445 protein-coding genes, 4 tRNA genes and 3 pseudogenes (1 of these 452 only partly in view) are annotated in these 447904 nt (G+C 65.8%); 175 read left to right on the plus strand and 277 right to left on the minus strand.

From position 1 onward, the window contains the following. Positions 1 to 64 precede the first annotated feature (64 nt). Genes lysS (B9A95_RS21210) through B9A95_RS21225 form a run of 4 tightly spaced genes read left to right on the plus strand, consistent with a single transcriptional unit; the run spans position 65 to position 3545 of the window. Complete coding sequence (gene lysS, locus B9A95_RS21210; RefSeq protein ID WP_084049092.1) at positions 65 to 1231, plus strand: homocitrate synthase; 1167 nt, start codon at positions 65 to 67, stop codon at positions 1229 to 1231. Between the two features lie 60 nt (positions 1232 to 1291). Further along, complete coding sequence (locus tag B9A95_RS21215; protein ID WP_084049093.1) at positions 1292 to 1738, plus strand: DUF1990 family protein; 447 nt, start codon at positions 1292 to 1294, stop codon at positions 1736 to 1738. Further along, positions 1735 to 2901 (plus strand): diaminopimelate decarboxylase, encoded by a 1167-nt coding sequence (gene lysA / locus B9A95_RS21220; protein WP_084049094.1) that lies wholly within the window; start codon positions 1735 to 1737, stop codon positions 2899 to 2901. The genes B9A95_RS21215 and lysA overlap by 4 nt, the downstream gene beginning before the upstream one ends. Positions 2902 to 2948: 47 nt before the next feature. Further along, entirely contained in the window at positions 2949 to 3545 is a 597-nt protein-coding gene (locus B9A95_RS21225) for a TetR/AcrR family transcriptional regulator (protein WP_084049095.1), read from the plus strand. Between the two features lie 552 nt (positions 3546 to 4097). On the opposite strand, the gene B9A95_RS21230 is transcribed toward B9A95_RS21225, so the two are convergent. Then, on the minus strand, positions 4098 to 4889 hold the full coding sequence (locus B9A95_RS21230; protein ID WP_245808420.1) for an endonuclease III domain-containing protein: 792 nt from the start codon (positions 4887 to 4889) through the stop codon (positions 4098 to 4100). 519 nt (positions 4890 to 5408) lie between these two features. Between B9A95_RS21230 and B9A95_RS21235 the strand changes: the two genes are divergently transcribed. Next, a complete protein-coding gene (locus tag B9A95_RS21235) occupies positions 5409 to 7769 on the plus strand; it encodes a carbohydrate-binding domain-containing protein (RefSeq protein WP_245808421.1) in 2361 nt (786 codons plus the stop codon). Between the two features lie 76 nt (positions 7770 to 7845). On the opposite strand, the gene B9A95_RS21240 is transcribed toward B9A95_RS21235, so the two are convergent. Then, positions 7846 to 8418: a hypothetical protein gene (locus B9A95_RS21240; protein ID WP_084049096.1), complete on the minus strand. Its 573-nt coding sequence runs from the start codon at positions 8416 to 8418 to the stop codon at positions 7846 to 7848. Between the two features lie 120 nt (positions 8419 to 8538). Between B9A95_RS21240 and B9A95_RS21245 the strand changes: the two genes are divergently transcribed. The 3 genes from B9A95_RS21245 to B9A95_RS21255 are packed head-to-tail and all read left to right on the plus strand — an operon-like array spanning position 8539 to position 10629. After that, positions 8539 to 9681 carry an ATP phosphoribosyltransferase regulatory subunit gene (locus tag B9A95_RS21245; protein WP_084049097.1) on the plus strand — a complete coding sequence of 381 codons (1143 nt, stop codon included), beginning with the start codon at positions 8539 to 8541 and terminating at the stop codon, positions 9679 to 9681. Beyond that, positions 9678 to 10346: an ATP phosphoribosyltransferase gene (gene hisG, locus B9A95_RS21250; protein ID WP_084049098.1), complete on the plus strand. Its 669-nt coding sequence runs from the start codon at positions 9678 to 9680 to the stop codon at positions 10344 to 10346. Before B9A95_RS21245 ends, hisG begins: the two co-directional genes overlap by 4 nt. A gap of 4 nt (positions 10347 to 10350) precedes the next feature. Continuing rightward, entirely contained in the window at positions 10351 to 10629 is a 279-nt protein-coding gene (locus B9A95_RS21255) for a hypothetical protein (RefSeq protein WP_084049099.1), read from the plus strand. Between the two features lie 136 nt (positions 10630 to 10765). Here the strand turns inward: B9A95_RS21255 and B9A95_RS21260 are convergent, their stop codons facing one another. From B9A95_RS21260 to B9A95_RS36605, 3 genes are all read right to left on the minus strand, one after another. Then, entirely contained in the window at positions 10766 to 11992 is a 1227-nt protein-coding gene (locus B9A95_RS21260; RefSeq protein WP_084050885.1) for a MalY/PatB family protein, read from the minus strand. A 165-nt stretch (positions 11993 to 12157) separates the two neighbouring features. Further along, positions 12158 to 12421, minus strand: coding sequence for a cyclic nucleotide-binding domain-containing protein (locus B9A95_RS21265; RefSeq protein WP_212648365.1), 264 nt, complete (start codon positions 12419 to 12421; stop codon positions 12158 to 12160). 179 nt (positions 12422 to 12600) lie between these two features. Continuing rightward, positions 12601 to 12750, minus strand: coding sequence for a hypothetical protein (locus tag B9A95_RS36605; RefSeq protein ID WP_342744628.1), 150 nt, complete (start codon positions 12748 to 12750; stop codon positions 12601 to 12603). A gap of 36 nt (positions 12751 to 12786) precedes the next feature. Here B9A95_RS36605 and B9A95_RS36610 point away from each other — a divergent pair, with 36 nt between their 5' ends. The 4 genes from B9A95_RS36610 to B9A95_RS21285 are packed head-to-tail and all read left to right on the plus strand — an operon-like array spanning position 12787 to position 14704. Further along, positions 12787 to 12960, plus strand: coding sequence for a hypothetical protein (locus tag B9A95_RS36610; RefSeq protein WP_342744629.1), 174 nt, complete (start codon positions 12787 to 12789; stop codon positions 12958 to 12960). A gap of 18 nt (positions 12961 to 12978) precedes the next feature. Next, positions 12979 to 13680: a 5'-methylthioadenosine/adenosylhomocysteine nucleosidase gene (locus tag B9A95_RS21275; RefSeq protein WP_084049101.1), complete on the plus strand. Its 702-nt coding sequence runs from the start codon at positions 12979 to 12981 to the stop codon at positions 13678 to 13680. Next, positions 13677 to 14051, plus strand: a complete 375-nt coding sequence (locus B9A95_RS21280; protein WP_084049102.1) for a CidA/LrgA family protein — start codon at positions 13677 to 13679, stop codon at positions 14049 to 14051. The genes B9A95_RS21275 and B9A95_RS21280 overlap by 4 nt, the downstream gene beginning before the upstream one ends. Next, positions 14048 to 14704 (plus strand): LrgB family protein, encoded by a 657-nt coding sequence (locus B9A95_RS21285; RefSeq protein ID WP_084049103.1) that lies wholly within the window; start codon positions 14048 to 14050, stop codon positions 14702 to 14704. The genes B9A95_RS21280 and B9A95_RS21285 overlap by 4 nt, the downstream gene beginning before the upstream one ends. A gap of 27 nt (positions 14705 to 14731) precedes the next feature. Here the strand turns inward: B9A95_RS21285 and B9A95_RS21290 are convergent, their stop codons facing one another. Genes B9A95_RS21290 through B9A95_RS21300 form a run of 3 tightly spaced genes read right to left on the minus strand, consistent with a single transcriptional unit; the run spans position 14732 to position 16634 of the window. Further along, on the minus strand, positions 14732 to 15403 hold the full coding sequence (locus B9A95_RS21290) for a phosphatidylserine decarboxylase (RefSeq protein WP_084049104.1): 672 nt from the start codon (positions 15401 to 15403) through the stop codon (positions 14732 to 14734). 21 nt (positions 15404 to 15424) lie between these two features. Next, positions 15425 to 16105, minus strand: a complete 681-nt coding sequence (locus tag B9A95_RS21295) for a peptidylprolyl isomerase (protein ID WP_084049105.1) — start codon at positions 16103 to 16105, stop codon at positions 15425 to 15427. A gap of 58 nt (positions 16106 to 16163) precedes the next feature. Further along, on the minus strand, positions 16164 to 16634 hold the full coding sequence (locus B9A95_RS21300) for an Lrp/AsnC family transcriptional regulator (RefSeq protein WP_084049106.1): 471 nt from the start codon (positions 16632 to 16634) through the stop codon (positions 16164 to 16166). Between the two features lie 160 nt (positions 16635 to 16794). Between B9A95_RS21300 and ald the strand changes: the two genes are divergently transcribed. Next, positions 16795 to 17901, plus strand: coding sequence for an alanine dehydrogenase (gene ald, locus B9A95_RS21305; protein WP_084049107.1), 1107 nt, complete (start codon positions 16795 to 16797; stop codon positions 17899 to 17901). 81 nt (positions 17902 to 17982) lie between these two features. Here the strand turns inward: ald and B9A95_RS21310 are convergent, their stop codons facing one another. Further along, a complete protein-coding gene (locus tag B9A95_RS21310; RefSeq protein ID WP_084049108.1) occupies positions 17983 to 18882 on the minus strand; it encodes an alpha/beta fold hydrolase in 900 nt (299 codons plus the stop codon). A 244-nt stretch (positions 18883 to 19126) separates the two neighbouring features. Here B9A95_RS21310 and B9A95_RS21315 point away from each other — a divergent pair, with 244 nt between their 5' ends. Further along, the gene (locus B9A95_RS21315) at positions 19127 to 20950 is read left to right on the plus strand and encodes an ABC transporter ATP-binding protein (RefSeq protein ID WP_084050886.1); all 1824 of its coding nucleotides are present in this window, start codon (positions 19127 to 19129) and stop codon (positions 20948 to 20950) included. A 63-nt stretch (positions 20951 to 21013) separates the two neighbouring features. On the opposite strand, the gene B9A95_RS21320 is transcribed toward B9A95_RS21315, so the two are convergent. The 30 genes from B9A95_RS21320 to B9A95_RS21465 form a co-directional block, all read right to left on the minus strand. Further along, the gene (locus B9A95_RS21320; protein ID WP_084049109.1) at positions 21014 to 21562 is read right to left on the minus strand and encodes a hypothetical protein; all 549 of its coding nucleotides are present in this window, start codon (positions 21560 to 21562) and stop codon (positions 21014 to 21016) included. A 93-nt stretch (positions 21563 to 21655) separates the two neighbouring features. Next, entirely contained in the window at positions 21656 to 22054 is a 399-nt protein-coding gene (locus B9A95_RS21325) for a hypothetical protein (RefSeq protein ID WP_084049110.1), read from the minus strand. A 53-nt stretch (positions 22055 to 22107) separates the two neighbouring features. Continuing rightward, positions 22108 to 22896 carry a hypothetical protein gene (locus B9A95_RS21330; protein ID WP_084049111.1) on the minus strand — a complete coding sequence of 263 codons (789 nt, stop codon included), beginning with the start codon at positions 22894 to 22896 and terminating at the stop codon, positions 22108 to 22110. 296 nt (positions 22897 to 23192) lie between these two features. Further along, positions 23193 to 25079 carry an ABC-F family ATP-binding cassette domain-containing protein gene (locus tag B9A95_RS21335; protein WP_084049112.1) on the minus strand — a complete coding sequence of 629 codons (1887 nt, stop codon included), beginning with the start codon at positions 25077 to 25079 and terminating at the stop codon, positions 23193 to 23195. Between the two features lie 485 nt (positions 25080 to 25564). After that, the gene (locus B9A95_RS21340) at positions 25565 to 27010 is read right to left on the minus strand and encodes an NADH-quinone oxidoreductase subunit N (protein ID WP_084049113.1); all 1446 of its coding nucleotides are present in this window, start codon (positions 27008 to 27010) and stop codon (positions 25565 to 25567) included. Next, entirely contained in the window at positions 27011 to 28435 is a 1425-nt protein-coding gene (locus tag B9A95_RS21345) for an NADH-quinone oxidoreductase subunit M (protein WP_084049114.1), read from the minus strand. Beyond that, positions 28432 to 30348 carry an NADH-quinone oxidoreductase subunit L gene (gene nuoL / locus B9A95_RS21350; protein WP_084050887.1) on the minus strand — a complete coding sequence of 639 codons (1917 nt, stop codon included), beginning with the start codon at positions 30346 to 30348 and terminating at the stop codon, positions 28432 to 28434. The genes B9A95_RS21345 and nuoL overlap by 4 nt, the downstream gene beginning before the upstream one ends. Before the next feature lie 9 nt (positions 30349 to 30357). Then, on the minus strand, positions 30358 to 30660 hold the full coding sequence (gene nuoK / locus B9A95_RS21355) for an NADH-quinone oxidoreductase subunit NuoK (protein ID WP_084049115.1): 303 nt from the start codon (positions 30658 to 30660) through the stop codon (positions 30358 to 30360). Further along, positions 30660 to 31298, minus strand: coding sequence for an NADH-quinone oxidoreductase subunit J family protein (locus B9A95_RS21360; RefSeq protein WP_084049116.1), 639 nt, complete (start codon positions 31296 to 31298; stop codon positions 30660 to 30662). The genes nuoK and B9A95_RS21360 overlap by 1 nt, the downstream gene beginning before the upstream one ends. Before the next feature lie 124 nt (positions 31299 to 31422). Beyond that, positions 31423 to 31962 carry an NADH-quinone oxidoreductase subunit NuoI gene (gene nuoI, locus B9A95_RS21365; RefSeq protein ID WP_084049117.1) on the minus strand — a complete coding sequence of 180 codons (540 nt, stop codon included), beginning with the start codon at positions 31960 to 31962 and terminating at the stop codon, positions 31423 to 31425. Positions 31963 to 32079: 117 nt separating this feature from the next. Continuing rightward, positions 32080 to 33249 carry an NADH-quinone oxidoreductase subunit NuoH gene (gene nuoH / locus B9A95_RS21370; RefSeq protein ID WP_084049118.1) on the minus strand — a complete coding sequence of 390 codons (1170 nt, stop codon included), beginning with the start codon at positions 33247 to 33249 and terminating at the stop codon, positions 32080 to 32082. Next, entirely contained in the window at positions 33249 to 35426 is a 2178-nt protein-coding gene (nuoG, locus tag B9A95_RS21375) for an NADH-quinone oxidoreductase subunit NuoG (protein ID WP_084049119.1), read from the minus strand. Before nuoG ends, nuoH begins: the two co-directional genes overlap by 1 nt. A 103-nt stretch (positions 35427 to 35529) precedes the next feature. Then, positions 35530 to 36870, minus strand: a complete 1341-nt coding sequence (nuoF, locus tag B9A95_RS21380) for an NADH-quinone oxidoreductase subunit NuoF (protein WP_084049120.1) — start codon at positions 36868 to 36870, stop codon at positions 35530 to 35532. Next, positions 36867 to 37508: an NADH-quinone oxidoreductase subunit NuoE gene (gene nuoE / locus B9A95_RS21385; protein ID WP_084049121.1), complete on the minus strand. Its 642-nt coding sequence runs from the start codon at positions 37506 to 37508 to the stop codon at positions 36867 to 36869. The genes nuoF and nuoE overlap by 4 nt, the downstream gene beginning before the upstream one ends. A 97-nt stretch (positions 37509 to 37605) precedes the next feature. After that, complete coding sequence (nuoD, locus tag B9A95_RS21390; RefSeq protein ID WP_084049122.1) at positions 37606 to 38814, minus strand: NADH dehydrogenase (quinone) subunit D; 1209 nt, start codon at positions 38812 to 38814, stop codon at positions 37606 to 37608. Further along, complete coding sequence (locus tag B9A95_RS21395; RefSeq protein WP_139807066.1) at positions 38811 to 39431, minus strand: NADH-quinone oxidoreductase subunit C; 621 nt, start codon at positions 39429 to 39431, stop codon at positions 38811 to 38813. Before B9A95_RS21395 ends, nuoD begins: the two co-directional genes overlap by 4 nt. Next, positions 39428 to 39964 (minus strand): NuoB/complex I 20 kDa subunit family protein, encoded by a 537-nt coding sequence (locus B9A95_RS21400; RefSeq protein ID WP_084049123.1) that lies wholly within the window; start codon positions 39962 to 39964, stop codon positions 39428 to 39430. The genes B9A95_RS21395 and B9A95_RS21400 overlap by 4 nt, the downstream gene beginning before the upstream one ends. Before the next feature lie 118 nt (positions 39965 to 40082). Further along, positions 40083 to 40418: an NADH-quinone oxidoreductase subunit A gene (locus tag B9A95_RS21405; protein ID WP_084049124.1), complete on the minus strand. Its 336-nt coding sequence runs from the start codon at positions 40416 to 40418 to the stop codon at positions 40083 to 40085. A 557-nt stretch (positions 40419 to 40975) separates the two neighbouring features. Then, the gene (locus B9A95_RS21410) at positions 40976 to 42127 is read right to left on the minus strand and encodes a sensor histidine kinase (RefSeq protein WP_084049125.1); all 1152 of its coding nucleotides are present in this window, start codon (positions 42125 to 42127) and stop codon (positions 40976 to 40978) included. 123 nt (positions 42128 to 42250) lie between these two features. Beyond that, complete coding sequence (locus B9A95_RS21415; RefSeq protein WP_084049126.1) at positions 42251 to 43117, minus strand: carbohydrate ABC transporter permease; 867 nt, start codon at positions 43115 to 43117, stop codon at positions 42251 to 42253. Beyond that, on the minus strand, positions 43114 to 44229 hold the full coding sequence (locus tag B9A95_RS21420; RefSeq protein ID WP_084049127.1) for a carbohydrate ABC transporter permease: 1116 nt from the start codon (positions 44227 to 44229) through the stop codon (positions 43114 to 43116). The genes B9A95_RS21415 and B9A95_RS21420 overlap by 4 nt, the downstream gene beginning before the upstream one ends. A gap of 91 nt (positions 44230 to 44320) precedes the next feature. Then, the gene (locus tag B9A95_RS21425) at positions 44321 to 45556 is read right to left on the minus strand and encodes an ABC transporter substrate-binding protein (protein WP_084049128.1); all 1236 of its coding nucleotides are present in this window, start codon (positions 45554 to 45556) and stop codon (positions 44321 to 44323) included. Then, positions 45553 to 46872 (minus strand): ROK family transcriptional regulator, encoded by a 1320-nt coding sequence (locus B9A95_RS21430; protein WP_084049129.1) that lies wholly within the window; start codon positions 46870 to 46872, stop codon positions 45553 to 45555. Before B9A95_RS21430 ends, B9A95_RS21425 begins: the two co-directional genes overlap by 4 nt. A gap of 346 nt (positions 46873 to 47218) precedes the next feature. Then, positions 47219 to 47626 carry a hypothetical protein gene (locus tag B9A95_RS21440; RefSeq protein ID WP_245808422.1) on the minus strand — a complete coding sequence of 136 codons (408 nt, stop codon included), beginning with the start codon at positions 47624 to 47626 and terminating at the stop codon, positions 47219 to 47221. A gap of 100 nt (positions 47627 to 47726) precedes the next feature. After that, entirely contained in the window at positions 47727 to 49277 is a 1551-nt protein-coding gene (gene lysS / locus B9A95_RS21445; RefSeq protein ID WP_084049131.1) for a lysine--tRNA ligase, read from the minus strand. Between the two features lie 82 nt (positions 49278 to 49359). Continuing rightward, positions 49360 to 49848 (minus strand): GreA/GreB family elongation factor, encoded by a 489-nt coding sequence (locus B9A95_RS21450; protein ID WP_084049132.1) that lies wholly within the window; start codon positions 49846 to 49848, stop codon positions 49360 to 49362. Positions 49849 to 50100: 252 nt separating this feature from the next. Further along, positions 50101 to 51222: an MFS transporter gene (locus B9A95_RS21455; RefSeq protein ID WP_084049133.1), complete on the minus strand. Its 1122-nt coding sequence runs from the start codon at positions 51220 to 51222 to the stop codon at positions 50101 to 50103. A gap of 95 nt (positions 51223 to 51317) precedes the next feature. Next, positions 51318 to 51653: a hypothetical protein gene (locus B9A95_RS21460; protein WP_084049134.1), complete on the minus strand. Its 336-nt coding sequence runs from the start codon at positions 51651 to 51653 to the stop codon at positions 51318 to 51320. Between the two features lie 276 nt (positions 51654 to 51929). Next, entirely contained in the window at positions 51930 to 52133 is a 204-nt protein-coding gene (locus B9A95_RS32575) for a hypothetical protein (protein WP_139806920.1), read from the minus strand. 15 nt (positions 52134 to 52148) lie between these two features. Next, positions 52149 to 54434, minus strand: coding sequence for an endonuclease MutS2 (locus tag B9A95_RS21465; RefSeq protein ID WP_170928737.1), 2286 nt, complete (start codon positions 54432 to 54434; stop codon positions 52149 to 52151). A gap of 148 nt (positions 54435 to 54582) precedes the next feature. On the opposite strand from B9A95_RS21465, the gene B9A95_RS21470 reads away from it, so the two are divergent. From B9A95_RS21470 to B9A95_RS21490, 5 genes are all read left to right on the plus strand, one after another. Continuing rightward, positions 54583 to 55161: an NADPH-dependent FMN reductase gene (locus B9A95_RS21470; RefSeq protein WP_245808423.1), complete on the plus strand. Its 579-nt coding sequence runs from the start codon at positions 54583 to 54585 to the stop codon at positions 55159 to 55161. Next, positions 55158 to 55904: an RluA family pseudouridine synthase gene (locus B9A95_RS21475; protein ID WP_084049136.1), complete on the plus strand. Its 747-nt coding sequence runs from the start codon at positions 55158 to 55160 to the stop codon at positions 55902 to 55904. The genes B9A95_RS21470 and B9A95_RS21475 overlap by 4 nt, the downstream gene beginning before the upstream one ends. A 79-nt stretch (positions 55905 to 55983) precedes the next feature. Beyond that, complete coding sequence (locus tag B9A95_RS21480) at positions 55984 to 56214, plus strand: FeoA family protein (RefSeq protein ID WP_084049137.1); 231 nt, start codon at positions 55984 to 55986, stop codon at positions 56212 to 56214. Further along, the gene (gene feoB / locus B9A95_RS21485; protein ID WP_084049138.1) at positions 56211 to 58451 is read left to right on the plus strand and encodes a ferrous iron transport protein B; all 2241 of its coding nucleotides are present in this window, start codon (positions 56211 to 56213) and stop codon (positions 58449 to 58451) included. The genes B9A95_RS21480 and feoB overlap by 4 nt, the downstream gene beginning before the upstream one ends. Then, positions 58448 to 58732, plus strand: coding sequence for a helix-turn-helix domain-containing protein (locus tag B9A95_RS21490; protein WP_084049139.1), 285 nt, complete (start codon positions 58448 to 58450; stop codon positions 58730 to 58732). The genes feoB and B9A95_RS21490 overlap by 4 nt, the downstream gene beginning before the upstream one ends. Before the next feature lie 84 nt (positions 58733 to 58816). Here the strand turns inward: B9A95_RS21490 and B9A95_RS21495 are convergent, their stop codons facing one another. Beyond that, complete coding sequence (locus tag B9A95_RS21495; RefSeq protein WP_084049140.1) at positions 58817 to 59119, minus strand: hypothetical protein; 303 nt, start codon at positions 59117 to 59119, stop codon at positions 58817 to 58819. A gap of 103 nt (positions 59120 to 59222) precedes the next feature. Here B9A95_RS21495 and B9A95_RS21500 point away from each other — a divergent pair, with 103 nt between their 5' ends. Both B9A95_RS21500 and B9A95_RS21505 read left to right on the plus strand, forming a co-directional pair. Beyond that, on the plus strand, positions 59223 to 60497 hold the full coding sequence (locus tag B9A95_RS21500; protein WP_084049141.1) for an MFS transporter: 1275 nt from the start codon (positions 59223 to 59225) through the stop codon (positions 60495 to 60497). 80 nt (positions 60498 to 60577) lie between these two features. Beyond that, positions 60578 to 61087 (plus strand): pyridoxamine 5'-phosphate oxidase family protein, encoded by a 510-nt coding sequence (locus B9A95_RS21505; RefSeq protein ID WP_084049142.1) that lies wholly within the window; start codon positions 60578 to 60580, stop codon positions 61085 to 61087. A 282-nt stretch (positions 61088 to 61369) separates the two neighbouring features. On the opposite strand, the gene B9A95_RS21510 is transcribed toward B9A95_RS21505, so the two are convergent. Together B9A95_RS21510 and B9A95_RS21515 are read right to left on the minus strand one after the other, a co-directional pair. Then, complete coding sequence (locus B9A95_RS21510; protein ID WP_084049143.1) at positions 61370 to 61816, minus strand: hypothetical protein; 447 nt, start codon at positions 61814 to 61816, stop codon at positions 61370 to 61372. Positions 61817 to 62388: 572 nt separating this feature from the next. Then, positions 62389 to 62781 carry a hypothetical protein gene (locus B9A95_RS21515; protein WP_084049144.1) on the minus strand — a complete coding sequence of 131 codons (393 nt, stop codon included), beginning with the start codon at positions 62779 to 62781 and terminating at the stop codon, positions 62389 to 62391. Between the two features lie 256 nt (positions 62782 to 63037). Between B9A95_RS21515 and sdhC the strand changes: the two genes are divergently transcribed. The 4 genes from sdhC to B9A95_RS21535 all read left to right on the plus strand — a co-directional run bounded on the left by sdhC (position 63038) and on the right by B9A95_RS21535 (position 66358). Beyond that, positions 63038 to 63397 carry a succinate dehydrogenase, cytochrome b556 subunit gene (gene sdhC, locus B9A95_RS21520; protein ID WP_084049145.1) on the plus strand — a complete coding sequence of 120 codons (360 nt, stop codon included), beginning with the start codon at positions 63038 to 63040 and terminating at the stop codon, positions 63395 to 63397. Further along, on the plus strand, positions 63394 to 63771 hold the full coding sequence (locus B9A95_RS21525; protein WP_084049146.1) for a succinate dehydrogenase hydrophobic membrane anchor subunit: 378 nt from the start codon (positions 63394 to 63396) through the stop codon (positions 63769 to 63771). The genes sdhC and B9A95_RS21525 overlap by 4 nt, the downstream gene beginning before the upstream one ends. Before the next feature lie 19 nt (positions 63772 to 63790). Further along, a complete protein-coding gene (sdhA, locus tag B9A95_RS21530) occupies positions 63791 to 65542 on the plus strand; it encodes a succinate dehydrogenase flavoprotein subunit (protein WP_084049147.1) in 1752 nt (583 codons plus the stop codon). 63 nt (positions 65543 to 65605) lie between these two features. Further along, complete coding sequence (locus B9A95_RS21535; protein WP_084049148.1) at positions 65606 to 66358, plus strand: succinate dehydrogenase iron-sulfur subunit; 753 nt, start codon at positions 65606 to 65608, stop codon at positions 66356 to 66358. A gap of 374 nt (positions 66359 to 66732) precedes the next feature. Here B9A95_RS21535 and B9A95_RS21540 read toward each other — a convergent pair whose 3' ends face one another. The 4 genes from B9A95_RS21540 to hemB form a co-directional block, all read right to left on the minus strand. After that, the gene (locus B9A95_RS21540) at positions 66733 to 67278 is read right to left on the minus strand and encodes a hypothetical protein (protein WP_245808424.1); all 546 of its coding nucleotides are present in this window, start codon (positions 67276 to 67278) and stop codon (positions 66733 to 66735) included. Between the two features lie 77 nt (positions 67279 to 67355). Further along, positions 67356 to 67694, minus strand: a complete 339-nt coding sequence (locus B9A95_RS21545; RefSeq protein ID WP_084049149.1) for an antibiotic biosynthesis monooxygenase family protein — start codon at positions 67692 to 67694, stop codon at positions 67356 to 67358. Between the two features lie 17 nt (positions 67695 to 67711). Next, positions 67712 to 68251 carry a cyclin-dependent kinase inhibitor 3 family protein gene (locus tag B9A95_RS21550; RefSeq protein WP_084049150.1) on the minus strand — a complete coding sequence of 180 codons (540 nt, stop codon included), beginning with the start codon at positions 68249 to 68251 and terminating at the stop codon, positions 67712 to 67714. A gap of 6 nt (positions 68252 to 68257) precedes the next feature. After that, a complete protein-coding gene (gene hemB / locus B9A95_RS21555) occupies positions 68258 to 69241 on the minus strand; it encodes a porphobilinogen synthase (RefSeq protein ID WP_084049151.1) in 984 nt (327 codons plus the stop codon). Between the two features lie 232 nt (positions 69242 to 69473). On the opposite strand from hemB, the gene B9A95_RS21560 reads away from it, so the two are divergent. Next, entirely contained in the window at positions 69474 to 70613 is a 1140-nt protein-coding gene (locus B9A95_RS21560; protein WP_170928738.1) for an alpha/beta fold hydrolase, read from the plus strand. Here the strand turns inward: B9A95_RS21560 and B9A95_RS21565 are convergent. Further along, positions 70598 to 72205, minus strand: a complete 1608-nt coding sequence (locus B9A95_RS21565) for a phospholipase D-like domain-containing protein (RefSeq protein ID WP_084049153.1) — start codon at positions 72203 to 72205, stop codon at positions 70598 to 70600. The genes B9A95_RS21560 and B9A95_RS21565 overlap by 16 nt on opposite strands. Positions 72206 to 72324: 119 nt before the next feature. Here B9A95_RS21565 and B9A95_RS21570 point away from each other — a divergent pair, with 119 nt between their 5' ends. Beyond that, a complete protein-coding gene (locus B9A95_RS21570) occupies positions 72325 to 72984 on the plus strand; it encodes an MOSC domain-containing protein (RefSeq protein WP_084049154.1) in 660 nt (219 codons plus the stop codon). 48 nt (positions 72985 to 73032) lie between these two features. On the opposite strand, the gene B9A95_RS21575 is transcribed toward B9A95_RS21570, so the two are convergent. The 4 genes from B9A95_RS21575 to B9A95_RS21590 all read right to left on the minus strand — a co-directional run bounded on the left by B9A95_RS21575 (position 73033) and on the right by B9A95_RS21590 (position 75379). Continuing rightward, a complete protein-coding gene (locus tag B9A95_RS21575; protein ID WP_084049155.1) occupies positions 73033 to 73227 on the minus strand; it encodes a hypothetical protein in 195 nt (64 codons plus the stop codon). Between the two features lie 52 nt (positions 73228 to 73279). Further along, entirely contained in the window at positions 73280 to 73936 is a 657-nt protein-coding gene (locus B9A95_RS21580) for a hypothetical protein (protein ID WP_245808425.1), read from the minus strand. Positions 73937 to 74014: 78 nt separating this feature from the next. Continuing rightward, positions 74015 to 74572, minus strand: coding sequence for a peptide-methionine (S)-S-oxide reductase MsrA (msrA, locus tag B9A95_RS21585; protein ID WP_084049157.1), 558 nt, complete (start codon positions 74570 to 74572; stop codon positions 74015 to 74017). Positions 74573 to 74629: 57 nt separating this feature from the next. Further along, positions 74630 to 75379 carry a TSUP family transporter gene (locus tag B9A95_RS21590; protein WP_084050892.1) on the minus strand — a complete coding sequence of 250 codons (750 nt, stop codon included), beginning with the start codon at positions 75377 to 75379 and terminating at the stop codon, positions 74630 to 74632. Between the two features lie 303 nt (positions 75380 to 75682). On the opposite strand from B9A95_RS21590, the gene B9A95_RS21595 reads away from it, so the two are divergent. Further along, entirely contained in the window at positions 75683 to 77326 is a 1644-nt protein-coding gene (locus B9A95_RS21595) for a beta-1,3-glucanase family protein (RefSeq protein ID WP_139806921.1), read from the plus strand. A 152-nt stretch (positions 77327 to 77478) separates the two neighbouring features. Here the strand turns inward: B9A95_RS21595 and proC are convergent, their stop codons facing one another. Further along, positions 77479 to 78270 carry a pyrroline-5-carboxylate reductase gene (gene proC / locus B9A95_RS21600; protein ID WP_084049159.1) on the minus strand — a complete coding sequence of 264 codons (792 nt, stop codon included), beginning with the start codon at positions 78268 to 78270 and terminating at the stop codon, positions 77479 to 77481. Positions 78271 to 78370: 100 nt separating this feature from the next. On the opposite strand from proC, the gene B9A95_RS21605 reads away from it, so the two are divergent. The 4 genes from B9A95_RS21605 to B9A95_RS21620 are packed head-to-tail and all read left to right on the plus strand — an operon-like array spanning position 78371 to position 80771. Beyond that, positions 78371 to 79210 carry a 50S ribosomal protein L11 methyltransferase gene (locus B9A95_RS21605; RefSeq protein WP_084049160.1) on the plus strand — a complete coding sequence of 280 codons (840 nt, stop codon included), beginning with the start codon at positions 78371 to 78373 and terminating at the stop codon, positions 79208 to 79210. Positions 79211 to 79215: 5 nt separating this feature from the next. Then, on the plus strand, positions 79216 to 79908 hold the full coding sequence (locus tag B9A95_RS21610) for a 16S rRNA (uracil(1498)-N(3))-methyltransferase (protein WP_084049161.1): 693 nt from the start codon (positions 79216 to 79218) through the stop codon (positions 79906 to 79908). Positions 79909 to 79953: 45 nt separating this feature from the next. Then, positions 79954 to 80343 carry a hypothetical protein gene (locus tag B9A95_RS21615; protein WP_084049162.1) on the plus strand — a complete coding sequence of 130 codons (390 nt, stop codon included), beginning with the start codon at positions 79954 to 79956 and terminating at the stop codon, positions 80341 to 80343. Continuing rightward, a complete protein-coding gene (locus B9A95_RS21620; RefSeq protein ID WP_245808426.1) occupies positions 80340 to 80771 on the plus strand; it encodes an inorganic pyrophosphatase in 432 nt (143 codons plus the stop codon). The genes B9A95_RS21615 and B9A95_RS21620 overlap by 4 nt, the downstream gene beginning before the upstream one ends. On the opposite strand, the gene B9A95_RS21625 is transcribed toward B9A95_RS21620, so the two are convergent. The 5 genes from B9A95_RS21625 to B9A95_RS21640 form a co-directional block, all read right to left on the minus strand. Further along, positions 80754 to 81677 carry a hypothetical protein gene (locus tag B9A95_RS21625; protein ID WP_084049163.1) on the minus strand — a complete coding sequence of 308 codons (924 nt, stop codon included), beginning with the start codon at positions 81675 to 81677 and terminating at the stop codon, positions 80754 to 80756. The genes B9A95_RS21620 and B9A95_RS21625 overlap by 18 nt on opposite strands. Positions 81678 to 81725: 48 nt before the next feature. Beyond that, positions 81726 to 82133 carry a hypothetical protein gene (locus tag B9A95_RS37260; RefSeq protein WP_425429977.1) on the minus strand — a complete coding sequence of 136 codons (408 nt, stop codon included), beginning with the start codon at positions 82131 to 82133 and terminating at the stop codon, positions 81726 to 81728. A gap of 59 nt (positions 82134 to 82192) precedes the next feature. Beyond that, positions 82193 to 82441: a cytochrome ubiquinol oxidase subunit I gene (locus B9A95_RS36380; protein WP_084049164.1), complete on the minus strand. Its 249-nt coding sequence runs from the start codon at positions 82439 to 82441 to the stop codon at positions 82193 to 82195. A 193-nt stretch (positions 82442 to 82634) separates the two neighbouring features. Next, positions 82635 to 83336 carry a response regulator gene (locus tag B9A95_RS21635; protein ID WP_084049165.1) on the minus strand — a complete coding sequence of 234 codons (702 nt, stop codon included), beginning with the start codon at positions 83334 to 83336 and terminating at the stop codon, positions 82635 to 82637. Beyond that, entirely contained in the window at positions 83333 to 84958 is a 1626-nt protein-coding gene (locus B9A95_RS21640; protein ID WP_084049166.1) for an ATP-binding protein, read from the minus strand. The genes B9A95_RS21635 and B9A95_RS21640 overlap by 4 nt, the downstream gene beginning before the upstream one ends. A gap of 200 nt (positions 84959 to 85158) precedes the next feature. Between B9A95_RS21640 and B9A95_RS21645 the strand changes: the two genes are divergently transcribed. From B9A95_RS21645 to B9A95_RS21655, 3 genes are all read left to right on the plus strand, one after another. Further along, positions 85159 to 86121: a Bug family tripartite tricarboxylate transporter substrate binding protein gene (locus B9A95_RS21645; RefSeq protein ID WP_084049167.1), complete on the plus strand. Its 963-nt coding sequence runs from the start codon at positions 85159 to 85161 to the stop codon at positions 86119 to 86121. A gap of 82 nt (positions 86122 to 86203) precedes the next feature. Continuing rightward, on the plus strand, positions 86204 to 86743 hold the full coding sequence (locus B9A95_RS21650) for a tripartite tricarboxylate transporter TctB family protein (protein ID WP_084049168.1): 540 nt from the start codon (positions 86204 to 86206) through the stop codon (positions 86741 to 86743). After that, positions 86744 to 88255 carry a tripartite tricarboxylate transporter permease gene (locus B9A95_RS21655; protein WP_084049169.1) on the plus strand — a complete coding sequence of 504 codons (1512 nt, stop codon included), beginning with the start codon at positions 86744 to 86746 and terminating at the stop codon, positions 88253 to 88255. A 62-nt stretch (positions 88256 to 88317) separates the two neighbouring features. Here the strand turns inward: B9A95_RS21655 and sodA are convergent, their stop codons facing one another. Both sodA and B9A95_RS21665 read right to left on the minus strand, forming a co-directional pair. Continuing rightward, on the minus strand, positions 88318 to 88941 hold the full coding sequence (gene sodA, locus B9A95_RS21660) for a superoxide dismutase [Mn] (RefSeq protein WP_084049170.1): 624 nt from the start codon (positions 88939 to 88941) through the stop codon (positions 88318 to 88320). Between the two features lie 180 nt (positions 88942 to 89121). After that, positions 89122 to 90327: a tetratricopeptide repeat protein gene (locus B9A95_RS21665; protein ID WP_084049171.1), complete on the minus strand. Its 1206-nt coding sequence runs from the start codon at positions 90325 to 90327 to the stop codon at positions 89122 to 89124. Between the two features lie 369 nt (positions 90328 to 90696). Here B9A95_RS21665 and coaE point away from each other — a divergent pair, with 369 nt between their 5' ends. Continuing rightward, a complete protein-coding gene (gene coaE / locus B9A95_RS21670) occupies positions 90697 to 91347 on the plus strand; it encodes a dephospho-CoA kinase (RefSeq protein ID WP_084049172.1) in 651 nt (216 codons plus the stop codon). A 23-nt stretch (positions 91348 to 91370) separates the two neighbouring features. On the opposite strand, the gene B9A95_RS21675 is transcribed toward coaE, so the two are convergent. Continuing rightward, positions 91371 to 93032, minus strand: a complete 1662-nt coding sequence (locus B9A95_RS21675) for a CTP synthase (RefSeq protein WP_084049173.1) — start codon at positions 93030 to 93032, stop codon at positions 91371 to 91373. A gap of 487 nt (positions 93033 to 93519) precedes the next feature. On the opposite strand from B9A95_RS21675, the gene B9A95_RS21680 reads away from it, so the two are divergent. The 3 genes from B9A95_RS21680 to ispH all read left to right on the plus strand — a co-directional run bounded on the left by B9A95_RS21680 (position 93520) and on the right by ispH (position 98061). Next, the gene (locus B9A95_RS21680) at positions 93520 to 95193 is read left to right on the plus strand and encodes a glycerol-3-phosphate acyltransferase (protein ID WP_084049174.1); all 1674 of its coding nucleotides are present in this window, start codon (positions 93520 to 93522) and stop codon (positions 95191 to 95193) included. Between the two features lie 366 nt (positions 95194 to 95559). After that, positions 95560 to 96999, plus strand: a complete 1440-nt coding sequence (locus B9A95_RS21685) for a phospholipase D-like domain-containing protein (RefSeq protein ID WP_245808427.1) — start codon at positions 95560 to 95562, stop codon at positions 96997 to 96999. A 48-nt stretch (positions 97000 to 97047) separates the two neighbouring features. After that, positions 97048 to 98061 (plus strand): 4-hydroxy-3-methylbut-2-enyl diphosphate reductase, encoded by a 1014-nt coding sequence (gene ispH / locus B9A95_RS21690; RefSeq protein WP_084049176.1) that lies wholly within the window; start codon positions 97048 to 97050, stop codon positions 98059 to 98061. Positions 98062 to 98128: 67 nt separating this feature from the next. On the opposite strand, the gene B9A95_RS21695 is transcribed toward ispH, so the two are convergent. The 3 genes from B9A95_RS21695 to B9A95_RS21705 all read right to left on the minus strand — a co-directional run bounded on the left by B9A95_RS21695 (position 98129) and on the right by B9A95_RS21705 (position 99833). Then, the gene (locus B9A95_RS21695) at positions 98129 to 98944 is read right to left on the minus strand and encodes a hypothetical protein (protein WP_084049177.1); all 816 of its coding nucleotides are present in this window, start codon (positions 98942 to 98944) and stop codon (positions 98129 to 98131) included. Further along, positions 98941 to 99465: a gamma carbonic anhydrase family protein gene (locus B9A95_RS21700; protein WP_084049178.1), complete on the minus strand. Its 525-nt coding sequence runs from the start codon at positions 99463 to 99465 to the stop codon at positions 98941 to 98943. Before B9A95_RS21700 ends, B9A95_RS21695 begins: the two co-directional genes overlap by 4 nt. A 77-nt stretch (positions 99466 to 99542) precedes the next feature. Further along, a complete protein-coding gene (locus B9A95_RS21705; protein ID WP_245808428.1) occupies positions 99543 to 99833 on the minus strand; it encodes an NUDIX domain-containing protein in 291 nt (96 codons plus the stop codon). 178 nt (positions 99834 to 100011) lie between these two features. Between B9A95_RS21705 and B9A95_RS21710 the strand changes: the two genes are divergently transcribed. Both B9A95_RS21710 and B9A95_RS21715 read left to right on the plus strand, forming a co-directional pair. Beyond that, a complete protein-coding gene (locus tag B9A95_RS21710; protein ID WP_084049179.1) occupies positions 100012 to 100272 on the plus strand; it encodes a cold-shock protein in 261 nt (86 codons plus the stop codon). Between the two features lie 245 nt (positions 100273 to 100517). Further along, positions 100518 to 100928 carry an NADH-quinone oxidoreductase subunit 15 gene (locus B9A95_RS21715; protein ID WP_084049180.1) on the plus strand — a complete coding sequence of 137 codons (411 nt, stop codon included), beginning with the start codon at positions 100518 to 100520 and terminating at the stop codon, positions 100926 to 100928. A gap of 144 nt (positions 100929 to 101072) precedes the next feature. On the opposite strand, the gene B9A95_RS21720 is transcribed toward B9A95_RS21715, so the two are convergent. The 5 genes from B9A95_RS21720 to ligA all read right to left on the minus strand — a co-directional run bounded on the left by B9A95_RS21720 (position 101073) and on the right by ligA (position 105406). Further along, positions 101073 to 101534 carry a divergent PAP2 family protein gene (locus B9A95_RS21720; RefSeq protein WP_084049181.1) on the minus strand — a complete coding sequence of 154 codons (462 nt, stop codon included), beginning with the start codon at positions 101532 to 101534 and terminating at the stop codon, positions 101073 to 101075. Positions 101535 to 101546: 12 nt separating this feature from the next. Continuing rightward, positions 101547 to 102422: a bifunctional 5,10-methylenetetrahydrofolate dehydrogenase/5,10-methenyltetrahydrofolate cyclohydrolase gene (locus B9A95_RS21725; RefSeq protein WP_084049182.1), complete on the minus strand. Its 876-nt coding sequence runs from the start codon at positions 102420 to 102422 to the stop codon at positions 101547 to 101549. Beyond that, the gene (gene nusB / locus B9A95_RS21730) at positions 102419 to 102922 is read right to left on the minus strand and encodes a transcription antitermination factor NusB (protein ID WP_084049183.1); all 504 of its coding nucleotides are present in this window, start codon (positions 102920 to 102922) and stop codon (positions 102419 to 102421) included. The genes B9A95_RS21725 and nusB overlap by 4 nt, the downstream gene beginning before the upstream one ends. After that, entirely contained in the window at positions 102919 to 103257 is a 339-nt protein-coding gene (locus tag B9A95_RS21735) for an Asp23/Gls24 family envelope stress response protein (protein WP_084049184.1), read from the minus strand. Before B9A95_RS21735 ends, nusB begins: the two co-directional genes overlap by 4 nt. 100 nt (positions 103258 to 103357) lie before the next feature. After that, positions 103358 to 105406, minus strand: a complete 2049-nt coding sequence (gene ligA, locus B9A95_RS21740; protein WP_084050894.1) for an NAD-dependent DNA ligase LigA — start codon at positions 105404 to 105406, stop codon at positions 103358 to 103360. 237 nt (positions 105407 to 105643) lie between these two features. On the opposite strand from ligA, the gene B9A95_RS21745 reads away from it, so the two are divergent. The 6 genes from B9A95_RS21745 (at position 105644) to B9A95_RS21770 (ending at position 112949) form a co-directional block, all read left to right on the plus strand. Then, positions 105644 to 106753: a BMP family lipoprotein gene (locus tag B9A95_RS21745; protein WP_084049185.1), complete on the plus strand. Its 1110-nt coding sequence runs from the start codon at positions 105644 to 105646 to the stop codon at positions 106751 to 106753. 143 nt (positions 106754 to 106896) lie between these two features. Further along, positions 106897 to 107679: an MIP/aquaporin family protein gene (locus B9A95_RS21750; RefSeq protein WP_084049186.1), complete on the plus strand. Its 783-nt coding sequence runs from the start codon at positions 106897 to 106899 to the stop codon at positions 107677 to 107679. A 173-nt stretch (positions 107680 to 107852) separates the two neighbouring features. Further along, a complete protein-coding gene (gene uvrA / locus B9A95_RS21755; RefSeq protein WP_084049187.1) occupies positions 107853 to 110879 on the plus strand; it encodes an excinuclease ABC subunit UvrA in 3027 nt (1008 codons plus the stop codon). A gap of 5 nt (positions 110880 to 110884) precedes the next feature. Then, positions 110885 to 111601, plus strand: a complete 717-nt coding sequence (locus B9A95_RS21760) for a hypothetical protein (protein ID WP_245808546.1) — start codon at positions 110885 to 110887, stop codon at positions 111599 to 111601. A 183-nt stretch (positions 111602 to 111784) separates the two neighbouring features. Beyond that, positions 111785 to 112495, plus strand: coding sequence for a DsbA family protein (locus B9A95_RS21765; protein ID WP_084049188.1), 711 nt, complete (start codon positions 111785 to 111787; stop codon positions 112493 to 112495). 10 nt (positions 112496 to 112505) lie between these two features. Beyond that, the gene (locus B9A95_RS21770; protein ID WP_084049189.1) at positions 112506 to 112949 is read left to right on the plus strand and encodes a disulfide bond formation protein B; all 444 of its coding nucleotides are present in this window, start codon (positions 112506 to 112508) and stop codon (positions 112947 to 112949) included. Between the two features lie 517 nt (positions 112950 to 113466). Here the strand turns inward: B9A95_RS21770 and B9A95_RS21775 are convergent. Continuing rightward, positions 113467 to 114225 (minus strand): SDR family NAD(P)-dependent oxidoreductase, encoded by a 759-nt coding sequence (locus tag B9A95_RS21775; RefSeq protein ID WP_084049190.1) that lies wholly within the window; start codon positions 114223 to 114225, stop codon positions 113467 to 113469. Positions 114226 to 114368: 143 nt separating this feature from the next. On the opposite strand from B9A95_RS21775, the gene B9A95_RS21780 reads away from it, so the two are divergent. After that, complete coding sequence (locus B9A95_RS21780) at positions 114369 to 115046, plus strand: HAD family hydrolase (RefSeq protein WP_084049191.1); 678 nt, start codon at positions 114369 to 114371, stop codon at positions 115044 to 115046. Between the two features lie 30 nt (positions 115047 to 115076). Here the strand turns inward: B9A95_RS21780 and B9A95_RS34040 are convergent, their stop codons facing one another. Together B9A95_RS34040 and B9A95_RS21785 are read right to left on the minus strand one after the other, a co-directional pair. Further along, positions 115077 to 115253: a hypothetical protein gene (locus B9A95_RS34040; RefSeq protein ID WP_170928740.1), complete on the minus strand. Its 177-nt coding sequence runs from the start codon at positions 115251 to 115253 to the stop codon at positions 115077 to 115079. Beyond that, positions 115250 to 116047, minus strand: a complete 798-nt coding sequence (locus B9A95_RS21785; protein ID WP_084049192.1) for an inositol monophosphatase family protein — start codon at positions 116045 to 116047, stop codon at positions 115250 to 115252. The genes B9A95_RS34040 and B9A95_RS21785 overlap by 4 nt, the downstream gene beginning before the upstream one ends. 38 nt (positions 116048 to 116085) lie before the next feature. Between B9A95_RS21785 and B9A95_RS21790 the strand changes: the two genes are divergently transcribed. Next, positions 116086 to 116736, plus strand: a complete 651-nt coding sequence (locus tag B9A95_RS21790) for a hypothetical protein (protein ID WP_084049193.1) — start codon at positions 116086 to 116088, stop codon at positions 116734 to 116736. Here B9A95_RS21790 and B9A95_RS21795 read toward each other — a convergent pair. From B9A95_RS21795 to B9A95_RS21805, 4 genes are all read right to left on the minus strand, one after another. Beyond that, positions 116733 to 117224: a hypothetical protein gene (locus B9A95_RS21795; RefSeq protein ID WP_084049194.1), complete on the minus strand. Its 492-nt coding sequence runs from the start codon at positions 117222 to 117224 to the stop codon at positions 116733 to 116735. The two genes, B9A95_RS21790 and B9A95_RS21795, sit on opposite strands and share 4 nt — an antisense overlap. Positions 117225 to 117452: 228 nt before the next feature. Beyond that, positions 117453 to 117833 (minus strand): hypothetical protein, encoded by a 381-nt coding sequence (locus tag B9A95_RS21800; RefSeq protein WP_084049195.1) that lies wholly within the window; start codon positions 117831 to 117833, stop codon positions 117453 to 117455. Positions 117834 to 117878: 45 nt separating this feature from the next. Continuing rightward, positions 117879 to 118133 (minus strand): hypothetical protein, encoded by a 255-nt coding sequence (locus tag B9A95_RS32585; protein WP_139806922.1) that lies wholly within the window; start codon positions 118131 to 118133, stop codon positions 117879 to 117881. A gap of 292 nt (positions 118134 to 118425) precedes the next feature. Then, positions 118426 to 119037, minus strand: coding sequence for a hypothetical protein (locus B9A95_RS21805; protein WP_084049196.1), 612 nt, complete (start codon positions 119035 to 119037; stop codon positions 118426 to 118428). A 155-nt stretch (positions 119038 to 119192) separates the two neighbouring features. On the opposite strand from B9A95_RS21805, the gene purB reads away from it, so the two are divergent. The 3 genes from purB to B9A95_RS21820 all read left to right on the plus strand — a co-directional run bounded on the left by purB (position 119193) and on the right by B9A95_RS21820 (position 124463). Beyond that, positions 119193 to 120500, plus strand: coding sequence for an adenylosuccinate lyase (purB, locus tag B9A95_RS21810; protein WP_084049197.1), 1308 nt, complete (start codon positions 119193 to 119195; stop codon positions 120498 to 120500). An 80-nt stretch (positions 120501 to 120580) separates the two neighbouring features. Next, positions 120581 to 121834: an ABC transporter substrate-binding protein gene (locus B9A95_RS21815; protein ID WP_245808431.1), complete on the plus strand. Its 1254-nt coding sequence runs from the start codon at positions 120581 to 120583 to the stop codon at positions 121832 to 121834. Between the two features lie 607 nt (positions 121835 to 122441). Then, on the plus strand, positions 122442 to 124463 hold the full coding sequence (locus B9A95_RS21820) for a beta-N-acetylhexosaminidase (RefSeq protein WP_084049198.1): 2022 nt from the start codon (positions 122442 to 122444) through the stop codon (positions 124461 to 124463). A 920-nt stretch (positions 124464 to 125383) separates the two neighbouring features. Here B9A95_RS21820 and B9A95_RS21825 read toward each other — a convergent pair. Genes B9A95_RS21825 through B9A95_RS21835 form a run of 3 tightly spaced genes read right to left on the minus strand, consistent with a single transcriptional unit; the run spans position 125384 to position 127811 of the window. After that, a complete protein-coding gene (locus tag B9A95_RS21825; protein ID WP_084049199.1) occupies positions 125384 to 126604 on the minus strand; it encodes a zinc-dependent alcohol dehydrogenase in 1221 nt (406 codons plus the stop codon). Then, entirely contained in the window at positions 126601 to 127374 is a 774-nt protein-coding gene (locus B9A95_RS21830) for an SRPBCC family protein (protein ID WP_084049200.1), read from the minus strand. The genes B9A95_RS21825 and B9A95_RS21830 overlap by 4 nt, the downstream gene beginning before the upstream one ends. Continuing rightward, positions 127371 to 127811 carry a hypothetical protein gene (locus tag B9A95_RS21835; protein ID WP_245808432.1) on the minus strand — a complete coding sequence of 147 codons (441 nt, stop codon included), beginning with the start codon at positions 127809 to 127811 and terminating at the stop codon, positions 127371 to 127373. The genes B9A95_RS21830 and B9A95_RS21835 overlap by 4 nt, the downstream gene beginning before the upstream one ends. Before the next feature lie 217 nt (positions 127812 to 128028). Between B9A95_RS21835 and argC the strand changes: the two genes are divergently transcribed. Next, positions 128029 to 129093, plus strand: coding sequence for an N-acetyl-gamma-glutamyl-phosphate reductase (argC, locus tag B9A95_RS21840; protein ID WP_139806923.1), 1065 nt, complete (start codon positions 128029 to 128031; stop codon positions 129091 to 129093). 96 nt (positions 129094 to 129189) lie between these two features. Here the strand turns inward: argC and B9A95_RS21845 are convergent, their stop codons facing one another. Continuing rightward, a complete protein-coding gene (locus B9A95_RS21845) occupies positions 129190 to 129636 on the minus strand; it encodes a response regulator (RefSeq protein ID WP_084049201.1) in 447 nt (148 codons plus the stop codon). A 148-nt stretch (positions 129637 to 129784) separates the two neighbouring features. On the opposite strand from B9A95_RS21845, the gene B9A95_RS21850 reads away from it, so the two are divergent. Genes B9A95_RS21850 through B9A95_RS21860 form a run of 3 tightly spaced genes read left to right on the plus strand, consistent with a single transcriptional unit; the run spans position 129785 to position 131084 of the window. Further along, positions 129785 to 130195 carry a damage-inducible protein DinB gene (locus tag B9A95_RS21850; protein WP_084050899.1) on the plus strand — a complete coding sequence of 137 codons (411 nt, stop codon included), beginning with the start codon at positions 129785 to 129787 and terminating at the stop codon, positions 130193 to 130195. After that, positions 130192 to 130764 carry an inosine/xanthosine triphosphatase gene (yjjX, locus tag B9A95_RS21855; protein WP_245808433.1) on the plus strand — a complete coding sequence of 191 codons (573 nt, stop codon included), beginning with the start codon at positions 130192 to 130194 and terminating at the stop codon, positions 130762 to 130764. Before B9A95_RS21850 ends, yjjX begins: the two co-directional genes overlap by 4 nt. After that, complete coding sequence (locus tag B9A95_RS21860; protein WP_084049202.1) at positions 130761 to 131084, plus strand: GNAT family N-acetyltransferase; 324 nt, start codon at positions 130761 to 130763, stop codon at positions 131082 to 131084. Before yjjX ends, B9A95_RS21860 begins: the two co-directional genes overlap by 4 nt. Before the next feature lie 9 nt (positions 131085 to 131093). Here the strand turns inward: B9A95_RS21860 and B9A95_RS21865 are convergent, their stop codons facing one another. The 3 genes from B9A95_RS21865 to B9A95_RS21875 form a co-directional block, all read right to left on the minus strand. Further along, positions 131094 to 132299, minus strand: a complete 1206-nt coding sequence (locus B9A95_RS21865) for an alanyl-tRNA editing protein (protein ID WP_084050901.1) — start codon at positions 132297 to 132299, stop codon at positions 131094 to 131096. Positions 132300 to 132347: 48 nt separating this feature from the next. Beyond that, entirely contained in the window at positions 132348 to 133154 is an 807-nt protein-coding gene (locus tag B9A95_RS21870) for an AAC(3) family N-acetyltransferase (RefSeq protein WP_084049203.1), read from the minus strand. Positions 133155 to 133250: 96 nt separating this feature from the next. Then, positions 133251 to 135404, minus strand: coding sequence for a glutamine synthetase III family protein (locus B9A95_RS21875; protein ID WP_084049204.1), 2154 nt, complete (start codon positions 135402 to 135404; stop codon positions 133251 to 133253). A gap of 279 nt (positions 135405 to 135683) precedes the next feature. Between B9A95_RS21875 and glnA the strand changes: the two genes are divergently transcribed. The 9 genes from glnA to clpB all read left to right on the plus strand — a co-directional run bounded on the left by glnA (position 135684) and on the right by clpB (position 146954). Then, positions 135684 to 137054, plus strand: a complete 1371-nt coding sequence (gene glnA, locus B9A95_RS21880; RefSeq protein WP_084049205.1) for a type I glutamate--ammonia ligase — start codon at positions 135684 to 135686, stop codon at positions 137052 to 137054. A 464-nt stretch (positions 137055 to 137518) separates the two neighbouring features. Continuing rightward, positions 137519 to 138667 carry a branched-chain amino acid ABC transporter substrate-binding protein gene (locus B9A95_RS21885; RefSeq protein WP_084049206.1) on the plus strand — a complete coding sequence of 383 codons (1149 nt, stop codon included), beginning with the start codon at positions 137519 to 137521 and terminating at the stop codon, positions 138665 to 138667. Positions 138668 to 138777: 110 nt separating this feature from the next. Beyond that, positions 138778 to 139767: a branched-chain amino acid ABC transporter permease gene (locus B9A95_RS21890; protein ID WP_084049207.1), complete on the plus strand. Its 990-nt coding sequence runs from the start codon at positions 138778 to 138780 to the stop codon at positions 139765 to 139767. Between the two features lies 1 nt (position 139768). Continuing rightward, positions 139769 to 141148, plus strand: coding sequence for an ABC transporter permease subunit (locus B9A95_RS21895; RefSeq protein WP_084049208.1), 1380 nt, complete (start codon positions 139769 to 139771; stop codon positions 141146 to 141148). After that, complete coding sequence (locus B9A95_RS21900) at positions 141145 to 141948, plus strand: ABC transporter ATP-binding protein (protein ID WP_084049209.1); 804 nt, start codon at positions 141145 to 141147, stop codon at positions 141946 to 141948. The genes B9A95_RS21895 and B9A95_RS21900 overlap by 4 nt, the downstream gene beginning before the upstream one ends. Next, the gene (locus B9A95_RS21905; RefSeq protein WP_139806924.1) at positions 141941 to 142663 is read left to right on the plus strand and encodes an ABC transporter ATP-binding protein; all 723 of its coding nucleotides are present in this window, start codon (positions 141941 to 141943) and stop codon (positions 142661 to 142663) included. Before B9A95_RS21900 ends, B9A95_RS21905 begins: the two co-directional genes overlap by 8 nt. A gap of 340 nt (positions 142664 to 143003) precedes the next feature. Continuing rightward, the gene (locus tag B9A95_RS21910; protein ID WP_139806925.1) at positions 143004 to 143213 is read left to right on the plus strand and encodes a hypothetical protein; all 210 of its coding nucleotides are present in this window, start codon (positions 143004 to 143006) and stop codon (positions 143211 to 143213) included. Between the two features lie 82 nt (positions 143214 to 143295). Continuing rightward, the gene (locus B9A95_RS21915; RefSeq protein WP_212648366.1) at positions 143296 to 144309 is read left to right on the plus strand and encodes a lipocalin family protein; all 1014 of its coding nucleotides are present in this window, start codon (positions 143296 to 143298) and stop codon (positions 144307 to 144309) included. Positions 144310 to 144395: 86 nt separating this feature from the next. Next, positions 144396 to 146954 (plus strand): ATP-dependent chaperone ClpB, encoded by a 2559-nt coding sequence (clpB, locus tag B9A95_RS21920; protein ID WP_084049211.1) that lies wholly within the window; start codon positions 144396 to 144398, stop codon positions 146952 to 146954. A 249-nt stretch (positions 146955 to 147203) separates the two neighbouring features. On the opposite strand, the gene B9A95_RS21925 is transcribed toward clpB, so the two are convergent. Beyond that, complete coding sequence (locus tag B9A95_RS21925) at positions 147204 to 147461, minus strand: WGxxGxxG family protein (RefSeq protein WP_084049212.1); 258 nt, start codon at positions 147459 to 147461, stop codon at positions 147204 to 147206. A gap of 142 nt (positions 147462 to 147603) precedes the next feature. Here B9A95_RS21925 and B9A95_RS21930 point away from each other — a divergent pair, with 142 nt between their 5' ends. From B9A95_RS21930 to B9A95_RS21940, 3 genes are all read left to right on the plus strand, one after another. After that, positions 147604 to 149052 (plus strand): alpha-amylase family glycosyl hydrolase, encoded by a 1449-nt coding sequence (locus B9A95_RS21930; protein ID WP_084049213.1) that lies wholly within the window; start codon positions 147604 to 147606, stop codon positions 149050 to 149052. A gap of 116 nt (positions 149053 to 149168) precedes the next feature. Next, the gene (locus B9A95_RS21935) at positions 149169 to 150797 is read left to right on the plus strand and encodes a chloride channel protein (RefSeq protein WP_084049214.1); all 1629 of its coding nucleotides are present in this window, start codon (positions 149169 to 149171) and stop codon (positions 150795 to 150797) included. A gap of 441 nt (positions 150798 to 151238) precedes the next feature. After that, entirely contained in the window at positions 151239 to 152480 is a 1242-nt protein-coding gene (locus B9A95_RS21940) for an MFS transporter (RefSeq protein ID WP_084049215.1), read from the plus strand. A 57-nt stretch (positions 152481 to 152537) separates the two neighbouring features. Here B9A95_RS21940 and B9A95_RS21945 read toward each other — a convergent pair whose 3' ends face one another. The 7 genes from B9A95_RS21945 to B9A95_RS21975 form a co-directional block, all read right to left on the minus strand. Beyond that, complete coding sequence (locus B9A95_RS21945; RefSeq protein ID WP_084049216.1) at positions 152538 to 153314, minus strand: amino acid ABC transporter ATP-binding protein; 777 nt, start codon at positions 153312 to 153314, stop codon at positions 152538 to 152540. Positions 153315 to 153497: 183 nt separating this feature from the next. Beyond that, positions 153498 to 154712 (minus strand): amino acid ABC transporter permease, encoded by a 1215-nt coding sequence (locus B9A95_RS34725; protein WP_212648367.1) that lies wholly within the window; start codon positions 154710 to 154712, stop codon positions 153498 to 153500. Continuing rightward, positions 154709 to 155560, minus strand: a complete 852-nt coding sequence (locus B9A95_RS21955; protein WP_084049217.1) for an amino acid ABC transporter permease — start codon at positions 155558 to 155560, stop codon at positions 154709 to 154711. Before B9A95_RS21955 ends, B9A95_RS34725 begins: the two co-directional genes overlap by 4 nt. A gap of 144 nt (positions 155561 to 155704) precedes the next feature. Next, positions 155705 to 156541, minus strand: a complete 837-nt coding sequence (locus B9A95_RS21960) for an ABC transporter substrate-binding protein (protein ID WP_084049218.1) — start codon at positions 156539 to 156541, stop codon at positions 155705 to 155707. Positions 156542 to 156707: 166 nt separating this feature from the next. Then, entirely contained in the window at positions 156708 to 157496 is a 789-nt protein-coding gene (locus tag B9A95_RS21965) for an amino acid ABC transporter permease (protein ID WP_084049219.1), read from the minus strand. A 151-nt stretch (positions 157497 to 157647) separates the two neighbouring features. Further along, on the minus strand, positions 157648 to 158403 hold the full coding sequence (locus B9A95_RS21970; RefSeq protein ID WP_084049220.1) for an ABC transporter substrate-binding protein: 756 nt from the start codon (positions 158401 to 158403) through the stop codon (positions 157648 to 157650). 165 nt (positions 158404 to 158568) lie between these two features. After that, entirely contained in the window at positions 158569 to 159774 is a 1206-nt protein-coding gene (locus B9A95_RS21975) for an ABC transporter ATP-binding protein (protein WP_084049221.1), read from the minus strand. A gap of 227 nt (positions 159775 to 160001) precedes the next feature. Between B9A95_RS21975 and B9A95_RS21980 the strand changes: the two genes are divergently transcribed. From B9A95_RS21980 to B9A95_RS21995, 4 genes are all read left to right on the plus strand, one after another. Beyond that, positions 160002 to 160292 (plus strand): hypothetical protein, encoded by a 291-nt coding sequence (locus B9A95_RS21980; RefSeq protein WP_084049222.1) that lies wholly within the window; start codon positions 160002 to 160004, stop codon positions 160290 to 160292. A gap of 253 nt (positions 160293 to 160545) precedes the next feature. Continuing rightward, positions 160546 to 162615, plus strand: coding sequence for a transglycosylase domain-containing protein (locus B9A95_RS21985; RefSeq protein WP_245808434.1), 2070 nt, complete (start codon positions 160546 to 160548; stop codon positions 162613 to 162615). 25 nt (positions 162616 to 162640) lie between these two features. Next, positions 162641 to 163336, plus strand: a complete 696-nt coding sequence (locus B9A95_RS21990; protein WP_084049224.1) for a VWA domain-containing protein — start codon at positions 162641 to 162643, stop codon at positions 163334 to 163336. Continuing rightward, positions 163333 to 164679 carry a hypothetical protein gene (locus tag B9A95_RS21995; protein ID WP_245808435.1) on the plus strand — a complete coding sequence of 449 codons (1347 nt, stop codon included), beginning with the start codon at positions 163333 to 163335 and terminating at the stop codon, positions 164677 to 164679. Before B9A95_RS21990 ends, B9A95_RS21995 begins: the two co-directional genes overlap by 4 nt. A gap of 101 nt (positions 164680 to 164780) precedes the next feature. Here B9A95_RS21995 and B9A95_RS22000 read toward each other — a convergent pair whose 3' ends face one another. Both B9A95_RS22000 and mnmA read right to left on the minus strand, forming a co-directional pair. Continuing rightward, positions 164781 to 165011, minus strand: a complete 231-nt coding sequence (locus B9A95_RS22000; protein ID WP_084049225.1) for a hypothetical protein — start codon at positions 165009 to 165011, stop codon at positions 164781 to 164783. A 278-nt stretch (positions 165012 to 165289) separates the two neighbouring features. Next, positions 165290 to 166402 carry a tRNA 2-thiouridine(34) synthase MnmA gene (gene mnmA, locus B9A95_RS22005; protein WP_084049226.1) on the minus strand — a complete coding sequence of 371 codons (1113 nt, stop codon included), beginning with the start codon at positions 166400 to 166402 and terminating at the stop codon, positions 165290 to 165292. Between the two features lie 103 nt (positions 166403 to 166505). Between mnmA and B9A95_RS22010 the strand changes: the two genes are divergently transcribed. The 3 genes from B9A95_RS22010 to B9A95_RS22020 all read left to right on the plus strand — a co-directional run bounded on the left by B9A95_RS22010 (position 166506) and on the right by B9A95_RS22020 (position 170747). Further along, entirely contained in the window at positions 166506 to 167327 is an 822-nt protein-coding gene (locus B9A95_RS22010; protein ID WP_084049227.1) for a PhzF family phenazine biosynthesis protein, read from the plus strand. 58 nt (positions 167328 to 167385) lie between these two features. Further along, positions 167386 to 168591 carry a cysteine desulfurase-like protein gene (locus B9A95_RS22015; RefSeq protein ID WP_084049228.1) on the plus strand — a complete coding sequence of 402 codons (1206 nt, stop codon included), beginning with the start codon at positions 167386 to 167388 and terminating at the stop codon, positions 168589 to 168591. A 122-nt stretch (positions 168592 to 168713) separates the two neighbouring features. Further along, complete coding sequence (locus tag B9A95_RS22020) at positions 168714 to 170747, plus strand: thioredoxin domain-containing protein (RefSeq protein WP_084049229.1); 2034 nt, start codon at positions 168714 to 168716, stop codon at positions 170745 to 170747. 61 nt (positions 170748 to 170808) lie between these two features. On the opposite strand, the gene B9A95_RS22025 is transcribed toward B9A95_RS22020, so the two are convergent. Both B9A95_RS22025 and B9A95_RS22030 read right to left on the minus strand, forming a co-directional pair. Continuing rightward, positions 170809 to 171468 (minus strand): outer membrane lipoprotein carrier protein LolA, encoded by a 660-nt coding sequence (locus B9A95_RS22025; RefSeq protein WP_084049230.1) that lies wholly within the window; start codon positions 171466 to 171468, stop codon positions 170809 to 170811. Between the two features lie 56 nt (positions 171469 to 171524). Beyond that, positions 171525 to 172526: a hypothetical protein gene (locus B9A95_RS22030; RefSeq protein WP_245808436.1), complete on the minus strand. Its 1002-nt coding sequence runs from the start codon at positions 172524 to 172526 to the stop codon at positions 171525 to 171527. A 24-nt stretch (positions 172527 to 172550) separates the two neighbouring features. On the opposite strand from B9A95_RS22030, the gene B9A95_RS22035 reads away from it, so the two are divergent. The 6 genes from B9A95_RS22035 (at position 172551) to B9A95_RS22060 (ending at position 178371) form a co-directional block, all read left to right on the plus strand. Continuing rightward, positions 172551 to 173057 carry an LEA/WHy family protein gene (locus tag B9A95_RS22035; RefSeq protein ID WP_084050907.1) on the plus strand — a complete coding sequence of 169 codons (507 nt, stop codon included), beginning with the start codon at positions 172551 to 172553 and terminating at the stop codon, positions 173055 to 173057. A gap of 39 nt (positions 173058 to 173096) precedes the next feature. Further along, complete coding sequence (locus B9A95_RS22040) at positions 173097 to 174269, plus strand: amidase (RefSeq protein WP_084049231.1); 1173 nt, start codon at positions 173097 to 173099, stop codon at positions 174267 to 174269. Beyond that, positions 174266 to 174706, plus strand: a complete 441-nt coding sequence (locus B9A95_RS22045) for a hypothetical protein (RefSeq protein WP_139806928.1) — start codon at positions 174266 to 174268, stop codon at positions 174704 to 174706. Before B9A95_RS22040 ends, B9A95_RS22045 begins: the two co-directional genes overlap by 4 nt. Positions 174707 to 174760: 54 nt before the next feature. After that, positions 174761 to 175234, plus strand: coding sequence for a hypothetical protein (locus B9A95_RS22050; protein WP_084049232.1), 474 nt, complete (start codon positions 174761 to 174763; stop codon positions 175232 to 175234). 634 nt (positions 175235 to 175868) lie between these two features. Continuing rightward, positions 175869 to 177248: a tRNA (N6-isopentenyl adenosine(37)-C2)-methylthiotransferase MiaB gene (gene miaB, locus B9A95_RS22055; RefSeq protein WP_084049233.1), complete on the plus strand. Its 1380-nt coding sequence runs from the start codon at positions 175869 to 175871 to the stop codon at positions 177246 to 177248. Positions 177249 to 177834: 586 nt separating this feature from the next. Then, a complete protein-coding gene (locus B9A95_RS22060) occupies positions 177835 to 178371 on the plus strand; it encodes a hypothetical protein (RefSeq protein WP_245808437.1) in 537 nt (178 codons plus the stop codon). 50 nt (positions 178372 to 178421) lie between these two features. Here B9A95_RS22060 and B9A95_RS22065 read toward each other — a convergent pair whose 3' ends face one another. After that, entirely contained in the window at positions 178422 to 180038 is a 1617-nt protein-coding gene (locus B9A95_RS22065) for an ABC transporter ATP-binding protein (protein ID WP_084049235.1), read from the minus strand. Positions 180039 to 180112: 74 nt separating this feature from the next. Between B9A95_RS22065 and B9A95_RS22070 the strand changes: the two genes are divergently transcribed. Further along, positions 180113 to 180901 (plus strand): phosphatase PAP2 family protein, encoded by a 789-nt coding sequence (locus B9A95_RS22070; protein ID WP_084049236.1) that lies wholly within the window; start codon positions 180113 to 180115, stop codon positions 180899 to 180901. 181 nt (positions 180902 to 181082) lie between these two features. Here the strand turns inward: B9A95_RS22070 and B9A95_RS22075 are convergent, their stop codons facing one another. The 3 genes from B9A95_RS22075 to B9A95_RS22085 form a co-directional block, all read right to left on the minus strand. Further along, on the minus strand, positions 181083 to 181748 hold the full coding sequence (locus B9A95_RS22075; protein WP_084049237.1) for a hypothetical protein: 666 nt from the start codon (positions 181746 to 181748) through the stop codon (positions 181083 to 181085). Positions 181749 to 181757: 9 nt separating this feature from the next. After that, positions 181758 to 183023: an RsmB/NOP family class I SAM-dependent RNA methyltransferase gene (locus B9A95_RS22080; RefSeq protein ID WP_084049238.1), complete on the minus strand. Its 1266-nt coding sequence runs from the start codon at positions 183021 to 183023 to the stop codon at positions 181758 to 181760. Positions 183024 to 183117: 94 nt separating this feature from the next. Beyond that, positions 183118 to 184362, minus strand: coding sequence for an MFS transporter (locus tag B9A95_RS22085; RefSeq protein ID WP_084049239.1), 1245 nt, complete (start codon positions 184360 to 184362; stop codon positions 183118 to 183120). Between the two features lie 468 nt (positions 184363 to 184830). On the opposite strand from B9A95_RS22085, the gene B9A95_RS22090 reads away from it, so the two are divergent. From B9A95_RS22090 to B9A95_RS22105, 4 genes are all read left to right on the plus strand, one after another. Beyond that, the gene (locus B9A95_RS22090) at positions 184831 to 186012 is read left to right on the plus strand and encodes a sugar ABC transporter substrate-binding protein (RefSeq protein WP_084049240.1); all 1182 of its coding nucleotides are present in this window, start codon (positions 184831 to 184833) and stop codon (positions 186010 to 186012) included. A gap of 404 nt (positions 186013 to 186416) precedes the next feature. Continuing rightward, positions 186417 to 187757, plus strand: coding sequence for an ABC transporter permease subunit (locus B9A95_RS22095; RefSeq protein WP_425429978.1), 1341 nt, complete (start codon positions 186417 to 186419; stop codon positions 187755 to 187757). Beyond that, positions 187754 to 189124, plus strand: a complete 1371-nt coding sequence (locus tag B9A95_RS22100) for a sugar ABC transporter permease (RefSeq protein WP_084049242.1) — start codon at positions 187754 to 187756, stop codon at positions 189122 to 189124. Before B9A95_RS22095 ends, B9A95_RS22100 begins: the two co-directional genes overlap by 4 nt. Before the next feature lie 149 nt (positions 189125 to 189273). Beyond that, a complete protein-coding gene (locus B9A95_RS22105; protein ID WP_084049243.1) occupies positions 189274 to 189843 on the plus strand; it encodes a DUF2231 domain-containing protein in 570 nt (189 codons plus the stop codon). A gap of 96 nt (positions 189844 to 189939) precedes the next feature. Here B9A95_RS22105 and B9A95_RS36385 read toward each other — a convergent pair whose 3' ends face one another. After that, positions 189940 to 190074, minus strand: a complete 135-nt coding sequence (locus tag B9A95_RS36385) for a hypothetical protein (protein ID WP_281255886.1) — start codon at positions 190072 to 190074, stop codon at positions 189940 to 189942. Positions 190075 to 190380: 306 nt separating this feature from the next. Beyond that, entirely contained in the window at positions 190381 to 190824 is a 444-nt protein-coding gene (locus B9A95_RS22110) for a hypothetical protein (protein ID WP_084049244.1), read from the minus strand. A gap of 603 nt (positions 190825 to 191427) precedes the next feature. Between B9A95_RS22110 and B9A95_RS22115 the strand changes: the two genes are divergently transcribed. Continuing rightward, entirely contained in the window at positions 191428 to 191862 is a 435-nt protein-coding gene (locus B9A95_RS22115; protein WP_084049245.1) for a stalk domain-containing protein, read from the plus strand. A gap of 871 nt (positions 191863 to 192733) precedes the next feature. After that, positions 192734 to 192952 (plus strand): hypothetical protein, encoded by a 219-nt coding sequence (locus B9A95_RS22120; protein WP_084049246.1) that lies wholly within the window; start codon positions 192734 to 192736, stop codon positions 192950 to 192952. A 147-nt stretch (positions 192953 to 193099) separates the two neighbouring features. Here B9A95_RS22120 and B9A95_RS36390 read toward each other — a convergent pair whose 3' ends face one another. Beyond that, positions 193100 to 193222, minus strand: coding sequence for a hypothetical protein (locus B9A95_RS36390; RefSeq protein WP_281255887.1), 123 nt, complete (start codon positions 193220 to 193222; stop codon positions 193100 to 193102). A 716-nt stretch (positions 193223 to 193938) separates the two neighbouring features. Further along, positions 193939 to 194196, minus strand: coding sequence for a hypothetical protein (locus B9A95_RS22125; RefSeq protein WP_084049247.1), 258 nt, complete (start codon positions 194194 to 194196; stop codon positions 193939 to 193941). Positions 194197 to 194356: 160 nt separating this feature from the next. Here B9A95_RS22125 and B9A95_RS22130 point away from each other — a divergent pair, with 160 nt between their 5' ends. From B9A95_RS22130 to B9A95_RS22140, 4 genes are all read left to right on the plus strand, one after another. Beyond that, positions 194357 to 194647, plus strand: a complete 291-nt coding sequence (locus B9A95_RS22130) for a hypothetical protein (RefSeq protein WP_084049248.1) — start codon at positions 194357 to 194359, stop codon at positions 194645 to 194647. 834 nt (positions 194648 to 195481) lie between these two features. Then, complete coding sequence (locus B9A95_RS22135; RefSeq protein ID WP_170928741.1) at positions 195482 to 195940, plus strand: helix-turn-helix domain-containing protein; 459 nt, start codon at positions 195482 to 195484, stop codon at positions 195938 to 195940. A gap of 999 nt (positions 195941 to 196939) precedes the next feature. Next, positions 196940 to 197098: a glycine zipper domain-containing protein gene (locus tag B9A95_RS34045; protein WP_170928742.1), complete on the plus strand. Its 159-nt coding sequence runs from the start codon at positions 196940 to 196942 to the stop codon at positions 197096 to 197098. A gap of 122 nt (positions 197099 to 197220) precedes the next feature. Continuing rightward, a complete protein-coding gene (locus B9A95_RS22140; RefSeq protein ID WP_084049250.1) occupies positions 197221 to 197457 on the plus strand; it encodes a hypothetical protein in 237 nt (78 codons plus the stop codon). A gap of 1005 nt (positions 197458 to 198462) precedes the next feature. On the opposite strand, the gene B9A95_RS22145 is transcribed toward B9A95_RS22140, so the two are convergent. From B9A95_RS22145 to B9A95_RS22150, 3 genes are read right to left on the minus strand one after another with little or no spacing between them, the layout of a single operon-like run. Continuing rightward, positions 198463 to 198672, minus strand: coding sequence for a hypothetical protein (locus B9A95_RS22145; RefSeq protein WP_084049251.1), 210 nt, complete (start codon positions 198670 to 198672; stop codon positions 198463 to 198465). Continuing rightward, the gene (locus B9A95_RS34730; protein ID WP_212648368.1) at positions 198669 to 198821 is read right to left on the minus strand and encodes a hypothetical protein; all 153 of its coding nucleotides are present in this window, start codon (positions 198819 to 198821) and stop codon (positions 198669 to 198671) included. The genes B9A95_RS22145 and B9A95_RS34730 overlap by 4 nt, the downstream gene beginning before the upstream one ends. A gap of 34 nt (positions 198822 to 198855) precedes the next feature. Further along, entirely contained in the window at positions 198856 to 199062 is a 207-nt protein-coding gene (locus B9A95_RS22150; protein WP_139806929.1) for a helix-turn-helix domain-containing protein, read from the minus strand. A 419-nt stretch (positions 199063 to 199481) separates the two neighbouring features. Between B9A95_RS22150 and B9A95_RS22155 the strand changes: the two genes are divergently transcribed. Both B9A95_RS22155 and B9A95_RS32590 read left to right on the plus strand, forming a co-directional pair. After that, positions 199482 to 199700 (plus strand): hypothetical protein, encoded by a 219-nt coding sequence (locus tag B9A95_RS22155; protein WP_084049253.1) that lies wholly within the window; start codon positions 199482 to 199484, stop codon positions 199698 to 199700. A gap of 641 nt (positions 199701 to 200341) precedes the next feature. After that, complete coding sequence (locus B9A95_RS32590; RefSeq protein WP_139806930.1) at positions 200342 to 201094, plus strand: hypothetical protein; 753 nt, start codon at positions 200342 to 200344, stop codon at positions 201092 to 201094. A 995-nt stretch (positions 201095 to 202089) separates the two neighbouring features. Here B9A95_RS32590 and B9A95_RS22165 read toward each other — a convergent pair. Then, complete coding sequence (locus B9A95_RS22165; protein WP_084049255.1) at positions 202090 to 202368, minus strand: hypothetical protein; 279 nt, start codon at positions 202366 to 202368, stop codon at positions 202090 to 202092. Positions 202369 to 202438: 70 nt separating this feature from the next. Here B9A95_RS22165 and B9A95_RS22170 point away from each other — a divergent pair, with 70 nt between their 5' ends. Beyond that, positions 202439 to 202822 carry a hypothetical protein gene (locus B9A95_RS22170; RefSeq protein ID WP_139806931.1) on the plus strand — a complete coding sequence of 128 codons (384 nt, stop codon included), beginning with the start codon at positions 202439 to 202441 and terminating at the stop codon, positions 202820 to 202822. A gap of 100 nt (positions 202823 to 202922) precedes the next feature. On the opposite strand, the gene B9A95_RS22175 is transcribed toward B9A95_RS22170, so the two are convergent. Then, a complete protein-coding gene (locus tag B9A95_RS22175) occupies positions 202923 to 203132 on the minus strand; it encodes a hypothetical protein (RefSeq protein WP_139806932.1) in 210 nt (69 codons plus the stop codon). 389 nt (positions 203133 to 203521) lie between these two features. Continuing rightward, complete coding sequence (locus B9A95_RS32595) at positions 203522 to 203707, minus strand: hypothetical protein (protein ID WP_139806933.1); 186 nt, start codon at positions 203705 to 203707, stop codon at positions 203522 to 203524. 229 nt (positions 203708 to 203936) lie between these two features. On the opposite strand from B9A95_RS32595, the pseudogene B9A95_RS34735 reads away from it, so the two are divergent. Then, positions 203937 to 204296: pseudogene (locus tag B9A95_RS34735) on the plus strand (winged helix-turn-helix domain-containing protein); the annotation flags it as partial. An 864-nt stretch (positions 204297 to 205160) separates the two neighbouring features. Here B9A95_RS34735 and B9A95_RS22185 read toward each other — a convergent pair. The 3 genes from B9A95_RS22185 to B9A95_RS22195 form a co-directional block, all read right to left on the minus strand. Further along, positions 205161 to 205394, minus strand: coding sequence for a hypothetical protein (locus B9A95_RS22185; protein ID WP_139806934.1), 234 nt, complete (start codon positions 205392 to 205394; stop codon positions 205161 to 205163). Between the two features lie 107 nt (positions 205395 to 205501). After that, positions 205502 to 205636 (minus strand): hypothetical protein, encoded by a 135-nt coding sequence (locus B9A95_RS36395; RefSeq protein ID WP_281255888.1) that lies wholly within the window; start codon positions 205634 to 205636, stop codon positions 205502 to 205504. A gap of 1638 nt (positions 205637 to 207274) precedes the next feature. Then, positions 207275 to 207514 (minus strand): helix-turn-helix domain-containing protein, encoded by a 240-nt coding sequence (locus tag B9A95_RS22195; protein ID WP_084049261.1) that lies wholly within the window; start codon positions 207512 to 207514, stop codon positions 207275 to 207277. A 147-nt stretch (positions 207515 to 207661) separates the two neighbouring features. Here B9A95_RS22195 and B9A95_RS22200 point away from each other — a divergent pair, with 147 nt between their 5' ends. Then, positions 207662 to 208093, plus strand: coding sequence for a hypothetical protein (locus B9A95_RS22200; RefSeq protein WP_084049262.1), 432 nt, complete (start codon positions 207662 to 207664; stop codon positions 208091 to 208093). Then, entirely contained in the window at positions 208090 to 208308 is a 219-nt protein-coding gene (locus B9A95_RS22205; protein ID WP_084049263.1) for a hypothetical protein, read from the plus strand. Before B9A95_RS22200 ends, B9A95_RS22205 begins: the two co-directional genes overlap by 4 nt. Positions 208309 to 208462: 154 nt before the next feature. Here B9A95_RS22205 and B9A95_RS22210 read toward each other — a convergent pair whose 3' ends face one another. Further along, on the minus strand, positions 208463 to 208675 hold the full coding sequence (locus tag B9A95_RS22210) for a hypothetical protein (protein WP_084049264.1): 213 nt from the start codon (positions 208673 to 208675) through the stop codon (positions 208463 to 208465). A 404-nt stretch (positions 208676 to 209079) separates the two neighbouring features. On the opposite strand from B9A95_RS22210, the gene B9A95_RS22215 reads away from it, so the two are divergent. Genes B9A95_RS22215 through B9A95_RS32600 form a run of 3 tightly spaced genes read left to right on the plus strand, consistent with a single transcriptional unit; the run spans position 209080 to position 211204 of the window. Further along, entirely contained in the window at positions 209080 to 209868 is a 789-nt protein-coding gene (locus B9A95_RS22215; protein WP_084049265.1) for a TIGR04255 family protein, read from the plus strand. Then, entirely contained in the window at positions 209865 to 210689 is an 825-nt protein-coding gene (locus B9A95_RS22220) for a HEAT repeat domain-containing protein (protein WP_084049266.1), read from the plus strand. The genes B9A95_RS22215 and B9A95_RS22220 overlap by 4 nt, the downstream gene beginning before the upstream one ends. Next, positions 210689 to 211204 carry a hypothetical protein gene (locus B9A95_RS32600; protein ID WP_139806935.1) on the plus strand — a complete coding sequence of 172 codons (516 nt, stop codon included), beginning with the start codon at positions 210689 to 210691 and terminating at the stop codon, positions 211202 to 211204. Before B9A95_RS22220 ends, B9A95_RS32600 begins: the two co-directional genes overlap by 1 nt. A 110-nt stretch (positions 211205 to 211314) precedes the next feature. On the opposite strand, the gene B9A95_RS35630 is transcribed toward B9A95_RS32600, so the two are convergent. The 17 genes from B9A95_RS35630 to B9A95_RS22305 all read right to left on the minus strand — a co-directional run bounded on the left by B9A95_RS35630 (position 211315) and on the right by B9A95_RS22305 (position 232421). Then, positions 211315 to 212151 carry a hypothetical protein gene (locus B9A95_RS35630; RefSeq protein ID WP_139806936.1) on the minus strand — a complete coding sequence of 279 codons (837 nt, stop codon included), beginning with the start codon at positions 212149 to 212151 and terminating at the stop codon, positions 211315 to 211317. Between the two features lie 312 nt (positions 212152 to 212463). Next, complete coding sequence (locus tag B9A95_RS22230; RefSeq protein ID WP_084049268.1) at positions 212464 to 212985, minus strand: hypothetical protein; 522 nt, start codon at positions 212983 to 212985, stop codon at positions 212464 to 212466. Positions 212986 to 212993: 8 nt separating this feature from the next. Next, positions 212994 to 213344 (minus strand): hypothetical protein, encoded by a 351-nt coding sequence (locus B9A95_RS22235; protein WP_084049269.1) that lies wholly within the window; start codon positions 213342 to 213344, stop codon positions 212994 to 212996. Next, positions 213325 to 214137 carry a glycoside hydrolase family 19 protein gene (locus tag B9A95_RS22240; RefSeq protein ID WP_084049270.1) on the minus strand — a complete coding sequence of 271 codons (813 nt, stop codon included), beginning with the start codon at positions 214135 to 214137 and terminating at the stop codon, positions 213325 to 213327. The genes B9A95_RS22235 and B9A95_RS22240 overlap by 20 nt, the downstream gene beginning before the upstream one ends. Beyond that, entirely contained in the window at positions 214134 to 214589 is a 456-nt protein-coding gene (locus B9A95_RS22245; RefSeq protein ID WP_084049271.1) for a hypothetical protein, read from the minus strand. The genes B9A95_RS22240 and B9A95_RS22245 overlap by 4 nt, the downstream gene beginning before the upstream one ends. Further along, a complete protein-coding gene (locus B9A95_RS22250) occupies positions 214579 to 215007 on the minus strand; it encodes a hypothetical protein (protein WP_084049272.1) in 429 nt (142 codons plus the stop codon). The genes B9A95_RS22245 and B9A95_RS22250 overlap by 11 nt, the downstream gene beginning before the upstream one ends. Before the next feature lie 820 nt (positions 215008 to 215827). Beyond that, entirely contained in the window at positions 215828 to 216112 is a 285-nt protein-coding gene (locus tag B9A95_RS22260) for a hypothetical protein (protein ID WP_084049273.1), read from the minus strand. Then, the gene (locus tag B9A95_RS22265) at positions 216109 to 217296 is read right to left on the minus strand and encodes a hypothetical protein (RefSeq protein WP_084049274.1); all 1188 of its coding nucleotides are present in this window, start codon (positions 217294 to 217296) and stop codon (positions 216109 to 216111) included. The genes B9A95_RS22260 and B9A95_RS22265 overlap by 4 nt, the downstream gene beginning before the upstream one ends. Then, positions 217296 to 217940 carry a hypothetical protein gene (locus B9A95_RS22270; protein WP_084049275.1) on the minus strand — a complete coding sequence of 215 codons (645 nt, stop codon included), beginning with the start codon at positions 217938 to 217940 and terminating at the stop codon, positions 217296 to 217298. Before B9A95_RS22270 ends, B9A95_RS22265 begins: the two co-directional genes overlap by 1 nt. Positions 217941 to 218003: 63 nt before the next feature. After that, positions 218004 to 219713 (minus strand): SGNH/GDSL hydrolase family protein, encoded by a 1710-nt coding sequence (locus B9A95_RS22275; protein ID WP_084049276.1) that lies wholly within the window; start codon positions 219711 to 219713, stop codon positions 218004 to 218006. Beyond that, positions 219710 to 220159 (minus strand): hypothetical protein, encoded by a 450-nt coding sequence (locus B9A95_RS22280; protein ID WP_084049277.1) that lies wholly within the window; start codon positions 220157 to 220159, stop codon positions 219710 to 219712. Before B9A95_RS22280 ends, B9A95_RS22275 begins: the two co-directional genes overlap by 4 nt. Further along, positions 220156 to 221685 (minus strand): hypothetical protein, encoded by a 1530-nt coding sequence (locus tag B9A95_RS22285; protein ID WP_139806937.1) that lies wholly within the window; start codon positions 221683 to 221685, stop codon positions 220156 to 220158. Before B9A95_RS22285 ends, B9A95_RS22280 begins: the two co-directional genes overlap by 4 nt. Before the next feature lie 67 nt (positions 221686 to 221752). Continuing rightward, positions 221753 to 221950, minus strand: coding sequence for a hypothetical protein (locus B9A95_RS32605; RefSeq protein ID WP_139806938.1), 198 nt, complete (start codon positions 221948 to 221950; stop codon positions 221753 to 221755). 1 nt (position 221951) lies between these two features. Continuing rightward, a complete protein-coding gene (locus B9A95_RS22290; protein WP_139806939.1) occupies positions 221952 to 224060 on the minus strand; it encodes a hypothetical protein in 2109 nt (702 codons plus the stop codon). An 80-nt stretch (positions 224061 to 224140) separates the two neighbouring features. Further along, complete coding sequence (locus B9A95_RS22295; RefSeq protein ID WP_084049280.1) at positions 224141 to 224542, minus strand: hypothetical protein; 402 nt, start codon at positions 224540 to 224542, stop codon at positions 224141 to 224143. 11 nt (positions 224543 to 224553) lie between these two features. After that, complete coding sequence (locus B9A95_RS22300; protein WP_084049281.1) at positions 224554 to 224982, minus strand: hypothetical protein; 429 nt, start codon at positions 224980 to 224982, stop codon at positions 224554 to 224556. After that, positions 224982 to 232421, minus strand: coding sequence for a phage tail tape measure protein (locus tag B9A95_RS22305; protein WP_212648370.1), 7440 nt, complete (start codon positions 232419 to 232421; stop codon positions 224982 to 224984). The genes B9A95_RS22300 and B9A95_RS22305 overlap by 1 nt, the downstream gene beginning before the upstream one ends. Positions 232422 to 232796: 375 nt before the next feature. Between B9A95_RS22305 and B9A95_RS22310 the strand changes: the two genes are divergently transcribed. Then, positions 232797 to 233135, plus strand: coding sequence for an SHOCT domain-containing protein (locus tag B9A95_RS22310; protein ID WP_084049283.1), 339 nt, complete (start codon positions 232797 to 232799; stop codon positions 233133 to 233135). Between the two features lie 28 nt (positions 233136 to 233163). Here the strand turns inward: B9A95_RS22310 and B9A95_RS37265 are convergent, their stop codons facing one another. The 5 genes from B9A95_RS37265 to B9A95_RS22335 form a co-directional block, all read right to left on the minus strand. Then, positions 233164 to 233628, minus strand: coding sequence for an HNH endonuclease (locus B9A95_RS37265; protein WP_084049284.1), 465 nt, complete (start codon positions 233626 to 233628; stop codon positions 233164 to 233166). Positions 233629 to 233869: 241 nt separating this feature from the next. After that, entirely contained in the window at positions 233870 to 234193 is a 324-nt protein-coding gene (locus B9A95_RS22320; RefSeq protein WP_084049285.1) for an HNH endonuclease, read from the minus strand. Beyond that, positions 234180 to 234884 (minus strand): BRO-N domain-containing protein, encoded by a 705-nt coding sequence (locus B9A95_RS22325; protein ID WP_170928745.1) that lies wholly within the window; start codon positions 234882 to 234884, stop codon positions 234180 to 234182. Before B9A95_RS22325 ends, B9A95_RS22320 begins: the two co-directional genes overlap by 14 nt. 128 nt (positions 234885 to 235012) lie before the next feature. Then, positions 235013 to 235342, minus strand: a complete 330-nt coding sequence (locus tag B9A95_RS22330; protein ID WP_084049287.1) for a hypothetical protein — start codon at positions 235340 to 235342, stop codon at positions 235013 to 235015. Then, the gene (locus B9A95_RS22335) at positions 235339 to 235557 is read right to left on the minus strand and encodes a hypothetical protein (protein ID WP_084049288.1); all 219 of its coding nucleotides are present in this window, start codon (positions 235555 to 235557) and stop codon (positions 235339 to 235341) included. The genes B9A95_RS22330 and B9A95_RS22335 overlap by 4 nt, the downstream gene beginning before the upstream one ends. Before the next feature lie 145 nt (positions 235558 to 235702). On the opposite strand from B9A95_RS22335, the gene B9A95_RS22340 reads away from it, so the two are divergent. Beyond that, a complete protein-coding gene (locus tag B9A95_RS22340; RefSeq protein ID WP_084049289.1) occupies positions 235703 to 235927 on the plus strand; it encodes a helix-turn-helix domain-containing protein in 225 nt (74 codons plus the stop codon). Then, positions 235924 to 236457, plus strand: coding sequence for a GIY-YIG nuclease family protein (locus tag B9A95_RS22345; RefSeq protein WP_084049290.1), 534 nt, complete (start codon positions 235924 to 235926; stop codon positions 236455 to 236457). The genes B9A95_RS22340 and B9A95_RS22345 overlap by 4 nt, the downstream gene beginning before the upstream one ends. Before the next feature lie 124 nt (positions 236458 to 236581). Here the strand turns inward: B9A95_RS22345 and B9A95_RS22350 are convergent, their stop codons facing one another. After that, positions 236582 to 239395, minus strand: coding sequence for a S8 family peptidase (locus B9A95_RS22350; protein WP_139806941.1), 2814 nt, complete (start codon positions 239393 to 239395; stop codon positions 236582 to 236584). A gap of 2 nt (positions 239396 to 239397) precedes the next feature. Beyond that, on the minus strand, positions 239398 to 240408 hold the full coding sequence (locus B9A95_RS22355; protein WP_212648371.1) for an AAA family ATPase: 1011 nt from the start codon (positions 240406 to 240408) through the stop codon (positions 239398 to 239400). 1116 nt (positions 240409 to 241524) lie between these two features. Here B9A95_RS22355 and B9A95_RS22365 point away from each other — a divergent pair. Both B9A95_RS22365 and B9A95_RS22370 read left to right on the plus strand, forming a co-directional pair. Continuing rightward, a complete protein-coding gene (locus B9A95_RS22365) occupies positions 241525 to 241890 on the plus strand; it encodes a DUF1304 domain-containing protein (RefSeq protein WP_245808438.1) in 366 nt (121 codons plus the stop codon). Between the two features lie 300 nt (positions 241891 to 242190). Then, the gene (locus B9A95_RS22370) at positions 242191 to 242577 is read left to right on the plus strand and encodes a VOC family protein (protein ID WP_084049293.1); all 387 of its coding nucleotides are present in this window, start codon (positions 242191 to 242193) and stop codon (positions 242575 to 242577) included. A 602-nt stretch (positions 242578 to 243179) separates the two neighbouring features. On the opposite strand, the gene B9A95_RS22380 is transcribed toward B9A95_RS22370, so the two are convergent. The 23 genes from B9A95_RS22380 to B9A95_RS22495 form a co-directional block, all read right to left on the minus strand. Continuing rightward, complete coding sequence (locus B9A95_RS22380; RefSeq protein ID WP_084049295.1) at positions 243180 to 243800, minus strand: RloB family protein; 621 nt, start codon at positions 243798 to 243800, stop codon at positions 243180 to 243182. Then, positions 243793 to 245091, minus strand: a complete 1299-nt coding sequence (locus B9A95_RS22385) for an AAA family ATPase (RefSeq protein ID WP_084049296.1) — start codon at positions 245089 to 245091, stop codon at positions 243793 to 243795. The genes B9A95_RS22380 and B9A95_RS22385 overlap by 8 nt, the downstream gene beginning before the upstream one ends. Before the next feature lie 125 nt (positions 245092 to 245216). Then, positions 245217 to 245339, minus strand: a complete 123-nt coding sequence (locus tag B9A95_RS36400) for a hypothetical protein (RefSeq protein WP_281255889.1) — start codon at positions 245337 to 245339, stop codon at positions 245217 to 245219. A gap of 94 nt (positions 245340 to 245433) precedes the next feature. Beyond that, entirely contained in the window at positions 245434 to 245913 is a 480-nt protein-coding gene (locus tag B9A95_RS22390; protein ID WP_084049297.1) for a hypothetical protein, read from the minus strand. Between the two features lie 8 nt (positions 245914 to 245921). Continuing rightward, a complete protein-coding gene (locus tag B9A95_RS22395; RefSeq protein ID WP_139806943.1) occupies positions 245922 to 246251 on the minus strand; it encodes a hypothetical protein in 330 nt (109 codons plus the stop codon). Positions 246252 to 246262: 11 nt separating this feature from the next. Then, positions 246263 to 246655, minus strand: coding sequence for a hypothetical protein (locus B9A95_RS22400; protein ID WP_084049299.1), 393 nt, complete (start codon positions 246653 to 246655; stop codon positions 246263 to 246265). 63 nt (positions 246656 to 246718) lie between these two features. Continuing rightward, positions 246719 to 247546, minus strand: coding sequence for a hypothetical protein (locus B9A95_RS22405; protein WP_084049300.1), 828 nt, complete (start codon positions 247544 to 247546; stop codon positions 246719 to 246721). Positions 247547 to 247550: 4 nt separating this feature from the next. Next, complete coding sequence (locus B9A95_RS22410; RefSeq protein WP_084049301.1) at positions 247551 to 247967, minus strand: hypothetical protein; 417 nt, start codon at positions 247965 to 247967, stop codon at positions 247551 to 247553. Beyond that, positions 247967 to 248317 carry a hypothetical protein gene (locus B9A95_RS22415; RefSeq protein WP_084049302.1) on the minus strand — a complete coding sequence of 117 codons (351 nt, stop codon included), beginning with the start codon at positions 248315 to 248317 and terminating at the stop codon, positions 247967 to 247969. The genes B9A95_RS22410 and B9A95_RS22415 overlap by 1 nt, the downstream gene beginning before the upstream one ends. Beyond that, the gene (locus B9A95_RS22420; RefSeq protein ID WP_084049303.1) at positions 248317 to 248691 is read right to left on the minus strand and encodes a hypothetical protein; all 375 of its coding nucleotides are present in this window, start codon (positions 248689 to 248691) and stop codon (positions 248317 to 248319) included. The genes B9A95_RS22415 and B9A95_RS22420 overlap by 1 nt, the downstream gene beginning before the upstream one ends. 2 nt (positions 248692 to 248693) lie before the next feature. Next, a complete protein-coding gene (locus tag B9A95_RS22425) occupies positions 248694 to 248996 on the minus strand; it encodes a hypothetical protein (RefSeq protein ID WP_084049304.1) in 303 nt (100 codons plus the stop codon). Beyond that, positions 248993 to 250159, minus strand: coding sequence for a hypothetical protein (locus B9A95_RS22430; protein WP_084049305.1), 1167 nt, complete (start codon positions 250157 to 250159; stop codon positions 248993 to 248995). The genes B9A95_RS22425 and B9A95_RS22430 overlap by 4 nt, the downstream gene beginning before the upstream one ends. After that, positions 250159 to 250560: a hypothetical protein gene (locus tag B9A95_RS22435; RefSeq protein WP_084049306.1), complete on the minus strand. Its 402-nt coding sequence runs from the start codon at positions 250558 to 250560 to the stop codon at positions 250159 to 250161. Before B9A95_RS22435 ends, B9A95_RS22430 begins: the two co-directional genes overlap by 1 nt. 16 nt (positions 250561 to 250576) lie before the next feature. Further along, positions 250577 to 251314: a hypothetical protein gene (locus tag B9A95_RS22440; protein WP_084049307.1), complete on the minus strand. Its 738-nt coding sequence runs from the start codon at positions 251312 to 251314 to the stop codon at positions 250577 to 250579. A 118-nt stretch (positions 251315 to 251432) separates the two neighbouring features. After that, complete coding sequence (locus B9A95_RS22445; RefSeq protein WP_084049308.1) at positions 251433 to 251933, minus strand: hypothetical protein; 501 nt, start codon at positions 251931 to 251933, stop codon at positions 251433 to 251435. Next, positions 251933 to 253498 carry a hypothetical protein gene (locus tag B9A95_RS22450; protein WP_084049309.1) on the minus strand — a complete coding sequence of 522 codons (1566 nt, stop codon included), beginning with the start codon at positions 253496 to 253498 and terminating at the stop codon, positions 251933 to 251935. The genes B9A95_RS22445 and B9A95_RS22450 overlap by 1 nt, the downstream gene beginning before the upstream one ends. Before the next feature lie 11 nt (positions 253499 to 253509). Next, positions 253510 to 254850: a phage terminase large subunit gene (locus B9A95_RS22455; protein ID WP_084049310.1), complete on the minus strand. Its 1341-nt coding sequence runs from the start codon at positions 254848 to 254850 to the stop codon at positions 253510 to 253512. Then, complete coding sequence (locus B9A95_RS22460) at positions 254847 to 255569, minus strand: terminase small subunit (RefSeq protein ID WP_084049311.1); 723 nt, start codon at positions 255567 to 255569, stop codon at positions 254847 to 254849. The genes B9A95_RS22455 and B9A95_RS22460 overlap by 4 nt, the downstream gene beginning before the upstream one ends. Positions 255570 to 256515: 946 nt before the next feature. Continuing rightward, complete coding sequence (locus B9A95_RS22475) at positions 256516 to 257154, minus strand: hypothetical protein (RefSeq protein WP_084049314.1); 639 nt, start codon at positions 257152 to 257154, stop codon at positions 256516 to 256518. Between the two features lie 32 nt (positions 257155 to 257186). Continuing rightward, positions 257187 to 257576 (minus strand): putative PDDEXK endonuclease, encoded by a 390-nt coding sequence (locus tag B9A95_RS22480; protein WP_245808439.1) that lies wholly within the window; start codon positions 257574 to 257576, stop codon positions 257187 to 257189. Between the two features lie 83 nt (positions 257577 to 257659). Further along, positions 257660 to 257923: a hypothetical protein gene (locus B9A95_RS22485; RefSeq protein ID WP_084049315.1), complete on the minus strand. Its 264-nt coding sequence runs from the start codon at positions 257921 to 257923 to the stop codon at positions 257660 to 257662. Next, complete coding sequence (locus B9A95_RS22490; protein ID WP_084049316.1) at positions 257920 to 258675, minus strand: hypothetical protein; 756 nt, start codon at positions 258673 to 258675, stop codon at positions 257920 to 257922. Before B9A95_RS22490 ends, B9A95_RS22485 begins: the two co-directional genes overlap by 4 nt. Further along, positions 258675 to 259001 carry a hypothetical protein gene (locus tag B9A95_RS22495; protein WP_139806944.1) on the minus strand — a complete coding sequence of 109 codons (327 nt, stop codon included), beginning with the start codon at positions 258999 to 259001 and terminating at the stop codon, positions 258675 to 258677. Before B9A95_RS22495 ends, B9A95_RS22490 begins: the two co-directional genes overlap by 1 nt. A gap of 299 nt (positions 259002 to 259300) precedes the next feature. Between B9A95_RS22495 and B9A95_RS34060 the strand changes: the two genes are divergently transcribed. The 3 genes from B9A95_RS34060 (at position 259301) to B9A95_RS34065 (ending at position 260099) form a co-directional block, all read left to right on the plus strand. Further along, positions 259301 to 259441 carry a hypothetical protein gene (locus B9A95_RS34060; protein ID WP_170928746.1) on the plus strand — a complete coding sequence of 47 codons (141 nt, stop codon included), beginning with the start codon at positions 259301 to 259303 and terminating at the stop codon, positions 259439 to 259441. A 187-nt stretch (positions 259442 to 259628) separates the two neighbouring features. After that, positions 259629 to 259823 (plus strand): hypothetical protein, encoded by a 195-nt coding sequence (locus tag B9A95_RS22500; protein ID WP_084049318.1) that lies wholly within the window; start codon positions 259629 to 259631, stop codon positions 259821 to 259823. A gap of 111 nt (positions 259824 to 259934) precedes the next feature. Then, a complete protein-coding gene (locus tag B9A95_RS34065; protein WP_170928747.1) occupies positions 259935 to 260099 on the plus strand; it encodes a hypothetical protein in 165 nt (54 codons plus the stop codon). A gap of 14 nt (positions 260100 to 260113) precedes the next feature. Here B9A95_RS34065 and B9A95_RS22505 read toward each other — a convergent pair whose 3' ends face one another. From B9A95_RS22505 to B9A95_RS22520, 4 genes are all read right to left on the minus strand, one after another. Next, positions 260114 to 260803, minus strand: coding sequence for a hypothetical protein (locus B9A95_RS22505; protein WP_139806945.1), 690 nt, complete (start codon positions 260801 to 260803; stop codon positions 260114 to 260116). Then, positions 260800 to 261051 (minus strand): hypothetical protein, encoded by a 252-nt coding sequence (locus tag B9A95_RS22510; protein ID WP_084049320.1) that lies wholly within the window; start codon positions 261049 to 261051, stop codon positions 260800 to 260802. The genes B9A95_RS22505 and B9A95_RS22510 overlap by 4 nt, the downstream gene beginning before the upstream one ends. 2 nt (positions 261052 to 261053) lie before the next feature. Further along, on the minus strand, positions 261054 to 261671 hold the full coding sequence (locus B9A95_RS22515) for a hypothetical protein (protein WP_084049321.1): 618 nt from the start codon (positions 261669 to 261671) through the stop codon (positions 261054 to 261056). Positions 261672 to 261942: 271 nt separating this feature from the next. Then, positions 261943 to 264255, minus strand: coding sequence for a phage/plasmid primase, P4 family (locus B9A95_RS22520; protein WP_084049322.1), 2313 nt, complete (start codon positions 264253 to 264255; stop codon positions 261943 to 261945). Positions 264256 to 264404: 149 nt separating this feature from the next. On the opposite strand from B9A95_RS22520, the gene B9A95_RS22525 reads away from it, so the two are divergent. Further along, positions 264405 to 264788 carry a hypothetical protein gene (locus B9A95_RS22525; RefSeq protein WP_139806946.1) on the plus strand — a complete coding sequence of 128 codons (384 nt, stop codon included), beginning with the start codon at positions 264405 to 264407 and terminating at the stop codon, positions 264786 to 264788. An 8-nt stretch (positions 264789 to 264796) separates the two neighbouring features. Here B9A95_RS22525 and B9A95_RS22530 read toward each other — a convergent pair whose 3' ends face one another. The 9 genes from B9A95_RS22530 to B9A95_RS32615 form a co-directional block, all read right to left on the minus strand. Beyond that, entirely contained in the window at positions 264797 to 265375 is a 579-nt protein-coding gene (locus tag B9A95_RS22530) for an ASCH domain-containing protein (protein ID WP_084049324.1), read from the minus strand. Beyond that, complete coding sequence (locus B9A95_RS22535) at positions 265372 to 267411, minus strand: AAA family ATPase (RefSeq protein ID WP_084049325.1); 2040 nt, start codon at positions 267409 to 267411, stop codon at positions 265372 to 265374. The genes B9A95_RS22530 and B9A95_RS22535 overlap by 4 nt, the downstream gene beginning before the upstream one ends. Before the next feature lie 90 nt (positions 267412 to 267501). Continuing rightward, positions 267502 to 268158, minus strand: coding sequence for a hypothetical protein (locus B9A95_RS22540; RefSeq protein WP_084049326.1), 657 nt, complete (start codon positions 268156 to 268158; stop codon positions 267502 to 267504). Between the two features lie 119 nt (positions 268159 to 268277). Then, positions 268278 to 268454 (minus strand): hypothetical protein, encoded by a 177-nt coding sequence (locus tag B9A95_RS34070; RefSeq protein WP_170928748.1) that lies wholly within the window; start codon positions 268452 to 268454, stop codon positions 268278 to 268280. Further along, positions 268451 to 268630 carry a hypothetical protein gene (locus B9A95_RS22545; RefSeq protein WP_084049327.1) on the minus strand — a complete coding sequence of 60 codons (180 nt, stop codon included), beginning with the start codon at positions 268628 to 268630 and terminating at the stop codon, positions 268451 to 268453. The genes B9A95_RS34070 and B9A95_RS22545 overlap by 4 nt, the downstream gene beginning before the upstream one ends. Further along, complete coding sequence (locus tag B9A95_RS34075; RefSeq protein WP_170928749.1) at positions 268627 to 268797, minus strand: hypothetical protein; 171 nt, start codon at positions 268795 to 268797, stop codon at positions 268627 to 268629. The genes B9A95_RS22545 and B9A95_RS34075 overlap by 4 nt, the downstream gene beginning before the upstream one ends. Then, positions 268794 to 269045, minus strand: a complete 252-nt coding sequence (locus B9A95_RS22550; protein WP_084049328.1) for a hypothetical protein — start codon at positions 269043 to 269045, stop codon at positions 268794 to 268796. Before B9A95_RS22550 ends, B9A95_RS34075 begins: the two co-directional genes overlap by 4 nt. A 62-nt stretch (positions 269046 to 269107) precedes the next feature. Next, positions 269108 to 269263: a hypothetical protein gene (locus tag B9A95_RS34080; protein ID WP_170928750.1), complete on the minus strand. Its 156-nt coding sequence runs from the start codon at positions 269261 to 269263 to the stop codon at positions 269108 to 269110. 310 nt (positions 269264 to 269573) lie between these two features. Next, entirely contained in the window at positions 269574 to 269786 is a 213-nt protein-coding gene (locus B9A95_RS32615; protein ID WP_139806947.1) for a helix-turn-helix domain-containing protein, read from the minus strand. A gap of 199 nt (positions 269787 to 269985) precedes the next feature. Here B9A95_RS32615 and B9A95_RS22555 point away from each other — a divergent pair, with 199 nt between their 5' ends. Genes B9A95_RS22555 through B9A95_RS22570 form a run of 4 tightly spaced genes read left to right on the plus strand, consistent with a single transcriptional unit; the run spans position 269986 to position 272951 of the window. Beyond that, positions 269986 to 270471, plus strand: a complete 486-nt coding sequence (locus B9A95_RS22555) for an XRE family transcriptional regulator (RefSeq protein ID WP_245808440.1) — start codon at positions 269986 to 269988, stop codon at positions 270469 to 270471. Further along, positions 270468 to 271124, plus strand: coding sequence for a hypothetical protein (locus B9A95_RS22560; protein WP_084049329.1), 657 nt, complete (start codon positions 270468 to 270470; stop codon positions 271122 to 271124). Before B9A95_RS22555 ends, B9A95_RS22560 begins: the two co-directional genes overlap by 4 nt. A gap of 3 nt (positions 271125 to 271127) precedes the next feature. Next, positions 271128 to 272342 (plus strand): tyrosine-type recombinase/integrase, encoded by a 1215-nt coding sequence (locus tag B9A95_RS22565; RefSeq protein ID WP_084049330.1) that lies wholly within the window; start codon positions 271128 to 271130, stop codon positions 272340 to 272342. Positions 272343 to 272357: 15 nt separating this feature from the next. Next, on the plus strand, positions 272358 to 272951 hold the full coding sequence (locus B9A95_RS22570) for a hypothetical protein (protein ID WP_084049331.1): 594 nt from the start codon (positions 272358 to 272360) through the stop codon (positions 272949 to 272951). 81 nt (positions 272952 to 273032) lie between these two features. Here the strand turns inward: B9A95_RS22570 and B9A95_RS22575 are convergent. Further along, positions 273033 to 273107: transfer RNA gene (locus B9A95_RS22575), tRNA-Val, on the minus strand. Between the two features lie 31 nt (positions 273108 to 273138). Continuing rightward, positions 273139 to 273212 (minus strand) — tRNA-Cys (locus B9A95_RS22580). Between the two features lie 189 nt (positions 273213 to 273401). On the opposite strand from B9A95_RS22580, the gene B9A95_RS22585 reads away from it, so the two are divergent. Next, the gene (locus tag B9A95_RS22585; RefSeq protein WP_084050913.1) at positions 273402 to 274505 is read left to right on the plus strand and encodes an acyltransferase; all 1104 of its coding nucleotides are present in this window, start codon (positions 273402 to 273404) and stop codon (positions 274503 to 274505) included. Between the two features lie 59 nt (positions 274506 to 274564). Continuing rightward, complete coding sequence (locus tag B9A95_RS22590) at positions 274565 to 275404, plus strand: alpha/beta hydrolase family protein (protein ID WP_084050914.1); 840 nt, start codon at positions 274565 to 274567, stop codon at positions 275402 to 275404. Positions 275405 to 275656: 252 nt separating this feature from the next. On the opposite strand, the gene B9A95_RS22595 is transcribed toward B9A95_RS22590, so the two are convergent. From B9A95_RS22595 to B9A95_RS22605, 3 genes are all read right to left on the minus strand, one after another. Continuing rightward, positions 275657 to 277486 carry an arginine--tRNA ligase gene (locus B9A95_RS22595; protein ID WP_084049332.1) on the minus strand — a complete coding sequence of 610 codons (1830 nt, stop codon included), beginning with the start codon at positions 277484 to 277486 and terminating at the stop codon, positions 275657 to 275659. A gap of 89 nt (positions 277487 to 277575) precedes the next feature. Further along, positions 277576 to 277863, minus strand: coding sequence for a DUF1905 domain-containing protein (locus B9A95_RS22600; protein WP_084049333.1), 288 nt, complete (start codon positions 277861 to 277863; stop codon positions 277576 to 277578). A gap of 52 nt (positions 277864 to 277915) precedes the next feature. Beyond that, on the minus strand, positions 277916 to 279745 hold the full coding sequence (locus tag B9A95_RS22605) for an N-acetylmuramoyl-L-alanine amidase (RefSeq protein ID WP_342744606.1): 1830 nt from the start codon (positions 279743 to 279745) through the stop codon (positions 277916 to 277918). Between the two features lie 63 nt (positions 279746 to 279808). Between B9A95_RS22605 and B9A95_RS34085 the strand changes: the two genes are divergently transcribed. Further along, a complete protein-coding gene (locus B9A95_RS34085; RefSeq protein ID WP_170928751.1) occupies positions 279809 to 279979 on the plus strand; it encodes a hypothetical protein in 171 nt (56 codons plus the stop codon). Positions 279980 to 280036: 57 nt separating this feature from the next. On the opposite strand, the gene leuB is transcribed toward B9A95_RS34085, so the two are convergent. From leuB to B9A95_RS22630, 6 genes are all read right to left on the minus strand, one after another. Continuing rightward, positions 280037 to 281095 (minus strand): 3-isopropylmalate dehydrogenase, encoded by a 1059-nt coding sequence (gene leuB / locus B9A95_RS22610; protein ID WP_084049335.1) that lies wholly within the window; start codon positions 281093 to 281095, stop codon positions 280037 to 280039. Next, positions 281088 to 281636: a 3-isopropylmalate dehydratase small subunit gene (locus B9A95_RS22615; protein ID WP_245808441.1), complete on the minus strand. Its 549-nt coding sequence runs from the start codon at positions 281634 to 281636 to the stop codon at positions 281088 to 281090. Before B9A95_RS22615 ends, leuB begins: the two co-directional genes overlap by 8 nt. A 39-nt stretch (positions 281637 to 281675) precedes the next feature. After that, positions 281676 to 282959 carry a hypothetical protein gene (locus B9A95_RS22620; RefSeq protein ID WP_084049336.1) on the minus strand — a complete coding sequence of 428 codons (1284 nt, stop codon included), beginning with the start codon at positions 282957 to 282959 and terminating at the stop codon, positions 281676 to 281678. A 34-nt stretch (positions 282960 to 282993) separates the two neighbouring features. Continuing rightward, complete coding sequence (locus tag B9A95_RS22625) at positions 282994 to 283608, minus strand: LysE family transporter (protein ID WP_084049337.1); 615 nt, start codon at positions 283606 to 283608, stop codon at positions 282994 to 282996. Positions 283609 to 283612: 4 nt separating this feature from the next. Then, positions 283613 to 283798 (minus strand): hypothetical protein, encoded by a 186-nt coding sequence (locus B9A95_RS32620; RefSeq protein ID WP_139806948.1) that lies wholly within the window; start codon positions 283796 to 283798, stop codon positions 283613 to 283615. Positions 283799 to 283902: 104 nt separating this feature from the next. Then, a complete protein-coding gene (locus B9A95_RS22630; RefSeq protein WP_084050915.1) occupies positions 283903 to 285189 on the minus strand; it encodes a 3-isopropylmalate dehydratase large subunit in 1287 nt (428 codons plus the stop codon). 288 nt (positions 285190 to 285477) lie between these two features. Between B9A95_RS22630 and B9A95_RS22635 the strand changes: the two genes are divergently transcribed. Continuing rightward, entirely contained in the window at positions 285478 to 288213 is a 2736-nt protein-coding gene (locus tag B9A95_RS22635; protein ID WP_139806949.1) for a Vgb family protein, read from the plus strand. Between the two features lie 65 nt (positions 288214 to 288278). Here the strand turns inward: B9A95_RS22635 and B9A95_RS22640 are convergent, their stop codons facing one another. The 6 genes from B9A95_RS22640 to B9A95_RS22665 all read right to left on the minus strand — a co-directional run bounded on the left by B9A95_RS22640 (position 288279) and on the right by B9A95_RS22665 (position 295534). Then, positions 288279 to 289121 carry an MBL fold metallo-hydrolase gene (locus tag B9A95_RS22640; RefSeq protein ID WP_084049339.1) on the minus strand — a complete coding sequence of 281 codons (843 nt, stop codon included), beginning with the start codon at positions 289119 to 289121 and terminating at the stop codon, positions 288279 to 288281. 44 nt (positions 289122 to 289165) lie between these two features. Continuing rightward, a complete protein-coding gene (radA, locus tag B9A95_RS22645; RefSeq protein ID WP_084049340.1) occupies positions 289166 to 290515 on the minus strand; it encodes a DNA repair protein RadA in 1350 nt (449 codons plus the stop codon). 5 nt (positions 290516 to 290520) lie between these two features. Next, on the minus strand, positions 290521 to 290796 hold the full coding sequence (locus tag B9A95_RS22650) for a DUF2087 domain-containing protein (RefSeq protein ID WP_084049341.1): 276 nt from the start codon (positions 290794 to 290796) through the stop codon (positions 290521 to 290523). A gap of 119 nt (positions 290797 to 290915) precedes the next feature. Next, complete coding sequence (locus tag B9A95_RS22655) at positions 290916 to 293156, minus strand: ATP-dependent Clp protease ATP-binding subunit (RefSeq protein WP_084049342.1); 2241 nt, start codon at positions 293154 to 293156, stop codon at positions 290916 to 290918. Positions 293157 to 293387: 231 nt separating this feature from the next. Further along, the gene (locus B9A95_RS22660; RefSeq protein ID WP_245808442.1) at positions 293388 to 294686 is read right to left on the minus strand and encodes a S41 family peptidase; all 1299 of its coding nucleotides are present in this window, start codon (positions 294684 to 294686) and stop codon (positions 293388 to 293390) included. Between the two features lie 92 nt (positions 294687 to 294778). Further along, positions 294779 to 295534 carry a fumarylacetoacetate hydrolase family protein gene (locus tag B9A95_RS22665; protein ID WP_084050917.1) on the minus strand — a complete coding sequence of 252 codons (756 nt, stop codon included), beginning with the start codon at positions 295532 to 295534 and terminating at the stop codon, positions 294779 to 294781. A gap of 535 nt (positions 295535 to 296069) precedes the next feature. On the opposite strand from B9A95_RS22665, the gene B9A95_RS22670 reads away from it, so the two are divergent. Next, the gene (locus B9A95_RS22670) at positions 296070 to 296693 is read left to right on the plus strand and encodes an NUDIX hydrolase (RefSeq protein WP_084049343.1); all 624 of its coding nucleotides are present in this window, start codon (positions 296070 to 296072) and stop codon (positions 296691 to 296693) included. Positions 296694 to 297280: 587 nt separating this feature from the next. Beyond that, the gene (locus tag B9A95_RS22675) at positions 297281 to 298765 is read left to right on the plus strand and encodes a class-III pyridoxal-phosphate-dependent aminotransferase (RefSeq protein ID WP_084049344.1); all 1485 of its coding nucleotides are present in this window, start codon (positions 297281 to 297283) and stop codon (positions 298763 to 298765) included. A 354-nt stretch (positions 298766 to 299119) separates the two neighbouring features. Here the strand turns inward: B9A95_RS22675 and B9A95_RS22680 are convergent, their stop codons facing one another. Next, positions 299120 to 299626: a hypothetical protein gene (locus B9A95_RS22680; protein ID WP_084049345.1), complete on the minus strand. Its 507-nt coding sequence runs from the start codon at positions 299624 to 299626 to the stop codon at positions 299120 to 299122. Positions 299627 to 299773: 147 nt separating this feature from the next. Between B9A95_RS22680 and B9A95_RS22685 the strand changes: the two genes are divergently transcribed. Beyond that, positions 299774 to 301159, plus strand: coding sequence for an MDR family MFS transporter (locus B9A95_RS22685; protein WP_084049346.1), 1386 nt, complete (start codon positions 299774 to 299776; stop codon positions 301157 to 301159). A 3-nt stretch (positions 301160 to 301162) separates the two neighbouring features. Here B9A95_RS22685 and recQ read toward each other — a convergent pair whose 3' ends face one another. The 5 genes from recQ to B9A95_RS22710 form a co-directional block, all read right to left on the minus strand. Then, positions 301163 to 303442, minus strand: coding sequence for a DNA helicase RecQ (gene recQ, locus B9A95_RS22690; protein ID WP_084049347.1), 2280 nt, complete (start codon positions 303440 to 303442; stop codon positions 301163 to 301165). 58 nt (positions 303443 to 303500) lie between these two features. Continuing rightward, entirely contained in the window at positions 303501 to 304208 is a 708-nt protein-coding gene (locus B9A95_RS22695) for a hypothetical protein (protein ID WP_084049348.1), read from the minus strand. A 76-nt stretch (positions 304209 to 304284) separates the two neighbouring features. Continuing rightward, entirely contained in the window at positions 304285 to 304968 is a 684-nt protein-coding gene (locus B9A95_RS22700; protein WP_084049349.1) for a hypothetical protein, read from the minus strand. A 25-nt stretch (positions 304969 to 304993) separates the two neighbouring features. Continuing rightward, positions 304994 to 306025 (minus strand): MDR family oxidoreductase, encoded by a 1032-nt coding sequence (locus tag B9A95_RS22705; RefSeq protein WP_084049350.1) that lies wholly within the window; start codon positions 306023 to 306025, stop codon positions 304994 to 304996. 62 nt (positions 306026 to 306087) lie between these two features. After that, positions 306088 to 306534 carry a hypothetical protein gene (locus B9A95_RS22710; protein WP_084049351.1) on the minus strand — a complete coding sequence of 149 codons (447 nt, stop codon included), beginning with the start codon at positions 306532 to 306534 and terminating at the stop codon, positions 306088 to 306090. A 56-nt stretch (positions 306535 to 306590) separates the two neighbouring features. Here B9A95_RS22710 and B9A95_RS22715 point away from each other — a divergent pair, with 56 nt between their 5' ends. The 10 genes from B9A95_RS22715 (at position 306591) to infB (ending at position 317925) form a co-directional block, all read left to right on the plus strand. Then, positions 306591 to 307514, plus strand: a complete 924-nt coding sequence (locus B9A95_RS22715) for a carbohydrate kinase family protein (protein WP_084049352.1) — start codon at positions 306591 to 306593, stop codon at positions 307512 to 307514. Positions 307515 to 307579: 65 nt separating this feature from the next. Beyond that, the gene (gene ada / locus B9A95_RS22720) at positions 307580 to 308635 is read left to right on the plus strand and encodes a bifunctional DNA-binding transcriptional regulator/O6-methylguanine-DNA methyltransferase Ada (protein WP_084049353.1); all 1056 of its coding nucleotides are present in this window, start codon (positions 307580 to 307582) and stop codon (positions 308633 to 308635) included. 81 nt (positions 308636 to 308716) lie between these two features. After that, positions 308717 to 309181, plus strand: a complete 465-nt coding sequence (locus B9A95_RS32625; protein ID WP_139806950.1) for a hypothetical protein — start codon at positions 308717 to 308719, stop codon at positions 309179 to 309181. A 56-nt stretch (positions 309182 to 309237) separates the two neighbouring features. Further along, positions 309238 to 310404, plus strand: coding sequence for an acyl-CoA dehydrogenase family protein (locus tag B9A95_RS22730; RefSeq protein WP_084049355.1), 1167 nt, complete (start codon positions 309238 to 309240; stop codon positions 310402 to 310404). 41 nt (positions 310405 to 310445) lie between these two features. Then, positions 310446 to 312680, plus strand: a complete 2235-nt coding sequence (locus B9A95_RS36405; RefSeq protein ID WP_084049356.1) for a phospholipase D-like domain-containing protein — start codon at positions 310446 to 310448, stop codon at positions 312678 to 312680. A 35-nt stretch (positions 312681 to 312715) separates the two neighbouring features. Then, complete coding sequence (locus B9A95_RS22740; RefSeq protein ID WP_084049357.1) at positions 312716 to 313849, plus strand: LCP family protein; 1134 nt, start codon at positions 312716 to 312718, stop codon at positions 313847 to 313849. A 180-nt stretch (positions 313850 to 314029) separates the two neighbouring features. Beyond that, positions 314030 to 314497 (plus strand): ribosome maturation factor RimP, encoded by a 468-nt coding sequence (gene rimP / locus B9A95_RS22745; protein ID WP_084050918.1) that lies wholly within the window; start codon positions 314030 to 314032, stop codon positions 314495 to 314497. A 52-nt stretch (positions 314498 to 314549) separates the two neighbouring features. Next, the gene (nusA, locus tag B9A95_RS22750; protein WP_084049358.1) at positions 314550 to 315737 is read left to right on the plus strand and encodes a transcription termination factor NusA; all 1188 of its coding nucleotides are present in this window, start codon (positions 314550 to 314552) and stop codon (positions 315735 to 315737) included. 6 nt (positions 315738 to 315743) lie between these two features. Further along, positions 315744 to 316055 carry a DUF448 domain-containing protein gene (locus B9A95_RS22755; RefSeq protein ID WP_245808443.1) on the plus strand — a complete coding sequence of 104 codons (312 nt, stop codon included), beginning with the start codon at positions 315744 to 315746 and terminating at the stop codon, positions 316053 to 316055. A 70-nt stretch (positions 316056 to 316125) separates the two neighbouring features. Beyond that, positions 316126 to 317925 carry a translation initiation factor IF-2 gene (infB, locus tag B9A95_RS22760; RefSeq protein ID WP_084049359.1) on the plus strand — a complete coding sequence of 600 codons (1800 nt, stop codon included), beginning with the start codon at positions 316126 to 316128 and terminating at the stop codon, positions 317923 to 317925. A gap of 203 nt (positions 317926 to 318128) precedes the next feature. Here the strand turns inward: infB and B9A95_RS22765 are convergent, their stop codons facing one another. Next, positions 318129 to 318611 carry a hypothetical protein gene (locus tag B9A95_RS22765; protein ID WP_084049360.1) on the minus strand — a complete coding sequence of 161 codons (483 nt, stop codon included), beginning with the start codon at positions 318609 to 318611 and terminating at the stop codon, positions 318129 to 318131. A gap of 355 nt (positions 318612 to 318966) precedes the next feature. Here B9A95_RS22765 and B9A95_RS22770 point away from each other — a divergent pair, with 355 nt between their 5' ends. Further along, positions 318967 to 322401 carry a hypothetical protein gene (locus B9A95_RS22770; RefSeq protein ID WP_084049361.1) on the plus strand — a complete coding sequence of 1145 codons (3435 nt, stop codon included), beginning with the start codon at positions 318967 to 318969 and terminating at the stop codon, positions 322399 to 322401. On the opposite strand, the gene B9A95_RS32630 is transcribed toward B9A95_RS22770, so the two are convergent. Further along, the gene (locus B9A95_RS32630; protein WP_139806951.1) at positions 322296 to 322799 is read right to left on the minus strand and encodes a hypothetical protein; all 504 of its coding nucleotides are present in this window, start codon (positions 322797 to 322799) and stop codon (positions 322296 to 322298) included. The genes B9A95_RS22770 and B9A95_RS32630 overlap by 106 nt on opposite strands. Continuing rightward, positions 322757 to 322942, minus strand: coding sequence for a hypothetical protein (locus B9A95_RS34090; RefSeq protein ID WP_170928752.1), 186 nt, complete (start codon positions 322940 to 322942; stop codon positions 322757 to 322759). The genes B9A95_RS32630 and B9A95_RS34090 overlap by 43 nt, the downstream gene beginning before the upstream one ends. A 557-nt stretch (positions 322943 to 323499) precedes the next feature. Between B9A95_RS34090 and B9A95_RS22780 the strand changes: the two genes are divergently transcribed. After that, positions 323500 to 323859: a hypothetical protein gene (locus B9A95_RS22780; RefSeq protein ID WP_170928753.1), complete on the plus strand. Its 360-nt coding sequence runs from the start codon at positions 323500 to 323502 to the stop codon at positions 323857 to 323859. Positions 323860 to 323913: 54 nt separating this feature from the next. Beyond that, complete coding sequence (gene secD / locus B9A95_RS22785) at positions 323914 to 326208, plus strand: protein translocase subunit SecD (protein WP_084049363.1); 2295 nt, start codon at positions 323914 to 323916, stop codon at positions 326206 to 326208. Positions 326209 to 326537: 329 nt separating this feature from the next. On the opposite strand, the gene B9A95_RS22790 is transcribed toward secD, so the two are convergent. Further along, the gene (locus B9A95_RS22790) at positions 326538 to 327110 is read right to left on the minus strand and encodes a DUF1572 family protein (protein WP_084050921.1); all 573 of its coding nucleotides are present in this window, start codon (positions 327108 to 327110) and stop codon (positions 326538 to 326540) included. A gap of 656 nt (positions 327111 to 327766) precedes the next feature. Continuing rightward, entirely contained in the window at positions 327767 to 328054 is a 288-nt protein-coding gene (locus B9A95_RS22795; RefSeq protein ID WP_084049364.1) for a hypothetical protein, read from the minus strand. 74 nt (positions 328055 to 328128) lie between these two features. On the opposite strand from B9A95_RS22795, the gene B9A95_RS22800 reads away from it, so the two are divergent. Continuing rightward, positions 328129 to 329346 (plus strand): saccharopine dehydrogenase family protein, encoded by a 1218-nt coding sequence (locus B9A95_RS22800; RefSeq protein WP_084049365.1) that lies wholly within the window; start codon positions 328129 to 328131, stop codon positions 329344 to 329346. 279 nt (positions 329347 to 329625) lie between these two features. Here B9A95_RS22800 and B9A95_RS22805 read toward each other — a convergent pair whose 3' ends face one another. Further along, positions 329626 to 330267 carry a hypothetical protein gene (locus B9A95_RS22805; RefSeq protein WP_139806952.1) on the minus strand — a complete coding sequence of 214 codons (642 nt, stop codon included), beginning with the start codon at positions 330265 to 330267 and terminating at the stop codon, positions 329626 to 329628. 160 nt (positions 330268 to 330427) lie between these two features. Further along, positions 330428 to 331456: a PIN/TRAM domain-containing protein gene (locus tag B9A95_RS22810; RefSeq protein ID WP_084050922.1), complete on the minus strand. Its 1029-nt coding sequence runs from the start codon at positions 331454 to 331456 to the stop codon at positions 330428 to 330430. Between the two features lie 145 nt (positions 331457 to 331601). Between B9A95_RS22810 and B9A95_RS22815 the strand changes: the two genes are divergently transcribed. The 4 genes from B9A95_RS22815 (at position 331602) to dxs (ending at position 336156) form a co-directional block, all read left to right on the plus strand. Beyond that, a complete protein-coding gene (locus B9A95_RS22815; protein ID WP_084049367.1) occupies positions 331602 to 332426 on the plus strand; it encodes a hypothetical protein in 825 nt (274 codons plus the stop codon). A 156-nt stretch (positions 332427 to 332582) separates the two neighbouring features. Further along, positions 332583 to 333257 carry a PspA/IM30 family protein gene (locus tag B9A95_RS22820; protein WP_084049368.1) on the plus strand — a complete coding sequence of 225 codons (675 nt, stop codon included), beginning with the start codon at positions 332583 to 332585 and terminating at the stop codon, positions 333255 to 333257. Positions 333258 to 333469: 212 nt separating this feature from the next. Then, the gene (locus B9A95_RS22825; protein WP_170928754.1) at positions 333470 to 334141 is read left to right on the plus strand and encodes a hypothetical protein; all 672 of its coding nucleotides are present in this window, start codon (positions 333470 to 333472) and stop codon (positions 334139 to 334141) included. Positions 334142 to 334227: 86 nt separating this feature from the next. Continuing rightward, positions 334228 to 336156, plus strand: coding sequence for a 1-deoxy-D-xylulose-5-phosphate synthase (gene dxs, locus B9A95_RS22830; protein WP_084049370.1), 1929 nt, complete (start codon positions 334228 to 334230; stop codon positions 336154 to 336156). A gap of 65 nt (positions 336157 to 336221) precedes the next feature. Here dxs and B9A95_RS22835 read toward each other — a convergent pair whose 3' ends face one another. Then, the gene (locus tag B9A95_RS22835; RefSeq protein ID WP_084049371.1) at positions 336222 to 337505 is read right to left on the minus strand and encodes a glutamate-5-semialdehyde dehydrogenase; all 1284 of its coding nucleotides are present in this window, start codon (positions 337503 to 337505) and stop codon (positions 336222 to 336224) included. A 371-nt stretch (positions 337506 to 337876) separates the two neighbouring features. Between B9A95_RS22835 and B9A95_RS22840 the strand changes: the two genes are divergently transcribed. After that, positions 337877 to 338227, plus strand: coding sequence for a hypothetical protein (locus B9A95_RS22840; RefSeq protein ID WP_084049372.1), 351 nt, complete (start codon positions 337877 to 337879; stop codon positions 338225 to 338227). Here the strand turns inward: B9A95_RS22840 and proB are convergent. Both proB and tilS read right to left on the minus strand, forming a co-directional pair. Continuing rightward, positions 338200 to 339291, minus strand: coding sequence for a glutamate 5-kinase (gene proB, locus B9A95_RS22845; protein ID WP_084049373.1), 1092 nt, complete (start codon positions 339289 to 339291; stop codon positions 338200 to 338202). The two genes, B9A95_RS22840 and proB, sit on opposite strands and share 28 nt — an antisense overlap. A 499-nt stretch (positions 339292 to 339790) precedes the next feature. Further along, entirely contained in the window at positions 339791 to 341404 is a 1614-nt protein-coding gene (tilS, locus tag B9A95_RS22850; RefSeq protein WP_084049374.1) for a tRNA lysidine(34) synthetase TilS, read from the minus strand. Between the two features lie 27 nt (positions 341405 to 341431). On the opposite strand from tilS, the gene B9A95_RS22855 reads away from it, so the two are divergent. Together B9A95_RS22855 and B9A95_RS22860 are read left to right on the plus strand one after the other, a co-directional pair. Next, the gene (locus B9A95_RS22855; RefSeq protein WP_084050923.1) at positions 341432 to 341890 is read left to right on the plus strand and encodes a peroxiredoxin; all 459 of its coding nucleotides are present in this window, start codon (positions 341432 to 341434) and stop codon (positions 341888 to 341890) included. Between the two features lie 123 nt (positions 341891 to 342013). Beyond that, complete coding sequence (locus tag B9A95_RS22860) at positions 342014 to 342451, plus strand: hypothetical protein (protein WP_139806953.1); 438 nt, start codon at positions 342014 to 342016, stop codon at positions 342449 to 342451. A 57-nt stretch (positions 342452 to 342508) separates the two neighbouring features. Here the strand turns inward: B9A95_RS22860 and B9A95_RS22865 are convergent, their stop codons facing one another. After that, positions 342509 to 343870, minus strand: coding sequence for an acetyl ornithine aminotransferase family protein (locus B9A95_RS22865; protein WP_084049376.1), 1362 nt, complete (start codon positions 343868 to 343870; stop codon positions 342509 to 342511). 195 nt (positions 343871 to 344065) lie between these two features. Beyond that, a complete protein-coding gene (gene kamA, locus B9A95_RS22870; RefSeq protein ID WP_084049377.1) occupies positions 344066 to 345502 on the minus strand; it encodes a lysine 2,3-aminomutase in 1437 nt (478 codons plus the stop codon). A 173-nt stretch (positions 345503 to 345675) separates the two neighbouring features. On the opposite strand from kamA, the gene B9A95_RS22875 reads away from it, so the two are divergent. Next, the gene (locus B9A95_RS22875; protein ID WP_084049378.1) at positions 345676 to 346137 is read left to right on the plus strand and encodes an Lrp/AsnC family transcriptional regulator; all 462 of its coding nucleotides are present in this window, start codon (positions 345676 to 345678) and stop codon (positions 346135 to 346137) included. A gap of 92 nt (positions 346138 to 346229) precedes the next feature. Here the strand turns inward: B9A95_RS22875 and trpD are convergent, their stop codons facing one another. The 4 genes from trpD to trpE are packed head-to-tail and all read right to left on the minus strand — an operon-like array spanning position 346230 to position 349718. Next, entirely contained in the window at positions 346230 to 347249 is a 1020-nt protein-coding gene (gene trpD, locus B9A95_RS22880; protein WP_170928810.1) for an anthranilate phosphoribosyltransferase, read from the minus strand. Between the two features lie 14 nt (positions 347250 to 347263). Beyond that, positions 347264 to 347881: an anthranilate synthase component II gene (locus B9A95_RS22885; protein ID WP_084049380.1), complete on the minus strand. Its 618-nt coding sequence runs from the start codon at positions 347879 to 347881 to the stop codon at positions 347264 to 347266. Beyond that, positions 347878 to 348267 carry a tautomerase family protein gene (locus B9A95_RS22890; protein WP_084049381.1) on the minus strand — a complete coding sequence of 130 codons (390 nt, stop codon included), beginning with the start codon at positions 348265 to 348267 and terminating at the stop codon, positions 347878 to 347880. Before B9A95_RS22890 ends, B9A95_RS22885 begins: the two co-directional genes overlap by 4 nt. Next, positions 348267 to 349718: an anthranilate synthase component I gene (trpE, locus tag B9A95_RS22895; RefSeq protein WP_084049382.1), complete on the minus strand. Its 1452-nt coding sequence runs from the start codon at positions 349716 to 349718 to the stop codon at positions 348267 to 348269. The genes B9A95_RS22890 and trpE overlap by 1 nt, the downstream gene beginning before the upstream one ends. A gap of 269 nt (positions 349719 to 349987) precedes the next feature. Between trpE and B9A95_RS22900 the strand changes: the two genes are divergently transcribed. After that, a complete protein-coding gene (locus B9A95_RS22900) occupies positions 349988 to 350629 on the plus strand; it encodes a class I SAM-dependent methyltransferase (RefSeq protein ID WP_084049383.1) in 642 nt (213 codons plus the stop codon). Positions 350630 to 350677: 48 nt separating this feature from the next. Here B9A95_RS22900 and B9A95_RS22905 read toward each other — a convergent pair whose 3' ends face one another. The 7 genes and pseudogenes from B9A95_RS22905 to hisB form a co-directional block, all read right to left on the minus strand. Next, a complete protein-coding gene (locus B9A95_RS22905; RefSeq protein ID WP_084049384.1) occupies positions 350678 to 350938 on the minus strand; it encodes a hypothetical protein in 261 nt (86 codons plus the stop codon). Further along, a complete protein-coding gene (locus B9A95_RS22910) occupies positions 350935 to 352854 on the minus strand; it encodes a 1,4-alpha-glucan branching enzyme (protein ID WP_084050924.1) in 1920 nt (639 codons plus the stop codon). Before B9A95_RS22910 ends, B9A95_RS22905 begins: the two co-directional genes overlap by 4 nt. Before the next feature lie 91 nt (positions 352855 to 352945). Next, the gene (locus tag B9A95_RS34740; RefSeq protein WP_245808445.1) at positions 352946 to 353497 is read right to left on the minus strand and encodes a sodium/calcium exchanger protein; all 552 of its coding nucleotides are present in this window, start codon (positions 353495 to 353497) and stop codon (positions 352946 to 352948) included. 106 nt (positions 353498 to 353603) lie between these two features. Further along, positions 353604 to 353939 (minus strand): annotated as a pseudogene (locus B9A95_RS37270) (hypothetical protein); the annotation flags it as partial. Positions 353940 to 354076: 137 nt separating this feature from the next. Then, entirely contained in the window at positions 354077 to 355117 is a 1041-nt protein-coding gene (locus tag B9A95_RS22920) for a branched-chain amino acid aminotransferase (RefSeq protein ID WP_084049385.1), read from the minus strand. Then, complete coding sequence (gene hisH / locus B9A95_RS22925; protein ID WP_084049386.1) at positions 355114 to 355764, minus strand: imidazole glycerol phosphate synthase subunit HisH; 651 nt, start codon at positions 355762 to 355764, stop codon at positions 355114 to 355116. The genes B9A95_RS22920 and hisH overlap by 4 nt, the downstream gene beginning before the upstream one ends. After that, on the minus strand, positions 355761 to 356363 hold the full coding sequence (gene hisB, locus B9A95_RS22930; RefSeq protein WP_084050925.1) for an imidazoleglycerol-phosphate dehydratase HisB: 603 nt from the start codon (positions 356361 to 356363) through the stop codon (positions 355761 to 355763). Before hisB ends, hisH begins: the two co-directional genes overlap by 4 nt. Positions 356364 to 356737: 374 nt before the next feature. Between hisB and B9A95_RS22935 the strand changes: the two genes are divergently transcribed. The 4 genes from B9A95_RS22935 to B9A95_RS34095 all read left to right on the plus strand — a co-directional run bounded on the left by B9A95_RS22935 (position 356738) and on the right by B9A95_RS34095 (position 360125). Further along, a complete protein-coding gene (locus B9A95_RS22935) occupies positions 356738 to 358294 on the plus strand; it encodes a S8 family peptidase (RefSeq protein ID WP_084049387.1) in 1557 nt (518 codons plus the stop codon). A gap of 88 nt (positions 358295 to 358382) precedes the next feature. Then, positions 358383 to 359225 (plus strand): serine protease, encoded by an 843-nt coding sequence (locus tag B9A95_RS22940; protein ID WP_084049388.1) that lies wholly within the window; start codon positions 358383 to 358385, stop codon positions 359223 to 359225. A 139-nt stretch (positions 359226 to 359364) separates the two neighbouring features. Next, positions 359365 to 359964, plus strand: coding sequence for a single-stranded DNA-binding protein DdrA (gene ddrA / locus B9A95_RS22945; RefSeq protein ID WP_084049389.1), 600 nt, complete (start codon positions 359365 to 359367; stop codon positions 359962 to 359964). Next, entirely contained in the window at positions 359961 to 360125 is a 165-nt protein-coding gene (locus B9A95_RS34095; RefSeq protein WP_170928755.1) for a hypothetical protein, read from the plus strand. The genes ddrA and B9A95_RS34095 overlap by 4 nt, the downstream gene beginning before the upstream one ends. A 100-nt stretch (positions 360126 to 360225) precedes the next feature. Here the strand turns inward: B9A95_RS34095 and B9A95_RS22950 are convergent, their stop codons facing one another. From B9A95_RS22950 to B9A95_RS22975, 6 genes are all read right to left on the minus strand, one after another. Further along, positions 360226 to 360606 carry a hypothetical protein gene (locus tag B9A95_RS22950; protein WP_084049390.1) on the minus strand — a complete coding sequence of 127 codons (381 nt, stop codon included), beginning with the start codon at positions 360604 to 360606 and terminating at the stop codon, positions 360226 to 360228. A gap of 1 nt (position 360607) precedes the next feature. Then, the gene (locus tag B9A95_RS22955) at positions 360608 to 361678 is read right to left on the minus strand and encodes a butyrate kinase (protein ID WP_084049391.1); all 1071 of its coding nucleotides are present in this window, start codon (positions 361676 to 361678) and stop codon (positions 360608 to 360610) included. 120 nt (positions 361679 to 361798) lie between these two features. Then, complete coding sequence (gene hpf, locus B9A95_RS22960; protein WP_084049392.1) at positions 361799 to 362362, minus strand: ribosome hibernation-promoting factor, HPF/YfiA family; 564 nt, start codon at positions 362360 to 362362, stop codon at positions 361799 to 361801. A gap of 306 nt (positions 362363 to 362668) precedes the next feature. Next, the gene (locus B9A95_RS22965) at positions 362669 to 363091 is read right to left on the minus strand and encodes a hypothetical protein (RefSeq protein ID WP_139806954.1); all 423 of its coding nucleotides are present in this window, start codon (positions 363089 to 363091) and stop codon (positions 362669 to 362671) included. 152 nt (positions 363092 to 363243) lie between these two features. Then, positions 363244 to 364449, minus strand: a complete 1206-nt coding sequence (locus B9A95_RS22970; RefSeq protein ID WP_084049394.1) for an acyl-CoA dehydrogenase family protein — start codon at positions 364447 to 364449, stop codon at positions 363244 to 363246. A gap of 94 nt (positions 364450 to 364543) precedes the next feature. Next, the gene (locus B9A95_RS22975) at positions 364544 to 366229 is read right to left on the minus strand and encodes an acyl-CoA carboxylase subunit beta (RefSeq protein ID WP_084049395.1); all 1686 of its coding nucleotides are present in this window, start codon (positions 366227 to 366229) and stop codon (positions 364544 to 364546) included. 518 nt (positions 366230 to 366747) lie between these two features. Between B9A95_RS22975 and B9A95_RS22980 the strand changes: the two genes are divergently transcribed. After that, the gene (locus B9A95_RS22980) at positions 366748 to 368106 is read left to right on the plus strand and encodes a cytochrome P450 (protein WP_084049396.1); all 1359 of its coding nucleotides are present in this window, start codon (positions 366748 to 366750) and stop codon (positions 368104 to 368106) included. A gap of 131 nt (positions 368107 to 368237) precedes the next feature. Then, positions 368238 to 368393, plus strand: coding sequence for an ATP-binding protein (locus B9A95_RS34100; protein WP_170928756.1), 156 nt, complete (start codon positions 368238 to 368240; stop codon positions 368391 to 368393). 460 nt (positions 368394 to 368853) lie between these two features. Here B9A95_RS34100 and B9A95_RS22985 read toward each other — a convergent pair whose 3' ends face one another. Beyond that, positions 368854 to 369483, minus strand: a complete 630-nt coding sequence (locus B9A95_RS22985; protein WP_084049397.1) for a CoA transferase subunit B — start codon at positions 369481 to 369483, stop codon at positions 368854 to 368856. A gap of 1 nt (position 369484) precedes the next feature. Then, positions 369485 to 370219, minus strand: a complete 735-nt coding sequence (locus B9A95_RS22990; RefSeq protein WP_084049398.1) for a CoA transferase subunit A — start codon at positions 370217 to 370219, stop codon at positions 369485 to 369487. A gap of 73 nt (positions 370220 to 370292) precedes the next feature. On the opposite strand from B9A95_RS22990, the gene B9A95_RS22995 reads away from it, so the two are divergent. Beyond that, positions 370293 to 371963: an AMP-binding protein gene (locus B9A95_RS22995; protein WP_084049399.1), complete on the plus strand. Its 1671-nt coding sequence runs from the start codon at positions 370293 to 370295 to the stop codon at positions 371961 to 371963. Between the two features lie 65 nt (positions 371964 to 372028). Here B9A95_RS22995 and B9A95_RS23000 read toward each other — a convergent pair whose 3' ends face one another. The 3 genes from B9A95_RS23000 to B9A95_RS23010 all read right to left on the minus strand — a co-directional run bounded on the left by B9A95_RS23000 (position 372029) and on the right by B9A95_RS23010 (position 374960). After that, complete coding sequence (locus tag B9A95_RS23000; RefSeq protein ID WP_084049400.1) at positions 372029 to 372769, minus strand: alpha/beta hydrolase family protein; 741 nt, start codon at positions 372767 to 372769, stop codon at positions 372029 to 372031. 89 nt (positions 372770 to 372858) lie between these two features. Then, positions 372859 to 374181, minus strand: coding sequence for an aspartate--tRNA(Asn) ligase (gene aspS / locus B9A95_RS23005; protein WP_084049401.1), 1323 nt, complete (start codon positions 374179 to 374181; stop codon positions 372859 to 372861). A gap of 296 nt (positions 374182 to 374477) precedes the next feature. Further along, positions 374478 to 374960, minus strand: a complete 483-nt coding sequence (locus B9A95_RS23010; RefSeq protein WP_084049402.1) for a GreA/GreB family elongation factor — start codon at positions 374958 to 374960, stop codon at positions 374478 to 374480. 202 nt (positions 374961 to 375162) lie between these two features. Between B9A95_RS23010 and B9A95_RS23015 the strand changes: the two genes are divergently transcribed. The 4 genes from B9A95_RS23015 to B9A95_RS23030 all read left to right on the plus strand — a co-directional run bounded on the left by B9A95_RS23015 (position 375163) and on the right by B9A95_RS23030 (position 378676). Continuing rightward, positions 375163 to 375666 carry a hypothetical protein gene (locus B9A95_RS23015; protein ID WP_084049403.1) on the plus strand — a complete coding sequence of 168 codons (504 nt, stop codon included), beginning with the start codon at positions 375163 to 375165 and terminating at the stop codon, positions 375664 to 375666. Between the two features lie 481 nt (positions 375667 to 376147). After that, on the plus strand, positions 376148 to 377221 hold the full coding sequence (locus tag B9A95_RS23020) for a 3'(2'),5'-bisphosphate nucleotidase CysQ (protein ID WP_084050926.1): 1074 nt from the start codon (positions 376148 to 376150) through the stop codon (positions 377219 to 377221). A 5-nt stretch (positions 377222 to 377226) separates the two neighbouring features. Next, positions 377227 to 377814 carry a GNAT family N-acetyltransferase gene (locus B9A95_RS23025; protein ID WP_084049404.1) on the plus strand — a complete coding sequence of 196 codons (588 nt, stop codon included), beginning with the start codon at positions 377227 to 377229 and terminating at the stop codon, positions 377812 to 377814. Then, positions 377786 to 378676, plus strand: a complete 891-nt coding sequence (locus B9A95_RS23030; RefSeq protein ID WP_084049405.1) for an NAD(P)-dependent oxidoreductase — start codon at positions 377786 to 377788, stop codon at positions 378674 to 378676. The genes B9A95_RS23025 and B9A95_RS23030 overlap by 29 nt, the downstream gene beginning before the upstream one ends. Positions 378677 to 378806: 130 nt before the next feature. Here B9A95_RS23030 and B9A95_RS23035 read toward each other — a convergent pair whose 3' ends face one another. From B9A95_RS23035 to typA, 3 genes are all read right to left on the minus strand, one after another. Continuing rightward, positions 378807 to 379454: a hypothetical protein gene (locus B9A95_RS23035; protein WP_084049406.1), complete on the minus strand. Its 648-nt coding sequence runs from the start codon at positions 379452 to 379454 to the stop codon at positions 378807 to 378809. Positions 379455 to 379857: 403 nt separating this feature from the next. Beyond that, positions 379858 to 380268, minus strand: a complete 411-nt coding sequence (locus B9A95_RS23040; protein WP_084049407.1) for a hypothetical protein — start codon at positions 380266 to 380268, stop codon at positions 379858 to 379860. A gap of 206 nt (positions 380269 to 380474) precedes the next feature. Continuing rightward, on the minus strand, positions 380475 to 382256 hold the full coding sequence (gene typA / locus B9A95_RS23045; RefSeq protein ID WP_084049408.1) for a translational GTPase TypA: 1782 nt from the start codon (positions 382254 to 382256) through the stop codon (positions 380475 to 380477). Positions 382257 to 382789: 533 nt separating this feature from the next. Between typA and B9A95_RS23050 the strand changes: the two genes are divergently transcribed. Next, positions 382790 to 384436 (plus strand): methylmalonyl-CoA mutase family protein, encoded by a 1647-nt coding sequence (locus B9A95_RS23050; RefSeq protein WP_084049409.1) that lies wholly within the window; start codon positions 382790 to 382792, stop codon positions 384434 to 384436. 208 nt (positions 384437 to 384644) lie between these two features. Here B9A95_RS23050 and glgC read toward each other — a convergent pair whose 3' ends face one another. Together glgC and miaA are read right to left on the minus strand one after the other, a co-directional pair. Continuing rightward, on the minus strand, positions 384645 to 385886 hold the full coding sequence (gene glgC / locus B9A95_RS23055) for a glucose-1-phosphate adenylyltransferase (protein ID WP_084049410.1): 1242 nt from the start codon (positions 385884 to 385886) through the stop codon (positions 384645 to 384647). 189 nt (positions 385887 to 386075) lie between these two features. Further along, a complete protein-coding gene (miaA, locus tag B9A95_RS23060) occupies positions 386076 to 387014 on the minus strand; it encodes a tRNA (adenosine(37)-N6)-dimethylallyltransferase MiaA (RefSeq protein ID WP_245808446.1) in 939 nt (312 codons plus the stop codon). Between the two features lie 48 nt (positions 387015 to 387062). Here miaA and B9A95_RS23065 point away from each other — a divergent pair, with 48 nt between their 5' ends. Beyond that, complete coding sequence (locus B9A95_RS23065; RefSeq protein WP_084049412.1) at positions 387063 to 387458, plus strand: Hsp20/alpha crystallin family protein; 396 nt, start codon at positions 387063 to 387065, stop codon at positions 387456 to 387458. A gap of 443 nt (positions 387459 to 387901) precedes the next feature. Here the strand turns inward: B9A95_RS23065 and B9A95_RS34105 are convergent, their stop codons facing one another. Continuing rightward, the gene (locus B9A95_RS34105; RefSeq protein WP_170928757.1) at positions 387902 to 388045 is read right to left on the minus strand and encodes a hypothetical protein; all 144 of its coding nucleotides are present in this window, start codon (positions 388043 to 388045) and stop codon (positions 387902 to 387904) included. An 870-nt stretch (positions 388046 to 388915) separates the two neighbouring features. Beyond that, positions 388916 to 390286 (minus strand): MFS transporter, encoded by a 1371-nt coding sequence (locus B9A95_RS23070; RefSeq protein ID WP_084049413.1) that lies wholly within the window; start codon positions 390284 to 390286, stop codon positions 388916 to 388918. Between the two features lie 312 nt (positions 390287 to 390598). Between B9A95_RS23070 and B9A95_RS23075 the strand changes: the two genes are divergently transcribed. The 3 genes from B9A95_RS23075 (at position 390599) to B9A95_RS23085 (ending at position 392166) form a co-directional block, all read left to right on the plus strand. Further along, on the plus strand, positions 390599 to 391015 hold the full coding sequence (locus B9A95_RS23075; protein WP_084049414.1) for a TetR/AcrR family transcriptional regulator: 417 nt from the start codon (positions 390599 to 390601) through the stop codon (positions 391013 to 391015). Beyond that, the gene (locus B9A95_RS37275; RefSeq protein ID WP_425429964.1) at positions 390909 to 391649 is read left to right on the plus strand and encodes a hypothetical protein; all 741 of its coding nucleotides are present in this window, start codon (positions 390909 to 390911) and stop codon (positions 391647 to 391649) included. The genes B9A95_RS23075 and B9A95_RS37275 overlap by 107 nt, the downstream gene beginning before the upstream one ends. A gap of 295 nt (positions 391650 to 391944) precedes the next feature. Next, complete coding sequence (locus tag B9A95_RS23085; protein WP_084049416.1) at positions 391945 to 392166, plus strand: hypothetical protein; 222 nt, start codon at positions 391945 to 391947, stop codon at positions 392164 to 392166. 12 nt (positions 392167 to 392178) lie between these two features. Here the strand turns inward: B9A95_RS23085 and B9A95_RS23090 are convergent, their stop codons facing one another. Together B9A95_RS23090 and B9A95_RS23095 are read right to left on the minus strand one after the other, a co-directional pair. Next, on the minus strand, positions 392179 to 394845 hold the full coding sequence (locus tag B9A95_RS23090; RefSeq protein ID WP_084049417.1) for a hypothetical protein: 2667 nt from the start codon (positions 394843 to 394845) through the stop codon (positions 392179 to 392181). An 80-nt stretch (positions 394846 to 394925) separates the two neighbouring features. Beyond that, a complete protein-coding gene (locus B9A95_RS23095; RefSeq protein ID WP_084049418.1) occupies positions 394926 to 396839 on the minus strand; it encodes a putative bifunctional diguanylate cyclase/phosphodiesterase in 1914 nt (637 codons plus the stop codon). Between the two features lie 429 nt (positions 396840 to 397268). Between B9A95_RS23095 and B9A95_RS23100 the strand changes: the two genes are divergently transcribed. After that, complete coding sequence (locus B9A95_RS23100; RefSeq protein ID WP_084049419.1) at positions 397269 to 397646, plus strand: RlpA-like double-psi beta-barrel domain-containing protein; 378 nt, start codon at positions 397269 to 397271, stop codon at positions 397644 to 397646. A gap of 997 nt (positions 397647 to 398643) precedes the next feature. Here the strand turns inward: B9A95_RS23100 and B9A95_RS23105 are convergent. The 3 genes from B9A95_RS23105 to B9A95_RS23115 all read right to left on the minus strand — a co-directional run bounded on the left by B9A95_RS23105 (position 398644) and on the right by B9A95_RS23115 (position 400861). Continuing rightward, positions 398644 to 398718 (minus strand) — tRNA-Val (locus tag B9A95_RS23105). Between the two features lie 55 nt (positions 398719 to 398773). Continuing rightward, positions 398774 to 400180 (minus strand): amidase family protein, encoded by a 1407-nt coding sequence (locus B9A95_RS23110; protein WP_084049420.1) that lies wholly within the window; start codon positions 400178 to 400180, stop codon positions 398774 to 398776. 9 nt (positions 400181 to 400189) lie between these two features. Continuing rightward, entirely contained in the window at positions 400190 to 400861 is a 672-nt protein-coding gene (locus B9A95_RS23115; RefSeq protein WP_084049421.1) for an ATP-grasp domain-containing protein, read from the minus strand. Positions 400862 to 401132: 271 nt separating this feature from the next. On the opposite strand from B9A95_RS23115, the gene B9A95_RS23120 reads away from it, so the two are divergent. The 5 genes and pseudogenes from B9A95_RS23120 to B9A95_RS35650 all read left to right on the plus strand — a co-directional run. Beyond that, on the plus strand, positions 401133 to 402032 hold the full coding sequence (locus B9A95_RS23120; RefSeq protein ID WP_084049422.1) for a prephenate dehydratase: 900 nt from the start codon (positions 401133 to 401135) through the stop codon (positions 402030 to 402032). Between the two features lie 74 nt (positions 402033 to 402106). Continuing rightward, on the plus strand, positions 402107 to 402367 hold the full coding sequence (locus tag B9A95_RS32640) for a hypothetical protein (RefSeq protein ID WP_139806956.1): 261 nt from the start codon (positions 402107 to 402109) through the stop codon (positions 402365 to 402367). A gap of 647 nt (positions 402368 to 403014) precedes the next feature. Continuing rightward, complete coding sequence (locus B9A95_RS35640) at positions 403015 to 403494, plus strand: helix-turn-helix domain-containing protein (protein WP_245808448.1); 480 nt, start codon at positions 403015 to 403017, stop codon at positions 403492 to 403494. Between the two features lie 81 nt (positions 403495 to 403575). Further along, the gene (locus tag B9A95_RS35645; protein ID WP_245808548.1) at positions 403576 to 403758 is read left to right on the plus strand and encodes a hypothetical protein; all 183 of its coding nucleotides are present in this window, start codon (positions 403576 to 403578) and stop codon (positions 403756 to 403758) included. A gap of 103 nt (positions 403759 to 403861) precedes the next feature. Beyond that, positions 403862 to 404032 (plus strand): annotated as a pseudogene (locus tag B9A95_RS35650) (zinc ribbon domain-containing protein); the annotation flags it as partial. A gap of 148 nt (positions 404033 to 404180) precedes the next feature. Here B9A95_RS35650 and B9A95_RS23140 read toward each other — a convergent pair. Continuing rightward, complete coding sequence (locus B9A95_RS23140) at positions 404181 to 404486, minus strand: hypothetical protein (RefSeq protein ID WP_084049425.1); 306 nt, start codon at positions 404484 to 404486, stop codon at positions 404181 to 404183. A gap of 303 nt (positions 404487 to 404789) precedes the next feature. Between B9A95_RS23140 and metH the strand changes: the two genes are divergently transcribed. Further along, a complete protein-coding gene (gene metH, locus B9A95_RS23145) occupies positions 404790 to 408575 on the plus strand; it encodes a methionine synthase (protein WP_084049426.1) in 3786 nt (1261 codons plus the stop codon). Then, positions 408572 to 409312 carry a methylenetetrahydrofolate reductase gene (locus B9A95_RS23150; protein ID WP_084049427.1) on the plus strand — a complete coding sequence of 247 codons (741 nt, stop codon included), beginning with the start codon at positions 408572 to 408574 and terminating at the stop codon, positions 409310 to 409312. Before metH ends, B9A95_RS23150 begins: the two co-directional genes overlap by 4 nt. Positions 409313 to 409555: 243 nt before the next feature. Here B9A95_RS23150 and B9A95_RS23155 read toward each other — a convergent pair whose 3' ends face one another. The 11 genes from B9A95_RS23155 to B9A95_RS34115 form a co-directional block, all read right to left on the minus strand. Then, positions 409556 to 410839 (minus strand): DUF4139 domain-containing protein, encoded by a 1284-nt coding sequence (locus B9A95_RS23155; RefSeq protein ID WP_084049428.1) that lies wholly within the window; start codon positions 410837 to 410839, stop codon positions 409556 to 409558. Positions 410840 to 410979: 140 nt separating this feature from the next. Then, positions 410980 to 412005: an ABC transporter ATP-binding protein gene (locus tag B9A95_RS23160; RefSeq protein ID WP_084049429.1), complete on the minus strand. Its 1026-nt coding sequence runs from the start codon at positions 412003 to 412005 to the stop codon at positions 410980 to 410982. Further along, on the minus strand, positions 412002 to 413048 hold the full coding sequence (locus B9A95_RS23165) for an ABC transporter ATP-binding protein (protein ID WP_084049430.1): 1047 nt from the start codon (positions 413046 to 413048) through the stop codon (positions 412002 to 412004). The genes B9A95_RS23160 and B9A95_RS23165 overlap by 4 nt, the downstream gene beginning before the upstream one ends. Before the next feature lie 141 nt (positions 413049 to 413189). Next, entirely contained in the window at positions 413190 to 414332 is a 1143-nt protein-coding gene (locus B9A95_RS23170) for an ABC transporter permease (protein ID WP_084049431.1), read from the minus strand. 37 nt (positions 414333 to 414369) lie between these two features. Continuing rightward, positions 414370 to 415353, minus strand: coding sequence for an ABC transporter permease (locus B9A95_RS23175; protein ID WP_139806957.1), 984 nt, complete (start codon positions 415351 to 415353; stop codon positions 414370 to 414372). Positions 415354 to 415439: 86 nt separating this feature from the next. Further along, positions 415440 to 417230, minus strand: coding sequence for an ABC transporter substrate-binding protein (locus B9A95_RS23180; RefSeq protein WP_084049433.1), 1791 nt, complete (start codon positions 417228 to 417230; stop codon positions 415440 to 415442). A 271-nt stretch (positions 417231 to 417501) separates the two neighbouring features. After that, positions 417502 to 417723, minus strand: coding sequence for a preprotein translocase subunit SecG (gene secG, locus B9A95_RS23185; RefSeq protein WP_084049434.1), 222 nt, complete (start codon positions 417721 to 417723; stop codon positions 417502 to 417504). Between the two features lie 291 nt (positions 417724 to 418014). Beyond that, a tRNA-Leu gene (locus B9A95_RS23190) sits at positions 418015 to 418097 on the minus strand. Between the two features lie 88 nt (positions 418098 to 418185). Further along, on the minus strand, positions 418186 to 419439 hold the full coding sequence (purD, locus tag B9A95_RS23195; protein WP_084049435.1) for a phosphoribosylamine--glycine ligase: 1254 nt from the start codon (positions 419437 to 419439) through the stop codon (positions 418186 to 418188). Then, a complete protein-coding gene (locus B9A95_RS23200; RefSeq protein WP_245808449.1) occupies positions 419439 to 420371 on the minus strand; it encodes an MBL fold metallo-hydrolase in 933 nt (310 codons plus the stop codon). Before B9A95_RS23200 ends, purD begins: the two co-directional genes overlap by 1 nt. Beyond that, positions 420368 to 420541: a hypothetical protein gene (locus B9A95_RS34115; RefSeq protein WP_170928758.1), complete on the minus strand. Its 174-nt coding sequence runs from the start codon at positions 420539 to 420541 to the stop codon at positions 420368 to 420370. The genes B9A95_RS23200 and B9A95_RS34115 overlap by 4 nt, the downstream gene beginning before the upstream one ends. A 205-nt stretch (positions 420542 to 420746) precedes the next feature. On the opposite strand from B9A95_RS34115, the gene B9A95_RS23205 reads away from it, so the two are divergent. Beyond that, positions 420747 to 421517, plus strand: a complete 771-nt coding sequence (locus tag B9A95_RS23205; RefSeq protein ID WP_084049436.1) for a substrate-binding periplasmic protein — start codon at positions 420747 to 420749, stop codon at positions 421515 to 421517. A 35-nt stretch (positions 421518 to 421552) separates the two neighbouring features. On the opposite strand, the gene B9A95_RS23210 is transcribed toward B9A95_RS23205, so the two are convergent. The 8 genes from B9A95_RS23210 to B9A95_RS23245 all read right to left on the minus strand — a co-directional run bounded on the left by B9A95_RS23210 (position 421553) and on the right by B9A95_RS23245 (position 428002). Then, positions 421553 to 421894 carry an RNHCP domain-containing protein gene (locus B9A95_RS23210; RefSeq protein WP_084049437.1) on the minus strand — a complete coding sequence of 114 codons (342 nt, stop codon included), beginning with the start codon at positions 421892 to 421894 and terminating at the stop codon, positions 421553 to 421555. Then, complete coding sequence (locus B9A95_RS23215) at positions 421891 to 422331, minus strand: hypothetical protein (RefSeq protein WP_084049438.1); 441 nt, start codon at positions 422329 to 422331, stop codon at positions 421891 to 421893. The genes B9A95_RS23210 and B9A95_RS23215 overlap by 4 nt, the downstream gene beginning before the upstream one ends. Before the next feature lie 51 nt (positions 422332 to 422382). Next, positions 422383 to 422637 (minus strand): hypothetical protein, encoded by a 255-nt coding sequence (locus tag B9A95_RS23220; protein WP_084049439.1) that lies wholly within the window; start codon positions 422635 to 422637, stop codon positions 422383 to 422385. Continuing rightward, positions 422637 to 422855: a hypothetical protein gene (locus B9A95_RS23225; RefSeq protein WP_084049440.1), complete on the minus strand. Its 219-nt coding sequence runs from the start codon at positions 422853 to 422855 to the stop codon at positions 422637 to 422639. Before B9A95_RS23225 ends, B9A95_RS23220 begins: the two co-directional genes overlap by 1 nt. Next, positions 422852 to 423229, minus strand: coding sequence for a DUF3208 domain-containing protein (locus B9A95_RS23230; RefSeq protein ID WP_084049441.1), 378 nt, complete (start codon positions 423227 to 423229; stop codon positions 422852 to 422854). Before B9A95_RS23230 ends, B9A95_RS23225 begins: the two co-directional genes overlap by 4 nt. A 194-nt stretch (positions 423230 to 423423) precedes the next feature. After that, positions 423424 to 424005 carry a protein-methionine-sulfoxide reductase heme-binding subunit MsrQ gene (locus B9A95_RS23235; RefSeq protein WP_139807074.1) on the minus strand — a complete coding sequence of 194 codons (582 nt, stop codon included), beginning with the start codon at positions 424003 to 424005 and terminating at the stop codon, positions 423424 to 423426. An 89-nt stretch (positions 424006 to 424094) separates the two neighbouring features. Beyond that, on the minus strand, positions 424095 to 425066 hold the full coding sequence (gene msrP / locus B9A95_RS23240; RefSeq protein WP_084049442.1) for a protein-methionine-sulfoxide reductase catalytic subunit MsrP: 972 nt from the start codon (positions 425064 to 425066) through the stop codon (positions 424095 to 424097). A 68-nt stretch (positions 425067 to 425134) separates the two neighbouring features. Beyond that, entirely contained in the window at positions 425135 to 428002 is a 2868-nt protein-coding gene (locus B9A95_RS23245; RefSeq protein ID WP_084049443.1) for a hypothetical protein, read from the minus strand. Between the two features lie 165 nt (positions 428003 to 428167). Here B9A95_RS23245 and B9A95_RS23250 point away from each other — a divergent pair, with 165 nt between their 5' ends. Continuing rightward, on the plus strand, positions 428168 to 428887 hold the full coding sequence (locus B9A95_RS23250) for a hypothetical protein (protein ID WP_084049444.1): 720 nt from the start codon (positions 428168 to 428170) through the stop codon (positions 428885 to 428887). Positions 428888 to 428950: 63 nt separating this feature from the next. On the opposite strand, the gene B9A95_RS23255 is transcribed toward B9A95_RS23250, so the two are convergent. The 6 genes from B9A95_RS23255 to B9A95_RS23280 all read right to left on the minus strand — a co-directional run bounded on the left by B9A95_RS23255 (position 428951) and on the right by B9A95_RS23280 (position 435228). Continuing rightward, on the minus strand, positions 428951 to 429868 hold the full coding sequence (locus tag B9A95_RS23255) for a diacylglycerol/lipid kinase family protein (protein WP_245808450.1): 918 nt from the start codon (positions 429866 to 429868) through the stop codon (positions 428951 to 428953). Between the two features lie 36 nt (positions 429869 to 429904). Continuing rightward, the gene (gene wecB, locus B9A95_RS23260) at positions 429905 to 431059 is read right to left on the minus strand and encodes a non-hydrolyzing UDP-N-acetylglucosamine 2-epimerase (RefSeq protein WP_084049445.1); all 1155 of its coding nucleotides are present in this window, start codon (positions 431057 to 431059) and stop codon (positions 429905 to 429907) included. A gap of 146 nt (positions 431060 to 431205) precedes the next feature. Then, positions 431206 to 432357, minus strand: coding sequence for an MraY family glycosyltransferase (locus B9A95_RS23265; protein WP_084049446.1), 1152 nt, complete (start codon positions 432355 to 432357; stop codon positions 431206 to 431208). Between the two features lie 63 nt (positions 432358 to 432420). Continuing rightward, positions 432421 to 433044 (minus strand): uracil phosphoribosyltransferase, encoded by a 624-nt coding sequence (gene upp, locus B9A95_RS23270; protein ID WP_084049447.1) that lies wholly within the window; start codon positions 433042 to 433044, stop codon positions 432421 to 432423. Positions 433045 to 433135: 91 nt separating this feature from the next. After that, positions 433136 to 433957 (minus strand): phosphotransferase, encoded by an 822-nt coding sequence (locus B9A95_RS23275; RefSeq protein ID WP_084049448.1) that lies wholly within the window; start codon positions 433955 to 433957, stop codon positions 433136 to 433138. A 239-nt stretch (positions 433958 to 434196) separates the two neighbouring features. Then, positions 434197 to 435228, minus strand: a complete 1032-nt coding sequence (locus B9A95_RS23280) for an HD domain-containing phosphohydrolase (RefSeq protein WP_245808451.1) — start codon at positions 435226 to 435228, stop codon at positions 434197 to 434199. Between the two features lie 73 nt (positions 435229 to 435301). On the opposite strand from B9A95_RS23280, the gene B9A95_RS23285 reads away from it, so the two are divergent. Continuing rightward, positions 435302 to 436069, plus strand: a complete 768-nt coding sequence (locus tag B9A95_RS23285; protein WP_084049450.1) for a YkgJ family cysteine cluster protein — start codon at positions 435302 to 435304, stop codon at positions 436067 to 436069. Between the two features lie 36 nt (positions 436070 to 436105). Here the strand turns inward: B9A95_RS23285 and B9A95_RS23290 are convergent, their stop codons facing one another. The 3 genes from B9A95_RS23290 to B9A95_RS23300 all read right to left on the minus strand — a co-directional run bounded on the left by B9A95_RS23290 (position 436106) and on the right by B9A95_RS23300 (position 438768). Beyond that, positions 436106 to 436750 (minus strand): phospholipase A2, encoded by a 645-nt coding sequence (locus tag B9A95_RS23290; protein WP_084049451.1) that lies wholly within the window; start codon positions 436748 to 436750, stop codon positions 436106 to 436108. Positions 436751 to 437059: 309 nt separating this feature from the next. Then, positions 437060 to 438010: an electron transfer flavoprotein subunit alpha/FixB family protein gene (locus B9A95_RS23295; RefSeq protein ID WP_084049452.1), complete on the minus strand. Its 951-nt coding sequence runs from the start codon at positions 438008 to 438010 to the stop codon at positions 437060 to 437062. Further along, positions 438007 to 438768 (minus strand): electron transfer flavoprotein subunit beta/FixA family protein, encoded by a 762-nt coding sequence (locus B9A95_RS23300; RefSeq protein WP_084049453.1) that lies wholly within the window; start codon positions 438766 to 438768, stop codon positions 438007 to 438009. Before B9A95_RS23300 ends, B9A95_RS23295 begins: the two co-directional genes overlap by 4 nt. 350 nt (positions 438769 to 439118) lie before the next feature. On the opposite strand from B9A95_RS23300, the gene B9A95_RS23305 reads away from it, so the two are divergent. Next, positions 439119 to 439826: a hypothetical protein gene (locus B9A95_RS23305; RefSeq protein ID WP_084049454.1), complete on the plus strand. Its 708-nt coding sequence runs from the start codon at positions 439119 to 439121 to the stop codon at positions 439824 to 439826. A 22-nt stretch (positions 439827 to 439848) separates the two neighbouring features. Here B9A95_RS23305 and B9A95_RS23310 read toward each other — a convergent pair whose 3' ends face one another. From B9A95_RS23310 to B9A95_RS23320, 3 genes are all read right to left on the minus strand, one after another. Next, positions 439849 to 440229, minus strand: a complete 381-nt coding sequence (locus B9A95_RS23310; protein WP_084050930.1) for a carboxymuconolactone decarboxylase family protein — start codon at positions 440227 to 440229, stop codon at positions 439849 to 439851. 64 nt (positions 440230 to 440293) lie between these two features. Then, a complete protein-coding gene (locus tag B9A95_RS23315) occupies positions 440294 to 440797 on the minus strand; it encodes an OmpH family outer membrane protein (protein ID WP_084049455.1) in 504 nt (167 codons plus the stop codon). 96 nt (positions 440798 to 440893) lie between these two features. Further along, positions 440894 to 441388, minus strand: coding sequence for an OmpH/Skp family outer membrane protein (locus B9A95_RS23320; protein WP_084049456.1), 495 nt, complete (start codon positions 441386 to 441388; stop codon positions 440894 to 440896). 119 nt (positions 441389 to 441507) lie between these two features. Here B9A95_RS23320 and B9A95_RS23325 point away from each other — a divergent pair, with 119 nt between their 5' ends. Further along, positions 441508 to 442143, plus strand: coding sequence for a CBS and ACT domain-containing protein (locus B9A95_RS23325; RefSeq protein ID WP_084049457.1), 636 nt, complete (start codon positions 441508 to 441510; stop codon positions 442141 to 442143). A gap of 95 nt (positions 442144 to 442238) precedes the next feature. On the opposite strand, the gene holA is transcribed toward B9A95_RS23325, so the two are convergent. From holA to B9A95_RS23340, 3 genes are all read right to left on the minus strand, one after another. Further along, complete coding sequence (gene holA / locus B9A95_RS23330; RefSeq protein ID WP_084049458.1) at positions 442239 to 443156, minus strand: DNA polymerase III subunit delta; 918 nt, start codon at positions 443154 to 443156, stop codon at positions 442239 to 442241. After that, on the minus strand, positions 443147 to 443977 hold the full coding sequence (locus B9A95_RS23335) for a serine/threonine-protein kinase (protein WP_245808452.1): 831 nt from the start codon (positions 443975 to 443977) through the stop codon (positions 443147 to 443149). The genes holA and B9A95_RS23335 overlap by 10 nt, the downstream gene beginning before the upstream one ends. A 107-nt stretch (positions 443978 to 444084) precedes the next feature. Beyond that, a complete protein-coding gene (locus B9A95_RS23340) occupies positions 444085 to 444603 on the minus strand; it encodes a hypothetical protein (protein WP_084049460.1) in 519 nt (172 codons plus the stop codon). A 222-nt stretch (positions 444604 to 444825) separates the two neighbouring features. On the opposite strand from B9A95_RS23340, the gene B9A95_RS23345 reads away from it, so the two are divergent. Together B9A95_RS23345 and argJ are read left to right on the plus strand one after the other, a co-directional pair. After that, a complete protein-coding gene (locus tag B9A95_RS23345) occupies positions 444826 to 445407 on the plus strand; it encodes a hypothetical protein (protein ID WP_084049461.1) in 582 nt (193 codons plus the stop codon). A gap of 328 nt (positions 445408 to 445735) precedes the next feature. Further along, the gene (gene argJ, locus B9A95_RS23350; protein ID WP_084049462.1) at positions 445736 to 446914 is read left to right on the plus strand and encodes a bifunctional glutamate N-acetyltransferase/amino-acid acetyltransferase ArgJ; all 1179 of its coding nucleotides are present in this window, start codon (positions 445736 to 445738) and stop codon (positions 446912 to 446914) included. 78 nt (positions 446915 to 446992) lie between these two features. Here argJ and B9A95_RS23355 read toward each other — a convergent pair whose 3' ends face one another. After that, a protein-coding gene (locus B9A95_RS23355) for a peptidylprolyl isomerase (RefSeq protein ID WP_084049463.1) crosses the window boundary here: on the minus strand, positions 446993 to 447904 show its 3' portion. The gene runs 90 nt beyond the window's last position; the window shows 912 of its 1002 coding nt (coding positions 91-1002); its start codon lies beyond the right edge, outside the window — the gene reads right to left on this strand; it ends in the stop codon at positions 446993 to 446995.

A 447904-nucleotide genomic window follows, 5' to 3' on the forward strand; every position in this document is an offset into this window, starting at 1 on the left:
CAATTACGACACTTTCCTTGACATTTACAAAGCCTACGGTCAGAATACGCCCACTGAGGCTGCCATGACCGATCAAGTTGCCCCCCTGATTCCTGCCCGTTCCTGGGCCATCATCGACTCCACTCTGCGGGAGGGCGAGCAGTTCGCACGCGGCAACTTCAAAACGGACGACAAGATCGAGATCGCGCGGGCGCTGGACGCCTTCGGAGCCGAATTCATCGAGGTCACCACGCCCATGGTGGGCGAGCAGACCCAGGCCGATATCCGCCGGCTGACCTCGTTGGGACTCAAGGCCCGCATCCTGACCCACGTGCGCTGCCACATGGACGACGTGCAGCGGGCGGTGGACCTCGGCGTGGACGGCCTGGACCTTTTGTTCGGCACGAGCTCCTTCCTGCGTGAATTTAGCCACGGCAAGAACATCGCCCAGATCATCGACACGGCGTCCGAGGTGATCGGCTGGATCAGGCACAACCGCCCGGACCTGGAAATCCGCTTCAGCGCGGAAGACACCTTCCGCTCGGAGGAAGCGGACCTGATGGCGGTGTACCGCGCGGTGTCGGACCTCGGCGTTCACCGCGTCGGGCTGGCGGATACAGTGGGCGTCGCCACGCCCCGGCAGGTTTACACGCTGGTCCGCGAGGTCCGCAAGGTGATTCACGCCGAGTGCGGCATCGAGTTTCACGGGCACAACGACACGGGGTGCGCGGTGTCCAACGCCTACGAGGCCATCGAGGCGGGGGCCACCCACATCGACACCACGATTCTCGGGATTGGCGAGCGTAACGGCATTACCCCCTTGGGCGGGTTTCTGGCCCGTATGTTCACCTTCGATCCGCAGGGACTCATCGACAAGTACAACCTGGACCTGCTGCCCGAACTCGACGGCATGATCGCGCGGATGGTGGGCCTGCCCGTGCCCTGGAACAACTACCTGACGGGCGAATTCGCCTACAACCACAAGGCGGGCATGCACCTCAAGGCCATCTACCTCAACCCCGGGGCCTACGAGGCCATTCCCCCCGGCGTGTTTGGCGTGGGCCGGCGTATCCAGGCGGTCAGCAAGGTGACCGGTAAGCACGCCATCGCCTACAAGGCGCGCGAACTGGGCCTGCACTACGGTGAGGACGCCCTGCGGCAGGTTACGGACCACATCAAGAACCTGGCCGAACAGGGCGAGCTGGACGACAGCCACCTGGAGCAGGTGCTGCGCGAGTGGGTGCGGGCGTAGGGGAAGCGTTCAGGGGTCGGCGATTGGCCGTCAGCAAATCCAGCCGCGTCAGCCCGGGGCATGCCCCTGTTTCCCGTGCGCCCCACTCCACAGGGTTTGGAAACCGTCGCGGCGCGTCGGGTCCTGGGCCACCGGGAGGCTTGTTTCGCCCGCGCCTGCGCTGCGCGTCTGGACGCACCCAGGCCCTGGTTGCGTCTCGACGCAGACGGGACAGGAGTGGGACAGACGGCGCTGCTGGACGCCCACCTCGGACCGCCGACCTGGACCTGGATGTTTGGCTGCCGCGCCGTCGACGTGACCGAGCGGCGCCTACGGCACCCTGCCCACCCTGAGTGCGGTGAGGAGCGCTTCCGGGTGGAGTTGCACGCGGACGGGCACGTCACCTTCAGTCTCCGGGCATACCCGCACCCGCGGATGGGCACCGTCCAGCCGCGCGCGACCCTCGCCCAGCGGACCGGGACGAATGGGTACCTCCAGAACATTCGCCGCTCTACACTTCTGGCGTGATCCTCTCGCGCACCCAGCTGCTAACCGCCGCCGAACGTTTCGGCACACCCCTGTACGTGTATCACGCCGCTGAGCTGGACGCCGCACTGGCCCGGGTACAGACGGCCTTTGGAGACGCGCGAATCTTCTACGCCATGAAGGCCAACCCCAACCTCACGTTGCTGGCCCGGATGCGGGCGGTGGGCGTGGGCTTCGAGTGCGTGAGCGCCGGAGAACTCGCGCGCGCCGAATACGTGGGCGCAGGCGGCGACGGGGTACTGGTGAATGGACCCGCCAAATCCCCAGAGGAATACGCGGCGGGGGCCCGGCTCGGCGCGACGTTCATCGTGGACCGGGCGGAGGAGGTAAGGCTGCTTCCCCCCGCCTCGCGGGCCCTGGTGCGGGTGAACCCTGCCCTGAACGTCAGCACCCACGATCACCTCGCCACCGGGGCGAAGAGCAGCAAGTTCGGAGTGACGCCGGAGCAGGCCCCAGCAGTGCTGGCCGCCCTGCGCGCCGCCGGACATGATGCGCGCGGGCTACACGTGCATATCGGCAGCGCCATTCGGGACGCCTCGGACTTCAGCGCGGCCTTTGCCCGGCTGGCAGACCTGCGCGTGGAAACGGGGAATTTGGAGGTGCTGGACGTGGGCGGAGGCTGGGGCATAGACGCCGATCTACCCGGTATTGCGCGGGAGGCGTGGGCAGCAGCGGGCGCATTCGGGGCGCGGCTTTGGGTGGAGCCGGGACGCTACCTGGTCGCACGGGCCGGCACACTACTGACGAAAGTCGTGGGAACCAAGCGTACGGGACGTTCCTTCCTGCTTACGGACGCAGGGATGACCGAACTGCTGCGGCCGATGCTGTACGGAGCCGAACATCCGGTGACTGCCCTCTGGGACGGCGAGCAGCAGGAGGCGTGGGACGTGGCTGGACCCGCCTGCGAGAGCGGGGACCTGCTGGCGCGGGACGTGACGCTGCCCGCTCCCGTTCCCGGCGCGCTTCTCGCCATCGGGGAGGCCGGGGCCTACGGAGCGAGCATGAGCAGCACGTACCTCACGCGTTCGCGTCCCGCAGAGGTGCTGTGGACGGGCACGGACTGGCAACTTATCCGCCGACGCGAGACGCCGGAAGAGGTCTGGGCGGCGGAGCTGAGCGTCTCAGAACCTGTCCTGGGCGCGTAGACGTCCCGCTGCCGGGACATTCTCCCTGCCCGAGTTATCATGCGCGCGTGACCGCCCCGCTCTCCACACCGCCCTCCCCCACCCCCGATCCCACCCGCGTCCGCATCCTGACCGAGGCGGCGCGGCTCTTCGTGGCGAGCGGCTACCACGGGGTGAGCATGCGCGAGGTGGCGGCGGCAGTGGGCGTGACCAAGCCCGCCCTGTACCACCATTACGCCGACAAGGAAGCGCTCTTTCTGGCGATGCTCGAGGGCACCCTCGCGGGCCTCGCGCGGCTGGTCGCACACGCGCAGACGCAGTCTGGGGTACGGGCGCAACTACAGACGCTGGTGGGCGATCTGTTGGCCAGTGCTCCCGAGCAGCGCGTGGGCCTGCAACTGGCTGGCGAACTCCGCCACGTCTCAGCGGTCCGCCGCGCCGCCTTCGAGAACGAGTACCGCCGCGTGTGGATGGGGGGCCTCACCCGACTGATCGAGCAGGCCTGCGCCCGGGGCGAGCTGCGCGCCGATCTGCCCCCTGCCCTGCTGACCCGCGCCCTGCTCGCACTGCTGTACCCGCTGGTCACGGGCGCGCCACCTGCCGATCCGCAGGGCACGGCCCGCGCACTGCTGAGCGTGTATCTGGACGGCGCGACGTCGGGGTAACGCCGGCGTCGCCCAAAGGAGAACCACACGTCAGGGCGCAAAGGGAAATTTCCGCGGGTACGGACCTAAGCCACTTCTGCCATTGGGCAGGCCGGGGTGCCTACCACCGGGGCAGAGGCCCGGTGGCGGTAGGCATGTTTTTTCTCCGCAGGAAGACGCTCTCAAGCGGGCCGCTTCTCCGGGTCACCCCTGGCCTACCCCGACGGGGCCTACGCCCTACTGGAGGCGGTCGCTCCCTGCGCGTGCGCCTCCGTTGCGCGGGAAGTCGGCTGAAGGATGACCCGCAGACGTCGCTCGCCTGCCGGAAGACCTTCTGATCCGCTTCGCCGCGTGCAGAAAAAGGCCTTCACTTCCATGTCGCGCCGGAAACCTCGCCTGCCGTGCGTGGAGCCTTCCCGGCGCGGTGGTGGTGCCCGCACCTTTCACGGGCGCCTCGCGGCGGAACACATGAAAGCCGACAGGCCTGGCGGAGGAAGGCCTCACCAGGATGGTGATGCAATGCGGCGGACGTGGCGTACAGCCCCGGACAGCACCCCTTTTTCCGTAGCGCGTTCAGCGCTTCCCCAGCCCCTGCTCGGCGCCATGCAGGAACACGCCCGCCGAAGGGCAGAGGTCTTGCAGCACGCACCGCTCGCACCGGGGCCGCCCCGTGCGGCACGTCTGGCGACCGTGCCGAATGGCCGAGACGTGGAAGGTGGAGCGCACGCCCCACTCGCGCGGCAGCACCTCGTCGAACCAGCGCTCCGCCTTCAGCACGTTCCAGCGCTCCGGAAAGAGCTCGAGCCGCCGGGCAACGCGGTGGATGTGGGTGTCAATGGGAATGGCCGGGCGCGCCAAATCAAACAGCAGCAGCAGCGACGCCGTTTTCATTCCCACGCCGGGGAGGGATTCGAGCAAGGCGCGAACTTCGGCGTCGTTCAGGCTGCGCAGATGATGAAGGCTGAGGCCAGCGTCTGGAGACGGCAACGCTTCTTCCAACCCGTTCAGCACGCCCCAGATGTACGCCGCCTTGATGCGGGCGAGGCCGCCGCCCGCTCCGCGCAGCACGGCTTCAATGCCGTCCGGGCCGTCCGCGAGCGCCGCTTCCCACACCGGGTAAGCTGACCGCAACGCCCCGAACTGCCGCCGCACCGCCTCCCCCGTGTTCTGCTGCGCGAGGATGATGCGGATCAGGTCATCAAGCGGCTCGGCGCTGACCCGGGGCGCGGGGGACGTGGGCAGGTACTCGGCGGCGAGGCGCTCCAGAATCTCGGGCAGGTGGGCGGGCGGCGGGGCTTCCTCCGCAGGGGTAGGGCGCGGCTTGCGTACGGGGAGAGGCACGGCGGGGAGGGAGACGTGCGGCACCGGAGCAGGTTAGCGGGGGCGGGAATAGAGGATTGTGCGGCCTTGCCGCCCTGGCCGTATGTGCCACGTCCAACGCAGCAAGGGTTCTGAAAACGCTTTCAGGTCCATCCTCCATCTCTCCCGCCTGGCAGAGCCTCCTTCCGGCACCTGGGTGACCTTCAGGCGTCAAGGAGCATGGTTCACTCCTCACGGCCCAACCTCCAAACGGTGCAAAAGGATGTTCAATCGAAAAATTCAGCGCACAGGAGCGTATGTGGTGGATTCTCCCAGCGTCCCGCAGGCGTTCTGTCCGGCTGCAGACCCTGTGGCCATCTCTTGACGACGCTTTCATAAAAGATCATAGTGACCAGCGTACGCCCAACAACAGATGGATGGACCACGTCCAGCCGAACCTCTTTGCTCAATGCAGGCAAGGACGTCTTTCTATTGTCTTTGCCTCTCGAAAGAGAGGGTTCCAGGACGTAGAAAAGGTCCGGAGCCTTGCAACCGCTTTCATCAAGCCCCTGAAGGAGAACTCGAATGCCCAGAAGCGTGACGAGCAGGACTTTGGCTTTTCCCCTGATGGCGGCCCTGACCGGCCTGCTGTCCGCCTGTAGCGCCCAGGGCCCGGGCACAGGTCCAGTGGGCTGCACGGCCCAGCCGGTTCCAGCCACGCCGCAGGCCCCGGCAGGCACCTACTCAGGGGAAACGTCAGAAAAGCTCTACGCAAACCTCCTGACGACTTCCGCGCGAAAGCCCTCCCAGGCAGGCGCCCTCAAAATCGTCAGCGTCGGCTGCATGAAGACGCTCGCCGATGCGAAGGGGACCCCCATTCAACTGCGCGGCATGAGTACCCACGGCCTGCAGTGGTTTCCCGAAATCGTCAACGACAATGCCTTCGCAGCCCTGTCCCGGGACTGGGGAGCCAACGCCGTGCGGCTCGCGATGTATGTCGGCGAGGGCGGGTACGCGACCAATCCCGAGGTCAAGCAAAAAGTCATTCAGGGCATCGATTACGCCATAGCCAACGACCTCTACGTGATTGTGGACTGGCACGTCCACTCTCCGGGCAGTCCCACTGCGGAGGTTTACCAGAAAGCCAATCCCACCGCCTTCTTTAAGGAGATCGCGCAGAAATACCCCAACGACAGGCACATCATCTATGAGCTGGCCAACGAACCCAATCCCGGCAACCCGCCCGGTGTACCCAACGATGCGTCCGGCTGGGCCTCGATCAAAGCCTACGCAGAACCGATCATCAAGATGCTGCGCGGCAGCGGCAACCAGAACATCGTCATCGTGGGGACCCCCAACTGGAGTCAGCGTGCGGATCTGGCGGCAGACAACCCCATCAGCGATCCGAACGTCATGTACACCACCCACTTCTACACCGGGACCCACCTGGCGTCGAACGACGTGACGGACCGGGGCAACGTGATGAGCAACGTGCGCTACGCCCTGCAAAAAGGGGTGCCGGTCTTTGTGACCGAGTGGGGCACGAGCGAGGCCAGCGGCAACAACGGTCCTTTCCTTCAGGAGGCGGACACCTGGCTGGATTTCCTGAACCGAAACAACATCAGCTGGATCAACTGGTCACTCACCAACAAGAACGAGACCTCGGCGGCGTTTACCGCCTATGAACTCGGCAGGAGTCAGGCGACGAGCCTCGATCCCGGAACAGATCAGGAGTGGGCACCGCAAGAACTTACCGTTTCCGGCGAATACGTCAGGGCCCGGATTCAGGGAAGCGCCTACCGGCCCTTTGACCGGACCGCCTTCCGGGAAACAGCCTGGAACTTCGACGATGGAACAACCCAGGGCTTCGTCGTCAACGGGGACAGCCCAGTCAAAACCGTGACGCTGAGCAACAGTGGTGGAGCCCTCAGAATCGGCGGTCTGGGCGGCAGCACCGACGTGTCGGCGGGCAATTACTGGGCCAACGTGCGCCTGTCCGCAGACGGCTCGTCCCAACATCCCAGCCTCGCCGGTGCCAAGGCGATGGGCCTGGATGTGCTTGTCCCTGCTCCCACCACGGTGTCCATCGCGGCCATTCCGCAAAGTGCGGCGCACGGCTGGGCCAATCCCAAAAACGCCGTCCAGCTGAAGCCAGACCAATTCGTCCGGCAGGCGGACGGAATGTACAAGGCGACGCTGACCCTCAGCACCGCCGACTCTCCCAACTTCGCGGACATCGCCGCCGATGCCGACGCAAAGGGCAGCACCCTCACCAACCTGATCCTCTTCGTCGGATCGCAAAATGGCGGCGACGTCCTGCTGGACAACATCACCTTTTCGGGCAACCGCACCACCACGGCTCCAACCGTCAACCATGACCCGCTGGGCACAGCCACGCTACCCTCGACCTTCGAGGACGGCACGCGGCAGGGCTGGAACTGGGACGCCACCTCGGGCGTAAAGGGTGCGCTGACCATCGCCAATGCCAACGGTTCCAAGGCCCTGTCCTGGGACGTGATGTATCCCGATGTCAAACCGGCGGACGCCTGGGCCTCCGCACCCCGTCTGGTGCTGGACATCCCCACCCAGACGCGCGGAACCAACAATTTCTTGCTGCTGGACCTCTACCTGAAGCCCGAAGCCGGACGCGCCACGCAGGGCAACCTCTCGGTTAACCTGGCGTTTGGCCCGCCGAGCCTGGGATACTGGGCCCAGGCGCAGCAGTCGGTCAACATCCCACTGGGCGACCTGTCCGGCATGACCAAGACTTCCGACGGCCTGTACCGCGTGCAGGCGAGCTTCGACCTAAACAAATTTGATAAGCCGCTGGCCGCAGACACGGCCCTGGGCAAGATCAACCTGATCGTGGCCGACGTCAACAGCAACTACGCCGGGAAAATGTACCTGGACAACGTCCGCCTGGCGTCCTCCACTTCGGGCAACTGACGCGGGCCGCGGCTCGACTGAAGCGGGGGGCAGGCTGGGCAAAGGGCGGGGAGAGCCGGAGGGAGCTCTCCCCGCCCTACTGGCTCGCCCGCAGCTTCGTCACGTTGCCTGCTCCGTCTTCCACCTGAATTTCGGCGTAAGTGCCTGTGGTTTCGGCGTAGAAGTCGGTGCGGGCACCGGGGGTAATGTTCAGCCGCTTGCCGTCCACAGTGATCTGGGCCACGCGGGTATTGTCGGTGGCGACGCCGGTGACGCGAATGACGCTCCGCTCGCGTTCGAAGCGGGTCACCTTGATGGCCGGCGGCACCGTGTCCACCGCGATGGGCAGCACCAGCGTGGCCGTGTTGCCCGCCGCGTCCCGTGCCCCGAAGGTCAGGTCCCGCCGCGCTCCCGTCAATTCCGTCTGAAACGAGAACTGGGCAATCTTGCGGCTGCCAGGCTGAATGGTGAGCGGCTTGCCGTCCACCGTCAGCGCGACCACCCCCTGGTCGTCGAGCGCGTAGCCCTTCACGGTGATGTTGCGCGCCCGACTGACGCCCCCGCCGTCAGGACTCGTGACCACGATCCGGGGCTTGAAGGTGTCGGCGGTGCGGGCGCAGCTCCCGAGGGCCGGGATAAGCAGGGCGAGGACAAGCACGGAGCGGCGCATGGAGGGAAGTATAAAGCGGTCGGCCCTCAGCGATCAGCGGTCTGCAAAAGCACAGACGCATAAGCATCTGGGGCTGCTCAAGGCTGAGGGCTGACCGCTGACGGCTTCCAGAATGCTTTAATGCCCCCCGTGAGCCTCTCCGCCCGCGTTCCCACCCACAGCCGCGCCGTTCCCGAGGGCACCCGAGACGTGCTGCCCCCCGAGTGGGCCTGGCGTGAACATCTGCGCGCGAGGCTGGCTGCCGAGTTCGCCGCCTGGGGCTACCGGGGAGTGGACGTTCCGGCGCTGGAATTCGCCTCGGAGGGACACCCGCAAAATGCGCGGGCCTTCAAACTTATCGACGCGGGCGGCGAGGTGCTGGCGCTGAGAAGCGAGTTCACCACGGCCATCGGCCGGCTGGTGCGGGTGCGCTTTCCGGCGGGGCCCTTTCCCCTGCGCCTGCAATACGGCGGGCGGCTGTGGCTGAGGATGCTGACGAGCGAGCTCGGAAGGCTGCGCGAGTTCGGCCAGGTGGGCGTGGAGCTGATCGGCGTGGCAACGCCCCAGGCCGACGCGGAACTGCTCGCGCTCGGAACGCGCGCCCTCGCGGCGGTGGGCGTGCAGGCGGTGATGGAGGTGGGCTACCCCGGCTTTGTCGACGCCGTGCTCGAGGACGCCGGCGTGCCGGAAGACGTGCGCGACGCTCTGCACAACGCGATTGACCGCAAGAGCGGAGCGGACGTGGACCTGCTGGCAATCGGGCACGGCCTGGGTCCCGAAGTGACGCGCACGCTGCACTTCCTGACTGATCTGTACGGCGGGCCCGAGGTGCTGGCCCAGGCCGCGGCCCTGGCGCAGGGTGAGCGGGCGCGGGCGGCGGTGGCGCACCTCGAGGCCGTGGCGGCCCTGTCCAGTGGGGAGCTGCTGTTCGATCTCGGGGCCACCCGGCGCTACGACTACTACACGGGCATCACCTTCCGCGCCTACGCCCAGGGGCTGAACCAGCCGGTGCTGGGTGGCGGGCGCTACCACCTGGGAGACCTGCCGGGCGCGGGCTTCGCCATCGGCCTGGAGCGGCTGACCGAGGTGGCGGCGCAGAACCTGCCCCAGGCGCCGGAGGTGGTGCTGGCCCTGGACCCGGCGGGGGCGGAGGCGGCCCGCGCGGCTGGACTCGTGGCGGAACTCGCCTGGACGGGAGACCGCTCGGAGTTGCTCGCCTACTGCCGCGATCGGGGGATCCGGCGCTGGGCCCAGGGCCAGACGCTCACGGAGGTGACGGCATGACGCCCGCTCCGAACCGCTCCCCGGACCACCTCACCCTCGCGCTGCCCAAGGGCCGGATCCTGGAGGAGGCCGTGGAGCTGCTCTCGCGCGCCGGGCTGCCCCTGACGCTGCCGGAAAAATCCCGGGCGCTTCGGCACGAGTTTCCGGGCGTCACGGTGCTGGAACTGCGCAACCAGGACGTGCCGGTGTACGTGGACCTGGGTGTGGCCGACGCGGGGATCGTCGGCAAGGACGTGCTGGTCGAGTCGGGCCGCACGGTGTACGAGCCGGTGGACCTGCATTTCGCCGCCTGCCGCCTCTCGCTGATCCGCGAGGTGGGAGCCACCTCCCCCATTGCCCGCGTCGCCACCAAGTACCCGCGCTCGGCCCGCGCGTACCTCTCGGCGCAGGGGATTCCCGCCGAGGTGGTCAAGCTCTCCGGCAACATCGAACTCGCCGCACTGACGGGACTGGCGGACGCAGTGGTGGACCTGGTGCAGACGGGAAGCACCCTCAAGGCCAACAACCTGGAGGAACTCGACGTGCTGTACCGCTCGTCGGCCCGTTTGGTAATCAACCGCGCGGCGCTGAAGCTGCGGCGGGATCGGCTGCGGCCCCTGATCACGCGGCTGCGGGAACTGGTGACGCCGGAGGGAGCAGAGGCGGGCGGCGCGGCGGTAAGGTAGGGGTGTGCCTGACCTGCCCCAACTCGCCGCGCGGCTGACGCTGCTCTCCCAGATGCTAACCCAGCGGCGCGCCGCCCTGGAAGCCATGAACGCCGCTGCCCGCGCCGGGGGCACGGACGCCGAACTGCACCACCTGATCACCGACGCGATGGCGGTGCGCGCCATGCTGACCACCATTAACGAGCAGGCCGAACTGCTCGAAGAAATGCTCACGGCAACGCTGCCCCTGCTGGAAGACAACACCGCCGCCCTGGAAGGGTGGGTGAAGGCGCGGGGGGGGTGAGGGGGTTCGGCCGCGCCCGCAGATGGGCATGGCCGTAGAGCCCTGTTGGGGGATGGGGGCCATATTCCCCGTCACCGTCATCGGAACCCGGTCACGCTTTTCCAAATCAGAGGCGGCTCTCTCGCCGCCTCTTCCATTACCTCTGCCCCATATCCTCTCCACCCAGCGCGTCTGCCATACGCTCCAGCGCCTCAATCAACAGCGGACGGCTGGTGGCGAAGTTCAGGCGGACAAAGCCCTGGTACTCGGGTTTGAGTTCCGCATGCGCGAAAACAGGGCCGTCATGGACGGCGATCCGGGCCTCTTCAAGCAGGAACTTCTGGATGTCTTCGGCGCGGGGATGGGCGCGCAGGTCGAGCCAGGCGAGGTAGGTGGCCTCAGGCGTGGTGAAGCGGACCCAGGGAAGGCGGGCCAGCAGGAAGGCCGCGAGCACGTCGCGGTTGCCGCGCAGGTACTTCAGCGTTCCCTCCAGCCAGGGGCCTCCGTCGCGCAGGGCAGCCTTCCACATCGTCACGCTGAGGGCCGAGGGGTGGCCCATCAGGCCGCCCGCCGCGCCCCTGACGCGCTTCACGAGGTCCGCATCATGTCCCACCATCGCGCCGATGCCCAGGCCCGCCGTGTTGTACGCCTTGCAGGGGCCGGTGAGGGTAACGGTGCGGTCCCGTACGCGTGGATCGGCAGCAAACGCCTCGAAGGGAGCATCGGTGAACCGCAGGTCCGCGTGCAATTCGTCCGACACCACGTACAGGTCGTGGGAGCGCGCGAAGTCGCGCAGGCGGCGGAGCTCCTCCGCGTCCCACACCCGCCCGGTGGGATTGTGCGGGTGACACAGCATCAGCAGGCGCGTTCCCTGAGCGGCAGCTTCGAGCCCCTCCCAGTCGATTTCCCACCGCGTTTCGCCTTCCAGCAGCGGGGCGGCGGCCACCCGGCGGCCCAGATCGGTGATCCCAAGGTGAAAGGGGTGGTAGATCGGCGTCATGGTGAGCACCGGCTCGCCCGGCTGCGTCAGGGCGTGGATGGCGGCGTACAGACCGGGCACCACACCGGGCAAAAAGACCATGCCGCCTTCCGGCACGTCGGTCAGGCCCTGGGTGGCGAGGTGTTGTCCCAACAGCTCGGTCAGCGCTGTGTCGCCCAGCAGTTGGTGGTACCCCAGGCCGCGCGTCAGCCGATCCTGAAGCGCCGTGAGGATGGGCGGAGCCACGGGATAATCCATGTCGGCCACCCACAGGGGGATGACGCCTTCGGGGTAGAGCGTCCACTTCAGGCTGTCGGCGTGCCGGAGTGCCGCCGGGTCGAGATGAGCGTGAGGATCGGCGACGCTGGCGTCGGGCATGAGTTCAGGCAGGGGCGCGTCGGTCATGGGGCGAGCATACGCCGGGGCAGACGGGAGTGTCGCGGTCTGCTCTATTTTCCCGACAACCGCGCGCCGCGCCAGACGAATCAGACCCAGACGGCAGAACCCACCCAGCTTGCGGCTGACGAGTTCGGGGACCGTGCCCAGCAGCGCGGTGGGGTTCGCTGTTGGTCAGAAGGGCGCGTGCGGCCCTGGGGCATCTTCCAGCAGGTAGGCCGCCAGCCCCTCGCCCCGTTCTCCGAAGACGAGCGATTCCATCCGGGTCAGCGACTCCACCTGCCGCCGGGCCAACGAGGCGATCACCGCCTGCGTCGGGGCCGAACTGCCGAAGACCCGCTCACGCACCCCCTCGGCGGGCAGGGCGAGCAGCTCGGTGGGCGTTTGCAGCGACACGGCGCTCGCCTGGGCCACGGCCTGACTCTGAACCCACGCCAAACAGGGGCCTGCCGCGCCGGAATGTGCGGAACGCCCCCCCGGCAGCCAGGGGGACAAGCTCGTGCGGGGGCACGTTCCGGAAGGTGGGCGAGAAACCCAGAAGCTGCTGCGCCCGCTCCGCCACAAGGTTTATGGTGGCGCGGAGAGTGGGAGGGAAGGCGCTCGGCCGCCTGTCCTCCTCAGAAACGTTCACCGGGCAGGGCTTCGCTCGTCGTCCGGTCCACCGGTGGCGCGCAGGGCAGGCGTGGGCCAGGCCACAGGCCGAAAAATACCGGGCTCTTGAGGCTAAACGCCGCCTGACCGGTGGGCACGTCCTTCTTGGCAAACATCGCGACCACCGGGCATGTGGCCACGCACGCGCCGCAGTGGACGCACTCATCCGGCTGAATCAGGGGCTGGTCTCCAGCACGGTGGATGCGGTCCACCGTGCAGACCTCGGCGCAGGCACGGTCCTTGGCGCGGATGCAGGGCTGGGTGATGACGTGGGCCAGGCCCGTATGGTGCGCGGAGGCGGGTCAGGCAGCCATGGCCTGGGTTAAGGCCGTAGACTGCGCTCCATGCTGGCGATCATGGGCGCGATGGACGAGGAAATCGAGTTGCTCCTGGCGGAGTTGCAGGAGCGTGAAACGCTGGAACGGCCCGGCGTCACCCTGTACCGGGGCGTGCTGGAGGGCGTGCCGGTGTTGCTCACCAAGGGCGGCATCGGTAAGGTCAATGCCGCGATGACGGCCACGCACCTGCTTCACGCGGGCGCGACGCGCGTGATCTTTACCGGTGTGGCGGGCGGCGTTCACCCGAATCTCAGGGTGGGCGACATCGTCGTGAGCACCGACCTCGTGCAGCACGACGTGGACGTGACGGCCCTGAATTACGCGCCCGGCACCATTCCGGGTGAGACGCCCTGCTGGGCGGCCGACGAGCACCTGCGCGCGGTGGCGCTGGAAGCGGCGCGCGAGGTGGAAGGCGTGCAGACCGTGGAAGGCCGGGTGGCGAGCGGAGACCAGTTCATTGCGTCGAGTGAGGGAGTGCAGCGGCTGTGGACCGAGTTCAGCGCGTCTTGCGCCGAGATGGAGGGCGCGGCGGTGGCCCAGGTCTGTGCCAAAGCGGGCGTGCCCTTCGTGGTGATCCGCTCGGTAAGCGACACGGCCGACCACAGCGCCAACGTGGACTACCGGACCTTTATGCCCCTGGTGGCGCGCCACGCCAAACAGGTGGTTCGCGGCATGTTGACCCGTCTGGGAGCCTCCGCAGGCGCGTGAGTACACCCGCCCCCCTCCCTTCTCCGGTGCGCCTCGCGCTGGGGCTGGGGGTGCTGACGGCTTTTGCGGCGTTGGGTACGGCGCTGGCCTCGGGCCTGCACCTGCCGCTGCCCGGTTCCGTGCTGGGCATGGTCTTGCTGTGGGCGGCCCTCTCGCTGCGCCTCGTGCGGCTGGAATGGGTGGAAGGCGCGGGGGACGGCCTGCTCGCCCTGCTGGGCCTGCTGTTCGTGCCCGCCACCGTCGGCGCCGTGGACTACCTCTCGGCGGGGGCCGCGTGGGGCCTGTGGCTGCTGGTGATGCTGTCCGGACTCCTGCTGGGCGCAGGGACGGCGGGCGGCATCGCGGCCCAGCTGGTGCGGGACCGGGCATGATCTGGCTGGCCCTCACGCTGCTCGCCTTCACGCTGGGCGTGGCGGCACAGTTGCGCCTCAGGCATCCGGCGGTCAATCCCACCCTGATCGCCACCGTGCTCGTCGCGGGCGCGTTGCTGCTTACCCGCACCCCGTACCTGCACTATGCGGCGCAGGTGCAGCCCCTGTCATTCCTGCTCGGTCCGGCGGTGGTGGCGCTGGCCGTGCCGCTGTACCGGTTGCGGTCCCTGCTGGCGCGGGAGTGGCGGGCGCTCGTGGTGGGCGGGGTGGTGGGCACTTTGGTAGGCGTAGGCGTCGATACCCTGCTGCCCCACCTGCTCGGATTGGACGTGGCTGCCCGGCGCTCCCTGATGACCGCATCCGCCACCAGCCCCGTCGCCCTGCAACTCGCCGGGGTCACGGGCGCACCCCCGGCGCTCGCCGCCACGCTCGCGGTGCTCTCGGGGCTCCTGGGGGCGCTGGTGCTGCCGCCCACGCTGACCCAGCTGGGCATCCGCCACCCACTGGCGCGCGGTACCGCCATGGGCAGTGTCGCCCACGGCATCGGTACCGCGCGCGCCCGGGAGGAAGGCGAGGCGACCGGGGCCGCCAGCAGCGTCGGCATGGGCCTGGCCGCGCTGGTGGTGACGGCGGTGGTGGCGCTGCTGAGGTAACGGAGCGGCCAGCGGGTTTCCGCGCGTTCAGACCTTCCTCGCCACCACCGTTCGCGCCCCCACCACGCGGTCCCCCACGCTGACTTGCGGCACGAGGACAGCCGACAGGGTCAGGAGCACCGCGCCTCCGCTGGCCTCCAGATAGGCGAGTTTCTGCCCGGCGTTCAGCGCGTCACCCTCGCCCGCATAGGTAATCGCGCCCAGCCCCTTGCCTCCGGCCAGCAGGGTCACGCCGACGTGGCCCTGCGCGGTGGTCAGCACGGTGGTGTGCCGCTCGTTGCCCTCCAGGTTCGGCTGGCCGAGGGGATCGGCGGGCAGGCCCCCGAGGAGGGCGACTTTCTGCAGCGGGTTCAGCAGCGGGCCGCCGCCCGGGCCACCCGTCAAACGCACGTCGCCCACAGTTCCCTCTGCGGGAGCATAGACATAACGGGCATCCAACGGGCCGAGGAGGATGCCCAGCAACCAACCGTCCTCCAGATCCTGTTCGGTGAAAGCGCGGAGGTCCAGCGGCGCGTCCCCCACCACCTTCCCTTCCTCGACGCGCCGGACGAACGCCACTACGCCGTCGGCCGGGCTCAGCACTTCACCCCAGCCGGGTTGGGTCAAGCGAACCGGATCACGGCCCCGCAGGGTCTGGCGCAGCAACCAGGCGGCGACTCCGAGGGCAGCGAGGGACAGAACGCGCCGAGAGGGGTGCATGGCCTGAGTGTAGGCGACGGCTCAGCGTCCGGATGAGACGAGAATCTGCACGCTCCGCAGCACATCCGCCTCAGCGTCCTTCACGGGAACTTCGCCGCCCGCTCCGCTCGTCGCCGTGCGCGTCAGCGTTGCCAGGATATCCTGCCCCTCCAGCACCTTGCCGAACGCCGTGTACTGCCCAGTCAGGAAGTCAGCGGGGGCCAGCGTGATGAAAAACTGGCTGCCCTGTGAGAAATAGCTCTGTGAGCGGGCCATCCCCAGCACGCCGGGCGTATTGAAAGTTAGATTTGGGTCCAGCTCCACGAAAAACTGGTATCCGGGCCCGCCCGTACCCCACTTCGTCTTCTGCTCCGCGTCGGCGCTGAGGGGATCGCCTCCCTGCGCCATGAAGCCCCCGATGACGCGGTGAAAGCGTGTGCCATCGTAAAAGTGGTTGAGCGCCAGAAATACGAAGCTGTTCACGGCCTTGGGGGCCTGCCGCGCGTTCAGTTCGACGGTCACATCGCCCTTGCTCGTGTGGAGTACAGCGCGGTAGCTGTGCGCTGGATTGACCACCCACTGCGGCTCGGTGAAGGTACGAACCGGCTTGTCGCTGAGGAAGGGCAATGGCACGAAGGCCGGGGCGGGCGTTGCGGCAGGCACCGCGCTCTGCGCCAGCGCGGCGGAAGCGAGCAGCAGGGCGGAAAGGGTCAGGAGGCGCATAGGCACAGGGTAGCGCGCTCACACCCCTGGCGCCTGGCGAAGGGAAACGGGCCGCCCCCTACTCCAGCGCCAGGCTCGTCGTGTACTTCTCCTGCTTCACCGCGATGGTGCTCGCGGTGTTGCGTACCCCAGGAATAGCGGCCAGCACGTCCACCAGAAAGCGCTGGTAGGCGTCGAGGTCCGCCACGCATACCTTGAGCTGGTAGTCGGTGTCGCCCAGACACAGGTAGCATTCGAGCACCTCGGGCCGTCCGCGCATCTGCTCGGCGAAGGTCTCGAAGCCCTGCTTGGTCTGCTTGTCCAGCGTCACCCGCACGAACACCATCAGGTCCCGCCCCACCTGCTTGGGGTCGAGCAGCGCGACGTACCGGCTGATGATCCCTTCCTCCTCCAGCCGCCGCACCCGCCGCAAGGTGGGCGCAGGCGTCAGGCCGATCTCGTCGGCAAGTTCAGTGTTGGGCATGCGGGCGTCGGTCTGCAGCACCCGCAGGATATGACGGTCCGTATCGTCGAGTTCCGGCTTTGACATGAACAGGAGGAGAATACCACCTTTTAAGCAATGGTGTTGCGCCGAGCAGTGTGTAAGCAGCGACTCTGGCAATCGCATTTGCCTGCAGTCCTGCTACTATTGCGCCACATCAACAACGTCTGGCTGGCGCAAGAGGCGCGCGGCGCAGCAGGAGTGTGACATGAACATTGGACTCCCGAAGGAAATCAAGGTCAAGGAAAACCGCGTGGCGTTGACGCCTGGGGGCGTGGCGACGCTGGTGCGGCGCGGACACACGGTGATGGTAGAACGCGGTGCGGGGGTAGGCAGCGGCATCCCGGACACCGAGTATGAGGCCGCCGGGGCGACGCTGGGCAGCGCCGCCGAGGCCTGGGCCGCCGAGATGGTGGTGAAGGTCAAGGAACCCATCGCGGCCGAATACGGCTACCTGCGTGACGATCTGCTCCTCTTTACCTACCTGCACCTCGCGGCGGACCGGCCCCTCACGGACGCGCTGCTGGCCGCGGGCACGACGGGCGTGGCCTACGAGACGGTGCAGCTCGAAGACGGCAGCTTGCCTCTGCTGACGCCCATGTCCGAGGTTGCCGGCCGCCTCAGCGTGCAGGCGGGCGCATACCATCTGCAAAAGCCGGTGGGCGGACGCGGCGTGCTGCTCGGCGGGGTACCTGGCGTGCAGGCGGGGCACGTGGTCATCATCGGTGGTGGCGTGGTAGGCACAAACGCGGCAAAGATGGCAATGGGCCTGGGGGCCAAGGTGACGGTACTCGACGTGTCACACCGCCGCCTGACCTACCTCGACGACGTGTTCTTCGGCAAACTCACCACCATGATGAGCAGCGAGGCCAACATCCGCGCCCTGCTGCCCGAGGCGGACCTGCTCGTCGGCGGCGTGCTGATTCCGGGCGCCAAAGCCCCGCACCTCGTCACGCGCGACATGCTGCCCCTGATGCAGGAGGGCAGCGTCATCGTGGACGTGGCCGTGGACCAGGGCGGCTGCGTGGAAACCATTCACGCCACCACCCACGACGATCCCACGTATGTGGTGGACGGCGTGGTCCACTACGGCGTGGCGAACATGCCCGGTGCAGTGCCCCGCACGAGCACCTTCGCACTCACCAACGCCACCTTCCCCTACGTGACGCTGCTCGCCGATGGGGGCCGAGCGGCCCTCAACCGCAACCGCGCCCTGATGCTGGGCCTGAACACCCACGCGGGCAAGCTGACCTACCGGGGCGTGGCCGAAGCGTTTGACCTGGAGCACACGGAAGCAGCTGGCGTGCTGGCGTAGGCGCAACAGGAGGAGAGCGGCGGATACCGTACAGATCTGCCGCTCTCCTTTTCGCTGGCGGCCAAGCGCGGACAGATCCCCTTAGCGGAGGTTATTCGCCCGCGCCCAGTTGAGAATCGCCTGGTTGGCGGCGGTGGCCTTTTCAAAGATCGCGGCGTGGGCTGCGCCGGGAATCAGGACCAGCTTGCTGCCGGCGATATTTTGCTGCATCTTCACGCTGAATTCCGGCGGGTACACCGTGTCTTCTCCACCCTCGAGGATCAGCGTGGGCACCGTGATCGTCTTGAGCGTCGGAATGGAATCGGGCCGCGTCGCCAGCACGTTCGCTCCCGCCACGTCCGCCGCCACCGAGGCCTGCTGGACGATTCCCGTCAGCATCTTTGCGTCCCCCGGACGGTTCATCCGCGTCGCGCCGGTCAGCATGTCCTTGAGCAGTTCGGGCGCGAGCGACTGCGGGCCGTAGGTGCTGGCCTTTTGCGCCATTCCCTTCCAGATGTGCTGCTCGACGATCCCCGCCGGATTGGCAATGGTGTCGATCAGGATCAGGCCCAGAAAGCGCTGGGGCGCCGTGCGGTACATCTCGAAGGCAATCGGTCCGCCCATGCTCATGCCGCCGATGATGGCCCTGGGCACGTTCAACTTATCCATCACGGCGAGGGCGTCACTGGCGTAGGTCTGCAGGCTGCCGGGATCGGCCGCCGGGGCGGTGCTCTGCCCGTAGCCCCGGTGGTCGATGGTGATGACGCGGTAACCGGCCGCGGCCAGGGCGTCGCGGTTGCGCGAAAACAACTCCCCACTCAGGGGATAGCCGTGCAGCAACAGCATGGGTGTGCCCTGACCGACGCTCACGTAGTGGATGCTCGCCCCATTGACGTCGAGGTTGCCTTCCTGACGCCCGGACATTCCCCCGGCGTGGGCCGTGCTGAGCAGCGTTGAGGAGAGGACGACGAGGAGAAGGGGCAGGCGGGGGATGACAGGCATAGGAGACCCTCTTTCTGAATCCGCTCACGAACGGGACGAAACTTCGGTGTGAACTGGTTTCTTTCGAAGTGTAGGCACAGGGGTGGGCCCCCAGATGGGGCCACCTTTGGCCCTCCGTTGCGGGGAAGGTGGGCCATTCTAAAAAATGCTGCAGAAGATACAGAAGGCTTCCTGCCCGGCGCTCCGCCCCCGGAAGCCGCCCTTTCCCGCGGTCTGGCGCCCGCCGCGAGCGTACGCTGGGGCCATGATGTCCCGCCCGTCCCGCTCCCTGCCGCTCACGCCGGATCCGGGCAGGCCGCGCCCGAAGCGCGATCCCCGGCAACTGCCCCGCCTGCTGGCCTTCGCGCGCCCCTACCGGCTGCTGTTCATCCTGGGCCTGTGCGCCACCCTGATCTCCAGCGGCCTGAACCTGATCTTTCCCCGGCTGTTCGGCCGCCTCATCGACGCCTCGTTTCTCAGGGTGGGCAGCACCGACACCGGCCCACTGGACCGGATTGTCCTGACGCTGCTGGGCATCTTCGCCCTGTCGTCCGTGTTCGGCGCGGCGCAGGCGTACCTGCTGGCGCGGGTGGGAGCCGGGGTGGTGGCAGACCTGCGGCGGGCGCTGTTCGGCCATCTGCTGACGCTCTCGCCGCGCTTTTTTGCCGATCACAAAACGGGGGATCTCACCAGCCGCCTGACTGCGGACGTGGGCACTGTGCAGGCGATCACAAGCACGGCGCTGGCGCAACTCGCCGCCCTGAGCGTCAACATCGTCGGATCCACGGCCCTGCTGGTGCTGACGAGCGCACGCCTGAGCCTGCTCACCCTGGCCGTGATTCCGCTGGTGATCGGCACCGCCGTGCTCATCGGCCGCCAGATTCGCCGGGTGAGCCGCGAGGTGCAAGACCGGGTGGCCGAAGCCAATGCCAGCGCCGAGGAGGCCATCAGCGGCGTGCGGGTGGTGCAGGGCTTTACCGCCGAGGGGGTAGAGCAGGTCCGCTACGGCCGCGGGGTGCAGGCGAGTTTTCTGGCAGCCCTGAAACGCGCCCGCCTCCAGGCCCTGATGAGCGGCACGATGGGATTCCTGACCTTCGGCTCGCTGGCGCTGGTGCTGTGGTCCGGCGGGCGACAGGTGATGTCCGGGCAACTCACGCCGGGCAACCTCGTCACGTTTCTGATCTACGCGCTGCAGGTAGGCGGGGCGGTGGCAGGGCTGACTGGCGTGTTCAGCCAGTTTCAGGAGGCGCTGGGCGCGTCAGGCCGCATTTTTGAACTGCTGGACGAGCGCAGTGATCTACCCGAACCCGCCTCGCCCCGGCCCCTCGCCCATGCCGAGGGCCGCGTCGCCTTCCGGCAGGTGGCCTTTGGGTACGGCGAGACGCCCACCCTGCAGGGCATGAGTTTCGATGTTCCTGCTGGGCAGATCGTCGCCCTTGTCGGCCCCAGCGGCGCGGGCAAGACCACCCTGGCCAACCTCATTCCCCGCTTCTGGGACGTGACGGGCGGCAGCGTACAGGTAGACGGCCACGACGTGCGCGGCTACGAGCTGAAGGACCTGCGCGCCCAGATCGGGCTGGTGCCGCAGGAGACACTGCTGTTTTCCGGCTCCATCGAGGAGAACATCCGCTATGGCCGCCCGGACGCAACAGCGGCGGAGGTGGAGGCGGCGGCACGGGCAGCCAACGCCGACAGCTTTATCCGCGCCTTTCCGGGAGGTTACGGTACCGTGGTGGGCGAACGGGGCGTGAAGCTGAGTGGCGGGCAGCGCCAGCGCATCGCCATTGCCCGGGCGCTGCTCAAAGACCCCCGCATCCTGATTCTGGACGAGGCGACGAGCGCGCTCGACAACGAATCCGAGGCGCTGGTCCAGGGCGCCCTGGAAACGCTGATGCAAGGGCGCACGACGTTCGTGATCGCCCACCGCTTATCGACCATCCGCAACGCCCACCGGATCCTGGTGATGAACGCCGGAGAAATTGTGGAAGACGGCCCGCACGAGGAGCTGATGACCCGGGGCGGTCTGTACCGGGACCTGTACGAACTCCAGTTCCGCCGGGAGCAGGAGGAGCGGGCCGAGCTGGTGTAGGGAGCGGCGCGGACACGCACCAAAAAAGCAGGCCCGCACGAATGCAAGCCTGCCCACAGAAGTTCAGAATTGTGGGGAAGGAGGCGCCTTCAGGCCACTGGGGGCGATATACAGCAGGGTGACGGCGGCCCAGGGGCCAAGGGGCGTCCCGGTAGGACGAACGTATACGCCCTTGACGCTCTGGCACAGCGCGGACGAAACGGAGAAAGGCGCGCGGTTCACTTCACTCAGGGCAGCTTCCCAGGTGCTGGTGTTGTAGTTCGTCAGCAGCGCCATCACCCCGCCTCCTGCCTGTAGGGCGGCGTCGGTGAGGGAATAGACGGCGCCGAACGAGACGTTTTGCCGCTCTCCAGTGGTGAGGTTGACTTTGATCAGGCCCGCATCGAACGACTTCACCCTGAGGCTGTTGCTGTCGGCCGCATCCACACCGATCACCTCTGTGGAATAGGCGTTGACCGCGCCGGACTCCAGGAGTACTCTCCTCGTTCCGTTCGGCGCAACCCGGCACAGCGTCTGGTCGTCCTTGCTGTAGACATTGCCAGCGCTATCCAATGTTTGCGGGTTGAAGGTCAGCTCGGGCACCGACGTAAGGGCGCCTGTGGCGGCGATCACGCGGTACGACGGGTTCGGAAGCGTTAAAGAACAGGGTCTGACCGTCTGGACTGGCGATCAGCTTACCGGAATTCATATAGGGCAAGCCCGCCTTCACCTCCGTGAGGGCGCCTGCCGCGCGAACACCTGCCCAGTCTGTGCGCCGTTCGCACGAATGTGGGTCATGGCGTAGGAGAAGGAGTAACTGAAGTCGGTGGAGCCTTCCACCTCGTAGAGGGCCGCCACCCCTCCGTCTGACAGCGCGTAGCTGCCAGGAGCCGAACCGTCCGCGAGCACCTCACGCTGCGCCTCCTGTCCCCCCTGCAGGCGGATCAGTGCCCAGGCGTTCGCGTCCGTTTTGCCCAGCACCCAGGTGCCCTGGGTGCTGTTCGTGACCTGCTGCGCCCGGGAGAGCTTGAGCGCCGTGCGTTCCGGCACCACGGTGAAGCACCAGCGGGACGCGCCGCCGATGCTGGGGCCGGTGAGCTGCGCCTCGTAGGTGCCCAGCGCCACCGCCGACGCGCTGAGCCGGATGTTCGCGGTGGCGATCGCCCCGGGCGTCAGCGTTACGGTTTCCGCCGGCCATCCGCCGCCGTCTCGCCCAGCAGCACTTCCGTGGAGAAGCCGACCTGCTCGTCACGTCCCCAGCGGGTCAGCAGGACCTTGCTGAATTTCCAGTCGGGCAGCTGACCCGACAACCGCCCCGCGTCCGCAGAGGTCCCGAGCGAGGAGGCGTTGCCGTCCACCCCGCCCATGAACACCAGGTTGAAGCTGTAGGGCTGCGGGCGCTTGTTCTGCGGGTCGATGCCGGGCAGATCCACGGCGAAGGTGACGTTCGTGCTCCCGCCCGGAGCCACCGTGGGCGCAACCGGCCAGCCTGAATGCAGCACGGTGGCGGTCAGGCCCGCAGGAGGCGTGACGCTCAGACGACTGGCATCGAGGTCCACCGAGAAGGGATCGGCGGCAGGGTCCACACAGACCTGCTGGGTGGCGCTGTCCAGGACCTTGCCCTGGCTCAGGACCAGCTTGCCTGCCTGAGCCGGGACGTCAGAGCCGCCGAAGTACTGCACGGCGCGGAAGGGGGTGCCGGCGGCCGTGGGGCCCTGCGCGTTGTTCTCCGCGTTGCCGTCGATATCGCTGGTCGTGACGGGCGCGAACACCAGGTTGTGCAGGGTCTGTCCGGAAGAGTTGGTGGCCTGGATGTGACGGGTGCTCACGCCGCCTTGCGTGGTCACGAAGGTGACCGTGGAGAGGGGCTGGGTATTCAGACCGAGGGCGGGAGCATTTTCCAGCGTCTGCACTCCCAGACCGCTGCCGAGACGCTGGGAGGTGACGCTGAGCTTGTCGCTGCTCACCCCCTGAAAACGCAGTTCATACAGGCTGGCGGCTGGAGGTGTTGGTCCTGCCGTGGGCGCGCCCTGCTGGCCACACGCTGCCAGAGGGCCAGAGTAAGGGGAAGGGCTGATTTCAAGAAGACTTCAAAGGGATGTGAAGGAGTTGCCCTTTGGGAAACAACACAGGGACGTCATTTTCCAATCTGGCGTTTAGGACGCCCTCCTCTCCCTGAAATGTTTGAGAAAGCAGGTCCTCGGGCCACCGTAAGGTGTCTTTCTGTAAAAGGGCCAGAGCGTGGCACGAGTTGGGGCACGCTCTACCCTCCCCGCGCCTCCACCTCGGCCTGCTTCTCACCCCAGGCGGTCATCTTCGCCTCCAGCTGCAATTCCAGGTCATGTACGGCCTGGCCCAGCCCCGCGAAGTCGGCGTCAGCCGGAGCGCTGCTCAGGGCGGCCTGAGCGTGCAGCAGTTCGTCTTCCAGCCGCGTGATCTCGGCCTCGATCGCTTCCACCTCGCGCTTGAGGTGCCACAGGCCCTTGCCCTTTGGCGCGGTGGGTCTCGCAGGTTCAGCGGGAGTGGGGGTTTCCTGAGCCTGAACTTCGGCCAGCGTGCGGTGCTTGGCCTTGTAGTCCGCCCAGCCGGGGTATTCGTAGAACCGCCCGTCCTCCAGCAGCCAGATGCGGTCTGCCAGTCCCTCGATAAAGGCGCGGTCGTGGCTCACCATGATCAGGGTGCCGGTATAGCCCGTCAACGCGTCTTCCAGCGCCTCCACCATCTCCATGTCCAGGTGGTTGGTCGGCTCGTCCATCACGAGGAGGTTGTGGTCCTCCTGCGCCAGCTTGAGGAGCGCCAGCCGTGCCCGCTCGCCGCCGGAGAGGATGCGCGCCTGCTTGTCGTGCTGATCGAAGGGGAACATGAAGGTGCCGAGCAGGTTGTGGGCCTCATGGTCCTTCTGCACGTACTCACGCGCCACGTCGTAGAGGGTCTGGGAGGGATCCACACCGCGCAGGGCCTGATCGTAGTAGCCAACGCTCACGCGGGCCCCAGTCAGCACCCGCGTTTTGGGGTCATCGCTCGGCAGCAGCCCCAGCAGGGCGCGCAGCAGGGTGGTCTTCCCCGCCCCGTTGCGCCCGATGATCGCCACCCGGTCACCCCGGCGCAACTGCACGTTGATGTCGCGGAAGAGGGTCCGCCCGCCCATTGCCTTGGTGACGTGGCGGGCGTCCAGCACCACGTCGCCGCTCTCCGGCGCGTGAAAGGTGATGCGGGTGGTGCGTTCCTCAGCGGGTGGGGCGGCGGTGGCGCGGGCCTGCATGCGGTCTACCCGGGCCTGCATCGCCTTGGCCCGCCGGGCGAGCTTGCTCATGCCCAACCCCCAGATCTTCATGCGGTCCGCGCTGGCCTGCAGGGTGGCGATCTGTTTGGCGTCCTGCGCGAATTGCGCGGCCTGGCGCTCCTGCTCGGCCTCCAGCGTCTCGCGGAAGGTGGTGTAGCTGCCCTTGTAGACCTGGAGGGTCCCGCCGCGCAGGTAGGCCGTCTCGTTCGTCACGGTGTCCAGAAAGGCCCGGTCGTGGCTGATCACCAGCACCGCGCCGGGGTAACGCGCCAGGAAGGTTTCCAGCCACTCCACCATTACGATATCGAGGTGGTTCGTCGGCTCGTCGAGGAGCAGCACGTCCGGGTTTTCCACCAGCAGGGCGGCCAGGCCCAGCCGGGTCCGCTCGCCGCCTGACAAGCCGGAGACGGGGTCCTGTTCGCGCCCCCGGAAGCCGAAAGCCAGCGTCACGGCCTCCTTGCGGCTGCGCCGCTCGAAGCCGCCGCGGCGGACGTAGTGCTCCAGCACTTCCTCGTGGTGCATCACGCTCTCGGGCGTGCCGCTGTTCATGGCCTCGGCGGCGGCGGCAAGTTCAGCCTCCAGGGCGTCGAGGTCATGGAAGGCCGCGTCGAGCACGCTGTCCACGGTTGCGCCCTCGGGGAAGGTGGGGTCCTGTTTCAGGGCGCGGGCGCGGACGCCGGGAGCGCGGCGCACCATGCCGCCGTCAGGAATGAGTTCGCCCGTCAGCAGTTTGAGCAGCGTGCTTTTGCCCGCGCCGTTGCGGCCCACAAGGCCCACGCGGTCGCCGGGTTGTACGGCGAAGGTGATCTCTGACAGGACGGTGAGGGGTCCGTACTCTTTGGTGGCGTCCTGAACGGCGACAAGCACGCCCCGCAGTATAGGGTTTGGATGCGGTGGAGCGGGAATAGGCGGAATGGTGTAGGAGTGGCAGGGGGACTTGCTCCGGTTTGCTCCACCCCCAGCTCCCTACCCGGCTGGGCAGGGGGAGCAGCGCTGCGCCAGGCAAGACCGTGGGGAGCGTAAATAGGCCCAGCTCCCCCGCTCATTTAAACGCTGGGCTGCCTGTCCCGCCGAGTTGGGAGAGGCCCGTGCGCTGCGCGCCCGACGGCCCACGGGGGCCGTCGGGCAGTGGCGGGGAAAGGCGTCTGGAGGAGGGGGCCCACCCCCCTCCCCCACAAGGAGGGAGGGAGGTGGGCCCTGGTTGTTGACCCTCTTCCCCCGTGGAACTCGCTGAGCTGCGCAGCAGGGAGGGGCCTGGCGAAGGCGGCCACCGAGCCACCCTGTCCCCTTCACACAAAAAAGCCGCCAGCACTCCGCCGACGGCTCAAAACTCAAAGCTGCTCGCCCCTCCCCTACCGCCCCGCCAGCCGCTCCCAGATCAGCGGATTCGCCACCCACCCGTACCACAGATTGGGCAGGATACCCAGCACGGTGACGCCGACCACACCGAGCGCCACGGTGAAGTTGGTGGGGCCGCGCTCGCCGTGGGCGTATTCGCGGGCGGGGGTGCGGTCCGGCATGAACATCAGCATGCCGGGGCGCAGGTAATACACCAGCGCCGCCACGCTGGCGAGGGCCGCCAGGACCGAGAGCCACACGTACCCGTTCTGAAAGGCCGCCTGAAACGCGAGGTACTTGCCGAAGAACCCCGCGAAGGGCGGCAGGCCGGCCAGCGAGGCCAGGCACACGGCGAGGGCCACCGCGTAGGCGGGGTGGCGGTAGTACAGGCCGCGCAGATCGCTGATCTCCATGCCTGCCTCGCTCCGCTGGAGGGCGGCAATAATGGCGAGGGCCGCCGCCGTCATCAGCGTATAGATCAGCAGGTAGTAGGCCAGTGCCGCGCCGCCCATCGCCTGGGTGCCCAGCAGCGTCATGGCGAGAAAGCCCGTGTGCGCCACCGCCGAGTAGGCCATCATCCGCTTGAAGTTGCGCTGGAAGAGGGCCGCCGCGTTGCCGATGATCAGGGTGGCGGCCGTCAGGACCTGAAGGGTAGAGGCCCAGCCGGGGGCACTATGAAGCGCGCCGCCGAACACGCGCAGCATTCCGGCGAAAGCGGCCACCTTCACCACGGTGCTCAGAAACAGGCTGACGCTGGTGGGCGCGCCGCTGTACACGTCCGGCGTCCACTGGTGGAAGGGCGCGAGCGCCACCTTGAACGCGAAGCCTGCGAGCAGCATCAATGCCCCCGCGACGAGAATGGCGACGTTGGTGGGCGTCAGGGCCGCCGCCTTGGCCGCGATGCCGAGGTAATTCAGGCTGCCCGTTGCGCCGTATACCAGCGCGATGCCGTAGATCAGGATGGCGCTGCCCGCCGCACCCAGCAGGAAGTACTTCAGGCCAGACTCTTCCGAGCGGCGCGAATCCTGCAGGGTGGCGAGGACGTAGCTGCTCAGGCTCATGATTTCCAAACCGATCAGCATGGTCATCAGGTCGCCGGAAAAGGCGATCAGCAGCGTGCCCGTCACCGCGTACATCAGCATGGCGTCAAACTCCGGGAAGCTGACGCGGGCGCGGTAGGCCGTGTCCAGGCTGACCAGTAGCGTCATGGCCGAGCCGACGAGGATCGTGATGCCCAGCAGGATGGCCGGGTTGTCGGCCTGAAGCGCCCCACCGAAGGCGGTGGCTCCCGTGTTCCAGAGGGCCATCATGGCAGCCCCACTGAGAACCAGGGTGACGAGGTTGATGACCGTGAGGGCGCGGCGGTGCAGGTAAAACCCCAGGACCGTGCTGGCGATCGCTCCGGTCAGCACCATCAGGATGGGCAGCATGGGGGCGAAGGGAACGTCGGGTAACTGCATTTACTGGCCCCCCAGGGTGGACAGGACGCTCCGCACGGCGGGCTGGATCAGCCGCAGCGCCGGGGAGGAATACACGCCGAAGAAGATGGCGACGGCCAGCGGCAGGCCCAGCACCAGCCACTCGGTGGAGCGCAGGTCTGCCACCCGCACCCCGCCGAAGGGACGGCCTTGCCAGAAGGTGGTCTGAAACCCGGTGAGGGCGTAGGCGGCGGCGGCAATGACGGAGAGGCCCGCCACAAAGGTCAGCCAGGGCTGCACCTGGTACGCGCCCAGCATGATGGAGAACTCCCCGATAAATCCGGCGAGGCCAGGCACCGCGATGGAGGCGAACCACAACGCCATCGTCATGCCGCCGAGCGCGCCTGCCTGGGTCATCACACCGCCAACGCGGGTGTCGAGGCTGCCGACGCGCTCCTGAAGCATCCCGACGGCCAGGAACAGCGCGCCCGTATACACGTTCTGAAACGCCAGCAGGTACATCGCCCCGATGGTGGCCGTCTCATTCAGAGAAAAGACGCCCAGCGCGACGAGGCCCATGTGCGAGAGGCCAGCGTAGGCGAGCAGCCGCTTCCAGTCGGTCTGACGAAAGGCAATCCAGGCGGCGTACAGCGCGGTAAAGGCGGCCAGACCCATCAGGATGGGGCGCAGTTCCTCCGAGGCGTTCGGGAACAGCGGCAGGCCGAACTGAAACAGCCCGTACCCGCCCACCTTATACAGCGTGCCCATCACGTCGGGCACCCCGCTCTCGTGGTTCTGCTCGTGGAAGTCGGGGAGCCACGCGTGCAGCGGCCACAAGGGCAGCTTGACGGCCATCGCGGCGAGGAAGCCGATGTAGAGCCAGGTCTGCGTGGAGCCAGTCACGAGGTGCTGGCGCAGGTCTGCAAGCGCGAAGGTGGGGCTGCCGCCGTAGTATTTCACCCCGATAATGGCGAGCAGCATCAAGAGGCTGCCAAACAACGTGTAAGCCGCAAACTGGGTCAGGGCGCGCATCCGGCTGGGGCGTCCGTAGATCGCCAGCATCAGCAGCGAGGGCAGCAGGGCGTCCTCGAAAAACACGTAGAACAGCACCAGGTCCTGCGCAGCGAAAATGCCCAGCAGGCCCGTTTCCATCGCCAGCACCAGCGAGAGCATGGTGCCGGGGTTCTCCACCCGCCGTGAGGCGTACAGCACGGCGACGAAGGACATAAAGGCGGTGATAAGCGCCAGCGTGAGGCTCACGCCGTTCAGCGCCACCGAATAGGTTACGCCCAGCGCGGGAATCCACGGCACCGAGAACAGATCCGCCCCGCCGCCCCTCCAGATCAGCAACCCCAGCCCCAGCGTGAGGGCCGCGAACAGCCCGGCCACCTCCTCACGCCACTTCCGGGGCACCGCCATCAGGATCAGAGATCCCAGCAGGGGGAGGAAAATCATCAGGTGAATCACGCGCCGCCTCCAATCGTCTTCAGCGCCCAGTAGCCCAGGATCAGGGCCGTGCCCAGCAGCATGGAGACTGCGTAGGCGCGCACAAAGCCGCTCTGCCAGCGGGTAAAGAGCCCGCCCGGCGCGGCGCTGTTGCGGGCGACGGCACCGAGACTGCCCTCTACGCTGCGGTCTACCATGTCCAGACCGTAAGAAATGCCCCGACTGGGCGCACTGAACAGGCCGTTATAGATGGTGTCGAGGTAGAGCGCCTGGGTGCTGAGCAGACCCAGAGGCCCATTCGCCAGCGAGCGGGCGCGGTGTTCGAGGAAGGCCCAGACCAATCCGCCAACGCCTGCGAGCACTGCAAATGCCGTCAGCAGCAGTTCGGTAGAGACGGCGATTTCATGACCGTGCAGCGGAATGGCCCGGCCCAAGTAGGTATCGAAGGCGTGGCCGCCACCAAGGAAGGCGGGGATATTCAGCAGACCGCCCAGCGTTGCCAGCGCAGCGAGGATGCCCAGCGGCACCTTCATGGTGGTGTCGGCGTCGTGCGGATGGTGGACATGGCCCCGGTACTCGCCCTGCCACACCAGGAAGTACCAGCGGCCCATGTAAAAGGCGGTCAGGAAAGCCACCCCCAAGCCAATCACGTACAGCGCGGGGTTGGACCCGAAGGCGGCGGCCAGAATGGCGTCTTTGGAGAAGAAACCACTCCAGATCGGAATCCCCGAAATGGCCAGCACGCCCATCAGCGAAACGATGTGGGTAAAGGGCATAAACTTCCGCATTCCGCCCATCGCCCGCACGTCCTGTTCCTCGTGGAGCGCGTGGATGACAGCTCCCGCCGCCAGGAACAGCAGCGCCTTGAAAAAGGCGTGCGTCAGCAGGTGGAACACGCCCGCCGAGTAGGCGTGCAGGCCCACCGCCATAAACATGTAGCCGAGCTGCGAGACCGTGGAGTACGCCAGAATTTTCTTGATGTCGTGCTGGTTGAGCGCCGACAGGGCACCGTACAGCGCCGTCAGGCCGCCCACCCACGCCACCCAAGTGGAGGCCCCGGGCGCGAGGTCATACAGGAAATGGCTGCGCGAGATCAGGTACACGCCCGCCGTGACCATCGTGGCGGCGTGGATCAGCGCCGAAACGGGCGTCGGACCGGCCATAGCGTCGGGCAGCCAGGTGGTCAGCGGCAGTTGACCGCTCTTGCCCACCGCGCCGACGAGCAGGAACAGGCACGTGAGTTCGATGGCCGCCTGCGCCACACGCACGCTTTCGGCCCGCTCCGCCAGCTCGGGAATTACCAAGGTCCCGTAGAGCTTGTAGATCAGGAACATCCCGAACATGAAGCCCAGGTCCCCGATGCGGTTCATGATGAACGCCTTGCGGGCGGCGTTGGAGTTCGCCACGCCCTCGCGGTCCGAGGCCTCCCGCAGTTCGCGGTCCGACGCTTCGGAGTTGCGTCCGCTAAACCAGAAGCCGATCAGGAGGTACGACGCCATGCCCACGCCTTCCCAGCCCACGAACATCAGCGGATAGGAATCGGCCAGCACGAGGATCAGCATCATGGCGACGAAGAAGTTCAGGAACGCGAAAAAACGCGTGAACTGCTTGTCGTGCCCCATGTACGAGAGCGAGTAGACGTGAATCAAAAAGCCAATGCCCGTGATGATCAGGGACATCAGGGCGCTGAGTTGATCGAGATAGAAGCCAACGGCGAGGTTCGCGTTCAGCGCCATGTTGGGCAACCAAGACCACAGGACCTCGTGGTCTGGGGCGTCCGTCTGCCCCAGGTAGCGCATCACGGCCACGACAAAGCTCGCCAGTACGGCGGCGCAGCCCAGCAGGCCGCCCGACTTGCCGGGAAAGAGGCGGGGCAGGCAGATCAGCAGCGCGAAGCCCAGCAGGGGAAACAGGGGAAGGAGGTACAGTGGCAAGCTTCCCACTCAGCCTTTCAGGACCGCGAGATCGTCCACATTGGTGGTCTCGCGCTTGCGGAAGATTGCTACGATGATGGCGAGGCCGATGGCGACTTCGGCGGCGGCGAGCGTCATCACGATAAACACGGCGGTCTGCGCGGTGAGGTCGCCCCACGCACGGGCAAAGGCCACCAGCGCGAGGTTCGCAGCATTGAGCATCAGCTCCACGCTGAGAAAGACCATGATCGCCGTGCGGCGTGTCAGCACCCCGATCATACCGATGGCGAACAGCAGGCCCGACAGGGCAACGTAGTAGGCGGTGGGCGCCATCAGGCGGGCCCCTTCTCGGTCAGGGCGGCTTCTGTACGGACCTGCGTCAGCGCGGGTGTCTCCTGTCGTTGGGGCAACGCGCGCCGGGTAGGACGGATCGGCAGCCCCTCCTCTTCCTCGGTGGGCACACCATCAGGCTGGGGCGTGGGCCGATTCACCAACGCGACGGCCCCCACGATGGCGACGAGGAGCAGGATGCTGACGGCCTCGAACGGCAGCAGGAACCGGGTGAGCAGCACCTCGCCCACAGGTCCGGCGCTGCCGCCCTGCAACTTCGCCGCATTCTGGGCGAGCGGCGCAGGGTCCCGGTAAGTCAGCGCCAGCACGGCAAAGGCCCCCGCCAGCAGCACCCCGCCGATGCCCGCCAGCTCCCGCACAAAGGGCACCGGGTCCCGGCCGGTCACGGGCGCATTGGCATTGAGCAGCATGATCACGAACAGAAACAGCACCATCACCGCGCCCGCGTACACGATTACCTGCGCCGCGGCGAGAAACGAAGCGTTCAGACTGGCAAACAGCCCCGCCACACTGAGCAGTGTTCCCACGAGGCCGAGCGCTGCATGAACGGCATTCTTGGCGGCCACCGTGACGACGGCACCGACGAGGGCCAGAGCGCCCAGGAGGATAAAGGCGATCATGGGCGCACCTGGGGTATGGAAAGTGAGACGTTTTTGCTCCCTCTCCACGTGTGGGAGAGGACCGGGGTGAGGGGGCGTGTGGCCACCACCTCTGCCCTATCAATGCCCTTTGCTCTGCGCATCTTCATCTCGGGTACTCCACCCCCTCCAGTTCCTTGCGCGGCCCACCCTGTACGCGGAAGCCCACGCGTACGGGCTGGCCCTTACGGATGGCCTCGCGGCGCTGCGGCACCGAGCCGTCTACGCCCACGAGCATGTCTTCCTTGCCGTACACGAGGTCCCGGTAGCGGTAGTCGGCCAGCTCAAACTCGTTGCCCAGGACCACCGCGCCCGTCGGGCAAGCTTCCTCGCACATGCCGCAAAAGATGCAGCGCAGCATGTTGATCTCGTAGACCTTCGCGTAGCGCTCGCCGGGGCTGGTGGGATGGGCGGGATCGTTTTCCGCCGCCTCCACGTAAATAGCGTAAGCGGGGCAGGCGGCGGCGCACAGCGAGCAGCCGATGCACTTTTCCAGGCCGGTGCCGGGATGGCGGGTCAGCACGTGCCGTCCCCGGAAACGGGGTTGCAGCGTGGCCCGCTGTTCGGGGTAGCTGACCGTCACGGGCTTCTGAAACAGCTTGCCCAGCGTGACGCCCATGCCCTTGGCGATTTCAAGAACGCCCATACATGCCTCCAGAGTTGCCGGTCGCCAGTTCCCCGTGGCCAGTGTTTTTGCTGGCCGCTGGTGGGTGACCGCTGGCGACGCCCTTCACCCATAAATTCCAGACCCGAACCACCTGCATCAGTCGCCCCCCACTGGCCGTGCGGGAGACGGCCGCTCGATGGGACGCTTTACGGAAGACGTGCTCCACAGCCCCCGCACCCGGTCCCCCAGCACCAGCAGCAGCACCAACCCGATCAGGCTCAGCACAGCCAGCGGCCACAGGCCCAGACTGCCCCGGAAGGCGAGGTAGGCGGCCGTCATCACTGTATTGATCAGTGCAGCGGGCAGCACCAGCTTCCAGCCGAAGCGCATGAGTTGGTCATAGCGCAACCGGGGCAGGGTGGCCCGCACCCAGATGAACAGGAACAGGAACAGCGCGATCTTGACCACCAGCCAGATGATCGGCCAGCCTGAGATGCCGGGAATAAAGCGGTCCAGAAACACCGGGCCCCGGTAGCCACCGAAAAACAGCGTGGACATGACGGCGGAGGCGGTGATCATGTTCACGTACTCGGCCATCTGGAAGAGTGCCCACTTGATCGCGGAATACTCGGTCAGGTAGCCCGCGACGAGCTCCTGCTCGGCTTCCGGCAAGTCAAAGGGTGTGCGGTTGGTTTCGGCGAAGGACGAGATCAGAAACAGCGCGAAGCCCAGCGACTGGAAGAGGATCATCCAGCCCGCGAGCGATTGCCACTCCACGATGACGCGGAAATTGGTGCTGCCTACCAGCATGAGGAGCCCCAGCAGGCTCAGGCCCATGCCCAGTTCGTAGGAGATCATCTGCGCGCTGGACCGCAGTCCGCCCAGAATCGGGTACTTGGACCCCGACGCCCAGCCGCCCAGAAAGATGCCGTACACGCCCATGGACGTGATCGCCAGCAGCGCCAGCACGCCCGCATCAAAGTTGTAGACCCAGGGGTCCGCCCCAAACAGACTTCCGGCGGGCCCGGCGGGAATACCTCCGAACGCCGAGAGCGCCATGCCGATGGCCACGATGGGCGCGAGCGTGTACACCAGCCTGTCCGCCAGCGTGACGTTGACGTCTTCCTTGAAGATGCTCTTGATTGCGTCGGCGAGGGGTTGCAGCAATCCCATCGGTCCAACGCGGTTCGGCCCCAGGCGAATCTGCATGCGGGCCAGCAACCGCCGCTCCACCAGCGTCATGTAGGCAAAGGTGGTCAGCAGCGCGAAAGCCACCAGCACGGCTTTCAGCAGGGTGATGAGGAGTTGGATCAGCCAGTCGGGCATCAATCATCCCCCCCGGGCTGCACCGTTCCGGGATGCATCGGCAACTCCCACATCCCGTTCCGCTCGGCGCGGCTGGGAACACCACTCCCCCGGCGCTCGGGGATGGGCTGCATCCTGGGTTTCCAGAGCTGGGGCACGTAGGGCGCGGTGACGGGCGCGGTGGCGGTGGGGCCGAGGGGCAGAATCTGGCCTTCCGGTGGCAACTGGCTCACGTCCACGTTCAGCCGCTGGCGCAACAGGGCCTGGGCCGACTTGAGGCCGCGAACAGACGCGCGCAGGCCCAGCGCTCCAGCCAGGGCGGTCAGGGTTTGAATCAGGTCCGTGCCCTCGCCCGCGCTGAGGGCGGCCTGCTGCAGGGGCAGGAGGCGGCCTTCGAGATTGACGGTGGTGCCGCGCTTCTCATAGTTCGTGACAGCGGGCAGCACCACGTCCGCCAGCTGCGCCGTTCTGGTCAGGTGCGTGTCGTGGACGATGGTAAAGCCGGGCGCGCGGATGCCAGGATCGAGGCGCGACAGCAACGCGGCCCGCGCCTGCCCCAGCCGCCCGTAGTCCAGCCCACCCGCGCGCGGCACCAGTTGCAGGTGCGCCAGGCCAGCGCTGTTGGGAGCGGCGGAGAGGGCCAGAACTTTGGCTCCCGTACGGGTCAGCAGCGTATTCAGGCGGTTGGTGAAGCTGCCGTCCGCGCTGCCCAGCACATCTGCACCGAGGATGAGCACTGGGCGCTCTGCCTTTTCCAGCAAGGCGAGGGCCGCCCGCAGCTCCTGGGTGTCGGGCTGCATCAACCGGGCAAGGGCGTTGTGGCCGTTCGACGCCGCCCGGATGCCGGCCTGCCCGGAGAGGCGCGATTCCCCACCGATGACGGCGAGGCGCTCGGGGCGACGGGTAGGCCGCTCCACGAGGCGCAGGTCCGCGATGGCCGTGCCGTGGTTGAACTCATTGGGGAGGACGCCTCCACGCAGCATTTCCAACACGCGCAGTTCGACGACCGGGGCTTCCTCGCCCAGGTCCGCGCCCAGCACCACCACCGCGTCGGCACTCGCCACGTCCGTCAGGGTGGCCGTAGAGGGCACGTTCACGCCGAAGCGCGGCCAGTGGTCCACCGATGCGGTGGCGATCTGAGACGCGAAAGCTTCGAGCGCCGCGCCTTCCTCCAGGGTGGAATCGGCGTTCAGGAACAAGGCCAGGTCGGCCCCATTCATGCCACTGAGGTTCGTGCGGATCGTGTCCAGCGCCTCGTCCCAGGTGGCGGGGCGCAGTTCGCCGTTCACGCGAATGTGGGGCGTGACGAGGCGGTCTTCGGAGGCAAACACGTGACCGAAGCGGCCTGCGTCGCACAGCCACATCTCGTTCACTTCGCGGTTCTCGCCCGCCACCACACGCTCCAGACGCCCGTTGCGCGCATCCACCACGATGGCGCAACCCACCGGGCACAGGGTGCAGGTGGTGGGGGTGTGGTCGTACTCCCAGTTGCGGCCCCGGAAGCGGGCCACGTTGTCAAGCAGCGCCCCCACTGGGCAGATATCGGCGATGTTGCCCTGGAAACCCACGGGCAGCCCACCCTCTTCCGTGTCGATAAAGGTGTGGCCACCGCGCTCGATAAAGTCCAGCACCTCCTGGCCCGGCACTTCCTCGAAGTAGCGCACGCAGCGCTTGCAATGGATGCACCGCTCCTGATCGAGAATGATGAAGTCCGAGAGCGGGTAGTGCTTGTCGGCGTGGCGGCGGTCAAAGCCGAAGCGGCTCGCGCCGTAGCCGTACTCGAAGGCGCGGTCCTGAAGCTCGCACGCGCCGCCCTTGTCGCAGGTGGGGCAGTCGAGGGGGTGATTGAGCAGCGTAAATTCCATCATGCCCGACTGCGCTTTTGCCACCACCTCGGACGTTTTGGCCGTCTTGATGTGCATGCCTTCGGTGGCCTGCATGGTGCAAGCGGCCATCGGCTTGGGAAACCAGAAGATTTTGGGCGTGGCGGCTTCGCCCTCGCCTTCCATCACGAAGGTGCCGTCGGGGTTCTTGCGGGGAGAGCCGGACTCTACCAGACACATCCGGCACGCCCCCACGGGCGACAGGTACGGGTGCGCGCAGAAGTACGGCACGTCGCGCCCGGCGTGGAATACGGCGTCTATCGCGCTCGTCCCCGCCGGGAGATCGAGTTCGGTACCGTCGACAACGACTTTCATGGTTGCTCCTTAAGGTGAGCGCCGAGGGCACAGCGCGAAGAGCACAGCGCGGTTGCCGCCCCTGCGTTTCTTGCCCCCTGCGTGCGCCCTGCTCTGTGCATCCTCATCCGTCCAACCACCTTCTGCGCGTCGGGTACATCGGCTGCCCCGTCCCCGCGAGCTGGTCATATTCCTCGCGGAAGAGCTTGATGGAACTGAGAACCGGACCCAGGCAGGCGTCGGCCAGCGCGCAGAAGCTGCGCCCGCCAATGTTGTCGGACATGTCGAGAATCAGTTGCACGTCGCCGGGCTGGCCGTGCCCACGCACCAGCTTCTCGTACATCCGGACCATCCAACCGCTGATGCCCTCACGGCAGGGGGTACATTTGCCGCAGGACTCGTGGGCATAGAAGCGGACGAGGTTCCAGGTGGTATTCACAATGCAGTCGGCTTTTGGAACCAGCGTTACGCCGCCCGTGCCCAGCATGGAGCCCGCCGCGCCCACGCTCTCATAGTCCATGGGGGTGTCGAGAATCTTGTCGGTCCAGGGCATCATCGGGCAGGAGGAGCCTCCGGGAATGATCGCCTTGATCTCCTCCAGTGGGCCACCTGCCCAATCGAAAACCAGTTCGCGGAAGGTGGTGCCCAGCGGCAACTCGTACACGCCGGGCCGGGCCACCGGGCCGCTGATCTGGAAGAGCTTCATGCCCTTGGACTTTTCGGTCCCCATACCCGCGTGCCAGTCCGCGCCGTATTTCAGGATCTGGGTGGCGGCGCAAAACGTCTCCACGTTGTTGATGGTGGTGGGCAGGCCGTATAGCCCGGCGGCGGCGGGAAAGGGCGGCTTCAGGCGTGGGTTGGCGCGCAGGCCCTCAAGCGAGTTCATCAGCGCGGTTTCCTCGCCGCAGATGTACGCTCCGGCGCCCCGGTGAACCTGGAGATCAAAGTCAAAGCCGCTGCCCAGAATATTCCTGCCCAGCAGGCCTGCCGTCCGCGCCTCTTGAATGGCCGCCCACATCCGCTCGGCAGCGTGGACATACTCGCCGCGAATGTAGATGTAGCCCAGCGAGGCGCGCATGGCGTACCCACCGATAAGCATGCCCTCAATGAGCTGATGCGGGTCCTCGGACAGCAGGTAACGGTCCTTGAAGCTGCCCGGCTCGGACTCGTCGGCGTTGCAGATAATGTAGTGCTGCTTGCCGTCCTTGAGGGGCATGAACGACCACTTGAGGCCCGTCGCGAAGCCTGCGCCGCCGCGTCCACGCAGGCCGCTCTTCTTCACCTCGTCGATCACGGGGTCGGGACCCATCGCAAAGGCGCGCTGCACACCCTGATAGCCGCCGTGCATCAGGTAATAGTTCAGCGTCCAGCTCTGGTCCTGCCCGACATGCGCGTACAGCGTGGGCGCGAAGCGGGCGTCCTTGCCGCTGGTGATGGGTTTGGGAGCGGGTTCGGCGACGGTCACGCTTCTCCTCCAGCTTTGGCCCCATTGGGGACGGGGCGGGCAAGAACGGTCAGCTCGGAGATGCTCGCGCCCACCCGCTCGCCGTTCGCCAGCATCTGCCGTCCGTCTTCACGCACTGTAACGGGCACAGGGTTATCCGGGGCGGGAGGCATATCCGAACGCAGCGCGGCGAGGAGGCGGTCACACTTACGGCGCGTCACGTGCTCGTAGTAGCCGTCGTCGTTGATCTGGACCACGGGCGCGGTGCCGCACGAGCCGAGACACTCCACCTTTTGCACGCTGAAGCGCCCGTCAGGACTGACTTCGCCTGGCTGCACGTCCAACTCCGAGACGAAGTGGTCCCACAGTTCGTCGCTGCCCGCCAGCGCACACATCAGCGTCGAGCAGACCTGAAGGTGATAGCGCCCTGTGGGCACCGTGTGGTAGGTGGAATAAAAGCTCATCACGCTGCGGACTTCGGTGGCCGTCGTGCCGCAAAGATGAGCGATCTCGGCCATCCGCGCCTCGGACACGAAGCCTTCGGCGTCCTGCACCTCGCGCAGCAGCGGCATCAGCGCCGAGCGGCGGCCCTGGGGGCTGTCCGGGTAGCGCGAAAAGATGTCCGCGACGAGGGGTTGTTTGTCTGCAAAGTAGGTCAAAGTGGCATTGCTCCTTGCACAGCAGAGTGGCCAGTGGCCAGTCGCCAGTCACCAGGAAAAGAAGTTGCTGGCGACTGGCGACTGGCCACTGGCTGCTTCATCGGTCCACGTCCCCCAGCACCGGGTCAATCGTCGCCAGGATCGTGATGAGGTCCGCGAACTGACCACCCACGCAGGCGTATTCCAGCGCCTGCAGGTTCACGAAGCTGGGGGCGCGAATCTTGACGCGGTAGGGCATGGAGCCGCCGTCGCTGACGATGTAGTAGCCCACCTCGCCGCGCGCCGACTCGGTGGGCACGTACACCTCGCCCATGGGGGGGTGAAAGCCTTCGGTCACGAGTTTGAAGTGGTGGATGACCGCTTCCATACTCGTTTCGAGTTCCTGACGGGGCGGCAACGAGATCTTGCGGTTGGGGTCCTTGACCGGGCCGGGCGCAAGGCGCTTGAGGGCCTGCCGCACGATCTTCGCGCTCTCGCGAAACTCCATCAGCCGCAGCTGAAAGCGGGCGAGGCAGTCGCCGTCCTGGCTGACGGGAACATTAAAGTCGTACTGTTCGTATCCGCAGTATGGATTGGCCTTGCGGTGATCGAGCGCCACGCCGGACGCACGCAAGTTCGGCCCAGTCAAACCCAGGTCAATCGCCACGTCTCTTGGGATAACGCCTACGCCCTTCGCCCGGTCCACAAAAATCGGGTTGGCTGCGAACAGCGTCTCGTACTCGTCCACGCCCTTCTCGAAGGCGTCGAGAAAGGCGGCCACCTGTTCGGCCCAGCCTTCGGGGATATCGCGCGACAGCCCACCCACCCGGAAGTAGCCCTGATTCATGCGGTAGCCGGTGGCCGCCTCGAACAGGTCCACAAGCGCTTCCTTCTCGCGGAAGGCGTAGAAAAAGGGCGTCAGCGCCCCGAGGTCCAGCAGGCCCGTGCCCACGAAGACGAGGTGCGAGTGGATCCGTCCGAGCTCGTGCAGAATCACACGGACCACATTCGCCCGCTCGGGCACCTCAGCCTGGAGAAGCTTTTCCACGCTCAGGACGTAGGCCAGTTCGTGTCCGAAGCAGTGCAGGTAGTCGGTACGCGGCGCGTAAGTCACGCCCTGCTGGTAGGTGCGGTGCTCGAACGTTTTCTCGAAGCCGGTGTGCAGGTAGCCCATGTGTGGCGTCACCCGCGTGACGTACTCGCCGTCCATGTCCACCACCAGCCGCAAGACGCCGTGCGTGGACGGGTGCTGCGGCCCCACGTTCAGGCTCATGATCTGCGTGTGGAGGAGTGCGCCCCCAGTCTGGGTGGTCGGTTCGGCGGTCATTTCGGTCCCCCTTCCGGCATCACGGGCGGCTCGCGGTCCCCGCCCTGCCCCCGGCGGAACTCGCCGCGCCAGCCGGTCAGCCCCCGACTCTGGCCGGTCAGCCCGGCGCGGAAGGTGGCGGGATCAATAAAGCGGCCCTCGCGGAACATGGTGGGCGTTTCGCCAAGGGGGAAATCCTTGCGGAGGGGATGGCCCTCGAGGTCTTCGGGCGTCAGCACCTTGCGGAGGTCCGGGTGCCCGAGGAACTCGACGCCAATCAGGTCATAGACCTCGCGCTCCAGGTAGTTCGCGGCCTTCCACACGGGAAAGAGGCTATCGAGCGGTTGGCCGTCGTCCAGCCACACCCGCAGGAACAGGCGGCGGTGGTCTTCCGGGTGGTAGACGTTGTGCAAGACAGCGAAGCGGGCAGGCTTGCGCTCGGGGTAAGCGAGGTAATCCACGCCCACCGAGTCCATCAGCATGAACCCGCGCGCTTTGAGGGACTGGGCCACGGTACGCAGCGCCTCGGCGGGCACAACCGCGGTGGATTCGGCGGCGTGGTCCGGGGTTAGGCCAAGTTCTGCCATCAGGGCCGAAGCGGCCGCCCAGAGCTGCGCGTCTCTGTGCTCGGCGGTCATCGGGTCCACGCCTCCACCATCGGGAGTTGGTGTCCCAACTCGTCGAACGCCTCGCCGCGCACCTTCTTCTGAAGCTGCATGACCGCGTAGATCAGCGCTTCGGGCCGGGGTGGGCAACCGGGCACGTAGATGTCCACGGGCACCACATGGTCCACGTTCTGCACGATGGCGTAGTTGTTGAACATGCCGCCCGACGAGGCGCAGGCCCCCATGGAGATCACCCACTTGGGGTCCGGCATCTGGTCGTAGACGCGGCGCATGACCGGAGCCATCTTCTTGGACAACCGCCCCGCCACGATCATCACGTCCGCCTGCCGGGGCGAGGCGCGAAACACCTCGGAGCCAAAGCGCGCGAGGTCGTTGCGCCCGTCCGTGCTGCTCATCATCTCGATGGCGCAGCACGCCAGGCCGAAGGTGGCGGGCCAAAGGCTGTTGCTGCGGCCCCACGCCACCAGCTTCTCGAGGCTGGAAAACAAGACGCCTTCAGACTCCAGCTCCTGCCAGTCGCGGTCGAAGAGTTCTTTCAGGGCCATGGGCGCACCTCCATTTCATGGCTTTGCAAGTCCGGGTACAGCAGGGAACAGAGGGCAAAGGCCAGAGGCCACGTGGGCCGCGCGCGCGCCGCTCTTTGCGCCCTGCGCCCCGCTTCTCTCAGTTCCACTCCAGCACCCCTTTTTTCAGGATGTAGAAGTAACCCACCAGCAGCAGCGCCACGAAGGTGATCGCCTCGAAAAAGGCGAAGGGGATCAGCTTCTGGTAGGCCACCGCAAGCGGGTAGAAAAAGGCCGTCTCGATGTCAAACACGATGAACAGCATGGCGACGAGGTAGAAGTGGACTGGAAAGCGCTGACCCGTCCCCACGCCGCCGCCTTCGGGATCGTTGCCGCTCTCGTAGGCCATGAGCTTGATACGCGTGGCTTTCTTCGGCCCCAGGATGGCGGAAACGACGACGGCCAGCACCCCGATCCCCAGGGCCACCAGCAGCATGATGACGAAATTCGCGTACTCGATGGGAGTCTCCCTTCTGCCCCACCACCCTTTTCCGCCTACTCGTGAAAAAACGCACGAGTAACTTGAAAAAAGAGAAGGGGCCTGACGAACTGCACCTGCATCCGACTTTTGATACGCCCAAGTTCTATCACGGAACCCTGCCTGGCACGAATGCAAACGTCACGCTGCGCAGCCGTGACGGGAGGTTTGCACGGCGCGGATTTCGCCGTGTCAACGGGCGAAGCAGCATATAGACAAGCCGAACCGAGGGCCTGGCGCCTCACTTCCGTAAGGTTTGGGGCAAATCGGGTCAGAAATGCTGTGCTGGAGCGGGCGTACTTGGCCCTTGCCACCCGTCTTTGGAGCTGGGAATAGAAGCCCAGAGGAGGGCGTCGCAAAGTCTCCGAGGCCACGCCCAACGCCAGCACCTCCCCGAGCATCAGCAGCAGTGCGCCCCCAGTGAGGCGGCACGTACTGGCTCCCGCCTCTCCGCGGGGCCCAGCAGGAGACGGAAGGCCACACCCTTGAGGGCGTCTGACGGCGCTCTTTTGTTCTCAGCTCAGCAGCTCGGCGAAATCATCCTCTTCGTTGTCGTGGGCCAGCGGGAGGGTGAAGGTGAAGGTGGCCCCGTGACCGCGCTCGGATTCCACTGAAATACGTCCACCGTGTTCTTCTACGGCCATCTTGCAAAAGGCCAGCCCCATGCCGGTGTCGAAACGGCCATGCAGGGTCAGGCGCGACTGCTCGAAGGCGGCGAACAGGTTGGGAATGTCCTCGGCGGGAATGCCCTCGCCGTCGTCCACCACCGTGGCGCGGGTCTCGTTCTCGGCCTGCCAGACCCTGACCTGGATGGTGCCGCCCACCACCGTGTGCTTCATGGCGTTGCTGATGAGGTTGGCAAAGACCCGGCGCAAAATCTCTGGGTCCGCCCGCGTGGGGCTGAGGTTGGGCGCCACCTGCACCCGCAGCATGCGGTCGCGCAGGCCGCTACCGATGTCACCGCATGCCTGGGTAATGATCTCTTCGAACATGGGGGTGAACACCAGTTCGGGCCGCAGGTTCATTTTGCCCGCCTGAATCTTTCGCACGTCCAGCATGTTTACGGTCAGGTGCAGCAGGTGCCCCGTCTCGTCGCGGGCCACCTTGACCAGGTCGCGCAGGTCCGGCAGCAGGCGCTCATCCTCCTCTACCACCTCCAGCAGGCCCATCACGGCGGCGATGGGGTTTTTCAGGTCGTGGACGAGCATATGCACAAGCTGGTCGCGCACCCGTTCCTCGTGCTCCCAGTCGTCCAGGCGGCGCTGGAGCTGAGAGACGCGGTGTTCGAGGTCATGGTGTTCCCCCGCCCGGCGCAGCAGCGCCCGCACCTGCAGCGCGAGGGCGTCCACGGGCGTGGTGTCGCCAATCAGGGCGTCGGCTCCGGCGGCCAGCAGCGCGCCCAGCCCCTTGCGGCCCACCGCCAGCCAGTGCGTCCCGGCCAGTTCGGCCCGCTGGCGGAGCAGGGGCAGCACCTCGGCCAGCGGAATCCCCGGCAGGTCTGTGTACAGCAGCGCAGCGGCGGGCGGATGCACGTGGGCTTCCCGCAGCAGCGTTTCGGCGTCGGCGATGGCGTAGACGTCGGCCTCGGGCAGGGCAGGCCGCAGGGCCTCGGCCCGCGCCCGGTCATGGGACACGACGAACACGACGGCAGCGTTGGCTCTGGACATGAGATTGTGCGGAGTCTACCGCGCCCGCAGTGAAACCGGAGGACAGGGCTCACGGCAAGGCGCAGGGCACGCTTCTTCCAAGTGGAAGAGGCGTGCCCTGCGCCTTGCCCGAAGTTTCTGTCTTCAGCCCTTGACGCTGCCCGCCAGCAGACCGCGCACAAAGTAGCGGCCCAGCAGGATGTACACCAGCAGGGTGGGCAGGGCGGCCAGAATTGCGCCCGCCATCGGCAGGTTCCAGCTCACCGCCTGACCACCCGCAAGTTGCGACAGGGCGTAGGTCACCGGCTGCGAAGAGGTGTTTGTCAGCGTGGCCGCGAACAGGAACTCGTTCCAGACCTGCGTGAACTCCCAGATAATTACCACCACGAAGGCGGGGATACTCAGGGGCAAGATCACCATGCGGTAGATGCTCCAGAAGCCCGCACCGTCGATGGTTGACGCCTCAATGAGGGCATCGGGCACCTCCGCGTAGTAGTTGCGGAAGATCAGCGTGGTGATGGGCAGGCCGTAGACCACGTGTGCCAGGATCAGACCCCAGATGCTGCCGTACAACCCCAGCGACTTGACGAACTGAAACAGCGGAATCAGGACCGCCTGGTACGGAATGAACATCCCGAACAGCATCAGCGCGAATAGGGTATTGGCCCCCCGGAACTTCCATTTGGCGAGGGCGTAGCCGTTCAGCGAACCCAGCAGCGCAGCCAGAATGGTGGCCGTGATCGCCAGAAACAGGCTGTTGCCAATGTTGCCGCCGATCTTGGCCCACGCGTCGGCGAAGCTCGCCCAGTTCAGCAGCTTGGGCCACTGCCAGGAGCTGGCGAGGTTGATCGCCTCGGGCGACTTGAGGGCCGTGACGACCAAGAGGTAGATGGGCAGCAGGAAAAACAGCGCGGCGACGATCAGCAGCAGGTACAGCCCGGCGCGGCTGAGGCTGGCTTTGCGGGAAGCGGCGGTTCGCGGCGCAGTGTGGGTAGGCAGGGTGGTGGTCATGCGTGGCCCTCCTCGGTGCGGAACGCGCTCACCAGATACGGCACAATCACGAACGCCACCAGAATCAGCAGGATGGTGCCGATGGCTGCGCCCAGCGCGAACTGGTTTTGCCGGAACGAGGTGAGGTACATGTTCAGCGCGGGCACGCTGGTGTAGCTGTTGTCGGGGCCTGTCATCGCGTATACCAAATCGAAGATCTTGAGGCTGATGTGCCCCAGGATGATCATGGCAGATAGGGTGATGGGCGCGAGCAGCGGGAACACCACGTAGCGGTACATACCGATCTCGTTCGCGCCGTCCACCCGGCCAGCCTCACGCAGCTCTTCAGGAATACCGCGCAGGCCGGCGAGGTAGAGCGCCATGGTGTAGCCGCTCATCTGCCACACCGCGGACAAGACGATGCCGATCAGGGCAAGGTTAAAGCCGTGCAGCTCGGGGGCAGGCAGCAGTTTGAGGTTTGGGCCGACGAAGAGGGCCCAGGCGAGCAGCAGCGCGGCGCAGGCAGCGGCCACGAGCGTGCGCGTGCGGTTGCCGCTGCGCGCGGCGCGGATGGCAATCACCGCGAGCACCAGCGCCACCACCGCGGCGGTCAGCAGGGGCAGCTTGTTCCAGTCGACCTTCCAGATGGAATTCGTGCTGCTCAACCACTCGAATCCACCATTATCTCGGCCGAACAGGCGGTTGATCCCCCCCTGCGGCTGCAACATCCAGCGCCAGATGGTGCCCGTCACGATGAAGCTCAGGCTCATGGGAAACAGGAAGATGGTGCGCCACAGGCCCTCACCCTTGGGGTTGCGGTCCAAAATCAGCGCGAGGCCCAACCCCAGGCCCAAGCAGCCCAGGATGAAGAATACAGTGAAAAAGATGGTGTTCACGAGTTCCTGCCGGAAACGGCCCTGCAGGAAGCCGGTAAACAGGTCGGCGTAATTGGCGAAACCCACCCAGCGGATGATGGGATGCTCAGCCAGGGCCTGCGCGGGATCATTGCCCCAGTCGGTCAGACTGACGTAGACGGTACGCCCGATAAAGCCGTAGATAAAGACGGCGAGGAGCAGGATGCTGGGCAGCAGGACGGTGATGGACCACAGGCGGTCACGGGAAAGGCCCTTCAAGTGGGGCACCTCCTTTCAGGAGTGTGGACCGTAGAACGTGGAGAAGGCCTCCACGGTCCACGATCCACGCACTACGGTCTGGGTTAAGGGTTTAGTTGCCGACGCCCGCGCGGTCCGCGAGTTGCTGGGCCGCCGCGGCGGCACCCTGGGCATTGCGGCTGGCGACAAATTGGTCAATCACTGCTCCGAAGGCGCTGGTGAAGCTCTCGGGAGCCACAGCGCCGTGAACCATGGAGCCCACGATCTTGTTGCTCTTCCAGTCGCGCGCGGCGCTTCTGGAGTAGGTGTTGTACTTGCTGAGGTCCGAGTCGGTGCGGGCGGCGATGGAGCCCTTGAGGGGGTTGAAGGCGTCCTGACCCTGCTTGCTGCCCAGCAGCTTGAGCCAGTTCAGCGCCTCGCCGCGGTCCTTGGCTCCCTTGGGCAGGCCGAAGGAGTCGGCGAGCATCACGAAGGTGCCCGTGGTACCGGGGGTGGCGGCCCAGCCGAAACCCGTGTTGGGAGCCAGCTTCTTGGTGGTGGTGAAGTATCCGGCGGCCCAGTCGCCCATGATGTTAAAGGCGCTGGTACCGTCCGCGATGCGGTCGGACGCCTGCTGCCAGCTCAGACCCGAAGCGTCCTTGTTGGCGCAGTCCATGACCTTGCCAAAGGTGGCGAAGCCGTTGACCACACGCGGGTCGGTGAACTTCATCTTGCCGGACCACAGGTTGTTCCAACCCTGCGCGCCCAGCGTGCCGATCATCACGTTTTCCCACAGGTGCTGCTGGGTCCAGTTCTCGCCCACGACGAGCGGGGCCTGCACACCCTTGGCCTTCAGCGCCGAGCAGGTGGTCAGGAACTGCGTCCAGTTCTTGGGCGCGGAGACGCCCCACTTCTTGAGCTGGGCGGGGTTGTACCACATCACGTTGGAGCGGTGGACGTTGACGGGCACGCTCCAGATGCCGCCCTTGCTGGAGATCAGCTCCACGACGTCCTTGGGGAACACCTTGGTCCAGCCCTCGGACTTGAACAGGGAGGAGAGGTCCTCCATGCGGTTGGCGACCACCCAGGTGCCGATCAGTTCCTGACCCGCGTGGGCCTGGAAGGAATCGGGGGGCGTGCCGCCGAGCATGCGGGTCTTGAGCACGGCCTTGGCGTTGGTGCCGGCGCCGCCCGAGACGGTGGCGTTGTCCACGGCCACGCTGGGGTACTTCTGCTTGTACAGCTTGACCAGGGCTTCGAGGGCGGGGCCTTCATCACCGGACCACCAGGAAAAGATCTCCAGCTTGCCGGCAGCAGCGGCGGTGGTGGTGATGGCGAGGGCGGCGGCGATCATCAGGGCTTTTTTCATGACATTCCTCCGAAGGAAAAGGGAAGGTGAGGGGCGGACTCGGACGGCCCAGCAGCGGGGGGAGTGGGGGGTGGAGCGCGAACCGAGGCGGCGACGCGGTAGAGGTGCCGCAGCCCGGCCGGTGTAAACAGGTGATCGAGCAGCATGGCCCCCGCGCCCAGCACGCTTGCGTCCGCGCCCAGTGTACTCAGATCGATGCGGGCCCGGTCCGCATTGATCCGCATGGTGCGGCTCAGGGCGGTGTCGCGGATGGCCTGCAAGAAGACCTCTCCCGCCTGCGAAAGCCGCCCACCGATAATGACGGCGCTGGGGTTGAAGAGGTTCAGTGCGGTGCTGATGGCCACCCCGACGTGGTGCCCAGCCTCAGCCCACAGGGTACGGGCAAGGGGGTCGGTCCCCGCCGCCGCGATCAGGTCCGCCAGGGTCAGGGGCTGGGGCAGCCGGGTAGGCGCGCCCGCCGCGCGCCGGGCCTCGGCACTGTCGAGCAAGACCTGGGCCGCCGCGTAGCTTTCCAGGCTGCCGGGGTTGCCGCTGCGGCCCACGGGGCCAGACTCATTGATGCTGATATGGCCGATCTCACCCGCACCCCCGCGCACACCCCGGTGTAGCCGGCCACCCAGCAGCACACCCGCTCCAATACCGTGGGCAGCCTTGACGTAGATCAGGTCCGGCACGCCCCGGTGGGCACCGAAGCGGGCCTCAGCCAGCGCACCCAGGTTGGCGTCGTTGTCCACGCGGGTGGGTAGGCCGAGCGCCGCTTCCAGCCCCGCCATAACGTTCTCGCCGTCCCAGCCGGGCATATTGGGCGGTTGCACAACCAGTCCGGTCGCGTAGTCCACAGGGCCAGGCACCCCGGCCCCCACCCCGGCCACCTGCTCCCGGGGCACGCCGGCCTCGGCGAGCACCTCCTGGGCCAGGCCGGTGAGGCGCGCGTAGGTGATGGCCGGCCCGCACAGAATGTCGTGCGGCGTCGTCCGACTGGCGATGGTCGTGCAGTGCAGGTCCAGCAGGTCCACACGCATGTGGCTGGCCCCCAGGTCCACAGCAAGCAGGTACACCGCCCGACCATTCAGGGCGAGTAAGGTGGCCCGGCGGCCGACCTGTCCCCCGCCCCGCTGCCCGACCTCCTGCACCAGCCGGGCGTCCATCAGTTCAGTCACGATGGAGCTGATCGCGCTGCGCGACAGGCCCAGTTCCCGCGCCAGGTCCACCCTTGCCCGGTTTCCCTGCCACAGCCGCGCCAGCAGCAACAGGGTGTGCCGCGCGCGAATGGCCGCAAGGTCCAGGGTATCGGGAAGGGTGGCAGAATAGGTCAAGAGAACTCCAAGGGGAAAGCAAAAACGGCGAGGGCGCCGCAGCAGCGCAGAACCGCAGACGGGTTGTTGATGCGTTCATCTTGCCTCAATCCAATTTTGTTTGTCAAATGAACAAATCAACTGGGTGAGAAAAGATCTCCTCGGTCTCTGGGGGAAAACCGCCTTGGGAGAGAAAGGGGCCCTTCGCGGAGACGGAAAAAACGGCTTCGTCTGGGATCTCTTCCCCGTTCCAACGCTCCCGTTCCAGGAGACCAGCCCGGAGCGTCCAATCGGCCTCTTTCCTCATTTTTCGCAAATTTAAGAGTCTGGCGCAAGGAAAGCGCCGGCAAAACGGGCCGCTCCCGTTTCAGTAGGCCAGACCACCCCGCTTGAACTGGAAGCCAGACTTGGTAAACACCACCATGACCGTGCGTCCCTCGGCCTTGAAGCTCAATTCGGAGTTCTGGTAGACGTTTGCGGTGCTGACGCAGGTGGCCTGCAGCTTGTACGACTTGCCCTTGGCAAAACGGGGCGTGGGAATGCCCTTCTGCCCCACCGGATTGACCTTGCCATCGGGCATCACCGCCACCTCGGCAAAGGGTTGACCCTCCTCAAACACCTGAACGCGAACGCTGATGCAGGGCGAGGCGGCGTCGTTGATGGCAAGCAGGCCGTCCATGCGGGGCACCTCCGCTCCCGCAACGCCACTTAAGGCGCTGAGGACCAGCGCGGTACAGAAGGTCGCCGCCCGTTGCGGCAGGAGCATGTGGGTCATTTGCCTCAGCGTAAGCGGACGGTCTGTACAGCTTCCTTACAACGCCGCGCCGGTCACTGAACAGAAGGGGAGGGGGGCAAATTGCCCCTTGCGCCCCCGGCTATTCCCCCGCTCCGGAGAGGTCTGCCTGCCCAGCGCCATCAGGGCGCAGCAGTGGAAACAGCAGCACGTCGCGGATGGAATCGCTGTCCGTAAGGAGCATGGCGAGGCGGTCCATGCCCATGCCCATCCCGGCGGCGGGCGGCATACCGTACTCCAGCGCGAGCAGGAAGTCCTCGTCCTGCTCGTGGGCCTCGTCGTCGCCCGCGTCGCGCCGCGCGGTCTGGGCCTCGAAGCGGGCGCGCTGGTCCAGGGCATCGTTGAGTTCGGAGTAGATGGGCGCGAGCTCAAAGCCCGCGACGTACAGGTCCGCGCGCTCGCTGAGCCCCTCGCGGCTGCGGTGGGCCTTGACCAGCGGGCTGATCGCCAGGGGGATGTCGGTGAGGAAGGTGGGGTTGACCAGCCCCGGCTCCACGTACTCGCCGCCCAGCTTGTCGAGCAGCTTGTAGTCAGGCACCTTGCGGAACTCGGGGTGCCGCTCATCGGCCCAGGCACGCAGCCTGGGCAGATCGGTGGGCTCGAAGTCGAGTCCCGCCGCCGCCTTCAGTGCCGCCACGAAGTCCACGCGGGCAAAGGGCAGCGAGAAGTCGATCTCGCGGCCACCGTAGGTCAGCTTCGGCTCGCCCTTGAGGGCCACGACGAGGCCGTGCAGCATCTCCTCGACCAGCCGCATCATGTCCCCGTAGTCTCCGTAGGCGAAATACGCCTCCAGCATGGTGAATTCAGGGTTGTGGGTGCGGTCGATGCCCTCGTTGCGGTAGTTGCGTCCGATCTCATACACCCGCTCGAAGCCGCCCACCAGGAGGCGCTTGAGGTAGAGCTCAAGGCTGATTCGCAAGCTGAACTCGTGCCCCAATGCGTTGTGGAAGGTCTTGAAGGGCTTGGCCTCCGTTCCGCCGGGCACCACCTGAAGCGTCGGCCCCTCCACCTCCATAAAGCCGCGCTCGTCCAGGTAGCGGCGGATGTACCCGATGGCGCGGGCGCGGGTGCGGAACGCCTCGCGGCGTTCGGGATTAATCATCAGGTCCAGGTAACGGCGGCGGGCGCGCAGTTCCTCGTCCTGCAGACCGTGGAATTTGCCGGGCAGGGGGTGCAGGCTCTTGACGAGGGGCTGCCAGGACCGAACGCGCAGCGTCAGTTGTCCCGTCTTGGTGACGAAGGGAAAGCCGGTCACGCCGATGATGTCGCCGAGGTCCAGCTTCTTTGTGGCACCGAAATTCTCGGTGTCCTGCTTGGAGAAGTGGAGCTGAATCCGCCCGTCCTCGTCACCCAGGTCCGCGAAGGCCGCCTTGCCCATGTGGCGCATCAGGGTGACGCGTCCGGCGAGGGTATAGGTCTCTTCCGGCCACTCCTGCCCGGGTTCCAGGCCTTCGGCGTGGGCGGCCAGGACGTCGCGCGCGTGGTGCGACTGAGGATAGCTGTACGGGTGGGCCTCGAACCCGGCCTCGCCCAGCGCCTGGAGGTTATTTAGGCGGCTGACGGTCTGCTCGTGCAGGCCCACACGCGCGGGCGGTGTCTGGCCGGATTCGGGGTTGAGGGCGTCGCTGGACATGGGGGGAAGTATAGGGGGGAGCCGAAGGCAGAGCGCAGGGGACCAAGGCCACTGTGGCCGCCCTGCGCCCTGCCCTCTTCCCCTAGAACTCCACGCCCTGCACCCGGTACTTCACCTGCCGCCCGTTGTCGAGCGTCACGGCAAAGGCTTCACCCGCCTTGCGGCCCATCAGTTCCTTGCCCACGGGGCTGTCCTCGCTGATGCGGGGGAGCGAGCCCCCCAGTACGGCCGCCTCGGGGGCGCTCACGACCTGCACGCGCATATCCTTGCCGGTGGTCTCGTTCGTCAGGGTCACGATGGCCCCCAGCTCCACCCGGCCGTCGTGCTCGTGTTCCTCAATCAGCACGGCGCGGGCGAGGGTGTCTTCGAGTTCCTCGATGCGGGCCTCAATGCCCTGCTTTTCGCGCTTGGCGTCTTCCAGGCCCGTGTCCTCGTTGTCGGCGCTGGTTTCCATCTGCTCGCGCAGGATGCGCGTGGCCTCCGCCAGGCGGGCCTGCTCGTGTTCCAGGGCGCGCTCCAGCCGGGCGTAGCCCTCGCGCGTGAGTTTGACCTGCCGGATCGCCTGTACCACTGCTGAACCTCCGTTGTGCGGAACGTGGGGGGAATGAGAGAAAGAGCAGCTTTTCTGAGAATCGGAGGCATTCTGCCACACCGGGGCCGGACGGGCAACGGATGTTGAGGCGCCTGGGTTCAGAGCGGCCCCTACGGCCTGCCATTTCACCGCTTACCGCAGCGAGATGGGCGAAGGGCCGCCCTGGGCCTGTGGCCACGCCTGGCAAACCGGCGCTCTCCCGCTGTGTTAACGAGATAGACGGAACCCCACTCAGGACGTGCGGCGCGTCAGGCGAGCGGTCAGCCCCACGAGCGTGGTCAGCGCCAGCCCCAGCGCTCCCAGCGCGAGGGGCACCGAGCCTGGCCCCACCCGCGCGTACAGCAGGCCCAGGCCAGCGGGAGCGAGGATGCCGCCCACCGAGCCCGTGACCAGCAACACCGGCACCAGCCGCGCCGAGAGGCTACCGCTCAGCCAGGTCAGCGTGGTGCCGAAGATGGGCCCAAGGCCCAAACCGGTCAGGATGTAGGCGGCCGGGGCCAGGGCCGGCAGGGTGGCCGCGAAGGCGCAGAGGGTGACGAGCGCGGCGGAAGCCAGCACCAGCCGGGGCGGCGAGACGCGTCCGCCCCACAGGCCAGTCAGTACCCGTCCCCCCGTCAGTCCCAGCCAGTAGCCGCTGAGAATCAGCGAGGGCGACGCGAAATGCAGGCTTTCCAGATGCCGCGCGAGCCACGCGCCGGATCCCACCTCCAGGCCGACATAGGAGGCGATGAGCAGGCCGAACAGCACGAGGATCCAGCCGGGACGCTCCGGCGCGGTGGTCTCCCCCGGTGGACGCAAGGCAGGTACCCCCCAGGCCCGGACCGCGAGGACCGTTCCCAGCCCCAACAGGGCCACCGTCAGAAACGGCCACGCCAGCGACTGCCGCCCGAGGGCCAGCACCAGCAGCGGTGACAGGATGCTGCCCACCCCGAACACCGCGTTCACCAGATTCACAGGGCGCGTGCCGATGCTGGCATAGGCGGCATTGAGGGCGGCGCTCACGCCGCCCACGCCCAGCCCGGCCAGCAGCGCGCAGGCCACCACCGCTGGCCAGACTGGGGCGAGGGCCACGCCCGTGACGCCCACCGCCAGCAGCAGGGTGCTGAACATCACCACCGCCGCCGTGGAGGTGCGGTGCAGGGCCAGGCCAGCCAGGGGCGGTGCGGACGCCGAGCCCAGGAAGTGCGCGCTCGCCACCCAGCCCACCTCGCCCGCGCCGACGCCGTAGCGCGCCTCGAACAGGGGAAACGCCGCACCGTACATCGCCTGCAAAACGCCCAGGGTGAAGAACGCCACCGCACCGGGGACGAGCAGGCGGGCCGTGAGGGGTGACGCGGAGGAAGGAGCGGTCATCGGGCGGGGAGCGTAGCATAGCGCCGCCCCCTCCCCTGCCCGGGTAGGCTGGACTGGCCGGTGGCGACGCCAACCCCGTCAGCGCGGCAGGGCGGTCAGGCTGAAGAGCCGTCGGCTGTCCTGGCCTCCGGAGGTCCATGGACAGCCGACCGAGGGACCCAGCAGCACCGGCAGACCCGCACCCGGAACAGCACATCGCCCAGCAGTGAGGTTCCGCCGCCCTGCCCGTTGCGGGCGACCCGTCCGCGCAACCCGCCTCTTCCCAGGGCGGCATCGGCGTTCGCAGCGCGGTAGGTCAGCGCCGCGCCCGACTCCTGCACGCGCCCCAGGCCCCGCCCCCGCACGGCCACTTTCCCAGCGACCAAACGCCCGAAGTGCGGGGCGTCCAGCGTGAGGTTTGGCGCGAGGGCCGTCCTGGCCCCCAGGACCACGCCGACGTTTCCCTGCGCCTGGCCCTGTCCGGAAAAGGTGTAGAGCCGCGCCGTACTGCCGACGCTCCCGTTGATCTTGCCGAGGGTCCGGCCAGCGCCCGCCGCCCACCCCGGTTCTGTGGGTAGGGGACCATCACCCCACCCTGGGCCGCCACACCCACGTTGTTCAGCACCCGCACGCAGTTCCCCGCCACCATCGGGGCGTACCCAGCACCCAGGCGGCCAGAGCGTTGTTCAATACATCCGCCGCGAGGGTGATACCGCTCAAGCGGGTGCTCAGGCCATATTGCCAGTGGTTCGGAGGCCGACCCAACCGGGCGGCAGGCGAACGTCGGAGCGCAACGGCAGCCGGAAGGCGCGCAGGCCGAAGTTGGCGGCCCGATCGAAGGCGGCGACCCACCTGGTGCTCCCCAGGCGGGAGATGTGGCCGGGCGGCAGGCCCCATGGGCCGGACGGGGCCTCCTGGACGGAAGCGGTCACGGCGAGGCCTGACCCTCAGGTCCTCACGTTCACGATGGTCACGCCATGGCCGCCCTGGTTGGCCTCGGCATCGTGGAAGGACTCGACGCGCTTGTCGGTCTTGAGGTAGTCGCGCAGCAACCGGCGCAGCACGCCCTGCCCCTTGCCGTGAACCACCCGCAGGGGCGTTTCCTTCAGGGCCTGGGCCTCGGTGATGGCCGAGCGCAACTCCTCCACCGCTTCCTCCACGCCGAGGCCGCGCAGTTGGAGTTCCTTGTCAAAACGGCTGGGCGCGGTACCGCCAAAGGTGCGCGGGGCTTTTTGCTTGGGCTCCTGCTGAAGGCGCACGTCGCGGCGTTTGACGCCCACCTTCATCACGCCGAGCTGCACCACGAGGTCGTCGCCGCGCAGCTCCAGCACCTGCCCCTTCGCGCCGTAGGCGGGCACGTCCACCGTGCTGCCCACCCGGATGGGATCGCCGCGTTCCTCGCGGGCGGGTGGTGGCGCGGGCCGGGCACGCTGGGCAGCCGTGCGCAACTCACGCAGTTCCTGCATCACGCGCGGACGGGCGCTGTCCTCCTGGGCGCGGGCGCGCAGGGTACGCACGCGCTCCACGGCGTCGGCGTACAGCGTCTCGGCCTTCTGGGCGGCTTCGGCGAGCATCTCGTTGCGCCGCAGGTCCAGCGTCTCGCGCTCCTGACGCACGCGGGCGAGTTCGCCCTCGGCCTCTCGCCGGGCGGCCGTGGCAGTCCCAATCTGCGTCGCGAGCTCGGCGCGTTCGCGTTCCAGGCCCTCCAACATCCGCTCCATCAGGCCTGCGTCGGGGCCCAGCAGCGTCTCGGCGCGGGTCAGGACGTCTCTGGGCAGTCCCATGCGCCGCGCGATGGCGAGCGCATACGAGCGCCCCGGCTGTCCCACCTGCAGGTGGTAGGTGGGCGCGAGCGTGCCGAGATCGAAGCCCATCGAGGCGTTCTTGAGGCCCGGCGTTTCCAGCGCGAACAGCTTGAGGGGCGAAAGGTGCGAGGTGATGATGCCCCGGGCGTCTTGCGTGAGCAGCGTCTCGATCAGCGACTGCGCGAGCGCCGCGCCCTCGTCGGGATCGGTGCCGGAGCCCAACTCGTCGATCAGGACCAGCGTGTCCGGCGAGGCGTGCCTCAGCACAAAGCGCAGGTGCTTGAGGTGCGAGGCGAAGGTGGACAGGCTGGCCTCGATGCTCTGCTCGTCGCCAATGTCCACCAGCACGTCGCGCACCACGGGCAGCCGCGCCGAGGCCGCGGACACGTACAGCCCGCACTGGTGCATGAGAACGGCGAGCCCAAGGGTCTTGAGGGTGGCCGTCTTCCCGCCCATGTTCGGGCCGGTAATGAGGAGGAGTTTGGTTTCACCTAGGGCAATGTCGTTGGGGACGGGGTTCTCGATCAGAGGGTGGCGCGCTTCCCTCAAGTCGTAGGTGTGGTCCTCAGCAGGCTCTGGCCTATTCAGCCGCCAGTCACGGGCGAGGCGGGCCTTGGCAGCGATGAGGTCCAGTTCACCGATGGTGGAGAGCGTCATGGGCACGGCGGCGTCCGAGGCGAGCAGGCCCGAGAGTTCGGTGAGGATGCGCCGCACCTCAGCTTCCTCGTCCAAAATCAGGCGCGTCAGCTCGTTGTTGAGCTGCGTCACGGCCGCCGGTTCCACAAAGTACGTCTGCCCGGTGGCCGAAGCGTCCACGATGATGCCCTGCACCTGCCCGACGCGGTTGGCGAGCACGGGCAACACGTAGCGGTCCCGGCGGATGGTGACGATGTGCTCCTGCAGCACCTCCGCCCACTTTTCCAGCGTGGCGGCCAGCCGCTCGCGGATGCGGCCCCTCAGCGGCTCGATGCGCTTGCGCAGGTCGCGCAGGCGGTGGGACGCCTCGTCGCGCACGCCGCCGTCACGGTCCAGCGAACCCAGCACCCGGCGCACGAGTTCGCTGTGGTCACCCAGGCCGAGGGCCACCTCTTTCAGTGGCCCCCGGGAATTGGCGTTGATGGCGCGGCGCACGGTCATCGCGCCGTCAAGGGAATACGCGGCGTTCAGGAGGTCCTGCCCGGACAGCACGCGGCCTTCCCCGGCCCGCGCGTGCAGGTCCCGGATGTCCTGGATGCCGCCGAGGGACAGCGAGACGCCGAAGAGGGCGTCTTCCACCTCGTCGAGTTCACGGGCGATGCGGTCCCCATCATCGGAAGGCATCAGCGCCTCGGCCCGCTCCACGCCTACCGACGTGGCGCTGCGCTGCGCGAGGGCGTCGCGGATGCGGGGAAAGTCGAGGGCAGTCAGGGCACGGGCATCGAACGGCATTTCGGGTATGAGGATAACAACGCTTCCCCGGGGTGAACGTGCGCCGGTTGGCTTAGAAAGTGTTGGCCCAGAAGGGATTGGCCGGGTGATGTCGATGAAGATGGGGGTGGGCTGTGGGAAGGGCGCTGCCCCTGCTACCCTGCCCGGCGTGAAGTTCACCGTCCTCTCTACGAGCCTCGATCCCGAAAGCCGCAGCCGCTGGATGGCGGGGCTGGCCACGTCGCAACTTCAGGCGGCGGGCCACACGGTCACGGCGCTCGATCTGCGCGACACGCTCCTGCCGCCCTTCGACAACGACACCTGCTACGCCCACCCCAACGCAGGGCTGTACCACCGCGCGGTCGCCGGGGCGGACGGCATTTTCCTGGCCGTACCCGTCTACAACTGGGGCATCGGGGCAGGCGCGAAGAATCTGGTAGAACTGACCGGCAGCACGGACCCCGAACGCGGCCTGCACGGCGCGTGGTTCGATCAGCCCGTCACCTTTCTGGTGTCAGGCGGGCTGAACCACGGCTACCTCAGCCACGGGGCCTTTGCCTTCGGGCTCATGGTGGATTTCCGCTGTGTGGTCAACCCGCACTTCGCGTATGCCACCTCCGCCGAGTGGACGGCGGACGGCGTGCCGGGCGAGTGGCTGGCCGAACGCCTGACGCGGACGGTCGACCGGGCTGTCGACCTGTCCCAGCGGCTCAAGGGCCGGCCCTACCGCTCGGTGTGGGAGGTATGAGCGCCCGAGCCCCCCTGCTCCCGCCCACCGAGAAGCCGCGCGTGCTGGTGGAACACCCCGACTTCTACGTCATCCACAAACCCGCCCTGTGGCTGACCCACCCCGTGCGGGCGCGGGTAGATGTACCCGACATCCTGACCTATATGCGCGCCGAGACGGGTGAACTGGACCTCGCGCCACCCCACCGCCTGGACCGCGAGACGAGCGGCACGCAGCTGCTGACGCGCGATTCTGACGCCGCCCGGCGCTTTTTTATCCTGTTCAAGGCGCACCTCGTGGGCAAGACGTACCTCGCCCTCGTCCACGGCGCTCCCAGGTGGGAGCGCCGAACCCTGGACGCGCCGCTGGGGGACCTGGGGCTGGGAGGAGCCAACAACGTCGTGATCCGGCAGGCCGTGGTTCCGGACGGCCGGCCGGCCGTTACCGACTTCCGGGTGGTGGAGCGGCGGGGCGGCTTCACGCTGCTGGAGGCGTATCCGCGCTCGGGACGGCTGCACCAGATTCGCGCACACCTGTCGCACCTCGGACTGCCCATGGTGGGCGACAAGATTTATGGCCGGGACCCGTCGGCGTTTCTGGATTTTATGGAAACGGGCCAGACGCCCCAACTCACCGCGCGGCTGCTGCTGCCCCGGCAGGCGCTGCACGCCGCCCGAATCGCCTTTCCCTGGGCGGGAGCGCAGTTTGCGGCGGAGGCTCCGCTCGCGGCGGATCTGAAAGGGTTCTGGAACAGCTTGACCTGAAGTCCGTCCTGAACTGGACAGTCGCCCCTTGCGCTTCCCCCTAACCCGACTAAACTCATCTGGTATCTGGGGGAGCGCGATGGACGAACGAACCATGAACGAACTGCAACCCGGCGAGGCCGCCCACGTGGTGATGCTCGACGCCCGTCATCCGCTGCGGCGGCGGCTGCTGGAACTGGGCTTCGTGCGAGGAGCGCGCGTGTCGGTGGTGCGCCGAGCGCCGATGGGGGACCCGGTGGAAGTGCGCGTGAATGGCACCGCCCTCGCCCTCCGCGCCGAGGACCTGCGCGGCATCCGGGTGCGGGCGTGACGACGTCACCGCCCGCACAACCTCGCCTTCCCGAGGTACACCATGTGCCTGACGAGGCGTCCTGCGCCGCCACCGTGGAAAAGCTGCGCGCCGCCCGCGAGCCGCGGGTGGTGGTGGTGGGCAACCCCAACGTGGGCAAGACCACGCTGATCAACGCCGTGGCGGGCACCCGCCTCAAGGTGGGCAACTGGTCCGGCGTGACGGTGGAAAAGCGCGAGGCGAGGCTCAGCCACGCGGGACGCCCGGTGTACCTGCTCGACCTCCCCGGCGCGTACTCGCTCAGCCCGCACACACCCGAGGAACTGATCACACGCACGGCCCTGCTGGACGAAGCCCCCGACGCCGTGATCAACGTGCTGGACGCGGGTAACCTGGAGCGCAACCTGTACCTCACGCTGCAGCTGCTGGACTTCCGGGTGCCGGTAGCGGTGGCGCTCAACCTCGTGGATGAGGCGCGCGATAAGGGGCTGACGGTGGACGCGGCGGCCCTGTCCCGCGCGCTTGGCGTGCCCGTGGTGGAAACGGTGGCGAGCCGGAGCCAGGGCACGGGCAAGCTGCTGGACGGCGCGCTCTCGCAGGCCACGCTGGGCATGGGTGTTCGCTACCCGCAGACCATTGAGGCGGCCGCGACGGACCTGACCGCACGCATGGCCGAGATGCCCACCCTGCCGCCCCACGCCCACCGTTACCTCGCGCTCGCGCTACTGGAGGGAGACCCCAGCGTGCGCGGACGGCTGGCGGCGACGGGACACGCGGCCCTGCTTGACGCCGCCGACGCGCACCTGCTGGCGCTGGAGGCCGAAGGGATAGACCCCCTGATCGAGATCGCCGAGGCGAGGTATGCCCGCGCCGGGGACCTCGCCCGGGTGGCCGTGCCGCAGGCGGAGGCGCGGAGAACCTTGAGCGAACGCCTGGACCGCCTCGCGCTGCATCCCCTGCTGGGCATTCCCCTCTTTCTGGGGCTGGTGCTGCTGGTGTTCCGGCTGACCTTCTCGGTGGCCTCGCCCTTCGTGGACCTGATCGGCGGGCCATTGCAGGACACGGTGCGCGGCTGGGCGGCAGCCGCCCTGACATGGTTTCCAGTGGGACGGGACCTGGTGGTGGGCGCAGTCATACCCGGCGTGGGCACGGTGCTGAGCTTCCTGCCCACCCTGCTCGTGCTGTACCTCGCCATGAGCTTTCTGGAAGACAGCGGTTACATGGCCCGCGCCGCCTTCTTGATGGACCGGGCCATGCGTTCCATCGGGCTGGACGGACGCGCCTTTATCCCGCTCATCCTGGGTTTCGGGTGCAATGTGCCCGCTGTGTACGCCACCCGCACCCTGGAGCGGCGCAGTGACCGCATCCTGGTGAGCGCCATCCTGCCTTTTATGAGTTGCTCAGCGCGTTTGCCGGTGTATGTGGTGTTCGCGGCGGCGCTGTTTCCACGCTACGGCAGCTGGCTGGTGTGGGCGCTGTACGTGCTGGGCATGGCGGTGGCCTTCGGCTTCGCGCTGCTTCTCAGGCGCACAGTGCTTCCGGCGGAGGAGGGCGGCGTGCTGCTGGAGCTGCCACCCTACCGTTTCCCTTCCGGCAAGGTGCTGTGGAAACACGCCTGGCGGCGCACAGCCAGCTTTGCCAGGCGGGCGCGGACCACCGTGCTGACCACCGTGGCCGGGGTGTGGCTGCTGCTCGCGCTGCCCGCCGTGGCGGGGGGCCACTTCGCCACCGTCGCGCCGCAGGACAGCATGTTCGGGCGGATCAGCCAGGCCGTGTCGCCCGTCTTCGCACCGCTGGGCTTCGGCAACTGGCAGGCGACGGGCGCGCTCGTGCCGGGCTTCGTCGCCAAGGAAGTCGTCGTGGGCACGCTGGGGCAAATCTACCTGGGCGAGCAGCAGGCCCCCCCTGCGCCCCTCGGGCTGCTGGAAGGGACCGGTCAGGCGCTGAGCGCGACGTGGAACGCCCTCAAGTCCAGCGTATCGGCCCTGCCCACCGTGCTGGCCCTCCCCCACCTGGGCACAGACACGCGCGCCGACACCAAGACGCCGCTCGCCGCTGCGCTGGCGCGGGCCTTTATGCCCGCCGGGGCGCTGGCCTACCTGGTGTTTGTGCTGCTCTATACGCCCTGCATCGCCACGGTGGGCGCACTTGCCCAGGAGCATGGACAGCGCTTCGCCTGGGGCACGGTGGCCTACCAGTTGCTCACCGCCTGGCTGGCCGCCTTCGTGGTCTACCAGCTCGCCACGAGGCTGCTATGACCGCACCGCTCGCGGCCATTCTCGGCGCCGTGGCCGGAGAGCCCCGCACCCCCACCGAACTCGCCCGCGCGCTGGGCAGCAGCGAGGCCGCGCTGACCGGAATGCTGCGGACCCTCCAGGCCGGAGGTTACGTGCAAGCCGCCCTGCCCCAGCAGGGCGGCTGCGCCTGCGGCCCCTGTTCGCTCAAAAGCATGTGCCGCAACGCGGGGAGCGGGGCCGCCCCACTCCACCTGCTGCGCCTGACACCGAGGGGCGAGGCGTACCTCAAACGCATGGGCTGAACCGGCCCAAGGAACAGGGGCAGACCCGCTCAAGGCGCTGCCCCTGTTCTTGCTGGCGGCTGGACACGCCTGGGTGACGGCGCGCTACACCACAATTCGCCGGTACGTCCCGTCCTCCCCCACGGCGGGAAGCTGCCCGTACATCAGCTCCTGCTCGACCACCCGCGCCACATCCTCACCGAGCTGCACGGCGTCGCGCTCCTCGGTCTCCAGAGGTTTGGCGACCACGTCAAAGCCGCGCAGGGCGTCCACGTCCTGATGACGCACCTCCACCCGCAGGGTGCCGCCGTCCACCTGCGGCGTAACGGTCAGGCCCTCGGGGTGTTCATACTTGAATGCGGCGCGAAAGGCGAGCAGGCTGTCGTCCAGGTTGAGGGGTGCCGTCATGCAGGTCAGCCTGCCACGGTCAGAAGGTGCCGAACTGCTGTCCGGACCACACCGGAGCAGGGTCTAAAAGGGGGGTAAAGGCCGCGGCCTATACTCACCCCACATGACCCTGCTTCCTCCCGGTGCCGCCGCTCCCGCCGCCCCTCCGGTCCCGAGCCCGTGGGTGCTGTCCGCCTTCTGGTTCGGCACCGCCTTTCACTGGCTGCTTCTGCTCACGATCCTCATGCCCGCCAACATCATTCATTTTGTGGGCGAGGAGCAAAAGGGGACCTTTCTGGGCGTCATGACGGCCCTCGGTGCGGTGATGGCCCTGGTCGTGCCGCCACTCGTGGGCGCGCACAGCGACCGCACAGGGCAGCGCCTGCCCTATTTGCGGCTGGGCGTGGGGGTCAACCTCGCTGGGCTGGTGGTGATGGGCGTGGCCGCCGCAGCCCTACCGGGCATGGCAGGCTTCTGGATCTACCTGCTGGGCTTCTTGCTCGTGCAGTTCGGCAACAATTACGCCACCGCACCCTACTCAGCGCTGATTCCGCAGCTCGTGCCGCCGGCGCGGCGCGGGCGTTACAGCGGCGTCATGGGGATGTTGCAGGCGGTGGCCCAGCTGCTGGGGGCCGTGACGGGCGTGGCGATTGGCCAGCTGCATCTCCCACAGGCCCTGGCCTTCGGGCTCATCGCCCTGGTGCTGCTGGTTCCCGCCCTCATCACCGTGCGCGGTGTGGCGGAGGCGCAGGGGGGCGCGCCCCGGGCGGAGGCACCCCACACCAGCTTACCCTGGACCTCGCTCTTTTCTCACGCGCCGTTTCTGTGGGTGTTTGTCACGCGGGTGCTGTTTGCGCTTGGGCAGTACAGCGTGCAGCCGTTTTTGCAGTACTACACCGGGGACGTGCTGGGCCAGCGCAACACGGTACTGAGCAGCTCTGTCATGCTGGCTTGCATCATCGTAGCGAGCATCGTCTCGGCCATCGCCGGTGGGCTGGTGAGCGACCGCGTGGGCCGCAAGCCCGTGATCTACGCGGCGGGGAGCACGATGGCCGTCATGGCGCTGCTGCTGCTCGCCGCTCCCTCGTATCCGGCCGCGCTCGCGCTTGCCGTGGGGTTCGGCCTGGGATACGGGGCGTTCACGTCGGTGGACTGGGCGCTGGGCAGCGACGCAATGCCCAGCGCAGGCAGCTACGCACGTGACATGGGCATCTGGCACGTCGCCTTTGTGGCACCGCAGTTTATCGGCGCACCGCAGGGCCAGTTGCTGGACTGGGGCAACCGGCAGGGCGAGAACTTCGGCTACACGCTGGTCTTCGGCATCGCGGCGCTGTTTTTCCTGGCGGGCGTGGTGCTCGTCCGCAAAGTGCCTGAGACGGCCCACAGCCGCGCTGCCTGACGCTCACGCGGCCTGAAGGGAACCTTGAGACGGTGCCCGGTCTGCCAGAGTGTGGCCCGCCTCACGTGCATCCTCGCCCCATGGACACCAACCACACCCCCATGAGCCGCGAGGAAACCCTCAAGACGATCACCACGCTGACCAAGGGCATCAAGTTCGCCATGCTGACGGTGGTGACCGACAGCGGCCACCTCAAGTCGCACCCCATGACCACGCAGGACAGCGAGTTCGACGGCGACGTGTGGTTCCTGGGCGGCAAGGACACCGAGCAGGTGCGGAACATGCAGGCGCGCCCTGAGGTCAACGTCAGTTACGCGGACCACGGCAAGCACAATTACATCAGCATTGCCGGAACCGCGCAGATGGTGGAAGACCCCGCCAAACTCGACGAGCTGTGGAGCGACGGCTACAAGGCCTACTTTCCCGGCGGCAAGGCAGACCCCAACATCCAGCTCATCAAGATCGAGGCGCACGGAGCCGAATACTGGGGCAGCGACGGCAAGCTCAAGAACCTGTTCAGCCAGGCCCGCGCGGCCGTGACGGGCAAGCCCGCCACAGACCTGGGCACCAACGAGACCGTGAAGCTCTGAAGTGAGCTGAACGCCTCCCCCATCGTTTACGAGGTGGTTCGCTCCAGGCACAGCTGCGCAGCAAAGCGGGCAGGAGGAAAACGGGCTCCGGGCGTGGCCGCACCGTGGGGTTCCGGTCTGTCAAGGAAGCAGACGGAACCCGTCTGGTTCGCCTCCTCCTTTGGCAACACCCGAGCATCGGTCAAAACGCCGACTTCTTTTTGACCGAGCAGAGCGGGCGCACTTGAATGCGCAGTGGAGAGGATGGAGCCGTGAGGAGCGCCCTTCCACTTGCGGGGCAATTCAGACAAGTGCTCCAGGCGGCACCAAGGCAAAGAAGGGCACCAATACCTCCGCCATCAGCCCCAGCGACTCGTCTTCCCTGCGCCCGGCTCTGGTGCCGCCCCAGGCTTCTCGTTCCCGCCGTGGAGCGCCCAGTCCCCGTGCTGCCCAGCAGGCGAACAGGAGCAGCGCCCGCTGCAGTCCGGCTACACGATGGTCCGGCCGTACACCCTTCGAACCCCGAAGCGCCGCCGCTCCCTTCCCGGCCCGCTCTGCAAATGCCCGCCCGACGGCTGGCAGCGCTGTCGCCGAGCCGGCCCACGGTGTCATACCCGCCACATTGGGCTTCCCGGCCCCGGTGGGAATGGGGGTGCGGCCGATGCGGTCCAAACAGGTGCGCTGGGCCCTGCGCCTGTCCCCAGGTTCCTGCACTTCAGGCAGGGAAGCGGTGAGCAAGCCGGCGGGCATTTCTGCAGAAGACTGTCGTGAGCGGCCCAGTCAGGCGGGTGTAGACGCTTCCCTGCCGCAGGCTCGCCGCTTCTTGCGCTTCCGCCGGACCCAGGTGCCCCTCGGCGTACGCGTTGGGACTGGGCGGCGCGTGCGGCTGTGGTCAGCGCCTGCGCCGCCCCACGGCCCGGGGCGCGGAACAAGGCCGCCGATCATCTTTCCCGCCACGTGCGGGTCAGGGGCCCAGTGGGGTGGCCTCCAGCGCCGCCCCGTCCTCGACCTGCGCGGTCCAGGCGTCTGTCAATCCACCCAGGAGTTCGGCTATACGCTCTGGCGATCAGCCGTTCTGTCTCCTCCTGCCCGCTTCGGTGATTCCACGCCCCTCCGTCACCGTTTTTCCTGTTTGCTCCGCTTGTGTTCACCCGTTGTGAAAGAACGGATGAACCCGAATCCTCATTCGGTCATCCTCGGCACAACCGTAGAGGCGGGCCAGGACAAACCCAGCCCTGGGGAGCGAAACAGCCGGGACGCGGGGGAACACGGAAAGAGGGTAGCCCACCCCCGCGGCGAGCCACCCCCTCCCGCTTCGCAGATCAGTCGAGCTGAATGTCGATCATGGGCGGCTTCCCCCCGCCGACCGCCTGCTCCTGCTGGTCCGGCTCCGGCTTCTGCTCCTGGACAGGCGCGCCGGGCGGTCGCTTGACGCTCCACTCGACGGCAGGCGCTGCCCCGGAGGGCTGGGCCGTGACCTGAAATTTGAGGGGCGGCCGGGCAGCGGGGGTGGGCTGGGCCGCAACAGGCGCAGCGGGCGGGGTGCCCCCCTGCTGCGCCGCGCGGCGGGCAGCGATAAGGATAGCGTCCACCTCGTCGGGCGTCAGCAGGCCCTTGTTCTGCAGGGTGCTCAGAATCGCCAGGGCGAGCTTGCGAACGTATTCGGCGTCGGTGGGAGGATGGATGGCGGGTGGAGGCCCGTCTGGCCGCGTCATGCCTGCCACCCTAGCGCGAAGTGAGGTGAAGCGCCACGGGGACTTTCGTCAGGAAGGCGTTGACGGCGGGGCAGGCCCGGCCCCCGGAGCGGGACAGCTGCCGGGGAAGAGAAGCGGCCCCGGGTGGTATCTTGTGGGCTGTCTGTTCAGGGGGCCTGCGGCCACACCCACACGGCGAAGCACACCGCCTCCCTCCCCCGCGAGAGGGGTGATATGGAGCGGCGCGAGGCACGAGTCACACGAGGAGGAAGAGGGAATGTACCGAGGAAGAGAAGGGCAGTGGGCCTTCTTGCTTCACCGTCTGTCGGGGCTGGCCATTCTGGCCTACCTGCTGATTCACGTTATCAGCATCAGCCTGTTCGTCTTTGGAGAGAAGGCCTATATGGCGGTTCACCGCACCTATGAGCTGCCGATTTTCAGCCTGGGCCTGATTGCCATCACGGCGGGAGTGGTGTACCACTCCTTCAACGGCCTGCGCATCATCATGATGGACTTTACCGGGCGTGGCGTGGCTTACCAGCGCCAGATGTGGTACGTCGTGATGGGCCTGACCGTGGCAGCCACGGCCGGCACCGCGTTCGTGGTCATTCGCCGCATGTTGGGAGGCGAGGGATGATCCGCGCCCGCACCCTCACGGATGCCCGGCAGCAGTCGCACTCCAACGCCGAGCTGAACTGGTGGATCTTCATGCGCGTCAGCGGGTTGATCCTGGTGTTCCTGATTCTGGGCCACATCTACATGACCTTCATTCAGGTCAGCGAGGCCGACGCCACCTACACGGCGGTCGTCAACAAGCTGCAAAACCCGGCCTGGAAGTTCTACGACTGGCTGATCCTGGGTCTGTCGCTGCTGCACGGCATGAACGGCGCGCGCTACTCCATCGAGGACTATGTGCGCTCGCGCCCCAACCGCGCCTGGGTCAAAGGCATCTTCTACACCGTCTGCGCCGTGATTTTTACGCTCGGCACCGTCGGGCTGTTTTCCATTTAAAAGGACGGGTCTAGCTCAAATGCACCATCGTTATGACGTACTGGTGGTCGGCGCGGGCGGCGCGGGCCTGATGGCCGCCCTGTACGCGGCCAAGGGCAACGTGTCTGTCGCCTGCATCTCCAAACTCTACCCCACCCGCTCGCACACGGGGGCCGCCCAGGGAGGCATCGGCGCGGCGCTCGGCAACGTCGCCGAGGACCACTGGGAATGGCATATGTTCGACACCATCAAGGGTGGCGATTACCTGACCGACCAGGACGCAGCGGAGATTTTCGCCAAGGACATCATCGAGGCCGTGTACGAGCTCGAGCACATGGGCCTCCCCTTCTCGCGCACGCCGGAAGGCAAGATCGCCCAGCGCAAGTTCGGCGGTCACACGCGCGAGTTCGGCAAGGCGGCCGTGGAGCGCAGCTGCTACGCGCAGGACCGCACCGGACACATGATTCTGCAAACGCTCTACCAGCAGAACGTGAAGGCCGGAACCACCTTCTACAACGAGTTTCACGTCACGGACCTGATCATCGAGAATGGGCGCTGCTGCGGCGTGGTGGCCTATCACCTGGCCTCGGGCGAGATCCACACCTTCCACGCCAAGGCCGTCATCCTGGCAGCAGGCGGGTACGGACGCATCTTCAAGATCACCTCGAACGCGCTGACGCTGACGGGCGACCTGATGAGCATCTACTACCGCAAGGGCCTGCCACTGGAGGACATGGAGTTTTACCAGTTCCACCCCACTGGCCTCGCCAAGCTGGGAATCCTGGTCACCGAAGGCATTCGGGGTGAGGGCGGCATCCTGCGCAACAACTCCGGGGAGCGCTTCATGGAGCGGTATGCGCCGACGATCAAGGACCTCGCGCCGCGCGATATCGTCTCGCGCTCCATCATCACCGAGATCCGCGAGGGCCGGGGTGTGGGCCGCGATGGGGACGCCGTACACATTGACCTCACGCACCTGCCGCGCGAAGTGATCGAGGTCAAACTGGCCGAGATCACGGACCTGGCCAGGACCTACCTGGGCCAGGACCCGGTGAAGGACCTCGTGGCGATTCAGCCCACGGCGCACTACGCCATGGGCGGGATTCCCACCGATATCAACGGCCTGTGCCTCGCCGACGGCGCGGGCACCAGCGTAGAAGGGCTCTACGCGGCGGGCGAGCAGGCGTGCGTGTCGCTGCACGGCGCCAACCGCCTGGGCACCAACTCGCTGGGCGATCTGGTGGTCTTCGGCCGCCGCGCCGGAATCGCCGCCGCTGCGTACGCCCGGCAGGTGGCGTATCCCGACATGCCCGCGCGCCCCGAGGCCGATTCGCTGGAGTTGTTCGCGAACCTGAAAGACGCCAGCGGCAAGGAAAACGCCGCCGTGATCCGTAAGGAGCTGCAGGAGTCGATGATGAACAACGTCGGCATCTTTCGCAACGGTCCGGACATGGAAAAACAGGTTGAGATCATCAAGGACCTCAAGGAACGCTACGCCAAGGTCGGCGTGTCTGACCCCAGCGTGCGCTACAACAGTGAGCTGATGGAGGCGATGGAACTCGGCTTTATGCTCGACTGTGCCGAGGCCATGACCGCCAGCGCCTTGAACCGCAAGGAGTCGCGCGGCGCGCACGACCGCGAGGACCACGCCGAGCGCGACGACGCGAACTGGCTCAAGCACACCATGGCCTACAAGAACCTGAACCGCCCCGGCGACGTGGTCATCGGCTACAAGGACGTGGTCCTCAAGGGCTACACCCACGCCTTCGAGCCCAAGCCGCGCGTGTACTGAGCGGAGCGTGAGGGAAAGGCGTTTCGCTCACGCCCCGCCTTCCCCCGCTCCAGAGGAAAAGACATGGCTGAACAGCACATCACCCAGAACCTGTCCACCGATCCGCCCATACGGGTCAACGTCAAGATCTTGCGCTTCAACCCCGAGCAGGACAAGAAGGCCCACTGGCAGACCTTCGCTCTGGACGCCCAGCCCTCAGACCGCGTGCTGGACGTGCTCAACCAGGTGAAATGGTACTTGGACCCCACGCTCACCTTCCGCCGTTCGTGCGGCCACGGCATCTGCGGCAGCGACGCCATGCTGATCGGCGGTCGCAATCGCCTGGCCTGCAAGACGTTGCTGCGCGACGTGGTGAAAAACGGCGGCACGCTGACGGTGGAACCCATTCGCGGCCTGAAGGTGGAAAAGGACCTGCTCGTCGACATGGAGCCCTTTTTCGACTCCTACAAGGCGATCATGCCCTACTTCATCAACGAGGACCCCGAGCCCGCGGGCGAGCGGCTCCAATCGCCTGAGCTGGCCGACCGCATGCAGCACTCCAGCAACTGCATCCTGTGCGCGTGCTGCACGACCTCCTGCCCGATCTTTTGGGTCAACGGCTCGTACCTGGGCCCGGCGGCCATCGTGCAGGCGCACCGCTTCATCTTCGACAGCCGCGACCAGGCCACCAACCAGCGCCTGAACATCATGAACCAGAACACCGGCGTGTGGCGCTGCCGCACCGCCTACAACTGTACGGAAGCCTGCCCGCGCGACATCCCGATTACCACGATTATCGAGGAAGTCAAGCGCGCGGTGCTGTACCAGCAGTCGTAGAGCGCAGCGAGCTTTCGGCAATGGGCCGTCAGGGGCGGAGGCGCCGCAACCTCCGCCCTGACTTTTATGTCGGGGGTTCCAGCCAGCGCACGGGCTTGCCCCGCCCCGGGCGTACTCGGTTGCAAAGCGAGTGGAGCCGCCCACGTTGATCGCGCGCACCGCGCCGGCCAAATCGGTCTTGCGGCGGCGTTCGGCGAGGCGGCCCGCTCGGCGCCGGGCAGGTGCGTCAGGACGTCCTCATCGCGCTGGCGGAGGCTGCCCACGCGCAGGACAATGCGTCCGGCGTTTTGCAGTGCAGCCCGCAGCGCCGAACGCCTCGAGAAAGCGTACCCCGCCGCACAGGCAGACGCTGGTGGGGCGTACCGGCTCCTGCCTCAGAACTGCATGACGTAGCGCGCGCCGTTGCTGCCCATACAGTCGCCGACGCCGTGTTCGGTGGGGTCCACCTGCAGCGTGCAGGTCAGCGTCGCCGGGTCATCCCCCTCGGTGCGGACGATCAGGTTGCCCGCCCGGGTGCGGGGGGAGGTGTCGCGCGGAGTACCGGCACGGGTTTCTAGTCCCAACGCAGGGCCGGTGGGCGCCCCGCTGGAAAACCCGATCCCCACGCTGAAGTTGAGCCGGGACGGGGCCGTCACCGCCGTGTCCACCAGGGCCGCGCGCCCCACATAACTGCGCCCACCTACCTGTACGGTCACGTTGTTCTTCCCCAGGGTATCGCCCGCACGGGCGCGGAGCGCTCCCGGTCCAAAAGTGACGCTGCCCTCCTCACCCGTGGAGGTGTTGACCACCCGGCCGACCGTGGAAGCGGTCAGGGTGGGCGCGCAGGAAGACAGCAGGGCCGCCACCCCCAGGGCGCAGCCGGCCACCCCACGTCCCAGGGGTTTGCTGTTCTGAACACGCTGCTCGGCACGTCTGCTCATGCCTGCAGTCTAGAGCGTGCGCTGATCGGCAGAGGACGACTCTGGATAACACCCCTTCACGCCGGACTCAGCGCCGATCAGTGGACGGGCGCGCTCGGCGTGACCGGCGTGCCGCTGCTCTGGACCACTTCGTGGACTTCCAAGACGTTGGGGCCGCTGAACGCCTCGCGGGGCAGCGCGCCACTGCGGGCGTGGCCCTGGCGAAAGGCGTCGGAAGAGGTCCACGCCCCGAACGCCTCGCGGCTTTCCCAGAAGGTCAGGACGACGAAGGGTGCGCCGGGCTCGGTGGGGCGCAGCACGTGGTTGGCAATAAAGCCCGGCATCCCGTCCACGAGCCGGGAGCGCTCACGAAAGCGGGCCTCGAACTGTTCAGCGTACTCGGGAGCAACGAAGATGCGGTTGGCGACGGTGATCATGTGGGGCCTCCTGGGCGTCAGCGGGCAGCGAAGTCGTGAACGAACTGCTCCTGGTCGGCGGTTTCGATGGCTCCGGGACGGGCGGTGCGTACCCGCTCCACGGCCTGTTCGGGGGGCATTCCGGCCTGGGTCAGCAGGCAGGCGGCGGTGAGCCCTGCGCGTCCGAGACCGCCCCGGCAATGCACCACCACGCCGCGTCCGTCGAGCAGGTGGTCCATCAACTCGTCTACGAAAGCCCCAAAGGCCGGGGCATTGGGCGGCACACCGCGGTCCGGGATGGGCAAGGGGACGGTGCTCAGTCCATGTTCCTCGGCCTGCGCGAGGTACTCGGGAATGCCCAGCAACTCGAACTCGTGGGCCTCGATCAGCGGCGCGAGGACCGTGACGCCCTCCCGCGCAAGGCGGTCGAGGTCTGCCGACAGGTCGCGGTCATGCACGACGCCGCACTGCAATACGCTTGGGCCCTTCTTGCCGGGCGCGAAGGTCAGGCCTAATCGGCCCGGCCACAGCGCTGTGTCCACCCAGTCCACACGGATGGGATGCGTTTCGCTCGTCACGGGCGATCATCCCTCCCGCAACCAGCGCGCGGCGTCGAGCGCGTGATACGTGATGATCGCGTCCGCCCCGGCCCGGCGCATCCCGGTCAGGGTTTCGAGCACGGTGCGGCGCTCGTCCATGTATCCGGCCTGGGCCGCGGCCTTCACGAGCGCGTACTCCCCGCTGACGTTGTACGCCACCAGGGGCAGGTCGAAATTCTCGCGCAGCAGGCGCACGACATCAAGGTACGCGAGCGCGGGCTTGACCATCAGGTAGTCGGCCCCCTGCTCTACGTCCAGCCGGGCCTCGCGCAGGGCCTCGCGCACCCCGCCCGCCGGGTCCATCTGGTATGAGGCACGGTTGCCCACGCTGGGCGTGCTGCCCGCCGCGTCGCGGAAGGGGCCGTAATAGGCGCTCGCGTATTTGACGGCGTAGCTCATCACGGGCACGTGGGAAAAGCCCGCCGCGTCCAGCGCCGCACGGATGGCCGCCACCTGCCCGTCCATCATGGCCGAGGGAGCCACAACGTCGGCCCCAGCGCGGGCCTGCGACACCGCCGTCCGGGCGAGCAGGTCGAGGCTGGCGTCGTTGTCCACCGTCCAGTCCCCGTCTGCCGTCTGGCACAGTGGGCCGCAGTGACCGTGATCGGTGTACTCACACAAGCAGGTATCGGCGATGACGGTCATCTCGGGAAGTGCCGCCTTGATCGCCGCCGCCGCGCGCTGAATCACGCCGTCCTCGGCATAGGCTCCGCTGCCCCCGGGGTCTTTCTCGTCCGGAATCCCGAAGAGGATCACGCTGACGATGCCGAGGCGCTCCGCAAGCCGGGCCTGCTCCACCGCACCGGCGACGGAGTGGCGGCTGACGCCCGGCATGGTGGCGATGGGCGCCTCCGCCGCCTGCTCGTGGACAAAGATGGGGTGGATGAAGTGCTGCGGGGCCAGCGTGACCTCGCGCGTGAGGGCGCGCAGGCCCGCGGTGCGGCGCAGGCGGCGGGGACGGTCGAGCATGGGCGCAGGCTAGCGCAGAGGGCCCTGGCGGAATGCGGGCCGACGGCTGCCCTGACCCGGGATGCGGGACCACGGCTGGGCTTCGCGCATGCGGGCTTCTCGGAAATCAAGCCTGAAGCTCTCACCAAGGTGCCGTGGGCGGGGCAGCCCCTACCATGACCGTTGATTCTCTGGCCCTTTCCCGGCGGTTCTCCGCCGTATCCCCACCGTCCCCATCCCCGGAGGTGCTCGCTTGTCCATTCCCCCCTTCCTGCTCCTGTTCTGGCTGACCGGCCTGCTGTCCCTCGCGCTGCTGGGCGCGGGCGGCTGGCTCATCTGGGAGTGGTACGACAACTGGGTGCGGGACCTGCCCGCCAATCCCCGCTTTCTGGTGGGGGGTCTGCTGCTGCTGGCCCTGACGCTGCTGGGGCGTCCCCTCCTGGCCCCCTGGCTGGGCCGCCCCCCCCAGGCAGGCGAGGAAGAGCCCGCACCGCTGACGGGCGGCACGGTTCACCGGTTGCCCCGGCCAGACGGAACGGAGCTGCACGTTGAGGAATACGGTCCAGCGGACGCGCCCGTCCTGGTGTTCACCCACGGCTGGGGCCTGAGCCACGACGAGTGGTTCTACGCCCAGCGGTACTTCGGAGACCGCTTCCGACTGCTGCTGTGGGATCTGCCGGGCCTGGGACAATCCCAGGCGGCCCGGCAGCACGATGATGACCTCGCCCATATGGCGCGCGACCTGGAAGCAGTGCTGTCCCTGGCGAAAGGTCATCCTGCACTCCTGTGCGGCCACAGCATCGGCGGCATGATCACCCTGACGTTTTGCCGCCTGTTTCCCGAACGCCTGGGAACGCAGGTGGTGGGCCTGGTCCTCACGCACACCACCTTCACCAATCCGGTGAACACCGCGTGGGGCGCGCGGCTGTTTCGTCCTCTGCAAAACCCGGTCCTGCGTCCGCTGTGTTTCCTCACCTCCGCGCTCTGGCCACTGGTGTGGGTCATGAACCGGCTGGGAGAGCTCAACGGCAGCGCCCACCTTCTCAACCACTTTCTGCAATTTGGCGGGCGGGAGACGCGCGGGCAGCTGAACTTTTTCACCTCGCTGGGCCAGCGTGCCCATCCGGCCGTCGTCGCGCGGGGCATGCTCGCGATGACGCGCTACGAGGCCGCCGGTGTCCTGCCCGCCCTGCCGGTGCCGGCGCTGGTGGTGGCCGCGAGCAGCGACAAGGCCACCTCGCCCGAGGCGTCGCGGTTCATGACCACCCACATTCCACACGCGCGGGAGGTCGTGCTCTCGCCCGCTGGCCACCTGGGGCTGATCGAGCAGCATCAGGCGTGGTGCCGGGCGGTGGACGACTTCGCCAAGGCGTGCTTTCAGCCAGGGGTCTGACTCCGGGGCAAGAGAAGTGCTGGGGGTGAGAAAAGGACGGACCGAACAGGCCGTTGGCGCGGCGCTTCCGCAGGCAGCCACCATGGGGCCTGAACGTCCTGCCCCCGCGCCCACGCGAAGGCGAACATCTGTGCAAACTCCTTCACTGCCCCCGCGTCGCTGGTGGCCAGGGAATACTCGGCCAAACCCAGCGGACCGAACGAGGAGTGGTGCAGGTTCTGGCTGCCCACCACCAGCATCTGCCCGTCCACCAGGGCGGCCTTGGTGTGGAGCCCGGCCTCGGTGCCGTACCAGCGGGCCTGCACGTGGCCGGCCAGGCCCAGCGGCGCGAGTTCGGCACGCAGGCCGCGCAGGAAGGCCAGCGTTTCCATCTGGAGGGTCGAGTCGTAGTCGAGCAGCAGGCGCAGGGTCACGCCACGCTCGCGGACCGCCTGCGCCGCCGCGCGCCACACCGGCAGCTGACGCTCGGGCGGGCAGCCGCGCGACGCCTCCACGTCGCCCAGGCAGCCCAGGGTGCCGCTGACCTGCGACTGCATCACATCGATGGAAGAAGACGCCGCGCCGAACAGGGCGGCCAGGGCGTCGTCGGCGTCCGTAAGGCCATTGCGGCGGTAGAGGGGATAGACGTCGGCCGTACCGGCGGGCAGCGTGGGCGAGGCCCAGCGCACGGACAGTCGGGGCGTGGGCTGCGTGAGCGAGCAGTCGCGCCGAACGTCCTGCGGCGTGGTGCCGGGCCGGCAGGTCAGCAGTTGGCTCAGGGCCCAGCCGTCGTGAAAGGCGGCGACGGCGTGGCGGGCAACGGGCCCCTCCACCCCCATCGCCAGGTCCGCAATGCCTTCACCGCGCCCACCCGGTGCCGCTTTCGGCAGATGGTGGAAGGTGATGTTGAAGCCTCCCGTCAGCACCCGCTCGCCGTCCTGCACCACGAGCTTGACGTGGCTGTGCGGAAAGGCATAGGCGTAGTTGGCGAGTTCGAGGTGCCAGCCCGGCACGGTGTCGCCCACCAGCGGCACCCCCGCGAGCAGCAGGTGCCGGGCCGCGCTGTAGATGTTGGCCGTGGGGTCCAGCAAGGCCCCGAAGCGGATGGAGTTGCCCAGCAGGAGACGGACAGTCAGCCCGTCCGGGTGCCGCTCGGGATGCTCGGCCACATCCCGGCGCAGGGTGGCGATGGCCTCCGCAATTCCAGCGCCCGGCGCGTTGAAGCCGTCGTCCCACAGCATGTTCTGGATGAGCAGTTCGCGCCGCGTGTTTAGCAGTCTTGCGCCAAGTGCATCGAAACCGCCGCGGGGGGTCCGGGGCTGCGCGCTGTAGGCCGGGTCTGCCTGTGGAAAGTGCAGCAGGCCTTCCACCCGGTTGCCGCAGCTCAAGTCCGCGCCCTCGCCCGTCAGGCGGTCATACAGCAGCCGGTCCAGAGGAGCGGCGGGAGGTGGGCAACGGTTCAGCCCTTCCCCATTCAGCGCCGCGAGGTCGGGTGGAAGCAGCTTGAGGCCGAGGGAAAAGCCCGCCGGAAACACGGCTCCGCTGCCCCTTCCGGTCAGGAGCAGCGCGAGCAGGGTCAGCCCGCAGGCGAGGGTACGGAAGGCGGCGGGCATCTCTGCGTAGGGTACGCTGCCCGCGGCCTCACCTCGGCAAGGGGAGGCACCGTCTGACGCGGCCTTAAGGTGCCGCCCCCCCCTCCTGACCCTTTCCGCGCGGCTGGTAGCCTGAGGGCATGAGGGTCATCAGCGTAAATATCGGCCAGCCCACGGCCATGCATGTCGGCAACCGCGTGGCCGTATCGGGCATTCGCAAGCACCCGGTGCCAGGCCGGGTGGGCGTGACGGCGGCCGGACTCGGTGGCGACCACGTGCATGACCGCAAGCACCACGGCGGGCCGGATCAGGCCGTGTACGTGTATACCCGCGAGGACTATGACCACTGGAACGAACTGCTGGGCCGCACGCTGGAACCGGGCACTTTCGGCGAGAACCTGCTCGTTAGCGGGCTGGAATCGGCAGGCGTCGGGATTGGCGAGCGCTTCCGAATTGGCAAGGTGCTGCTGGAGGCCACCGCCGCGCGCATTCCCTGCGGCACCCTGGGGGCGCGAATGGACGACGCCGGCTTTGTCAAACGCTTTGCCCGGGAGCGCCGCCCCGGCTTCTACGCGCGGGTGCTGGAACCGGGCGACGTGGGCCGGGGCGACGACGTGACCCGCGAAGCTGCGCCTGCCGGAGCGCCGACGGTGGTGGACACCTTCGACTTGTGGTTTTCGGAAAAGCCAGACCGCACGACGCTGGAGCGCTACCTGAACTATCCGCTGGCGGTGCGGCTGCGGGCCGCCACTGAGGAACTGCTGGCAAAGATGGACGGCGGCGCGGCGCGGTCAGGCTAAGCCTGAAGGGGAAAAAGGCCAGCTCCGGCCGTTCAATCCCCGGCCACGTCACTCCACGTCGGCGAGCGCCACCGTCACCAGAAACCGGCCGTGGGGCGTTCCCGCGGTGGAGGGGCTCAGGCGCTCGGTGTTCGGGACGCGTCCACCCGCTCCCAGGACCACCACGTCCTTGACGAGGTTTCCCAGCGCGAGTTCGGGCTTGGTCAGGCCGATTCCGGAACCGACCAAAGGAAAGGGAGCCACGGCGGCCTTCTGTCCACTGCCTCCTGGTTGCGGTGAAGACGCGCAAGGGCGTTCAGGCCGTCTCCACGCTCCACATCCGGGTGTGACCCGCCCTGTCCAGCCCGGCGAGGTATACGCCCACGGCCTCGTCACCCAGCAGCAGCCGGATCAGGCCCGCCAGGGCGTCGCGGTTTTCCTGGGCGGTGGCCGAGGCGTAGATCTGCTGGCGGTCCAGCCACATGTAGTCCGTCAGCATGCTGCGGCGCTCCTCGGGGGTGGCACGGCGGTAGTAGCCGAAGCCCTGCAGATACTTCTTGAAGCCCTCAAGGTACAGCTCGCGCGCCTGATCGCGGGGCAGGGCGTCCAGAGCAGCATTGACGTAGCGGATCAGCCACGAGATGCCGCTGGGGTCACCTTCCCGCGCCTCCCAGTGCATCGAGGCGGGCACGAGGTACGGCAGAATCTCGACGATCTCGTCCGCGTTCAGCTCGCTGAACCACTCGTAGCGCAGCGAGCGGTACGAGCAGTGCCGCAGCTGCAACTTGAGTTCCTCGGTGCGGCTGACGGCCGAGAGCCGGTACGCCACGGCCTCCTCGCGGTAGCGGTACGCCCGGTTCAGCAGGGCAGCGAACTGTTCTTCCGTGATGCCCGACTCCCGAAGCCCCTCCTCGAACTCCAGCCACAAGTCGTGCAACCGGTTCATCTCGGGACTTCCACCTGCTTTGGCCATATCGGGCAGTATAGGCCCGCTTCCCCCACCGTCACTGTGAAGCTGGCAGGGGAAGTGGGGGAAGTGGGCCTCTCCGAACTATGCCCGGAGCCGGTCTCCGTACTCCTTGCGCAACTTGCTGACCTTGGGCGCGATCACGGCCATGCAGTAGCCCTGGCGCGGATTGCGGGCGTAGTAGTCCTGGTGGTACGCCTCAGCGACGTAAAAGGAGCTGTTCGCCTCGATGGAGGTGACGATGGGCCGCCCGAACACGTCGCCCGCGGTGAGCTCAGCGATGACCTCACGCGTGATCTGCTCCTGCTCGGGCGACTGGGGAAACACCGCGCTGCGGTACTGGGTGCCCACGTCTGCACCCTGCCGGTTGAGGGTGGTGGGGTCATGGGTGGCGAAAAACAGCGTCAGCAGGTCGCGGAAAGACACCTGCGCCGGATCGAAGGTCACGCGCACGGCCTCGGCGTGTCCGGTGCGTCCGCCGCACACGCTCTCGTAATCCGGGTTGGAGGTCTGCCCGCCGATGTAGCCGCTTTCGACCCGCGCTACGCCGCGCACATCCTTCATTACGGCCTCGGTACACCAGAAGCATCCACCCGCGAGAATTGCCTGCTCAGTCTGTCCGTCTGGCTGGGGAGAAGTCATGCGCCGATTCTGCCTCGCGCAGGTGAGACGGAGGGGGCGATCAGGCACGGTCCGCCCTCACTTCAGCAGCAGCCGCGCGGCCACCAGCACCACGATTATCCCGTACATCACCTTTACGAAACCGCTGCCGCGCAGCATCGCCATTCGCGCGCCCAGCGTCGCCCCGGCAGCGTTCGCCAGCCCCATCGGCAGGCCGATCCACCACACCATCTGCCCACCCAGCAGGAAGAACAGGAAGGCGCCGAGGTTGGTGGCGAAGTTGATGGTGCGCGCGTTGCCGCTGGCCCGCACGAGGTTAAAGCCCACCAGCGTAAACAGGAACATCAGGAAAGTACCCGTGCCCGGCCCCAGAAAGCCGTCATACACGCCGATAATAAACGCGCCGGGCAGCGTGAGGGCCAGCGTGCGGGCGGTGAGGCCGGGATAGCGGTCCTCCAGGCCAAAGCGCTTGTTGGCAAGGACCAACGCCCCCACGCCAAGGATGACCACAGCCACCAGCGTGCGAAAAGCGTCCGGGTCCACGAAATGCACCAGGTACGCGCCCAGAGCGCTGCCGATCAAGGCCAGTGGAATCAGCCGCTGCACGAGGGAGCGCTCGACGTGCCCCTTGCGCCAGTACTGGAAGGTGGCGCTGCCCGAGCCGAAGATGGCGAGCAACTTGTTGGTGGCGACGGCGTGGGCAGGAGACAGACCCATGAAAAACAGCGCAGGCAGCGTGATGGTCCCCCCGCCTCCCGCCACCGCGTCGATAAACCCGGCGAGAAAGGCGAGCGGGAGGCCGTAAAGCAGGACTTCGGGACCGGGCACGTCCAGGACTGTACCAGCCCACACCGGATCCCGCAGGGCTGTTCCCCTCTGGCCGCCTCCCCTTCAGCCGTCCGTCCGATCCACGTTGTACAGGACCAAAAGGAAACGTTTTCATTAACTTTTGGCAAATGTTGCAAAAAAGCCGATTTCAACGCGGAAAAGATGGAGGAGTATCGAATTGACACGCCGAGCTGTTGTAAGCGTTTTCAGAAATTGGTATGGTCACTCCACTTCAAAAGACAGCCGGGAAGCAGGAGCGCAGCGGTGTGGGCGTGCCTTTTGCTGTCCCGCAAAGGGTGCCCCATGAAAATGTCCTGGCGTTTCGTCGTTCTCAGTGCACTTTCCCTCTCTCTGGCAGCCTGCGGGCAGGGAACGCCCCAGGTGGCTTCCGCTGGGCTTCACGCAGCGGCCACCGACTACACCAATGGCGTGGACGTTTCGGGCTCCACAGCGACGATTTGGTTCAAGTCGAACGTCAATACGACCTGGGTGGACATTCACTACACGGTCAACGCCGGCGCGCAGCAGAACGTCCGCATGACGTATAACAGCGCCACCGGCCGCTACGAGCAGAAGCAGACAGTCGGGACCGGGAACGTCATCAAGTACAGCTTCACCTACAACAACGGCACCGCCGCCTACGATTCGGTGGCGTATTCCTACACGGTGGGCAGCAGCAGTGGCCTGGCCTGCTTCTACACCGACGGCAATTACACGGGAACCTCGTTCTGCGCGAGCAGCGACAGCGGCTACGTGGGCGCGGATTACAACGACAAGATCAGCTCGCTGAAGGTCCAGAGCGGCTATCAGGTCGTGATGTACAACGACGTCAACTACGGCGGCACCTCCAAGACCTTCACGGGCGACGTGTCTTTCGTCGGCAGCGACTTCAACGACATCGCCTCGTCGTTCCGGATCGTCAAGACCAGCAGCACGGGCTCCATCGGCTCCATTGCGGCGTCCTCGGTTCCCGCGCCCACTGGCAGCGGCGTGATGTCCCTGAAGGTTATGAACGGCACGAACGGGGCCTACGCCGACTCGCAGATCTACTGGGGCGTGCTGGGCATCAATCCGGCCAACGGACGCTGGAGTTACCTGGACCGCGCGGGCAACCTGCAACCCGTCTCGACGGCCCTCAACGACGCCACCGGCCACCTGACCAAGAACGGCGTCAACTACGCCAACATCTACAACCGCATCAGCGACGCCGCCTGGGTCAGCATGCCGCGCATCACTTCGGGCCGTATGTTCCTGTGCGTGGGCACGCCCTGTTACATCAAGACCTTCGACACGGGCTTCGCGGGACCGGACGTCAACAATGCCACCGACCCCAACCGCGACATCTATTTCGACTTTGTGGAATTTACGGTAGACGCCACCGGGTACCACGGCAACACCACCCGCGTAGACGCCTTCGGCTTTCCCGTGCAGCACCGCCTGGTGAACAAGGCGGGGAACTACGACCGCACCGTGGGCGAACCGGAGAATGAGACCCGCGCCGGAATCTTCAGCGCCTTCAAGGTGGAGGTGCCCACCAACTTCGCGCACCTGGCCACCGTCCAGGCCCCCTACCGCATCGTGGCTCCCCTCTTCGGTGAATTCCGGGCAGGTGGCCCACAGGGCAACTACTTCGACAGCTACGTGAACGCGGTGTGGACGGGCGCGACCAAGCCCACCACCCAGAACGTGCTGCTGTGCAACGGCCCACTGGCCGAAACCTCGGGCGCGTGCGCGGGCCTCAACCGCCACGTCTATCAGAACACGGCCGCCTGGAACACGCCCTCGCAGTACTACCTGGCCGCGCCCGCGAATTACTACGCGCAGTTCTGGCACAAGCACGGCATCGGTGGCCTGGCCTACGGCTTTGCCTACGACGACTACAACCAGCAGGCCTCCTACCTGGAGGTGGGCGATCCCAAGGGCCTGATTGTCCGGGTCGGCTGGTAACCCCATTGGGCGGGCGGCTTTTCCCCACTTCTGGGGAAGGGCCGCCCCTTTTGCGGTTGGCAGGAACGGCCCCCAGGCCCAGGGACACGCCCGACTGCTCCAGATGGCCGCTGGGCCACCTCGCCGTGGTACGGGAACCCCGACCCTCTTTCCTACTCCTGATCCCGGCCCAGTTCCGTTCCGCGCTTGGTGGCCGCCACCACGGCCTTGATAAACGCGCCCCGCACGCCCGCCGTCTCCAGCACCTCCAACCCCGCGATGGTGGTGCCGCCAGGGCTGGCAACTTCGTCCTTGAGGAGTCCGGGGTGGGCACGCTGCTGAAGCAGTTCACCGCTGGCGACGAGCAGTTTGGCGGCCAGCTCGTGGGCCAGCGCGCGCGGCAGGCCCATACGGACGCCGCCGTCGGCCAGGGCCTCAGCCACCACGGCGGCGTAGGCGGGGCCCGAGGCACTCATGCCTGTAAAGGCGTTGAACAGGTGTTCGGACAGCTCGTAGACGTTCCCCACCGCACCAAACAGCTGCCGGGCAAAGTCGAGGTCCCCGGCCTCCACCGCCTCGCGCGGTCCGGTGATTGCCGTCTGGCTGTGGCCGATGGTGGCGGCGAGGTTGGGCATCACGCGCACCACGCGCTTGGTCCCGAGGCGGCGGGTCAGGCTGCCGGTACTCACGCCCGCCATGGTGCTGATGTACCCCACGTTCTCCTGGGCCAGCCACTCACTGATCTCGGGAAAGACGCGCGGCTGCACGCTGACGAGAACGTGCCCGGCGGTTCTGAGGTCCGTCACGCCGATCACGCGCGCACCGGTGCGCGCGGCGAGTTCGGCGGCGCGTTCCCGATTGGCATCAAAGAGGCCAATTTCGGACGCGGGAATCACGCCGCGCGCGGTGACGCCCTCCAGCAGGGCAAGGCCGAGTTTCCCGACGCCGACGATGGCGAGTTTCATGGGGGGAAGTATAGGAGGGAGGCGTGAGGGGTCAGGGGTCAGGAGTTAGGCAGAGGGGGCGGGCGGCCCTCTCCTTCCCGCGTGCCCTACACTCTCCCCCATGCTCGTGTACCACCTGCCTGGCACCCTGGAAACCCGTGAAGCCGACCTCGACCTGCTGTGGGGGGCCGGAGCCACCGGATTGGAGGAGCGGGCAGGCATGATCCGCGCCTACTTTGAAGCCCCTACAGACCTGCCCGCCGAGGTGGCGGACGGCGAGTGGCGCGAGGAAGCCGATCAGGACTGGATGGCGGAGTTCAAGCGGACGTTGCGCCCGGTGCGCGCGGGCGGCGTGACCATCGTCGCCCCCTGGCTGCGCGGCGAGGTCGAAGGCGGGCAGTTACCGCTGGTCATCGAGCCCGGCATGGCCTTTGGCACCGGGCACCACGCCACCACGCGGCTGGCGGTGGAAGCCCTCTCGGCGCTGGGACTGGAAACGCGGGGGCCAGGCGGCACGGGCGCGCGCGTGCTGGACGTGGGAACGGGCAGCGGCGTGCTCGCCATCGCGGCGGCGCTGCTGGGCGCGCGCTTCGCCTTTGGGGTGGACATCGACCCCATCACCATCCCGATTGCGCGTGAGAACGCGCAAATCAATGGGGTAGACGCCGGGCAGGTCCGTTTCGAGGAAGGCACGTTGGGCCTGGACGCCCTGACCTTTCCGGGTGAAGGCGTGGAGGCGTACGACGTGGTGGTTGCGAACCTCTACGCCGAGCTGCACGACCTGCTGGCCGGGGAGTACCTGGCGCACCTCTTGCCCGGGGGGCCACTGGTACTGACGGGCATCCTGACGGTCAAACTGCCGCTGGTACGCGAAGCCCTGGCGCGCGAGGGCTTCGTGGACGTGGTGGAGACGCAAGACGGCGAGTGGGCACTGGTCACGGCCCGCGCGCCACTGGAGTAAGGGCCGTGGCCACTCACCGGGTCCGTGTGGAGGCACTGACGCCCGAGATCGTGCTGGGACCGCGCGAGGTCCGGCACCTGCAGGTGCTGCGGTTGAGACCGGGCGACGCCCTGCACGTGTTCGATGGGCGCGGGGCCGAGGCCGAGGCCACCCTCACGGTGCTGGAGGAAGTCCGCGCCGTGGTGACCCTGGGCACACCTTTAACCGGAGCCGCCGAGACGCCACAGCCCCTGACGCTGGCGGTGGCGCTCCTCAAGGGAGACAAGCTCAGCGACGTGGTGCGGGCGGCCACGGAACTCGGGGTGGCGCGGGTACAGCTGCTGGTCACCCAGCACGCCGATGCCCGCGAGATCGGCACGCAAAAGCTGCTGCGTCTACGCCGGGTGGCCGAGGAAGCCAGCAAGCAGTCGCGCCGTGCGGTAACCCCTGAGGTGTTGGCCCCGTTGCCGCTGGCGGGCTATTCCTGGGAGGGCCAGTTGTTCGTCGCGCAGCCGGGCAGCCAGAAGCGGATCACGGAGCACCTGGCGTGGGACGTGCCCGTTACGGTTCTGACCGGTCCTGAAGGGGGGCTGGCCGACGCCGAAGTTTCCACATTGATTTCAAGGGGGGCCGTCGCCATCACGCTCGGGCCGCGCATTCTGCGGGCGGAGACGGCCCCGGTGGCGCTGCTGGGGGCGGTGGTGGCGACGGGCGTGTAGTGGCGGGCTCGTCTTTCCCTCACCGCGGCTTTCTACAATGCCGGTATGCCCGCTCCTTCCCTCCCCGCCCGAGTGCTGCTGCTTGCGGGTCTGCTCGCGCCCAGCCTGGGTGGGTGCCGCTACAACTACGTGCCGCTGATCCCGAAACCCGTCCAGGTCACGCTACCCACCCGGGTCACTTCGGCCACCCTGGTGCGGGAGAGCGGGACGCTGGTGCTGAAAGCCCAGGTGGAGGGCCGCTTCGAGCCTGGGTATCTCAGCGCCGTGTGGTTCGACAGCGCGCGCGAACTCGGGCGCGACAGCGTCTACCTCGACGCCGGGCAACGCGGCGCCACCTTCCGGCTGGACGCCCCTGAAAAGGGCGCGTACCGGGCGGTTCTGTCATTTGGCGGGACGGTCTTGCGTCAGGTGGAGCTGTACGAGGTGCAACCGTGAGCAGCGGGGAACAGCTTGCCGAAGGCGCGATCGAAGGCATCGTGGAGTGGACGCGCGGCACGCTGGAACGCTTTCGGTGGGTGGGCGCTGAGGAGGGAGGCGAGGTGGTGCCGTACCGCACGGAGCCCTGGCCCTCGCCCGTCAACTACGGCTGCTTGCCGGGGCGGCTCAACCCCGCCGACGGCTCCGAGGTGGACGGAGTGTGGCTGGGCACGCCACTCGCGGTGGGACAACGGGTGACCGCAGAGCCAAAGGGCCTGCTTCAACTCGCCGATGGGGACCACAAGGTGATTTTCGGTGACCTGAACGGGCACCATAGGGCCGACCTGCTCGCGCTGCTGGCGTGGTTTCCACCTGAGCGGGGTGCGCAGCTGCTGGGTGCCCGGGCGGCGGCAGACTGGCTGGCCTCCCTACCGAACAGTGGCTGAGGAGGAGAAGGAGGCCAGACGCGCGAGGTCCGCGCGCTTCCAGTCCACCGTGAGTTCGGTGACGTGCTCGCTGACCCAACGCAGGGAGTCGCTGTTCGGATACGAGACGGCGCTGTGGTCCTCGCGGGCCGAGACGAAACGCTCGGTACCCGCGACGCTGCCGTCCACCCGCGCATTGGGCGTAACCTCGAACAGGTAGTTGAACGCGAAACCGCCCCCCGCGCCTGTAAGTGAGGGCAGGCGCTTGCTCTGCACTTCCAGATTGCGGGCGACGTTGGGCCACACGATGTCCTTGCCCCGCAGGGTGCGGCTGCCCAGTCGGAAGAGGCTGCACGCCTCCAGCGGTGAGGGCCGGGCCGGGTCCTGCGGCCAGGAGGCGAGCGCGGCCCCGTGGTCCGAAACCCACGCCGCGCAGATGCCGTCCAGGTCAATCTGCAGGGCGACGGGCTGCTCGGGCGTGACCCTCGCGAGGTGGTGCAGCCACGCCACCCCCTGCGAGTGGCCGAGCAGCACAACCCGTGGGCGTGGCTGCCCGGGCCAGGCCGTCTGAAGCCGGGCGTAGTCGGCTTCCAGGGCGGCGTAGCCCCGCTGGGGTGTATGGGTCAGTCGCGAGGAGAAGGCGGGGGCCGCGTTGGAGGCGTACCCAGCGGCCTCCACCCGGTAGCCCGCCGCCGCGAACACGTCTGCCAACCGGTCTACCGTACCGCGCGCCGTCAGGTAGTCCCAGTTGTCGCGCGGCGCGGCGCAGCCGGTACCGCAGCGGCCCGACATGGCGAAGATCACCACGTCGGGAGCGGAGCCGCCGAAATCCAGGGCCGCAGTATGCGTGGGCACCGCCGCCGCAGGGATACATCCCGCGAGCAGCAGGGGCACGGCGAGAAGGGCACAGGGCAGCGGAGCGCGCATCGGAGGACCAGTGTAGGGGGCGGGGGTCAGGATGGGGTGAAGCCTTCTTCACGGGAGCGAGAACGGAGCGTCACCCTTTCTCCATCCTTCCCATATTCCTGACTGGGAAGCTCTCCTGCCGCCGAGGTCCCAAGTATCCCGGGTTCGTGGGTGACGAGGAGAACGGCCTCGTTTGGCGAGCGGCGCTCCACTGCCCACAGCAACAGCGCGAAAGCCGAGCCTGCAACGTGAAGGGCAGCCACGCCTCGCAATTGAACGCGGCCCTACCGAAGCCCACGCCCGCCTTGTTGCCGGCGGGGTGGCGCATTCAGGCGTTTGCCAGCACGGTCCAGAAGGTGCTGATTTGCGCCGTGATGGCGACACGCGCCCGACGCTGCCCAGACGCATCCAGGGCTGGATGCGGTCTTTGCCAGACCACCGCAGCGCGATAAAGGTGCTTCCCAGAAAGAAGGCCATCCGCACCCCCAGCGTGAGCGGCAGGCCGAAGATGTTTCCCACGAACGGTGGAGTACCCGCTACCAGTTCATGCCGAACTGAAACTCCTGCACGATGCCGGTAACCACACCCTCCGCGACGTTGATCAGGAACAGGTGGCCAGAAGAGTTGGACACCTGCCTGGAGGACGCCCGCGCCCCCGCCGCGCGCCGGTGAAGGTCTTCATCACCGCAAAAGGCGAGGCCCACCGTCAGCGACGCGGAGAAGAAGTGGAAGATGCCGGTGGAGGCAAACTGAAACCGTGGCAGGCCAGTGACCCTGAAATTCATGCCAAGCCCACCTCAAAGGCGCGTTTGAACGGGGCCTTTGGAAGGGGAAGAGGCGGCGCAGAGGGCACCGTACCCGCACCCGGCCGTGCGTCCCGGCCCCGGGGCGGCGCTCCTTCACCCGGCCCTCAGGTTTGGCCGGGACCCCCGGCTGGGTCCGCCCGACGGAGGGGCGACAGCGCGACCAGAGCGGCCCTCAGTCCTCGGGCTGTGGCGTATCTTGAGCAGCGTTTCCCGCCTGCGCCCGGTACAGCTTGGCGGGCCGTCCGGCCAGGCCGTACTGGTGATCCAGGCTGGCCCGCCCCGTCCGAACCAGATGTTCGAGGTAGCGCCACGCCGTCACGCGCGACAGGTGCACGCGGTCCCCGACTTCCTCGGCGCTGAGGGCCTGGCCCGCGCCCTCCAGCACTCCCGCCACCCGTTCGAGCGTATGGGCGTCGATGCCGCGCGGCAGCGTCTCCGGCGAAGCGCCTCCCACGCCCAGCAACCGGTCCAGATGTGCCTGATCCAGCGTGCCCCGCGGAGTACGCCGGGCGCGGTGGCGGGCAATGACCTCGGCCAGGCGGGCCCCCGTGAAGGGCTTGATGAGGTAGTCGAAGGCCCCCTGCGCGAGCGCCGTCCGCACGCTGGCCTCGTCGTCGGCGGCGGTAATCAGGGCCACGTCCGTCGTCCGTCCTTGCGAGCGCCAGTGCCGCAGCAAGACCAGACCGCTGCCGTCGGGCAGATGCACGTCCAGCAGCACCAGATCGGGGACCAGCACCTGCACGAGGGCGTCTCCCTGCGCCAGGGTGGCGGCGCTGCCCACCACATGCACGTCGGGGTCACGCTCCAGCAGCTCGCGGTTGACCCGGGCGACCCGCAGGTCATCCTCGACGAGCAACACACGCACGCGGCTCACGCCTGCTCCACGGATGGAACCTCAAGCGGCGCCGGAAAGGGCGCGAGGGCCGGAAGGTTGACCTGAAAGACCGTCCGGTCTCTTCGGCGTGCCTGCCGGATCTCGCCCCCCAGGGCCTGCACACGCGCACAGACGCCCGCCAGGCCATAGCCCCGACCTTCACCCTTGCTGCTGGCCCCCCGGGTAAACAGCCGGGCAGCGACTTCCGGGGACACGCCGGGGCCGCTGTCTTCCACCTCGATCTGCACGCCCTCGGGGTCCTCGCCGATCAGGACGGTCACCGTTCCGGGCCGACCGGCCAGCGCCTCGAAGGCATTTTCCGTAAGGTTGCCCACCGCCGTCACCAGCGTGTCGGCGTGACGCTCCCACACCGCGGAAAGGCTGCTTTCGGGCACGACCCGGAAGGCAATCCCGAGCTCCTGCGCACGCTCGCGCTTGCCTGCCAGCAACGCCACCAGCCGGGGCACCTGCACGTCGCGCAGCAGTCCCCGGAACTGCGCGCCCTGTTCGATCTCGGCATCCAGCACCCGCAACGCCTCCTCGGGCCGGCCCAGTTGCAGCAGTCCCGACAGCACGTGCAGGCGGTTCTGGTACTCGTGTGTCTGGGCGCGCAGCACATCCACGAAACCGCGCGCGTGGGTCAGTTCGTCGGCCAGGGCCAGCGCCTCGGCCCGGTCCCGGAAGCTGGCCACGAACCCACCGTTCTCCAGCGGCTCGATGTTCACGAGTACCGGCTCTCCGCCCAGGGTCAGCTCCACGTTCTGCTGCCGCAAGAGGCCCGTGGCCTGCAGGTGCGCGGACAGTTCCGGCCAGACGTCTTCCAGAGGCGTCGGGACCGGGACGTCCAAGAGCGCGTCGGCGGCACGGGCGCTCACCAGGGTCACGCACTCCTGCCCGTCCACCGCGATCACGCCCTCACGCAGGGCCGCGAGCACCGCGCGGTGCTGCCCCACCAGGGCCGCGATCTGTTCGGGTTCCAGGTTCAGAATCTCGGCCCGCAGTCGCCGGGCAGCCCAAACCGCCCCCACCGTGCCCAACCCCAGCGCCAGCACAAACCAGGGCGTCAGGCTCAGCAGGGCCTCGGCCACGAGGTGCCAGACCTGCGGCATGAGGTAACCCGTACTGACCACGCCGACCACCCGTCCCCCCTGCTGGACCGGCACCTTGCCCCGCACGCTCAGCCCCAGGCTGCCCCGCGCCACGGAGACGATCTCGCGGCCCGCCAGGGGCCCGACATTGTCTCCACCCTCCATCGGCTGCCCCAACCGCCCGGGCACCGGGTGCGCCAGCCGAATGCCCCGGCGGTCGCCCACCACGATAAAGTCGGCCCCCGCCTGCGCCCGCAGCACCTCCACCTCCGCGTTGAGCGCGCGGTTCTGCCGCCCCGCCGCCGCGCCCACCACCACGTAGGGCAACTGGGCCACCAGGCGGCTGACCGTGATCGCCCGCTCGCCCAGCCGTTCGCGGGCCTGCCCGTACAGCTGCACCGTCTGCACGCCCGCGAGCGCCAACGTCATCGCGCAGAGCACCAGCAGGTGCAGCCGCACCAGACGGAACTGCAACCCTCTGCGGGGCAGGCGCTCACGAACCGGAGCCGGACGGGGACGCGGTGGGGGCGACATGGGTGTGGAGCCATTGTAGGCGGGACAGTGGGGCGCAGGAGGTTACGTGCATTGCGTTCAGCGCTGTAAATAAAGATCGCGAAAAGTCCGTGTGTTACGAGAAAAAAGCCTTGTATACAGGCGAAGACGCGGCTAAGGTGAGGCAGTTCTGACAACCCAGTTCCTGCGGCCGTGCTGACGGCCCACCCGGAGGAGTCCCCATGAAGAACGTCCTGCTCAAGCAAGTGCTGTCCCTCGCCCTCGTCACCGCCCTCGCGCCCCTTGCCACCGCCCAGGGGCTGAACAACCTCAGGATCATGGCCCCGGCCAGCCCCGGCGGCGGCTGGGACCAGACCAGCCGGGCCATCCAGTCGGTGTTGCAAGACGAGAGCATCGCCAAACCCGTCCAGGTGTTCAACGTACCCGGTGCGGGCGGCACCATCGGCCTGGCACAGCTGTACAACGCCAAGGGCGAGGGCAACCTGCTGATGACGATGGGCCTGGTGATGGTGGGAGCCATCCAGACGAACAGCAGCAAGGTGGACCTCTCGCGCGTGACTCCCATCGCCCGCCTGACCGGCGAATATGAGGTCGTCGTCGTACCTGCCTCCAGTCCCTACAAGAGCGTAAAAGACCTCGCAGCGGCCTGGAAGGCAAACCCGGGCGGCGTGGCCTTTGCGGGCGGCAGCGCGGGCGGCACGGACCACATGCTCGTCGGCCTGCTTGCCCAGGCGGCGGGCGTGGATCCCAAGAAGATGAACTACGTGCCCTTCAGTGGGGGCGGCGAAACGCTGGCCGCCGTGCTGGGCAACCAGGTGGCGGCGGGCGTCGCGGGGTACGGCGAGTTCGAGGCGCAGATCAAGGCCGGGAAGCTGCGCGCCATCGGGATCAGCGCGCCCAAGCGTCAGCCTGGGATTCCCGTCCCCACCTTCAAAGAGCAGGGCCTGGACGTGACCCTCGCCAACTGGCGCGGCATCGTGGCCCCTCCCGGCATCAGCGCCTCCGAAAAAGCGGCCCTCGTCGCGGCGCTCGACAAGATGCACGCCAGCAAGGCCTGGAAAGACACCCTCGCCACCCGCAAGTGGACGGACCTGTACATGAGCGGCAGCCGGTTCGACGTGTACCTCAAGGTGGAGGCCAACCGGACGCGGGGCATCCTGAAGGACATCGGGCTGGTGAAGTAAAGACCTCCCTCAGGGGGCGGACTGGAAACAGCGCCGCTCCCTTTTTTCGTTTTCCCCACTTGACAGCCTTCAGGAGCCCTCTATGCCCGACGTTCCACCTCCCTCCCCCGTTCCCTCTCCCCCGCTGCTGCCCCAAGAAGCGGCTGGCCTCAGCGTGCCGGACCTGCTCGTCGCGCTGGGAGTCACGCTGCTGGGGGGCCTGCTGCTGCTGGGCAGCCTCCAGATTCCCTTCGGCATCAATGCCGTGGTGGGCCCGCGCGCCTTTCCCCTGATTGTCAGCGTGGGCCTCACGGCACTGGGCATGCTGCTGACCGTGAACGTGCTGCGCGGCGGACGGGCCGAGCCCGCAGCCGAGGAAGACACCGATCTCGACGCGCCCGTTCACCTGAGCGCCGCTGGGATCATCCTGGGCGGCTTTCTGCTGGGGGCCGTGCTGCTGCCCACGCTCGGCTTCGTGGGGGGCACCGCCATCATGTATTTCAGTGTGGCCTACGCCTTCGGCGAGCGCCGCCTGCCCCTGATGCTCGGCGTGGCGCTGGCCGTGGCGCTCGTCACGTACCTCGTCTTCACGCGCGGCCTGGGCCTGTCGCTGCCCCCCGGCGTACTGAAGGGAGCGCTGTAGATGGACGCCATTCATTCGTTGCTCGCGGGCTTCGGAACGGCCCTCACGCCGCTCAACCTGCTGTGGGCGCTCGTCGGCGTGACCCTGGGCACCCTCGTGGGCGTGCTGCCTGGCATCGGGCCTGCCCTGACGGTGGCGCTGCTGCTGCCCGTGACGGCCAAACTGCCTCCCGTCAGCGCCTTCATCATGTTTGCGGGCATCTATTACGGCGGCATGTTCGGGGGCTCCACCACCTCCATCCTGCTGAATACGCCGGGCGAGTCGAGTTCGATCATCACGGCGCTGGAGGGCAACAAAATGGCCCGGCGGGGCCGCGCGGCGGCGGCGCTGGCGACGGCGGCCATCGGTTCGTTCGTGGCGGGCACCATCGGCACGCTGCTGCTGACCTTCGCTGCACCCGCCATCGCGGAGGTGGCGGTACAGATTCCGCCCAGCGCCAAGTTCGCCCTGATCATGTTGGCCTTCGTAACCATCAGCGCCACCTTTGGCGGCAGCCCGCTTCGGGGACTTATCAGCCTGTTTTTCGGCCTGACCATCGGCCTGATCGGCACGGACCTGCAAAGTGGACAGGCCCGCTTCACGCTCGGCTTTCCCGAACTGCTTGACGGCATCGACTTCGTGACCGTGGTGATCGGCCTCTTTGCCGTCGGCGAAACCCTGTACGTCGCCACGCGCCTGCGCAAGGACCCCGGCAACGTGATTAAACTGGAGGGCAACGCCTCCATGAACCGCGAGGACTGGCGGCGCTCCTGGAAGCCCTGGCTGCGTGGCACGGCCCTGGGCTTTCCCTTCGGGGCGATTCCGGCAGGCGGCGCGGAAATCCCCACCTTCCTGAGCTATACGCTGGAAAAGCGGCTCACGCCCCGCCCCGAGGAATTCGGGAAGGGCGCCATCGAGGGTGTGGCCGGACCCGAAGCCGCCAACAATGCGGCGGCGGCCGGCGTGCTGGTGCCGCTGCTGACCCTGGGCCTGCCCACGAGCGCCACAGCCGCCATCCTGCTCGCCGCTTTTCAGCAGTACGGCCTGCAACCCGGCCCGCTGCTGTTTGTGACGAATGGTGACCTCGTGTGGGGCCTCATCGCCTCGCTGTACATCGGCAACGTCATGCTGCTTGCGCTGAACCTGCCCCTCGCGCCCGTCTGGGCCCGGCTGCTGCTGATTCCCCGCCCGTTTCTGTACGCTGGCATCCTGGTGTTTTCCACCGTCGGGGTGTACTCGCTGAACAACAGCGTATTTGACCTGTTCCTGCTCGCCCTCTTCGGCATCATCGGGTACGGGATGCGCCGCTTCGATTTCCCGGTCACCCCCGCCATCATCGGCGTCATCCTGGGGCCGACGGCGGAGTCACAGTTCCGTACCGCGCTGCAACAGAGCAATGGCGACTTCAGCATCTTTGCCCGGCAACCGCTGACGGCCCTTATTCTCACCGTCGTGGCGCTGGCCCTGATCGTGCCCCCGGTGATGCGGCGGCAGGCGGCCAGGAGGGCGGCTGAACGTCGGACCACGTCCTGAAACCGAGAGCCACACAGAAGCGCCCCGGGCTATGCCAGCCCGGGGCGCTTCTCTTTACCGGCTTACTGCGCGGCGGCGTAGCGCCGGGCCACTTCGTCCCAGTTCACCACGTTCCAGAAAGCCTTGAGGTAGTCGGGACGCTTGTTCTGGTAGTTGAGGTAATAGGCGTGCTCCCACACGTCCACACCCAGAATCGGCGTGCCACTCACCCCTGCCACGGCCTCGCCCATCAGCGGGTTGTCCTGGTTGGCGGTAGACACGACGGCCAGTTGGCCGTTCTGCACCACGAGCCACGCCCAGCCCGAGCCGAAGCGGGTCTTGGCAGCGTCCTCGAACTTCTCCTTAAAGGCGTCAAAGGACCCGAAAGTGTCGGTGATGGCCTGGGCGAGCTCACCGCTGGGTTGCCCGCTGCCCTGGGGACCCAGAACCTGCCAGAACAGGCTGTGGTTGGCGTGGCCGCCCGCGTTGTTGCGCAGGACGTTCTTCTTTTCGCTGGGGACCTGGCCGAGTTTCGTAATCAGTTCCTCGGCGGGCACGTCGGCGAACTCACCGCCTTCGAGCGCCTTGTTCGCGTTGTCGATGTAGGTCTGGTGGTGCTTGGTGTGGTGAATCTCCATCGTCCGCGCGTCGATGTGGGGCTCCAGGGCGTCGTAGGCGTAGGGGAGTTGGGGAAGCTGGTAGGTCATGGTGGCGCTCCTTTCAGGCCGCTTTCCCTCACCCCCCGTTGGGGTGGGGGCGGCATCGGCGCTCATCTTAGCTCCGGCCTCATGAAAGGCAAGTCAGGCCGGAGCCTTTAGGGAATGTTCAGACGAGACGCGAAAAGAGCCGTCCCCCCTGTGAGAGGCGACGGCCTTTCGGAAAAACCTTCAGCGCAACCGGGCGAGCCCCTCTTTGGCGGGGGTGTAGTTGGCGTTGAGCTTCAGGGCCCGTTCGTAGTTCTCGCGGGCCTTGATGCGGTCCGGCGCAACGGCGCCGGCTCCGCGCTCGTAGCTCAGGCCCAGGTAGTAGATGTACTCGGGGGTGGTGCTGCCCAGCGCAGCGGCGCGGGTCAAATTGTCTCGGGCGGACTTCAGATCGCCGCCGTCAAGGTCCAGCCGCCCGAGGTAGTAGTAGAACTCAGGAAAGCGCAGCGGATCGAGCTTGATCGCCTGCGTGAGCTGAACGCGGGCGGTGGCGGGGTCCCGCGAGAGGTAGCTGACCACGCCGTACTCGCCCACCGCGTAGGCGTTGGTGGGGGCCAGCTTGGCGGCCTGCGCGGCTTCAGGCTTGGCAGCGGTGGTGTTACCGCTCAGGGCGAGCAACTTGGCGTAGTAGGCGCGGTTGTAGGCGTCCCTGGGATCGGCGATCACCGCCTGCTGCAGGCTGCCAAGCGCCGCGAGCAGATCGCCCGTGGCCGCGTACATGTCGCCCAGGTTGAACAGGATCAGGCCGTTGTCGGGGTTCAGCGTGCTGGCCTGCCTGAAGGCGCCAATCGCCTGCGTCAGGTTGCCCTGCAGGCGGTACACGTTGCCGCGCTCGTTCCAGACCTTACTCAGGCCCTGGTTGCGTTCCTCGCCCGTCATGGCCCCCGCCACCGCCTCAGCGTCGGTCAGGACCTTCAGGGCTTCGCCCAGGTTCCCCACCACGGAGGCGCGGTCGCTCGCCCCGATGTACTGCTGCTGGTAGGCCTGCGAGAGGGCGATGTACCCGCTGAGATCCGTGGGGGCCAGTTGAATCAGGCGGCGCAGCGTCTCGGTGGCCGGGGCGTACAGGCGCAGCCGGATCTGGGAGCGCCCCAGCCCCAGCAGGGCGCTGGTGTTCTTGGGATCAATCTCGGTAGCGGCCCGGAAGGCGACGTAGGCCTGATCGTATTTGCCCTGCTCGTAGTAGTAGTTGCCCAGCACGACGTAATTGGCCGCCGGACGGACCGGGACGGCCGCTTTGGCTGGGGTGGCCGTCGCCGGAGGCGCCGTCGTGGAGGCGGGCGTCTGAGCGGGCGCTGGGGCCGGAACAGGAGGCGTCGGCTGCGTCTGCGCGGCGGCGCTGCAGATGGTGGCCGCCGTGAGGAGCAGGCCGAGGGTGCGTGAATTCACTCAGAAACCTCCGGGCAGAGGCTAACACCGCGTGCTAAGGGGTGCAAGCCAAGAACCGGCGCGGAGCCGGTGCCGAGCACAGCATAGGGAACGGCCCGCTCCCGGGGGTGAAGTACGCGTGAGAGCCAGGCGCGCGTCAGCCGCACGTCCTGCAGTGGTCCGCGTCCAGCCGGGGGCGCGAGCCGCCGTGCCCCCCGGACCCGGTGGGAAAAGCGGGAGAGGGAAGGTCCAGTCACGATAGCGGGCCACAACAGCATACCTTCAGGATAGGCAGCGGGCTTGACGTTCTTCTGACGGCGGCTGAATTTTCCACTTCGGCCACGGTTCAGGACAGAACGCCTGGTGGACAGAGGCCATACACTGACGGGCATGACGGCTCCGCCTCCCCCCCGACGTTTGGGCCTGACCGGTTCCATCGGTGCGGGCAAAAGCACGGTGGCGGCCCTGCTGCGCGCCTGGGGCCTGACCGTGCTGGACGCCGACGAGCAGGCCCGCGAGGTGACGCGCGACCCGGCGGTGCTGACCGAGATCGCGGCAGCCTTTCCCGGCGTGCTGCGTGGTGGAGAACTGGACCGCGCCGCCCTGGCTGCCGAGGTGTTCGGAGACCCGCAGAGGCTGGCGGTCCTGAACGCCATCACCCACCCCCGGGTGCGGGCCCGAATGGAAGCATTGGAACGGGAAGCTGCCGAGCGGGGCGAGCCCTGGGTGGTGCAGGACATCCCGCTGCTGTTCGAGGGCGGGCTGGCGGGACACATGAACGCCGTGCTGGTGGTGGACGCGCCCCTGACCCTGCGCGTGGCCCGCGTGATGGCCCGCAGCGGTCTGACCGAGGCCGAGGTGATGGCGCGGGACGCCCGCCAGATGCCCGCGGAGGAAAAGCGCAGGCGGGCGACGGTGGTGCTGGAAAACCACGGCGATCTGGAGGCGTTGGAGGCGCAGGTGGACGGGGCGCTCAAGAGGCTGGGCATCCAGCCTCCAGTGGCCTGCGATCAGCAGGAAGAAAGCCCTGGCCCGGGCTGAGGCTTCTTCGGGCGAACGGGGCCTTACGCTTCGGCCGTCTCCGGCTGACGACTGGTCGCTGGCAACTGACAACCCTCGAGCGCCGCCGCCACGAATCCTGCAAAGGGCGGGCTGGGCCGCATGGGGCGGCTCTTGAACTCGGGGTGGGCCTGCAGGGCCACGAAGAAGGGATGCCCCGCGATCTCGATGCTTTCCACCAGACCCGCCCCGCGCCCCGCCACACCGGGCGTCACGCCGCTGATGGTCAGCCCCGCCGCCTGCAACTGGGCGGTGTAGGCCGGGTTGACCTCGTAGCGGTGGCGGTGGCGTTCCTTCACCATGCCGCCCCCCGGCACGCCGTATAGCTCGGCGATTTTGGTTTCGGCACGCAGCTCCATGGGCCAGTCGCCCAGGCGCATGGTGCCGCCCATGCCCTCGACTTCCAGCTGCTCCGGCATGAGGTCAATCACCTTGTGGGGAGCGTAGGGATCAAATTCGCTGGAGTTGGCCCCCGAGAGGCCCGCCACGTGCCGCGCGTACTCGATCACGGCGATCTGCATGCCCAGGCAGATGCCCAGGTAGGGCACCGCGCGGGTGCGGGCGTACTCGGCCGCCCGCACCTTGCCCTCGATGCCGCGAATGCCGAAGCCACCGGGAACCAGGATGCCGTCGGCGTCGCCGAGCTGGGCTTCGAGGTCGCCCTCCGCCAACTCCTCGGCGTTCACCCACTGGATGTTCACCCGGGCGTCGTTGGCAATCCCGGCGTGCGTCAGCGATTCGAGCATGCTGAGGTAGGCGTCGGGCATCTCGGTGTACTTGCCCGCGATGGCGATGGTGACCTCGTTCTTGGGCTGCTTGATGGTGCGCACCGCGTTTTGCCACACGCCCAGATTGGGGTGGATGTGCTCCAGACCCAGCAGGTCTTCCACCGCCTTGCCCAGACCCTGCTCCTCCAACGCGAGCGGCACCTCATACACGTGGGACACGTCGTAGGAGGAAAACACGCGGTTCTCGCGCACGCTCGTAAAGGCCGCGATCTTGCGGGTGATCTCGGGGGGAAGCTTTTCCTTGGAACGCACCATCACGATATCCGGGCTGATCCCATAGGAGCGCAGCGCCGCCACCGAGTGCTGGGTGGGCTTGGTCTTGAACTCGTTGGAGGTGCCGAGGTACGGCACGAGGGTGAGGTGCAGGTACAGCACGTTCTCGTCGCCCTCGTCGAAGCGGAACTGCCGGATGGCCTCCAGGAAGGGCAGCGACTCGATGTCGCCCACCGTGCCGCCCACCTCGATGAGCACGATTTCCGCGCCCGCCGTTTCGCCCGCTGCGCGAACGCGCCGCTTGATCTCGTCGGTGACGTGCGGAATGACCTGCACCGTCTGCGAGAGGTAGTCCCCGGCCCGCTCACGGCGAATGACTTCGAGGTACACCTGCCCCGTGGTGATGTTGCTGCCCGGCGGAATGTCGAGGTCGAGAAAACGCTCATAATTGCCGATGTCGAGGTCGGTCTCCGCTCCGGAAGCGGTCACGAAGACCTCGCCGTGTTCGTAGGGCCGCATGGTGCCCGCGTCGATGTTGATGTAAGGATCGATCTTGACGGCCGTGACCTTGTAGCCGCGTGCCCGCAGGAGTGCGCCCAGAGACGCGCTCGCCACACCTTTACCGAGGCTGCTAACCACGCCGCCCGTGACAAAAATAAACTTCATCGTCTCTTCTCCGAAAGCGCCTGACCCCGAATCCGGCTGCGCTGTGGGGCCAAAAAGAAAAACCGGGGCGCTCGGCCTCCGGGATTACAGGATAGCACGGGGAAGGGCCGCCTGAACTCAGAGCGCCGTTACAGAGGCGAGGAAGCTCTCCAACAGCGGACTGAACGAACTCCAGCCGCACGGCCTGGCCTCCGATCACCCTCGGAAGACAACGGGTTGCCTCCGCCCGAATCCAAAGACCCCCGCCGACGCACGCGCCCTTCCCGGGCCCAAAGCGGACTTTCTCTAGGCCGAGCAGCGCCCCAGCGCGCCGAAGGAGAAGACCCACGGTGGCGCGGTCCATTTCGCGCCGCCTCAGCAACCTGAATCCTCGGGAGGAATCCGGCCCCAGCCCCGCAAGGGCCTGGAGGTCGGTTCCGACAGAACACGGCTGACCCGCGGGCGCAGCCCCCGAAAGCCCGCCATCAAGCCCGCTACAATGCCGCGCATGGCCTTTCTGTCCGCGCTGCTCCTCGTCGTCGCGTTTCTGGTGGGAAGCCTGCCGCTGGGACACTGGCTGCTCTCGCGGCTGGGGGTCAACCCCCGGCTGAACAACACCTACAACCTCGGTGTGGAAAACGTGTTGCGGCGGGTGGGCGTGGGCCCGGCACTGATGAGCGCGGCGCTGGACTTCGGCAAGGGCGTGCTGGCAGTGCTGATGGCCTCGTCGCTGGGATCGCGCGAACTGTGTGTGCTTGCGGCGCTGGCGGCCTACCTGGGACACCTCAACCCGCCGCGGGCGCTGTATGGCCAGACGTCGCCCCGCGGACGGGGCAACCTGGTGCTTCTGGGCCTGCTGGCTGGGCTGTCGGTGGCCGGGGGCCTGGGGCTCTGGCTCACGGCGCTGCCGGTAATCGTGTACGCCGCTGCCGTGGGCTACTGGGGCTACGTCAGCGCCGCCACCGTCCTGGGGCTGCTGACATTCGCTGGCCTGGTGGCCCTGACGCCGCTGGGCGTGCCCGCCAAACTGGCGGCGCTGGGCCTGCTGGTGGCCGCCACCTGGCGCTTCAAGGAAAACCTGGGCCGCATTCTGGACGGGACTGAGCCGCGCGTGGACGAGGACGTGCCGGTGGCCGGCAAGCGGGCCGACCAGGTGGTCACCGCCTTCATGATTCACCCCATGACGCTGGAGAATTTCTGGCAGGCGCGGCGCTTTTCGTGGCTCAAGCCTCTGGTGGAACGCGGTCTGATCAGCGAGGCGAGCGTACGGCAGATGGCCGCCTCCCTGCGGCCCATGAAGGTGGGTGAGCTGCACGGCATCAAAACCCTGGAGGGCAAGGAAATTCGCTGCTACCTCCTGAGCAGTCCCCTGCTGCCCGACGTGTTCCGCGATCAGCCAGAGCTGGCGACGAAGCGGGCCATTGAGGGCGCGCGGCTGGCGCACGAGCTGGGGGCCGAGGTGGTGGGCCTCGGCGCCTTCTGGAGCGTGGTGGGCAACAAGGGCGTGGACGTGCAGGCGGCGGTGCCAGAAATTACCGTGACCAACGGCGGCGCTTACACCAGCGGCACCATCAAGGCGGCTATTCCCGGCATTCTGGAGCACTTCGCGCAAACGGGCCGGGACCTGAAGGGGGCCACGGCCGGCATTGTGGGCGCAAACGGTGTGGTGGCCTTCGGCATCGCGCGGACCATCGCACCCCAGGTCGGCAAACTGGTCCTGATTGGACGCGATCTGGAGCGGCTGGAGCGCAGCGCGGTCAGCCTGCGCCGCCTGAATAAGGACACCGAAATTCTGACCACCCTCGATTACGGCACGTTGCGGGAGGCAGACCTGATTTTCTCGGCCACCTCGGACCCCAACCCGGTCATCTTTCCCCAGCACGTCAAGCCCGGAGCCTGGATTTTCGACGAGGGCCGCCCCGCCGACGTTGATGAGGGCGTGCGGGACGTACCGGGCGTGCGGATCATTCCCGGCGGCGTGGTGCGCCCGCCCGGCGGCATGACCAGCCAGATTGACCTGCAATTTGGGGAAGGCGCGGTGCCCGCCTGCCTGGCCGAGACGCTGATCATCGCCGCGACGGGCGCGCACGAGCGCAAAAGCCTGGGCCCGCAAACGCTGACGGAGAACATCAATTTCTTCGTGGAGCAGGCGGAAGTGTTGGGCTTCACAGTGGTGGATTAGCGCAGGTGTCAAAAAGAGAACTTCTTTTTGACCGAGAGCGAACCCGAATACCCATGGGGGAGAATGGCGCCGTGAGGGGTGCACTTCCCCGCACCGCGCCATTTGGACACATGCTTTGGGGCGGGACCAACCGGTCTGACCGCCTGACGGTCAACGCCCGGGATACCCCCTTTGCCCTCTCCTCAGGGCGTAAGCGCTCCAGCTCAAAAAAGGGCGTCGCCGAGCAGCGTCGCCGCACATCTCCACCCAAGCCTTCACCTCCCGTCAGGAACCTCGTCCGTCGCTGGGGAAAAAGGAGCGTATCTTTCCCGGGTGCCGTTGGCCCGCCTCCCGCTTCCTTTCCGACCTCTCCTTTCCCTTCTGACAGTGCTGGCGCTGGGCGGTGTGGCGAAGGCCGTGGATTTTCCCAGCCACCTCGGCCCAGTGGTGCCCACGACAACGCTCAACCCCGACGGCCTGACCTGCTCGCCCCCGACCGACACGCTGGAGCTCGCCCTGTGGCGGGTGACGGTGGAGGGCGCCCAGCCGGACCGGTCGTGCGGCAACGCCTTTGTGGGTTACCAGCGCACACCCCGGATTGCAAAGCAACCGGACGCCTTTCAGGAGACGGCAGACCAGGTTCGGGCCGCCCGCAGCGAGGTGCTGCTGACGAGCATGGAGTGGCACGCGGGCGAGGGCCAGCCGGGCTGGATTTTTGCCGAGGGGGTCCGGGACCTTTACGCGAAAGTGAGGGCGCATCCAGAGGTGTACCCCGCCGGGATGACCGTTCGCCTGTCGCTTGGCGGCTTTCCCGACTTCAGCCGCCCGGACGGCGGCACCCAGGCGTTGGAAGCGGTACGCGACCTCACGGGGCTCGGCGTGCCGCTGAACGACGCGGCGGTGGGCTGGCACCTCGCTGTTGCGAACTACGGCTACTTTCCGCACAGCCATATCAAGCTGCATGTCATTGACGGCGTGGACCTGACGGTGGCCGGATACAACTACACCGAGTGGCACCTGCCGGACACGCTGCCAGGCGGCCGCAACCTGCACGACCTGGGCCTGCGGATGCGGGGGCCGGCGGCGCAGGTGGGCGTGACGGTCTTCGACGACCTGTGGCGGCACTCGCGGCAGGTCAGTTGTCCGGGGAGCACTCCCGCACACAAGGTGGTGCGGACCTGCACCCTCGTGCCCACCGAGGCTCCGACGCATCCCGGCCCAGCCCGCACCCTGAAGGCGGCGGGAGAGGCCCGCGCTTTCGTCTTGTACCGCCGCCCCGAATACGACGAGGCCGACCGGGGAATGCTGGCCCTGTTCGGCGCGGCGCAGGGGAGCATCGACCTGATGCAGGCCAATTTCAGCCCCCGACTGCAATGCTGGTACGCCTTTCTTCAGCCTGGTGACTGCCCGCCTGCCACCTGGCCGCCGTACCTTCAGGCCCTGCTCGCCGCGATGGAGCGCGGGGTGAAGGTCCGGGTGCTTACGGTGGACTACGGCATTGACCGGGACGCCAACCGCAGCGGCATTGCCCTGATGCGCCTGCTGGCCCGCAAGCGCGGGGTGGAGGACCGCTTCGACGCGCGTTACGTGAGCTTTGCCATGCATACCAAGGCCACGACGCTGGACACCCGCATGGTGGTGGTGGGCAGCATGAACCTTCACTTCTCGTCGTGGGGACCGCTGGGGCTCAACGAGGCGGTGCTGGCCACGACGGACCGGGAAGCGGTGGCCGAGCAGCGCGCCAGCTTCGAGGACGTGTGGGCGCGCGCGAGCCGCCCGGTGCCCCCGGAATGGTGGATGCGCAACGTGGAGGGGCCGAACCGTTGAACGGTACGGGACTTCCCGCACCCACTCCCCCACGCCTACACTGGGGCGATGACGGAGACGCACGCCGGAGTTCAGCGCATTCACCTCGCCAAGCCGCGCGGCTTTTGCGCGGGCGTGGTCATGGCGATTGGCGCGGTGCAAAAGGCCGCGCGGATGGAGGCCCGGCCCGTGACCGTGTACCACTCCATCGTCCACAACCACACCGTGGTGGAGCGGCTGGAGGGGGAACATGACGTGCATTTCGTCGAAAGCCTGGACGACATTTCGGCCCTTCCTGCCGGCAGTGAGACGGTGGTGTTCAGCGCCCACGGCATCAGTCCAGCGGTGCGCGAGCGGGCGCGCTCGCTCGGCCTCGCCACCATCGACGCCACCTGTCCACTGGTTACCAAGGTTCACACTGAGGCCAAGAAATACGCGCGGGAGGGCCACACAATCCTGCTGATCGGCGATAGCGCCCAGCACCAGGAAGTGATCGGCACGCGGGGCGAGGCTCCCGAGAACACCATCGTGGTGGGCGTCCTGGGCAAAACAGGAGAAGGGCTGCACGATCCGAACACGGTGGAGGTGCCGGACCCCGCGCGGGTGGTGGTGCTGACCCAGACGACGCTGAGCGTGGACGACACCCGCCGCACGGTGGACATCCTGAAGGCCCGCTTTCCGGCGCTGGTGGTGCCGCCCAGCGAGGACCTGTGCTACGCCACCAAGAACCGCCAGGACGCGGTGAAGGCCATCGCCCCCCAGGTGGACGCCTTTTTGGTCCTTACAAGCACCCATTCGAGCAACGGGATGCGGCTGCTGGAACTCGCGGCGGAGCTGTGCCCACGTGCTGAGCGCCTGGAGACAGACGCGGACCTCGCGCACCTCAACCTGACGGGCGTACGGTCGCTGGGCATCACGAGCGCGGCGAGTACGCCCGACGACCTCGTGCAGGGCGTGGTGGCCCACTTCCGCCGCCTGAATCCGGCGCTGGAAGTCATCGAGGAAGGCGAGTGGGAAAACATCGAGTTCCGCGAGCCGAAGAAGGTGCTCGCAACGCAGGAGTTACCGCGAACCCTGCAGTAATTCAGAGGGCGAAGGGCAGAGGACCTGGCGTTCGCCTTCTGTTTTGCGCTCTGCACACCTTCGGCCCTTAGCCCTCCCGGATGTACCCACCCTTTAAAAGCGTCTGAAGCAGGCCCTCCAAATCATGCAGGGTGAGGTCGTGACGGGTGGCGTATTCGGCGGGGGTGATTTGAGACTGCACGGCCTTGAGGAGGGCCAGTCCCGAGACGCCGTGATGGGTGCGAAAGGTGGCGTGGGCGTCGAGGATGGGGTTGAGCGCTTCGCGCCCGCGCAACATCAGGGCGTAGGGGCGGTGGGCCCAGCCCGCCAGGCTGCTGGGCAAGATCAGGGTCTGGGGGCGCAGCGGAGCGGGAAAGGCCCCCTCGTAGGGCAGCGCGACGGGCATGGTGGCTATCACCTCGCCGCGAGAGTACAGGGTGGCTCCGGCGGGGCTGGCGTGCAGACCCGTGAAGGTGGCGGTGAGGTTGAACTTCCAGGCCCGGCTGCCCACGCCGCTGAGCAGGTGGGCGCAAGTGGGCGCAAGGGGATGGGCGCTCAGCGACGCACCCTGCCCGTAGACGTGAATCAGTTCCCCAAACGCCTGCTCGCCGGTGGCATTGGCTGCCGCCGCCGTCACTGCCCGGCCCTCGTACACGAGGACGGCGGCGCTCTCGTCGCCGATCTTGGCGTGGAGGTAGCCGGACCACACGGCGCCATGCAGGTACTTCAGGAAGGCGTGCAGGTCGCAAAACTGCACGTTCAGCCCCGCATAAAGGGCCGGTGACTGCGGCAAAAAGCGCGTCAGGAAGGGCGCGGCTCCGGGAAACATGGGCAGGAGTTCGGGAATAAGCTCGGCGGGCTCCTCGGGCAGATCATCTCCGGAGGGCAGGCCAGGTGAGGTCATTCGGGGCTCCCCTCCCGCCGGGCAGACTTCAGCTCCCGGCGGTAACGCGCGGCATGTTCAACATAGCGCGCAGCGTTGCCCACCTCGCCCGCCTCACGCACCACCCGTGCCGGAACGCCCACCGCCAACATCCCAGCTGGCACGTGCTGGCCCTCGCGCAGCAGGGCTCCCGCGGCGAGGACCGCTCCAGCGCCCAGGCTGGAGCCGCTGAGCATCACGGCGCCCATGCCCACCAGGCTGCCCCGCCCGCAACTGGCTCCGTGGACGACGGCGCGGTGGCCCACCGTCACGTCCGCTTCCAGGGTGCAGGGGTGCCCGGCGTCGGTGTGCAGCACGGCCCCGTCCTGCACGTTGCAGCGCGGGCCAACAGTGATGGGCTCAATGTCGCCGCGCGCCACCACGCCGAACCACACGCTTGAGCCCTCGCCCACCGACACGCGGCCGATCAGGTCAGCGCTGGGAGCGACGAAGGCCGTGGGGTGCAGGGTGGGCGCGAGGGTATCGAGGGCGTAGAGCGGCATGGGGTCCTCCGGGAAACGCTGGCCCCCGCCTCACAGGGCCAGGGCGGCGCGCAGCTGCTGCTGGTCTTCGGGGTAGGTTAACATCCGCGCGGCCTCGTCCGCCGGATCGAAGCCCCCTCCGGAAAGGTCTCTTCCGGGGTGGTGGGCAGCGCGGCCAGAATGTCTGCCCGCACGCCCGCTGCCTCCTGCACCTCGCGGACGGCGGTCTGCTCGAACGTTTCGCCGGGTTTAACGTGCCCCCTGGAAAAAGCCCAGGCTCCGCTGCGGTAACGCAGCAGCGCGCGCCCGAGCAGCACCCCTCCCGCTCCGGGAATGGGACTTCCGGGAATGGGACTTCCGGAACCGGGAGCGGGCGTCTGTAGGGTCACGGCCCCGAGTATACGTGCCGCTCTGCCCAGCCGCGCGCCCCCTTGGCATTGTCCAAACAGCTCGCCCGCGTCAGGGGGCGTGCGATACTGCTCCCGTCTCCACTTCCGCCCCTTGGCAGGGCCTGGCCCAGAGGGCCGGGCACTGGGTCTTCGGAGTGTGCGAGATGCAAGGAGAGTTATGGCTCAAGGTCGTGTGAAGTGGTTCAATGTGGAGAAGGGCTACGGCTTTATCGAGCATCCCGGAAACCCCGACGTGTTTGTGCATTATAGCGCCATCCAGAGCGGCGGCTTCCGCAAGCTGAACGAGGGCGACGATGTGGAATTCGAGGTCGAGGTCGGGCAGGGCAACAAGGGCCCCCAGGCCAAGAACGTTGTGGTCACGCACGCCGCGTCCACCCCGGTAAGCGATCAGGGCAGTCAACGGAACAGCCGCTGGTAAGCGGAGGCAAGCTGCGGGGGGAGCGGGCGCGGCGGAGGCGTCCGCTTCTTTTTTGTAAAGGGCAATCGGCTGCCCCGGTGGTCTCCTTTGCCCTCTGCAGCCCCCCCCTGCTTCGCAGCTTTGCCGGTTCCACGAGGGGAGGGAGCCAAAACATATCCCCTCTGTGCGGCGAAGCCTCCCGGCAGTCCGGCGGTTTGCCCCGTTGACCCTCCGCCGACCCGCGAAGCCGTTACACTACGGCGGACATGGCACACGCACAGGATGGACTGCTGTACACGCAGTGGGTCGCGCTGCTCGGCTGGCTGGAGGCCGAGGCCGGGGAGCGCAGGCTGGGCTTCGAGAAGGTGGCCGACTTTCCCGATTACATCTACCGCATGGAGCGGCCCTACGACCTGCCCACGGCGGTGATGAGCGTGGCGCTGACGTCGGGCGGCCAGCCCCTGCTTGTGGCGGCGGTCAGTCCCCGGCACGTCGACCTGAAGGGCGTCTCGCTGCGGCTGATGGGCGGCAGCAAGCACTGGCACCTGCACGCGGGAACAGCGGGGCTGCTGGAAGGCAAGCGCCCCTTTACCCGTGAGCGGCTGCGGGTGCTGCTCGACGGCGCGGCGCGGGGAATGAACGTGCCCGGCCGGACCTCCGTAGCGGCGACCGGCTAAGTACACCGCACCTCACGTTGCGACTTTTCAGGAGGGCACCGAAAAGTCTCCACTCCCGGTGGGCTGCACTTTTGCCGCTTCTCACGCCGCTCGGTTGATCTCAAGATCAACTACGGTGTACTTGGCGCCCCGAGGCGTCAGGATTCAGGGCAGGCGGAAAATCACGAACGCAGTGCCGATGCCCAGCAGGGTGCCCACCAGCACCTCCAGGTAGGTGTGGCCGAGCAGCACCCGCAGCGGCAGCGGCGCGAAGCCTTCGCGGACCACGGCCCGCAACTCCTCAACCAGGTCATTGAGGAGTCTGGCCTGCTGGCCGCTGGAGTGCCGCACGCCGGTGGCGTCGTACATCACGATCAGGGCGAAGACGGCGGCTGCGGCAAACAGCGGACTGCCGAGGCCCTGCGTGATCGCCACGCCTGTTGCCAGGGCCGTGACCATCGCGCTGTGACTGCTGGGCATGCCGCCCGTTTCCATAAAGGCCTCGGGCCGCCAGCGGCGCTCGATCAGGAGGATCAGCAAGACCTTGACCACCTGGGCCGTCGTTGAGGCGAGCAGGGCGGTCCACAACCAGCGGTTCCCGAGAAGATCGGCGAGGGGGGTATTCACGCTTGAGGGAGTTTAGCGCCTGACCGTGCCCGCCGCCTGCATCTCAGCGGCATGCACGGTATTGACCAGCAGTTGCGCGATGGTCAGCGGGCCGACGCCGCCGGGCACCGGGGTCATGGCCCCCGCCACATCCTGCACGTCGGGGTGAACGTCGCCCGTCAGGTAGGCCTTGCCGCTGAGCTCCGGCTTCACCCGGTTGATGCCCACGTCGATGACAGTGGCTCCGGAGCGCACCATCTCCGGCGTGACAAGGTGGGGACGGCCCACCGCCACGCACAGCAGATCGGCCTCACGGGTCACGGCCGTCAGGTTCGGTGTGCGGCTGTGCGCCAGGGTAACGGTGGCGTCGGCGTTCAGCAGCAGCGCGGCGAGCGGACGCCCGACGATGTGGCTGCGCCCCACGATCACCGCGCGCTGCCCGGCCACCGGGAGGCCGTAATGCGCCAGCAGGGCCAGGATTCCGGCGGGCGTGCAGGGGCGCAGAGAAGGGCGTCCGGCCCAGAGTTCGCCCACGTTCAGCGGGTGAAAGCCGTCCACATCCTTGTGCGGATCGACGGCGTGCAAGACGGCCTGCTCGCTCACATGGGGCGGAAGGGGCAGCTGCACCAGAATGCCGTTCACCCCCTCGTCGGCGTTGAGGCGGGCGATCAGGTCCAGCAACTCGGCCTGGGAGGTCTCCTCGGGCAGCGCGTAGACGGTACTCGTCAGGCCCACCTCGCGCGCCTTGCGGTCCTTGCCGCGCACGTAGCTAACGCTGGCAGGGTCCTCGCCCAGCCGCACCATCACGAGGTGGGGCGGGGCAGGCAGGCGGGAAGCGCGAACTGCCGCTTCGCGCAGCACGGCGTCAGCGACGGGCACACCCGCCAGGATTCGGGCGGAACCCCTCACTCGCTGCGGCCGTCCTCATCCCGTCCGGCGGCCTTCGGGACCGTGTTCAGGCTTCGGCTCAAGCCGCCCAGCACGCCGTTGACGAAGCGTCCAGAATCCTCGCCGCCAAACTTGCGGGCGATCCGCACGGCACTCTCGATCACCGGAGGGTGGGGCTCAGGGGTGTAGATCATCTCATACGTCGCCAGGCGCAGCACGTTCAGGTCCGTCTGGGCCATCTGCTCGAAGTCCCAGCCGCGGATGGTGCGGCGCAAGGTGGCGTCCACGTCTCCCCGGTGTGCGGTCAAACCGTCCACAAGTTGCCGGGCAAAGGTAAGCGCCTCAGCGTTGAGCAGGGGCAGCGTCTCGTCTCCCTCGCGCATGGCCCCCTCGGTCCGGGTAAAGACCGCACCGATGGGCAGTGCCCCGCGCTCGGACTCGAACAGCACGCGGAAGGCGAACTCACGGGCGGCGCGGCGGGTGCCCACCGGCTGCTGGGCCTTCTCTCTGCGCCGGGTCAAGCGTGCCCCGCGGGCAGGGTCACGCCCAGCACGGTAACGTTCACGGCCCTGACTTTCAGGCCGGTCATCAGTTCCACGTTCTCGCACACGGCGCGCTGCGCCTGCGTCGCGAGCCCGGTCAGGTTGCGCCCGTACTCCACATTCAGGCCCACGTCGATGCTGACGGTCTGGCCCTCGCGCGTCACCTTCAGCGCCCGCGTACGGCGGGGGCCGCCCTGCTGGCGCAGCACCTCCCCGACCTTCATGGGGGCCTGGGCCAGTTCGATGCCTTCGATGCCTTCCAGCGTCGTCGCCGCAATGTCCGTCAGGACACTCTTGCTGATCTCCACATCCATGTCTGCTCGCCTCCAGTGAGGCCGCCTGGCGGGCGGCCCTTTTGTGTGGGACAGTGTAGCGGGCGGGGAGGTAGGGGGCCAGACCGGGAAAACTCCCGCCCTACGCCCCGCCGCCCACGCCCCGCTCGGCCAGCAGCGCCGAGAGCCCCACCTCGTCCACCACTGGAATCTTCAGCTCCTGGGCGCGCTCCAGCTTGCTGCCCGCTTCCTCTCCAGCCACGAGGTAGCTCGTCTTTTTCGTCACGCTGCCCGTCACGCGCGCTCCAGCGGCCTCAAGTTCAGCCTTGATCGTCTCACGGGGACGCGAGAGGGCCCCGGTCAGCACGAAATTCAGCCCCGCGAGGGCGTCTCCTCGGGGAGCCGCCTCCTCCACCGGGTTGAGACCCGCCTCACGCAGGCGGCGCAGGAGGTCACGCATGGCGGGGTCGGCGAGGGCCGCCGTGACCCCCCTTGCGATCGTGCCGCCCATGCCGGGCACGGCCCCGATCTGTTCGGGCGTAGCGGCGAGCAGGGCGTCCAGCGTACCAAAGGCTGCAGCCAGGGCCTGCGCGCCGCGTTCGCCCACATGGTTCATGCCGAGCGCGTTGATCAGCCGCCACAGGGGCCGGGTCTTGCTCGCCTCCAGTTGCGCCAGCACGTTCGCCGCCTTCTTGTCACCGCTGCGCTCCAGGTCTGCGAGTTGTCCCGCGTCCAGCCCATAGAGGTCCGCCGCGTCGCGCACGCGCCCGGTGGCGATCAGTTGCTCGATCAGCTTTTCGCCGATGCCACGCGCGTCCATCGCCCCACGTGAGACGAAGTAGCGGAGCCGCTCGAACTGCTGGGCGGGGCAGGCGGGGTTGGGGCAATAGGTGTTTGCGTCGCCCTCCGCGCGCACCGCCTCGTGCCCGCATTCGGGGCAGTGGGTGGGAAAATCAAAGGGTACCGCGTCCGCCGGACGCTTGTCGAGCACCACCCGCATGATCTGGGGAATCACGCCGCCCGACTTGCGGACCACCACGGTGTCCCCCACCCGCAGGTCCATACCGCGGATGTGGTCCTCGTTGTGCAGCGTCGCCTTGCTCACCGTGCTGCCCTCGATCAGTCGGGGCGAGAGGTGCGCGAGCGGTGCAAGCTTGCCGGTGCGGCCCACGTTCACCGTGACGCTTTCCAACACCGTCTCGACTTCCTCCACCGGGAACTTGTCGGCGGTGGCCCAGCGGGGCGCGCGGCTGGTGAATCCGGCCTCGGCCTGGAGGGCGAGCAGGTCCAGCTTGAGAACCGTACCGTCCGCGTCAAACTCAAACGCTGAGCGCTGCTCCGTCATGCGCCGGTGGTACTCCTGAGCCGCCGCCAGCCCGGTCAGCTTCTCCGAGTACCGGCTGGTGGGAAAGCCGTGCTCGGCGAGCCAGGCGAGGACGTCGCCCTGCGTCTTGACAGGGACTCCATCGCGCTTCCCCAACGCGTAAAAGATCACCTTCAGGTTGCGGGTGCGCGTGACCTCCGGGTCTTTCTGACGCAGCGCCCCGGCAGCCCCGTTGCGCGGATTTTTGAGCAGCGGTGTGCCCAGTTCCTCGGCACGGGCGTTAAAGGCGGCGAAATCCGCCCGACTGAGGTAGACCTCGCCGCGCACCTCCAGTTCACCCTTCAGGCCCGGCAACTCGCGGGGAAGGCCAGGAATGGTGAAGACCTGCTCCGTGACCATCTCGCCCACCTGCCCATTGCCCCGGGTCGCGGCCCACTGGAGCCGGCCGTCCACGTAGTACAGGTTCACGCTCAGGCCGTCAATCTTCAGTTCGCCGGTGTAGGTAAAGCCGTCGTAGGCCGGACCGAGGTTGAGGGACCGGCTCAACTTTTCCTGCCAATCGGCGAGTTCCTCGTCGGAAAAAACATTGTCGAGGCTGGTCATGGGCGTGGGGTGCTGCACCTGCACGAAGGCGGAACTTGGAGCTCCGCCCACCCCCTGTACGGGGCTCTGCTCACCCACCCATTCGGGATGGGCCGCCTCGATCTCCCGCAACCGGCGGGCCAGGCGGTCATATTCGTCGTCGGGGATCTCAGGCGCGTCCTGCTCGTAGTAGGCACGGTTGTGCCGCTCGACCTCCGCGCGTAGGGCCTGATGGTCGGCCTGGTGGACTTTGCCGGTGGGGGCATCGGGAGCAGACGGACTCACGCAGGCAGCGTACCACCCGGTGGTATTCAGGTGAGACCGGAATTGAAAATTGAAAGTACGCCCAGGAAGGATCAAGCCAGGATCAACAGGCCCCACATGCGTGCTCTGGAGCCCCCCCCACCTTCCCCCGAAGGTAAGATTGATCTGAGTCTAGACACCTGGCATTTTCCGTATACTCTGTTGCTGGGTTTTCCCCCCCAACTCAAGAACACAACCCCATCTCCACCGGAGGAACACATGAAGAAATTCCTAACGATTGCCCTTGCCACCGCTGTGGCGACCGCCTCCCTGGCCTCGGCCCAGGGCGCTGTTCGCGTGGGCATGGTGTTTGACGCAGGCGGCAAATTCGACCGAAGCTTCAACCAGAGCGCCTATGAGGGCTCGCAGCGCGCCAAGCAGAAGCTGGCGGTTCAGACCAAGGACTTTGAACCGAGCGATCCCAGCCAGGTGATTCAGGGCATCCGTTCCTTTGCGGGCGAGGGCTTTGACCTGACGGTGGGCATCGGCTTTGCCAACGAAGCCAGCATCTCCCAGGTTGCCAAGGAAAATCCGGACCTGTACTTCGGCTTGGTGGACTCCGAGAGCAAGGCCAAGAACGTGGCGAGCCTGGTGTTCAAGGAGCAGGAGGGCAGCTACCTGGTGGGCTACCTGGCGGGCCTGAATTCGTCGACGGGCGTGGTGGGCTTTGTGGGCGGCATGGACATTCCGCTGATCCACAAGTTCGAGGCCGGCTACACGGCGGGCGTGAAGGCCGCCAACCCCAAGGCGCGCGTCATCGCCCAGTATGTGGGCACCACCCCTGACGCCTGGAACAACCCCGGCAAGGCCAAGGAAATCGCGGGCAGCATGCGCGCCAAGGGTGCGGACATCATCTTCGCGGCGGCGGGCGCCTCCGGCAGCGGCGTGATCGATTACATCAAGCAGACCCAGTGCCTCAAGGCGGCGAACCTGCCCAACGGCGTCAAGTTCACGACCAACAACTTTGCCAAGGTGGCCAAGAGCGCTTCCTACGCCAAAGCCTGTGCGGGCGACAGCCGTCCCATGTTCTTCATCGGCGTGGACAGCAACCAGAACTACCTGGGCGACTTCGACAAGAACCCCGCGACCCTTAACCACGCGCTGACCTCCATGCTCAAGCGCGTGGACAACGCGGTGTACGCCCTAATCGTTGACGTGAAGAACAACACCTTCAAGGGCGGCACGCGCGAGTTTGGCCTGAAGGAAGGTGGCGTGGGCTACGCCGTCGATCAGTACAACAAGGCGCTGATCCCCGCTTCTCAGGTGCTGAAGGTCGAGGCCGCCAAGGCCCAGATCGTCGCCGGCAAGGTCAAGGTGCCCACCAAGTAATTTCTCCGTTCCCGAGGAGGCGGCCCCTACGGCCGCCTCCTTTTCGTTTTTCCTGCGCTGCCTGCCAGACGGTTTTCAGCCGTTGGCCGAGCTTTGAGGAACCGGTGGCCTGGGGAAGCCGCGAAGTATCATGCCTGTGTCACATGAATGGCCTGGAAGACCCCAAGGGACGTCCCCCAGTGGGGAAGGCTCCCCCAAGGACGCCGAAGTCAAGCGCGGACCAAGACGCGCCCTGGCCTGCCCGGCGCGTCCGACAGGCGCTGATTGCCGAAGTTTTCGGAACGTTTCTGCTGACCTCCGTGAGCGCCGCGGCCTTGCTGCTCGCCCATCAGGGCCTGCTGCCCGAGGTCACCGCCTTCACGCTCGCCCCCGCCTTGGTGGTCATTGCCATGATCTACACGCTGGGCGACGTATCGGGAGCCCACATCAATCCGGTGGTCACGCTCGCGTTTGCGCTGCGGGGGGCCTTTCCCTGGCGGCTGGTGGGGCCGTACTGGGCGGCGCAGTTCGCCGGGTCCGTCACGGCGGCGCTGCTGAGCGTGACGTTCGGGCACCTGCCCCCCGCCACTGAGCGGGTGTCACCCGTGGGCGCGGGGCTGCTGGACGCTGGCTGCACCGCCGTGCTGCTCGCCGTCGTTCTCGCCACGGCCCACCGCAACGCCAAGCTCAGCTCTACGGCGGGCCTCGCCGTGGGGCTGACGGTGGCCCTGGGCCATTTCGTCTCAAACCCCGTCTCGGGGGTGGCGATGAACCCCGCCAAAGTCTTCGGCCCCGCGCTGGTGTCCGGAAAGCTGACGGAGGCGTGGCCGCACCTGCTGGGTCCGGTGATCGGGGTTGTGGCGGGATTGCTGCTGACCCGGGCGATGCGCGGGCCACTGAACGAGAGCGAGGCTGACGCAGCGCAGGGCACGGGCGGTGAGGATTGACGCCCGTGCCGGCGGCCGGTCCGCGCCTCTCCTGTTCCCGGCTGCACCCACCTGCGCCGGGGTGTTAGAATGGCCTGTTTCAGAGCGAAGGGACAAGGCGTCCTTACGCAAGCAGCAGAACCCTTCTCGCGGCGCTTTGCTCTCCCCACGCCGCTTTTCAAGGAGTATCCAAGTTGCAAAACCAGAACCTCGTGGTGCGCGGCGCAAAGGAACACAACCTCAAGAACGTGACGGTGGAATTGCCGCGCGACAAGTTCGTGGTAATCACGGGCGTGTCGGGCAGTGGCAAGAGCACGCTGGCCTTCGACACCATCTATGCCGAGGGCCAGCGCCGCTATGTCGAGTCGCTGAGCGCCTACGCCCGGCAGTTCCTGGGGCTGATGGAAAAACCGGACGTGGAGGCCATCGAGGGTCTGTCGCCTGCCATCTCCATCGACCAGAAGACCACCAGCCACAACCCGCGTTCTACCGTGGGCACCGTTACCGAGATTCACGACTACCTGCGTCTGCTGTACGCCCGCGTGGGCACGCCGTACTGCCCGGTCTGCGGACGGAAGATCGAGAAGCAGTCGCCCAGCGAGATCACAGACCGCCTGCTCGGGCAGTTCACCGATGCCCGAGCGATCCTGCTCGCCCCCGTGGTGCGCGGGCGCAAGGGCGAGTACCGCAAGCTGCTGGGCGACCTGCGCCGTGAGGGCTTCGCGCGCGTTCGGGTGGACGGCACCCTGTACGAACTGGAAGAGGCCGAGAAGCTCAAGCTCGAAAAGTTCGAAAAGCACGACGTGGACGTGGTGGTCGACCGCCTCACCCTGCGCGAATCGGACCGCAGCCGCATCGCGGAGAGCGTAGAGCTCGGTCTGCGCCGGGGCGAGGGCCTGCTGCGGGTGCTGATGCCGGATACGGGCGCGGAGGAGCTGTACTCGGAGAAATTTGCCTGCCCTGAACACGGCTCTGTGCTAGAGGAGCTCGAACCGCGGTCCTTTTCCTTCAATTCTCCCTACGGCGCGTGCGGCGACTGCGCAGGGCTGGGCCACAAGCAGGAGTTCGCACCGGAACTGGTGATCGACGAGAACCTGTCCATCTCCGGCGGCGCGATTCTGCCCTGGAGCAAGAAGGGCACGGGCGGCGGCGTGTACTACTGGGACAAGCTTAAGGCGCTGTCCGAGTCGATGGGCTTTGACCTCAAGGCTCCCTGGCGGGACCTGCCGGAAGAGGCAAAGAGGGCCATCCTGCACGGACCGGGCGAGCCTTTTGAGGTGGTGTACCGCCGGGGTGGCAAGGAAACCATGCGCTTCATGACCGAGTTCGAGGGCGTGCTCGTCAACCTGGAGCGGCGCTACGCGGACACCGAGTCGGAGTTCATGCGCGAGAAGCTCGAAGAGCTGATGGAGCTGCGTCCCTGCCCCACCTGCGGCGGCACCCGCTACAAACCCGAGATTCTGGCGGTGCGCGTGGGTGGCCTCAACATCTCGCAGGCGAGCGGCATGAGCGTGCTGGAATCGGACGCCTTCTTCCGCTTCCTGCAGGAAGGCTCGCTGGACCACGAGCGCATCGCGCCCCATTTGGAGGGTCACCTCGGCGGCACGGCCAAGGCCCACCCTCCTCGCCGCTACGAATACGTCCTGAACGAATTCGGCGCGGCGGTGGCCCTGCCCATCCTCAAGGCGATTCGCACCCGCCTCAAGTTCCTGGTGGACGTGGGCCTGGACTACCTCAGCCTGGACCGCACGGCGAACACTTTATCGGGCGGTGAGGCGCAGCGCATCCGGCTCGCCACGCAGGTGGGCTCAGGCCTGACGGGCGTGATGTACGTGCTGGACGAGCCCTCTATCGGCCTGCACCCCAAGGACAACGGCCGCCTGATCGGTACCCTCAAGAACTTGCGCGACCTGGGCAACACCCTGATTGTCGTGGAGCACGACGAGGACACCATGATGGAGGCCGACTACCTCGTGGACATGGGGCCCGGCGCGGGTGTCCACGGCGGCGAGATCGTGGCGGTGGGCACGCCGGAGGAGGTCAAGGCGAGCAAGCACAGCCTGACTGGCAAGTACCTGCGCGGCGAGCTGAAGATCGAAGTGCCCCAGGTGCGCCGGCGCGGAAATGGGCGCAAGCTGCGGGTGATCGGGGCGAAGGAACACAACCTGCGGGACGTGAGCATCGAGATTCCGCTGGCGACCATGACGGTCGTGACGGGGCCGAGCGGCTCGGGCAAGTCCACCCTGATCCACGACATCCTGCACGCCACCCTCGCGCGGGAACTCAACGGCGCGAAGACGCACCCGGGCAGGTACGACCGCATCGAGGGCATGGAGCACCTCGACAAGGTGATCGAGATCGACCAGAGCCCCATCGGGCGCACGCCGCGCAGCAACCCGGCGACGTACACGGGCGTGTTTACCGAGATTCGCGACCTGTTTACCCGCACCCCCGAGGCGCGTAGGCGCGGCTACCAGGCCGGGCGCTTTTCCTTCAACGTGAAGGGCGGGCGCTGCGAACACTGCAAGGGCGACGGCGTAATGAAGATCGAGATGAACTTCTTGCCCGACATCTACGTGCCCTGCGAGGTCTGCAAGGGGGCCCGGTACAACCGCGAGACGCTGGAGGTCAAGTACAACGGCAAGACCATCTCCGAGGTTCTGGACCTGACGGTGGAAGACGCCTTCGAGTTTTTCCAGAACATCCCTGCCATCGAGAAGAAGATGTCTCTGCTGTGCGACGTGGGCCTGGGCTACATGAAAATTGGGCAGCCGTCGACCACCCTCTCGGGCGGTGAGGCGCAGCGCATCAAGCTGGCGTCGGAGCTGTCGAAGCGCGCGACGGGCAAGACGATCTATATCCTCGACGAGCCCACCACAGGCCTGCACTTCGAGGACGTGCGCAAGCTGATGGAGGTGCTCAACCGGCTGGCCGAGGGCGGCAACACGCTGGTGGTCATCGAACATAATCTCGATGTGATCAAGTGTGCGGACCACATCATCGACCTGGGACCGGAAGGCGGGGTGCGGGGCGGCACAGTCGTGGCGACGGGCACACCGGAGCAACTGGCCGCGCACCAGGGGAGTCACACGGGTGAGTATTTGCGCCGGGTACCGGGCATCGTCGCGGTAGGGACGCCCACAACGATAGGCGCTGAACCCGCACTCGTGGAGGCCGCCCCTGCCAGGAAGGCGCGCGCGAAGAAAGCGGTGGGCGCGTGAGCGTGATGGGGACCACCACGACCACGCGGGTGCGGCGGACCCGGCGCCGGGAAGAGGGGCAGCTTTCCCCGGCCATGACGGCCCTGCGGCTGCTGGGCGGTTGGGTCACCCTTGGGGTGCTGGCGTACCTGCTGTGGACCCCGGCACACTGGGCGGTGCTGCTGCTGATCTGGGTGGGCCTGACCATCCTGGCCGACGAGTTTGGCGGGTGGTTCGGGTACATCGGCGCGCTGCTGGGGGGCCTGCCCTTCTTCTCGCCGCCTGGCGCACCAGACCAGTGGACCGTGGCGCTTCCGCTGGTGGGCGGAGCCCTGCTGGCGCTGCTGCTCGTCAAGCACTCGGGCGGCCTATTCGTGCTGCCCTTCGCGGGGGCGGTGTACGCCCTGCCGCTGCTCGCCATCGCCCGCTTCGGCACCAAGCTCGACCCAGAACTTACCCTGCCGGCCAAATCCACCTTCCAGCGCGCGGCCCTGCTGGCGATGGTGGCGGGGTTGGCCTTCAGCTTCGTGCGCCAGCTGGTCGGCGTTCTCCTGCGCTACAGCGCCCGCAAACGCGTGACGCAGACGACCACCGTTACAAACACCGTGTTTCTGGACGAGGAGAACGAGGTGGAGGGGCCGGCGGTGGACACCTCCGTCACACCGGGAGTGGCGCCCTCGCCCCAGGTCTCCCTGACAAAGGCACCCTCCGCTCCACCCCGTAAACTGGGCCGCCGACGCTAGAGCGTTTGTCAAAAAGAAGACTTCTTGTTGACCGAGCCCGGAGAGCGAACTTGAATGCCCACGGGGAGAATGGCGCCGTGAGGGGTGCCCTTCAACGCCTAGCGGAATTCAGACAAAGGCTCCAACCGCCCCCTCTTATTCGCCGCCCGCACCTTCCCGGAAGCGGGCGGTACACTCTGTGGCGTGACCAGACTACAGGGAAGCAACCAGAACCGCAGCGTGCTGGTGATCGGGACCCTCATCGCCGCCGTGCTGATTGCCCTCGCCCTCTTCGCGGTGCGGCAAAAGGGGAACGGGGCGGACGCGAATGCCGGCAAGACCATCAACTTCGATCTGACCGGCAAACCCGTCCTGGGCACCAAGGGCGCACCGGTGACCGTGGTGGTGTTCGAGGACTTCAAGTGCCCCAACTGCAAGCGCTTCGAGGAAGAGTTCCTGCCAACCCTGAAGTCGAAGTACATCGACACGGGCAAGGCGAAGTTCGTCTCGCTGAACTACCCCTTCTTGGCGGAAAAAGCGCAGCTTCCGGTGGACGACAGCAAGCTTGCCGCTCAGGCCGCCGAGTGTGCCTACCGGCAGGGCGGCAACGACGTGTACGAACGCATGAAGCAGGTCCTGTTCCGGGCCCAGGGGTCCGAAGAGCAGGTCTGGGCCGACAAGACCCGGCTCAAGGACCTGGCTGGCAACGTCGAGGGCCTGGACACCGCCAAGTTCGCCACCTGCCTGGATGGAGACGCCACCGCGGCGGCTGTGGACGCCGATGAGCAGCAGGGCAACAAGGCGGCTGTTCCCGGCACTCCCGCCATCTACGTGAACGGCAAGCTGCTGCCCACCTACGATGCGGACACGGTGGGTCAGGCCATCGACGCTGCCAGCACCTCGGCCCAGCAGTGAGGCTCCTCCCTTGACCCGCGACAACCGCCTCTATCTGGCCTGGGTGGTGGCCCTCGCTGCCACCATCGGCAGCCTGTATTTCAGTGAGGTACGTCTGTTCAAGCCCTGCATCCTGTGCTGGTATCAGCGCACCATGATGTACCCGCTCGCTGTGGTTCTGGGCGTGGCGGCGCTACGCAGTGACCTGAACGTGCGGCGCTACGCGCTGCCCCTCGCGGCTATCGGCTGGCTGGTGGCCCTGTACCAGAACCTGGAGACCTGGGGCGTGGTCCCGACCCTGCGCGCCTGCAGCACCGATCCTGCCAGTTCCTGCGGCATTCCCTGGCCGATCTGGGGCAGCGGCGTGGACGGCCTCGCTCGACTGAACACGGTCATCACCATTCCGGTGCTGAGCATGACCGCATTTACGCTGATCCTCGCGCTGCTGAGCTGGCGGCGGGAGAGAAGCCTTTAGCTGGACTTCGGGGCAGATTCACATGTCACGCAAAAGCCGTCCTGGATGTGACCGAGCTTTGTCGGTCTGATCTCTCAGGGGCAAATGGTGCTGGGTTGAACCCCTGGATCTGGGCTTCACGATTGGCGCCGTCCCCCATTCCTCCGCCAGACCGAAGGGCCGCTGCTCCTTCCCTTCTCTGGGTCACCGCACACCGTGGTTTCGACATCGTATGGGTCCATAGAGCATTTGTCTGAATTGCGCTGGGCATGCGAGGAAGGGCACCCCTCACAGATCCATTCTCCCCCATGCGCATTCAAGCTCGTTCTGTTCGATCAAAAGGAAGCCATCTTTTTGACAAATGCTCTAAATCCTGCGCCAGACAGCAAATGCACACTCTCCTGTATTTCCCCGAAGTACGGTTCGCGCATGGGGGAGCAGAAACTTCCGGCCGTCGGCTGTCAAGAAAAGAAGGGGGACGCAGACCACGCCGCAGGGCTCTCCTTCCCTCTTTTGCGCTGCTGGCTGGCCGCTCTCCCTACACTGGTCGCCCCGCCATCATGAAGCTCGCGGTCATGCCGCCGTCCACCGGTATGATGGTGCCCGTGAGAAAGCTGGCCTCGGCGCTGCCCAGGAAATAGACGGTCTGGGCGACCTCGCGCGGCTCGCCCAGGCGGCGCAGCGCATGAAGGTCCTCGTAGTCGCGGCGGGTGGCCTCAGGGTCCGGGCTCCCACCGATGGCCTCCAGCACCCCCTCGGTGGCGATGGCTCCGGGCGCAACAGCGTTGACGCGGATGCCCCGCGGCGCGAGGTCCAGGGCCATGGAACGGGTCAGATTGACCAGCCCGCCCTTGCTGGCGTTGTAGGCGGCGTTGCCCTGCTCGGCAAAGAGGCCCTGCACCGAGGCGACGTTCACCACGGCGCTGCCGTGGGGCATCAGGTCCACCAGCGCCCGGGTGAGCAGCATCGGGGCCGTGAGGTTGACGGTCAGGGTGCGGCTCCAGCCCCGCTCGCTGACCTCCAGCACGCTGCCGTGGGCTCCCTGGTAGGCGGCATTGTGGATCAGTACGCTTACGCGCCCGAGTTCGCGGGCCGCCCGCAAGATGCGCTCGCGCCCCGCTGCCGTGCCGATATCTGCCTTCACACGCGGCTGTCCGGCCAGAGGTGGTGGAGAGTTGAGGTCCACGCTGAGCACAGTGTGCCCGCGCTCCACGTACAGCTCGGCGATGGCCCGCCCGATGCCCCGCGCCGCCCCCGTCACCACCACGGGGACCGCCAGGGGCGGGGTGGACGTCATCGCCGCCGAAGCGCTTTGCTGGCCTCTGTTCCTGCGCGTCATGGGTGCAGTGTGAGGCCTGGAACACGCTGCGGGGCGACAGCTAAAGGCGCGTTCAAGGCCAGCAGCGCGGAGGAAACGGGCGTAGCCGCTAGCGTGACGGGATGAGCCTGAAAGACCTTCTGAGTCCCTCCCACCTGCGCGGTGTGCTGCTGGATGTGGACGGCACGCTGATTGACTCCAACGGTGCCCACGCCCGCGCCTGGGTACAGGCCCTGCGCGATGAGGGCTTCGCGCGGACGTTTGAAGACGTCCGTCCCCTGATCGGCATGGGTGGCGACAAGCTCGTCCCCGAACTGACGGGCGAAGACCCCGAGGGTGAACGCGCAAAGCGCATGAAAGACGCCTGGCTAAAGCACTTCCAGCCCATGATTCCCAAGCTGCAGCCCACCCGGGGCGCGCGGGAGATGATCGAGGGACTGCTCGCCCGTGACCTGCGCGTGGCCATCGCCACGAGCGGCGAGGCCGAAATCGTTGAGGGACTGCTCGCGCGGGTAGGCGTGGCGCACTTGAAGCTGGACCGCGTGAGCAGCAGTGAGGTGGACCACTCCAAGCCGGACCCGGACCTCATTCAGGTGGGACTGAACAAACTGGGCGTGTCGGCCGAACAGGCGCTGATGGTGGGCGACACGCCCTTTGATGCGGAAGCGGCCCGCAAGGCAGGCGTTCCGAGTGTGCTCCTCCGCTGTGGGGGCGACGCGCGCGTGGAGCAGCATGCGTACGTGCTGGATGACCCGCGGGCGTTGCTGGAAGCGCTGCCTGACGGGAGTCAAACCGTCTGACCGCTGAGCGGTCAGACGGGCATTGACCGGTCAACCATTCTCGCGCAGCTCGCGCAGAATCCAAAAGCCCAGCAGGTCCAGCAGGATCATGAGGGCCAGCGAGCCCAGGCCCGGCCCCCAATGGCCCTGACCGAACTGGAACGTGACCGAGACCAGTCCGCCCAGGTTGAGCAGGACCAGCAGCAGCACGAGCAGGTTCGCCATCATGGGCAGGGTTCCTCCCGCCTGAGCAGCGCGAGCAGTTCGGGGTGCAGGGGGCCATTCGTGGCGACGATCATCTCGCCGTAGACGTCCGGCCTGCCCGCCGCGTCCGTGACCTGTCCGCCCGCCTCCTCCACGATCAGGCTCCCCGCCGCGCTGTCCCATGGCTTCAGTCCCAGTTCCCAGAACGCGTCCATGCGCCCGCAGGCCACGTTGCACAGGTCCAGCGCGGCGGCCCCGGGACGGCGGATGGGCACGCCGAGGCGCAGCAGCCGCTCCACGAGGGCAAAGTTGCGCTCGCCACCCGTTCCGTAAGGAAAGCCAGTGGCGACGAGGGCGGGCGTGGTCAGCGTGGGCGTGGCGCTGACCCCGATAGCTTCACCATTCAAAAAAGCCCCGCCGCCCCGCGTGGCTGTGAAGAGCTCCCCCCGGCTGGGATCGAACACCGCGCCGACGACACGCTCACCGTCCAGTTCCAGCCCGACCGAGGCGCAGAAGACGGGGTAGCCGTGGGCGTAATTCACGGTGCCGTCGAGGGGATCCACAATCCAGCAGGCCGCTCCCACACCTGCTCCCCCACCCAGCCCCTCCTCCTCGCCCAGCACGCTGTGGTCCGGATAGGTGGCGGCGATGACCCCCCGTATGGCAGCCTCGGCGAGGGCGTCCACCTCGGTCACGAGGTCGTTGAAGCTGCTCTTGCTGCGGATATTCAGCGCCCGGCCCAGATGCGCGAGGTGAATGGTCCCGGCAGCCTGCGCGGCGTGCACCGCGACCCTTAGCGCCTCCTGAAGATCGGTCATGCGCCGAGTCTAGCCCCGTGCAAGAGAATGGAGGCGAGATGTTTCGCCACGCTTTCCCGCCCCTGCTGCTCGCCCTGACCCTCACCGCCTGTGTGCCCGGCGGGGTCAGCGAGGTGCATTTCCGCGAAGGCCCGGCGGACTTGCAGGTGAATCCGGCGCAACTCCTGACCGATGCCCGCGTTCCTGCTGGGCACCTGCTGAGCGTCAAAGACGCGGTGGCCCGCGCCCCAGCGGGCAGCCTGATCCTGGCCTGCGGGGCCCGCTGGAACGTGACCCGCCCCTGGGGCCTGTGCAGCCACGTCTCACGCAAGCTCGCGCCGGGGTGGCTGACCGAAGCGCCTGGCATTTTCGTGGGCGGCATCTCGGGCGGCGGCGTCAGTACCGTGCGTGAAGGGCGACTGGAGGCGAGGGACGTGGTGATCGTGCTCGACGTGGGCGTACGCGAGGAGCAGCTGCCCCCGCTCCGGGCCGAGGCCAAGCGCCTGGAGGGCACCCCCTACCGGGTGGCGGGCCTGCTTGACCGGGACGGGGGAATGGACTGCTCGACGTATCAGAATGCCCTGCAACGGGCCATGGGCTTACCGGACGTGGTGCCCTTCGACGCCCTCTTCAACCTGTACCTGCCCCAGGACGCGCTGAAGGTCCCAGGCGCGAAGGTGCTGTGGGTAGGCGTGCGGGGGCGGAGTTAGGGACCGAGCCACGTCAGTCGACACGTTCCCAACAGGTCTCCGCGCGGCCCTGCGGCGAGGTAGGCGTTGAGCTGCCGCTGACCGGAAAGGCCAAGGCCGTAGACGCCTTTCCAGGAAGCCGGAGGAGCGGCCTTTCCGGGACCGAGCACCACGCTGCACACCCGCAGGTCCGGTTGACTGCGGCCGTCAAACGATTGCACGAACGCGGTAAGGACCGGGCGGCCCCGTAGGTCCGTCCCGCGCTCCAGCCACACCTCAGATGCGTTGGGCAGCGAAAGCCCTTCCAGCGTGGCCTCCCAGCGGACAGCCGAAGGGCCAGCCTTCCCCACGGAAGCCTTTAAGCGGAGCGTCCATTCCTCCACCCGTCCGTCCACGGCGCGGGACTGAAGGCGCCAGCGTTGAGCAGCGGCAAGTTCGGGGGGCAAGTCGGCGGGACGCCCCGCGCCGCCCGTCAGCAGGAGGGGGAGAAGGAGGGGCAGGGCGGGCATCGTGGGGCGAAGGTAGCACGGGAAGCGGGAGCGTTCAGCGCCACCGTGACGCCGTCCGCAGCTTCTCCAGCGCCGTGGTTCGGCGCTGGGCAGTCAGCGCAAACAGCCCATCCACCGGTGAAAGGCAGGAAGGTGGTGGTCCCTCTCATCTTGCCCTCCGCCCGGCCCGTGGCGCTGCCGGGTGGAGGTGCCGGGGCAGCCGTAAGCTGCCTTGAGGGCCAAGGCAATTTAATGCGCCGCGTCATGGATGGCCGCCGCGGAGGCTGTAGGTTGCCCATACAGTTTCTCGAAATGCAGGTTCGGGACGATCAACACATGCTCCGGAGTGTTCGGCCGCCTCCCGCCGGGACGAAAGCGGTCACCGGTTCGTTTCGCAGCACGGTGGGCGCGGACGCGGTCCGCGCCCGGCGGCCGCCGCGCACCACCTTGCAGAGGGGACAGGCGGCGTCCTTGGATGCAGTGCGAGGGGTCATGCTCCCCCAACCTCTGCCCCAGGCGCGCTGTCAGACCGGTCACATCCGCCTCTGACAGCTCCAGCGCGCCGTTCTCATACGGTTTGCGGATCATCCGTTCCTTCCCTTCCGTTCCGGTGCTTCCACGCCTCTCCATCACCGTTTCTCCTGCTCGCTCCGCTTGAGTTGGCCCGCGACTGCATCATGGATCAACCGGAAGCCTTACCCGATATCCGGAAATGAAACTGCTGCTCCCCGCAAGGCGCGCTGGGGGCAGTGACACCGCGTGCCCATGCAGGTGGCTGTTGCCCGCGTTGCTGGGCAGCGGCAGGACGCAGGCGCGTTTGGTGGGCGCCGCCCTATTCAGGGCCCGCGCCACCCGGTGCACCACCCGTTGAAGATGGAGGTGTCCGTCCTCCAAACGCTCCGCCAGCCGCTCGCGGTGTTGTCTGGGCACCACGAGGGTGTAGCCGTAAGCCTCGGCCAGTTGCCTTCCGCCGGGCCCGGTGCCCGAGTGAGGAAGGCAGCGGCACAGGCGCCCCCATAGGCGGCGTGGTGCGGGTAGGCCGGCTTTCCGCGGAGGAACTCCCAGATGAAGCGGGGGCCGTTGCGCGTCCGCTACACGGAGCTGTCCAGACCTAGGGCTGGCGCCCGGGCACAGCCGACGGCAACAGGCGGAGCGGCGCACAAGAAAAAGGGGCGAAGCCGCGTTGGCCTCTCCCCTCTTGCTGGTTTCCCCAGTCCTGGGGTTACTTGCCCTTGCCTTGTCCCTTGCCGGGGTTCTCGGGCTTCTCCGGTTTCTCGGGCTTCTCCGGCTTGGGTCCCCCACCGTTGTCGTCCGCGCCGTGGGACCCGGTGCTGGGTGTTTTAGCGGTGGGGGCCGCCGTGGTGGACGAGGTCGGCGTGGCTGGGCGCTGTCCCGCTTGCCGGTTCGCGATGGCGCTCAGCGGCAGCGAGACGGTATGGCCGTTCTGCGTCCACTGGAGCTTGATCGCGCCAGGCTTGGAAAGGTCACGGGTGAGCGTATAGTTCGTCGGCTGGGCCGCCGTCTGCCCCTGGGCAGTAGGCTGGGTCACGCGCACAGTCCTGGCGTCCGAGAGTGGAGCCCCGTTCACGAGCGACACCGTGCCGTCGGCGGTGAGCGTCCCGATCACGGCGCCCGCTGAGTTCAGCAGTTCCACCTTGCCGCCGGACTTCAGCAGCGTCTGCAGCGCGTCGCCGTAGAAGTGGGTCGCAGAAGCCGGGACCTTACCTGGCAGCGTCACGTTGGTGGTCTGGGGAGCGGTGGTCTGCGCGCCTGCAATCCCGAGCGTCAGGGCCACAAGGATGGAAACCGTCGATTTGAAAGGAAATACTTTCACTGGGAGCACCTCCTGTGCTGGGTGGGATGCTGCGCATCTTGCCGCGTCCGCCTGACCGGGCACTGACCTCGTTCTGACGCGCTGAAAAGGGGTTTGCCGAAAAAGTCACAACAGGGACGGCTGGGCGAAGGGCTCCGGATGGTACGCTGCCCGCCGTGATCGACCGTTACCTGACCCCGGAAATGAAGGCGCTGTGGAGCGAGGCCAGCAAGTACCGCGCGTGGCTGCGGGTGGAGCTCGCCACCATGGAGGCCCAGGCCAAGCACGGCGAGGTGCCCCGGGAGGCCTTCGAGGTGCTGACCCAGCGCTCGGAGGCTGACCCACTGGACGAGGCCTTCGCTGTCCGCGTGGCCGAGATTGAGGCCGTGACCCGCCACGACATCGTGGCCTTTACCCGCGCGCTGACCGAGCGCTACGGCGAGGAGGCCCGCTTTATCCACCACGGGATCACGAGTACGGATGTGGTGGACACGGCCCAGAATCTGCTGCTGGACGAGGCGATGGGGTTAATTCAGGCCGACGTGCGCGCCCTACGCGGGGTGTGCCGTACCCAGGCGGTGGCCCATAAACACACGCCGACAGTAGGCCGCACGCACGGCATCCACGCGGAGCCCATGACCTTCGGCCTGAAGTTCCTGAACTGGATGGCAACGCTGGACCGCGATCTGGAGCGGCTGCACGCCGCCCGGGAGCGCATCCGGGTGGTCATGCTTTCCGGCTCGGTGGGCACCTACGCCCACGTCTCGCCGCGCATCGAGGAGGAGGTCGCGGCGGCGTGGGGCTGGCAGGCCGCGCCCGTCACCAACCAGACCCTTGCGCGGGACCGGCACGCCGAGGTCTTATCGGCCCTCGCCATTCTGGGCAGCACGCTGGAGCGCATCGCGGTGGAGATTCGCCACCTTCAACGTTCCGAGGTCCGCGAGGCGATGGAGCCCTTCGGCAAGGGGCAGACAGGCAGCAGTTCGATGCCCCACAAGAAAAACCCCATCCTGACCGAGAACGTGACCGGCTTTGCCCGCCTGCTGCGCGGCTTTCTGGTGACCGGTCTGGAAAACGTGGCCCTGTGGCACGAGCGCGACATCAGCCACTCCAGCGCCGAGCGCGTGATCCTGCCCGACGCCACCTCGGCGGCCAGCTACGCCACGCGCCGCCTCACGGGCGTGCTGCGCGATCTGGTGGTCTTTCCCGAGCGGATGCTGAAGAATCTGAATGATCTCGGCGGCCTGGTGTTCAGCCAGCGCGTGCTGCACGCGCTGATCGACGAAAAGGGCCTGAGCCGTGAGGCCGCCTACGACCTCGTGCAGCGCAACGCCCTCCGAAGCTGGGAGACGGGCGAAGGCCTGCGCGATCTGCTGAAGGCGGATGCACAGAACCCCCTGGGCGAAGCGGAACTCAGCGCCGCCTTCGATCTGGGCTGGTATCTGCGGCACGTGGACGACGTTTACGCCCGCTTCGGATTGTAAGGGTGCTCAAGTTCTCAGCCAAGGACGGCCACAGGGCGCTACAGTCGGCGCACACCTCAACCCGTCCCCAAGGAGTTGCCATGAAGACCCCGCTCATGAAGACCTCGCCTATCAAGCACTGCCTCGTGACCGCCGCACTGCTGACCCTCGGAGCCGCCTCGGCCCAGAAGACGCAGTTGGAGTTCTGGACCATCAGCCTCGCGCCCCTGTTCAACGACGAGATGAACCGCCTCGTGACGCAGTTCGAGAAGGAAAACCCGAACGTCGAGCTGAAGTGGGTGGACGTGCCCGCCACCGCCATGGAGCAAAAGCTGCTCGCCGCCGTCGCCTCAGGCCGCCCCCCCGCCGCTGTGAACCTCAGCAGCGACATGACGGTCAAGCTGGTGGAGCAGGGGGCGCTGGAGCTGCTGGACCTCAGCGCCGCTCAAAAAAAGTTGTACTTCGCCTCGCCCCTAAATACCTTTACCTTCGACGGCAAGGTCATGGGCGTGCCGTGGTACTGGGCGCCCAAGGTGGTGGCCTACAACACCGAGATCTTCCGTAAGGCTGGTCTGGACCCGAACAATCCGCCCCGAACCATCCAGACGCTGATCGCCGCTGCCAAGCAGATCAAGGACAAGACCGGGATGTACGGCTTTATGCCCAACATCAGCGGGATCAACATGCTCTACCTGTTTCAGGAGGCCGGATTGCCCATCCTCAAGGGCGACAAGGCCGTGTTCAACAGCGCCGAGCACGTCAAGCTGCTGCAGACCTACGTGGACCTGTACAAGAAGGGCTACATCCCGGAAGACACCATGCGGCGGGGCTTCACGGCGGCCACCGAACTCTTCTCGGCGGGCAAGCTGGGCATGCTGATCACGGGACCGCAGTTCATCCTGCGCGTGCAAAACGACAACAAGGCGATCTACGACGTCACCAAAGTCGCGCCGTATCCGATCAACATCGCCGGAAACGTCATCCACACGCCGCTAATGGGATTCACGGTGCCCAAGGGCGTGCGCGACAAGGCGCTGGCGCAAAAACTCGCGCTGTTCCTGACCAACGACGTCAACCAGCTCCAGTTCTCGCGCGTCACCAAGACCACCTTCCCGTCCACGGTCAAGGCCAGCACGGACAAGTTCTTCAAGCAGGGTGGGCAAAACGCTGTGGATCAGGGCAAGCTGGTCAGCAGCACCGAGCTGAAGAAAGCCAAGGACCTGACGCTGGTCTACCCCGACGCCAGCAAGCTGAACAAGGTCTTCAAGGACAACGTGGAGGCCGCGATGGCCGGGCAAAAAAGCGCCAAGCAGGCCCTGGACGACATTGTGAAGGCCTGGAACGCCAGCCTGTAAATGGGGGAAGCAGGGGATGTCCGGCGCGCTGGCTGGACATCTCTTTTTCCTGGCTGGAAAAGGATGGCTACGGTTGCCCCCCTACTCCACAGCTTGGCCGGTCCATCCCCTGCTTCGCAGCCGTGTCAGGCCCCAGCAGGGGGGACAGGGAAGCAATCCGGGTTCCGTCTGTTTCGTGAACAAACCGGCAGTCTTCCGGTTTGCCAACTGCATACCGGGAACCCATTGCCTCTCCTTCTCGCTCTACTTGGATTGAATCGTTTGCGGAGTGATTCAACTGGAGTCCGTACAAGTTGCTCGGTGGCCCCCTCACCCCGCCTTCAGCAGACCCTCTCTGCTGCGCAGCGCTACGCGTCTCACGGGGGGCGTGCGTCACAAACAGCCCTGACTTCCCTCTTCACTGGCCAAAGCCCAGGAAGGCCGCCCCTACGCGGAGCGTAGGGGCCTCTTTCACCCCGCTGGGACACGCAACCCACCTTCAGGTGAGCGAAACTGCTGAGCCTCCTCTCCACGATCCTGCCCAGCCCCCTGCATCCGGCAGGAGCAGGGGGCAGCCGGAGCAAGGTGCCCTGCCGCGCCCTGAACCAAACTTCAACAAGGAGCCACCGTGCGACTCCACCTCACCGTCACCGCCCTCCTCCTCTTCCCCGCCCTCGCCGCTCCGCTCAATGTCACCCCCGTGCCGGATGCCCGCGCGGCCCTGCCCCGCACCGAACTCACCCCCCAGCCCCAGAAGGCCGGGTTCCCCGCAGGCACCCTCCCCCTGACCGGCCTGGCCGTAAGAACCGTGGGCACCGCGCCCGAACTCGCCTGGGCCGTGCGTGACCTGAAAGCCGAGTGGAGAACGCGCCTCGGCGCAGACCTCCCGGAGGACGGCAAAACCACCATCACCATCGGCACCCGGGCGGACGTGACCCTGGCGGCCAAAGCAAAAGCAGCGGGCCTGGACACCGACAAGCCCGGAGGCTACGCCCTGTGGATAGACGCCGCGGGCGCCTATGTCGTCGGTGCGGACCCGCTCGGGGCCTACCACGGCGCGCAAACCCTGAGGCAGCTGCTGACGCCAGGCGGCCTGCGCTACGCCCGCATTCAGGACGCCCCCGCCCTGACCGAGCGCGTGGCGATGCTGTACCTCGACGCAAACAGCAAGGGCGTCAACGACCGCCTGATTCCCCTGCTCGCGCAGATGAAGTACAACTCGGTCCTGCTGATGAGCGACTACGTGCAGTGGGACGCGGCGAAGGCGGGCGGATGGGCCCATCCTGGCGGCGCGACGAAGGCCGAGGCGGCGCGGGTGGCGGCGCTGGCCCGGGCGCATGGGCTGGAAGTCATTCCGCTGATCGAAACGCTGGGCCACGTGGGCTGGATGTTCTACGGCGGCAAGAACCGTGACCTGGTGCAGGACCCCGGCTCGCAAAACCCGTATGCCTACGACACGCTCAACCCCCAGACCTACGAACGGGTGATCTTTCCCGTGCTGGCCGAGGCGGTGGACCTCTTCAAACCTACGCGGCTCCACATCGGGCACGATGAGGTGCAAAACCGCGACCGCTTCCCGGCACGCGAGAACGGCAAGGCGCTGGGCTTCGAGAAGCTGTTCGCAGACGATACCGTCAAGCTCCACGACTTCCTGAAGGCGCGCAACGTCACGACGATGATCTGGCACGACGAGGCCTTTGGCGACAGCGTGATTTCCAGCCTGCCCGCGCGGCTCCCCAAAGACATTCAGGTGGCCTACTGGAGCTACATCGCCAGCCAGGACTACCCGATGCTCCCGCGCATCAAAGCCCTGGGCTTTCCGGTCCTGGGAGCGGCGTGGCAGGACCCGGGCAACCCAGAGAATATGGCGCGGGCTGCTGCCCAGTCGGGAGCCGTGGGCGGCATTCAGACCCGCTGGCCCGGCTACTTCGGCAACCCCAGCGTGTGGGACGGGACGGCAGACCAGAGCGTGGCCCTGGTGCGCGGCGGCGCGAGCTTCTGGAATCCGGCAGGCACGGCTGTGACGAACGCCGCGTCCATCTTTCGCGACCTTTACGCCCCCACGCCCTATCGGCAACAGGCGGGGAGCCTCGTGGACCTCACCCCCCTCGTGACCCGTTCCCTGAAGGACGAGGATGGGAAAGGCTGGATCGGCAAGGGGGCCGAGACGGACCTGCGGAGTCTGGGCACCGGAAACATGCAGGTGGGCGGTTACCGCTTTAATGTCAGCGGGGCAGTCATGCTGAAGGGCAACCGGGCGGCGGCCAGGGACCTGCCGGGCAGCGTGACGCTGGAACTGGGCCGCAAGGTTGACGCCATCGCCTTCCTGCACACGACGGGCTGGCCAGCCGCGACCAACCGCGAACCCGTGGGACGCTACGAGATTCGCTACAGCGACGGCAGTGTGGTGCGGCAACCCCTGGAGTATGGCCGCCACATCCGCGCCTGGACGGACCTGCCCTCCACCAGCCTGGTCCTCGCGCCCGGCTGGACGGGTCAGACGGGCGCGGGGCTGGACGTAAACGTGCCGGTTCTGGAATGGGTCAACCCCAGGCCGGAACTGACCATCCAGAGCGTCACCCTTATCAGCGAGGGCAAGGGCGCAAATCCAACGCTGATTGGAATGACGCTGCTGGGGACGGGGAAGTGAACCACCCCCCAGGTCAGGGCTTCTCGCGGCACGCATCTTCCAGTGAAGTACATCGGGCCGCGAAGCGCAGGTCCCGCGCGAAGACAGTTTTCGCTGCATTCACGTCCGCGTTCTCGGTGTGCGCACAGAGGTGGCACCGCTGAGAAGAACTGCCCCCAACCCTCGTTGTGAATCTGCTTGCTCAAGTTGCCCTGGCCCAAACCCTTCACGTTGAGGCGTTTGTGACAGATAAGGTCGTGCGACGTGACGAGCTTCTTCGCCTCTACGTGACGCAACTGCAGCCGCTGCCCCCGAGCACACCTTGACCACCAACTCTTTGGCCTTCCGGCGACGGTTGCGGCATCTGTTCGGCTTGCGGGAAAGGAACCGCAGCGCGGGTCGGAGCGTCTTGCTGCTGGCCTGAAAAACCAGTGATTGTCGCAGAACTCGCCGTCCGAGGCGGTACAGAAGCTCGTCGTCCCCAGGTCTATGGCGCCTTGCGCGCCTGTCGGAAGCAGAGGTTTTTCGCAGGCCAGCACGGCGTACCGTTCCCGCCCTTCCCGCTTCGGCGCGTTGCCACGTCCTGCAATCCCTGGGCGTTCACCTCGGTGGATTTGGGAAAGGCAGCCTGAGCTCTCGCTGGAGACAGGAGGTACTTGTACCCGCCGCGCTGTCCCTTCCGTGTACAACCACCTCCCAAAAGGTGTTTGCCCGTCCTCAGCCTCGACCTCCACGGAAAAACACGGGGATTTCCGTTGTCAGCATGCCAAAGTGAGCCTCAGCCTGCCCGCCGTGGTGGGCGGGCGCCCCTACACCCCACGGATGAATTTGGCGGCGCTGCGGCCCTTTTGGTAGGGGAGCGGTCAGCCGTTCAGCAAAGGAAAGACCCCTCTCCCGCCAGGAGAGGGGGGTGCTGCGAAGCGCCGGGGTGAGGGGTGCGTTCAGTCCGACGCCTGCGGCACCTTCACGGGCTCATGGTCTTTGGGATCGGCCCAGGGGTCCAGCACGCACTTGATGCAGCCCTCGTGCTTGTGCTTGAAGATCTGGTAGGCGTGCGGCGCGTCGTCGAGCGTCAGGCGGTGGGTGATGATGCGCGTGGGGTCCACGTCGCCCTTCACGATGTGATTGGTCAGGATATCGAGGTAGCGGTGAACGTGGGTCTGCCCCGTCTTCAGGGTCAGGCCCTTGTTCATAAATGCCCCGACGGGAATCTTGTCGGCCAGACCACCGTAGACGCCGGGCACGCTCACGGTCCCGCCCTTGCGGCAGGCCATGATCGCGGCCCGCAGGGCGTGAGGACGCTCGCTTTCCAGCACGCGGGTGGTCTGCTTCACCGCGTCCGCGATCCCGCCCAGGCCCGTGCCGTGTGATTCAAGGCCCACGGCGTCCATCACGGAGTCGGGGCCGCGCCCACCCGTCATCTCCTTCAGGCGCTCGAAGACCTCTTCTTTCTCATAGTCGATGGTTTCCGCTCCGTAGGAACGGGCCATCTCCAGACGTTCTGGGAAGCGGTCAATGGCGATCACGCGCCCCGCGCCCAGCAGGAAGGCGCTGGCAATGCCGAAGAGTCCGACTGGCCCTGCCCCAAACACCGCTACCACATCACCGCCCTGGATGTTGCAGTGCTCTGCGGCCATGTAGCCGGTGGGGAGAATGTCAGTCAGGAACAGCACCTGCTCGTCGGTGAGGCCCTCGGGCACTTTGTAGAGGTTGGCATCGGCGTACACCGTGCGCGCGAACTGCGCCTGCCCGCCCGCGTACCCGCCCGTGATGTGCGAGTAGCCGTAGATGCCTGCCGGAGCGTGGCCCCACATCGTCTCGGCCAGCTTGGGGTTGGGGTTGGAGTTGTCGCACAGCGAGGTCATGTTGTGCTGGCAGTACCAGCATTTGCCGCAGGCAATGGGAAAGGGCACGATCACCCGGTCCCCCACCTTGACGCGCCGGACCTCATGGCCAACCTCCACCACCTCGCCCATGAACTCGTGACCCAGAATGTCGCCGTGGACCATGGAGGGCACGTAGCCGTCGAGCAGGTGCAGGTCCGAGCCGCAGATGGCGGTCTTGGTCACGCGCACGATGGCATCGGTGGGCTGCAGAATCTGAGGATCGGGCACCTGCTCCACCGCCACGCGGTTAATGCCCTGCCACACAAGCGCCTTCACGACGTCCTCCGGTTGTCGTACATCTTGGCCTCCGCCTTCGTCACTGCGCCTTTGCGGGCGCTGGACTGTCCTTCCGTCGTGGGAACAAGTCCCACCTCCAGCAGTCGCTTGAGCCGCCGCAGATCTTCGCCGATCTGCACCGCAGGTTCCTCGCCCAGCAACCGCGCCACACTTGCCCCCAGGGTGCCGCCAGGCGGACGGTAGGTCAGCGAGACGTGGACCTCGGTGCCCCGCTCCCCAGGCGCGGACCGGAACTCCACCTGTCCCTCCGTGGAAATCTGAGAGCCCTTCAGCGAGCGCCACGCGATCAGGCCGCCGGGGCGGTCCTCGGTAATCTCGGCGTCCCATTCCGCCGTCCGTCCCAGGGGGGCTTTCGCCACCCAGTGCGAGCGCTGGCCGCTCCCGTCTTGCACCTTGACCGATTCCAGATGGTCCATAAAGCGCGGCAGGTTCTCGAAGTTGCGCCAGAAGGTGTACAGGTCTTCGGCAGAAACGCCGATTGTGATGGCCTTTTGCACCGCAATGTGGTCGTCTGGCGTTCGCTTGATCGCCAGCGCCGCGTCGCCCACGCCCCGGCCCATCGCCGCGCCTGCGAGGAGCAGCGCGCCGCCTGTACCGAGCAGGGCGCCTGCAGAGCCGCGCGAACGCAGACTGAGCAGGATCAGACCCAGGCCCGCGCCGCCGAACAGCAGGCGCTCCACGGGGCTGGAGTTCTGGGGGCTGAGCTCGGGGCCGCCCGATTGATTGGCCGTCATTTCCATCCCGGTCATTTGCGTTTCCCCTTCCCGAGAAGGCGCCCGGCGAGGGTAGGTGGCTCCACCTTCTCCATCGTCAGCGCCCGCGCCACAAGCACGTCGAGCACGGTGGTGGCGGTCAGAAAGGCGAGCGTGTCGGCAGTCCGCTTGCGCCCGTTCGGCTCGCCGGGCTTGGCCATGCCCAGCGTCGCCAGGTCCAGCACGTCGCCCGCCACGCGGGACCACATCCAGGTGCCCAGGCGCGTCGGCTGCATCAGCAGCCCCATGCCCGCCAGCACCTCGCGCAGCCCATAGGCCCGCACCACGGTCCGTTCCTGCCGCACGCCCAGAAACTCGGTCAACTTGCCTGGCGCGGCCAGTTCCAGGGCCCCCAGCCCCAGGCTGAACCATCCCAGCCCCCGCGCCACCTGCTTCGCGTCCACGTCCATGTTCTTGCCTCCCCTCTCGGTCACGCCGCTCTCGTCGGCTCGCCAGAATCCCATCGTGCCCCGCCAACGTTGTAGAACCTTCTCTGGAAGGCCATAGGCAACCTTTAGTCTTGACGCTTCAGCCCTCGGTGCCCACGCTGGAGGCCAGCTTGAGGCGCGGGCGACGAAGTACCTCCTCTCAAGTCTTTACATGCGCCAGCTTCTTCTGGATTTTTCTTTTTATATGTGATGTACTAAAGCCATGTCTGGCTTTGAATCCTCCTCTTCGCTGCCCCTCCGCGTCGCCATTGTGGGCGGCTCGGGCTATGCTGGGGGCGAGTTCCTGCGGCTGGCGCTGGGACACCCGCACCTCAACGTCACGCAGGTGACGAGCGAGCGCAGCGCGGGACAGCCTGTGTCGCTCGTCCACCCCAACCTGCGCGGGCGCACGAACCTCAAGTTTCGCAAGGCCGCCGATCTGGAGGAGGCCGACATTCTCGTGCTGGCCCTGCCGCACGGCAGCGCGGCCAAGCGCCTATCGGAGTTCGAGGGCAAGGCGCGCGTGATTGTGGACCTGTCGGCGGACTTTCGCCTCAAGGACGCCGAGGTCTACCGCTCCGTGTACGGAGAGGACCACCCCACCCCGGACCGGCTGGGTCAATGGGTATACGGGAACCCCGAGTTGCACCGCGAGGAACTCCGGGGCGCCACCCGCATCGCCTGCGCGGGCTGCTTTGCCACCAGCGTCATTCTGGCGCTGTACCCGCTGCTCAAGCTGGGCGTGCTGCTGCCGAAAGACATCATCGCCACCGGTCTGGTGGGCAGCAGCGCGGCGGGCGCGAGCGCGTCCGAGAGCAGCCACCACCCCGAGCGCGCCGGAAGCCTGCGGGTATACAAGCCCGTCGGCCACCGCCACACGGCCGAGGCGCAGCAGGAGTTGCCGGGACGCTTTCCGCTGCACCTGACGGCCATCAGTACGCCCCGGGTGCGCGGCATCCTGACCACCGTGCAGGCCTGGATTCCCGACGGCTACAGCGACCGCGACGTGTGGAGCGCCTACCGCGAGGTCTACGGCCAGGAACCCTTTATCCGCATCGTGAAGGTGGCGCGCGGCGTCCACCGCTACCCGGACCCCATGTTGCTCGACGGGACCAACTACTGTGACCTCGGCTTCGAGATGGACGTGGACACGGGGCGCGTGGTCCTCATGAGCGCCATCGACAACCTCGTGAAGGGCACGGCGGGCCACGCCCTGCAAAGCCTGAACATTGCCCACGGCTGGCCGGAGACCACGGGGCTGGAGTTCGCCGGGCTGCATCCCGTATAGCAGCGTGCCGAGAGCACAGCGCGAAAAACCCAGGACTGCCGGAAACTCCAGCGCACCCACAATCTCAAGGCAAAGGGCCAACAGCGCCCTCTCCCCTCAGGCCTGCGGTGGCAACCGCACCACACTCAGCATGTACCGACCCAGCGCCTGAATCGCCTGAAAAAAGTGCTCGAAGTCGATGGGCTTGACCATATAGCTCGCGGCGTGGGCCTGGTACGAGCGCAGCACGTCCTCCTCGGCCTGGCTGGTGGTGAGGATGATGACGGGAATGGTCATCAGGTGGGGATCGCGCTTGATCTCTGCCAGAACCTCCAGCCCGTTCATGCGCGGCATGTTGATGTCGAGCAGGATCACGTCCGGGCGGGGCGCAGTCTGGCGCTCGCCCTCACGTCTCAGAAACTCCAGCGCTTCCACACCGTCCCGCGCCACGTGGAGGCGGTTGGCGACGCCCGCACTCGCAAAGGCCTCCTCGGTCAGCATGATGTCGGGTTCGCTGTCCTCCACGAGCAGAATCTCGATGGGGGTGGGTCTGGACGTCAACATGGGCCTCTCCTCTGACGTTTTCCTTCTGTCCACCGCAGTCTGGCCCAGCCCTATGAAGAGAGTGGACCGGGCAGCTTTACGGGGCCGCAACGCAGTCTTGAGGCTCCCTTTGCGTTCTTCTCCTCGTCCGACAGTGAATACTGCGGAAATGAACATCCTGCAATCGGCCTTGGGCGGCGGCGCGACTTTTACCGCCCCGGACCTCCTGCTGAGTGACCTGACCTTTGAAACCGCGGGGCAAAGCGCTTCCGGCGCCCCCTACACCCTGGCCGCGCTACTCGCGCACCTCGCCGTGACCCAGCGCGCGAGCCTGGACCTGGCCGCTGGGCGGACGCACACCTGGCCCGAGGACCTGGACGTGTGGCCGGAGGTGCCGGACGGAGCAAGCTTCGAGGCGCACCTGACTGACCTGCGGCTGGGACTGTCCGAGGCGCAGGCACTGGCGGACAATCCCTCGGCCCGGGCGCGCGACGTGCTGACGGACCTGGCTGCCCACAGCGCCTACCACTGGGGGCAGGTGGCCCTCCTGCGCCGCGTGCTGGGGAGCTGGACCGGGTGAGCGGCGTGATGGTGCGCGTGGGGAGCCTCAACCCAGCGAAGCTGCAGCCCGTGCGCGACGTGTTCCGGACGTGGTGGTCGGGAGCGGAGGTGGAAGGTGTGGCTGTCCCCAGCGGTGTACCCGATCAGCCCATCGGTCAGGCGCAGACGCGTGAGGGCGCGGTCAACCGGGCGCGGTCGGCGCTCGCCTCGCTTGCAGGAACGTCAGCCTGGGGCGTGGGGCTGGAAGGCGGCGTGGAGCTGGAGGCGGGCGAGGGGCGGCTGTTCGGGATGGTGGCAGTGGCCTGCAACCTGGGCGGAAATGTGGAGGTTGAAGTCTCGCGCACGGCGGACCTGCGCCTGCCCCCGGCTGTTGTGGCCCGCCTGGTGGCAGGAGAGGAACTCGGGCCCATCATGGACGACGTGCTGGGCCTGCGGGACGTGAAGCGTGGGCTGGGGAGCGTGGGCGTGTTGACGGGCGGCCTGGTCACGCGGGCCGACGTGTGGCGGCAGGCGGTCGCGCTGGCGGCGACTCCCTTAAGAAACAGGTGGGCGGGCGAGGTCAGAGCGGGGTTGTACGCTGAGGCATGACCGACGCGCAACAGAGCGACCTTCAAGTGACCAACAATGGGCAGGAGCGCCGCTACGAGCTCCGGATGGGCGGGCGAGTGGTGGGCTTTGCCGAGTACCGCCCGGCGGGTCCAGCCCTGATGTTCACCCACACGGAGGTCGAGGAAGGCCACGAGGGCCAGGGGCTCGGCTCGCGGCTTGTGCGTGCGGCGCTCGACGACGCCCGTGCCCAGGGCGTGCAGGTGGTGCCCATGTGTCAGTTCGTCGCCGGATACATCCGCGAGCACCGCGAGTATGTGGACCTCGTGCAGCCGGGGCAGCGCGGGGTGTTCGGGCTGTAACCCCCGGCTTCAGCTCACCTGCCCTTGCCGCAACGCCTCAAGGGCACCGCGAACAGCGGCCAGAAACGCTTGCGGCTGCCCCGTGGTCCCCTGCGCCAGTTCCGGGCGTCCGCCGCCCTTGCCACCCGTGGCCTTCAGGGACGCCGACAGGAGCGCTCCAGCGGGGACTTCCGGGTGTCCGCTCGCCACGCCGCAGCGCCCGCCGGGAACCAGGACGGCGCGGACCTCGCCCACGGGGACGTTCTCCAGGGTTCCCGAAAGCAGCGCCGCATCGTCCAGGGTCACGCAGCGGAGGGAGACGCCAACCACGTCCTCCACAGGAGACGCCGCCACCTGTAGCCTTGCAAGCCCGGCGCGTAAGGCCGTCACTTCCTCCTTCAGCGTGTTGCGCTCCTGCACCAGCGTCTCCACCCGCCCCGGCAACGCTCCTACCGAGGTGCTGAAGCCCTGAGCGAGCGTTCGGGCGTCACGGTACACGCCGCCCAGGAACCCAGACGCCTCCTCGCCCGCCACGAAGACCACGCGTGTCAGGCCGCTGCGAATGCGTTCTGTTCGCACCACCACCACGGGAGCCGCGCGGCTGGCGTGGGGCATATGGGTCCCGCCGCAGGCACTCACGTCGAAGGGGGTGCCGTCCGCCTCCCGGAAGATCACCAGCCGCACCTGCCCACCCACCTTGGCGTCGCGGCGCAGGGGGTAGCGGTGCAGGTCCTCCTCAGGCACCGTGGGGGTCTCCAGCGTCAGGTCCGTGCGTCCCAGGGTCTCGCGCAGCAAGGTTTCGGCCGCCCGAACGTCCGCCTCACCTGGGTTGCCCTCCAGATCGATGGTGCTTTCGGCATGGCGCATGCTGACGGCCACGACGCGAAAGGCCGGGTTGATCCGGTAAAACGCCTGGGCAAGCAGGTGTTCACCGCTGTGACGGGCCGAATTGCGCCACCTCGTTCCTGGGTCTACCTCACCCGTCACCTCGCGTCCTACGGCGGGCACGCCGCCCTCCAGGGTGTGCCAGATCACGCCGCTCGCCTTGTCCTTCCGGGTGTCCGCAACGCGCGCCTCTTTGCCCACCCAGCGCAGCAGGCCCACATCCGCGTTCTGCCCGCCGCCCTCAGGGTAGAAGGCGGTGGCGTCCAGGGCCACCCTTTCCCCCTGCACGTCCGTGACGGTGGCGGTGAAGGTCAACCGGGTGGGGAGTTCGTGGTACAGGGCGCGGGTCATGCGGCCAGGGTAGTGCAAGTCGCAGCGCCCGGGCCGAGCTGGCCGTCTTCAGCGGGCCGTCAGCGCTTCCAGCCGCGGCCTGAGTCCACCCTGGCGGACCATCTGACGCACCTCGCGGCAGCGGCAACTGGGATACGTGCACAGCAGCGCTTCGGGGTCCTGGGTCAGCAAGCGCACAGTGGCGTCCACCAGGTCGCGAACCCGGTAAAGGCGCAGCTCCGCGTTGCCCACCCGCACGCTCCGGCCCCGCACGTGCGGTTCCAGTCGATCGAAATCCGCCGAACAGTTGGGAAAGGCCGTGGGCGCGACGCCGTCACCCAGCGGTACGTAGCGCGTGAGCAGCGGCATCCCCGCCACATGCTCTCCGAAATGAACGGTCGTGTTGCTGCCGAAGTCCACGCCCATAAGGAGGGCGAAGCCGTTCAGGTCGTACAGCGCGCCTATGGGTTGGTACGGGCTGGCGAGGGTCTGGGCCTCGGTGACGCGCCGCGCCTCGGTACCGAGGGCCACGAAGCTCAGGGTAGGGTGAAAGCTGCGCAGGGCGTCGCGGCGCTCCACCAGTTCCTGCGGCACCCGCCCAATGTCGCGGCTGACCCGCAGATCGCGGTGGAAGTGGGCGTGAACCGGCGAGGTCGCGTGCCTCAGCAGCGTGTTGTACGTAAAGGCTGGAGCCGCCACCGTCGCTGCCCGCCCCGTCAGGCCGTCCACCACTGCCCGCGCTCCACCTTCCAGATGCCCGAACGCCCGGAGGCTGGCGTGAACGATCAGATGCTGCGAACCGTCCAGCCCCAACTCGGCCAGGCCGTCGTCCAACTCGGCAGCGTCCACAGGCGATTTTCGCAGCAGCCTCAGCACCCCTTCAGTCTACCAGCGTCACCCAAGCCACACCGAAAGTTCAGGACATGAAAAAGAGCCGCCCACAGGAGCGGCCCTCTTTCTGATCGCCAAAAGCTATTTCACGAACAGCATCTGGCGGTAGGTCGGCAGCGGCCAGTGGCGCTCGGCCACCACCTTTTCCAGCCGGTCGGCGGCCTGGCGCACGGCCGTCATGGCGGGCAGCACCTGAGCGGCCACGTGGTGGGCCTTCTCGTGGACTTCCTCACCGCCCAGCGCCGCATTCTGGGTTCCCAGGGCCTGGAGGGCGTCGTACAGCGCGTCCGCCGCAACCTCGATCTCCCCGGTGGTGGCCTGCACGGCGCGGCTGCCTCCGGCTTGATGCAGCTCGGCCAGGTACGCGACGGCAGCAGGCAGGATCATGGTGCGGGCGACGTACTCGGTCGTCTCGCCCTCGATGTTCACCGTCTTGAAGTACTGATCGTACAGCACCTCCTGCCGGGCCGCGAGTTCGCGCTCCGACAGCACCCCAAAACGCCCGAACAGCTCGGCGTTCTTGGCCGAGGTGAGTTGCGGGAAGGCGTCGATGCTGGTTCGCAGGTTCAGCAGGCCGCGCGCGTGCTCGGCTTCCTCGTGCCACTCGTCCGAGTAGCCGTCGCCGTTGAACACGATGCGCTTGTGCTTGCTGTACGTCTCGCGCACCAGCTCGCCCACCGCCGCCGCGAGTTCTGCGCCGCTGTCGAGCCTGGCCTTGAGCTCGGCGGTAAGCCCCTGCACCGCGTCTGCCACGATGGTGTTCAGCACGGTGATGGGAAAGGAAATGCTCTGGGAAGAACCCACCGCGCGGAACTCAAACTTGTTGCCGGTAAAGGCGAAGGGGCTGGTGCGGTTGCGGTCCCCAGCATGGCGGGGCAGGGGCGGCAGGACGTTCGTGCCCAGGCCCAGCAGCCCGGCTTCCACGCCGCGCCCGCCCTCACCGCTCTCTACCCGGTCGAGGATGTCGGTCAGCTCGCTGCCCAGAAAGATGGAGATGATGGCGGGCGGAGCCTCGTTGGCACCCAGACGGTGGTCGTTGCTCGCCGAGGCGACCGAAACGCGCAGCAGGTCCTGGTGCTCGTCCACGGCCTTGATGACGGCCGAACAGAAAAACAGGAACTGGAGGTTCTCGTGCGGGGTGTCGCCAGGTTCCAGCAGGTTCTCACCCGCATCGGTGGACATGCTCCAGTTGCAGTGCTTGCCCGAGCCGTTCACGCCCGCGAAGGGCTTCTCGTGCAGCAGCGCCACCAGGCCGTATTTGCGGGCGGTGTTTTGCAGCACCTGCATGATGAGCTGCTGGTGGTCGGCCGCCACGTTGCTGCTCTCGAAGATGGGCGCGATCTCGAACTGCCCGGGAGCCACCTCGTTGTGGCGGGTCTTGACGGGCACGCCCAGGGCGTACAGCTGCAGCTCGGCGTCTGTCATAAAGCTCAGCACGCGGTCCGGGATCGCGCCGAAGTAGTGGTCTTCGAGCTCCTGGCCGCGCGGGGGCTGCGCGCCGAAGAGGGTGCGGCCGCTCATCACGAGGTCGGGGCGGCGGTAGTAGTACTCCTCGGCGATCAGGAAGTACTCCTGCTCGGCCCCCAGGGTGCTGCTGACGCGGGCGCCTTCCGACGCGCCAAAAAGGTGCAGCGCGGGGGTCACGGCCTTGTTCAGCGCCTCGGTAGAGCGCAGCAGGGGCGTCTTGTTGTCGAGCGCCTCGCCCGTCCACGACGCGAAGGCGGTGGGGATGCACAGGGTCGAGCCGTTGGTGTGGCGCATGATAAACGCCGGGCTGGAGGGGTCCCAGGCGGTGTAACCGCGGGCCTCGAAGGTGGCGCGCAGTCCGCCCGAGGGGAAAGAGGAGGCGTCGGGCTCGGCCTGGATCAATTCACCGCCGCTGAACGACGCGATGGCCCCGTCACCGGCGGGCGACAGGAACGAGTCGTGCTTCTCAGCGGTATAGCCGGTCAGGGGCTGAAACCAGTGGGTGTAGTGGGTGGCTCCCTTTTCCATCGCCCAGGTCTTCATGGCGAGGGCCACGGCGTCGGCGATGGCGGGGTCCAGGCGCTCGCCGCGCTCCAGGGTGGCGTGCAGGCGGCGGTAGGTGGGCTTGCTCAGGCGGCTTTTGAGCTGATCGAGCGTCAGCACGTCGCTGGCAAAGAGCTCACCCACGACTTCGGTGGGCGTGGCGCTCTGGGCCTTGTCGACCCGCCAGTTGCGGGCAGCGGAAATCACATCGAAATCGTGGTTCATCTGGGTCTCTCCCTCCGTGCTGTCCAGCTCGGAAACGTTCTTGACGTGCTGGGGCGCGTTCCCGAGAAGTATAGGCGGGCAGCGGAAGGGTGGTCAACGCTGAATGAACAAGTTGCACATCCAACCCGCCCTAACCGGAGGGCAGAATGCTATTTCTGCAATTTGTCTAGCTTAAGTGCAACAGGCAGTGGGGGCTGTGCGGCAATGGTACGTCTCCCCTTGCGCTGCCCCCCCCAGGCTCGCTACGGTCGGGGCAGCACGGAGGCTCCACTACCCATCATGACGCCCACTCCAACTGGCACGCCCCCCCACATCCATACCCCGCAAACGCTGCTGAACACCCTCAGCGCCGAGGACGTGTCGTTCCTGCGGCTGCAGTTCACCGACATTCTCGGCACGACCAAGAATGTGGAAGTGCCCCGGTCGCAGTTCGAAAAAGCCCTGCGCGGCGACGTGACCTTCGACGGCAGCGCGGTGGAAGGATTTACCCGCGTCGAGGAGAGCGACATGCTCCTCACGCCGGACTTATCGACCTTCCTGATCTACCCGCCCTTCTCGGCTGGGGACGGCGAGCGAGGGCGGGTGGCGCGCCTGATCTGCGACGTGACGCTGCCCGACGGCACGCCCTTCGAGGGGGACCCCCGCCGCGTGCTGCAGCGGCAGGTCGAGCGTGCGGCGGGACTCGGCTTCGAAATGTACGTGGGCACCGAGCCTGAGTTCTTCCTGTTCGAGCGGGACGCGAGCGGACGCGGCGTGCCCATCACCCACGACAAGGCCGGCTATTTCGACCTCGCGCCCATCGACAAGGGCGAGCGCATCCGGCGCGAGATCGCGCACAAGCTTGTTGGGATGGGCTTTGAGATCGAGGCGGCCCACCACGAAGTCGCGCCCGGCCAGCACGAGATCGACTTCCGCTACGCGCCCGCGCTTGAGGCCGCCGACCGCATCGCCACCTTCAAGTTCGTGGTCAAGCGGGTGGCACTGGAATACGGCCTGCTGGCCAGCTTCCTGCCCAAGCCCATCGCCGGCGTCAGCGGCTCGGGAATGCACTGCCACCTCAGCCTCTTCCGAAATGGCGAGAACGCCTTTGCGCAACCCGAAGGCGAATACGGGCTATCAGACACGGCGCGCTACTTTATCGCCGGGCTGCTGGAGCATGCCGAGGGCATGGCGGCCATCACCAACCCCCTGGTCAACAGCTACAAGCGCCTCGTTCCGGGTTTCGAGGCCCCGGTCAATGTGGCGTGGAGCACCACCAACCGCTCGGCGCTGATCCGCATTCCGGCCAAGCGCGGAGCCTCCACCCGCGCCGAGGTGCGGATGCCGGACCCGAGCTGCAACCCTTACCTGGCGCTTGCCGCAATGCTGGCAGCTGGGCTGAGCGGCATTGAGGAGCGGCTGGAACCGCCCCCCGCCATCGGCCGCAACATCTTCCGCATGACTGTGCGCGAGAAGCGCCACCACCGCATCCGGGAACTGCCCACGGACCTGCGCGAGGCCGTGAGCGAACTGGAAAAGGACGCGGTGATCGCACGGGCACTGGGCGATCACGTGCTGGATCACTTCGTCGCCGCCAAGCGCGCCGAGTGGGCCGAGTATTCGGCCACCGTCCACGCCTGGGAACTCGAACGCTATCTGGACCTGATCTGAGCGGCCGTCTGCGCGGTTGCTGGGAGGCCTGATCGCCTGGCCCGGATAAGACGGCCTTCAGCACATTCTGGACGTGAGATGCCACTGGCCCGGGGCGGACTGGGCCCCGCTGTTGTGCCGTGGGTGAAGTAGTATAGGCAGCGTCTCCGACTTCTTACCTCTGCCTCCTCCCGCTTGGTTCCCCTTGGCCGCTGAGCGCAGGCGCAGCGTTCTGGTGACAGGCCCCTGCAAAACCCGCGCGAAGGGGCCCTGTCCGCCCACAGCAGACTTGATCCACACAAGAAAACAAAATTGCTCATCTGCTGGCAATTTGGCATTCTTTTTTAGGATTTTCCTTCTGGAAGCGCTTCCTCTTGTTTTGCTGAGGATGTGAAGCACATTGACTTCTCTTTATAGACATGACTAGAATTGGCGCACCTAGTACAAGCGCTTAGAATCCCGCGCAACACCCCTTCGGAGGACGCATGAAGAAAACCGCCCTGAGCCTTTCCCTGCTGACCGCCCTTGCCCTGGGCAGCGCCAACGCGGCCACCGTCGTGAAGATCGCCACCATCAGCCCCCTGTCGGGCAGCAGCAGCAACCTCGGCCTGCAGATCAAGAACGGCGCGCAGCTCGCCGTGAACGAGATGAAGGCCGACTTCGCCAAGATGGGTATGACCCTGCAGCTTGTGGCGTATGACGACCAGGCCGATCCCGCCACCGGCACCGCTGCCGCTCGGCGCGTGGCCGCCGACAAGAGCATCCTGGGCGTGGTGGGCACCCTGAACAGCGGCGTGGCGATTCCCGCCAGCGCGGTCCTTGCGCCCAGCCACGTGCCCATGGTCAGCCCCGCGAACACCAATGAGAAAGTCACGGACCGCGGCCTGAAGAACATGAACCGGATCTGTGCCCGTGACGACGCCCAGGGCCCGGCCGGCGGCGACTTCGTGATGACCAACCTCAAGGCCAAGAAGGTCTATGTCCTGAACGACAAGACCCCCTACGGTCAGGGTCTGGCCGATCAGGCCGAGAAGGCGATGAAGGCCAAGGGCGCCAACATCGTGCAGAGCGAGGGTGTGGCCGCCGAGGAGCGCGACTTCACGGCCATCATCACCAAGGTCCAGGCGCTGCGCCCCGACGCGATCTACTTCGGCGCGCTGTACGGCCAGGTGGGCCCCTTTGCCAAGCAGCTGCGCGACAAGGGCATCCAGACGCCCATCATCGGCGGCGACGGCTACGACAGCGACGACCTGACCAAGCTCGCGGGCACGGGAGCCAACAACATCTACTTCACCACCGTCGCGCCCCCCGTGGACGCGGTGCCGACCGCCAAGATCACGGCGGCCAGCTACCAGAAGACCTTCAAGAGCGACATCCAGGGCTTCGGCGTGATGAGCTACGACTCGGCCAAGGTGCTGCTGCAGGGCATCATGAATGCCGCCAAGGCGGCCGGCAACAAGGTTCCCAGCCGCGTTCAGGTGGAGACGGCCGTGCGCACCGGCACGTACAACAACCTGCTGACCGGCCAGGTCAAGTTCGACAAGAACGGCGACCGCACCACGGCCAAGATGTACGTGATCGCCGTCAAGAACGGCGCACGCAGCACGGCGGGCACCGTCAACGTCAAGCGCTGAGTCAATCTTTTTTCGGAAAGCGGGTTGGGGGAGCGCGCGGGCGACCGCTTCGCTCCCCCTTCTCCGGTCAGGCCTTTCCCGCTTTCCGCATCGTCAGGTCAGGGTGAGACATGGATCTTCAAACCGTCGGAACGATTCTCCTTCAGGTGCTTGTCGGGGGCCTCAGCCTCGGCGTGCTGTACGCCATCGTGGCGCTCGGGTACACCATGGTGTACGGAGTGCTGCAACTCATCAACTTCGCGCACAGCGAGGTCTTCATCACGGGCGGCATCGTCGCCTACCTGGTGTTCGACGCCCTCAAGAACTCGGGCACGAACGGCTACATCAAGCTGCTGCTCGCCTGTCTGGCCGCCATGGTGGTCTCGGGAGCGCTGAACGTCCTTATCGAGCGGCTGGCCTATAGACCCCTGCGCGGGGCACAGCGCCTGGTGCCGCTGATCACCGCCATCGGCGTTTCGCTGATCTTGCAGGACCTCCTGCGTTTTCTGGTGGGGTTGCGCGGGCAGTTTGACCTTAGCGTGCCGCTGCCCACCGAGTTTGCCCAGTCCATCACCAAGGTGGCGGGGGTGGACCTGAGTGCACTCAACCTGCAGGTCAAGGACATCATCCTGATCGTGGTGGCGGCGCTGATGCTCGTCGGCCTGAATCTGCTGGTCAACCGCACACAGCTGGGCCGCGCCATTCGTGCGGTAGCCCATGACCGTCAGACCTCAGGCCTAATGGGCATCGACTCGAACCGCATCATCAGCCTGACCTTCTTGATCGGTGGCGCGCTGGGCGGCCTGGGTGGCGTCATGTTCGCCATGAAATACCAAGCGCTGAACGCCTACAGCGGCACCGTTCCCGGCCTCAAGGCCTTTACCGCCGCCGTTCTGGGGGGCATCGGCAACATTCCGGGCGCCGTGCTGGGCGGCCTGGTGCTGGGCTGGCTGGAGACGCTCCTGGGCGTGATCAGCCTCTTCGGTTCGCTGCCGGGTCTGCACTGGCTGAGTGCAGTCAAGGCCGAGTACAAGGACATCGGCGCGTTCCTGGCACTGATTCTGATTCTGTTCCTCAAGCCCGCTGGCCTGCTGGGCAAGGCCACCACGGAGAAGGTGTAACGTGACGACGCTGTCTTCCCCTCCACGCGGACGCGCGGGCGACCGCACCGCTGCGCTCCTCATCTACACCGCCGTGACGGCCCTGCTGCTGGTCTTTCTGCGCAACGACATCACCGAGGGCCTGTCCAAACTGCTGCAGCCGGTGCTTTTCGGGGCCTTCCTGCTCTCGCTGGTGTTCGCCTTTCAGTGGCGCGCCGCCGGGTGGGCCAAGGCCCTCGTGTTTGCCGCCGGAATCGGCTTCGTGCTGCCCTTCATGGGCCGCGAGAACACCTCGTATTTTGACCTCGTGATTCAGATGCTGATCTTCGCCGCGCTGGCCCTGGGCCTGAACATCGTGGTGGGGCTGGCAGGTCTGTTGGACCTGGGATACATCGCCTTCTTCGCAGTGGGGGCGTACCTGTGGGGCGTATTCGGCAGTCCTCAATTCGGAGAAGTGACCGGCAACGCGGCCTTTGCGGGCGGCGTCAATCCGGCCCTGTTCTGGCTGTTTATCCCGCTGGCAGTGGCGGTCGCCGCGTTCGTCGGGGTGCTTATCGGCCTGCCGGTCCTCAAGCTCAAGGGGGATTACCTCGCCATCGTGACGCTGGGGCTTGGCGAAGTGATCCGCATTTTCGCCAACAACCTCGACGTCACCAACGGGCCGCAGGGCATCGACGCCATTGAGAGCGCGCCGGTGCCGTGGCTCAACAGCGTCGCGGCCAGCCTGGGCTTTGCCGAGGACCAGTACCGGCTGTTTTTCCTGTACTTTCTGGTGCTGATCGTGATCGCCGTCGTGGTCATGGTCAATTTCCGCCTGGACCGATCAAAGATCGGGCGCTCGTGGATCGCCATCCGCGAGGACGAGATCGCCGCGCAGGCGATGGGTGTGCCGCTGCTGCGGACAAAGCTGCTCGCCTTTGCCACCGGGGCTTCCTTCGCAGGCGCGATGGGCGTGATCTTCGCGGCCAAGCAGAACTTTATCGATCCCAAGAGTTTTGACTACTTCCAGTCCATCGGCGTGCTGAGCATGGTGATTCTGGGCGGCATGGGCAATATTGCGGGCGTGATGCTGGGCGCAGTGGTGGTCACGCTGATGAACCTGATGATTCTGCCCACCCTCAGCGAGGTGCTGCAGCAGACCTTTCCCAACATCAACGCCAACCTCGACCCCAGCAAGTACCAGCGCCTGATTTTCGGGCTGGTGCTGGTGCTGATGATGCTCTACCGCCCCGAAGGCCTGCTGCCCAGCGCCCGCCGCAAGGCCGAGATGCACGAGCACGACGCGACGCCGCCCGACAGCCTGAATGCGGGCAACCAGCTGGAGGGTGACGTGGGCAGCGAGGTGTACTCACCGGGGCTGAGTACCGTGAAAGACAACGACCGGACGGGGAGCGAACGATGAGCCTTCTGGACGTACAGGGCGTGACCAAGACTTTCGGCGGCCTGACTGCCGTCAACGACGTGACCTTTCAGGTGCCCGAGCGCGGCATCATCTCCGTGATCGGGCCGAACGGGGCGGGCAAGACCACCTTCTTCAACCTGATCACCGGCATCTACGAACCGGACCGGGGCAGCATCACCCTTGCGGGACAGAACCTGGTGGGGCTGCGGCCCGATCAGGTGGTCCGGGCCGGCATCGCGCGCACCTTTCAGAACATCCGGCTGTTTCCCTCCATGACCGCCGAGGAAAACATCATGCTGGGGCGCGGCACCCGCCTGAAGACTGGCTTTTGGGACGCCGTGCTCCACACCCGCACCTTCAGGCAGGACGAGGACAATGCCCGCGAGACGGCGGCGGTGATGCTCGACTTCGTGGGCCTGTCCCGCTGGCGGGGCGAACTCTCGACCAACCTGCCCTACGGCGACCAGCGCAAGCTGGAGATCGCCCGCGCACTGGCGACCACACCCAAACTGGTGCTGCTCGACGAACCCGCTGCGGGCATGAACCCCCGCGAGACCGAGGACCTCAAGGCCCTGATCCGGCGCATCCGCGACGACCTCGGCGTGACGGTGGTCCTCATCGAACACGACATGCGGCTGGTGATGACCCTGTCCGAGAACATCACCGTGCTCGACTACGGCACCAAGATCAGCGAGGGCTTGCCCCACCAGGTCCGCAACGACCCGCGCGTGATGGAAGCGTACCTGGGGCGCGGTGCGGCGGCGGGCGAGTACGGCAAGGAGGCCGGGTCCCATGCCTGAAACCATGCTCGAACTGCAAGACATCCACACCTATTACGGTCAGATTCACGCCCTCAAGGGGCTGAACCTTACGGTGAACCAGGGCGAGATCGTGGCCCTGATCGGCGGCAACGGGGCGGGCAAGACGACCACCCTGCGCACGATCAGCGGCATGATGAAGCCCAAGGTGGGCCGCGTGACCTACCTCGGCCAGGACGTGGGTGGGGTGCCGTCGCACGTCATCATGAGCCGGGGCATGAGCCACGTGCCGGAAGGACGGCGCATCTTTCCGCAGCTCACGGTACGCGAGAACCTGGAAGTTGGGGCGTACACCATCAGCGACCGCCGGTTGATCGAGCAACGCATCCAGGAGGGCTTCGCGCTCTTCCCACGCCTCAAGGAACGCGAGACGCAGCTCGGCGGCACCATGTCGGGCGGCGAGCAGCAGATGCTGGCGATTGCCCGCGCCCTGATGGTGGCCCCCAAGCTGCTGCTGCTGGATGAGCCCTCCATGGGCCTTTCTCCCCTGTTTGTGGAAGCCATCTTCGACATCGTGGAAAAGCTCAACCGCGAGCGCGGCACCACCATCTTGCTCGTGGAACAGAACGCGAGCATGGCGCTGGGCATTGCCCACCGCGCCTATGTGCTGCAAACCGGCGAGATCAAACTCAGCGGCGACGCAGCGCACATCGCCCAGGACGAGAGCGTGCGCAAGGCGTACCTGGGCGACGAGTAGCAACGGGCGGGGCAGAGCCAGATCAGGGGCCGCTTCCCAGCTGGGGCGGCCCCTTTCCCTTTGACCGGGTTGCCTCACAGAGACGTAAGGGCGCGGTGACGCGAGGCGCAACGGGCTGAACAAGTTCCGCACAGATGGCCAGGTCAGGCATCAAGGGAGGGCCCCAGCGCTGTTTCTGAGGAGGCCCAGAGGGAATAGCACCCACCCTCACGCCTCCCGGAGGCTTCCCGCCCGGGCGTAAGCCCCGCTCTATGCCCCACCTAGTGCGCAGGTGGTGGGCTGGTGGGGCCAGCACCACACTGCTCCGCCTCCCTCTGCTGGCCTCCTGGGCCTGGCCCAGATGATCAGGACCGTCCTGCCCCTGGCGTTCTTTCCCCACGAGACGCTCATGATCTTTCCGCTGGTACCCAATCTGGAAGGCCAGTACGTCCTCAGGAAGCTGGCGCTGGTGGTGGGGCCACGGCGAGGAGGGAAGCCCGACCGCGAACCCCAAGGCAGCCCGGAGAACATACGCGGGCCGTCCACCGGCACTTCCGCCGCCTTCGCCTGAAGCCTTGAGCGACGCGCTGGGCCTGATCCCAGAGGAGAGCACTTCCTACTGCATTCCTCCGCGCCAACAGCTAAGGTCAGCCATGCGCCACTCTCCCATGCTTGCCGCCACCCTCGTCTCTGTCCTGCTGACCTCATGCCTGCCCGCACCGCAGGCGTTCGATCCGGCGAGGCAGCCTGGGCCAAATGACCTCGGCGCGCACAACGCCGCAACTGAATGGTGGTACGCCTCCGGCTATCTGCCCGAATCGGGGCTGGCCTTTCACTGGGCGCAGTTCAAGGTCAACTACCGGGGTATCCCCTACCACGCCGGGCACCTCGCCGTCGCGGACCTGCGAAACAAGAAGCTGAGCCTGTTTGAGAACGGGTCTCAGCGGGCCAGCTTCAGCTTTCCGCCGCTGAAAGTGAGGCAGGGCGACTGGCAGCTTTTGCAGGGGCCAGACGGCAGCTTTCACCTCAACGCCGGGCCGCTGGACCTGACGCTCAGACCGCAAAAACCCCTCGTCGCGCACCCACCTGGCTACTCTGGCACCCCAGAAGTCGGGCGGCTGTACTACCAGAGCGTCACGCGGCTGGACGCAAGCGGCACGGTGAAGTTGCCCGGTGGCGAGCTCCGGCAAACGCACGGTCAAGTCTGGCTGGACCACCAATGGGGCGACCAGCAGCCCGGGGCGCAGGCGAAATGGGACTGGTTCGGCCTCCACCTCTCGGACGGTTCGGACCTGATGCTCTACCGGGTGCGCAACGGCGCGGGGCAAGTGGTGCAGGTGGCGGCCTCCCTTGTGGACCCGGCAGGCGTAGCGCAGGAAGTGCCGGGGGTAACGATGATGCCGGGCCGGGTGTGGCGCAGTCCCAGTGGGCGCGAGTACGTGCTGGGCTGGGAAGTGAAGTCCCCGGCGCTCAGCCTGACCCTGGAGGCTGCCCGTGACGATCAGGAACTGCTGACCAAAAACACCTCCATCGCCTACTGGGAGGGGCCGGTGCGGGGTCAGGGCGAGGTCAACGGTCAGGCGGTAACGGCGGAGGGCATGGGCGAGTTTATCGGGGGTGTGCTGACCCGGGCGGAGGGGGGGCGCTTCGGTCCGCCGGGCAAGTAAGGAAAAGGTCACCCTCCTCAACGCTCTATAAACTTGACATAACCACACTCAAGTTTCAAAATAGAGGCATTGAAGGAGGACCCACCTTGAATCCTGAACGCTTTACCGAGGCGGCGGTGCAGGCCATAGCGGCCGCGCAGAGCCTCGCCCAGAACAACCAACAACAGACGCTGACCACGGCCCATGTGCTGCGGACGCTCACCGACAACGACACCGCGGCCCGGGCACTGACGAGCGCGGGAACGAACGTGAATGCGCTGCGGCAGGCGCTGGATGCCGAACTCGCCAAGCTCCCGCGCGTGCAGGGCGGCGGCGAGAACCTCTACCTCGATCCGGCCCTCAGCCGCGCTTTTCAGAAGGCCGAAGGCGAAGCCAAGAAACTCGGCGACGCCTTTATCGCCGCCGACGCCCTGCTGCTCGCCCTGCGGGCCGAGAGCCGCATTCCCGAGCTTCCCACCGAAGCGGCCCTGCGCCAGGCTGTCAACGAGGCGCGGAAAGGAAAGACTGTGACCACGAAAACCGCTGAACAGCAGTTCGACGCACTGCAGAAATACGGCACGGACCTGACCCAGCGCGCCCGAGACGGCAAATTCGACCCCGTGATCGGCCGTGACGAGGAGATTCGCCGGGCCATGCAGATTCTGCTGCGCCGCACGAAGAACAACCCCGTTCTGATCGGTGAACCTGGCGTGGGCAAGACGGCCATCGCCGAAGGGCTCGCCATCCGTATCGTGCAGGGCGACGTGCCCGAGGGCCTGAAAAACAAGCGCATCGTTTCGCTGGAGATGGGCAGCCTGCTGGCTGGGGCCAAGTTTCGCGGTGAGTTCGAGGAGCGCCTCAAGGGTGTGATCGATGAGGTGGTGCACTCAGCGGGAGAGATCATCCTGTTTGTCGACGAAATTCACACCATCGTCGGTGCCGGCAAGACGGAAGGCAGCCCTGACGCGGGCAACATGCTCAAGCCGGCGCTCGCGCGTGGTGAGCTGCACCTGATCGGCGCGACCACGCTGGACGAGTACCGCGAGATCGAGAAAGACCCAGCGCTGGAGCGCCGTTTCCAGCCCGTGTTCGTGAACGAACCCAGTGTGGAGGACACCATCTCCATCCTGCGCGGCATCAAGGAGCGTTACCAGGTCCACCACAACGTGGAGATCACGGACCCCGCGCTGGTGGCCGCCGCGCAGCTCAGCCACCGCTACATCTCGGACCGGCAACTGCCCGACAAGGCCATCGACCTGATCGACGAATCGGCCGCCCGCCTGCGAATGGCGCTGGAATCCAGTCCAGAGCGCATCGACCAGCTCCAGCGCCGCAAGCTGCAACTGGAAATCGAGCGCGAGGCCCTGAAGCGCGAGAAGGACCAGGACTCGCAACACCGCCTGCTGGACCTCGAAGAGCAGCTGAAGACCGCGACCGACGAGCTGGCCGAGGTGCGCAGCCGCTGGGAGGCCGAACGTGGCGAAGTGCAGGCCCTACGCGAGAAGCGCGAGGCGCTGGACCAGGTGCGGACCGACATCGAGAGGGCCCGCCGCGACTACGACCTGGGCCGGGCTGCCGAGCTGGAATACGGCACTCTGCCGCAGCTGGAGCGTGAGGTGCACGAACTGGAGCGGAGGCTCAAGACCGCGGAGTTCGCCCACATGGAAGTGACGGAGGAGGACATCGCCGCCGTGGTGAGCCGCTGGACCGGCATCCCGGTGAGCAAGCTGATGGAGGGCGAGCGCGAAAAGCTCTTGCACCTCGAAGAGCAGCTGCACAGCCGCGTGATCGGGCAGGACCGCGCCATTGTCAGCGTATCCGACGCCATCCGCCGCGCCCGGGCGGGCCTGAATGACCCCAACCGGCCCCTCGGCTCATTCATGTTCCTCGGCCCCACCGGCGTCGGAAAGACCGAGCTGGCGAAGGCCCTGGCCGAGTTCCTGTTCGATTCGAGCGACGCGATGGTTCGCCTCGACATGTCCGAGTACATGGAGAAGCACACGGTGGCCCGCCTGATCGGTGCTCCTCCCGGATATGTGGGCTACGAGGAAGGCGGCCAGCTGACGGAAGCCGTGCGCCGCCGCCCCTACGCGGTCATCCTGCTCGACGAGATCGAGAAGGCGCACCCGGACGTGTTCAACGTGCTGCTGCAGGTGCTGGACGACGGTCGCCTGACGGACGGCCAGGGCCGCACGGTGGACTTCCGCAACACGCTGATCGTCCTGACGAGCAACGTGGGCTCACCGCTGATCCTCGAGGCGCAGGCACGTGGCGACAGCGCCGAGAGCATCCGCGATCAGGTCATGGCCGTTCTCCAGGACCAGTTCCGCCCCGAGTTCCTCAACCGTGTGGACGACATCATCGTGTTCGATGCCCTGACCCCCACCGACCTGGGCCGCATCGTGGAGATTCAGACGGGCGGTCTGCGCAAGCGCCTCGCCGAGCGCCGGGTCACGCTGCACCTCAGCGACGCCGCCAAAGCCAAGCTCGCCGTACTCGGATACGATCCGGCCTTCGGTGCGCGGCCCCTCAAGCGCGTGATCGCCCGCGAGATCGAGACGCCCCTTGCCCGCGAGATTCTGTCGGGCCGCGTGCCGGAAGGCACCACGCTGAACGTGGCCCACGACGGTGAGCGGTTCACGTTCGAGACGGGAGTCCTGAACTAAAAGTAGGCCGTCCGTCAGGGAAACGGCCAACGCAAGACAAGAAAGGCGCCGCCCTCAACCTGGGGCGGCGCCTTTCTTGCATGCGGAAGGAGGTGGGGTGAAGCCAGGGCCTCCCCCTCTTCCCGACTCGGGCGCATGGGTCAACGCGCGGACTTCTTTTTGACCGAGCCCGGCGAGCGAAATGCGCATGGAGGAGAATGGCGCCGTGGGGAGTGCCCTTCTACGCGCCGCGCCATTCGGACAACGGCTCTAGTGGCGGTTGGTGGTCGTGGTGGTCGTGACCTGGCGGTCATTGTTGCGGCCCAGGCCCGCGAGGCCCAGCAGACCGGCGAGGCCCAGCCAACCCCAGTCGAAGCCCTTGTTGGTCGTGGTGGTCGTGCTGGTGTCGCCGCTCGCGTCGGTAGAGGTGCTTGTGGTGCTCGTCGTGCTGGTGTCGGTCTGGGCAGAGGCCGAAACGGGCAGGGCGAGGGTGGCGGCGATCACGGCAGCTTTCAGGAACTTGGTCATGAGCAACAGTGTGGCCGGGAACCCAGTCCTCTTTCACCCAGTAAAGGGCCAGATTTCTTGAAAAAATCCCTATGAAGTCCAGAAAAAACCTATACCCGCCCCGTAAGCCCCCGCTCTTGGGAGCGCTACCATAGGAGGCAAGATGCAACGCTTTGCCCTGCTGGGTGCGCTGCTCGCCATGTCGGCGGGCGCGCAGACCTCTTCGCCCTCGCTGCCTTCCTTTGAGGGACAGGTGGTTTACCAGGTGATGCCAGACCGTTTTTTCGACGGTGATCGAGGGAACGACGCTGGGGTGAACCGAGACGACCTGCGCGCGTGGCATGGAGGCGACCTGCAGGGCCTGACGAACAAGCTCGGCTATATCGGGCAACTCGGCGCCACCGCCGTGTGGCTCACGCCCATCTACCGGCAGCAGGCGGGAAACACCTCCGGCACCTCGCCGTACCACGGTTACTGGCCCGCCGACTTCAGGGATGTGGACCCGCATTTCGGCACGCTGGCCGATTTCGCGGCCTTCACAAAGTCGGCGCACGGCGCGGGCATGAAGGTGGTGCTCGACCAGGTCATCAACCATTACGGCTACGCGGCCGCGGCCGTGAAGGTCCGCCCCGCGTGGTTTAACGGTGAGGCCGAATGCGCCGCCACGAAGAACAAGGATGTGGACTGCTCCCTGGCGGGACTGCCAGACCTCAAACAGTCCAACCCCGAGGTCCGCGAGCTGCTGCTGGACAACGCCGATTTCTGGCGCAAGCAGGGGGTGGACGCCTTCCGCTACGACGCGATCAAGCATGTGGAGGGTCCCTTTCTGAAGGAGCTGTTGACCCGGGACCGCGTGGCAGGGACCTGGACGCTGGGCGAGTGGTACGACGCAGACACGGGCACGGTGGCCGACTGGCAGCAGGCGGGCTTTGACAGCCTCTTTCTGTTCAGCCTGCAATCGGCCTTGCGCGGCTCGCTGATGGGTGGCCAGAGCCTGACGCGGGTGGCGGGGGTACTCTCGCGGCAGGGCGAGTTGCCCCGACCCGGCGAGGTGGCGCTCTTTCTCGACAACCATGACCTGCCCCGCTTCGCGCAGGGTTCGCTGTTCGAGGACCAGGCCCAGGCCCGCACCCGCTACGCCCTGCGCGCCCTGATGACGCTCAAAGGGGTGCCGGTGGTCTACCAGGGCACCGAGATCGCCATGCGCGGCGGTGCGGATCCCGACAACCGGCGGGACATGCGCTTTGAGAGCGAGTGGACCCCGGCTGAGAAGGCCGTGTTCGGCGCAGCGCAAGACGCCATCGCTGTTCGTAAGGCCAGCCGCGCCCTGAGCGTCGGCGACGAGAAACTGCTGCCCGTACCCCTCAGCCTGGAAGACGATCTGCTTCTTCTGACGCGGCAGGCGGGGAATGAACGCGTGCTCGCCGCGTGGCACCGGGGAAGGGCGCGCAAGAGTTACAGCCTGCGCCTCTCGGCCCTTGGTCTGAAGGATGCGGATCAAACCCTCACGCGCAGCCTCTTTGCCGGGCAGGACGCCAAGGTGAGCGTGGGGGGCGGCTGGCTGCACCTCAGCCTGCCCCCCGAGGACGCGGCCGTCTTTGCCCTGGAGTAGGGGGCTGCGCTGCATTGCCCCTTCCTGGCGTTCTCGCGCTTCTTGCCCTCCCCTGAACCGGGGGTTCCCTAAACCCTAACGCCCCGGCCCTTCCTCCTGCATTACCATGCTCTGCGATGCGCTCTCCCCTGCCCCGCGCCGTGCTGACCCGTCTGGAAACTGGGCGGCTGGTGGTGCTGAGCCTGCTGCTGGGCCTGCTGGTGGGCGGGCTGAGTATCCTGCTACGGCTGGCGCTGGACGGGCTGCTGCGCGGAGAATCGGCGCTGCTGGGTTACGCGCCCCCCGGGACCCCGGGCGAGGGCGGGCTGCTGATGGCCTTTGGAGAGGCGCTGCCCTGGGGCCTGCTGGCGCTGCCCGCCGTTGGAGCGGCCTACACCTGGCTGATACCCACCGGGGATCCACTGGCGGAACTCGTGCGCGGGTACCACATCCGGGGACAGTGGCCACGCTTCCCGGCGCAGGTGCGGACGCTGGCGGGCACCCTGCTGGGCCAGGCGGTGGGGCTGCTGGTGGGGCGCGACGCGCCCTTCACAGTGATGGGACAGATGGCAACGCGCCTGCTCGCCCGCACCACCCGGCTGGACAGCGTGGAGACGCGGACGTTGACGCTGGCCGGAGCGGGGGCCGCCCTTGGGGCCGTGTTGCACGCACCCCTGGCGGCGGCGGTGCTGATCGTGGAGGTGCTGTACCGCCGCTTCGAGTTTGAGTTTGAGGTGCTGATGCCCTGTGTGCTCGCGGCAGTGGCGGCCTACGCGGTCTACGGCCTGGCGTTCGGCTTTACTCCGCTGTTCTCGCTGGAGGTCCTGCCGGTACTGGCGGCCTCGCAACTTCCGGCCTTTCTGGGCGTGGCGCTGGGCGTGACGCTGGTGGGCTGGGCTGGACTGCTGGCCTGCCGCGCGCTGCCCCCCGTGTGGACGCAGGGCTGGTTGCGACCCGTGGCGGGCGGTGCATTCGGCCTGCTGACCGCCGCCGTCGCCCTCTGGAGCACGCCCGCCGTGCTGGGCGACGGATCGGGCTGGGCGCAGCTGGGCCTGTCGGGCTTTCTTGGCCCCGAAGCCCTGGGCGCGGGCGCTTGGCGTTGGGCGCTGCTCGCGCTGGGAGCACCGCTGGCGTTCGGCGGGGGCGTGCTGCCCTCCGTGGGCGTGGGCGGTCTGCTGGGCGCCGGGTTGGGAAACCTGCTGGGCCTCGACCCGGCCGCGGCGACGCTGACGGGAGTGGTCGCCTTCCTGACCGTCACCCTCAACGCGCCGCTTGCCGCCGCACTACTCGCCGTGGCCTGGGGCGGCGACGCCGTGTTGCCCGCGTCCCTGCTGGCCGCCGGGGTGGCGCACCTGCTCAGCGGTGAGACGGGCCTGCTGCCGGGCCAGGTGCGCTCGCGGGCGGCCAGTGCCGTCCACGCGGGCATGCCCCTGCTGCCCGAAGGCATTCGCTTTGCGCCGCGCCGCGCCGCCTCTGCCCCCGCCACACCGCTTCACCCCAGCGCGCCCACCGATGAGGGCGGCCCCACACCCCTGGCCTCCGAGCAGGAGTTGTACCGCCGCAGCGTGCCCCGCAGTTGGGAGGGCGCCCGGGTGTCGGTCCTGACCCTGCCGCCCGGGGTGGAAGTCGTGGGCGTGGTGCGGGACGGCACCGTCCGCCTGCCCCGCCCCGATATGCGCCTCACCGCCGAGGACGAACTCGTGTTTCTCGCCCGGCCTGATGCGTACCAGGCGCTGGAGGGCGTGCTGCGGCTTCCTGGCGCGTAGGGGCAGCGCCTCTCCTGTTTCAAGCTGCACAGTTTCGCCGGTCATATGGAACCCGGTGGAAACGTTTACGAAGTGATTCGGTCCGAGTGGACGCGAGCAGGAGAAGAACGGGTTACGAATGAGCAATTGGCAAACCGGCGCTCTTCCAGGGTATTGGCAAAACAAACGGAATCCGGACCATAAGGATTCGGGTTGACCCGTTCTTCCACAACGGATCAATCCAAGCGTCGCGAGCAGGAAAAACGGTGACGCAGAGGCGTGCAATCACCGGAGCGCAGGGGACGGAACGGATGATCCGAAAACCGTATCACGCGTCCCTGCTCTTCGGACCGTTGTGTTCCTGTGGGCTGTCCGATTCACCTCTGGCTACGCCGCGCCGCCTTTGCTGCGCGGCTGCGCCACTCCCTCCAAGGAAGTGAGCCAGGTGCTTTAATACGCCGCGTGACCTCGCCCCCTGCCCAACCCCGCCCAGCGTGGAACGCCAACGAACGCCTGGGCATCCTCAACGGGTGGCTGGTGTTTCTCGGCGACGGCTTTCTAAACGTGTCGGTGGTGGTGGCGGGCTTTGCGGCGCGGCTGGACGCTCCGAATGCCGTGATCGGCCTGCTGCCTGCCATCGCGGGGGGTGGCTGGATGCTGCCGCAACTGCTGGTGGCCGCGCGGGTGCGCTCACTGGAATACAAGCTGCCCGTCTACCGCTCGGCGGCGCTGGTCCGCACCTCGGCCTACCTGGCGATGGTGCTGGTGGCCGCCACCCTGACCGCGCACCCAGCCCTGTGCCTGACCCTCTTTGTCCTGGCGATGCTCATCAATGCGCTCGCGTCCGGTGTGTCGGGCCTGCCGTTTCTGGAGGTGGTGAGCAAGACGGTGCCGCCCGAGCGCCGCGCACGCTTTTTCGGCACACGGAATCTGTACGGCGGTCTGCTCGCCTTTGGGGCGGGCCTCGCCGTGCGCGGCGTCCTGGCCTCGGACTTGCGTTTTCCGCTGAACTACGCGCTGATCTTCCTGCTGGGTACGGTCGCTTATACCGTGGGCTACGGCGTGTTTGGGCGGGTGGAAGAACCGCCGGACACGCCCCTGCCTCCCGGCACCCTGAGAGAAGAGCTGCGCGCTGTCCCCGACACGCTGCAAGACGGGCACTTCCGCGCGTTTCTCACGGTGCGCTTGCTGCTGGCGGCCGCCAGCATGGGGGAACCGTTCTACGCGGTCTACGCCCTGCGGGACCTGCACTTTCCCCCCGCCACCCTGGGCGTGTTCGTGATGGCCCTCACCGGAGCCGCGCCCCTGTCCAACCTGCTCTGGCAGCGGGTGGCCGAACGCAAGGGCTCACGCCGCATCATCCGCTACGCCGCCTTTTTCGCAGGCCTCGCGCCGTTGGCCGCCCTCGCCGTGGGAACGCTGGGCCTGGGCACCTGGGCATACCTGCTTGTGTTTGTCCTGTCCAGCGTCGCCGCCCAGGGCTTCGGCCTGGGCCACACCAACCACCTGCTCAACCTCGCCCCACCGGGAGCGAGGAGCCGCTACATCGGCACCCTCAACACCCTGGTGGGCGGCGCCCTGTTCGCGCCGGTGATCGGCGGCCTACTCGCAGACGCGGCGGGCTACCGGGCCGTCTTTCTGCTCAGTGCGGCCCTGTTCGCAGCGGCGTGGTGGCGGTGCGGGAAGCTGCGGCGGGATGCGTAAAAGCCGTTGACCTCTGGCCTTTCGGTTCTCTAACGTCCAAGGGGACAACGCCCCTCCTCAGTGGCCCAGAATCTTCCCCAGAAACGCCTTGGCCCGCTCATGCTGGGGGTTGGTGTAGAACTGCTCCGGGGTCGTGTCTTCGACGATGCTGCCCGCATCGAAAAAGACCACCCGGTCGGCCACCTCGCGCGCGAAGCCCATCTCGTGGGTCACGCACAGCATGGTGATGCCCGAGCGGGCGAGTTCCTTCATCACGTCGAGCACTTCCTTGATCATCTCGGGGTCCAGGGCGCTGGTAGGCTCGTCGAAAAGCATGATCTTGGGCTCCATCGCCAGGGCGCGGGCGATGGCGACGCGCTGCTGCTGGCCGCCCGAGAGTTGCGCGGGGTACTTGTCTGCCTGCTCGCGGATGCCCACGCGGTCAAGCAGTTCCAAGGCCTTGCGCTCGGCCACCTCGCGGGACTGCTTGCGCACCCGCATAGGCGCGAGGGTGATGTTTTGCAGCACGGTCAGGTGCGGAAAGAGGTTGAAGCTCTGAAATACCATGCCCACCTCACGGCGGATGGCGTCGAGGTTGCTGCCCCTCCGTAACTCGATCCCGTCAATGGTAATGGAGCCGCCGTCATGGGGTTCGAGCGCGTTCAGCGTACGGATAAAGGTGCTCTTGCCGCTGCCCGACGGGCCGATGATGACCACCACCTCGCCGGGCCGCACGGTCATGTTCACCCCCTTGAGGGCGTGGAATGAACCGTAGTGCTTCTGCACGTTCTGCGCGACGATGATGTTCTCGCCGGAAGCGCCTGTTTTGGAGCGGTTGAGGTTCTGCGCGGTCATTGGTCCTCCATGATAGAGAAAAGCGTTGTGCGGTCAGGCATCGGCTTTTGGCCTTCTGCCTAGAGCATGTGTCCGAATGTGGCGCCGCCCGCAGAAGGGCAGCCCTCACGGCGCCCCATTCTTCCCAACGCGCATTTCGCTCGCCGGGGCCGGTCAAAAAGAGTCCGCACGTTGACACACGCTCTAAACCGTCGTTTCCGGGTTTGCCGCCCGCGCCACCCGGCCGGCTTGCGGCGCTTCCAGGCCGCGCGCCACGGTGCTCAGCAGGTAGGCAAAGACGAAGTACAGCAGCGCCACAGTCAGGTAGATCTCGAAGGTGGCCGATACCACACGGTTGCCCGTAATGCGCGCCGCCCCCGCGAGTTCGATGAGGCCGATGATACTCACCAGGCTGGTGTCCTTGAAGAGGCTGATGAACTGGCCCACCAGGGGCGGAATCATGTTGCGCAGCGCCTGCGGCAGGATGACGCCGGTCATGGTCTGGGTGCCGCTCAGCCCCAGTGCGCGGGCGGCCTCATCCTGACCGCGCGGCAGCGCGCGAATTCCGGCGCGGACGATCTCAGCCACGTAAGCGCCCGTGAAGAGCGACAGGGCCAGAATCACGGCCCAGAACTGGGTGCCCTCACCCAGTACATAGGGCACGAAGATAAAGAACCAGAAAATGACGGTGATGAAGGGCAGGCCCCGGAAGAGTTCGATGTACAGGGTACTGACGGTTCGCAAAAGCGGCAGTGTACTGACCCGTCCCATCCCGAAAAACAGGCCGAACGGCAGCGATAGCAGCAGCCCCAGCAGCGCCAGAATCAGGCTGAGGGCCAGACCCCCGATCCGCACCTCCGGCACGACAGTGGGCCACAGCATCCAGCTTCCGGCAAGAAAGCCCAGCACGGCGGGTGGCCAGCCCACGCGCACCCGGAGCCGCGAGAGCAGCCAGGTCAGGAAAAAGCCCCCACCCACCAGCGCAAAGCCCCACAGCCGCCAGCGTTCCTCCGCGTAATCCGCCGAGCGGAAGCGCCCGATCAGAAAGAACAAGAAGTTGCGCCGCGCCTGCTCCCAGTTGGGAAGGCCGACGATCCAGCGCAGCAGCAGGTCCAGCACGAGGACCGCAAACACGCCTGCCACGAGGGTGGACCAGCGGCGGTAGGTGTCCTGGGCCTGCGCGGCGGCCTCAGCCCCCTGCCGGGCCCGTTCTCCGGAAAGGGCAGTGAGGGCCGCGCCAACGTGCAGGGCGAGCAAGGCCAACACGGCGAGCAACCTGGTTTCGGGTGCTCCGCTCCTCAACGCCGAGAGGGCCAGCGGCCAGATCAGCAGCGCCGCGACGAGGTACTGCGCCCCCAGCAGCCGCGCGCCCGTGAGCAATTGCCCCAGGCCGGGAATCAGGAAGGACAGCGCACTCACGGGCGCACTCCGGGCAGGCGCAGGCGGTGCATGACGAGGTTGAGAAGACCCGTGATGGCGAGGCTCAGGATCAGGTACGCCACGGTAATGGCCGTGATGCTCTCGAAGCCGCGGAAAGTGTAGCTCTGCACCTGGGTGCCGTAATAGAACAGCTCAGCCACCCCTATCTGCGAAGCCAGCGAGGAGTTCTTGGTGAGGTTGAGAAACTGGCTGCCGAGCGGCGGCAGCACCACGCGGAACGCCTGGGGCAGGATCACGCGCGTGAGGGTGTCCGTACCGCTGAGACCCAGGCTCTGCGCCGCCTCGGTCTGCCCGTGGGGAATGCTCTGAATGCCGGCCCGGATGGTCTCAGCGATATAGCTGCTGGTGTAGACGCTCAGGGCGGCGATGACCGCCCACTGCTCGGGCGAGTGCCCGTTGAGCCAGGTCTTGACGCCCTGGGGCAGCACGTTGAGGACCCCGAAGTTCCAGAAGAAAATTTGCACGAGCAGCGGCGTGTTGCGGAAGAATTCGACATACACGCCGGCCGCCCCGCGCACCACCGGATTGGCGCTCAGGCGCGAGACGCCCACCACGGTGCCCAACAGCAACGCGAGCACGATGCTCGTGAGGGCCAGGCGCACGGTGAGCCACATCCCGATCAAAATGGTGGTGAGGTACGTACCGCCCGTCAGCTGGCTGGGCTTGCCAAAGATGCTCCAGTCCAGCGTGACGTTATTGCGTCCGAAGCCCTGGCGCACCTGCCAGACGATAAACCCGGCGGCGAGAACGAGCAGCGCCCCCGCAATGACCTGCTGTACGGTTTCGCGCCCAACTGCGGAAGAGGGTGAGGATGGAGCGCGCGTCACGCGGCCGCCTTCACGCAAGGGCGAAGCGGGGCGGGATGAAATACCCGGGATGCAAAGAACTGTCGCACGTTGAAGTCATAACCTCCTGCCGGTACAGATGCGGGGGAGCGCGGCGGCTCCCCCAGGGTTAGCGTGAGGTGGGGCTCAGCGGCGCACGGGGAACTGCTCAGGCACTGTGGTCGTCCGCTTGGGATCGGGCAGCGAGTACTTGGTCTTGGGCCCGAACCACTTGCGGAAGATCTTGGCGTAGGTGCCGTCCGTTGCCATGCGGGTCAGCGACTCGTTGACGAAATTGCGCCACTTGCTGTCGTTTTGCTTCAAGATCATGCCGTAGGGCTCGTTGCTGAAATACGCACCCACCAGCTTGAACTTAGACGGATCGGGCGCGCCCGCCTTGAGCCCCAGCAGAATTGTGCTGTCGGTGCTCACCGCGTCCACCCGGCCCTGCTGCAGCGCCGTGAAGGCGTCGGTGTACTGCTGGAAGCTCACCACGGTGGTCTTGGGCGCCGCCGCCTTAAGGTTCACCTCGCTGGTGCTGCCCTGGGCGGTACCCACGCGCTTGCCCGCCAGGTCCTTCACCGTTTTGATGGCGCTGTCCGCGGGCACAAGCAGGCGCTGCCCATCAATGAAGTAGGTGTTGCTGAAGTCCACCACGTCCATGCGTCCGTAGGTGGCGGTGGCGGTGGCCGCCGCGAGATCGATGGTGCCGTTCTGCACGAACTCGATACGGTTCTTGCTCGTCACCTGCTTGAGTTCGAGCTTGATAGGCTTCTTGCACGCTGCCGTCAGGTCCTTGGCGATCTCGCGCACGAGGTCCACGTCAAAGCCGCCCACATCGCCGTCCTCGTTCACAAAGCCGAAGGGCGGGCTGTCGTACTTGACGCCCGCGGTGAATTTGCCGTCCTGGCAGATCTGATCCCGCACCGAAGCGGCGGAGGCGGTGGCCGTGAGGGCCAGAGACAAGATGATAACTCTACGCATGAATCCTCCTGAGACTGGAAAGCGGGAAAATAGGTAGAGCAGGGGAACGTGGGCACCCGCCTGAGCGGGTGGAGAAGGTAATGGCCGGCACTGTTCCTTGCTCCGGATGTTACGACAAATCGCCAGCGAGGTTGGGATGGGGTCCGGGACACCCTCCCCCTTGACTTCAGCGCGAAGCGATCTTGACCCGCTTTTCGAGCTGATCGGTAAACAGCGTCATCACGGTGGTGAGCGCCAGATATACGGCGGCCACGGTGGTGAGTACGGGCACGGGCTGGAAGGTCTCGCTCGACACGCGCGAGCCCGCAAGCGTGAGTTCGAGGAGCGCGATGGACGAGGCGAGGGAAGAATCCTTGAGCAGCGCCACAAGGTTGTTCACCAGGGGCGGCACCACGATCCGCAGGGCTTGAGGCAGCACCACCGTATTCATGGTCTGCCCGCCACTGAGGCCCAGGCTCCGCGCCGCTTCCGTCTGCCCGCGCGGCACAGCCAGAATCCCGGCGCGAATCACTTCGGCGTTGTACGCACCGACGTTCAGCGCGAGGGCGATCACCGCAGACCAGAACTCATTCAGCTCCAGGTTGAGGCCGATCCCCTTGAGGAGCGGCGGCAGGGCGTTGTAAACGAACAGAATCTGCACCAACAGCGGTGTGCCGCGAATCAGCCAGATAAAGGCGCTCGCGGGAGCCCGCACCGCCCACACTGCGCTCGTCCGCATGATGCCCACCACCATGCCGATCAGCAGGCCAATTGCGCCGCTGACCAACGTGAGTTGCAGGGTCATCCGCGCGCCCTCCACGAACAGGTCTGCGCGGGGGCCAATGGGTTCGGGCAGCTGCTTGAGGATGGCAGTGATCAGGAGAAACAGCAGGAAAAACGCGGCGGCGGCCCCCAGCCCCCAACCCAGCAGGGCCAGGCCACCCAGGGGCCGCCGCGCGGGCCGGGAAGCCGTCACGCTGCTCCTCGGAGGTCCACGAATCGTAAGAAAAGCTGGATTGACATTTCGCCGATGATGGCACAGATGCGGGGCGAGCGGCTAGCGGCGGAAAGCGGGAGAACGGGGACATGGCCTCTGCGTCCCCGCCCCGCCGTCCTCCCGCCTGCCCTTACTTGCAGCGAATGTCCTGGCCGAAGTACCCGGTGCTGATCTTGGCGTACGTGCCGTTGCTCATGGCCTTGGCCAGCTGGGAGTTGAGTTCCTTCAGCAGGCTGGCATTGCCCTTCTTGACCGCCATGGCGATGCGCTCCTTGAAGAGCAGGTCACCCTGCACCACTTTGCCCTTCTGCGCCTTCACGAGGTCCAGGCCCGTAAACTTGTCACCCACCCAGGCGTCCGTACGGCCCGCCATCAGCGCGGCCTGCGCGTCCGTGTCCTTGGGGAAGGTCTTTACGTCGCCCACGCCAGGGACCTTGCGGACATTCTCCAGGTAGGTGGTGCCCACCTGCACAGCCACCTTCTTGCCCTTGAGGGCCGCCGCCGTCATGGGACCGCCGGGCTTGGTCACAATCGCGCCGCCCGTGCAGTAATGCGGGTTGGAGAAATCCACGGCCTTCTGCCGCTCGGGCGTGATGCCGTGGCTGGCGATTACGAAGTCGTAACGGTCCTGGTTCAGGCCGATGAGCAGGTTGTCGAAGGGCTGAGTGACCCACTGGACCTTGAGGCCCATCTGTTTGGCAAGGGCGTTGGCGAGTTCCACCTCGAAGCCGGTCAGTTCCTTGCCCTTCAGGATATTGAAGGGCGGGAAGGCGCCTTCCGTGGCAATCTTGATGGTGCCGCTCTTCTTGATGTCGTCCCAGGTGCGGGCCTGGGCAGCGCTGGCGAGCAGGGTCAGAGAGGTCAGGATCAGCAGGGCTTTTTTCATGGGGGTGCCTCCGGGCAGGGTGCTCCGCTTTCCGGAATGGAAAGGAAACAGCGCAGACAAGTCGATGGGCCACTCTACCGCCCGGTGAAGGTCAGGTAAAGGTGTGGGGGATCAGACGAGAAAACGCCGCCCCCTCCTGGGGGCGGCGTTCGCTGGAGCGGGAATTTAGAACGAGGGCTTGATCACACTGACCGTACCCGTGCCTGAACGGCTCGCCGCGCCGTACTCGTAACCGAGGTCCGGGGTATCGGCCTGGCCGCGCGTACCGCCGGGCGTACCGCGGTCAATGGCGTCCTCGGTCGTGGGATCGAAGGCGTGCAGGCGCGTCTGGTCGATCAGCAGGTCGATGGTGTCGCCGGGCTCGACGGCCGCCTGGCCCTCGACCTTGGCCGTCATGTTCTGGCCCGCCACCTCGATAATCAGGTCCGTTTGCGCGCCGAGGGGCTCCACCACCACGACGGTCCCCCGCAGCACGTTCTGGCCCTGGGGAATATCGGTAAAGCCGACCATCCCCACGTGCTCGGGACGAATACCAAGCACGACTTCCTTGCCCTCGTAGGCCCGCAGGCTCTGGGCAAGGCGGCCCATCGGGGCCACGCGGCTCTGACCGACCACGTACTCGCCGCCCTGGATGCGCGCGGTCAGGAAGTTCATGGAGGGGCTGCCGATGAACCCAGCCACGAAGCGGTTTTGCGGAAAGTCGTACAGGTTCATGGGCGTGTCCACCTGCATGATCACGCCGTCGCGCATCACCACGATGCGGTTGCCGAGCGTCATCGCCTCGACCTGGTCGTGGGTCACGTAGATAATGGTGGCCCCGAGCCGGCGGTGCAGCTGGGCGATCTGCGAGCGCATCTCCACACGCAGCTTGGCGTCGAGGTTGGACAGCGGCTCGTCCATCAAAAAGACCTTCGGCTCGCGCACGATGGCGCGGCCCATGGCCACGCGCTGGCGCTGACCGCCCGAGAGCTCCTTGGGCTTGCGGCCGAGCAGGTGCTCGATCTGGAGGATGCGCGCCGCTTCACGCACGCGCTGGTCGATCTCGGCCTTGGGCGTCTTGCGGAGCTTCAGGCCGAAGGCCATGTTCTCGTAGACGTTCATGTGCGGATACAGCGCGTAGTTCTGGAACACCATCGCGATGTCGCGGTCCTTGGGAGGCACGTCGTTCACGATGCGGCCGTCGATCTTCAGGACGCCGTCGCTGATGTCTTCGAGGCCCGCAATCATGCGCAGCGTGGTGCTTTTGCCGCAGCCCGACGGCCCGACGAAGACCATGAACTCGCGGTCCGCGATGTGCAGGTTGAAGTCCTTCACTGCGTGGTGCTTGGTGCCGTAACGCTTGTTGACGTGCTCGAGGACGACTTCTGCCATGAAACTGCCTACCTTTCGCCCCTTCTCTTACCCGTGAATGTTTCCCCACCGTGGGGACTCGGGCAACCGGGGTTCGCAAACGAGAACCTGGGTTTACGCTGACGCCGTGCGGACGCCTTCACTTTACTCCAATATGGGAGCGTCAGGCCAGCAAAAAGTTAGACGGGCGGTGGGGGGAAGGCGAGGGAATGGGACCGCTCCTCATCTGCCGCCCCTAGACTCGCTCCATGAGCTTCGTTCGCAAGCCGAGGCCCTACTCTTCGGGCCTGCCTGCCGTAACCGCTTCTCCCGTTCCCGCCGTTAAACCGTCCCGGGTACGCCGGGAAAAACGCCCGCGCCCCGCGCCCGCGCCTGCCCCCCGGCGTCCGGGGTCCTCGTGGGCCACCGCCGTGACGGCCCTCGCCGTGCTGGGCACCGTGCTCGTCACGCTGGTGGGCGCGGCGGGGTTGGTGGGTCAGGTGTCGCGCGACGCCCAATTTCTTTCCGCGGCGGCGGGCGTGACGGACGTGGTGCGCTGAGGACGTTGGCCAACGGGGTGAGAACGCGGAAACACGGCGTTTGGATGGCGGGGCGTGGGGGCCCGAGAACGGCGTTGCTGGGGAGGCCGTGCCCGTTCACCCCCGCTCCTGCAGCGCTTTGCGAGTCCCCACCTTCCCTCTCAAGAGGGAGGCGCAAAAGCCGTCACCCTCTCCAAGTGGGAAGGACAATCAGGCGTTGGTACGCCCTTTGAACCCCTGGAAACGCGCGAACCCCTGGCCGCGTACTCCCTTTGTGCGCGCCTCCCGACATCCCTGGACCCTGCGCCGCTCGCTGCGTGCGGGGCTGGCGGGCGTGGGCGCCCTGACGCTGGGCACGCTGCTGCTGGGCGTAGCTGGGGCCAGCGTGACCGGAGCCTTTGGGCGGGCGTGGAACCTACACGCCGAGTTACAGCCCATCGAGGTGCAGGACCGCCGGGGTGAGGCGCTGGGCGTAATTGACCACTGCCGCGCCAGCCAGGGGGTCAATGCCGTGCCCTGCCGGGAGTCGCTGCGCGTGCCGCTGACCGGCGTGTCTCAAGCCTTCTTGCTCGCCTACGTCGTCAAGGAGGACGTGCGCTTCTTCTCGCATCCCGGTGTGGACCTCGGGCGGCTGCCCCGCGCCGCACTCAGTGGAGCGGGCGGCAGCACCATCACCATGCAGCTGCTGAAAAACAGCGTGCTGGCTGGACACTTCGACTACGACACGGGGCGACGCTCTGTGGGGCTGGTGCTGGCGCGCAAGGCCACCGAGTTCGTCCTCGCGCCCCTCGTCACCCTGCGTTACGGGCGGCGCGAGGTACTGGCGATGAGCGTGAACAGCCTGCCGTGGCTGGGGATCGGGCAGCGCAAGGGCATCTACGACGCGGCGCGCTCGGTGTTTGGGGTAGACCCGGCGGACCTGACGTTGGCGCAATCGGCCTTTCTGGTGGGCCTGCTGCCCGCTCCGGGACACTACCTCGTCTTGGCGGACACGGCTCCGGAAGAGGCCACCGCCCGCTTTCGCTGGATGCGGACCCAGCAGCTGCTGACCCTGCGGCTGCTGCGCGCACACCGGTTGATCGACGGAAATACCTACCTCCAAGCCGCTTCGGAACCCCTCCAGCCCCGGTTGTGGCGGGTGGAATATGCGGGCGGTGGACCAGACCTGCGGGTGGTGGCGGCCACGCGCAATCCCGACTACACAAACGAGCCCGAACCCGCCTGGGCCCTGCAGGAACTCGTGCGCCGCGAGGTGCGGGCGGCGGGCCTGGACCCACGCTGGGTGGGCCGGGTGGTGCTGAGCCTGGACGCTGGGACGCAATCCGCCCTGGTTCGGCGGGTCACCGGCAACGGAGCCACGGGCCCCCGCGCGCCGGGTGTGGCCGAGGGAGCCGCCATCGTGGACGTTCGGGGCGGGGGCATCCTCGCGCTGGCCAGCAGCACGGGTGGCGACCAGAGCAGCCAGTCGGGAAAACAGTGGGCAGCCACGGCCCGCCGCCCGGTGGCAAGTACGGTCAAGCCGCTGCTGTACGCCGCTGCGTTCGGGCAGGGCCTCACCCAGCTCAGCACGTTCCCCGACGTGCCCACCCGCTACGGAGGGCAGGCGATCCGCAACAACTCCGGCACCTTCCTGGGCCGCGCCGTCACCGTGCGTGAGGCCAACGCCCGCAGCCTCAACACGGTGGCTGTCCGCGTGGGCGCCGAGCGCGAGGAGGCACTGCGCCGCGTCCTCCGCAGCGTTGGCTATGAGGAGGACCCTGCCAACCGCTCCAGCCCTGCCCTGGGCACCTACCGCGCCTCGCCCCTCTCGGTGGCCGCCGCCTACGCGAGCTTTGCCAATGGGGGCAAGCTGTGTCGCCCGCACCTGCTCGCGGAGGCGTATGACCGCTCAGGACGCCCGCTGCCGCTGCCGCGCTCGGGCTGCCAGGCGCTGTGGAATGCGGCGAGCGCTTTTGAAACCTTCGACATGCTGACGGAAGCGGTAAACGGTTCGGCCAGCCACGTCAGGTTTCTGCGCGCGCCCCTCACGCAGCGGCTGCTGGGCACCGCCGTGCCCCTGGGCGCAAAATCCGGTACCACCGACGACGTGCGCGATACGTGGTGCGCCGGAGTAACACCGCAGTACGCCATGGGCGTGTGGATCGGGGACCCCAACGGCGTCCAGAGTGTGCCCACCAATCTGTACCGCGAGCAGGCGGCGTGCCGTGAAATTGGCCTGCTGCGCGACTTGCCCCACACGCTGCGCAGCCTCGAGATGCCCCCAGAACTCACGCGGGTAGGTGGTGCGGCGGTGCCTGGATCTGGCGTCAAACTCCAGAACCCAGACCCACCCACCTCTCCCTAACCCCTCCCCTACTCCAGGAGCCTCTATGCCCTTGTCCGCCCCCCTCGCGATGCTTCCCCTGCTTGTCCCCACGCCGCTCAGCGCTTCTGCCCTGCTCGGCCTGAGCACGCCGCCGCTGCACCTCACCCTCGCCGCCGACATGACGGGCAGCTCCAAGAATCCCGCCTTCGGGTACGCCTCGCAGGCCCGGCTGCTCGCCCAGAGCGTGCTGCTCAACCAGGTACGCTCGGGCGATACGGTAACGCTGCTGCGCATCTGCCAGGGCGTGCAGACGGTGGCCGACTTCCGCTTTCAGTCCAAGAACGGAGCCCGGATGGGCAAGGCCGACATCCTGCGCTACACGAACGCCCTCACGCAGCCCTGCGTGGGACGGGGGAGCGCCATCACGGCGGGCCTGAACCAGGCGGTGACGGCGGCAAAGCGCACGGCGGGCGTCGGAAACGTGACGGTGCTGTTTACCGACGGCGCGGTGCTGGACGATCCCAAGCGGGCGGCGCTGGAAGAAACGGTGGGCAGGCTGCTCGGCCTGAAAGACGCCCAGCTACTGTTCGTGGCGGGTCTGAGTCCGGAGAAGGGCAGCGGCGGCACGTCCATCCGCGACCACTTTATGAAGGCGCTGGGAAATGGAGCGAATCATTCCCACCTGCTGACGGCCGGGGCCTACGACCTGAACAACGTGTATCCCACCTTCGCGGACCTCGTGAAAAAGGCCCGGAAATGACGGAACCGGCCCCCTCCTCTCCCCACGAATATGAGGCGCCGCTGCCCCACCCCGGTCCCCTCACCGCCGAGCAGTTCATGCCCGTGCTGCCACCGCAGGAACTGGCGGACTTTCTGGACGAACTGACGCGCGAGCTGTCCCTGGTGCCGGGAGACGCCGCCCGCGCCGCCCTGACCACCCGCGCCCGGATTCTGAGGTTGAACGTGGAGCAGTACCGCGTCAACTACACCCTGACCCGGACCACCCTCACGCGGGTGCTGGCGGAGACGGGCGCGGGCGTGCGTGAGTCCTGGGCGCGGCAGGAAGAACACCTGCGCTTCATGAACGAGGCGAGCGGTGGCGTGGAACGCGAATACCTGCGGGCCACCGAACAGATTGAGGCTGCCCGCGCCGAGCGCTTCGAGACGCTGGCCCAGTACGGGGCCACGCCGGACACCGGAAGCGCCGAGGAGTTCTACCAGCAGCAGGCGTTGGCGGACCTGGCGCGGGAAGGCCACCCCATCCGGCCCCCTGAGCAGAAAACCGGGAGCAAGCGGGTCTTCAACGCCTTCGCCGTGTTCAGCAAGTTTTTCGTGGGGCTGATCAGCGGCGTGTCCATCAATCTGCTGTTCAATCCGGAAAGCCGCCTGTACCTCACCCTGATCGCGCTGACCGCCGGGGTGATGTTCAGCGTACTGCTGCTGTGGCTGGTGGACGAACTGGCGTACCGCGCGAAGCTCGCCGGAGGAACGCCCGGTATGGGCCGCCCAGGACTGTATATCGGCGGCATTCTGGCCGTCACGGCGCTGTACCTGGGCGTGGAAGGGTACCTCAACTGGGACGGCATTCTGCGCACCACCCAGCAGATTGCGGCGAACGCCGCCCAGCAGGGGCAACTGACGGACCTCAGCGCGGCGCCCGACACCAATGCGGTACCCGAACACTGGTCTTTGCTCGCCTTCACGCTGGCCCTGGTGAGCATGGCGGTGGGCGCGGCACTCCTTCAGGGACGCGAACGGGCCCGCACACTGCTGGAGCGCGAACGCCTCGCGGCCCGGGTGGCCGACCTCAAGCGCAGCCGCGAGTATGTGGACGCCGCGCGGACCACCGGCGCCGTGGCGTATCTGGAAGCGGCGCGGGACCGCCTCGCTCCGCCCAGAGACGTCACCAGTCCGGACCACGCCCGCTTCAACGAGCGCGTGTTGGGCCACTGGGAGCAGGAGAGAGAGACGCAGGTGGGCACGCAGACGGGCACACTTGTGCGCGAGGCCAGGCAACTTCAAGACGCCCTGGAAGATTTTGCCCGTCAGTTGCGGGAGGCGCAGCACCCGCAACCCCGCAGGGGCCTGCTGGGGCTGCTGTAGGCGGGGCACGAGAGCGAAAGGCCGAGCGCCGACGACCAAAAGCTCAAAAAAACACCCCGCCGAAGCGGGGCCAGGAGGAAGCTGGGAGCGTGAGGCAGCGGTCAGTCTGCCGCTTCGGCAGAGATGGACCCAGCGCGCATCGCGGGGGCCGAGGAGATGTAGCCGATGGCCCGCCAGGGAATATCGAGATCTACGCCGCCCACGTGAATAGTGAGGGGGCTATCGGGCAGGGCCGCGCGGTTCAGGGTGCGGCTGATGCGCTCCTTCTGGGAGCGGGAGAGTTCCAGCGGGATTACGTCGCCATTGTTCAGGTGCAGTTTGACAGAAAGCATGATGTCCTCCTAGGGAAGTAGGAACTTGATGAAGTTGGCTTAATGGTAGCACTCTCGCCTGACGGTTTTCTTTCGTCCCTTCATCCATCCGTCTAGAGAACCTGAAGCCAGTCGCCGTGACCCGAGAAGCAGGCGTTCCAGAGAAGTCCCTACCACACCGCTTTTTTCAATCTCCATCCCCCAACGGCCCAACAGCTCGGGGAGCGACCGCTCTTCAGGAAGAAGCAAAAGGACCTCACCCGAAAGTGAGGTCCATGAAGAATGGCTCAAACCACGGCTCAGTCAGGAAGGGCCCGCAGGTGGTCTGCGATGAGGCCGCCGCCCAGTAAGCGGTCTCCGGCATACAGCACCGCGCTCTGCCCCGGGGCGACGGCAAACTGCGGCTCCTCGAATTCCAGCTCGAAGCCGTGCTCGCCGGCCTCGACCACGCGGGCACGCACCGGCTTGGAGCGGTAGCGGACCTGCACCTCCACCTCGGCGGGCAGTTCGGCCAGGTCCAGCAGGTAGTTCGCTCCCTCGGCCCGAAGCCCTGGCCAGAGGCAATCCTCGTAATCGCCCACCCAGACGGTGTTCGTCTCGGGATCCAGGTGAACGACGTGGCGGACCCGGTGTGACTGGTACAGGCCCAGGCCCTTTTTCTGGCCCAGCGTATAGAACTGCGTACCCAGGTGCTCGCCCACCACCTCGCCCGTGCGAATCTCCCGGATGGGGCCCTGGGCCTGCGGCAGATGCTCGGCCACGTAGTCGCCCACCTTGCCGGGTACAAAGCAGATGTTCTGGCTCTCGGGCTTGCGGGCGGTGAGCAGGCCGCGCTCCTCGGCGATCTCGCGCACCCGGGGCTTTTCCAGTTCGCCCACCGGAAAGAGGATGTACGGGAGGGCGTCGCGCGGCGTACCCCACAGGAAGTACGTCTGGTCCTTGCGGGGATCGTCGCCCCGATGAAACTGCACCTCGCCGTGGAGCGTCTCCACACGCTTGACGTAGTGCCCGGTGGCGACGTACTGGCAGCCGAGCATCTTCGCCTTCTTGACCAGTTCGTCGAACTTGACCTTGGTGTTGCAGTTCACGCAGGGATTGGGGGTGCGGCCCCGGGCGTATTCGTCAAGGAAAGGCCCGACGATGTGCCGCTGGAAATGCTCGCGGTAGTCCAGCAGGTAAAAGGGCACCCCCACCTGCTCGGCCACCCGTCGGGCCTCGTAGGCGGCGTCGGGTGAGCAGCAGGTATCGAAGGTGTCCACGCGCTTGCCGTCGGGCCAGAAGCGCATCATCGCGCCGATCACCTGATAGCCCGCGTCCTTGAGCAGCGCCGCCGTGACGCTGGAGTCCACGCCCCCCGACATTGCGCACAGCACCCGTGTTCCCGCATTCCCCACCATTTCCGCCCCCGTCATACCGCCGGGGAGCTTATCAGTTCCTGCAGGAACCAACCGTAAGGGCAGGCCAGGGCCAGACGAGCCCGCCCGCTTCTCCCCCGCGAGGTGCTGCAATGGAGGCATGACCGCCACGGCCACCTCTGCCCTGTACCGCGTCCTCGCACCACCCCGGAAGGAAGGGGGCAAGGCCGTCACCGTCTTTTCCGATGCTTCGGGTGAGCTCCAGAGCCGGGCGGCTGACGCAGGAACGCCGCTGAGCGTCTTCGTCGAATCGGCAGACCTTTCGGGGGTGGAGCTGCAGGTCTTTACGCCACAGAACGCGAAAGGGACCTCAGACTCTGGCGCGCTGGCGGCCCTCGCCTTTTTGCAACCCCTGGGCGTGTTGCTGGACGTGGTGGACGTGAGCATGGGCGGAGAAGTCCTGAGCGCCCAGCTGTGCGGCGGCGAATGGTTGCTACGGCAGGGGGAAGTGACGGCGGAGGCGGTGGTCGGTGCGGACCTCTCCCCTATCGGGCTGCCTTCGGAAAACGTGCACATCGCCTCGGCGGGCCGCCCAAACCTGGTGGTGGAGGTCACGGACCTGGCGACGCTGGACGCCTTCACACCGAACGGAGAAGCCATTTCTACCGTGAACCGCGCGACGGGAACCACGGGTCTGATCCTGTTCACGGCGGGGGGGGAGGGCCGGGAAGACGTGAGTTTCCGGGCGTTTGGGCCGCTGAAAGGCTTTCTGGAGGACGGCGCGAGCAGCAATATGTTCGCCTGTCTGGTGGGAACGCTGGGAGCGCTCGGAAGGCTGCCCCAGAACCTCAACCTCATTCGCGGGGCGCAGCGGATGCCCGGCCAGCCCGCGCGCCTGACCGCCCAGTTTGCCCTGCGGAGCGGCGGGGCGGCAGACGTGTGGGTGGGGGGCCGGGCGGCGCGGGTGGAAGCCGCAGGCTAAAGGTGGGGGAGGGGAAACCGGGGCAGTTTCCCGGGGCGCTCCTCTAGACTCCGTATCCATGAACGCCCCACACCTCTTGCCGGATGCCATTCGGGCGCAGTTCCCACCCCTTGCCCGTGGGCGCGCGTACCTCGACAACGCGGCGGGTGGCCTGCTGCCCGCACGGGCCATTGCTGCCATCGCTGCGCATCTCACCCGCTACGGAGCCACCAACGCGATGCCCGGGCACCAGCCGGGGCAAGAGGTTCTGGCCCTGAAGCACCGGGCGCGGGAAGCGACGGCACTCTTTCTGAACGCCCAGCCCGAAGACGTGGCCCTCGCGTCCAGTTCCACGGCATTGGCTTTCCGCCTTGCCGCCGCGTTTGGGCGGAGGTGGGAACCGGGCGACGAGATCATTCTCAGCGGACTGGAACATGAGGCCAATGCCAGTCCCTGGCGCGAACTGGAGCGCGTGGGCGTGAAGATTCACGTGTGGCACGCCCGTCGGCCCGACATGCAGCTCCACCCTGAGGACCTCGCCGCGCTGCTCTCGCCACGCACACGGCTGGTGGCGGTGACGGCAGCGAGCAACGCGCTGGGCGTGAGTGTGGACATTCCCACTGTTACGGCGCAGGTGCGGGCAGCGGGCGTGTGGACGGTGGTGGACGCCGTGCATTCCGCGCCCCACGCCTTTCCCGACGTGCAGGCGTGGGGCGCGGATTTCGTCATGTTCAGTCCCTACAAGGTCTGGGGACCGCACCTGGGCGCGCTGTGGATTTCCCCCGAACACCGCCCGCACCTGTCCTGGCCACGCCTGAGCTTTGTGGCGCAGGGCGATATCACGGGCCTGGAACACGGCACCCCACAATTCGAGTTGCTGGCTGGCTGGCTGGGCACCCTGGACTACCTGCGCGAACTGGGCGGACACGAGACGCTGACGCGGGAGGCACTGAAGGCGGCGTCCGCACGCATCGGTGGGTTGGAGCGCCCCGTCTCCGAGCGCCTAATCTCTGGCCTGCTGGAGACGCCGGGCGTTACCGTCTATGGACCGCAAACCATGAAGGGCCGCATCGGCACCGCCGCCTTCCGGCTGGAGGGAGAAGCGCCCGGGCACACCGCGGCCCGCCTCTCCGCGCAGGGCGTGGACGTGGCTGCCGGGCACTTTTACGCCGTGCAGCCTCTGAAAGACCTGGGCCTGTACCCCGAGGGCGTGGTGCGCGCGAGCATCGCGCATTACACGACGTTGGAGGATGTGGAGCGGCTGCTGGCGGGAGTAAGGCGGTAGGGGCTGGGAGATCTGAGCGTACGAAGGCTTGCCCCGGATAAACGGTCCTCCCCGAAAGGCGTGAAGCTTCTGCCCCCTCACCCTCATGCCGAAGCCAGGCACCCCGGCGTTACCCTGCCCCCATGAACCGCCTCGCCCGCGAGACCAGCCCATACCTCCTTCAGCACGCGGACAATCCCGTCGACTGGTACCCCTGGGGCGAGGAAGCCTTCGCTGAGGCGCGGCGGCGGGACGTACCCGCGCTGCTGTCCATCGGCTACTCCACCTGCCACTGGTGCCACGTGATGGCCCACGAGAGCTTCGAGAACCCGGAGACGGCAGCCCGGATGAACGCGAACTTCGTGTGCATCAAGGTGGACCGCGAGGAACGCCCCGACGTAGACAGCGTGTACATGACGGCCACCCAGCTGATGACCGGCCAAGGAGGCTGGCCCATGACGGTGTTCCTGACCCCAGACCGCAAGCCTTTCTACGCGGGGACCTACTTTCCGCCCGAAGACCGCTACGGAATGCCCGGCTTTCGCCGCCTGCTCGCCTCCGTGGCCCACGCCTGGCAGGAGGACCGCGAGAAGGTGCAGGGCAACGCGCAGGCCCTCAGCGAACATGTGCGCGAGGCCAGCCGACCGCGCCGTTCAGCGGAGGACTTGCCCGAAGGTTTCTTGCAACGGGGCGTGGAGAACCTACGCCGCGTGTACGACGCGGACCTGGGCGGATTTGGCCGCGCGCCCAAGTTTCCCGCCCCCACGACGCTGGACTTCCTGCTGACCCGCCCCGACGGGCGCGACATGGCCCTGCACACCCTGCGGCAGATGGGCCGTGGCGGCATCTATGACCAGCTCGGGGGCGGCTTTCACCGCTACTCGGTGGACGAGCGCTGGCTGGTGCCGCACTTCGAGAAGATGCTGTACGACAACGCGCAGCTTACGCGGACCCTGCTGCGGGCCTGGCAATACACCGAAGACCCTGAGTTCGCCCGCCTGACCCGTGAGACGCTGGCCTACCTGGAACGCGAGATGTTGGGGCCCCTCGGCGGTTTTTACAGCGCTCAGGACGCCGATACCAACGGCGTGGAGGGCCTAACCTTCACCTGGACCCGCGAGGAGATTCACGCGGTGCTGGGCGAGGGCCCGGACGCGGACCTCGCTCTGCGGGTGTACGGCGTGACCGGGGAGGGCAACTTCGAGGACCCCCACCGCCCGGACGCAGGACGGCGGAACGTGCTGCACGCGCCCACTCCTCCTGCCGAGTTGGCCCGCGATCTGGGCGAGGACCCGGCCCGCCTGCAGGACCGTCTGGACACCGCCCGAATGCACCTCCTCGAAGTCCGCGCCACCCGGCCCCAGCCCGGCACCGACGACAAGGTGCTGACCTCGTGGAACGGGCTGGCCCTGGCGGCCTTCGCGGAGGCCGCGCGCGTCCTGGGAGACGCGCATTACCTGAACATTGCCGTGGGGAACGCTGAATTCGTGCGCGAGCAACTGCGCCTGCCGGACGGCACGTTGCGTCATACCTTCAAGGACGGCGAGGCGCGGGTGGAGGGGCTACTCGAAGACCACGCGCTGTATGCCCTGGGGCTGATCTCGCTCTACCAGGCGAGCGGTGACCTGGGGTATCTGGAATGGGCACGGGAGCTGTGGAACGTGGTGCGCCGCGACTTCTGGGATGGGGAAGCGGGCGTATTCCACTCCACCGGGGGCCGCGCCGAGACGCTGCTGACCCGTCAGGCGCAGGGCTTTGACTCGGCGGTCCTCAGCGGCAACGCTGCGGCCGCCCTGCTCGGCCTGTGGATTTCGCGCTATTTCGGAGATGAGGAAGCTGAGCGCCTGGCCCGCGCCACCATTCGCAGCTACGCCGACGACATGCTCGCCGCTGCCGGAGGCTTCGGAGGGCTATGGCAGGCGGCGGCGTTCCTCGAAGCGCCCCACGTGGAAGTCGCCCTGATCGGCACACCCAAGGAACGCGCGCCCCTCGAACGGGTCCTCGGCCGCTTTCCCCTGCCCTTCGCCGCCCTCGCGCCCGCCGAATACGGCGAGGGGCTGCCCGTGCTCGAAGGGAGGCCGGGAAACGGAACGGCTTACGTCTGCGTGGGCCATACGTGCGACCTGCCAACCCAGGACCCACAGGGCCTGGCCGAACAGTTAAGGCGGCTGGGGTAGGCGGCGGTCAGGGGCAGACCCAGGTTTAAACCCCCAGGTCTGCCCCTTCAAGCGCCGGCCTTTACTGCCGAATGATCTGCGCGTCCTTGGGCAGGGCGGTCAGGCCCGCCGCCGTGAGACCGCTGTTGACCTTGTAGTTGCTGATGGTCAGGTCCGCCAACACCTTGTTGCCGGTGCCGACGAGTTGCAGCCGTGTGGGCCGCCAGCCCGCTTCGGTGATCCACACGCGGGCACGGTCCGAGCTGTTCGCATTTTTGGGCGTGGCTTCGAGCTGGTAGACCTTCTTGCCGCCCACCGTGGTGCTGCCCAGCAGTTTGACGTTGTACTGGCCCAGCAGGGTGGTGGTGTTGGCGAGTTGCGTGAAGTCCAGTCCCGCCAGGCCAGCACTCTCGGCGGCCTTCTTGATGGGCGTCACCGTGACCTGGTTGGTCAGGAAGAGGTACTGCCGGATCTCGTTTTTATCCGTTACCACGATGTTGTCGGCCAGGGCGTCGGGCGCGGCGAACTGGAGGCGGGCCACACCCTGCGCGGGAATGCTCTTGAGGGTCAGGTCAAGCTTCTGGTTGGCCGATTGGAATGAGGCCGTGCCGCTGAGCCGGAACGACACGTCGCGGGCGGACTTCTGTGCGGCATCGACATTTTTCAGGATGTCCTGAGCCGTCTGCGCGCCCGCCGTGGGGGCGAGAACGGCCAGGGTCAGGAGGGGAAGAATTCGCTTCACCGGATCAGTCTTCCACCTCCTCTCATGAGAAGGAGGGAGCGTGGCTGATGCGGGATTCACGGCGTCTGGCGGGACGCAAGACCGCCCAGGGCAAAGCTGTAACCCACCCGCGCGCCGAGCCCCCCGGTGCCTCCACGTACGTCCACCGCCAGGGTTCCCGTTCCCAGGGGCACGGAGGTTTCCAGTCCGGCGCGGAACGGCGCGCTCGCCGTACGCCAGGGTTCGTAGGCGAGGTAGGCCCGCGCCGAGCTGCCCTCACCGAGTACGTCCGGCACCGACACGCTGCCCACTGTTCCCCAGCCGCCGACTCCGACCAGGGCGTCCACAGCCATGGTTAAGCCTGATTCTGCCGTGTAGCTCGCCCCGCCCGTCACGCCCAGCACACCCCGGCCTGCTCGGGCTCCCAGCCGCAGCGTGACGCCACCGGTGCGCTCGGTGGTGGGCTCAGCCTCTGGATCGTCGCCCTCGGCGGGCGGCAGCACGCGGGTGAGGTCCCGCCGCCACTCCACTCCCAGCAGGCCCTGGTTCTGGGCCCCGAACTCACCGCCGGCCACCGCGACGAGGGTGCGGTTCACCCGGTAGCGGGCGGTGAAGTCCACGTCCCAGCCGCGATCCCGCAGATCGGTGGGCGTCAGGGCCCAGGCGGCCAGGGGATCTACGTTTGCGGCGGTAAAGAAGGCCCCCCCGAGGTTGAGCGCGACGGGACCGAGCGTGGCGGTGGCCTGCGAGGACACCCGCACCCCACCCCGCCAGGTAACGGCGGCGTCCGTCCGGGCCGTCACCGCACCTGCTGGCGGCAGGCTGAGGCCCTGCGTGACGCCGACCTCTACCCCCCGGTTCGACGCCGCCGCCGACAGGGTAAAGCGCCCGGCCGTCACGTTGGTGACCCCCACCCGAAAGAGGCTGCCCCCACTTCCGTAAGCCACCCCGAAGTCGAGGTCCGCCGCGCCCGCTCCTCCACCCAACGCTGCGCCCAGGGCCAGAACCGTCATCACACGCTGCATGCCCCCACTCTGCACGTCCCGCTCCTCCCTGTGGGCCACATCAGATTTACCCAAGCTTGGCCCGCTAGGGTGGTGGGCGTGAAGAAGCTGCTCCTCGCTCCGCTGCTGGCCCTCGGCCTGCTCCCCACTGGACTGGGAGGATGCGCGCCCGTGCAGTCCGCAGTGCAGGTGCCCTCTTTCGAGGTGGAGAACGTGCGCCTCACCGGCCTGAGTCTGCCCAGCGGTCCGAATCCGGCGCTGGCGAGCCTCACCCTGCGCCTGAGGGTAAGGAACCCCAACCCAGCGCCCGTCCGCCTCGCCAACATCGCCGCGCGCCTCGTGCTCGACGGGCAGGACGCCGGGCGGGTGGAGCTGCCCAACGTTGCCCTGCCTGCGCGGGGCGAAACCACCCAGGAGGCCAACCTTCAAATTCCCGTGACGCTGAGCACCGCTGGGGCCTTTCTCAGCGTGGCGCGCGGGCAGGAGGTGGCCTACCGGCTGGACGGCACCTTCACGGCGGACCTCGGTTCCCTGGGGCGGCCCAGCTTCGGGCCGTTCACGCTGGCGCAGGGGGTGTGGCAACAACGGGCGATGTTGCCGTTCTAGGACCGCCGGTTTCCAGCGGCCAGCGCTACTCTGAGTCGCGTGACTGTTCCTGAGTTTTCCGATTTGCAGCGGGCGTGGGCGTACCGCCCAGCCTCTCCCCTGACGGGCGCAGCAACTGGCCCACTGTCGGGGCTGACGTTTAGCGTCAAGGACCTCTTTGGGATGCCGGGGTGGCCCCTCGCGGCGAGTACGCGGGCGCGGGTCCCGGACCCTGGCGAGAGCGTGCTGGTCCGCCGACTGCTGAAGTTGGGCGCGAGCGCCATGGGCAAGACACACCTGCACGAAGTGGCGCTTGGGATCACCGGGAACAACGGCTTTTCCGGCACCGAACACCCCACCTTGCCCGGACGGGTACCGGGGGGCAGCTCCAGCGGCGCGGCGGTGACGGTGGCGCTGGGGCAAGTCGACTTTGCGCTGGGCACCGATACCGGCGGCAGCATTCGCGTTCCGGCCGCGTGGTGCGGCGTGGTGGGCTACAAGCCCACGAAGGACCACCCGGCCTGGAGCACCGAGGGCGTGCTGCCCCTGTCGCCCACGTGTGACCACGCGGGGCCACTGGCGCGGGACGTAGCGACGGTGGTGCGGGTACAGGAGGCGCTGACGGGAGGAAAGGTGGACGCCGAAAACGGGGCGGGAATAAAGGTGGGCCTGTGGCTACCGGAGGGCTGGGTGGACGCCGAGGTGCGGGAGGCGACGCGGACCTTCGCACGGGGGCTGGAAAGTCGGGGCGCCACAGTGGAGGCCGTTCCCTTCCCCGAGGTGCTCGACGCCTACTCGCCCATCGTGCTGAGCGAGGCGGCGCGGGTCCATGCGGAGGCGCTGGCAGACGAGGACCCCGGCTTTCTGCCCTTCACCCTCGCCTCGCTGCGTCAGGGGCAAGCGCTGGGGCAAGCTGAGGTGGACGCCGCTTTTGCCCGCCGCGCCGCGTACCGCGCCCAACTCGACGAGCTGCTTACCCGCTTCGACGTGCTGCTCGCGCCCGCCGTTCCCACGCCGCCACCCCTCATTGGGCAGGACGAGGTGGAGATCGGGGAAGGGAACGTGCCCCTGCGCCGCGCCGTACTCCGCCTGACCGCTCCCTTCAGCCTGCTGGGTGCGCCCACGGTGGCGCTGCCTTCCACCACGCCCTTCGTCGGCGTGCAACTCGTGGGACGGCACGGCGAGGATGACCGCCTGCTGGGCTTGGCCCTCGCGCTGGAGGGGGAGGCGTGAGGCGCCTGCTTTCCCTCCCCCTGCTGCTCCTTCCCCTGTCTCTGGGCGCCTGCACGCCCGCCATGAACAGCCAGCCGGTTCAGGTCTTTGAAGGCACGGGCCGCGTCCTGCTGCGCGAGCAGCGTTACCGCCTGGTGTTTACGGTGGATCCCAAGACACACGAACTGAACGGCACCCTCGAAAACCAGACGAGCAAAGACCGCTTCGAGGCGCAGGGCACCCTGCTGCCCGTCTCGGCGGAGGAGGCTGAGTTGACCGTCAGGGTCGCGGTGGGGAACAGTCTCACACTGAACGCGAGCGTCCTGGGCTTTGGCATAAATGGCGTCAGCCTCAAGTCCGATGCCCTGCTTACCGGACGGGTGGTGGGGGAAGTCTTCACTGGAAACCTGCTCGTCAACAGGGTTCCGTATCGGGTAACGCTGCGGCGGGTACGGTAACTTGCGCGGGAAGGTGCATCAGACACGGTTCATGAGCTGCCCGTAGCCTCCGGTATGCGCCCTTTTGCCCTCACCCGCCTGCTGCCCGCCGCCCTGCTGCTGCCTGCCCTGACGGGCTGCGCGTGGGGCGCATACATCGCCGGAAACACACCGCTGGAGCGGGCCGTAAACGGCACCTACGAGGGCATCGGCGTGGGCGGTACCGGGCGCGTGCCCTACCGTCTGGTGCTCAGCGTGCAGGAGCGCGAGGGGCGGGCCAGCGGCGTGATCACCAACCTTGAGAGCCATAGGGCCTATGCGGTGGGCGGCGCCTTCAAGCGGCTGGAAGCGGGCAGCAGCCTGGACGTAAGCCTCTTTGAAAACGGCGACAAGCTGCGCGGCACGTTGCGGGGGGAACTGAAGGACGGCAAACTCAGCGGCACGCTACGAACCGTGCTGCTGGGCAAGGAACTCCTTGGGTATGTGGTAAACCTGGAGAAGGTAGGGACAGGCGAAGTGGGCCCAGCGACAGGCATGAGAACACCCTGAAGGGTAGGCATGGGAAGGCGCGGCCTGGAGGGGATGACGGCCCGAACGGTACCGCCCTGCTCACCCTTCACGCCCGAGGAATGTGCCGATCGGCCGATACGTTTTCCGGATCATCCGCCACATCTCCTCGGCTTCGGTGATTCCGGTCCTATCTGTCAGCGTTTTTCCTGCTCACGCCGCTCGGGCCGCCCAGCTCTTTTACAACTGGTGAACCGGAATCCCTATGAACCGGGAAATGGCCCTGCGCCGCCCCGGTCCCACCTTCTCGTCCCGGCCGCTTATGGGTACAGCCCGGATGAATGCTGCCGTTTTACCCAGGGTCCAGGGCTTTTAGAGCATGGGTCAACGTGCGGACTTCGTTTTGACCGACCCCAGCGAGCGAAATGCGCATGGGGAGAATGGCGCCGTGAGGGGTGCCCTTCCACGCGCCGCGCCATTCGGACGCCTACGCCAGGTGACCGGCAGTTCCCGTATGGGTTCACAGGCGCAATACAGCCCGAAACCTCAAGGCGAGATTCTCGCCGACTCAGCCACATCCAGCAGCGTGTAAACGCTAGACTCTCCCCCGCTCGCGGCGCGATGACCGCCCGAGTCAAAGGCCCCGGAATCCCTCCGTCAGGCCAGGGGAGAGCACATGAAGGCACACCTGATTACCTACGGCTGCCAGATGAACGAGTACGACACCCATCTGGTCCAGTCGCAACTCGTCTCGCTGGGCGCGGACATCGTACCGAGCGTGGACGAGGCCGATTTCGTCCTGATCAACACCTGCGCCGTGCGCGGCAAGCCGGTGGACAAGGTCCGCTCGCTGCTGGGCGACCTGCGCAAGCAAAAACAGCAGCGCCCCCTCGTGGTGGGCATGATGGGCTGCCTCGCGCAGCTCGAAGAGGGCCAGCAGATCGCCCGCAAGTTTGAGGTGGACGTGCTGTTGGGACCGGGCAGCCTGCTGGATATCGGCAAGGCGCTGGAGAGTAGCGAACGCTTCTGGGGCCTGCAATTCAAGGACGAGCTGCACGGGCACATCCCGCCGCCGCCCACGGGCAAGCTCCAGGCGCACCTCACCATCATGCGCGGCTGCGACCACCACTGCACCTACTGCATCGTGCCCACCACACGCGGGCCGCAGGTGAGCCGCCACCCCGACGACATCCTGCGTGAACTGGACCTCCAACTCGCGGCTGGGGTGCAGGAGGTCACGCTGCTGGGACAGAACGTGAACGCCTACGGGGTGGACCAGGGCGCGAAGCTGGCCGGATATCCACCGTTTGCGGACCTTCTGCGGATGGTGGGGCGCAGCGGCGTGCAGCGCATCAAGTTCACCACGAGTCACCCCATGAACTTCACCGAGGACGTGGCGGCGGCGATGGCCGAGACGCCCGCTGTGTGCGAGTTCGTCCACCTGCCCGTCCAGAGCGGTTCGGACCGGGTGCTGCGCCGCATGGCCCGCGAATACACCCGCGAGAAGTACCTGGGGCATATCGCCGAGATCAAGCGGCACCTTCCCGGCGTGGTCCTCGCCACCGACATCATCGTGGGCTTTCCGGGTGAGACGGAAGAGGATTTTCAGGAGACGCTCAGCCTCTACGACGAGGTGGGCTTCGATAGCGCGTACATGTTCATCTACTCGCCGCGTCCCGGCACGCCGAGTTACAAGCACTTCGCGGACCTCCCGCGCGAACTGAAGACCGAGCGTCTGCAACGCCTGATCGCAAAGCAGAAGGAATGGAGCGCCCGCAAGAATGCCGGGAAGGTGGGCACGGTGCAGGAAGTCCTGCTGCGCGGCGACGCCCACGACTCCGGCTTTCTGGAAGGCCACACGCGCGGCAACCACCCCACGGTGGTCCCCAAGGCCGTGGGCGCGAGCGGTTCCGGCGTCTACCGCGCCCGCATCGAGCACGCCACACCGCACATGCTGTACGGCCGCCTGATTGGTGCAGACGGCGCAGACCTGCCCGAGTTACCCCGGTTCAACCCGGAAGCGGCGGCGCTGAGCAGCCCCTTGCAAATGGTGTAGACGGCAGGCAGATGGCGGAGGGCTGGGAGCAGCGCGCTTCCGGCCTTTCTATGTTCAGGGACCGGTGACGATGAGGGGCGGAGCATCCGCGCGGAAAGCCCCCTCCTCACAGGCGGACTGCGCCCTGAGCATGCGTCGCCCCTTGAATTCAGCCCAGGCCTTCTGGATGTACGACCTGTAGGGAAAGTTCAAACCATCCGTGAAGGCACTTGCCTACCAACAGCGTTCCTGAGCCTGAAGGACAAGCCGGCATATCTCCACTGTCCCTCCGTCCGCCGTTGGAAGCGGCCGGACTGGGGGACGTGGGTAAAGCCGATCTCCGTATCTCCGCAGCTCACCTCGCGGAGCAGACTGTCACTGCGCATACTTCGCTTCTGCCGTCAGCTTCGGATGGACACCCTCAAGCAGTGGAGCGCACGAGGCCAGTGAGGCAAAGGGACAGCGAGCGCCTGAGCCACTCGGCGTACACGGCTCTTCTCAGGGCTGCTGCGGAGGAAAGAACGCCACCCGCCAGATTTGCATTCCCCTCACGTTCCCTCAAGGTCCCATCACGCCAACGTCAGGTTCAGCGGCCAAAGTGAGCGGTATGAAAAAGGTGTTGCTCGGGATTGTGGGACTGGGTGCGGTGCTGACGGGTTGCGGAACGGACCTCGCGTTGGTCGATCCGGTGAAGAACCTGAATGTCACTGGGTATTCGACGAACTACCAGTTGACCACAGACGTGCGGGATCAGAACGGCGGCACGATCGCTGCTGGCAGTGACGTAATTTGCGACAACCTCAGCACCCGCGTGGCCGTAGACGTGAGTTGGACTGGGGGACTTCAGCAACTCGCCATCCAGTTCAAGGGAGCTCGGACGGGAGCTGCCAAAACAGTCGTTACCGATGATTACGGTCCGGTCGACTACCGTGGGGCAGGCAGCTACGAATACACCCTTATGCCGAACATGGCACCGCAGAGCGCCAAGTCTGGCCTCGGCGCTCAGGCCATCGTGGTCAATCCCATCACCAACGTGAATGTGAAGGGCTACACCTACGTCCGCGTGCAGGGCTATGACGTGGCGGGCAATGCCAGCGCGATCAGCGAGAGCGTGACCCAGATTCCGGTCGTCGACTGCCTCTAATCCCCTTCAAGGACCAGAGAACGAGGCCGCCCTCTACCGGAGGCGGCCCTTTATCTATTTCCTTCCTCAGCGCTCGCCTCTGCTTGCCCCACGCTGACCTCTCCGCTGCGCCCGTTCGTGCCCCCGCTGCCCGTCATCAGCAACCCCAGTTGGGTTTCGGTTGCCGTGGCAGCGTCCACCTCACCCACCACCTCGCCCTCATACATCACGAGGATACGGTCCGAGAGGTTCATCACCTCACCGAGGTCGGCGCTGATAAGCAGCACGGCGAGGCCCTGGTCCCGCGCCGCCACGATCTGCGCGTGGATAAACTCGATGGCCCCGATGTCCACCCCGCGCGTGGGCTGCGACGCCACCAGAATCTTGGGTCCCTTGCGCATCTCGCGGGCCACAATCAGCTTCTGCGCGTTGCCGCCGCTGTAACGCCCAGCCTGCAAGGACGTGCTGCGCGGGCGCACGTCGAACTGCTCGCTGAGTTTGCGCGCATTGTCCTCGATGGCGTCCAGCCGGAGAAAACCCAGCGGCCCGGCAAAGGGCGGACGGTCATGTTCGCCCAGGATGTAGTTCTCGGCGGTGGTCATGTCCAGCACCAGGCCGCGCTCGTTGCGGTCCTCAGGTACGTGCGACAGACCCGAAGCCTCCACTTCGCGGACCCCATGGGCCCGGCGGCCCAGGTAGGTGATCTCGCCGCCCGACACGGACAGCAGGCCGGTAATCGCCTCCACAAGTTCACTCTGGCCGTTGCCCTCTACGCCCGCAATGCCCACGATCTCACCCGCGCGGACTTGAAAAGACACGTTGTTGACCGCGTTGCCGTGTTCGCCCTTCACGGTGACGCCGCGCACGTCCAGCGCCACTTCACCGGGGCGGGGCAGGCTTTTCTGTACCTTCAGCGTCACGTCCCGGCCCACCATCATCTTGGCGAGCGTCTCGGTGGTGGCTCCCTGGGAAGGGATGGTGCCAATCATCTTGCCGTCGCGGATCACGCTGATGGTGTCGCTGATGTGCAGCACCTCGTGCAGCTTGTGCGAGATGAAGATCACGGCGTTGCCGCTCGCCGCGTACTGGTTTTTCAGGAAGGCGAACAGCTCGTCCGTCTCGCTGGGGGTCAGCACCGCCGTGGGCTCGTCCAGAATCAGGATGCGTGCGCCCCGGTACAGGGTTTTGAGAATTTCCACCTTCTGCTGGAGGCCCACGGGCAGGTCACCCACGAGCGCATCGGGGTTGAGGTCGAAGTTAAACTGCTTAATCAGTTCGGCCACACGCTTCCGTGCAGCGCCGTAGTTGATGGCCCCGCCCGCTTTCGGCTCGGCCCCCAGAATCACGTTTTCCGTAACGGTCAGGGTGTCCACCAGCATAAAGTGCTGAAACACCATGCCGATGCCACGCGCGATGGCCTGCGAGGGGTCAGACAGGTTTACCACCTCGCCGTCCACGACGATCTCGCCGGAAGTGGGGGGCTGCGCGCCGTACACGATCTTCATCAGGGTGCTCTTGCCCGCGCCGTTCTCGCCGCACAGGGCGTGGACACTGCCCCACCGCACCTGCATGGAGATATTGTCGTTGGCCAGCACGAGGGGAAAACGCTTGGTAATGCCGCGCAGTTCCAGCGCGTGGGGAGAGTTGTGCCGCACCGTTTGCAGCACGTCACTTTGAGGGGCCGTCATGGCAACAGTGTAGCGCCGCCCTGTCTTCTCTTCCCCCTTACGCGCAAACACCACTTAAGTCACAATAAGCAGACATGGAAGCGTTCTGGCTGGCTGTCACACAACTCGGGCGTGACGAGGTATTTATTGTGGTCCTCGCGCTGTATACCTGGCTGGCACGGCCCCGGGGCGGGCGGGAGCTCGGGGTGGCGTTCGCCCTCTCTTACCTGGTGAACAGTGCCCTGAAGTACGGGCTGAACCTGCCGAGGCCCTTCACCAACGATCCCAGCGTGGCGAGCGAGGCGGCGCGGGGCACAGCGGGCGGGCCGGGACTCCCCAGCGGGCACGCGCAGCTCATCACCACCCTCTGGGGCGGGATGGCGGCGCAGGTGGGGCGGACGGGGCTGTGGATCGCCGCACTCCTCCTGATCGCCCTTGTGGCGTACTCGCGGCTGGCGCTGCACGTCCACTTCCCGGCAGACGTGTTGGTGGGACTCCTGCTGGGAGCCGTCTTCGTGGGCTTCGCGGTCCGGGGGTACTTTCCGCAGGGGGGCGCACTGCGCTGGCTGGTGCCGCTCGGACTGCTGGCCGTGGCAGCCTTTCTGCCCGCCGGAACACCCCGCGAGTACGGCGTGGGCCTGGGCCTGCTCGCCGGCTTCTGGGCCGCGCGGCCGGACTTCGCCCCCCCGCGCGACTGGACTGGGCGCCTGATCGTGGCGCTTGTTGGGCTGATCCTGGTGTTCGCCGTGTACTTTGGGCTGTCCGCGCTGCCGCACTCCGTCAAGGACCTGGGTGTGGTGCGCGCGCTTCGCTACGGCCTGCTCGTGCTGGTGGCAACGGAAGGGGTGCCCGCCCTGCTGCGCCGCTGGCTGCCACGGGTGTAGAGCATTTGTCCGAATTGGACCGCGCGCGCAAGGGCATCCCTCACGGCGCCATTCTCTCCATGCGCATTTCGCTCGCTGGGGTCGGTCAAAACGAAGGCCGCACGTTGACACATGCGCCAAGCGAAGCGGAGAAGGGGGTGAGGTTCCGGGTGGTTCCGGCCTCGCCCCCTTTGCTGCCTGCTCACTCCTCCCCAGCAGCCTCGAAGAGCTGATTGGTCAGCACCGCGTAGCCCACCACCGTTGCCGCGTCGCCCCGGTTGCCCAGGGTCAGCATGACGGCCTTGCCCAGCGTCTCATAGCGGTTCACCATCTGGGTCCACACCTTGGGATCGTAGAGACCATAGGTGTCGTTCGGCTTGGGCTTGTAGGCGCGCAGGGTGCGGACGTACCCGGCGAAATCCTGCTGCGCCTCACGCACCACCTCGCCGTAATGGACGGAGGTCCGCGCACCCAGAGGGGAACGGGCGAGGGCGGCGAGGCTGGCGAGCTGCTCTTCGAGCCAGGTGAAGCTGCGCGGCACAGCGTGGCTGTACATCGTGCCTCCGCCCGCACGAATGCCCGCGAGTGAGCCTTCCAGCAAGCGCATCTCGCGCAGTTGCTTGCGGAGCAGCGCGATGCGGGCGCGCAACTGCGGCTGTGTGGAGAGGTTGGCTTGCAAAGCGGCAGCCCGGCACTCGGCCCAGTTGTAGCTCGAATTGTCCTGATCGACCTCGGACCACTGCACGGTGGTCAGGACGTCGTAGCTGCCTGAATCGACCGCGCGGGCAAGGGCACAGTCGGCAGGAGCCTGGGCCCCGGCGGTACCGAACAGCAGGGCGGCAAGGACGAGAACGCGTGGAGCAAGCATGACCTCAGCTTACGCGCCGGGTTCTCCAGCGCGGCGCAGACGGGCGATAAAAAAACCGTCGATGCCCTTTATGGGAACGGTCAGGATGCCCGGACCGGCGGGCACCGTGGGCACGTCCACCCCGGGCACGGGTTCAGGAGCAAAGTCAGGACGGGCGGCGAGGAAAGCCCCCACCACCTCCTGCCCTTCCTGAGGCGTCACGCTGCATACGCTGTAAACGAGTACGCCCCCCGGCTGCACGAGGGCCGCTGCGCGGGGCAGCATCCGGGCTTGCAAGGCGGCCATCTCGTCCACCGCCGCTGGGGTGAGGCGCAACTTGATCTCGGGGTGGGCCCGCAGGGTACCCGTCCCCGTGCAGGGGGCGTCCAGCAGCACCAGCGGCGCGGGAGGCAGGTCCAGCGGCTGGGTCAGATCATGGGTCAGAAACTCGGCTGTCAGCCCCAGCCGGGTGAGGTTGGCGCGGGCAGCCTCATGTTTACGCGCGATGACGTCCACGCTCATGACCTCGGCTCCCCGGGCGGCGAGCATGGCGGCCTTCACGCCTGCGCCGCCTGCCAGGTCCAGCACGCGCACACCCGCCACCTTACCCAGCGCGTCCACCACCGCCAGGCTCGCGGGGTTAATGGGCTGGGCCTGCCCCCCCCGGTAGGCGCGGCTCTCGCGCAGGGGCCGCGCCAGCGTTACGCGGTCCACGCCCTGTGGCCCGGAGTCCACCACGCTGCCCTCTGCCTCCAGCTCGCGCACCCCCTCATCCGACAGGCTCAGCCACAGGGGCTGGGGCTCCAGCAGGTCCAGCATGGTGGCTTCGGCCCGTTCGCCGTAAGCGGCGCGAAACAGCCCGATCAGCCAGGTCGGCAGGGCGTAACGCGTCTCCTCCGTTTCAGGGGGGAGTTCTACCCGGCGCAGCACGGCGTTGACGAGGGCGGGCGGGGCCAAACGCGCCATTCGCGCCACGTTTACATACTCGCTGACCACCGCGTGCGGGGGCGTACCCAGCGCCAACCGCTCAAAGGTGCCGGCCAGCAGCAGGGCGCGCGCCTTGGGGTGCGTCTCGCCGCGCAGCAGTGGAGCCAGGGCCGCGTCGAGCCGGGCCAGATACCGCAGGGTGCCGTAGACGATGTGCGTCGCCAGCCCGGCGTCTCGCGCGGGCAGCCTCGCCTCGGTGAGGGCCGCGTCGAGCGTCGGTGCGGCGAAGCCTTCGCCCATCAACACGTGCGTCAGGACGCGGACCGCCAGCGCGCGGGCAGGATTGTAGGAGGGGCGGGCAGCCGTCATCCGGCCAGCATAGTGCCCAGAGGCACAGGCGTGGAGGGGCGGCACGGCAAAGGCGCCCGGGCTCTTCTCGTCAAAAACGGGATAGCGCCTGCCCTCAGTGTTCCCGCCCCGCCGTGGCCGCCGGTTGCACCCCAGGCCGAACGAGCAGGCTCCAGACCAGCAGCGCAGCCAGAATACCGCCGCTCAGCAGGTACGGCGCTCCCTTGCCCGCCACCTGGTACAGGCCGGTGCCCAGAAGGGGTCCCGTCATGCGGCCCAGGGCCAGGGCCGAACTGTTGAGCCCAGCCACCCGGCCCTGCTCCCCCTCGCCTACACTCAGCGACAGCGCCGCGCTGAGGCTGGGACCCAGAATGGCGCTGCCGACCCCAATCACGGCGAGGGCAGCGGTGATCGTCCAGAAGGTGAAGGTCTGCGGCAGCAGGAACATTCCCGCGCCCATCACGAGCAGGCCCAGCGTGATGAGAGGACCGGGGGCAACTTTCTTGCTCAGGGGCCGGATCGCGCCGCCCTGCACGGCAGCGGAAAGAAAGCCGAACACCGCCAGCATCTCGCCCACGGTCCTCGCCGTCTGTGCGGGCACGAGGTGCAGGGTGTCCTGGACGTAAAAGGCAATGGTCTGCTCCATGCCCACGCTCGCCAGGGTGTACAGGGCGCTGACGGCCAGAAACAGCAGGATACCCGGTCTCCCCAGCAGCGCCCCGCCGTCTCCACGGCTCGCCGCAGTTCCGCCTCCACGCCGCGTTTCGGGCAGGGTCAGGAAGGCGGCCAAAGCGGTAAGGAGTCCCAGCCCCGCGCTGAAGAAGATGGGAACCGTCAAACCGAGGCCCGACAGCACCGCGCCCAGCCCCGGACCAAACACCACGCCGAGGCCGAAGGCCGCGCCGATCAGCCCCATTGCCGCCGCGCGGTCACGTTCGCCGCTGAGGTCTGCCATCATCGCCTGCGCCGTGGGCAGGGTGGCGCTCGACAGCACGCCACCGATGAGCCGCGAGACGACGAGGCCCAGAAAAAGGCCTGTACCCGTCAGCGCCCCGCTGGTACCCAGGGTGGCAAGCACCGCGAACAGCCCAAAGCTCAGGGAAAAACCCACCAGGCCCAGCAGCAGCACCGGCTTGCGTCCCACCCGCTCGCTGCGGTTTCCCCAGATGGGCGCGAAGACAAACTGCGCGAGGCTGTACGCGGTGGAAAACCAGCCGATCTGCGTTTCCGACAGGCCCAGTTGCCGCCCCAGGGGCGCGATGATCGGAAACAGCACCGACAGGCCCAGCATGGCGACGAAGATGGTCAGAAACAGGATCAACTTGGCGCTCCCACGGGGGGCGGAGGAAGCCGCAGACATGCCGCGAAGTGTATCACCGCCCCTGACCGTGCGGTCAGTCAAGCGTCCCGGCCGTCCAGGTTTGCTGAGCCGCTTTCCCAAACCGGGGTCGGAGAGGCCTATTGGGGTAACTAGACCTTTCGCCCCTACCCCCATCAGCAAAAAGCCGACAGGCCCTTGTCCTCCCGCACGGTCTCTCCTATACTTTACGAAGTCAAGAAATAAAGTAGCGCGGAAAGCGGGCCGGGTCCTTTCCCCTCTCCCACGGGTGCAATGCCAGAGAAGAGTTTCGGCAGATGTGGGCGAACGCTCTTGTTTTGACTGTCTTTTAAGGCGATTGGAAGCGGTTCACTTTTGGGCCCCACCAAAAGCAGCTTGGTGAGAAACCGAATGGAGAAAAGGCCGTAGACTGGGTACAATTCTTTTCCATAGCCTCTAAGTCGCCCCGCTGGGGCAAGCTGGAAGCGGTTCCCACCGCAAGGAGTTTTCATGAAAAAAGCACTGACTTTCCTGTCCCTCGCCCTGCTGGGCAACGCCAGCGCCGCCACCCTGACGGTGTGGACGCACTTCGGTACCACCGAATTGGCATGGCTGAAGGGCCAGGCAGCGGCCTACGAGAAAAAGAGCGGCAATAAGGTCACAGTCGTGAGCGTGCCCTTTGACCAGATTCCCGACAAGCTGATTCAGAGCGCACCGAAGGGCCAGGGCCCTGACCTCGTGGTGACCCTGCCGCAAGACCGCCTGGGCCAGCTGGCTGCAGCGGGCGTGATCGAGCCGATGGACAAGTACGTCACCAGCAAGAGCGATCTGGACAAGACGGCCCTCAGCGCCATGACCTACCAGGGCAAGCTGTTCGGCATCCCCATGTTCGCCGAGGCAGTGGGACTGGTGTACAACAAGAAGCTGGTGCCCAATGCGCCGACGACGTGGAGCGCCTTCCTCAGCGCCGCGCAGAAGAATTCCGGCAACGGCACCTTCGGCTTCCTGGCGGACCTGGGCAACGCCTACATGAACTACGGCGTCGTGAGCGCCTACGGCGGCTACGTCTTCAAGAACAACGGCGGCACCCTGAACGTCAAGGACGTGGGCCTCGCCAACGCTGGAGCGGACAAGGCCAGCGCCTTCCTGAACGATCTGCGCTACAAGTACAACCTGGTGCCCGAGGGCGTCAACGGCGACGCCGCCCGCAGCGCCTTTATCGAGGGCCGCCTGGCAATGTTCCTGACCGGGCCCTGGGACATGGGCGACATCAAGAAGGCCGGCATCGACTACGGCATCGTGCCCTTCCCCACTCCTCCCGGCGCGACCGGCAAGTGGAGCCCCTTCGTCGGCGTGCAGGGCACCATGCTCAGCGCATACAGCAAGAACAAGGCCGCTGCCGCTGCCTTTGCCAAGCAGATCAGCTCCTCAGACGCCCAGGTCGAGTTTAACAAGGCCGGTGGCCGCATCCCCGTGAGCCTCTCGGCCAGGACCAAGCTGAAAAAAGACCCCGTGGTGGCGGGATTTGGCAAGACCATCTCGATGGGAACGCCTATGCCCAACGTGCCCCAGATGGGCGCGGTCTGGGGTCCTTGGAGCAACGCGATTGCCCAGAGCGTGCAAAAGCCCAACCAGAACTACTCGAGTATCCTCGACAAGGCTGTGCAGGAAATCAACAGCAACATCAAGTGAGGGTGTAGGCCGGACGCAGACCGGACGGGAGAAAGTGCCCGTCCGGTTTCTTTAAAGCATCTGTCCGCAGAACGCCGTGCGTGGAAAGGCACCCTTCACGGCTCCATTCCCCCAGATGCTCGTCTGAACCTGCTCGCGCTGCGCTGCAGCTTTGCAAGTCCGCTCCGCCAAGAAGAGCATTTCTTTTTGACAAATAGGCTTCGGTGCCTCTCCACGCTCCGCACCTCATTACACTGAGCGCAACGCGTAACCTGTTCGGTCTGGCTCCTTTTCTACCCCGCCGCCCTTCCTGCCCTGCCCGGCTTTCTCGCCCTCCCGAAAGGAGCGTTCCCATGACCGTGACCGCCTCCCCGCGCCTGCCCAAACCACGCTCCGTGACTCCCCCGGAGGGCGCGGGCGGCGTGATGCTCGCCGTGCTGGTCCTGGCCCTGATGCTGGGCGGCGCGGTCCTCGCTGGATGGCTATTGAGTGGCCTGACCGCGCGACTCGTGCCGGGCGCCCCGCCTTACATGATCCTGGTCTACCTGGTGGCCACGCTGCTGCTGCTGATGCCCGTAACCGCCCGTCTGGTACCCTGGATTACCAACTGGTACTACCTGTTTCCAGCGCTGGTGTTTCTGTCGGCTTTCACGGTGCTGCCCATCGTTCTGACAGTCAATTACGCCTTTACCAACTACAGTGCCGTGAACAGTGGCAATCCCGACTCCGGCGTACGAACGGCCGCCAGCCTCAGCGCGGACCGCCGGGTGGTGACGCTGGCCGAAACGCCTGAGGCGAGCAGCCTCTCCGATTACCTGCGCTGCAAGTCGGCCACCTGTACGGGAGACACCATCGTCTTGTTTGACGAGGAGGCCTCGGTGCCGGTGCGCGCCGCCGTGGCGAACGTCAGCGGCAGGCAGGTCACGTTGGCCGCACCCGTGGCCGGAACGCTGGCGGTGGCGAACGCCACCCGCATCAACCGCTACGGTCACGTAGGGCTGGCAAATTTCCGCGAAATCTTTGCAAAGGCGTCCCGCGCCCTGTGGCCGGTGTTCCTATGGACGGTGATCTTCGCGTTTTCCACCGTGGTCATCAACGCCCTTGCAGGCCTGGTTCTGGGCATCTTGCTGTACAACAAACGTCTCAAGGGCCGCAACGTCTACCGCACGCTGCTGTTCTTGCCCTGGGCAATTCCGGCCGTGATCAGCGTACAGATGTGGGTTGCGCTGCTCAACCAGCAATTCGGCATCGTCAATAAAAGCCTGGGCCTGCTCGGCATCGCGGCGGTGCCGTGGCTCAATGACCCGCTATGGGCCAAGGTCAGCGTGCTGCTGGTCAACCTGTGGCTTGGCTTTCCGTACATGATGACGGCCACCATCAGCGCACTGGCGACCATCAATGAAGACCTGTACGAGGCCGCCAGCATTGACGGCGCGAGCCGGTGGCAGCAAATCCAGAACATCACGCTGCCGCTCTTGCGGACCTCGTTCACGCCCATTCTGCTCTCGGGCTTTGCGTTCAACTTCAACAACTTCGGCATCATCTACCTGCTTACCAAGGGGGGCCCCGCGCAAGAAGGCCGCGAAGCCACCGCGCAAAGCACCGACATCCTGCTCTCGTGGGGCTTTAACACAGCCTTCGCATCAAGCGGAGGTCAGAACTTCGCCCTGGCCAGCGCCATCGCCCTCATCATCTTTTTCCTCACCCTCGCCATCAGCCTGGTGAACTTCCGGGCGGCGGGCGTCTTCGAGGAGGCCCGCAAGTGACGGCCACGCCCCCCCTCACGCCTCCCGGCGGGTACGTTCACCGCGAACCCGGGCCGCTGCGCCGCGCCCTCCCGTGGATCGTGCTGGCCGCTGTGGTCATCGGCTTCATCGTCCTGGGGTACTTCCTGGCAAGCAACATGCAGGGCCGTCCCAAGAGCTTCACCATCTTCTTCGTGGAAGGCGGCTGGAAGAAGTTCCTGCTGTTCCTGCTCGCGGCGAGCGGCGTGCTGGCGCTCACCAGTTTGATCGGGCAAAAAATCGGACAACTTCGAACCAAACGAAAGATCGACTACACTGCTGTGCTGGGCGATCAGCTTACGCATCTGTTCCTGATCCTGGTGGTGCTGGTCGCCATCTACCCGCTCGTTTACGTGTTGATCGCCGCCTTCGATCCCCGCAACAGCCTGTTTGCCTTTCCTGATTTCGGCAACCCCAATCTCCTCTACAAAACTGGCCTCCTGCCCAAGCTGGACGTGCTGAGCTTCGCCAACTTCCAGGCTCTGTTCGAGGGCTTTTCACTGCCGGGTTGGCAGGTGGCGCTTGCCGGAGTGGCTGGCGCTGCGCTGACCGCCCTACTGCTGCTGACGCTGCTGGGACGTTTCGGCCGCGAGAGTGACGGGCTGACGCAAACCCGCACCTGGACCACCCGCGCTCTGCTGGCTGCGCTGGCTGTACTGGTCATTTTCATGACGCCGGGTCAGTTTCAGGGAGGTACCAACGAGAGCAAATTCCTGCTGTCGGTCCGCAACACGCTGCTCGTGTCGGGCATCACGGGCCTGCTGGCGATCTTGCTGTCCACGAGCGCCGGGTACGCGATGGCGCGGCTGCGCTTTCCAGGCCGCTTCCAGATGCTGCTGTTCTTCATCTTTATCCAGATGTTCCCGGTGTTCCTGGCGCTTGTGGCCGTGTATACCCTGATGGTGCTGCTCGGCTTGAGCAACACCTTCACGGGCCTGATCCTCGCGTACAGTGGCGGCGCCATCGCCTTCAACACCTGGATTTTCAAAGGCTACGTCGAGTCTCTGCCGGAGTCGCTGGAGGAAGCGGCGATGGTGGACGGCGCGACCCGCTGGCAGACCTTCCTGCGCGTGGTCCTGCCCCTGTCGGGCGGCATCCTGGTGTTCATTTTCCTGAATCAGTTCATCGGCACCTACGCTGAGTTCATCCTGGCGAACATCCTGCTCACTGGCGTAGACAAATGGACCGTCGGAATCATGTTGCTCTCGTTCACGCAGGGGCAATTCAGTACCAAGTGGGGCGTGTTCGCCGCCGCTGCCGTGCTCGGAGCCCTGCCCATCGTGGCGCTGTTCTACGGCTTCCAGCGCTACTTCGTGGGGGGCACGGTATCGGGCGGCGTGAAGGAATAACGTTCTCCTTTTCTCCTCCCCGGTCGGCCTACGCCACCGGGGACGTTGCCATGCACGGCCAACAGTCTAAAGGTTCACCTACAGAAGCTTCATAGCCCGGTTGCGCCCGCTGCTTACGGTGAAGGCAGAGAGAGAAAGGAGCCCCGAAGATGGATTCACAGATTAACGACCGGGTCGAGGACGCCCTGAGTGAACATCGGTGGGTGGAAGCGCTGGCGGAGCAGTGGCAAGGCGCCCTCAAGCGGACCAAGGCCGACCTGCCCCGTGGCCCGGCCGTCGCCTCGGTCCTGCATGGCGAGCCGCTGGGCCATCCGCTCCATCCCATTCTGGTCCACCTGCCCCTGGGCGGCTGGTTGGTGACCGGTCTGCTCGACTTCCTGCCGGGAGGGCAGGCCCACGAGCGCGAACAGGCCGCCGACCTGGCGCTGCTGCTGGGCACGCTGGGCAGCGTCGCGACCATCGCAGCGGGCTGGACCGACTGGTCCAACACGCGTGGGCAGGCGCGGCGTACCGGCCTGATCCACGGCGCGCTGAACGAGGTGGCCTTTTTTCTAAACGGCGCGTCTCTGCTCGCGCGGCGGCGAGGCAACCGCAAGATGGGCAAGGCCCTGTCCGGTACAGCGCTGTGCCTGGCCGGGGTAGGCGGCTTCCTGGGTGGGCAACTCGTGTACCGCCATGGCCTGGGGGTGGGCCAGACCCTCGCCCATCCTCAGGGCTGACTGTCCCTCAGGTCCAGTGCCTCAAAGTGACTTCCCCCCTTCAGATGAGGGGGAAGTCACTCGCCGTAGGGCGTAGGGGGACTCGGCACAGGAGGCTCACGGCGTGGCGCCTGACTCCGGAGAGGCCAGGGCGTAGTCACGGGCAAGTTCACGGTCTTCCTGCGTTAGCGAGAGAAAGGCGAGCACCATGAGCAGCACGGTGACGGCGGCCATGACGAGAATCACTTCCATGCCTCAGTTTGCTAGAAGGAGGGTCCCGCCGGATGACCCGCCCTTCACGGACCCTGCAAGGGCAGTTCAGGGAATCTAGAGGCTCGGTGGGGAGACCACCGGCCACAAAAGCACAAAAAAGGGAAGCCTCGAATCGGCTTCCGTTGGCTACAGAAGTAAAGGTATTTGCCCGCTTCCTGCTCACGCGCCCGTGTTTCCTGCGGGACGGACGCCTCCCTCAAGTGCTCCTGCCTGCTCGACCCGGTTAAGAACCAGAAGGTAAACTATGAGACTTTTTCTCTGCGTCGTCAGGGCGCGCGGTCCAGGCTAGAGGTGTCCGGACAGACTGCGGAAAGTGGACACGAGTTGTACGAGGGCCGTGAGGGTCCCCAGACGTGAGAGCCACAGCAGCAGCCGCGCGTGTTGGTAGGGAGCGCGCAGCAGGGCCCAGACCGACATCACGGTGCCGAGCAGCGCCGCGAGCATCATCAGCTGGTTGCTCAGCCGGGCATCAATACCATCGTTGATCGACAGGGCCCAGATGATGAGATCCACCGGAACGACCAGCAGCCAGGCCCAAGTCAGGGCCAGTGAGCCCAGACGCTCGTCCTCATGCTGCTGTAACTGCCGGAAGCCGGCGCGGGAAACGCGGGCAGGCCCTTGGCCTCCGTAAGTTTCGGAGGTGCTGAACGAGGGTCCGCGAAAGCGGGACTTGAAGGCGGTGGAGGTCTGGGTGGATCGGGCAGCGGAGCCGGAAAGTGTATGGGGCATGGGAAACCTCGGGGATAAAGGCCCAGAAGGCCGTGAGGGCGAGGAGTATTGAGGCAAGTTTAGTCAACCTGGCGGCCAGGCGATATCAAAAATTCCACGCACGACACGTTTCCGATCACGTTTGGCAGAGGTTGAGAGCGGTTGTCCGAATGGCGCCGCGCGTGAAAAGGCACCCCTCACGGCGCCATTCTCCCAATGCGCATTCAAGTTCGCTCGCTGGGATTGGCCAAAAAGAGGACTTCTTTTTGACAACTTCTCTAAAAACGTCCTATGCGTTCCGGTTCCTCTGAAAGCGTGTCGGCCCACCCCATGATTTCCGGTCCAGACTTGGGCAACACAACGCCGAATTCTGTCCCGTTTACGGACGATCCACCGCGCTCCTTCGGCTCCGCAGCCCTGCGAGTTCACTCTCAGCTGGCGCCGTTTTTCCTTCTCTCGCCCTCGCTGCGGGTGGGTTGCCCTCCACCTGGGGAAACCTCCCCCTCTCTCCGGCTTCCCCGACTTTCAGGAAAGCGCGCTAAGGTCTTGTGCACGGGTTTTTCTCTGGCCCCACTTGTGAGACGCCCCACCCGGACGAGGCGCTGTCCGTTCGAAGGAGGAACGATGAGGAAGATCACCGCTTTTACGCTTGTGGCCTGCACCTTCGCGATGGCCCAGGTCTCTCCACCCACACCGGGCTCTGCGCGTGCTCGGGCGGCCGGCGCAACGCCGGGGACCGCCTATACCGATGGCAAAAGCCTTCAGAACCTCGTGCGCCTCCAGCCCCACGGGAAGGCCATCTCCCTGCAACTCGGAGATCAGGAGATGACGGTCTTCACGGGACAGCGCCGCGCTTTTTCCAACGGGGACCCGGTGGTTCTCCCCGGCGCTCCCTTTGTGCTGGAGGGCCGGTCCTACTATCCGACCGGGCTGCTGAGGGCAATGGGCTGCTCCGTCGAGGCCGCGGGAAGGACGCCCGGTCTCAAAGACGTCCTCTCGGTCACGTGTCATGTGGACGGCAAACTGAAAAAACTGCTGTTCAAAAAACTGATCTTCTGACCATCGGCGTATTCCGCTGGCAGCGCGGCCCTCGCCCCAGCCCTGCACCCTCGCCCACCGTGCCGGTGGCGAGGACACGCAGCAGCCGCTATAAGGGCTTCTCGGGGGCACACGCCGTGACATACAGCTTCTCCCCACTGGTGTCTCCGGCAGAACCTGGTGCTGCCCAGAAGGCCCCGTGATGGTCTCGCCTTCCACGCGGGCCGTTACAGGGTTCATCTGCACGGCGTTTACCCACAGCTGCGCTTACTCCCTGGTCTTCGTGGCGCTCAGCCGGGGATTCTGGAGGCCGAACCAGACCACAAGTACCGTGCTGAGCAGGCGGAGCCCGGCGGTCACGATCACGGAATCAGGGGCCATGTTGCTCTCCTGGTTCACTGATGTTGCGAGCGGCGATGAGCTTGTCGGCGATGATGCTGCTCCAGCTGTGGGCGCTCGCCCTGGTCAGGACCGGATCCGCACCAAGGATCCGGGACGCGGTGACGCTAATTCAGAAGAAGAGTGCCGGCAGGTAGGCGATGCGTCGGCCGAGGCCCGTGGCGCTGAGCACGAGGGTCAGACCGGTCAGGACGGTGCGCCAGCCCTAGAGGGCCTGAGGCAGGCACGCTATACCGCCCCAGCTCCTACCGGCGGTGCTGTGAACCAGATCCTGCTTCTGCAGGAGGAAGACCCGTCCGAACCAGAGGGGTGACCCGCATTGTTCAGCCGCACGGGGGTGGCGACCGTGGAGGGGCGCACGGAAGCCTCTAGAAACCGGTACGGAATTGTGGGGACGCCTGGCGCAGACAGGCGAAAGACGAGCGTGGGGGGCCGAGAACAAGTGATTCAGAAGATTTTATAGAAATCTCATGATGCTCAGTTATTTTCGGTTATGAAGCTCATTCAGGTCAGCGATGTCGGCGTCGAATTGGAGATGAATGGCGAAGCACTCCGCGCTGCACGCCGGGTAGACCGCTACGTGAAACCGGGCAAATGGTTAAGGCCATCGGAGTACGTCGAGATCTGGCGCTTGGAAGACGGACGAGAAGTGCGCGTAAGCCGGGTACATGGAACCAGCGAGTGGAAGGCCCGCTGGCGCTCCGCCTCCTAACTCCTGGCATGACAAACCGCCTGGGTCCACCCCGGCCGCTCGGCAGGAGAGGAGTGGGAGCACATATGGCCTCAGCGTCGGGTGACGCGTGGCAGGCGCGGTGAAAAACCCCCGCGCGAGGCGGGGTCTGCTGGCCTTGCGATGAGGTCAGCGCATCAGGAGTTGCATGATCAGGAGGGTCAACGCCACGGCACCGAACGCGAGACCCGCCATGACACGCGTATCGCTGCGTTTCAGGCGCCAGAGGTATTTGCGGTAGGAACGCTTCACTGTGGAAGCCTAGTGGCTCTTGGTCGGATTGGCCATCTCCTCTCCCAACACGAAGCGAGAACCACCCAGGGCTGGGACCTGCGCGGGGGACGCACTACGTTTTGCGCCCAGTGGCCCGAAGGAAGCGAAAAAGACAACGTCAGCAGCAGTCAGAAGACCGTGGGCCTCCTCCCGTGACACACCTCCTGGCCCCCGATGTGCTCTTGCCGCTGCTGAACCTGTTGGGAACGGCCCCCGGTAACGGGCCGCGAGGTTCTGCTGTCAGACCATTTCAAAGTGTCAATCCAGCCTTAAGGCATGCGTGCGCGAGCGGCCGCAACAAACAAGCTGTGTCCGTATGCATTGAAATGTTGCTCGGTTGTCCCAACGGGCCACGACCCGCGGCAGGCTGCAGTTCGTCGGAGGCACCGAGTACAGACCCAAGGAGCTGAAGTTCAAGAGGACGGACTTCGTGAAGGCCCTGAAACTGATCGGCAAGCACCACAAGTAGTCCGCGGACGAGGTGGAGCACTCCAGCACCGTTGGCGCTGACCTTTACACGTTGCGAAACTCGATTGTAGCCGGGACGGACACACAGTGCCGTTGCGCTCGGCTACCCTCAAGCCGAGCACGACGTGTATGCGTGTCTCGGTGCCCACCTGCACGTCTGGGTCCAGGGCGAGCGCCAGCTCACGCCCGGACAATTCAGCCTGACGCTGGTCAATCTGATCCTTGAACTAGGTAGGGTCAAGGCTTTCCAGCGTCCGAATTTGCTGCTCCAGGTTACTTACCTGGAACGTCAGCGGCCGGGGTCTAAACCCCGGCACTTCGCCAGACTCTTTCTCGAAGAGGTCGCTGCCGTCAATGCTCGCGCGCAGACTGAAGCGGGCCAGCACTTCCTCCGCGCTCATCACCTCTTCGCACAGCCGGGCTTTGATGTAGGCCTGCCACGTCTGGACGGTGGAGGCGCAGCAGGTACTTTTTGCTGTTCTCACTGTACCTGGCCAGGACACCCGCCTTGCGCTTGTTGAGGGTGGGAGACAGGCGTCTGCCAGCGCGCGGTCCTTGTCGGGAAGGACCTCGCCCAGCTCCTCGGCCGTGGGTTGTTGCGGTGCGTCAGAATTCGACGCGGGACCAGCTCCTAAACTGCTTGGTATGAAAATTGCTGAGCTAACCACCCTCCTGCGGGAGCAGGAGCGCCTGGCCAATGAATTTGAGAATTTGATGGAGCAGCTAGAGCAGCATCCGATCCTCAACTTGGTTGACCCCACAGCTTCGGATCATTTCCAATCTTTACAACGCAGTCGGGCCATCAGCCAAGAGGCAATCGAGAAGCGTGAGGAGATGGTGGTGTTCCTGAAAGACTTCAACGTCCGCTTACAGGCAAATGTGAACTACCTTCAACGGCTACTGAAGGAGTTTGACGAACAGGACGAGGAAGTCTAAATTCCCGGCCCCACTTCATACCTGGCCCGAAGCTTACGGCCCGCAGCACTCGCAGCAGTCCCAACTCGGGCAGGTGCAGAACGAAAACCCGCCTTAAGGGCGGTTAGAAAAGAGGTGAAACGTCTTCAGGGGATACGTTTACCATTGGGTCGGTATTCCAGCTTCACCCGGCTGGAGTATGGCGGGTTGGAGCCTTGTCACCCTTGGGACCCCGTTGACTGGCAGAAACCCGATGGAAGGCGCCCGTGTTTCTGGAATCAGAGCGAAACGGAAAGAGTGGGAATCCACAGTGTTCTTCGCCAGCACTTTCAGAATCAACAGAGTACCAATACGTTTCCCTTACAGAGAAAACGCCCAACGAAAGACCCCACCGAGGTGGGATGCTGACCACAACGCCGCGTTTGGAGCCTGACCCTGACACCACGCACTTCGCTACACTCAAGGCTCGGCTCTATCGGCCCTTCTGAAATCACGAAGTCAACAAATACATGGCCTTCTGCGCCTTGCAAAAGGTTATAGGCCCCCTCCACTGCTGCACCGTCTAGGCCGGGGTATTCACGCACCCGCCCATCAACCATCTCAATTCGGATACCGGGCATCACTCACTTTAAGGGCCTGATACGAAACCAAAGTGACTCCTATAAATGGCTAGATGTATGATGAGGATACAGACCACGTCCGGGAGGACTTAAATAGATATGACTCTCATAGCCATATAAGTGAGAATCATTATTAATTCGTATGATACCAGCGCCCGGCCTCCTCATACTGAGTTAAGGTGAGTTCCGAATATGAGCGCTGCAGCCTTGATTCCGCACCATACATCTGAAGAGCTTGAAGTTGCGTATCACCAAGCCGAACGTCTTCTTGAAGGCTCCCTCCTGGCAGATTACCTGGCTCAAAAGCAAAGGAAAGTCAATTCCGGAGATTATTGACGCAACCGGGTTTTCGCGTACAACGATCAGTACGTTGATTGCTGCCTACAATGCCAACGGCGAACAGACTCTTCTGGAGAAGCGTCAGTTTAACAAGTCTGATCCCACTCTGAACCCAGACCAGCAAGAGGCATTATTTCAGGTTCTCCAGAGACCACCCGAGAGGGGTGGTCTCTGGACCAGCAAGAAAGTCAAGATACACATCCAGGAGCATCTTGGGATTGAAGTGGCTGAGGTGTGTGACTGGGGCTACTTGAAAAGACTTGGCTTTCCTGTTCAGTTTCCTCGAGCGACTCATACGGAGGCAGCTTCTCCCAAAGAACAGGGGGCGTTCATAAAAAAGTCGAAGCGGCGTTGAGCAACCACAGGCCGCTTACCCCGAAAAGCAAGTTCGCCTTTGAGTACAGGACAAAGGACGTTTTGGCCTTAAGCCCGTGTTGAAGCGCCTCTGGGCACTTCGAGGTAAGCGGCCTGTGGTTGCTCAACCCCGGCGTTATCAATGGCTCTACACCTACATTTTCGTCCAACCTGAGATGGGCCAAAGTGAATTCCTGATCTTTCCCACGGTCAACATCCCATGAATGGAGACCGCTCTGAGAGAGTTCAGTCGGGCTGTCGAACCTGAGGTTCGACAGCTTATTGTGCTTCTACTCGACCAAGCGGGGTGGCACATGAGCAAGAAAGTTAGCGTTCCTCCCAATATCTTTCTACTCCCATTCCCAGCCTCTACACCTGAACTCTCCCCAGCAGAACCCATGGTCATGAAATTGAAAGCACCATTGGCCAATAAAACAATATGAGATCTTCAAGAAGTCGAAGATCTGATCATACGAGAATGTGAAAGACTTAGAAGTTGCCCTCAGGAAGTAAAGTCGCTGACTCTGTTTCCATCGGTCAAGCACGTTCTAGACTCATCTTAATCCCGTATCACACGCCTCCCTGCCCACTGGCGAACGCCTCGACGGCCTGGCGAGGCGTGAGCTTCTTGTGTGCTGAGCGCTGGCTCGTTTTTGCTACCCGAGTTTCCTCTACCTGGCGCCGGGCGGTTTTCTACGCAGGGGTCTGGAGGGCCGCAACGATGAGGTCGTGCGCCTTGAACTTGGTCACGTCCACCTCCGCGGGCGTGAAGGGGCGAAGGTCATTTAGAGCAGTGGCCCGAATGGCGCCGCGCGTGGAAGGGTACCCCTCACGGCCCTATTCTCCCCCATCCCCATTCATGTTCGCTCGCCAGGCTCGGTCAAAAAGAAGCCCACACTTTGACAACTGCTCTAGGCTGCCTCCTGTTGAAGCGAGCGAACGTCAAACGGTCAATCTGAATCTGACGGTCCTCATACGGCACCTGTTTACACTTCCGGTCATGAAGACCAAAGGGCAGGCAATCGGCTTCTGGATGGCCATCGGCGTGGGTGTCGGCGTCGCTATAGGCGCAGCACTCCACAACATCGGGATTGGCATCTCAATGGGGATCGCCCTAGGCGTTGCCGTGGGCGCACTGGTAGGCCGCAACCTCCCCTAACCCCATCTCTCCGCCCGCACTTCTGGAGCACGCAGCGAGTGCTCCAACGGCTGCCAGGAGCACACGACCAGAAAAGTCGGAAAATACCTGTCTTTAAGAAACATTCGTACTAGGCTCACCAAATGTTTAAGGAGCCACTGAAGGCCGTCATCTACGAAGGTCTTCCGTTTGCGGTCGCCGGGGGAACTCTCGTTTCTATTGCAGCCGGAGACTGGCGCTTCCTGGAATACGCACTGATCCTGCTGGGCTGCACTTTCATCGCGCTTTGCTTGCAGCCTTACCAGCGCCGCATGTTGCTGAGAGTCAAGTACGCCCATCTGAAACGCCCGACGCGCCGCCAGAACTCTTCCAAGGGCTGACCGTAAGATCCTCGCTTGCTGGTGACCGTCTGTACCCACCAGCCGGGCCGCGCCCACCAGTGGACGGTGACAGGCCGCAACCCTGCCCCTCCGGTATCCGGCTCGGCCTGCACGTCCCACTGTGCCAAAGTGACGGGACTGAAGACCTTGGAGTCCTTCGTTATTTTGCATTCAAGCTGGAAACCCCGGTTTCGCAGAGGCTCGCACACCACCTCCGGCGAGTCCGAGTCGCCCTTAAACGGCTGGCCGCGCGTGGCAGGGTGGCCCAGTTCGGTGAACGCCTTCGCGAGCTGCGGCTCCCGTCACCCAGCTGCTCACCGGCTTCTTCCTTTGGGGGAAGTCATACAACCCCATCGTCAACGAAGATTCATGACCCACCGCGCTGACTGCTCTGGTCCATGCAAGGGATATCGCGCGTTCCGCCTTTCCAACGGCCACATCATCGACATGCAGGTGGAGGGGGAGAAGAGGACACGAAGGAGGGTGATCCGTTGCTGTATCAAAGGGCGTTGCTGCATCCAAGGTATTGATGCTGGAGGGCAAAAAGAACCACTCCCCTGAGAGGGAGCTCTTTGGTAGAAACGAGGGGATTTGAGCCCCTGACCCCTACCGTATCACCACATCCGCTCCTGTTGGGGTTCGCCGCGCTACGGGCCGGTTTTTTGCTTTCTAACCCCTGCCCGTTCGCGGTTCACTGAGGCTTACGACGACTGCGTAGGAGTCAAATAGAGTCGTCTCTCCTCTTTCCCATCCTGTGGACAACAAAAGGCCCCCCGCTGGATATGCAGCCCGGAGGGGGGACTTCAAATTATTTCACGTGCAGTACCCTTTGTCCGTCGACTTGTTCACAGCAAGGAAAAGCCCCACCTTCGTTTGCACCGACGGGTGGGGTTCTGCGTTTCTACTTCTGTTTGGCCTGAAGCGCGGGCGCCACGCTTAGCGTATGCCCCAAATCATGCCCAGCACGAGGAAGGTTGGCCTGCGACCTGATCTTCCCAAGTTTGCTTAGCCCTGCTCCTCCTCCGGCACATAGAGCCCTGTCCTCCACCGGGCAATGGTGGTGATGGCAGCCAGCGTCAGGCGGCCTCCTCGCAGCAGTCCCAGGCCCTCCAGTTCCTCCACTTCCGAGGATGAGGGTGTGGTGCCGTGGTGGATGGATTCGAGGAGGCGGAGCTGCCGGACGGATGGAGTGGGCAGGTAGGGGTTGGGGGTCATGGGGCCTCCGCGTTGGCGTCTGACACTTCCTGGGCGGCAAGGGCGCGGAACGACTTCACGGTGATGAGGAAGGGCGCGGCGCGGGGAGCGCGCGCCATGATCCAGCCGTCTGCTACGGCCATCACCTTGCACTCTCTTCCGTGCAACATGAAGCGGGTACCGGGATAGGATCGGGAAGGGCGGTCACTGCTGCTGTTTGGGCTGGATGATGAGCTCGAGGCCGAGCATGTCGAGGATGGTCTGCCAGTCACTCCGGGGGTCAATGGGTGACCGCGCGAGCGTGCGGCTGATGCTGGCCCGCCCTTTGCCAAGTTGCGCTGCCAACTGCGATTGATTCATGCCCCGGGTTTTGAGGGCAGCCTGCACGGCTTCTCTGGGCGTCTCACTCATGAAATGACTGTAGCACTTTTGTTGGCCGGACCTGTTGACATCGCCCGGGGAGAAAAGCCGGGTTCCGCAAAGAAGCCCCGGCCTTCTGACTCCCCAAAGTCGCCAAACCAGTAGGAGCACCATGAACACTACCACCACCCCCGCGCCAAGACCATCACCGGCAAAGCCCGCAGCGCTAAGGCCGAGTACCACGTGATTCGCAGCGTTACCACCCAGTTCGTGACGCTGGTGCGGGAACGCGGTCGCCCGCCAGTTGCACCGTACCTTGGGCTGCCTGGGCTACCGCCACCACTACGCCCCGGCCAGTGAGGTTCTGGCCGCGCGTTCACCAGTCTCGCAGCGCTCAGCGCAGAGGACGCTGCCGCGGTCCGGAGCTACGCCTCCGGGCAGTTCGGGCTCGAGGCGAGGAGCGTGGTGGCGTGAAGAAGACCGCGCTGATGGGGGTAGAGTTCTCCAGCTGGAAGGCCGGGGGACTGCTTCACCCGGCGGCGGCCGTCGAAGGCGATAATGCGGAGGTACGCGCGGCATTGCTGGCCGCGTTGCTGGAGCTGCAGGGCATGACGGTGGAAGTTGCGCCCTGCCGGGCCACCGACGGAAGCTTGATCTTTGTCGACGTGAGTGCCGAGGCAGCAGCGTGAGGCGCACAGTGCACGAACGGGCGGTGCTGGGCAGGCTGGATCAGCGCGCTCTTGATCGCCTGGGATGCCGCCCATAACCAACGGGATCTGTGCCGCGTCTCCCCTGCTTAATGGGCGGCATGAGCCTTTTGGGAGGGGAGTTCAAACCAAGAAGGCCACCAAAAAACACAAGCCCGCCAGTAGGGATAGCCCCCACAAGGCATACCGCACCATGGTACCGCGCACAAACAAGCCCAATCCGAGGAGGAAGAAGGCCAAGGCCAACGCGCTCAAGAGGACCACTGGGGCCAACACTACCTCAGTGTGGCGAATAGGAGGAGACGGGATTTCTCCTCGGCATTGGCTCCCGTTCATCTGATTCTCGGATAGCGCTCCACTTTATTAAAAACGACTCTCCGACTGCAAGTCAACGTGGGGCTTTTGTGAGAAGGAGTCATAGGGCGCGCTTCCCCTCATCGTTCCAAATTAAATGGATTTAGTTCTTAATATAAGAATGTCACAAATAAGAAAGTTTGATTCACTTAAAATGTTGATTACCACTCAAGCAAGGCGTGATAGACACCATGCCGCTGTGACAATGCTTCAGTCCGGGACAGCAAATGTCCTTCGTCTCCCTTCATGGGAAAGAGAGGAAATTATCCATGTCCAGTCACTCAAGCATTTTGAAACTCGTCCTGGCCGCCGCACTCCTTGCCTCCCCGGCTGCTGCCCAGCAGCAGAGCAGCACGATTCCCACAAATGTCAGGGCGCAAATTCAGGTGCTGCTCAGTCAGGCCAATACGCCCGGATTTGAGGCCGCGTTGCGTTCGCTGCTTCAGCGGAACCCCACGCTCGTTGCGGCAATCGCTGCGAGCGCCGCACAGATACGTCCTGCACTCGCGGCAGAAATTACGCGAGTCGCTGTTCTCGCTGTTCCTGACGCTGCCGCTGCCATTGCCGGCTCCATCGCGAGGGTTGTTCCCGCACAAGCCGCGGCCATTGCAGCTGCAGCGGCCAAGGCGAGCCCTACAGCAGCAGCGGCCATTGCTGGGCAGGTTGCGCTTGCTGTTCCTGGGAGCGCAGCGGCGATCGCTGCCTCGGTGGCTCAGCAGGTCCCTGCAGCCGCTGCCCTGATCGCTCAAAAAGTCGCTCAAGCTGCTCCTGCAGCTGCAGCTGCCATTGCAGCTGCGGTCGCCACACAAGTTCCTGCCGCCGCGGCTTCTATCGCTGCCGCTGTCGTTCAGGCGGTACCCACGTCCGCTGCGGCAATTTCGAGCGCTGTAGGTGCAGCTGTACCATCAGCCGCGGCTGCCATCGCCTCTGCAGTCACCACTGCCCTGGCCAATCCCCTTCCCCTGGCACCGCTCGTCGACAACTCCACAAGGCCTATTACGCCTATCACTCCCCGGACTTGAGTGCCGGGCGCGCCACGTACAGTGGCGTAAAGAAAAAAGGCCCCACCCGCTGCGAGGCAAGGTGGGGCCGTTCGTTTGGCGCAAGTTACAGCAGCAAAGGTAAGGGCGCTTGTGGCCGGCCTACGAAGCAGCCCAGGATTGAAACAGCTTAGGTCAGTTGAGGTGCAAGCTCCACCGTCTCCATTGCCTCAGGAAGCGGGAGCGCTATGGTAGATAACGGCGGTAAGGACGTCCCCGGTACCCACCCCTCCCACAACAGGGAAAGTTGTTCAAATGCAGTAAAAACGACAAAGAGAATGCCAAGTATTCCCAGGAGACCGAACGCAATCCAACAGGTGTTTAAAGCACAGTAGCACAGCGACATCATGAACAGGAGGGCAAGGCTGGGGGGGAGTTCCGTCCGCTTCTCACTGTTTATGTCAGTCATAACAGCAGTTTAAAAAACGTCCCATTACAGCTTCCGCACTTGGCACTAATGTGGTTAGATTACTTTCGCGAGTCTTGGTAGGCGACCGTTTGGAGGAACTCTCTCATCCGACGTCGGTTCTCGGTGACAAGCTTTTCACCTCAGTGAGTTGCATCCGTGGAGGGGTTTCCACAGTCACGTTTCAGCGTAACTGTGACATAGTCTTGCTCAACCGCTCTTGCAGACGTTCTTCGTTCGCTCTGTTTTGAACATTACAGTGCTGCCGTTTCATTAAAGGGCCTTGCTGTGAAGAACTCACCTCTGGGATTGGCCGTTAATCGCGCCTGCCTGCCGCTTCCTGACCACCGTGCGGTACAGCGCCTCCAGCCCCGCCACCGCAGCATCCGCTGGGGCGAACGGCCGAACCCAGAGCAGCAACAGCGGCACAGCGTACTGGCCAAACACCCGCCGAAGATCAGTACCACTTGGGCGTCTGGACCCTTGCCCTTTGCGAGGGGCGCACCGTCACGTACGGTTAGGCTTACCACCCCGGCTACGCTCATTGTCAGCGATGGGGCCTCTGGGAAGCTCAGCCACCCAGCGCGGCCTTGATCTGATCGCTGCCACCGAGTACCTGGGGCAGCAGGCGGGTGAGCAGCGCCTCAAATTCCGTATTGCCGAGCGGCCCTGGGACAGGTGGAGTGGTTGAGGGTGGAGGCGTGAGGCGGGGCAGGGTGGGCAGCCCTTCCGGCGTGGCCTGGGGCCGTAGTGTGGCCGGAGGAAGCGGTGTGTGCAAGATGAAGGTGCCCACCGTCTTCCGGGCTTCGGGGATGGCCGGCACGAAATCAGAATCGGCGGGAGGGATCATGGGTGCTCCTAGGAGGGCACAACCCTTACGCTGCGCAAGGGCTGGAAGAAAACGGGGTACGGTAATGGGCGTGAGACGCACAGTGTTGGCCTATTTGCTCCTGCTCACGTCCTGTCAGAAAAAAGACGAAGCCCCAGCAGGCACCCTGGTTCCCAAAAACCCTGGCGTCGGCGAAGTCATTGCCCTTCCAGCACCGATCACGGACGGCACCTCTCCCCCGTTTCGCCTCTCAGGAGGGAACTACGAACTTCGCGTTCGGCCCAAAGGGGCCTCCACTTGCAACAGCACCATCACGCTCCACCTTCACAACAAATCCGCGATCAAGGCGCAGGCACAGGTTGAAAAAGCACGGAACGTGGACTGGCCGGGCATGCGTGCAGGGGTGTATGTCCTCACGGTCGATGTCGGAACACAACCTTGTGCCTATGACCTACAACTCACCCGGCGAAGCTGATTCACGGGCCCGCACATCAGGGAGAGGCGGTGTGGGGACCTGCTGCACCGGGTCTGCCGGGTCCACTGAAACAGGCGCGATACCGTTTGCCGCCTTCGCCCTATCTGCAAAGATGCTGCGCAGGGTATGGGACGCCGAGCATCGCCAATACAGCCGTCGGAAGCTCGGCGGTCATCGCCGCCGCTTTCCGGCCGGTGAAGTGGGCGTGCAGGTACACGCCCAGGATCACGCAGAAGCCCGTCGCGCCCAGCACCAGGGTGTAGAGCCCGCCCATCGTGCCTGGAACAGGACGCGCTGCAGTCAAGGGCATCTCTTCTCCAGACATGACGAACTGCTCAGGGGCCGGAGTGGACCTGGGCAGGGGCACGTACGGCCTCAGAGTTGGCGACGCGTGACAGGCGGGATGAAAAACCCCCGCGCTGGTCGGGGGCAGAGAGAGTACCGTTACTCGTCGCGGGGTGGAGCGGGCTCATCTCGGCGAAGCCATGCGGTGACCCCCAGAACCAGCAGGAGCAGCACATTCAACTCGATCCAAGCCCATGTCACAGAGGGCACAAGTTGCATGATCACACCAATTTATGCTGTTGAGTACAGGTTTTCCGTTAATAAGATAACAATCAGGTTTCCTTGTACCTCTCTGCTCCCCGGCCAGAAGCGAAACCCCCACGCAAGGCGGGGGCACTGGACGTTGGGAGGAATTTAGCCTTCGCACCCCAAGGCGCGCATCACGTCGTCGAAGTCAATCGGACGCTGCGCATGAAGAAGCATTCCAAGCTGTTGTGCCTGTTCCCGAACCACCACGCTTGCTTGAACAGCAGGCGCAGCGGGAACCGGGCGGTGCAATGCCACCGCTAACCGCTGGAAGGGATTGGGGAACTGAAGCATGGGTTAAGGTGACAAGGTTGTGAAAAAAATTTCGCAAAAAGGCGTCTTTTTCGTCTCTTAGGGCTTAAGAAGGCACTCGGGCTCTCCTCATCCTTCCACTACGGAAACCCCGCACAAGACCCTTGCCCGAGCAGGAATGGAAAACTCCCGCGCAGGGCGAGGGCTGGCCTGATTCTGCAGGGTATTGATACCGGCTTGAATTTCAGACGACTGGCATGCTGTCGTCGTGGTGCAGGTCTGGCGCCCCTCGAGGCTGAGCCGTACGCAACCCGGAGAACAACGGCGGTATGCGCAGCAACTTCTTTACGATCCTGAAATGACCGAACCCGTCATCGCTGAGACCGCCGGTGTCTCAGAAAGCACTGTGCGGACTCGGAAACAGCGGTCGCGAGAACGAGGCAGCCTCGAGGCCACGCGGACCACTGGTCCTGGACGGCGCCTGAGCGCCAAAGAACTCAAGCAGCTCCAGATCGCCGCATGCTGTAGGGATGAGCGCTGGACCACCTCCCGCGTGCGGGAGGTCATCGGGATGCAGTTCGCGGTGTGGTACCACGTCAATCACGCGAGGAAGGTGCTGCATCAGCTGGGGTAAGGTCGCTCAGGGCGCCGCTCGCGTCAACGAAGAGGCGAGTGGCTTCCGCTTCAAACCCACAGCCACCCGAACCTGAGCTCCCCGTCGTGGATCAGGCCCATGGGCCCGGCCTTGCGCCTAATCCTGTCGAGGTAACCCACTGGATCATCGGCGCGGCTGATTGAGCGGGTGCTGAGGCGGACACGTCACCCACCGAATACGGACGCGGGTGTAGGTGACGAACCCCACGCCCTGCCCATAGTTGCCCACAACGCCCTTCATGGGGCGGTTGCCGCTGCTCCCAGTGGGTGCTGTGAGGCACTTACTGCGTGTGACGGTCTCTCAGCGCTGCAGGACTTGATACCACGCTTCGCGGCCGAGGTGCGGGCGCCACGGGTGAGGTCGCGCTCTGTAGGGCGTATTCCCTCTGGCGTCCGGAGGATGCGCCAGTTCACAGGGCGGGAGCGCATTTTTGCCTGCGCCCCTTCCTCTCCTGCCGTAGGGTTGGAGCCATGCAAGAGCACCTGACCTTCTGGAAGTGGCTTCTGATCATGCTGCCCGGTCTGACGGGTTACCTCATTTTCTTCGTTGCCCTGATTGCTGTGTGGCCCTACAGGAAACAGCTGACCGCTCCGTGGAGTCAGCTCCTGCCCATCGGAGCATTCTCGCGGCATTCTTGGCACGGGGCGCTCTTGAACGCTTCCCCCTCTTTCAGGAAGGCCAGAGAACACGAGGCAGCTCCTTCTGGGCTCGCAACTGGCAGCAGGACCCTCAACTCAGCTGGGCCCTGTTCCTGGTGCTTTTCTCTGGCTCCGGGCTCTTGACCTTGGCCTTCACAGGGTTCTGAAAATTAGGCCAGCTCCAGGCGCGCGAGAGCGGGAGTCATTTCAGCTTCCCCAGGCGGCGCAGGATTTCACCGGCTGGCCTGGCCGAGTCTGCCAAACCAACACGGGCGGCGTGCACGTCGCGTACTGCCTTGGCTGGTCCTGAGGAGTAGAGCTCGGCGAGCACCTTTCTGACAATGACGTCAACGGGCTTGTTCAGCGCGTCTTGCAGCTGCCGGGAATCGACCACCACAGAGGTTTCGTCGGCCTCCAGTTTGGCGGGGGCCGTCACGAGGTCCACCCTGCCTTTGCGCGCAGACAGAAACTTCCGGCTCGGACCGGTTCAACGTTCGTCATGGGATTCGCCAGTGGAGCAGGCCTGAACCCACCCCCTTTCGTTCAGGCGCTGGGCTGCGTGCCGCCATCCGGCTGGCTGGGCGGGAAGGGCAAGTCAATGTCCGTTTCGTACATGCCTTCCAGTGCGCCGCTGGTCAGCAGCCGGTCCTGGTTCTGGAGCAGCAGCACCCTCTGCACCCCTGCCCTCTCCGCTGAGCTGGGCCTTGATGTAGGCCTGGACGGCGGAGGTGGAGCGGGGACTTCTCGCTGTACTTCGCGGTCACGCCCGCCTTACGCTTCTTGAAGGTGGCGAGATAGGCAGCAGCCAGCACCCGGTCTTTGCCGGAGAGGGCCGTGCCCAACTCCTCGACGGTCTTGGGTTGTGCCTCAGGATTGGACACGGATCACCTCCTTTGGCATAGGGTGAGGAATGGAACGCATTCAGACGCACGTTGCAATTGACGACATCACATCGCCAATCCAACGCTTGGCTTTGCCCTCAGAACACTTTACAACTGAAGAGCAACAACTGCTCCGGATAATCACAGGCGACAACGTCCTATTGCACACGAACGCAGGATGGCGACGATTCATCGTGGTTCATTCGGACAAGGACCATTTTGAGTTTGAGAGCTCCGGAAGGCCTGCTGAACACGCCTGAACTCTACCAGTGTTCTCACCCCTACCTATGAAAAAGCCCCTGAAAAAGAGTCAGGTACGCTTCCTTGGTTACTCGTCTGCAATAATTTGCATTTTCGCAATGAGGTCCATGCTGATCCTGTAAGGGTCCTTCTTTCCTCCACCAAAATCAATACAGAGGACGGTGGGGCCGATTCGATCCATGAAGTTGGCGAACGTCGCAAGGTATCCCTCAAGAACACTCTGTGATCCGTGATACGTGTGGACCATCCCGTTTTGTCTGGTAATTTCCAGGTGGGGCATCCCTCACCATACTTGTACCTTCCCCTTGATCACTGGTATTGCCTCATACCTCAGCTCAACTGGGATGCTTCGCAGCACCGGCTCTAACCCCAGCCCCTGCAGATAGAACGGTTCCCGGACCGTCTGCTGCTCGAACGTCCTCGGCGTTGCCGATCAGTTCCCGGATGGAGCGGGCCTCGAAGACCGGTATGGTATCCCGCCGCGCTCCTCGTCAAAGAAGTCACTCCCATCTATGCTCGCGCGAAGGCTGAGGCGCGCCCGTACCTTAGCCGAAGACGGAGGCAAGTCACCCTCGCATCCCCTTGCCTGCCGCCCCCCTGGAAGCCCTGCAGGTTCATAGAGCGAGAGAGTGAACCGGCCGCCGAGGACTGGAAAGAGCACGCGCTGGCGTTTTCCACGCGTCTGGGCACCATCGACCACCCCCATGGTCTACCAGGGCCTGGACCCCGAGGCCATTGCAGACGGCAGGGACTACAGCCGGTCGAGCGTCACCCTAGACATGTGCGCCATGTGTTTGAACAGCAGCGGGAGAAGGCCGCGCTGACCCTCACGCCGCTGGTGAACCGGAAGGACTTCAAGACGGGTGACCCGCTGCTGCAATTGGGGGATTGCTGCTGGAGGGGGAAAAGAAAAACGCCCTCCAGGAGGGCGCCTTTTGGTAGAACCGAGGGGATTTGAACCCCTGACCCCTACCGTGTCAACACATCCATACCCGTTGAGGTCTGCTGAGGTCTGTTGAGGTTAGGTGCGCTGCGAGCCGTTTTTTTGGCTTTTTGACCCCTACCACTTTGAGGTCCGTTGAGGTCTCTGACGACTGCGTAGGAGTCAGAATAGTCGTCACCCTTTTGCCACCGCTCCCTTATGGCTACTGCTTGGGCTGAAGCAGGGGCTGTACTACCTCCGCTCCAATTCTTCGGCGAGGGGAATAGGTGCGTCTAGTTTGGGCTGAAGCACGATCTCCATGCCCAGGGCATCAGCCAGGGCTGTCCAGCGATCTGGCATCTTGCCGATTGCCCCACTCAGCATCTGGCTGACATGGGTGCGGGGGATGCCTGCGCGCTCACCCAACTGCTCTTGGGTGAGTCCTTGCTTCTTCATGGCTTCTCTGGCCTGCAGCCGTATGCGGTCGTTCATACCCAGATAGTACCTCTACCGCGTACCGTACACAAATGTTTGACATACGTACACGATTCGCGTACTATAAGGACAGCAGAAAAGCCGGGTCCCCTTCGAAAAGTCCCCGGTCTTCTGACTCCCCTAGCACCTAGCACAAGGAGCACCATGAACATTACCACCCCCCGCGCCAAGACAATCACCTACAAGGCCCGCGTTGCTGATGTCGAGTACGGCGTGATTCGCAGCGTCACCACCCACTTCGTGACGCTGGCCCGGGATCACAGCGGCAACCTGAGCGCGATCGTGGACGGGGAGAACATGAACTTCGTGGAGGCCTCCCGCCTGTTGGACCGTGCTTCCCAGGTCGAGAAGATCGAGGAAGTCATCCTGCCCGCTCCGGCTCCCATCGGGAACCCCGCGGCTCACCAGCTGCACCGCACGCTGGGCCGCCTGGGCTACCGCAACCACTACGCGCTGGCCAGTGAGGTCCTGGGCCGCACGGTGACCAGCTTGGCCGCCCTGACGGCGGAGGATGCGGCTACGGTGCGCAGCTACGCCTTCGGGCAGCTCGGCTTGGAGACGGAGCTGGCAGCGTGAAGCAGATCGAGTTGATGGGCGTGACCCTCTCCGGCTGGAAGGCCGGAGGCATGGTTCACCTGGCGGCAGCCGTCGATGGAGCGGATGCGGAGGCGCGCGCCTCCCTCCTCGCAGCGTTGCTCGAACTGAAGGGCATGACGGTGGAGGTGGCGCCGTGCCGGGCCACGGACGGGAGCCTGATCTTCGTGAACGTGAATGCAGAGGTGGCGGCGTGAGCGGGGCACGGTACATGAGCGGGCGGTGCTGGGCTGGGCGCACCGGTGCCCTCCTGATCGCTTGGGATGCGGCCCAGTACCAGCGGGACCTGTGCCGGATCTCCCCTGCTTACCGGGCGGCACGTGGAACTTGGGGAGGCTTGGCGTGAAGGGTTCAAAGCAGGAAGGCCACGAAAAAACACAGGCCCGCCAGCAGAGACAATCCCCACAGGGCATACCGGACCATGGCACCGCGAAGGAACAACGCCAGGCCCAGAAGGAAGAAGGCCAAGGCCAACGCGCCTAGGAGCAGCACGGGGACGAACATCGGCTTAGTGTGAAAAGTGTGACCAGCCAGTATTTCTGTCCGGTATTGACGCCCGTTCATCTAATTCTCCGGCAGGCCCTCGCTTCATTAAAAACGGCCCCACCCCGCCGACTGGCAAGGGTGGGGCCTTCTTCCACAGACGTGATCAAGATGAGCTTCTGCTCTGAAGGCAAGCCGAGAGACAAAACCGTCAGGGCAGAACAGTTAGATTTCTGGTATGAGCAGAACGGTCCACCGTCGGCTCGCACCTTCATGTAGGTCAGGTCTTCAACACGCTGTCATGCGGGACATGTATGCTCCAAGAGACTCAGGTAGTGCCCCTATGAGGGGCCGACGGGTAGGGGGCAGATCCTACGCAGCCGAGAGTTCCACTACCAGCTTTTCGTGGCGGCCTTGAGTCGTTACTTCTGCATGGTAACTGGAGCTTTCGGCTCCTATCTTTTCCACAGGCTGTGGATAACTCTATGACCAATCAAATACCCCTACCCGAACACCCGAAGCTTAAAGATCCAACCGTCAAGACGGTGGCCTTCGAAATGACATTCGTTAGTAAACAATCTGCAGAACAGGTTGTGTCTGAAATACAGAGGGCACTTAGCGCTGAATACCCAAAGATGGCGCAAAGATGGGGACATAAAGTAGAAGCTTCCTTCGATCCCGAAGATCCTTCTACGCCTCAGTTCACAGCCTCTATTGCGACTCCTCCTCCTAACGAACCTCAGTTCAAATTCTACAGCGACCAACATCAGCGAGAAGTACAGGTTGGGGAAGCATTTTTACAATTCTTGCTTGCGGGAGAATATCCTGGTTGGTCAGCCTTCTTGGTATACCTTAAAAAAATTCTCAGTCTCCACCATCAAGCAGCTGAAACGATTGGATATACTTCTTTTAAATTAATTTATGTCAATCGAATAGATTGGTTTCCAGGAGCGGAGGAGAAAATCCTTGAGGCTTGGACATTGCCTGTCCCTCCTCCATTATCCGATTCGGTTCAAGTGGATTCCAGACAGCAGCGGATCGTTATACAGTTCCCTGATGGAGATCAGGAGATAACTATTACTGCTCCAGGCGTAGATGATGAAGAACCTAGCAGACCTGTAATTCAGCTGGATATCGATCATCACATTGACTTCGATAAACCAGAACGGGCTCTACCGGACAACCTACTTGCTTGGCTTGAAATTGCACACGAACGGATACACCAAACATTTCGCTGTGCTCTACGACCAGATTTCTTGGAGGCAATATCATGACACGCAGCTATCATGATTGGTCAGTCGTTAGCAATCGAGATGTTGTTCAAGGGATGGAATCAAATCGGCAATCAAGTAACAGAAAAGCCACAGGGACTCCGGTTAATATCCCTCTCAAGGGCAAACTAGGTCGTATTATCTTTAGAGGTAGCACAAATCCCACAGCCGACGCAATGGCCTTAGCTCTCAGGCTTGAGCAAGCTACACCACGAGTAATGATTGCAAAAGACGCAACCTGGGCACCTCATGTGTCATCAAAATCTCTAGATACTCGAAGTCGACTCTCTGAACCTAAGGTACGTGTAGCCGTGATGTATGGGAGCGCCATGAGAAGCGACTCGGGTACATATACTGAGTTTAATATTCGAGTTGGCAGGGTAACAGAAAAGCGTTCTCCAGATTTAGCAGCGCTAGCCGAAGCACGTCGAAGGCAGGACCAAGCCAAGAAAGAACAAGCTCGTGAAATCATTGAACAGTCTTCATGGGGGCGTCCTTGCAAGGCCTTATATTTTGAACTAGGAGAACAACAGTCTTCTAAATTAATCGCTCTAATCCACTCCAACCACTTAGCCAACACAGAACTTACATACGCCCTAGAAGCAGCCGGCCAGTTTCACTCAACAAAACTAGTACGGTCTCTTTTGACTCCCTTCTTAACGCATGAAAAACCATATGTTCGCGAAGGCGCAGTATACGGACTTGGACAGCATCGCGGGGTACCAGAAATTCGCGAAATCCTTCAAAAGCAACACGCCCAGGAGACAAGCCCTGGTGTTCGTGAGGCCATTGAGGATGTTCTGGAAGGCGACTCTGACGATTAATGACTGCCACCTCCGCCGTATTTCGTGTCATAGATCGCAAATCATGTCCTGAGGAGACCACCCCAGCTGAACTGGCAGAGTTGGTTTTTAAGGATCGTTATGGACATTACAATAACTTGTCAGTCTATCTGGTTAGCAAAGAGGACGACCTAATACTTCAGATTGCCGCTGAACACCATGCCAAGGCTCCTCTTATGCCAAGCAATAGAGCTTTGGTCGATATATCTGACTTATTTAACGAAGAATGTCTACACTCACCCGATGAAAACTGCCCCTTCTCTTTGTGGAATCAAGCGCACCATGAAATAATGTTTGCAGATACGGCACAAGCCGTTTTGCCATCGGCCTCTCTACTTTGTCCCATACTAAAAAATAGATGGGTGGGCATCAGGGAAAAGCCGATGAAGCAATATGCTCGTACAAGATGGGCTAATAGAGATCCGGAGTGGCTGCAAGCGTGCACAAATCCAAAAGTGGCAGAATGGGCTGCCTTACAGCCCAAACTATCACCATAGTCAAGTTGAGGCGTAATTTGTTCGTGCCTCTTCTACTTCTTCTCCACCACCCCTTCTATCCCAGCAAAAAGGCCCCACCCGCCGCGAGGCAAGGTGGGGCCTTTTTCGTCTTAGGGCATGTTGGCAGGCATCGCCGCCGGACCTGGGACCACACGAGTCCCGTCAAACTGGTAGGAGCGGTCAAAATAGACGACCTGGTAGGAGCGGTCATAACGGCTTCTTCTGGAAGTGACGTAACCGTAAGTCCCATTGACCGTCTGCTGTATCCGGCAGGTGGTCACGCCGTAGGGGAACGACGGGATGTTGAGGATTCTGAAGTCTTTACAGTCCGTGGCCGTTTTGAGGTAGGTATTGCTGTCGAAGCGGTAGCTCTCTGCGGCGAGGACGGCGTTACGCAACAGGGACTGGGCCACCAGGAGATTTGGGTAACGGTGGCGGTCCATGATGAAGCCGTCCTGAACATCGTCCCACAGAAGGGCCCCCGGAACGACCAGAAGAACGTGCCCTGCCCACCAGAGGACCTTGCGCCAGAGGACCACTTGGTACCGTGGATCATGTGTCCCCCATCGGCGATAGGCCTTGGTGTAACTGGGCAGCATCACGGCTGTGGAACCCAGAGCGATGCTTGACCACAGCGGCCAATCCTGCAAGGTCAGCCCCTGGAAAGCAAGGATGTCTGTGTCCTCCCAATACGCCCCCGTATAAGCCTCGTAGAGACTGGGGATCCATGGGAAGAGAAGGACGCTGACGACACCCCAATAACCGATGATCCCGAAGAGCAGCCCCATCGCGCAGCCCCAGCGCATATGGGCTTTGTGGTGACCCAGCAGGGTGAAGCCTGCACCCGGGAAAAGCAGGTTTAGCAACACACCAGTGATATAGATCCACCTGGATTTCCGGGGTGGGCCTGCCGCTCCAATAGGGTCTTCCGATGTGGGGGCGGCCATACCCGCAGTCTATGGGGCCGTTCGTTTGGCGCGAGTTGTCCGTGCCTCAGCCTTCACAGCCCATCGCGCGGAGGATGTCCGTCATGCTGACAGCTGTTGTTGATGACAGACTTCTCACCTGAATGACGCTCACCTGGGGCGGGGTTTGTACCGTCACTTTCCGGCGTAACGCTGCCATCGCCTTGCTCAACTGCTGTCGCATACATTCCCCCTCTCCTGCTTTGTTCTGTTCATTACATTGCACCCCTCCCCCTAACGGGGGCCTTACTGTGAAAAACCTACCTTTAAGGTTGAACCTTAAGCTGTGCTGCGCTACTTCTTCTTGACCACTGCCCGGTACAGTGCCTCCAGTCCAGCCACGGCGCCAGCCTTGAGCGCCGGTGCGAACGGCCGGACCCAGACGGGCAGCAGCGGCACACCGTACCGGTCGAACACCACGCCCAAGATCAGCACCACCAAGGCGTCGGCGCTCTTGCCTTTCACGAGGGGCGCACCGTCGCGCACGGCGAGGCTCACCACTCCGGCCACCGTGGTAGCGAGGGACAGGGCCTCGGGGAAGCTCAGCTTCCGGTCTCCGAGTGCGGCCTTGACCTGATCGATGCCGCCCAGCACCTGGGGAAGCAGGCGCGTGAGCAGGGCGGCCAGGTCTCTGTCCCCGAGCGGTGCAGGCGGGAGAGGTGTGGGTGGCGGCACGAGTTTGGGCAGGGTTGGGATGCCCTCAGGGGTCCGCTGAGGCGTGATCGGCGCAAGAGGTGCGGAGAGAATGACAGTGCCCGCCTTGCGGCGGGCTTCGAGGATGGCCTTCACGAGGTCAGAACCGGGAGGCGGGGTCATGGGTGCTCCTAGTCGCGGGGTCGCAGATCGGGCAGGCTGCCCGTCTGGGGAATGGTCTGTGTGGGGGCGTCGCTCGGATCGACGGGCACCGGTGCCATGCCGTTGGCAGCGTTGGCGCGGTCAGCGGAGATGCCTCGGATCTGGTGGACGCCCAGCATGGAGACGCAGGCGGTCAGGATGAAGCTCGTGATCGCCTCATTGGGCGGCGGCTTCCCAGTGAAGTAGCTGTGAGCGTGCATGAACAGGATCACGTAGAAGCCTGTGGCGCCCGGCACGAGCGTGTAGAGCCCGCCCGTCGTGCCGGGCACGAGGACGCGCTGCAGCCGCTGAAGGGGTTTCTCAGGGGGCCGTCGTGACATACAGCTTCTCTCCCACCTGTGTCTTCTTCACGACCTGGTGTGTGCCGCTGGGCAGCGTGATGGTGTCGCCTTCCAGCCGGGCTGTCGCGGGGTCCATCTGCCGCCCGTTCACCCACAACTGCTTCCAGGGGATCGACGGGTGGACGATGGCTTCCTGGCTGGCCAGCGCTTCCGCCTGCTCGCGCAGCATCGGCACCACTCGCCGGTATCGGGCCAGACGGTCGTCGAAGCCGTTCTGCCCGCCGTTGATGCGCTGCGTGATCGTCACCATGTCTCCCGCGTCAGCCGCGGCGTTCAGCCCTCGGTCCGTCCAGAACAACCCACACACTTGGGCCGAGACACTGGCCTGCAGGATCAGGTTGGGGTTGCCTTCCAGGTCCAGCCCGATGCGCTGCCCGTAGGCGCGGTAGGCGTCCCGTCCGGTCAACTGGGGCCAGCCGCCGCCTCGGTACGCCCAGCCATCGTTGGGCCCCGTGTTGCCCATACGGCCGTTGTAGACCTTGTTCGCCAGTGCTTGCGGATTGCCAGCGTAGGGAGCGGCGCTCGCCACCGTAGGGAACCGGCGTGGCCAGGTCTGGCAGATGCGCGAGGCCTGGGAGTAGTTCAGGTTCTCGCGCACGCCCACGAACTCGCTCTCGTGCGCCCACTGGGCTACAAACATCCCCAGGCGCTCAGGGGTCTTGTTGATGCCGTGCCGCTCGAGCACCGGCAGCAGGGCGTTCACCACGCTCACCGGATCCGGGTTACGCGGCGCCACTGCGCGGATGTGCTCAGGGGTCAGCGTGAGGTTCATACGGTGCCTCCATCGGCCAGCTGGCGGGCCATGTCGCGCATTTGGCAGCCCTGAGTTCCGCACGTGGCCACCGCGGCCAGTTGGCTGTGCAGCTCGCCGTTCTCGCGGTTGAGGGCGTCCTTCTCTTGCTGCAGTTGCTGGATGGTGGCCGCCAGACGGAGGTTGTGGTGTTCTGCTGCCGCACCGTCTTTTTCCAGCAGGCGCACGCGGTCCTTGAGGGAGTCATTCTCCTTTTCGAGACTGTCGTTTTTCTGCTGTAACAGCGCGATTTTGGTTTCAGCGTCGGACAGGCTTTCTTCCAACTTATCGATGCGCTTCTCAAGCCGGTCAATGAGCGCCTGCTCGCTTGTTTTGGCGTTGCTCATCCGCACGTTGAGGAAGCCCAGGAAGCCCACCAGCACGGTTCCCACTGTGCCGATGGTGGCGGTCACCAGGGCGGGGTCAAGGGCCATGCTGCTCCCCGGGTTCATTGATGCTTCTGGCCGCCAGGAGCTTGTAGACGATGATGATGGCCGTCCAGCCGTAGGTGGTTGTGCCGGTCAAGATCGTGCCTGAGCCGAGGACCAGGGAGACGATGACGCTAATCCAGAAGAAAAGCGCCAGGAGGTAGGCGATGCGTCTGCCCGTGTCCGTGGCGCTGAGGACGAGGGTCAGGCCTGTGAGCACGGCCAGCCAGCCCCAGACCGCTTGGGGCATCCAGGCCATGCCACCGTAACTTTTGCTGGTCTGGCTGTGGATCAAGTCGCCTTGCAGCAGGAAGACCAGGCCGAACCCGAGGGTGTGCCCTGCGATGAGCAGGCGCGCCAGGATGTGCCGGTCGTGCAGGTGGGTTTGAAAGCGCTTGGGCCAGGTGCGGAGTAATGAGGGCATGGCCACCTCTTCTCCCGGCATGACGAACTGCCCAGGGGCCGGGGGGACCTGGGCAGGAGGAAGGCAGGGGCGCTGACTAAGTGTACAAATTACATTAAGAAGACATTAAAACGTAAGAAATTAAACACTAAGCTGAGGAATGGAAATCCTTCAGTACAGCGACTTTGGCCTCGAACTGAGTGTAGGTGGAGAAACGGTTCGCGCGACACGACGGGTAGACCGTTACACGAAGCCGGGCAAGTGGCTCAAGCCCACAGAGTACGTTGAGATCTGGGAGCTTGAAGACGGCCGCCAGGTACGTGTGAGCCGCGGAGGTAAAGACATACGCTGGAGCGTGCGTTGGCGTCAATCCGCTTGATTTCATTTCCTCCTAGCAAATGAGAACCCCACCGCGCCGGGGACGGTAGGGAATGAAAAACCCCCGCGCTGAGCGGGGGCAGTGGATGTTCTGGGGATTAACCTTCGCAGCCTAGAGCGCGGAGTACGTCATCGAAGTCGACGGAACGTTGCTGGGGTGGGTTTGCGGCAACGGGAGTTTGCGGTTCTTCCGGCATCTTCCACGACACCTTGAACGCCGGTTGTGCGGGCGTTACAGGCGCAGGAGCGCGAAACGCGGCGAACAGCCATTGGAAGGGGTTAGGCCGGAGAATCATAAAGCCATGTTGCAAAACGAACCTCCGGGGCATATGGCACATCTATGAAGGTCTGCCTTGCCATTTCTTGTGCACACCCTTAGGTCTGGTGGTGTGTACACCCTCCCTCCTGCTAATTCACTTCCGCCCAGGGCCGGGGCTTGAGCGGGGTGGAGAGAGCGATGGAATTACTTTTTCTTGCCCTGGCCTTTCGTTGACTCGGGCGCAGCCATGATGCTCCACGGGTCCACATACGGCCGCCAGTCCGCAGGGAGGGCGTCCAATACCTGCACCTGAGGGTTGAGGTTGACCAGCTCGTCCACCTCGGCAGCAGTCCAGTCCGACTCCCAGGCGATGCGGCGTTGCTCCACACCCTCGGCCTCGCGCAGCGGTTCCGCGAGTACCATTCCCGAACCAAGCGTCTTGCCCATGAACTGCGCCTCGCGGTTGTCCTGCATCACGATCCAACTCATATCGCCACCTGTAACCCTTTCGTCTGAATGAGAGTCTTCCGAATGCTGCGGACGGCACGGACGTACTCCGCGTCACTCAAGACGCGGTTCCAGATGGCGACGTAGTACAGGGGGCCACTCCAATAGGCGGTGCCACTGGAACCATTGCGCCCGATGTGTGTAGCCGTGCGGGTGGGGGGGGTTGCGATGGCGGTGGGTGTGCCGAAGGTGAGGTTCTGGATTGCCTGAATGCTGCTTCCCGTACACCGACTCCCCATGAAGAAGGGAGTCCCTGCGCCCAAGCTGCTGCCCGCTGTAGCAATCTTCTGCCCTGTATCGAAGGCGGTGGCTACGGTGGCACCGCTCGAATGAACGCCCATGTATGTGGCGCCTGTATCCGTCCCGAGGGCCGCCCGAGTCGTCCCAATCGCCAAGGGGGCCCCTACTACGATCTTCGTCCAGGCGGTGCCAAGCGGGATGTTGGGCAGTACGGCGTAGTCATCCCCGCCAAAATCCAGACCGAGAGCTGTCCAACTTGGATCAGCACTGTCCGTCGCCGAGGCGCTGCTGCCGAGGGTGGCGGAGTTGGCGGGCCGTTCGTACGCCGCGCTGACCGTACTCCAGTACATCTCGGTGATTTGCAGAGAGGATGCGCCATCGCCCTGATAGGAGGTGTTCGCGCCTTCAAGCATCAGGAATTGAACGCTCCACGTTGTCGGAGACGCCGAAGAGGCCAGGGGGACTGCCTCAACATTGAGGCGGTACTCCCCTCCTCCGAGGTTCTCTACGCTGTACGCGGCTACACTCGAGGAGGGGGTGGCAACCCCCGTCGCCAGATCAACGGTAAGGGTTGGATTACTCCCCGCACCCCATATGGTCGTCCCCCCCGAGAGCTGAAAGCGAACGTTGCGGCTCCCAGTATTGCGCTTCACTCGTACACTCGTGTACTCCCGCACGCCTACGGTGTGATTGACCGTGTACTGAGTGAGGTGCAAGTTATTGGTCGCATCCTCGGTGAGAACGGTCGTAGTTGCCGTAGCGTTACTGCGGGTAGCGTTTGAAGAAAGCAGGTTGGCTGCGGCCTGATTGCGCCCGTTCACGCTGCGGTCCAGCAGCGTCTGACCGCTGCCCTCCGAGAAGGTGTAAAGCGCCAGCAACCCCAAAATAGGTAAGACATCCGACTTCTTAAGTAGTGCCGGGTGCATCAGAGCACCTGCGTGATGAGCGACAGCGTCGCGCCGCTCGTCTGCGTGACCGGTGTGGTGGGCGTGCCGGAGCGCAGACGGATGTAGTTGATGCCAATGAGATCAGCGACCGGCAGGATGATGCTGCGGCTCGCAGCAGCTTTGATGGTGTAAACGCTGCCGTAAGCGTCGTACAGGTCTGCCCAGGTGGCATTGTCCGCGCTGGTCTGGATGGTGATATCCGCAGCCGTCCAGGCCGCTCCCACGATCAAGCGGAGGGGTGAACGGCCAGCGAGTGCCGCAGACGCGCCGATGCTCTGCCCCGACGTGATGCTCACGTCATAGGACGTGGTGCCCGGGGCAACCCGCTGCATGTTGAGCGTCCCCTGGAGCGCCGTGAGGATGCTCGCCAGGGTGGTGTTCCCCGTCGTCTGCCGTGCCCCAGTGGCTGGATCAGCATTCCCTGAGTTGACGTTGAGCGTGCCTTGCAGGGCGGTCAGGATGCTTGCCAAAGTCGTATTCCCCGTTGTCTGCCGCGCGCCGGTGGCAGGGTCTGCGTTGCCGGTGTTGACGTTGATGGGGTCGGCATCGCTGGGCAGCGTGACGGGGAAGCTGTTGGCCTTGTTCTTCTGGCCCATGAGTTTCAGGAGTTGTTCGACGAGCATCTAAGCACCTCCAAAGGACGCGCCCCAGCCGGTGCGGGGCTGGGGCGGGGAGAAAGGGTGGGGTTACTGAGCGCTGACGGCTTTGACCTGACGGGTGCCAGGTCCGATGGTGGAGACGCCGAACGCGTCAGCGACGACAGTGGCGTCATCCGCGTGGCTGTACGTGGCAGAACTGGGGCGGGTGCCGCTTACGGCGTCCCACATCCGCACCTCGATCTGTCCCCCAGTGCGCAACACCTCCAGCCACACGTCATCGCTGGGAATGTCCGGGCCGCTTGAACCGATCCAGAACGCGACGTTGGAGCCCTGAACAATGCCGCAATCCAGGCGAGCGACGGGGTTGGCCGACGCTTTGTAGAGCCAAGCGCAGATCGCGCGGTTGTCGCTCAGCTGGTGGAAGGCCCGCAACATGATTCCGTTGCCCGCCGCCGCGAGGAAGTTGGCCGTGGTGAGCCGCATTGCCACTCGCGTTGTGTCTGCAGGTAGAGCGTGCAACGTCCCCCGCGCCTGCGAGTCAAACGGCGCGGCCACGTCCAGCCCCGAGGCGGTGATATCCCCGGTGCCTCCGTAGACCGTCCACCCGTCCTGCCCGCTGATGGTGCCAGGCGTGAGCGTGTTGAACGTGCGGTTGTAGCCCGTGACAGCAGGCGGCGCAGTCCCGTCCGCTCCTGTCGCGTGCATGGCGATGTATTGCCCGATCAGTTGCTGACCCGCTGCCGTGAAGTGGAGTTGAGCCGCTGTCATCATGCCCGTCGCTCGGAGCCCGTCTGTCAGGTCGTGCCCGAGGTCAATCAGCTCCACCCGGTTGGGGAACTCCCGCGCCAGTTGCGCCACTACGTCCCGCGCCACCTGCCGGACCTGCTCCATCGTGTACCCGGCGCTGTTCCGCGTCCCCTCAGCGATATCTCCACGCCAGGGGGGCGTGACGCGGTGCAGGAAGCACGGTCCCCTGTTCAGGATTCCCCGCCCGCTGACCAGGGACGCTCCGTAGACGGTCCCTGGGTTCGTGGTGCCCGGCGTGCCGAGCGGCAACGCTGCCGTGTAGTCGTTGGTGCCAGCAAATTCCACCACGTGCCCGTCGTAGTCGGCGGGAACTGCGGTCGCGTAACGGTTTACCACCGGATTGCTGCTGTTCGTGCCGTTGGCGAGCGTGCTGCCGTTCATGCCCGCATTCGTGAGCAGCGTCCAGTTGCGCGCCGCAGCCAAGTGGACCGGCCACGCGGCCGATGGACCGCCCGCCTCATCCCCATAGGTCAGGCTGTCCCAGCCCGCGATGAGGGTGGGCGCGAAACTCAGTTCGTCTCCACCTCCGCTCGTCGCAGGAAGCTGGGCTGCAGGCACCTTGCCGTCTGCGCCCAGGGTGGGCACGCCGAGGGGTTGTCCCATCTCCGAGCGCTTGATCTGGGCATCGTTCGTGACGCTCCCCAGGCCCACGTCCGCCTTGCTCAGGGTCACGTCCCCCGTGCGCGTGTTCACGCTCGTGACGCTTGCCGTCCCGCCCCCTGCCGGGATGTTGTCCAGGTCTGGGTAGTTCCCGCTGAACTCCTGATTCGGGAGTGCGCCGTTCAAGCTGGTGGTGCCGCCTGCTGCGGTGGGAGTGAAGGTGAGCACGTCTCCGCTGGAGAGCGTGGCCCCTCCGGTCAGCGCATTGCCCCCTCGGGTCACGGTGCCGCCCTCAACGCTGGTCACGGTCAGGCCGTCCAGGGAGGCGGGGAGGGTGTAGGTCAGCACTCCCACGGCGCTGATCGTTTCTGGCCTCGGGTCTGTTTTCATAGTCCTCCAGGGGGCAGGTTGCCGCCCGTACCGCCACGCCCGAGCAGGCAACGGGAGAGCGGCGCGTCGATGTTGAGCGTGATGGTCAGATCAGGGGTGAGGAGCGTGCCCAGGGGCAGCACGAACGGTTGCCAGCCACGCACCTGCGGGTTGTGCCCGAGAGGGTGGAGAGGTCCATAAGTGGCGTCCACGGGCACGTCCTTGCCCCGCTTGGCCCTCAGGAGCAGGACCGCCCAGCCGCCCCCAGGGAAGGAACCAGCGAAAGTAACAGTCAGCAAGCCGCGGACGCTTTTGCTGTCATCCAGCTCCTCAGCCCACTTGGTAGGCGGGTAGAGGGTGCGTTTTCGGAGGGCAGCCAGGGCGCTGGGCGAGGGTGTACCGTCCTTGAGGACCGCGCTGGGCAGGAGGAAAGGGGCCTGGCCGCGCCGCAGCGCTTCATCTCTCACGACTGACCTCCATCGCCGCCCACACCGGCGGTGAACACGTCCGCCAGCGTCAGGCCGAGTGGCGCGACTGGGGCGGTGCTTGGCATGGTCTTGGGCCGCTTCCCAGGGCGAGCAGGCCAGTACCAGTGGGCGGGTGGAGGCGTGCCTGTGCTGGGCCGCTTGCCCTTGATGCTGTCCCGCCAGGGATCGTGCAGTGTCACGGCCCGCACCTCCTGTTGAAGCGTTGCCCCTACGCCGGTTTGACACAGCGCAAAGGCCCAGTGGGGCCATGTATGCGACAGCAGGCCGAGCCCCAGGAACCGCTTGAACGCGCCCTCTGGACACCGAAGTACCTCACGCTCGAACACCTCACGGTCCAGAACGTCAACCATTCCGTTGTCCTTCACGCGGCTGATATTGCCCTCGTCTTCGTGCAGCACCCACGCCTCAGCCTGCCCGGTGCTGTCCATGGGACCGCACATCGCGCCCCAGCTCCCCAACGAGAAGGTGTGCCCGTAAGCGCTCAGGGCTGCCCCGGTTTCCAGCACGTCATGGTCCATCGTCGGCGGGCCGGTCACGGTGACGCTTCCGTCCTCCGATTTCCAGCGCGGTGACGGCAGGGGTGGAGGTGCGGGCTCAGACGGCCATGTCTGCGCGGCCAAGTGATCGGACTCGAAGCGCACCGTCCAACTCACGGGGTTGGGATCCGGGGGAACTGGCGTGCCGTTGAGGGCCCACTCTTCCCGCGTTGCCGCCGCGAGGTTGCTGCTGACGTTCTGCCAGATTTCGTCCCCGCCCTCAACCACGGGTGCCAGGAATTGCACCTGCCACTCCCGTTGCCAGAGCGTCGAGGAGTTGCTTGGGTCGTCACCCGGCCAAAGGACGCCCCAGCGGTCAATGAGGCGGTAACTGAGGATCACCGCCCCCCCTGTCTGCAGGCGGAAGGTCGTGACCAGCCCGGAGGTGGTCATGGTCACAGGGGCGTCGATACCATCTGTCCCGTCGTATCTCCAAGTGGTCAGGAAATAGGGCCTGGACGCGATGCCTGCATCCAGAGAGGCGAGGGTGTGAAACAGGAACCGGGTATCGTCCGGGTTCCAACCTGTCGGGGCCTGATTGCTTGGCACGCCGTGCAGCTGCGCTTCGGCCTGACGCGTGGTCGTTCCGCCCTGCCAGAACCTCGCCCGGCGCGCCGCATGGTCAACAACGAAGGGCGCGGTGAAGATGCGCTGATCGCCGCTGTCGAGGGTCATCACGGGATCAGCCCGCACACCGCCTCCTGAGCCAACGAACACGCCTGCATTCGTGCTGCCGGGCAGGTGGTCGCCTCCCCATATGCCTGGGCGTTGCGGCGTATCGAAGCTGGCAGGCACCACGAAGACGTCATCCCGACGCGGCAACGTGACCGGGCGTGAGCTCGTCTTGATCCCCACGATGCTGCCCTCGCCGTCCACCGTGACCGTCTCCCCAGGGCGAATAGGAGCGCCAAGCGGGTGAGGATGCCGTCCGCTTGGCGTGATCACGTACTCCGCGGTGGCGAACAACACCTCCTCCCGGTGGAAAGCATGTGGCAGAGGCGGTGGGCAGTTGCACTCGTGACAGCCCAGGCAGTCATCAAGACACAACGGTCCACGCCCCTGACGCCTGCAACAGGTTCACCCGAGCCTGCGGATACGCCCGGCCACTCGGGTCCAGTGCCCGCACTGGTCCCACCCCATCCACGTTCACGAGCAGACCGCCTCCAGCAAGGCGGGAACTGACCGTGCCGCGCCGGATGGGACTCGGCGCGGGCTTCTGGTCTTCACAACACATCTCACGCCTCCTTCGGCAGCTTCTCTTCCAGCTTCACCGTGCAGGACACGGCCCCAGGCTCCCCAGTCGCGCTGAACTCCCAATCCCCTCCGGCCTCGGGGATCTTCAGGGGCACCAGCGCCGTGTAGCTGAGTTCTTTCCTGGCCAGCTTCGCGCCGTACAGGTACTCGAAGGCCAGGGGTGGCACCGTCTCGCACCAGGGCAGGTCCACCTCCACCTCGTCACCCCGGCCGCCCGTGTAAACCCGTCCGCCTTCCAGACGTATGTCGTAGGTGAAGTACGTCGGCTCCTCCTCGTCCTCCGGGCAATCGTCCCCGTCCTTCTGCGCCCGCTGCGGCCCCTGGTCTGTAATCTCGCTCGTCACCTCGAACACGGGTGCGTCGATGGTGTCCTCAATCTCCGCCCCGTCCCCGAATTGGGGGATGTACTTGCGGTGGTAGAGAGCTAGCCGGTGCAGCCATTCCCCGCCCCCGAGCGGCAGCCAGGTTTCCACCGCCTCCTCGTGCTCGTAGATCAAGGTGTCGATAAAGACGTCGCTTGCGCCGTCCCCGTTCAGGTCCGTCTCGGTCTGCTGGGTGCCGCTGAACTTCCGGCTGGTGGTGGCCGTGCGCTCCGGGTACCCATAGTCGTTCCAGGTGTGCGTGGTCGCCGTGTCCTCGGTCAGAATCACGGCGTCGAAATCGCCATGGTCCAGGAACGGCATGTACGTGTAGACCTGCGTGCGGCTCCCCGTCTCGCTGCCAGTCCAGAGGGGGTGGCCGTAGCTGTGGGTGGTGAACTTACGCCCCTGCGTCGCCCACCGCTCAGTGATCGCCTTGTAGTCGCCCGCTTCATCCGTGACCAAGGCGAAGCCGCCCGACACGGGCACGAGGCCCGCCGTCTCCTCCTGCTCCCGGATGACCCGGCCGCCCTTCTTCTCCACCTCCCACTTCCGAATGCTTTGCAAGGTCTTGCCGTCCGCACGGTAGGTGGAGTCCTCACCCTTGAGTACTCCGTCTTTGACCGTCTCGAACCACCCGTTCGGATCATCAGCCTTCTTTTTCTCTTCGTCCCCTGGGGGCAAGGGAGGCTTCTCGTACCGAATGGTGGCGAGCTTCGGAGTGATCCAGCGCGGCAGGTCAAAGCTGCCCCCCACCTGCCCCACAACGTCCTTGAACTCGTGCGCCCCCTCGCTGATGTAACTGACGCTCTCCTGCGTCAATTCGCCCAGCGTCACGCCGAGGGCCGGCGCCACGCTGTCCGGCTCCAACAGTGCTTGAGGTGGCCCGATGAAGCACACGCCCCCCCGGAATTTGTGCGTCCACCCCACGCGCCCCCAGATGTCGTTCATGACCTCCAGCGGCTTTTTTCGAAGGGTGGAGTAGGTGACACCCAGGGTTCCGGTCCGCTCACCGTTGTACGGGCGATCTGTCTCGGCGTAGAACCGGCACCCCGGGAAGGGCGGCGAGGCCGTCACCACGACTGGGAAGGGCAACTCGGCCAGGCAGTCCTGCACGAGTTGGTCCACCAGGTACGAGCGTTTGTCGAACTTCAGTTTCTTGCGGTCCTTGCAGGGCAGCTTGTTACGCTCGCGTTCGTCCAGTGCATCCTGCCGGGCCTTCTCGGCGGCATGCTCAGGATCGGCCCAGTACTGCCGCTCGCGTTCCCAGGGCACCTTCTCGGCGAGAAGTTCCTGGAAGGGCTCATGGTCCGCTTCCGTGGTGTCCGAGACGGAGAGCTGTGTCTCCCAGCCTTCAGGCGTGTGGGCTTGCGAGGCTTCGGTGACCGTTAGAGGGCCATACGTCGCGGTGATGCCCCCGCCACCACCGTTCGCTGTGCTGGTGATGTAGACCTGCGCGTTGGGCGCCCGCACCTGCCCCAGTACCTGCAGGCTGCCGGAAACAGCAGTCGACGTGCTGCGCGCGCTGACGTTGTACCCCGCGAGGGCGTACTCGGCCACGGCGCTGTGCGTGATCACGTAGGCCCGGTGACCCACCGCTCCAGCAGGAATGGACAGGTCGAGGGTCTTTACCCGCCCGTACAGGGTCAGGGTGTCTGGCGTGTTGCTCTGCGTGCGCAGGCGCCCCGTGACGGTGAGGCGGTTGGCCTGCACCACCACTGTGCCCGCCACCTGCAGACTCGGGAGGGTGGGCTGGGGAGTGGGAGTCTGGGGAACCGAGAGAATCAGGATGGTCAGGCGGGGTCACCTCCTCACGAGGGGCGCTGCTGAATGAGCCACCGGAAGACGAACCCAACCTCGTTCAAGGGGGCGGCCGGGGGCACCGTGGCGATGGATTGCACGATCAAGGTGTGGCCAACCCCGAAGGGGTCCGTGAAATTAGCGGGTGTATTGCCGGTGAAGTTGTGGCTGGCGATCACGTTGTCGCTGGCGTCGCGGTGTACGGCGGTACCGGAGATCCAGGCGTAGGCCGGACTGCTGCCGGACGCAGCCACCACGACCTGCACGCCAGTCGGGTAGGCCACGTCTCCGGTGTTCTTCACCAGGAAGTCGGTGGTGCTCAGGCTGGAAGCGCCAGGCACCACGACCCCAAGTTCCACGAGGGAGACGTGCGTGGTGCCATCCAGCGCGAACGATTCGAGTTTTGCAGGCAAGGGAACGCCTCCTAGCTGGGGTATCCGGCAATGGCCAGGTCATAGGTCCAGAGCACGCCGCCGTACTGTTCGAGCCAGTCCCCGTCTGGTCCTTCCAGGCGACCGACGTACTCGACGAACTTCGGTTCGTCCTCGAACATGCAGTTCGTCCACGTGCGCGTGACCGAGGGGCGGCTGTAGGTCTCCACCATCCCAAAGCCGCCCACAGGCCACAGGGCTTCCAAAGCTTCCTTGATGTCGTTTGGAATCACGTAGCCCTCGGGGGACTGCACCCGAAAGATGACCTCGCCTGACGGAGGCGCCATGGTACGCACACGCGCGCCGCCGAGGGTGAACTGCGTTTTGCTGGCAACTGGCGTTTCCCGAGCCACGGCGCTGCCTGGTGGGAGCCAGGGGAACGTGTGGCCCGCGATCTGGAGGTATTCGGTGAGCGCGGGCATCAGCAATCTCCTGTTCTGCGCTTGCGAGTTCTAGCGACGGACTGAATCTTGTCGTAGAGCTGCTCGGGAGACTCCCCGGGGGCCGCCACCACGGTGACCGGGCCGATGTTCACCTCGTCGTTGTACGTGACGTTCCTGATGTTGCTCACGCTGTTGATATCCCCGCTGGGTACACCTGAGTCACGGCGAGGGACCGTGGCACTCAAGACGTCCTGTACGAGAGCCGTCACAGCTTGCTGCACATCGGCAGGTTTTATGGCAGCTCGTGCGATGGCGTCTTGATTGAAGTAGTACTGCGGGTTGTTTCGCCGGTACCACTCCCGCTTGTACGCCTCCAACGCCTCCGCGGTGTAGAACGTCTGGCCGTCGAAGGTATAGGTCGTGGGGCCGGGAGTGGGCAAGGAGGGAGCCGCAGGTGTGGGTGAGGGGGAGGCAGGCGGCGTGGCCTGGGCTTCCTGCTGACTCTCGATCAACCGTTGCACGCTCTCCCCGAAAGAGGCAGAGAACTGACCGAACTGGTCCACCGTCTTCGAGTTCTGGTCCGCAATGGCGGCCTGCTGCTCGAGCTGCGTGGCCTCGCGTTCTTGCTGCACGCCCCGGCGTTCGAGTTGCTTGAGCAGGTCCTTGATCGGCAACTCGTTGTCCAGCGACACCGAGATGCCTGCGTCTTTGAGTAGGGCTTGCTGCTTGCGAATGCGTTCGTCGAGAGGGTTGAAGTCGTTCAAGGCCTTCGTGATCAGCTTGTCGTCGCCGGTCCGCATGGCAGCCTGCAAGCGCTGGAAGGCCGCGTTCCTCCTCTCCTGGATGGCCTGGAAGCGGTCAATTTCCAGGTTCGTATCGATCTTGGGTTTCTGACCCTCGGGAGTAGGCTGGACGCTGTTGGCGAGGCGTTGAGTGGCCTCCTGCACGCCAGTGATCAGCCCGAGCTGCTCGCGATAGGCCGAGGAAAGCCCCTCGACAGCCTTCCGAGAGCCGCTGATCGCGCTGGTGTAGCCGTCCTGGGCCGCCTTGAGGGCGTCGATCCGCTTGGGGTCCATCGGGTTTGCCAGGAGGTCAGCCTGAGCTTCCTGCAAGGTGCGCTGTGCTCGGGCGCGGATGGTGGTGGCCTCCTCCAACCTACGGGTGGCCTCAGTGACCGGATTGTCGCTTGGAGTTGCACTTTCGAGGCGGAGATTACGGGTGCTGTCAGAGAGAGACTCCAATACCCGCACACGCTCCCGCTCTGCGAGCAGGAGAGAGCGTTCCTGAGTCACCTGCCGGGCCTGCGTTTGTTCAATACGAAGTTCGAGGTCCTCGCGCTCGCGCAGGGTCAGGTGTAACTCGTCGGCCCGTTTCAGCCGGTCCTGATCCAGCCCCAATTGTCGGGTGGTGACATCCAGTTCAAGTTGGGCCGAAAGCACCGCATCGTCAGCGAGACCGGCAAGCTCCAACTCTGCCTTCCGACGGGCGCCGATCATGTCCACAGAACGTTGGGCAGCCTCCACATAGGCAGAGCCGAGCTTTCGCACCCCGTCTTCTTCCTGCTGGAGCAGACCCGAAATCCGATCAGCTGCTGCACGCTGCCGCTCGACTGTGCTCGCTGTGCGTTCCACCTCCCGCTCAAATGCCAGTTGCTGCTGGGTGTCCAGCAACTCCAGCCGCGCGATGGCCACAGGATCGTCAGCAAGGCGCGAGCGAGTCAGCGCAAGCCTCCTGGCCTGCACCTCCCGCTGCTGGTCTTTCCTGAAGCTCTCCTGCTGCGCGTCGACGATCTTGCGGTAACCCTCTACCTCGCTGGTTTGGAGATCCACGATCTGGCGCTCGGTCTCCACCCGTTGCTGAGGCGTGAGCGTGGAGTCAAGCAGGTTGCGCCTGGCCTGGACCAGTTGCCGTTGAATCCCCTCCAGCTCAGCGCGTGCACCGCTGACCGCATCGTCCTGCCCCGCCCGAGCTCGACTCAACCGGTCTTGCGCGTCCACCAGTTGACGCGCTTGGTCTGCCTGCCCGCGCAGGGCTGCTCCCACCGCCCGAACCTTGGCCACCTCGTCGGTCTCAAGCTGAACGAGACGCTCCTGGTCCTGCAGACGTTGCTCGGCGGTCCGTCCCAGTCGCTCGCCATTCGCCACCAGATCACGCTGGGCAACCAATTGGCGTTCCAACGCTTCGAGGTCTTGGCGGGCGGTGGTCACCCCATCGTCTTGTCCTGCCAGGAGCGTGGCGAGTTTGACCTCGCTGTCAAGGATGGAGCGTTGACGAGCTGCCTGATCGAGTTCAGCCTGAGCAACAGCACGGCGCTGCTGCACCTCAGTCGCCAGGAGCCCATTGAGCTTCTCCTGGGCTTTAACCCGCTCCTCAGGAGAGAGAGCGGCGTCCCCAGAGGCTGCAAGCCTCTGCTGCTGAAGGCTGATCTCGTCCCGCGTGGCTTGCAACTGACGCTGGGCACTCAGGACGGCGTTGTCGTCCAGGCCGGCGAGGGTGTCGCGGAGCTTGACTTGGCTTTCCAACAGGGAAAGTTGCTCGGCCGCAAGCTCAAGCGGCGCACGGGCGAGGGCCCGACGTTGCTCGATTTCGGTGGTGAGCAGCCCATTCAGCTCGGTCTGAGCTTTGGTACGGGCGTCCCCCACCAGCTGACCGTCACCTTCAACCGCGAGACGTTGCCGGAGGAGGGCGATGCTCTGCTGGGTGGCGCTCAGATTGCGGGCCGCCACCACCACCGCGTTGTCGCCCACTCGTGCAAGGGCGTCCGCCAGTTTGACCTGGCTTTGCAGTAGGTCATCCTGCGCTGCCCGCTGGGCAAACTGCGCCTCGACAATCGCGTCGCGTTCTTGCTGCTCTTGACCGAGCAGCTCGTTCAGCTTCACCTGCGCCTGACGCCGTTCCTCGTCGGAGAGCGCCCCCTCTCCCTCCTTATTGATCCGGGCCTGCAGGCTCTTGATGCTGTCCCGAGTCACTTCCAGGTTGCGCTGCGCACTGAGCAGTGCATCCCCGGCGCGGTGGGCCAGAATGTCGCGCAGCTTCACCTCGCTCTCAGTGACCGCGAGCTGCTGTTCAGCGATGTCAAGCGGACGGCGGGCCAAGTCTCGAGCCTGGGCCTCCATCTGGGCCTGTTTCTGGAGGCGCTCGCTCATAAGCGCGTTGATGACTGCCTCGCCATCAGCGTTCTCCTGGGCAAGGCCAATTCGCCGGTCAATGTCCGCGATTTCCTGCGCCGTATAAGCGAGGCGGTCCTGCAACCCACGGGTGACAGCTGCATCACTGCGGGCGATGGCCTGCTCGTAGTCCAGTTCGGCACCCGTCAGCGAGAGGCGAGAGGCAAGGAGTGCGTCTACCGCAGCGCGTTCGTCGTCCTCCAACCTCGTGATGCTCTCCTGAAGGCCGGCGCGGCGCTCGGTGAGCTCGTTGATGCGCTCATATGTGGCCCCGTTTGCCTGAGCATTGGCGAGCTCCGAGTCAGTCACCGCAAGGCGTTCCTGATCGAAGCGCAGGAGGTCAGCACGTGCACGGGTGCGCGCCTCATCTCCCTTGGCCAGATCCAGGGTGGTTTGAAGCTGACTGCGTTGGGTAGCAACCTGCTGCTGTGCCCGTTGCCGGTCGTCGTCGCCGTACTGTTTGAGGTTGTCCCGGAGGGTGAGCTGCTCGCGCTCCAGAGCAAGGATGTCTTCCTGGGTACCCCCCGTCGCTCGCAGGGTTGCCAGTTCCTGGTCAATGGCGGCGAGGCGGTTCTGATCGATGTTCAGAAGATGGGCGCGGGCAGTAGCACGGCCTTTCTCCGTGCTTGCCAGGTTCAGTTGAGAGACAGCTTCTTCCCGGGCATAGTCGCGGGCATCCTTGATGCGGTTCTTGATGAGTTCCAGGACCCGGGCGCGCTCCTGGTCATTCCCGGCCAGGTTCTGCTGGATGGTGTCCTGCTGGCCTTCCAGCTCGGTGCGCTGGCCTTCCAGTTGCCCGCGCTCCTGTGGGGTCTTCGCCTTTTTAAGGGCTGCGTCAATCCGCCTCAGACCCTCGTTCGTTTGGAAGAGGCGGTTGTTCCAGTACTGATGATCGACGGCGAGGGCCTGCTGGTAACCCGCTGTGTCAACGTTCTTCCCGGCCTCAAAGCGGGTCTTCGCGAGCTTCAAGGCCGCTGCTTCTGCATCGTCTTGCTGCTTGCGGTAGAAGGCCTGGTCAGCCTGCAGCACGGCGACGTTGCGACGGGCATTTGCGTCCTGCACGATGCCGTTCAGGTCATTCATGCGGGACTGCATCTGGCGCCCCGCGTCCCCCAACTGTTGCTGTGGGGTCAGCTTGGCAAAGCTCTTCTGGAGGTCGGCGATCTCTTTGTTGGCTCCCTTCAGAATCTCGTTGAAGGGAGAGGCGGCCGAGGAACGCGCCTTGCCCAGCGCCGTCTGATCGATCCCCGCCAGACGGTCCCGCAGCTCCAGGGCCCGGTCGCTGCTGTCGGAGAGCTGATGCGCAAAGTCACGGGCATTCTCGCTGGCCTGCTTCGTGATGGTTTCGAGGGCCGAATCAATGGCCGCCACCTTGCCACCGTCGCCTGATGCCAGGGCCTTCGCGCGCTCGGCTTGTAGGGTGCGTCCCAAGGACGCAATTTCCCTTCCGGTGGCGTCCTCCAGGCCCTCCAGGCGTTTGGCGAGGCTCTCCTTGTAGATGGTCAGGCGTTCTTCCTGAACACGCTTGTCCTGTGCCAGGAGAGCCGTGCCCAATTCGGCCTGCTGGCTGAGTTCGAGGTTGCCGAGATTGGTCAGGTACTTCTGGCGGGCCGCTGTTTCCAGCTCGCCACGTCGGTTACCAGCGGTTTCCGCTTGTTTGAGTTCCTGATCAAGGGTCTGCTTGAGGGCCGCACGCTGGGCCTCTCCACTGACCCGGATGCGCTCCTGCTCCATCTGCGCGAGGACGGGTCCGTAGTGCTCCTCAATGGCCAGTTTCGCCTGGACGTTCTCGCCGGCCAGCGCGAGGTCCCGGTCACGTTCCTGCTCGACCAGTCGGATGCGAGCAGCGCTACCCGTTGCCTGGGCTTCAAGCACCTGCTGCTGAGCCGCGCGAACGCTCCGCAGCCGCTCCTGGTCAATCTCAACCAGATCTTGGTTCCCCTTGCGCTGAATGGCTGCGACTTCTTCGGCCTGCTTGCGCTGGAGCTCGCCAGCGTTTTCCTGGAACTGGCGGCGCGCCGCGGGGGTGGGGGCGCTTTTCGCGTTCTGAAGGGCGGTCTTGATCTCCTCGCCGTAAGCCTTCTTAACGTCGTCCACCTGGCGCTGCAATTCGACCTGGCGGCGTTGCCGGCCATCTTTCACCAAGGCAAGCTGGGCATCTTGGACGGCTCGCTCGTGCTTGATGCGGGTCTCGCCATCCTCTTTAAGCTGGCGGTCGGTGATGCCCTGGAGAATGGCTCCCTGATCGGTTTGGGCACGCTTTTTAAGGGCTGCCCCCTGGAGCGGAGTGAGTTCACCCTTCTCCAGGAGCTTATCGACTTCTTTGTTGAAGTCGGCGAGGCTCTTGCGGGCGTCCTGCAAATTCTTCTGGAAAGTGGTTGTGCCGCTCTCGCTGAACTTCGTTTTCAGATCGTCGAGTTTCTGGAGAAGACCGTCATAGGCTTCGGTCTGTTCAGCAGTCGCCGCAACGTCCGTTCTCTTGCTTTTTGAGGCCGCGAGGCGTGCCGCTTCGGCGTCTGTCTCGGCCTGAATCTCTTTTTTCAATCCAAGGAGGCGTGCATCAAGCTCCTTGTTGCGCTCGTCGCTGTTCTCGAAGTTGTAACGAAGGTTGATGGTGAGGAGCTGGTTGGCTTTCAGGTTGCCGAGCTTGCCCTGGCCACGCAGTTCCTTGACGCGGGCCATCATCCCTTCGAACTGATCCTCCAAGACCTTTTCAGTCTGATCTACGATAGCTCGTGTATCCGCAGAGAACTTAAGCGCATATGCAGCTAAGCCCCCTGCCAGAAGGGCAATACCTGCTAATGCGGATGCGGCGGCAACGGGAATAGCATTTAACGCGCCGACGAATCCAATAACTCCTCCGGTATTGAAGCCAATGGCACTAGCCAGCGCCACAGCCCGTAAGCCTGCCGCCACCTTCGTAAAGAGTTGCGCGGCAACCGAAGCGCGATATAGGGCCACCAAGCCAGCAAAACTGGAATCAGCCAGGAGCAGCCGAGCTGCTTGGCCGTTCAAAATCATGGCAGTAGTAATAGCACCAAAGCCAACGACCAAGGCGGTTGCATAAGCCTTAAATGTTTCTCGATTATTTAGCAGTAGGTCCATTTGGCGGACCAATTTAGCTATGGAATCAATAGTGTTGCCCAGCTTTGAGCTAAACTGCTGCGCGAAAGTTAGTGCCAAATCATCAACGGCGTTGCGCAATCTTTCTGTTGCTTTCCCTGCGCCTTCCGTCATAGCTTTCGCGTACTGGTTTAATGCTCCTTCTCCTTCTTTCAAGGCGTTATTGTATTTTTCTACACTATCTCTCATATTAAGGAAGCCGACGATTCCTCTAGAGCGAAAAATCTTACTGGCCGCTTCTACGCTATCCGCTTGACGAATAGTCGCCTGAGTTGCCGAGTCGTAAGAATCACCAGATACGGCAGCTGCCTTGCGTAAATCAATTAAGATGTCACGCACATTACGGGCAGAGCCATCCGCATTCTTCATTTCAACGCCGAGCTTTTTAATTTCCTGGCTCGCAACACCCGTAGGGCTGGCCAGAGCCAACAAAACAGCTCTAAATGCGTTTGCTCCAATCGTACTTGCTTTGAGCCCAGTATTATCCAAGGCAACCAAATTTGCAGTCGTCTCTTCGATCGAGAATCCAGCACGAGCAGCTATTGGCCCCACAACGGATAACCCCTGCTGTAATTCTTTGGCTCCTGATGCTGCAAGCAGTGATCCCTTTGCAAATACATCGCCAAAATGCGCTGCTTCCGCTGCGGCTTTTGGGCCATCCAGGCCAAACTGGCGTAGGTTCGCAAGAAGCAGACTGCTGCTTTCTGTGAGCGACTGCCCCTCCGCTGCTGCCAATTTGTAGCTAGTGGCTACCAGTTTTATAGCATCAGCTTCTGCCAGCCCTTGTTTTGTCAGGTCCGCAATGCCTGTTCCCAGCTCAGCCCGATTGAATTGTTGCGCAACTCTACCGCCTTGAGATTGGAGCAGCCGCACGCGAGCATCAAGGCCATTCCCAAGACCTTCGCCTTGAGCATTCAAAGTGTTTACGGCTGCTTGAAAATCATTGAGCTGCTTGATGCCGTGAGAAGCCAAACTGGCCGCCGCTACCCCAATAGCCGCCAGTCCCCCAACCAGAGCAAACGAGCCTACTGTATTAAGCCGTTGAGCAGTCGTCAGTCCATTGAGGGCCACCGTAGCCGTACTTGCCGCCGATGCGAATAATCCGAGCGGTCCAGGGATGAAGGCGAACACGCCCGAGAGGCGCTGCGACATACCCAGATTGGCTCCCGCGGCTGCCGTGAGGCGCATGACGCTGCGCTCAGTGTTCAAGAGGGCCGCAGAGGCTGCGGGGAGGCCAGGAGTGGCCATGCGGAGGGTGATGGTGCGGGTATTGGTCCCGCCTAGGCTGCCGAGCTGTGCGCGGAGAGCGGCGACCTGGGAGAGGGCACGCGTTATGCCGCTGGTGTTCAAACTGATGTTACGCACTGCGGCTAGGCGGGTTAGTTCGGTATCAACGCGGCCTAATTGCACAAGGGCGTTGTTGACATCGAGGAGATAGGTGTCTTGCAAGGTAGCCATTTAGCACCTCCTTTCGGGGAATGAAAAGCCGCCCCGAAGGGCGGTGATGTTGTTTTCTGGTCATGTTGTGCCACTCTTGTTAGGGGCAAAAGCTAAGGTAAAGCCATGCTTGAACTGATGGTGGCCATCGTCCTTGGGACAACGATCTGGATGGGTTATGACTCTGCGCAACACAAAATCGCTGTGGATAGTAAGCCTTACAGTGCCAACAACGGTGCTGCAGCCTGGGTCCTGAGCGGGATATTCCTCTGGATTGCAACGTTCCCCTATTACCTCGTAAAACGCTCTCGGGCCGTCTCTAGTGGGTCCATTGCTGCTCCCCCTATTGCGCCCGCCCCTGCTCGCCCCCTCAGCGAGGAGTTGGCTGCCCTCTCAGACCTTCGTGCTGCCGGGAAAATCTCTGAGGCCGACTACGAACGCGCCAAATCCAAGCTCCTCAAATAAAGAAGCCCGCGCTAAGGCGGGCTGCTGGCTATGGGACGGGGAAGCGATCAGGCATAAACTCCCAGGGCATTTTTGCGTTTTTAGAGAGGTTGCATGTGGCGCAAGCAGCAACAAGGTTTTCGGGGTAATTGGTGCCACCTCTTGCTAGAGGGATGAAGTGGTCTATATGCCAAGCCTCCCTCCCAAGCCTCTCCCCACAGTAAAAACAGCCGCCCCTTTGTTTTTTCATTATTAGATGTATATCCCAAGAAGTAAAACTACCAGGCGCAGCTAGCCGCCGTGCTCGATAGTTTTGCTCCCTTGCGCGGTATTTCTCAGGGTCTAATGCATAGTCGCGCGCCCGCCAAGCCTTTTGTCTGAGACGGCCCCTCTCTGTATGATTGGCCTTTCTATATAATTCCCTTGATTTATTTATATTAGCAGCACGCCATGAGGCAGACTTCTTGCGTCGTACAATTTGCACTCGGTCCCGCAGAGTCGGGTCACCAAGCATCGCCTCCTTAAGAGCTTCGTACCGCCGCTTCTTGTAAACCAGACGTTCCGCCCGATATTTGGCATGTGCGGCACGGTTGCCAGCGCGCACCGCCTCTCGGTTGCTAGCTGAGTACTTCTGCTGCTTGGTCCTGAAGCATGATTTGCAATAAGAATGCAAGCCCAATCGATCCTTTTTGTTTCCATAAAAAAATTCGCGAGTGGCAAGCTTCTCCTCCCCACACTTCGTGCAACGCCGCACCTCAGGAGTCACGCTTGCACCCGACCTCGAACCGTGCGGGCCGGAACTCCCAGGGGAACTTATCGGCCTTCTCCCGGTTGCACTCCGGGCAGGCGAGAACGATGTTTGACATGAAGTTGCTCCCTCCCCGGCTCAGCGGTACGAAGTGATCTACTTGATACTTACGCTTCCCAACCCAATCCAGTTTCTCCCCGCAGTAATGACAGAGCCCTTTCTGCTTATCAAGCCGCATCTGCACATCCCACTTGTCGAAGCTGCCCCGCGCGCCGTACTTCACAGCCCGGCGTTTGTGCTTGCTCCGGTAGGCATCGTTACTCCTGAGCATGGATCACCCCGTAGATGACCTGCACAGCGTGCTTGCAAGCCTGATACGCCTCCTTGTGGTCACTGGGCTGTTTGGCAATTAGGACGGCAGCCAATTTGCTTTCCAGCCAGCGCACGTCTGCGAGCTGCGCTTGGCTGAAGTGGTCGCGGATAGGTGCCGACTTCTTTAGGCCGTGCGCCTCGCGGTACTCGGCTGGGCTGCGTCCGATGACAGCGCGGGTCACGAGCTTGCTCACGTTCTCGATCAGGCGGTTCTCTGGGGCGTGCCAAACATGCAGCACGTCCATGAGTTCGGCCCGGCCAGCTTTGACGGCGGCTCTCGCAGCCAGCCAAGCGGCATCAGCAGCATTCGTGTTCCTCTGCAACACTTCATCGGCCAACGTGATGTCGCCTTGGCGGTAGCGCTGGATGAGCAACTTCACCCACTTCTTGAAGGGGCGGGCCTGTTCCAGTTCGCTGCCCATGATGAGGCCATAGACCCCGACTTCGGAGATGACTACAACTTCTTGGGTATGGCGGGCGCGGGATGTGATGGCGGTATCTGAGGCCCTGTTTTGGGGCGTCACATGGAGGCGAACAGTCGTCTTTTCGTCGGCATCCACATGAGCGGCCAGGGCGTTGCGGGGCTTCTTGTAACCGAGGGCCTGGGCCACATCACGCCCAACGAACCAGAGTTCACCGTCGCGCTCCACGGTCCTGAGTGGGCTGCCTTCAAAAATCGGGGTTGCCAGTATTGGTAGGTGCATAGACCCTCCCGCCTGAGTCGGCGCAGGTAAGGGGCGCACCCGTGTGTTTCAACGGGTGCTGCCGGTTTACTTACTCAGGCTGCGAGGCGGAAGGGTTGAACTCCCTCCTGAGCGAGCGTCCCCGCCTTGTACTCATCGAGCAACTTCCCGCCGATCTGGCCCAGTTGCTCGCTCAAATCAATGATTCCGGGGCTGGTTCCCCAGATACCGACCCACGCCTCAACCGCCAACCGCACCTGGGCTTCCAACTGGAAATACGCAGTGTCGTAGAGGGCATAACGCTGGGCGCACCGAGGGCAGTAATGCTCAACGTGGCCCTCCCGGTGGTGGTAAATCACGCCATTGGGAGTACCGCAGGAATCGCACTTGCGGTAAAGGGGGGCGGTCGCCGCCTCCCCATTCACGCGACCATCTCCAAGCTCTTGCCGTTGGTGCTCATGAAGCGAACCTGGGCGCTGTGCCGGTAGGTCATGAGGTTCGCCCGGTAACGCCCGCAGGCGTACTCGGTGATGAAGCCCCGGCTGAAAGGGTTCTCCTGGCGTACCCAAACCCGGCCATCTGCCGTCGTGATGGTGTCGGGCGTCGGAACTTTGTCAGTGCTGCTAGCGTACTCTTGCATTGATCCACTTCCTTACAGGGATTCCAAGAAGGCCTTGCTTCCTAGGGCGTTCGCCTTCTTGGTATCCATATATTACCAGCCCTCTGGTAATAGTGCAAGAGGTCTGGTAATATTTCCTTAGGGCCGGAGAGCCCACACTAGGAGGGTGATCGTGCGCTGGAAGGTAAAAGAGTTTTTGGACAGCAACAACAAGACCGCATACGCGCTATGGAAGGCATCAGGGCTGTCACGCACAACTACCTATGCCATCGCACAGGGCGATATGGAGGGCGTGCAATTTGACACCCTGAGCAAGTTAGTGGAGGGATTGGAGAAATTAACAGGTAAGCGTGTGGAGATAGGCGATCTCTTGGAAGTGGTGCGGCCATGACCCAGTTCGTCTATGTGCTGGAAGACAAGAACACGCACCTACTCAAGATCGGAATTTCCCTTGACCCTGAATTTCGCGCCAAGCAGGTTGGTAAAGAATTTGGAACTGATGTGGTGGTGGCTGGCGTATTGAAAGTGGACGATGCCCGCCGCACAGAGCAGTTTCTTCATAGCATGTTCTCCGAGCGCCGAGTGGTTGGGGAATGGTTTGAGTTGACAGAGAAGCAAAAGGGCTATCTGCTGGCCTACTTTATTGACAAGCCTCAAAAGAGAGATGCCCGAGGCACAAAGGCCCCTCCAAAGCGGCGTCCGCCCGCGCTGCCCCGTAGAACGGATTTTGCTCTTCAGAAACTTCAAGGGGGGAGCTGGAGCATCCTTACACCCGATGGAATGGTGGGGAGTGTGCAACTCAAAGAAGGGGGCAACTCTTTGGGCTTGGAGATTAAGAGCAGGGAGCAGATCGAAGCCTTGCGAGGCATCCTTGACGCCCTAGACCTCGAACTCGTCGCCGTCCCCAAAAAAAACGTGTGACCTTACAGGTGTGAGACATCCCTTTACTGGATTGTCGCGCGCTGAGACGCTATTGCCATTGTCCCCCTACAATTACAAAAAGTGGCTCCCGCAATTACTGCGGGAGATTTCTCTAATTCAATAATTATGAAGATCGAGATCTTACGCGAGATTGAGAGCGCATCTGTGCTCTTGCCTGTACGGTAATACTGGCCTGCACCTCTTGATACAGAGAAATTTGTGCATCCTCGTGCTCAAGTGACACGACAAGACCATAGCGTTGTAAATCCTCTTCATAGCCCGGGAATTCTTCTTCGCAACCCACTATCAGATGGATTTTATATTTACCGTCGCTGTGCCTGCATGTTTCCAGCACTTGCGCACGAGTTGTTTCAAAAATATTTGATTGGACGGTTGACCAACTTAGTAGCTCTCCAGTTGGCTTCATATTGAGCAATTGATTACTCCCGAATGCGACACTTCCACTGCCACCTGTAGATCGAATGCTATCTATCTCACTTGGCGTAAGTCCACGACACATCTTCATCCACATTGTACGAGCAACATAAGTCTTACGAGTGTTCCTCACTGGTGGATCGAAGGCGAGAGTAGCTCTTATTTTTCTACGCCCCCTATTACGCACAAAGTTTTCAGGAAGCTCTAGTTCATAAATATGATACTTACCACTCGCAATCAAATCATCAGCCACTAGAAGCACTCTGTTTGTATCCGAAAATAAGGCCTTATCTATAGAGGGCCTACCATAACCAAAAAATCGACGTAACCTTCTCTGCCCTGCCCCTTCTGTTAAACCATTTGTTAGCTTAACTTGTATTTCTTGTGGAATAGAAGCACTATGAACAGTAATTGCACGAACTAAATTGGCAGACGGGATTTTACCCATAGGATGAAATATTCTGCGCAATTGGTGTTCGACTTGAGCACATACATGAGTTACTTGAGGAGCAGCAAAGCTAGTTCCCCAACCGAGAGTCAAAAGTGAGCCAGTTGGAAAGTTGTGGTTGAGAAGGACTTCTGCCAAATTTCGATCGTTATCTTTCCATCTAGCCCAGACGCCGCCAGTGGAAGTAATAGAATAGTTGCCTCCATACGACACCAATTCAGGCTTGACCTGCCTTACAAGGCCAGAGCCTTTATCAAGAACATTGCCAGTTCTCGTAAAGGGAGAGGGCATTTCCGATTCTACTGGAACAATGGGCGAAGGATCTCTTTCAAAAACATTTGGGTGTACAGAGGGCTCATCTCTGCGAGCGATCGAACCAACTGTTAAAACATTTGCTCCAGAAGCTGGATCAGCAATAGCGTGTCTTTCCGAAGTCTGAATTTCCAGTAAATCCCTACCTAGCTCAGTTCGCATAAACGAGGATGGTATTTCTGGAATGGCATTACCCGAAGAAACCACAACAACTATATTGAGCTCTCTAGCTATATCATCCAGCATGAGTGCCCATTCCGACTGCCTTCCTCCTCTATAAACTCGATGATTTTCATTTATCGAAAGATTAAATACTCGACACCCATAAGTATCGTGAAGTGTACGTATTGCATCGGCCATCTGTATACTAGCCCGTTCATCTTCCGCAAAGATGACTCCGCCAGTGCCGTCAGGATTATTTCTCAGCACCTTACCACTTAAGACTCGGACTTTAGGTTCCCACTTCCCCGTAGTTAATCCTTCAGTAAGATCTCCATAAACAACAACTCCGGCAACCTGCGTTCCATGACCATGCAAGTCAGCAGGCGTGCCTTCGCCCGAAGAAAAATCTATCGCATCTACTACAAGTCCGCTGAGGAAAGGATGGCCAGAAACAATACCAGAATCAATTATTGCCGCCAAGGGCATCTCTGTCGTAGATAATTGACTTAAGTCGGGCAATTCAATTGCGTCATCTATTGGCGTGAAACTATCGAAATTGACAGAGGGGGGGAGGTCGATCCATGACACCATATCTAAGGTGAGCAACTCACTAAGAAGATCGCGGTTCCCTTGCACTTTAGCTACTAACAGACTGCCTGCTATTTCTTGAGGACCGCCTGGCACCCGCCCCTCTAATTGCTGCACAATCGTCCTAAAGCTCTGCTTATATTGAGAGATATTCAAGTTTTCACCAGGATGCCAAAGGTCTACATCAAAGAAAAAAGTGTCCTCTCCGATCTGATCGAATTTCTCCCTCAAGCGTGGTCCCATTTTATCTTCGGGGGATAATGATCGCACACTCTGCAAAGCATCAAAAAGATTCGCACGTTGTACAGCAGTCAAGAAGGAGTTCTGTGTATTACCTTGAGCATACAGATTTGCCTCATCTATGAAGTGCTGCTGATCCACTAAACTGGTAAATTGCACAATAAATTTGTAAAGATTTTTCTGAGAACTTCTTATTTTTCTGGAATTGACTCTCTCAATATCCAAACCTTCTACCTGCAGAATAAAACTTTCTTCTATTAGATTAATCAGGCTGCTTCTTTCTGGGTGGCTCAAAACGTATTTTTTATCGCTCGGTATTCCTAAACTTGCACGCTCAGGAGACACAACAAAACCCATGCTGGTGTACGGCCCACGGCTCCATTCTTCTAAAAAGGCATGAGCATAATCCGAATTAGAAAAATGGAGGCTAATTTCATAACGAGCCCCCATATCAGCTTCTTCTGTATTACTTTCAGACACAATAAATGCTTGGAATTTATCCTCTAACTGCTGACGCTCATCTATCCCCAAAAAACTCATCTCAAGAACTAAAAGATTTGTCACCTCTACTTGAGAAGGCCTAATCCTAGTCGGTCTTTCAACTGCTGCATGCATCTGCATCGCAATAGCGCCTTGGTGCTCTCTCTGGTTCGACCTAAGTGGAGGAGATGCACCAAACGCCGGGCGTTCGGGTCTTCGAGTTTCGCTTTCTTTGAGGCGCTGTAAGATGAGATGATCAAGTTGTTCTGGCACAGTTATTCCTCGTCAACAGTAGGAGAAGTCGTGCTGTGACGAAAATTTAGAATTTTCTGGCGATCGCGCTGCTTAGCAACGGCACGAATTAAGTCTTGTTCCTCAACGTACATCCCACCGGCTAGCACTGTCCGCTTGATTGCATCAAGACAAATGCGCTCAACGTCAGCATGGCTAAATCCAACAAGCTCCCTGCTTATACTTGGAAGAATGTTTGTCTTCTTCAAATTTCTTTTGAGTAGGCGAGTGAGTAAGCGAAGAATTGTTTCTTCATCTGGCTTTTCAAAACGAAATACCTCATCAAAACGACGCCATAGAGCAGGGTCAAGCGCCTGCTCGAAATTTGTCGCCGCTATTACAAGGGATCTACCTTCAAATCTGTCTAGCATCTGCAAAAAAGCATTTACGACTCGCTTCAACTCTCCGTGCTCAGTACTATCATCACGAGAACGGCCTATAGCATCAAATTCATCAAAAAATACGACCCATTGACCACGTGTCACATATTCAAAAACGCGCGACAAATTCGAGGCCGTTTCACCCAATAAACTGGACACCAAACCATCAAACCGGACATATAGCATAGGAAGACCCAATTCGCTTGCTATAGCCTCGGCAGTAATAGTTTTACCGCACCCTGGTGGTCCACAAAAAAGCAATTTTTGCGCAGGCTTCAAGCTATACATTTCTAATATTTCCCACTGCTTGAATTCATTCATCACGTCCCAAAGAGCTTGTTCCTGCCCCTTAGTAGTAAACAGATCCTCCATTCGCTTTTGCGGAGTCTTTATGTCAAAAAGAGGTAGGCCCTTTTCGGGATCTCGAGGTACGGGCTGTAGGCTAGCAAGGGGAAAATCAGGTCGCGTAGTTGATGCTCCGTTCAATAGCCGTGTCAGCTCATTAGCCAAGACAACATGCTGTTTTTTACGTTCATCAAGAATAACGTCTTGAGCTGCCTCCATGAACGCGTCATGCTGTCCGGTGGCATAGCTTTTGAACATCTTCTTGATCAAATCTGCTCTAGCCATCGCACCCTCTCGAGGAATCCCGATTTACGACTCCCTAATAATCGCTAGAGGCGAAAAAGAGAGCCTGATTTAGTTGATAACAGAATAACATAGTTATATGATACCGGATTGTGCGCCCCCTACAAAGAAAAAGCACGGTGTATGACCGTGCTTCGTCAAGTTGTCCCCTGCACTTTCTGACCTTAACCAGTCTAAAGATAAGCAGGCTGGAGGGCGACTGGAAACCATGCCTTAGCGTCAGGTCTAGCGTGGTGAGACAGCAAAAAGCCCCCTATCCGAGGGCTGCCCTCCGACTTCACCCGGTCGGCTCGATTGTGGGATGGAGTTAGTGTACCTACGACACTCAGGAGGAACATCCGCCAAATGGATGAGCCCCCAACAAAAAATCGCCCTCCTGGGGCGTATCAACACTTTCTGGACTGTACGGTTAGTCTACTCAGTTCCCACCTTTTCTGCCACCCTCCCCTGTTGGTCGGCTCTGGCTCTTGCCAGTGGCGCTTCTGCGTGCCCGTCGCCTAACCGCACGGCCAGGGTCAGCACCGCGACAGCATAAGCGGCGTGCCGAGCCATATCTGGTTGCCAGCGTCCGCACTCCCGCAAGAGGGTCACTGGAGTCCGGTAAGTTCCTCGCAGCCGGTCCAAAAGTTGCCCTATGGCTCGGTGGTCAGGTACTCCGCTGCCCAGCAGCTCTTTGATCACCGTCGCTACCTCATGCTCCGTACAGTCACCAATAGGCGTCTGTAGGTAAGTGGCCGTGATCGGGCCGCCCATGCCGAGCGTTAGGAAGTCCAGGTCGTCCGGTTGATACCGCCCGTCACCAGGACTGGGAAGCTGCACGGTCCGCACCTTCCATGCCCGAATAGCTTGATACCAGCATTCGGCGTAAGCCCTCGCTTCCTTGGCCTCCCTCCGCCTTCCAGTGAGCTTCTGGACGGTCTGGCGAGCACGGGTGACGCCAAGAGGGCGGATAGGGGTGATTGGTAGCATGTATCCTCCGGAAGCAGGAGTAGGGCTTGTCCGCCTCTCTAAGTACGTCCCTGACGAACACGAGAAGGCGTAGTGACAGTACTTCCGCATTCCCCATCTCTCCCTAGGAAGGCCATGATGCACATACTCTCAATGGGACTCATTCTTCTTGTTGCCCTTATTCACGTTTACATCGTGATCTTAGAGATGTTTCTTTGGACGCATCCTCGCGGACGTGCAGCCTTCGGTACCACAGCTGAAGAGGCCCAGACCACGAGGGTGCTGGCTGCAAATCAGGGAGTCTATAACGGCTTCTTGGTCGCTGGACTCCTCTGGTCATTGCTGGCACCAGCAGCGTTGGCTCCTCCATTAAAAATATTCTTCCTGATGTGCGTGATTATTGCCGGGCTGTACGGCACTGCAACTGTTTCCAGGCGTATTCTTTTCGTTCAAGTCATCCCAGCAGTACTGGCTCTTCTTGCCGTTCTTCTCAGTCGCTAGCCTCCGAGACGAAATAGACAGCACATCCACCAGAGTTTCCATCGGCTTGATCATGTCCTCAACGAGCAGGACAAGGCGTCCTGGCCCAGGGAATAAGCGAGTTGCAGAACGGCAATTTTGCCAAAACGCACCTCTCCTTCCCCCAAAACTTCACCCCCGCCTCCGAGCGGAGTTTTTACGCCAAGCAGGTTTACCAGCAGGCTTGCGAGAGCATTCTCGACTCCTTACACTTCAGGCGAGCGTTGCGTTCCGATATCCGGCTGCTTGAGACATCGTGACACTGCGCCAGGAGTTGCTCGAATGAGCGTTCAATTCAACCACGCCATCATCGCCGCCCACGACCGGCACGCATCCGCGTCCTTCTTCGCGCAGCTATTCGGGTTGTCTGAACCCACCTTTTGGGGGCCGTTTGCCAGCGTCACGCTTGAAGAAGGCGTACATCTCCAATTCGCGGAGCCAGGGATACCAGAGATTCAGATGCAGCACTTCGCCTTCCTGGTTGATGACCCCACTTTTGACCAGATTTACGAACGGATGCAGTTGAGTGGGTTGGAGCACTGGGCCGATCCGCAAGGCACTCTTCCTGGACAGATCAACACACACCATGGCGGGCGTGGTGTCTACTTCAAAGATCCCGCTGGGCATGGTTTTGAGATCATCACGCGTCCCTACGGTTCGTCTGTCTGAACTGACATAAGCACCTCCCCTTCCAAAACTTCACCTCCGCCTTTCGAGCGGGGGCATTCAATGTCTCAAACTATTGAATATACATTCTAATCGCAAAGTAGGCGAGCACGGAGAATACCGCCACAACGGCAACATATATTAGGCGAAATAGAAGGCTCATCCTTTCCCAACTATTAAACCCAGAGATAAAGAAACCTGACGCAAGGCTAAACGCAAGCAACCCTATCCCCAATTGTGTTAAGAGAAGAATTTTCGGTATTAAAGCGCCCATGAGGATAAAAAATAGTCCCACGTAAAGAAGTAACTGAACAGCTTTTTCCAATTTCACTCTGCGCCTCCAACAGTTCTCATCGAGAGATACGCCAGTCAGTTGCACAAAGTTCCCCATGTTCCTCCCCCCAATGACAAACCCCCGCCTTCCGAGCGGGGGCTTTTGCTGGCGGTGCGCGTGAGGCCTGAGGGCAGAGGTTCCTCCCTGGAATGACAAACCCCCGCCTTGAGGGTGTGGCCATGTCTGTCGCACTATCTCCAATGACAAATTCTCGCCAGGCGGAGGAGCTCACTTACAATAAGCAATGCCACATAAACGTAGGTCGCCAATCTTATTCTTCTATTTGGCTTATTAGTTCTTCGACAAGCTCGTAAACTTTTGTAAGAGGATTAGATCCCGAAGGAGTTGAGCCGTTAGCGATATGATAGACCTCCAGCTTCTTAGCGTTTTTTATAGCTGTCTTCTGTTCAGGAAGTAGAAATTTGTACATTCCTTGTCTGTTTTTTTCATAGCTACCTTCAACCCTAGAAGTTAAATCTCGATATATGCTCTCTCTAGGCAAATGGGCTGTCGTGTATCTGAAGTGGAGAAGATACCAAAGTTCAAAACATTCATTTGACCATGCCAGTCTAAATCCGTGGGAGTTAGCTTTATTAATAGCATTATCAAAGTTGTCAGCAGGAAAATCGTCCTTATCAAAAACACACCATATTTGGTCAAAATTAATGCCAGATGATTTAACGATTTTTGCTGCCTCCGCAATTAAGCTAATGGTATTGCAACCCGTGCCGCACACCTCAACACTTATTGCCAACTTGTGCTCTCTTCGCATCTCCATAAAGTAGTTCGGTTCAGTTTTTACTCCTTCGCAAACAATTAAATAAGTCTTTTTTATTTTTCTGGAAGGTCTTTTTTTTCCTATTTCACGAGCAGCCTTCCTCCCCTTAGTCATTTTTTATAGCCTTCTTTGTAGTATTAAAATCAAACGCACCTAGATACGGAATGGCCCCGTATCTACCTGATATATAATCCTTTTCGAAGGAAGCATCATTTCTTATCTTCTTACCATCACCCTCGTAATCAGCCAGAGAGTATATTTCAGTCGATCCAATTTTATCCTTCTCGGCAAACCATATTTGATCTCTTCTAAGGATTTTAGAATCAAGCAGACTGGTATCGTGTGTAATGAAAACAAGTTGAGCGCCATTTGGGTTTCTCTCCTGGGAGTTAAACATTTTAATTAATGATTTTGTTATAAGTGGATGAAGCTGCGAATCTACTTCATCTACAAATAGAATTCCTCCGCTTTTTAATGCCGCTATTAATAATCCAGAAAGTGCAAATATCTTCTGGGTACCACTTGACTCATTCTTCTCCAAGTCAAAGCTTTCAGTCCCTACTACTTCTCCTTCATCATTATACTTATGGTGTATTGTAATAATCTTTCTATTGGATGCCATTCGAAATTGCTTAACACTTGTTTCCTCTTCATCACCTTCTTCCTCATCTACATCATTCCATTTCTCTCCCAAGGCGAAGTCTTCTATGTGTAAGTCAGCTGCCCTGAGGACATCTTGTATTTCATCTTTCATCATTCCTTGTTCTAGAAATCTAACACTTAATCCTCTAATAGCTTTGTCAGAACCCCTGAGAAAGAATAATCGACGAAAAAACTGAAGCACGTTCTTAGGTATCTCTGCATTAAACTGCGCCGCGATTGGCAAAAAGAGTGCGTTATTCCTAACAAACCTTTTAATCTGATTGGCATCGTAAAAATCAGTTCCATGAGAGATGCTGCCCGAATCTCGATAGAAAATTTTTCTCTCATGATTTTTAGGGGTCCAATACAACCACTCTTCCATCACTTCTTTATCGTTAACTTCAAATCCATATCTATATTTAATATCATCTATTATGAATATAAGTTCAAATAAACTTGTCTCTTTTCGACCAGTTTCGTCCAACATAAAGGGTTCAACCTTAATAGGGTCGCCTATTTGCGATCTGGTTGAATCAAACGTAATAAGCTTGCCCATAAATTCCAATGCTTTGAATATGTTACTCTTGCCGCTAGCATTAGCACCATATATAGCAATTGACTTTAAAATTTTTATTTTTCCAAGATCAACTACATTATTAACATCAATTCTAGGATCCCTTGATTTTATCTTTGAAGCAACAAAATCTAAGGTGGCCAACCCTCTGATTGATCGAAAATTTCTCACACTGAACTGAATAACCATGGTCACACCTCCGAAATTTGAGATTTTTTCTCAAATCCACCCTAACACAGGTCGCCTCCTAAGGGACGACCCTGCTTGGGTAGGCATGATGGTTGATAGGCCCGACCGATCTTGCTTACTAGCCACTATGAGCCCGTGCCCAGCGGTCCAGCCATCGTCACGATGCGTTCGTAGTAGGGCACCATGGTCAGCCACACCTCCTCCGAGCAGCGCCCGCTCCAGCCACGCGTCGATGGCTCGGGCCACAACAGCGCTCAGAGTAGAACGTGCCAGTTGATCCTTTATCAGATCACCGTACCGCCCGCACGGCCTTCACAAACAACTTGCGTAGCCCGAAAGACCTCACGCCCAGAGCCGCCTCATCAAATCACGCACCTCGACCTGCGTTCGGTACCTCACGAGTTGCAGCGCAGGCCCGATGTACGGCCCAGGCAGCATGTAGGCCTGGCCAGTGCGTCCGAACCGCAACAGTCCTCCAGGAGGCAGGGTCTTGAGGTAGGCGTCCAACTGCTGCTGCGTGAGGGTATATGGGCCGGTGCCGTACTCAACGTCTGAGGCGTAGTCCGCTCGGTCGCCCAGTTCGACGAGCACGGCCCCCATGACGGCGGACCCGTTGCTGTAGATGCTGTTGAACAGGTGGTTGGAGCGCACGTAGACGTGCCCGGGGACCGTGCCGTAGATGTTCAAGTACGCGCCCCGTTGGGCGTGTCTCTCGCCCTCCGCAGCCACCTTCCTCGCTATGGCATCGAGCGCTGTCTGGAGTTGCGCCGCACGACGGGCGAACACAGTCTTCGAGCCCTTCCGAACCAACCGTCCCGTCATACGTCACCTCAAGCAAGCAGGGCCGCCGCCATCTTCTTCGCCACTCCCTTACGCCGTTCAACCTTCTCGACTTCCAGTTCCTGCTCGGGCAGCCCCTCGCTCTTGCGGCGCAGGTTGCGCAAGTAGCGCCGGAAGGGCGTGTCAACGATCTTGTAATCCTGCTTGCTGGTGGGCATGGTGCCCACGACCTCTTGCCCCCAGCTGATCTCGCCCACCATGGCCAGCAATTCAGCCTCCTCGGCCAGGGCACGGTACCGAGCCCGCTCCAGGGCGGCAAGACGAGCGGCAAGGGCGACGTGTGGCGTGGTCATCACCTCGGCGTAGGGCATGTACTCCATGGCCCGGTCGATCAGGCTGAGGGGTGGAGGGGGCGGGGAGGCGTCAGCCTCTCCAGGGCCTCCCGTTGCGCCTCCTGCCGTTGCAACCTCAGCCCAAGCGCTTTTTTTGTCAGTTCACGCAACCCATTCACCGTGTAAATGGCCTCAAGGACCTCAGGGATATCTGGGGCACGAAGACGGTCCGCATCCTCCGGAACGACCAGGCTACGCAGCAGAAGGCGGCGAAGGACCTGGGGGGCAACTCCTACAGGGAAAGGGGAAGCTTGCCCTGTCACAGGCGCATTCAAGGCGTCAATCAACTTCTCAAAATCCGATGCGTTCGCGCCGATCTCCTCAAGGGTCCAGGCGCGGACGGTCACGGTGCTCTTGTCGGTCAGCTCCACAGGCAACGTGTAGGTGTCCATTTAAGGGTCTCGCTTTGGGTTGAAGACGGCCCGCCCCAATCGAGACGGGCCGTGCGGTGAGGTTTAGACGCCGATGAAGTTGCTGAGGCTGACGGCCAGAGCGTTGACGATCTCTTCGGTGCGCCAGGCGGGCACGACGTAGATCACGCCGTCGGGCTTGGCCGTGGTGAAGTCACCAATGGAGGTCGGGGGCGTCCACCCCGTGTTCGCGCCAGCAGTCATCAGGAACTGCAGGCCGTCAAATTCCTGCACCTGCGGCTCACCGTTGCCCTGGATAGAACCGTTGGGGAAGGCACGCACAATGCTGATCGTGTTGTCCGATTCCTCGGTGCTCGCCACGAGGATGAAGGCCCCCTGGGTGATCACCGAGTCATTCGAGAACGCCAGCACGCTGTTCTCAGTCGACGTGCCCATGTCGGTGAACACCACGGTGTTGCTGACGACGGTCGCGCCCTTGGTCGTGCTCCAGGTCGGGGCCGAGGCCCCAGCGGTGCCAGCAGTCGTGACGCGGAAGACGCGACTGTTAGCGGTGACCAGGTCGCCAACCACATACGCCTTGTTGTTCGTGAAGTTGGCCGTGGTGGCAGGCGTGCTGATCGCGCGCTTGCCGACGTGCCACTCGCGAATAGCCACGTCGCCCGCACCGGCAGTCTGGAAGGTCAGGCTGAAGGTGCTCTCGTCGATCACTTCCTTGTAGGTCTTACGCAGGCCTTTGCGGTTGCCCTTGAAGGTGCGCTTTTGCTCGTCGCGGTTGTACTCGACCGACTCAATGAGGTTGAAGTCGGTGAAGAGCTTGTTGTCGCCGGGGCGCACGCCGAAGATTTGCGTGCCCGTCGTGGTGATGTTCGCAGCGTTGAGGGTGTCAGGGTTCCGGATTTTTGCACTATCCATGCTGTTACCTCGGGTGCGCGGAGCGCAGGTTGTAGGTGGTGACGGCCCGCGCGGAGCCATCTGTGGAATTGGCGATGAAAGGAGGTGTGACGACCTGGCGCCGTTTCCCGGTGCGAGGCGTGGTGCCAATCAAGGACCGGACACGCTCGGCAAGGCCCAGGGCAAGAGCGTCAGTAGGCGCGATGGTGTCAACCTGGAGGGTTTGCGTGTCAGACCAGCCGTTGATGGTGAACCCCGGCCCAGGGTTGTAGAGCTGCACGTAGCCCTGTGGGTGCTGCGTGAGGTACACACTCAGGCCACCCGACTGCCCCGGCTTGCGGCCAGCCAGTGGCTCTTGCTGCTGCTCAGGCCGCAGGACAGGGATGCTGCTGCCCAGGGCTGCCGTCAATCGGCTGTGGAGATCGTCGACGATGCCGGACATCAGAGGCTCCAGGTGCAGCAGCCGATGCTCTCGCCACTCGTGGCATCCAACTGCCCCCAGAACAGCAAGGTCAGCCGGCCGCCGTCGTGCGGAATGATTGCCCCCTCGCCCGGCGCCTCATCCTCCGGACTGACGGTCAGGAAGCGGACGTCCTGCCCAGCAAGATCCGGAAAGCGCTGGACCACCGCGGCATACGCTCGGCCACGTGGGTCAGCGGCCCAGACGTTCCCCCAGAACGGCACCCCTGGGGAGGGCGTCAGGCGGTACGGGTAGAAGAACCAAGCCTCGCCGCCCAGCGCCTCCTGAAAGCTGTCCTGCGTGGCCTGCATCTCGGGAGAGAGCTCGTCCATCAGAACGTCGCCTCCATCGCCACACTGCCGCTGCTGACCTGGCTGGAAGTGAGTGCCACCGTGTTCAGACCACTCAGGGCGAGCTGCGCCTGCTGGTCAGCACGAACCACGGCGATCCGCGCGGCCAGGCCCTGTTCCACCTCTGCCCCACTCGCTGCCTTCAACCGTTCAGGCTTGCGCGTGAGCTGCCGGAGTTGCGCGCTGAGGAGGGAGTAACGCGCCCCCGCCTCCTGTTGGATGGCGGTGGTGTCAGGACGCTGGACGGCCGCTTCGGTGATCCCTTGCAGGCGGGTCGTGAACTGGTCTGCTGTGTCCCCCAGGTCAGAGGGCCTGAAGTCGAGGCGCAGCAGTGCGGCCAACTGCTCCGCCGTCACGGTCAGCCCTCCTGAGCAGGAGCCTTGAGGGCGGCGAGGATCTCCTCAGCGAGCTTCTCGCCGACACCCTTGACCGCGATCAGACGGTCGTGGGCGTCCTCGGGGAGCAAGGGCTGAGCACGCAACTGCTCCAGTTCGGCCGTCGCTTCCGCGTACCGCCGTTCCTGGGCCGCCTGAACGGCCCGGAGGTCATCCAGTTGCTGCTGGAGAGCGGTCGCCTCTCCCCCACCAAGCTGCTCGGTCTGGGCTTCCGCGACGGGCTTGCCGTTGGCGTCAACTTCTACGCCGTCACGAAGGAACTTCATGCCGTCCCACCATTCGTCGGATCCGCATAGGTCCCGGGGGTGCCGTTGAACTGCGCCACGGCCGCCGCGCCACGGTTGCGCACGCCGTACCCGACTTCGCGGCCCCAGTACTCGCTCTGCAGGGGGAAGGTCACGATGGTCCCCACCATGCGCAGGCCGGGAGCGCCCACCACGGCATCCTCACCCGTCGGCTCACGGCGAGCGATGGGCTTGACCGCAGCGTTGGTGTCCACGGCCGCTGCGTAGTTGGGGAAGATCCAGCTCTTCACCCAAATCTCGGCCCCATTGAACAGCCCGATCATGCGGTTGTTTTGACGACCCGTGTCCAAGCGCTGCACGGTCACCGTCTGGTTGACGCTGACGATCACGTTGGGGTCAACCGCAGGCGTGAAGCCCGAGAACCCGCGCACGGCCTCTTCCTGGGCCACGTTGATGTAGACCTCGATGCGCGCGTTGTTGGTGTGCTCCGCGACGTTGAGGATCAGCGCGTTCAGGTTGGCCGCTGTGAAGGCCGAGAAGCCCATGTAATGGCTGTGCGTACCGTCCCAGGTCTCGCCGTTCGGCCCGAGTGGAGGCGCCGTGCCGTCGTTGTTGTAGAGCGCCTTGACGGGCAACTCCATGTTGTCGCGCAGGAAGTCGTAGAACGTGCTGTTCGTCGGGTTGAACAGCGTGTTCCGGATCAGCTGGATCGTCTTGCGACGGTCCGCTGCCTCGGCGTTGTACGTGCTCACCGCGATCTGGGCAGGTGTGGCACGCGCCAGGAAGTCACCCGTGAAGCCCACACCGAACTGGAACCGGCGCATGGGAATGCCGATCTGGGGCGGCGCTCCGGTCTTCTGGGTGGCCACACGGCCGTACTCGTCGACCTCGCGCATCTCGCCTTCCAGCAGGATGCCGGAAGCGTCCGCCACGATGCGGCTGGGGGCGGCCTGGACGAGGTTGCCCACCATGTCATTGATCTGGTTGTTGTGGACCGCCAGTTCGGCTTGCACCGAAGCTTGAACATCTTCTAGGCCAAACTGAATCACGGTCTGGTTCGTGACGTTCTGCAGGTCACGCAGATCATAAGTACCGGTGCGAATGGGGGCACGGCGAGGGCTGGAGGCCATGGCCAGGGTTACACCGAGGAGGCTCAGGGTGCTCAAAGAAGTGAACTTACGCATTAGCCCACCTTCCCGAAGCTGCGGGTCACGATGAGGTCCGAGGTGCCGACGGCGAAGAAGCTGCCGTTCGCATCCTTGGTGCCTGCCGTGTCGGAGATCTCGCCCACGGTGTCGGACAGGAAGTACGTCTTGCCGATGGTGAGGGTCTGATCGGCCGCACGGAACTGCGTGCTGAGACCGTAGGCGGTCATGGGCTGGCCGGTGCGGCCCGAGCGGGGCGCGATGCCGAAGAAGACGCTGTTGGCCGTGCCAGCGAAGCGCCAGAGCTTGCCGTCAGGACGAAGCTCCATGGGCTGACCAGCGGCGACGTCCTCGCCGAGGATCTTCCCAGCGTGCTGCTGGGCGAACTGAGCGCTGGTGGTGTCCACCGAAGCGCGCGGGCTGCGTACGATATTGGTCATGTTTTAAAACCTCCGCCTACATGGAGTAATCGCCAGAGGCACGCTTCTCCGCTGCGATCTGCTCGGGCGTGCGCGCACCACTGGTGAGGCCACCGTTCCCGCCGAGGGGCACGATGGGGGTGGTGATGGGGTTCTGCCGCTGCTGCACCTGGTTGTTCCCGCCACCTTGGGCGGCTAGGGCCGGCAGGAAGTCGCCCCACTGTTCCTTCGCGTACTGGTCAAGCGGGACAACCTTGTCGGCCAGCTTCACGCCGTACGTTTTGACCTTCTCGCCTGCCTTCTCGCCGTCCACCTCGATCTCCTCGAAGGTGAGGTCCCCACCGAGACGCTCAAGCACGCTGGGCTTGTAACCAACCTTGTCGGCCACAGTGCGCAGCGTGTCGCGCTTCTTCAAGGTGCCGAGTTCAGAGGTCGCCGTCTCGCCATCCGCGAGCTTCGTCTTGAGCTCGTCCGGCTTGCCAAGTGCCTGGTACGCCGCGTACCGTTCTGCATCAGCCTTGCTGAGCACCACAGAGCCGTCGGGAAGCTTGGTCTTTTCGACCTCGCCTTCCAGGGTGCGGATTCGGTCCCGGTAGTTGGCGTTCTCGCCGAGCAACGTCGCTGCGAGCGCAATGGCGTCACCGTTGTGCTTGCTCAGCAGGTTCTGCAGGTTCTGCGCGGCCTTCTGGGGATCAGGCTCCCCTTCAGCACGGCGGGGCAGGCTGGCCAGGGCAAGCATGGCGGTCAGAGCGAGGGTGCGGGGGAAGGTCTTCATGTCTGTTCCTCCTTGGGAACGCGCGGTTCCTGCGCCTTGGCAGAAACGACGAAGCCCCAGACCTTGCTGGGGCGACGTGGACGGACGGGACTTACCCCAGACCTTGCTGGGTGCCGAGTTAGAGGGTCAGGTCAGGGAAGGGATCAGGACGATCCCGGGCAAGTGCGTGAACCACCAGGCCATGGCCGTCCTCGAAGGGGTAGGCCTCAACGACTGCTGGCGCGATGACTTCCACCCGGTGGGGCTGCGCGTACTCGCTGGCCAGGAACTGATCCCAGGTGAAGTGCAGCAGCTGCCGCTCGCGGCTGTCGCTGACCGTCGCCCAGTGCCCCGGGGTCAGCTCGAGCGCCACCGCGTGCTGAATCTCGCCGAGGCGCCGGGCTGGAATGGAAACGAGAAACTGCTGCTCACCCTCGTGAAGCCGCGTCCAGAAGGCCGGCGGGGCAGGCTCACCCACGTACAGGGCCACGGCCATCAGCCCCAGCTCGTGAATGCGGGCGTAGAAGCGAGGCTCACTCACGTCATGAACGTGGGCCAGCAGCAGCTCTTCGCCGCTCAGCGCGTAGAGGGCGTGATACGTGCAACCGGAGAAGGTGGTCTGGTGTCGGTGGTGCAGCATCACTCACCTCCTGTCACGGGCGGACTGTTGCTCCCCAGGGGAGGCGCGCCGCCGCGCTCCTTCCACTCTTCCCGCACGCGCTGAACCACCGTGGCCGCGTCATGCACCGTCGGTGTGGCCTCGGCCAGCGTGAGCAGGTCCAGGCCGCCATCACGCCATGCTGCCAGCAGCTCGCGGTACTCGGCGAGGTTGCTGGAATCCACATCGAGGTACAGGCGAGGCACGATCAGGGCAGTCAAGGCTTCCTTCAGTGCCTGCTCACCCATGAGGCTGCTGGCCAGCACGAGGGCTGAGCGCAGCGCCCAGGCCAGGAACGCGCCGGTATCCGCTGCAGCGAAGGCCACCCGCTTGTCATGGCCACGCCGGGAGACGCGCTTGCTCTCTCCACTCACGGCCGCCTGGGGGTCTGTACGCCACTCCTGATCGAAGCCGCGCAGGATGAGCCGCGTCCACATGTCGATGCTGCCCTGGAACTTCTCCGGGTCTACCGGGTCCACCACTTGCCAGGTGGGCGTGTGGCGCCGCGGCATCGTGCCTCCGGTGGGCTCCACATCGTCATAGGGCAGGCCCACGAGGCGAATGGCCACGCTCGGGCCAACGCTCCAGGGGATGTCCTTGCCCGTCTGCGGATCCTTGGGTTGCTCAGCGTTGGCCACCACGATCTGCCGGAAGCCTGCCGCGTCATCGTTGCGCCCGGCATTTGTCACGGCCGCGTTGAGCCGGTCCTGCTTGCCCCGGATGCTGGGCGTGATGGCTGAGCCGCCGTCCCGGTCCGCGTGCCACATCAGGAACTCTGGACGGCGTGCCTGCGCTTCCCCGCGAAGACTGTAGGGGTTGAGTGGCACTTGCTGGCCCTCGGGCAGGACGGCCTGCAGGTTGCCCGCGGTGGACTCCAACGTCCATACCTTGTCGGGCGTGTGCAACTCGACTTTCGTCTTGCTGGTTGCGCCGTCCACCAGGGTGTAGGTGTAGTAGTAGCCGAGCACGCGGCCGTGGCCGTCCAGCAGCGGCCCGCCCTGCCGTGGATCCACGGCGGAGACATGCACGAGCGCCAAGGCGTCGGCCAGCGTCCAACCCTGCTTGTCTTGCAGCAGCTCGGCGTACACGTCCGGGATGTAAACCCGTCCGATCATGCGTCCGGCCCACTGGTAAGCCCGGGCCGCGTCCCGCACGTGACTGAGCAGCTGCGAGAGCGCGTGCCAGTCCGACAACTCGGCGAGCGGCGCGGGTTGCGTGCCGTCCTCCGCCGCTTCCACTGTCTTGCCGTCCAGTTGCAGGCTCCACTCTGGATCGCGGTCCAACTGCCCAGACACCACGGCCTCAATGGCCGGGCCGATCTGGTCATCACTGACCAGTTGAGGAAGGATCTCGACAACGCTGCCGCTCACCGGCTTGCGGCCCTGCCAGTACTGGCCGTTCTTGCCGAACTGGTTGTCGTGCGCGTAGTCGTAGAGCACTTCCAGCGTCAATGGGCCGTGCGTGGGCTTGACCAGCACGGGCTTGGGCTGGAGCGCGGCCACGAGAAGGTCAAGCGTCAGTTGGGGAATGCCGGGGATACTGATCATTCGACCTCCTTTCAGTACTGCTGCACGCCGCCCGTGTCCTGACGACGTTCACGGCGAGCGCCGAATCCATCCGCGTACCGAACGGCATAGCGTGTGGTGTCCATCCCGTGATCGTCCTTCTTCACGGGCTCTTCCTTGACCGTCTCGCCGTTGGGCCCTTTCGCCCACACGTAGCCGTCCACTTCTTCCTCGGTACAGGTGGGCTTGTCGCTCAGCCCCGTCTCCTCGTCGATCAAGAGCGGGTCCCGTTCAACGAGCGCACCTTTCACGAGGAACAGGCGAGGGCGCCCGTCCGCTGCAGGCACCAGGCGGTCATTCACGCCCTGAATGCCCCGGCTTACAGCCTTATCCGCCGCAATTGTACGGATGCCCAACTCCTGTTCCAGCGTCGCCCGGTCCTCTGCATCGTGGTCACAGACCCACGCCTCGATGCGCTCGTCACCGGTGAGGACTTTGATCTGGGCTGCATGATCACGAACGGTACGGCGCGTCCGGTAAATCTCCCGGTAACGGAACATCCGCCCATCCGGGTCTACTGCCCACCACTGGCAGACGAAGGGGTTCGTGAAGCCGAAGTCGATCACGACGAAGCGCCGCCACTCCTTCGGAATGGGGAGCGGGTCAACCAGGTGCAGCTCATCCCGCCAGGCGTCATACACCATGCCCTCGGCTGCCGCCCACTTGCCGTGCCGCAGGCGGTCCTTGCGTGGCCCAGTGAGCTTGTCGAGGCGCGCTAAGTAGGACACGCCGAACGGGGTCAAGTCTCCCCTGCTGCTGAACAGGCGAGGGTTGTCCTCGTGCCTGGAAAGGATGCGCTGGGTGAGGCCCGCGTCCATGCGCTTCTTCAACCAGTGCGAGGGCGGCCCAGGGTTGCAATCCCCGAACAGCTGCTGGTACGGAATCACGCCGTTGCGAAGGCGGGTGCTCAGGAACTCCCAGTCATTCAGGCTGAGCTCTGTTGCCTCTTGCACGTAGATCGCGTCGAACTCGGCCGACATGAGCTTGACCGGATTGTCGATTCCGGCCACCACGATCTCCGAACCGTTCGGGTACTCGTAGGACTGGCGCACACGCCGCTGCTGGTTGATGGTGTTGCAGCGCGGCTTCACGTGCTGCTCGAAGGTCACGAGAGCCGTCTCGGTCAGAGCCGCGCGGAACTTCCGCACAATGGCGAGGCGGCAGCCGGGGTACTTCTCGGCGAGAGCGTTCAGCTTTTCCAGGCACACGCGGCTCTTGCCAGTACCTGCAGGACCGTCCAGCATGAACTCGTCCACCTTGCACCGCAGGACGTCCAAAGCAGAGCCACGTGGGAAGTAAACGCGGGCGCCAGCCGGCAGACGGGCAGCCGTCACAGGTCATCCTCGGACAGGCCAGCGATGTACTTCACGCCCAGGTCCACGCTGCCGCTGTGTTCGGTGCGCTCCGTGAACAGCTTGTGGTGCTTGCCGATCAGTTCCAGGGCCTTCACGGGGTCTGCCCACTTGAACTTCAACCCGTTAGGACCGTACTCGGTGCCCTCAACGAACTGCAGCACGCCGTTACGTTCGGCCGCTTTCAAGCTCGGCACGATACGGGTCTCTGTTCTGGTCCCCACCTGCTTCTGGTAGGTGGCGTCCGGGTCCATGGCCAGCTGGACTTCCCAGTCGGCGATCCTGCGCTGCTCCATCTCGATGGACGACTTCAGCAACTCGGGGTCAATGGCGTTCATGCGGCCGACTTTGGCCTCGGCGTTGTCGATCAGCTCCTGGATGGAGCGGGGCTCAAAGACGGGAACCTCGTAGGATTCCTGCTCAAAGAAGTCACTGCCGTCGATGCTCGCGCGAAGGCTGAGGCGAGCCAAGACTTCCTCGGCGCTCATCACCTCTTCGCTCAGCCGGGCCTTGATGTAGGCCTGGACGTCTGGACGCCGGAAACGGAACAGGTACTTCTTGCTGTTCTCGCTGTACTTCACCGCAATGCCCGCCTTGCGCTTGTTGAAGGTCGCGAGGTAGGCATCGGCCAGCACCCGGTCCTTGTCGGAGAGGGCCGCGCCCAGTTCCTCGGCGGTGGGTTGTTTCGGTGCGTCGGTCATGGGTGCGGTTCACCTCCTATCGGGTAGCGTAGATTTGTGGAAACAACCCAGCTCCCGGAGTTTCAAACGGCTCTCCACTTCGCACGGTTGTGGAAGGTGGTGGCAAGACAACAAGGCATGAAGCGAAACGACGCCACAGAGTTTGCAGTGCAACAGGGTCTAAGCTTGCTTAAAGCCACTTGTAAGGATGCACGCACTCAAGAAGAAGCTGAATTCCTTCTTAGGGCCGATATTCGAGAGATTGACCCACAGAAGAACAACCCTCTTTTCCGTCCGGGACCTATTGACACCCGCTCCTGATCACCGGTCCAGCCTCATACCTAGGCTCGAAGCTCATGCCTCGAAGCACCGGCGCCAGCCCCAGCTCCTGCAGGTAGAACGGCTCCCGGACCGCCTGCTCCTCAAACGTCCTCGGCGTGGTCTTGACTCGGCCACGCTGCTCCCGTGCCATGAAGTACGCCCGGCGCACATCCGGGAGCTGCTGTTGGAGAGCACGGCGACGAGCTCGCTTGCTGGCCTTCTTCGACACACGCCCACCTCCCGGTAATGAAAAACCCCACCGAAGCGGGGTCCCAGTGCTACTAGGGTTACATGGCCTGAAGGGATTGGTGCCTGTCCTGGACGCGTGCGTACATTTCTTCGATCGTGCCTCCGCTCGGGGCCCATGTAAGGCGTCCGTTGTAGTGGACCCCATCCTTTTCGTACACACAAACTTTCTTCTGAAAGTCGCAGAAGCTCAAACCCCATGCACCATGATGCTCAATCAGCCCATGAAGTTGGTCGAGAGAGTGTAGGGGCATGTCCAGGTTGACCTCTATGCGCATGTCTCAGGTTACGAACGCCTGTCTTTCGTCTTTATTGCACTACCCCAACAAGAAAGGCACCCAACTGGGGGTGCCTCGACTCTTCTTGGACTCTACAAAAACGCTAGCAGTTTTGTTCCAAATTAACAAGTGGTGATGGTCAATTTCTGCAATTCCTGTTGCATCACATGCAATGGGGCTTCCGCCTTCTCATCACGCAACTGCACAGCCAGGGTCAGCACTGCCACGGCGTACCGCACCGCCCGCTCTGGGTGCTGGTGCAGCCGCCCATCCTCTCGCAGCAGTCTTGCCATGCAGTTGTGCCGTTCATGCCGAAGCTTGTCCAGCATCTTGCCCAACTGCTTCTGCTCTGGCACTAGGCTGCGGCTCATCGTCGTGATCAACGCGCCCACCTCCCCCTCCGTGAACTCCCCTATCGGTGTCTGCAGGTAGCGCGTTGGGGCCCGCACGTTGCTCCCCAGCGTCAGAAACTCCAACCCTTCTTCTGACGGCTCGTAGTGGAAGCTGTACGGGATCTCCACCTCCCGCACGTCCCAGCCTCGCAAAGCTTGATACCAACGCTCGGCGTACTCCCGCGCTTCCCTGGCCTGCGTGCGGCCGCTGGTGAGCGCCTGAATAGTTTGCCGGGGCGTGAGCTTCTTGCGCCCAGCGCGCTGCTTTGCCGTGGCTGCCCGGGCTTCCTCCGCCTGACGCTGGGCAGCCTTCTGAGTAGGCGTCTGGAGAGCAGCAGCCACCAGGTCCTCCGTCTTAAATTTGGACACGGCCACCTCCTGGGGGCGTGAAGGGGCGAGGGTCACTTCGGTATCCCCCAAATTTTCAATAGCTCGCTTTCGACCTTCACAAACAGGTCGAGACGCTGCCAATACCAGGGACGGGCGTAAGGCATGACCAGGACCCACCAATCGCGCGCCCCATTCCACCGATGAATCACGATGGGCATCCGCTTCCCTTCGCAGTCACGTCGTGCCTGATCCATCCAAGACTTCAGGGTGGCCGGGCTGTGCATCTGGCACGTCGCGGTCAGCTTGCACTCGATATGCCATCCGCTAAGAGCCAGGCAGATCACGTCCGGCGAATCCGCCCCGCCCTTCCGCTGCTGCCCGCGCTCCGCCGGGAAGCCCAGCTCAGTCAGGGCCTTCGCGAGCTGCAGCTCTCCCCGGGCGCCTTTCGCCCGCGAGTTCACGGGCTTCTTCTTGCTATTGCGGAGTGGTGGAGTCGCCTTCTTCGCTGGAAGGGACTCCAACGTAGCGACACTTTTGCGGGGACTCACGCTGCCCCCTTCCGCTTAGCCCGGCTGCGGCTCTCCTGCGCGGCCACCGGATCGGCGTAAGTGATGCTGACTACCCCGTACAACTCCCGGTACTCCTGTAACGCCCGGCACCAATCCAGATCCGTGAGGTAGCCCTTCTGGATGGCCTCGTCAATGTTCTCCGCCTGCTTGCCCCGTGCCCGGAGCGCCTGCAGCAGCACCTGGGCTGCCTCGTAGGCATGCTGACTCACGTGGGCCGGTGGTTTGACCTGCCGTGTCATGCGGCCTCCCTCTGCTGCTGAGCAGCGATGTACGCGCCAAGGCGACGAGTGCGGCTGTCGCGGTGCTGCTGCAACCAGGTCACCACCTCTGGCAATCGGAACAGACGCTCCCGCTTCGGCCCCCGCTGCTCCAAGTGCGGCATCCCTTGCTGTGCCCACAAGCGCACCATCGCGGCACTGCGAGAAAGGATCACCGCCAACTCTTCGGCATCCAACGTGCCTGCAGGACGCTGAGAGAAGTGCGTGGGTGGCCGAGCCCCGTCCACGTCCCGGGGATGGTAAGCACGTTTGGGGGACGGCTTCCCGACAACGCGCACAAGGACGTAGGGCACCTCATGTTCCCGAAGGCGGGCCTGCGCACGACTGACCGTGAGGTCCCACCGCTGCGCCACCTGCTCCGCTGTCAGGTAGTTGGGAGGCCAGCTGTCCAGGACAGGCTCACGCTCTGCTTGTAACGCTGCGGCCTCCTTCGCCGTCACAGTGCTGTTGCCGAGCCACCGTCCAGGCGTGATGCCGCGGCGCGCCGTCAAGCGGTGAACCTCCGTGACGGAGATGCCCAGGGTGACCGCGAGATCGGTGAATGTCACCAGATCGCGCGGCGGAACGTTCATCTGGTACCTCGTGACGGCCAGGCCGAGAGCGCTACGCGTCACCCGCAACTTCTGGGCCGCCTCCGCGATGGTGAGGCCCTGACGGAAGAGTTTCTGGGCGTAACCGCGTCGATGTGGTGTCCAACAGGTAGGCGTGCCCATCAGTCCTCACCTCCCGCCTGCGCGTCCTGCTGAGCGGTGAGGGCGTCAAGGCGGTCTGCAAACTCGTACTTCAGGTTGAGCTGCTGAAGCAGGAAGGGGTTCTTGCTCTGACTGGCGAAATACTCCTCTGCTTCTGCCTTCGCCTCTTTCCTCAGCGTTTCCGCCAATCCCTCCACGGCCAACTGGGCCGCACCTTCTGCGACACACTTGGGGGATTCGAGCTCTTGCCGCACTTCTTCCAACAAGGCTTTCTCTTCCTTGCTAGCCCCATGCGCCGCACGCATCCGCTGCAGCGTGGCCAAACGGTCAGAAAGGGAAACACTCACTTGCCCCTCCTAAGCCCGCAAGACTGATCCAGCTCATGACCTCTCCAGAACAACTCCTGATGCTGACCCGCGCATTGCAGGACCCGTACCCCACTCACAGAACGTGAAGCACGCGTCATGGATGTCGCGTAAGGCATGAGACACCGCCCAACAGAACCCAACAGGGGGGAGATCTTCAGAACGACACTTCTGGATAAAGTGGCCAGCACTCTATGAAAACCTCTACCAGTACGTACGAGCCCCAAATCCTCGCTCTCACAAAGGAGCTGCAAAACTGTTGCCCCGACAACACTGTCTTGGTGAGCGACCTTATAAAGAACATCCGGAACCGTTATCCCAATATCCCCGCAGAGGACATTCCCCGCACCCTGACCAACCTGGTGCATGACGGTTACCTCAGCCGTCCCGCCACGGGGCTCTACCGCCTGCCGGTCCACTGAGCCGGACCTCACCGTGCACCGCCTTCCGGCGCTGCGAGGAGCGCCAGGGCGGGACTGGTCGACTTGTCTGAGGGATTCGCCGCCTCTGGCAACGGCCGCAGCGTGTCCGGCAGCGAGGGCGTCACGAGACACCGCTTCTTAAGAACCAACGGACACCCTTAAATTGAAGTTCCATTAAGCTTCGCGCATGGAGTACTTCCTGCCCGACACCTACATCCTCCGCACCCAACGTCACCCCGACGGACAAATCGAACTGACCCTGTCGAGGGATGCCGGCCTTCCCGATATCAGCGACATCCTGATTGGCTCCACTGACACCTGGAAAGTCACGGAGGTTCTGCGCGACAGCGCCGACATTCGCGTTCGCGTTCAGAGGGCCTGAAGGCAGCGCGGGCGTCACGAGGTCACCGCCAGCAGCAGGGTTGCTGACACACTTGCGCCGCCCCTTCAATAATCTGAAGGGGTGACTCACTCGTTGCCAGACATCCTCATTATGTGGAGAGTCAACCTCCCCGATGGGCTGACTGAACTGACTCTGTCGCGTGAAGCGCCCGTTCCAGAGGTGGGAGACATACTGATCGGCACCACAGAGACCTGGGAAGTCACTGAAGTGTTTCGCGACACCGTTGGGGTGCGCATTTACGTTCGGCGGACCTAAGCGGCATACCTGGCTCACAGCGCACCGCCTTCCAGGGCCGTCAGCATGTCCTTCTCCTGCTGCCTCAGCCCATACATGCCGTCCAGGGCGAACGGCCCCGTCTTGCTGATCGGGTCCCTGTGCAGTTCAATCCCCAGGACCAGCAAGGTGTGCGTGTTCATGTTGTGCTCGGAGGGCGCGTAGGTGCTGCGTCCGTCGCAGTAGCGGCGGGAGTAAAAGTGCAGCTTGATCGCCACCTGTTCCACCGCCCCTACCCGCTCCCGTAACCGCTCGAGCTCTTCCGCCTGGGCCAGCACGAGGCGAGCGAGAGAGAGCGAATGGGTGAGGAGCTTCCAGCCTGGAGCACTGCCATCCTCGTACTCCGGTAAGACAGCGATCTTCACCGGGCCCAAGGCATCCACGCTGTAGTCCATGAGGTACAGCCCCTCAAGAGCCGAGTCAGTGAGATCTACAAGCTCAGCCGTGGCAGGGATACCTTCCAGCAGCTCCCGCACCGCCTCCGCTGTCAGCCCAGGCTTCGTGGCCACCATCTGCGCTCCTGCCACCTGCAGGGCCCCTTCCAGGTCCCCTGGCACCGCGGTCTGCCCCCGCAACGCCGCCTCCACTTCCAGCAACACCTCGTGCTGCTCATGCGTCAGCCGGTCCCGCGCCGACAGCGAGTTGTGCATCGTCCGCAAGCGAGCCAGGAGGTCCGGCCGAGTCATGCCGCACCCCCAGCCAGCACCCTCTTCGCCAGGTGCCGCGCCTCCGACAACCGCAAGCCCCGTCCCCGCTCCACGCCATCGATCACGAGCCGGTATGCCGGCGCTTCCCGTACCGCCTCCCGCACGATCAAGAGCCGCTGCGGGCCCACCTTGGCGCGCAAGTGCTCCCCATTGCCCGGGTAGTGCTTGCCGGGCCGCCAGCGGATCTTCAATGCCACAGGTCCATGTTTTTCCATGTTTTCCGTCATGGTCAGTTCCCTCCTTGAGGCGTGAGGTCAGACAGAGGCAGACGCAACTGCCGGTTCAGGAACAGCACCGCGAGGCCCGCCAGGTGGAAGTCGGCAGACGCTTTGGTACCGAACTGAGGCAGGAAGAGGCCGCGGGCTTTCTCCCCCTCCCCCGTCCAGTTCTCGCCGTCCCACAGCGTCTCGATGGCCTCCCACGAGAACGGCAGCACTTCCTGCTCGGCGATGCTCGTGCCGTTCGGGATGTGGTCAGGAATGGCGAGATCCCGGTAAGCAGGCCAGGCCGTGAGCAAGCCCTTGAGGTTCACCTCGCGGGCGGCCAGCACCTTCTCTGCTTCGGCCCCCTGCAGGCTCTTGAGGTAGCCGCAGAGTTTGGCGAGGCGCTCGACCTGGTACGCGGCCGGGAACTCGAAGGTGTACGGGTCTCCGTTGACCCAGTGCAGCGCAGGGCGGACGCAGCTCTGGAAGTAGACCCAGAGCAGCTGCTCGTCAAGCTCGCGCTCCTGCCTCTTGAGCTGTTCGAACTCGGTGTCGAGTTGGTCGAGGAGGTCTTTGAGGCGGATGGCAGGTGCGAGGGGCTTCGCAGCTGGCCGCTTGGCTGAAGTACCTGTCAGGCCCGGCATGAGGTGACCCCTGGCAGCCTTTTGGCAGCCTCAGGAAGTTGGTTGCCAGCCCAGAAGCTGCACTGAGACGAAGTGCTGGCAGCGCTGGCAACGTTGGCAGCCTTTTTGGGGTGGTTCCGCCTTATATCGAGAAGCGCTCTTGCGCGCGTTACGTGCTTATGAAAAAGGCTGCCAAGCCTGCCAAGGTTGCCAGGATGCTGTGTAGGACGGCTCCAATTCCTGGCAGCCTCAAAAAAAGGTTGCCAGAAAGGTTGCCAGCGGTCGGAAGTTGTCATTCTGAGTCCTCCCACATGCCGGGCTGAGTTGAAAGCTGAATGTGCCGGTAATCGGTTCCGCGAACATTGCGGTCACGTTCGACGGTCTTGCCGAAGTACTTGGCAGCAGAGATCAGGTGTTTGCCGAAATTGTTGATGTGAAGGGGGCTGAAGCCGTTCTGCCCGCACCACTTGCGGTAGGCGGCATACAGATCGGCCGAGGCGGTCTGCACATCGGGGACGTAACGACATTCATCCCGCAGGAAGCCAATGACCTTGTTGCTGTCTTCGACAATTTCGCGCGCCAGTGCAGCGGCATCAGAGGCGGGGAAACGCATGTTGTTCTCGCGCAGCACGCGCAGGCCTTCCAGCATCCAGTTCAAAACGCCGGGCAGCTCGTCGGGGTGGGTCAGTCGAGCCTCAAGAGTGGGGTCTGGTTTCTCCGGCTTGACGTTGAAGGCCACTGGCAAGAAGCGGCGCATCAGAGAGGAGTTGCTGGTGTCCTCCCCCAGGCGGGGCATGACGTTGGTCAAAATGATCAGCTTGATATCTAACTTCGTCGTGAACGGTGTTTTGTTCTTGACGTCTACCGAGATGGTGTCCTCACCAGTGATCCGTTTAAAGGGCAGCCAGTCCACACTTTGCTGGAGCTCGGACACCACGCACATGCGCTTGCCGACAAGATTGCCGACCAGGAAAGAGCCGTCCTTGATGTTCTCCAGTGCTGAGGACGTGGCGAGATTGCCCAGTACAGCCTGAAGAACACGCACGAAGGTGCTCTTGCCTGTACCACCGTCGCCCACCAGAACCAGGGCGCGTTGTGGGCTTGTGTCCCCTGTCAAGCACAGCCCGGCGAACTGCTGCAGCAGCAGGCGGTCTCCCTCGTCCGGTACTGCCTGGCGTAGGAATGCCATCCAGTCATGTGCCACGCTCCCCGGCCGATACGCTGCTGCGCTCTGGATGGTGCTGAAGTATTCGGGTGTGTGATCGTGCAGCAGCCCGCTCTCCAGGTCCAGGATGCCGGTCCGGGTGTTCAGTTCCCAGGCGGTCTGGTCGACTTCCAGAGCGGCCACGCTTTCCTCGCGACTGATTTTGTCCAGTACCTCGCGGATATTCGCGGTCTTTAGGTTGTTGTAGCCGTAGGACTGGAGGATCTTGTCGGCGCGCTGGTACATCACTTCGTCCAGCACTTCGACGTAGACGCCGCCTTTGTACTGCCACCAGCTGCGGCGGGTCTGGTGGTAGCGGTAGACGTGGCCCTGCTCGGCGCACCAGTCGAGCGTGAGGTCCCGGTAGTCGGCGAGGGTGGGTTTGTCGGGCAGGTCTTTGGTGCGCGTCTTAGCCTGCCCGTCGCCTTTTCCCCCAATGGTTCCGAAGGCCTGGGGTTTGTTCTCCCAGTGCCGTTGCCCGACGGTGCTCAGGTCACGGGGGCTCTGCTTGCCTGCAGCGAGGCCGGACCGCACAGTGTCTCGGATCTCGCTTTCTTCCAGTCCGGCGGCGAGGGCGGCTTCGGTCAGCTCGTGTGCCGCCTGCACCTCGTCGAGGGCCCCGGCGCCCACGAGGGTGCCGACGCTGAAGGCGCTGCGGTTGAGCTGATGGTTCCTGCCGCCCTCCCCTGCCGAGCGCACGGCGTCCACTTCTCTTTGGAGGGCCGACTGGGCGTACTTCTCCTGAGCGTTCCCAGCAGGTTGGGAAACTTTCCCAGAGGACTGGGAAGGGGGCACAGGCTTGGGCTTCTCCAGTTCCGGCAATGCGTCCAGGGCGTCCCGTTCCACCCAGGCCTCAGCGTCTTGCCAGAGCACCTGCACCGGGAGGGGACGTTGGGGGTTCTTCAGGTTGAAGGTGCCGGGCAGGCGTAGGATGCGCGCCTGATCCGTACTCTCGGTGCTGGCTCCGAAGGCCAGCACGAGGCGGCGGTTGTACGCCTCCGTTTCCTCCATCGTGCTGCGCGCGCGGCGGGCCCAGTAGAGGTGCAGGCCGTGGCCACTGTCCACCACGGCGCGGGGCGGGAGGTTGCGCCGCTCGCACTCGGCAAGCACCTGGCGGAGCAGCACGGCCTTGTATTCGGCCAGTTCCTCCGCGGGGAGGCTGTGCAAGTCCGTCTGTCCGTTGGTCAGCTCGGGATGCTTTTCCAGATCCACTTCGGCCCATTGGAGGTGGGTGGGGTGCGTGTGTGCCTTGTCTCCCATGCCGGGTTTGCCGGTCTTGGGGTTGATGGCTTCGGGGGCATCCAGCGTGCGAAGAGCTACGCCCCAGTAGGCGTTCTTGCCTTCGGGTACGGCGGTCAGGCGAAACTCATCGGGGTGGCCTTCGAAGGCCGGCCAGGGCATCCATGCTCGGGTTCCGCCTTTGAGGAAGCGGAATTCCACGAAGCCATGGGGGGGGGTGACCCCCCTATAGAGGAGGGCCACCCATTGACGGGGCGAGGGTTGGGTCATTCTTCAGCGCTCCCAAATCCGGTGCGCTTACTCTCAGCGGCATGATGCCACTGCTGTATCCCATTTCCAGTGCAACCTTTCCACACACGGGCGTCATTGATATTCCCTGTTACACTGCCCGCTCCTTTAACAGGATGACAGCGGAGTTGGAGTGCAAGGGAACGGTGATCCCGTTCGATTTCTCCGAGCTGACCTCTATGGAGATTGAGGCCGCCACAGGGGAACAGACCCATGGTTGGACGTTGCAGGCCCTGGCAGCTGTCGATTCGATGTGGTTGATAGGCGCCCTGGAAGCAGCAACGTCTGGAGCTGTCTCTCAGTCGTTGGGAGCACAAATCGAAGACGTATGGTACTCCATGAAACCTCTCCGTTCCGAGGAGAAGTTTGTCGCTGGCCATGCCGAGGTTGTGGGGTTGTATCGGTAGCACCACATTCAACTGAGCCATGCCGCACCCCCCAGCTCTGCGTACTGCTGGGGCCGTGTGTCGAGCACCTGGCGGGCCTGCTCTGTTACCTCATCGGCGATGACTTCGGGGACAGTCCAGATGCCCTGATGCCCTGAGAGTTGGACCGGCTTGGGAAGCGTCACCACCTGGTCAAGCAGGATGTGGAGCTGTCCCTGAGCTGCCCAGCGGTCACGGCTGGCCCGAGTGACGCCCTGCACCACGGCAACCGCAACGATGCCGGGCAGGATGAAGGCCTCGGGTTGCAGCGGGCCGGGGCAGGTGCGCGCGAGGTACTGCGCAGCCGCGTCGGGCAGCTCGCCGCCGAGGATGTTGTCCCGGATGTAGCCGAGGTCAGTGGTGAACTCGCGCCAGGGATTGGTAGGCAGGACGTTCTTCCGCTTTGGGCGGTGGGGAGCGGTGCCGCCGTGAATGGCGACGGTCTCCCCCACCAGGTCGTGAATGCCCATGAGGTCAGCGAGGCGGTCATCCCAGTCGCGGTTCTCCACCTGCTTGCCGAGGTAGGCGATAGCGAAGGCCCAAGGGTGGCGGAGCGTAATTCCCTTCACGCCACACCTCCCAGATCCATAACGCGGAACTGCGCCTTGATCTCCTCGACACGCTCCAAAGTCACGGGTTCAGGCCCCAGAGCCGCAGCCACAGCAGGTTCCGGCCAGAACGTCTCACCCTCAGCCGCTTCCCAGGGGTCAGGCTGAGCGGCGGGATCAGGCCACGTCCCTTCAGCAGCCCACTTCGCTTCGTTGGCGGCCTTGATCGTCTCATCGCAAATGCCGCAGCCCTCGCCGCCGCACCATTCGCAAGGCGCGGGCCGCGCGAGGCGCCGCAGCAGACTGGACGGCTCATCGGGCGCGTCGGTGGCTGCGTTCGTCCACCACGCCACTACACGTAGCGTGCTGACCACACAGAGGTGATCCTTGGCGCGGGTCACTGCTGTGTAGAAGAAGCGGCGTGCCGTATCGTCCCGGACCTTCCCCGGCTGCATGATGATCACGCGGGGCCAGTCCGAACCCTGAGCCTTGTGGACCGTGATCACGTAGCCGAGCTGGACGTACTTCTCTACCTCGTCCTCAGGAATGTCCACTTCTCGGCCGGTAATCTCCACCCGCAGGTGCGGCATCGTCTCGCCGTTCTCTTGTTCCCAGCGGCCATCGGCCTGCTTCCGCATGACCTGCTTGGGCTTGGTTGCCATCCCAATCACGCGGCCGGTCTGCCCATTGAAGATGTTCAGCAGCGTGCTGTTCTTGACGACGATGATCTTGTCGCCCACCCGGATTTCAGCCTGATATAGAGGGCGGTTGCGCTCACCCGTCCCCAGCTTCCAGAGGGGATATTCGAACAGGGGCATGCCGTTGGGGTTGATCACGGCCTGCGCGCGCAGGTTGTACCGCTCAGCGTTCTCGTTCTGGTAGGTGATGACCTGCCAGTCCTCAAAGTCCTGCCCACCATGGGTGCGGACCAGCTGCTCGAAGAGCGGTTCGAGGTTGGCGGGATCCACACCCAGGTGCATCTCTACGCACGCAGTAGGGGTGGGCCGCCGCCGATGCAGGATGCCTTCCGCCATGTGAAGGATGCCCTGCTGGTCTGCCTGCCGGTAGTTCTTTTCGAGGTGGACATGCGCCACGCCGTGCGCCAGTAAGTCAACGAAGGGCGTGCCGTAACCAATGGGCGGCAACTGATTCGGGTCACCCACGAGAATCAGGTGCGCGTGCGGGGGGAGGCGCTTGACCACGGCCCACAGCAGCCAGTTGGGCAGCATGGATGCTTCGTCGATCACATACAGGTCTTCGGCCAGTCTTTCGACGGTGAAGCCGCGCTTCTGAAAGCCCAAGGCCTTGTGGATGGTGCTGGCTTCTGCCATGACCTGGTAGCGGTCGAACTGCTCGCGCATCCGGTCCGCAGCCTTGCCAGCAAAGGCCATGCCGCGCACGCTCCTGCGGTCCAGGCCTGCGCACTGGGAAGCACCGGCCACGCAGAACGTCTTACCCGTCCCGGCACCACCGGTGAAACACAGGACGCGGTTGGCGAGGATCGCGCGCACGGCCAGCGTCTGTTGCTCGTCTGCGCCCATGCGGGCCAGAACGGCCTTCTGCGCTGGGGACAGGTCTGCCAGTAGGAGGTGTTCACCCTCGCCCGTGGGGAGACGGCGCATCCAGCGCTCCAGCTCTACTTCGGCCTCAAGTTCTTCCGGCAGCCAGTACAAGCCCTCTTCAACTTCTACACCGTGGACTTTGTAGCTGGGGTCGCGCAGCTCCAGCTTGATCCGCTCGCTGAAGAAGTCGCGCTCGCCGAGCACGCCTTTTTGCTCCAGGATGTAGCGGTTTCCGGCTTCATGCCGCCGCTCATCGTCTGGGGTCACCTCGAACTTCTCTTTGGCGATGCGGTCGGCCTTCTTGAAGCCAATCCCCTCCACCTCCATGAGGTTGAAGGGGTTGCGTTCGATCATCACGAGGGCGGCGTCGGGGTCTCCGTCGCCCAGGTCTTCCACCACGCGCTTCGCCAGCTTGAAACCAATTCCGGGCAGGTCTCGTATGGTCTGGTGAGGGTCGGTCCTGTACCACAGGGGGCCGCGTTTATCTCCTAACATGGTGGTGCTCCTTCAGGGGCTGAAAGAGGAGGACTGCGATTGCTTGCCGGCGCCGCAGTCCTCCCTTTACTTCAGGGGGCTAAAAAGGGCTCAGAACGGCAGATCCACTTCCGCCTGCCCCGTCGGGGCAGCGGGTGCGGGGCGTGGAGCGGGGGCTGCCTTCTGAGCAGCGGGAGCGCTCTGAGTGGTAGGTGCTGCCTTTGTGGGTTTGCGGGGGCCGCTCGCTGCGGCGATCTGCATGACCTTGGCAATCTCGTTGCCCTGCTTCTCCCCGTTGTCCCAGACCCCCACGACGAGACGGCACTTCTTGCCGAGCAGTTCCTGGTCTCCAACGGACAGGCCTTTCACGTGCGCCTTCTCGGAATTGCCGCGGTCGTCCTTGCTTGTGATGTGTTCCAGCAGTTCCGTGTAGCTCTGGATGAACTCACCCAGGTCGATGTCGAGCAGGCCGGCGTTGTCGTTCGTGAACGTCAGCCCTGCGATCTCGCCCGCGCGCTTCCAGAAGGCACTCTTCTCGTTCCACTTCATGTTCTTGGGGAAGCCGAGGTAGTCGGTCAGCTCGAACTCGGTGCCTTCCTCGTCGGTCCACTTCCAGATGAACATGATCTTCGGGGCACCTTCGGGGGCGTACTGGCTGGGCTTGCCCATCATGACGATGGCCTTGTCCAGAACCATGTCGTAGGTGCCTTCGGGGAAGATGGTGCGCTCGAAGTTGCTGCTTTCCTTGCTCTGGCCTTTGAGTCCCATGGTGGTCTGTCTCCTGTGCTGGCCCGGTGCTTGAGGGTCGTGGGCCGGGGTGAATGGAGGGGTGAGGTGTCTGGGCCGCGGTGCCGCGTGCGTGTGACGATGCGCACCCCCGACGTGTCTCAGGTGTCGGGATTAATCAGCAGGGCAAGCGTCATCACGGCATGGGCGAACGCGGCCACGAACGTCACGCAGAACCCGAGAGAGGCCCATGGGTTGGTGATCACGTGGGGCACCAGGGCGTAGGCCAGGGCGAGCAGCAGCAGCGTGCGGAAGAGGGAGCGGGCCGGGCGGGTCACAGCAACCCTTCCCAGCAGTCCGACGTTCCCAGGCAGCGTTGCTGGCCGCACATGGGGCAGGTGGGGCGGGTGGCCCAGCCGTACTCGGCGGGGCGAACTACCCGGGGATCTTCCAGGCTCAGTTCGGGCAGCTGGGCCGGCGCATCCAACACGGCCACGGGATCGTTGCGATTCACAGCTTCACGGCCTTTCCAGCCAGGAGGCCAAAGAGGGTGGCGATGGTGGTATCCCAGAGGCCCTTGGCGCTGACCCAGCCGCAGAAGAAACCGAGGGCCATCAAGAACAGGGCGGCGAGCAGCAGTTGCACGGCGGGGCGCTGCAGGTGGGCGCGGAGGTCTTTCATGCCGCCACCTCGCCCTCTGCCACGCGCTCAACGTCCAGGCGCTTCCCGGTGGCGGTCACGAAGCGGACCAGCTCGCTGCCCCGGTGGGAGGTGAGGTTCGCCACGCGCTGGCCACAGCGGTAGCGGCGCACGAACTCACCTTCGAAGGGCTGCTTCTCGTAGGTCCATTCCAGGCCGTCGGTGGTCTGGATCGTCGGGGGCGGCACGGCAATGTGCGCGCGGGTGAGGGTGATGCGGTCTGCTAACATGGAGTTCCTCCTCCCCCTGCTGAGCCGGTGCAACGGCATTGACGCAGGGGGGTTGTTCTTTTTCAGCTCGCCTTGGGTTTCGCGGGCTGCTCTTCACGCACCTGGGATGCGGGGGGAGTGATGGGGGTGGCAGTGCGCGCTGCCGCGTTGAGCGCCGCCATGACGCGCTGCCACGCTTCCGGGTCAACTCGGGTCTTGATACGGGGTGGAGTGGTCATCAGTGGGCCTTGCGCTGCCCACGCGCACTGGGAGCGGAAAGGGTGGTGTTGGGAACTCCGTGCAGCCAGGCCTGAAGGGAGTCGGCGGGTATCGCGTATGCCCCCCTCTCGCTGGCCTGCCGTGCGTGCAATTCCCCGCGACGGATGGCTGTGCGGATGCACCAAACGGTCTGGCCTGTTGCCTCAGCCGCTTCGGGGATCGTGTAGGCGAGTTTCAGGGGTGCGGGAGCTGCTTGGGCAGTAGAAATGCGAGCGGCAATCAGCTCAGCCAGTTCCGCCAACTGTTCAGGAGAGAGATGAACTTGGAGAGTCATGGAGCCCTCTGTTCTTGATCTATTCCCAACTCGCGGCAAATAGAGAGCTTCGTGCTATGCCGGGTTTCCCTGCGCTCATGCAAGAAGTCGAGGACTGTTCTGGGCTTCATGCCGAGTTTTCGGGCGAGTTTACGCGCCGAAATGCCCCGTGCTTCGACCGCCGCCCGAGCGGCAGCAGCAACAGGATCAGGGATGGTGACTTCGGGCATGGGAATAGAATACGACTGTGCCCATTTGGAGTCAATAACAGGTTGGGATTGATCCCAAAATAGTCGCCATTTCGGCCCATTCTGGAACCATTTGAGTACAGTTCCCGTATGGAAGCGCATGACTGCTTTGGGAATACCACTTGCGCCGAGGTCCTGGCCGATGGCAGCTAAGTCTGCTCAGCAGCCGGATCCTCGGGCTGTGGAGCACGGTGAGCTCATCAAGGAGCGCCGGCTTGACCTGGGCTTGAATCGTCCTGCGTTCGTCTCAGAAATGGAAAAACATGGTCAGGAGATAACTCCGGACTACCTCAATAAGTTAGAACGGGGAACAGCATCTCTTTCTAGGGCATCTCTCGAGGTTAGGGAAGCGATCCGCGCCGTACTGGGCTACTCAGCAGAGGAATGGCAGGAGCTGACAGGGTTGTACAGCCCGGAAGCTACTCCCCAGCGCCGTGGCGGCCCGCCCATCCCCCCAGTTGTCCCGTTTCGTGAAACGCCCATCACCATCCCGCGCGAGTTGCTAGAAATGGTGGAGCAGTACGGCGACACATGGCCAGTGCTGAAGACCGAGAAGATGCAGCGGATGCTGGCGGCCCCTCGCAACTTTGGCGGTGCGGAAGTCGGACCACAGACCGCCGAAGACTGGCTCGATTACTGGATGGCAAATAAAAGGTTCCTGACGTGACTTACGACACGTCCTACCTGGCTGCCGATTATCTCTACTACCTGAAGGCAGTTCAAAAAGAGCTACGCCACGAGCGTCACGCCCTCAAGGTCGCTCACTACCTGGGCATTCGCATCCGCATTGGCTGGGCTAACCGCTGCACGCCCGATCACCCCAACGGCCCACTGATGGTGGTGACACCGTGGAATTACGGAAACACGGATGTGGTGCGACACGAGGAAGCGCACATCATCCTGTGGTGGAGCGGCCTGGAAGCGGAGATCATTGCAGAGTTTGGGGAAGAACTGGGCTGGCGCGTAGTCGAGAACTTGTGCCAGTTCGCGGTGGGGTTCATGCGGATCACGCAGCCAATGGTGGACGAAGCTATTCGGCGCTATGGCGTCTCGGCGAAGGCTGTCAGATACCTTCAAAAAGTGAGCGGTGCGGATGCCCTCACGGCGCTCAACCGTCTGGTTTACGACGATCCCCGCAGTTGCCGCGCGGGGTTTCTGCTTTCGGGTTGCTACGTTGCTCAAACCGCAGAGTGCAACTGGGGCTTGCCCTTCCGGTGGCTGGACCAAGTACACAATTTGCGTAAGCGCTTCCCTGAAGATGCGAACGTCTCCTGGCTGAAGCTCACTCCTTCTCAAACGCTCGGCGTGTGCTGGGGCTAGTCGGTGACCCGTCGCCGTGCCCGTCATAACGGGGAAGGAAGTCTGACCAAACGCCAGGACGGCCGCTGGGAAGGCAAGTACACCGCCGGAGTTACCCCCGACGGCAAACAGGTCCGCCGCAGTGTCTACGGCCGCACCCGTGCTGAGGCTGCCGAGAAACTGAAGGCCAAACTCGCCGAGACGCCCAAGGGAGCCATCGTGCTGACCGAGCGGGGGAAGCTTACCCTCGCTGACCAGTTGCGCGCGCACCTCAGCCTCCGTGAAGCCGAACTCGGCCCCGGCACGGTCCTAAAGCTTGAGAGCTACATCAAAGTCGTCTCCGCTCACTCGGCCGGAGGCGTGGCCCTGGTGGACCTCAAGCCCGCCCACCTTGAGACCCTGTACCGGGATCTCTCGAAGAAGTACGCCGCGGCCACCGTCCGCCACATCAGCGTGTTCGTGAAGCAGGGATTGCGCCGTGCCGTCCGGCATGAGTTGCTTCGCACCAACGTCGCCGAAGTGGCTGAGCTGCCCAGAATGCGTGATGAGAAGGCCGCGCATCCTCTGGAGCCTGAGCAACTGGCAGCGGCCATGGAGCAGGCGCAGAAGGTCCGTCTGTACCCACTGTTCGCCACCATTGCCACCCTGGGCCTCCGGCACGGGGAAGCCCTGGGGCTGCAGTGGGGTGACATCGACTGGAAGGCGGGGACGCTTGAAGTGCAGCGCACGGTGGTAAGTCGATCCGGGACGCCCACCCTCAGTACACCCAAGACCCGCGCGAGCCTCCGGACCCTGTACCTGCCCGACGAGCTGCGGGGAGTGTTGCTGGTCCACCTCGATGCCCTACGGACTGAAGGGCTGTCCGTCTCCCCTACCGCCTGGGTGTTTCCTTCCACGGTGGGCGGGATGCTGAGTCAACACAACGTGCGCCGGGTGTGGCGGCAGATCCTCACGGCCGCCAAGTTGCCCACCGAGACGCGCATCCATGATCTCCGCCACACCTTCGTCTCGCGCCTGATTGAGGCTGGGGCGGATCCGCGCACGGCGGCTGACCTGGCTGGCCATAGTGACCCGCGTATGACCCTGAGTGTCTACACCCATAGCCGTGCAGAACAGCGGAAAGCGGCACTTCTGGCCAGCGCTGGCCGGGTGCTTCCAGGTCGTCAGCCTGTGGTCCACTCTAAGGCCAGGGTACCGAAAGAAGAAGAGGAAACAGCGTCTGGCACGGGGTTAGGGTAACGGCTAGGATAGGTCATGATTGATGACCGCACTTACGCGCTCATTTACCGGACAACCCGTAAGAACGCAGCAACACGCGGCCTGCTGTTCGATTTATCACGGGATGACTTCGCTGAGCTGGTTGCGCGCGCCGACAGCAAGTGCGAGGTCTCAGGCCTCCCCTTCAGTCTTGAGAGGGCTGGGAGTTTTCGACGCCCCTTCGCGCCCAGCATTGATCGAGTCAACAATCAGCTGGGCTACCAGCTCTCGAATGTCCGTCTCGTTTGCGTCATCACCAATTTTGCGCTTAGCGATTGGGGCATTGCCCCCCTACTCCGTCTTGCTCGTGCGCTGGACCATAGGGAGGCTACCCAAGCCGAACGGCGGCATGAAGGATTGAGGCAGCAGATCGAAACCCTGCAGGCGGAGGCTGAGGCGTTGCGTTGTGAAGTTGCCGCCTTGCACAACCAAGCGGGCAGGCACGTGCTGAAGAATCGCTCTCAGGGGACAGGGACCTTTTCTCTCCGCAAGGATGGCCGCTGGGAATCCAAGTGTTGGCGGGATGGGAAACGCGTGTCCATCTATGCCAGGACGGAAGCTGAACTGCTCCTAAAACTGAAGGAGCTTTGAGGCCGTAGTCGTCTTTTAGGAGTCAGGTGGAGTCAGGGGGACGAGAGCAAAAGGAAAAACGCCCTCCAGGAGGGCGCCTTTTGGTAGAACCGAGGGGATTTGAACCCCTGACCCCTACCGTGTCAAGGTAGTGCTCTACCCCTGAGCTACGGTTCTGAACCGGGAACTGCTGTGGTGCGTGGGGTATTGGAGGCGCTGACCGGACTCGAACCGGTGGTGGAGGTTTTGCAGACCTCTGCCTTACCACTTGGCTACAGCGCCGCTGTACTCGCTGTGGAGCGGCTGAGTGCCTTCACCTCTGCCAGCGGAAGGAATGTTAGCACGCACCCCCAGACCTGTAAAGCGCGTCCGTCCCACAACGCAGAGTGCCGGACTGCCCCTTATCCCCATGACGGTCTTCAGGAGGGCCAAATCCGGCCAGCGCTTCGCCTTGCTACAGTGCCAGCTTGCATGACCGATCCCGTTGCCGTCGCCCCTCCTGCCGTTGCGGCTCCCGTGGCTGCGGGCCAGCGCCTGACCACCATCGACACCTTCCGGGGGCTGACCATCCTCGAGGTCGTCGGGCACCACGCGACAGGCATGGGGCTGCGGCACACGGACGTGGGGTCCACCACGCACGACCTGCTGCTGGTGCTCAACCGCACCCTGCACTTCGCTGTCCCGGCGTTCGTGTTCCTGTCCGCGCTGGTGCTTACGCACAGCCTGCTGCGGCACTTTGACTTGCCGCGGTACTTCTGGCGGCGGCTCACGCGGGGCGCCTGGCCCTACCTGCTGTGGAGCGCCCTGTACGCCTGGTGGTACGTCAAGACTGGGCAGCGGGCCCCGGAGACCCTGACAGATCCGGAGCGCTGGCGCGACTGGCTGCTGTACGGCAAGGCCAGCTACCACCTGTATTTCCTGCTGGTCGCGCTGGAGGTCTACCTGGTGCTTCCGCTGATGCTGCCCCTGGCGCGGCGCAGGCCCAGCATCACCTTGGCGCTGCTCGTCGGAACCGCCGTGCAACTGGGGCTGTACCTGCTCAACCGGGAGGTGTTGCACCTGCCCTATCCCGCCAGCACGGTGCTGTGGTACGCCCTGCCCACCCTGCTTGGCCTGGCGGTGGGCGCGGGGCTGGACAGCTTCCCCGCGTGGTGGCGGCGGAGACGTTGGGTGCTCCTGCCCCTGCTGGCCGCCTCCTACGCCGCGTATCTCCCGGTGGCCATGAATTACGTGCGTGGCCAAGCGGTGAAGCCAATTGTATATAGCGGCCTGAGCTGGGTCTTCACGGCGCTGGTGGCCCTGGCCCTGCTGGGCCTCGCGTCGCGGCTGCAACGGGGCGAGTCAGCGGGAATGTTCCGGCGGACCATCGGCACGCTGGGCACAGTTAGCCTCCCGATCTACCTGCTGCACCCCGCACTGCTTCAGGCGCTGGAACGTCACCGGGCCCCCCAGGGAGAGCCCCAGGAACTGCTGCTGACGGTGGCGCTGTACGCCCTTGTCGCGCTGGCCGTCCCCGCCCTGATCGGGTGGCGGCTGCGGCGCAAGAAGTTGGGACTGCTGCTGTTCGGCAGATGAGGCCTGCCTTGCCCATTCGCTCCTTTTCTCACCCCTGGGCCTTGCCGTACCTTTCCCGGGTGCGGTGCGTCCTTTTCCTGCTGGTTTTTACGCTGCTCGCGGGCCCGGGCGGGGTGGCCCGTGGGGCTTCCACCACAGTGCCCTTTCCGCTGCCCCGGGTACCCGATACCGTGGAGCTGGAGCGCGTCAGTGGGTCTTCCTACCTGCGGGTCCCGCCCGCGTGCTACCGGCAGGAGTGCGCGCTGGTGGTGGTGTCGCACCCCCGGGGGCAGACCGCCGGACGGATGCGCGCGTCTGCCAGCGTGACCGCTCTGGTGGACGCCCTCTTGGCCGCGCCCTTCGCCGTTCTGCTCAGCGACGACGGCGGACCCGCCACCTGGGGTAGTCCGGCCGCGCTGGCGCAGGTGGCCGAACTGCACGGGGAAGCGGCGGACCACTTCGCCTGGAATGGACGCACCTACGCCCTGGGGCTGAGCATGGGCGGACTGCTGGCCCTGCGCAGCGCCCTGCCGGGCAGTCCATACGCCGTCTCAGGCGTGGCCCTGATCGATGCCTGGACCGACATCCGCGCGGCGTGGCACTCGGCCACCACCCGCCGGGTTGAGATTCAGGACGCTTACGGCCTGCCCGGACAGCCACCCGCAGACCTCAATCCCCTGACGCTGGCCGAGGCTGCCCCACCCCTGCCCCTCTTTGTGGTGGCGAGCCCAGATGACCGCGTGGTGCCCATGCCGGGCAACGGCGAGCGCCTGTTCACCTGGGCCCAAGGCCACGTGAGCGAGTTCGTGAAGGTCAGTGGGCCACACCTTGGAGGAAACCGTTTCACGCCGGCCCTGGCCACGAGGCTGGCACAGTTTTTTACCCGTCTGGAAGCGCGGGCCATAGGAGCGAAGCGGTAGGGCAACAGAAGGTTAAACGCAGCGGGCCACCGCCTACCCCGGCTCAGCCCGGTTTGAGAAGGGCCAACGCACCCGGTGCATTGCACGCGGCAGGCCGAGGTCGGCGCCCCTCCACCTCGCCAGGGGAAAGAGCAACCAGCCCAGGGGTCTGCCCGAACATTGCCCTCGGCACTCCAACACAGCCGCAGGAGGAAGAGGACCGCCAGCGCCATCACGGACGCGAGTCGGTCCTCTCCTTGCGGCCCGCCCCCATTACATTGCGGCCGGAACCTCAATGCCGATGAGGGCCAGCGTTTCCCCAAAGGCCTGACGCAGGCGGGCCACGAGGGCGAGGCGGGCCTCACGCAACCCGGCGGGGCTCTGAAGGACGTTGGTGGCGGCTTTCCCGGCCTTGTCCTTCGCGTTGTACCAGGCGTTGAAGGCGGTGGCGAGATCGAGGGCGTACTGCGCCACCACATGCGGGGAATGGATGCGTACGGCCTGGGCGACGATTTCGGGAAGCTTGGCCACCGTCTTGGCCAACACGAGGTCCACATCGGGCAGGGCGTCCCAATCCGCGCCCGTGCCGTCCACGGCGTGCCCCGCTTCCCCGGCCTTGCGGAGGATATTCGCCGCGCGCACCGCCGCATACTGCACGTAGGGTGCGGTGTCGCCGTTAAGCGCCAGGGCCTGCTCCCAGCGGAAATCGATCTGCCGGGTGGGCTCGGCCTTGAGCATGGCGAAGCGCATTGCGCCGATGCCGATGCGGCGAGCGATTTCGGCGGCGTCCCCGCGGACGGCCAGCTCGGGGTTGATCTTGGCGAGTTCGTCCAGTGCCCGCTTCTGGGCCTCGTTCATTGCGTCGTCGGCACTCACGGCGATGCCCTTGCGTCCGGAGATGGTCTGTCCTTCCAGGGTCACGAAGGCGTAGGAGAGGTGAATGGAGCGGGCCTCCTGCTCGGGATGCCCGGCCACGCCCAGGGACGCCTTGACGATCTTCTGCGGGTGCTCCTGGCGCGAGTCGATCACGTTGATGACCTCATCCGCGTGGCCGAAGCGTTTTTCGAGGTCCGGCTGCCCGTCCGGCGCACTCGTCCAGACCGTGTTGCCGTCAGGATCGGTGGTGAAGGGTCCAAACTTCATGCCCTCAAAGAGGCCGAACTTCCAAAACTGGTAGCCCACGTCCTTCGCCGCGTACATGGCGGTGCCGTCAGAACGCATCAGGACGACGTTGGATTCCTCCAGGCCCGGCATGAACTCGGAGACATCCATGACGAAGGCCCCCGCGTACTTGCCCTCGGTCGGGTGGGAGGTAGACGGGCTCTCCTCCAGGATGTTCATGGCCTGGCTCAGGAAACCGCTGCCCACCACGTCCGACTCCCAGTTCAGCAGGTCATAGCGCGCACCCAGGCGAAAGCAGGTCTCGAGGTGCGCGCGAACAATCTGTTCCACCTCGCTGCGCAGTTGCCCGGCTTCCAGGCGGTGCATCACGGCGCTGATGCCTTCTTCCAGATTCGGCTTGGCGGGATCGGCGTTCAGGCGCACGTAGCCTTCGCCCATCCAGTGGTCGTACTTCTGCACGCCGTCCCACGTGCGCCCGTAGTGCGATACGGCGAAGAGCGCCTCAGCAGCCTGCCGCCCGGTGTCATCGATGTAGTTCTGGACCTCCACCCAGTGCCCCGCCGCGCGGAAGATGCGGGCCATGGAGTCGCCCAGCACCACGTTGCGCAGGTGACCGACGTGCAGTTCCTTGTTGGGGTTGACGGAGGTGTGTTCGATGACCACCTTATCCCGGCGGGCGGGCATGGAAAACGGCGTTTCCACCACACCCCGCACGAACGCCCCCACGTCCACGAAGAAGTTCAGAAACGGCCCAGCGGCCTCCACGCGGGCGATTCCGGCGGGAAGTTCCACCTTCCCCGCGAGGGCGGCGGCCACTTGCGCGGGGTTTTGGCCCAGGGCCTTGGCCATCTGGAACGCGGCAGGTGTGCCGTAGTCGCCGGGCTTGTTGGCCGGGGTTTCCTGAATCGCTGCCTCGACGGGGACGCCGAGTTCCGCGGCGGCCCGTTCCACAGCAGCTTTGAGTTGTGCCTTGAGGTCCATAACCGGAGATTCTAGCAGTGGGTGGGGCGTCGGGAGCTGGGCCCTGTCCGCTCAGAGTGAGGAAGCTGGGGCCTGCGCCGCACGGAAATTTACGCGCTGACTTCGAGCCGCACCGCCACCTCGTCGCCCTCCTCCAGTCCCTCGGCCTTGCGGACGCCCGCGCGGACAGGCACGAGGTAGCGGCCCTCCTTGGGAAACAGGGAAGTCTTCCACTCGGTGCCGCCAATTCGGACCCGGACGGGAATCATGCCCCAGCCGTAGGTGACGGTGCGGGACACGCCCTGCAGGACGGCGCACTCCGCTTCAGGCACCGTGATGAAATACCAGGGCGCGGGACCCCGCCAGTACCAGAGGGGGGCACGAAAGTTCAGGCTCATGTCTCCAGGAGTGTAGGGGGTATCCCCGCCAGTCCGCGACGTATTTTCCGCCTCACCGGCCGCTGGCCTGCGCCTGGAAGAAATCGGCAATGCCAGCGGCAATTGCCCCAGCCAAGCGCTCACGGCCCGCGGGATTCATGAGCACACGCAGATTTCCGGGATCGGTCAGGTAGGCGGTTTCGATCAGCAGGCTGGGCTGGGTGCTCGGACGGGTGAGCGCCAGGTCCGCCCCCGGTTTCAGACCCGCGCCGGGGCCGAGGTCCGGCAGGGTGCGCCGCAGCGCAGCGAGGATGGCCGCCGCCGGAGCCTGCGCCTGCGGGTGGGTGAAGTACACCTCTGGGCCGCGGATGCCGCGTGGGTCCCGGCCATCCGGCAGGGCGTTCGCGTGGATGGACACGAGCAGATCGGCCCCAGACTGTTCGGCGCTCAGACCGCGCTCATAAAGCCCCAGGGTCACGTCCGACTCGCGGGTGAGCTGGACTCCGGCCCCCTGGGCGCGCAGCAGCTCGGCCACCCGGCGGGCAATAGGTAAGGTCAGGTCCTTTTCTGGAACCCGCAGCGCTCCCGCGCCGCCGAGTTGCGTCCCGCCGTGTCCAGGATCCAGGACAATCATCCGCCCAGCGAGCGGACGTGCCGGATCGAGGACGGGCGGACGGCGTACCGTCAGCAGCAGGCCGTCTCCGCCGTAGTTGGCGGTAAAGCCCCACGCCTGCGGGGTGGTGAAGTTCAGGGTGACGCGCGAGACGCCAGGGCCCACCTGCTCCACCTGCACGTCCCCGAGCAGCGGGTCCGGGAAAGGGGTGGGCAGGCCAGGCGGCGTCTCCAGGCCGTACAGCGTGACGCTCAGGCGGCGGCCCCCGTCCTCCTGGCTCAACGTGAAGGGCACGCGCGCCTCGCCCAAAGGTACCCGGATGCGCAGACTCGGCGAAGCGGGGTCCTCCTCCAGGGTCACGGCTCCTGCCTGCCCCTGCACAGGCAGGCCAGGCGAGACGTCCAGCTGCGCCTCGGAGATCAGCACGCCAACGCCGGGGGCCAGACGGGCGCGCACATCGTTTCCCTGACGCCCGACAAGCGCGAAGGTCATCCCGTCCCGAGGGTACAAGAAGGGCGTGCCCGTCTGGGTGTTGGCTTCCGTGGTGGAGGCGTTCAGGCCCAGCCCCTGAACCGTGCCGGGGCGCTGCGTCCCCGTCCTCGCGCCCAGCGGCGCATTGCTCAGGCGTCCGGGGGCTGTTGCCAGCACGGTGCGGCCATCGTTGCCGGTCAGGCGAAGGGTAACGGCGGCGCGGTCCAGCGGTAACGCGGGGGAGAGCGCGAACGCCGCTTCGTAGCTTCCTGGGCTGACCTCACGCATGGACTGCGGAACCGACTGCCCCACCTGAAAAAATGCCCGCCCTCCGGGCGCGCCGCGAAAGGAGACGCGCACCGTTCGCTCGGCGGGTGAGTCGTGCGCGGCGTCCCAGAATTCGGAGGAGACGTTGGGCGTTACGCTGGAGCGGTCTATGGCGGTGGGGCGCGCAGGCAGGGGGGCAAGGTCTCCCCGCGTCACCCGGAGGGTTCGCGTCCCGCTCTCTGCCCCAGCGGTCGCCGTGAGCCGCAGATCGTTGACGCCTACCCGCAGCGGCCACCACAGGATGAACAGCCCGTCTGATCCCACAGCCACGGCCCGCCCCCCGATCTTTAAAGCCGCGCCCGCCGTCACGCTGCCTTCCAGGAGCACGTGGTCGGACGTCACCCGGTGCCCCTCGGGCGGGTAGGCGATGAAAATCTCGGGCGCAGCGCGGGCGGCCGTCAGAACCGAGGCGGACAGGGTAGCGGTGGCCAGCGCAGCGATCGTGAGCACAGCGCGGCGGGCGAAGCGCGGGGGCATAACGAGGTCTAGCACGGCCCATACAGGCAAAGGATGAGGTCTGGGAACCCGGTAGGGACGCGGCGCGTACCCGCAGATATGCCCGGCCTCAGCCCCCTGGAACCCGTCGCCCTCTTCGCCTTCCTCGCGGTGCTGGCTGCCCTCGTGTCTGGGGTGGTATGGGTGGCCCGCCGCGCCTGGGACGGGGGTGAGTCCCACCGGGTGCGCAAACTGGAGCAGCGGGTGCGGGAACTGGAAGGCAGAGACTGAAGGCAAAGGGCAGAAGCGCCTGAACGCCTCTGCCTCTCGTTGCTAACGGCTCACTCCTCAGCCCACGCTGGGGCTGCTCACCAGGGCGTCCAACACCCCGCGGGTAAAGGTCTCGGTGTCGGCCGTGCCCCCCAGGTCCCGCGTCGGATGTGCCCGCAGGGCCAGGGCGACCGCGCGGTCAATCTGGTTGGCGGCTTCACTCCGCTTCAGGCCGTGCCGCAGCAGCATCCCAGCGCTCATGATGGCGGCGGCGGGGTTGGCGATCCCCTGCCCGGCAATATCGGGGGCGCTGCCGTGGATGGGCTCGAACAGGCCCGCGCCGTCGCCGAGGGACGCGCTCGGCATCAGCCCCAGCGAGCCGGGAATCACGGCAGCGAGGTCCGAGAGGATGTCGCCGAACAGATTTTCGGTGACGATGACGTCGTAGCGGCTGGGGTTGGACACGATGAGCATCGCCACACTGTCCACATACTCGTGGTTGAGGTGAATGGAGCGGTACGCGCGGTCGCGCAGCGCTTGTACATCGCGCCGCCACAGTTCGGACACCTCGAGCACGTTGGCCTTGTCCACGCTTGTCACGCGGCCCCGACGCTGCTCGGCGGCCCAGAAGGCCACCTTGGCCACCCGCTCCACCTCATGGGTGGTATAGCGCATGGTGTTGTAGGCGGTGTCCCCCTCGATCTTGCGGTCCCCGTCGAAATACACGCCGCCCAGCAGTTCGCGCACAATCAGGATGTCCACCCCCCGCGCCAGCTCAGGCTTGAGGGGAGACAGATGCTCCAGGCCCGGCTGCACCCGCACGGGACGAAGGTTGGCGTAGCAGCCCAGCGCCTTGCGGAGCGCCAGCAACCCACTTTCCGGGCGCAGGTTCCGGGGCAGGCTGTTCCAGGGGCTGTTCTGCGGTCCGCCGACGGTGCCGAGCAGCACGGCGTCCGCGTCTCCCAGAGCGTCGCGGGTGCGGGCCGGGAAAGGCTCGCCGTGCGACTCGTAGGCCGCGCCGCCGATGAGGTGTTCCTCGATCAAGACGTCGGGCGCGACTTCGCGCAACACTTCCACAGCAGCGGCGGTGACTTCAGGGCCGATTCCGTCTCCGGGAAGGGTGACGACTTTAGGCATGGTGTTCCTCCGTCTTGAGTTCCTGCACTTCTTCCACCTGCGGCACGGGCCCGGTGGGCTGTTCCTGGGCCTTCATGTACTCCAGCCAGCCCCCGGCCTTCTGCACGTCCAGCGCGAACTGCGGCACGGGCACGAAGGTCAGGCTCTGCCCGGTGCGAACGTTGGTGATGGTGCCGCCCTTCAGGTCCAGCTCGGCTTCGTCGCCGTCCATAAAGGTTTCGACGACGTTCTCGCACTCCAGCGCCAGAAAGCCGTTGTTGATGGAGTTGCGGTAGTAGATGCGCGCGAAGTTGGGGGCGATCACCGCCGCCACACCCGCGCCGCGCAGCGCCCAGACGGCGTGCTCACGGCTGGAGCCACACCCGAAGTCCGCTCCGGCCACGATGATGTCGCCGGGCTTGACGCGGCGGACGAAGGTCTTGTCGTAGTCCTCCATCGCGTACTTCGCCAGCTCGGCCTCCTCGTCGGTGGTGAGGTGGCGGGCGGGAATGATCTCGTCGGTGTTGATGTGGTCGCGGGCAAAGACGTGGACAGTAGGCATGGGGGACCTCGTGCAGGGCAGAGAGCAAAGGGTTAAAAATCAGTTCGGTTCGCTGGGAGGAACAAGGGCGGCGAGTTCTTCGGGCACGTCCTCGGCGTAGAGGTCGCGCCACTGCTGGCCGTCGAAGGTGACTTCAGATTCGATGAAGTACTGCGCAGGGTCTTCGGGGTCAGAGACGGAATCGGCGGGCAGGTCAATCTTCATGCCCACGGGAACGGGGAGGGCGTCGTGTTCGGCGAGGTGGGGGGCCTCGTCGGCAAACATGTCGCGCAGGACACCGCCTGTGAAGGCGGCCCAGGCTTCGGGGTTGCCCGCGCCGGTGGCCTGGAGCAGTTCATCGCGGATACGCTCCGCGTGCTCCTCGGGCAGTGTGCCTTCCTCCCACTCCACGCGTCCATCGGCCCAGACGGTCACGGGCACGGTCTCCACGTCGAGCATCTGGCTCAACAACTCCCCGAGTTCGCCCTGTTCGTCTTCCAGGGCCTCGCCAGGCTCACCGTAGGACAGCCACGTTTCGCCGTCGATGGTGTAGGCCACGTTGTCGAGGGCCACGCCGTAATCGGACAGCACGCTCAGGGGCAGGCTGAAGGGCGTCAGCTCGCGCAGTTCGATTCTCACCCGGCGGGCGAGGGGAACCTGGGATTCGTCCGCCTCTTCCCCGGCCACTTCCAGCGCCTGTGCGTGCGAATCGGCCCAGTCCTCGGGCGTCACGCCGTGCCACATGCGGACCAGCCGCTCCAGGTCTTCGAGTTGCTCGGCGGGCGGGTCGGGCTCGATGTCGATGCGGCCCGCCTGCCAGTGCTCGGCTTGGTAGGTGGCCTGGACCTCGCCCTCCTCTGCAGCCAACGGGTGCTGGATGAGGTACTGGAGGCGCTCCTGCATATCGGCGGTGGGGAGGGTGCCCCAGCGCAGTCCGTCCACCGAGTGCTCCTCGCGCCGCACGCGCAGGTATGCGCCGTTCTCCAAGGCGTGGTACTCACGCCGGACATTCTGGGTGTCGGCGTCGAGCGCGCGGCGGTCGGGGTTGAAGACCAGTTCGCCGGTCAGGCGGCGCAGGGGGGGCACAGCGATGGCTTCCAGGTCCTCACGCGTCTCGATGAGCTTCTGGGGTAACCCGGCCATGATGTACTCGCGGCGGTACTGGGTGGCCCAGCCCGTGCCCGTCGGCTGCGTCCTGCGCAGGGCCGAGAGGAGCTGCTCGCGCAGATCAGCGTCTTCGGAAGCGCGCGTGAAGGTCACGGTTCCGTCCGTGTCCAGCGTGGCCTCGAAGGGATGGACGGTGGGCATCAGGCCCAGTGCTTTGCGTCGTTTGGCTTCACCCATAGGATCTCCAGGGTACAGGACCGCTAAGACGCACCTACTCGCGCGAGGCGAGCAGCAACCCGCCGAAGCCCACCATCAGCGTTCCGGCGGCGCGGTCCAGGCCCCGGCGGGCGCGCAGGTAGAGGTTTTGCATCGGTGCGGTGGACATGCCCAGCGCCACGAGGACGAACCAGGCCACGCTCAGGCACACAATCACCGCAAAGGCTGCCAGTTTCAGGCCCGGCGAGGTGTGCGCGCCCAGCACGCTGGAAAACACGCTGCCGAAAAACACGGCCGCTTTGGGGTTGGAAATGTTGGTCAGGAGGCCCGCACGCAGGGCCCGCAGGTCACCCATCGGCACGGGCACAGGGGCCCCAGCCTCCCCGTTTCGCAAGCTGGAGCGCCACAGCACCGCGCCCAGGTACAGCAGATACAGCCCGCCCGCCACCTTGATGATGCCGTGAAGCCAGGGAAACGCCGTGAACAGCGCGTTGATGCCCAGCAGGGCCAGCCCCGCCCAGCACGAGATGCCCAGCACCACCCCCAGCCCGGCGAACAGGGCCGCGCGCCGCGAACGGGCCAGGGCCGTCTGACTGACGAGCAGCACGTCCGGACCGGGAATGACGAGCACGACGAGGTGCAGGGCGGCGATCAGGAGGAGAAGTTGCATGGGGTCACCAGGCCTTTGGGAGGGGAAGTCGGGGGATCTGGAAAATCACGAAAAACAGCAAGACGGCCGACAGCAGCAGGTGGTAGGCGGCGAGCGGCAGGGCCAGGGCGCCGACTGCAACCCGTACCTCGACGCCCGGCGCACGCGGCAGGAGGCACAACGCCAGCATCAACGCAGGGCCGGTGAGCACGCCCAGATGGCCCTGATAGGCAGGCAGCCGCCCGCATCAGAACGCGGAAGCCGAGCGCGAGTCGCGGCAGCCAGAACGGTGTCGTCAGGCCCCATGCCATGTCCTCAGTCCGCCGCTTCTCCACCCTCGTTGTAGGCCCGCGGATCGCTGATAAACCCCGTCACCGCGCTCGCCGCCACGGTGGCGGGCGAGGCGAGGTAGATCTGTGCGGACGGATCTCCCATGCGGCCCACGAAATTGCGGTTGCTGCTGGAAATACACACGTCGTCTGGCCCCAGTACGCCAGAGTGCATCCCCAGGCACGCGCCGCAGCTGGGGTAACTCACGCTCGCACCCGCGTCCACGAAGATTTCGAGCAGTCCCTCCTGCGCCGCCTGCTTCCAGATCGCCTGGGTGGCGGGCACCACGATCATTTGCACGCCCTCGGCCACCTTGCGGCCCTTCATGATCCGGGCCACCTCCCGCAGGTCCCCGATGCGCCCGTTGGTGCAGCTGCCCACGTAGGCGTGCGTCACGGCGATGCGGTCGCTGCCCGCCACCCGTCCGTTGGAGGGAATGTGCGGGTAGGCGACGGTGGGTTCGACTGCGGAAGCGTCCAGGTCAATGACCACCTTGTACTGCGCGTCTGGGTCGGAGGTGTATTCGGTGTACTGGTCCGGCGTGACGCCGCGTTCGGTCAGGAAGGCGCGGGTGGTGTCGTCCACGGCCACGATGCCCGTCTTGCCACCCGCCTCGATGGCCATATTGGTGAGGGTAAAGCGGCCCTCCATGTCCAGGCGGTCAATGGTGTCGCCCACCCATTCCATCACGAGGTAGTTCGCCCCGTCTGCCCCGATGCGCTTGATAACTTCCAGGACGAGGTCTTTGGGCGTGACGCCCGGCTGCATCTGGCCGGTCACGCGAATGAGCATGGTCTCAGGCACCTTGAACCAGACCTTGCCCGCGTAGATCGCGCCTGCGAGGTCCGTGCTGCCCACGCCCGTGGCAAAGCAGCCCAGCGCCCCCGCATTGCAGGTGTGCGAGTCGCCGCTCACCAGCGTCTGTCCGGGCTTGATCAGGCCGGTGTTCTCCAGCACCACGTGGGCGATGCCGCCACGCCCCACGTCGTAGAAGTGCTCAATGCCCTTTTCCTTGACCCAGGACTTGAGCTTCTGGTACATCTTGGCGGCCTTGATGTTCATGGCGGGCACGGAGTGGTCCGGCACGGCCACGATCTTGGAAGGATCGAATACCCGGTCCATGCCGCGCTCTTCGAGCATCCGCAGGGCAGCGGGCGTGGTGATCTCGTGGCACAGCACGAGGTCGGTGGCGCACTCGATCAGTTGACCCGGTACGACGTGGTCATGCCCACTGTGGGCGGCCAGAATCTTCTCCGCAATCGTCATTCCCATGTTCTGCATCTCCCCTTTCAGAAACGGACCCAAAAAACCCCCGAAGCGCTGAGTGGCTCCGGGGGCGAAGTGGGCGAACACTGTGGTGCGCTCACCGCCCCCAGCAAAGAAGAAGCGCCGCTTGGGTGCCCCGCTTCAGTGGCAGGAAGGTGAACATCAAGGCGGAGTGTAGCGCGCAGGGTTAAGGCGGCGGGGCAGAGGTGTAGACGGGCCGCCGTCAGGAGCACATCACTCAGGTCATTCCTCCCATACACAAAGCGGGAATTACCATTCGAATCCTGAGTAAACATGAAGAAGCTTTCCCTCGCAAGTGCCCTTCTCGGCGTAACGGTCCTCCTGAGCGCGTGTAATAACGACTCTGCTCCCACGAGTACCTTTCGCCTGACTGTTAAGGCTGAGGGCGTGCCGAGCGTGCCAGTGACTGTCACGAATACGACGACGAACACGCAGAGCTTTACAAGTACGGTGGAGGGCAGCAAGACCTTCAGCGCGCTCCGTGCCGGAGACGTATTCAAGGTCGAGGCGGGGGTGGTCAACGGCTACACCACACCCGGCGCGCAGACCGTGACGCTCGGCAGCGACAAGACGGTGACATTGACCTACGCGCCGGCCCCCAAGAGGCTGGAAGCCGAACGGATCACCGGGAAGGTCGAGGGCAACGCCTTGAAAATCGGCGACGTCTATGCAGGTGTGGACGAACCGAACTTCATCGGCCAGGGCAGCGTGGACGGGGCGAATACCCTTGAGCTGGACCTCACCAATGTGGTGCCACCCTCGCTGAGCCTCCTTTTCACGGGCTGCAAAACGAGCAGCGGGGGTGTGCTGCCCAACGTGCGCGGCTGGGGTACCGAAGAGCTGCGGGCCTACAGCCCCCAGGGCGACCTGCTGGGCACCATCACCGAGCAGATCGCGCCGGGTAGCGTGGGCGCAGGAACGCTCCTCCTGCGGGTGTACGCCGAGGCTGCCGCCACCTCCCGGGGAACATGCCAGGGCAGCGGGGGCACGACCAGCCTCGACCTGACCCTGAAGGGCGGGTGGAATCTCCTGGCCCTCAATGGCTCCGGACAGAACTTCAGCCTGCGAAATGCGGACCCCAATGCCCACAGCGTGCTGAAGTTCAAGGCGGCCGACGTGCGGGTCAGCGCCTTCTTGGAGCCCAGTGCCCTGGAGTTCAAAAACGATGATCCGGCGGCTGCCGAGGTCTCCTTCGCTCAGGTAGGCGGCTACAGCGGCTCCGTCAAACTTCAGACCGACGACTCTACCCTGACCGTCGAGCCGGACACCCTCACGCTCCCCGCCCTCGCCGCGCAGTCCATTTCCTCGCCCGCGGGCATACTGGGAAGCCTGGGCGTGGGTGAGCAGCGTGTGGTCACCACCCTCAAGTTCCGGTACAAGGGCACGCAGAACGTGAACAAGCCCTTCGCGCTTCAGGTGCTGGACAGCGCCGGCAAGAAGGTCGGCTCCGGCAGTGGCACGCTGAACGTACAGCGGGTGGGCATCAGCCTGTACTTCTCAGCCTCTCAGGTCCAGGTCGTTCCCAACGCTCCCGTCAGGCTGCCCTTCCACGTCAGCAGCGTGCTGGGCTTCACGGGAGCCGTCACCGTCCACCTCGAAGGGCTACCGAGCGGCGTAACGGCGAACACCGCCACCGTCAACCTGGGCGCAGACGGCTATGCCTTAGGCGAACTGACGGTGCAGGGCGGCGCGGCCCTCAAGCCCGGCGAGTACGGGGCGACTCTGGTCGCAGAGGGGAACGGACGCAGCGCCAGCACGCCCGTCAAGACCGTGGTGCCTCAGCCCGCCGTGCTGGTCTCGGTGGGAAGCAACGGCTCGCCCGTGAGCGGCTATCAGGGTGGCAGCGCCAGCGTAACCGTGAGCGCCGCTTCGCAGTCCGGCTCCAGCGGCAAGGTCAACCTCACCCTGATGGACCTTCCCGCTGGAGTTCAGGCCCCCCCCGTCTCCGTGGACGTAACGGCCAACGCGACGACCACGGTCACAGTGCCCCTGCAACTCGCGGCGGACGCGGCCCTGGGCACCGCGACGGTGCGGGTGGTCAGCGACGGCATGGTGGGAACGGGCAACAATACCTTCTCGCTCACCGTTAAGCCTGCCCGCACGGCCGTAGGCAACGTGACGCGCGAAATCTTCCCCGCCTCACCGGGCAGTTGGGTCCTCGTATCGAACGTCTACTCCGGCGGCATCTACACGGCCACGCTCCGCCGCATCTCGGGCGGACAGACCGCCAAGGAACTCACGCTGACAACGGGCGGGGACGTGCGGCTCCTCCCCATTTCTGGTGGGGACGTGTACGTCACCGCAGACGCTGGGAGCAGCAGCAAGATTGTCCGGTTGAAAGACGACGGCTCGACCACCGAGCTGTCAGGGCCTGCCAGACTTGCCCCGTCGTACAGGGGTGCCGCGGTGGACGCCTCCGGCAGCATCTGGTTCGTACGTGAGGCTTCAAGCCAGATTGGCCTGACCAAATACGGCCTGAGCCGCTGGGACCCGGCCACGCAGACGGTTCAAACGGTGGACGACACCCAGAGCTACAACTCTTCGCCCTTCAGCAGCACGGACTTGGTGGAGAGCAATTCGGGCGCTTACCTGGTGTATCAGGGCAACCACAACGGCAAATTGCTGCGCATTGACACGGCCAAATCCAGCGTCACGCTCCTGCCCAGCGCAGGCGATTCCGTGGGGAGCGTCGCCGTGTCGGACGCAGGTCAGGTGTGGTTCACGACCTACGGCAAGCTCTCGCGCATCAACGCCGACAACTCAGTCACAACCTTCGACCTCGACGGCAATCTGAGCCTCATCGGCTTCGATGCCGTGACGCCGGATGTGCTGTGGGTGACCGGTGGAGGGAAACTGCTCAAGCTCGACCCAGCAAACGCGGCCATCAAGCAGAGCGTCGCCGTGGACGCCAGCAGCCGGGCAGTCACCAACCGTGACGGCGGCGTCACCCTGATCGCTTCCGAGTCCATGGGCGGCAACTACCAGAGCCACCTCACCGTCGTTCGCTGACCCACGCCTCTTTGCCGCGCGACCTTCTACCGTCGCGCGGCATTTCTTTTTCCGGCCTCCTGTCTTTACGGCGCCGCCAGCACCCACCCCCCCTTCTTGCCCTCCTCCAGCCGCGCGAAGGCTGAGTCTGAGTCATGGGGCGTGCAGATCACGGCTCCTTCCTCAAACCACCCCGGCAGGTACTTCTTGCGCGTTTCCAGCGTCGTCACCGGGTAGAGGTCGTAGCCCATGATGTAGGGTAGCGGCGCGTGGGCCAGAGTCGGAATCAGATCTGCCACATACACCAGCGTCTGCCCGCCCGAGCGCAGCACCACGCCCTGCTGTCCGAGGTTGTGCCCAGGCAGCGGCAGGACGCTCAGGCCGGGCAGGAGTTCGTGTTCGCCGTCCACTATGTCGAACAGGCCCGCATCTGCGAGAGGTTCGATGTACTCGGGGATGTAGCTTGCCCTGTTGCGCTCATGGGTGTGGCGGGCATCCTCCAACTCCTGTTTCTGCACCACGTAGCGGGCGTTCGGAAAGGTCGGCTCGCCCGTCAGGGTCACGTTGCGCCCCGCGTGATCGAAATGCAGGTGCGTGTTGACCACGAGGTGAATGTCCTCCGTCGAGAGGCTGAGGTCCGACAGGCCCCGGAACACCGTCTCGTCGCGGTCCAGGGCGTACATGGCCTCGAACTTCGCCCCGCCCTGGTCCCAGAAGCCCGTCTCGACGAGGATGTTGTGACCCCCCAGCCGAATCAGAAGGGGATTGATGCGGAGGCGGATGCGGTTCAGCGCGTCAGCAGGCGAGGCGCGCTCCCACAGCACCTTGGGCACACTGCCGAACATCGCGCCGCCGTCAAGGCGAAACTGGCCGTCTGTGAGGGAATAAACGTCGGCTTCTCCAACTTTCAGGTGCTGGGTCCAGGACATGGGGGGCAGTGTAGCAGCGGTTGTCTAGGCGGCCAGCCACCCCGTCATTCGTTCCCCCTGGATTTCCAGATCAGGCCGACAGCTTGCTCCACGCTGCGGACCCCCTCGCGCCCGTCCAGACCAGGGGGAACGATCAGCTGCTTGTACCCGGCGCGGCCCGCTTCCTCGGCGCGGCGGAGGGCACCCTGGGTGGAGCGGACCTCGCCCGCCAGGCCCACCTCCCCAAACACGGCCACGTTTTGCGGGAGCGCGCGGCCGACCACCGCCGAATAGACGGCCAGGGCGACGGGCAGGTCCAGGCCAGGGTCTGCCACTTTCAACCCACCCGCGAGGTTCACGTACACGTCCAGCCCACCCAGCGTGAGGTCAAGGCGGCGCTCCAGCACGGCGAGCACCACGTCCACGCGGCGAGGGTCGAGGCCCACGACCACCCGGCGGGGGTTGGGGTAGGGCGTCTTGGCGGCGAGCGCCTGCACTTCCAGCAGCATGGGGCGCTGGCCGTCAATGGTGGCGGCCACCACAGAGCCGGGCACGTCCACCGGACGCTCGGCCAGGAAGGCGGCGGAAGGGTTTTCCACCGCCACCAGCCCCTCACCGCGCATTTCGAAGACGCCGAGTTCGCCCGCCTGCCCAAAGCGGTTCTTCACGGAACGCAGGAGGCGGAAGGACCCCACCGTCTCCAGAAAGACGGTCGTGTCCACGATGTGTTCCATCACCTTGGGGCCGGCGACGGTGCCCTCCTTGGTGACGTGGCCGACGAGGACCGTGGCGGTGCCGGTTTCCTTCGCCGCGCGGGTAATCATGGCCGTGCCCTCGCGGACCTGGGCGACGCCGCCGGGAGTGCCGTCGCCCTCCACGGTCACGGTCTGGATGGAATCCACGATGCACAGGGCAGGCTTATGCTCGGCCATCAGCGCGGCGATGTGTTCGGCGCGCGTGTCGCGGGTGAGCTGGATGTCGGCAGTGACGCCCAGGCGATCTGCGCGCAGGCGAATCTGCTCCAGCGACTCCTCGCCCGCCACATACAGCACCGACGCCCCCGAACGGCCCAGGCGATCCGCCACCTGAAGCAGCAGCGTACTCTTGCCAATACCCGGCTCGCCGCCGATCAGGGTGACGCCGCCCGCCACCAGCCCGCCACCGAGCACGCGGTCCAACTCGGGGATGCCGCTGGGCAGCCGGGGCTCCTCGCGCCGCCCGACGGTGGAAAGGGCAGTCAGCTTGCCACCAACGATGCCGCCGTAAGCACCCCCCCCGCGCGCCCTGCCGACAGCAGCGACGGGCACCTCCTCCTCAAAGGAGTTCCACGCCTGGCAGTTCGGGCAGCGGCCCAGCGGTTTGGCCGACTGGTAGCCGCACGAAGTGCAGACGTATTTCGTCGTCACTTTGGCCATAGCGCTTACCCGTTGGGCCTGCTGTCGGCGCGCCAGTAGGTGCTGTCCTGCGTGGCGAGGTAGTCGCTGTCCACGAGTTCGGTCAGCAGCACGCCCGGATCTTCGAGGGTGCTGTGGTCCCGCAACACCCGGTCCACTTCCTCTGCGCTGTACCGCCTCCCCGGCTCGAAAAGGCCGGTGAGGTGGTCCAGAATAGCGAGCTGGTGTGCCCGACGGCGGTCCGAGGGCCAGCCCGTGATACGGCCAAATTCGTCTTGAAAAGCGGCGATGCTCTTGGTCATAGGTCCGCATCCTAGCGGCTGCGCGCAGAAAGCAAAGTGCCCCGCGCAGAGCGCACAGGGCCAATGAGAGGCGGCGGAAGCCGAAGCCTCCGCCCTTCTTGCGCTCTGCCCCCCGGCCCTCAGGCCAGAATCTGCGGCGGTGCCGTCGTGCCGCGCTCGAACTGAATTCCGTCCGTCCCCAACACCACGCGCAACTCCTCGCCGGTGCTGCCGATAAGTTCCAGAGCCAGCGGATCCTCGATCTCCTCGCGGACGAGGGTACGGAGCTGACGGCTCGATCCCACCGCGTGCTTGGGGCTGCGGGCCTTGAGCTTGCCCACCAGCCACGCGGCAATGGCCGGGTCAAAAGTAACGTTCAGCTCCCGGCTGGCGAGTTCTTCCCCCATCTCGCCCATAAGCTGCTGGGCCACGCGCACCAGTTCCTCCTCCCCCAGCGGGCGGAAGCGGATCACGTCATCAAGGCGGTCGAGGAACTCAGGCGTGAAGATGTGGCGCAGCGGCGCGTTGTTGTCGGGCGTGACGGGCGAGAAGCCCACCGTCGGGTTCACGTTAAAGCCCGTGTTGCTGGTCATGATGATGATCGTGCGGCGGAAGTCCACCGTGCGGCCGAGCCCGTCGGTGAGGCGACCATCGTCGAGCACCTGGAGGAAGGTGTTGTACACGTCTGGGTGCGCCTTCTCGATCTCGTCAAGCAGGATCACCGAGAAGGGCTGGCGGCGCACAGCTTCGGTCAGGCGTCCACCCTGTTCAAAGCCCACATAACCGGGAGGGGACCCGATCAACTTGGAGATGGAGTGCGATTCCTGAAACTCGCTCATGTCCACCCGGATCAGCGAACGTTCAGAGCCGAAGAGGGTCCGGGCGAGGGCCTTGGCCAGGTGCGTCTTGCCCACGCCGCTTGGACCGACGAACAGGAAGCTCGCAGCGACGCGGGTGCGTCCGCCCAAGCCCACGCGGGCGCGGCGCAGCGCGCTCGACAAGGCCTTGATCGCCTCAGGCTGGCCGTAGACCTGGGCGGTAAGCTGCTCTTCGAGGTCGCCGAGCTGCGCCGCCGTTTCCTCGGAGTAGATGCCGCCCATCGAGTTGATGACGCTCTCAATGTCCTCCCGACTCACGTAGGGTTCGCCGTCCTCGGTCTCCGCGACGGGCAGGCCCACGCTCATGTTCAGGCGCACGCGGCTGGCGGCCTCGTCGATAAGGTCGATCGCCTTGTCGGGGAAATTGCGGCCAGGCAGGCTTCGCTCGCCGATGCGGACGGCGAGTTCCAGCGCCTGCTCGGGAATCTGCACGCCGTGGTGCTCCTCGTAACGGGGGCGCAAACCGCGCAAGATTTGTAGCGTCTCGGCGGGGCTGGGCTCCAGCACGATCACCGGCTGGAAACGGCGCTCCAGGGCGGCGTCCTTCTCAATGTAGCGGTGGTACTCGCCGGTGGTGGTCGCGCCGATCACCTGAATCTCGCCGCGCGAAAGCGCGGGCTTGAGGATGTTCGCCGCGTCCAGCGTGCCTTCCGCGCCGCCCGCACCCACCAGGGTGTGCAGCTCGTCGATAAAGGCCATCACCTTGGCGTTGCGCAGTTCCTCGATGATCTGACGCAGCCGCTCCTCGAACTCGCCCCGGTATTTCGTGCCCGCGACGACACCCGAGAGGTCCAGGCTGACCAGCCGCACCCCGTGCAGGTTGGGTGGCGTGCGCTTCTCCACGATCGCGAGCGCAAGGCCCTCCACGATGGCGGTCTTGCCCACACCGGGGTCCCCAATCAAAACGGGGTTGTTCTTTGTTCGGCGGGTGAGAATCTGGGTGACGCGGCGAATTTCTTCGGAGCGCCCGATCACCGGATCGAGCTTGCCCTCGCGGGCCTGCTTGGTCAGGTCACGGCCGTACTCGTCGAGGAAGGGCGTGGCGACGGGCTTGGCAGCCTTGCCCGTGCCGCTGCCGTCGCCCTGAGCGAGCACGCGCCAGCGGATGGTGTCGACGTCCTTTGTCAGCTCCTGCAGGATGCGGAAGGCCACGCCGTCGCCCTCTCGGATGATGCCGAGGAGGATGTGCTCGGTGCTCGTCACCTGCGCGCCGAGTTGCCGGGCTTCGGAGGAAGCCAGTTCCATGACGCGGCGGGCGCGGGGGGTGATGGAGGGAGCGTCGTTCAAGCGGTTGCCCTCCCCGCGGCCAATGATCTCTTCGACGCGGCGGCGCAGACCGTCGAGACTGGCCCCGAATTCAGAGAGGATGGTGGCAGCGGTACCGCCCTCGCGCATCAGGCCGAGCAGGAGGTGTTCGGGGCCCACCATGGCGTGGCCCAGGCGGTTCCCCTCTTCACGGGCATAGTGAAACACCAGGCGGGCGCGGTCGTCGTATCGGTTCATTGGGCTACCCCCTGTGGTGGGCGCGGCGCGCGGCGCGGGGGCGCAGCACGGAAAAAGCGGACGTGAACTCTACGGGGGCCAGTCTATAGGTGGACGGCCGGGGCCAACTCGGGGTGAACCCTGACCTTCTGTACATCTTCGCGCTGTACCTGCCCGGGTTGCACAGCCCCAGGCTAGCGCTTCATCCCTGACGGGCGTCTGTCTGCAAGGACTCCATTGGCGATCTCCTCTTCATCTGGACGTCGCCTGCCGGGTTTGGAGCGCACCCAGCGCGGCCTCCAGGGTGGTGTCGCGGCCCTCACCGGTCAGGACCGAAATATCGGTGGGCGCCGCCACATCCGGCGTGATGGAGGCGGGCAGGGCCTCGCCCGCATCGGTATAGCCGCGCAGCACCGTAACCGACAGCACGCCGCCGTCCGGCAGGGGCTGAAAGATCACGCCGCTGTTGCCCACGCCGCGCGTCTTTTCGCCCACCACGACGGCTCCAGCCTGATGCACGAAGTAGGAGAACACTTCGGCGCAGGACGCGGTGTTTGGTCCCACCAGGACGGCGAGAGGACCCCGCCACAGTGCCCAGTCAGGTTTGGCCGCACGGGCGATAAAGGGCAGAACCTCCTCGCCACGCAGGCCGCCGTAGGTGTAGCCGCCGCCCTGCCAGCGGGTCTTGTACAGCACCGGGCTAAAGTTGCTCGCAGCGGCGACGCACTCGTCAAGAGAACCGCCGCCGTTGTAGCGCAGGTCCACGACGAAGGCCTTTGCGCCCGCATCCTTGGCCTGGGCGAGGCGTTTCAGAAACAGTTCAGCGCTGTCGCTCGACAAAAAGCTGGGATAGTCGATCACGGCGGTCTTGCCGTCACTTCCGCTCCAGCTCAGCGTCGGCTCATCGCGGGCCTGGAGGCTGGCGGTGTTCAGGGCGAGGTCCTGGTCTGGGGTGCCCGCCCGCCGCAGGGTCACTTTCAACGGCCCACCCGCCCGTTCCAGCCGGATGAACTCGTTTGGGCCGATGGGGAGGTTCTTGCCGGCCCCGTCCTTCCCGGTGGCCTCACCGTTCACGGTGGTCAGCAGATCGAATCGCCGCACGCCCGCCGTTTCTGCCGGACTGCCCGGCATGACCGAGACGACGAGGAGGCCGCCGGGCACCCGGACCACGCGCGCTCCGGTGCGGCTGACGGCGCGGTTGTAGGTCACTTCGGCGAGGCGCTCGGCCGCCTCGGAGTCACGGACGTTGGTGTGGGGATCGCCGAACTCGGTGAAGAGGTCCGTCAGCACCGTCCGGGCGGTGGTGTAGTCGCACGCATCGGCTTGTGGAGCGCACTTCTCCGTGAGCTGCGCGCCGTACTTCTGGGTCAGGGCCGTACGGTCCGCGTCGGCCCAGCCGTAATACTGGGTCTGAAAGGCGCGGGTGGCGGCGCCGAAGAGGTCCGTGGCCGGACTGGCGCTGGCGAGGCTGGCCCCCGCAAGACCAAAAGTCAGGAGGAGCCAAACCGGGACGCGGACACCCCGGCGGTGGGCACTGTGGCGGGTGGGCACGCCTTCAGGCTAGCGTGCCGACCCTTCCGAAAACCGTGCATGCGGCGCGATTGAACGGCGTTCCGCCGATATGCTGACCACGCCCGTCGGCGCTACGCGCCGATGGGCGTGGTCAGCACGCCGATGCCCTCCACTTCGACTTCCACCGTGTCCCCCCTTTGCAGCGGGCCCACGCCCTCCGGCGTACCGGTGAGCACCACGTCGCCCGGTTCCAAGGTCACGAAGCGGCTGAGGTAGGTCAGGATGTCCACCACATTAAAGATCATGTGGCTGGTTCGCCCGTCCTGCCGGATCTCGCCGTTGACGCGGGTCTGCACACGCACGTCACGCGGATCGAACTCGGTTTCCAGCCACGGCCCCAGCGGACAGAAGCGGTCCGCCGCCTTCGCCCGGAACCACTGCAGGTCCGTCTTCTGAAGGTCCCGCGCCGTCAGGTCCAGCCCGCAGGTGTAGCCCGCCACGGCGGAGGGCGCGTCCTCCGCGGTCAGGTTGCGCGCCCGCCGCCCGATGACGAGGGCCAGTTCGCCTTCAAAGTGGAAGTTGGAGGTCCAGCTGGGGTAAGCGACGGTGCCGCCGGGTTCGGCCAGGGCGTTCGGCCCCTTGAGGAAGATACCGGGCTCCTTCGGCAGGTCTCCGGTGTCATTGCCCAGTTCGCGGATGTGGTCCAGGTAGTTGCGGCCCACGCACACGATCTTGGTTGGCTCGGCGGGCGCGAGCAGCGCCGCGCCCCCAAGGAGCACCGCCTCGCCCGTCCGCTCACCGCCCACGCCGCGCGTGAGATGGACCGTTTCGCCCTCGATCTGCCCCCAGTGGGCCGTTCCCTCGTGCTGCAACCGAACGAGACGCATGAAGGGAGGATAACGGGCGGCGCGACCTTCCGCGGCTTCCCCGAACGGAAGAACGGGACGCAGGGTCATGCCCTCACCCCGCCCGAACTCGGCCCCGCAGATTTGGCAGCGCGAGCGGCGGGTCCGCAGGGCGTCGCGGCGCAGCACGGTGAAAATTCGTTCGTCCTCTTCCAGCTCTGGCAGGGCTGACGGGGTCTCCTCCGCCCGGGGTGCTGCGCAAGCCGCAGTGGGGACACGCGCGTCGGCGCTGGGTGGCGGCCTCCGCGAGCAGCAGGAAAGGCAACAGGGCGGGCGCGAGCGCCAGCGCCAGAGACGCGGAAAGCAGAAGCGGCGGGACACTGGGGCATCGGGCGGAATGCGAGCGTCCCCTCCGGGCGGTACCCGTCCCAAGAGCAGCAAAGGCGAGAAAACAGGACCATCTTGTACGACAAATGCTCCAGACTTCGCGAGAGCAAGAGGCAGCAACCGCGCCACCGCAGACTGCTTCTCACGCCTCCACCTTGACGCCCACCCCAAAACCCGAAAAGGTTGCTCCATGCCCACCCTTTCCCAACTCCGCGAACTCCAGGCCATCGCCCAGGCGGGCCTGACGTACAGCCGCGATCCCTATGACCGCGAGCGTTTCGAGCGGCTGCTGCGCCTGGGCGCAGAGTTGTTGGCGGCGCAGACGGGGCAGGACCCCGGCGGGGTCCACGAACACCTGCGGGCCGAACGCGGCTACCTGACGCCGAAGGTGGACGTGCGGGCGGTGGTGCTCAACGGGGCGGGCGACGTGCTGCTTACCCGCGAGCGCGAGGACGGGCGCTGGAGTCTCCCCGGTGGCTGGGCCGATCCTGGCGACAGCCCGCGCGAGGTGGCGGTGCGCGAAGTCCGCGAGGAAACCGGGCGTGAGGTGCGGGCCGTGCGCCTCCTCGCCCTGCTGGACAAGGACAAGCACGCACACCCGCCGGAGCTGTGGGCCGTCTACAAGGTGTTCATCGCGTGCGAATTGCAGAGCAGTGAAGCAGGCGTCCACCCAGACAACACCGAGACGCTGGAAAGCGGCTGGTTTTCGCCCGCCGAACTGCCGCCCCTGAGCCTGGGGCGCAACTTGCCCGAACAGGTGCGGCGAATGGTGGAGTTGGCGCAGAATCCGGGGTTGGGCGTGGATGTGGACTGAGGGGAACGGCCCGCTTCCAGCGGCCAGTCGTCAGCAGGAGGCAGGCCATCCTCGCGGACGGGCGCATCCCACACACGCTCGCTGACGGCCCGTTTACGCAGGGGACGGCCGACGCGTGGAGCGATCTGGAGTACTGCGTCTTCCGATGTGGACGGGTTCGAGGTGCGGGCGTGGTTGGAATTCCTCGCGCCCGTTCGGCATTTCGTCCTGAATGGCTTCGCCACGCCCACCGCTGTGCTGGACGGCCAGCACCGGTCCCGGAGCAGATGCGGGTCAAGGATTCGCATGGACGGCTGGCGGACCTGCTGGGGGCCTTGGCGGCCAGATCTCAACTGCAACCCGCCGCTGAAGCCGAACAAATTTTCGCCCGATACACTGGCGCAGTACGGCCCGTTTGACCGGGAGGCTGGATGAACTGGAGCGCCCGTATGCGCGAGCGTGGGCGTGGACGCGGGAACTGGGGCCGTGCAGCGGCTTTGCCCTGAGTCCCAACGGGACCTTACGGCAAGGCTGCAGGCCCTGCCCGTCCCAAAGCGCTGAACCCGGTTCCTGTCCGGCGCTCAGAGGCGGCGGGTAGACTGCCCCGCATGAGTGCCCCGCTGCCGCCCGCCGCACCCCTGCCCCCGGACTTCATTCGCGCCGAGGACGTGCTCAGCGAGGGGGGCCTGCGCCCTGCCCGCGTTCGCGAACTGGACCAGCGCTACGGCAACGAGGAGTTGCTCTACGGCCTGGACCTGCTGGGCGTCGGCGGGCCGTTTTACCGCGTCACGCCCTGGGAGCTGGAAGACGGCCACGGCGTGCGGCGCATCAACGCTTCGGGCTACGCGGCGGTGCCCTTCGGGGAAATGCCGCCTGTCATCACCGCGTTCCTGCGCGAGTACCTGGAGAAAAACCGCGCGATGGGCCTGCCCCAACAGTCGAGCGCTCCGTGGAGGGCAGCCCTTCAAGCCAACCTCGTGCGGCTGCTGGCCCGGGAACTTCCCAGCCATTCGGACTCGCAGGTCTTTTTCTGCTCCAGCGGCACGGAAGCCATCGAGGGCGCGATGAAGTTCGCCAAGGCGTGGCGGCCCCGCGCCAAGTTCTACATCTCCTTTTCCAGCGGCTACCACGGCAAGACGCTGGGCAGCCTCAGCCTCACGCCCAATCCGGAGTATCAGGACATCTTCCGGCCGCTGGTGCCGGGTGCCGTTACGTCGCCCTACGGGGACCTGGAGGCGCTGCTCACGCTGGTGCGGCGCATAGGGCCCGACAACATCGTCGCCATCTTTGTTGAGCCCATTCAGGGCGAGGGCGGCGTGAACATTCCCCCGCCCGGCTTCCTCCACGGCGTCGGAGCGCTATGCCGCAAGCACGGCATCGTCTGCATCGCCGACGAGATCCAGACCGGGCTGGGCCGCACCGGCCACTGGTTCGAGTCGGCGGCGCAGGGCCTGGACCCCGACATCATCACGCTCGCCAAGCCGCTGGGCGGCGGCATGACGGCGGTAGGGGCCACCATGGTGCGGCAGCCCATCTACAAGAAGATGCTGGGCGGCCTGAGCAGCAAGCGGCACTCCAACACCTTCGGGGGCAACTCGCTGGGTATGGCGGTGGGGTTGAGATCGCTGCAATACCTGATGGAGGAAGACCTGCCTGCCCGCAGCCTGCGCCTGGGGAGCGTGGGCCTGGAGAGGCTAAGGGCCTTGCAGGCCCAGTTTCCCCGCCTGTTGCAGGAGGTGCGCGGCCAGGGCCTGCTCCTCGCCATGCAGTTTCAACCGGTGGTGGGCTTACCCCTGCCCGGGACGCTGAAGGAGTTCGTGTACGAGGGCACCGCCCTGCTCGCCCTGCGCGAACTGCATGAGGCGGGCGTGATGGGGAACCTCAGCCTCAGTTCCAAGCGCACTGTGCGTCTGACGCCCGCGCTGGACATGCCCGAGGACGTGTTTGACCGCATGGTAGGCCGTGTGGGCAACTTTGCCAGCCGCAATCCGGCCTCACGCCACCTCCTCACGAACACGCCCGCAGCCCTGACCGCGCAACTGGCGAAATTCGCCGCGAGCAAACCGAAAAAGCGGACGACGAGCGACGGGTGAGGCCCAGCGTGAAGTGCGCCCGCGCAGCGCACCCCATGGGCTGGACGACACCGACTGGCAGAAATCGTGGGCCATGCCAGCGGCGACTGGCCTGGGGCAAACGTCGGCTTCCAGATTCACGGTCAGCTGAGCGAGGGGAGCAAGGTCAGCCTTGGTCCACAGATCGGCGGGCCAACGCTTCAATTGGGCGTCTCCCACAACAGGGTGCAGGGGTCCGTTCGGGGGCTGCTCCTGGGTGATCTGGTTTCCAGAGAGGCGTGGAGGCACCGAAGCGGAGGGACGGGGACAGAACGGATGATCCGGCAAACCGTATGACGCGGCGTAGACCGGCCGCAAGACCGGGCACCCCCGCTCCTACGCCAGCCCGCACGCCCGCTGAATGACCAGATGTACCTCGTCCCGCCCCAGGCGCCGGGCCTGGAGGGGCAGATCGGCGGGCAACGCGCTCAGGCCCCGCACCACGGGTGCGTATTTGAATTCGGGCCTGGCGATCAGGTCTCGGCCCGCCGTGAAGGCGAGGACGAAGTCCGCGCGCAGCGCATAATGGGCGTTGAGTTCATCCCGCAGTTGCTGCGGGTCACCGCCCAGCAGGGCGAGGAGGGCGGGGTGGGTCTCGAAGCCGTCCTCCAGCGCCTGGGTGACGCGGGCGGTGTCCAGCAGCAGGCCCGTGCCGGGCAGGGTGTAGCCGGAAACGCGGCGGCGGCAGACCTCGGGCGCGTCGCCGCGCACTCCGGCCACCGTTCGCCCAGCCCGCTCCGCTCCGGCAAGCAGGGCCCAGAAGCGGCCCAGGCTGCTGTAGCGCGCGAGTTCCACATATCCGGCAGGCCGCGCGGGGAGGGGACGGGTGGGGCGAGAGGTCACGCGGCCATGCTAGAGCGGGTGGAGCAGGGAGAAAGGGCGGCGGGTGACGAGACAGCGCGCCGACAGCCTTCTCTGCGTCCACCACCCTTTCTTCATCGTCGGCCTCCACCCAGAGTGCGCGGGGCCACGGGCGTTAGCCTACCTGTCATGAGCGACGCCCACGCTGCCCCTTCCTCCCTCTCCCCCACCGAGGCGCGCGTCCGGCAACTGGCAACGACGGGCCTGGTGCTGGGCGTATTTCTGGCGGCCCTGGAATCGAGCGTGGTGGCGAGCGCGATGCCCAGCGTGATCGCGGACCTGGGCGGGCAGCGGCTGTATGCCCTGCCGTTCGCCGTGTACCTCCTGACGAGCACGGTGAGCAGTCCGCTGTGGGGCCGCGCTTCCGACGTGCTGGGGCGCAGGCGACTGTACCTGGCAGGCGTGGTGGTGTTCCTGCTGGGCAGCGCCCTGTGCGGGCTGGCGCAGAGCATGCCGTGGCTGATCGCCGCGCGGGCCTTTCAGGGGCTGGGGGCGGGGGCGCTGCTGCCCCTCACGCTGACCATCATCGGGGAGACGTACTCGCTGACCGAGCGGGGACGGGTTCAGGCCTTTATCAGCGGAGTCTGGGGGCTATCGGGCCTCGTCGGGCCGCTGCTGGGCGGCTGGCTGACGGACACGCTGTCGTGGCGCTGGACCTTTTACGTCAGCCTGCCGTTCGGGGTAGCGGCCCTGCTCATCGCCCTGCGGCACCTGCGCGAAACGGGCACGCCGCGCTCCGCAAGACTCGACTGGCTCGGTGCGGCCCTCTTCACGCTGGGCAGCGGCCTGACGGTGTGGGGGCTGGAGGGCAAGGCGTGGCCCCTTGTGGCGCTGGGCGTGGCGACGCTGATCGCCGCCGTGGCCGCCGAGCGCCGCCATCCCTCGCCGCTGCTGCCCATGAAGGCCCTCGCGCACCGCACCACCGCCATCGCCTTTGCGGGCAACTTCATGGGCGGCGCGGCCTACTTCGGCGTCATCGCGTACCTGCCCCTCTACGCGCAGCACCTGGGGGGCCGGGGTGCGACGGGCGCGGGGGCCATCCTCACGCCCATGCTGGTGGGCTGGACGCTGACGAGCATCCTCAGCGCGCGGCTGCTGCACCGCGTCTCGCTCGCCCGGCTCGCGCAGATCGGCTTCGTGGTACTGACGGGGACGTTCGCAGCCATGACGTTCGTGGTCCACTCACCGCTGTGGGTCACGTCGGCGCTGGGCTTTGTCGTAGGTATGGGGATGGGCTTTGCGATGCTCAGCCTGCTGCTCGCGGCCCAGGACGAGGCCGCACGCCCCGAACTCGGCGCGGTCACGAGCGGCGTCCTGTTTGCCCGGCAGATGGGCGGCGCGCTCGGCGTGGCGCTAATGGCGCTGCTGATCGGCGAGGCGGCCATTCAGGCGGGCGGCAGTGGCCTGGCCGATGGGTTGCGCCGCGCCTATCTGCTCGCGCTGGGGCTCGTGGCGGCGGGCCTGGCGCTGAGCCTGGGGCTCAAGGGAAAGAGACCGGTGACGGCCGAGAGTTAGGGCCTAGCCGTCCAAAGTCCCCAGCACGGCGCCGATGATCCGCTCTCCATACGCCTCGATGCGCTTCTCGCCCATTCCGGGCAGCCCGCGCAAGTCGTTCAGGGTGCGCGGCTGCCGGCCGGCGATGGCCTCCAGCGTGGCATTGGGAAAGATCACAAAGGCGCTTTGACCCGTTTCCCGGCACAGTTCCTTGCGAAGCTCGCGCAGGGCCTCGGTGAGTTCAGGGGCCGGGGCGTCCGTGGGTGCGGGCGTTTCGCGGGTCGTGGAAAAGAGGGAGTCGGGCCAGAAGCCCACTTCGCGTGGCGGCGCGGCGGACGCAGGCTGCGAACGGCTGATGGCCAGCGGCGGAGAGCTGACCGCCGAACGCCCTGCACTCGCCCGCAACACCCCCAGCACCGCCGCATTCCCCGCCGCGCCCCGTTCGGCCTCCGGGGGGAGACGGCCGCCCGCTGACGGCTGCCCGCTCCCCCTCACCACCTCCAGCACCTCGGCGCCGTAACTTTCGAGCTTGCGTGCCCCCACACCGCTGACACTCCCCAGCGTGTGCAGGCTGTCAGGGCGCAGTTCGGCGACTGTCTTGAGGGTGGCGTCGCTGAAGATGACGTAGGGAGGCACGCCCTGCTCGCGCGCTTTTGAGAGCCGCCATTGGCGCAGCGCCCCGAACAGTGGGGCGTCGGCAGCGTCCACGGGGGCGCGGCCCGCGCGGGCAGAGCGCTCCCGGCTGCTCCGCGCGGGCTTGGGCATCAGGGCCTCCTCGCGCAGGGTCAGCGTCTCCTCGCCTTTCAGGAGGGCGCGTGCCTTTCCGGTGGCGCGCAGCCCCTGGTGCTCATCCGCCGAGAGGTAGGCCAGGCTCACGAGTTGGCGCAGCACCCCGCGCCAGGTCTTCTCGTCGTGCGCGCTGCCGACGCCAAAGGTGGGCAGCTGGTGGTGACCCATCGCCCGCACCTTTTCCGTCTCGCGGCCCAGCAGCACGTCGGTGAGGTGCGCCGCGCCGAAGCGGTTGCCGGTGCGGACCACCGCCGAAAGGGCCATCTGCGCCTCACGGGTGGCGTCGCGCACGCGCGGCGGATTCAGGCACGCGTCGCAGTTGCCGCACGGTTCCCGCAGCGTTTCACCGAAATACGCCAGCAGCATCTGGCGGCGGCAGGTGGCGGCCTCGCAGTAGGTCAGCAGGGCGTCGAGCTTGGCGGCCTCGGTGCGTTTGACGTCCTCCGGAGCCGTGCTCTGCGCGAGCATCCGCCTGACGTTCACCACGTCGCTGAGACCGTAGACCATCCACGCCGTGCTCGGCAGCCCGTCGCGCCCGGCGCGGCCCGTTTCCTGGTAGTAGCCTTCCAGGCTCTTGGGCAGGTCAAGGTGGGCGACAAAGCGCACGTTGGGCTTGTCGATGCCCATGCCAAAGGCCACGGTAGCGGCCACCACCAGCCCTTCCTCGTTCAGAAAGCGCTCCTGGGCCGCGTTACGCTCACGCGGCGAGAGGCCCGCGTGGTAGGCCACCGCCTCTACTCCCTGCGCCGAGAGCCACTTCGCCGTCTCCTCCACCGACCTGCGCGACAGGCAGTACACGATGCCCGCGTCTCCCGGGTGCTCGGTGCGAATAAAGTCAAGCAGTTGCGTCTTGGGTCCCTCCTTCGGTCCCACCCGGTACTGAATGTTGGGGCGGTCGAAGGAGGAGATGAACTGCGGCGCACCCGCGAGGCCCAGCACCCGCACGATGTCCGCGCGGGTCCGGTCGTCGGCGGTGGCGGTCAGGGCCAGCCGGGGGATATGGGGAAAACGCTCCGGCAGCACGCCGAGTTGCCCGTACTCGGGCCGGAAGTCGTGGCCCCACTGGGAGACGCAGTGCGCCTCGTCGATGGCGAAGAGGGCCACGGGCGCACGTTCGAGCAGGTCCAGCGTTCGCGGCAGCAGCAATCGCTCGGGAGCCACATACAGCAAGTCGAGGGTGTGCGCGAGCAGGGCCGACTCCACCTCGCGCACACCCTCGGCACTGAGGGTGGAATTCAGGAAGGCGGCGCGCACCCCGAGTTGCCGGAGGGTGTCCACCTGGTCCTTCATCAGGGCGATCAGGGGTGAGACGACGATGCCGGCGCCCGGGCGCAACAGCGAGGGCACCTGATAGCACAGGCTCTTGCCGCCGCCTGTGGGCATCAGGACCAGGGCATTGCCGCCCTCGGTCACCGTGCGTACGATCTCGGCCTGCACGCCACGGAAGGCCGGATAGCCCCACACCCGTTCCAGAAGCGCCAGGGCCTGCCCATCGGTGGAGAGGGACGTGCTCATCACCGGGCAGCATAGCGCTTTACGCTATGGGCGTAACCGGGTGGCTGCAGACGTGGCCCTACAACTGGCTCGCCTGGTCGATGATCTCCTGCGCAGTGCGCCAGACCTGGGGGGCGTCCGCCACGGCGCCGACCTCTCCGGTCGCGGACACGCCCGTCAGCGAGCCCTGCACGTCCACCCGCAGTTCCAGAGCGTTCCAGCCGCTCTGCGCGTTGACGTTGACGCTGATGGGCACGCCGATGGCCACCCCGGCGAACTCCTGCATGATCTGGCCGCAGTCCACCTGACCGCTCAGACGGGTGGGGCGGTCGGCGTACAGGTAGACCCGGCCGGTCAGGACCGCGCGGGTAAAGGACGTGCGCTGCAACCGGGCGGCGAACACCGGCTTGGCCTCGGAGCGCTGCGGCTGGAGGTTGATAAAGGCGAAATTGCGGGCCGCGTCGTCGCTGCTCGTGACCCGGCCCGTGCAGCCCACGGCCGAGAGCGCGTCGGCCGCGGGACGCAGGGCCGGCTGCACCGTCACGGCGTCGGGCAAGGGCAGAATAAAGAGGCCGCTGGAGGCGACGTCGGCCTGCGCGAGGGCCTGACCCGGTAGGCCCGCCAGGGTGACCTTGCCCGCGCCGCCCCAGCGGGAAATGTTTCCCTGGACGTTGCCGACCGTCTTGGCGGGAGCGGCGGGCCCAACCTGCAAGGTGGGCCGCCCCGCGCAGGCGGACAGCAGCAGGCCCAGGCTGGCGACGATGAAAAAGCGTGCTGGAGCGTTCACGCCACCGATTCTAGGGGGCGCGGAAGTGAGAAGCCTGCCTCACCGGGAAAGCGAGGCAGGCGCTGCGAGGCGGCGCTTACTGAATCTGGGCGTTCAGCTCGTCCATGCTGATCCAGGTGTTGACGGGGGCGGTCGTGCGAATGACCTTGCCGGTGATGCTCCTGCCGCTGAAACCGAAGCTGCCGTAGACGTAAAACTGCAGCATGTTCCAGCCGGGCACAGCGTTGACGCTCACGGTCACCGGGAAACTGCCCTGGCCGGCCAGCGTGCAGGTCACGGTGCCGCTGAGGGTGGTCTCCTGGTCCACATACAGCCACGCCCTCGCGTCCACCGTGCGGGTGGTCAGCGTCTTGCTGACAGCTGCGGCAAAGAGGTCTTTGGTGGCGCTCCCGTTTTTCGCCTGCAGGGTAAAGGCGAGCAGGCCCTGGGCGGCCGCATTGGAATTGGTCAGGCTGGTGTTCACGCAGCCGAACTGCGACAGGCCGCTAAGCAGGGTGGCGGTCACCGAGCGCGCCTCGCCCGCCAGGGCCGTGGCCTGGGGCAGCGTCAGGGTGAAGTTGTTCGCCGCGTCGATGGGCGCGGTCGCCAGCGGCAGCAGGGTGCCGTTCAAGTTCACGGTGCCGCCACCGCCCCAGGTCTGAACCTGACCGGAGATCTTGGACTCTGCCGGCGCATTCTTGGGCGCTTCGATGGAGTTGTTGCCGCAAGACGCGAGCGTCAGGGACACACCCAGCAGGGTCAGGCCAACAAGCTTGTTCATGGGGCACATGGTACCGAACTTGGCCCTACGGTGCCTGACCTGTCCCTGACGCCACCTTGATCACCACGCGGCCCCGGACCTGCCCTGCCAGAATCTCTTCAGCCAGTGCGGGCACGTCCTCCAGGGGATGAATTCGGATCAGGGGGGCGAGCTTCACGGGTGGCAGGTCCCGCGCCAGGCGGTCCCAGGCGGTGCGGCGGCGTGGGGCGGGGCAGGTTACCGAGTCGATCCCCAACAGGTTTACGCCGCGCAGAATGAGGGGAAACACCGTGGTCTGAAGCTGGTGCCCACCCGCCAGGCCGCACACCGCCAACGAGCCGTGGGTGCGCGTGCTGGCGTACGCCCCAGCCAGCGCTTCACCGCCCACGGTGTCCACCACCCCGGCCCAGCGTTCCTTTTCCAGGGAACGCTTCAGAAGAGGCAGTTCCTCCCGCCCAATGATGTTTGTGGCCCCAAGGGAGCGCAGGTACGCTTCCTCCTGGGGGCGGCCGGTGCTGGCCGTGACCGTGAAGCCAGCCGCAGCAAGCAGGGCCACCGCTGTACTGCCCACGCCGCCCGCCGCTCCCGTCACGAGCACTTCACCTTGCCCGGGGGTCATCCCGTGGTCCTCCAGGGCCAGTACCGCGAGCATCGCGGTAAAGCCTGCCGTGCCCACGCCCATGGCCCACTCGGCGCTCAGCTCCCCCGGAATGGCCACCAACCATTCGGACCGGACCCGGGCATACTCGGCGTAGCCCCCGTCCTGCCGCTCGCCGATGCCCCAGCCGGTCAGGACCACAGGGGTACCGGGCGTATAGGTGCCCGTCTCGTCGGTCACCACCTCGCCCGCCAGATCGATACCAGGGGTCATGGGCAGGGATTTCAGCACCCCGGGGCGGCCCGCCACCGCCAGGCCGTCTTTGTAGTTCACGCTGGAATGCGTGACGCGCACCACGGCGTCGCCAGGCGGCAGATTGGCCGGGGTCAGGGTCTGGAACTCGGTGCGCAGGCCCGCCTCGTCTTTCAGGGCGCGCAGGGCGCGGAAGGTGGGGGGCAGGGCAGGAACGGCTCGGGTCATGGGACGAACACCTCCAACACAGGGATATGGTCCCAGCCTACCTGCTCCCCAACCCCGCTGCCCTACCGTACGTCCTCAAACTCGGTCACGGCGGCAGCGAGGGCGTCGGTCGTCGTGGCCTGGTACCCGGCCCAGACCCGCCACAGGGCGTGCAGGGCCTCGTGCGCGGCGAGCAGGGCCGCGCGCACCTCGGGCGTCGGCTCGTCTCCGGCGGCAGCGAGGGCCACGGTCAGGTGCAGCTTGGCGTTCAGGTAGCGCGTCTGCTCGGTGCGGGTACCGTCGTACACATACACCACTTCGCGCCAGTCGGGCGTGAACTCACGCCAGATCAGGCGGGTGACTCCGGCGTGGCTGCCGGGGCACAGCCTGTGGGCGGGCGTGCCATCGGGCGCGATAAGCCCACGCTCGCGGCACCCCTGGGCCGCCAGACCGCTGATATCACGGTCCACGTTGTCCTGAAAACGCGCCTCGATGGCGCAACGGGCCGAATCACGAGCAGCTTGCGACATAGTGCCCTTATTTTATTCTGCCCACAGCAAAACGAAATGGAAGGTACACTTTCTTCGTGCCTGTCTCCTCCCCTGGTATTCTGGCTCCCTGCGTGCTGGTGTGCGGCAACGTGAATCTGGAGCTGGGCTTCACCGCCCCTGCCCTGCCGCTTCCCGAAGTCGAGAGCGTGGAGCATCCCGGCGCGCTGACGCTCGGCGTGTCGGGGGTGGGCTTCAATGTGGCCCACGCGCTGGCGCGGCTGGGAGGCGGCACCCGCTTTCTGGGCTTTGCCGGGGCCGATGCGGCGGGCGAGGTGGTCCGGACACGTCTCGCGGAGCTGGGCATCGGGGCACACTGGCTCCCCGCTCCGGCCACCCCGCTGTCACTGGTGCTGACCGGACCGTGCGGCGGGCGGCAGATTCACCGGGACCTCAAGGGGCTGAACGGCGCCCCCGCGCCCCGAGACGCCTTTCTCGCCGCGCTGCCCGGATGTGAGGCGGTGGTGCTGAGCAATGTGCCCTGGACCAAAGACCTGCTCTCAGAGGCCCAGACGCGGGGACTGCCGGTCGTTACGGACCTCCAGGCCACCCCCGGACCGGGCGAACCCTACGACGAGGCCTACCTCCACGCCGACGTGCTGTTTCTGAGCGGCGCCCGCCTCCCGCTGCCACCCCTGGACGCGCTGCGCGCCTACCGGCAGCGGTGCGATCCGGAGGTGCTGGTCATCGGCCTGGGTGAGGACGGCGCGCTGCTTTCGGAACGGGGCCGCTTGCCCTGGCACCAGCCCGCCGTCTCCACCCGCCCAGTGGTCAGCACGAACGGGGCCGGAGACGCGCTGCTGGCCGCCTTCGTCTGCGCGTACTTCGGGGGCATGGACGCGCGGGAGGCCCTGCGGCTGGCCTGCATCTTCGCCTCCTGGGCCTGCGGCGAACCGGGCGGGGCGGCGGGGCACCTGGACTGGAAGGGCCTGACGGCGCTGGCAGGTTCTGTCCCACTCTGAGCGCAAGAAACGGATAGAGCGCCGCGCGGCCCAGGGCTACCCTGAAAGGCGCAGGAGGAGACCACATGACCCCGATTTCTTCCCTTCCCGAGGCCCGCTGGGAGGCTGTTCAGCGCCGCGACGCTTCCAGTGACGGCCAGTTCTACTACGGCGTGCGCTCCACCCGCGTCTACTGCCGTCCCTCGTGCCCGTCGCGGCGGCCCCGCCGGGAGAACGTGACCTTTTTCGATACGCCTGCAGAGGCCGAGGCCTCCGGATACCGCGCCTGCCTGCGCTGCAAACCCACGGAGGTCAGCGCGGGACAGTGGGCCGTGCTGCACGTTCAGCACCTCCTCGACACCGTGGAGCCTACGCCTGGCCTCGCTGCGCTGGCGGGCGCTGTCGGCCTGAGCCCCTTTCACCTCCAGCGCGTATTCAAGGCGGCCACGGGCGTCAGTCCCAAGGGCTACGCCCTGGCCCGCCGCAGCGAGCGGCTGAAGGCGGAGCTGCGCACGGGCGCGAGCGTGACCCAGGCCCTCTACGGCGCCGGGCACCCTTCGGCCCGGACCGTGTATGACCGCGCGACGGACGGGCTGGGCATGTCTCCCGGCCGCTACCGGGCGGGCGGCGCCGGACAGACCATTCGCTACGCGGTGGTGGAGAGCGTGCTGGGACCGATGCTCGTCGCGGCCACGGAGCGCGGTCTGGTGGCCGTACGCTTCGGGGAGGCGGAGCCGCTGACCGCCGAGTTGCGCAACGAGTACCCCCGGGCAACGCTCGAAGAGGACGAGGCCGCGTTGCGGGGCCACATAGAAGCGCTCCACAAACACCTGACGGGGCGGCGGGACTTGGCGCTGCCGGGCGACACGGCGGGCACTGCCTTTCAGCGCCGCGTCTGGGACGCCCTTCGCGGCATTCCCTACGGCGAGACGCGCTCCTACGCCGAGGTGGCCGAGATGATCGGGGAGCCCAAAGCGGTGCGCGCTGTGGCCCAGGCGTGCGCGGCGAATCCGGTGGCCCTCGTCGTACCGTGTCACCGCGTCGTCAGGACGGGCGGCGCGCCTGGCGGCTACCGCTGGGGCCTGGAGCGCAAACGCGAGCTGCTGGAGCGTGAACGGGCGTTGGCCCAGAGCGGCACGTAAGCCCTTCCTTTCAAAACCAGAGGCGCGTTCCGTACCCGGCGCGTCGTCTTCTCGGCTGACCGTCCCTCCCCAGGAGTCCCCATGCGCCGGGTCCTCACCCCCATACCCATGTCCTTCGGCTCGGCCAACCTCGCGCCCCCGGTCGCCGGCGTGGTGGATTCGGCCTTCGGTCCTGCCGGGCATGACGGTAAAGGGCCCGCGCCGCGGGGGCGTGCTGAACCTGCCCTCGCAGGACCTCGTGGACGCGGTGGACCGCCCCGCTCTCACCACCGGCAAAAGCCCTGCCCGACGACAAGGCGCGGATGGGCTTTCGCGCATGTGCGCGCCACATTCACCCACGCCCACCTGCCGCCGGCCCGCTCCGAACGCGTTCGTCCACCGCGGTTGAAGGCGTGCCCGGCGCAGCCCGAAACTGCGCTGGAACGCCCGCATGACTTTGATGACCCCATCGTGGCGGCGCCACCACGCGGACACGGCACGCTGGCGGCCCCTGACCACGAGTTTTACGGGCTGGGCGGGCAACTGCGGCTGGCAAAGGTGTTCTAGCCCAGAGCGCGATCGGCTGCGTTCTGGTTCTCACCCCATGCTCTACCCTGCCCGGCATGACGCGCCTTCCCGCTTCCCCCTTTCCCGCAGACGAACTGCCGCCTGAACTTCAGGAGGTGACCACCCGGGCTGCCGCGGCCATCCGCACCCACGCGGCCGAGTGCGAAGCGAGGGGGGACGTGACCCCGGAAGCGGCGGCAGCGCTGCGGGCGAGCGGGTATACCCGCCTGAGCCTGCCGCGTGAATGGGGTGGGCCAGGAGCCACCCTGGCGCAATATGCGGAGGCACAGCGCCAACTCGGGGAGGCGGATGCGGGGCTGGCCCTCGTGTTGGCGATGCACACCCACGTCGTCGGCTCCGCCTTTGGCGGCGGCACCCTGCCGGAGTCCCTGCGCGCCGTGCTGGCGCGGGCGAGTACCGAGGGCCAGCTTATCAACGCCCTGGCGAGCGAGCCGGAGCTGGGCAGTCCGTCGCGCGGTGGCCTGCCCCGAACCACAGCCAGGCGAGAGCCGGACGGCTGGCGCGTCACGGGCCGCAAAACCTGGGCCACGGGCGCACGGGCGCTGGATCTGGCCCTCGTGAGCGCGGCGACGCCGGAGGGCGAGGTGTTGCGGCTGCTGGTCCCCACGAACGCGCCGGGCGTGAAGGTTGAGCCGACGTGGACGGGCGCGCTCGCCCTGCGGGGCAGTGGAAGCCACGACGTGACGTTTACGGATGTACCCGTCGCTCAAGATCACGTTGCGCCGCCTTCCTCGGGGCACCCTTCGGGCAGCGCGTGGTTCTGGACGGCGATTGCCGCCACCTATCTGGGCGTGGGTTTTGCGGCCCTCGAGGCCCTGAAGCGCTATGCGGGCGAGCGGGTGCCCACCGCCCTGGGCGCGCCCATCGCCACGCTGCCGCGCGTGCAGGAAAACGCCGGGAGGATGGCCGCCGGGCTGGAGGCCGCCCGCGCGCTGCTTCACTCGGCCGCGCAGGGCTGGGACCGCACCCACGGCGCTTCGGCGTTGCCCGGCATTGCCGCGGCCAAAGCCTTTGCCACCAACGCTGCTGTGGAGGCCACGGACCTCGCCCTGCGGACGGCGGGCGGCGCAGCCCTGACGCCCGCGCTGCCGCTAGAACGCCTCTTCCGGGATGCCCGCGCGGGCCTGACGCACCCGCCCACCGACGAGGTGGCCTACGGCAGCCTGGGTGCGGCGGGGCTGGGCGTGGAGGCGCGGCGGTAGACCCCCACCTGCCCCGGGAGCCTCCCCTATCCTGACCACAGATGCGCCTGCTGCCCCGCCACGATCCTCCCTCACAGGTCCGCCGACTGGCCCTCTCGGCGCTGGCGGGCCTGGCGCTGGGACTGCTGCTGGCGCGCGGCGCGCTGGGTGTGGTGCTGGCCCTCGTGCCCCCGGGGCAGGAGCTGGCGCGGGCGGTCATCGGCGTGCTGGCGGCGGTGCTGAGCGTGACGCTGGGTTTCGGGCTGGCCGGAGCGCTGTCGGCGCGGGCGCTGCCCCTCGCGCGGCTGGGGCTGACGCGGGGACAGGCGCGCTTCCGGGCTGGGGTGGCGTCGGCCGCGACGGCGGGCCTGCTGATCGTGCCCCTGGGCCTGCTGATGGCCGTGGCCGGCATGGCCCAGGGGGGCGCGGTGGACGACGGGCTGGGACAGCTGCAGCTCACGCTGCTCGTCACCGTCACCTGCGCGCTCTACGGCCTGGTGTCCGGCGGGCTGCTGGGGCTGCTGACCCTGCGGGTGGCGCTGGCTTGGCGGCCCGCGCTCGGGGGGCTGCTGGGCTTCGGGGCCACCGGGCTGCTGGGCGGCGTGCTGATCGGGCAGGTGGGGGTCCCCAACCTGCTGTCGGGCGGTGGCTGGGCGCTGCTCGGGCTGCTGGGGGCCTTTTTGGTCACCCTGCAGGTGGTGGGCGACGTGATGATTGCCGGCGGGATTAACGACGCTGCCGACCACGCCCGGCGCGACACGGCGGACGACCGGCAGGTCAAGCTGACGCTGGCCGTGCTCGGCCTCGCGCTGCTGGGGGGTTGGAGCGTGACCCAGCGGGCGGTGGCCTTCGTGCAGAGCCGCCCGGCCGCCTCCGAGCCACTGGCCGTTCCGGCGGTGCGCGGCCCGGACTGCTTGCCTCCCACGGACCCCCTGGAAACCGCTGTGTGGCGCGTAACCACCCGGGAAGGACGGCCGGACCTGTCGTGCGGCAACGCCTTTCTGGGCTTTCTGCACGTGCCGGACCCCCTGCCCGCCTTCAGCGACCAGCCGCCCACGCCGCACGGCGGCTTCGACGGGCTGGCCGCCCAGATCGTGGGCGCGCGGCGGGAGGTCCTGTACGCGGTGATGGAGTGGGCCGACGATCCCCGGCGCGGCCCGGGGGCGGTGATCGCGGCCGGCATCCACGGACTATACAGGCGCGTTCAGGCCAACCCGGCGGCCTATCCATCGGGGGTGACGGTCCGTATCGCGCTGGGGAATTTTCCCCTGGCGACCCGGCTGGAGTGGGGCTCACAGGTGTACGCGGCGGCACGGGACCTGCTCGCGGCGGGCGTGCCGTTCGGGGAGGAGCGGCTGGGGTGGCGGGTGGAGCTGGCGAACTACTCGGGCAGCTTTCCCCACAGCCACGCCAAACTGCTCGTTACCGACGGCGAATTCCTGACGGTGACCGGCTTCAACGTCGGCCCCCTGCATCTGCCCTCGGCCACCACGCGGGGCCACGGCGGCGATCTGCGTGACCTGGGGCTACGCGTGCGGGGCCCGGTGGCGCACGACGGCCTGACGGTGTTCGACGATCTGTGGAGCCGCAGCACCCGGCTGGAGTGCGCGCCCGGGGCGACGGCGCAAACGGTGCGCACAGACTGTCATTCGGGCGGAGCAGGGGCCGTGGAACATCCCCAGGGCACGGCCGGAGGGGCCGTAGTGCGGGTGGGGGACGCGCGGGTGTTTAGCCTATACCGCCGCGAGGGCTTTCAGGCCGCTGACGACGCGCTGGTGGCCCTGCTGAACTCGGCCGGGCGCAGCGTGGACCTGATGCACGTCAGCTTCAGCATGAACGTGCGCTGCAACCTCGCCCTGCTGAGTCCCCGGCTGTGTACCGCCGACGACGCCCTGCCGTGGATGCGCGCGCTGATCCGCGCCGCCGGACGGGGCGTACGAATCCGGGCCGTGCTGTACGAACACGGCGTGCTGGGCCTGGAAAACCGCATTGGCCTGTCGGTCCTGCGCCGTGAACTCGCCGCGCGGGGCCTGGAGGACCGGTTCGAGGCCCGCTGGTATCCCGGCGCGCTGCATGCCAAGACCATGCTCGTGGACGGGCAGATGCTCACGGTAGGCAGTCAAAACCTCCACTACTCCTCATGGACACCCCGTGGGCTGAACGAGTACACCCTGGCCACCACCGCGCCCGCCGCTGCCACCGGCTATGCCCGTGAGTTCAGGTATTTCTGGGCCCGGTCCCCGCAGGCCACGCTGCCCGAATGGCTGGGGGGCGAGCTGGCCATGGGCACGCCGTGAAACGCAGCGGCACACGGCCAGCTAGACTCAACCCCGTGCGCCGCGCCTCCCTCATCGTCTTGATCCTTCTCGCGGGCCTGCTGGCCCTGACCGCCCCGGCCTTTCCCGCCCTGAAGCGCTACGGCGCCCTGCCCCACAAGGCGAGTGGACCGGTCAACGTGCTGCTGGCAGGGGTAGACGTCCATTACGACGACAAGGCCGGCGTGTGGCCCTGGCCCGCCACCCCTGAGGACTACAGCCAGCGGACCGACACCATCATGCTCGCGCAGGTCTGGCCGGATGGCCGAACCAACCTCCTGAGCATTCCCCGCGACACCTGGGTCAACCTGCCCCGCCTGGGCTGGGGCAAGATCAACCGCGCCAATCCCAACGGTGGCCCGGGGCTGCTCACGCAGGCCGTGCAGGACCTGACCGGGGTGCCCCTGGACGGCTACGCCCTGCTGTCCCTGAACGCCCTGCGCGCCCTGGCCGAGGCGGCGGGCGGCGTCACCGTCGATGTGCCCCAGCGCATGAAGTACGACGACAACGCGGGGAAGTTGCACATCGACCTTCAGCCCGGGCGGCAGCACCTGAATGGCCAGCAGGCCGAGGGGTTCCTCCGCTTCCGGCACGACGGCCTCGGTGACATCGGGCGTGTGGCACGGCAGCAGGCCTTCCTCAGCGCCCTGGTGGGTCAGGTGAAAAACCCGCTGAACTGGTGGCGGCTGCCGCGCATGGTGGCGGCCCTTCACGCCAATACCAAGTCGGACCTCACCAAGGGCGAAGTGGGCGCGGTGCTCGGCGGTGCGCTGAGCGGACTGAAGGTCCAGGCCTACACCCTGCCGGGCAACTTCAGCGGCCCCAACTGGCAGCCCGACCGCTCCGCCATCCAGTCCCTCATCCGCGAGCATTTCAGAAATCCAAATGATCCGCGCAACCTCGCCGTCGCTGTGGTGAACGTCGGCGCACCTGGTGGCAGCGCCCGGCGCCTCAAGGAGCGGCTGGAGGGCCTGGGCTACGGCAACGTGGTCATCTCCAACGCCTCCCGCGCCGAAGTCCCCACCACCGTCAGCGGGCAGGCGGCGGCGGCAGTGCTGCGCGACGTGGGCCATGGCCAGGTCTCGCAGGAAGAGGGGTTGCCGGGCGCGGACGTGACGGTGCGGCTGGGGACGGACACACCGGGAGAGTAGGGCGCTGTGCAGGCCAGACGGCTTGCCCCTCTTGATCCCTTTGTGACAGCTTTCCCCGCGCCTGCCCCCGCATGGGCTATACTCCTCCTCAGAAATCCTCGAAGCGAGGTGGGAGCTTTGCCCCACCTTTTTTCGTGGAGGGGGTGGTTTCCGGCCTGCGTTATGCGCGTGGCCCACAATATGAATAACAACGCAACCGACAACTCAACCACGCTCCAGACCCTCGCCGACGCCGCGCTGCGCCCCCTGGGCTTCGAGGTGCTGGACGTGCAGGTGCAGAATCCGGGGCGGCGGCCCATCGTGGTGATTCGCATGGACCGCCTCGACGAGCAGCCCGTGACCATGGAAGACCTCACCAGCGCGAGCCGGGCCGTGGGTGCAGAATTTGACCGGGTGGACCCCATCTCCGGCGAGTACCGGCTGGAACTCGAATCACCCGGTGGCAAACGGCCCCTGACGCGCGCCCGGCATTTCGAGCGGATGCTGGGGCTCAAGGCCCGCGTGCGCGGCGAGGGCCACGCCTTCACAGCTCCCATCAAAGCGGTGGACGGCGAGCGGGTCACCTTCGACGTGGGCGGCGAGGACGTAATCCTGACGGTAGGCACGTTCCAGGGGCACCTGGCCGAGTTTCCGGACCGGCACCGCTGAGGACCGCCGCCCCGCAAACCCATACCGCACCAGCCAGTAAAGGAAGAGTGAGATGACCCAACCCGAAATCAATTTCGCGGACGCCCTGCGGGAAGTGGCGCAGGCCCGCAACATCAACGAGATGCAGCTGATTGAGGCCTTTGAGCAGTCGCTCGCGCAGGCCTACACCCGTAACGTGGAGCCCGACAAGCGCATTGAGGTTCACCTCGACCCCCAGTCCGGTGAACTCGAAGTGCTTGTCGTGCGCGAGGTGGTGGAAAAGGCCGAGAGCGAGGACCTGCAGATTTCCCTCGCTGACGCGCTGGAACTCGATCCTGACGTGGAAATCGGCATGGAAATGGAGTTCCCGGTGGACCGCGAGAAGTTCTCGCGCATCGCCCTCCAGGCCGCCAAGCAGATGTTGACCCAGAAGATGCGCGAGACCGAGCGCAACGTGGTCTTCAACGAGTACAAGGACCGCGAGGGCCAGGTTCTCACCGCGCAGGTGGTCCGCAACGACAACAAGGGCAACTGGTTTGTCGAACTTGGCGCGGGCGAGGCGATCCTGCCTCCCCGGGAGCAGATCCCTGGCGAGAAACTCGTTCCCGGCAACCGCGTCAAGATCTACCTCAAGGAAGTCCGCAAGACGCCCAAGGGGCCGACGATCCTGGCGAGCCGCGCCGACGAGAAGCTGCTCGATTACCTCCTCAAGCAGGAAATCCCCGAAGTCGCCAACGGTATCGTGGAGGTCAAGGCCATCGCCCGTGAGGCGGGACAGCGCTCGAAGGTGGCGGTCTTCTCGCACAACTCGAACGTGGACCCCATCGGCGCGTGCATCGGACACCGCGGCAACCGCATCCAGGCGGTGACGGGCGAACTCGGGCGAGAGCGTGTGGACGTGATCCTCTGGGACGGCAACGCCCGAGACTTTATCCGCAACGCGCTCTCGCCCGCCAAGGTGGGCCTGATCGAGGCGCACGCCGACTCCAAGGACGCCACCGTGACGGTCACGCCCGATCAACTCTCGCTCGCCATCGGCAAGGGCGGGCAGAACGTGCGCCTCGCGGCCAAGCTGACCGGGTACAAGATCGACCTGCGCGAGACGGCGGCCGTCAGCGACCTCGACGCCGCGATGCAGCAGGCCCTGCAAGACGAGCAGAGCGGTGAGGCCCCGCGCAGCAACGCGCAGTCGGCCTTCGACGCGCTGTTCAAGGACAGCAAGTCGGTGGCCACCGCCAGTCCCGACGACGCGCAGGAGTGACCCCACGTGAGCGCTGCGCCCACCTCCATCCCTTCCCTGCGTCCTGGCCCTGAACGGCCCAACTCGGCAGGGCACAGTCCCGAGCGGACCTGCGTGGCCTGCCGCCGCAAACGGGTCCAGAGCGAGTTCGTCCGCGTGACCCGCGCGCCGGAAGGCTGGCAGGTGCGGGGCGGTTCCCGAACGGGACGCGGGGCCTACGTCTGCGCCGACTCGCCCGAGTGCTGGGCGGAAAAGCGGCTGCGGCGGGCCTTTCGGAGCGAGGCGGGAGCGGTCAGCGCCCAACTCCACAGTTTGAAAACCCCCACGGATCAATCATGACCCAGTGACCTCTAACCGCCGCGCCCCCACTCCTGGGAGCCACACCCGGCGGACCTCACCGGAGGAAAGCATGTCGAAAGTTCGGATTTACTCGCTCGCCAAAGACCTTGGCGTGGACAACAACAAGATGCTGGAAATCCTCGACGGCCTCGGCGTCTCGTACAAGAGCGTGAGCAGCACCATTGAGGAAGACACCGTGGACTTGATCCGCGAGATCCTGGCGGCGGAGGCGGCGGAAGCGGCCCCCGCATCGGCGCAAGCTCCCGCCGCGCCGATGGCCCCGGCACAGGCGGAGACGCAAGCTGCGCCCACCCCGGTCTCCACGGCGACGGCCACCGCAGAGCGCGAACCTGCCGCCGCCCCGGAAGTGCCCCACCGCGCGCCCGTCGTCACGATCATGGGCCACGTGGACCACGGCAAGACCAGCCTGCTGGACTACATCCGCAAGACCAAGGTGGCGGCCAAGGAAGCGGGCGGCATCACCCAGCACGTCGGTGCCTTCGAGGCGCAGACCAGCAAGGGCCGCATCGTGTTTATCGACACGCCCGGGCACGAGGCGTTTACCACCATTCGCGCCCGTGGGGCGAACGTGGCCGACATCGCCATCATCGTGATCGCCGCCGACGACTCGCTGATGCCCCAGACCCGCGAGGCCATCGCCCACGCGCAGGCCGCCAAGGTGCCCATGATCGTGGCGATCAACAAGGTGGACCTGCCGCAGGCGGACGCCGACCGCGTGAAGACAGACCTGACACAGCTCAACCTCGTGCCCGAGGAGTACGGTGGCGACCTCGTGGTCGTGCCCGTCAGTGCCAAGACTGGCGAGGGCGTCGAGGACCTGCTGGAGTACATCTCGCTGACCGCCGAGCTCGAAGACCTGCGGGCGGATCCCAAGGGTCCCTTCAGCGGCGTGATCATCGAGAGCCGCGTGGACCGTCAGGCGGGCGTACTCGCCACCGTGATGGTGCAGGAAGGCACGCTGCACGTGGGCGACTTCCTGGTCGTGGGCGAGAACTACGGCAAGATCAAGGCGATGACCGACAGCGGCGGCGGGCGCATCAAGGAGGCCGGGCCCAGCACTCCCGTTCAGATCCTGGGCTTCAGCGAGGCGCCTTCCAGCGGCGAGCAGGTCGCCAGCGCGAAGAACGAGCACGCGGCGCGCGAAGTCATCGCGCAGCGCGCGAGTAACCGCCGCGATGTGGAAAACGCCCGCATCCAGCGCAAAAAGACCCTGGAAGAGATGATGGGGCCGCTGGGCGAGACCCGCACGGTCAACCTGATTCTGCGTGCCGACACGCAGGGAAGCCTGGAGGCCATTCAGGGCATCCTGGCCCGCAAGGAAACCGACGAGGTCAAGATCAACGTGCTGCTGGCCGGGATCGGTTCGCCCACGGAGGGCGACGTGCTCCTGGCGAGCACCGCGGAGGCCACCATCTTGTGCTTCAGTGTGACGGCGGCAGGCGGCGTCAAGAAGATGGCCGAGACCAAGGGCATCGATCTCAAGAGCTTCCGCATCATCTACGAGATGATCGACGAGGTGGACCGCCTGCTGCGCGGCACCATCGAGCCGGTGTTCGAGGAGCGCTTCCTGGGCCGCGCCGAGGTCCGCATGGTGATCCGCCACCCCAAGAGCGGCAATATCGCTGGGTCTTACGTCACCAACGGCATGTTCAAGCGCAACGCAAAGGCGAAGGTCACGCGCGGCAAGGAAGTCGTGTACCAGGGCACCATCGTGGGGCTCAAGCGCTTCAAGGACGACGTCCGCGAGGTGCAAACCGGCTTCGAGTGCGGTATCAACCTCGACTGGAACGACGTTCTGGAGGGCGACATCATCGAGGCCAGCGAGATGGTGGAGGTTGAGCAGGCGTAGTCAGCAACAAGAGGGGGGCGGCCTTTCCCACACCGGGAAAGGCCGCCCCCCTCTTGTTGCTCGGACCTTGTACGGGTTCCTTCTGTTTCGCAAACCCACCGGGAAAGCACCGTTTTGCCAACTTCACGCCCGAAACCCTTTTTTCTGCTTCTCGTATCCCCCCGTCTTCAAGCCTTCCGCGAATGATTCAAACGGAGTCCGTGTTACCAGTTGCCGATAAAGACCCAGACCGACTGCAACTTGATGGCGTACAGGGGCAGGGCGTACATCTGGTATTCGATCAGCGTCTTGCCGTTGCCGAAGTTCTTGTACGCCGTGGCTGCGCCGTTGTCCATCATGTACTGGGCAGACTCCCCGAGACCCTGGGCAGCCTTGACTTTCACGATGCCGGAAGCCATGTCCTGCATCCAGGACAGGTCGTTGCCGCGCATCGCGTAAATCTCAATCCAGGCGTTCGCAGGCAGGGGATGACCAGCCTTGGCAAAGCTCTTCTTGATGTAGGTCACGGCTTCCCGGTACTGGCTGCCGCAGACCGTTCCCAGTTTGGGGCTGAGGGGCACGCCCCCCTTGAGCATGTAACCAGGCTTGACCGGGCAAGCGAAGCCCGTACTGGACAGGCCCAGGGCACCGAGGGCCAGCAGACTAAGGAGGCGGGCAGCGGGGGCGGAAAACGACTTGGAAAACATGCAGAACCTCCGAGAAAGGGATGGGCGGTGGGCAGCGGCCCGGGAAGGACCCGAACTTGCTCTGGGTTCACTGTAGGAGGAGCCCCCCTCGTTTCCCGGCCTGCGAGCGCGCCCTCAGGCCCGTTTCCTGTTGCACGTTCTGCAACGCAAACCTCGTGGCCCCCCTGTTGCAGAACGTGCAACGGCAAGCACCTCCCCTCTCCCGCGAACGGCAGGGAAGGGAGCGCCGCGAAAACCTACGCTGACGGACGACCGTGAATTCAGAAGAGACAGCAACCATCGGGCGGCGCCGCGGAGGCAACAGGGCAGGAAGGGAGGCGGGGCGTCTGGAATGCGGCCTGGCGTACAATGACCCATGTCCGAACTGCTGCACCTCCGGCGACTGGTCGCGCGGGGCCGGGGAACCACGCTCGTCCTGTGCGGTCCGGCGGGCATCGGCAAAACGCACGCGGCGACGGCCCTGCTGGGCACGTTGCCCTGCCGCACGGTCCGGGTACCAGCCGACGCGGCGCTGGCCGCCCTGTTCCGCATGACGCCCACCTCTCCCCGGGAACCGGCGTGGGTGGCGGGCGTGCAGCGTCGTCTGGAAGCTGGAGACGGCGTGCCTCCCGCCCAGGCCGCGGCGGCGCTGCACGCCCGGCTGAAGCTGCACCTGCCTGCCGTGCTGGTGGCCGATCACCTGCACCGCTGCACGCCCGCCGGGCTGGACTTCTGGCAGGCCCTGGGCGAACTGGTGCGCGGCAGCAAGGGGCTGGGGCTGCTGGCACTCACGCGGACCCAGGCGCCCGAGGGCTGGACCGCCATAAATGTCGAACCGCTCTGTCCAGAAGAGAGCGCGGCGCTGGTGGGGAGCGCGCTGGGCAGCGACGCCCCCGGTCCCCTGCACGACTGGCTCTACGGGCGGGCGCAGGGACACCCGCTGTACACGCTGGAACTGCTGCGCCACCTTCAGCGGCAGGGCGCGGTGCAGGTACTGGAAGGCCGGGTTCGCTGGAAGACCCCCGAGCGCGAGAGCCTGCCGCCCACGCTCGAAGGCCTGGTCCGTTCGCTGCTGCCGCCCCAGCCTGGGAGAGCGTTGTGGCGGGCGCTGGCCGCCCTGCTGCTCACCGGTCGGGCGGGGGAGGAAGACGGCACGGCGGAACTCACCGCCCTGGGTCTGATCCGGAACGGGCAGCCCAGCCATCCGCTGTACGGCGACGCACTGCTGCCGCTGATTCCGCCGGGGGTCCTCTCGGAAACGCTGGAGCACGTGTCGCAGGCGGACCGGCTAAACGATCCCCTGCGCGCCGCGAGGTTGCTGGACCGGGTGACGGTGCCGGACGAGGTGGCCCGGCGGATTCTGGAGGCGGCAGCCCGGCGGGCGGGAGAGCGGGGCGACTCCCGGCAGGCGGCGGAGCACTGGGAACGGCTGGCGCAGATCGCGCCACCCGCGGAAGCCTGGCCGGTCCTGTGGGCTGCGTCAAAGGAGCTGAGCGGCGGCGGCACGCTCTACGGCGAACGCAGCCGAGACCTGGCCCGGCGGTCTCTGGAACAGCGCCGGGCGGCGGGTGGCCCCGAGGTCACCCTGGACGAGTGGCGCTGGATGATGACGCTCCAGGCCGCCGTGGGCGCTTCCCCAGAGGAGCTGCTCGCCGAGGTGCCAGAGCGGTGGCACGCCGAACTGCGCGATCACGACCAGTTGGAGCGGGTCATCTTCGCCGACAAAGGGGACCACACCCAGGGCGTGGCGCTGTGGGAGGCCCTGCCACAGCGCCTGCAAGAGGCGGCAAACGGCAAGGTGCTGCTGAAGTACGGCACAGGCCTGTTTCTGCAACTCCGACTGGACGAGGCGGAGGTGGTGCTGAAGCGGGCACTGGAACGCATCGATACGCCTTACGACCGCTGCATCGCCCTGAACAACCTCGCGCTGGTTCCGCTGTACCGGGGCGAATTCCACGCGGCGCAGGCGCTGCTGGAAACCATGTACCGGGAGGCACAGGGCAACCCCAACGCCGCGCAGCGGGCCGAGACAGGGTATCTGGCCCTCGGCAACCTGGCGATGGCCCTGGAGCGCACGGGGGAGGTTCGCCGCGCGTTGGAGACGGGGCGGCAGATTCTGGCGGAAAGTACGCGGTTCCTCAGCCCCAACAACCACTACCGAATCCTGAGCCAGGTGGGCCAGCACCTCACGACCCTGGGCGAGTTCACGGCCGCCCAGGGCACGCTGATGGAAGCCCACGACCTGCACCCGTACGTCATGCAACCCTTCCGGCACGTCGTGCTGGTGGACCTGATCAACCTGTATTTCCTGTGGCAAACCGAGGCGTCTGTGCCCCTGCTGGCGCATTTCACCGCGCAGCTGGAAGAATTGATCCAGGGGGTGCCCGACGTGCAGGTGTTTCAGCCGCTGTGCGTGATTGCCCAGGGCCTGGCGGCCTCCGGCCAGCCCACCCTCGCCTCGGTCTATGCGGACCGGGCCGCCGCCACCGCACAGGCGCTGAATATGACCCAGGGCTTTCCCCTGGTGGCCTGGGTCCGGAGTCTGATTCACGCCGAGGAGGGCGCCGGACCCGCCGCCGCACAGGTGGCCCGCGAAGCGCAGCGTCTGGCTGCCGAAAGCGGAGACACCTACAAGGCCGAGGAGTACGCGCTGTGGGCCGCCCTCTTCGCGCGCGACGGGGCGGAATTGGAGGCGGTTGCCGGGCGGTTGGCGGAGCGGGAATACCACGGCGTCGTCCACGCTGTCCGTTCACGCTGGCAGGCGGAGCGGGCCGCGTCCACCGTTCCCGACGCTCAAACGTGGGCTTCCCTGCAGGTGCTGGGAGACGTGCGCGTCTGGACCGCGAGCGGACAGCCTTACACCTCCCGCCCGGGGCGCGCGCTGCTCGCGCTGCTGCTGTGTGCGCGCCTGACAGGCGAGGACGGCCTGAGCCAGACGGACGTGCTGGAGGCGCTGTTTCCGGAGCGCGAAGAGGCGGCGGCGCGTCAGGCACTGCGGCGGTTGCTCACCCGCCTGCGCTCGGCGCTGGGACCCGGGAGCGTTGTCACGTCGGGCGACCGGCTTCTGCTGGGCCACGTGCAGAGCGACGCCGAGCTGTTCTTGCAGACTGGAGACCCCGGCCTCTGGCGCGGCCCCTTCCTGGGCGACGAGCCGCCGGGCGAGCACACGGAGGCCGCCCACGCCCTGCTGCTGACCCGGCTGGAGGGCCTGACCGAAGCCAGCCTGGAGACTGCGCCGGAAACCGCCGAACGGCTGGCCGCACTGCTGTGCCGCTGGGAACCCTACGAAACGCGGCTGCTCGCGCTGCTGCTGCGGGCCCACGACGCCGCGGGGCACCCGAGGCAGGCGGGAGCTGCCTACCGCCGCGCCTGGAACAGCTTCGCGGAGGTGGGGCAGGTTCTTCCACCAAGCTGGCAGGCCTTTCTGGCCGAGCACGCGGCGCGCACAGCCACCCCTGCCCTCGTGGCGCTGTCGGGCGGTGCGGCCGGCGGCACCGTCTCGGCCGCGCGTCAGGCCCGCGCCCTGCAGGTCCACCGCTCCACGGTGCTGCGCTGGCAAAAGGGCGAGACCCGGCGACCCGGTCAACCCGGACGGCCTGGCCGCCTTCCGGCGGAAGCGCTGGAGCGGCTGCGGCAGGTGCTGGGGCGACCGCCGCAGGACGCCGGCGTGGAAGCCGGGGCGTGGTCCCTGGCCCACATCGCCGATTACGTGGAGGCGCAATACGGGGTGCGCCTGAGCCGCGCGCAACTGTCGCGCCTGCTGCGCCGGGAGCCAGGAGCGGTGGCGGAAGCACGCGCCCTCAACGGTTGAAGGGCTGCTCGTTGACCAGGTGAAAGGGTGGAGGTTTGGGCAGCGCGGTGGCCTTCCTGCCCGCGCTCGGCCTGCAGGCTCTTCACGGCGCCTCTTGGCCGCCAGCCCACCCCGGCGAGCAGCAGCACGGTCAGGATCCAGGCCGTCGCCGCGCTCAGGCCCGGCCGGGGCGGCAGTTTCTGAGCCGGGGCGGCGCAACCACGCAGGAAAGCCCCAGGCCGGGCCTGAGCGCCAGCCAGCAGCGCGAGCGACGCGAGCAGCAAGTGGGCGCTAAACAGCTTCACAGGCACGTCGTAAAAGAGGTTCAGGGCGAACACGTTGGTCATGGTGACGGCGGCGATCAGCGCGCCCAGCGTCACCGTCCGGCGGTGCAGCAGCGCGGGCAAGGCCTCGGCCACACCGCCACGATCTGGTGGCCGGGACTGGCCGCCATCAAGCGCCACAGCAGGCCAATTGGGCTGGAATTGCCGTAGGGCGTTTCGAGTTGACGGGAGGAGAGCAGACCAAACTGCCCGAAATTGAATTTCGCCGGACCGGACACCGTCAGCCAACAGACCAGCGCGGTTCGCAGGCCACGGCTCGGCAGGTCCAGGTGGAGGCGGTGCGGGATGCGGCTGCGTTGTCAGGCGGTCCACAGCGTTCCGCCGGTCAGGGACGCCAGCAGCGCAAAGGCCCAGTTGAAGGAGGTGTCGCCGCTGCCCGTCATGGTGTAGGGCAGCAGGGATGAGCCGAACAGCAGGCGGTACGGGGGGTCAGCGGCGGCAAAGCGCTGTTCGTCCAGGCTGGACCCCAGCAGGGGTTGCCCACCGATCAGGAAGTACAGCCCCAGGTACAGGGTGCCGAAATTGAGCAGCCATCATCTGCGCCACAGGGACCGAGCGACAGGGGTGGGGGCAGCTTCCGTGACCGAAGGAGGCCGAATCGTCACGCCCGCCACTGTGCTGCAGCTTCCCGGTCGGCGAAGCCGCAAGTGAGGCCCCAGGACTTCAAGAAAGAGGCCCGGCTCCCTCTCATCCCGGGTGCTCTGCTATCCTGTAGCGCCCTGCCGCACCGCCCCTCCCCCACGGACTGCTGAGAGCGGTGCACGGCTCCATCCCTATGCCCCAGCCCTCCCTGCCCCGTTCCCCCGCCCTGTCCCTGTGGCGGGCGCGGCTGCTGGCGTGGCCGGGGACCTTGATGCTGTTGTCGGTCCTGGCCGTACTGCTGGGCCAACAGCTCCACCTGGGCGACGGGGTGGGCCCCCGCATCACGGCGGGCAGCGTCGCCCCAGCCCTGCCCGAGGTACGCCCCACGCCGCAGCCCTTGCCGGGACCTGGCCTACTGGCTGGCACACCGCCCGAACCCCTGCGCCTGCCCCGCCTCCACACCGAGCCGAAAGCGGGGCAGGTCCTGTGGACCGCGCCCCACCTTCCCCGTACCCTGGCCCTCCTGGGCAGGCGGCAGACCGACGGTGGCTGAGGCGTCAACGCGCTGCCCCCTGCCCTCCGCCTTCTGCTTCCTTGGAGTTCATCTGTGACGCACAACAACCCCAACCGCAACAACCGAAACCGCCGTCCGCCTCCCCGGCGCGCGGCCCCGGCGAGCCAGCCCCAGGCCTGGACGGGCCTGCTGCTGCTGCTCGCGCTGCTTGCCAGCCTGCTGTATGTGTGGCGCCCCTGGGAACACCGGGACAACCCGTGGACGCTGTGGAGCGACAAGTACCAGTTCATGACGCTGGGCCTGGACCTCAAGGGCGGTCTGCGCGTGGAACTTGCGCCCGAGAGCGGCAAGGCCACCGGCGACGAACTCGAGCGCGTCAAGACCGTGATTGAGAACCGGATCAACGCCCTCGGCGTGGCTGAGCCCACCGTCACCGTGGTGGGTGGCCGCCGCGTGGTGGTGGAGATTCCCGGCGCGACGCCCGCGGTGCAAAAGCGGGCGCTCGACATTATCGGGCAGACAGCACGCCTGGAATTCCGCATCGTGAATCAGAGCGCGAAGCCCGATCCGCAGCTGGCGCAGCAGAACAAGCGCTCGGGTGGCTACAAGCTCTCGGACCTCGGCCCGGTGGAAGCCACCGGCGAGGTTATTCAGAACGCGCAGGCCGCGCTCGACCCCAATGGACGCGGTTGGGTGGTGACCTTCCAGAACACGGACAAGGGCTCCAAGACCTTCGGCGACTTTACCGGCAAGAGCGTGGGCCGCCTGATGGCCGTGGTGCTCGACGATCAGATCCAGTCGGTGGCGACGATCCAGCAACGCCTCTTCCGTGACGTACAGATCACCGGTTCCTTTGACTCGGAGGAAGCCAGCCAGCTGGCCCTGGTGCTGAAGTCCGGCGCGCTGCCCATCAAGATCAAGACCGAGGCGCAGCAGTCCATCGGGCCGACGCTGGGTGCCGACGCCATTCGCAGCGGCGCGGTTGCCGCCCTGGTGGGCATCGGGCTGGTCTTCGGCATGCTGTTCCTGTACTACGGCTTCTGGTTTGGCCTGGTGGCCGCGCTGGGGCTGCTGTTTTCCATCATTATCATCATGGGCATGCTGGGCGGCTTCGGAGCCACCCTGACGCTCCCAGGCATCGCGGGCCTGGTCTTGACCATCGGCGCGGCCATCGACGGCAACGTGATTTCCTTCGAGCGCATCAAGGAGGAGATGAAGCGCGGCAAGGGCATGCGGGGTGCAATTGGCGCAGGCTACGAGCACTCCACCGCCGCCATTCTGGACGTGAACGCCTCGCACTTGCTCTCGGCGCTGGCGCTGTACAACTACTCCACCGGCCCTGTGAAGGGCTTTGCCGTCACGCTGATTATCGGTGTGTTGGCCTCCACCTTCTCAAACCTCGTGTTTGCCAAGTGGGGCCTGCAGTGGCTCGCCAAACTGCGCCCGAATGCCAGCGCGCCCACCCGCATCGGCAAGACGAACCTCAACTTCATGAAGGCCGCGCCCATCGTCACCACCACCAGCGTGCTGCTCGCGCTGATTGGAGCGGGGATCGTGGGCACGCACGGCCTGAACTACGGGGTGGACTTCAAGTCGGGCACCACCCTCACGGTCCGCACCGCCACCGACACCACGCCCGAGCAGATGCGCGCCGCCGTGACGGGCGCGGGCGTGACCCACGTCACGGCGCAGAGCGCCACCATCCAGCGCAACGTGACGCCAGGTCAGAGCGGCAGCCAGTACACCGTGAAGGTGCCGGAACTGAGCCGCACCGACACCGAGCAGCTCAGCGCGGCCATTGCCAAAGTCCCCGGGGCTGAGGTGCAGTCCTCGGAAACCGTCGGTCCCGCCGTCGGGCGTGAGCTGACCGACAAGACCATCAAGGCCGTGGTGCTGGGTCTGGCGCTGATCCTGATCTACGTGGGATTCCGTTTCGACTTCATCATGGGCCTGGGGTCCATCCTGGCCGCCATTCACGACGTGGCCATCGCCATGGGCCTCTTTAGCCTGCTGGGCCTGGAGTTCACGGTGGCGACGGTGGCGGCGCTGCTCACATTGATTGGCTACTCGCTCAACGACTCCATCATCGTCTCAGACCGCATCCGCGAGAACCTGCGGGAAATGCGTGGGCGGCCCTACCGCGAAATCGTGAACACGTCCATCAACCAGACGCTCTCGCGCACAGTGATGACTTCCGTGAGCACCATGCTGCCGCTGCTGAGCCTGCTGATTTTCGGCGGCCCGGTGCTGCGCGACTTCTCGCTGATTCTGCTGATCGGCATCCTGGTAGGCACCTACTCCTCGATCTACATCGTCGCGCCAATGGTGGTGTACCTGGAGGAATGGCAGGCCAAGCGGCGGGGGACGGCGGGGGCGGTCAAGGCGTAGGAACCAGCGTCCACCGGCCAATCGCCCAAAAAAACCAGTTTCTTTTTGACCCTCTCCCCCCGTGGGAGAGGGACTTGCTTGGCCAGGGGTGAGGGGGCCCGCGGTGGGTAACATCAGCCAAGGAGAAGGGGACCCTGACACAGACCATCTCAAGTGAAGGGAAAAGCCCAGGGCTGATAGGGACTGGGGTTCATCCGTGATGAGACAGTGGGCCAACCCGAGCGGACGTGCAACGCTGCGCCGCAGAGCGAGCAGGAAAAGCGGTGACGGAGAGGCGTGGAAGCGCCGGAGCCGAGGGGATGGAACGGATGATGCGGAAACCGTATGACTCAAGATTGGGATGAGGGGGGCTGCTCTGCGTGCCGCACCTGCATCTCCGCGTTAAAGGCCGCCGAGCCGCCGCGCGGGACGCTGAGGGTCTGCCAGTTCTCGCCGCGCAGGGTCTTGGCGAGCAGCACGAGTTGGTAGACGTGACCACTGTAGTGGGCCACCTGGCGCTGAATGGCCGCGAGGACCGTGTGCGTCTCGTGCCGGATGGTCAGGGTGCGCGTCAGGTCCTCGGGGTTCAGGGCGTCGAGCGCGGCCAGGAATGTGCTCCAGCCCTCCTGCCAGCGGGCGAGCAGGGCCCCTCCAGAAAGCCCGCCTTCCTCGAACTCGGCGTCGCGGTTGCGGCCCGGGGCCTCGCCGTCCACGCCTTCGCGGTAGCCGCCCCGCAGCGCTCCCCATCGCGACTCCATGTTTCCGGCCAGGTGCTGTACGAGGACAGCCGCCGAGTTCCCGCCGGGCGAGAGGACGCGGTGCCAGTCCTCGCTGTGCAACTGCGTGAGCGCGCCCTCGCCCAGGCGCTTGACCCCACACATCCGCTCGCGGGTGTCGGTGAGGTAGAGGTCTCCCAGGATCATGGCGTGAGCGTACCCTAACGGAGAGAGCGGCACAACGCGCTCCCCGTCAGCAGCGCTGCGCCGCCGCACCTCGCTCCGGTCCACTTCTCCCTCCTTGAACCGGTGGGCCACGGAAGCGTTCGCTTCCGGTCACCGCTGAACCCACCGCACCCGTCCTGGGACAGCGGCTTCGACCCTGCTGATCCTGCGACGTGAACTGCTGGGGAACGGGCCCGTTCAGCTTCAGGAACTGCGTCTGCCCGGTCCCATGACGCCGGACGGGTCACAGAGCGCCCTGGGTCACACCCCCGTCGGCGGGAAGGCGGTGCGCCAGAGCGCGACCGGGTTGCCCGAGTCCCACGCTGCGCCGGAAGACGACCGCGGGAAGAGGGGGGGAGGTACGCGCTGTGGCACGAGGCCCATGCCCGGGGCGAGGCCGGTGACTTCGCCCTGTCTGCCGCCGAGGCCGTGCAGGCGCTGGAGGACACGGCGAGCGAACCCTAGCGCATTTGTCCGAATGGGGCGCGGTGGGTGGAAGGGCAGCCCTCACGGCGCCCCTTTCTCCCCCATGCGCATTCCGGTTCGCTCGCCGGGCCCGGTCAAAAAGAAGCCCGCACGTTGACCCATGTGCTCAGCGCCGTACGCTTTCGGCAAGAGCAACTGGAAGTAACGGTCACTCAGGGCCGCACCCGGAACACCCGCCCACCCTCCACCCTGACGACCGCGCTGGCCCCGGCGTCTTTGACCTCCACCTCGCAGCCCTGCACCCCTCCCGGCAATGGACGCTTGACCAATTCGGCGCAACCCACGGTATAGGTCACGCCAGCCGAAAGGCCTGACTTCTGCGCCGCCCGCAGGGCCTCGCGTCCGTATTCCCGGGCGGCGCGGCCCTGCCACGCGAAGGCCGCCACCATGATCATCACGCCCGCGACGAAGGCCAGCAGGATCAGCCCAAAGCTCCGCATATGACCAGCAGGTTATCTCGCCTCACAGGAGGCAGGTGACCCGCCCCACGCCCCAGCCGTTACACTGACCCCCGATGAGCAAGGTCATGATTATCGGAGCGGGCGGCGTCGGTAACGTCGTCGCCAAGAAGTGCGCCCAGAACGACAGCGTCTTCACGGAAGTGCTGCTCGCCAGCCGCACGGTAAGCAAGTGCGACAAGATCGTCGCAGAGATTGGGGAACACTTCCCGGAGAGCAAGGCCAGATTCACCACGGCGGCGGTGGACGCGGACAACGTGCCCGAACTCGCCGCCCTGATCCGCGAATTTGGTCCCGAACTCGTCATCAATGTGGCCCTGCCCTACCAGGACCTTACGATCATGGACGCCTGCCTGGAAACGGGCGTGCATTACCTCGACACCGCCAACTATGAGCCGAGGGACGTGGCGAAGTTCGAGTATTCCTGGCAGTGGGCCTACAGAGAGCGCTTCGAGCAAGCGGGCCTGATGGCGCTGCTGGGCTGCGGTTTCGATCCCGGCGCGACGAACGTGTTCACCGCCCACCACGCCAAGCACCACTTCTCTGAAATCCATTACCTCGACGTCGTGGACTGCAACAACGGCAACCACGGCAAGGCCTTCGCCACGAACTTCAACCCGGAAATCAACATCCGCGAGATCACCGCGAATGGCCGCTACTGGGAAAACGGCGAGTGGGTGGAGACGCAGCCCCTGGAAATCGCTCAGGACATCTACTATCCCAAAGTCGCCACCCGCAAGAGCTTTGTGCTGTACCACGAGGAACTCGAATCGCTGGTGGTCAATTTCCCCACCATCAAGCGCGCGCGCTTCTGGATGACCTTCGGGGAGCAGTACATCAAGCACCTCTCGGTGCTGGAAGGCGTGGGCATGACGAGCATCGAGCCCATCAACTTCCGGGGCCTGCAGATCGCCCCCATCGAGTTTCTCAAGGCCGTGCTGCCCGCGCCCGAGTCGCTGGCAGCAGGTTACACCGGGCAGACGTGCATCGGCGTACAGGCCAAGGGGATCGGCAAGGACGGGCAGCAGCGCGTCCACTTCGTCTACAACGTCAAAGACCACGCCGAATGCTTCCGCGAGGTGCAGGCCCAGGGCGTGTCGTACACCACGGGCGTGCCCGCGATGATCGGCGCGATGCTGATGCTCCAGAAGAAATGGTTCAAGGCGGGCGTCTACAACGTGGAGGAGTTCGATCCCGATCCCTTCATCGCCGCGATGAACGCGTGGGGCCTGCCCGTGGACGAGCTGGCGGGCATCGAGCTGGTCAAGGACTGAAGTTTAGAGCAGTGGCCCGAATGGCGCCGCGCGTGGAGGGGCAGCCCTCACGGCGCCCCATTCTCCCCCATGCGCATTTCGCTCGCCGGGCCCAGTCAAAAAGAAGCCCACACGCCGACACCTGCGCTAGACACAGGAGGGCGGTCAGGTCACGAAACATCCGACCGCCTTCTTCCTGCCCGGCCTATTCCAACTCCAGCCCCGGCTTCTCCGCGCGGGCTTCCAAAAAGCGCTGCTGCGTTTCCCAGGCGCGGCGGGCAGCCGCGCCTGGGTACCCGTTCAGGCCGGGAATCTCGCGCACCTGCTCCAGGGCGCGCTCCAGTTCGGCTTCCAGTTCGGCAGGGTCGCGCTCTCCCGGGGGCTGCGCCTTCCAGGCCCGGACCCCGTTTCGGGAAGGTGGTGCCGCAGGCTCTGCCCCGCATCGAAGGCGCGGCGGGCGTGGCCCCCTCCCGGCGCGCCTCCGCCTCGGCCGCCCGCTTCCAGGTCTTCTGCCGTCACGAGCACCTCGCCCGCCAGCGCGGAGGGCAGGCCCCGGCACAGGTGGCGCACATCGAGCGAGGGCAACACCTCGGCGTCCGTTCCCGCGGGCAGGGGATGCGGAGCGTCCTGGGGCGGGAGGGCAGCGGCCAGATCAGGCACTTCTATCCGTCCCGCTGGCCCCTGGAAGGCCACCAGCAGCAGCGCCAGGGCGGCCAAGCCGGGGACCAGGCACATCCCGGCCGAGCCGCCGAACACACCGCTGATCGCCACCGCGGGGACCAGCAGGGCCGCCACGCGCGGCGCTTCCTTGGACTCCAGCGCAGCGGGCAGCTTGGCCGCGGTTCGGGGATCGCCGAGCAGCAGGTACGCGGCCAGGGCGGCGAGCAGCAGCAGCACGGACAGGGCGGTCAGCACGTTCCCGTTGCCAAAAACGAGGCCCAAAACGAGCAGCGGAACCAGCAGCGCGAACAGCGACGCCACACGCGGTGCGCGCTTGCGGCGTCGCCGGGGCCCGGAACGGGCGCGGCTGGGGGGGCTCCCAACCCAGCGGGGCGTTGCCGGCCTGCCGCCTTTTGCCCATCAAAATCCCGGTGCGCTCCGGCTACGCTGCGTCACTCTTCTCCACCTTGGCAAAAATCATGCGCCCCACGTTGGTCTGCACGTTGTTCACCACCTGCACCCTCGTGGGCTTGCCCCGGAACTTCAGGCCGTCTTCCACGATCACCATGGTGCCGTCTTCGAGGTACCCGACGCCCTGGCCCTGCTGCTGGCCGCCCTTGGTGACCGTGATGGTGAGCACGTCGCCCGCCTGCGCTTGGGGCCTCAGGGCCACCGCCGCGGCGTGGATGCTCAGCACCTCCAGGCCGTGCAGCCGGGCGATCTTGCCCAGGTTGCCGTCATTGGTGAGCAGCTTGCCGCCCGTCTCGCGGGCCAGCCGCAACAACTTGTCGTCCACAGTAGGCAGGGCCGGGTCGTCCCAGTCCTCAATGGTCAGGGGGCGCAGTTCGCGCAGCTCCTCGAGCACGCTCAAACCGCGCTTGCCCCTGGTGCGCTTCTGGGCGTCGCCGTGGTCCGAGAGCAGCTGCAGCTCGCGCAGCACGAAGCCCGGCACGACGAGACTGCCCTCCAGAAAGCCGGCACGGGCCAGCTCGACGATGCGCCCGTCGATAATCACGTTGCTGTCCAGAATCTTGCTGCCGGGTTTGCGGCGCACCTGCGGAGCGGTGAGAAAACCGAAGAACTCGGCGTTGCGGACCGCGAAGGGCACGAAGAAGGCGGCGAGCACCAGGGTGACGGCCACGCTCCAGACCCAGGTGTAAAAGGGCAGGCTCCGCAGCAGGTTGCCCAGCAGCACGCTAAGCAGCAGCGCCACCAGCAGCCCCGAGGTGGCGGCCGCCACCGTGCGGGGCGAGAGGCCGGCGTACCACCGGCCAAAACGCGACACTTCCCGCAGCCAAAAGCGCTCAGCGCGGGCGGCCAGGAGGGAAGCCGCCAGAGCCCCGGCCAGCATCAGGCTCAGGGTGTTGACCCAGCCCATCTCTGGGTTCACGCTTCCCCGACCCAGTTGCTGCCCCACGCCCCAGCCCAGGCCGAGCCCGAGAAGCATGATCAGCAGCCGAAAGGAAAGCACGCCCCCGAGTGTACCCGAGAGTCCCGGCAGGGCGTGCGGACTGGGTGCCATTTCCCTACAGATGGGGCGCGGGGCCATGAGGAATCTGACGGCTTCATGTGGCCTTCAAAGTTGGCGCTCATGCACGGCCTTTAGGATGCGGGCCATGTCTGCATTTCCGAAGGCCGTTCGTGCCGCGAGCCTTGCGCTCACCTGTCTCCTCGGCGTGGCCGCCGCCCAGGGGGCCGCACCGGCCACGCCAGCTCCAGCGGCGGCCACCCCGGCCAAGGCTGCCGCCAACACCCCTGTGTCGGGAACAACCAGCCGCGCCGCAAGCAGCGTGGCCATCGAGGTCAGCGCCGCCGTGAAGGGCCAGATCGTCTCGTGCCCGGGAACCCTGAAGGTGGGTCCCGCCGCCGTATGCCTGTACGTCAAGGCCAGCCCCGCGAGCGTGCGGCCCCTCATCCGCGCGAAGCTTGGTGCACGGGCTCTGGGCGACTGGAAGACGACGGGCAAGGCGAGTTCGCTTCTGGTGGGGGCTGCGCCCGGCGGAGCGGTAAGCGCTTACGTGCTGCTGGCTCCCCTGACCGAGGCCGAGACCCTGCTTGTTGTCGACGCGGCTCCAACTGTACCCGCCGCGCAGGTCAAGGGAGGCGCACGCCCGGCCACCCCCGCTGGGACCGTAAAGGGTCAGCCCTACGTGCTGGGGCGTGACCTGGCAGGTGTGGTGAACGTTTCGGCCCTGGGTGGCGGCAAGTTCCGCCTTAGCCGCGCGGGAGGCGACACGCTGACCGTCACGGCGGGCCAGAAGACGGCCCAGATGCGGGGCGGCACCGTCGAGCTGCCCCTGGCACCCACCACCGACGGCACAAACCTGATCCTGCCCCTGGCCGCTCTACGCGCCCTGGGCTGCACCCTGACGCCGGCGGGCAGCAGCGTGACGGTGGCCTGCGGGGCTGAGAGCGTGGGTCTCAAACCCATCGTCTTCTGATCCAGCCGCAAAGGCGGGGGAGAGGGGGGGCTCTCCCCCGCCTTTGCGGCTGATCCCAGGCCCCTGGCCAGGCTTTAGGTCCCCTTGAGAATAGGGCGGGCGGGGAACCTACGGGGCGGGCGGTACGTAATCATGACCCGTAAGGAGGCATTACCCATGACCATTCTCGATCGTCTCTCCCGTCTGCTACGCGCCAACGTCAACGACCTGATTTCCAAGGCCGAGGACCCCGAAAAGATCATCAACCAGGCCCTGCTCGACATGCGCTCCGCCTACGGCGAGGCGAGGAGCGAGGTGGCCGACGCCATGACCCAGGTGGCCCGGCTGGAGCGCGAGGCGGGCACCAACCGCAAGCTGTCCGAGGAATACAACAAGAAGGCCGAGGAGGCCTTGCGCGGCGGCAGCGAGGACCTGGCCCGAGAGGCGCTGCGCCGCGCCCAAAACCACAAGGACCTCGCCAGGGGCTTTGAGGACCAGATCGGCGTGCAGCGCAGCACCGTGGACCAGCTGCGGACCCAGCTGCGCGCTTTGGAAGCCAAGATCGACGAGATGGAGTCCAAAAAGACCCTGCTCGCCGCTCGGCAAAAGACCGCCCAGGCCGGAGCCACGCTGGACCGCGTCAGCGGCTTTGACAAGGCGGGCGGCGCGACGAACGCCTTCGAGGATATGGAGCGCAAGGTATCGGGCATGGAAGACCGCAACCGCGCCATGACCGAACTGCGCGAACAGGGCGACATCGATGCGCAACTCAAGGACCTCGGCCGTGACCGCGACCTTGACGACGCGATGGCCGCCCTCAAGGCGCGCGTGCAGGGCGACAAGCAGGGCTAAAACCTCACCTACCCTCTGGGAAGGGCGCACCACGCGCCCTTTTCGCCGTTCTGGTGCCGCTCAGGTGGCCGCTTTTCTCCCTGGTCCTGACGGAAATCACGCGCAGCGGGGCTGGCGACGCTCTTTGCCCGGGGAGAAGGTGCCCGAGTGGTCAGGCCAACTTCAGGATTGCTGACAGAATAGAGGCCATGCTGCACCCTACCCTGAAGCCCATGCGAGGCCGCACTGCCTGTCTGCTGCTCCTGCTGCCCGCCCTACTGCTCGGGGCCTGCGCGCCCGCCACCAAGAATCCAGATGCTGTCAGCGCCCGCACCAGCGTTTCGCAGGTGTCCTTCTACCCCCGCGAATCGGGCCTGGCCTGGTCGTACCTGCCCGAGGGCGAGCGCGCGGGCGGCATCCCCTACACGCTGCGGGCGTTGGGGCCCACCGTATTCGCCGGTCAGTCGGTGCTCGCCTTTGAACTGACCGGGCGCGGCGCGGACCAGACCTGGTACCGCCAGATCAGCGCAGGCGGCGTGCAGCTGCTGGGCTTTCGCAAGCCCGGCGTGACCGTCCGCCTCGAACCGGCCTGGACCGAGGGCCCCGCCGAAAGTGCCTGGCGGGTGGGCTTGGCTTGGGAGGGCAGCAGCAAGATCACGCTGACCAGCGACGACGGCAAGGTGCAGGCGCAGGGCACGCTGCGCTACCGCTACGACGTGCAAGACCGCCGCCGGGTCACCACCCCCGCCGGGACCTTCGACGTGTGGGTGGTGACCCGGCAGATCAGTGACGACGTGGGCGGCCTCTTTCCCAAAGCGCAGCAGGTGTGGTTTATGCCCTTTGTGGGTGATGTCCGCACCCCCGAGGGCCTGCTGCTCACGTCCCGCAACTTTGGAGGGACGTAAGACATGGCCCCGCTGGCCTACGCTGGGGCCATGCGCCGCTCCTGCACGCCCCGCTTCGCCCACCAAGCACGTCCGGGAGGCCCGTCATGAGTAGATCCAGCGAGAAGTCCAGCCCGGCCGCGCCCTCCTCGGAACTGGTCTGCGCCAGTCCCACCCCCCTGCTGGATACGGTGAACAGTCCCGAAGACCTCAAGCGCCTCGCCCGGGAGGCGTTGCCGCAACTCTCGGCTGAACTGCGCGACGAGATCGTGCGGGTCTGCTCTGTGGGCGGGCTGCACCTCGCTTCCTCGCTGGGGGCCACAGACCTGATCGTCGCGCTGCACTACGTGCTCAACAGTCCCCGGGACCGCATCCTCTTCGATGTGGGCCACCAGGCCTACGCCCACAAGATGCTCACGGGCCGCCGCCACCAGATGCATACGGTCAAGAAGGAAGGCGGGTTGTCGGGCTTTACCAAGGTGGGCGAGTCCGAACACGACGCGATTACGGTGGGCCACGCGAGCACCAGCCTGGCGAACGCGCTGGGCATGGCGCTCGCGAGGGACGCCCAGGGCCAGGATTACAAGGTGGTGGCCGTGATTGGCGACGGCTCGCTGACGGGCGGCATGGCGCTCGCCGCGCTGAACACCATCGGGGACCTGGGCCGGAAGATGCTGATCGTCCTGAACGACAACGAGATGAGCATCTCGGAGAACGTCGGCGCGATGAGCAAATTCATGCGCGGCTTGCAGGTGCAGAAGTGGTTTCAGGAGGGTGAGGAGGCGGGCAAGAAGGCCGTGCAGGCGGTGAGCAAGCCGCTCGCCGATTTCATGAGCCGCGCCAAGAGCTCCACCCGCCACTTCTTCGACCCGGCGAGCGTGAACCCCTTCGCCACCATGGGTGTGCGCTACGTCGGCCCGGTGGACGGCCACAACGTGCAGGAACTGGTCTGGCTGATAGAGCGGCTCTCGGACCTTGACGGTCCCACGATCCTCCACGTGGTCACCACGAAAGGCAAGGGCCTGAGCTACGCCGAGGCCGATCCCATCAAGTGGCACGGTCCGGCCAAATTCGATCCGGCGACGGGCCGCTCCACACCCAGCCACGCCTACTCGTGGAGCAGCGCCTTTGGGGACGCCGTGACCGAACTGGCCGCCGCGGACCCCCGCACCTTCGTGATCACCCCCGCCATGCGCGAGGGCAGCGGCCTAGTGCACTACAGCGAGGTCCACCCCCACCGCTACCTGGATGTGGGGATCGCTGAGGACGTGGCCGTCACCACCGCCGCCGGGATGGCGCTGCGCGGAATGCGGCCCATCGTGGCGATCTATTCCACCTTCCTGCAGCGGGCCTACGATCAGGTGCTGCACGACGTGGCGCTGGAGAACCTGGGCGTCACCTTCGCCATTGACCGGGGCGGTGTGGTGGGGGCGGACGGGGCGACGCACAACGGTGTATTCGACCTGAGCTTCCTGCGCTCCATTCCCAACGTGCGGATTGGGCTTCCGAAAGACGCCGCCGAGTTACGGGGGATGCTGAAGTACGCGCAGGAAAACCCCGGTCCCTTCGCCATCCGCTACCCTCGCGGCAACACCACCCGCGTTCCCGAGGGCACCTGGCCGGAGCTGGAATGGGGGAAGTGGGAATGGACGCAGGAAGGCAATGACGTGGTCATCCTGGCGGGCGGCAAGGGGCTGGAATACGCCCTGCGCGCCGCAAAGGACCTGCCCGGCGTGGGCGTCGTCAACGCCCGCTTCGTCAAACCGCTGGATGAGGTGATGCTGCGCGGGGCAGCTTCTACCGCCCGTGCGATCATCACGGTGGAGGACAACACCGTGGTGGGCGGTTTTGGAAGCGCCGTGCTGGAAGCGCTGAGCGGCATGGGCCTGCGCACCCCCGTGCGTGTGCTGGGCATTCCCGACGAGTTTCAGGAACACGCGACGGTGGAAAGCGTCCACGCCCGCGCCGGGATGGACGTGGCAGCCATTCGGACCGTCCTGGCAGAGCTCGGCGTAGACGTCCCGCTGGAGGTGTAGGCGGGACAGCAAAGGGAGAAGGGCGAGTACAGAATGCCTCGCCCTTCTCCCTTTGGCTCCGCACCCTAGCCCCGCACCTGCCCCTCCCCCACCACCACCCACTTCGTCGTGGTGAGTTCCGAGAGGCCCATTGGTCCCCGCGCGTGGAGCTTTTGCGTGCTGATCGCCACCTCGGCCCCCAGCCCGAGTTGCCCACCGTCGTTGAAGCGGGGGCTGGCGTTGACCATCACGGCGGCGCTATCCACGTCCGCCACAAAGCGCTCGGCCTGGGCTGGATCGCGGGTCAGGATCACGTCGGTGTGGTTGCCGTGAGCAGCGATGAAATCCAGCGCCTCTTCCAAACCGGAAACGGTGCGAATGCTGGCAATGAGGGCCAAAAATTCGGTGCCGTAATCGGTTTCAGTGGCGGATGCGGCCTCCAGCCCGACGGCCTTCAATGCGGCGAGAGCGGGCGGATCGGCCCGCAGAACCACGCCCCGTTCCAGCAGCGGGCGCACGAGTTCCGGCAAGGCGGGCAGGGCGGCCTCGTGGATCAGCAGGGTGTCGAGGGCATTGCAGGCGCTCGGCTTCTGCACCTTGGCGTTGAGGATGATGCCTGCGGCCTTGGCCACGTCCTCCGGCACGCGGGTAAAGCTCCCGTCCACGTAGATGTGAACCACGCCGATGCCACCAACGATGACGGGTACGGTGGCGTTTTCCACGCAGTAGCGGTGCAGGGCCGCCCCACCACGCGGAATGATGGCGTCCACCAGATCGTCGAGGCGCAGGAGTTCTCGCATCCGCTCGCGGGCAGAATCACGGATGACCTGCACCGCGTCTCCCGGTAGGCCCTCGGCGGTCAGGGCCGCGCGGATGGCCTCTTCGAGGGCCGTATTGCTGTGGACCGTCTCTTTGCCGCCACGCAGAATGGCCGCGTTGCCGCTCATGAGCGCCAGCGCCGCCACGTCCACCGTCACGTTGGGACGGCTCTCGTAGATCACGCCCAGCACGCCGAGGGGCACGCGGCGGCGCGAGACGCGGATGCCGCTGGGCTGCACCTCCTCGGGGGTGGTCTGGCCCACGGGATCGGGCAGAGCGGCCACGGCCTCCACGTCCCGGGCAATGGCGGCGAGGGCGGGGGCGTCGAGGCGCAGGCGGGCCACCATCGGTTCGGGGAGTCCAGCCTGTTCAGCGGCCTGCACGTCCCGCGCGTTGGCCGCCAGGATCACGGCCTCGCGGGCCCGCAACTCCCGCGCGATGGCGCCCAGCGCCGCCGCCTTGCGCGCGGTGGGCAGGGAACGCAGAACGCGCGCCGACGCCCGTGCGCGAGCGGCCTGGTCACGGACGGTCAGGGCTTCCGTGGTCGTCATGGAGGCAGGGTAGCAGGGACAGGGGGGCAGCGAAGAGGGGCGTGTAGAGGACACCCAGCCGACCTTGACCCAGTCCACAAGGGTGAGGTGAAGGCAACGGAGCGGCGCCACCCAAAGCCGGTGATTTCAGGACCGGCAAGCTGACCGGTATGCAGCGCGGGGTTCGCCTGTGGCGACGATGGTCGGTTTTCTCCTGTGGGGCGCGGATTCGGTCCAGACGGACCTTATCAAGCAGTGGGTGAGTGGCGTCACGACCCCCGCGGTTCGGGAGACAGCGCGAACGGCCGGAGCGTCAAGCAGGCCCTGGGCGAGACTGACACCAGGGCTACGGCGGCAACAGCAACGCCTGGGCCCTGGCCTCCAAGAACGGCGTGGTTCATTCCATCGCGGTCAGCTTCAGGCAACCCGTGTACGCCACCGCCGTCCTCGTCCGCAAGACCTACGGCAACGGCGCCGCGACCAAGGTCTTCGCCGTAGACACCCTGGACGGGGGCCATCAGGTCTGGGCCGATTTGACCCAGCCCAACCCCACGGTCAACTCCACCGCCACCCTTCCCAAGGCGAGGTGCCAGGTCAAATCGGCCAGAATCATGGTCGGTCCCAACCACGGCATCGGCACACACGAGGAAATCGGCGCGGTGCAGCTGCACCGCCCAGAGTCGGTCCCCCGGCGTCATCCCAACGGCAGGCCACCTTACAACCGCACCAGATCGTCCCGGTGAACGGCTTCAGAGCCGTAGGTAAAGCCCAGCAGGCCCTCGATCTCTCGGGAGTGGTGCCCGGCGATGCGGACCAGATCGGCCGCGTGGTACCGGGTCAGGCCTCGGGCGATCTCCGCGCCGTCCGGCCCGAGGAGGCGCACGGTCTGACCGCGCTTGAATTCTCCCTCCACAGCGCGAATTCCGGCAGGCAGCAGGCTGCCGCCCCGCTCGCGCACCGCCTGTGCCGCGCCCTCATCCAGGGTGATACGCCCCGCAGCGATCTCGGCGAGAATCCAGCGCTTGCGCGCCTCCAGCCGGGAACCGTGCGCCAGAAAACGGGTGCCCAGCGCCTCGCCGACCACGATGCGGGCGAGGGCGTGCTCAGCGTCTCCGGGTGCGACCACCACCGGCGTCCCCGCACGGGTGGCGATCTCGGCAGCCTGAATCTTGGTGTGCATGCCGCCTGTGCCCCGGTGGCTGCCCGCGCCGCCTGCGAGTGCCCAGACCTCGGGCGTCACGCGCTCCACGACGGGAATTAGGGTGGCGTCCGGGCGAATGCGCGGATCGGCGGTGTACAGGCCGGGCGCGTCGGTCAGGATGACGAGCAGGTCCGCCTCCACCAGGTTGGCGACAAAGGCTGACAGGGTGTCGTTGTCGCCCACCTTCAGCTGTCCCGTCGCCACCGCGTCATTCTCGTTGATGATCGGCAGTACGCCGCGCGACAGGCAGCCGCCCAGGGTGGTGCGGGCGTTGAGGTAACGCGTGCGGTCCCGAAAGTCGTCGGCGGTCAGAAGCACCTGCGCCACGGCCACCCCATACAAGTCCGCAATGCTGGCGTACAGGTGCATCAGGCGGCCCTGACCGACGGCGGCAAGCAGCTGTTTTTCCGCCAGCGTCCGGTCACGCGGGGGAAAGCGCAACGCCTCCCACCCGGCCAGGACCGCGCCACTGCTGACGAGCACCACCTCGTGCCCGGCCTCGCGCACGGCGGCCATGTCGCGCAGCAGGTCCACCAGCCGGGGCCGGTGCAGCCGGTCTGTTCCGGCGGAGAGGACGCTGGTGCCGAGCTTCAGGACGACGCGCATGGCATTCAGGATACGGGCGGACGCGAGGGCTGCGTGCCGCCCCGCCTATGCACAACTCTTTCAGGCGGACAGACGAGAAGCTGACGCGGATGGGACCTTGGGCACGGCGGGCTTCACCCTCACGTGACGGGCGGCTGACGAAGGGGACGGAGATTGGTGGCAGGCACGGGCGTCCCCACCCTTCTCTCCAGGAGCTTCATATGCGCGCCACCCTGTTTCTCGCTGCTCTTCTGGTCTTCGCCGCCGTCTCAGTGTTGAGCGGCTGGATGCTCGGTCTCTTCGCCGCACTGACAGGGCTGCTGCTGCTCGCCGTCGCGCGGGCCGGTCGGGGCCGCAGGCGGAGCGGCTCGTCGGCGAGCAGCACTGGCGGTTCCAACTTCTGGTCGGCGAGCGACACCTCCGGCAGCGACTGGAACGGTGCAGAGTCGGGCAGTTGCGATTCGGGTGGCGGAGACAGCGGAGGCGGAGGCGACTGCGGAGGGGGGGCGGAGAGTAGGCTCTACCGCTCCCGCAACGCCCGGAAGGCCCGCCGCAACAGCCGCGCCGCCTCCGCCGCCCGCACGCCCCCCTGCACCGTCGGAACATGCCCCCACGAGGAGGCCAGCAGGTCCGTGACGCCGCCGAGGGCGCCCGCTTTCGGATTGGAGGCGCCGTAGACGATGTGACCCACCCGGGACTCCAGCGCCGCCCCCAGGCACATCGGGCAGGGTTCCAACGTCACGACGAGGGTGCAAGCTGTGAGATACGGGGTACCGAGGACAGCGGCAGCCTCCCGAAGCGCCGCGAGTTCGGCGTGCCGAGTCATATCCCCGCACCCGCGGCTGGTGTTGCGGCCCCGCCCGATTACCTCGCCCCTGGGGCCGAGGACCACCGCGCCTACGGGCACCTCGCTGAGTGCGGCGGCCTCATGGGCCAGGGCCAGGGCCTGGCCCATCGCGGCGTGCAGGGGGTCTTCGGGCACGCCCGCCACCTCGCGCGCGCCCTCCGCCCACAGGGGAGGATTCAGGCCCACCCACTGCACCGCGTCACCATGGGCGAGCAGGGGCAGGCGGTCCCGTTCCTCCCGGGGGATTTTGGCGTCGGTCAGCACGTCGCTGAGCTTGCGGGTGCCACCGGGGAGGCGCACCCGGTCTCCCGGTTGCCGGGCACGGAGGGTCCACCCGTCCGGAAGGGAAAAGTCGGGCGTGGGCCAACGCTGGGCGTGGAGGTGCAACCTTCCCCCTGAGGCCGTCACGTGCCGCGCCCCGGGCAAGGTAACGTGCGCCGTTTTCCCCGCCCCGAGCGCCCCCGCCAACCGCTCGACATGTTCTGTGTGGTAGGGCACCTTCGCCTCCCCCAGCACCTGGGCGACGGACCGACGCAAGACGGCGCTCGGCTGTCCCCCGCGCGGAACGTGGGCCGTCAGACGCGAGGCGAGCGCGCTCAGGGCCTCATCGTCTTCGCGCGCGAGGGCGGCGAGGCGGACGAGCGAGGCCTCCAAGCCCGGATACCGCGCACGCAGCACGGGTATCACCGCCGTTCGCAGCCAGGCCCGCGTCTGGGCTGGATCGGCGTTGGTGGGGTCCTCGCGCCAGTCGTGACCGAGGGCGCGCAGGAAGGCTTCGATCTCCGAGCGGGGTACAGCCAACCAGGGGCGGTGAACGCGGCCCCGGGTAGGCGGAATACCGCTCAGGACCGCCTCACCGCGCAGCAATTCCATCAGGACAGTCTCGGCCTGATCGCGCCCCGTATGCGCAGTGAGGATGGCTGAGGCCTCATGCCCCTTTGCCATGCGTCCCAGAAACTCATAGCGCACGCGCCGGGCGGCGTCCTCCAGATTCCAGCCACGACGAGCGGCGACGGCGGCCACATCCACGCGTGTGGACTCGAAAGGGACCCCCAGCCGAGCGGCGAGCGCCTCCACCCAAACCGCGTCCTCCCCAGATTCAGGGCGCAGGGCATGGTCCAGATGGGCCACCACGGGTTTGACGTCTGCCAGGAGCAGTGCGCGCAGCAGGGCCACACTGTCCGCACCGCCCGACACGCCCACCACCACCCGCTGCCCCAGATAGGCGGCGAGGGGCAAGAGCAGCGCCGGGGGCCGGGAGTCCGTGGGAACGCGCACGGGCCGCATTGTAGAGGCCGCCGTAGAATGGGCGGCATGACTCCCCGCGTCGGTGAACCCGCCCCCGACTTCGACACACGCAGCGACGATGGCCGCCCCCTGCGCCTCTCGGACCTGCGCGGGCGCTGGGTGGTGTTGTACTTCTACCCGCGCGCCAGCACGCCCGGCTGCTCGCTGGAAGCCCAGCGCTTCGAGGCGGCCCTCCCTGAGTTTGAGCGCCTGAACGCGGCCGTGATCGGCGTAAGCACCGACACCGAGGCGCGGCAGGCCAAGTTCCGCGACAGCTGCGGGCTGACCTTCCCCATGCTTCCCGATGGAGACCGCGCCGTGGCCAAAGCGTATGGCGTGATGGGCGGTCTGGGCGGTCTGCTGGGCATGGCCGCTCGGCAGACTTTCCTGGTCGACCCCCAGGGCAACGTGGCGTGGCACTGGAGCAACGTCAACCCTGCCACGCACGCAGCCGACGTACTGCGCTGGCTGAGGCAGAGCGCGTAGGGCAAACTCCGGTACGGCGGAGGTAGACGAGAACGGCAAGACGGCGTTTACCCCGCGGCCGTTGGAGCCGGACAGGTCCGGGGCAGGCTTACCCAGCATGGCAGGGGCAGGTGGAAACGGGTGGTGGCGGGCGTCCTCAGCGCCAACGGTAAATTCAGCGTAAATCTGCCCGTTACCGTGGCCGGCGCCGCTGTGGCTGTGGGCGCACCCCTCGGCGCCACGGGCCCTCTCCTTCCCGGGTGTACCCGTACGGGTGAGATCAAGGCCAGGGACCGGACGGTTGGGAGCGCGGACCCCGGCGCGGACGGAGACATCCAGCCGGCGCGTGTGACCGGCGGCACGTCGGCCACCGGACGGCCCACCTCCGTGAACTGTCCCCTGACCGGTACGGGCACACCGGTCTGCAAGGACACGTTGAATGACGACGCCCAACATGAACGGCACGCTGGGCGCAGGTTGGAACGGGGGAACAGCCAAGGTTACCGCCACCGGCGGGACCCTTCCCACGGACAGGTGGGACTTTTTGTCCGCGTGAACGGGCGGCTTGAGCCTCCGCGCTGAAATCCATAAGGAAAGCTCCTGCCCACAGCACAGGGCAGGAGCTTTCCTGCGAGGGCCTTACTGCAGTTCCGCCAGCGCTTCCCGCATAATTCCCAGCCCAGTCTGTGCGTCCTCGCGGGTCAGGATCAGGGGGGGACTGATGCGGATCACGGCCTCGCCGCAGTCGAGATTCAGCAGGCCCTTTTCAAACATCGCCATGCTGGCGGTGTCGCGCAACTTGCCGTCGGGGCGACCGTCCGGCTTCACGAACTCCAAGCCGATAAACAGGCCCTCGCCGCGCACGTCGCCCAGGAAGGGGAACTCAGCCTGCATTTTCTTCAGTTCGGCCATGATGAAGCCGCCTACTGCCGAGGCATTCTCCATCAGGCTCTCGCCACAGCCGGGGTGCTTTTCCACACCTTCGAGCAGGTCCAGCGTGGCGTGGGCCGCCGCCGCCGCCACCGGGTTGCCGCCGAAAGTGGAGCCGTGCGAGCCCACGGACCACGTCATGACCGACTCTTTGGCGAGCATCGCCGAAATGGGCAAGCCCGAGGCGATGCCCTTGGCCAGCGTGATGATGTCGGGCTGCACGTCAAAGTGCTGGAAGCTGAACATCTTGCCGCTGCGGCCCATACCCGCCTGCACCTCGTCGAAAATCAGCATGATGCCGTACTTGTCACACAGTGCACGCAGCGCGGGCAGGAAGTCAGCGGGTGGCACGATGTATCCACCCTCACCCTGCATCGGCTCGATGATGATGGCGGCCACCTCGTCCGAGGGGATGACCGTCTGGAACAGGTTTTCAATGTGGTCGATAACAGCCTGCCCGCAGGTTTCGGGCGTGCTGCCCAGCGGCGGACGGAAGGGGTTGGGGTAGGGCACGTGCGAGACATTGGGCAGCAACGGGCCGAAGCCGCGCTTGTACTTCGTCTTGGAGCCCGTCAGCGTGATGGCCCCGTAGGTCCGCCCGTGGAACGAACCGAGGGTGGAGATGATGTGCGTACGCCCAGTGTGGTTGCGCGCGAGCTTGACAGCGGCCTCGACGGCTTCCGCGCCTGAGTTGCCGAAGAAGACGCGCCACTTTTCGCCCGGCTTTTCGACGTGCTTGACGAGGCGCTCGGCGAGGCTGGTGGTGATTTCCTGCGGGTAGTCGGTCAGGCAGACGTGGGCGAACTTGGTGATCTGCTCCTGCACGGCCTTCACGACGTGTGGGTGCGAGTGTCCGGTGGTGCTGACCGCAATGCCCGCAAAGAAGTCCAGCATGGTGTTGCCGTCCACATCGGTCAGCCACACACCCTCGCCGTGGTCCGGCACGAAGGGGTAGGGCCGCATGTACGAGGTGGAGAGGTGCTTGGAATCGCGCTCCATGATGGCCTGGGTCTTGGGGCCGGGGAGGGCGGTGCGGAGGAGGGGCTGGCGGGGTTTGGGAAGGGTGGTCATGGGGACTCCTGTGGGATGTGGGGCGGTGGAGGTGGGAGGCGCGGCCCCTCACCCTCTCCCACGGGGGGAGGGGCGCAAAAGAAGCGAGTGCTTAAGCTGTAGGGCGTTGTTCTCTCCTCTGCCCCGGAGGGAGAGGGCCAGGGTGAGGGGCCGCCGAGCAACCGTCAATCAACTCAGCTGCCCGGGGCCCTGTGCTCAGTCCCCGCTGACCGGCTGCGGCTCACTCTCCACCGGCTGCGGCACCTGCACCATGCCGTCTGGGGCAGTGTCGGTTATGGGGCTGCCGCCTACGCCGTGCGCCACCCACTTGTCCTCGCGGCTGTTCAGGCGGTGCTTCGTCGCGCCGGGACGGTTGCGGCTCTCGCTGAATTCCTTGGGCTCGATAGAGATGCGCTCGCCTTCCATCAGGCCGAAGATGCCGCTCTGACCGGGCTCGCGGCGCTCCCACTCCTTGGGCACAGCCATGTCAGGGCCGGTGTAGTCGGTGGGCTCGGAGTACGCAGCGATATAGCCCTCGAAGTTGCGGAGGATCAGCTTCTCGGGGCTGTGCGAGAGCACGTAGTTGGGCGCGACGGGAATCTTGCCACCGCCGCCAGGGGCGTCTACCACGTAGGTGGGCACCGAGTAGCCCGAGGTGTGCCCACGCAGGCTCTCCATGATCTCCAGGCCCTTGCTCACGGTGGTCCGCAGGTGCCCGGCCCCGTGGACGAGGTCGCACTGGTAGATGTAGTAGGGCCGCACGCGAATCTTGACGAGTTCGCGGACCAGCTTTTGCATGATCACCGGGTGGTCATTCACGCCGCGCAGCAGCACGCTCTGATTGCCCAGGGGCACCCCCGCACGGGTCAGGCGGTCGCAGGCCTCGGCAACTTCGGGCGTGATCTCACGGGGATGGTTGACGTGGATGTTCATCCAGACGGGGTGGTTCTCCGCCAGCACGTCGCACAGTTCCTGGGTCACGCGCATAGGCATAAAGACGGGCACGCGGGTGCCAATGCGGACGATCTCGATGTGCTCGATCTTGCGCAGTTCGGCCAGCAGGCGGCCCAGCACCTTGGGCGCGAGGGTCAGCGGATCTCCGCCCGAGAGCAGCACGTCGCGCACCTGGGGCGTGTTGCGCAGGTAGTTGAGCTGCGCCTCGTACTCCGCGGGGTTGAAGGTCTCGGTGGGGTCTCCCACGATACGGCTACGCGTGCAGTAACGGCAGTAAGAAGCGCACTGCGTCGTCACCAGCATCAGCACGCGGTCCGGGTAACGGTGGACCAGGCCGGGCACGGGGCTGTGTTTATCCTCAGCGAGGGAATCTTCCATCATCGAGGTAAAGGGCGTCAGCTCGTGGTGGGTGGGGATGACCTGACGGCGCACCGGGCAGGTGGGGTCTTCGGGGTCCATCAGCGACGCGAAATAAGGCGTGATGTCCAGCCGGAAAATGCCCTCGGCGCTTGCGCCCGCCCGCTCGGAATCGGTCAGGCGGATGACCTCTTCGAGTTCCTCGACGGAGTTGATGCGGTTTTTGAGTTGCCACTTCCAGTCGTACCACTGCGCGTCGGGTACGTCCTGCCACTTGGGAGCGCGGTGGTTGCGGGGCAGCATCTGTTGAGACCGCACGGTGGCCTCGGGATGAATAGGCATGGAGCTCCTCCGGAAAAAGTAAGGATGGGTGAGAACGTGTGAAAACTGTCTTCGCCATTCTCGCTTTTGCCACCTTTCGTTTGAATGGCTAGGCAGGTGTCCAAGTGCCACTCTCAGCGCTCAGAAAGTTGCCGTATGCCACTTGTGACCTATCAAACGCTAAGATAGGGGCCATGAAGCAACATGGCGGTAATCTCGACGACCTCGACCACCGGATTCTGGAAGAACTTCAGACCGACTCGCGGCTGAGCATGCGCGAACTGGGCCGCCGCGTCGGGCTCTCGGCGCCGGCTGTGACCGAGCGGGTGCGGCGGCTGGAGGACGCGGGCGTGATCCTGGGTTACGGCGTGCGCGTGGCCTCCAAGCCGCTGGGCCGGGCGATCACCGCCTTTATCGGTGTGCAGGACAGCGGGCGCAACGACCCCACGCTGGTGCGGTGGGCCAAAAAGAACGACGGCGTGCTGGAGTGCCACTCGGTGACGGGCGACAACTCCTGCATCCTGAAGGTGGCCGTGCCCGACGTGGGTGCGCTGGAAGCCATGCTGGGCGACCTGATCGGGATGGGCTTTACCTGCGACACGAGCATCGTGCTGAGCACGCCGCTGGAGGGAAAGCTGATGCTGCCGCCCCGCTGAGGCACAGGGCAGAGCGGATTTGGAAAACCGCGCAGCAGTGGGCCGGGAACCCGTCCCGGACGCCTCTGCTGCGCGGTTTTGGCGCTGCGCGCTCAGCGCTGTGCGCCCTGCCCCCTCGTGTGCGCCGCGTACCGCCGTAACAGCTCCCAGCCCGCACCGCTCGCCATGACCTCGCGGGCCTGGGCCACACCCTCGGCGATGCTGCCCACGCGCTCGGCGGTGCGCAGGGCCGCCCCCACGTTCAGGGCCACAATGTCGCGCTGAGCGGGGGTGCCGCCTCCGGTGAGAAGGGCGCGGGTGATCTCGGCATTCTCTGCTGGACTTCCCCCCACGATGTCTGCGCGGTCATGGCGGTCCAGCCCCGCCTCCTCAGGTTGAAGGGTGCGGTCTATGACCTCGCCGCCCCGCAGCCCCGTCACGGTGTTCTCGCCGCAGACGGTGAACTCGTCGAGGCCGTGGCCGTAAACCACCGTGGCCCCCTTCGCGCCCAGCAGCCGCAGCACCTCGGCCAGCGTGCGCGTCAGCTCAGGCTTGAAGACCCCGACGACGAGGTGGGTGGCTCCCGCCGGGTTGGAGAGCGGCCCCAGGATGTTGAACACGGTGCGGGCAGCGAGGTCCGCGCGGACGGGCGCAGCGTGGCGCAGGGCCGGGTGGTAGTTGCGGGCGAACATGAAGCCGATGCCCAGCGCATTGATGCCGTCGGCCACCACTTGCGGCGGGGCGTCCAGATTCACGCCCAGCGCTTCGAGCACATCGGCACTTCCGGCGCGACTGCTTGCGGCGCGGTTGCCGTGCTTGGCGACAGGAACGCCCGCCGCCGCCACCACGAAGGCCGTCGTGGTGCTGATGTTGAAGGTGTGTGCGCCGTCGCCTCCCGTGCCCACCACGTCCAGCAGCACGTCCCTGGGTTCGACGTGGACCCGCACGGCGTTCTCGCGCATGGCCTGGGCGAATCCGGCAATCTCCTCCGGGGTTTCGCCGCGCACCCGCAGGGCCGCCAGGGCTGCTGCCAAGCGCACACCACTCACGTCGCCCGTCATCACCTCACGCATGAAGTTCGCCGCGTCGCTCTGGGTCAGGCGCTCGCCGTTCATCAGCCGGGCGTGCATCATCTGGGAGGTGGCGGTCATGCCCCCACCGCCCGCGCCGCTCGGTGTGCCTGCACCAGCTCCAGAAAGTTCCGCAGCATCTCCTTGCCTTCTGAAGTGGCGATGCTCTCGGGGTGGAATTGCAGACCGTGGATGGGGTAGTCGCGGTGGCGCAGGGCCATCACGATCTCCTCGCCGGGATCGGTGGTCCACGCGGTGGGCACGAGTTCGTCCGGCAGGTCACGCACCACCAGCGAGTGATAGCGCGTGACCTGCACTTCTGCGGGCAGCCCCGCGAACAGGCCAGAGCTGTCGTGCCGTACGGGGCTCGTCTTGCCGTGGACGGGTTGCAGGGCCCGTCCCACCGTCGCGCCGAACGCTTCCCCGATGCTCTGGTGACCCAGACACACGCCGAGCGTGGGCAGGCGCGGTCCCAGTTCGCGGATCACCTCCACGCTCCGCCCAGCTTCGGCCGGTGTACAGGGCCCCGGAGAGACGACGATGGCGTCGGGCTTGAGTGCCTGCACGTCCTCCACCGTGAAGGCGTCGTTGCGCCACACGGTCAGTTCGCACCCCAGTTCGCCGAGGTACTGCACGAGGTTGTAGGTGAACGAGTCGTAATTGTCGATCAGCAGGACGTGCGGCGCGGGGTTCACTTGTTCACCTCGTAATTCAGCTGGAGTTCGTCGCCGAGTCGCCCACGAAGCCCCCAGTGGCTGGGCGGGGCTTCCAGCAGCACGATTTCCAGGTCATCGGGATGCAGGCCACAGGCGCGGATGATTTCACCTTGCAGGGCACGCAAAAAGCAACGCAGGGTTTCGGGACGGCGACCCGCGAACAGGTGGATTTCCAGAATCGTGTAGCGTCCGCTGCGCTCCGGTGGAAAGACGAAGTCCGCCGCGTCCAGCGGGAAAAAGCGGTGAAACCGCTTGTTCTCAGGCAGGCCGAGCGCCTCCTGCGCCGCGCGGTGGATGGCGTCCGACAACGCGCTCCGCTGCTCACCGAGGTGCGTCCGCTCGCCGTAGACTTTGACCTGCGCCATCAGAGGCCCCGCGCGGCCATTTCCACCGCCCGCATCAGCGCCGCCGCCTTGTTGCGCGTCTCCAGTTCCTCACTCGCCGGATCGCTGTCGGCCACAATGCCCGCGCCCGCCTGGATATGCAGCCGCCCGTTCGCAATCACCATCGTCCGCAGGGTCAGCGCCATGTCGAGGCTGCCGTCCAGGGCAATGTAGCCGAAAGCGCCGCCGTAGGGCCCACGCCGCACGGATTCGAGTTCGTCGATGATCTCCATTGCGCGAATCTTGGGCGCACCCGACACCGTGCCCATCGGCAGCACCGAAGCGAGGGCGTGCAGCGGCGTCTGGCCGCCGCGCAACTCGCCCGACACGGTGGAGACGATGTGCATGACGTGGCTGTAGCGCTCGACGGTAAAGGCGTCCTCCACCCGCACCGAGCCGTAACGGCTGACCCGCCCGAGGTCGTTGCGCCCCAGGTCCACCAGCATGAGGTGTTCGGCGCGTTCCTTCTCGTCGGCGAGCAGTTCGGCAGCCAGGCGCTCGTCCTCCTCGGGTGCCGCGCCGCGTGGCCGGGTGCCCGCGATAGGACGGGTCACGACGGTGTGCCCGTCGCTGCGCAGCAGGCTCTCGGGGCTGGAGGCCACCAACGTCACGTCGCCAAGGGCGAGGTAGCCCAGGTACGGGCTGGGATTGACCCGCCGCAGCGCCCGGTACAGGGCGAAGGGATGCACGCTGAGGTCCGCGCTGAACCGCTGCCCTGGAACCACCTGAAAGATGTCGCCCGCGCGGATGTATTCCAGACAGCGCTCCACCGCGTCCATGTAGCCCTGCGGCGTGAAGTTGCTCGTGAAGGTGGGCGCGGAGGCGGATTCCCGGCCTGGAATCTCGTCGGGGAGGGGACCGCGTAGACGGCCGACGAGGTTCTCCACCACGCTCTCGGCCCGCTCCTGCGTATCGGCCGTGGCCACGGCGATCAGGCGGTGGCGCAGGTGGTCGTAGATCACCATGCCTTCCGGCATCACGAACAGGGCGTCAGGGACGTTGAGTTCGTCGGGGTTGCCGTCGGGCAGCCGCTCATAGGCGCGAATCAAGTCATAGGCGGCGTAGCCCACCGCGCCGCCCAGAAAGGCGGGCAGGCCCTCCGGATGCGGCGCGGGGCGGGTGGTGGCGTGGTACAGCCGGGCGAGGGGATCGGCCTCGGGGCCGTCAAAGGTACCGAAACTTCCGCTGCTCGTGACGTGCCCGGCGCGGTAGGTCAGGCGCCCGGCCTCGCCCACGCCGATAAAGGAGTAGCGGCCCAGTTTCTCGCCCGCCTCCACGCTTTCGAGCAGGAAGCTGACCGCGTGCTCACGCGCCACCTTGAGGTAAGCGGTAACGGGCGTGTCGAGATCGGCGTTGAGTTCGCACAGGGCGAGGGCGGCGGCGGGCCTGGGCCCTGGGTGTGGGGGTTCGGTGGGCGGGGCGGGGTGCGTCATGGAGCTCCTGGGGCAGCACGTTGGGGCAGGGGGCATACAGGAAAACGCGCCCGGTGGAGGGTTCCACCTGAGCGCGTGCCGATCTTACGGAGGAAAACGGCGCGTTATACCCAGGCGAAGCTGGGCCACCACCACGCGGCGTTCACGGTCATGGAGGCAGGATACCGCCTGAGCCCAGGCCCTGCCAAGTCGTTTACACAAGCGCTCATCTTCTGCGCGTTGCGCTCCCGCTTGCAGTCGCCCGCCAGCGGACCTGGGAACATGAGGGCATGACCAACGGGCCCTCCTCTCCCCTCCCCGCAGCGGCTTTTCGCCGCGTAGACGAGACGTCCGACGAGGCCTTTTACGCCCACCCGCGTTTCGTAACCCATATCGACGACGTGGCCGTCGCCGCCGTCACGCAGCTTTACCGCGAGCTTTTTCCACCCGGCGGGCAACTGCTGGACCTGATGTCCTCCTGGGTCAGCCACCTGCCGCCCGAGACCGAGTATGAGGGCGTAACGGGCCTGGGCATGAACCGCGCCGAACTGGACCGCAATCCCCGCCTGACGCAGTGCGTGGTGCAAAACCTCAACGCCCAGCCGCACCTGCCCTTTGAGGCGACCCACTTCGACGGCTGCGGCATCTGCGTCTCTATCGATTACCTGACAGACCCAGTGGCGGTGCTGCGCGAAGTGGGGCGGGTACTCAAACCGGGTGCGCCCGCGGTCATCACCTTTTCCAACCGCTGCTTTCCCACCAAGGCCGTCGCCATCTGGCACGCGCTGGACGACGCCGGACACGTCGCACTGGTGGAGGAACTGCTGCGCCAGTCGGGCGGCTTCGGGGATATTCAGGGCCTGGACCGCAGCCTGCCCGGTTCCGATCCGCTGTACGCGGTGGTGGGGCGGGCGCTTGGGGAAGTGCTATAGAAAACACCCCCCTCCCCCAGAGCAGAGGGAGCGGCCAGGCCGTTCGACCTACCCCGCCGGCCGGTTCCCCGCCGTCCACAGCAACAGGGCGATCAGCAGAACGTCAAAGGCCCAGGCTGCGGGACGTTTAAGCTCCGGGTTCCGCTGCGCCCTCAGCACCTGAAGCGCCAGCCGCCCCGCCAGCAGCACCACCACGAGGAATGGACTGGGCAGCGGTCCGCCCAGCAGCGGAAGCAGCAGCAGCGCGGCGACCACCGCGAGCAGCGCCAGGCTCAGCGCGGTAAGGGCATCGGGACGGGGTCGGCTCACCGGTCCTCGCTGCGGCGCGTCTCACCGACGTGCTCAAGGATCAGCACGCTCAGGGGCGGCAGGTTCAGGTTCAGGCGGTGGGTCTGTCCGCTCAGGCCCCCCTCTTGTGCCGTCAGGCTGCCCTGCACGGTGCCGAAGCCGCCGTATTCCAAGTCATCGGTAGACAGCAACAGGCGGTACTCGCCACCCTGGGGCACGCCAACGGGGTAGCCCTCGCGGTACACAGGCGTGAGGTTGGCGACAGTTATGCTCCAGGCCCCGCCTCCCTCAGCCTCGGGGCGAGGATCGCGGCGGATATAGGCGTAGACGCTGTGGGCCTCGTCGTCGGCACTCGTCCAGAGCAGACCCTCGTCGCGGATATCGCCCACATGCAGGTCCGGGCGCTGGCGGTACAGGGCGTTCAGCCGCCCCACCAGCCGCGCAACGCCCGCATGGTCCGGCAGCTGCGCCATGTGCCACGGCAGCGACTCGTCGTGGTTCCACTCGGTAGACTGGGCGAACTCCTGGCCCATGAACAGCAGCTTCTTACCGGGCGTGGTCCACATCAGGGCCAGAAAGGCGCGGTAGTTCGCCCGCTGCTGATACCAGTCGCCGGGCATCTTCATCACCAGCGACTTCTTGAGGTGGACGACCTCGTCGTGGCTGATGGCCAGCACGAACTTCTCCGTGGTGCGGTAGACGTTGAAAAAGGTCAGCTTGTGGTGCTCGTATTTGCGGTGAATAGGGTCTTTCTCGAAGTAGGCGAGGGTATCGTTCATCCAGCCCATCGCCCACTTGTAGTCGAAGCCCAGACCGAAGGGCGTCGGCGCGGTGACGCCGGGAAAGGCCGTGCTCTCCTCCGCAATCAGGGTGACGCCAGGGGCCATGTGGTGCAGCACTTCGTTCAGGCGTTTGAGGAAGGCGACGGCTTCCAGGTTCTCGCGTCCACCGTAGATGTTGGGAATCCATTCCGTGCGCGAAAAGTCGAGGTACAGCATGGAGGCCACCGCGTCCACCCGCAGGCCGTCCACGTGAAAGTCCTGCACCCACTTCAGCGCCGAGCCGATCAGGAACATCACCACCTCGCTTCGGCCGTAGTCGAAGATGTAGGTGTTCCAGTCGTGGTGAAAGCCCTTGCGCGGGTCCGCGTACTCGTACAGGGGCGCGCCGTCGAAGTGCGCGAGCCCCGCCTCGTCGGTGGGGAAGTGGCCGGGCACCCAGTCCACGAAGACGCCGATACCGCGTTCGTGGAGGTGATTGACGAGGTACGCGAAGTCCTCCGGGGACCCGAGGCGGCTCGTCGGAGCGTAGTAGCCGGTCACCTGGTAACCCCAGGAGCCGTCGAAAGGGTGCTCCATCACGCCCAGGAGTTCGACGTGGGTATAGCCGAGTTCGGTCGCGTAGTCGCCCAGACGGTGTGCCAGCTCACGGTAGTTCAGGAACCAGCCGTGTTCGTCACGCGCCCAGGAGCCCACATGCACCTCATACACACTCATGGGACGGTCCAGACCGGGTGTGCGTGAGGCCATCCAGGCGTCGTCGGTCCACTGGAAAGACTGCCGCCAGATGATGCTCGCGGTGGCGGGGCGCACTTCCGCGAACGTCGCGTAGGGGTCCATCTTGTCCACCGTGTGCCCGTTTGCGCCCGTTACCCGGAACTTGTAGCGCTGGCCGTGGCGGGCGGTGGGCACGAACGCCCCCCAGAAGCCGAAGTCCAGCCGCTGCATAGGATTGTCGAACCCGTTCCAGCCGTTGAAGTCGCCCACCACACTGACGTGATGGGCGTTGGGGGCCCACACGGCAAACCGCACGCCCTCCACCCCGTTCTCGGCAACGGGGTGTGCGCCAAGCAGGTGGTCCGGGCGCACGAGATCGGCGGTGACCAGTTTCTGAAGGTGCCCGTGTTCCAGGGGCAGGGGGATGAAGTCGGCACTCATGAGGGCGAGTGTACCCACTGGGCGGCGAGGGAGGTCTGGGTTGTCCCAGGAGGCCGCCAACATGAAGAAACGGGGAGGAACGCGGGCCGCCTCAACCTTGCCTCGCCAGTGCCCTCAGCTCCACGAGGCCGAGCAGGTACAGCCCCAGCACAGCCCACGGCCACCACTGCCGCCGCGAGCGAAACGCCAGCCCGGACAGGTACTCGGCGGTAAGCCACACGCCCAGCGCCGTGAGGTACAGGTCACTGCGCGAGAGTTGCGGCAGCGCGGCCTGCCCCGCCACCACCGAGGCCAGCAGGAACAGCACCGGCAAGAAAGCGTTGCCACCGAAGATATCGCTGACCGCCAGTTCATCGTCACCCAGCCGCATGGCGGCGAGTCCGGGAGACACCTCGGGCAGGGCGGTGGCCACCGCGAGGATCGTCGAGCCGAACAGCACGCCACTGACGTGCAGGTACCCGGCGCTGACGTCCCCGCTCTCGGCCAGCACCAGCCCCGCCGCCAGCGTGACGAGGGCCGACACGCCGAAGATCAGCACAGCCTTGCCCGTGCCTGTGGCCTTCTCCCGCTTCTCCTGCGCGTTGCGGGCCTGCTGCACGCCTGGGGACAGCTCCGGCTCCTCCACTTTCCAGGGCGGCGACAAACAGTGCCCCCGGCTCCAGCTGCCCCCAGATCGCCGTTTTGGGAAGTTGCGCGACCATCATGACGCCCATCAGGACCGCCACCACCAAGCCACCCTCCAGCACCAGATTCAGCGAGCGGCCCTCGCCTGTCAGCGGTGCTCGGCGGCCCAGCCGCAGGCCGCCGAGCACCACCAGCACGACGGTCTGAATGGCGATGCCGCCCAGGATGTTCCCGCTCGCCAGACCGAGGTTGTGGCCTTGCGCCGCGCTAGAGGGAATGGCGATTTCGGGCAGGTTGGTGGCGAGGGCCAGCAGGATCAGGCCGCCCATCGCCTCTCCCCGTTTCAGCCGCTTGCCGAGAATGTCGGTGGCGTTTGACAGGGGGGCGCCCGCCGCCCAGACAACGCCCGCCGCCAGCGCGAACGCAAGGAAGAGCAGCGGCTCGGCAAAGTGGGTGAACATGGTCTGGGGCCGCGTGTAGCTCCGCTCCCCCGTTCCATTTCTCGCGGTTCGCGAGGGGGGAGCGTTTCTTGAGACTTCCAAGGCGGCCTGACGGCGAGGCCCCCGCGCCCACCCCAAGCCGTCAGACAGTTCGGCGCTTAAACCTCTTTCCCCTCCACGTTCACGATCCAGCCTTCCGGAGCTGGGCGGTCCCCGTACTGAATCCCGACGAGTTCCTCGTACAGCCGCCGCGTCACCGGACCCACCTCTGTTTCCGAGTGGAAGACGTGGAAATGCTCGCCGTGCTGAATCCCCCCGATGGGTGTGATGACGGCGGCCGTGCCGCACGCCCCCGCCTCGGCGTACTCGTCCAGACGGTCGATGAACACGTCGCCCTCCTCCACCTCCAGTCCCAAGCGCTCGGCGGCCAGGTGCAGCAGGCTGTACTTGGTGATGGACGGCAGGATGGACGGCGAGCGCGGCGTGACGAAGCGCCCGTCCCGCGTGATGGCGAAGAAGTTGGCGGCCCCCACCTCCTCAATCTTCGTGTGCGTGGCGGGATCGAGGTAGATGCAGTCAGCGAAGCGGTGCCCCTTCGCCTCCGCTCCCGGCAGCAGGCTGGCGGCGTAGTTGCCGCCCACCTTCGCCGCGCCCGTGCCCTGCGGAGCCGCGCGGTCATAGCCCGACGTGACGAAATTCATGGGGCTCAGGCCTCCCTTGAAGTACGCCCCGACGGGGACGGCGAACACCGAGAACAAGAATTCGGGCGCGCTCGTCACGGCGATGCTGTCGCCCACGCCGATCAGGAAGGGCCGCAGGTACAGCGCTCCCCCCGTGCCGTAGGGCGGCACAAAGTCGAGGTTGGCCCGCACCACCCGCTTGCACGCACCGACAAAGGTTTCGGTGGGCACGGGCGGCATCAGGAGTCGGGCGCACGAACGCTGCATCCGCAGGGCGTTCTGATCGGGCCGGAAGAGGTTTACGCGGCCGTCGGCGGTGCGGTAGGCCTTGAGCCCCTCGAAGCACTGCTGGCCGTAGTGCAGGGCCGCGCTGGCCTCGGAGATGTGAACCTGATTGTCCTCGGTCAGGACCCCGCTGTCCCACGCCCCTTCCCGCCAGTGCGAGCGGTAGCGCCAGGGGGTGCGGAGGTAGCCGAAGCCGAGTTGGCCCCAGTCCAGGGCAGGCGGTTGCGCCGTCATACAAGGCCTCCGACAAGATTTTCTTCCAGCACGTGCCGCCGGAAGCGTTCGAGAATGGCGAGTCCCACCGCGCCGCTCTTTTCGGGGTGGAACTGGGTGGCGTGGACGTTGCCCCGGCTCAATGCAGACCAGAAGGGCACGCCATACTCGGTCAGGGACCCGGCGTCCACCTCCACATCGAGCGGCACGTAATACGAGTGGACGAAGTAGGCGTAGGCCGGGCAGGCGAGGTCCCGCAGCAGCGGGCTGTCGCCCACCTTGTCCAGGCTGTTCCAGCCCATCTGGGGCACCTTGCGCTCGGGCACGGGCCCGAAACGGCGGACCGTCCCGGGGATAAGGTCCAGGCCCGGCGTGTCCGGCGCTTCTTCCGAGCCCGACAGCAGCATCTGCATTCCCACGCAGATACCCAGTAGGGGCGTGCCGCCGCGCGCCGCCTCCAGCACCGGGCTGTGAAAGCCGTGACGGTCAAAGGCTTCCATCACCTGCCGGAAGTGGCCCTGTCCGGGCACGACGAGGGCGGGGGCATGCGGAACGTCGGCGGGGTTGTCGGAGACGCGTACGGTCATCCCGGCCCTTTCCAGGGCCTTGGCGGCGGAGCGCACATTGCCCGCGCCGTAATCGAGGAGGAGAACTTCGGACGTGCTCACAGCAGCCCCTTCGTGCTTGCCAGCCCGTCCGAAGTCACCCGCACGGCGTCGCGCAGGGCGCGGGCAAAGGCTTTCACGATCGCCTCGATCACGTGGTGCGCTTCGCGCCCTGCGAGCAGACGCACGTGCAGCGTCACGCCCGCGTGGTTGCACAGGCCGCGCAGGAATTCGCGCAGGTGGTAGTGCGTCATGCCCCCCGCGGTTCCCCATACGTCCAGCCGCTCGGGCTCGAAGGCGAGGTGCGCGCGGCCGGAGAGGTCCACGACCACGTGCGCCAGGGTCTCGTCCATGGGCACGAAAGCGCTGCCGTAACGCTCGATGCCCCGGCGGTCGCCCAGGGCTCCATTGAGCGCCTGGCCCAGCGTGATGCCCACGTCCTCCACGAGGTGATGCGGCTCAATGTGCAGATCCCCCGTGGCCTGCACCTCCAGCCCGATGCGGGCGTGGCGGGCGAGGGCGTCGAGCATGTGGTCGAGAAAGCCGTGTCCAGTGGCAGGCGGCAGCGAGAGGGCCGCGTCGAGGTCGAGGGTGACCGTGATGTCGGTCTCGCTCGTCGTTCGCTGGAAGGTGGCGCGGCGTGGTGTGGCGGTGGGAGCCATGGTCCACATGCTAAGGCGGGCAGACATGAAGGGCGGGCCATCCCCTAGTCGCTTAAGACCAATGTATGACGCCGGGCGCAAGACTGCATACCTCCGGAAATTGGACCCTCTGCTCTCCGCTCACAGCTCCATCACACTTCCGGAGCATGAGAAAACGGCAAATGCGAAAAAGACCCTACTGCACCGAAATATTTTACATTCTCACCGCTAAACCCACCTTATAACTTACATATAGAAACAGAATCAAAGCCGCCTGAACTTGTCTAGGTGTTTGCATAAAAGCGGTTTGAGGCGGCGTGCTACACCTTTCCCTGTCGGAAAAACTTCAGCTCGGCAACAGGTCAGTTCCTCTGGGAGCTGCCCCGGAGGTTCAGATGAACTCACGTCTCGCGTTTGGCACCCTGGCTCTTACCCTGTTCCTCGCCTCCTGCGGTCAGCAGGCCCCCTCGGCCACCACGCCCGCTGAGCAGGCCAGTGCCCCCGTCCGCAGCAACGCCCGAACGGCCCCGCTGCTGGGCACTGAGAACCCCGAAGCCATTCCCGGGCAGTACATCGTCGTCTTCTCCGACGGGGCCGCGCCCGCCAATCTCAGCGCGCAGGACGCGGGCGGACTGATCACGGCGCTGGGCCTTGATCCCCAGGGCGTTACCGTGCAGCACGTCTATACCCAGGCCCTCAGCGGCTTCGCGGCCAAGCTCAGCGCCCAGAACCTGCAGACGCTGCGCTCGGACAAGCGCGTGAAGTACATCGAGCAAGACGGCCGGATGCACACGTTGGCAACCCAGAGCGGCGCGACCTGGGGTCTGGACCGCATCGACCAGCGTGACCTGCCTCTGAACAGCACCTACAACTACAGCACCACGGCGAGCAACGTCACCGCTTACATCATCGACACGGGCATCCGCACCACGCACGGCGAGTTCGGTGGCCGGGCGGTGTGGGGCACCAACCAGACGGGCGACGGCCAGAACACCGACTGCAACGGTCACGGTACGCACGTGTCCGGCACAGTCGGCGGCAGCACCTACGGCGTGGCCAAGGGCGTGAAGCTCGTCGCCGTGAAGGTGCTGGGCTGCGACGGCTCAGGCACCAACTCCGGCGTGATCGCCGGCATCAACTGGGCGGCCAGCAACCGCAGCGGCCCCGCCGTCGCCAACATGAGCCTGGGCGGCACGGCCAGCCAGGCCACCGACGACGCCGTGACCGGCGCGGTAAACAAGGGCCTCGTGATGGCCGTGGCCGCCGGCAACGACAACAAGGACGCCTGCACCTCCAGCCCCGCCCGGGCGGCCGCGGCCATCACGGTGGGCGCCACCGACAGAAACGACGTGCGCAGCACCTTCAGCAACTACGGCACCTGCGTGGACATCTTCGCGCCCGGCACCAACATCACCAGCAGCTGGAACACCGGGGATACCGCCACCAACACCATCAGCGGCACCAGCATGGCAACGCCCCACACGGCGGGAGGCGCCGCCCTGGTCCTGGCGGCCAACCCCTCCTACACCCCCAGCCAGGTGGCGAGCGCCCTGATCAATAACGCCAGCACCGGCAAGATCAGCAGCGTGGGCACCGGCAGCCCCAACCGCCTGCTGTTCACGGGCAGCGGCAGCACCACGCCCACGCCCACACCCGGCACCACCACGAACTACACGGGCAGCGTTTCCCAGGGCACCAGCAGCTACAAGCCCGGCACCGGCGGCTTCTCGTACGCGGGCGGGACCCTCAAGGGCACGCTGAGCGGCCCCTCGGGCACCGACTTCGACCTGTACCTGCAGAAGTACAACGGCTCCTCCTGGGTGGACGTGGCGGCCAGTGAGGGCGGCACCAGCAGCGAGGCGATCAACTACGCGGCCGGCAGCGGCACCTACCGCTGGGAGGTCTACGCCTACTCCGGCGGCGGCTCGTACACCCTGACCGAAACGAAGTAAGTCCGCGGACCCGCCGCCTCGCTCCGGTGAAGCGGCGGGTCTCCCCTTGCCGCAAGCCGCCCCGCACGTCTTATCCCCAGAGGTCTCGATGAAGAACTTCTTCCCTGCCCTGCTTGCCCTCGGCGCCGTCACCCTCTCCGCCTGCTCCACCGCCCCTGCCCCAGCATCCCTGCCCACCGAGAGCCAGACGGTGACAGGAAGCGAAAAGGCCTTCGCGGGCCTGAGCGATCAGATCGTGTACGGCACGGTCACGAACACGACCAACCGGCCCTACCAGGTCAGCGTCACGCCCTACAACCAGATGAGCGGTGGTTGGTGCGGCGGCACCCTGCTGAGCTCCACCTGGGTGCTGACGGCGGCGCACTGCGTGGAGGGCCAGAGCACCAGCAGCATGCGCGTCCGCGCCGGCATCAACGACCTGACAACCAGCGGCGGGCAGCTGCGCACCGCCAGCCAGATCATCATCCATCCCTACTACAGCGGGGCCGAGAGCGGCTACGACATCGCGCTCATTCGCGTCGGAACCGCCTTTACCATGGGAAGCACGGTGCAGACCGCCGCGCTGCCCGGCAGCGGCGCCGAGTCGGTGCTGGACGTCAACGGCAAGTACGCCACCGTGAGCGGTTGGGGCCTGACCGAAAACGGCACCTATAGCAACCGGGCGCTGCGCGAGGTGAGCATTCCCATCACGCCCACCGGCAGCGACTGCGGCAGCCGTCCCGGCAACACCATCTGCGGCAAGTATTACCAGGGCAAGGACAGCTGCAACGGTGACAGCGGCGGACCGCTGGCGGCGCGCTACAACAGTAAGTTCTACGTGCTGGGCATCGTGAGCTACGGACCTGCCGAATGCCGCGGCTACGGCATCTACACCCGGGTAAACGGCTACATCAACTGGATCTACCAGCAGACGGGCATCTCAGCGCAGTAAAGCCGCCGCTTTCCACGCTCCCGGCTCCTGCCGGGAGCATTTTTTATGCGCCAGAACGCGCTCCTTTTTTGCCGACCGCCCCTTCTTCAGCCGGGCATTCTGTCTTGACCAGAATTACATTCTGTTATAGACTAAATCCATGAAGCTGAGCGATGTACAGAAACGACTCCAGGCTCCGTTTCCCGCTCACCTGGTGGGCTGGAAGCCCCAGGCATTTAACAAGGAACGCACCCGCGCCCTGCTGCTGGCGTACGTGGACGCCCGCGCCGTGCAAGACCGTCTCGACGCCATCTGCCCCGACGGCTGGACCTTTGAAATCGAAGTGATCTCGGGCACCACCACGCCGACGGTCAAGGGGCGCCTGACCGTGCTGGGCGTCACCCGCGAGGATATCGGGGAGGCCGGCGAGGGCGATTACGGCACCCTCAAGGCTGCGTCCAGCGACGCCTTGAAGCGCTGCGCGGTGCAGTTCGGCATCGGGCGTTACCTCTACGACCTGCCCAAGCAGTGGGCCGACTGGAACGACGCCAAGCGTGAGGCGAGCCCCGCTCCCGAACTGCCCGAATGGGCCCGCCCCGATCACGAACGGTCCCCCGGCGGCGCGCACCTCGTCCAGGCGATGGAGCAGCTGCGCTACGAGATGCCTGAGGACCTCGACCTGCAGCGCGAGGTGTACAAGCACCTCAAGGCCGCGCTGGGTACCCTGCACAGCGATGGCCGCCACGGACGGGCGGCGTGACGCGGGCGGTGCGCGGCACCTTTGCCCCGCGCCATAGACGGGCGGAGGGCGTGGACACTCCTGGGAACCTCACGCCGATTGCACCCCGCCACCTGGGGGCGGTGATGGCCGGGGTGCTGGCCCTCACGCTGCTGGGCGGCGTCCTGGCGCAACTGCTGTAAAAACCTCTCCTCCCGAAAGGCGTGAACCACCGAATGCGTGGGGTTCGCGCCTTCTGCGTTTGGCCCTCTGCCCTCCCTGCCGCTGCCCCCGAAGCCCACCTCACCGCATTCGGTCCCGAACCTCCTGCAGGGTCTCCTCGAAAGCGTCCTGAAACTCGTCCTCCAGGTCCTCATCGCGGATCAGCTCGTCTTGCAGGGTCACGGCCTGCTCGCGCGTCCAGCGCACGCGGGCCTGCCAGGCCGTGGAAACGTTGCCCTTGCCTGCCACGAAGCGCGCGGCGTGGCGCAGGGCCTGGGCCGGGTCCTCGGTGGGAGCCACCAGGGACAGGTTACGCAGGCCGCCCCGGTCATTCACGAGGGAGCACGTGACCTCAATGCGCATTCCCCGGCGGCTGAGAAAGATCTGGTCCACACGCCACATGCTCGTGGCCCGAATGGGTTCGGGGGCGTGGCCGCGCTGACGCGGGGAACGGCGGCCCATCTCAGGCCGTCTCTGCGGCGGGCGGCGCCCACTCTCGCGGCGCTTCCAACCCCAGCAATACCCGGCCCACGCCCTCGGCCAGCGCTTCGAGTTCCAGTTCGCCCGGCACGATGATAACCGGCGCGATCCAGCTCAGGCGGCGCTCGATGCGGTCCACCAGCGCCTCCCAGCGGGCCGCGCCCCCCGTCAGCGCGAGGGCGTCCGGGCGGGCGGGCAGGGCCGCGCACTGCTCTCCGATGGCCTTGCAGGCCTGATGCACGAAGGCGCCCAGCGCCGACTGGACCGCCGGATCCGTGGCCTCACGGGCTTCGAGGTCGCGGAGGTTGGCGCTGCCGGTCAGGGCCAGAAAGCCGCTCTCGGCACTGAGCTGCCGCAACACCTCCGCCCGGGGACGGTCCCCAGCCAGCCGCAGCAGCGCCGTGGTGGGCAGTGGACCCGCTTGCAGCGCACCCAGTGGGCCGCCGTCCGGGCCCGTGCCCGTCGTGTCGATGGCCCGTCCCCCATCGAAGGCCGTGACGCTGGTGGTGGCCCCCAGGTGGGCGACGACCACACGGGCGTCTTGCAGCCGCTTGCCCACCTCGTAGGCTGCCCGGCGCGCCACCACCCGGGCATTGAGCGCGTGAAAGCGCGCCTCGCGGTCCATCCCTTGCACCCCCGTGACCCGCGCCTCGGGCAACAGTTCCTGAACACTCTGGGGATCCACCACAAAGGCCGGCACCCTCCGTACCCCCGCGAGGTGCAGGGCCAGCACGCTCCCCAGGCCGTCACGCCCATCTCCCGCAGCGTATTCAGCCAGCTCCGGAGTCACGCGGTAGGTGCCCGCCGCCACCCGCCCCAGCCATCCGCCCCGGGCAACAATCGCCTCAGGTACCGGCCAGTTTGCCGTGAGCTCCAGGATGGCCGCCGTCAGGGCTGCGGGGTCCGGGTCCCCCGGCGGAGCTGCGAGGGGCACCTCGGCACGCTCCAGGCTGACGCGCAGCTGTCCAGGCAGTGCGGCGTTCTCGCTGGGCTGAATATCGGCGCAGGCGAGCTTTACGCTGCTGGACCCGGGATTGACCACATGCACGATCATCAACACCCCAGCGTAGCAGATGGACGAAGGCAAGCGTCCCGCGCCGTGAGAGAAGAATGAGGGTACAAAGGGAGGGGCGGGAGGGCCCACCGCTCTCCCGCCCCTCCCGCTGCTCCGGCTTCAGCTCGGCTCGATGAGGCCGTAATGCCCATCGCGGCGGCGGTACACCACGCCGCAGCCTCCGGAATCCATATTCTTGAAGACGTAGAAATCGTGCCCCAGCGCTTCCATCTGCGTCACAGCGTCCTCAGGACTCATGGGACGCACGTCGAAACGCTTGGTGCGGACGATCTCGGGACGGAACTCGGCCACGTCGTCTACCCCGGCGTTTACGTCGGCCTCGGCCAGGCCCGGCTCGGGCTGGGGCAGGGCGTCCTGGCGGTGACGCATGTACTTGGTCTTGAATTTTCGCAGCTGACGCTCCAGCACGTCGCCTGCCCGGTCGATGGCGGCGTACATGTCGGCGTGGTGTTCCTCGGCGCGGATGATGCCGTGGGGCACATTGAGCTGCACCTCGACGCGGTTGCGGCGTCCAGCGTCTCGCACGTCACGGACGGTCAGGGTCACGCGGGCGTCGGTAATCTGGTCACTGAACCGGTCGAGCCGCGAGAGCTTTTCCTCCACGTAATCGCGCATGGCGTCGGTCACGTCCACATTCCGGCCTGACAGCTTGTAGATATGCACGGCTTCACCTCTTTCCGTTTCTCCCGGAGGATGGTTTGCTCCGGGAATTCACTCTAGGCTCCAGATCAGGTGAAAGTCAGGCGAGCCGCACACAGCGCGCGCTCACAGGGCGCGGTATGGTGGAGAGGTCGGGTTGCCGTCTCTACCAGGACCGGGCCATAGGAAAACGCCCACCCGTAAGGGTGAGCGTTCAGAGGCAGAGGAAGGATAAACCCCGCTTAGCGGCGATCACGCACGCGCACGGGAATGGGCACCGGTTGCGGCTGAGGCGCACCTCTCAGCGCTTCGCGCAGCCAGTCGATCAACTCACGCAGGCCCTTCATGCCGCCCAGTGTAGAGCGCCCAGGGCGGGACAGATGCGCCCGAGCTTACGATGCAGCGGGGGAAATGGGGGATCCGGGGGCGTTTTTCCGTCTGGGCGTGCGCCCAAGGACGGCCCCCAAGACGCTGCGCGCCAGCAGCTGAACTGAAGCGCCCCTGGGAGGTCCGGGCGAAATCCTTGGGGGTGAGGTGGCGCTCGGCCAGCCACCCCATCAGGCCCAGGGTCGTGGCCCGCCCATCCTGATCCTCGTACACCGCCACCCGGTCACACCCGGCGTTTTGCTTCTTCAGCACCTGGGCGATGGAGCCGTCCGGGGCGAGGGTATTTTCAGCGGCGCGGCTGTTAAAGCCTGGGAGGGTGCCGGGAAACACGAACGAGAATGCCTGGGCTCCAGAGGGAGCCAGCACAACACGCAGAGGGAACCGTCGGCGCACGAGACATCAGGACAGCATAAGTACTGGCTTGTCATTTGCTGAACGAGAATGACCATCTCCACTGATGAACGTCATGGAACGGGTGGGGAAGGAGCCTCACCGCGCTCCTCCCCCGTTGTCCCCACTTACGATCCGAAGCGCTTGAGGATGTCTCGGCTGATCACCAAGCGCTGCACCTCGTCGGTGCCTTCCCCAATACGGGTCAGGCGGTTGTCGCGCCAGTAGCGCTCGACGGGGTACTCCTTGATGTAGCCGTAACCGCCCAGCATCTGGATGGCTTCGTCGCAGGCGTGGACGCCCACGGTGGTGGCAAACAGCTTGGCGCGGGCTACGGGCACGGTGAAGTTCTGCCCGGCGTCCTTGAGATCGGCGGCTTTGCGGATAAGCAAACGGGCCGCTTCGAGCTGCGTGTCCATGTCTGCCAGGCGGAAGGCGAGGGCCTGGTTGTGCGCAATGGGCTTGCCAAACTGCTCGCGGGTCATGGTGTAGCGCGCGGCGTACTCATAGGCCGCGCGGCCCAGACCCAGGCCCATTGCCGCAATACCGACCCGCCCGCCGTCCAGTACGCGCATCACGTCCTTGAAGGCGTTGCCGCGCTCGCCCAACAGGGCGTCTGCGGGCAGCTGGATATCCCCGAAGATCAGCTGCGCCGTGTCGCTGCTGCGCAGGCCCAGCTTGTCTTCCTTGCGGCCGATGGAAAAGCCCTGCACCTCGTCGCGGTTGAACACAAAAGCGCTGATGCCATCATTCTTGCCCTTGCCCTCTCGTGCGGGGTCTGTGCGGGCCAGGATCACGTAGGTGCCGCCCACGCTGCCCTGGGTGATGAAGTTCTTGGAGCCGTTCAGTATCCAACTGCCGTCAGGCTGCTCCACGGCGCGCGACTGCATCCCGCCGCTGTCCGAACCGCTGCCGGGTTCGGTAAGGCCCCAGGCGCCCAGCTTTTTCGCGGAGGCGAGGTCGGGGAGGAACTTGCGCTTCTGGGCTTCGGTCCCGCCGATCAGGATATGGCCCTGGCACAGGCTGTTGTGCGAGGCGACGGTCAGGCACAGCGAGCCGTCCACCGCCGCGACTTCTTCAATGATCATGGCGAAGGTGGCGGTGTCCAGGCCAGCGCCTCCGTACTCCTCCGGCGTCTGCGCCCCCATGATGCCCATCTCGCCGAGTTCCTTGACGATCTGCATCGGAAACTCGCTCGTTTGGTCCCGCTCGGCGGCTCCCGGCTCCACACGGTTTTTCAGGAAGCTCCGCAGGGCCGAGATGATGGTGCGCTGGTCATCGTTCATGGGGTGGGTGTTGGGGTTGCTGGGGGGGATGAGGGTGCTGCTGGTCATGGGAATTACCTCCGGGGAGCAGAGAGCAAAGGGCTGAGGGCGGCGCAATGCTGGGGCGGAAGCGCAGAGGGCCTCTGCGCTTCCGCCCGCTGCGTCAGACCTGAAACACGCCCACCCGCAGCTCTTCTTGCTGGGGATTTCCAGCACAGGCTTCCAGGGCGCGAATCAGGCGGGGACGGGTGTCGTTCGGGGGAATGATCTCGTCCACCCACAACCGGGCGGCGGCGTAACGGGGATCGAGTTCGGTGTCGTACTTGGCTTTGACCTCGGCGTAGAGGCGTTGCAACTCCTCGTCGTCGGGTTCGTGTCCGGCACGTTTGAGGGCGGCGAGCTGGATGTCGAGCAGGGTTTTTGCCGCCGCGTTGCCGCTCATGACGGCGTATTTGGCGCTGGGCCAGGCGAAGAGGAAGCGGGGCGCATACGCCTTGCCGTTCATCGCGTAGTTTCCGGCCCCGAAGCTTCCGCCCGTGATGATGGTGATTTTGGGGACAACACTGTTGGACACGGCGTTGACCAGCTTGGCTCCCCGGCGGATGATGCCTTCTTGCTCGCTGTCGCGGCCCACCATAAAGCCGGTCACGTCGCTGAGGAACACCAGCGGCACGCCCGCCTGGTTGGCGTCGAGGATAAAGCGTGCCGCCTTGTCTGCCGAGTCGCCGTAGATTACGCCGCCCACCTCGATGCGGGTCCTCAGCCCCGGCTCACCGCCCGACTTGAGCTTCTTCTTGATCACGGTCCGCTGGTTGGCGACGAAGCCCACCGGGTAGCCGCCCACCCGCGCAAAGCCGCATACCACCGTCTCGCCGTACTCGGGCTTGAACTCGTGGAACTCGCCACCGTCGGTGATGGACGTGATCAGCTCGCGCACGTCGTAGGTCTTGGAGCCGTCGAAGCCCACGAGTTCGGTGAGGTCACGGGCTGGGGCTCCGCGCACCTCCGCGCGCCGCCGGGCCCAAGGCGCAACCTCGCCCTGGGCGTAGAGGTCCGCGAGCGCCCGCACCCGCCGCAGGGCCGCGTCGTCATCGGGTTCCTTGTAGTCCACCGTGCCGGCGATGGCCGAGTGCATGCTCGCCCCACCGAGTTCTTCACTGTCCACCACCTGACCGATGGCGGCCTTTACGAGCGCGGGTCCAGCGAGGTACAGGCCCGAACCTTCCGTCATGATGAGCGTGTCGCACATCACCGGCAGGTACGCGCCGCCCGCCACGCAGTTGCCCATGATGGCGGCAATCTGGGGAATGCCACGCGCACTCATGCGGGCGTTGAGGTAAAACACCCGGCCGAAATCGTCCTGATCGGGGAAGATCTCGTCCTGCATGGGCAGATACACACCCGCCGAGTCCACGAGGTACACCACGGGCAGCGCGTTTTCCAGGGCGATCGTCTGCGCGCGGATCACCTTTTTGGCGGTGATGGGAAAGAAGGCCCCCGCCTTCACGGTGGCGTCGTTGGCGATGATCATCCAGGGGCGGCCCGCGACGATGCCGATGCCCGTAACGGTGCCGCCGGAGGGGCACCCCCCCACGTCCTCGTACATGCCCCAGCCCGCGAAGGTCATCAGCTCATCGAACGGGGTGCCAGGGTCCACCAACCGGGCGATGCGTTCGCGGGCAGTCAGGCGGTTCTTGTCGTGTTGACGCTGCTGGGCTTTTGAGCCGCCCCCAGCGTGGACGCGGGCCTGATCGGCAGCGAGGCGGGCGAGGGCGTCGGCCCAGACCGGTTGAGAACCGGTGGACCCTCCTGTGGACTGCGCCGGAGCGCCGGAGTCAGGCTGCGTCATGTGCACCGACAGTCTAACAAACGCCCGTTAGGGGCGCGAGGGGCCGAGAGTCGATCGGCTGTGCCGTCTGGACGGCGCCCCGGCCTGTGCCCAAGGTGCGGCGCGCCATCTGGCCCTGCGCTCCGAAACGCACTGGGGGTACGGCGCGGCTTTTCTGGAGACCTGCCGGAAGGATTTGTCCGCCACGGCCAAAGAAATCGCCACTTCATTTTGACACCGCCGGCGAGTGGGGAAACTTCTGGGCTTCGTCAACCTGCGCGGGACGGAGGGGGGCTGCACCTTACCTGTTTGTGGCCCCAAAGCGCTAGGACGGCTGCTGCAGAATCAACTGACCCACCGGGCCCGCGTCGTGGGGGCCGGTTTCTGCTGATCGACAGCGGTGCGCACGCCGAAAACCTTCTACCCCCGCGCGGGCACCGAGCGCGTCGGCGAGGGCCCTCCAGCGTGTTTCCAGATCGTCGGCTTCCCCGAATGCGTCTGGACCTCACCGTTCCGCCTTCCCCGCCGTAGCATGGGTCATGACGGTTCCCCTGCCCCTCCCTGATCTCCAACGTCCCGAAGGGCCGCGCGGTCATCCCCTACTGGGCCACCTGCCCCAGCTCCGGCAGGACGCGCTCGGCTTTCTGCGCCACTCGCGCGCCGCCTACGGCGACGTGTTTCCCATCCGTTTCGGTCGCCAGGAGGTGCTGGTGGTGGCCGATCCGGCGGCGGCGCGGGAAGTGCTCGTTACAAAGGCCGCGAGCTTCCGCAAGGGGCGGGGCATCCAGAAGATGGAGCCCTTTCTGGGTACGGGCCTCCTCGCGGCGGAGGGCGAGGTATGGCGTGGGCACCGCCGACTGATGCAGCCCTCGTTTCACCGTTCGGCGCTGGAGGGCATGGCCGGAGACATCGTGGCGTCGGCAGAACCGATGCTGAGGGAGCTGGCGAGGGCAGCGCAGTCGGGCGCAGAGGTGGACGTGGGCTCCGAGATGCTGCGCGTGGCGCTGCGCGCGGTCGCGACGGTGCTGTTCGGCACGGCCCTGCGCGACGAGGACCTCGCGGTGGTGGAGCGCGAGCTGCCCCCACTGCTGACGAGCACGGCCAACCGCATCCGCTCGCTGGTGGACTGGGACCTGCCCACCCCCGCCCGGCAACGGGAGAAGGCGTCGCAGCAGGCCCTGGACCAGCTCATCCACCGCATCATCCGCGAGCGCCGGACGGCGGGCGCAGGGGGGCATGACCTGCTGGGCATGCTGATTGCCGCGCGCGACGAGGAGGGGCGGGGCGGCCTCAGCGACGCCGAGTTGCGCGACGAGGCGATGACCCTCTTTCTGGCCGGCCACGAGACGACAGCGACGCTGCTGACCTTCCTGTTCCTGGAACTGTCGCGGCACCCTGAGGTAAGGACACGGGCAGCGGCGGAAGTCCAGGAAATGCTGGAAGACCGCGCCCCAACCGCCGCCGACATGCGCCGCCTGCCCTTCCTGAACGCCTGCATTCAGGAGGCGCTGCGGCTGTATCCTCCCGCATGGCTCCTTCCCAGGCAAGCCACCCAACCCGTTACCGTGCGTGGTGTGCCCCTCGCCGCCGGACAGGGAGCCAGCGTGAACGTCTTCCTGCTGCACCGGAACGCCCGCTTCTGGCCACGGCCCGACGCCTTCTTACCGGAGCGCTGGCTCACGGGCGAGCGCGTGCCCGACGCATTCATGCCTTTCGGAGCGGGAGCTCGGATGTGCATCGGCAACCACCTCGCCATCATGGAAGCCACGCTGATCTCGGCGCTGGTGCTGCGGGGCTTCACGCTTGACGTGCCGGGTGGCGGTCCCACTGGGCTGGTGGCGGGCGTGACCCTGAAGCCCGGTGCCCCCGTGTGGGCGCGCGTCTCGCCCACCGCCTGACGCCCCGCTGCCGGCAGCGGGCGTCAGGCGGTGGAGGTGGTGCAGTTCAATGTCGCCCGAAGCTTCGCCCGGCGCACCTTTCCCCCTACCGGGGAGAACGCAGTCCTGGACGCCTTCGTACCGTCCCGCGCATGGAGATGTGGGCCGAGGAAGAGGGCGACTGCCACCGGGTCTGCGTGCGCGACAACGGCGTGGGCTTCGGTCCCAGACACGCGGACAAGCGGTGCATGGTCTTTGAGCGCATGCACCGCGAGCAGGACTTCGTCGGAACCGGCACTGCACGGTAAGGGCGCAGCGCTCAGCTTCACGCTGCTGAGGAGTCCGGCAACAACGGGAAACGCTCCCTGCCCGGGAGCGCAAAGAGGTGTCACCCCTCCCCTGTTTCCAGAGACGTTCACGCATCAGGATTCCGGTTGATCCGTATGTAGCTCCTGGTTCAGCCCAAGCGGAGCAAGCAGGAAAAACGGTGACGGAGAGGCAAGGTACGCAGAGCGAGTGGGCGCAATGCGGGCGCAGGTGCCAGGAGCAGCGTCATGGCCAGAATAGAGCCGCCCACCACCGGCATATCTGGGATGCGGCGGCGCTCCACCCGGCTGGCAGCGGGCACGGGCCACCTCAGGAGGAGGAAGAAACCGCCCACAGCCAACTCCCCACAGAAAAAAGAGGTGGGCGGCCTGTTTCTGAAGTCCTGCCACAGCCCTCAACCCATTCCCACAGGCCAGCCAGCAGGAACAGGCGAAAACCGGGTCAGGGGTGAATCTGGGCGCCGGTTTTGGCTTGGAGTTCCTGGAGGGAGACGCCTGGGGCGAGTTCGACGAGTTGGAGCCCTTCTGGGGTCACGTCCAGCACGGCGAGGTCGGTGATGATGCGGTCCACCACGCCCTTGCCCGTGAGGGGCAGCGAACACGCGCGCAAAATCTTGTGCGCCTCCCCTTTGGCGACGTGCTCCATCAGCACCACCACACGCTGCACCCCCGCCACGAGGTCCATCGCCCCGCCCATCCCCTTGACCATCTTCCCCGGAATCATCCAGTTTGCCAGGTCTCCCCCCTCACTGACCTGCATGGCCCCCAGAATCGCCAGATTCACGTGGCCTCCCCGGATCATGGCAAAGGAGTCGGCGCTGGAAAAAAAGCTCGCGCCGGGCAGGGCCGTTACCGTCTGTTTTCCCGCGTTGATCAGGTCCGGGTCCACCTCCTCCTCGGTGGGAAAAGGACCGATGCCCAGCAGTCCGTTTTCGGACTGCAACCAGACGTTGACCCCCTCGGGAATGTGGTTGGCCACCAGCGTGGGCAGACCGATTCCGAGGTTCACGTAATAGCCGTCTCCCAGTTCCTGGGCGGCGCGGGCCGCCATCTCTTCCCTTGTCCAGGGCATTTCAGACCTCCTCTCCGGCTGCGCTGCCCACCCGGGCCTCCACCTTGCGGACCGTTCGCTGCTCGATGCGCTTTTCGGGATTTGGGTTGAGCACCACGCGCTGCACGAAGATGCCCGGGGTGTCGATCTCGTCCGGGTCCAGCTGCCCGATCTCGACGAGTTCCTCGACTTCGGCGACGGTCAGGCGGCCACAGGTGGCCGCCATAGGATTGAAGTTCTGCGCCGCCTTGCGGTACACCAGGTTTCCGGCCCGGTCCGCCTTCCAGGCTTTGACGAGCGCCACATCCGCGACGATGCCGCGCTCGAGAATGTACGTCTCGCCGTCAAAGTCCTTGTGTTCCTTGCCCTCAGCGACGACCGTGCCCACACCCGTTCTGGTGTAAAACCCCGGGATGCCGGCTCCACCCGCGCGCATCCGCTCGGCCAGCGTTCCCTGCGGCGTAAACTCCAGCTCCAGCTCGCCGGCAAGATACTGGCGCTCGAACTCCTTGTTCTCGCCCACGTAACTGGAGACCATCTTGCAGATCTGCCGGGTCTCGAGAAGCAGCCCCAGGCCCCAGCCGTCCACACCCGCGTTGTTGCTCACCGCGGTCAGCCCCCTGACCCCACTGTCCCGCAGCGCGAGGATCAGCTGCTCCGGAATTCCGCACAGCCCAAACCCCCCCACGGCGATGGTCTGCCCGTCCTCCACCACCCCGCTGAGCGCCTCCCCGGCGCTCCCATACACCTTGTTCATACGCCCTCCGATTTGACAGAGAGGATTGTAGCGGCGGCGAGCCTCCGTATCATGCGGGTCTGGAGGAGGCACCATGACGCAAGGAGTGACGGCGGGCGCGGGGGCGTACCGGGAAGCCCTGGCCTTTTTGCTCGCCCACCGCGAGGATTATGAGGGGGCCACGCGCGACTTTCACTGGCCCGAGCTGGGCGAGTTCAACTGGGCGCTGGACCACTTCGCACCGCTGGCGCGGGAGCTGGGAGACGCTCCCGCGCTGGTGTGGGACGGCGGGCACCTGGGATACGCAGCACTGGAGGCGTGGTCCAACCGCGCGGCCAACTTCCTGCGCTCGCGGGGAGTACGGCGCGGCGAGCGTGTGCTGCTGATGCTGTCCAACATCCCGGAACTGTGGGTTGCCTTTCTGGCCTGCATGAAACTGGGCGCGGTGGTGATTCCCGCCACCACGCTGCTGACCCCCGAAGACCTGCAAGACCGCTTTGAACGGGGCGGCGCACGCTTTGCCCTGGTGGAGGCGGGAGAAACGGGCAAGTTCAGCGGACTGGGCGGCTTCGAGCGCCTGAGTGTCGGCCCGGCGGAAGGCTGGACAGACTTCGCCGGGACGCAGGGCGAGGCCGACACCTTCGCGCCGGAAGGGGTGACGCAGGCCTCGGATCCCCTGCTGCTGTACTTCACCTCGGGCACCACGAGCCGGCCCAAGCTGGTGACCCACACCCACGCGAGCTATCCGGCAGGGCACCTCAGCACGCTGTACTGGATCGGGCTCCGGCGCGGGGACGTCCACTGGAACGTCAGTTCACCGGGGTGGGCCAAGCACGCCTGGAGCAGTTTCTTCGCGCCGCTCACGGTGGGGGCCGCCGCGGTGCTGTTTAACGGGCGTTTCGGTGCCCGGCGGGTGCTGGAACTGCTGGAGCGCCTCCAGGTCACCACCCTCTGCGCGCCCCCGACGGTGTACCGAATGCTGATTCAGCAGGACCTCTCGGCAGCCAGGGTCCACCTGCGTGAACTCGTCGGGGCGGGCGAACCGCTCAATCCGGAGGTCATCGAGGTGGTGCGCCGCGCCTGGGGCCTGACCATCCGCGACGGTTACGGGCAGACGGAAACGACGGCGCAGGTGGGCAATACGCCGGGGCAGGCCGTCCAGCCCGGCAGCATGGGGCGGCCCCTTCCCGGCTACCGGGTGGCGCTCATCGGCCCGGACGGACAGGAAGCAGACGAGGGCGAGTTGAGCCTGGACCTCTCGGCCCGCCCCCTGGGCCTGATGGCCGGGTACGCGGGCGACGAGGCCAAAACGCACGAGGTGCTGGGAGGCGCGTACTACCCGACGGGCGACGTGGCCCGTCGCGACGAGGACGGCTTTTTGTGGTACGTGGGGCGCGCCGACGACGTGTTCAAGAGCAGCGACTACCGCATCAGCCCCTTCGAACTTGAAAGCCTGCTGATCGAACACCCGCTCGTCGCAGAGGCGGCGGTGGTGCCGAGTCCTCACCCCGAGCGCCTGAGCGTGCCCCAGGCGTATGTGGTGCTGGTGCCGGGGCACGCCCCTGCGCGCGAGGTGGCGCTGGACATCTTGCGCTTTGCCCGCGAACGCCTCGCGCCCTACAAGCGCATTCGCCGCCTGGCCTTCCGCGAACTGCCCAAAACCATCAGCGGCAAGATTCGCCGGGTGGAACTGCGCGCGCACGCCGCCACCCTGGAACGCGGAGAACTGGATTTCTGGGAAGAGGATTTCGCGGAGCTCGGTTGAAGCGCAGGCTGTGGGGAGGGGCCTGCGAGAAGGCGCTTGGGAAACCGAGGCTGGCCCTCCCCGCACTATCCCCCGGTCAGGAACCGCGCTGTCTCCGCGTACAGCGTCTCCACGGCTTCCAGTGACTCGAAGGTGTGCCCGGCTCCTGGAATGCCCACCGCGTCACAGCCAAGGGCCTGGGCGTAGCGCACGCCCATCCCGGGCGGAACCGTGGCGTCGGCGTCGCCGTGAAACACGCGGGCCACGCCGCCCCAGCGGGCCGCCGCCTCCAGGGGCCTGACGCGCGGCATCTCCACCAGGAAGTCGCGCCCCAGCGGCCAGCCGTTGTAATCCAGGATGGTGGGCGGCACATGCCCGCCGCGCAGGAAGGGCAGCCACAACTCCGGCAGGGCGGGGGCCCACAGCGCGAGGCGGTGGGGCCGCACCCGCTCGGCCGCGAGGGCTGCCACGAGCCCCCCCATCGAGAAGCCCAGCAGCATAACCCGCTCCGGGTCCAGCATGGGCAAGCGGCGCGCATACTCGAAGGCCGCCTCCACGTCCTCCACCTCGCGCGCCACCGTCATCTCGGAAAAGTCGCCGTCCGACTCGCCGCTGCCCCGGAAGTCGAAGCGCAGGCTGGCGATGCCCCGCGTGGCCAAAAAGCGCGACAGCAGCGGCAGCAGGCGGTGGTCGCCGCTCTGGCTGCCGGTAAAACCGTGGAGGGCCACCACGCTCGGCCAGCCGGACGCGGGCGCTTCTCCCTCTGGAAGTTCGAGCATGCCGTAAAGACGCTGACGAGACACGGTGAACTGGGCGAACTGTTTCATTGGGGGAGAGTCTAAGGGGCGCAGGAAGCGGCAGGCCCATCCGCCTTAGCTCCTTAGACTTTTTGACCCTGAGGCAGCGGCGCAGCCGCTTAGGGCGTCAACCGGTGCCTGTCACGCGGGAACGCCCGCGCGTAGCGTACGTTGGAAATGCCCAGCAACTTGGCGGTCAGGCGCTCGGCTCCAATGGCGAAGCCGCCGTGGGGGGGCATGCCGTACTTGAAAACCTCGGTGTAACCCTCCAGGCTCGCCGGGTTGAGCTTGTACGCCGCGATGGATTCCAGAAGCATGGCGTGGTCGTGGATGCGCTGGCCGCCCGACGTGATCTCGATGCCCCGGAACAGCAGGTCAAAGCCGCGCGTGTATTCGGGGTCTGGAGTGCCGTCTGCATTCAGCTCAGGGTGCGCGTAAAAGGGCCGGGCAGCGCGGGGGTACTTGGTCACGAACACGAAATCGGTCCCCTCAGTCTCAGCATAGTGCTGGCTGAGCAATCTCTCAGCTTCGGGGTCCAGGTCCTTGCCGCCCACCGCGTGGCCGTACTTCTCGGTCACCAGTTGCCGTGCGTCCATCAGCGTGATGCGGGGAATATGGGCGGGCACCTCGGGCAGCGTCGCGCCGAGGAGGGCGAGTTCGGGCTGGGCACGTTCGCGAAGCCGCGTCATGATGGCGGCCAACACGCGCGTTTCCAGGTCCATTACGTCCTCCTCCGACTCGATGAAGCCCATCTCCACGTCCAGGCTGAGGTACTCATTGAGGTGACGGCTGGTGGCGTGTTCCTCCGCGCGGTAGACGGGCGCGACCTCAAAGACGCGTTCGAACACGCCCACCATAATCTGCTTGTACAGCTGCGGACTCTGCGCGAGGTAGGCGGGATGCCCGAAGTAGTCGATGGGAAAGAGGTTGGCCCCACCCTCGGCTCCCGCCGACACGATCTTGGGCGTGCTGATTTCCGTAAAGCCCTCGTTGATGAGGTGGTCGCGAAAGGCCGCCAGCAGCTCGGCCTGGACCTTGAGGGCCGCGCGTTCCTTGAGGCCCCGCACGGTCACCACGCGGTAGTCGAGCATGGTCTCGGGGTTGACGTTCCACTCCATCTTGGGAATCTCGACGGGGGGCGGCTCCACGGCGGCGGTCAACACCCGGAATGCCTGCACCTGCACCTCGAAGCCGCCGGGAGCCTTTGCATGGGCCTTCACTGCACCCACCACCTCCACGCTGCTCTCCGGGAGGGGCAGTGTCAGGCCGCTGCCCACACACTGGGCGACGCCGGACACGTCCCGTAGAACCAAAAATTGCACGCCTCCCAGGTCGCGGCGGGCGTGCAAAAAGCCCTGGAGTTTGACGGTCTGGCCCTCGTGCTGCGAAAGCTCGCGGGTCAAGGTGCGCTGAAGTTGCGGTTGTGGCGTGGCGGTGGTCACGGTAGGGCCTCCTGTTGCGTGCTCGTGGAAGGGTAGGGGCGAGAATGCGAAAACCCCCGACTCCGGTGTGGGGTCGGGGGCGCGGTGTGCGGCGAGGCGTCCCCTAGCGGGGATCGTCATTCACGTTGTTCCGTTGCTGCGCCGCACTCATGGGCGCAAGTGTAGTCCTGCCCGTTGCCTGGGTCAATGCATGGCGGCTAGGCAGGGCAGCGGGACCGCCGCCTCAAGGTCCAGCAACCTACCGGCCTCACCGCAACACCCTGGGCCTGAAGCGGCGCACCCGGTGGGCCCTCCGCCTAATGGCCGCTGATCCCCTTGACCGTGTACCGCGTGGCTCCCGAGGGCAGCTCCACTTCCATGCTGTCGCCCTCGCGCCGGCCGATCAGGGCCTGACCCACCGGGCTGTCATCGCTGACCTGGGTGACACCCTCGACCAGGGCGCTGACTTCCACTCCACTCACGAGCTGCACCGTCAGTTCGCGTCCGTGCGTTTCGTCTTGCAGCGTCACCACCGAACCGAGGCGCACGCTGTCGGGATGCTCGGGCAATTCCTCCACCACCACCGCGCGGGTCAGCACGTCTTCGAGTTCCTGAATGCGCGCCTCCATCACGGGGAGGTTGAACTGCGCGGCCTCCAGGCTGCGGTCCTCGACGTCCATCGCCTCGTCCTTGGAGGCGGCCATGGTGGTTACGGCGTCGTCCAGACGGTCCCGTTCCTTTTGCAGCTCCGCTTGCAAGCGGGCGTACCCCTCGGCGGTCATTTCAATCTTGTCGGCCATATGCGGCTCCTTTCTGTTTCCCTATCCTCGCTCAGTCGGGCGACCCGCGGCCTTATAAGCTTCTTGGCAGAGTGCCTAACCGTCCGGCTTCTGGCCGACTGTCCTTTCGATCACCACGGGGCGGCCCGCGTTGCCTCTGAGACCCAACGCTTCTTCTGGAAGCTTTCATCGCTCCTGCCCGCAGGGCCCGTCTAATCCGGGTATGACCCAACGTGATGACTCCCAGGGACCGCAGACGACCGACTACTCGCTTCCACAAGACGACCACAAGCAGTTTCAGGACACCCAGGCCAACGACGCCGCCGTCCGCCAAGCCGAACACGAGGACGAGGACAACCACATCTCCGGCGACGTGAGCGGCGGGCGCAACTTCGGGGGCACCGACGCCCTGGCCGGATCAGGGATGGCGATCGACGACGGCGTTGACCCCTCCATCCGCACCGAGATGCTCGACAACGCGGTGGCCTACGGCGACGACTTCGTGCCGAACAACGTGAACGATGAGCCGAGCTTCGACGACGGCACGCCAGGCAGCTTCTCGGACTTCAGCGTCATCACCCCAGAGAATCCCGGAGGCACCGCCCGGCTGGCCGATCCCAGCAACGATGCCGGCGGCGAGGTCCACGGAGCCCGCATCAGCGGCTCGGGTGGCTTCGACGGCGGCCCCCCGCGCACGGCGCCACTGCCAGGAACGGAAGAGGAATAAGCACAGCCCACCTCGCAGGAGCGTTCAGACAGAAACGTAAGCGGCGGAGAGCACGGGTCCGAATACGTCCGGTGGGAACGTGAGGGCGACTGGGGCGCAAGGCGGACCGAGGACGGGGCCTGCAGGCTCCGGCATCTGGTCTGGCCAATTTCCAGAGGAAGTGCACGAGGACAATCCTCACCCACCCGAGGCTCCACCACTGTGCCGAACGCGCACGGCGTTCTGAGATGAGAAGGATTCCGTTGAATCCGTTATTTCACAACCGATTCAACGGCGCGGAGCAAGCAGGAAAAACGGTGACGCAGAGGCGTGCAATCCCCGAAGCGAAGCGGAGGGGATGGAACGGATGATCCAGAAACCGTATGAGACGGCTTTGGAGGGCCTGCCGTCACTCTGCTGGCCTTCCCGCTTCACTCGCGCCGCCCCAGCCGAACGCCTTTTGCCCCGCCTCTCCCTTCCCCCCGTCCCGTATGCTCCCCCCATGACTGCTCCCTCCTCCCCTCCTCCACTCCAAGACGAGCAACGAACGGCCGAGCGCCTGGCGCGGCAGGCGGGCGAACTGCTGCGCGTCCACCTCGCCCGGGGCCTGACCGTGGAGCACAAAACGGGTGCGGACGATCCGGTGACGGCAGCCGACAAAGAGGCCTCCGAGCTGATCTTGCGTGGGCTCAGCGACGCCTTTCCGAGCGACGGCCTGCTCAGCGAGGAGGCCGCAGACAACCCTGAGCGCCTGGGGCGGGAACGCGTCTGGATCGTGGACCCCATCGACGGCACAAAGGAATTCACCACCGGCAGCCCCGACTACTGCGTGAGCATCGGCCTGGCGGTGGGCGGCGAACCCACGCTGGGTGTGGTCTACGCACCCGCGACGAACGAACTCTTTTCAGGCGTGGTGGCTGGAGGCGTGCAGAAGAATGGGGCGGCGGCGGGATTCAGCCCCCGAACCGACTACGTGGTCAGCGTTTCGGACACCGAGTTCAAGCGCGAGTTGCACCGCCATAATCTGCCTGGCATGGCCCCCAGCGGCTCCATCGCTCTGAAGCTCGCGCGGGCGGCAGCGGGGGAGGTGGACGTGACCTTTTCCATGTCCCCGCGCAGCGAGTGGGATATCGCCGCTGGGCACGCCCTCGTGCGTGCGGCGGGCGGGGACCTGCGGCGGCGAGACGGGCGGACGATTCGCTACAACGCCCGGCGGCCCCACATCGAGCAGGGCATCATCGGCGGACGGCTGGAGGCGATGGGGTGGCTGGAGGGCGAGCTGGAAGCCAGGCGTCTGCCCACCGCACACCTGGGCCTGACCCCCGCCGATCCCGCCTGGACCGTCCTCACCGAAGCCGATCAAGTTGCCCTGCGGGAGCACCCGGGCGTCTTTGTTCGCCACGCGGGGGGCCGCGCGCTCGCCCTGCTCGTCGTCGGGGGGGACGGCGCGGTAGAGCGGGCGGAGGGGGACGCCTTTCACCTCGAACGCCTGACGCGCGACGTAACGCGGGCGCTGGGCACACTGGCGCAGGAGGCGCGGGACCGTGCCCTGCCCCCAGCCCGGGGGATACACTGACGCGCATGGCGGAGAGAGGCGCGGCCACACGCTGGGGACGCGTGACCCTGAAGCCTGTTCCGGACCTCAGCGCCGCCGAGTGGCGGACGATGTACCGCTTTTTCCGGGACCGCGAGCTGGCCGACTGGAACGACGCCCGGCCCATCCGGCTGCCCGAGTGGCTGTTTCGCCGGGTGATGCTGGAGGAAGAGACCACGAGTGAGCGCGTGGGCTTCGGCGTACTGAGTGAGACCGGCGAGCTGATCGGCAGCGCCGAGCTGTATGACCTGCGCCCGCCGCCCCCTTTGAGTCCATCGGTGGGTACCCTGGGGGTGATGATCGGCGTGCGCTCCCTGTGGGGCCAGGGCTACGGACGCGAGGCGGTGATGGCGCTGCTGTGCTGGGCCTTTGGGGAGGCGGAGGGCGAACGGCGCAAGCCCCTTTCCCGGGTGCGCCTCACCACCTTTGGGCACAACCGCCGGGCGCAGCGGGCCTTTGTGGCCTGCGGCTTCCGTGAAGTGGGCCGCACCGAGCAGGGAGGCCGCACGGACGTTCATATGGAAATCACGAGAGGAGAGTGGGACAGTGCGCGTACTGCTGCCGGACACCCCTGAATTTCGGGCCCTGGAGGTGCCGGGGGTTTCGTTCGCCTTTTTCCGGGAGGACCACGTGCCGCAAGGTGAGGCGGACGGGGCCGTGCTGTGGCTCATTCCTGCCCAGACCCGGGCCGAACTGCTGTCCCGTCCCGGGTTGAAGTGGGTGCTGACGCTGACAGCGGGCATCGAGCACGTCGCCTCGCAGGTGCCGGAAGGTGTGGCCCTCTACAACGCCCACGGCCTGCATGACCGCGCGGTGGCCGTGCATACGCTGGCCGGGATGCTCACCGCCGCGCGGGGCCTGCATTTGTTCCGCGACCGGCAACGCGAAGGCCGCTGGCAGAGCACCTTCGACCTGGGCACCCTGGACGGCCAAAGGGTAGCGATCTGGGGCCACGGGCACATCGGGCGCATTCTGGAAGACCTGCTGCGGCCCCTGGGCGCGGCTGTCACGGGCATTCGCTCGCGTACACCCGTAGAGGAGCGGGACGCGGTGCTGGCCGCCGCCGACTGGGTGGTCCTGCTGCTGCCGAGCACCCCGGAAACCCGGGGGATCGTGAATGCGGAGGTCCTGGCCCGTTTGAAGCCCGGCGCGTGGCTCAGTAACCAGGGGCGCGGCAACCTCCTGAATACGGACGCCCTCCTGGCCGCACTGGACAACGGACACCTCAGCGGCGCGGTGCTGGACGTGACGGACCCCGAACCCCTGCCGCCCGGGCACCCGTTGTGGGAACGGCCCAACGTGCTGATTACGCCCCACGTCGCCTCCTCCACGCGGGACCTCGTAGAGCGCGGAGCCGCGTATACCGGACAATTTCTGACAGACCTCACTGCCGGGCAGGAGCCGGAGGGGCGGGTGGAGGCGGGGCAACTGTACTGAGGGCAGACTGGGGCGTGACCGTGGGGAGCCCCAGCACAGTTGGGTTCAAGGCGTCTGCCCAGCGGCCGATGGGTTTGCCCCCACTCCCTGTGGGACCCGTAGAGCATTCCGGAGAGCGGGGGCCTTGGCCTCAACGCCGCGTCATCGCGCTGCGTAATCGGCCCAGAAAACCAGCCTGAGCGGGAGCGGCAGGTTCGGGCCGCCCCGGCGCCGCCGCCCCGGGGTTGTCCTCTACCTTGGCAAACAGCAGCTGCCCCTGGCTGTTCTCGATGCCCTGGCGGGTCATGCGCCAGCCGCCGCGCGTCATGCTCTCGGGACTGCTGCCGCGCCCCAGCTCGAAAGTGACCTGCACGGCGCGCGTTTCCTCGCCGCTGCTACGCATGATGGGCGAGAAGGCGGCCTGCTCTGTCAGCGGCTCGGAGATGTCTGGGCGCATGGGGGCCACCGGCTCGCTCAGCAGGGCCGACATCAGCAGCTTCTCGATATACTCGGTCAACTCGGGGTCGAGCGGCACATTGGTCCAGCCGTCGCAGACCTCGCCCAGCGCAGCAACAATTTCCAGGGCGTCGCCCTTTTGCAGCGCCACAGTGCGCTGGCCGTAACGCATCAGGGCTTCTTGCTCATGCAGCACGGGAGGCGAGCCACCGTAAATCACGCTCATGGTGGGCGCGTGGTAGCCCGCGAGGTAGCTGGGCAGACTGGGGTCCTGAATAAAGTGCAGCGGGCCGCCGGGCAAGGTCAGGGTGTGGGTGTGCCGCAGCTCAGGCGGGGTGGACATGACAGGAGACTCCTTGAGGATGAGCGGGAAACAGACGGATAATCGCCCTCCCAGAATACGCGCCGGCCCGCTGAAAAAAGCGCGAGCTACGCAAGCTTCGCCTGAAGGAGATCTGACGAAAACCTTCCCTGGCCTTCAGAAATCATGGGTGGGCCCCGCCGCTCCGGCGCTTTGTTACCGTCATGGCCGCGCGCCTCTTCGCAGCGGACCTGCCTCAACCCCAGCCTCACGCGCTATGCGGAGCGAGCACGAAGCAGATCGGCCGAAATCCCGCTTATACGGTTTACGGATCATCCGTTCCATTCCCTCCACTCCGGTGATTTCACGCTTCTCCATCACCATTTTTCCCGCTCGCTCCGCTCGGGGTGGCGTGTTGTTTCATCACTGTTAACCGGAATCCTTATCAGTCTCCCGCTCCCGGAGCCGCTGCACCCGCCGCAGTCGGCCGTGCGGGGCGCAGCAGCCCCTGCCACCAACTGGGCCGGACGCTGGAAGTAGCCGGAGTCACGTCGGGACGCTCCAGCCGGAGCAGCATCCGGCAGGTACGGCATTCAGCCACGTTGCTGGCCGCGCGCGGCACGAAGACGTGCGAGCAGTTCTCAGCCCGCAAAAAGGCGCTGTAGGCCCGCTCCTCAGCTTCCTCCGGCGTGGCCCCCACACCCGTGAAGAACGGCACGCGCGTCTCGCCAAACCGCTCGTCCTCGCCGAGAAAGAAGGTGTAGGTGTGTTCCGTTACGGGCCACATCTCCCCGTTTTGCCCACTCGCCAGTCGCTGAAGGGTGCCGCAGCGGCGGCTGACGTTTTGCCAGTCCATGCTCCCTATCTAAACAGGTGGGTCTGTCAGAACTCTTTCGGGAGCAGCCAGCCACCAGCAAGAGGGCTGGGAACAGGGCGGCTTCGGGTCCAAGCGGAAAAGACCCCCGGGGAAGCCCCGGGGGTCTTTTCGCTTCTCTGCTGCGCGGCTCTACGGGCCGCTCTCCTGCGGCGCCATACCGCTCCGCTCGGCCCTATGGGCGGCGGTTACTTGCGGAAGCTGGGATTCAGGATCTTCTTGCGCAGACGGATGTTGTGGGGCGTCAGCTCGACGAGTTCGTCGTCGGAGATGTACTCCAGGGCGTCTTCCAGCGAGAGGCGTCTGGGGGGGATCAGGGTCAGGGCCTCGTCGGCACCCGCCGAGCGGACGTTCGTCAACTTCTTGTTCTTGCAGACGTTGACGTTCATGTCCTGCTCGCGCGCGTTTTCGCCCACGATCATGCCGACATAGACGTCCTGCCCCGCGTCGATAAAGAAGGTGCCGCGATCTTGCAGCTTGAAGATCGAGTAGGCGAAGGCCACGCCGTCTTCCATGCTCACCAGCGAGCCGTTCTGACGGGTCTTGAGTTCCCCAGCCCAGGGCGCGTAGCCGTCGAAGATGTGGCTCATGATGCCCTCGCCCTGGGTCATTGACAGGAACTGGGTGCGGAAGCCGAACAGGGCGCGGGAGGGAATCTTGAACTCCACGCGGGTGCGGTTGCCCTGGGGCTCCATGTTCACCATCTGGCCCTTACGCGCGCCCAGCACACCAATCACGGTGCTGGCGTGGTGTTCGGGCACGTCAATGACGAGGTGCTCGATGGGCTCGTGCTTCTCGCCGTCAATCTCGCGGATGATGACCTGGGGCGCGCCCACCTGCACCTCGTAGCCCTCGCGGCGCATGGTTTCGAGCAGGATCGAGAGGTGCAGCTCGCCACGGCCTGACACGATGAACTCGTCGGGGCGAACCTCTTCGACCTTCAGCGACACGTTGGTCATGACCTCACGCTTGAGGCGGTCGTTGAGGTGACGGCTGGTCACGTACTTGCCGTCCTTGCCTGCGAAGGGTGAGGTGTTGGGCTGAAAGGTCATGGAGACGGTCGGCTCGTCCACCGTGATGATGGGCAGGGCTTCCGGATCGGCAAGGTCCGCCACGGTTTCGCCGATCTGGGCGTCCTCAATGCCCGCCAGGGCCACGATGTCCCCGGCCCCCACCTCGTCCACCTCAATGCGGCGCAAGCCCAGGTGGGTGAAGGGCTGGACCACACGGGCCTTGGTCATCGTGCCGTCCTTGTGCATGAGCTGAACGAACTCGCCCTTCTTCACCGTGCCGCGCTGCACGCGCCCCAGCACGATGCGGCCCAGGTACTCCGAGTAATCGAGGTTGGTCACCAGCATCTGGAAGGGCGCTTCCAGGTCCACCTTCGGCGCCGGGATGTGCTCCAGCACCATATCGAACAGCTCGTGCATGTCCTCCTGCGGCTTGTCGAGTTCCCTGTACGCCTTGCCTTCGCGGGCAACGGCATACAGGATCGGGAAGTCGAGCTGGTCGTCGTTCGCGCCAAGTTCGGCCATCAGATCAAAGGTCAAGTTGACGACTTCTTCCGGGCGGGCATCCTGGCGGTCAATCTTGTTGATCACCACGATGGGTTTGAGGCCCAGCTCAATGGCCTTGCGAAGCACGAAGCGGGTCTGCGGCATGGGGCCTTCGGCGGCGTCCACAAGCACCAACGCGCCGTCCACCATCCCCAGTACGCGCTCCACTTCCCCACCGAAGTCGGCGTGTCCAGGCGTGTCTACGATGTTGATCTTGACGCCGTTGTATTCCACGGCCGTGTTCTTGGCCAAGATGGTAATGCCCCGTTCTTTTTCGAGGTCGTTGGAGTCCATCGCGCGCTCTGTGATTTCCTCGCCGTGGCCGAGTTTCAGGGTCTGCTTCAGCAGGCCGTCCACCAGCGTGGTCTTGCCGTGGTCGACGTGCGCGATGATGGCGATGTTGCGGTATTCCATGTCAGTCTCAGCTCCTCGTGCCTTTGGAGCTGCTAGCAGTCAGCATTTAGCGATCAGCTCTCAGCCCGGCGTGCCATAAAAAAGCCCGCCGCACACCCCGCTCTTGACGCGGGAGGCTGTGGGCGGGACACCCAAACGGGGATTTTAGCAGATGGGGCGGGGGCAGGGGTCAGGTGCAGGTCACGGTCACGCGCCTGGGGGCACCCGGGTCCAGCCGCCGATTTCGTATCCTCTGGCAGCGAGGGCCGCTTGAGGGGCTCCCTGGTCCTCGGCGTAGATGGTGACGGGTTGCAGCTCCAAAGGCGTGTTCTCTCCGCGGCGCGGAGCCAGGCACCGAGGTGCGGGTGAGGGCGGCTGGGCGTCAAGGACCCCGGTGCGAAATCAACAACGGTGGGGAGCAGCAGCAATTCGTCCCAGAACAGAAGGACCGAAAAGCAGCGGCATGGGCCAAAGGGCAGAACCATTCTGCTACCCTGTCTGCAACCTAACGGACGTTTGTTTCCCGCCTCCCCTCCCCCATCCGAGGTGCCCCGATGAAAACCAAGAACGCGTGGATGCAGAGCGTGTACGCGCCTGCCGCCCAGACATTCCCTGAGCGCAAGTACAACTTCAAGAACCTGTCGGACATGGAGCCCGAGCCGATCTACACGGCGGACGATCTGGGCGAATGGGACGCCGAGCGTGACCTGGGCTACCCCGGCGAGTTTCCGTACACGCGCGGCGTGCAGCCCAGTGTGTACCGCGGCAAGCTCTGGACCATGCGGATGTTTGCTGGCTTCGGCAGCGCCGAGCAGACCAACGGGCGTTTCCACGCCCTCTTGAAAGCCGGCCAGACCGGTCTCTCCACCGCCTTTGACCTCCCCACCCTCATGGGCTACGACTCGGACCATCCCTTCTCCAGGGGCGAGGTGGGCAAGTGCGGCGTGGCCGTAAGCAGCCTGGCCGACATGGAGATCTTGTTTCAGGGCATCGACCCGGAAAAAGTCACCACGTCCATGACGATCAACTCCCCGGCAAACGCGATTTGGGCGATGTATATCGCCAACGCGCAGAAGCAGGGCAAAGACCTTGGGCGTGTGGGCGGCACCATCCAAAATGACATCCTCAAGGAATTCATCGCCCAGAAGGAATTCATCTATCCGCCCGCGCCGAGCGTGAAGCTGGTGATCGACACCTTCGAGTGGGGCCCCCGCGTGGTGCCCAAGTGGAACTTCATCTCGGTGAGCGGCTACCACATCCGGGAAGCTGGCGCGACGGGCGTGCAGGAACTCGCCTTCACGCTGGCCGACGGCTTTCACTACGTAGAAAAGGCGCTCGAACGCGGCCTGAACATCGACGAGTTTGCGCCCCGCATCTCCTTTTTCTGGGACATCCACAACGACTTCTTCGAGGAAATCGCCAAGCTGCGCGCCGCCCGCCGCATCTGGGCGCGGCAGATGCGGGACCGCTACGGGGCGAAGAGCCCGAGAAGCTGGATGCTCCGCACGCACTCCCAGACCGCCGGGGTCAGCCTGCCCGCGCAACAGCCGCTGAACAACATCGCTCGCGTGGCGATTCAAGCGCTCGCGGCAGTACTGGGCGGCACCCAGAGTCTGCACACCGACTCATTCGACGAGGCGCTGGCGCTGCCCACGGAGGAAGCCGCCACCATCGCCCTGCGGACCCAACAGATCATCGCCTACGAGACCGGTGTGGCGGGCGTGGTGGACCCCCTGGCGGGCAGCTACTACGTCGAGAAGCTGACGAACGACATCGAGGCCGCGGCGATGGGCTACATCGAGCAGATTCGCGCGATGGGCGGCGTGGAGACTGGAATCGAGAACGGCTTCTTCCAGTTGGAGATGGCCGAGGCCGCCTACCGCTATCAGCGAGAGGTGGAAACCAAGGACCGCATCGTCGTGGGCGTGAACGACTTCGTGCAGGACGCGGTGGAAGTGCCCATCCAGCTGATTGACCCGGAGGTGGAGCGCGTGCAGGAGGCGAGGCTCGCGCAGGTGCGGCGCGAGCGCGACCCCAAACGCGCCGAGGCCGCCCTCGCCGCCCTCCGTGACGCTGCCGTTACCGGAGCCAACACGATGCCCGCCTTCCTGGAGTGCGCCCACGCCTACACCACGCTGGGCGAACAGATGGATACGCTGAAAGCGGTGTACGGGGAATATGTGGAGCCGGTGTTGGTGTAGGCGCCAGCAGCCGGTTGCCAGGAAAACAAAAGGAGCAGGCGGGGCAGCCCACCTTCTCCTTTTGTTCCTGGCAACCGGCGATCAGGATTCCGGACCAGCCGCTACAGCCGCTTCGGTGATTCCACGCCTCTGGGTCACCGTTTTTCCTGCTCGCTCCGCCCGGGTCGGCCCGTGATTTCATCACGGATGACCCGGAATCCTTACGACTTCAGAACGTGTAACTCTTCGGCACCACCACCACACCGCTTTCCGTGACCGTAAAGCCACGGGCACGGTCCTCTTCGAGGTTCAGGCCGATCTTGGTCCCGGGCGGGATCACCACGTCCTTGTCGACGATCACGCGGCGCAGGTGCGAGTGCCGGCCCACCTCCACGTCGTCGAAGATCACGCAGCTCTCGACCATCGAGTAGGAATGGGTGCGGATGTTGCGGCTCAGCACCGAGTCCCGCACCGTGCCGCCGCTGATGATGCTGCCGCCCGCGATCAGGGAGTTGAAGGCCTGGCCTTTGCGCCCTTCGGCCTCGTGGACGAACTTGGCGGGGGGCGAGAACTCGCTGCTGGTCCGCAGGGGCCACTGCGGGTTGTACATGTCGAACTCGGGGTTGATGCTCACGAGGTCCAGGCTGGCCTCAAAGTAGGCGTCGAGCGTGCCGACGTCGCGCCAGTACAGGTTGGGCCCCGATTGCCCGGGAATGGGGTTCTTGTGAAAGTCGTAGGCCTGAACGTGGTAGCCGTCATTCAATGCGCGGGGAATGACGTTGTGACCGAAGTCGAAGCCGCCCTCTTCCTCGTTGATGCTCGTTTCGAGGAGTTCTTCAAGCGCCCGGCGCGAGAAGATGTAGTTGCCCATGCTCGTCAGCGAGGTGTCGGGATCGTCAGGGGTACCGGGCGGGTCGGCGGGCTTCTCCAAGAACTCGGTTACGCGGCCCCGGGCGTCCACCTGCATCACGCCGAACTGGTGCGCCTGGGTGCGCGGCATGGGGTAGGCGGCGATCGTCACGTCGGCCCGCGAGTCGATGTGGGCCTGGAGCACGTGGTCCACGTTCATCTTGTAGATGTGATCGCCGGAAAAGATCGCCACGTAGTCGGCGTCGAAGTTGTCGATCAGGTGAACGTTCTGGTACACGGCGTCGGCGGTGCCGCGGTACCACACCGCGCCGAGTTCCTCGTAGCGGTACATCTGCGCGGGCACCAGGGTGATGAAGTAGTCCTGAAGGAAGGTGCCAAAGCGCCAGCCGCGCTGAATGTGCTCCGTCAAGCTCTGCGCCTTGTACTGGGTGAGTACATAGATGGAAAACACGCCCGAGTTGATGAAGTTGTTGATGGCAAAGTCGATGATGCGGTATTTCGAGCCGAACGGCACGGCGGGCTTGGAGCGCTTAAGGGTAAGTGGCGCGAGGCGCGAGCCCTGACCGCCCGCCAGAATCATGCCCAGAACACGTGGTTTCATGTGATGCCCCCTGAAGACCCGCGCGGAGGCGGGGTGAACGAAACGGACGGGGCCAACTTCTTCCCCGAGCCGCCGGACGCTGAACAAGCCGGAACAGTGTGACTCGGACGCCAGTGTACCGGGTGGATTCTCGGAGCTGGCCCAGTCCTGAGTCGACAGGAGAAATGTGAAGGCCAGATACGCGCTCCCTCAACCGGACTTGGTTCCCCGGTCGCTGCCCAGAAACGCCGTCAACGCCCCCGCCACCCCCTGCGGCGCGCCGCCCACCTCGGCCCTGAGTTGCGTCTGCGCCCAGGTCAGCTGCCGTTTGGCGTACTGGCGGGTGGCGAGGGCGATTCTGGCGCCGGCCTCCTCGGGGAGCAAATGGCCCCCATAGACGGCCAGCGCTTCCCGGTAACCCAGGGCCTGCCAGGCGGTGGGGCGGGACCCGCGTTCCGGGGGCACCTGCGAGGCGAGCCAAGCGGCTTCCTCCGGCCAGCCACCCGCGAGCATGGCCTTTACCCGGGCAGCAATTCGTCCCTCCAGCTCAGGCCAGGGACGGGTGAAGGCAAAGGCCCGGTACGTGAAGGCGGGCGTGCTGTGGCCGAACTCGCCGGGAAAACGGCCGGTGCGGCGGTAGACCTCCAGCGCGCGCACCACCCGGCGGGGATTGCGCTCCAGACGTGAGGCCTCGGCGGGGTTCACCGCCTCCACATCCCCGAGCAAGGCGTCGAGGCCCCGCCGCTCCAGTTCCGCTTCCACCTCGGCCCGCACCCCGGGGTCCACCGGGGGGGTCAGCGGCAGCCCCCGCGTCAGGCCCGAGAGGTAAAAGCCTGTGCCCCCCACGATGAGTGGTCGCCTGTGCCGCGCGAGAATGTCTGCCAGAGCTGCCTCCGCCTCACGCACGTAGCGGGCGACGTCGTAGCCCTCACGCACGTCGGCCACGTCAAGCAGATGATGAGGCACGGCGGCCCGCTCTGTGGGCGTCGGCTTGGCGGTGCCGATGTCCAGCCCCCGGTAGACGGTAAAGGCATCGGCGGCGACGATCTCCAGTCCAAATTGTTCGGCGAGGTGCAGCGCCAGCGCCGTCTTGCCCGCGGCCGTGGGGGCGGTGAGGATGGGAATCGGGGGGGGCGCGGCGGGCGTCACAGGCGGGATTGTAGGGCGTGCGCGCCGTGCTGGTGGTAGCGTAGGCATATGAATGAGCCGGTGCTTGCCCGCCTTCAACAGCTTATGACCCTCCGCGAGGAGGTCGAGACGCTGGGGGGCGCGGGCGTCTGGACCCCTCCCGCCGACTGGGTGGACGATCAGACCCACCTGCTGCTGCTGCTCGACGTGCCGGGCGTGGACCCAGGCAGCCTGGAACTGGAGGAGGCCGGAATGGACCTGACCGTCGCGGGCCGCCGCGAGGTGCCCGAGCGGCTGCTCAGTTCGGAACGGCCCGGCGGGACCTTTACCCGCGCCCTGCGCTTTCCCGAGCCCGTGCTGCCCCAGAGTGGACAGGCGAGCCTCAGCGGCGGCGTCCTGACGGTGCGCTTCGAGAAACGCCACCCGACGATTGATGTGGACGCCAGCGAGGCCAACGACGAGTAGCCGAGGAGAACCCCAAATCAGCGGGTGCCTCAGCGCCAGCTGTCAGGGGTAGGTCTGAGGTCTGGGCACCGGCCTGCCCCGCGTAACGCGTGAACACCTGCAGCAACCCGCGCTGAAGGGCGCGGGGGAGCGGATGTGTCAACGTGCGAACTTCTTTTTGACTGGACCCGGCGAGCGAAATGCGCATGGGGGAGAATGGGGCGCCGTGAGGGCTGCCCTTCCACGCGCGGCGCCATTCGGTCAAATGCGCAAGGTTCTGCCGCACAAAGGCGGCGGCACCTGCCTCAATCCGCGCGAGGTAGGCCTCCAACGTCTCGCAATGCGCAGCCTCAAAGGGCACGAAATAGGCGCTCGCCACCGGCGGCAGCGAGTCCACGCGCACCTGCCGCAGCGGCCCCAGGCGGCTCGGCCGCCTCACCCAGTAGCGCAGCGTCTCGGCGTCCTCATCCAATTCGCAGGCCGCCGCCGAAATGGTGCGCGGCTCCGTCCAGAACGCGGCCAGGATGCGGGTCGTTCGCGGAATCAAGCAGGGCGTCCGCCGTCACGGCGTCCTGCACGATCAGGCTTCCGGAATTGGGCTGCGTCATCTCCGGCAGGCTACGCCCACACTGGAGGCATGACCTTCCAGACGCGCGAAACTGGCTCTTTCTCTCTACCCACAGCGGTCTTGTCGCGTCGCGCGGGCATGACGGGCTGGATGTGGAGAGGCGTGACAGCGTCCCTGCCGGGCGTTCACGTCCTTGCTCCCAATCTTCCTGGGCTGGGGCAGAACGCCCACCCCGGTCCCTTCAGCGCCGAGAAGGCGGCCGATCACCTCGCCGCCTTGATTGCACGGTGGGCACATTGCACTGTGGGCACAAGGCGGCCAGGTACACGTCGTTGGGCATTCCCCCCCGGGGGGCGCGGCGCGGTGGCCACGCAGGTCACGGCAACACACCTGAGGTCGTCCGCAGCGCGGTCCTCATTGGAACCACCGTCCCATCCCCTTCGGGGCGGCATTTCTCCGGATAGGCCTGGTCCTTGCGCCCCTCCAGTCGGTTCCCCCACTGTCGGCGATGCAGGCGCGCGCGCCCTGGGTCTCTCTGCGAAGGAACAGACCCAGCTCTGCCCGCTGACGCCCGGGCCATGACTCCGGATGCCCCACGGCAGGGCATGACCGAGGGCGCACGTTTCCGGGTGCCCACTGGTTTGGGTCAGGCCGGGCGGCCCAGGCGTCCGGTGGTCAGCCTGCGTGGAGGCCTCCCTCAACGTCCGTTCCGCACCGGACCTCGCCCAGGCTGTACCGGGCAGCACCGCATACGGCGTTCCAGGCGGGCATCAGGCCTGGTTCGCGGGCCACAGCCTGAGTTGTTGGTCAAGACCCTCCAGCGCTGGCGGGCGAGCCACTCCCCGGTTCCCCGGTGCGGCCGGAAGGTGGAGACATCCAGAAACCGAAACTGCCGTTTTGATGAACCGCTCTACCCGCTCTTCGGCGTCAGGCGCAAAGCGGGTAGGGCCGTCAGCACCGCACCCAGCAACGTGACGCCGAAGGCCAGGGCAAAGGCCGTCCCCAGCGGCTCCACCCGGGCGATCAGTGCGCCCCCCACGCCCGCCGCCACGGCCACCATCAGCACCTCGATATTCGCCAGTTGCCCGGACAGCCGACCGGCCTCCTCGGGGGCCAGCGCACCAAGCGCGAAGAGACTGTTGCTGTTGTAGCCCACGCCCATGCTCAGGCAGGCGACGAACCAGCCCGCGTAAACGCTCCAGAGAGGGGTGTGGCCCAGCGTCCCCAGGGCCGTGACAAGCAGGCCCAGGACAATTCCGGCCATCCCCACCCGGATTCGGACGGGACGAGACGCCGCTCCGGACCGGCGCTCCAGCTGGGCCTGGACCCAGGAACCCAGCGTCCACGTGGCTCCGCCCACGCTGAGCAGCCACCCGGCCTGGGTCAGGCTCAGGCCACGCAGGTCATGCAGCGCCAGGGGCAAAAAGGCGTTGGCCCCCAACAACGCGAAGGCGGCCAGTCCACGCAGGGCCAGCGCAGCCGGCAGCCCCGGCGCAAACCGCCACAGTCCTGGTGGAAACAGTCGGCGCGAGGTCAGCGCCACCCCGCCTCCTCCCAGCGCGAGCAGCAGGGCGGCCAGCAGGTCCGGGCGGCGCAAGCCCTCCACCACCGCTCCCGCCGACAGCGCGAGGCCCAGCGCCGGTCCCAGCAGCTCCAGACCTCCCCTGCCCCCGGAAGCTGCCTCGCGCGGCCCGCTCCGCAGGGGCAGCACGCACAGGGGCGAGGCGAGCGCCAGCACGGGCACCAGTCCCCAGAACACCGCGCGCCAAGACCAGGCGTCCGCAATCAGGCTGGCGATCAAGGGACCCACCAGGGCGGGAATCAGCCAGGCGCTGGACACGGCGGCCAGCATTCGCGCCCGCGCATGTTCGGGGTAGCGGGCCGTGATGACGGCGAAGGGCAGCGCGCCCAGACCCCCTGCACCCAGCCCCTGCACCAACCGCCCGAGGACAAACAGGAGCATGGAGGTGGCTCCACCGGCCACCATCAGCCCAGCCGCAAAGATGAGCAGGGACACGCTCGCGCTCGTGGCCAGACTGCGGCGATCCGCCACCACACCTGAGACCACCGCTCCAAACAGGCTGGAGAGCAAAAAAGCGCTTGACGCCCAGCCGTACAGGCTCAGGCCGTGCAGGTCACCCGCCACACGCGGCAAGACAGTGCCGACCGCCATCGACTCGAACGCGACGATCAGGACCACCAGCAGCAGCCCCGCGCCCAGGGTACGGGGCGCTGAGGGCGACGGATCGGAACAGGCGGGCAGAGCGAGCACGCGGCCCATCCTCGCACAGGCAGGGCCGGAAGCCGCGAGTGCCTATCCCTTGAAACGGGACAGTTGCAGGGCACATTCCTGGTTGAACAGGGACATCCCAGACCAATGCAGGAGGCCGTCCACCCACTTGGAGCAGTTGTCAAAAGAAGACTTCTTTTTGACCGGGCCCGGCGAACGAGCCTGAATGCGCGTGGGGGAGAATGAAGCCGTGGGGGTGCCCTTCCACGCCAGGCTTCATTCTCCCCCACGCGCTAAGTAGGCTTATGTTCTGACTTGCACGCAATTGCGATCGGTGGTTAGGTCTTACGAAGTCGGCGGTGGATGTACAAACCCGCTGAGCAAGCCACCAACCGCGAGAACATCTTGCGGGCGGCCCTCCGCCTCGCCGAGCGCGGGGGCTGGTCTGCCGTCACCCTCTGCCGCGTCGCGCAGGAGATCGCGTACGCCCCGCCCATCATCGATCAGCATTTCGCGAACAAGGAGGCGGCCCTGCAGGCATTGATGGAGCAGAGCTTTACCGAGTTGCGAAATGGAGTGGGCTGGCTTGGGTGCGCTCCCTTCCCAGCGCCCGCTGGCCCTCGGCCTCGCTTACCTGCACCTCGCGCGCGAACACGTCCGGCGCTACGCGCTGATGCACGGCCTGAACGGCGCCGTGGTGAACCCCGGGGCCCGTCTCACCACCCTGACCACCGAGGTGCTGCAGGGATGGGCGGCGCAGGAGGGGGCTTGCCTGGGTGATCCTACCCTGGCGTGCGAAACCGTCAGGGGTGTGCTGCACGGCACGGTGTCCCTCGGAATGCTGCCCGGCGCCGGTTTCCAGTTTCGAGTGGGCCGAGCAGCCGGCGACACTGCCCCTGAACGCCCTTCTGTTGGCCTGGAAGGCAGGTGCAGGATGTTTTTTTCGCGCCGATCGACCAACGACAGAAAAGAGATCAGGCAAAGCCCTGCCCCTTCTCCCTCTCCTCCAGGAGGTCGTCATGTCCGCTCTGCTCCGTTCTACCCTTTCCAGCCCACACGGACCGCCCGGCTGGAACGTTGGTGCCCTGACCCGAGGTCCAACACCCCCGGAGGACGTTGCGGGCTGGACCTCGGTTCAGGGCGACGCGCTGGGCCCCGGGGGCGTGGTGAGCGCGGCTGCGGGGGTACAAGCCGTCGTCGTGCACGACGTCAATCCTCCCAGCCACCGGCAGCGGGACCGTCAGGTGCTGCCCGGCGCCCTCTACAGCGGTGGCCCCGACGCCGCTCTGGCGCTGCGGGAAGACGCGCCCCAGCAGGCGCGCACCCGCAAGGGCCGGATTTGCGTCGCGCTGAAACAGCGGCTGGCCGGTGCCGTGCAGGAGGGCGTGAGGTCACCCACAGTGCGCTCCGGTGATTTCTTCGGTCCGAGAAGCGGCGACAGCTGGTCCTCTCCGGGCATGGTCCGCCCGGGACAGTCCTTGACGGGCGTGTCCAACCCAGGGGACGGGGGTGACCAACCCAGGGCGAGGCACCGGGCCCAGCTGGGCCTGGCGGCCCGATGCGGGGGAGATCTTTGCCCGTCTGCTCAGACGGGAAAGCAAGCTGGACGTCTGTGCCCGCTTCCACTTCCGGGGGCCCCTGGGACGGGAACGGCAAACGCATGACCGGGACGATCCCGCAGGTGGCGGGAAATCTCTGCCCGCGGGTGCGTGCCCCGCTTCACGCTGGGCCTGGCCGCTCCCTTTCGCGAGACCCTGCGCGAGCTTCCCCGATGGCCGACCCTGGTGGAACTCGACAACTCCCGGCTGAAGGCGCTGGGCACCGGGCCCCACACCCCCTGGGAGGAAGCGGTGCAAACCGCCCTGAAGGGACTGGGGGCCTGCCGGTGGAGACGGGCGGCAGTTCGTGACCGACGGGGGCATCACCTGTAACCCGGGGGGCGGTTAACGCTCCTCCGCTCCGGCAGTTTCCATCCCCTCCCGGTTACGGGGGCCAGTTTCACCCTCGGGTTTGGGAGCGAGTTGCCCTATCCCGAGCAGCAGCAGGCCGATCAGGGCCGTGCCCGCACCGCGCGCCATACCCCCCAGATCACCGAGATCGAAAAATACCAGCTTCAGCGCGCCCAGCCCGAAGGCGGTCAGCGCCACCCACCACCCCACCTGGCGCTCTCGCCGCCGCGCCTGCAGCAGCGCCAGCACCGACGCCGCGAGCAGCACGGCCGTCGAAAGCGAGGTGGACGTCAGGGAGGACAACTCCGGTCCGGCGCGGCGCAGCAGCTCGGCGGTGCGTCCCATCAGGGCAAGCAGCAGCAGCCCCAGAGCCACCAGCACGCCGTCTTGCATCCAGGGCCGGTCCACCTCACGCCCGGCTGGCCGCTCCCCGCGCCACTGTTCCAGCCAGCGGCGTCCGGACTGTGCCACGAGCAGCCACAGCGCTGCCAGGATGGCCACCGCACCCAGCAGGGTTTGCAGTCCCGTCGCCACGGAAGGGGGCGCGTCCAGCATTCGCAGGGCGGTCACGGCCACCCCCAGGGCGAGCACCGGCCAGGCGCGCAGGTTCCAGCGGCTGTGGCTGGGCAGCAGGGCCGCGAGCACCGCCAGCCCGGCGAGCAGCAGGTCCAGGGGTGGGAGGGCGTGCCCCGCGAACAGTTCTTCCAGCGACCAGGTCAGGAGACCCAGCACCGCGGCGAACACCCCCAGCCCTTCGAGGACAGCCCAGGTTCCGGAAACGGCAGCCTCCCTCCCCCACACCTCGGCGGCCAGCCGTGCGGCGGGCGACATGTACAGCAGCGCGCCGGTCAGCAGGCCGAACACCGCAGCCTGAACGGGCCACGCGGCCAGATCCAAACCCGCGGGCACCAGGAGCACGTTCGCGGCCACCGCGCCGCACGCCAGCACACCGGCACGCGAGGGCTGACCCCGCCGGGCGAGGCCCAGCGCGAGCCCATGCAGGGCGAGCGCGGCGAAAGCGGCCCACAGGAAGTGCGCGGTGACCGAGCCCAGGCCGGGCAGGGGCGCGGCCCAGGCGAGCGCCGAGACGAGCACCAGTCCCGCACCCGCCGCGACCAATGCGCCCGCCCGGCGGCCAAGGGCCACGCCCGTCCCCAGCGCCAGCCCCGCCACCACCACCGAGGAGGGCCAGGGCGTGAGCAGGTGGTCGAGCAGCACCAGCAGTACAGCGGCCACGCCCGACCAGCGCCAGAAGACCGAGCGCATCCAGGTGCCCAGCAGCGCGGCGGCTCCCGTCAGACCGAGCAGGCGGGTGGACACCCGGAAGCCGTCCAGTCCCAGGGCCAGTGCCCCGCCCAGCAGCCCCACGCCGACACCCAGCACGGCGTCACGCAGCAGCCGCGCCGGGCCCCCTTCGCCCTCCCGCGCCGCCCGGCGGTGGAGCGCCACCGCGAGGGCCACGCAGACCGCACCCAGCCCAAGCAGCAGGCCCGTGGTGGACTCCTCCAGTCGCCAGGAGCCGTCAGGCGCGCCGCTTCCGGAGGGGCGCAGCAGCGGAGCCGCCCCCAGCAGGCCGCCCAGCAGCAGCCCCGCCGCGCCCAGGACCGACCGGGGCGGTGGTGAGAACACGTCGGGCGTGCTCGAAGCGGAATCGGCCGCAGGTTCCCCGTAGGTATCGCGGATGGGTCCGCCCTGTCCCAGGCCGATTCTCAGCCCCGTCAGCACCGCGCCCAGAAGCAGGGCCGCCCAGGGCAGCGGCGGGCCCCAGGCGTCATGCACCGCCGCCGTGACCAGCAGGCCCAGCAGGCTGACCGGGGGCACGAAGGCGAGCAGGGCACTGCCCGGCTGGGTCAGTCGGCGCTCGGCCAGAACGGTACAGGCGAACAGCCCCAACAGGGCGAGGTGCGGCACCGGGGAGACGCCCAGGTTGTCTGCCAGAATCCAGGTCGAGAGGCTGGCTCCAGCAAGGGCCGTGACGGTGCCCAGCAGACGCCCCTGCACCGCCCCGTGGACGCCGACGGCCAGGCTGAGGGCCAGCAGGGCGGCCAGCACGGCCCCCGGCGCGGCCACGCCCGTGCCCACCAGCGCGCCTATACACAGGGCCAGAATGCCGTATCCCAGGCCGCGCAGCGCTTCCCCGATCACGGGGGCGGCCCGGCCCGCCATCAGGTACAAGACCACCGCCAGCCCGGCCGCCAGCGCGAGCTGCACCTGCCGCGTCAGCACGCCGCTGCGGGCCAGGGCCGCCATGAACCACGCCGCGCCCACCAGGGTAACGGCCGCGCCCAGCACCGCGAACACCGTGCGGGAGGAGGGAGCCGGCCGGACCTGGATGGTAGGCGCTGGCCGCATGGGCGCGGGCGGGCGGCGCGTGGCCGGGCCGGAGGACGAGGCGGGCGGCGCGCCGCTTCCATATGGCGCTTCGGTGACCGGCATGGGAGGGAGGGGCTCGGCCGGTGGGGCCGCTGCCGAACCGACAGGCTCCCCCACCGGCGGCGCGTGCCAATTGGGCTCCACCGCAGGAGGGAAGGCCACCCGTTCCCCCGCCCCTTCCAGCCGCTCCAGCCGCTCGCGCAGCCGCCGGACTTCGGCGCTCAGGTCGCCGGTCCGCCTCAGCAGCGCGAGGCCGAGCACCAGCAGGGCGAACAGGGCAGCGTTCATGGACGCAGCGTACCCGCTCGCCCGCCTCCCTGGAGGCCAATCGGAACGGGGTCAAATGTCCCGAGTCCGGGGCAGCGTGCTCAGGGCAGCAGGTACTGCGCAGCGGCCTCGCCGCCCACTGGTCCGCCCAGCAAGAAGCCCTGCAGACGCTCGAAGGCCATACCGCTGACCGTGATCAGTTCGGCCGGGGACTCCACCCCCTCGGCGATCACGCGAATGCCCAGCGCCTGGGCCATGGACACGACAGCGCCAATGACGTGACGCGCGCCGGGGGCAGCCCCGAGTTCGTGCAGCAGGGTGCGGTCCACCTTCAGCAGGTCGAGCGGCAGCCGCAGCAGCGAACTCAGCGCCGAGTGCCCGGTCCCGAAGTCGTCCATCACGATGGTCACGCCCATCGCGCGCAGTTCGTGAATGATCTGCCGGGTGCCGTCCAGGTCCTCCACCGCGAGGCGCTCGGTGAGTTCGAGTTCCAGCGCGTCGCCCTCCAGGCCGTGCTGTTTCAGCGCCATCTGGACCATCCAGAGGAAGTCGTGGCGCGCGAACTGCTTCATGGACACGTTGACGGCCACCCGCACGGGACGAAGCCCCGCTGCCCGCCACGCCGCGTTCTGGCGGCAGACCTCGCCCAGGGTCCACTCGCCGACCGGCACAATCAGGCCGGTGTCTTCCAGCAGCGGCACGAACTGCTCGGGCGAGACCCTGCCCAGGCGGGGATGGTCCCAGCGCAGCAGGGCCTCAAAGGCCACCACGCGGCGTCCCGTGGCGTCAAACTGCGGCTGGTACTGCACGCTCAGCTCTCCGCCCGCGAGCGCCCCGCGGATGTCCACCGCCAGCCGTGAGCGGTGCTGCTCGGACGCGTTCATTTCCTGGGTGAAAAACCGGATGTCGTTCTTGCCCCCGTGCTTGGCCTGGTACATGGCGGTGTCGGCGTGCCGCAGCAGCGTGTCGGCGTCACTGCCGTCGTCCGGGTACAGGCTGACCCCAATAGACGCTGTGATGTGCGCGGTGACGTTGCCCAGCAAGTAGGGCTGCTCCAGGGCCGTCCGGACCCGGTGGGCCGTCTCCACCACCTCGGCCTGCGTCAGCCGCTCCTCAATCAAAATGGTGAATTCGTCGCCGCTCATACGGGCCACGGTGGCGTGCCGCGGGGCGGCCTGCCCCAGCCGCCGCGCCACCTCGCGCAGCAGGGCGTCTCCCACGGCGTGGCCCAGCGTGTCGTTCACGAGCTTGAAGCCGTCAAGGTCCACGAACATCACCAGGAGGCTGCGGCCTTGGGTCCGCGCCAGCGCGATGGAACGGACCAGCTCCTCCTCGAAAAACCACCGCGTGGGCAGGCCGGTCAGGGCGTCGTGCCGCGCCTGGTACGCCAGCTGCGAGAGGATGGCTTCGAGTTCTGCCGTCCGTTCGCGCACCTTGGCTTCCAGCCCCGCCGAGGCCGCCTGCAGCTTGATGTTGGCCAGGTGCAGCGCGTGCGTACGCTCCTGCACCTGCTGCTCAAGCTGCTGCGCCAGCCGTATGCGCCCCAGCGCCAGCGCGCACTGCCCAGCGAGTATTCGTAGGCACGCCCGCTCGTCCGGCGCAAAGGCGTGGGGCTCGCCGAAGGCCAGCACGATCACACCCAGGGACTGGCCTTCGAGCACGACCGGCAGGGCCGCACCCGCGCCCGCCGCGCCGCCCGGCAGGCCCTGCTCGAAAAAGAGCGGGGTGCCCGTTCCCAGCGCCTGCAGGGCGGGCGAGAGGCCGTCGAGACTGTCTTCTTCCCACAGGGGCCGCAGTCTCGCCTCGTCACCGTGGAGGGTGCCGATCTCCAGGCCGCCGTCACCGTCCACGAGCAGGGCTGCCGAACGCGCCGGGACGACGCCAAGGGTGGCCTGCAAGATGAGAGCACCGGCCGCCACGTGGGAGGACGCAGCCACCAGCGCCTCCGTGACCTGCTGAAGGTGCTGACTCATGGACGAGAACAACCAGGGGTCCTGGGCGGGCCGTTCGGGCATATCTTCAGCATACGTTCATGGAGCGCCGCGTTCTGCCTTATTTTCGCCATATCCCTGAACTTCCTCGGCCCTCACCTGGAGGCTCAGCCCTCACACACGATGGCGCGCCGCATGTCCTCAAACTGGACTGCAGCCGTAGCGCACGGCTGGCCCTCCCGGCTCAGCGGTGGAGAGGCGAGCGCCCGCCGCATCCACCTGAGGACTTTCCCACCCAGTGGGCCCCCCAGACCGGCTTTGCCCGCCCAACCGGACCCTTGCTGCGAACCACCGCCACCGGGAATGAATAGACGCAGAAAGAAGCCCATACGCGAGCAAACACCAGGGGTCACAAAAAAAGCACAAACGCGCGGGGCAGGGGTGCCCGAACCCTCGCCTGTCAAACCCCCACGTCACGGAAACGCCAGCACCCCCGCCTTAAATTAAGCGCTTATGCGTCACCTTGCCCTAATCCTGCTGCTCTGCTCTGCCACCGAGGCGCGTGCCGTCTCGTATTCCCTGCACCGCGTGAGTCACTACAACGCGGTGCGCGGCCAGACCGACAGCACCCCCAGGGTTTCGGCGTGTGGCCCTACCCGTACCCACCAGGTGGCCCTCAGCCGGGACCTGCTTCGCAAGGTCGGCTGCGGCGCACGCGTTCGCATCTCAATTCATGGCAAAAGCCACATCTATGTGGTCAACGACACCATGCACCGCCGATACCGGCGCACCGCCGACATTCTGGTTAGCGGGAGCGGCCGTGCACGCCGCTGGGGGGTGGCCCGGGGGACCTTAACGGTATTGCGAAAGGGCCGCCCTTACCGGGGCTAAGCCGCCCGAGCGGAACGTTTAAACCTTCTCCCAGAACGGAGGGCCAGCAGGCCGAACGAAAGCGAATACACCGAACCGGAAGAGGAGGGTCAGATGAAGCGCACCCCAGGAGGGAAGGAAATGAGAACCTTTGCGTATAAAAAGTCTAAGCTTTGCGTTCAGGATACGAAAAGCTCATTTCCGATCAGCTCTTGTTTTTCCCGTTGACCGGAAGGGGCTCCGGCTACGCTCCATTACCGCGTGAATGCTTCTGCCGGTTTGAGGAAACCCCTTTGGGGATGGTTACACGCGCCCCTGTTTCTCCGGGGCTCCCGTAAGGAGCAGATGGGAAATGACCGGGGCCCCTCTCCGCGCCGGTCAGGGCCCGCTTCTGACAGATGGGTGAGAAGGGTACATCAGAACATCGGTCAAAAAGAGGACTTCTTTTTGACCGAGCAGGACGAGCGAACTTCCATGCGCCTTTCCTCGCACAGCAGGCCTGGCTGGAAGAGACGTGACGGAAACCCGTGATTGCCCTTGGCGAAGAGCAGGGAGGGCCCTTCAGGATCTTTCCGCCACAGCCGTGAACGCGCCGGAGAGGCTGAGAAACAACCCGCAGATCGCCTCTTGTCTGGTGCCAGGCAAAAAGGCCTTCACCACACGGCTGAGAGTCGCCACGAGGAGAATCGGCGCCGTATTTCCCACCGTTGGCGTCTCCTCTACGCCCAGGGCACACAACTGCGAGTAATACGGATTCTAGCTGTTCTTTCTTATAGATCTGGATGTTGCCGATCTGCAAACGCCACGCCCAAACCCCAATTTTCCATCCGCTCGGGTTGAAGCACTTTGTAAAGGATTCAGTCGAAATTCCCAGAATACCGCCCGGTCTACCAGGCCGAATGCAGCGGTGGGCGCTGAACCCGGGTGGTCTGACGACCCCCACACCTGCGTTACGCACGGGGCACGGCCAACCCTTTTTGCCGAAATGAAGAAACCCCGCACTGGGCGGGGTTTTTCTTGGTGGGCGGTGAGGGATTTGAACCCACGACCCTACGCTTGTAAGGCGTACGCTCTACCGCTGAGCTAACCGCCCGGACTGCCCAGCCGGGCAGACAACCTCAGCATCTTAGAGGCAAGCGGGAGCAGCGTCAAGCGGGGTCCGGGGGAAAGGCCACGCCACCCAGCCGCTCCTCGAGACCGGCAGCGAGCGAGAGCAGCTGGCCTTCCGATCCGGCGGGCGCCGTCAGGAGCACACCGCTGGGCGCACCTTCCTCCAACCCCGTCGGTACCGTGACGCTCGGATAGCCCGCCTTCGCTCCCACCGCGTAGCCGTGCAGGCCTGGCCACAGCAGGGCGTCAAGGCCCAGAGCAAACAGGGGGTCCAGGCCGCGTGTGCGGGTCTGGTCAAGATCACGGGCGCGGGCCTCCTGGTAGGCGCGCTCGCTGAGATCACCCCGCGTCCCCTCGGCCGCGTACAGGAGGGTCTGCCCGTAGCGCTGCAGCCGCTCGGGATCAGCGTCGTTCGCTTCGATCACTTCGGCGAGGCTGCGGGGGCCGTCCTGCACCCCAGCGAGGTAGGCGTTGAGGTCGTGCTTGAACTCGTAGACCAGCACTTCCAGCCGCCAGCCGCTGAGTTCGGGTCCACTTTCCAGTGTCACGTCCTGAAGCGTTGCCCCCGCTTCTGTCAAAGCCGCCTCCGCCCTGGCCAGAGCGCCCCGTTCGGCGTCGCTCACAAGCGCCCCGGGTGGAACGCGCAGCACGCCAATCTGTGCCCCGGTCAGCGCCCCCACGTGCAGCGTCAGGTCCGGCACGGGTAGCAGGCGGCTGGCAGCATCGGCCTCGTCGGGGCCAGCCATCACGGTGAGCAGCAGGGCCGCGTCGCGTACGCTGCGCGCGATGGGCCCCGCTGTGTCCTGGCTGTGCGAAATGGGCACCACACCCGTCCGTGGAATCAGCGCCACAGTGGGCTTGAGGCCGATGACCCCGTTCTGCTGCGCGGGGCTGAGGATGGAGCCGCTCGTCTCGGTGCCTACTGCTGCCGCGCACAGCCGGGCCGCCACCGCCACACCGCTTCCACTCGACGACCCACCGGTGTCCAGCGCTGGACCCCAGGGATTGACTGTCTGGCCACCAGCCCCCGAGTAGCCGTTGGGCATTCCCAAGGTCATGAAATTGGCCCACTCCGTCAGGTTGGCCTTGCCCAGGAGAACTGCTCCCGCCGCACGCAAGCGGGCGACGAGGGGCGCGTCCACCGCCGGAACATGCCGCGTCATCAGCAGGCTTCCGGCGGTGGTGGGCAGCCCCGCCACGTCGATGTTGTCCTTGATGAGGAGGGGCACGCCATGCAGGGGCCCCCGCACCTCGGGCGGCAACGTGTCGAGCCGGGCAGCGTCCGCCTCGGCCTCCGGGTTGACGGTGATGACGGCGTGCAGGTGGGGGTTGAGGGCCTGGATGCGCTCCAGATACGTGCGCGCCGCTTCGAGGGCCGAGACTTCACCCGAGCGGATGGCGTCCCTGAGGGCGGTGGCATCGAGATCGAGGATGGAGGGCGACATGGGTGCAGTCTACCGGGCCGCCCGTGCTCGGTAGAATTCCGTCTGGTCCAGCCGGCCCGCCACCTGCCCGTCGCCCAGTTGCACCGCGCGCCATTTGCTGTCCGTGCGCTGCGCCACGTCCAGGGTAAAGAACCAGGCCGGAATGGACGCCGCCACTTGCGCGAACTCTTCCAGCGGTGGGGCCTTACCGTTGTCCTTGCTCTCCGCCCAGTACGGCGTCACGCCGACGGGGTGCCCGTCCGGAAAGAACAGGCGGTACCCGCGGGTCAGTGGCGTCCCAGTCCCACTTCTGCTCTGCCGGGTCAGCGGTATAAACGGCTCGCAGGCGCGCAAGATCAGCCCGCCCTGAAACTTGCCCCCCTGCCGCACGAGGAACGTCTCGATTACCCGCAGCGCCGCTTCCGTATCCGGGGACGTGGGGAATGAAAGGTGCACCGGCCCAACCATGCTTGCGCAGGCTTGATTGACGATGAACGCGCCCTCCCCGAAAGGGGCGAGGACCGCCCGCACCGCCTCCCGGCCCAGGTCGGACCACACCGCGCGGGGCGAGACGTGCGTGACGTACGGGAAAGACTCAGGAAGGTGGTGCAGCAGCCGGTATTGCTCGGGCGTGTGGATGGGGGTCAGGCCGCGTTCTCGCAGCCCACCGTGCAGCTGCGCGTACACCTCCGGCCGCATCATCCAGCTGCGAAAGATGGTGATGGCGACGCGCCCCTCTCCACCGGCACCCAGCCCAGGGCGCGGGGCACGTCGCCTTCCAGGAGGGGGCCCCAAAGTCCAGCAGCGCGCAGTCCAGGCCGAGGTGCTGCGCAGCCTCCATCGCTTGCGCGCCGACCGAACCGGGCACCTTTGCGGCCAAGGGCGCGGCGGAAAACAGAAGCATGGACCGAGTATAGGCAGCGGTGCGCGCGCTTCCAGCCTTCACCCGGACCCGTGCGCTAGCCTGCGGACCATGACGCCGGAGCAGACCCAGGACCCAGCCCAGGCCACCACCCTCCTCACAGCGAAGCGGTTCACGGTGGCCTTTCAGGGCAACCCCGGCTCCTACGGTGAGATCGCGGCGCTGCACGCCCTGACGAGCGCAGGCATTGCGCACAGTGACCTCACGCCGCGCGGCTACCCCACCTTTCACGAGGTGGCGCGGGCCGTCGAAACGGGCGAGGCCGACTACGGTACCCTGCCCGTGGAAAACAGCCTGATGGGCGCGATTCACCAGACCACCGACCTGCTGTCCGAAACGGACCTGCACGTGGTGGGCGAGGTGGTGGTGCGCGTGTCTCACTGCCTGATGGCGCTGCCGGGCGTGAAGCTGGAGGACGTGCGGCGCGTGGTGAGCCAGCAGCCCGCCCTCGATCAGTGCACGGGCCTGATTCGCAAATACAGCCTGCAGCCCGTCGCCTGGCACGACACCGCCGGAAGCGCCAAGGACCTCGCCGCGCGGGGTGCGCGCGATGAGGCCGCCATCGCCTCTGCCCGCGCCGCCGAGCTCTACGGCCTGGAGATTCTGGAGCGGGAGGTGGAGGACGAGCCCTTCAACTTCACCCGCTTCATGGTCCTCGCGCGTCAGGAACCCGCGCCCAGCAGCGCGCCGCACAAGACCAGCCTGGTGTTCGCCGTGCGGCACACCCCCGGGTTTCTGGTGGAAACGCTGGCCGAATTGCGCGGCCTGAACCTGTCGCGCATCGAGTCGCGCCCTCGCCGGGACCGGGCGTGGAGTTACCTGATCTACGTGGACATCGAGGGCCCTGCGCAAGACCCCCAGGTGGCGCAGGCGCTCGCCGGGGTGCTCAGGAAGGCGAGCTACGCCAAGATCATCGGCAGTTATCCGAGGGCGATGGAGACCGTGGGGTGAAGCTGCTGATCTGGGACTTCGACGGCGCCCGGGCGCATCACCCCGGAATCTAGAGCGGCGCACTTCTCCAGGGGTTGAACGAGGCGAATGCAGACCAGGACGTCATCCCAGAGCAGATCAGACCCACCCTCCAAACTGGCTTTCGGCGGCACATCCCCGAAAAGGAACACCTCGGGCTGCTTGCCCAGCAGTGGTGGGCCAAACTCCATCCCGTCTTCCAGCACGCCCATCTGGCGGCAGGCCTGAACGCAGCGCTGGCGCGGAAGCTGGCCGGCGAGGTTCGGGGGCACCACCCGGCGCAGCTGGGAAGTCTACCCCGACGCTGGAGCGGCTGAGCGCGTCGGGCTGGCGACACGTCGTCCTCACCAGCCACGTACCGGAAGATGGGGCGGTGCTGGACGGCCTCCGCTGGAGTCACCACTTCCTCCGGGTCTTCAATTCAGCGGAAACAGGCCTCGAGAAACCTCATCCCAGGCAGTCCGACTTGTGCCAGGCTGGAGGCTCAACAGGTCTGCACAATCGGCGAGAGCCTCTGCGCAGACGTTCAGGAAGCGGCCTCGGTGGGGCTGCTGACCCTCCTGGTCAGGAGAGAGAAGCTGTCCACCCACTGGGCGTGCCCGAACCTCCTCGGCGTTCCAGAACAACTCCGCACACTTTTTTCTCGGTTCTGGCCCCTGCCGCTGCAGTACCTGAACTCACACCAGGCTCCAGCCGCCGCAGGACGCCACCCTTCCCTTGCGCCTTCCTTTAGGGTGGTTGCCTTTCAGCCGGCGCTGAACGAATCGGGAGCGCGCTGGCCGGGGAAAGAGGTCTACCCTTGATCTACCGAAAGGGCCGCAGGGCCCCTGCCTTCAGGCATGTGTAGCGGCCCCGCTCCAGAGGGGGCGGTGAAGCCGAGGCTTCCGGGTCTGCGTTAAGCGAAACGAGCCATGCCCCCACACCGCGTCAACGGCTGGCAAGGTGGCAGATACTTTTAAGGGAGGTGCCGCAAATAGAAAGTACCACGCTCAAGGCGTTTCGCTATCGCCTGTATCCCACCAAAGCCCAGCGAACGGCGCTGGACAACACCCTGCTGCTTTGCCAGCGGTTGTCCAACGGGATGGTGAAAGAACGGTGCGGGGCCTACAGGAAGGCTGGGAAGTCGCTGACAGCCTACGAGCAGATGAAATCCTCGCCGGAAGTCAAAGCCGCGATGCCGGAGTACACCGGGGTGAATGCCCAAGTGCTTCAGGACGCGGCTGGACAAGTCTTTCAAGGGCTTTTTCCGCCGCGTCAAAGCAGGCCAGAAAGCCGGGTATCCGAGATTCAGGGATCGGGACAGGTACGACAGTTTCACGTACCCCCGGCCCTCACAGAACAGCGTCTCTGCCGACGGGAAGCACGTCATATCTGCCCAAAATTGGCAACGCTCGCCTCAAGCGCCACCGCCCTTTTTTCGGCAAGCCCAAGACTCTGGCCGTGAAGCGGGAGGGCCGGGAGTGGTACGGCGGTGCGGACGTGCGAAGTGCCGAGGGCCGAACCGTTGCCCCAGACGGGCTCTCAGGTGGGGATAGATGTCGGGACGACGTGGTTCTATACGACCTCGGATGGCGAGTTCTGCGAAAACCACACACTCTTTCAAGCCAGCAGCAAGAAACTCCGGGTCGCGCAACGCTCCCTCGCTCGCAAGCCGAACAAGCGAAGCAACAGGCGCAGGAAGGCCAGGGAGCGCGCCGCCCAGCTGTAGCGCAAGACGGCGCAGCCAACGGCTCCAATTGCACGGCGAAGAGGCGAAGAAGCTCGTTTCGCAGCCCGACCTCATCTGCCACGAAGACCTGAACGTGAAGGGGATGGCCCAGGGCAGCCTGAGCAAGCAGATCCACGACGTGGGTTGGGCGCTCCTCGCTTCCAAGGCAGAATGGGCCGGGAAACGAGTTGTCGCCGTAGGTCCGAGGTACACCTCTTTGCCGTGCTGCGCGTGCGGCCACACCGGGCGGGGAAACCGGAGGGGGCAGGCGAACTTCAGATGTCTGAGTTGCGGGCACGCCGGGAATGCGGATGTGAACGCGGCGAAGGACATCCTGGCGCAGGGACTGCGCTTCGTGGCAGGGCGTACTTCACTAAAAGACGCGTGCCACGGTAAGCCCCGACATGAAGGTCTGGGGTCGTTCACAACACCTCCACCTCCTGAGCCCGCAGCACCAGGGCGTCTTGCCGAAACTCCAGCCGCAGCGCCTCACGGTACTCGCGCCACCACGGCCGGTCCAGTTCCTCCACCATCACCTCGTAGACCACCACGTCGTCGCGCACGGTTTCCTCACCGTCTTTCCACAGGCCAGCTGCCGGGGCGCGCACATAGGCGGTCAGGCCGCCGAAGCGCTCGGTGAGCAGCTGGCGGATGGGCACGTACTGCTCGGGACCGAACGGCTGGCCCGCGTTGTCATACACGGGCAGCAGAAGCTGGACGAGGTGCATTCAGCCAGTATCCACCCTTGTCTGTCCCTGCTGACGTTTTGCCCGCCGTGCCCGCGCTAGACTCGTGGGCATCGTGCCCCCTGGCACGGTCATCCTGAGCGCCCGAGGGAATTTCAGACCCCCGTGACGGCGCGGCAACCGGCCCCCATCGCGGCACGGTGCCCGGTCTGAAAGGCCCCGTGAGGGACGCGCCGACGATGGCGCGGGCGCGGGGAACGATGGCCCAGAGGCGGCGCTTAGGCGTACACGAAGGATTCAGGGCTGCCCCAATGGCAGCCTCTTTTTGCAACCGGGGTGAGGGACATGGCGGCAAACACAAACGATATTCGCGCACATGCGAACGAAAGAATTCTGGTCCTGGACGGAGCATGGGGCACCATGCTCCAGCGCGCGGAGTTGACCGAAGGCGATTTCCGCTGGGACGGAGCGGACCCCCTGCGGATGTACCGGGGCAACTTCGACCTGCTGCAACTGACGCGGCCCGCCGTGATTCGGGACGTTCACCGCGCCTATTTTGAGGCCGGAGCCGACATCGCCTCCACGAATACCTTCAACAGCACCACAATCTCCCAGGCCGACTACGGCACCGAGCACCTTGCCCGCGCCATGAACGAGGCCGGGGCCAGGCTGGCCCGCGAAGTGGCCGACGAGTTTACCGCCCGCGACGGCAGACCTCGCTGGGTGGCCGGGTCTGTGGGACCGACGAACCGCACAGCCACCCTCTCGCCCGACGTGGAGCGGCCCGAGTTCCGCAACGTGACCTTCGACGATCTGGTGGCGGCTTACGTAGAGCAGGTGGAAGGGCTGATTGCGGGCGGCGCGGACCTAATTCTGATTGAGACGGTGTTCGATACGCTGAACGCGAAAGCGGCCCTCTTCGCCTGTGAGGAAGCCTTCGTCAGCACGGGCAAGGCGCTGCCCATCATGCTGTCGGGCACCATCACCGACGCTTCTGGGCGGACGCTAAGCGGGCAGACGCCCGAAGCGTTCGTTATCAGCACCGAGCACGCGAACCTCTTCAGTGTGGGCCTGAACTGTGCGCTGGGTGCGGACCTGCTGCGGCCCCACCTGCGCGCCATCGCGGCGAACGCGGAGACATTGGTGTCGGTTCATCCCAACGCGGGCCTGCCCAATGCCTTCGGGGAGTACGACGAGACGCCCGAATATACGGCGGCGGTGCTGCGCTCCTTTGCCGAGGAAGGGCTGGTCAACATCGTGGGCGGCTGTTGCGGCACCACGCCCGAACATATTCGCGCGATTGTGGACGCTATGGCGGGGCTGCCTCCTCGCACGACCCCCACACTTCCGCCCTACCTGCGCCTCAGCGGGCTGGAAGCGTTTACCGTCACGCCGGAAACCAACTTCGTGAACGTGGGCGAGCGGACCAACGTGACGGGCAGCCCGAAGTTTTCCAAGGCTATCCTCGCGGGCGACTACGACGCAGGGCTGAAAATTGCTCGGCAACAGGTGCAAAACGGCGCGCAACTCGTGGACGTGAACTTCGACGAGGGCATGCTGGACGGTGAGGCCGCGATGGTCAAGTTTCTGAACCTCCTCGCCGGAGAACCCGACATCTCGCGCGTGCCGCTGATGCTCGATTCCTCCAAGTGGGAGATTCTGGAAGCGGGCCTCAAGCGGGTGCAGGGCAAGGCCGTGGTGAACTCAATTTCCCTCAAGGACGGGGAAGCGACGTTTCTGGAGCGGGCGCGGCTGCTGCGGCGCTACGGAGCAGCCGCGGTGGTCATGGCCTTCGATGAGCACGGCCAGGCGGACAATCTGGAGCGCCGCCAGGAAATCACCGCCCGCGCCTACCGCCTGCTGACCCAGGAAGCGGGTTTTGCGCCCCAGGACATCATCTTCGATCCCAACGTGTTGACCGTGGCGACAGGCATGGAAGAGCACGACCGCTACGCGCTGGACTTTATCGAGGCCACGCGCTGGATCAAGGCCAGTCTGCCGGGAGCACTGGTGTCGGGCGGGATTTCCAACGTCTCCTTCTCCTTCCGCGGCAACAACCATGTGCGCGAGGCGATGCACGCCGTCTTCCTGTACCACGCCATCCGCGCCGGTCTGGACATGGGCATCGTGAATGCGGGGATGCTCGCCGTCTACGAGGACATCGAGCCCGAACTGCGCGAGGCCGTGGAGGACGTGATCCTGGCCCGCAGGTCCGATGCCACAGAACGCCTGATCACGCTGGCCGAGAGCTACAAGAGCGTGAAGCGCGAGGCGACCGCCCAGAGCGCGTGGCGTGACCAACCCGTCGCCGATCGCCTGAAGCACGCCCTCGTATCGGGCATTACCGATCACGTGGTAGAGGACGCCGAGGAAGCCTATCAACTCCTCGGCTCGCCGCTGGCCGTAATCGAGGGCCCACTGATGGACGGCATGAACGTGGTGGGGGACCTTTTCGGGGCCGGAAAGATGTTCCTGCCGCAGGTGGTCAAGTCCGCGCGGGTGATGAAGCGGGCGGTGGCGCACCTCACCCCCTACCTGGAAGCCCAGAAAGCGGCGGGCGAGGGCGGCGGCAAGGGCAAGGTTTTGCTGGCCACGGTGAAGGGCGACGTCCACGACATCGGCAAGAACATCGTGGGCGTGGTGCTGGCCTGCAACGGCTATGAGGTCACGGATCTGGGCGTGATGGTGCCCACCGAGAAGATTCTGGACACGGCGCGCGAGATGAACGCGGACGTGATTGGACTGTCGGGCCTGATTACCCCCAGCCTCGACGAGATGGTGAACGTGGCCCGCGAGATGACGCGGCGGGGCGTGAAAACCCCGCTGCTGATTGGCGGCGCGACGACCAGCCGGGCGCACACAGCGGTCAAGATCGACCCGGCATACGACGGCGTGGTGGTCCACGTGCTGGACGCCAGCCGCGCGGTCGGCGTGGTGAACGATCTGCTGACGCAACCGGAAGTGTTGCGTGAGCGTACCCGTACCGAATACGCCGCCCTGCGCGCACGCCACGGCGAGCGTCAAGTCCGGTTGATTCCCCTGGCCGAGGCGCGCGCCCGTGCCCCCCGCCTCTCCCCCGCCCTGCCGCCTGCCCCCCGCGAGCCGGGCCGCCAGGTCATCGAACAGCCCATCGCAGGACTGCTGGACTACATCGACTGGACGCCCTTCTTCATCGCCTGGGAGATGAAGGGGATTTACCCCAACATTCTGACTGATCCCCTGCGCGGCCCGGAAGCGCGGCGGCTCTTCGACGATGCCCAGACCCTGCTGCGGCGCGCCGTGGACGAGGGGCTACTCACGGCACGCGGCGTGATCGGCCTGTGGCCCGCGCGGCGGGAAGGGGACGACATCGTGGTGGAACCGGCGGAACACACCGACACCCTGGACCACGAGACGCACGAACTGGCGGCGGGGCGGCTGCATTCACCGCAAGTCGCCCGCCTCCACACCCTGCGGCAGCAGCGGGACCAGCCCACGCCCAACACAGCACTGGCCGACTTTGTCGCCCTACGCGGTGATCACGTTGGGGCTTTCGCCGTCGCCATCCACGGCGCGGAAGAGCTGGCGCGGGCGTTCGAGGCCGAACACGACGATTACAGCGCCATCATGATCAAGGCGCTGGCGGACCGACTGGCCGAAGCCTTCGCTGAAAAGCTCCACCGTGACGTGCGCGTGCGCCACTGGGGCTACGCACCGGAAGAGGCGCTGGGCAACGACGACCTGATCAAGGAGCGCTACGCCGGCATTCGCCCCGCCCCCGGTTATCCGGCCCAGCCCGACCACACCGAGAAGCGAACGCTGTTTCAGTTGCTGGGGGCCGAAGACGTGGGCCTCTCACTCACCGAATCCTGCGCCATGTCCCCCGCCGCTGCCGTCTCCGGCCTGTACTTCGCCCACCCCGAGGCCCGCTACTTCGCGGTGGGCCGCATTGGCCGCGATCAGGTGGAGGAATACGCGGCGCGCAAGGGCTGGACGCTTTCGGTTGCGGAGCGGTGGCTGGGACCAATGCTGGCGTATGACGCGGCGCAGGTGGCAGAGCGCCAGGAGCAGAAGGCAAAGAGCGAAGTTCCCCCCAAGCCCTCTGCGCTCGGCGCTCCGCCCTCTGCGTCCGCCGTGGGCGGTGGGCAATGACCCGCGTTTCCATTGAGCTCGTCCCCCGCAGCCGCTCAGGCCTGCGCGCCGAATTGGAGGCAGTGGGGCGGCACCTGCCGGGTGTGGATACCGTCAACGTGGTGGACCTGACGCGCTACTCGACGCGCTCCTGGCACGGCTGCGCGCTGGCTCGCCCCCACCACCGCGCGATTCCCCACATACGTGCCGTCGATCTCAATCCCGCTGAGCCTCTGCCCATGGTGGAGGTGCTGGAAGCGTCTGGCATTGATGAGGTGCTGATAATCACCGGAGACGCCCCCGCGGACATGAGCGCCAAGGTGTACGACGTAGACGCTATCCGGGCCATCCGCCGGTTTCGCCGGGAAGCGCCGCACATCAAGGTATACGCGGGCCTGGACCCCTACCGCCAGAGCTTTGCCCGCGAACGCGATTACCTGGAGCGCAAACTGGAGGCCGGAGCAGTGGGCTTTTTCACCCAGCCCTTCTTCGACCTCCGTCTGATGGACGCCTACGCCGACCTGATCCCGGAACATGCCGAGATGTGGTGGGGCGCAACCACGGTCCTCACACCCAGTTCGCTGAATTACTGGCGTGCCAGGAACCACGCGGTCTTTCCCCGCTCGTTCGAGCCGACTTTGGAGTGGAACCGTACCTTCGCTGCCCAGACCCTCGCCTTTGCCCGCGAGCGCAGTCACCACGCCTATTTCATGCCCGTGAAGGCCGACGCGAGGGAGTATCTGGAGGGGATCGTTTAGCCGATTTACTCAGGAAAATGCCGTCTACGCCAAATGCCGTAAAACGTAAAGCCAGAACAAATCGCCTGCCCAGGCGCTGATAAATTACGGCCATCTCAGCGACAGGAGGTCAACCACTTGAGTAAATCTGACGCGCATACCTCCCCGACCACCGGGGTTCGGTCCTAACCAAAGTCCTTTCGGGGGCAGGCCAGAGCAATCTGGCCTGCCCTCTTTCTTTGTTCCTACCAAGAAGGCCCTCTGCTAGCTGTTGTCCACCACCACCGTGAAGCCCTTGCTCGCCTTGCCGCCTGCGGGCACATCCACCCGCAGTTCGGCCTGGGCCTGGTTCTGACGGGCAGGAGCCGCATCGATGACGATGCGTCGGCCCCCCACCGTTTCCGTCACTTCGGCCCGGACAGGGCGGTCCTTGCTGCTCTCGAACGTGTAGGTGACCTTGTACGTCGTCTTGACCACGTTGCCCTTGCTGTCCTTCTCGCTGCCCACAAGTTGCGCGGTGCGGCTGTAGCGCACGTCGGGATCGTTGCCCAGGGAGAACTCGACCTCCGCGCCCTTGGCCGTCTCGGAGACGTTCGTCTGGCCCACGATGCGGCCTTCCTCGCGCACCGTCAGGGGACCGCCGGGCAGGCGCTCGCCGGCCTTGAAGCGGTAGAAGCGGCTCATGGTGCCCGACGCGTTCTGGGGCGTGAAATAGGTGTTGAGGCCCGCGTACCGCTCGAAGGAGGTCAGCTTGGGCGTGATGAAGGGCAGCGTAACCACCGCGTTGGCGGGCAGGGTAAACGGCGTGGAGAGGGCGTAACGGTAGAGGCCGCGCAGCTCGCCCAGGGAGTTGATTTTGGGGGCTGAAGTGGCGAAACCCGCCGCGTCTGCAGCTTCCGCCCGCACCAGCGGCATGGGGACAGGCTGCGGCGAACCCTGCACGTCCACATCCCCCGCGTACAATTCTGTGCCCTTCACGTCGTAGGGCAGCTCGGTGCCGTTGCGGATATCCGCCAGGGCCGAGAGCTGCGCCCCTCCCGTACTGGCCTTCAGCGTGTAGCGCGGGGACCACGTAACGGCGCGGGTGAGGTACGACAGGGTGCCCGCGCCCGCCTGCGGCAGCGTGAAGGTGAGGCTCTGCACCGGCGACTGCGGATTGACGGGCGGCAGCACATCGAAGCTGAGGTCCTCAAAGCGTACGGTGCGGTAGCGCCCGGCAGCGTCTTTGACGAGCAGATCACGTGCCCGCACCAGCGTCACCGCTTCGGCCCCTTCGCCCTCGCGCCTCAGGTACACCGCCTTGCCCTCCAGCGAGGCGAGCCAGGTGGCTTCCAGCCGCTGCACCGCGCTGGAAAAGGCCAGCCCATCCAGATCCAGTGTGCCCGGAATAATACCCGCCCATGCGGCTTCCGGCAAAGTCACGGTGAGGGTAGTGCCGCTCGCCCGCACCGGCTCGCGCACCTCGGCGAAGCTGGGGTAAATCCGCAAGTCCGCCGCCGAAGCCGTGCCGAGGGCCAGGACGAACGCTGCCGTCAGAAATCTCTTCATGGCTGCCAGCTTGCGCCCGGGTTGCTGATGAAGTGTGAGAGTCACACCTTTCGTCAGAGGTCCGTCAGACACAGCAAAAAGCCCCCGTATGAAGCGGGGGCTTTCCGACTGCGGGGGGTTGATCGCCAGCGAACGGCCGCCTAAAGAATGTCGTCCCGGATGCACGCCTTGAAGTGCCCCGGCGCGACCTCGCGCAACTCGGGCACAATACGGGCGCAGTCGTCCACGGCATATCGGCAGCGGGTGCGGAAGACGCAGCCACTGGGCGGATTGATCGGGCTGGGAATGTCGCCTTCCAGAATGATGCGCTGGCGCTTGACCGTAGGATCGGGAATGGGCGCGGCCGAAAGCAGCGCTTCGGTGTAGGGGTGCTTGGGGTTGTTGTTCAGCTCGCGGCTGGGCGCGATTTCCATCACGCGGCCCAGATACATCACGATGATGCGGTCGCAGATGTACTCCACCACCGCGAGGTCGTGCGCGATGAACAGCACCGTCAGGCCCAGTTCTTCCTGCAGGTCCTGCAGCAGGTTCACCACCTGCGCCTGAATGGACACGTCCAGCGCCGAGACCGGCTCGTCGGCCACAATAAAGGAGGGATCCACCGCCAGCGCGCGCGCAATGCCGATGCGCTGACGCTGCCCCCCAGAAAACTCGTGCGGGTAGCGGCGCATGTGCTCGGGGCGCAGACCCACCTTTTCCAGCAGCTCGGCGATGCGCTCCACGCGCGCCTTACCGGGGTGCAGATTATGAATCTGCATGGCCTCGCCGATGATGTCGCTGACCGTCATGCGCGGGTTGAGCGAAGCGAAGGGGTCCTGGAAGATGATCTGCATCTCCCGGCGGTAGTCGCGCATCTGGCCCTTGGAGAGCTTGGTGATGTCGGTGCCGTTGAAGATCACCTGCCCCCCCGTGGGCTCGATCAGGCGCAGGATGGCGCGCCCGGCCGTGGTCTTGCCCGAGCCGGATTCACCCACCAGGCCCACCACTTCGCCCTTGGCGAGTTTGAAGGACACGTCGTTGACGGCCTTCACATTGCCCACCACCCTGGACAGCAGTCCGCCCCGGATAGGGAAGAACTTCTCCAGGTTTTGTACGTCCAGCAGCGTCTCGCCCATCGGGGCGGTCATGCGCCCCGGAGCGGCTGCCGTTCTCGTCACTGCCGTCATGCGGTCACCTCGTGCTGGGCCATCTCGAACTCCTGCCAGCGGATACAACGCGCCGTATGGCCGCCGCCCGTATCAAACAGCGGGGGCACGGCCTCGCGGCACGCCTCGACCGCGAACTTACACCGGGGCTCAAAGGAGCAGCCCTGCGGCAGGTTCAGCGGGTTGGGCACGTTGCCGGGAATGGCCTCCAGACGCTGCTTGGGTTGCCCGGGCTCGCGGACGTGCTCGCCGGGGCGGGGAATAGAGTTGAGCAGCCCCATGGTGTAGGGGTGGCGGGGCGCCTTGAAAATCTCCACCACGTCGCCCTCCTCCACCACGCGCCCGCCGTACATCACGACCACGCGGTCCGCCATCTCGGCCACCACACCGAGGTTGTGGGTAATAAAGAGGATGCTCATACCGATCTCGCGCTGGAGTTTGCGCATCAGGTCCAGAATCTGGGCCTGGATGGTCACGTCAAGCGCTGTGGTGGGCTCGTCGGCAATCAAGAGGGCCGGGTTACACGAGAGGGCCATGGCGATCATGACGCGCTGGCGCATGCCGCCCGACATCTGGTGCGGGTACTCGTGAACACGCTTTTCGGGCGCGGGGATGCCGACGAGGCGCAGCATCTCGGTCGCCACACCCATGGCGTCCTTTTTGTTCTTGCCCTGGTGGAGCATGACGGCCTCGGCGATCTGGTCGCCGACCGTATACACCGGGTTCAGGCTGGTCATGGGCTCCTGGAAGATCATCGAGATATCGTTGCCGCGAATGCGGCGCATCTCGGCTTCCGGCAGGGTCACCAGGTTCTTCTGCTTGCCGTCCTTGCCGGTGAACAGGACCTCACCGTCCACGATCTGGCCAGGCGGCATGGGAATCAGGCGCATGATGCTGAGGCTGGTCACGCTCTTGCCTGAGCCGGATTCGCCCACCACGGCGAGCGTTTCGCCCTTGTTGAGGTGGAAGGTCACGCCGTCCACGCTTTTTACCACGCCGTCGTCGGTGTTGAAGTAGGTCTTCAACCCGTTGACGGCGAGCAGTACCTCACCCTGATGGGTCATCTTTCCTCCATATGCTGCTGACTGCGGAACACGCGCTCCATCATACAAGGCCGGTTGTGTGGACAGGTCACGTTCCTGGCCTCCACCCCCATTTCGGCCCGGCCTGCCCTCCATGCTGGACAGACCGGGCGGGAGCCGGACTCAGCGGCGGCGGCGCGGATCGAAGGCGTCGCGCAGGCCGTCGCCCACAAACTGCCAGCCCAGCACGGCCAACATGATAAACACACCGGGAATCAGGGTCCAGGGCCGGGCATCGAGGCTCTCGAAGCCGCCCTTCTGCGCCAGACCCAGCAGGCTTCCCCAGGACGCGTACGGCTCCACGATGCCGATACCGATAAAGCTCAGGCCGCTCTCGCCCAGGATGAAGCCGGGAATGGCGAGCGACAGCGAGATGATGATGTACGTCGCGGTGCTGGGCAGCAGGTGCTTGGCGATGATGCGGCTGTCCGACGCCCCAAGCGCGGTGGCCGCCTGCACAAAGTCCTGCTCGCGCACCGACAGGATCTGACCGCGCACGATCCGCGCCAGACCGCCCCACCCAATAAAGGCCAGAATCGCGATTACCAGGTAAAACACCAGGATTGGATTGGCGTTGAGCGGAAACAACGCCCGCAGGGTGATCAGCAGGAAAAGATCCGGAATCGCCGAGAGCACCTCAACGAGGCGCATGATGACCGTATCGGCCAGACCTCGGAAGTATCCCGCGACGCCTCCCATGATGAGGCCGAAGACGAGGGTGAGCACCGAGGCGATAATGCCGATGCTGAGGCTGATTTGCGAACCGTACATGATGCGTGAGAACTGGTCGCGCCCGTAGTCGTCGCTCCCCCACAGGTACAGCTTGCAGGGCGCGTCCACGCTGAACAGTTTCAGGCTGGTCGGAATGACCCCCAAAAAGCGGTAGGTGCGGCCCTCCACGCCGGGGTGCGTCTGGAAGAATTTGACCGGGCACGCAACGGACTTGTCCTCCACATACTTGTCCCGGAACGTTTCCATGTCGATGTCGCGTTTGAGACCATAGACGTGGGGCCCGAAATGCCCCTTGTCGTCACGCCAGTGGATGGGCGTGGGCGGCGCCCAACTGATGCGCTCGGTCGTGCTGTATTCCGCCAGACCGTACGGAGCCAGGAATCCCGCGAGGAGGGCCATCAGGTACAGCAGGCCCAGCAGCGTCAGACCCATCCGGGCGAGGGGATTGCGCTTGAACTGCGTCCAGACGACGCTCCACTGACTCTGGGAGCGGGCCTTTGATTTGGGGACGGAAGTGGGGGCGGTGGTGGTCACGGCGTCTCCTTGCGCAGGGGGAACAGACTGGGCACGTTCAGTAGTACCGGATTCTGGGATCGATGACGGACAGCAGCACGTCGGAAATCAGGTTGCCCACCAGGTACAGCAGCGTGGCGATGGCCGTTACCGACTGCAGAATGTAAATGTCCTGGTTGCCCAGCGCCGTGAGCTGAAGGGGCGTCAGGCCCGGCCAGTTGAAGACCACCTCCAGAAATCCAGCGCCAGCGATCAAGGCGGGCAGCAGGCCACCGAGACCAGCAATAAGGGGAATCAGCGCGGTGCGCAGGGCATGCTTGTACACCACCCGGTTTTCCGCCACACCCTTGGCCCTCGCCGTCCGCACGTAGTCCTGTCCCAGCACCTCCAGCATTTGCCCGCGCAGGAACCGGCTCTCCCCACTGATTCCGCGAAGCACCAGGATGATGCTGGGAGCCAGCGCGTGAATGAAAACGTCCCAGACCGAGCGCCACCAGGGCAGGTCTGGTCCAAGTTTGCTGCTCGTCTTGTTGCCGAGCGGCATGTCCCAACCGAAGTTCTGCTGCAACTTTAGCATGGCCCAGATCACGAGCAGGGCGAAAAAGAAGCTGGGAATTCCCAGGAACATATAGGACAGAAAGGAAAACACCTTGTCTCCGGTGCTGTAAGGGCGAACAGCGCTGTAGACCCCGATGGGAATCGAGACGGCGTAATGCAGGACAGTCCCGATAAACACCAGAATCAGGCTGTTCATAAACGGATCGAAGAGCACTTCAGATACTGGGCGCTTGTATTGAAACGACTCGCCCAGGTTTCCCACCATAAAGTTCTTCAACCAGAGCGCGTACTGCGTCAGCAGAGGCTTGTCCAGGCCGAATTGCTGCCGCAGCCGCTCTACCGTTTCCGGACGGACAGAGGGGTTCTCTTTTAACTGGGAAAGGAAATCGCCGGGGGCCAGCTGCACGATCAGAAACGCGAGCAACGTGGCGAGCAGGAATGTGGGGATAAATTGCAGGATGCGGCGAAAGACGTACTGAAGCACAGCTACCTCATTCAGCGGAAGAGGGGCGCGGGGCCTGTTGGCCCCGCGCCCCAGCGTGTCAAGCTTGCAGCGCTGGCGGGAATACCTTAGCGCTTGACCCAGGTCAGCTCGATGGTGCGCGGCCCGAAGAGCGTCCCCGCATTCAGAGCGTTGATCGCCGGACGGGGCAGTTCACCCTGGGTCCGGTTGGTCCACGCAAAGTGGGCCGTCTGGGCCGCAAGCTGCACGTACGGCTGCTGCTCGGCCTCAATCCGCTGAATCTGAGCCGCAATCGCCTTACGGCCGGCGAGGTCAAACGTCGAGCGCCCCTTCCAGTACAGGTTGATGGTCTGGGTCTCGAAGGGGAAGCGGCACTTGTTGCTCTGGTTGAACATGTGCAGGTTACCGCCGTCGGACAGGCCCTTACACTCGATCACGTTCGGACCGCTCACGGGGAAGACCTTGCCGCCGCCCGTCAGACCGATCAGGATGGCGTCAAAGTTGCGACGGCTGAAGTCCGCCTTCGCGTCGAGCATGTCGGTCATCTGGTTGAAGGCGATGGCGCTGACATTCACCTTCATGCCCACCTTCTTGGCCTCGTCCTGAATGATCTTGGCAAAGCCCTGACGGCGGGTGTTTTCCGCGTTTGTGACGAGCGTGAACTCCAGCTTGTTGCCCGCCTTGTCCATCAGGGTACCGTCCGCACCCTTCTTGTTAAAGCCCAACTGGGCGAGCAGCTTGGCCGCCGCCTGGGGGTTGTACTTGTACTTGTCGGCGCCGCTGGCCACCCAGTCCTTGTACACGGGGTACACGGCGGTGTAGGTGGGCTGACCCAGGCCGCCCAGCGTCAGGTCGACCATCGCGTCGCGGTTCACGATCATCGAGAAGGCCTGACGGAACTTGGCGTTGCTGAACAGCTTGCCCTTGAAGCTGGAGCTGTCGTCCATGTTGAAGACCACGAAGTCGCTGCTGGCGCGGGCGCTGGCGTTGGCGATCAGGTTGGCGTCGATCTTCTTGGCGTCGATGGCGGCCTTCACCTGCGCGAGACGGTCGCGGTTGTCGGGCGCGTAGACGTCGATGTTGCCGGCCAGGAACTGCGTGAGCTGGGCGTTCTGGTCCGCAACAACGTTGATCTGGAGGCCCTCGAGGTAGGGCAACGCCTTGCCCGCGCTGTCCTTGTTCCACTCGCCGAAGAAGGGATTGCGCTTCAGGATGGCGCGCTCACCGCGCTGATAGCGGTCGAGCATGAAGGGCCCGCTGACCACGACGTCCTTGGGGTCTGTACTGATGGTCCACATGTCCTTGACGCCCTGGGCACCCTTGCTTTTGAACACAGGCATAAACACGTGGGTGGGTTCGGGCTCGAAGCCCACCAGGAATTCCAGCGCCGTCACGTCAGGCTTGGGAAACACCACCTTGATGGTGTCGTTGTCGACCTTGCTGACCTTGATGGGCTGGTCATTGATGAAAAAGCCGTCGTAGCTGTTGCTGCCCACATCCTTGTTGGTATGGATGGTGTAGCTCGTGATCCAGTCATCCGCGGTGATCGGCTTGCCGTCGCTCCACTTCATGCCGGGGCGGATATTCAGGGTGAAGGTGCGCTTGTCGGGCGACTGGGTGTAGGAGGACGCCATATAAGGGAAGTAGTCGTCCGAGATGGGGTCCTGGCCCAGCAGGGCTCCCCAGGAGCTGCCCGTCATAAAAGCAGGCAGGTTGGGGCTTTCCTTGCTCACGAAGGGATTCAGGGTCTTGAAGTCCTGAAGGTTGACGGTACGCAGGGTCCCGCCTGCCTGAACCTCACCGGGTTTGTTGGTGGTCCAGCTCGCGGGAAAGACAAACGGCGCGGCCAGGCTGCTGCCTAGCGTCATGGCGAGTGCAACGAACAGAGCTTTCTTCATGGTGCCTCCTGAATCGGGGATGTCCGTCCGCTCAGGCTGGGGCCTGAGAAAGGTCAAACATGCTATGTCGGGGTCCAGCGCCGCCACTATAAGTAAGCCATTTGAACCAGGTCAAGGCTGATGTCACACTCCTACGCGGCAGAAACGTTACGGATGCCAGCCGTCTTTGTCGACTGGAGCGGAAAATGGGCAGGGCCACCTCCCCGCCACGCCGAGAAAACAAAAAACCGCCTCGACGAACGAAGCGGTTCAGGCGGCGCGTGGAGGCAGTCTACGAAATTACACCGATCAAGAGCGCAAGCAGCATAAACAGACCGCCCAGCACGCTGGTGATGCGCACCAGGCCGCCCTCCACGCCACGCCCTCCGAGGAGCGAGCCGCCAGAGGCCATGCTGGCCGTCAGGCCCGCCTGCTTGGGCGTCTGCAGCAGCACGAAAAAGACAAGGCCCACGGCCACCAGGGCGAACAAAATGATAAACAGCGTCAGGATCATGGTTTTCCTTCGTGAAGCGCCTTGCGCTTGCGGAGTGGATTCATGGGACCTTCGGCCTCGTGGCGGGTCCCTCTCGGTCGCCACTATACACACCTGCATCAGCGTCCTGCGCGTTCCCGAACACCCAGTGTCCTACTCTTCGGGAGTTTCAGGTGCGTCCGGATGAGCTGGACGCTTCCTCTTGGCCCCTCTGCTTGCAGCTGGGCTGTGGCAGTTGGCGGTGATGAGGCGCCGGCAAGGAGCGGGCCGGCCCAACAGCCAAAAGCTCCTGCCGAAGCAGGAGCCTACCATTGGTGCCGAAGAGGGGACTCGAACCCCTACGGTTTCCCGCTCGATTTTGAGTCGAGTGCGTCTACCAATTCCGCCACTCCGGCCCTCTTCCCCGCCGCAACCGGCACGGCGCGAACTGGGGCGACGTGAATGCTAGCGCGCGGCGGGGCCCGGGTCAAACGGAGTTGGGAGTCAAACGGGCTGCGGCTCCGGCGAGGCCCCGATGCGGCCGCCCAGGTCGCGTCGAAGCTGGGCTCCCTCAAATTCGACCCGGTCCGCCAGTGCGTAGGCGCGCCCCAGCGCGGCATTCAGGGTGGGAGCAGTGGCGGTGACGGCCAGTACCCGCCCCCCATTGCTGACGAGCTGGCCCTCCTGCTCGGCTGTGCCCGCGTGGTAGATCACCTCACCTGCGCCCGTCTCGGGCAGGGTCAGGGGAATGCCCTTCCGGGGTTCGCCCGGATAACCGGGAGCGGCGAGAATCACGACGGCGCTGGCACCGTCTGCAAAGCGCACCTCCTGCGGGTCCAGGTTTCCACGGGCTGCAGCGAGCGCGTGCTGCGCGAGGTCCGATTCCAGCAGGGGCAGCACGGCCTCGGCCTCGGGGTCACCAAAGCGGGCGTTGAATTCCACCACCTTCGGTCCGGACGGGGTGAGCATCAGGCCCGCGTACAGCACCCCGGTAAAGGGCTGGCCCTCGGCGCGCATCCCTGCCAGGGTGGGCTCGATGATTTCGCGCCGAACCCGTTCCAGCTCACCCGCGTCCAGCGGAAAGGGGCAGATCACGCCCATTCCGCCCGTCATGGGGCCGGTATCGCCCTCGAAGATGGTCTTGTGGTCCTGACTGGGTGGAGTCAGGGCGTAGTGCGCGCCGTCAGTAAGGGCCAGGACCGTGACCTCCTGGCCGATCATGAACTCTTCGACAACCGCCTGGGATGCCTCCTGGGTGAAGATGTCGCGCAGGGCCGCTACCGCTTCCCCGTGGGTGTGGGCGATGGTCACGCCCTTGCCCGCACGCAGACCCGCGTCCTTGACCACCAGGGGGAGGGGCTGGTCAGCGGCGTAGGCCAGGGCCTCCTCCAAACCGCCGAAGCTGCGGTGCGCAGCGGTGGGAATGCCGTGCCTTCCCATAAACGCCTTGCTCCACGCCTTGTCGCCTTCCAGACGGGCGGCGGCGCGGGTGGGACCGAAGGCGGGAATACCCCGCTCCCGGCAAGCGTCTACGAGCCCGGCGGCGAGATACACTTCCGGACCGACGATCACGAGGTCCGCGCCCTCCCGCACCGCGAGGTCTGCCACCGAGGCGGCATCCTGGGGCCCCGCGAGAATACGGGCCTGGCCCGCGATGCCGGGGTTGCCCGGCGTGCACAGCACCTCGTGCCCGGCCCGCGCGCAGGCGTCCACGATGGCGTGTTCGCGGCCACCGCTGCCCACCACGAGCACGCGCATCACTGTCCTCCCCGCACGGCGGTCCGCCGCCAGTAGCGCGTCAGGCCCTGCACACTCATCCAAGGGGGCGAGGCGAACCCGAAACGTTCGGGCAGCTCGGGGGCTTCGGCGTGCAGTTCGTTCATCAGGACCTCGGTGAAGCGCTCGGTTAATTCTTCGGGGGCCTCGCCGCGTTCCAGGCCCTCTCGGACGCGTTCGGCATCTTCTTCCAGCCGGGCCAGTAGGCCGTCCCAGTGCGCCGCTTCCTGCGGATAGGCCCCGAAGTGGGTGGGATAGAGGGTTCGGGCATCCAGACCGCGCAGCAGGGCGACGCTGCCCCGCCACGCGGGCAGATCGATGTCGGGGGGTGGGGTGGGGGCGCGGGGCGTCTGCAGGGCGTCCAGACGGACGCCGCCCACATCGCCCACGAACAGGTCGTCACCAACGTGGTAGGCGAGGTGATGCACCGCGTGACCAGGGGTGGGCAACGGGCGGACGTCCAGGCGGCCCACACGCAGGGTACGGCCCTCCTCCGGCACGGTCAGGCGGTCGGCTGGGACGGGACGCATCTCGCCCCACAGCCGCTCCATCTGGTCTCCGTAGATCTGCCCAGCGCTCGCCATCAGGCGCTCGGGGCGGACGAGGTGCGGGGCTCCGCGTGCGTGAACGTACAGCCGCGCTTGGGGCACCCGTTCCAGCAGCGCGCCCGCCGCACCCGCGTGGTCGAGGTGAATGTGCGTGAGCAGCACGTGCCGCACATCGGCCAGAGACGCTCCCAGCTGCGCAAGACCCGCCTCCAGCGCGGGCAGCGTGGACCCCGGGCCCACATCTACCAGGGCCACACCGTCGCCACTGTCGAGCACGGGAACACCAATGACGCTGGGAACGTCCTGAAAGAGCAGGTCGATGACGGGCACCGCGCCAGCGCCGGGCGTGGAGGCGTCCCCACTCACGCGCTGCCCATCAGCCGCGCACCCGCGAGCAGGGCTGCCGCCGCGTACTGCACGAACGCGAAAGCGCGGATGACCCCGATATTCGCCGCCGTTTTCAACGGCCCCAGGGTCAGCCCCAGAATCAGGCTCGCGCTCAAGACGATTGCCACCACCACCAGCCACAGCACCATGGGGCCGAGTGTAGCAGGGGGGGTCAGACCCTTCCGAACAGCACCCTGGACGGATCCGCCGACTTTCAGATCAATCCCCTCTTCATCAGCCGCCGTGAGGTTTCTGACAGGCGCCGCGCCCTAATGTGCATCCAAACCCGACAACCTCGCCTTCAGAGCCCGCCGGGTCTTTCCGGCGAGCCGCCCGGACCAAGGAGCAACCAAGATGACGCGAATTCAACCGATTCTGCTGGCCTGCACGGCCGCGCTGCTGACCACTCTGCCCGCCCAGGCCCGCACCCTCGTCCAGATCAAGGAAAGCGGCGTGCTGCGCGTTGCCACGCCCGGCGACGTACCGCCCTTCTCAATGACCGTCGAGGGCCGCAACACGGGCTTTGAGGTGGAGCTGCTCAATGCCCTCGCCGCCGATCTCGGCGTCAAGGTATCGTACCGGACCGCCCGCATCGATCAGCTCACCAAGCTGGTGCAAGACGACGAGGTGGACCTGGCCGTCAGTGCCCTGGGCATCACGAGCACCCGCGAGAAAAAGACGGACTTCGCGGCCCCCAGCGGCTGCTTCGGCGTGTCGGTGATCTCGCTCGATCCCAACATGAACAAGCACACGGACCTGGCGGGCAAGAAGGTCGGCGTGATCGCCGGCTCGATCATGACCTCCTACGTGCAGAAATTGCCCTTTCAGAAGCAGGTCAACGTCTACCCCAGCAACAACGATGTGGTGATCGCCATCTTCTCCAAGGCGGTAGACGCCACCATCGCCTACAGCGTCTCCGAGCCCATCGTGAAAAAGCTCTACCCCAAAGCCCCAGTGCATTTCAGCCCCGAGTTGTGGACCGTCCCCGTGGGCATGATGCTCAACGAGCAGGACGACTCCACCCGCCTCGCCCTAAACGCCAGCCTGCGCAAGCTGCAGCAAAGCGGCACCTACGCGCAGATCAGCCAGAAATACTTCGGCAAGGACGTGCGCTGCAAAGAGTAATGCAGAGGGGATGACCCCTCTGCCCTCTGCGTCCTTTACCGCTCGCTCCGGCTGCTCAGGCGCACAAGCGCGTTCCAGTCGTCGGGCTGGGCCGGGTCATCAAGGGCGGCCTTGTTGCGGCCGGTGAAGCCGCACTTGCGGCAGCGGTGCAGGATGATCCAGCCCTTCTTGCCGCTCTGCTCCACGCCCACAGGCGTCATCACGCCGTGGCAGTCGCTCGCGCGGTCGCCGGGCTGCACGTCCACATGCAGCGAATGCAGGCAACCGGGACAGTGGTTGCGGACCGAGCCGTTTTGCAGGGGCCGCACCTCCAGGCCGCAATTCGCGCAGGTGAAGGCATTGTTGGTGCCCTGCACCGTGAAGCGGCGGGCCGTCATGCCCCCCTCCCCACGCCGCGCCGCGCCGCCCAACGTGAATCGAGAAAGGCGCGGATGCCTGGCACCGACACCAAGCACAGGGCCAGCACCAAGAACGCCACGCCTGCCAGGCTGATGACCCACCCCTGCCAACTGCCCACCGCTGCCAGCATTCCCGCCACGAACACGAGCAGGCCTGCCAGCACGCCAAAGCCCACCGTCAGCCGCCACGCCCAGACGCTGCCGCGCCACACCTGCCCCAGCAGCACGGCGGTGGCGGCAGCGTACAGCACGTTCCGCGCGAAATGCTCTGTGCCGCCCTGCAGCAGTCGGCCGAAAAAGGGTGTGGTGGCGAGCATAAACAGGCCCGAGAGCACCGCGAGGGTGGGCAGGCGTCCTCCCTCGGCCAGGGCGGGATCGAAGGGAGACGGGTCCGGCCCGCGTGCAGGAACGCTCATCCCCGCATTCCAGCATGTCCAGGCGTGGAGCACCAGGACAAACGGAACGCTCTACACCACGAAGGCGCGCACACCCCGGGCCTGACACGCCCGCAGCAGGTTCTGCCGGGTGCGGACCACCTTTTCCGCGTCCGTGTGCTGAAGCCAGATCACCGTGCGGATGCGTCCCGCTGCGTCCCATCCCGTTCGGGCACTCAAGACCGCGCCGCCAGGCGTTGTCAGGAGCTGACCTACGGTGTCGGCGTCCGGGGCACCGGGTAGGGTGACGTACTCGCGCACTTCCTCTGCTCCGGCGGGCCCGGACATTAAGGCGGCAATACCTGGAGCTGGTACAGGCGGCGCGCTTCCGGGGGGCCCACCTCGCCTCGTTCAAGCAGGGCTGTCACAGCCTCTTCGGACAGCCGCTCGATGCGAACCAGGTAGGCGCGGAGCGTCTCGGGGCTGTCGAAGCGCCGGGGATGGAGGTCACCCTCCACGCGCAGGTCCAACCAGGTGATGCCCCGCAGGGCCGACGGGCCGATCATAACTCGCGCAGGTCCTCCCACAGCTGCCAGCCCACGCCGGCGGGGGTGCTGTCGAGCAGGGGGCCGAGGGCCTGACTGGCCTCCGCGGCGGCGGCGTGCAGAACCTCCCCGCGGGGCTTGTCGTCGTAGACGCGCAGGACGGTGAACTGGTAAAAGGTTTGCCCGGCGGTGGGTTCGCCATTCTCGAAAAAGGCGAAGGGCGGCTGCACCGCGTCCCACAGCACGTGCGCCTCGTCGAGTTCGTGCGGCAGGTAGTGCTCCAGGTCCACGTCCTCACCTGCAGGGTGCCACAGGTAGCCCTGAAGCAGGCGCACGGCGGCGCGGCCTCCCGCGACGCTGGTTCCCGAGACACTGGGCTCGTCAGTGGTGCTCATCGTCCCGCAGCATACCCGCTCGCGTCCCACGAGGAGGACGAATTAAGGGAAGGGTTTAGGGTGGGCAGCGGCCAGCTTCCAGCCGTCAGCAGGGCCTTTGGCACGGGCTGCTGCCCAGCGGCGAAAGGGTTTGACCCTCTCTCTCCCCTTGGGGCACTTGCGCTCAAGGCCTGACGCCGCTCGGGGCCACTCCCCTAGAACCGCATCCCCGCTTTCGCTTTCTTTCTCCGCCGGCCCCGGCCCCACAGCAGGCGCACGGCGAACAGGGCCGCCACGATCAGCGCGGCGATCAGCGGTCCGGTATGGTCCTTTTTCACGCCCCACCAGTAGTGCAGCGCGCCGAGGGCCACGGCGGCGTAGGCGAGTTGATGCAGCCGCTGCCAGCGGGCGAAGCCCAGCCGCTTGACTGCGCTCCGCGTACTCGTCGCGGCCAGCGGGACCAGCAGCACGAGGGCCGCGAAGCCTGCGGTCACGAAGGGCCGCTTCAGCACGTCGTCCAGGACCACCTGCGGGGTGAAGCCGTGGTCAAAGAGGTACAGGGCAAAGTGCAGCGCGGCATAGACGAAGGCGAGCAGGCCCAGCGCCTTGCGGACGCGCGCGGGCCAGGTCCAGCTGGTCAGCAGGCGCAGAGGCGTACACGCGAGCGACAACGCGAGCAGGGCCAGGGTCAGCAGCCCGGTCTGGAGAATGGCCCGCTGGACGGGGTTGGCGCCGAGCGCGCCGCTCCGAGCGTCGAGCAGCAGCACGAGCGCGGGCAGCAGGCCGCCCACCACCACGCCGGGTGGCAGCCAGGGCAGCGGCGCGGCGCGGCGGGGAGACGAACGGGCAGGCGCGGCGCGGCTCACGGACACCTCCGCACAGGCACCTAGAAAAAGCGCCGAAGGTCCATGCCCTTGTACAGGTGCGCCACCTGATCGGCGTACCCGTTGAACGGCAGGGTGGGACGGCGGCGCAGCTCACCGATGCGGCGCTCGGTGGCTTGGCTCCAGCGCGGGTGCGGAACGGACGGATTCACGTTGGCGTAAAAGCCGTATTCGGTGGGCGAGGCGAGCGCCCAGGTCGTCTTGGGCTGCTTTTCAGTCAGGGTGATGCGCACCACAGCCTTGATGCTCTTGAAGCCGTACTTCCAGGGCACGACCAGCCGCAGCGGCGCGCCGTTCTGGTTGGGCAGGATGCGCCCCTGCAACCCCACAGCCATTAGGGTGAGGGGATGCATCGCCTCGTCCAGACGCAGACCCTCCACGTAGGGCCAGTCGAGTACGGCGTCGCGCTGCCCCGGCATCTGCTTGGGATCATTCAGCGCGGTGAACTGCACGTATTTGGCCTTGCCCGTGGGCTCGATGCGGCGCAGCAAGGCGGCGAGCGGAAAGCCGAGCCACGGCATCACCATGGACCAACCCTCCACGCAGCGCATACGGTAGATGCGGTCTTCGAGGGGAAACCAAGATTGCAGGGTGTCGATGTCCACCCGCACGGGCTTGCGGACCTCGCCGTCAATAAGGACGGTCCAGGGGCGGGTGCGCAGGCTTCCCGCGTTGCGGGCCGGGTCCGCCTTGTCCAGGCCGAACTCGTAATAGTTGTTGTAGGTGGTGGCCTGCGCGTAGGGCGTCACCGCTTCCGAGGTGTCGTAGGGACCAAGTGGGCGGCGGGCCTGGGCGATGAGCTCACCCGGCGCGGCTTCCGCCTGGGCGCCGGGGCGGCGGGTCAGCAGTTCCAGACCTCCACCAAGCGCGGCCACGGTGCCGGTAAAGAGGGCCGCGTTTTTTACGAAGTCGCGGCGCGAGGCGCCGGGAGCGGGGGGCGTGGGGGTGTCCTGTTCGGGGGGCGTCTGGGTCATGGCAAAACCTCCGGGGAAAGCCGTCACCTCTCCTTACCCTCTATTACGCATCCCGGAGTCCCTTTGGATCAGCCGCTTCCCTTACCCTTCGCCTCACGTCCAGTTTCGAGCAGGGAGAGCGCGTCCCGGATGCGGAAGGTTCCAGGCTCCCAGGCGGGGTGCAGGGCGCGGAGAACCCCCTCAGGCGCAGGGTGCCGTTCCTCCAGCGCCCGCCCGGCCTCCGCCCAGACGCCCGCACAGAAGGGCGCGAGGAGCGGCTCGGCCAGGGCGTCACGTAGCCAGCGAAGGGTTCGCTCGCCGTCACCCACGGTGGCGCGGGCTTCCAGGGCGAGCAGCCCTGCAAGCAGGCCCGGGTCTGGATCATGGGTGCCAGGCAGGCCCACCTGCACCCGGCGGACGAGGGCGTGGGCGCGGTTGATGGCGCCCAGGGCGGCCTCCTCCTGCCCCGTGCGCAGATAAACGTCGGCCTCCAGTGCTCGGGCCTGCGCCTCGGCGTAGGGATGATCGGTCATGTCCAGCGCCTGAAGAACGAACTCGCGCGCCTGCGCCGCGTCCGGCTCGGCCAGGGCACGGCTGAGACGGGCATCGAAGCGCAGCACCTGCTCGCGGTCGCTCGCACCGTGGGACCGGGCCAGACGCGCGTCCAGCAGCGCCCGCGCCTGCGCGAGGTCCGGGTGATCGTGCGAGGCTCCGAAAAAAGGCTGGAGGTAGGGGCGGCCCAGCCCCCGGGTCAGGTACGCGAGGGCCACCCGGTAGACGGTGCGGCGGCGGCGGTACTCGGCCTCGGGACGGCGGGGCCCGGGGCGGGACAGCCGGGCCAGCGCGTGGGCGGCGCTGCTCAGCGCCTCACCCGGCCGTCCCAGCGCGAGGAGGATGGGCAGTCCCTCGCTGAGCAGCCGGGCACGCGGCACGCTGTCCCGCTCGGGGCGGCCCTCCTCGCCGGGAAGCAGGGCGAGGGCGGCCTGAAGCTGCTTCCATCCCTCCCCCGGGCGGCCCAGGCGGCGCAGGGCGGTGGCGGCGCGGGCCAGGGCGCGGGCGCGTTCCTCAGCGCCGGCTCCGGCCATTTCCAGGCGGACGGCCGCAGCGTTCAGGTCCTTCAGGGCGGCGAGGGGCTGGCCCAGGCGCAGCCGCAGGTCGCCCTCCTGATACAGCGCGCGGGCCGACAGCAGCGGGCTTCCCTCGGGCACGAGGTGCAGATGCTGCAACGCCTCCGCCCAGTGCCCGGCGTCCTTGGCGATCAGGCCGCGCCAGAGGTGCGCCCGTGCGCCGCCGTGTCCGGTGCGCGGATCGCTGACCGCGCGGGTGGCCGCCTCCAGGTCCCCCTGCCAGCGGGCGAGCGCCGCCTCCACCAGCAGCGCGTCGGCGCGGGTGGCGGCCGTCCAGGGGTCCACCGCCACCTCGGTGGAGCGGGACAGGGCGAGGTCCGGATGCCCGAGCTGCGTTCGCGCCGCCTCAAAGTTTCCGGCGTCCACGCTGCTCTCGGCAAGCTTGACCCGCGCCCAGGCGCGGCGAACCGGATCGGGCGATTCCAGCAGGGTAAACAGGGCGTCCCGCGCGCAGGGCTCGTCGTACTCGCCGCGCCCGGCATGGTGGGCCACCACGGCGCGGGCCAGCTCCTCGCGGCTCTCCCCCACCGCGCCCGAGCGAACCTGCGGCCAGAGGGGCGGCAGGTGCCGGGCGTCGTCGGGAACGCTCTGCATGTGGGCGGCCAGCCCCCACCACTCACCGAGCGCGGCAAGGGCGGCCAGCCGGGCAGGCACGAGGTCCGGCGCACTCGGCGCGGCGAGCAGGCGGCGCAGCGCCCTGTCCCGCTCGGCCCCGGAAACGTGGGGCAGGGCTCCACGCAGGGACGGGACGGGCCGCCACTCCCCCTCCTCCTCTTTCAGCAGGGCGCGGGTGTGGGGCGGCAGGGCGTGAACAGAACCTCCCAGCGCTGCCGCGAGGGCCACCTCCAACACCCCCTCTCCTCCCAGCCCCGACAGCGCCGCCGCCAGCCGCCGCACATCGGGGTCCGCGAGGAGGCGGGCGGGGGTCACGTCCTCCGGGCCCCGCGTCGCCAGCAGGGTCAGCCGGTCGAGGTGTCGTCCCGTGCTCCGCACGAGTTCGTCGGCCCGCTCGCGCGTGATGCCCAGCCGGGCCATCAGGTAGGCGCGGGCCTCGGCGGGGGTGGGCGGCTTGAGGGAAATGACCTCGGCGGGCAGGTCCTCCAGTCCAGCAGTGTCTTCCAGTGCCAGGAGCACGGCCACCCCGAGGGGTGCGCGGCGCAGCAGGTGTTCAGCAGCCCAGGCAGCGGGCGAGCCAGGCGAGCCGTCCGGCAGGCGGGGAGGCTGGCCCCCAAACGTGAAGTCCGCCGTAACCCGCACGAGCAGCGCGCCGGGAGGAAGCGGGAAGACGGCGCGCGCCGCGTTCCCCTGCGCCTGCGCCACCTCGGCGTAGGACGTTCCCGAGGGCGCAAGGGCAAGCTCGGCAGACCCGTCGCCCGTCAGGTTGAGGCGCACGACGTCAAGGTCCGGCAGGGCGCGCAGGGCCCTTTCCAGATGTTCGAGCAAGACCGTCTTGCCCGCACCCGCTCGGCCCGTGACGGTCAGGCGTGGGGCGCGGCCCCCCCGCACTCCAGCGAGAAACTGCTTGTAGGCGCGTTTCTTGCCGTGACCCAGCAGTTCCAGTTCGGCGGGCAGGGGGGGCGCGACTGGGGAGGAGGTCTCGGCCAGAGGCCGTCCCGCTTCCTGCGCGAGTTCGGCGAGGACAGCGCGCAGGACCGCCTTGTCGCCGGACGTGCCCACATCCCGGTAAATGATGTTGCGGACGGCCGCCGGGTTCGCCCCACGCGCCCGCATCTGCGCCTCGAGCCAACGCAGGCTGCCCCGCACGCCGCCCTCTTCCCGCACGGGGGGCAGGTGGGCGCGCAAGTCAGCCAGGGCGGCTTTCCAGTCCACGGTATCCCGAGCGTACCACCTGTCTCCACTTCGTTGAACTCAGTGCAACGAAGGCGGGTACAGCCCGTGCCTGACGCCCACGTCAGACTTCAAGCAGGTGGGTGTGTATACTCAGTCCAGTTTCTAGAAAATCTCAAGCCCCTTTCCCCCACTCTGGAGGACTTCATGCGCGCCACCCTGTTTCTGCTCAGCCTGACCCTCGCCACCCCTGCCCTTCTCGGCACCGCTGCCGCCCAGAGTCAAGCTTCGGCCCAGGCGCTGTTTGACCAGGGCAAGTGGCAGGAGGCCGCCACCGCCGCCGCCGCCCTGAACACCAGCGCCGGGTACGCCCTCGCTGCGGAGTCGGTGACGGCGGGCGCGAGCCTGAGCCCCGACAACCAGAAAAAGGCCCTGTTCCAGCGGGCACAGGCCTACGCCAAGCAGGCCATCGCAGCCGACAAGAACAACGCCGACGCCTACTTCGAGCTGGCCCGCGCCGAGGGCCGCCTCGCGCAGTACGTGGGCGTGTTCCAGAGCCTGCCGCTCGCCAAGGACATGAAGGTCAACCTCGACAAGGCCATCGCCGTGAATCCCAAGCTGGCAGGCGCGTATGTGGCGCTGGGCCTGTGGAACGTCAATCTCGACAGCGGCGGCCTCAAGGGAGCCATCGCCGCCTCGCAGACAGGCGCGAAAAAGGCCAACGCCGTGCCCAATTTCGAAAAGGCCATTTCTTTGGAGCCGGGCGTCGCCGTTCACCGCATCGAGTATGCCAACGCCCTGCTGATGCTGGGCAACAAGGCGGGAGCTGCCGAACAGCTGCGCAAGGCCGTCACCCTGCCTGCCGAGACCTTCTGGGAAAAGCGTGATATGGAAGGCGCGAAGGCGAAGCTGGCGACGCTGCAGTAAAGCGATCGGCGACAGGAGGCTTCGGTGCCGAAGCCTCCTGCTTTTTTGCTCCGGGCTGCCGAGTTACCGCAGCGACTGCACCGCCCCCGGCACCACCTCCACCCGCACCGCCGTGACCTCGCCCGCCACGTCGCCGTCGAGGTGCAGAGGCGTCGGGCGCGTCCAGCTGAGCGTTACGGTCTGGCCTGCCGCGTGAGAGACGAGGGGATGCCCCAGATGACGGCCTCGCAGCACCCGCGCCATCAGGGCAAGCAGCTGGGGACGGGAGACCGGGCCGCTCACCAGGGCGTTGAGCCGGCCATCGCCCACATCGGACGCGGGACTGATCTGAAAGCCGCCGCCGTAGCGGGTGCCGTTCATCACGGCGGCAAGGCAGCTGGGGCCGCTGTACAGCACGCGTCCGTCCACCTCGGCGGTGACGCGGGTGAGGCGCAACTCCCGCAGGGCCTTCAACGCAGCCCACGCGTAGCGCCCGAAGCCGGAAAGCCGTCCCGGAGCTTGCGCCGTCAACGCCGCCACCCGCGCATCAAAGCCCATGCCCAGCCCATTGAGCAGCAGCCGGGAAGTGCCCGCCCCTTCCCCCGCGAGGATGGTGGCCCGCAGGGCGTCCACCAGACGCGGCGGCGTGCCCAGGTGGTCGAGCACGCCCATGAAATCGCCCGGTTTCCGGCCCAGCATTCCGGCGAAGTCGTTGCCCGTCCCGACGGGGATCACGGCCAGCAAGCGGCCCGTGTTCACCAGGGCGGGCAGCAGCGCGCCCACCGTGCCGTCTCCGCCCACGGCCAGCACGGTTGCGTGGTCAGGGAGGGCCTGGACCCGCTGGAGCGCGGTCCCACCCTCCTCCTCGTGGATCAGCTCGAAGTCCAGGCCTCGCCTGCGCAGCTCGGCTTCCAATCTGGGCCAGCTTCGTCCAGCGAGGCCCCGCCCAGCGCCCGGGTTGAGAACGACGGCGAGGGGCAGCACAGGAAGGGACGCAGTCACGTTGCGTTCAGCATAGGGCAGCGCTGCCCAGCAACTTCAGCTCCAGTTCTCCGGCCTCCCTGCCAGCCCAAAGTGCCAGGCCACCGCCCGCGCGATGCGGCCCGAAGCCTGGCCGTCGCCGTAAGGGTTGCGGGCCTGGCGCATCTGTTCCAGCCTGGTCTCGTCGCCCAGGAGGCTGTTCAGGACCGTCCGCATCTGCCCCGGATCATTGCCCGCCAGGGTCAGCACGCCCGCTTCCACACCCTCCGGGCGCTCGGTCACGTTACGCAGCACGGCCACGGGGACGCCCAGCGCCGCGCCTTCCTCCTGCAGACCGCCGCTGTCGGTGGCGAGCAGCGCTGAGGCGGCCATCAGGGGGGCCATGTTGGCATAGTCCAGCGGCTCGGTCAGCTCGAAATTGGGCAGCTCGCCCAGTGCCGGGCGCACCGCCTCCTGCACGGCCGGGTTAAGGTGAACGGGATAGACGAAGTGGCAGCCGGGGTGGGTGCGGGCCACGTCGGCCAGGGCATGCGCCATCGCGGCCATGCCGGGCAGATTCTCACGGCGGTGCATCGTGACCGTCACCAGCCGCTGCCCGGCGTCCCGTCTGGCCTGCCACTCCGGGCGCAGGGCGACGCGGCCCGCCACCTCGCGCACAGCGTCCACGGCGGTCTGTCCGGTAACGAAGATGCCCCCTTCGGCCTTGCCCTCACGCAGCAGGTTGGCGCGGCTGCCGGGAGTGGGCGCGAAGTCCAGGGTGGTCAACACGCCGGTCAGGCGGCGGTTGGCTTCCTCGGGGAAGGGCTCGCGCATGTTGCCGCTGCGTAGCCCCGCCTCCACGTGCCCCACCGCAATCCCCTCGTAGAAGGCTGAGAGCGCCACGCAAAAGGAGGTGGTGGTGTCGCCATGGACGAGCACCATGTCCGCGCCCATCTCGCGCAACCTGCGCCCGGCCTGCGGAACGATCCGGCCCGTCAGGTCCGCGAGCGTCTGCCGGTCGGTCATCACGTTCAGGTCCTCATCGGGAGTCAGGCCAAAGACGGCCAGAGCCTCGTCGAGCATCTGCCGCTGCTGCCCGGTGGACAGGATCAGGGGTGTGAGGCCGGGCTGCTGCGCGAGGGCCGCGTACACTGGGGCCATTTTGGTGGCCTCAGGCCGGGTACCGAAGGCCAGGACAATACGCCTAAGGGCGGGAGGGGGAGCGTCGCTCATCGGCAGTCACGGTAGCAGAGGGGGGACGGGGGGCAGCGGGGACGGGGGAAAAAGGACCCGGGCAGGAGGATGGGCGGAATTGCCCTGTGCGCCCCCCTCACCCCTTGCTGCGCAGGGCCCTCGCCTCCCTCTTTTGTCTGACGCCCTCACGCTTCACTTCCCTGCCCTCCCGGCGACACCCGCACCTCGCGCCCCAGCGCCCGCACCCGGCGGTAGGCCACGAACCACAGGCACAGCAGCACGGCCACCACAGTACCCAGGATGGCGGGCAGCGGCACGCCCTGCGCCACCATGCCAATCACGCCGCACAGCAGGGCAATGCCCCACAGGATGACCGCTGTGCGCCGCGGCGAGGAGGTGCGCGCGAGGACACGGTGGTGGATATGCGTCTTGTCCGGGTGGCCCAGCGGATTGCGAATTCCGCGCGCCAGCCGTCCGATGACCACCTGCGTGGTGTCCAGAATGGGCAGCGCCATGATGAGCAGCGGCACGAGCAGGCTGGCCCCCGCGCTGAATTTGAGCGTGCCCAGTAAGCTGACGGCGGCCAGCGTGTAGCCGAACAAATTCGAGCCTGCGTCGCCCATGATGATGCGGCTGGGGTTGAAGTTGTGCCTCAGGTAGCCCAGCGCCGCGCCTGCCAGCCCTGCGAGCAGCACGACGGCGGCGGCCCGGTCCGGGAACTGGGCGGCCGTCACGAGCAAGACGGCGGAGGCGACGAAAGCCACGCCCCCCACCACGCCGTCCACGCCGTCAAGCAGGTTGACCGCGTTTGTCAGGCCCACCACCCACAGGATGGTCAGGACCACCGACAGCGGCACGCTGAGGGCATGCGGCAGCGTGGGCAGAAAGGGAATGGCATTGAAGTCGATGTGCAGGCCGTTGACCAGCAGCAGCACCGCCGCCAACGCCTGCACCACGAGGCGAAACAGCGGCGAGAGTTCGTACTGGTCGTCGATAAAGCCCGTCAGTACCAGCACCGCCGCGCCCAGCAAGATTGCGAGCACCTGAATATTCACCTGCTCGATAACGATGGGCCGCAGCGTCCAGGCCACCACCACACTGACGAGGAATCCGGCAAAGATCGCGAGCCCCCCGGCATTGGGCAGCGGTTCTTTGTTCAATCGGCGCTCGTTGGGCTGGTCCGCCCACCCCACCTTGATGGCAAACTCCCGGACGGATGGAATAAACCGCCAGGTAAACAGCCAAGCGGCCAGGAACGTGAGCAGAACGCTGAAAAACCCCCGTCCAAAGGGGTCAGCGATACCAAATTGCGCCGCAAGGGCCTTCAGGGACTCCATATGCTGACTGGATTTTAAATGCTGGATATGAGCAGAGGGCCGACAGTCCGGCCCTCTGCGCCCTTACTTCGTGCCGTAAATCCTGTCTCCTGCGTCCCCCAGCCCCGGCACGATGTACCCGTGGTCATTGAGACGCTCGTCCACAGCGGCGACCACAATTTCAACGTCGGGGTGATCGCGCTCAATGACAGCGATGCCCTCAGGCGCAGCGAGGATGGACATCAGGCGGATGCTCTGCGCGCCCGCCACCTTCAAGGCCGCGATGGCCGCCGAAGCGCTGCCCCCGGTGGCGAGCATCGGATCGGTCAGAAAGACGCGGCGCTCGGCGATATCGGCGGGCAGCTTGTTGTAGTACGCGACGGGCTGCAACGTTCCCGGATCGCGGTACATCCCGATATGCCCCACCTTGGCGGCGGGCACGAGATTCACGATGGCGTCGGTCATGATCAGCCCCGCGCGCAGGATGGCGACGAGCGCGAGCTTCTTGCCACTCAGCATGGGAAACTCACCCTCCTGCAGCGGCGTCTGCAAGCGCGTGGGCGTCACGTCCAGGTCGCGCATGGCCTCATAGGCGAGCAGCATCGACACCTCGGCGGCCAGTTCGCGGAACTCCTTGACGCCAGTGGTCACGTCGCGCATCAGGGAGAGTTTGTGCTGAACGAGGGGGTGGGAGACGACGAGGAGCATGACCCCAACATACCGCTCATTGGGGCGTCTTCTCGTCTTGCCACTCCGGAGGGGTGGCACACCCCCGCACCCCTGGCTTTTGCCAGACGCGCTATCCCGGCAGCCGCGCCAGGACGTGCCGGGCCCGGGGCACCTTCAAGTCGCGCTGGTGGTCGAACTCGTAGGGCTCGTTCATTAAAAACCAGTACAGGTCGTGCAGGCAGGTGTGGGCCAGGTAGGCGCGCAGCCGGGTCAGGGTCGTGGGAGCGTGGTCCGGCAGGAAGGTCAGGGCCGCCTCCAGGCTGGCCTCGGCGCTCAACAGGTCCAGGGTGCCGGTCTTGAGCAGCGCCACGTCACGTAGGGGATCGTCCCACCCCGCCTTCGTCCAGTCGATCACCAGCACTTCCCCGTCTGGAGAGATCAGGATGTTGTCCTGCCACAGGTCCAGGTGACAAAACGCAGCAGGCTGGGCAAGGAGGCCACGCTCCAGTGGCAGCTCCACGGCATCGAAGAGGTCGTCGAGGGGATAGGCCGCCAGCGCACTGCGAAAGCGCTTCAGGCGTTCGCGCAATCGGCGCAGGTCCACCTGGCCCTGCCGCTCTCCGTGGAGCGTTTCCAGAATCTCGCGCAGGCGGGGCAGCGCCGCCGGAATGTCACCCCCGCGCAGGGGCCGTCCCGGAAAGCGGCGTAGGATCAGGGCTTCTACGCCGTCGGCCTCCACCGCGTCCAGTACCCAGGCGTCCAGCCCAGCCCGGCGCATGTTCTGGGCTTCCTGGCGGTGCTCTCCCCGGTGGTTGCGGTAGACCTTGACCACAGCGCCACCGTCGGGGGTGGCGTACACCCGGCTCTGCATCCCCGCGTCCATCGGTTCCAGCGGGCCGAAGCGGGCTTCGAGCACGGGAAAGCGGTGGGTTGGCGCTCGGCCCGGAGTCACGCGCGCATCATAGCGGGAAGAAGGTGTGCGGCGGAGGTGGGGGCCAAGCGTTTGAAGGGAGTGGGCCTCTCCGCCGCCACCTCACCTTCCTTCGGGCTGGACCTCTCGCCCCAGCCCCCTGTCCTGCGCGCCCGTAGAGCTGCTGGCAGCGCTTTACGGGCCCTCCACTCCAGTGGAAAGGATCAAAAGAACCCACCGCTGCGGCGGGAGTGTTTGACGGTTGGCCGACCTGGCCTTACTTACCTGTCCTGCGGCAGCTTCTCGAGCAGACCCACCAGCCGGGGATCGAGGGCCTTGCCCGCTTGCCCGCGCACCTGCTCCAGGTTGCCGCTGCGGACGTAGGCGTTGGCCACCGCCAGAATGCGCGCGTAGAGCGAGATGTCCTCGCCGCTCAGCCCGTCGGGCTCGCCCTGACCGTCCCAGCGCTCGTGATGGTGGCGGATGGCCTTTTGCGCCTGCGCGAGGTGCGGCACGCCATGCAGAAAGTTCGCGCCCACTTGCGGGTGCCCCACCTCGCCGTGGATCTTGCCGATGTCATGCAGCAGCGCGGCGTACCACAGCTCTTCCTGCTCGCGCTCCACCAGGCCCACCGCCCGGCCCAGCCGCACGGCGAGGTCCGCCACCGCCTGGCCGTGGCCCAGAGCGTCAAACTCCTGGCTCTCGACCGCTTCCACGAAGGCCGAGGTGATCTGGCGGGCCGTCTGCCGCCACTCGTCACGCGAGTCAATCACGCCCAGCAGAGGGGCCACTGCCGTAGCCCAGCGGGCCACCGCCTCCTGCTGCTCAGGGGTGATGCCCTCGGTGGAAGTGCGGTCGAAGACCAGCGCGCCCAGCCCCCGTCCCCGGTCACTGAGCGGCACCACCAGCGTGAGGGGCAGCCCGCGCATCCCGCAAGCGTCGAGCTGTTCCTGCACGTCGGTGGTGTTCATCTCGTAGATCTCGCGGGTGCCGTCGCGCAGCAGGCGGGGCTTGCTGCCAGCCCAGGGACCGCTGAGGGGCGTGCCGATCAGGCTTTGCGGATAGCCCACCACAGCCACCACCCGGTCGGGACCACGGCGCAGCACCGCGTAGGCGTTGGCCTGATCGTCGAGCAGGGTCAGGGCGTGGGTGAGGGCGCGCTCCAGGATGCTGCCGCTGCTGGGCCGGGCCAGCAACTCGGACAGCACCGCCGCCACGTCCTGGGCGTCCGCAGCGGGCATCGGCGCGCTGGAAGAACGGGATTCAGGCCCGGGCGTAGGCGCGGGCTGCTGCGGGCGAGGGCGTCGAAACACGTTGTGTTCAGTATAGCCGCGCTACCCTACCCCCGTGCCGCGCTCTTCCGCCCCCGCCGTTCATCCCTCCTCCATGTCTGATTCGCGCCCCCCATCTGCCAGCCCCGTGGGTGACGCCGTACGCCGGGGCTACGCGGCTTATGGACGGCGTGCTGAAGCCTGGATGAAGGGCTACGCCGAGCGCGGCGGGCAGGTCCACTGCGCTGCAGGCTGCTTCGGCTGCTGCAACATGCCCATCCGCGTTTCTCTGGCCGAAGCGCTCGTCACGGCCGAGGCCCTGAATCCTGAGGAAGCCGCCCGGGTGGAGGCCCACGCCCGCCGCGTCATCGAGAACGCCCGCACCGCGCCCGATGAGGAGACGTACGTGGAGCGCCACCGCTTTCAGGTGGGGTACTGCCCCCTGCTGGATCCGGCCAGTGGCGGGTGCTCGAAGTACGGGGCCCGTCCCACCCGCTGCCGCGACACCTTCAGCGCCCTTCCGGCCCGCTACTGCCAGGCCGGCGCGTGGGAGGGCATGACGCGCCGCGAGCGAGAGGCCTACCGCCGCGAGGTGGCGCGTACCCCCGGCACCGACGGCGAACTGCACTTTATCGCCCCCCTGGAGCACCTCTCCGAGCCTGTGTGGGAGGCAGCGGCCAAGGCCATGCGGACCCACTGGGGCGTGGAGGCCTGGGGCGACTTCTGGGTACTGACCACCCTGACGCAAAACCGGACCTTTATGCAGGCCGTGATCCGGGGTGACGCGCGGAGCGCTTGGCGGGTGGCGAAGGCAGCGGGGCTGGCCCATAACGCCGTACTGGAACTCACGGGGGGTGAGCCGTCCAACCGTAGAACAGCCTAACCGCTCGGCACACCAGGCGATTTGACCTTTGGCCCACTACTGAAACGAACTGTCGCCCCCCACGCGCACGCCCTCGTAATAGGCATACGCGGCGCTGTAGCAGGCGGGCCGGGCGTACCAGCTCTTGGCCGCGCAGGTGGCCTTCATGTTGACGAAAAAGGCCTCGTCGCTGCTCTTGCGGTTGGCGTCGGTGCGCCCGTATACCTTGAGGTTGCGGTAGGCGAAGTCGTGGACATTGCAGGCGGGGCGGAAATCCTCGCGGTAGCCCAGGCCCAAGCCGTCGGGGGCGCTGCACCCGTCGCGGCTCCAGTCGAGGCCGGCGTAGGGGCTCTCTGTGCCCGCATAGGTCACGTACTGCCCGCTGTAGTTGCCCACTGTGCCCCAGCCTGTGCGTTTGATGTAGGCGAGGCGGTCGGCGGCGAGGTCCGCCCCAGTGATGGCCGGGGCCACGGGGCGGCTGAGCTCGGCGGGCCGCTCGCCGTAGGCTTCCTGGAGTGCGGCGAGCAGTCCGGCGTCGTTCCCGTAGTGGGCGAGGATGGCCTGGCTGCCCTCGTCCTGAAGCTCGGCGCGGGCCGCGTACGCTGCGGCATGGTCAGCAGGGGCGCTGGCGCTGGAGACGGGAGCCTGTCCACAGGCGGCGAGGGCGGCGGTCAGGGCAAGGGCGGGGACGACGTGCTTCATGCGTGACTCCTGGGAATGAGGTTGTGGTCGCCCGCACAGCCTACCGCGCCAGGTGGGATGGACGTGTTATAGGAATTCCGGTGAATCAGGTATTGCATACCTGATTCACCGGAATGAACAGGAAAAACGGTGACGGATAGGCGCGGAATCACCGAAACGGAGGGGAGCGGAAGAGATGCGACGGCTTACCCGGAAACCGTATTGCGGCTGTGCTAGGGGAAGGGGCGGCCCTCTTGCCCACCGTTCACTTCCCCCTACCCCAACGAAAAAACCGCTCCCACAAAGGGAGCGGTCTTCAAGCGCAGACGTTTACTTCCCAGCCGCCTCGATCAGCGCAGGCACAATCTGGCCTACGTCGCCAACAATGCCGTAGTCGGCCACCTTGAAGATGGGCGCTTCAGCGTCCTTGTTGATCGCCACGATGTACTTGCTCTTGCCCATGCCGGACAGGTGCTGCACCGCCCCACTGACGCCGAGGGCGATGTACGCGCCGGGCTGCACGGTCTTGCCGGTCTGGCCCACCTGTTCGGCGTAGGGCCGCCAGCCCGCGTCCACCACGGCGCGCGTGGCTCCCACGCCCGCGCCGATGCGGTCTGCGAGGCCCTCAACGTAGGTGGAGAAGTTCTCAGGGCTGCCCACGCCGCGCCCGCCGGTCACAATCACGTCGGCTTCGGTCAGGGCCACGCGGCTGCTTTTTTCCAGGCTGCGGCCGGTGACCTCCACCCGGGGGGCGGGCAGGTCGAGTTCCACGTCGTACTGCTCGCCGGGGGCCGGAGCGGGCGCAGCAGGCTGGAAGGACCCCGGCTTGACGGTCACCACGATCACGGGGGCCTCGGCCTCCACCGTTTCCGTCACGCGGGCGAGGTAGGTGTAGCGCTGGGCCTGCAGGGCATTGCCGTTGGCCGTCAGGCGAGTCGCGTCTTCGAGATAAGGCGCGTCGAGTTTGACGGCCACGCGCGGCGCATACTCGCGGCCCGAGCGGCTGCCGCCGATGATGACGGTGTGGGCCTCGCCCTCCTGCGCGATCTGCGCGGCCGCCGCCGCCCAGCCCTCAGCGTTGTAGGTGGCGAGGCCAGGCAAATCGGCCACGAGCACCTGATCGGCCACCGCAGCCGCACTGTTCGCCACGCTGGCAACGCCCTGACCCAGCACGAGGACGGTGATGGGCCCCTCGCGACCGGACTCCCGGGCCGCAGTGACCATTTCGAGGGTGGACTTGGCGAGCTGTCCGCCCGCGTGTTCGGCGACGATCAGGATCATGCGAGCACCTTCGCTTCGTTCCGGAGGAGGGAGAGGAGTTCGGCGGCGGCGGCCTGGGGGTCCTTGCCGTCGATCATCTTGTTGAGGCGGGCGCGCGTCTGGATTTCGCTGTTTACCACACGCACGGTGGGCCGCGCGCCGTACTGGTCCAAGCTGTCCTTGCGCAGCTCCTTGCGCTTGGCCTTCATGATGTTGGGCAGCGTAGGGTAGCGCGGCTCGTTCAGGCCCTGCTGGGTGGTCACAACCGCGGGCAGCGCGGCGCGGAAGCTCTCATTGCCGTCGTCCACATCGTGCCGCCCCGTCAACGCGTCGCCAACGAGCTTGAGCTCGTTGGTCCAGGTAAGCTGCGCCCAGCCCAGGCGTTCTGCGGTGGCCGCGCCCAGCGCCTGGCTGTCCCAGTCGGCCTCCTGCCCACCCACCAGCACCAGGCCCACGCTTTCGGCCTGCGCCACCTGCGCCACGACGCGGCTCAGCGCGATGGGGTCCAGCGCCTCGTCGGTTTCCACGTGAATGGCGCGGTCTACGCCCATCGCCAGGGCGGTACGCAGGGCGTCCTCCACGCGCTTGGGACCGACCGCCAGAGCCAGGACTTCCTCGACGGCTGCTCCGCCCTCGCGCAGACGCAGGGCCTCCTCCACACCGTACTCGTCCATGCCGTCGATCACCAGCGTCGAGCCTTCGAGGTCCACCCGCTGCGCGCTGATCTTGACGCGCGCCTCCGCGTCGGGCACCTGCCGAACCAGGGTCAGAATCTTCATAGGTCCTCCCAGCATACGTGAGGGTTTCGCTTGCGCGCCGCGCGTCCAGATCCACGTCTGGTGCCCTTTTCCTCACGCAGCACAGCAAATTAGACTGAGTTCAAGTTTAGCAGATGAGGCGAGAAGTGGCGAGTGGGCGTCCTACCTTCCCGGCCATTTCTCACTGCTGTGATCCTTTATGAGGCGGTGCCTGCAGGCGTTTCTCGCCACTCCGGTCTGGCATTTCCGGGAGGCCAACGCCTTTTTCACGTGCACCGTGATGTGCTGACGCTTCCCTTTCCGGTTCATAAAGCTGCCGTGAATCTCATAAAGCTAATGGCTCATCTTGGTGAGTCACGCTACGAATCGATATGAAGAAGCTTCTTGCCATGACCATCAGCGCGGCCTTCGCCACTGCAGGCGCGCAAACCCTGACCAGCACGGGCCTCAACGGCGTGGAGCTGGGCCTGACTGCCGGTTATGCCAATGGTCTGAGCGGTGAGGCGTTTGTCCACGCGCCCAACGTTGTGGGCCCGTTCGGTATTAAGGCGGGCGTGAGCTTTACGCGGGCGGCCGACGCAATCAACGACAACAGCCCTCTGCTGCCCGGCATTTCTAACCCCAACGACCCCAATCAAACCTTTGGGGCGGCCAAATCCAGAGGTGAGGTCACCGAGTCTGGCAGCCACACCATTGCCAGCCTGGACGGCACCTACGGCTTCGGTGAGCTGACGCCGGGCGTAGACGCCACTGTTTACGCCGGGGCGCGTTACGGCATGTTCCGCTCCGTGGAGAACTACGGATCCAACGGCACCCTCGGCTACAGCAGTTCTTCGTTTGGTGTCGGTGGTGGCCTTATGGTGAGCTACGCCCTGACCGGCAACCTCAGCCTGGTGGGCGACCTGGGTGTCGACCAGTTCTTCAACTCGACGATCAACACGACCACCACCGCTCCCGATGGCTCCGCGAGCAGCGATTCCTTCGCCACCAACGAGGCAGGCTATGCGGACATCAGCAACCGTTTCGTCCGCCCCGGCACTGTCTTCAAGGCGCGCATCGGCGTCAAAACCACCTTCTAAAGCGTCCGTGCCCGCTCGGCCCTCACTCCTCCGGGGTGGGGGCCTTTTCTCTGGACGCGAGCAGGGCCTGAAGCTGCGCAAAGGCGGCCACCGCCCGGGGAAAGCCGAGATACGGAATGCACAGCAGCAGCGTCTCGCGCACCTCCTCCTCGCTGGCCCCGGCCCGCAGCGCGCCGCGCAGGTGGGTGCGGAGCTCGTCGGGACTGCCCAGCGACGCGAGCAGCGCACAGGCAACGAGCTCCTTGGTGCGCAGGTCCAGGCCAGGGCGCTCATACACCGTGCCGTATGCAAAGTCGCGCACATAGGCCATCAGGTCTGGGTCCAGGGCCGAGAGACGCTCCAGAATGCGTTCCTCCTGGGTACCGAAAATCTGCTGGCGGACCGAAGCGTCTGTGGGCGTCATGGCCGCAAGCGTAGCAAGGCCCGTGCCCACGGAAAGCACGGACCACTGCCGGAAAGCTCCGGGATTATTTTTTCAAGACCTTGAGCACGGCGGGCGTCAGGTCCGTGGCCGAGCTGTTGGCGTAGACGACGAGCTTGCTCTGCGCCGCCACCCGGCGGGCAAGCACGACGCTGAAGCCGTTGCTCTTCGCAGCGCTGGCGACGGCAGCGTTGATCTTGCCGGACAGGGGCCTGAACTCAGCGGCGAGGCGCTGCTGATACCCCTTCTGGGCGTTCACGTAGGCCTGCTGCGCCTTGGCAAGGGCCTGCTTATCGGCGGCACTGCGCGATTTGCTCGCCTTGGCGGCCAGCTTCTGGAGGTTGTCCTGCTTGGCCTTGAGGTCCTTGTCGCTGCTCTGGCTGAGCTTCAGGTAGGTGGCGCTGCCCGGCAACTTCGCCACCACCTGCTGCACGTCCACGAAGCCCACGCGACTCTTGCGTTGCTGTGCGTGCGGTGCGGTCAGCAGCAGGGCAAGGGGCAGGATCAGGGCGGCGGGGCCCAGGGGGGACCGTCGAAATACTCGCTTCATGGGGCTCCTCTCTTCCCTGCCCAGGTGGGGAGCGGCAGGGTCAAGGCAAAACCCCCGCGCGCGGCGGGGGCCGGCTTGGGGGTGTCCAGACGGGGCTTACTTGACGGCCTTGAGCACGGCGTCGGTCATATTCGTGCTGTCCTCGGCGTATACAACCAGACCCTGGGCTGCCACGCCGCTGTCCATCACGATGCTGACGCCGTTTTGCTTGGCGACCGAGCCGATGGCGCTGTTGGCGGCCTGTTCCGCGGCCGTGATCTTGGGCTGCAGCGCTGCGATCTGGGCGTCATACGCCTTGGCCTTGGCCTGAATGGTCGTCACGAGCTGCGTGCGCTTGTCCTTGTCTGCGGCGGTGGCCTGGGCTCCCTTGGCGTCAATGGCCTTGATCTGCTTGTCGAGGTCGCCGAGTTCGGTGTCGGCCTTCTTCTGGATGTCGGCCAGTTCCTTGCCGGCGGCCTGGGCAGACAGCACAGCCTGCACGTTTACGAACCCGATTTTCTGAGGGGCGGTCTGGGCGTGGGGCGCGAGTGTGCCCAGGCCGAAGGCGGCCATGATGGCCACGGGAGCGAGGGCTTTGGCGTTCATCTTCATGGCAGGCACGCTAGCACGCACTTTTCTGAGCCGAATGAACCCCTCTGTAGCTTTCTCACACCTGGGATCAGGCGAGCATCATCTGTGCCTGCGCTGGAGGCTCAGGGTAAGCTACGGCCATGCTCGTCAGCGACTGGATGACCCAGGACCCCATGACCGTCACGCCGGACACATCCGTGATGGAGGCCCTCAAGATCCTCAAGGAACGGGGCTTTCGCCGCCTGCCGGTGGTCGAGGGGGGGCGCCTGATCGGCATCACCACCCGTAAAGATCTCAAGGACGCCATGCCCAGCAAGGCGACCACCCTGAGCGTCTGGGAACTGAACTACCTGCTCAGCAAGCTGACGGTCAGCGAGATGATGGCCCGGCCCGTGATTACCGCCGCCGAGGGCGAGTACATGGAAGACGCGGCGCTGCGGATGCAGGAGCATGGCGTGGGCGGCCTACCAGTGCTGAACGACGCCGGGCGCATGACCGGCATCATCACCATTACCGACGTGTTGCGCGCCTTTATCGACATCATGGGCCTCCGCGAAGGTGGCACCCGCCTGACCCTGGACATGCCTGACCTGCCCGGCAGTCTGGCCCGCGCCGCCAGCGCCGCACAGCCCAGCAACATCATTAGCGTGGCGACCTACGGCCACACCACCCGGGAAGGCCAGCCCCGGCGCCGCTTTGTGATGCGCGTGACTGGCGAGGGTGCCCGGGACGCCCGCAGGCGTGTGCAGGAGACGGGCATTGACGTGGGTGACTGAGAAAGACGGGCCCAACCCTCTCCCTGCCTTCTGAGCGAGCGGCCTTGGCGATGACCGGGCAGAGGCGCGGCCCTGTGCGCAGCGCACTCGGCCCCTTACAGGCTCAGCTGCACGATCAGGCGCTCCAACGCGTGGCCCGGGTCTAGGCCACGTTTCATGGCGAGGTCCGCTTCCAGGATGCGCTCCAGGTGAGCGCGAATCCTGGCCTCACTGAGGCGGCGGGCCACCTCCAGTGCCTTTTTGGCGGGGTAGGGCTTGATGCCCAGGCGCTGGGCGGCGGCGGCCTCCGTCACGCGGCCACCGCCGGTCTCCGCTGCGTCTTTCAGGAGTGCGACGCAGCGCGCCACCAGGCCGTACTGCCACACCACCGCGCCCATCAGGCGGAAGGGGTCTTCCCCGGAGGCCAGCAGCCGCCGCAGCTGGGTTACCGCCTCGCCCGGATGACCCGTGGTCGCCGCGCCCAGCATGGCGAAGGAGTCGCCCGGCGGCTCACGGCCCACCACCCGCCTCACGAGGTCTGGCGTCAGGGGTGGGTCCAGCAGGGCGAGCTTGTTCAGCTCGCCGGCGATCCCGGTGAGGTCCGCTCCAAACACTTCCGCAAGGTACCCCGCCGATTCACGGTCCAGCTTGAGGCCCATCTGCCGGCCCCGGCCTGTCACCCACCCCGCCACCTCGCCGGCCTTCTGGGGAGCGGGCGCGGGGCGGTGCTCGCCCCGCGCCTCGTACAGCTTGACGCGCCCGGCGGGAGCCGCCTCGTCCAGCACCGCCACGGTGACGGGCGCCGAGGCGAGCAGTTCCAGCAGCGCCTTGTCGGGCTTGACGCCAGCGAAGTCCACTACCACGCCGCCGTCCCCAAACAGGCTGGGCATCAGCAGCGGCTCCAGGTTTGCGGCCGTGACCTCCTCTCCCGCCAGCCGGGGCAGGTCGCGCACCTGCAGGCCGCGGGCGTTCAGGACGTCGCGCAGCGTCTCCTCAGCCAGAAAGCGGTTACCACTGAAAGCGATTAAGGGCACGGGTCCTCATCCTCCGGACAGCAGCCTTCAAGACCCAAGAACCGGGCCACCTCACGCAGCCTCCGCAGCATGTCCTGAGCCGTCTGGGGCCGCCCGTCGAGGTCGCGGCTCAGGGCGGCGTCGAGCAGGGGGTGGAGTTCCGGCGGCCCCGGCAGCGGCGCGCGCTCGGGCGAGAGGCCAGTCAGCCAGCCCAGGGCGTCCTGGAAGGGCGGGTGTCCGGCCAGGCAGTCGAACAGCAGCACCCCGGCGGAGTACAGGTCGCTGCGCGGGTCGCCCCGCACCCCCCGAAACTGTTCGGGAGCCATGAAGTGCGGCGTGCCCATGCGGGTGCCCTCGTGTAGGTCCGATCCCAGGGCGCGCGAGTGGCTCATGCCGAAATCGGTCAGGCGAACGGCTCCGGCCTCGGCCTGTCCCCCGGCCAACAGCACGTTCTCGGGCTTCACGTCCTGGTGGGTCACCCCCTGGGCATGAACGTAGACGAGGGCGCTCAGGACGCCGCACACCACCGACAGGGCCTCCGGCAGCGGCAGCGCGCCCCGTTCGAGCCGTTCGCGCAGGCTCACGCCGCTGATCCAGGGAAAGACCAGACGGCGCGGGCTGGCGCTGAGCAGTGGCACGATCAGGGGGTGGCTGAGCCCAGCGGCGATCTGGCCTTCTTGCAGAAAACGGGCCGTAACTTGCGGCTCGTCGGTCAGGCAGGTCTTGATAAAGGCGGGCTGACCAGCGTGAACGCCCTCCTCGCTCTGCACGCCGCCGTGTCGCGACAGGACCCGGGGCGTGGCGGTCCGCGCAGAGGAGGGAGCAGGGGCGTCGTCTTGCACGATGTGCATTCTAGGGGGCAGGCGCGCAGAAACGGGCACACGGTCTGCTCCGGCGGCCCGTCCTCGCCTCCATTAATCCTGTATGGGCGGGTCCCGGGCCAGCGGACTCAGTTCACCCGCACGCTGCCCGTCAGGGTCCGCAGCACCGCCTCGTTGCGGCTGTAGTCCTTGACATTGCCCGCAATCGTCACGACTAGGATGCGGCCCTCGGCGCTCGTCATCAGCAGCTCGCGCCGCAGTTCGTCGCCCTGGGTGGGCGTCGTGAACACGAACTGCGCCCAGGGCGTTCCGCCGATCTGCAAGACGTTCGCCTTGAGGGATTTGACGTTGGGCACCTGCGCGCGAATCACCGCCGGAAACTGCGCCACGAGGTCCGGCACCTGGTTCGGGGTCAACTTGCCCTGCCGCCACTCGAAGGCCACGCTGACCTTGCGGTCCTCGGTCAGAAAGACGAATTCGGGCCGTCCCGCCACCGAGGGAAAGGCCTTGACAATGCCCGCCTCGTTTAGGGTCAGCAGCTTGGCGTTGGGTTCCAGCGTCACGGGCAAAGAGCCGAGTTTGACGGGTGCGGCCACCGCACTCGAGAGCAGGGCGGTCACCGTGAGGGCCAGCAGCACAGTCTTCATTGCCCTCACCCTACCCGCCTCTCCTGAGAAGCACCGTAAAGAGCATGTGAGGAAGGTAGGCAGGGCGTCACGTTGGCGTCAGGACAAGAGCAAAGACTTCAAAAACCTTACAACCGCGTGGCACAAAAAAACCGTCCTGATGCCGCTTTTCGTCTGGTGTTCGCCTGATAAAGCCTTTCTGAAGGAAAGCCCTTAAGACGTTGCTCGCCTTCTGATATCCGCATGTCCGCGTTTCTGGGGCTGTGGCCCGCGCGCATTCTGACCAGCACGTCGGGGACCATGGGTATCCAGGGCAATGTCCGCAACGTCACTTCCGTCACCCGCAGTCTGGGGCGCGCAGGTGCTGGTGCTGCCGACCAGTCTGGCCGGAGACACACCCCGGAGCTGGGGACCTGCAAGGCGCGCAGTTCGGCCTCGCCATTCGCCCGCCGATTCGACCGGCCAGTTTTGCGCGGGGGCACACAGTGCGCTCTGGGTGAGCCGCGCACATACACGGCCGAATCGCCGATGGTCGACCAGTTGGGCCGCAACCCGGCCACGCTCCTGATCCCGTCAGATCACCCCGACGATCCCACCTTGCGCGCGGGCTGCAACGCCGTGATGACCGTCACCGAGCGGGGCCACGTCAGTCTGATGAACGCCTGTCCCGGCCTTTCCTGCTGGGAAGCGAATACGGTGTTCAGCCGAGCGCCGAGCCTTCCCGGCACTGCGCGGTGGGCGCTCAGGGAGGGACATCTGGAGCGGTGTCAGGCTGATTCCTACACCCGGCAAGGCTTACTCTCCACGCCCTGCTGTGGCCGGTAGCCTGGGGCGCCAGGCTGGCCTGAGGCTGCGGAGCAGCATCTGGGGCACACCCGGCGCGCTCCCGCGCTTCTGTGTCCGAGTCCCCGCGCAGCAAACCCTTCCTGAACACCCTGCTCAGCAGCTTCTACGGTTCGTTGTGGAGAGCGGGCGGCTGGCCCTGGCCCCGATGAGAACGAATCCGCTGAATGTGGAACGGTGTCAACCGCCCGACAGGCCGGAGCGGCCCCAACCTTACCTTTTGCCCGAGCTCGAGGGCCGGATTCCCCACGGCACGTCCTGCCCAGTCCATACTGCTCCACCCTCTGGCCCTGCCCGCTACCATGCGGCCATGACGGACACGGCACAAGGAACGCAGGACCTGACCTTTCCCCAGGGCTTTCGTGCGGCGGCCCTCGCGGCGGGCATCAAGCCCAGCGGCAAGACGGACCTCAGCTGCGTGGTCAGCGATTCGGACTGTACCTGGGCCTTCGCGGGCACCCGCTCCACCACCGCGGCGGCGTGCGTGACGCGCAACCGCGCCCTGTTCAGCGGTGACGGCCCCGTACGCGCCTTGGTGGTCAACGCGGGCAATGCCAACGCCGCCACGGGGCAGCGGGGCGCACGCGACAACGCCGACCTGGCCGACGCCGTGGGCAGCGTGCTGAATGTGCCTGAGGACGGCGTGCTCACCGCCAGCACCGGCATCATCGGCCACCTGCTGCCCATGGACCGGGTGCTCAGCGGAGCCGAACACCTGCCCGAGGAACTCCGCGCGGAGGTGGCCCCCTTCGCCGCCGCCATCATGACGACCGACACCCATCCCAAGACCGCCGCCGTTACCCTCAGCGGTGGCGCGCGCATCGTGGGCACCGCCAAGGGCAGCGGCATGATTCACCCGGACATGGCCACCATGTTCGCCTTCGCTTTCAGCGACGCGCGGGTGGATAGAGACACGCTGCGAAGTGCCTTTCCCGGCATTGTGAACCGCACGTTCAACGCGGTGACGGTGGACGGCGACACCAGCACGAATGACATGGCCGTGGTGCTGGCCAACGGAGAGGCGGGCGAGGTGGACCCGGCGGAATTTCTGGCGGCGCTGGAAGGCGTGATGCGCGAGCTGGCCCGGCAGATCGCTGCCGATGGCGAAGGCGCGACGAAACTGCTCACCGTGCGCGTCTCGGGGGCGCGCAGCGAAGCCGAGGCCCTAAGCGCCGCCCGCACCTGCTGTGTCTCGCCACTGCTCAAAAGTGCTGTTCACGGCAACGATCCCAACTGGGGCCGGGTGATCATGGCTGTGGGGCGCTCGGGAGCCGAGGTCGACGTAGAGCGCATGACCGTCAGCGTTCAGGGCATCCCCGTCTTCGCGGGCAGGCCCCTTCCCTACGACGACTCGGCCGTCAGCGCGAGCATGAAGGCCGGTGAAGTGGTGTTCGAGGTGGGCCTTGGCGTGGGCGAGGCCAGCGGCGAGTCGTGGGGCTGTGACCTGAGCGCGGAGTACGTGAGCATCAACGCGGACTACACGACCTAAACTGGCCAGCAGCGAGCCGTGACCGAAAAGAAGAAGGCCCAGCACGGACAACCCCCCTGCTGGGCTTCTTGCTGACGCCTACTTGCTCGGCGTACCAAGCACTTCGGGACTGGTCTTCACGCCCAGGCGGGCGATCTGGGCGTCCACATACTTCTGGGCGGCGTTGCGCGCGAGCTGCTCGCGGATCAGGGGCGCGGCCTCGGTCAGGGGGGTAAGGCCGGCGTCGGTGCGCTTGGTAACGACGAGCACATGCCAGCCGTACTCGGTCTGCACGAGCTGCGGCTGGTTCAGCGGCCCGCTGAACGACGCCTTGTCGAAGGCGGCGACCGTGTCGCCGGGCGCGATGCAGCCCAGGTCACCGCCCTGTGCCGCACTGCCGGGGTCCTGGCTCTTTTCCTGAGCGATCTTGGCGAAGTCACCGCCGCCCTGCACGTCCTTCAGCACCGTCTGACCCTCCGCCTGCGTCTTGACGAGGACGTGCTTGACGCACGCCTGCGCTTCCCGCGTGAACGCCGCCCTGTTCAGGTTGTAAAAGCCCTGCACCACGGCGTCCCCAAACGTGAAGCGCGGCTTGAGGGCGTCGAGGTACGCCTGCACGGTGGTCTGCCGCTCAATCTCGGCGCGCAGGTCCGACTCGTCCGCGTAGCCGGTGGATTTGAGCGCCTCGGCGAATTCCGCGTCGCTGGAGAAATTGGCGCGGGCCTTGGCGAGCTGCTCGTCCACCTGGGCAGGCGTGGCCTGCACCGAGCGTTTGGCCAGCTGGTACACCGCTTGGTCCCGGGCGAACTGGGTCAAGAACTCCCCGCGCGCCTCGGTAAATTCACCCAGCATGTCGGTGCTGTAGGGCACGCCCTGGGAATTGAGTACGCGGGCGACCGCGATGCGAAAGGCCCGCTCGAAGTCGGCCCCCGTCAGGCCCTGGCCGCCCACCTGCGCGACAACGGCGGCGGCGTCCACAGGCTGGTAGGGCTTGGCCGCCTCTGTGGCCGC

The organism is Deinococcus hopiensis KR-140, assembly GCF_900176165.1.
GTDB lineage: Bacteria > Deinococcota > Deinococci > Deinococcales > Deinococcaceae > Deinococcus > Deinococcus hopiensis.

What these genes read in the sequence shown, in the direction of transcription:
- lysS (WP_084049092.1), top strand. Translation starts at nt 65, where the DNA reads ATGACCGATCAAGTTGCCCCCCTGATTCCTGCCCGTTCCTGGGCCATC.
- B9A95_RS21215 (WP_084049093.1), top strand. Translation starts at nt 1,292, where the DNA reads ATGCCCCTGTTTCCCGTGCGCCCCACTCCACAGGGTTTGGAAACCGTC.
- B9A95_RS21235 (WP_245808421.1), top strand. Translation starts at nt 5,409, where the DNA reads ATGCCCAGAAGCGTGACGAGCAGGACTTTGGCTTTTCCCCTGATGGCG.
- B9A95_RS21240 (WP_084049096.1), bottom strand. Translation starts at nt 8,418, where the DNA reads ATGCGCCGCTCCGTGCTTGTCCTCGCCCTGCTTATCCCGGCCCTCGGG.
- B9A95_RS21245 (WP_084049097.1), top strand. Translation starts at nt 8,539, where the DNA reads ATGCCCCCCGTGAGCCTCTCCGCCCGCGTTCCCACCCACAGCCGCGCC.
- hisG (WP_084049098.1), top strand. Translation starts at nt 9,678, where the DNA reads ATGACGCCCGCTCCGAACCGCTCCCCGGACCACCTCACCCTCGCGCTG.
- B9A95_RS21260 (WP_084050885.1), bottom strand. Translation starts at nt 11,992, where the DNA reads ATGACCGACGCGCCCCTGCCTGAACTCATGCCCGACGCCAGCGTCGCC.
- B9A95_RS36605 (WP_342744628.1), bottom strand. Translation starts at nt 12,750, where the DNA reads ATGTTTGCCAAGAAGGACGTGCCCACCGGTCAGGCGGCGTTTAGCCTC.
- B9A95_RS21275 (WP_084049101.1), top strand. Translation starts at nt 12,979, where the DNA reads ATGCTGGCGATCATGGGCGCGATGGACGAGGAAATCGAGTTGCTCCTG.
- B9A95_RS21285 (WP_084049103.1), top strand. Translation starts at nt 14,048, where the DNA reads ATGATCTGGCTGGCCCTCACGCTGCTCGCCTTCACGCTGGGCGTGGCG.
- B9A95_RS21290 (WP_084049104.1), bottom strand. Translation starts at nt 15,403, where the DNA reads ATGCACCCCTCTCGGCGCGTTCTGTCCCTCGCTGCCCTCGGAGTCGCC.
- B9A95_RS21295 (WP_084049105.1), bottom strand. Translation starts at nt 16,105, where the DNA reads ATGCGCCTCCTGACCCTTTCCGCCCTGCTGCTCGCTTCCGCCGCGCTG.
- B9A95_RS21300 (WP_084049106.1), bottom strand. Translation starts at nt 16,634, where the DNA reads ATGTCAAAGCCGGAACTCGACGATACGGACCGTCATATCCTGCGGGTG.
- ald (WP_084049107.1), top strand. Translation starts at nt 16,795, where the DNA reads ATGAACATTGGACTCCCGAAGGAAATCAAGGTCAAGGAAAACCGCGTG.
- B9A95_RS21310 (WP_084049108.1), bottom strand. Translation starts at nt 18,882, where the DNA reads ATGCCTGTCATCCCCCGCCTGCCCCTTCTCCTCGTCGTCCTCTCCTCA.
- B9A95_RS21315 (WP_084050886.1), top strand. Translation starts at nt 19,127, where the DNA reads ATGATGTCCCGCCCGTCCCGCTCCCTGCCGCTCACGCCGGATCCGGGC.
- B9A95_RS21340 (WP_084049113.1), bottom strand. Translation starts at nt 27,010, where the DNA reads ATGCAGTTACCCGACGTTCCCTTCGCCCCCATGCTGCCCATCCTGATG.
- nuoK (WP_084049115.1), bottom strand. Translation starts at nt 30,660, where the DNA reads ATGGCGCCCACCGCCTACTACGTTGCCCTGTCGGGCCTGCTGTTCGCC.
- B9A95_RS21360 (WP_084049116.1), bottom strand. Translation starts at nt 31,298, where the DNA reads ATGATCGCCTTTATCCTCCTGGGCGCTCTGGCCCTCGTCGGTGCCGTC.
- nuoI (WP_084049117.1), bottom strand. Translation starts at nt 31,962, where the DNA reads ATGGGCGTTCTTGAAATCGCCAAGGGCATGGGCGTCACGCTGGGCAAG.
- nuoH (WP_084049118.1), bottom strand. Translation starts at nt 33,249, where the DNA reads ATGCCCGACTGGCTGATCCAACTCCTCATCACCCTGCTGAAAGCCGTG.
- nuoG (WP_084049119.1), bottom strand. Translation starts at nt 35,426, where the DNA reads ATGAAAGTCGTTGTCGACGGTACCGAACTCGATCTCCCGGCGGGGACG.
- nuoD (WP_084049122.1), bottom strand. Translation starts at nt 38,814, where the DNA reads ATGACCGCCGAACCGACCACCCAGACTGGGGGCGCACTCCTCCACACG.
- B9A95_RS21395 (WP_139807066.1), bottom strand. Translation starts at nt 39,431, where the DNA reads ATGACCGCCGAGCACAGAGACGCGCAGCTCTGGGCGGCCGCTTCGGCC.
- B9A95_RS21400 (WP_084049123.1), bottom strand. Translation starts at nt 39,964, where the DNA reads ATGGCCCTGAAAGAACTCTTCGACCGCGACTGGCAGGAGCTGGAGTCT.
- B9A95_RS21405 (WP_084049124.1), bottom strand. Translation starts at nt 40,418, where the DNA reads ATGCTGCTGGTGGCCCTGGGGATCGGGGTGCTGGCCGTCGTCGTTTCC.
- B9A95_RS21410 (WP_084049125.1), bottom strand. Translation starts at nt 42,127, where the DNA reads ATGTCCAGAGCCAACGCTGCCGTCGTGTTCGTCGTGTCCCATGACCGG.
- B9A95_RS21415 (WP_084049126.1), bottom strand. Translation starts at nt 43,117, where the DNA reads ATGACCACCACCCTGCCTACCCACACTGCGCCGCGAACCGCCGCTTCC.
- B9A95_RS21425 (WP_084049128.1), bottom strand. Translation starts at nt 45,556, where the DNA reads ATGAAAAAAGCCCTGATGATCGCCGCCGCCCTCGCCATCACCACCACC.
- B9A95_RS21440 (WP_245808422.1), bottom strand. Translation starts at nt 47,626, where the DNA reads ATGACCCACATGCTCCTGCCGCAACGGGCGGCGACCTTCTGTACCGCG.
- lysS (WP_084049131.1), bottom strand. Translation starts at nt 49,277, where the DNA reads ATGTCCAGCGACGCCCTCAACCCCGAATCCGGCCAGACACCGCCCGCG.
- B9A95_RS21455 (WP_084049133.1), bottom strand. Translation starts at nt 51,222, where the DNA reads ATGACCGCTCCTTCCTCCGCGTCACCCCTCACGGCCCGCCTGCTCGTC.
- B9A95_RS21465 (WP_170928737.1), bottom strand. Translation starts at nt 54,434, where the DNA reads ATGCCGTTCGATGCCCGTGCCCTGACTGCCCTCGACTTTCCCCGCATC.
- B9A95_RS21475 (WP_084049136.1), top strand. Translation starts at nt 55,158, where the DNA reads ATGAGCGCCCGAGCCCCCCTGCTCCCGCCCACCGAGAAGCCGCGCGTG.
- B9A95_RS21480 (WP_084049137.1), top strand. Translation starts at nt 55,984, where the DNA reads ATGGACGAACGAACCATGAACGAACTGCAACCCGGCGAGGCCGCCCAC.
- B9A95_RS21490 (WP_084049139.1), top strand. Translation starts at nt 58,448, where the DNA reads ATGACCGCACCGCTCGCGGCCATTCTCGGCGCCGTGGCCGGAGAGCCC.
- B9A95_RS21495 (WP_084049140.1), bottom strand. Translation starts at nt 59,119, where the DNA reads ATGACGGCACCCCTCAACCTGGACGACAGCCTGCTCGCCTTTCGCGCC.
- B9A95_RS21500 (WP_084049141.1), top strand. Translation starts at nt 59,223, where the DNA reads ATGACCCTGCTTCCTCCCGGTGCCGCCGCTCCCGCCGCCCCTCCGGTC.
- B9A95_RS21505 (WP_084049142.1), top strand. Translation starts at nt 60,578, where the DNA reads ATGGACACCAACCACACCCCCATGAGCCGCGAGGAAACCCTCAAGACG.
- B9A95_RS21510 (WP_084049143.1), bottom strand. Translation starts at nt 61,816, where the DNA reads ATGCCCGCCGGCTTGCTCACCGCTTCCCTGCCTGAAGTGCAGGAACCT.
- B9A95_RS21515 (WP_084049144.1), bottom strand. Translation starts at nt 62,781, where the DNA reads ATGACGCGGCCAGACGGGCCTCCACCCGCCATCCATCCTCCCACCGAC.
- sdhC (WP_084049145.1), top strand. Translation starts at nt 63,038, where the DNA reads ATGTACCGAGGAAGAGAAGGGCAGTGGGCCTTCTTGCTTCACCGTCTG.
- B9A95_RS21525 (WP_084049146.1), top strand. Translation starts at nt 63,394, where the DNA reads ATGATCCGCGCCCGCACCCTCACGGATGCCCGGCAGCAGTCGCACTCC.
- sdhA (WP_084049147.1), top strand. Translation starts at nt 63,791, where the DNA reads ATGCACCATCGTTATGACGTACTGGTGGTCGGCGCGGGCGGCGCGGGC.
- B9A95_RS21535 (WP_084049148.1), top strand. Translation starts at nt 65,606, where the DNA reads ATGGCTGAACAGCACATCACCCAGAACCTGTCCACCGATCCGCCCATA.
- B9A95_RS21540 (WP_245808424.1), bottom strand. Translation starts at nt 67,278, where the DNA reads ATGAGCAGACGTGCCGAGCAGCGTGTTCAGAACAGCAAACCCCTGGGA.
- B9A95_RS21545 (WP_084049149.1), bottom strand. Translation starts at nt 67,694, where the DNA reads ATGATCACCGTCGCCAACCGCATCTTCGTTGCTCCCGAGTACGCTGAA.
- hemB (WP_084049151.1), bottom strand. Translation starts at nt 69,241, where the DNA reads ATGCTCGACCGTCCCCGCCGCCTGCGCCGCACCGCGGGCCTGCGCGCC.
- B9A95_RS21565 (WP_084049153.1), bottom strand. Translation starts at nt 72,205, where the DNA reads ATGCCCGCCGCCTTCCGTACCCTCGCCTGCGGGCTGACCCTGCTCGCG.
- B9A95_RS21570 (WP_084049154.1), top strand. Translation starts at nt 72,325, where the DNA reads ATGAGGGTCATCAGCGTAAATATCGGCCAGCCCACGGCCATGCATGTC.
- B9A95_RS21580 (WP_245808425.1), bottom strand. Translation starts at nt 73,936, where the DNA reads ATGGCCAAAGCAGGTGGAAGTCCCGAGATGAACCGGTTGCACGACTTG.
- msrA (WP_084049157.1), bottom strand. Translation starts at nt 74,572, where the DNA reads ATGACTTCTCCCCAGCCAGACGGACAGACTGAGCAGGCAATTCTCGCG.
- B9A95_RS21595 (WP_139806921.1), top strand. Translation starts at nt 75,683, where the DNA reads ATGAAAATGTCCTGGCGTTTCGTCGTTCTCAGTGCACTTTCCCTCTCT.
- proC (WP_084049159.1), bottom strand. Translation starts at nt 78,270, where the DNA reads ATGAAACTCGCCATCGTCGGCGTCGGGAAACTCGGCCTTGCCCTGCTG.
- B9A95_RS21605 (WP_084049160.1), top strand. Translation starts at nt 78,371, where the DNA reads ATGCTCGTGTACCACCTGCCTGGCACCCTGGAAACCCGTGAAGCCGAC.
- B9A95_RS21615 (WP_084049162.1), top strand. Translation starts at nt 79,954, where the DNA reads ATGCCCGCTCCTTCCCTCCCCGCCCGAGTGCTGCTGCTTGCGGGTCTG.
- B9A95_RS21625 (WP_084049163.1), bottom strand. Translation starts at nt 81,677, where the DNA reads ATGCGCGCTCCGCTGCCCTGTGCCCTTCTCGCCGTGCCCCTGCTGCTC.
- B9A95_RS37260 (WP_425429977.1), bottom strand. Translation starts at nt 82,133, where the DNA reads ATGGCCTTCTTTCTGGGAAGCACCTTTATCGCGCTGCGGTGGTCTGGC.
- B9A95_RS36380 (WP_084049164.1), bottom strand. Translation starts at nt 82,441, where the DNA reads ATGAATTTCAGGGTCACTGGCCTGCCACGGTTTCAGTTTGCCTCCACC.
- B9A95_RS21640 (WP_084049166.1), bottom strand. Translation starts at nt 84,958, where the DNA reads ATGTCGCCCCCACCGCGTCCCCGTCCGGCTCCGGTTCGTGAGCGCCTG.
- B9A95_RS21645 (WP_084049167.1), top strand. Translation starts at nt 85,159, where the DNA reads ATGAAGAACGTCCTGCTCAAGCAAGTGCTGTCCCTCGCCCTCGTCACC.
- B9A95_RS21650 (WP_084049168.1), top strand. Translation starts at nt 86,204, where the DNA reads ATGCCCGACGTTCCACCTCCCTCCCCCGTTCCCTCTCCCCCGCTGCTG.
- B9A95_RS21655 (WP_084049169.1), top strand. Translation starts at nt 86,744, where the DNA reads ATGGACGCCATTCATTCGTTGCTCGCGGGCTTCGGAACGGCCCTCACG.
- sodA (WP_084049170.1), bottom strand. Translation starts at nt 88,941, where the DNA reads ATGACCTACCAGCTTCCCCAACTCCCCTACGCCTACGACGCCCTGGAG.
- coaE (WP_084049172.1), top strand. Translation starts at nt 90,697, where the DNA reads ATGACGGCTCCGCCTCCCCCCCGACGTTTGGGCCTGACCGGTTCCATC.
- B9A95_RS21675 (WP_084049173.1), bottom strand. Translation starts at nt 93,032, where the DNA reads ATGAAGTTTATTTTTGTCACGGGCGGCGTGGTTAGCAGCCTCGGTAAA.
- B9A95_RS21680 (WP_084049174.1), top strand. Translation starts at nt 93,520, where the DNA reads ATGGCCTTTCTGTCCGCGCTGCTCCTCGTCGTCGCGTTTCTGGTGGGA.
- ispH (WP_084049176.1), top strand. Translation starts at nt 97,048, where the DNA reads ATGACGGAGACGCACGCCGGAGTTCAGCGCATTCACCTCGCCAAGCCG.
- B9A95_RS21695 (WP_084049177.1), bottom strand. Translation starts at nt 98,944, where the DNA reads ATGACCTCACCTGGCCTGCCCTCCGGAGATGATCTGCCCGAGGAGCCC.
- B9A95_RS21700 (WP_084049178.1), bottom strand. Translation starts at nt 99,465, where the DNA reads ATGCCGCTCTACGCCCTCGATACCCTCGCGCCCACCCTGCACCCCACG.
- B9A95_RS21710 (WP_084049179.1), top strand. Translation starts at nt 100,012, where the DNA reads ATGGCTCAAGGTCGTGTGAAGTGGTTCAATGTGGAGAAGGGCTACGGC.
- B9A95_RS21715 (WP_084049180.1), top strand. Translation starts at nt 100,518, where the DNA reads ATGGCACACGCACAGGATGGACTGCTGTACACGCAGTGGGTCGCGCTG.
- B9A95_RS21735 (WP_084049184.1), bottom strand. Translation starts at nt 103,257, where the DNA reads ATGGATGTGGAGATCAGCAAGAGTGTCCTGACGGACATTGCGGCGACG.
- B9A95_RS21745 (WP_084049185.1), top strand. Translation starts at nt 105,644, where the DNA reads ATGAAGAAATTCCTAACGATTGCCCTTGCCACCGCTGTGGCGACCGCC.
- B9A95_RS21750 (WP_084049186.1), top strand. Translation starts at nt 106,897, where the DNA reads ATGAATGGCCTGGAAGACCCCAAGGGACGTCCCCCAGTGGGGAAGGCT.
- B9A95_RS21760 (WP_245808546.1), top strand. Translation starts at nt 110,885, where the DNA reads ATGGGGACCACCACGACCACGCGGGTGCGGCGGACCCGGCGCCGGGAA.
- B9A95_RS21775 (WP_084049190.1), bottom strand. Translation starts at nt 114,225, where the DNA reads ATGACGTCCACCCCGCCCCTGGCGGTCCCCGTGGTGGTGACGGGGGCG.
- B9A95_RS21780 (WP_084049191.1), top strand. Translation starts at nt 114,369, where the DNA reads ATGAGCCTGAAAGACCTTCTGAGTCCCTCCCACCTGCGCGGTGTGCTG.
- B9A95_RS34040 (WP_170928740.1), bottom strand. Translation starts at nt 115,253, where the DNA reads ATGATGGCGAACCTGCTCGTGCTGCTGCTGGTCCTGCTCAACCTGGGC.
- B9A95_RS21785 (WP_084049192.1), bottom strand. Translation starts at nt 116,047, where the DNA reads ATGACCGATCTTCAGGAGGCGCTAAGGGTCGCGGTGCACGCCGCGCAG.
- B9A95_RS21790 (WP_084049193.1), top strand. Translation starts at nt 116,086, where the DNA reads ATGTTTCGCCACGCTTTCCCGCCCCTGCTGCTCGCCCTGACCCTCACC.
- B9A95_RS21795 (WP_084049194.1), bottom strand. Translation starts at nt 117,224, where the DNA reads ATGCCCGCCCTGCCCCTCCTTCTCCCCCTCCTGCTGACGGGCGGCGCG.
- B9A95_RS21800 (WP_084049195.1), bottom strand. Translation starts at nt 117,833, where the DNA reads ATGGAGAGGCGTGGAAGCACCGGAACGGAAGGGAAGGAACGGATGATC.
- B9A95_RS21815 (WP_245808431.1), top strand. Translation starts at nt 120,581, where the DNA reads ATGAAGACCCCGCTCATGAAGACCTCGCCTATCAAGCACTGCCTCGTG.
- B9A95_RS21830 (WP_084049200.1), bottom strand. Translation starts at nt 127,374, where the DNA reads ATGACCGGGATGGAAATGACGGCCAATCAATCGGGCGGCCCCGAGCTC.
- argC (WP_139806923.1), top strand. Translation starts at nt 128,029, where the DNA reads ATGTCTGGCTTTGAATCCTCCTCTTCGCTGCCCCTCCGCGTCGCCATT.
- B9A95_RS21845 (WP_084049201.1), bottom strand. Translation starts at nt 129,636, where the DNA reads ATGTTGACGTCCAGACCCACCCCCATCGAGATTCTGCTCGTGGAGGAC.
- B9A95_RS21850 (WP_084050899.1), top strand. Translation starts at nt 129,785, where the DNA reads ATGAACATCCTGCAATCGGCCTTGGGCGGCGGCGCGACTTTTACCGCC.
- B9A95_RS21860 (WP_084049202.1), top strand. Translation starts at nt 130,761, where the DNA reads ATGACCGACGCGCAACAGAGCGACCTTCAAGTGACCAACAATGGGCAG.
- B9A95_RS21865 (WP_084050901.1), bottom strand. Translation starts at nt 132,299, where the DNA reads ATGACCCGCGCCCTGTACCACGAACTCCCCACCCGGTTGACCTTCACC.
- B9A95_RS21875 (WP_084049204.1), bottom strand. Translation starts at nt 135,404, where the DNA reads ATGAACCACGATTTCGATGTGATTTCCGCTGCCCGCAACTGGCGGGTC.
- glnA (WP_084049205.1), top strand. Translation starts at nt 135,684, where the DNA reads ATGACGCCCACTCCAACTGGCACGCCCCCCCACATCCATACCCCGCAA.
- B9A95_RS21885 (WP_084049206.1), top strand. Translation starts at nt 137,519, where the DNA reads ATGAAGAAAACCGCCCTGAGCCTTTCCCTGCTGACCGCCCTTGCCCTG.
- B9A95_RS21890 (WP_084049207.1), top strand. Translation starts at nt 138,778, where the DNA reads ATGGATCTTCAAACCGTCGGAACGATTCTCCTTCAGGTGCTTGTCGGG.
- B9A95_RS21900 (WP_084049209.1), top strand. Translation starts at nt 141,145, where the DNA reads ATGAGCCTTCTGGACGTACAGGGCGTGACCAAGACTTTCGGCGGCCTG.
- B9A95_RS21905 (WP_139806924.1), top strand. Translation starts at nt 141,941, where the DNA reads ATGCCTGAAACCATGCTCGAACTGCAAGACATCCACACCTATTACGGT.
- B9A95_RS21910 (WP_139806925.1), top strand. Translation starts at nt 143,004, where the DNA reads ATGATCAGGACCGTCCTGCCCCTGGCGTTCTTTCCCCACGAGACGCTC.
- B9A95_RS21915 (WP_212648366.1), top strand. Translation starts at nt 143,296, where the DNA reads ATGCGCCACTCTCCCATGCTTGCCGCCACCCTCGTCTCTGTCCTGCTG.
- B9A95_RS21925 (WP_084049212.1), bottom strand. Translation starts at nt 147,461, where the DNA reads ATGACCAAGTTCCTGAAAGCTGCCGTGATCGCCGCCACCCTCGCCCTG.
- B9A95_RS21930 (WP_084049213.1), top strand. Translation starts at nt 147,604, where the DNA reads ATGCAACGCTTTGCCCTGCTGGGTGCGCTGCTCGCCATGTCGGCGGGC.
- B9A95_RS21935 (WP_084049214.1), top strand. Translation starts at nt 149,169, where the DNA reads ATGCGCTCTCCCCTGCCCCGCGCCGTGCTGACCCGTCTGGAAACTGGG.
- B9A95_RS21945 (WP_084049216.1), bottom strand. Translation starts at nt 153,314, where the DNA reads ATGACCGCGCAGAACCTCAACCGCTCCAAAACAGGCGCTTCCGGCGAG.
- B9A95_RS21960 (WP_084049218.1), bottom strand. Translation starts at nt 156,541, where the DNA reads ATGCGTAGAGTTATCATCTTGTCTCTGGCCCTCACGGCCACCGCCTCC.
- B9A95_RS21970 (WP_084049220.1), bottom strand. Translation starts at nt 158,403, where the DNA reads ATGAAAAAAGCCCTGCTGATCCTGACCTCTCTGACCCTGCTCGCCAGC.
- B9A95_RS21975 (WP_084049221.1), bottom strand. Translation starts at nt 159,774, where the DNA reads ATGGCAGAAGTCGTCCTCGAGCACGTCAACAAGCGTTACGGCACCAAG.
- B9A95_RS21980 (WP_084049222.1), top strand. Translation starts at nt 160,002, where the DNA reads ATGAGCTTCGTTCGCAAGCCGAGGCCCTACTCTTCGGGCCTGCCTGCC.
- B9A95_RS21990 (WP_084049224.1), top strand. Translation starts at nt 162,641, where the DNA reads ATGCCCTTGTCCGCCCCCCTCGCGATGCTTCCCCTGCTTGTCCCCACG.
- B9A95_RS21995 (WP_245808435.1), top strand. Translation starts at nt 163,333, where the DNA reads ATGACGGAACCGGCCCCCTCCTCTCCCCACGAATATGAGGCGCCGCTG.
- B9A95_RS22000 (WP_084049225.1), bottom strand. Translation starts at nt 165,011, where the DNA reads ATGCTTTCTGTCAAACTGCACCTGAACAATGGCGACGTAATCCCGCTG.
- mnmA (WP_084049226.1), bottom strand. Translation starts at nt 166,402, where the DNA reads ATGACGGGGGCGGAAATGGTGGGGAATGCGGGAACACGGGTGCTGTGC.
- B9A95_RS22010 (WP_084049227.1), top strand. Translation starts at nt 166,506, where the DNA reads ATGACCGCCACGGCCACCTCTGCCCTGTACCGCGTCCTCGCACCACCC.
- B9A95_RS22015 (WP_084049228.1), top strand. Translation starts at nt 167,386, where the DNA reads ATGAACGCCCCACACCTCTTGCCGGATGCCATTCGGGCGCAGTTCCCA.
- B9A95_RS22020 (WP_084049229.1), top strand. Translation starts at nt 168,714, where the DNA reads ATGAACCGCCTCGCCCGCGAGACCAGCCCATACCTCCTTCAGCACGCG.
- B9A95_RS22050 (WP_084049232.1), top strand. Translation starts at nt 174,761, where the DNA reads ATGCGCCCTTTTGCCCTCACCCGCCTGCTGCCCGCCGCCCTGCTGCTG.
- miaB (WP_084049233.1), top strand. Translation starts at nt 175,869, where the DNA reads ATGAAGGCACACCTGATTACCTACGGCTGCCAGATGAACGAGTACGAC.
- B9A95_RS22060 (WP_245808437.1), top strand. Translation starts at nt 177,835, where the DNA reads ATGAAAAAGGTGTTGCTCGGGATTGTGGGACTGGGTGCGGTGCTGACG.
- B9A95_RS22065 (WP_084049235.1), bottom strand. Translation starts at nt 180,038, where the DNA reads ATGACGGCCCCTCAAAGTGACGTGCTGCAAACGGTGCGGCACAACTCT.
- B9A95_RS22070 (WP_084049236.1), top strand. Translation starts at nt 180,113, where the DNA reads ATGGAAGCGTTCTGGCTGGCTGTCACACAACTCGGGCGTGACGAGGTA.
- B9A95_RS22075 (WP_084049237.1), bottom strand. Translation starts at nt 181,748, where the DNA reads ATGCTTGCTCCACGCGTTCTCGTCCTTGCCGCCCTGCTGTTCGGTACC.
- B9A95_RS22080 (WP_084049238.1), bottom strand. Translation starts at nt 183,023, where the DNA reads ATGACGGCTGCCCGCCCCTCCTACAATCCTGCCCGCGCGCTGGCGGTC.
- B9A95_RS22085 (WP_084049239.1), bottom strand. Translation starts at nt 184,362, where the DNA reads ATGTCTGCGGCTTCCTCCGCCCCCCGTGGGAGCGCCAAGTTGATCCTG.
- B9A95_RS22090 (WP_084049240.1), top strand. Translation starts at nt 184,831, where the DNA reads ATGAAAAAAGCACTGACTTTCCTGTCCCTCGCCCTGCTGGGCAACGCC.
- B9A95_RS22095 (WP_425429978.1), top strand. Translation starts at nt 186,417, where the DNA reads ATGCTCGCCGTGCTGGTCCTGGCCCTGATGCTGGGCGGCGCGGTCCTC.
- B9A95_RS22105 (WP_084049243.1), top strand. Translation starts at nt 189,274, where the DNA reads ATGGATTCACAGATTAACGACCGGGTCGAGGACGCCCTGAGTGAACAT.
- B9A95_RS36385 (WP_281255886.1), bottom strand. Translation starts at nt 190,074, where the DNA reads ATGGAAGTGATTCTCGTCATGGCCGCCGTCACCGTGCTGCTCATGGTG.
- B9A95_RS22110 (WP_084049244.1), bottom strand. Translation starts at nt 190,824, where the DNA reads ATGCCCCATACACTTTCCGGCTCCGCTGCCCGATCCACCCAGACCTCC.
- B9A95_RS22115 (WP_084049245.1), top strand. Translation starts at nt 191,428, where the DNA reads ATGAGGAAGATCACCGCTTTTACGCTTGTGGCCTGCACCTTCGCGATG.
- B9A95_RS22120 (WP_084049246.1), top strand. Translation starts at nt 192,734, where the DNA reads ATGAAGCTCATTCAGGTCAGCGATGTCGGCGTCGAATTGGAGATGAAT.
- B9A95_RS22130 (WP_084049248.1), top strand. Translation starts at nt 194,357, where the DNA reads ATGAAAATTGCTGAGCTAACCACCCTCCTGCGGGAGCAGGAGCGCCTG.
- B9A95_RS34045 (WP_170928742.1), top strand. Translation starts at nt 196,940, where the DNA reads ATGAAGACCAAAGGGCAGGCAATCGGCTTCTGGATGGCCATCGGCGTG.
- B9A95_RS22140 (WP_084049250.1), top strand. Translation starts at nt 197,221, where the DNA reads ATGTTTAAGGAGCCACTGAAGGCCGTCATCTACGAAGGTCTTCCGTTT.
- B9A95_RS22145 (WP_084049251.1), bottom strand. Translation starts at nt 198,672, where the DNA reads ATGACCCCCAACCCCTACCTGCCCACTCCATCCGTCCGGCAGCTCCGC.
- B9A95_RS34730 (WP_212648368.1), bottom strand. Translation starts at nt 198,821, where the DNA reads ATGTTGCACGGAAGAGAGTGCAAGGTGATGGCCGTAGCAGACGGCTGG.
- B9A95_RS22150 (WP_139806929.1), bottom strand. Translation starts at nt 199,062, where the DNA reads ATGAGTGAGACGCCCAGAGAAGCCGTGCAGGCTGCCCTCAAAACCCGG.
- B9A95_RS32590 (WP_139806930.1), top strand. Translation starts at nt 200,342, where the DNA reads ATGTCCAGTCACTCAAGCATTTTGAAACTCGTCCTGGCCGCCGCACTC.
- B9A95_RS22165 (WP_084049255.1), bottom strand. Translation starts at nt 202,368, where the DNA reads ATGATCCCTCCCGCCGATTCTGATTTCGTGCCGGCCATCCCCGAAGCC.
- B9A95_RS22175 (WP_139806932.1), bottom strand. Translation starts at nt 203,132, where the DNA reads ATGCCCTTGACTGCAGCGCGTCCTGTTCCAGGCACGATGGGCGGGCTC.
- B9A95_RS32595 (WP_139806933.1), bottom strand. Translation starts at nt 203,707, where the DNA reads ATGCTTCAGTTCCCCAATCCCTTCCAGCGGTTAGCGGTGGCATTGCAC.
- B9A95_RS22195 (WP_084049261.1), bottom strand. Translation starts at nt 207,514, where the DNA reads ATGAACGACCGCATACGGCTGCAGGCCAGAGAAGCCATGAAGAAGCAA.
- B9A95_RS22200 (WP_084049262.1), top strand. Translation starts at nt 207,662, where the DNA reads ATGAACATTACCACCCCCCGCGCCAAGACAATCACCTACAAGGCCCGC.
- B9A95_RS22210 (WP_084049264.1), bottom strand. Translation starts at nt 208,675, where the DNA reads ATGAACGGGCGTCAATACCGGACAGAAATACTGGCTGGTCACACTTTT.
- B9A95_RS22215 (WP_084049265.1), top strand. Translation starts at nt 209,080, where the DNA reads ATGACCAATCAAATACCCCTACCCGAACACCCGAAGCTTAAAGATCCA.
- B9A95_RS22220 (WP_084049266.1), top strand. Translation starts at nt 209,865, where the DNA reads ATGACACGCAGCTATCATGATTGGTCAGTCGTTAGCAATCGAGATGTT.
- B9A95_RS32600 (WP_139806935.1), top strand. Translation starts at nt 210,689, where the DNA reads ATGACTGCCACCTCCGCCGTATTTCGTGTCATAGATCGCAAATCATGT.
- B9A95_RS35630 (WP_139806936.1), bottom strand. Translation starts at nt 212,151, where the DNA reads ATGGCCGCCCCCACATCGGAAGACCCTATTGGAGCGGCAGGCCCACCC.
- B9A95_RS22230 (WP_084049268.1), bottom strand. Translation starts at nt 212,985, where the DNA reads ATGACCCCGCCTCCCGGTTCTGACCTCGTGAAGGCCATCCTCGAAGCC.
- B9A95_RS22235 (WP_084049269.1), bottom strand. Translation starts at nt 213,344, where the DNA reads ATGTCACGACGGCCCCCTGAGAAACCCCTTCAGCGGCTGCAGCGCGTC.
- B9A95_RS22240 (WP_084049270.1), bottom strand. Translation starts at nt 214,137, where the DNA reads ATGAACCTCACGCTGACCCCTGAGCACATCCGCGCAGTGGCGCCGCGT.
- B9A95_RS22245 (WP_084049271.1), bottom strand. Translation starts at nt 214,589, where the DNA reads ATGGCCCTTGACCCCGCCCTGGTGACCGCCACCATCGGCACAGTGGGA.
- B9A95_RS22250 (WP_084049272.1), bottom strand. Translation starts at nt 215,007, where the DNA reads ATGCCCTCATTACTCCGCACCTGGCCCAAGCGCTTTCAAACCCACCTG.
- B9A95_RS22260 (WP_084049273.1), bottom strand. Translation starts at nt 216,112, where the DNA reads ATGAGTTGGATCGTGATGCAGGACAACCGCGAGGCGCAGTTCATGGGC.
- B9A95_RS22265 (WP_084049274.1), bottom strand. Translation starts at nt 217,296, where the DNA reads ATGCACCCGGCACTACTTAAGAAGTCGGATGTCTTACCTATTTTGGGG.
- B9A95_RS22270 (WP_084049275.1), bottom strand. Translation starts at nt 217,940, where the DNA reads ATGCTCGTCGAACAACTCCTGAAACTCATGGGCCAGAAGAACAAGGCC.
- B9A95_RS22275 (WP_084049276.1), bottom strand. Translation starts at nt 219,713, where the DNA reads ATGAAAACAGACCCGAGGCCAGAAACGATCAGCGCCGTGGGAGTGCTG.
- B9A95_RS32605 (WP_139806938.1), bottom strand. Translation starts at nt 221,950, where the DNA reads ATGTGTTGTGAAGACCAGAAGCCCGCGCCGAGTCCCATCCGGCGCGGC.
- B9A95_RS22300 (WP_084049281.1), bottom strand. Translation starts at nt 224,982, where the DNA reads ATGCCCGCGCTCACCGAATACCTCCAGATCGCGGGCCACACGTTCCCC.
- B9A95_RS22305 (WP_212648370.1), bottom strand. Translation starts at nt 232,421, where the DNA reads ATGCGCCTCACGGCAGCCGCGGGAGCCAATCTGGGTATGTCGCAGCGC.
- B9A95_RS22310 (WP_084049283.1), top strand. Translation starts at nt 232,797, where the DNA reads ATGCTTGAACTGATGGTGGCCATCGTCCTTGGGACAACGATCTGGATG.
- B9A95_RS37265 (WP_084049284.1), bottom strand. Translation starts at nt 233,628, where the DNA reads ATGCTTGGTGACCCGACTCTGCGGGACCGAGTGCAAATTGTACGACGC.
- B9A95_RS22320 (WP_084049285.1), bottom strand. Translation starts at nt 234,193, where the DNA reads ATGCTCAGGAGTAACGATGCCTACCGGAGCAAGCACAAACGCCGGGCT.
- B9A95_RS22335 (WP_084049288.1), bottom strand. Translation starts at nt 235,557, where the DNA reads ATGCAAGAGTACGCTAGCAGCACTGACAAAGTTCCGACGCCCGACACC.
- B9A95_RS22345 (WP_084049290.1), top strand. Translation starts at nt 235,924, where the DNA reads ATGACCCAGTTCGTCTATGTGCTGGAAGACAAGAACACGCACCTACTC.
- B9A95_RS22365 (WP_245808438.1), top strand. Translation starts at nt 241,525, where the DNA reads ATGATGCACATACTCTCAATGGGACTCATTCTTCTTGTTGCCCTTATT.
- B9A95_RS22370 (WP_084049293.1), top strand. Translation starts at nt 242,191, where the DNA reads ATGAGCGTTCAATTCAACCACGCCATCATCGCCGCCCACGACCGGCAC.
- B9A95_RS22380 (WP_084049295.1), bottom strand. Translation starts at nt 243,800, where the DNA reads ATGACTAAGGGGAGGAAGGCTGCTCGTGAAATAGGAAAAAAAAGACCT.
- B9A95_RS22385 (WP_084049296.1), bottom strand. Translation starts at nt 245,091, where the DNA reads ATGGTTATTCAGTTCAGTGTGAGAAATTTTCGATCAATCAGAGGGTTG.
- B9A95_RS22390 (WP_084049297.1), bottom strand. Translation starts at nt 245,913, where the DNA reads ATGACGGGACGGTTGGTTCGGAAGGGCTCGAAGACTGTGTTCGCCCGT.
- B9A95_RS22395 (WP_139806943.1), bottom strand. Translation starts at nt 246,251, where the DNA reads ATGGAGTACATGCCCTACGCCGAGGTGATGACCACGCCACACGTCGCC.
- B9A95_RS22400 (WP_084049299.1), bottom strand. Translation starts at nt 246,655, where the DNA reads ATGGACACCTACACGTTGCCTGTGGAGCTGACCGACAAGAGCACCGTG.
- B9A95_RS22405 (WP_084049300.1), bottom strand. Translation starts at nt 247,546, where the DNA reads ATGGATAGTGCAAAAATCCGGAACCCTGACACCCTCAACGCTGCGAAC.
- B9A95_RS22410 (WP_084049301.1), bottom strand. Translation starts at nt 247,967, where the DNA reads ATGTCCGGCATCGTCGACGATCTCCACAGCCGATTGACGGCAGCCCTG.
- B9A95_RS22415 (WP_084049302.1), bottom strand. Translation starts at nt 248,317, where the DNA reads ATGGACGAGCTCTCTCCCGAGATGCAGGCCACGCAGGACAGCTTTCAG.
- B9A95_RS22425 (WP_084049304.1), bottom strand. Translation starts at nt 248,996, where the DNA reads ATGAAGTTCCTTCGTGACGGCGTAGAAGTTGACGCCAACGGCAAGCCC.
- B9A95_RS22430 (WP_084049305.1), bottom strand. Translation starts at nt 250,159, where the DNA reads ATGCGTAAGTTCACTTCTTTGAGCACCCTGAGCCTCCTCGGTGTAACC.
- B9A95_RS22435 (WP_084049306.1), bottom strand. Translation starts at nt 250,560, where the DNA reads ATGACCAATATCGTACGCAGCCCGCGCGCTTCGGTGGACACCACCAGC.
- B9A95_RS22440 (WP_084049307.1), bottom strand. Translation starts at nt 251,314, where the DNA reads ATGAAGACCTTCCCCCGCACCCTCGCTCTGACCGCCATGCTTGCCCTG.
- B9A95_RS22445 (WP_084049308.1), bottom strand. Translation starts at nt 251,933, where the DNA reads ATGCTGCACCACCGACACCAGACCACCTTCTCCGGTTGCACGTATCAC.
- B9A95_RS22450 (WP_084049309.1), bottom strand. Translation starts at nt 253,498, where the DNA reads ATGATCAGTATCCCCGGCATTCCCCAACTGACGCTTGACCTTCTCGTG.
- B9A95_RS22460 (WP_084049311.1), bottom strand. Translation starts at nt 255,569, where the DNA reads ATGACCGACGCACCGAAACAACCCACCGCCGAGGAACTGGGCGCGGCC.
- B9A95_RS22485 (WP_084049315.1), bottom strand. Translation starts at nt 257,923, where the DNA reads ATGACACGGCAGGTCAAACCACCGGCCCACGTGAGTCAGCATGCCTAC.
- B9A95_RS22490 (WP_084049316.1), bottom strand. Translation starts at nt 258,675, where the DNA reads ATGGGCACGCCTACCTGTTGGACACCACATCGACGCGGTTACGCCCAG.
- B9A95_RS22500 (WP_084049318.1), top strand. Translation starts at nt 259,629, where the DNA reads ATGGAGTACTTCCTGCCCGACACCTACATCCTCCGCACCCAACGTCAC.
- B9A95_RS34065 (WP_170928747.1), top strand. Translation starts at nt 259,935, where the DNA reads ATGTGGAGAGTCAACCTCCCCGATGGGCTGACTGAACTGACTCTGTCG.
- B9A95_RS22505 (WP_139806945.1), bottom strand. Translation starts at nt 260,803, where the DNA reads ATGACTCGGCCGGACCTCCTGGCTCGCTTGCGGACGATGCACAACTCG.
- B9A95_RS22510 (WP_084049320.1), bottom strand. Translation starts at nt 261,051, where the DNA reads ATGACGGAAAACATGGAAAAACATGGACCTGTGGCATTGAAGATCCGC.
- B9A95_RS22515 (WP_084049321.1), bottom strand. Translation starts at nt 261,671, where the DNA reads ATGCCGGGCCTGACAGGTACTTCAGCCAAGCGGCCAGCTGCGAAGCCC.
- B9A95_RS22520 (WP_084049322.1), bottom strand. Translation starts at nt 264,255, where the DNA reads ATGCCCTGGCCGGCCTTCGAAGGCCACCCCGATGAGTTTCGCCTGACC.
- B9A95_RS22525 (WP_139806946.1), top strand. Translation starts at nt 264,405, where the DNA reads ATGATGCCACTGCTGTATCCCATTTCCAGTGCAACCTTTCCACACACG.
- B9A95_RS22535 (WP_084049325.1), bottom strand. Translation starts at nt 267,411, where the DNA reads ATGTTAGGAGATAAACGCGGCCCCCTGTGGTACAGGACCGACCCTCAC.
- B9A95_RS22540 (WP_084049326.1), bottom strand. Translation starts at nt 268,158, where the DNA reads ATGGGACTCAAAGGCCAGAGCAAGGAAAGCAGCAACTTCGAGCGCACC.
- B9A95_RS34075 (WP_170928749.1), bottom strand. Translation starts at nt 268,797, where the DNA reads ATGAAAGACCTCCGCGCCCACCTGCAGCGCCCCGCCGTGCAACTGCTG.
- B9A95_RS22550 (WP_084049328.1), bottom strand. Translation starts at nt 269,045, where the DNA reads ATGTTAGCAGACCGCATCACCCTCACCCGCGCGCACATTGCCGTGCCG.
- B9A95_RS34080 (WP_170928750.1), bottom strand. Translation starts at nt 269,263, where the DNA reads ATGACCACTCCACCCCGTATCAAGACCCGAGTTGACCCGGAAGCGTGG.
- B9A95_RS32615 (WP_139806947.1), bottom strand. Translation starts at nt 269,786, where the DNA reads ATGCCCGAAGTCACCATCCCTGATCCTGTTGCTGCTGCCGCTCGGGCG.
- B9A95_RS22570 (WP_084049331.1), top strand. Translation starts at nt 272,358, where the DNA reads ATGATTGATGACCGCACTTACGCGCTCATTTACCGGACAACCCGTAAG.
- B9A95_RS22585 (WP_084050913.1), top strand. Translation starts at nt 273,402, where the DNA reads ATGACCGATCCCGTTGCCGTCGCCCCTCCTGCCGTTGCGGCTCCCGTG.
- B9A95_RS22595 (WP_084049332.1), bottom strand. Translation starts at nt 277,486, where the DNA reads ATGGACCTCAAGGCACAACTCAAAGCTGCTGTGGAACGGGCCGCCGCG.
- B9A95_RS22600 (WP_084049333.1), bottom strand. Translation starts at nt 277,863, where the DNA reads ATGAGCCTGAACTTTCGTGCCCCCCTCTGGTACTGGCGGGGTCCCGCG.
- B9A95_RS34085 (WP_170928751.1), top strand. Translation starts at nt 279,809, where the DNA reads ATGCCCGGCCTCAGCCCCCTGGAACCCGTCGCCCTCTTCGCCTTCCTC.
- leuB (WP_084049335.1), bottom strand. Translation starts at nt 281,095, where the DNA reads ATGCCTAAAGTCGTCACCCTTCCCGGAGACGGAATCGGCCCTGAAGTC.
- B9A95_RS22615 (WP_245808441.1), bottom strand. Translation starts at nt 281,636, where the DNA reads ATGCCTACTGTCCACGTCTTTGCCCGCGACCACATCAACACCGACGAG.
- B9A95_RS22620 (WP_084049336.1), bottom strand. Translation starts at nt 282,959, where the DNA reads ATGGGTGAAGCCAAACGACGCAAAGCACTGGGCCTGATGCCCACCGTC.
- B9A95_RS22625 (WP_084049337.1), bottom strand. Translation starts at nt 283,608, where the DNA reads ATGCAACTTCTCCTCCTGATCGCCGCCCTGCACCTCGTCGTGCTCGTC.
- B9A95_RS22630 (WP_084050915.1), bottom strand. Translation starts at nt 285,189, where the DNA reads ATGGGAATGACGATTGCGGAGAAGATTCTGGCCGCCCACAGTGGGCAT.
- B9A95_RS22635 (WP_139806949.1), top strand. Translation starts at nt 285,478, where the DNA reads ATGAAGAAGCTTTCCCTCGCAAGTGCCCTTCTCGGCGTAACGGTCCTC.
- B9A95_RS22640 (WP_084049339.1), bottom strand. Translation starts at nt 289,121, where the DNA reads ATGTCCTGGACCCAGCACCTGAAAGTTGGAGAAGCCGACGTTTATTCC.
- radA (WP_084049340.1), bottom strand. Translation starts at nt 290,515, where the DNA reads ATGGCCAAAGTGACGACGAAATACGTCTGCACTTCGTGCGGCTACCAG.
- B9A95_RS22650 (WP_084049341.1), bottom strand. Translation starts at nt 290,796, where the DNA reads ATGACCAAGAGCATCGCCGCTTTTCAAGACGAATTTGGCCGTATCACG.
- B9A95_RS22655 (WP_084049342.1), bottom strand. Translation starts at nt 293,156, where the DNA reads ATGAACCGATACGACGACCGCGCCCGCCTGGTGTTTCACTATGCCCGT.
- B9A95_RS22665 (WP_084050917.1), bottom strand. Translation starts at nt 295,534, where the DNA reads ATGCGTCTCGTTCGGTTGCAGCACGAGGGAACGGCCCACTGGGGGCAG.
- B9A95_RS22670 (WP_084049343.1), top strand. Translation starts at nt 296,070, where the DNA reads ATGCCCACCCTTTCCCAACTCCGCGAACTCCAGGCCATCGCCCAGGCG.
- B9A95_RS22675 (WP_084049344.1), top strand. Translation starts at nt 297,281, where the DNA reads ATGAGTGCCCCGCTGCCGCCCGCCGCACCCCTGCCCCCGGACTTCATT.
- B9A95_RS22685 (WP_084049346.1), top strand. Translation starts at nt 299,774, where the DNA reads ATGAGCGACGCCCACGCTGCCCCTTCCTCCCTCTCCCCCACCGAGGCG.
- recQ (WP_084049347.1), bottom strand. Translation starts at nt 303,442, where the DNA reads ATGAGCACGTCCCTCTCCACCGATGGGCAGGCCCTGGCGCTTCTGGAA.
- B9A95_RS22700 (WP_084049349.1), bottom strand. Translation starts at nt 304,968, where the DNA reads ATGAACAAGCTTGTTGGCCTGACCCTGCTGGGTGTGTCCCTGACGCTC.
- B9A95_RS22705 (WP_084049350.1), bottom strand. Translation starts at nt 306,025, where the DNA reads ATGACCCGAGCCGTTCCTGCCCTGCCCCCCACCTTCCGCGCCCTGCGC.
- B9A95_RS22710 (WP_084049351.1), bottom strand. Translation starts at nt 306,534, where the DNA reads ATGTCGCAAGCTGCTCGTGATTCGGCCCGTTGCGCCATCGAGGCGCGT.
- ada (WP_084049353.1), top strand. Translation starts at nt 307,580, where the DNA reads ATGACCCCGATTTCTTCCCTTCCCGAGGCCCGCTGGGAGGCTGTTCAG.
- B9A95_RS32625 (WP_139806950.1), top strand. Translation starts at nt 308,717, where the DNA reads ATGCGCCGGGTCCTCACCCCCATACCCATGTCCTTCGGCTCGGCCAAC.
- B9A95_RS22730 (WP_084049355.1), top strand. Translation starts at nt 309,238, where the DNA reads ATGACGCGCCTTCCCGCTTCCCCCTTTCCCGCAGACGAACTGCCGCCT.
- B9A95_RS36405 (WP_084049356.1), top strand. Translation starts at nt 310,446, where the DNA reads ATGCGCCTGCTGCCCCGCCACGATCCTCCCTCACAGGTCCGCCGACTG.
- rimP (WP_084050918.1), top strand. Translation starts at nt 314,030, where the DNA reads ATGAATAACAACGCAACCGACAACTCAACCACGCTCCAGACCCTCGCC.
- nusA (WP_084049358.1), top strand. Translation starts at nt 314,550, where the DNA reads ATGACCCAACCCGAAATCAATTTCGCGGACGCCCTGCGGGAAGTGGCG.
- infB (WP_084049359.1), top strand. Translation starts at nt 316,126, where the DNA reads ATGTCGAAAGTTCGGATTTACTCGCTCGCCAAAGACCTTGGCGTGGAC.
- B9A95_RS22765 (WP_084049360.1), bottom strand. Translation starts at nt 318,611, where the DNA reads ATGTTTTCCAAGTCGTTTTCCGCCCCCGCTGCCCGCCTCCTTAGTCTG.
- B9A95_RS22770 (WP_084049361.1), top strand. Translation starts at nt 318,967, where the DNA reads ATGTCCGAACTGCTGCACCTCCGGCGACTGGTCGCGCGGGGCCGGGGA.
- B9A95_RS22780 (WP_170928753.1), top strand. Translation starts at nt 323,500, where the DNA reads ATGCCCCAGCCCTCCCTGCCCCGTTCCCCCGCCCTGTCCCTGTGGCGG.
- B9A95_RS22790 (WP_084050921.1), bottom strand. Translation starts at nt 327,110, where the DNA reads ATGATCCTGGGAGACCTCTACCTCACCGACACCCGCGAGCGGATGTGT.
- B9A95_RS22795 (WP_084049364.1), bottom strand. Translation starts at nt 328,054, where the DNA reads ATGCGGAGCTTTGGGCTGATCCTGCTGGCCTTCGTCGCGGGCGTGATG.
- B9A95_RS22800 (WP_084049365.1), top strand. Translation starts at nt 328,129, where the DNA reads ATGAGCAAGGTCATGATTATCGGAGCGGGCGGCGTCGGTAACGTCGTC.
- B9A95_RS22815 (WP_084049367.1), top strand. Translation starts at nt 331,602, where the DNA reads ATGTCTGCATTTCCGAAGGCCGTTCGTGCCGCGAGCCTTGCGCTCACC.
- B9A95_RS22820 (WP_084049368.1), top strand. Translation starts at nt 332,583, where the DNA reads ATGACCATTCTCGATCGTCTCTCCCGTCTGCTACGCGCCAACGTCAAC.
- B9A95_RS22825 (WP_170928754.1), top strand. Translation starts at nt 333,470, where the DNA reads ATGCGAGGCCGCACTGCCTGTCTGCTGCTCCTGCTGCCCGCCCTACTG.
- dxs (WP_084049370.1), top strand. Translation starts at nt 334,228, where the DNA reads ATGAGTAGATCCAGCGAGAAGTCCAGCCCGGCCGCGCCCTCCTCGGAA.
- B9A95_RS22835 (WP_084049371.1), bottom strand. Translation starts at nt 337,505, where the DNA reads ATGACGACCACGGAAGCCCTGACCGTCCGTGACCAGGCCGCTCGCGCA.
- proB (WP_084049373.1), bottom strand. Translation starts at nt 339,291, where the DNA reads ATGCGCGTCGTCCTGAAGCTCGGCACCAGCGTCCTCTCCGCCGGAACA.
- tilS (WP_084049374.1), bottom strand. Translation starts at nt 341,404, where the DNA reads ATGCGGCCCGTGCGCGTTCCCACGGACTCCCGGCCCCCGGCGCTGCTC.
- B9A95_RS22855 (WP_084050923.1), top strand. Translation starts at nt 341,432, where the DNA reads ATGACTCCCCGCGTCGGTGAACCCGCCCCCGACTTCGACACACGCAGC.
- B9A95_RS22865 (WP_084049376.1), bottom strand. Translation starts at nt 343,870, where the DNA reads ATGACCACCCTTCCCAAACCCCGCCAGCCCCTCCTCCGCACCGCCCTC.
- kamA (WP_084049377.1), bottom strand. Translation starts at nt 345,502, where the DNA reads ATGCCTATTCATCCCGAGGCCACCGTGCGGTCTCAACAGATGCTGCCC.
- B9A95_RS22875 (WP_084049378.1), top strand. Translation starts at nt 345,676, where the DNA reads ATGAAGCAACATGGCGGTAATCTCGACGACCTCGACCACCGGATTCTG.
- trpD (WP_170928810.1), bottom strand. Translation starts at nt 347,249, where the DNA reads ATGATGCACGCCCGGCTGATGAACGGCGAGCGCCTGACCCAGAGCGAC.
- B9A95_RS22890 (WP_084049381.1), bottom strand. Translation starts at nt 348,267, where the DNA reads ATGGCGCAGGTCAAAGTCTACGGCGAGCGGACGCACCTCGGTGAGCAG.
- trpE (WP_084049382.1), bottom strand. Translation starts at nt 349,718, where the DNA reads ATGACGCACCCCGCCCCGCCCACCGAACCCCCACACCCAGGGCCCAGG.
- B9A95_RS22900 (WP_084049383.1), top strand. Translation starts at nt 349,988, where the DNA reads ATGACCAACGGGCCCTCCTCTCCCCTCCCCGCAGCGGCTTTTCGCCGC.
- B9A95_RS22910 (WP_084050924.1), bottom strand. Translation starts at nt 352,854, where the DNA reads ATGAGTGCCGACTTCATCCCCCTGCCCCTGGAACACGGGCACCTTCAG.
- B9A95_RS22920 (WP_084049385.1), bottom strand. Translation starts at nt 355,117, where the DNA reads ATGACGGCGCAACCGCCTGCCCTGGACTGGGGCCAACTCGGCTTCGGC.
- hisB (WP_084050925.1), bottom strand. Translation starts at nt 356,363, where the DNA reads ATGGCTCCCACCGCCACACCACGCCGCGCCACCTTCCAGCGAACGACG.
- B9A95_RS22935 (WP_084049387.1), top strand. Translation starts at nt 356,738, where the DNA reads ATGAACTCACGTCTCGCGTTTGGCACCCTGGCTCTTACCCTGTTCCTC.
- B9A95_RS22940 (WP_084049388.1), top strand. Translation starts at nt 358,383, where the DNA reads ATGAAGAACTTCTTCCCTGCCCTGCTTGCCCTCGGCGCCGTCACCCTC.
- ddrA (WP_084049389.1), top strand. Translation starts at nt 359,365, where the DNA reads ATGAAGCTGAGCGATGTACAGAAACGACTCCAGGCTCCGTTTCCCGCT.
- B9A95_RS22950 (WP_084049390.1), bottom strand. Translation starts at nt 360,606, where the DNA reads ATGGGCCGCCGTTCCCCGCGTCAGCGCGGCCACGCCCCCGAACCCATT.
- B9A95_RS22955 (WP_084049391.1), bottom strand. Translation starts at nt 361,678, where the DNA reads ATGATCGTGCATGTGGTCAATCCCGGGTCCAGCAGCGTAAAGCTCGCC.
- B9A95_RS22970 (WP_084049394.1), bottom strand. Translation starts at nt 364,449, where the DNA reads ATGACCAGCAGCACCCTCATCCCCCCCAGCAACCCCAACACCCACCCC.
- B9A95_RS22975 (WP_084049395.1), bottom strand. Translation starts at nt 366,229, where the DNA reads ATGACGCAGCCTGACTCCGGCGCTCCGGCGCAGTCCACAGGAGGGTCC.
- B9A95_RS22980 (WP_084049396.1), top strand. Translation starts at nt 366,748, where the DNA reads ATGACGGTTCCCCTGCCCCTCCCTGATCTCCAACGTCCCGAAGGGCCG.
- B9A95_RS34100 (WP_170928756.1), top strand. Translation starts at nt 368,238, where the DNA reads ATGGAGATGTGGGCCGAGGAAGAGGGCGACTGCCACCGGGTCTGCGTG.
- B9A95_RS22985 (WP_084049397.1), bottom strand. Translation starts at nt 369,483, where the DNA reads ATGCCCTGGACAAGGGAAGAGATGGCGGCCCGCGCCGCCCAGGAACTG.
- B9A95_RS22990 (WP_084049398.1), bottom strand. Translation starts at nt 370,219, where the DNA reads ATGAACAAGGTGTATGGGAGCGCCGGGGAGGCGCTCAGCGGGGTGGTG.
- B9A95_RS22995 (WP_084049399.1), top strand. Translation starts at nt 370,293, where the DNA reads ATGACGCAAGGAGTGACGGCGGGCGCGGGGGCGTACCGGGAAGCCCTG.
- B9A95_RS23000 (WP_084049400.1), bottom strand. Translation starts at nt 372,769, where the DNA reads ATGAAACAGTTCGCCCAGTTCACCGTGTCTCGTCAGCGTCTTTACGGC.
- B9A95_RS23010 (WP_084049402.1), bottom strand. Translation starts at nt 374,960, where the DNA reads ATGGCCGACAAGATTGAAATGACCGCCGAGGGGTACGCCCGCTTGCAA.
- B9A95_RS23015 (WP_084049403.1), top strand. Translation starts at nt 375,163, where the DNA reads ATGACCCAACGTGATGACTCCCAGGGACCGCAGACGACCGACTACTCG.
- B9A95_RS23020 (WP_084050926.1), top strand. Translation starts at nt 376,148, where the DNA reads ATGACTGCTCCCTCCTCCCCTCCTCCACTCCAAGACGAGCAACGAACG.
- B9A95_RS23025 (WP_084049404.1), top strand. Translation starts at nt 377,227, where the DNA reads ATGGCGGAGAGAGGCGCGGCCACACGCTGGGGACGCGTGACCCTGAAG.
- B9A95_RS23035 (WP_084049406.1), bottom strand. Translation starts at nt 379,454, where the DNA reads ATGTCCACCCCGCCTGAGCTGCGGCACACCCACACCCTGACCTTGCCC.
- B9A95_RS23040 (WP_084049407.1), bottom strand. Translation starts at nt 380,268, where the DNA reads ATGGACTGGCAAAACGTCAGCCGCCGCTGCGGCACCCTTCAGCGACTG.
- typA (WP_084049408.1), bottom strand. Translation starts at nt 382,256, where the DNA reads ATGGAATACCGCAACATCGCCATCATCGCGCACGTCGACCACGGCAAG.
- B9A95_RS23050 (WP_084049409.1), top strand. Translation starts at nt 382,790, where the DNA reads ATGAAAACCAAGAACGCGTGGATGCAGAGCGTGTACGCGCCTGCCGCC.
- glgC (WP_084049410.1), bottom strand. Translation starts at nt 385,886, where the DNA reads ATGAAACCACGTGTTCTGGGCATGATTCTGGCGGGCGGTCAGGGCTCG.
- B9A95_RS23065 (WP_084049412.1), top strand. Translation starts at nt 387,063, where the DNA reads ATGAATGAGCCGGTGCTTGCCCGCCTTCAACAGCTTATGACCCTCCGC.
- B9A95_RS34105 (WP_170928757.1), bottom strand. Translation starts at nt 388,045, where the DNA reads ATGACGCAGCCCAATTCCGGAAGCCTGATCGTGCAGGACGCCGTGACG.
- B9A95_RS23070 (WP_084049413.1), bottom strand. Translation starts at nt 390,286, where the DNA reads ATGGGCCGCGTGCTCGCTCTGCCCGCCTGTTCCGATCCGTCGCCCTCA.
- B9A95_RS23075 (WP_084049414.1), top strand. Translation starts at nt 390,599, where the DNA reads ATGTACAAACCCGCTGAGCAAGCCACCAACCGCGAGAACATCTTGCGG.
- B9A95_RS37275 (WP_425429964.1), top strand. Translation starts at nt 390,909, where the DNA reads ATGCACGGCCTGAACGGCGCCGTGGTGAACCCCGGGGCCCGTCTCACC.
- B9A95_RS23090 (WP_084049417.1), bottom strand. Translation starts at nt 394,845, where the DNA reads ATGAACGCTGCCCTGTTCGCCCTGCTGGTGCTCGGCCTCGCGCTGCTG.
- B9A95_RS23095 (WP_084049418.1), bottom strand. Translation starts at nt 396,839, where the DNA reads ATGCCCGAACGGCCCGCCCAGGACCCCTGGTTGTTCTCGTCCATGAGT.
- B9A95_RS23100 (WP_084049419.1), top strand. Translation starts at nt 397,269, where the DNA reads ATGCGTCACCTTGCCCTAATCCTGCTGCTCTGCTCTGCCACCGAGGCG.
- B9A95_RS23110 (WP_084049420.1), bottom strand. Translation starts at nt 400,180, where the DNA reads ATGTCGCCCTCCATCCTCGATCTCGATGCCACCGCCCTCAGGGACGCC.
- B9A95_RS23115 (WP_084049421.1), bottom strand. Translation starts at nt 400,861, where the DNA reads ATGATGCGGCCGGAGGTGTACGCGCAGCTGCACGGTGGGCTGCGAGAA.
- B9A95_RS23120 (WP_084049422.1), top strand. Translation starts at nt 401,133, where the DNA reads ATGACGCCGGAGCAGACCCAGGACCCAGCCCAGGCCACCACCCTCCTC.
- B9A95_RS23140 (WP_084049425.1), bottom strand. Translation starts at nt 404,486, where the DNA reads ATGCACCTCGTCCAGCTTCTGCTGCCCGTGTATGACAACGCGGGCCAG.
- metH (WP_084049426.1), top strand. Translation starts at nt 404,790, where the DNA reads ATGGCGGCAAACACAAACGATATTCGCGCACATGCGAACGAAAGAATT.
- B9A95_RS23150 (WP_084049427.1), top strand. Translation starts at nt 408,572, where the DNA reads ATGACCCGCGTTTCCATTGAGCTCGTCCCCCGCAGCCGCTCAGGCCTG.
- B9A95_RS23155 (WP_084049428.1), bottom strand. Translation starts at nt 410,839, where the DNA reads ATGAAGAGATTTCTGACGGCAGCGTTCGTCCTGGCCCTCGGCACGGCT.
- B9A95_RS23160 (WP_084049429.1), bottom strand. Translation starts at nt 412,005, where the DNA reads ATGACGGCAGTGACGAGAACGGCAGCCGCTCCGGGGCGCATGACCGCC.
- B9A95_RS23165 (WP_084049430.1), bottom strand. Translation starts at nt 413,048, where the DNA reads ATGACCCATCAGGGTGAGGTACTGCTCGCCGTCAACGGGTTGAAGACC.
- B9A95_RS23180 (WP_084049433.1), bottom strand. Translation starts at nt 417,230, where the DNA reads ATGAAGAAAGCTCTGTTCGTTGCACTCGCCATGACGCTAGGCAGCAGC.
- secG (WP_084049434.1), bottom strand. Translation starts at nt 417,723, where the DNA reads ATGATCCTGACGCTGTTTATCATTTTGTTCGCCCTGGTGGCCGTGGGC.
- purD (WP_084049435.1), bottom strand. Translation starts at nt 419,439, where the DNA reads ATGCGCGTGCTCGTGGTGGGCAGCGGTGGCCGCGAACACGCCATCGTG.
- B9A95_RS34115 (WP_170928758.1), bottom strand. Translation starts at nt 420,541, where the DNA reads ATGGTGCTGTGGCTGGTGGTGGTGGCAATCGTCTTGAGCGCGAGCCTG.
- B9A95_RS23205 (WP_084049436.1), top strand. Translation starts at nt 420,747, where the DNA reads ATGACGCGAATTCAACCGATTCTGCTGGCCTGCACGGCCGCGCTGCTG.
- B9A95_RS23210 (WP_084049437.1), bottom strand. Translation starts at nt 421,894, where the DNA reads ATGACGGCCCGCCGCTTCACGGTGCAGGGCACCAACAATGCCTTCACC.
- B9A95_RS23215 (WP_084049438.1), bottom strand. Translation starts at nt 422,331, where the DNA reads ATGAGCGTTCCTGCACGCGGGCCGGACCCGTCTCCCTTCGATCCCGCC.
- B9A95_RS23220 (WP_084049439.1), bottom strand. Translation starts at nt 422,637, where the DNA reads ATGTCCGGGCCCGCCGGAGCAGAGGAAGTGCGCGAGTACGTCACCCTA.
- B9A95_RS23225 (WP_084049440.1), bottom strand. Translation starts at nt 422,855, where the DNA reads ATGATCGGCCCGTCGGCCCTGCGGGGCATCACCTGGTTGGACCTGCGC.
- B9A95_RS23230 (WP_084049441.1), bottom strand. Translation starts at nt 423,229, where the DNA reads ATGAGCACCACTGACGAGCCCAGTGTCTCGGGAACCAGCGTCGCGGGA.
- msrP (WP_084049442.1), bottom strand. Translation starts at nt 425,066, where the DNA reads ATGACCCAGACGCCCCCCGAACAGGACACCCCCACGCCCCCCGCTCCC.
- B9A95_RS23250 (WP_084049444.1), top strand. Translation starts at nt 428,168, where the DNA reads ATGCGCGCCACCCTGTTTCTGCTCAGCCTGACCCTCGCCACCCCTGCC.
- wecB (WP_084049445.1), bottom strand. Translation starts at nt 431,059, where the DNA reads ATGAGCGACGCTCCCCCTCCCGCCCTTAGGCGTATTGTCCTGGCCTTC.
- B9A95_RS23265 (WP_084049446.1), bottom strand. Translation starts at nt 432,357, where the DNA reads ATGGAGTCCCTGAAGGCCCTTGCGGCGCAATTTGGTATCGCTGACCCC.
- upp (WP_084049447.1), bottom strand. Translation starts at nt 433,044, where the DNA reads ATGCTCCTCGTCGTCTCCCACCCCCTCGTTCAGCACAAACTCTCCCTG.
- B9A95_RS23285 (WP_084049450.1), top strand. Translation starts at nt 435,302, where the DNA reads ATGTCTGATTCGCGCCCCCCATCTGCCAGCCCCGTGGGTGACGCCGTA.
- B9A95_RS23290 (WP_084049451.1), bottom strand. Translation starts at nt 436,750, where the DNA reads ATGAAGCACGTCGTCCCCGCCCTTGCCCTGACCGCCGCCCTCGCCGCC.
- B9A95_RS23295 (WP_084049452.1), bottom strand. Translation starts at nt 438,010, where the DNA reads ATGATCCTGATCGTCGCCGAACACGCGGGCGGACAGCTCGCCAAGTCC.
- B9A95_RS23300 (WP_084049453.1), bottom strand. Translation starts at nt 438,768, where the DNA reads ATGAAGATTCTGACCCTGGTTCGGCAGGTGCCCGACGCGGAGGCGCGC.
- B9A95_RS23305 (WP_084049454.1), top strand. Translation starts at nt 439,119, where the DNA reads ATGAAGAAGCTTCTTGCCATGACCATCAGCGCGGCCTTCGCCACTGCA.
- B9A95_RS23310 (WP_084050930.1), bottom strand. Translation starts at nt 440,229, where the DNA reads ATGACGCCCACAGACGCTTCGGTCCGCCAGCAGATTTTCGGTACCCAG.
- B9A95_RS23315 (WP_084049455.1), bottom strand. Translation starts at nt 440,797, where the DNA reads ATGAAGCGAGTATTTCGACGGTCCCCCCTGGGCCCCGCCGCCCTGATC.
- B9A95_RS23320 (WP_084049456.1), bottom strand. Translation starts at nt 441,388, where the DNA reads ATGAAGATGAACGCCAAAGCCCTCGCTCCCGTGGCCATCATGGCCGCC.
- B9A95_RS23325 (WP_084049457.1), top strand. Translation starts at nt 441,508, where the DNA reads ATGCTCGTCAGCGACTGGATGACCCAGGACCCCATGACCGTCACGCCG.
- B9A95_RS23340 (WP_084049460.1), bottom strand. Translation starts at nt 444,603, where the DNA reads ATGAAGACTGTGCTGCTGGCCCTCACGGTGACCGCCCTGCTCTCGAGT.
- B9A95_RS23345 (WP_084049461.1), top strand. Translation starts at nt 444,826, where the DNA reads ATGTCCGCGTTTCTGGGGCTGTGGCCCGCGCGCATTCTGACCAGCACG.
- argJ (WP_084049462.1), top strand. Translation starts at nt 445,736, where the DNA reads ATGACGGACACGGCACAAGGAACGCAGGACCTGACCTTTCCCCAGGGC.